We start from the raw sequence: 439,495 nt of genomic DNA, 5'->3' as shown, positions 1-439,495 counted from the left end.
GTGAAGGTGTTCGAGAGCTCCGCGGCGCTGGCGCCCCGCTCGATGGTGACCGCCCGGTGGCTGGCCCAGGCCTGGCCCAGCGTCGGCAGCATGCCCATGGCGCGCACCACCTCGCCGTTGCGCAGGGCGGCTTCGGTGAAGGCGTAGCTCTTCAGGGCCGCGTCGTTGGCTTCCCGCATCGTCGAGCCGATGGCCTTGGCCTGCCAGATGGCCAGCCCCAGCAGCACGATGGCGCCGGCCGTGGTGACCACGCCCACCAGGGGGTCGATGATGAACAGCACGCCCAGGAACACCGGGATCCAGGGCAGGTCGAAGAAGGCCGCCGCGCCGATGCCGGTCAGGGTCATGCGGAACTGGTCGAGATCGCGGAGCGCCTGCGCCCGCGCGCCCTGGTCGCCGCGCACGGCGGCGTCGAACAGGCCCGAGAACAGCCGGCCGGAGACCCGCTGGTCCAGCACCACGCCGTAGTTGATCAGGATGCGCGCCCGATAGTCATCGATCGCGCTGGAAACGGCGAACACGAACAGGGTCACGAAGGTCAGCATCCAGAGCGACGACTGGTTCTGGCTGACCATGATCCGGCCGTACACCTGGAAGGTGTAGAGCGGCAGGGCGAGGTAGAGCAGGTTTGAGAAGAAGCTGAAGACGGCCGCCACGGCGAACGGCTTGCGGGCCTCCTTCAGGGCGTGGGTCAGCACGTTGTCGGGCTGGTTCGCCAGGAACGTCAGGAATTTCATTCGCCGGGCCGTCCCGTTCTTCCGTGCCGCCGTGGATACCGCAAAGGTGGCTTATTTGGGGTGAACGCCGTTCGGCAGACAGGGTTGACCGGCGTCCCGCCCCGAACGTCCGGAGCGGGCGGAGAGATGCGATTCGACCTGCTATATGTCAATGCCGCGGCTCCGTCCCGGCCGCGCTAGGAACGTACGGCGAGGCTTGAAAGGTCCATGGCGCGCACGGCCATCATCGGCAGCTGCATCACCCGCGACCTGTGGCCGGTCCGCGGCGAGGCGGCGACTGAGCTGTTGTTCATCTCACGGACGAGTCTCGCGAGCCTGATGGCGCCGCCGCTGGCCGGCTTCGCGCCATCGCCGGAGACCCCGGAGCCGCTCGGCGCCCACCAGCACCGGGCGGTCATCGAGGACCTCCGCAAGACCGCCCTGGCGCGGCTGGTGGCGTTCCGACCATCCCACCTGATCTTCGACTTCGTGGACGAGCGTTTCGACCTGCTGTCGGCCGGCGGGACGATCGTCACCCACAGCTGGGAGCTGGAGGTCTCGGGCTACCGCAGCCAGCCGGCGTTTGCGGGCGCCCGCGTGATCCCACGGCTGTCGGACGCCTGTGACGGGCTGTGGCGCGACGCCGCGGCGGAGTTCGCCGCCCTGGTCCGGGCCACGCCGCTGAAGGACGCCAGCCTCGTCCTGCATTCGGCCCGATGGGCGCACGAGAGCCTGGACGCCGAAGGCCGGCGCGGGCCCCTGGCCTACGCAGAGCCGTTCCGCGAGACGCCGCAGCCCCTGTCGATTGCCGACCACAACGCGCTGCTCGCCCGCTACGAGGCGCATTTCCTCGAGGTCATGCCGCAGATGGCCGTGGTGGAGGCCTCGCCGCACCGCCTCGCCGACGCCGGGCACCGGTGGGGCGCGAGCCCCTTCCACTACGTCGAGCCCTACTACGCGCAGATCTGGCGCGGGCTCGAGGCATTGGGCGTGCCGCCGCTCAGCGCGCCTGCCGCGCCCAGTGCTCCAGCGGCGTGAGGCCCTCCGCCACCAGCTCCGGACGCGAAGCCAGGTAGGCCGCGGTGGGGAAGCCCGGGCGGGTCTCCGCCACGAGCCAGGCGCCGCCCTGCAGATAGTCGACGAGCGGGTTCACGCCTGCCGCGAGCCCCGCACCGCGGGCGGCGACATACGACGGCAGGTCGAACCAGGGCCCGGGGCTGCGCCCTTCCCCGGCCCCGACGCTCACGAAGTGCGCCAGCGGCTCGGCGCCGGCCTGCGCGACGTCCGGGTTCTGGGCCAGGTACCAAGCGGGATCGAACAGCGAATGCGGCGACAGCCCCTGGCGCCAGCCCTCCTCGGCGTAGTGCACCAGCGGCGCGAGCTCGGCGTCGCGCGCCTGGGCCCGGTACCAGTCGGGGTCGAACAGCGGATGGGGGCTGCGGCCTTCGCGCCAGCCGACCCGCAGGTAGTGGGACAGCGGGTCCTCGCGGTCAGGGCAGGCGCCCTCGCCGACGTAGAAGACCGCGTCGAACAGGGGATGGGGGCTGCGCCCTTCGGCGGCGCCGAGGTCCCGGTAGTGCTCCAGGGCCCGGCGGCCGGCGCCGGCCACGTCGGGATTGGCGGCGAGGTACCAGTCTGCGTCGAAGAGCGCCGGGGCCGGGGCCCGAGCCGAGAAGCGGGCGCGGAGCCGCTGCGCTACGCCCTGGCGGGGCCGCTGGGCGGAGCGCCAGGCCTCCCACCGCGCCTTGCGGGCGGCGGCCTGGGCCTCGGCGCGGGCCAGAAGGGCGGCGGTCAGGGCGGCGGTGAGCTCGGTGCGCGCCGCGGCCTCGCGCACAACCGCCTGCCTCGCCTCGCGCTCGGCCTCGGCCAATCTCGCCCGCAGGGCGGCTACGCGGTCAGCGACCGCTTCGAGTCGGCCGGCGAGGTCGATGGCGAGCGGATCGTTGGCGGCGTGGCTCACGATGCGTTCTCCGCCAGCCACTGCTGGTAGCCGCCTTCGAACGGATGCGGGAAAGCCGCCTGCAGGTCGGGCCGCTGGCGGTAGAGCACCCGGTGCGCCTTCTCGATGGCCGACCCGTCCGCATAGGTCTCGTACGCCCACCAGCGCTCCGGCATGGCCGGATCCGTCGCGGCCCGGACGCGGGCGCGGTACCAGTTCCAGATCTCGTAGACGGGGTGGTTGTCGCGGGCGTAGCGGCGGGTCATCACGTCGCCCATCGGGCCGAGCTTGGTGAAGTGCCAGAAGCGCAGGGGCTGCCCGTTGACGGTGATCCGCCCGTCCTTCTCCACCGTCACCTTGCGCCGGGAGAGGTTCCAGGACGCCACGTTGTAGCCGGGGTCGCGCAGCACCTTCACGCGGTCGAACAAGGCCGGCACGTGGTCGCACCAGCGCTGGTCGACGAAGAGCCCGTTCGGGATGTCGTCGTAGCAGAACTGCAGCAGGCGTTCGTTCCACCATCGGGCGAAACGGGCGCCCTCGCCGCTCGTGCGGATCGCCACGAAGCCCAGGTTGAAGATGCCGGTCCTGGACGCGGCGACGTCGTTGTCGAGGATGGCCAGCGGGTCGTCGTTGGGGTCGATCAGGTGGGGCGTCAGCACGATGTCCTGGTCCGCCAGGTGCTCCAGCAGCGGGTCGAGTGGACCGAACAGGGCCGTGTCAGGGTCGAGATAGATGGCCACGTCCGCGCCCGAGGCGCAGGCCTGGTGGATGAAAGGGCCCTTCACCGCGGTGCAGACCTCCACCACGTCGTGCTTGAAGAGCCATGCGTCGAAGGCCTCGATGCCCAGGTCACTGGCCCAGACGACGCGGTGAAACGGCTCGTCCGAGGGATCGAAGACGAAACCCGGCGGCGGCTCATCGGTGATCAGCGCCACCCGCTCCCAGTCGGGGTGGAACTCGGCCAGCGTCTGGAACAGGACGCGGGCGCGGTTGAGGTAGGTGAAGGTGAAGCTCGAGAAGACGACGACCTTCATGTCCCGGCCTCCACGAGGTCGGCGGTCATGGCGCTGAACTGCAGGTCGTAGAGCTTGGGCTTGCGTCGCGAACGGCCCAGGGCTTCTGCCTCGCCGGATACGAACGCGGCCTCGAGGGCGGCTTCGTCGTCCAGCACCCATCCGTGTCCCCCGGCGCGCGCGAAGGCCTGCACGTTGCCGCTGTCGGGCCAGGTGATCACCGCGCAGCCCGCCGCGACCGCCTCGTAGGCCGTGAAGGAGAAGGTTTCGCGGCAGATCGGCCAGACCAGGACGACGTCGATGTCCAGCGCCTCGAGGGCGTCGCGCATGGCGTGCGGGGTCTCGCGGCCGACGCTCACCTCGAGGAACTCGACGGGCAGGCCCGGCTGCCGGCGGCCGCCGAGGTGGTAGAACCGGTAGCGGTCGTCTTGGGCGTGGCGCACCGCCAGCTCGCGGAAGATCGGCCATCCCTTCAGCGCCGATGGCGTGCCCGCGAACGCGACCCGCAGCGGCCGCGGCCCGGGGCGCAGGCCGCGACCGCGCGGGATCAGGGCGGCGTGCGGCAGGACCACCTCCCCCGCGTGCGGATAATCCCAGCTCTCGCGCCAGAGCTTCAGCGTAGGTTCCGACGGCGCGACCACCGTGAGGTCCAGCCGCTCGAACAGCCGGCCGTGCTGGTCGAGGTGGCGGCGCCGCAGCGGCAGGTAGGTGCAGATCCGGCAGCCGCCGCTGTCCGGCGGCGGGGCCGCGCAGTCCTCCACGTCGTTGCGCAGCAGGTGGAAGCCGGCGCAAAGACTGGCGAAGTCGTGCAGCCAGAAGAAGCCGGCCGTCAGCCCCGCCGCCTCGACGATGTCGGCGACCTCATCGGCGGTGTGCCCGAGCAGGCTGTGCACCGCGAAGCTGCGGCGACCCGGCAGCGGGGCCGCCCGGCGCAGCGCCTCGGCCACGTCGGCGGGCGCGAAGGAGCCGATTCGCTGGCGGTTGAACACCACACCGAGCTGTCCGGGCTCGCCGGGCTCCCGCGTCACTGGCCAGGCCTTGGCCGGCAGGATGTGCAGGTGGTCACGGCAGAGGCGCTCAAAGGCGAGGTCCTCGCGCTGCAGGCAGAGCTGTACCCCGCCGAGGTGCTGGCGGTAGTCGTCGTGGCTGAAGCTGATGTGCAGGTCCCGCAGGCCGGTGCGGGACTTCTGCAGCGCCTTCACGAGCGCCTCGACCGGCTTGGCGTCGATCTTCGCCGCGAGGGTCCGGGCGCGTGCCACACGCGCGGTCGCCGGCGTGAGGTTCTCGATGATGTCGTAGCGGAAACCGCGCCGGTGGCGCGGCTCGCGGCCTTCACGGCGGCCGTCGCGCAGGTAGTGGACAAACGGGTTCACCCCGGCGAGCGCCACGTCCGGGTTCGTCTCCAGATAGTCACGAATGGAGAACCAGGGCGTGGGATTGCGGCCCTCGCGCCAGCCGGAGGCGACGAAGTGGTCGAGCGGGTCGACCCCTGCGGCGGCCACGTCACGGTAGTTCTGCAGGTACCAGTAGGCGTCGAACTCCGGCTCGACGACCGCGCGGTCGAGAGCCCGGAGCTCTTCCGCCGTCGGCCCGGCCTGCGGCTCCGGAGCGGGCTCGGAGACAGGCTCGGGCGGCGGGTCCTCGACCGGGGCGGGCTCCGGCTCTGCCGGAGGGTCCTCCATCGGCGGCGGCCCGGGCTCGGAGAGGTCGAGCGGGGCGGGAGCGGTCTCCAGGGGCTGGAAGCTCCAGCCATAGGACTGGCCAGCGCGCGACAGCGCAGCGAGGTAGGCTTCGGCTCGGTCGGAGGGCTCGATCTCCCGGCCCTGCCGACGGCCTGCGGTGAGGTAGTGGAAGAAGGGCTCGACGCCGCGGGACCGGACGTCCGGATTGGCGTCTAGGTAAGCGCGGCTGGAGAACCAGGGGACCGGGTCGCGTCCCTCGCGCCAGCCCGATTCGGCGTAGTGGCGCACGGGGTCCAGGCCCGCCGCCGCAACGTCCGGATAGGCGGACCGGTAGAAGGCGCCGTCGACCGCTGCGGAGATGACCCGATAGACCTCGTCGATCGCGGCCGTGACGGCCATGCGGCTCAATTTTCCCTTCGCAGCGCCAAGGGCTTGTGTGCAACAGAAGGCCTGCCCGATCAACCGCGCCGGACCGCTAGATGACGCCGAAGAAAGACCCCGAAGCCGACGTGCGCGCCGCCTGGCTGGTCCTGGGCATGCACCGCTCCGGCACCTCGGCGGTCACCCAGCTCCTGGCGCTGGCCGGCTGCGACCTCCCCGCCAACCTGATGCCGGGCGACGAGCATAACGCCAAGGGCTACTTCGAGCCCTGGACGATCGCGATGTTCAATGACGACCGCCTGCATGCGGCGGGCTCGGCCTGGGACGACGTCTTCGCCCACCCCTTTCGGCCGCTGGAGCCGACGGCCGAACGCGACTTCCTGGACCGCGCCAAGGCGCTGTTCGAGGACGAGTTCGGCGGCGACCGCCACCCCCTGCTGAAGGATCCCCGCATCACGGTCCTGCTGCCCTTCTGGCGCAACCTGTTCGCGGACCTGGCGCTGGAGGCGCGCTGCGTGATCCCGGTCCGCCACCCGCTCGCGGTCGCCGGCTCGCTGGCCAGGCGCGACGGCTTCCCGCCGGAGAAGTCGGTGCTGCTCTGGTGCGCCTACATGCTGGCGGCTGAGGTCCACACCCGCGACCTTCCCCGCGCCTTCGTGAGCTATGACGCCCTGCTGGCGGACTGGCGGACGGAGGTGGCCCGCGCCGAGGCCGCGCTGGGCGCGCCCCTGCCGGCCCTGACCCGGGAAGCTGGCGTCGCCATCGACCGGTTCCTGTCGCCGGACCTGCGGCACAACACGACCCACGAGGGGCTGGAGGCCCTGGGCTGGGCGGGCGCCCTGGCCCAGCCGGTGCTCGCATGGTTCGAGGCGGCCGCGGCCGGTCAGATCCGCGAGGTGGCGCCCCTACAGCAGGCCACCGCCGAGCTGGTGCGGCGGAAGGGCGAGTTCGGCATGCTGGTCTCGCCCGCGGCGAGGGACATGGACGTGCTGCGGAGCGAGGCCCACAAGCTGAAGCAGCAGCTCGCCTGGGACCGCCGGAAGGCCGACGAGCTGCGCACCGACATGCAACGCGACATCGAGACCATCCAGGCCAAGTGGCAGTCGGACGTGACCGCGCTGCAGGAACAGAGTCTGCGGGAGGTCGCCGAGAAGGAGGCCCGGCTGCAGGCATTGGAAGCCGAGCTGGAGGCGCTGCGCCACGCCTATGCGCGGGCAGGCGCCCAGCTCGACCGGATCCTGGCGGAGAGCTGAGGCGTGGCCTCCGCCGACGCCCTGCTCGCCCGCTTCCCGAAGACGCGCCCGCCGCTGCCCGAGAAGCTGCAGGCGATCTATGTCCGCCAGTACCAGGAGAACCGCTCCGGCGAGACCACCGCGGCCTCCCTCGCCCAGCGCCTCGAAGCCTGGATGCACAGGCAGGTCGCTGCCGATGTACGCAATGCGGCCAAGCCCACGCTGGAACTGGGCGCCGGCACGCTGAACCAGCTGGCCTACGAGCCGCCCGGGGCCGCCTACGACATCGTCGAGCCCTTCCGGCAGCTCTTCGAGGGCTCGGCGGTGCGCGGCCGGGTGCGCGACGTGTTCGCGGATATCGCCGAAGTCCCCGCCGAGCGCCGCTACGCCCGGATCACCAGTGTGGCGGCGCTGGAGCACATCTGCGATCTGCCCCTGGTGCTGGCCCGCGCGGCCAAGCTGCTGGAGACCGGCGGCTCGTTTCGTGCGGCGATTCCGGCCGAAGGCGGGTTCCTGTGGAAGCTGGGCTGGATGGCGACCACGGGCCTGGAGTTCCGGCTGCGGCACGGGCTCGACTACGGCCAGCTTATGGCCCACGAGCACGTCAACCGCGCTGACGAGATCGAGCGGCTGGTAAGCGCGGTGTTCGAGGATGTGCGGGTGAAGAGCTTCGGCGTCGGCCGGCAGCTCTCGCTCTACCGCTTTGTGGAAGCCGCGCGCCCGCGCCTGGACGTCGCCGAGACCTGGATGAGCCGCTTCGGGTCCAGCGCCAGGTAGAACAGCCCCGTCATCGCCGCGAGGTCTACGAGATAGAGATAGCGGTAGTCGCAGGCCAGCGAGAGCGGGAAGAAGCTCGCCGCGAAGGCAAGGGCGCCCAGCTGCAACCCGGCCATCGGCAGGTCCGCGCGACGGCGACGGATCAGCAGGACAACCGCGCAGATCGCGGCCAGGACCGCCCACGTCACATGCCGCATCACCGGGCCGTCGAGGTAATAGGTCGAATAGTTGTAGAGCCGCTGCTGGTCCGGTGTCTGGCCGACGGCGAGGCCGAGCTTCTGCGCGAACGGCTGCGGCCCGTCGATCCCCACGTGGATCGGCACGCAGGCGTCGATTTCCGGCGTCGTCACCACCCAGCGCAGCACGTCGCCCCGGATCGCCAGGTAGAGGTCCGGCCGGTGGAGGACGAGCCTCAGCCACTCCGCCTGGACCGCGTCCGATGGCATGGCGTTGAAGCTGTTCTTCACGTTGGGGATGTTGTTCAGGAAGTCGATGCGCTGGGCCGACCAGTACTGGTCGGCGTGCTCGCGCATGATCGCCACGCCCGTCGGACTGGTGCGCTCCAGCGCCGGCAGCGGATAGGCCGGCTCTCGGTGCACGGCGCCTGCCAGGTCGTAGATTTGCAGCAGCCGCATGCCGCGGGCGTTGGCCTTGTCGAGGCCGGGCCCGGTGGGAAGCGCGGTGACGGACAATACGGCCGTCACCGCGACCACCGCGGCGAGCCAGCCGCCGCCCCAGCCCACTCGGCCGCGCAGGGTGCGCACCGGCGCAGCCGAGGCCACCGCGATGGCGCCCAGCGGCCACAGGATCGGCCCGTTCTGGCGCACCAGCGCGCCGACGGATAGCGCCAGCACCGACAGGGCGATCGCCAGCCATGCGCGGCGGCCGTCCGCCCACCGCTCTGCCGCGGCGGCGAGCGCCGTGAAGCCGAGCACGGCGCAGTTGGCGAACATCACGTCCCGCCAGACGATGCCCTGGTAGATCAGGATGTTGGGCGTGAGGATCAGCGCCGCCGCCACGACCGCGGCGATCCAGTGGGCGCGGCCCGCGATGCGCGTCAGCCACAGCCACGCGCCGAAGAGGAGCGCCGTGGAGAACACCAGGTAGGCCTTCGTCCCGGGCGATACCGCGTCGAAGGCGCCGAGCATCCACGCGTAGATCGCGGGCCCCCAGGTCTGGCGGACGTGGAAGCGGCCCTCGTAGAGCTGCAGCACCGAGTCGACGGAGAGGTGGCCAGGCAGGTTGAGCGCCAGCACGACGGCCCAGCCTGCAAGCACGACCACAGGGGCGGCATAGGTGGAAAGCCGGCGCGGTTCGCTCATGCCGGGTGGCGTCCGACCACCAGGAACAGCCCGGCGAAAATCAGCAGGTAGCCCGCCCCCATGGTCCAGGACGGCTGCTCCTTGAACACTAGCCAGCCCATCGCCGGCACCAGGCAGGCGCCCACCAGCGCAAACGCATAGGCGGTGGAGAGCGGCACCCGCGTCAGGATGTAGAACCACAGCAGCGCGGTCATGGCGTACCAGACGCCCGCGCCCATCAGCGGGTAGTTCGAGAACAGGCGCTTCAGCACCGGCCCGGAGAGCTTCTCGTTGTAGACCGCCGCCCATTTGAACATGACCTGGCCGGCGGGCATCACCACGGCGAAGGCCGAGCAGAGCAGGACGTCCTTGGGGCTCACGCCTGCGTCTCCTCGGCTTCCATCCGGGCGATGGTGCGCAGGTACGGATGGATCGGCCGGGTGGGCACGTTCAGCACGTCGAAGTTCATCGCCTGCAGCAGGAACTGGGCGCCGAGGATCACCGGCAGGGCGGCGGCCATGACCACGCCGGCCGAGGCCGCCTGACCCGGCACGCGCGTCGCAAGGTAGTGCGCCGCGTAGCCGACGCCGAACAGCAGGGAGAAGACCCCGAACACCAGCTCCAGGCTCGCCGCATGGAAGTCGCGGACGAAGTACTGGCCCAGCACCCTCTGGACGAAGTTCATCAGGTGCTTCAGCGCGAACGGTCCCACCACCTGGCTGATGCGAACGTTGGAGACCTCGTTGGCGTAGCGCGCCGGCATGGGCACGTCGCGCACCACCGCCCGAAGCGTGCCGAGGTGGTAGAGCAGGTCGGTCTCGAAGAAGAAGCGCTTGGAGACTCGCTTCTCCATCACCATCCGCGCCACCGTCGCCTCGATGGCGGTGTAGCCGTTCGTGGGATCGAAGATGTTCCAGTAGCCGGTGGACAGCTTGGCCGCGAAGGACAGCGCCGCGTTCCCCAGCACCCGGACCGTCGGCATGGTCTTCAGGTGGCTGATCGAGGTGAAGCGGTTGCCCTTGGCGTAGTCCGCCTCGCCCAGGAGGATCGGCGCCACCAGGTGGGCGACGTAGCCCAGGTCCATCTGGTCGTCGCCGTCGACCTTCACCAGCACCTGGCCGCCCCGCCGCACCGCCTCGCGGTAGCCGGCCAGCGTCGCGCCGCCGACCCCCTGGTTCTGGGCGTTGCGCACCACCACCACCCGCGGGTCGGTGTTCTGCGCCTCGATGAAGTCGCCGGAGCCGTCCGGACAGGCGTCGTCGACGCAGACGATCCCCTCGATCCACGGCGGCGTCTTGCGGATCACGTCGAGGATGTGGGCCTTCACGCGATAACAAGGGATCACCAGCCACACGCCCGCCCCGTCCAGCTTCGGCGGCATGACGCGCATGAGCTGGCGCCGCTCGTCGCCCGACAGCGGCGACCCGCGCGCGATCTGCTCCAGTGACGTCATGCTGCGGCCTCGACCCCTCACCGCCGGGCTAGCACGGAAGCCTTCCGCCGCGCAAAGCGGCGCAGCGGCGCCCCGCGGGCTGCGACTCCCGCCATTCTTGCGCCGCAGAATCCTAGCTGATACCCCCCGCCCTTCGTCGGAGAGGCCATGGACACCGCCACCCATATGCTACGGACCGGACGGCGCGGGACGCTGTTCGAGTACCAGATGGCGCTGCGCGACCTCCGGAACTCCTTCGAGCGGATCGGGCTGGCGTGGTCGCTCGCCTGGCACGACGTGGTCTCGCGCTATCGCGGCTCGATCCTGGGGCCGCTCTGGATCACGCTCTCCATGGCCCTGATGGTGCTGGGGATCGGCTTCCTCTACGCGGGCCTGTTCCAGCAGCCGATCGACACCTTCATGCCCTTCGTGGCCATGGGCATCGTCTTCTTCGGGGTGATCGCGGGCGTGATCACCGAGGGCTGCCAGACCTTCGTCAACGCCGCCGGCATGCTCTCCCAGACCAGCCTGCCGATGTTCACCTTCGTCTGGCGCACGGTGCTCCGGAACCTCATCTACCTGGGCCACCACCTGATCATCGTGGTGGGGGTGCTGATCTGGTTCGGCGCCTGGAAGACGTCCAATCCACTGCTGGCGTTGGTCGGCGTGGTGCTGATGGTCGGCAACCTGGCCTGGGCGAGCATGCTGCTGGGGATCGCCTCGGCGCGGTTCCGCGACGTGCCGCAGATCGTCATCTCGGTGGTGCAGTTCGCCATGTTCATGACGCCGGTGTTCTGGCTGCCGGACGCCCGCTTCAGCGACAACCACCTCGTCCTCGTCGCCAACCCGTTCTACCACCTGCTGGAAGCGGTCCGCGCGCCGCTGCTGGGCGAGGCGGTGAGCGGGCTCACCTATACGGTGCTGATCGCCATGCTGGTCCTGGGCTGGGCTGCGACCTTCTCCATCTTCGCCACCACCCGCCGCCGGATCGTGCACTACCTATGAAGGCTCCGCCCGTCTCGATCTCCTGCCGGGACCTGTCGCTCCGGTTCCCGGTGTACGGCGTCGACGCCAAGTCGCTGAAGAAGAAGCTGGCGCAGGTGGCCGTTGGCGGCCGGCTGGGCTCGACGCTCGCCGGCGCCACCGAGGTGACCGCGCTCTCGGGCGTGTCCTTCGACCTTAAGGCGGGCGACCGGCTGGGCCTGATCGGCCACAACGGCTCGGGCAAGACGACCCTGCTGCGCGCGCTCTCAGGCGCCTACGAGCCGGACGAGGGGCAGATCGAGATCGAGGGCCGCATCGCCGCCCTACTCGACCTGCAGCTCGGCATCGATCCGTCCGCCACCGGCATCGACAACATCCGCCTGCGCGGCCGCATCGCCGGCCTCTCCTCGCGCGAGATCGAGGAGCGGATGGACGAGATCGCCGAGTTCTCCGGACTGGGCGCCTTCCTGGGCCTGCCGGTGAAGACCTATTCGGCCGGGATGCAGGCCCGCCTGGCGTTCGCGGCGGCGACGTCGGTGGAGGCCGACGTGCTGCTGATGGACGAGTGGCTGGCGGTGGGCGACGCCGACTTCCAGAAGCTGGCGCACAAGAGACTCCTTAAGCTTGTAGAGCGGGCCGGAATCCTGGTGCTGGCGAGCCACGACCATCACCTGCTCAGGCTCTACTGCAACAAGGTCATGCGGCTGGAGGGCGGGGTGGCGTCGCCGGTGACGGACATCCGCAAGCTTGACGAATTGCTGGCGGCCTAAGGCCGCAGCGGAATTCCTTCGAGGGTCTCGCGGACCACGGCGGCGAAGGCCGCCGGCGAGCAGTCGCGCTTCACCGCCGCCAGCGCCTGCTTGCGGATCGCCGTCCAGAGCTCGGCGTCGCGGTAGAGGCGCGCGCAGGCGCCGGCGAAGTCGGCGGGCTTGTCGGCCACCAGCAGCTCACGGCCATCGCTCCAGCCGAGCTGCCCGGCCAGCAGCGAGGTGGCGACCACCGGCAGGCCGCGGGCGGCGGCCTCGTGCACCTTCATAGGCGTGCCGGCGGCGAAGCGGGTGGGCGCGATGAACAGGCGCGCCTTGCCGTAGAGCGGCGCCAGGTCCGGCACCATGCCGAGCAGCTGCACCCGCGGCGAGGCCAGCGCCTGGACCGTCGGCGCCGCGCTGCGGCCGGCGACCTTCAGGACCCAGTCCGTCCCGATCAGCCGGTCGAGCTTCGGCATCACCTCGCCGACGAAGAACACCAGGGAGTCCGAGTTGGGCGAGTTGTCCTCGTCGAGCGCGCCGACGAACAGCACATCGCGGCGCGGCGCGAAGCCGGTGCGCGAGGGCTGGGCCTCGATGCCGTGGCCAAGCACGCGCACGTTCCCGCAGCCGGCGGCGCGGAAGCTCGCGGCCTCCGCGGCGTTGACGGCGAACACGGCGGCGGTGTCGCGGGCCAGCGCCAGCTCGGCCGCGACGGCCGCCGGAGAGCCCTTGGCGTCGCGCGCGGCGAAGATGGCCTCGGCGTCGTAGATGATCCGGTCGCGCGTGAGGAACTGCGGAACCTGCCGAAGCGCGCGCGCGAACGGCTCCATGTTGTGCGGCCGGCTGACAATGGCGGCGTCATAGAAGCCGACCCGTTCGTGCATGAACTGCGCGAGGTTTTCGCGCCCCCGCTCCGCGGCGATCTCCACGTCCGGCGGAACGGCGGCGTAGGCGGTCGTCCAGTCCGCGTCCGGATGGAAGGCCGGATAGAAGGTCACGAACCAGCCGGCGGCGTGGGCGGCGTGCAGCAGCTCGTTGGCGCGCGGGTAGCCGGCGCCCAGGTGGCGGTAGGGGACCTGGTCCTCGACGATGAGCAGGCGGCGTTTCGGCGGCGGCCGGATGCGGGCGTCGAGCTGCGGGGCCTGCGGCGGCAGGTGCTCGGCGTCCAGGACGGCGCGGTGGCGCTCCACGAACCGGTCTCGGTGGCGGCTCTGCAGCTCCAGGGCGGCGGCCGAGCTCTCGGAGCTGCCGAACTCGAAGTGCAGCACCTCGATGGCCGGATCGTAGGCTACGCGGAAGCCCGCGCCGCGGATCCGCATGCACAGGTCGGTCTCTTCGTAATAGGCCGGCGCGAAGGCCTCGTCGAACCGGCCCAGCCGCTCGAACAGGTCGCGGCGCACCATCAGGAAGGCGGCCGAGCAGTAGTCCACGTCGCGTCGGAACTGGAAGTCGGGCTGCCACGGGTCGGCCCCGCGGCCGTGGCCCACCGCCGAACCGTCGCGCCAGATGATGGAGCCCGCCTCCTGCAGCGTCCCGTCGAGCAGCACGATCTTGCCGCCGACCGCGCCGAGGTCGGGCTCCTGCTCCAGACGCGAGCAGGCGGCCGCGACCGAGCCCGGGCGTACGCGGGTGTCGTTGTTGAGCAGCAGCAGGGCCTCGCCCTTCGCCTCGCCGGCGGCGAGGTTCACGCCGCGCAGGAAGTGCAGGTTCTCCGGGCTGCGGATCACCCGCACCCCGTCCAGGCGGTCGAGCAGGTCCGAGGTCCGGTCGGAGGAGGCGTTGTCGAGGACGATCACCTCGCTCGGGCGGTCGAGCGCGAACGCCAGAGAACGGAGGCACTGGTAGGTGAGCTCCGCCTGGTTGAAGAGCACCAGGAGGACGGACACCTCCGGCGTCGTGGACGTCGGGAGCGTCAGGCGCTCGCCGCTGGCCAGGAAGGCGTCGAGCTCCTCGCGGCAGAGGTCGCGGAAGGCGGCCTTGCGCTGGGCCTCGCCGGGTGCGGCGGCGGCCTCGGCCGGCGTCAGCGTCGGCCGAGGCGCCCGGCCTGGCAGCAGCACGGTGCGACCCTGGTCGGTGAGCACGCGCCTCAGACCCTGCACCTCCTCGGCGTGGAAGATGCGCTCGGGCGGCTGGATACGGTCGCCCGTGCCGGCGTGGATCCAGCGCATGCCCGCCGTCTCGCAGGCATGGAACACGAGCCGCTCGATGGCGTGGGCCAGCGTGCCGTCCTTCTGGCCCGCCTCGAGCTCGAAGTCCTTGTAGGCCAGGTTCAGGTCGAGCAGCGGCTTCAGCGCCGAGCTGCGCGCCCAGAACATCGCGCCGGCAGGGAAGTCGAGCGCGCTGTCCGGATAGAGGGCGAACCCCATCCGCTCGCCAAGGGCGCGGCACGCAGGAAAGTTCTCGCCCCAGATCATGTGGCGGCGCACGAAGGGGAAGGTGCGCGGGGCGACGACACCGAGCTTCGGAAGCCGCGCGAAGGCCTCGTAGACCCCGCGCACGCCGGCCGGCGACGGCAGCAGGCTTTCCAGCGTCTGGTCGCGCCAGCCTTCCAGCTCAGCGGTGTGCACCGACCGCTTGGTGTGCAGCAGCAGCAAGAGCTCGTAACGCGCGAAGACGTCCCGGAAGCCGATCAGCTGGGGCGCGATGTTGCGGCCGCGGTTCGGGGTGATGCGGACCTCGACCGCGCCAGGCCAGCCGGACAGGGCGGCCAGCGCGGCCTCGCGCTTCGCCTCGGTGTCCGTCGAGACGAAGACGTCCGCCGGATAGGGCAGGTTCTCGAGGCTGGCGACCAGCTCCGGCAGGACCTCGACGTAGTAGGCGTGCACGAGCACGGCGGTGCTCGGCGGCGTCCCCAGCGGGGCGACCGGATAGTTCAGCGGCAGGTGCAGGACGGGTTCGAGACCGCCGCCTGCGGGGCCGGGGGGCGCGCGGCCGGCGAGGCTGTGCATCAGCCAGATGGCGGGACGGCCGATGGCGCGCAGCGCCGCGCGGGCCGCCGGGCGCTCGATCACCTGGGCGCGGACACCCCAGACCGTACGGACCAAGGCGTCGACGAAGAGGCCGCGGGCGGCGGCGAACGGGCTCATCGGGCGGGCTTCAACCATGCGTCGGGGATCAAGTCCACCGCGCGGCGAGTTGTCGGGCGACCCCACGAGAGGAACCCCAAATGAGCATTTTCGGCTCGATTATGTCCAAGATCTTCCGCCCCGGCGCCGCCAAGGCCCAGCCGGCCCCGCAGCCGCGCCAGCCGGCCCCTGCGCAGGCCACGCCCGCGCCGCAGGCCGCGCCCGCCGCCGCTGCGCCCGCGCCGCAGGTGGACGTGGAGGCCGTGCTGGATGTGATGGCGCAGGACAATCCACAGAAACTCGACTGGCGGCATTCCATCGTGGACCTGATGAAGCTGCTCTCGATCGATTCCAGTCTCGGCGCCCGCAAGGAGCTGGCGAAGGAGCTCGGCTACACCGGCGACATGGACGATTCGGCGTCCATGAACGTCTGGCTGCACAAACAGGTGATGCGCAAGCTGGCGGAAAACGGCGGTCTCGTTCCGGACTCACTCCGTTAAGGCCAAGCTTTGCTACAGCAGAGCTTGAACTTACGGCAGAGCTTGCTTTTGTAGCTCTGCCGTAGCGGAGCCTCTTTACTTCATTTTGCGGTTACGCTTGAAGCGTACCGTGCCCCTGTGCTTACAACCTGCGCCATTCGGCCGCACCGTTTGCTCGGCTTGGTTTGTGGTGGTGGGGATAACGCGGGTCTATCAGTGAACCCGGGGGCACGGATCACGGCGACCGCGGAGGCAGAGTTGCTTGTTCTGGTGGTAGAAGACGAGCCTGTGATAGCCGCTTCCATCGAATGGGAGCTGATGGCCGCAGGCCACGAAGTCCTGGGGCCGGCCAGCAGCGTCGACGAGGCGCAGGAGCTGGTGCGCCGGCGCCGCCCTGACCTCGCCTTCGTGGACATCAACCTGGCCGGCGCCGACGAGGGCGTCGGACTGGCGCGCGACCTGCGCCGCCGGTGGGGCGTGCACAGCCTGTTCGTCACCGGCCAGATCACCCAGGCGCGGCAGAACAGCGATGCGGCGCTGGGCGTGCTCGCCAAGCCGTTCGCATTCGAGAGCCTGGTCGCCTGCGTGCCCGCCGCCGCCGAGTTGGTCAGCGGCCGGACGCCGCCGCGCATCCCGCGGGGCCTCGAGGTCTTCGCACCGATCGCCCAGCCGCCGCGCGGCGACGGCCGGGGTTTCGAAGCCTCGCTCGCTCAGTAACGGCGGCCTTCCGGCTCCCCGTCCTTCATCGACGGCGCAGGGCATTTCCCGGCGCGGGCCTGCACCACGTAGAACAGCGCGCGGCCCGAGGCGAAGTTGTAGCGCTCGCTGACCGGGTTGGTGTCCTCGCCCGTCAGCAGGCTCGGCGCTTCGCTCGGCGGGCGCAGGTCACCCGGACCGGTGGGCGCAAGCGCCTGCTGGTTCCAGCGGGCCAGCGCGCCCGAGCAGGCGGCGACCGCAGCCTGGGCCACGTGGTCGGCCGGATCGGGCGAAGCGGCGAGCGCATAGCTCCAGCGATGCAGGCAGTCGTCGACCGCGCCGCGTCCCTCCATTGGCCCGGCGGGCGCCGCAGAGGCCTGGCCGCCCTCGCCCGGGAAGGGCGTGCAGATCCGGTTCCCGGCGCCGCCACCTGAGGCGCGCTGCTCGCCGGGGTCGTCACAGGCGGCCAGGGCCAGGCAGCCCAGGGCCGCGATCGCAGCAGTCCTGCGGATCATCGGCAGACGCGGGTCTGGCCGTAAACGACCTCGCCGTACTGGTTGTAGTACGGCTGCTCCACCCAGCGGCAGCTGGAGGCGTAGCTGGTCGGCCGGTAGTCGCCCGTCCGGGCCGCATAGGTGCGGCTGCGCGAGGCGCTTCGGCGGGTTGGAGTCGAGCAGCCGCTCTTGGCGACCTGGTGGCCCACCACGGCGCCGACCCCGGCGCCTAGCAGCGTGCCCTCGGTCTTCACGCCGCGCCCGGCGACGGCGTTGCCCAGCAGGCCGCCGGCGATGGCGCCCACGGCGGTGCCGGTGTTCTTGCGGCCCTTGCAGGACGCATCGGCGGTGGCTGGCACGGCCAGCAGGGCCGCGGCGCCCGCGGCCAGAAGGAAGCGGCGCATCATGTCTCTCCTCTTTACTCGAGCCCTACGCCTGCGGGCTCAGCGGAGGAAAACCAACGGGAGCGGCTTTTGGGTCCGTCTATGTCAGCCAGTCGACAAGGCCGAGCTTGGCCATCCAGGCAACGCCCAGCTCCACGGCGCGGCGGCGCTCGACGGGGAATTCCAGCAGGAGCTGGCGCACCGTCGTGGCCCTGCCCGAGGCGATCAGGTCGAGGGCGCGCGCGCATTCGTCTAGGCTCGCGCGCCAGCCGGAGAACGCCTGGTCGAGCTCGATGGGCTTGGTGCAGCGGACGTCCTCGCCGGAGACCCCAGGCGCCGCACCGATCCGGCCGTCGAGGCTCAGGGCGTGGGTGGCGAAGCCGCGGAAATCGCGGAACGGGTCGCCCTTCACGGGATGCGGCCGGCGCGCCAGCGCGGCCGTGTCGGCCCCGGCCCGGATCCGGCCCAGCTCCTCGAACAGCTCACGGTACTGGCGCGCCACCACCGGCCAGTCGAAGGCCTCGGCGATCCGCGCGCGTCCCGCCGCGCCCATGCGGCGGCGCAGGTCGGGGCTCTTTGCCAACTCGGCGATCGCGCGCGCTGCGCGTCCGACGTGTACGGCGGTGTGCTGGGCCACGGCGCCGACGTAGGCCTGGTAGGTGTCGATGCTCAGGCTGTGGCGCAGCACCATGGACTCGCCGAGGCCCCCGGCCGGCGGCAGCAGCGTCGGGACCAGGAAGCCGTCGACCCCGTCACGCACGGTGGAGCGGTAGCCGTCCCAGTCGCTGGCCACCACCGGCAGGCCCGCGGCCATGGCCTCGATGGGCGTGATGCCGAAGGTCTCCTGGATATTGTCCACCAGAGACAGGAAGATGTCGCCGGCGGCCCAGAGCGCGCCGACCTGGTCGAAGTCGTTGCCGTCGAGGAAGTGGACCGGCACGTCCGGCGCATAGGCGCGCGCGGCGGTCTCGTAGTAGCCGCGGTCCCGCTCGCCGGGGAACCAGCCGGCGAGCGCGAAGGTCAGCTTAACGCCGGTCTCGTGCGCCGCCGCCTGCACCGCCTTGAACATCGCCTGCGGGAAGGCCTTCTCGAAGAAGGAGAGCCGCCCCACCCAGATCACCAGCACGTCGTCGTCGGCCAGGCCGAGCTCGCGCCGCAGGCCGGCGCGGGCGTCCGGGCGGTCTGCCAGGCCCGCGAAGCGCGCGGCGTCGACGCCAAGGGGAATGATCGGCAGCTGGGCCGCGGGCGGCGCAGACCCGCCCATCCGCTCGGCCAGGTACTCGTGCCACTCGCCGAACATCTGGGTGAGCCCGTCGCGGACGCTGGGCGAGGTGCAGACGATGGCGTCCCACGGGTGGGTCGGCGCCACCGAGACCGCCGCCGTCATCTCCCGCATGAACGGGGGCGCGAGCGTATGCACCAGGCCCGCCAGGCTGTAGGCGGCGTCGCCGACGGTGCGGCGGCGCAACCAGGCCAGGTCGGCCACCTCCGGCTGGCCGCGCAGCAGCGCGCCCGTGGCGGCCACCGTGCGCTGGTCGAGGATCACCCCGCCTTCGATCCTGGTCGGGGTGGACGCGCCGTCGAGGAGGCTGGCGATCAGCTCGTCGGGCTCGGTGGGCCTCAGGCTCATGACCTGGAGGCGCTCGAAGCCGCCGTGCAGCGCCAGCGCCCGGAAGAGGCCGAGGTTGGCGACGCTGGCGCCGAACGGATTGGTCTTCAGTCCGAAGGGGCCCGGCGGATGGAAGATCGAAAGGTCGGCCACGGGCCCCGCCCATAGCGCGGGCTGCGGCGCGAGGCCACTCGCCTTCCGCGCCAGCTCCGCTAGATAGCCCCGCGAGGCAGGTTCGGAGGCAAAACGTGACGGAGGGGCAGGACGAGCGGGAGGCAGCGTTCCAACGCGCCCTCAAGCTGCAGCGCGCGCGCCGCCACGCTGAGGCCATCGCCCTGTTCGAGCCGCTCACCGAGCCCGCCCTGACGCTGAAGGTGGCCGTCGGCCTAGGCATCAGCCTGCTGGAGGTCGGCCGCTTCGCGGAAGCCGAGCGCTGGCTCGGCGCGGCGGCCGCTGCGAGGCCGAACGAGCCGGAGGTGCGCCGGCTGATGGGCAACCTCTACGCGGAGCAGGGCCGCACCGCAGAGGCCGAGGCCGAGTACCGCGCGGCGCTGTCGCTCAGGCCTGACTTCCCCCAGGGACAGATGGCGCTCGGCAACCTGCTGCTCTCGCTGGGCCGCTACGCCGAGGGATGGCCGCTGATCGAGCCGCGCGTGGCGCTCAGCCCCGAGACCATCCCGCCGATCAATGTGGCGTTCCCGGAATGGCGCGGCGAGCCGCTGGAGGGGCGTTCCATCCTCGTCTGGTACGAGCAGGGCCTGGGCGACCAGATCCAGATGTGCCGCTTCGCCCAGAGCCTGAAAGCCCGCGGCGCCGCCCACGTGGCGCTGGGGTGCCGGCCGCAATTGGTGGACCTGATCGCCACCGCGACCGGGGTCGACGAGGTGGTGCCGGTGCCGCTCGGCCAGCCGGTGACGGTGAAGCGCTATGACTTCTGGAGCCGCTACTTCTCGCTCCCCGCCCCGCTGGGCATCACCCTGGAGACCCTGCCCAAGGCGCCCTACCTCTCCGCGCCGGCCGACCGGCGGGCTCGCTGGAGCGGTTTCTCAGGGGTGGGCCTGGCGTGGCGGGCGAGCCCCACCGGCTTCAACGCCGACCACAAGAACCTGCCGGACCGCTTCGCCGAGCAGATCCTGGTGCAGGGCGCGGTCAGCCTGCACCCGGAGGACACCGGCGTCGGCGATTTCGCCGACACCGCCGCGATCATGGAGCGGCTGGACCTGGTGATCTCCATCGACACCTCGGTGGCGCACCTGGCCGGCGCCATGGGAAGGCCGGTGTGGACCCTGCTGCCGCGGGTGCACTGCGATTGGCGCTGGCTGCGCGAGCGGACGGATTCGCCCTGGTACCCGAGCATGCGACTGTACCGCCAGGAGCAGCCCGGCGACTGGGAGCCGGTCGTGTCGGCGGTGCTGGCGGACCTGGCCGCCCGCGCCTAACGCGCCTCGAGCGCGGCGCGGACCTCGGCGATGACGCTCTTCCAGTCGCCGCGGGCGGGTTGCCGGAACAGGCGGATCGACGGGTACCAGGGGCTGTCGTTGCGACCTTCCATCCAGCGCCAGTCGGACTCGTAGGGCAGCAGCAGCCAGCAGGGCTTGACCATGGCGCCGGCCAGGTGGGCCGCGGCGCTGTCGACCGTGATCACCAGCTCCAGCCCGGCCATCAGCTGGCGTGTGTCCTCCATGTCGCCGACGGCGGTGTCGCCGGGATGCAGGCTGGTCACCCCCGGCCAGCCGGCGAGCTCGGCGGCGACCTCGTCGGGAAGTGAGCGGTTGGCGTCATTGACGTGCTGCGGATTGCCCTTGGCCACCAGGCCAATGCCCGAGCCGCCCGCCTTGCCGGGCAGGTAGGGGGCCGGCGGGATGGTCTCCACGGTCGTGCCCAGGCGCAGCGGCAGTGAGGCGGTCATCACCCAGGCGTCGTGCGGCTGCAGCCTCACCTCGCCGGCCGCGGGGATCACGCGCACGCCCATGTGCTGGAACAGCCGCTTCAGCCGCGGCGGGCAGACCAGGGTCACGTCGATCCCCCGCGCCTGCAGCACGGGCGCATAGCGGGCGTACTGGATCTGGTCGCCCAGGCCCTGTTCGGGCCAGATCACCAGCGAGCGGACCGGCTCGCCCTTCCACTCCGGGAAGCTGAGCGTCGTGGGCCGGCGGCGGTCGCCTTCCTTCTCCATGCGGGCTTCGTAGAGCGGCCAGCCCTCGGCGTACTTGCCCTGGCGCAGCAGGACGAAGGCGAGCTGGCGGCGCGCCACCGGATCGGCGGGGTTCGCGCCCAGGGCGTCGCGGTAGGCGGCTTCGGCCTCGGCGGTGCGCAGGTGGCGCTCCATCAGCGCGCCCAGCTTCAAGGCGGCCAGCGGGTCCTTGGTCTGCCGCCAGATGGTGGCGTAGATCTTCGCCGCGGCGTCCACCTGCCCGGCCTGCTCGGCGGCGCGCGCCTGGCGGTCCAGCTCGGGGACGCTGAAGGACTGGGTTTGGGGGTCAGGCACGGCTCGGCTCGGGTCAGCGGACGACGGGGCCGATGTTTGAAGGGCCGCTCGCCGATAGGCAAGCGCGGCGTCTGGTCTCTCTCAGGAGGAGAACTGGCAGGGGAAGAAATGGCGCGCCCGGAACGATTCGAACGTCCGACCCTCAGATTCGTAGTCTGATGCTCTATCCAGCTGAGCTACGGGCGCGCTTGGCCTTACGGCGAGGGGCGCTATCTAGCGACGGCCCGCGCGGGATTCAACCGCTGATTTCCCGGGATGCGGCCGCCAGCACCGCCTGGACGGTCGCCGCCCAGCCCCCCTGCTCCGACTGCCGGAACAGCCGCGCGGTCGGGTACCACGGGCTGTCGTCGCGCCCGCGCATCCAGCGCCAGTCGGTCCCGATGTGGGGGAGCAGGATCCACACCGGCTTGCCCAGGGCGCCGGCCAGATGCGCCACCGAGGTGTCCACGGAGATCACCAGGTCGAGGCTCGCGACGATGGCGGCGGTGTCGGCGAAGTCCGCAGCCCCGGTGTCCTCCGGCAGCAGGCTGACTGCGCCCGGGAGGTCCATCAGCCGCTCGGCGAGCTTGGGCGGCAGCGAGCGGTTGGCGTCGTTGGCGTGCCTGGGGTTGCCGCGCACCGCAAGGCCGATGCGCGCGCCTTTCTGCGCCAGGGCCGGGGGCGCCTTGAGGTAGGGCTCGGCGGGGATGGTCTGCAGCGTGATTCCGGCGCGGCCCGGGATGGAGGCCGACATCACCCAGTAGTCCGGGTCGGGCATCTCCACACGACCCTTTGCGGCCAGGACGCGGACGCCGTCGAGGCTGGCGTCGAAGAGGCGGAACAGCTCCGGCGGGCAGATCAGGCTCACCTCGGCGCCCTGGCGGGCCAGCCACGGGGCGAACCGGGCGAACTGGATCTGGTCGCCGTAGCCCTCCTCCGGCCAGATCAGGACGTGCTTGCCGGCCACCGGCTCGCCCTTCCACTCCGGAAAGGCCTGGGCCGGCTTGCGGCCGCCGGCGTGCGCCATCTGGTGGCGGTAGTCGAAGAGCGGCCAGCCCTCGGCGAACTCGCCCTTGGTGAGCAGCACCCCGCCCAGGGCCACGCGGCTCTCGGCGCTCCCGGGCCGCAGCTCGTGGGCCTTGCGCAACGCCGCCTCGGCATCTTCCAGCTTGCCCAGCTGGTGCATTAGGGCGCCGAACGCGTGCTGGACGTTGTTGTGGTCGGGATAGCGCTTGCGCAGGCGGCGGAGCTGCTTCTCCGCTTCGGGATACCGCCCGGCCTCGATCTCGTTCAGGGCCTTGGCCACCTCAGCGTCGACGGCGAGGTGCTCCGGCGTCTCGCTGCGGACCGCCACCGGGCAGGTCCAGCTCTGCGGATCGATCTTGGCGCCCGCCGCCTTGTGGCCGGCTTCCCTGGGCAGGCAGAACAGGTTCACCGACACCACCGGCCCGAACACGTTCTCGGCCACGCCGTTGGGGTTCTTCGGGTCGAACAGGGCGGGGGTATGCCAGTACTGGTCGTAGCCCAGCTCGTCGATCAGCGAGATCACCTCCTGTTGGTTGGCCTCGCGGTCGTTCTCCACGTAGAGGACCGGCCGGCAGCGCAGGATGGTCTCGCGCGCCCCGCGCAGCACGTCCGGCTCGAACCCTTCCACGTCGATCTTCAGGAAGCCGCAGCTCTCCAGGCCCAGGCTGTCGACGGGCGTGAGCCGCGTGAGCCGGCCCGGCGCGCCGGCCTTGGCCTTGAACACCGGCAGGCCGCCGAAGTTGAAGTCGGAGCCATAGTCGACCTCCGGAACCACCACGTGGCCAGGCTCCGCACCGGAGGCCTCCGGCAGGGCCACGACGTTCCTGATGTCGTTCAGCGCCAGGTTGGCGCAGAGGATCTGGAACACCCGCTGCTGGGGCTCGAAGACGTAGAGGGTCCCCGGCGCGCAGGCCCGCGCCAGCGGCACGGTGTGGGCGCCGATGTTGGCGCCCACCTCCACCACGGTCATGCCCGGCTTGACCACCTGCTCGAAGAGCCGCTGCTCCAGGCCGCTGAACTCGCCGTACACCTCCAGCGAGCGGGTCACGTACTGGTCGCCGCGCAGGGCCAGCATGGGGCCGTGGACGGTCTGGATCTGTCGCGCGTCAGGTTCGCTCATGGTCGCAGGTCTTCGTACGCGGCGGCCACGGCCCCGATGACGGATGTCCAGTCCCCGAATGACGGCTGCCGGAACAGCCGTAGCGACGGATACCACGGGCTATCGCTGCGGTCGCGCAGCCAGCGCCAGTCGGTGCGCAGCCAGGGCAGCAGGACGAAGCAGGGCCTCCCGAGCGCGCCGGCCAGGTGGGCGAGCGCGGTGTCGACCGTGACCACCAGGTCGAGCTGCGCGACCATCGCGGCCAGGTCGGCGAAGTCGCCCACCGGCTCGGTCAGGTCGATCAGGGTCGCGCCGGCGGCTTGCAGCGGCTGGGTGAGAAGCTCCGGCGACGGCAGCGAGCGATGGCGGTCGTTGGGGTGGGTGGGGCGTCCTCGCCAGGCGAAGCCCACGGCGCCCTTGGGCCCATGCCCCGCCCACTTCGCGCGGCGGTCGTCCGGGACGCGGAGGTAGGGCGCGGCGGGAATGGTCTCGAGCGTGGTCCCCCGCCAGCGTGGGATGGAGAGCGCCAGCGTCCAGTGGTCCGGCACGGGGAAGCTGTCGCCGCGGGCCAGCACCTCGACGCCGAGGGTCCGGAACAGGTGCGTCAGCGGCGGGTCGGTCACGAGGGTGACGCGGGCGCCCTGGGCCGCCAGCACCGGGGCGAAGCGGGCGAACTGGATCTGGTCGCCGAAGCCCTGCTCCGGCCAGATCAGCAGCGACCTGCCGGCGAGCGCCTCGCCCTGCCACTCGCCGGGCATCGGGAGCGGCCGGGCGTTCTGCGACGGGATCAGCTTGCGGGCCTCGCAGAGCGGCCAGCCGCGTTCGTAGTCGCCCTGCGCCAGGCGCACCTGGCCGAGACCCAGGGTCGCGGCAGCCTGCTCCGGTTCGAGTTCGACGGCGCGGGTGAAGGCTTCGGCGGCCTCGTCCAGCCGCCCGACGGCCGAGAGGGCCAGCCCGTGCTGGTAGTGCGCCCGGCCGGATTGCGGCTGGGCCTGAACCGCCGCGTCGGCGGCGTCGACGGCTTCGTGCGGGCTCAGCGCCATGGCGGCAGGTGGGGGTCGGCGAACACCTCCACGCCGGCGTCGCGCGCCCGGCGGCAGAAGGCGTCGAGGTCGGCGAGATAGCGGCCGGTCCCGGGCTCGATCAGGCCCTCGAAGACCATGGGCGCGAGCTCGTCCGACGCGCCGCGGACGTCCCGCAGGCTTGCCTGCAGGGATGGATAGGCGTCCGCCACTGTGCGGGCGGCGTCGCGGCGCACCACCAGCAGACCGGGCGCGATCCCGCCATCCGCCGCCGCCGCGCCGGCGACGGGCTTGCCGCCGTGCACCAGCCGCAGCAGCGCGTCCGGCGCGAAGCCGATGTCGCCGTCGCCGATCACCAGGTGGGTGGCCTCGCCCCGCAGGAACTGGGCCAGCAGCCCGGCGCGGGCCCGGCTGACCAGCGCCTCGCCGCCGCCGAGGTCGGTGCGCAACCGGATGCCGCCCGCCGCGCAGGCCGCCTCCAGCGCCAGGAGCGAGCGTGCGAAGACCGTGGAGGCCATGCCGCCGTAGCAGTGGACGCCGAACAGGAGGAACACCTCGGCCAAGCCTCAACCGTCCCGCCAGCAGCGCACGTCGGTCCCCGGCCAGGGCGTGGCTTCGAAGACCCCGCGGGCGACGGCGCGGGCCAGGCAGTCGGCGGCGAGCCCGCCCAGCTGCGCCACCGCGTAGTCTGCCATATCGCCGAGCGGCCGGCGGCCGGTGGAGATCGCGAACACCACGTCCCCGTCGAAGGGCGCGTGGACCGGCCGGATGGCGCGGGCGAGGCCATCCTGAGCCATCACGGCCAGCCGTCTGGCTTGGGCCGGGGTGAGCGCCGCGTCGGTGGCCACGCAGGCAATGGTGGTGTTGCGCCCGCCGGCCGGGGCCTTCGACAGGCCCCAGTCCTCGGCGCCTGCGATCAGGCCGGCCGAGCCCAGAGCGCCGAACTCGCCGCCGATTTCGTACGGCGCGGCCCAGAAGGTGCGGCCGTCCGGCGCCACCACCGAACCCCAGGAGTTCACCGCCGCGATGGCGCCCACGGTGAAGCCGTCGCTGCTGACGAAGGACGCCGAGCCGACGCCGCCCTTCAGGGCGCCGGCCATGGCGCCAAAGCCCGCGCCGGCGGTTCCGAGCTGGAATTCATCGCCGGCGGCGTCGACAGCCGCGCGGCCCAGTTCGCGATGCGGCGGGGTCTCGCCCCAGGCCTTGTCGCCACCGTTGGCCATGTCGAACAGGATCGCGCCCGGAACCACCGGCGACGGGGGCACATCGGGCAAGGTCGCCAGCTTGTAGCCCCGGCCCCGCGCGCCCAGCCAGGCGACCACGCCGTCGGCGGCCGCCAGGCCGTAGACCGAGCCGCCGGAGAGGGCGACCGCGTCCACCGCCTCCACCAGGTTCTCGGGCGCGAGCGCATCGGTCTCTCGCGTGCCGGGCGCTCCGCCGCGCACGTCGCAGGCGCAGACGGCGCGGTCGTCGGGCAGGATCACGGTCACCCCGGTCCGCGCCGCGGCGGCCTGCGCCTGGCCCACCTTCAGGCCCGGAACGTCAGTGATCAGGTTGCGCGGGCCGGGGCCCGACCTTGACCGCGAGGTTTGCATGAGGAAGTGAGGTCGCACGCCTGGGCGTTGGTTGTCCACGCGCCCAGATTCCAAGGTGACGCCTTGCTCCGCCTGAAGTCCCTCGCCGCCGCGGCCCTCGCGGCCCTGCTCACCGCCTGCGCCTCCCAGGCGGATGCGCCCGCGCCGCCGCCGGCCGCCGCTGCGGCGGCGGACGTCGCACCCCGCGCCATGGTCGCCGCCGCCAATCCCATGGCGGTGGAGGCCGGGCTGAAGGTCCTGCGCGAGGGCGGCTCGGCGGTGGACGCGGCGGTGGCCGTGCAGGCGGTGCTGGGCCTCGTCGAGCCGCAGAGCTCCGGTCTCGGCGGCGGCGCCTTCATGACCTACTACGACGCCAGGGCCCGCTCGGTGACCGCCTACGACGGGCGCGAGATGGCGCCAGCCGCCGCGACACCGGAGATGTTCCTGGGGGCCGACGGCCGCCCGCTCGGGCGCGGCGCGGCGATCCTGTCCGGCCGCTCCACCGGCGTGCCGGGCGCGGTGGCGATGCTGGCGATGGCCCACGCCGACCACGGCAAGCGGCCGTGGAACACCCTCTTCGCCGACGCCGAGCGGCTGGCCGACCAGGGCTTCACCGTGCCGCGGCGCATGGGCGAGGCCGCCAACTCGCGCGCCCCGCAGGCCCAGGCCCCGGACGCGGTGCGCTACTTCACCAAGGCGGACGGGACGAAGATCAGGCCGGGCGACAGCTTCCGCAATCCGGCCTACGCGGCGACGGTGCGCAAGATCGCCGCCGAGGGCCCGAAGGCCATCCTCGAAGGGTCCATCGCCGAAGCCATCGTCGCCCGGCTGCACGAGGAGCCCCTGCCCGGTTCGATGACGCTGGCGGACCTCAAGGCCTACAAACCGCGCAAGGGCCCGGCGCTCTGCCGGCCGTACAGGGTCTACATCGTCTGCACGCCGAGCGCGCCGTCCGGCGGGCCGGCGGTGCTGCAGGGCCTCGGGATCCTGCAGCGCACGGCCATCGACAAGCATCCGAACGACGCCGAGGGCTGGTACCTGTTCAGCCAGGCGAGCCGGCTGATGTACGTCGACCGCGACCGCTACATCGGCGACCCGGCCTTCGTGGAGGTGCCCGTCGAGGGCCTGCTGGAGCCGGCCTACCTCGACGCCCGCGCCAAGCTGATCGGGCCGGTGGCCGGTCCGCCGCCCCAGGCGGGCGTGCCGCGCGGCGCGCCGGCCCGCGGCGCCGACGCCACCCGCGAGGTGAGCGGCACCAGCCACTTCGTCATCGTCGACGCCCAGGGCAACGCGCTCTCCATCACCACGACTGTGGAGAGCGTCTTCGGCTCGGGGCGGATGGTGGCCGGCTTCTTCCTCAACAATCAGCTCACCGACTTCTCCTTCTCGCCGCGCGACCCGCAGGGGCGGCTGGTGGCCAATGCGGTGGCCGGCGGCAAGCGGCCGCGCTCGTCCATGGCGCCGGCCATCGTGCTGGACCGGCAAGGCCGGTTCGTCGCGGCGGTGGGCTCGCCCGGCGGCCCGTCCATCCTCGGCTACAACCTGAAGGCCCTGGTGGGCGTGCTGGACTGGAAGCTGCCCATGCAGCAGGCGGTGGCCCTGCCAAACCTGGTGGCCAGTGGCCAGTTCTACGGCTCCGAGCTCGACAAGTACCCGCCCGGGGTCGTCGAGGGCCTAGCCGCCAAGGGGGTCAAGCTCACGCAGGGCGCGGGCGCGGAGGGCTCCGGCCTGCACGGGGTGGAACGCGTCCGCGGGGGCTATCGCGGCGGCGCCGATCCGCGGCGGGAGGGCGTTGCGCGGGGGTTCTAGCCCGACGATTCTAACCGCCGGGGGAGAGACGAGGGACCGGGACTGATGACCGAAACCACCTTCTCGGGGCAGCCAACGCCCCAGCTCGGCGCCGGCCTGCGCGCCGCGCGCAGGATGGGCGGCAACATCATCCTGAGGCGCTGGGCGGGCTGCTGGATCGACTTCCTGGCGATGGCCCTTCTGTTCATCGTGCCGTTCCTGGTGTTCCCCGACCCCGCGCCTGACCCGGTGGTGATCGCCGCCGTCGTGGCGGTCATCGCCTACTTCCCGGTGACGGAGGGGCTCTGGGGCCGCACGTTGGGCAAGCTCATCACTGGAACCGTGGTGGTCGACGCCTCAGGCGCGAAACCAAACTTCGGCGCCATCATCGTGCGCACCCTGACCCGGCTGATCGAGGCCAATCCCTTCTTCATCGGCGCCTTGCCGGCCGGCGTCATCGCGCTCTGCACCAAGCACCACCAGCGGCTGGGCGACGTACTGGCGCGCACCTACGTGGTGCCCGTGAAGCTGCTGGGGGAGGCCCGCACGAGCATGTCGCGCGCGGAGGTCGAGGTCTTCGACTAGGCCGAGCTCTTCGCCGGGCGCCTGCGGGCCGAGGTCTTGGACGGCGCGCCGGGCAGCCGCAGCTCGAACACCGCGCCCTTGGGGGTGCTCTGCGCCAGCATCAGGTCCCCACCGTGCGCCTGGGCGAGCTCGCGGGCGATGGCTAAGCCGAGGCCCACGCCATCCGGCCGGCCCGACCCGGCGAAGGGCTGGAACAGCCGCTCGCGCAGGCGCTCGGGGATGCCCGGGCCGTTGTCGGCGACCCGGATGACGCTCATGCCGCCCTCCTGCTTCAGCCACACGCGTATGCGGCCGGGGTCGGTGCGGACCTCCTGGTGTTCGATGGCCTCGCGGGCGTTGCGCAGCAGGTTCACCAGGATGCGGTGCAGCTGGTCGGGGTCGGCCCGGACCTGGTCGGCCTTGGCCACCTCGCAGGTCAGCTTCACCCCGCCCTGGCCGCCGAGCCGGGCCTCCTCGGCCGCCATCTCGATGGCGCCGGCCAGCGGGACCTCGCGCGGCTCCGGCGCGGTCTCCTCGGTCTTGCCGTAGGTCAGCACCTCGGTGGCAAGCTTCACGGCCCGGTCGAGGGCCCGCTCTAGCCTAGGAAGGGCCTGACTCACCTTGGGGTCCTTCAGGGCCGCGAGCCGCTCCGAGGCGATCTGGGCCGACGTGAGCATGTTCTTCAGGTCGTGGTTGATCTTGGCCACGGCCTCGCCGAGCGCGGCCAGCCGGGCGCGGGAGTTCAGCGCGGCGCGCAGGTCGGCCTGCATGCGTCCCAGCTCCGCCTCGGCGCGGCCGATCTCGTCGCGACGGCCCGAGGGCTCGACCGTCGCCTCCGGGTCTTCCGGGTCGGCGCGAAAGCGCTCCATGGCATAGGTGATCCGCTGCATCGGACGCACCAGGAAGTAGGCCAGCGTCAGGTAGACCATCAGGCCCGCTATGGTGGAGACGAAGGCCACGATCAGCACCAGTCGCCGCAACTGCTCGGCGAGCGCGCTCTTCAGCTCCGTGTCACGGGCGACGAACTCGACAAAGTCGGCCTGCCGGAAGCGCGGCTCGGCCATCACCCGCATCCGCCGGCCCTCGGGTCCGAACAGGGTCTGGAACGGGGCGGAGAAGCCGAGGCCGGGGGCCCGGCTCCTCAGGTCGATCAGGTAAGGCGCCTGTTCGGTGCGCGGGCCTGAGAAGACCAGGCTGCGGATGCCGTCGCGCGAGATCGACACGATCTCCACCCCCGCGCCTTCCAGGAGCTGGGTCTTCAGCTGCTCGGAGACCACGCGGTCGGGCGCGACCTCTGGGGCGAGCGAGGCCAGTTCGGCGGCGCGGACCTGGTCCAGCAGCCACTGCTTCTCGAAGGCGAGGAGCGCCGGCGGGATGGCCAGCCCGCCGCCGAAGGCGACGAACAGGATCGTCAGGATCAGCAGGCGCGCGGAAAGGCCGCCCGGCCAGTAGAAGCGGGGCCGCTCCGGCCTCGGGGGCTCCTGTGGCGTGGGCGCGTCCGCCATCGTCCTTTCCGGTTCTCCTCCCAAGCTAGGGCGCCCAGCCCGCACGCCAAGGTCAAGCCTAGGCAGGGACTGATTTATTTTGCGCCTACGGCGTCTCGCAGGGCGCGGAAACCGTCCGCCTTCAACCGTTGCGCCAGGTCGCGCTTGATCCTGGTCACGAGGCCCGGCCCTTCGAAGACCAACGCCGAATAGAGCTGTACGGCCTGCGCACCGGCCCGGATTTTCGCATACGCCTCGGCTCCCGAGCCGATCCCACCGACGCCTACCAGCGCCAGCCGGCCGGCAGCCGCGTCGGCAAACCGACGCAGCACCGCGGTGGAGAGCTCGAACAGGGGGGCGCCGGAGAGCCCGCCCGTCTGGCCATGGAAGCTGGACCTCAGCCATGGCCGCGACACTGTCGTGTTCGACACCATGATGCCGGCAAGCCCATGCGCCACCACCGTCTCGGTGATGGTCTCCACCTCCCCCTCCTCCAGATCGGGGGCGACCTTGAGGAACATGGGGACGCGGCCCTCGGGCGGGAGGCTGTCGCGCGCTTCCGCGAGGCGGCCCAGCAGCTCCTCGAGGGCAGCCCTGGTCTGCAGGGCGCGCAGGCCCGGCGTGTTGGGGGAGGAGATGTTGATGGTGAAGTAGGACGCCATGCCCCAGAGCCGGCGCAGGCACGTCACGTAGTCGCCGATGCGGTCCTCGGCGTCCTTGTTGGCCCCGATGTTCGCGCCGATGACGCCGGGGCCGCGGCGGGTCAAGCGGGCGGCGAAGGGATCTAGCCCGTCATTATTGAAGCCCATGCGGTTGATCACCGCCCGGTCCTCGGTGAGGCGGAACAGCCTCGGCCGCGGGTTGCCCGCCTGGGACTTCGGCGTGACGGTGCCGCACTCCACGAAGCCGAAGCCCGCCTTGAGCATCGGCCCGAATACCTCGGCGTTCTTGTCGAAGCCGGGGGCGAGGCCCACCGGATTGGGGAGCTTCAGGCCGGCGACCTCGGTCGCCAGGATCGCAGGGTCGCGGCCGCCGCGCGGCCCGAGGCCCGCCTTCAGACCCTTGATGGCCATGCCGTGGGCATCCTCGGGATCGAGGCCGCGCAGGGCGCGGGTGGCGAGGCCGTGCAGCACGCTCACGACAGGGCCGCGAGCCGAGGCACGCCGTCGTCGCCCAGCGGCGCCTCGGTGACGTTCAGCACGCGCGCCGCATCGAGGGCTCCATAGAGGTGCGGGAACAGGTCGCCGCCCCGCGAGGGCTCCCACTTGAGCTCAGGCCCGAGGTCGTCGGCCTCCACCTCCAGCACCACCAGGTCGAGATGACCCGCAAAGTGCCGCCGCGCGGTCTCCTGCGCCTGGTCGGCGGTGGAGAAGTGGATGAAGCCGTCGGCCAGGTCGATCGCCGAGCCCTCGAAGCGGCCGGAGGCGCGCGCCGCCTCCCATGCCCCCCGCGGCAGGATCTTGTAGATGCGGCTCAATCCTGCCGCTCCGGGAAGAACAGGCCGTCGAAGGCGGGCTTGCCGGCGTTGTCGATGATGAAGACGGCCGCGGCCGCCGGCGGGAAGTCGCGCTGCGCGCGGGCCACCAGGGAGGGCGGAGCGCCCCCTTCCATGAGCAGCCGCACGGCCAGCTCCTGCAGGCCGGGATTGTGCGCCACCACCATCACCGTCCCATGGCCGCGCCCCGCCGACTCCGCCGCCTGCCGGATGGAGCCGGAATCGGCATGATAGAGGTCGTCGTCGAAGCGCACCTGCGCGCCGGGGAAGGCCGGCTCCGCCGCCGCCCAGGTCTCCCGCGTCCGCGCGGACGGTGACACCAGCGCCAGGTCCGGCTTCAGCCCCAGGTCCGCCAGGCTCTCCCCCATGGCCGCCGATTCCCGCTGGCCGCGCGGCGCCAGCCGGCGGTCGAAATCGTCGCCGCTCTCGGACTCCGGCAACGCCCTGCCGTGCCGGAAGAGGATGAGACGGTGCATGCAGACTCCACGTGGGCGGAGCGTCGTCATAGCGGGACGCGCGCCGGCTGCGAAGCCATTGACACCCAAAGCCCTTGCGGGTCCAACGCCCGCATGGACGACGGCGCGGCCCAGGCGATCGCATCCGGCGGCGGGACCATGAAATTCCCGGCGAACAAGCCCCTGCGCCTGGAGTCCGGCGGCAGCCTGCCCGGGCTGGAGGTCGCCTACAAAACCTACGGCGTCCTGAACGCGCAGAAGTCCAACGCCATCCTGGTCTGCCACGCCCTGACCGGCGACCAGCACGCCGCCTCACCCCATCCGGTGACCGGTAAGCCGGGCTGGTGGGACCGGGTGATCGGGCCGGGCCTGCCGCTCGACCCTCAGCGCTACTTCATCATCTGTTCCAACGTCATCGGCGGGTGCATGGGCTCCACCGGGCCGGGCTCGCTGAACCCGAAGACCGGCGAGCCTTACGGCCTGGCGTTCCCGGTGATCACCATCGGCGACATGGTCCGCGCCCAGGCCATGCTGGTGGAGGCGCTGGGGATCGAGACCCTGTTCGCCGTGGTCGGGGGGTCGATGGGCGGCATGCAGGTGCTGCAGTGGGCGGCCGACTATCCGGAGAAGCTGTTCAGCGCGATCTGCATCGCCGCGGCGGCGCGCCACTCGGCCCAGAACATCGCCTTCCACGAGGTGGGGCGCCAGGCGATCATGGCCGATCCCGACTGGCGCAGCGGGGAATACGAAAAGCACCGCGTGCGGCCGGAGAAGGGCCTGGCGGTCGCGCGCATGGCCGCGCACATCACCTACCTGTCCGAACAAGCCCTGCAGCGGAAGTTCGGCCGCGAGCTGCAGCGCGACGGCCTCTCCTGGGGCTTCGACGCCGACTTCCAGGTCGAGAGCTACCTACGACACCAGGGGGCGAGCTTCGTCGACCGGTTCGACGCCAACTCCTACCTCTACATCACCCGCGCGCTGGACTACTTCGACCTCGGCGCGAAACACGGCGGCGTGCTGACCGAGGCCTTCGCCCGGGCGCGCGCGGTGCGCTTCTGCATCCTCTCCTTCTCCTCCGACTGGCTCTATCCGACGCCGGAAAGCCGCGACATCGTCCGCGCGCTCAATGCGGCCGGCTGCCGGGCCAGCTTCGCGGAGATCGAGAGCGACAAGGGTCACGACGCCTTCTTCCTCGACGAACCCGAGCTCGACCGCATCCTGCGGGGCTTCCTGGGCGCCAACGCACAGGCCCGGGGGCTGGCGTGAGCGCCACACGCGAGGACTTCCGCGAGATCCTTCGGCTGGTGCGGCCCGGCGCGCGGGTGCTCGACGTGGGCTGCGGCGAGGGCGAGTTGCTGGAGCTGCTCACCCGCGAGAAGCGCATCGACGGCCAGGGGCTGGAGATCAGCCAGGCGGGCGTCGCCGCCTGCCTGGCCAAGGGGCTGGCGGTGGTGCAGGGCGACGGGGACCGCGACCTGGACTACTTCCCTGCCCGCTCGTTCGATTATGCGATCCTGTCGAAGACCCTGCAGCAGATGCGGGACCCGCGGCACGTGCTCTCGGACCTGCTGCGCATCGCCGAGCAGGCGATCGTCTCGGTCCCCAACTTCGGCCACTGGCGGATGCGCATGTTCCTGCTCGCCCGTGGCCGGATGCCGGAGACCCGCGCGCTGCCCGACCCCTGGTGGCGGACGGCGAACATCCACCTGTGCACCCTGCGCGACTTCACCGACCTGTGCCGTGACCTGGACCTGCGGATCGACGCCTGCTCGGCCCTGACCACGGGCAAGCCCGCCCGGCCGATGAACCCGGACGGCGTGCTGGAGAACTGGCGGGCGGAGACGGGGATCTTCCTGCTCAGCCGCAGGGCCGCCGGCGCGCCGGAGGCGGTGCCGCAGAACCTGTTCGGGGAGGTGGAGCTGCCGAAGCCGGAGGCGGAAGCCGACGCCCCGAAGCCGAAGCGCAAGCGGAAGGCGAAGGCCGAAACCTCGGGCGAGCTCTTCTAGTCGGCTAGCCCGCGATGGCCTGGGCGTCGCGGTCGCCGGTGCGGATGCGCAGGGCCTGCTCGAGGTCGAGGACGAAGACCTTGCCGTCGCCGATCTTGCCGGTGTTGGCGGTGCGCGCCACGGCCTCCACCACCGCCTCGGCGATGTCGGAGGGCACGGCGATCTCCAGCTTCACCTTCGGGAGCAGCTTCACCTCGTATTCGGCGCCCCGGTAGACCTCGGTCTTGCCCCGCTGGCGGCCATAGCCGCGCACCTCGGTGACAGTGAGGCCGGAGGCGCCGGCTTCCGTCACGGCGTCGAGCACCGCGTCGAGGCGGCTGGGCTTGATGACCGCGACGATCATCTTCATGGGCCAGGGTCTCCGAAGGGCTGAGCGGACGTCTGGTGGCGAAGCTAAGGCTTTCGCGCCTTGGCTCCAAGGGGCGCCCGAATGGCGGCCCCGGACGCCGGCGCCAGCACGGGCCGGGCCGCGCGCACCCGCTGGGCCTTGGGCTTCACGGCGAAGGTCTGTTTCACCGCCTCCATGAGCAGCAGCCCCGCGAAGCCCGGCCAGACGCGGGAGCCGGCCTGCTCGAAGCCTTCGGCCCAGCCGGCGAGCCAGGTGAGCGGCGGCACATAGAGGGCGCGGGTGTAGCCGGAGGGCTCCAGCTCGGCCTCGCGCAGCAGCTCGGCGAGCTGGCGGCGGCTGTAGGGTCGGCCGTGGCCGAAGGGGGTCTTCTCGGCATCGGTCCACATGCCGTTGCGGGCGGCCACCACCACGATCACGCGGCCCGAGGGGGCGAGCACACGCCAGACCTCGCGCAGCAGGGCGACAGCGTCCGGCGCCTCCTCGATGGCGTGGACCAGCAGGATGCGGTCGAACAGGGCGTTGGCGAACGGCAGGGCGTCCTCACAGGCGAGCGTCGCCAGGTTCCTTTGGCCGCCGGGCCAGACCTCCACGCCCTGCTGGGCCGGCATGGCGGCCACCACCCGGCGGGCGGCGGCCTGCAGGTGGGTGACGAAGGGGGTGGCGTAGCCCAGCGCCAGCACGTCCTGGGCATGGGCGTCGCCCCAGGCCTCCAGGACCTTGCGGCCCACCATCTCGCGGGCCGCGCGGCCGAGGCCGGAGGCGTAGAACTGTCGGAGCTCGAGGACGTCGCGGCGCATCGTGGTCGGGACTATGCTCGACTTGGTCTTGCCGCCAAACTAAGGCTGACGGGCCGGAGACCTCTACCCATGCCGCTTACCGTCCACCAGTTCCCCTGCCTCTCGGACAACTACGGCTTCCTGGCGCGGGACGAGGCGACCGGACTGGCGGCTTGCATCGACACGCCCGAGGCCGGCGCCATCCTGCGGGAGCTGGACAAGCTCGGCTGGAAGCTGGCGCTGATCCTCAACACCCACTGGCACCCGGACCACGCCGGCGGCAACGAGGAGATCAAGAAGGCCACCGGCTGCACCGTGGTCGGCCCGGCCGAGGTGACCCGGCTCAGCCCGATCGACCGCGAGGTGCGCGGCGGCGACCACGTGATGCTGGGCGAGACCCGCTTCGAGGTGCTGGAGAGCGGCGGCCACACCCTGGGGCACATCGCCTACTACGACGCCGACGACGGGGTGGCCTTCGTGGGCGACACCCTGTTCGCGCTGGGCTGCGGGCGGCTGTTCGAGGGCAAGCCGGACCAGATGTGGGCGAGCCTGCAGCGGCTGGCGGCGCTCCCGGACGACACCCGGGTCTACTGCGCCCACGAATACACCGCCTCCAATGCCCGCTTCGCGCTATCGGTGGACGACGATCCGGCGCTGGTGCGCCGCGCCGACGAGATCTTCGCCGCCCGCGAGCGCGGCGAGCCCACCGTGCCCACCACCATCGGCCTGGAGAAGGCCACCAACCCCTTCCTGCGCGCGCCGCTGCTGGCCGGCCGGGTGGGCGCATCGGGCAAGGCCGACTACGAGGCCTTCGCCGCGGTCCGCGCCGCCAAGGACATGTTCAAGGGCTAGATGCCGCGCATCGTCTACTTCGCCTTCCCCGGGGGCGTGCAGGGTGGGGTGAAGATGATCCTGCGGCACGTCGAGACCCTGCGCGAGCTGGGCTTCGACGCGGTCTGCTACCTGGGAGCCGGCAACAGGCCGCCGGACTGGTTCGAGCATCGCGCCCCAATCGAGGTGGGCGCGCCGGTGCGGCCCGACGACATCCTGGTCTTCCCCGACGATGCGCACGAGGCGCTGAAGGTGGCCGCGACAGCCCCGTCGCGGACGATCGTGTTTTCGCAGAACCCCTACTACTTCGCCGCCGTGGGTTTCGAGGCGCTGGAGCGCTTTCCGCCAGAGCGGCTGCCGGTGTTCATCGCGGTGGGCCAGCAGCTGGCGGCCTTCGTCCGCCGGGCGTTTCCGCAGGCGCGCGTGGAGGTGGTCCCCTGCTTCGCCGACGAGCGGGTCTTCCGGCCGGGCTGCGAGAAGCGCGACGTCGTCGCCTATGCCCCGCGCAAGCGGCCGCTGGAGGCCGACGCGATCCGCGGCATGTTCCGCCGGCTGCATCCCGAGCATGCGGGCCTGGGCTGGACGCGGGTGCAGGACGCCACGGAGCGGCAGGTGGCCGACGCGTTCGGCGGCGCGCGGCTGTTCCTGAGCCTCAGCCGGCTGGAGTCGGTGGGCATGACGCCGCTGGAAGCCATGGCGGCGGGCTGCGTCTGCGCCGGGTTCGTGGGGGTCGGAGGGCGGGAGTACGCCACCGACGACAACGGCTTCTGGGCGCCGGACGAGGACTGCGAGGCCGCCGCCGACGCCCTGGCGCGGGCGGCCGACCTAGTGCGGACCGGCGGGCAGGGGCTGGCGCACGTGATCGAGGCGGGGCGGGAGACCGCCAGGCGCTGGTCGTACGCCGCCTTCCGGGCGCGGCTGGAGGAGGTCTGGAGCCGGCTCGCGCCCGAGGCGCGGACGCTCTAGGGGGTCTGGGCGACGCGGACGATCCGCTCGGAGGAGGGGCGGCCGGCCAGCCCCTGTTGCGGGGCCACGGTGATCATCAGCGTCCCGTTCTCCATGGCGGCGGCAGGCCGGCGCCCCTCCGTCAGGCGGACCTTCATGATCCGGTTCAGGAAGCCCCGCATGCGCGGCTGGCGGCCCATCCGGGTCATGGCCTCGCTGGTGACCATGGCCGCGTCGGCCAGCAGGGCGGAGGAGGCGGGCGTCGCCTCCGCCTCGAAGGGGATCAGCCGGCGCGCCGCGCGGCTGGCCCGCGCGCTGGCCTGCAGCAGGCGCTCGCCCAGGGTCTGGGGCCCGATGGGCGGCAACCGGATCGGAGCGCCGTTGCCGGTGGGCGCGGCCGCGGCGCCTTCGGGTCGGTCGGGCGTGAAGACCGTGACGCCGCCGAGGCGCGTCGCCCGCAGCACTGGCTCTCCGACGTCGTTCTTGTAGATCACGTCCCCGCGCGGGGCGGGCTGAGGATGCAGGGCCCAGATCTCGGAGCTGCCCTCGAACCGCAGCAGCGGCCGCGGCTGGGTGCGGTCGAGGATGAAGGAGCGACCGTCCTCGGCGACGTAGCGGGCGACCGGCGGGGCGGTGAACTGGCGGCCTTCCGACGGGCGCTTGCGGAACAGGCCTTCGCGCAGGCTCCCCGGGGCGGCGTCGGCAGGCAAGGCGACGCCCACGGCGCCGGCGCAGAGCGCCGCGGCTAGGATCGCCCTGCAATACGCCGAAGCTTGGCCTGTCATGACTCCCGACGAGATGCGGGTGGACTGGGGCGCTTTTTGGACGCCGCCGGGACGCATCACGCCATATATTGCCCGCCGTTCAGCGAGAGCGTCGAGCCGGTCACGTAGCCGGCATGCTCGCCAGCCAGGAAGGCCACCATGTCGGCGATCTCGTCGCCGCGGCCCAGTCGGCCCACCGGAATCTGCGCCACGATGCTCTCCAGCACCTTCTCCGGCACCGCCTGCACCATCTCGGTGTCGATGTAGCCCGGGGCGATGGCGTTGACCGTGATACCCTTCTTGGCGTTTTCGAGCGCCAGGGCCTTGGTGAAGCCGATCAGGCCGGCCTTGGCGGCGGAGTAGTTGGTCTGGCCGATCTGGCCCTTTTGGCCGTTGATCGACGAGATGTTGATGATCCGGCCCCATTCGCGCTCGCGCATGCCCTCGATGACCTGGCGGGTCATGTTGAACAGGCTGTCCATGTTCACGCGGATAACGTCCGACCACTGCTCCGGGCTCATGCGGTGGAAGACCCCGTCGCGGGTGATGCCGGCATTGTTGACCAGCACGTCGATGGGGCCGAGCTCGGCGGCGACGGCTTCGGCGGCCCGGCGGCAGTCCTCGAAGACCCCGACGTTTCCCTTCACGACCATCACGCCGAGCTCCCTGGCGCAGGCCTCGGCCGCGGCGTCGTTGCCGGAATAGCCGGCCGCCACCTTCATCCCATCGGAGCAGAGCCGCTCGACGATCGCCCGGCCGATGCCGCGCGTGCCGCCCGTGACGAAAGCCACCCTCGCCATCCAAAGCCTCCCTATGAACGGCGCCGGTTGGCCCGGCGCTCGCAACTCAAGCTCAGACCTGCTCGACGCACATGGCCACGCCCATGCCACCGCCGACGCAGAGCGTCGCCAGGCCCTTGGACGCGCCGGAACGCTTCATCTCGTGCAGCAGGGTGGTCAGGATCCGGGCGCCGGACGCGCCGATCGGATGGCCGATGGCGATCGCCCCGCCGTTGACGTTGACCTTCGCCGGATCGAGGCCGAGGTCACGAACCACGCAGATCGACTGCGCCGCGAAGGCCTCGTTGGATTCCACGAGGTCGAGCTCGCCGACGCTCCAGCCGGCCTTCTCCAGCGCCTTTCGGCTGGCAGGGATCGGGCCGGTGCCCATGATCTCGGGCTCCACGCCGGCGTGCGCCCAGGAGGCGATGCGGGCGAGGGGCTTCAGGCCGCGCTTGTTGGCCTCCTCGGCGCTCATCAGCACCAGGGCGGCGGCGCCGTCGTTGATGCCCGAGGCGTTGGCCGCGGTGACCGAGCCTTCCTTGTTGAAGGCCGGCTTCAGGCCGGAGACGCTCTCGAGGGTAGCCCCGTGGCGGATGTACTCGTCCTGGTCGACGACGGTGTCGCCCTTGCGGCCCTTGATGGTCACGGGGACGATCTCGTCGGCGAACTTGCCGGACTTCTGGGCCGCCTCGGCCTTGTTCTGGGAGGCGACGGCGAACGCGTCCTGGTCGCCGCGGGTGATCTGCCAGCGGGCCGCGATGTTCTCGGCGGTCTGGCCCATGTGGTAGCCGTGGAAGGCGTCCCACAGGCCGTCCTTGATCATGGTGTCGACGAAGCCGAAGTCGCCCATCTTCTGGCCGTTGCGGATGTTCGCCGCGTGCGGCGACTGGCTCATGCTCTCCTGGCCCCCCGCCACCACGATCTCGGCGGAGCCGTCCTTGATCTGCTGGGCGGCGAGCGCCACGGCGCGCAGGCCCGAGCCGCAGAGCTGGTTGAGGCTCCAGGCGGGGCTCTCCACCGGGATGCCGGCGTTGACGGCGGCCTGACGCGCAGGGCCCTGGCCGGCGCCGGCCTGCAGCACCTGGCCCATGATCACCTCGTCAACGTCGGCGGCCGCGATTCCGGCCCGCTCGACGGCCGCCTGGATGGCCACGCGGCCCAGCTCGTGGGCGGGCAGGCTCGAAAGCGCGCCGTTGAACGAGCCCACGGGGGTGCGGGCGGCGGAAACGATGACGATGTCGCTCATGCGGCGGCTCCTCGAAGGGACTATGGGCGGCCCGGCTCCTCTATGGGCCCCGGACGCCGCGTCCGGCAAGGCGGAACAGCCGGCCATTTGCCAAGATGCTCGCATCCGCGATACTGCGGTGCAGAAGTAGGGCGGCCTGCCCGCAGCGTAGGGGGTTACGATGGCCGATACGGACGCAGGCGCCGGCGCCTCCACGGGCGAGAAGGTCGTCATCAAGAAGTACGCCAATCGGCGGCTCTACAACACCGCCTCCTCCTCCTACGTCACCCTCGAACACCTCGCCGATATGGTGAAGAAGGGCGTGGACTTCGTGGTCTACGACGCCAAGACCAACGAGGACATCACCCGGACGGTCCTGACACAGATCATCTTCGAGGAAGAGAGCCAGGGCCAAAGCCTGCTGCCGATCCAGTTCCTGCGGCAGCTGATCAGTTTCTACGGCAACTCCATGCAGGCCTTCCTGCCCAGTTACCTGGAACTCTCGCTGGCCAGCTTCACCAAGCAGCAGGAGCAGATGCGCAGCCAGTTCTCCTCGCTCGGCGCCGCCCCCGGCATTGGCGTTTACGAGGAGCAGATCCGCCAGAACATGGCGCTCTTCGACCGGGCCATGAAGATGTTCTCGCCCTTCGCCTACGTGAAGCCGGACGAGCCCTCCGCCCCGCCGCCGAAGGCCGAGACGGCCCCTGCGGCCCCCCCGGCCGGCGACGACACGCTCATCCAGCTGAAGAAGCAGATGGAGGCGATGCAGGCGCAGATCGAGCAGCTGGCCCAGAAGCGCTGATCGTGCGTTGATTGGGGCGAGCAGCGGCCTGCGCTGGCATATGGTTTGCAAATCCCTAACGCATGATGTCCCGAATTGAGCGTATCCGGCGGGCCGACCTTCTCCGCCGCGCCAGCAAGAGCGAGACGGCGGACGAGGCGGCCGAAGCCGAGGTGGTGAACCTGCCGGTCCCGGTGGGCCGCGCCCGCACCGTGCCGCCGCGGGACGAACGCCCGAGCGGCGCCGCCGCCTTCGCCGCCCAGCTGATGGGCCAGGACGGCGAGAGGCGGGGGCTGAAGGCCGGCGCGCCGCTGATGGAGGCGGCCAAGACCACCTATTCCAAGATCGAATGGTCCGGCGCCAAGGACCGCCGCGCCCGCAAGGGCCGCATCACCCGCACAGACGTCTAGGACCGCTTCAAGCGGGCGACGTCCTCCTCCAGCGCCGCGACGCGCCGCTCCAGCGCGGCGATGCGCGCCTCCGGATCCACGCGCCCTGGGACCGGCGTCGAAATCCCGGCGCGGTCGGCCACCTCCTTCGCCTCGACGCCCAGCAGCTCGGCGAAAACAGCCACTTCCGCGGCAGAAAGCTCCCGCTGGTCCTTGAAGACGAGGGCGAGTTCGGCCGGGCTCATGCCCGCGGCGGCGGCCAGCACGGTGCGCGGCAGCCCCCGCTCGGCAAGGCGGGCGTCGAACCATTCGGCGTCGAAGAAGAGGGCCATGGCGGCTCCCGGAACGTCTGGCGCAGGATTTGCTTAACCGTGTTCAGAACCTTCGACCACGGGGCCCGCCATGCTCGCCGTCCTCTCCCGCTTCGTCGACGTGACCGTCGTGGCGCTGATCTTCACGGCTTTTATTGGGGGGTGACCCCGTCCGATAGCCGCCAGCCGACCGCGCGGACCTCTGGCAGCCTGTCCTCGATCAGAGGAGCAGGACCCATGGCGAGCATCATCAAGGAAACCGACATCGACGCCCCCGCCGAGGCGGTGTGGGACGCCGTCGCCGACTTCGGCGCCGTGCACCGGCGTTTTGCGCCGGGCTTCGTCACCGACGTCCAGCTCGTGCCCGGCGCGCGCATGGTGACCTTCGGCGACGGTTCGGTGGTGAAGGAGCTCTTCCTTGGCGCCGATGCCGCGCGCCGCCGCCTCGCCTACTGCGTCCAGAGCGAACGCCTGACGCACCACTCCGCCTCGTTCCAGGTGGTGGAGGCGGGCGCGGGCCGCTGCCGGCTTATCTGGACGGCCGACGTGCTGCCGGACGAGATGGCGACGTACATCGGCGGCCGGATGGACGAAGGCCTGAAGGTGGCGCAGCAGACGCTGGGCCGCATCCCCGCCTAGACCTCGTCGACGCCGACTGGATCGCGGGCGCGGGACTGCAGCCACATCACCCCCAGCAGGTCGCTGAGCGAGGCCCAGAGCCGGCCGAGGTTCGTGTACTTCGACTGGCCGGTCTGGCGGTGGCGGTGGTTCACCGCGCGGAACGCCGTCTCGTAGCCCTCGCGGTGCATCAGCGCCGGCAGGTAGCGGTGGATGTGGTCGAAGTAGGGGAGTCGCAGGAAGGCCTCGCGCCGGAAAGCCTTCAGGCCGCAGCCGGTGTCGTTGCAGCTGTCCTTCAGCAGGCGCTTGCGTACCCCGTTGCCAACCTTGGACGCGATGCGCTTGGCCTGGCTGTCCTGGCGCTTGACCCGCTCGCCGCCGACCAGCGCCAGCTCCGGCGGGCCGGCCAGGAGCATGTCGGCCAGCCCCGGGCCGTCGGCGGGGTCATTCTGGCCGTCGCCGTCGAGGGTGACGATCACCTCGCCGCGGGCGCCCAGGATGCCCGTGCGGATGGCGCGGCTCTGTCCGGAATTCTTGCGGTGGGCCAGCACGCGAAGCTGCGGGATCTCGGCCTGGAGGGCCTTCAGGGCGGCGCGCGTTCCGTCGCGGCTGGCGTCGTCGACGAACACGATCTCGTAGTCGCGGCCCTTGAACGCGGCGGCGATCTCACGCGCCAGGGCCGGCGCGGCGCCCTCCTCGTCGAAGACGGGCACGACGACGGAGATCTGCGGCGGCTTGCCGGTGTTGCGGGCGGCGGGTGTTTTGGCCATCGGGTTCCCATAGCCGAAAAGGCGGCCAAAGCAGGAGTCATGCTATCAGGGCGAAATGACGCTTGAGGGTGAGCTGGCGCGCTGGAGCCGCGGATGGCGCGGACCGGCGATCGCCGCGTTCGTGGCTTTCCTGGCCGGGCTGCCGGGCGTGTTCGCCGTGCCACCGTTGGACCGCGATGAGTCGCGCTTCGCCCAGGCGACGGCCCAGATGCTGGAAACCCGCGAGTTGGTGGTCATCCGCTTCCAGGACCAGCCGCGGTTCAAGAAGCCGGTGGGCATCCATTGGCTTCAGGCCGCCAGCGTCTCGCTGTTGTCCAGCCCCGAGGCGCGCGAGATCTGGGCGTACCGGATCCCCTCGCTGCTCGGCGCCATGCTGGCCGCGGCGGCCTGCGCCTGGGGCGCGGCGGCCTTCTTCGGACCCCAGGGCGGGCTGCTCGCCGGAGCCATGCTCGGCGCCACCTTCCTGCTCTCCACCGAGGCCTTCATCGCCAAGACCGACGCGGTGCTCTGCGGCGCCACGACCCTGGCGCTGGCGGCGCTGGCCCGGCTCTACGCCGCCGCGCGTGACGGGCCGCCGGTGGGCAAGCGCGGCTGGCTGCTGTTCTGGTTCGGGGTCGCCGGCGCGGTGCTGGTGAAGGGGCCTGTGGGACCCTTGATTGTGGCCCTGACCATCCTGGCCCTGCTGGCGCTCGACCGCCGGCCGGGGTGGCTCGCGCGGCTCAACTGGTACTGGGGCCTCATCATCGTGGCCGCCGTGGCCGGTCCCTGGGCCTTCGCCGTGACGGTTGCGACCGACGGCGGCTTCTGGTCCACCGCCTTCGCGGGCGACTTGGCGCCCAAGCTGGTGGGCGGCCAGGAGACCCATGGCGCGCCGCCGGGCTACCACACCGTGCTCGCGCCGCTGCTCCTCTTCCCCATGACCCTGCTGATCCCGGCGGCCCTCGTCACTGCCTGGCGGCGCCGGCGCGAGCCGGGAGTGCGCTTCGCCATCGCCTGGCTGCTGCCGGCCTGGATCCTGTTCGAGGCCATGCCGACCAAGCTCGTCCACTATCCCCTGCCCGCCTACGGCGCGGTGGCCTGGCTCGCCGCGGCTGCGATGCTCGAGCCGCTTGGCCCGCGGGTGCGCTGGGCGGGCGCGGCGCTCGGCGGCCTGGTGGGCGTGGCGCTGGCGATCGGCGCTTTCGTCCTGCTGTCCCAGTACGGCGACCCATCCGACGTCACGGCAGCCGCCATGGCCGGCGGGCTGCTGGCCGCAGCAGGGCTGGCCGGCGCCTACATGCTGGTCCGCCGCGCGCCGCGGGGCGCCCTTGTGGCGGCCCTCGCGTTGGGTATCGTCGGCCACGGCGCGCTGGCCGCCGGGCTCGCGCCGCGGCTCGATCCCTTGTGGCTGTCGGCGCGCACCGAGGCGGCCATGGCAAAGGCGCGGCTGCTGCCACGTCAGGGCGTGGCCGACGCCCCCGTCGCCGTCGCCGGCTTCGCCGAGCCAAGCCTGGTCTTCGCGCTCGGCACCCCCACCGAGCTGAAGGACGCCAAGGAAGCCGCCCAGGCGATCGCCGAGAACCGGCCGGCGGTCGTCGAGTCTCGCGAGGAGGCGAGCTTCCGGCGCGAGTTGCAAGCCGTGGGCGCCGCCGCCCGTCCCGTGGCCGTCGTCCGGGGCCTGGACTATTCCAACGGCGACGAGACGACGCTGACGGTCTACGAGGCCGCCGCAGCCAAGAGGACCCCGCCATGAGCCGCCGGATCGAGATTGTCGAGGTCGGGCCGCGCGACGGCCTGCAGAACGAGAAGACCCTGCTGGAGATCGACCAGAAGCTGGAGCTGATCCGCAGGCTGGAGGACGCCGGCGCCCGGCGCATCGAGGCGGTGTCCTTCGTCAATCCGCGCCGGGTGCCGCAGATGGCCGGCGCCGAGGAGATCATGGCCGCCCTGCCCCGCGAGGCCGGCCGCTCGCGGATCGGGCTGGTGCTGAACATGAAGGGCTGGGAGCGCTGCGTGGCCACCGGCTGCGACGAGGCGAACGTGGTGGTCTGCGCCACCGACGGCTTCGGTATCCGTAACCAGGGCGCCTCCGTGGAGGAGCAGGTCGAGACCCTGCGATCGATCATGGCGGTGCGGAAGAAGGAGGATCCGCCGGTCTCGATGACCATCTCCGTGGCCTTCGGCTGCCCATTCGACGGCGAGGTCTCGGAAGCGCAAGTGATCGACATCGTCTCGGCGGCGGCCGACCTGCGCGTGCCGGAGATCGCGCTCGCCGACACCATCGGCGTGGCCGACCCCTGGACCGTGCGGCGCCGCGTCGAGGCCGCGCGCCAGGCGGCGCCGAACGCGCGCCTGCGCATGCACTTCCACGACACCCGCAACACCGGCCTGGCCAACGCCTTCGCGAGCGTCGAGGCGGGTGTCGACGTGCTGGACGCCAGCGTCGGAGGCCTCGGCGGCTGCCCGTTCGCGCCGAACGCCACGGGCAACATCGGCACCGAGGACCTGGTCTACATGCTGGAGCGCGCCGGATACGAGACCGGCTACGAGTTGGGCAAGCTGATCGGGATCGGCGCCTGGGTCTCTGACCTGCTCGGCAAGACGCCAACCGCTTCCGTCACCCGCGCCGGCGGCTTTCCGCTCAGGACGGACGCCGCTTGAACCGCCACATCACCGGGCGGACGACGGCCGCGCCCACCACCAGCGGGGCGAGCAGCAGGGCCACGAGGCGTTCGGACAGGCCCTCCGCGCGCTTGTGGAAGTACCGCGCAAGGCCCACGCCCTTGTACAGCTCGACCCGGAGGGGATTGGTCTGGCTCGTGTGGCCAAGGTGGACCACTTCGGCCTTGGGATGGAACAGCACCTGTCCGCCCAGCCGGCGCACGCGCCAGCAGAGGTCGATGTCCTCGACGTGCAGGAAGTACTTTTCGTCGAAGCCGCCGACGGCGTCGAAGTCCTCGCGCCGCATGCAGAAGCAGGCGCCTGAGATGGTCGGCACGGGGGCGACCTGATCTGGCAGCGCCTGATCTTCCCAGTGCACCTCGTAGCGCCGCAGCGCCGATGATTTCTGGGCCAGCCCGCTCATCGAGACGAGCGCGCTGACCGGCGTGATGTCGCCCCGGCGCGCGCCGCGCTGCTCGGTGCGGTCCGCATTCAGGACGCGCCCGCCGACCAGGCTAGGGACGGGGCGGCCCTCGATGGCGCGCAGCAGGCCGATGACGCAGCCGGGCTGCAGGAACGCGTCCGGGTTGAGGAACACCAGGGCCTCGCCGGACGCGGCTCGCGCCCCCAGGTTGGCGCCGCGGGCGAAGCCCACATTGCCCTGCCCGGCCACGACCTTCACCCGCTTGTCGGCTTTGGCGAAGGCGGCGACGCACGCCGCCTCCGCTCCCGTGGAGCCGTTGTCGACGATGACCAGCTCGTCGACCTGGGGATCGCGCAGGACGCAGGCGACGCTCTCCTCGAGCGCCTCACCGGTCATGTAGACCACCATCACCACCGAGACGCGCCGACGCCGCTCGCGGAGGTCCGGCGCGGACGCCGGCTCGTGAGCGACGATCGGTGCGGCGACCCCGTTCATCCCGCCTCCATGGCCCCGAGCTCTTGGCGTGGCGAGAACTCCGGGGTGATCACCTTTGACGCAAGATCGGGCGGCAACGCCTGCGTGGCAAGCAGGTTTGCGGCCTCCTCCAACGTCAGGATCTCCTGCCGGTCGGAACCAAGGCGCCGAAGCGCCACCTTGCTCTCCTCAGCCTCGCGGCGGCCGACGACGGCGATCACCGGGACCTTCGCGAGGCTGTGCTCGCGGACCTTGTAGTTGATCTTCTCGTTGCGCAGGTCCGTCTCCACCCGCAGGCCCTTCGCCTTCAGTTGCCTGACCACGCGCTCGGCATAGCCGTCGGCGTCGGACGTAATTGTGGCGACGACCACCTGGACCGGAGCCAGCCAGAGGGGGAAGGCGCCGGCGTAGTTCTCGATCAGCACGCCGATGAACCGTTCAAGCGAGCCCAAGATGGCCCTGTGCAGCATCACAGGGCGCTGCTTCGAACCGTCCTCCGCTACGTACTCCGCGCCCAGGCGCTCCGGCAGCACGTAGTCCAGCTGGATCGTGCCGCACGTCCAGGTCCGGCCGATGGAGTCCTTAAGCACCCAGTCCAGCTTCGGCGCATAGAAGGCGCCGTCGCCTTCGGCGATCACCGGCTCGACCCCGGCCTTGCGGGCAGCCGCCAACATCTGGGCCTCGGCCTTGTCCCAGAACTCGTCGGAACCAGCGCGAACCTCGGGGCGGGTCGCCAGTGCGATGTGGTCCCGCTGCAGGCCGAAGTCGGCGTGGATCGAGTTGGCCAGCTCGATGAACCGGGCCGTCTCCTCCTCGATTTGGTCCTCACGGCAGAAGATGTGGGCGTCGTCCTGGGTGAAGGCTCGCACCCGCATCAAGCCGTGCAGGGCGCCGGAAGGTTCGTAGCGGTGGCAGGCGCCGAACTCGGCCATGCGCAGCGGCAGGTCGCGGTACGACTTCTGGCCGAACTTGAAGATCTGCACGTGGCCCGGGCAGTTCATCGGCTTCAGGGAAAGCTCCTCGCCCTCCTCCGTTTCGCAGACGAACATGTTCGGCCGGTACTTCTCCCAGTGTCCGGATTTTTCCCAGAAGACGCGGTCGAGCACCTGCGGCGTGCGCACCTCCTGGTACCCCGCGGCGTCGAGGCGCCGACGGACGTAGGCCTCCACCGTGCGCCACAGCGTCAGGCCCTTCTCGTGCCAGAACACCATGCCCTTACCCTCTTCCTGCATGTGGAAGAGGTTCATCTGGCGGCCGACCTTGCGGTGGTCGCGCTTCTCGGCTTCTTCCAGGCGGTGGATGTAGGCCTCGAGCTCGGCCTCGGTGGCCCAGGCCGTGCCGTAGATCCGCTGCAGCATCGGATTGCGGTGGTCGCCGCGCCAGTAGGCGCCGGCGAGCTTGGTCAGCTTGAAGGCCTTGCCGGCCAGTTTCGTCGACGGCAGGTGCGGCCCTCGGCAGAGGTCCTTCCACTGCCCCTGGCGATAGATGGTGATCTTCTCGCCCGCCGGGATGCTCTCGATGATCTGGGCCTTGTACTCCTCGCCGATCTCGCGGAAGTGCCGGATCGCCTCGTCGCGGTCCCACTCCTCGCGGCGGATCGGCTCGTCCCGGTCGACGATCTCCTTCATCCGCTGCTCGATCTTGGCGAGGTCGTCGGAGCTGAACGGCTCGGCGCGGGCGAAGTCGTAGTAGAACCCGTCCTCGATTGCGGGACCGATGGTCACCTGCGTGCCGGGGAACAGTTCCTGCACGGCCTCGGCGAGGATGTGGCTGACGTCGTGGCGGATCGTTTCCAGCGCCTCGGGATTCTCACGCGTGACGATCTCGAACGTCCCGCCCTTCTCCAGCCGGCGGTCGAGGTCCAGGAGCTCGCCGTCGAGCTTCACCAGGGCGGCCTTCTTTTCCAGGGACTTGGAGATGCCGGCGGCGATTTCGCGGCCCGTGACGCCTTCGTCGAAGCTTCGTCGGGAGCCGTCGGGGAAAACCAGTTCAATCATGACTTCTACGTTCCGGGTGCGGGCGGCGGCGGGTCGTAGCCCGCCGGGCCCCAGGGATGGCATCGGCACGCCCGGCGCACGCCGAGCACGGCGCCGCGCCAGGGTCCATGGCTGATCAGGGCCTCAGCCGTGTATTCCGAGCAGGTCGGAAGGAACCGGCATTGGCGTCCGATCAACGGCGAAAACGTCAGCTTGTAGGCGCGCAAGGCGCCCCTGACGCAGCTCTCGTAGAAAGACATGCCGGCTACGGGTGAGAGTTTGGGGCCCCTGCGTTACGCCGGGGCCACCGGGGGATCAAGCCGCGCCGGCGGCGCTAGTTCGTCCCATGGCCGTGCGGACAGCCTCGCACGCGGCCTCGAACGCGAGCAGCGTCGAGGCGTGGCGGGCCGGGTAATCCTTCACAGGCGCAAGCATCGAGAGGTCCGAAAAACGTCCTTCGGGCGGCGAACCACCCGCCTTCAACATAGCACGGAACTGGTCGCGGGCCAGTTCGAGTTCCCCAACGCTGGCGCCCACGACATGGGCGCCGAGGACCGAGGCGGCGGCCTGGCCCAGCGCGCAGGCCTTCACGTCCTGGGCGAAGTCCGCCACCTGGTCGCCCTCCACCTTCACGTCGACGAGCACGCGCGAGCCGCAGAGCTTGGCCACCTTCTCGACGCTGGCGTCCGGCGCATCTAGCCGCCCGACCCGCGGCAGGTTCGCCGCGAGCCTTAGGAGCTTCGCCGAGTAGAGGTCGTCGATCATCGCCCTAGATGTAGGTCAGGCCTGGCGCGCGCGCCACGCGGCTTCGGCCTGCTCCTTCAGCGCCTCGTTCATGGCCATGAAGCCGCGGCGGATGGCGCCCCCCGCCTGCTTCACAACGGTCTTGCCGAGCACGCCCGCGAAGATCTCACCGTTCGAGACGATGCAGGAGGCTTCCGCCAACTGCTCGATCTCGATGTAGCGGATGGTCTTCACTAGGCCGTTCATCAGGCTGAGCTTCCAGTGAAGCTGCTCGTTGGGGACCCACTCCAGGACCACCGGCTGGATCTCCTGCGGGTCACGGCCGGGGAGCGTCAGGGTCATGTCCAGGGTTGCGCCCAGGCGGATCTCACCGGCCGCCCGGGGATAGGTCGGGTTCCAGCGGCTCCAGCCTTCCAGGTCGTAGATCAGCTGCCAGATCACCTCGGCCGGCGCCTGTACGCCGATCCGGTGCTCGATGGGGATCCCCTTGGGGCGCGGCGGCGGGGCGATCGCGCCCGCGGCCGGCGCAGCCTTCGGCTTGGCCGGCGCGCCCATGGTGCGGCCGAACAGGCCGGCTTTCAGAGGGGGCGGAGGCGTGAACGGCATTCGGACCTATTCCCTGATCCGCCAGGTCGCGCCGGCCGGACCATCCATGACTTCGACGTTGAGCGCGGTGAGCTCGCTACGGATACGATCGGCTTCTGGCCAATTTTTGGCGGCCCGCGCTGCCTGGCGTGCCTCCAGCAGCGCCTCGACCCTGGCCTTGAGGCCGTCGTCCGCCCCGCCCTGGAACCAGGACTGGGGGTCCGCGCCCAGGAAGCCCATCAAGGCGCCGGCGTCGAGCAGCAGGTCACGCCCCCCCTCGGCGGCGGCGACATCCCGCGCGGTGATCGCCGCGCGCACCTGGTCGGCGAGCTGGAAGAGCGCGGCGAAGGCTTCGGGCGTGTTCAGGTCATCCTGCAGAGCCGCGAGCACGGCCTCGTGCGCCTGGCGCGCCGCACGGCTGGGGCGGCCCTCGGCCTCCGGCTCGCCGGAGAGGAACCGGTCGACGTCGTCCAGCACCCGGTAGAGGCGGTCCAGCGCGCTCTTGGCCTGCTCGATCAGCGGGTCGGCCCATTCCAGCTGCTGGCGGTAGTGGCCGGCGAGCAGGGCCCAGCGCAGGGCCTCCCCGGGCCAGGTCTCCAGGAGGTCGTGAGCCAGGGCGACGTTGCCGAGGCTCTTCGACATCTTCTCCTGGGCCATATTCAGGAAGCCGTTGTGCAGCCAGAAGCGGGCGTACTCACGGCTGTGGCCGGCGCATACGCCCTGGGCGAGCTCGTTCTCGTGGTGCGGGAAGATCAGGTCGACGCCGCCGCCGTGGATGTCGATGGGCAGGCCCAGGACCTGCTCGATCATCGCCGAGCACTCGATGTGCCAGCCGGGCCGGCCGGGCCCCCAGGGGCTCTCCCACTCCGGCTCGCCGGGCTTGGAGGGCTTCCACAGGACGAAGTCGCGCGGGTCCTTCTTGTAGGGCGCCACGTCCACCCGGGCGCCGGCGATGAGGTCGTCGAGCGGCTTGCCCGATAGCCGGCCGTAGTCGGCGAAGGCCTCGGTGGCGAACAGCACATGGCCCTCGGCCGCATAGGCGGCGTTGTTGTCGACCAGGCGGGCGATCATGCCCACGATGGCGTCCATCGTCTCGGTCACCCGCGGCTGGTGGTTCGGCGGCAGGGCGCCGAGCGCTGCGGCGTCCGCGTTGTAGGCGGAGAGGTAGCGGTCGGTGATCTCGCGGATCGGCACGCCCTCGTCGGCGGCCTTCTTGTTGATCTTGTCGTCCACGTCCGTGACGTTGGCCGCATAGACCACCGCGTCCTCGCCGTAGAGGCGGCGCAGCACCCGATAGAGCAGGTCGAAGACCACCACGGGGCGGAAGTTGCCGATATGGGCGTAGTTGTAGACCGTCGGCCCACAGACATACATCGTCACCCGGCCGGGATCGCGGGGCTCGAAGGGCCGCTTGGCGCGGGCCATGGTGTCGTAAAGCGCCAAGGTCATCGGAGGGCCGGGGTCATGGTCAAGCTAACGCAGCGTAACGGTTGTCGGGGAGGAAGGTCCGCCCATATACAGATGGCCTCGACCGGAGGCCACGGGAACCCCGCAGGCGCTCCGGCATCGAACGGAAAGGGTGGCACGCGTCGTTTCCGGGACCTTCGTCCCGGCGCAACTCAGCCCTGGAAGGACCTTGCTCGTACATGGACGCCATTTCCCGCGACCGAACCCTGGTCGGCGTCGACCTTGATCTTGAAGCCGTGAAGCGCCCGACGCGCGAGGAGGCCATGGAGGCCGTCCGCACGCTCATCGCCTGGGCCGGCGACGACCCGCGCCGGGAGGGCGTGATCGACACGCCCAAGCGGGTGGTCGACGCCTACGCAGAGTGGTTCGAGGGCTACAACCTCGATCCGGCCAAGGAGCTCAGCCGCACCTTTGAGGACGTGCAGGGCTACGACGACATCGTCATGCTGCGCGACATCGAGGTGGAGAGCCACTGCGAGCACCACATGGCGCCGTTCCTCGGCAAGGCCTACGTGGCCTACATGCCGACCAACCGTGTGGTGGGCATCTCCAAGCTGGCCAAGGTGGTGGAGATCTTCGCCCGCCGTCTCCAGACCCAGGAGACCATGACCCAGCAGATCGCCGACGCCATCACCGACAGCCTGCGCCCGGCGGGCGTGGCCGTGCTGATCGACGCGGTGCACCAGTGCATGACCACCCGCGGCGTGCACCATCGCCACGTCTCGACGGTGACGACCCAGTTCACGGGCGTCTTCAAGACGGACCCGACGCTGCGGCAGCGGTTCCTGGACTTCGCCAACAAGAGGTAGGCCCCGGCGGCTAGGCCGCCGGAGCCCTGAGCCGCGTCAGGCCCTTCGCACAAGCCTGAGAAGCAGCAGCAGGATCACGGCGCCCACCGTGGCGCCGATGATCGAGCCCACGATGCCGGCGCCCATCGAGACGCCGAACTGGCCGAACAGCCAGCCGCCGATGAAGGCGCCGACGATCCCGACGACGATGTTGCCGAGCAGGCCGAAGCCATAGCCCTTCACGATCACCCCGGCGAGCCAGCCGGCGATCGCCCCTACGAGAAGCCAGATAAGCAGGGTTTCCACGGACATCTTGATCTCCTGGAACGGCTTTGCGCCGTCGCGGACGAGAACCGATCCCCGTCTGGATCAACAACGCGCCACGGTTCACATTTGACCAAATCCGAAGCGTCCGAGGCTCCGCCTTGAGAACCTCGCGAACCGCGGGCCATATGGCGGCCATGACCCAATTCCCCACCGCCGCCTCAAAGGAGGCCCTGGAGCATGGCCAAACGCTCGCCCCCCGCTTCGACGCCAACGGGCTGATTGCTGCGGTGGCGACGCACGCCGACAGCGGCGAGGTGCTGATGTTCGCCTGGATGAACGCAGAGGCGCTCTCGAAGACTCTGGAGACCGGAGAGGCGCACTACTTCAGCCGCTCGCGGCAGGAGCTCTGGCACAAGGGCGCCACCAGCGGCCAGGTGCAGAAAGTCGCCGAAGTCCGCATCGACTGCGATCAGGACGCCGTATGGCTGAAGGTCCGGCCGCAGGGTGACGGGGGGGCGTGTCACACCGGCGCGCCGTCGTGCTTCTATCGGTTGGTGGAGGACGGCAAGCTGGTGGACCGGCCATGAGCGTCCTGCAGGCGCTGCTGGCGTTCGGCGTCGCGGCAGCCCTGCTGACGATCACGCCCGGCCTCGACACGGCGCTGGTGTTGCGGACCGCCGCCGTGGAGGGGGCGAAGCGGGCGGCGTTGGCGGGGTTCGGGATCGTGCTGGGCTGCCTGGCGTGGGGCGCGGCGGTGGCCCTGGGGCTCGGCGCCTTGCTGCAGGCCTCGACCCTGGCGTTCGAGGTCCTCAAGTGGGCCGGGGCGGCCTACCTCGTCTGGCTGGGGCTCAGCCTGATCGTCAGGCCGCGGGAGCGGTTCGAGCTCTCGGCCGCCGCGCGGCCGGACGGCGGCGACTTCGCCTGGATGCAGCGGGGTCTGCTCACCAACCTGCTGAACCCCAAAGTCGGGGTCTTCTACGTGTCGTTCCTGCCGCAGTTCCTGCCCGCCGGCGCGCCGGCCGCGCCGTTCATCTTCCTGCTGGCGGCGATCCACGCCCTGATGGGCCTCGTCTGGTTCGCGACCCTGATCGCCGCGACCCGGCCGATCGCGGGGGCGCTTCAGAAGGCCGCCGTCGTCCGCTGGCTCGACCGGCTCACCGGCGGCGTCTTCGTCGCCTTTGGCCTGCGGCTGGCGCTCGAGCCGCGGTGAGGTCGAGCGTGGGCGAGACGCCCGCGCCCTGAGGCGTCACCCGGAAGCTCTTCACCGTGCGCGCCCTGAACTGCCGGGTCTCGATCGGGGTGGCGATCATGTCTGCGCGCGCGGCGCCTCGGGTGAGCGTCAGCAGCACGAAACCCTTGTCGACCTGGTTGTTGTAGAGGACCTCGTTGTTGATGCGCGCCACCAGGGTCCCGGTGTCGACGCCGGGCGCCAGCTCGCCTGCGCCCGGGCTGGTGATCCCCGTCGTGCCGAACTCGCAGGCGACGCGGCGGCCGGCGTCGTCGAACAGCTCGTTGGCCCAGAAGGAGTGGCTGTCGCCGCTGAGCACGACCGGCCGGGCGCCGGCGCGGCGGAAGAGGCCGTAGAGCCGCTCGCGGTCCACGGGGTAGCCGTCCCACATGTCGAGGGCGACCGGCAGCTTCAGCTTCGCCAGCGGGTCGCGCTGCTGCAGCCGGCGCTTCGCGCGCTCGGTGAGGCCGGCCTGCTCGCCCGGGGTCAGGTCGGCGTAGCCGAACGGCAGCACCCGCCCCATGACCACCTGGTTGCCGATCACCTGCCAGGCATGGCCGGCGCGTACCGAGCGTGACAGCTCGTCGGCGACCCAAACCTCCTGCCGCGCGCTCATCATCCGCCGGCGGGGGTCGTTGAGCTTGGCGCGGAAGCCGGCGACGTCCGGCTGTCCGTTCACCTCCGGCATGTCCTTCTCGTACTCCAGCTGCAGGTCGCGGGCGCCGATGCGGGTCTCGATCATGATCAGGCTGGCCAGGTCGCCGAAGTGGAAGGCCCGCTCGGAAGCCTCGATCAGAGACTGCCGCGGCCGGGGCTCGCGGATCGGCATCCACTCGTAATAGGCCTTCAGGGCCGCGGCCTTGCGCCCTTCCCAGTCGCCCTCCGTGCGCGGGGTGTGGTTCTCCGCCCCGTGCTCCCAGCTGTTGTTGGCGGTCTCGTGGTCGTCCCAGGCGACGATCCAGGGCGCGCGGGCGTGCGCCGCCTGCAGGTCCGGATCGGATTTGTACTGGGCGTGGCGGCGGCGGTAGTCGTCCAGGCTGACGATCTCGCGAGGCGGGTCGTGCGGCCGCTCGGACGCCACCGGGGAGTCCATCCCGTAGGATCCGGGTCCGCCGTACTCGTAGATGTAATCGCCCAGGTGCAGCACGGCGTCGACGCGCGGCAGGTCGGCGATGGCGCGGTAGGCGTTGAAGTAGCCGTTCGGATAGAGCGTGCAGGAGGCGACGGCCAGGACCACGTCCGGCGTCGGCCCGACCGGCAGGGTCCGCGTGCGGCCCACCGGCGAGCTGATGCCGCCGGCCGCGAACTGGTAGCCATAGGCCCGGCCCGGCTGCAGCCCCGTGACGTCGACCTTGGCGGTGTAGTCCCGCTCCGGCCCGGTGACCCCGCGTCCGCGCCGCTCACTCCCGCGGCCGTCGAGGGGCCGGACGATCCAGGTGTATTCCAGTGGTGCGCCCGCACGGTCCGGGCTGAAGCGCGTCCAGATCACCACCCGGTCCTGGAGGGGGTCGCCGGACGCCACCCCATGGCGGAACGCGACTGCGCGCTCGCTGTTAGGCTGAGCCGCCGCCGGGCTCGCCGCGCCGACGCCCAGCAAGGCCAGCGCCCTGCGCCGATCGATCTTCATGGCCGTTCCCCCCGCCGTCCCGCGGTGTATTAGGACGCACAGTACCACAGGAGCATGACACCCGATGTCGAAGGAAGGCCTCCACGTCCCGCGCGAGAAGCTGAAGCGCGAGACGCTGAACAAGCACTACGCCATCACCTCGATCATCGAGGAGCTGGAGGCCGTGGACTGGTACCGGCAGCGGGCCGACGACTGCGACGACCCGGAACTGCGCGAGATCCTGCTGCACAATGCCCGCGAGGAGATCGAGCATGCCGCGATGACCCTCGAATGGCTGCGCCGGAACGACACCGACGTGGACGCCCAGTTTCGGGAGTTCATCTTCTCGGAAGGCTCCATCGCCGGCCACGAGGAAGAGTCCGCGGAGAAGCATGGCCTCTGAGGCCGAAGACGAGGGCCCGGAGGAGGCGGGCGACGTCCGCCTCGTGACGCTTGCCGATCCCGCGGGTCGGATCGACAAGGCCCTGGCCGAGGCGCTGCCGGAGCTCTCGCGCGGACGCATCCAGGCGCTGATCGCCCAGGGGCGGGTCAGCCGTGACGGGGCGCCGGTGGGCGACCCCTCCGGCAGGGCGCTGGCGGGCGACTACCGCCTGGACGTCCCGCCGCCGGCAGCGGCCGAGCCCGAGCCTGAAGCCATCCCGCTGACGGTGCTCTACGAGGACGAGCACCTGATCGTGGTGGACAAGCCGGCCGGGATGGCGGTGCACCCGGCGCCCGGCAGCGAGCGGGGCACGCTGGTGAACGCCCTGCTGCACCACTGCGGCGCGAGCCTCTCCGGCATCGGCGGAGTGGCGCGGCCGGGGATCGTCCACCGGATCGATAAGGAGACCTCCGGCGTCATGGTGGCGGCCAAGAGCGACGCCGCCCACCAGGGCCTCTCGGCCCTGTTCGCCGCCCACGACATCGAGCGGACCTACATCGCGCTGACCCGCGGGGCTCCCTATCCGGCCAAGGGGACGGTGGAGGGCTCGCTCGCCCGCTCGACCCACGACCGCAAGAAAATGGCCATGGTGAAGACCGGCGGGCGGCACGCGGTCACCCACTACCGGACGGAGCGGTCGTTCGGACCGCAGGAGAAGCCGGTCGCCGCCCGCGTCGCCTGTCGCCTGGAGACCGGCCGCACGCACCAGATCCGCGTGCACCTGGCGTCCAAGGGCACGCCCTGCCTGGGGGACCCGGTCTACGGCTCCGGTCCTCCGGCCGAGAAGGTCCGCGCCGCTATCCGGGAGGCGGGGCTGTCCCGCCAGGCGCTGCACGCGGCGGTGCTGGGCTTCCGCCACCCGGTGACCGGCGAGCCGGTCCGCTTCGAGAGCCCACTGCCGGGGGACATGGCCGGGCTTGAGGCATTGTTGGAGCGGATCTGATTTCCCTCCCAAGTTGAGGAGGGAAAAGCGGGCCTACCCTGCCGCGGCCTTCTCGAGAACGGCGAGATCCAGGCGCTTCATCGGCATGAAGGCCGCAGAGACCCGGCCGGCGGTCTGCGGATTGGTCATCCAGGCGGCCAGCTTCTCCGGCACGACCTGCCAGGAGACACCGAAGCGGTCCTTCAGCCAGCCGCACCGGCTCTCCTCGCCGCGGCCGGCGATCAGGCCGTCCCAGTAGTGGTCGAGCTCGGCCTGGTCCTTGACGTAGATCTGGAACGAGATCGCCTCGCTGTGCGGGAACTGCGGCCCGCCGTTGAGGCCGGTGAAGGTCTTGCCGTCGAGCTCGAACTCCACGGTCAGCACCTGGCCGGCGCGGTCGCCCGGCAGGCCCTCGGGATAGCGCGAGACCTTAGTGATCTTCGAATTGGGGAACAGCGACACGTACAGCTTGGCGGCGTCTTCCGCTTCGCGGTCGAACCACAGGCACGGGGTGATGTTGGGCATGACGTCCTCCTTCGATCCCCCCTAGGACGTGCGCGCGCCGGCAATCCCGACACCCGCGCCGATTTCGTCACGACACCGGCTTGCCGTCGGCGTCGATCACCTGGATGGGCCCCAGGTCGAGCGAGCGCAGGCCGGCCTCGATCTTGGCCCGGTCGCCCACCACCACCCAGATCAGGTTCTGGTCAGGGATGAGCAGGGAGCCGGCGGCGGTGGCCTGGGCCTGGTCGATCGCCCGGATCTTGTCGGCGTAGGTCGAGAAGTAGTCCTCCGGCAGGTCGTACAGCACCAGGTCGGTCAGGCTTCCCCCGACCGCGCCGGCGGTTTCCCAGCGGCCGGAGAGCCGAAGCGCCAGGTTCTCGCGCGCGGCGGCGATCTCGGCCGGGGTGATCTGCCGGTCCTTCAGGACGTCGCGCAGCTCCTTCTGCATCTCCAGGAGCGACTCGCGGGTCTTATCGGTCTGCACGGGCGCCTGGGCGACGAACTGCCGGGGCCCGCGGCCGCCGCCCACGTAGGACGAGGCGCCGTAGGACCAGTGCTTGTCCTCCCGCAGGTTCAGGTTGAGCCGGCTGACGAACCCGCCGCCCAGCACGTTGTTGAAGGCCTCGATGCCGATCTCGTCGCGTGCGTTGCGCGGTGGGACCACGCCGGCCGCGGCGATGACCGACTGCAGGGCGCCGGGCTGATCCACCAGGTAGAGCGCCGGCCGCGGCGGTCTCGCCGGGCGGGGGATTTCGATGCGCTGCGGCGCGCCCGGCTTCCAGTTGGCGAACGCCGTCTCCAGCTGGGGCCTGAGCTGCGCCATCGTCAGGTCGCCGACCACGATCAGGGTCGATCCGTCGGGGCGGAACCAGTCGCGGTGGAAGCGCACCAGGTCCTCGCGACTGATCGACTGGACGGCGGCCTCAGTCTGGATGCGGCCGTAGGGGTGGCTGGCGCCGTAGAGCAGCGGCGACAGCACCCGGCCGGCGATCGCCTCCGGCTGGCGCTTGGCGCTCTGGATCGCAGCAATCTGGCGGGCCTTTTCCCGCTCGAAGTCGGCCTCGCGGAAGGCGGGATTCTGGATCACGTCGGTGAAGATGGCGAGCGCCGGCCTGAGCGTCGGGGTGAGCGCGCTGAGGCTCACGAACGACAGCTCCCCGCCGCCGCCTGCCCCGATAGAAGCGCCCAGCCGCTCCAGGTCGTCGGCCAGCACCATGCCGTCGCGGGTGGTGGTCCCTTCGTCGAGGACGCGCATGGCCAGCGCCGCGACCCCCGGCTTGGTGGAGGCCCAGTCGGGGCCGTAGCCGGTATTGGTCACCAGCTGCATCTGGATCGTCGGCAGCTCGTGGCGTTCGACCAGCACGACCTTCAGGCCGTTGGAAAGCGTGGCGCGCTCGAACTTCGGGAACCGTGCGGCGGCCGCCGCCCCGGGTGTCGGCATGGTCTTGCGGTCGGCGCCCGCCGCGGTGGCGGCGTAGGTCGGGAACGGCACGACATGCAGCGAATAGGAGCCGTCGGTCAGCCACTGGCGCGCCTTGGCGCGGACGTCAGCCGCGGTGACGGACTTCACCCCCTCGAGCCACGTCTTCCAGGCGTCAGGCGAGCCGAGATAGACTTGGTGCTGGGCCAGCAGGTCGGACTTGCCGCCGAAGCCGCCGACCCGCTCCAGGCCGCGCACCATGTTGGCCGTGATGCGCACCTGCGTCTTGGAGAGCTCGGCCTGCGTCGGGCCGGTGGCGGTCAGCTTGGACATCTCCTGGTCGACGATCCGCTCGATCCGGTCGAGGTCGACGCCGGGCTTGGCGGTGACCACCACGTAGAACTGGCCTGCGATCTCGCTCTGGTCGTTGCTGACCGAAACGTCGGTGGCGAGCTGCTCGTCGTAGACCAGCCGGCGGGTGAGCCGCGAGGTCTTGTCGCCCGCCAGGGTGTCTGCAAAAGCGTCGAGTGCGAAGCCGTCGAGGTGGCCGTATTCCGGCACGTTCCAGACCTTGTACAGCCGGGGCTGGGCGACCCGGTCCTCCATGACCTCCTTCTGGTGGCCGGTGCGCTTGGCGACCCAGGCCTTGGGGTGCGAGACCGGCGGTCCCGGCGGGATGTCGCCGAAGTACTTCTCGACCTTGGCGCGGGCCTCGGCCGGGGTGACGTCGCCCGCCACCACGATCACCGCATTGGACGGGCCGTAGTAGGTGCGGAACCACTCGCGCACGTCGTCGAGTTTGGCCGCGTCCAGGTCCTCCATCGAGCCGATCACCGTGTGGCCGTAGGGATGCTCCTCCGGATAGGTCGCCTTGACGATGCGCTCGTAGGCCTTGCCGTAGGGCTGGTTCTCGCCCTGGCGCTTCTCGTTCTGGACGACGCCGCGCTGCTCATCGAGGCGGGCTTGGCTGATGGCGCCCAGCAGGTGGCCCATCCGGTCGGATTCCAGCCACAGGATCGAGTCCAGCGCCTCCTTCGGCACGTTCTGGAAGTAGTTCGTGCGGTCGATGTTGGTGGTTCCGTTGAGGTCCGTGGCGCCCAGCTTCTGGGTCGCCTTGAAGAAGTCGTCGTTGAAGTTCTCCGAGCCGTTGAACATCAGGTGCTCGAACAGGTGGGCGAAGCCGGAGCGGCCGCGCGGCTCGTTCTTGGAGCCCACGTGGTACCAGATGTTCACCGCCACGATCGGGGCCTTGTGGTCCTCGTGGACGATCAGGGTCAGACCGTTCTTCAGGACGAACTTCTGGTAGGGGACGTCCACCTTGAGGGCCGCGAGCGGCGAGGCCGCCGGCGGCTTGGGCGCCGCCTTCCTCGCCGGCTGGGCGGCGGCAGGCGAAAGGGCGAGCACGGCGGCGCAGGCTGCCAAAACGACGGGTCGGAACACGGAAGATCCCCCTGGGACTTGCACAACTCTTGGCTGAAGCTTGGCCACGGGGGCGGGCAGGCTGCAAGCTCCACTAACAACCTTCGTGAGAAACCCTGCCTTGAAGGCGCCAAGTTCGGGGCGTAAAAAACCCGACTAGAGCAGTCGGACTTTCGGGCCGCCTCCCACGGCCCTAGCTTCACCGCAACCTCGTACATATCTGAATGGTTGGAGGGGCGGATGGTCTTTGCGCGTGGTGGCGCCGTGGCCCGAAAAGTCCGCGACAAAACGAGGGGATAAGACCATGGCCGCAACGTCGCTTGCCGTGATGTCGCCGGAAGGCGGCCTCAGCCGGTACCTTTCTGAAATCCGCAAGTTCCCGATGCTGGCCAAGGACGAGGAGTTCATGCTCGCCAAGGCGTGGCAGGAGCACCAGGACCCCGAAGCCGCCCACCGCCTGGTCACCAGCCACCTGCGCCTGGTGGCCAAGATCGCCATGGGCTACCGCGGCTACGGCCTGCCGATCGGCGAGGTGATCTCCGAGGGCAACGTCGGCCTGATGCAGGCGGTGAAGAAGTTCGATCCTGACAAGGGCTTCCGGCTGGCCACCTACGCCATGTGGTGGATCCGGGCGTCCATCCAGGAATATATCCTGCGCTCGTGGTCGCTCGTGAAGATGGGCACCACCGCGGCGCAGAAGAAGCTGTTCTTCAACCTGCGGAAGGCCAAGTCCGAGATCGCTGCCCTGCAGGAAGGCGACCTGCGCCCGGACCAGGTGAGCCAGATCGCCACCAAGCTGGGCGTGCTGGACGAGGAAGTGATCTCCATGAACCGCCGGCTGTCCGGCGGGGACGCCTCGCTGAACTCGCCGCTGCGCGCGGACAGCGAGAGCGAATGGCAGGACTGGCTGGTGGACGACACCACGCCCTCCCAGGAGACCATGGTCGCCGAGACCCAGGAGAAGTCGATCCGCATGAGCCTCCTCGAAGAGGCGATGACGGAGCTGACCGACCGCGAGCGCCACATCCTCACCGAGCGGCGGCTGAAGGACGAACCGACCACGCTGGAAGAGCTCGCCTCGCAGTACGGCGTCAGCCGCGAGCGCGTGCGCCAGATCGAGGTTCGCGCCTTCGAGAAGCTGCAGAAGGCTATGCGGGCCGCGGCCGAAGAGCGGAACCTGATGGCGGACGCTTAGGCCGGCGTCGAACTGGACGATTATCTAGGGAGGCTTCGGCCTCCCTTTCTTTTTGCCCCTAGACCCGGACGACCCGGCGCTCGTCGTAGTCGGCGGGCATGTAGGCCAGGAGCGGGACGGCCCGGCGCTCGACCTCGACCCGGACCAGCGGCAGGTTCGAGTTGGCGGCCTCGAAGAGGTAGTGGTGGAAGCTGGTGGTGGCGGCGAGCAGCTTCTCGTCGGCCATGGCCTTGGCGGCCTCTTCCAGCTCGAGCGTCTGGGCCTGCAGGGCCCGGATGGCCTGCATGCGGTCGGACTCCACCGCCAGCAGGGCCGACCGCAGGATCTTCAGGGCCTGGGCGACGCGCGCCTCTTCCGGCGTGGCCTGGGTGTCGGTCTGGCGCTTCAGCGGCCCGGAGTAGTCGCCCGAGTTGAACCGGCGGCGGTCTGGACCGACGTAGCCCACGGCCTCGATCCAGTCGCGGCCGTTCAGCGTCACCGCCTCCAGGCGCTTGAGCAGGTCCTTGATGGTGAAGGGCCGGCGCAGGAACTCGTGCACCCCGGCGTCGCGGGCGGCCAGGATCGCGGCCGCCGTCGCCTGGCTGGTCACCAGGATCACCGGCGCCTTGCGGCAGGCGAAGCTGGAGCGGCGCAGGCGGCGAGTGAAATCGACGCCGTCGACCTTCTCGCCCGCCAGCTCCACGAAAATGATGTCCGGCTTCACCTTGTCGGCCTGCTTCAGGCCCTTATCGGTGGTCGGCGCGACCCACACGTCGGGTTTCGACACTGTGCGCATGTGCTCGGCGATCACATTGGCGCTTGTCGGCTGCGGGTCGACGACCAGCACCCGCTTCAGCATGGGCGCCATGTGCGCGATCGTCTTCGCGTCGTCGTTGCGTGAGAAATTGCCGAACACGTTCTGCCCCCGGTCGCGGCAAGCTATGCCGTACCAGGTGTAAAGATCGGCTTGACGCTCCGCGGTTGTGCGGCGCGGTTTCCCCAGAATGGGGACCTGGGCTCAGTCCTGGAACGGATCGCGCATCAGGATCGTGTCGTCCCGCTGCGGGCTGGTGGAGAGCAGCGCCACCTGCGCCCCGATCAGCTCCTCGATGCGGCGGACGTACTTGACGGCGTTGGCGGGCAGGTCCCGGAAGCTGCGGGCGCCGTGGGTGGTTTCCGCCCAACCCTCCATCTCCTCGTAGATCGGCTCGAGGCTGCGCTGCGCCTTCAGGCCGGCCGGCAGGTAGGTGAAGACCTGGTCGCCAAGGCGATAGCCGGTGCAGATCTTCAAGGACGGAAGGCCGTCGAGGATGTCGAGCTTGGTGAGCGCGATGCCGGTGATGCCGTTCAGCGCCACCGACTGGCGCACCAGGGCGGCGTCGAACCAGCCGCAGCGCCGCGAGCGGCCGGTGACCGTGCCGAACTCCTTGCCCACCGTGCCCAGATGCTGGCCGACCTCGTCGAAGAGCTCCGTGGGGAACGGACCCTCGCCGACGCGGGTGGTGTAGGCCTTCACGATGCCGAGGACGAAGCCCGCCCCCCGCGGCCCTAGGCCGGAGCCGGCGGCCGCCTGTCCCGCCACCGTGTTCGACGAGGTCACGTAAGGGTAGGTGCCGTGGTCGACGTCGAGCAGCGCCCCCTGGGCGCCTTCGAATAGCACCCGCTTGCCGGACTTGACGATCTCGTTGACCAGCAGCCAGGCCGGCTTGGCGAACGGCAGGATCCTCGGCGCGAGCGCCTCCAGCTCGGAGAGGAGGGCCTCGCCGTCGTACTCGGGCAGGCCGAGGCCGCGGCGCAGCGGGGTGTGGTGCGCCAGCAGGCGGTCGATCTTGACCTCCAGGGCCTCGCGGTCCGCGAGGTCGCCCACGCGGATGGCGCGGCGGCCGACCTTGTCCTCGTAGGCCGGGCCGATGCCGCGCCCGGTGGTGCCGATCTTGTTCAGGGCGGCGGCCTCGCGCGCCTGGTCCAGGTCGCGGTGCAGCGGCAGGATGAGGCAGGCGTTGTCGGCCAGCACCAGCAGGTCGGGCCCGATCTCGATCCCCTGGCCGCCTATCTTCTCGATCTCGGAGAGCAGGTGCCAGGGGTCGACGACGACGCCGTTGCCGATCACCGACAGCTTGCCCTGCACCACCCCCGACGGGAGCAGGGACAGCTTGTAGACCTGCTCGCCCACCACCAGCGTGTGGCCGGCGTTGTGCCCGCCCTGGAAGCGCACCACCACGTCGGCGCGGTTGGACAGCCAGTCGACGAGCTTGCCCTTGCCCTCGTCGCCCCACTGGGCGCCGATCACCGTCACATTGGCCATTGGATACGATCCCCCGACCTGCCCGGGTGGAGTCCCGCAGCGCCCTTCGACAGGTGCTCGGCGCGGGGACTTTAGATCGATGTCGGCGGCCGTTTAGACCACCGGGGCCTCGCGTTCAACCCAAGCGGCGGCTATCAGGCGACACATGGACATCCCGCGCTTCCACCTGGCTTTCCCCGTGCGCGACCTCGCCGAGGCCCGCGCTTTCTACGGCGGCGTGCTCGGCTGCCCAGAGGGCCGCTCGAGCGAGGAGTGGATCGACTTCGATTTCCACGGCCACCAGATCGTCGCCCACCTGGCGCCGGACGAGATCAGCCACCGCGCGACCAATGCGGTGGACGGAGAGGAGGTGCCGGTCCGCCACTTCGGCGTCATCCTCACTCTGGAGCAGTGGGAGGCCCTGGCGCAGAAGCTGAAGGCTGTCGGGACGCGCTTCGTCATCGAGCCCCAGGTGCGCTTCAAGGGTCAGCCAGGCGAGCAGGCGACGATGTTCTTCCTCGACCCCTCCGGCAACGCCCTCGAGTTCAAGGCTTTCGCCGACGACGCTATGGTGTTCGCCACATGAGCGTGACCTTCGAAGACATCGAGGCCGCGGCGCGCCGGCTCTCCAACAACGCCGTCGAGACGCCGCTGATCGAGAGCCCGGCCCTGAACGAGCAGGTGGGCCTGCGGGTGCTGATCAAGCCCGAGACCTTGCAGCGGGTCGGCGCCTTCAAGTTCCGAGGCGCTTACAACCGCCTGGTCCAGCTCTCCGCGGAGGAGCGCACGCGGGGCGTTGTGGCCTTCTCTTCCGGCAACCATGCGCAGGGCGTCGCGCTCGCCGCCCGGCTGCTGGGCATCCCGGCGGTGATCGTGATGCCCGATGACGCCCCCTCGGTGAAGGTCGAGGCGACCAAGGGCTATGGCGCCGAGGTTCGCTTCTATAACCGCCTGACCGGCAGGACCCGGGAGGCGATCGCCGCCGAGCTCGCGTCTGAGCGCGGCGCGGTGGTCGTGCCCGCTTTCGACGATCCCCACATCATCGCGGGCCAGGGCACCGTGGGCCTCGAGCTGGTGCGCCAGGCAGAAGCCCTCGGCGTCGAGCTCGGCTGCGTGGTGGCGCCGATCAGTGGCGGCGGCCTGATCAGCGGCATCGCGACGGCGGTGAAGGCGCTGTCGCCCGACACCGCCATCGTCGGCGTCGAGCCTGCGGGGTTCGACGACACCCTGCAATCCCTGCAGAAGGGCGAGCGGGTCACCGTGAAGCCATCCGGTCGCTCGCTCTGCGACGCGCTGGAGAGCCCGTTCCCCGGCGAGATCACCTTCCCGATCATGCAGAAGCACGTGGCGGACGTGGCGACCGTCACCGACGCCGAGGTGGCCGAGGCGATGCGCTACGCGTTCGCCACCCTGAAGCTGGTGGTGGAGCCGGGGGGCAGCGTGGGGCTCGCCGCCCTGCTCGCCGGCAAGGTCAACACCTTCGGCGGCTCGAGCGTCGGGCTCGTGCTCTCCGGCGGCAACGTCGATCCGGACCTGTTCGGCCGCGTGGTCCGCGGCGCGATCTAGACGACCGGCTGGTCCTCCGCCGGCAGCTGGCGGTGGATGTCGGCCAACGGCGCGGCCAGCAGCACCATGATGATCACGCCGAGGGCCGAGCCGGCCGCTACGATCGCGGCGACCATGGGCCAGGCATCGGCGAGCGCCGCCATGGGATCGGCGAAGAATCCCTCCATGGCGCCCGACGCCACGGCCGACTTCAGTACGCCCCGCACCGAGAGGGCGAGCGCCAGCTCCACGGCCGCGATCAGGGCGAACAGCGCCAGGTAGACGAGGAAGATCTTCAGCGCGTGGCCCTGGGTGCGGCCCCAGGACTCGAAGACCACGAAGGTGCGACGGGTGAAGGCCATCGGCGTCGCCAGCGACAGCCGGATGGCCAGCCAGCCGAACAGGGCGAGGACCAGAAGCCCCACCAGCACCAGGGCCATGCCCCCGCCGGCGCTGCGTGCGATGAAGGCGACGATCGCCACCGGGATTGCCGCAACCAGGAGGGCCAGGACCATCAGCACGTAGATCACCACCAGGCTGAGCCCGATCCAAAGCTCCTGGACCCCCAGCCGCAGGTACAGGAAGCGGCGGTTCTCCGGCTCCAGCACCGCGCGGTAGACGGCGCCCAGCAGCACCGAGGAGCTGACCAGCGAGGCCAGCATTGAGACCAGCTGCAGCATCGGCATCTTGGCGTTCAGCGCCATCATGTCGGCCATGGTCGGGTCGGACCCATCCTTCGCGCCGCCCATGATCTGCAGCAGGTCCGGCAGGACGGCGGCGTACATGCCCAGTTGCGGCATCACCCCCAGGATGAAGTAGGCCAGCGTCCACGCCAGCACCGCCAGCGGCTCGCGGCCCAGCAGCCGGAAGCCCGAGCCGAACGCCTGCGACCCCGAAATGCCGGCCATGGCGGCCTCCCCCCCCGTTCCTTCCCCAGGGTGAGGATAGGCGCCGAAACGCAAGCTTGAATAGTGGCGCTTGCCCTAGAGGCGATCCTCGGGGGCCATGCGACCGGGGGCGTCGACCGGCGTGACCATGCGCGCCAGCTTCGGCCTGAGCCAGGTCTCGAAGTCGTCGACGAAGCGGTAGACCACCGGCACCAGGACCAGCGACAGCAGGGTCGAGGTGATCAGCCCCCCGATCACCGCCACCGCCATGGGCTGGCGGAACTCCGCGCCCTTTTCGAGAGCGAACGCCGTAGGGAGCATGCCCGCCATCATGGCCAGCGAGGTCATGATGATCGGCCGGGCGCGCTCGCGGCAGGCCTCGATCAGGGCGTCGTGCTGGCTCATGCCCTCGCGCTCACGCTCGATGGCGTACTCGACCAGCAGGATGGAGTTCTTCGCCGCCAGACCCATCAGCATCAGGAAGCCGATCAGCGAGGGGATGGACAGCGACAGGTTGAACATCAGCAGGCCGATGAACGCCCCGCCCACCGCCAGCGGCAGGGCGGCCAGGATGACGATGGGCTTGAAGAAGCTCTGGAAGAGCAGGACCAGCACCGCGTACATCAGGAAGATGGCGGTGGCGAAGGCCACCACGAACCCGCCGAACATCTCGGCCATGGCTTCGGCGTCGCCCACCGCGCCAGGACGGACGCCGGCCGGCAGCTTCTTCATGATCGGCAGGTTCATCACCGCCTTGGTGGCCTCGCCCAGCTCGACGCCGTCGGCCAGCTCGGCCTGGATGGTGATCTGGCGCTCGCGGTTCAGCCGGTCGATGCGGGCGGGGCCCGCCTGGAAGGTGACGTCGGCGACGGCGCCCAGGGTCGTGACTCCGCCGCCCGCAGTGGGCAGGCGCAGCTGCTTGATCTGCTCGAGGTCGGCGCGCGCGGTCTCGGGCAGGCGGATACGGATCGGAATCCGGCGCTCGCCCTCGTTCAGCTTCGGCACGTTGGCTTCGATGTCGCCGACCGTGGCGACGCGGGCCGCCTGGGCTATGGCGGCGACCGAGACGCCAAGGCGTGCGGCCTCGTCCGGCTTGGGACGGATCACCACCTCGGGGCCGACCGGCGGGTTGGCGGGCCTTGGGTCGGCGACCTCCTTCAGCGTCCGCATCTGGCGCTCAAGCTCCAGGCTCGCCTGCTGCAGCGCCTCGGGGTTGTCCCCGGTCAGGACCTGCTGGAAGCCCGCGGCGCCCTGGAAGTCCAGGAAGTTGAGCCGCACGTCGGGGATAGCGGCGATCTGGGCTCGCACACGATCCTTCAGTTCGTTGCCGCTGACGGTGCGGTTCGGCGTCATCAGGATGGTGATGGTGCCGGAGCGCAGGTCGCTGGCGCCCGGGCCGCCGCCGGGCCCGAAGTTCGCCACCGTGGAGCCCACCTGGGTGAAGACGTCGGTGACCTCCGGCTGGGCCGTCATCACCTTCGTGGCCTGCTGGATCGCCCGCTCCATGTCCTCCAGCGTCGCGCCGGGCGGGCCCTGGACGTTGATGTAGACGTAGTCGGGATCCCCGGGCGGCTGGAAGCCCTGCGGCAGGAACTGGATCAGGGCCACCGAGGCCACGAACATCACCAGGCCCGCGAACGCCGCCACGATCCGGTGGGCCAGCGCCCACTCCAGGGCGTTGCGGTAAAAGCCCTCGAACGGCTTGCGCGGGTGCGCCTTGGTGGTGGGCTTGAGGAAGTAGGCCGCCAGCAGCGGCGTCACGAGGCGCGCCACCAGCAGCGAGAACAGCACGGCCACGCAGACCGTGAGCCCGAACTCCTTGAAGAACTGGCCGGGAATGCCCGGCATGAAGCTCACCGGGGCGAACACCACCACAATCGCCGCGGTGGTCGCCACGACGGCCAGGCCGATGGCGTCGGCGCCCTCCAGCGCGGCCTGGAACGGCCGCATGCCGCGGACCACCCGCTTCTCGATATTCTCGATCTCGACGATGGCGTCGTCGACCAGGATGCCGATCACCAGGGTGAGCGCCAGCAGGGTCACCATGTTCAGCGAGAAGCCGGCCAGCTTCATGATGAAGAAGGTCGGAATCAGCGAGATCGGCATCGCGAGGACCGTGATCGCCGTCGCCCGCCAGTCGCGCAGGAACACCAGCACCACCAGGGCGGCGAGCACCATGCCCTCCAGCAGCACATGCTGCGTGGCGCGGAAGTTGGCGCGGGTCTCGTCTACCGAGGCGAAAATCCGCGTGAAGCGGACCTGCGGGTTGGCCTTCTCCATCGCTGCTAGCTTGGCCTTCACCGCGTCGTCGACGGCGACGTCCGAGGACTCCTTGGTCTTGGCGACCTGGAAGCCGACCACCGGGCGGCCGTTGAGGCGGGCGAAGCCGCGCGCCTCCGCCGCGCCGTCGCCGATCTCGGCCACGTCGGTCAGGCGGACGTAGCCGCCGCCGCCGGTCGGGATGGTCATCGCGCGCAGCTGCTCGACGGTCTCGACCGAGCCCAGCACGCGCACGGTCTGCTCGCGGCCGCCTACCTCGATGCGCCCGCCCGGCGCGTCGGTCTGGAAGCCCACCAGGGCGTTGTTCACCTGCGCGGCGGTCAGGCCGCGCGCGGCCAGGCGGACCGGATCGACAACCACGTTGATCTCGCGCGCCGTCCCGCCGACACGGCTGACCTGGGCCACGCCCCGGGCAGTCTGCAGCTCGCGGGAGATGGTGTCGTCGACGTACCAGGAGAGCTCCTCGTCCGACATGGACGGGGCCTCGACCGCATAGGTGATGATCGGGAACGCGCTATCGATCTCGACCTGGGTTACGGTCGGTTCGTCGATGTCGCGCGGCAGGACCTGGCGTGTCTGGCTGATCTTGGCGCGGACCTCGTCGGTCTTCTTCTGCAGGTCCTCCCCCATGTTGAACTGGATCGAGGTGGTGGAGACGCCCTGGCTGACCACCGACTGCACGTTGTCGACGCCGGTGATGCCGGCGATCGCGTCCTCCACCGGACGGGTGATCTGGGTCTCCATCTCGCCAGGCGCGGCGCCCGACTGGGTGACGGTGACCGCCACGACGGGAAACTGGATGTTCGGGAACGCTTTGACTGCCAGGCCCGAGTAGGCAATCAGCCCGGCGATCACCAGGCCGAGGAACAGCAGGGCGACCGGGACCGGGTTGCGGATCGCCCAGGCGGAGATCGGGAAGCGCTGCGGAGGGACGTGCTCGCTCATCGGGCAGCCTTCGCAGGGGCAGCCTTCGCGGCCGGTGCGGCGCCGGCGGCGAGGGTAGGCTTCACGAGGTCGCCGTCCAGCAGGAAGGCCGCCGCGTTCTGCACCACCAGCGAGCCGACGGGCGGGCCGCGCACGATCTGCACGAAGCCGCCGCCCCGCTGTCCGGTCTGCACAGGCGCACGGCGCACGCGGTTATCGGGTCCGATCACCATCAAGCTGGCGCCCGCCGCGTCGTAGCGAAGTGCGGTCTCCGGCACAGCCAGGCCCATGCCGCCGGCGTCCTGGAACACGGCGCGGGCGAACCCGCCCGCGCGGATGTCCTCGCGCACCGGCAACAGCAGGCGAACCTCGCCCAGTTTGCTCTGCGGATCGATCTGCGGGCTAACCAGGCGCACCACGCCCTCGGCCACGCCGCCGGACGGCAGGGTGACGGTCGCGTGCTGGCCCGGCCGGATGCGGGCTAGGTCGTCTTCCGACAGCTGGGCGGCGAGCTCGATCTGCCCTTCGCGGGCGATGCGGAACCAGGGCGTGGCGCCGCCGGCGGACAGGTCGCCCGGCCGCACCGTGCGCTCCAGCACCAGGCCGGACACCGGGGCCACTACGGCCATCTTGCGCATGCGGGCCTGGACGTCGCGCAGGTTGGCGCGCGCCACCTGGGCCTGGAAGCGGCGCGCGGCGATCTGTTCCTGGGAGAGCACGCCCTCGTTGTCGAGGCCAGCGACGCGGCGCGCCTGGTCCTCGGCCTGGGCGGCCTGGGCGCGGGCCTGCTCCAGCTGGGCCTGTAGCAAGGTGGAATCCAGCTGCACGAGGGTCTGCCCGCGGCGCACCCAGGCGCCCTCGTCGACGAGCACACGCGCGACGCGGAAGCCGGCGACCTCCGGGGCTACGGCAGCTTCCTCGCGGGGCATGAGATTGCCGGACGCGGAGATGGACCCGGTGATCGGCCGGGCCTCGAGACGCACGACGGTGACCGCGCGGGCGCCCTGCGCGGCCTCGCGCTTCGGCGGCGGCTCCCCATGGCAGGCGGAAAGCGCCAGCGCACCGATGGCGACGAGGATGGGTAGGATCGTTGCTCTCATATGCCTCAGCGCGCCTGTGCGAAGGTCTGGGTGTTGGCGCCCGGCCAGCCGCCGCCGATGGCGCGGTAGGCCTGCACGGCGCGGCGGAGCGCCTGCACCTGGGCGGCGGTGAGCTGGGCGCGGGTGGCGCGCCAGGACTGCTCGGCGGTGAGCGTGCTTTCCAGGTCGATCAGGCCGCGCTGGTAGCCGGTGCGGGCAGCGCGGTAGCCGCGCTCGGCGCGGCGCTCGCCCTCGGTCAGCAGGGCGACGCGGCGGCGGTCGGCGTCCAGGCGCACGAGCGCCCCCTCGGCCTCGCCGAATGCGGTCTGCACGGTCTTCTCGTAATTTAGCACGGCCTGTTCGGTGCGCGCGTTCTGGACCTTCAGGTCGGCCAAGAGGCGCGGGATCGACAGGATCGGCTGGGTGAGCGTGCCGCCGATCGTCCAGGAGCGGCTCTCGCTCTCGAAGCCAGGCTGACTCTGCTTGGACCAGCCGACGCCCGGGGTGAGCGTGAGCGTCGGGAAGAAGGCGAGGCCGGCGATGTCCTGCCGGCCGGCGGCCGCGCGCACGCGCTGTTCGGCCTCGCGGACGTCGGGGCGGCGGGCAAGGAGCTCGCTGGGCAGGGTGGCGGGAACGGCCGGCGGCGCGCCGACGACCGGCGGCGCGTCGATGTTGGCGGTAGGCTCCACCATCCGGCCGGTGAGGATCAGCAACGCGCGCTTCTGGGCCTGCAGCTCGGCCTCGAGAAGGGCGGCCTGGGCCTCGGCCTGGGCCAGGTCTCCGGCGATGCGGTCGGCGTCGGACGTGGCGGCGACGCCTACCTCGGCGCGCCGCGTAGCCACCCGGTACAGGTCGCGACGGATGCGGACGGTTTCGCGGGCGTCGGCGAGTTGGATGGCGAGGCCACGGGCCTGGAACCAGCTGTCGGCCACCTGGGCGGCGATAGCAGCGCGGGCGCCTTCGTAGGCGTAGCGGGTGGCGGCCACGTCGGCGTTGCCGGCCCGGGCGGCGGCGAACACCCGGCCGAACAGGTCGACCTCCCAGGCGACGTTGAAGTTGGCGGCGTAGGACTCCGAGGTCCCGCTGGTGGAGAAGCCCGGGATGTCGATGCGTGTGCCGGAGAGCTGGGTCGTCTCTGTGCGCGAGCCGCGCGCATTGAGGTCGCCCTGCGGCAGGAATTGCATGAGCACGCTGGTGCGCTGGGCGCGCACCTCCTCCAGCCTGGCGGCGGCTGTGCGCACGTCGGTGTTGGCCGCAAGCGCCTGCTCGACAAGCGTGGTCAGCTGGGGGTCGTTGAACGCCGTCCACCACTGGTCGAGCGCGACCTGGGCCTGGCTCTGCGGCGCCTCGAATGCCGCGGGCATGCCGACGTCGGCCTTGCGCGGGTTGGCGCAGGCGGTCAGCGCCACCGTGGCGATGACGGCGAGTGTCCGGTAAGCGCGCATGGCTCCGTCAGGAATTCCGGTTTGTGACTGGTTCGGGACGGCCGCGGCCCGCGACGCCCCCACGGCGGCGCTTCCAACATAGGAATGCGTCCCCCGGATTACAGGGCCGATACAACGTAAAATCGTCGCGGCCTAGCCGATCGACCCCCGGACGAATAGGTTCGCGCCAGTTTCCGCCCCTTCTTCGAGCAGTGTGATGAAAAAGCTTCTCCCCGGCGCCGCCGTGGCCTGCATCCTGGCCTCGCCGAGCCTTGCCGCCGACGCCGCTATCGACGTCGGCCGGATCGCCCGCGACATCCAGGTGCTGTCGTCCGACGAATTCGAGGGGCGCGGCCCCGCCACGGCCGGCGAGAAGAAAACCGTCGCCTACCTGATCGAGCAGATGAAGAACGCCGGCCTGGAGCCAGGCGGCGACCTGAAGGGCGGGACCCGGGCCTGGACCCAGGACGTGCCGCTGTCGCGCTCGGTCACCAAGGGCGCGGTGACCGCCACGGTGCGCGCCGGCGGGGAGACCCAGACCTGGACCCAGGGCGAGCAGATCGCCATCCGCGCTTCGCAGGTCTCCGGAAACCGGCTGACCATCAAGGACGCGCCGGTGGTGTTCGTGGGCTACGGGGTGACGGCGCCCGAACGCAACTGGGACGACTTCAAGGGCTACGACCTGAAGGGCAAGGTCGCCCTGGTGCTGGTCAACGACCCGGACTTCGAGACCGGCCAGGGCGATTTCGGCGGCAAGGCGATGACCTACTACGGCCGCTGGACCTACAAGTTCGAGGAGGCCGCGCGGCAGGGCGCCGTGGGCTTCCTGGTGATCCACGAGACGGCGCCGGCGTCCTACGGCTGGGCGACGGTTAAGAACTCCAACACCAACGAGATTTTCGACGTCATCCGCAAGAACCCGCGCGAGGCGCACGCGCCGCTGGAGGGCTGGATCCAGCGCGACAACGCCGTCGACCTGTTCCGCAAGGCCGGGCTCGACTTCGAGGCGGCCAAGAAGCAGGCCCAGACCCGCGCCTTCAGGCCGCTGGAGCTGAAGGGGGTCACCTTCTCCACCGACCACGCCATCGACGCCCAGACGGTGGTCTCGAAGAACGTGGTCGGCATGGTCCGCGGCAAGAGCCGGCCGAACGAGCGGGTGTTCTACACCGGGCACTGGGACCACGAAGGCATCAGCCTGCCCGACGCCAAGGGAGACCGCATCTACAACGGCGCCGTCGACAACGCTTCCGGCACCGCCGCCTTGCTGGAGCTGGGCCGCGCCTTCGTGAAGAGCCCGCGGCCTGAGCGCAGCGTGGTGTTCCTGGCCGTCACCGCCGAGGAGAAGGGGCTGCTGGGATCGGAGTACTACGCGTCCAACCCGCTCTATCCGCTGGCCACGACGGTGGGCGTGCTCAACATGGACGGCATGAACGTGGTGGGCCCGACCAAGGACGTCAGCATGTCCGGCGACGCGCCGCTGACCCTGCGCGACGACCTGATCGCGGCGGCCAAAACCAAGGGTCTCTACTTCAGCCCGGACACCCGTCCTGAGGCCGGCAGCTTCTACCGCTCGGACCACTTCCCGTTCGCCAAGAAGGGGGTGCCGGCCATCTCGTTCGGCGCGGGCGACGACCTGGTGAAGGGGGGCAAGACGGCGGGCGAGGCCGCCGCGGCGGCCTACATCCGCGACCGCTACCACCAGGCGGCGGACGAGTACGATCCCAACTGGGACTTCACCGGCTTCAAGCAGGAGGTGGAGCTGTTCTACGACCTCGGCTGGAAGCTCGCCAATTCGCGGACGTGGCCGGAGTGGAAGCCAGGCGCCGAGTTCAAAGCCGAGCGCGACAAGACAAGGGCGCAAAGGAAGTAGCCATGGCGGCGGCGGGGCGCATCCGGTGCGGCATCGGGGGCTGGACCTTCGAGCCCTGGCGCGGGGTCTTCTATCCCAAGGGTCTCAAGCACGCCGACGAGCTGGCGTTCGCGTCGCGCCGCCTGACCGCCATCGAGATCAACGGCACCTACTATTCCAGCTTCAAGCCGGACAGCTGGGCCAAGTGGCGGGCGGCGACACCGGAGGGGTTCAAGTTCTCCGTGAAGGCGTCGCGGTTCTGTACGAACCGCAAGGTGCTGTCGGACGGCAAGCCGTCGATGGACATCTTCCTGGCCCAGGGCCTGACCGAGCTCGGCGACCGGCTCGGGCCGCTGCTGTGGCAGTTCGCGCCGACCAAGAAGTTCGACTACGACGAGTTCGGGGGCTTCCTGGACCTGCTGCCCGGCAAGCTCGAGGGGCTGCCGCTGCGCCACGTGGTGGAGGTCAGGAACGCCAGCTTCGCCGACGCCAAGTTCGTGAAGCTGTGCCGCGACCATAACGTGGCGATCTGCAACTCCGAGAACGAGAAATACCCGTTCATCCCCGACGTCACCGCCGACTTCGTCTACCTGCGCCTGCTGTCGGCCGACGACAGCATCCCGACCGGCTATCCGGCCGAGGTGCTCGACGCGTGGGCCGGGCGCTTCAAAGACTATGCGGCCGGCAGGGTGCCGACCGACTTCACGCCGCTGGACCGCACGGGCCTGCCGGAAGAGCCGCGGGACGTCTACGCCTTCGTCATCCACGAGGGGAAGGTCCGCGCGCCGGCCGCGGCCATGGAGTTCATCAAACGCGTCGAGCCGAACTTCCAGCCCCCCGCTTAACGGCTCAGCGGTAGGGGTGCGGGTCCGCCAGGAAATCGATCAACCGGCCCTCGTGCTCGATCAGCAACTGGCGGGCGACGATCTCTTCGCGCTGCATCTCTACAACGATGTCCCGGGCCCGCCACTGGGTGGGGATGATCACCACGTCGACGGGGGCGTCCTTGAGCGCGTCCCGGTAGCGGATCAGCTGACCTGTTCCCGGCACGCAGGTGCCCACTTTCCCGGCGTCGGAGTCCACCACCAGGGGGAAGCGCGCCGCGTCGACCCCGAACTGGTGCATAAAGGCCGCGCCCTTGCCAGTGCCGCCCCAGATGGCGACGCGCTTGCCGCTCGCTGCGAGGTCGTCGAGCTGGGCCGCTATGGCGGCGCGGCTCTCCTCGCTTGCAACCAGGAAGGCCTGCGCGTCGCGGGCGCGGTCAAGCCAGGCGGCGGGGACGCCCAGCCGCACCAGGGCGTAGATCACCTCCCCGTCGTAGCCGTGCGCCAGCTCGAAGACGTCGCCGCCCCGCTCCATCAGCGCGCGAAAGCTGTCGGTGGTGAAGTGGGAGACGTGCTCGAAATAGAAGTCGGCGAGACGACCCGTGTTGAACACCCTGTCGATGCAGGGGCTCTCGACGAACAGCCACACTGGCTTTTCCAACTGCGCGGCGCCCCAGGCCAGTTGCTCCACCAGGGTGGCGGGGTCGGTGAGGTGCTCCAGCACGTGGCGGATCACCACCGCGTCCGGCGCGAAGGCGGCCACGTCGACCAGCGGCTCGAACATGCGGGCGTGGAACTCCACCCCGTGGCCGGTTTCGGCATGGCTCGACGGATCGAATCCCAGGATGCGGCCGTGCCCGCCGCAGGCATGGGCCAGCGCGCGAAGGAAGTGGCCCTCACCGCAGCCGATCTCGACGAGCACCGGATCGGACGGCATGCGGCGAACGAGGACCTGCGAGCTCTCGGCCAGGTGGCCCTGCCAGATGGCCCCGGTGTTGAACATCCGGTTCGGATTGTCCCGGTAGGGGACCGCCTGGTAGCTGAAGGTGCGGTTCCAGACGTGGGTGCAGCGCGGGCACTGCACGAAGTCGTGTGGCAGGCGCGGCATGGCCGCCGCCGCCTCGGGCGTCTCGGGCCAGCCCAGGGTCGCCAGCGGCTGCAGCCCGCCATCGAAGAACGGGGCGGCCATGGCGTGGTCGCACACCGGACAGGAGGCGGCGACCAGCGGCGGATTGGTGGCGTGCCGGTTCACGGCGCGTCCGTCGCAGGCTTCCAGCCCTTCGGCAAGGTCTCGCCTCGGCCGGCCGCGGCGACCGCGGCCTCGAGGAAGCGTTCGAATGCGCGGACCGCAGCCTGGTCGCGGTACAGGTCGCGGGCGGCGCCGGCGCTCAGGTCCTGCGCCATCCGCGCGCGTCGGTCGGGATCGGCGGCCAGAGCCAGGGCGAGCCCTGCATAGTCCTCCGGGCGTCCGGCGATCGGCGGGTTGGCGATCCCCATCTGGTGATAGGCGGCGGCGACGATGCGGCCGCGGGCGAAAGCGCTCGGCCAAGTGACAATCGGCCGGCCCAAGCCCATCGCCTCGTAGAGCGTATTGCCGCTGCCGAAGTGCGGCGGATCGAGCAGCACGTCCATCTCGGCCACGATGGCCAGGAACTTCGCCAGCGGCGCGCGTGGTAGGAACAGCACCCGCTCGTTGAGTCCCGGATGCGCCGCCCAGCGGGCCTGCAGCATCTCGCGCCAGCGGGGATACCGGCCCTCCACGAACACGATGCGACCGGCTGGATCGCCCGCGGCGATCGCCGCCAGCATGGCGTCGAAGTCCGGGTGCAGCTTGAATAGGCTCTGCAGGCAGCCGTAGAGGGCGCCCGTATCGGGTAGGCCCAACGCGCGGCGGCCCTGGCGTGTCACCCGCGGCAGGCCATCGTAGAAGCACGGCAGGCGCGGCAGGCGCACGAGTCGCTCGGTGTAGTGCGCCTCCGCGCCCTCGGCCTCGATGGCGTCCGCGGAGACGAAATAGTCGAGGGTGTGCAGGCCCGTCGTGTCGGGGTGGCCCCAACCTACCGCCTGCACGGGGGCAAGACGCGCGTGGGCCAGGAGCCAGCTGGCGATCGACATGCCGATATCGGGATAGAAGAGAACGTCGAGGCGCGCCTGGGCGAGTGCATGACGCTGGCCCGCGGTGTCGGCGGGCAGGTCGATGGACCGGTCGGCCAATGCGCCGATGACCGCCCGCGCGCCACCGCCGTTGTCGCCGGGCAGGTGGGCGACCAGGACCTCGAAGCGGCTCCGGTCAAGTTCCCGGATGAGGCCCTTATAGAGCAGTCCGATGGTGTGGTTGCGCAGGAAGGCCGAGCAGATCCCCACGCGGATGCGGCCTGCCGGAGGGCTCCAGGCGGCGAGGTGCGGGGCGACGGTCCTGAGGTCCGGCGCCTTGGCGGCGAAAAGGCCGGCCAAGGCCTCCATGATCGGCCGGTCGTCGCGGCCGTGGTAGGCCAGGTGAAACCAGGAGGCGGAAAAGGCCCGTTCCGCCTCGCCGAGTTGGCCGGGCTGGGCGGCGGCCGCCTCGATGGCGCCCGCGTAGCGAGCGCGGGCGGCGTCGATCTCCGCATTCGAGGCGGGGATCAGCGGCAGGGTCAGGCGCCCATGAAGGAAGGTCCCCCACGTAGGCTGGAGGGCTAGAGCGCGATCGAAGAGCATGCGGGCGCGCTCATCGTCACCTTCCGCGTCCATTGCCTCGGCCAGGCCCAGCAGGGCTGTCACGTCGTCGGCGTTGCGCTCCAGGGCGTTGCGGAAGGCCTCGGCGGCCCGCAGCGTCTGGCGCGCGGCGAGGCGGAGCGAACCCAGGAGGCTCCACAGCGGATAGTCGGGCCGCTGCGCCAGCGCCGCCTCGCAAGCGGCCATGGCCTCTTCATTTCGGCCCAGCCGCGCCGCGGCCTGTGCGAGCACCAGCTTGGCGGGCGCGCCGGCGAGGTCCGCCACGACGCGGGCGGCCGAGTCCGCGTCACCGGCAGCTAGCAGCGTGGCGGCCAGGACAAGGGCGGTCTCGGCATCGTTCGGCGCGACGCGGTGGGCGGCCCAGGCGGCGTCCACCGCATCGGCGACCTTGCGCGCCCGCTGCAGCAGACGCGCTCGGGTGCGCAGTGCGGCGGCCGAACCGGGGGCGAGCACCTCGATCCTCGCGGCAATCTCCTCGGCGTCGCCAGTCCGGCCTTGTAGCATGGCGAGGTGGGCCAGTAGCGCGAGCGCGTCGGGATCGGTACGCCCGGCTAGCCGGGGCTCCGCCTCCGCGGCGCGGCCGGCGTCGCGCAGGGCTAGCGCTTCGGCCAGCGCGTCCGAGATTCCTTCGGTCATCCCTGCGTGTCCTTAGGTCGCCCCTCCTCGGCCGTCCAGGCGTTCTTGACCGACCTCGCGTCAGGGCGCTTCGCTAGCCGCCAGCAATGTGCGGGAGGACGCGATGGCCGAGCTTTCCATGGACGACCTGATGTTCCGCCCGGGGCTGATGCGGGGCCAGCGGGTGCTGATCACCGGCGGGGGGACGGGGCTGGGCAAGGTGATGGCCGAGGCCTGCCTGATGCTCGGGGCCGACGTCTACATCTGGGGCCGGCGTGGCGGGGTCGTGGAGGACGCGGCCAAGGAACTGATGGACGCCCACGGCGGCAAGTGCGTCGGCCGGGCCTGCGACATCCGCGTGCCCGAGGCGATCCACGACGCCATGGACGAGATCTGGGCTGACGGCGGGGCGCTGACCGGCCTGGTCAACAACGCGGCGGGGAACTTCATCAGCCGGACGGAGGACCTCTCCCCCCGCGGCTTCGACGCCATCGCCAACATCGTCTTCCGCGGCTCGTTCTTCGTCACGCTGGACGCCGGCAAGCGCTGGCTCGAGGAGGGCAAGCCCGCCTCGGTGGTCTCCATCCTCACCACCTGGGTCTGGCACGGCGGACCGTTCACCGTGCCGTCGGCGATGTCGAAGGCGGGGCTCAACGTCATGACGCAGTCGCTGGCGGTGGAGTGGGGCAACCGCGGCGTCCGCTTCAACGCCATCGCGCCGGGGCCCTTCCCCACCGAAGGGATGAGCGCCAGGCTCAATCCCACCGGCCAAGGCGCGAACGAGGCGCCCAAGGACCCGATGACCCCGCTCAACCGCAACGGCGAGATGCGCGAGCTCGCCAACCTGGCCGTCTACCTGCTCGACCCGGGGTCGGCCTATGTGAACGGCCAGACCATCGCCATCGACGGCGGCGGGCACCTGCGCGGCGGCGGGTTCAGCCGGCTGGCCGAGTGGGGCGACGCCGAGTGGGAGCAGGCCCGCAACGCGATCCGCTCGGCCAACGAGAAGGACCGCGCGCAGCGCACGGTGTGAGTGTTACACGCCGCGGCAGGCCTATTTGCACCACCCAGCGCGCCAACTCTCGCAGACGCGTAAGATATTGGATTCACTTGCCAAAGCCCTTTCGTAGAATGTACGCCACCCTGGCGAAGGGGCCTAAGAATATTTGCGTGCGGGGTTGGCCTCGCCGCGGGTTGGCCTAGGATGACGCGCGTCACTTTTTGAGTCTTAGTCATGTCCCAGGTCGCCTACCTCCCCGCCGGCAAGCGCGAGCAGACCAAGGTGCAGAACCGCCAGGCGATCCTGGTGGCGGCGCGCGAGGTGTTCGGGGAGCTGGGCTACGAGACGGCCACGGTGCGCGACATCATCCGGCGCACCGGCCTCGCGGCGGGGACCTTCTACAACTACTACCGCTCGAAGGAGGAGGTGTTCGCCGCCCTCGCCGACGACGGGGCGCGGCGGTTCGGGCCGATCCTGAAGAGCCTGCGGGCGCAGCACGGCGGCGACTTCGAGAGCTTCGTCCGCGCCGCCATCACCGCCTATTTCGAGTTCCAGGCCGCCGAGCACGCCAACTTCCTGGCGAGGCGCCCGGCCGGCGAGCCGCACGTGCACATCCACGGCGAGACCCCGGAGATGGCCGCCGTCTACGCCGAGGTGCGCGACGCCATCGTCGAGGCGGTGTCCGGCGCCGACGGCCCCGACCCCGACTACACGGCCGCGGCGTGCATCGCCGTGGCGCGCGAGGTCGGCGAGAAGATGCTGGAGCGCCGTCCCATCGACACCCGCGCCGCCGCCGAGTTCGCGGTGGCGATGATCCTGGGCGGACTCAACGGCCTGCCGCGGGCCGGCTGATGGGGAGAGGCACGGCCCGCCGCCGCGTGGTCCGCACCCTGCTCTCGCTGCCGGCTCCCATGCTGCGCCTGATGTCCGGCGGGGGCGTGGTCTACCAGGGCGGCCGCACGCTCGATCCACGCCTGCAGTTCCTCGCCGCCCAGGCCAGGGGCTCGGCCCCGATGACGGCCATGTCGCCGGAGCAGGCGAGGCGCGCCAACGCCGAAGGCGTCGCGTCGGTCAGCGGCGATCCCGAGCCCGGGGTGCGCTGGGAGGCGCGCAACGTCGACGGTCCGCGCGGCCAGGTCCCCTGCCGGATCTATCGGCCGGAGACCCAGGATCCGGAGACGCCGGTCACCGTCTTCGCCCACATGGGCGGCGGGGTCATCGGGGACCTGGAGACCGGCCACGCCTTCTGCACCCTGCTGGCCAGGCATGCCCGCGGCCCGGTGCTGTCGGTCGACTACAGGCTGGCGCCCGAGCACCGCTTCCCGGCCGGGCTGCAGGACGTGATCGCCGCCTACCGCTACGCCCGCACCCATGCGCCGGAGTTCGGCGCCCCGCTGGGGCGCGCGGCGATCGGCGGCGATTCCATGGGCGCCAACTTCGCCGCGGCCATCTGCCAGGAGCTGAAGCGCACGGGCGAGCCGCAGCCCTGCCTGCAGCTGCTGGTCTATCCGTGCGTCGACGTGGCCTGCCGCAGCGCCTCGACCGAGACCTATGCCGACGCCTTCCCGCTCTCGAAGGCGCTGATGGACTGGTTCATCGGCCACTACATGGGACCCGAGGACAACCCACGCGACCCGCGCCTGTCGCCGCTCGCCGAAACCGACCTCGCAGGCCTGGCGCCGGCAATCGTGGTCACCGCCGGCTTCGATCCGCTGCTGGACCAGGGCGAGGCCTATGCCCGCCGGCTCAAGGCGGCCGGCGTGCCGGTCGTCTACCGCTGCTACGACAGCCTGGCGCACGGCTTCACCGCCTTCACCGGCGCCGTGCCCGCCGCCGACGTCGCCTGCCGCGAGATCGCCGGCCTGGTGCGCGAGGGCCTCGAGGGGCGGATCTGCTGATGCGGGCGCTGGTCGTCGAGGCGCTGGCCCCGGACTACGCCGGCGTCAGGGTGAAGGACATCCCGGCCCCTGAGCCTGGGCCCGGCGAGCTGCGCGTCCGCGTCCGCGCGGCGGCCGTGAACTTCCCTGACCTGATGCAGACCCGCGGCGAGCACCAGCACAAGCCGGCGCTGCCCTTCGTAGGCGGAATGGAGCTGGCGGGCGAGGTGGATGCGCTGGGGGACGGGGTCACGGCCTTCCAGGTCGGCGACCCGGTGGTCGGCGGCGCGCGGGGGTGCTTCTCCGAGTACGCCGTTGTCCCGGCCGCGACCCTGCACCGCAAGCCTGAGGGCCTCTCCTTCAGCCAGGCCGCGGCCTATCCGGTCGCCTACCTCACCGCCTACGTGGGCCTGGTGCGCGCCGGGCAGGTGCAGCCGCGGGAATGGGTGCTGGTGCATGGCGCGGCCGGTGGTGTCGGGTTGGCCGCCGTCGACCTCGCCAAGGCCCTCGGCGCGAAGGTGATCGCCGCTTCGGCCTCGGAGGCCAAGCTGGCGGTGATCCAGCAGGAATACGCCCCCGACGCCGTGGTGAACGTCACCGGCGGTTTCCGCGAGCAGGTGAAGGCGATCACCGGCAAGGGCGCGGACGTGATCTACGACCCCGTCGGCGGCGACGTCTTCGACGAGAGCACCCGCTGCATCGCTTTCGGCGGCCGGATCCTGTCCATCGGGTTCACGTCAGGCCGGCTGCCGGTGCTGCCGGTGAACATCGCGCTCATCAAGGGCTTCTCGGTGCATGGCGTCCGGGCGGGAGAGTACGGGCGCCAGTTCCCCGAGAAGGGTCGGGAGAACCAGTCGGCGATCTGGAAGCTGGCCGAAGAGGGCAAGGTGCGGCCGCGGGTGCACGCCGAGTTCCCGCTGGACGACTGGCGGGCGGCCTACGGAACACTCGAGCACCGCACGGTGGTCGGGAAGACGATCATCCGTCCGGACGTGTGATGAGCCGCGTTTCCCTCCCCTGCAGGGGAGGGAGCGGCCGCGCAGCGGCCAGGGTGAGGAGGTGTGGGGAAGGGACGCCGTCGCTGGGAGCGGGCGAATCCGGAGGTTCGGAGATCCTTCTCGTCGCTTCCTCACCCGGCTCGCCTGAGGCGAGCTGTCCCTCCCCTGGAGGGGAGGGAAAGGAACTTCCTCACCGGCTCGCCTCCGGCGAGCTGTCCCTCTCCACCAAGGCACGGAAGAGGTCCGGGTTGACTCGGTCCCGGCCATCAACTATCCACCGCCGCTCGAATTTTCGACCCGGAGCCCCCCAGTGAAGCGGACCTTTCAGCCCTCGCGTCTCGTGCGCAAGCGCCGTCACGGCTTCCGCCTGCGCATGTCCACCAAGAATGGACAGAAGGTGCTGGCCCGCCGCCGCGCCAAGGGCCGCAAGCGCCTGAGCGCTTAAGCTTAAGAGCTCCTATATGGTGTCGGCATGGCCGGCGCCGCTTTCCCAATCGAACGCCTGAAGAAGCGCGCCGACTTCCTGGCGTGCGCCCAGGCCCCCTCGACCGCCAAGGGCGCCGTCGTGGTGCAGGCGCGCTCGCGCGACGAGACGCCGCTGGTCCGGGCCGGATTCACCGCCACCAAGCGGATCGGCGGGGCGGTGGAGCGCAACCTGGCCAAGCGCCGGATGCGCGAGGCCGCCCGCCTGCTGCTGCCCGAATTGGCGCGTCCCGGCTTCGACTATGTGTTCATCGCCCGCGGCGGTGTGACCACCCGCCCCTGGGACCGTCTGCTTGACGACGTGAAAACCGCGCTGATAAGGCTCGCCGCCGACCGCGACGGGCGAGCCAAGGCCGCCGTACCCCCCGTCTCTCCTCCAGAAAACCTCTGAGCCCGCGCGCCCACATGCAGAACGAAGACTCCCGCAACACGATCATCTTCCTCGTGTCCGCGGCGATCCTGTTCCTCGCGTACAACTTCTTCGTGCTGGAGCCGCAGTCCAAGCGCCGCGAGGCCGAGGCCGCGCGCGCCAAGGCCGAGGCGGCCGCGCAAGGCCCTGCGCTCCCGCAGCCGGGCGCGCCGGCCGTCCAGGTCCCGGCGGAGGTGACCCGCGCCGCGGCGCTGGCCACCAGCCCGCGGGTGGCGATCCGCACGCCGTCCCTGTCCGGCTCGCTGTCCCTGCGCGGCGCGCGCATCGACGACCTGTTCCTGACCCAGTACCGCGAGACGGTCGACAAGAACTCGCCGCCGGTCGAGCTGCTGCGTCCCGAGGGGACCAAGTTCGCCTGGTTCGCCGACATTGGCTGGACCGGCGCCAACGTCCCGGGCCTGCCCACGGCCGACACCGTCTGGACGCTCGCCCAGGGCTCCACACTGGCGCCGGGCCAGCCGGTGGTGCTGACCACCACCAACGGCCAGGGCCTGACCTTCACGCGGAAGATCGAGGTCGACGACCGCTTCATGTTCACGATCACCGACACGGTCGCGAACCTGGGCGTCACGCCGATCACCATCGCCCCGTTCGCCTCGGTGCAGCGCCAGGGCGTGCCGGCCGACCTCGGCAAGAACCAGATCCTGCACGAGGGCGGCGTGGGCGCGCTGGGCGAGGATCACCGCCTGCGCCTGCTGGGCTACCGCAAGTGGATCAAGGACAGCGGGGACGACACCTTCGCGTCCAAGGGCGGCTGGCTGGGGATCACCGACAAGTACTGGCTGGCCGCCGTGGTCGCCGACAACGGTGAGGCCATCCAGGGCCAGTTCCGCCACAACAGGATCCGCGGCCTGGACGTGGTGGACGCCAACTTCGTGGGCCAGGCCCGCACCGTGGCGCCCGGCCGCCAGGTCACCGAGACCACCCGCTTCTTCGCCGGCGCCAAGCGGGTGCCGATGCTGCGCGACTACGAAGCCAAGCTCGGCATCCCGCGCTTCGACGACGCGGTGGACTGGGGCTCCATGTTCTTCTGGATCACCCGGCCGATCTTCGAGGTGCTGCAGTTCATCTACAACCTGGTCGGCAACTTCGGGATCTCGATCCTGCTGCTGACCGTGCTCGTCCGCCTGGTCTTCTTCCCGCTGGCGAACAAGCAGTACGAGTCGATGACCAAGATGAAGAAGGTGCAGCCCCAGATGGAGGAGCTGCGCAAGAAGTTCAAAGACGACCCTGCCCGCCAGCAGCAGGAGCTGCTCGCCCTCTATCAGCGCGAGAAGGTGAACCCGCTGGCCGGCTGCCTGCCCATCCTGCTGCAGATCCCGGTCTTCTACGGCCTCTACAAGACGCTCACCGTGACCATCGAGATGCGTCACGCCGAGTTCATGGGCTGGATCAAGGACCTGTCGGCGCCCGACCCCACCAACATCTGGAACCTGTTCGGCCTGATCCCGTGGGATCCCGCCGCCGTGCCGCTGATCGGCAGCTTCATCGGCTCGACCGCGACGCACCACGGCTTCCTGGCGCTGGGCATCCTGCCCCTGCTCTACGGCTTCACCATGTGGCTCACCACCTCGATGAGCCCGCCGGCGCCCGATCCCATGCAGCAGCGGATCTTCCAGCTGATGCCGATCATGTTCACCTTCATCATGGCGCCGTTCGCCGTGGGCCTCCTGATCTACTGGACCTGGTCCAACGTGCTGACGATCCTTCAGCAGTACGTGATCATGCGCCGCTTCAAGGTGGACAACCCGATCGACCGGATGATCCGCAAGTTCACCGGCAAGCCCGCGCCCGAAGGATGAGCGAGCCCTTCACGCCCGACGAGCTGGAGGCGGCGCGCAAGCTGTTCGCGCGCGAGACCAAGTTCATGATGGGCGCGGTGAACATGGCCGGCCTGCCCGACAGCGACCTGCCGGAGGTGGCGTTCGCAGGCCGCTCCAACGTGGGCAAGAGCTCGCTGATCAATGCGGTGACCGGGCGGACGCACCTGGCGCGGGCCTCCAACGAGCCGGGCCGCACGCGGGAGGTGAACTTCTTCGTGCTCGACGAGCGGCTACGGCTGGTGGACCTGCCCGGCTACGGCTTCGCGCGGGCGGCCAAGGGCGAGGTGAAGAAGTTCCAGAACCTGGGCCGCGACTACCTGCGGGGCCGGCCGAACCTGAAGCGCGCCTACCTGCTGATCGACGCGCGCCACGGGCTGAAGCCGGTGGACGGCGAGGCCATGGACGCCTTCGACACGGCCGCGGTGTCCTACCAGATCGTGCTCACCAAGGCCGACAAGCTGAAGGCAGCCGAGGTCGCGGCGGTCACCGAGAAGACCCTGAAGCAGATCGCCAAGCGCCCAGCCGCCTTCCCGCGCGTGCTGGCCACCTCCTCGGAGAAGGGAACCGGCATCCCGGACCTGCGGGCGGAGATCGCGGCGGCCTGCGAGATCGCGCTCTAGCCCTTGCGCTCATCCCCGCGCAGGCGGGGACCCAAGCTGAGACTGCCGCCACGCACGGGGCGGTGGCTGAACGGTCCTATGGGTCCCCGCCTGCGCGGGGACGAGCGGTCGGGGTGATTGGCGGACCTTGCGGCAGCGCGCTAGGACGGGCTTCGAACGAGGACATCCCATGCTGCAAACCGACGCGCGCACCGTCTACGACGAGGACCTGAACGTCTTCCGCGACCAGGTGCGGAAGTTCTTCGACCGGGCGCTGACGCCGAACCTCGACCGGTGGGAGGAGGAGGGCGTCGTCGACCGGGCGTTCTGGACGGCTTGCGGCGAGGCGGGGCTGCTGTGCCCGACCGTGCCGGCGGAGTACGGCGGGCTGGGGCTCGACTTCCGGTACAATGCGGTGATCGACGAGGAGCTGGCCTATGCGGGCTCGTCGGCCGGGATCACCCTGCAGTCGGACATCGTCGCCGACTACATCGTCAACTACGGCTCCGACGAGCAGAAGGCCCGCTGGCTGCCGGGGATGATCTCCGGCGAGGTGGTCACCGCCATCGCCATGACCGAGCCGGGGACGGGCTCCGACCTGCAGGGGGTGCGAACCACGGCGCGCAAGGACGGCAACCACTATGTGGTTTCGGGGTCCAAGACCTACATCACCAATGGCCAGAACGCCGACCTGATCATCGTAGTGGCCAAGACCGATCCGGACGCCGGCTCGAAGGGCATCTCGCTGGTCCTGGTGGAGGCCGACCGGGAGGGCTTCAAGCGCGGCCGCAACCTCGACAAGGTAGGCCAGAACTCGGCCGACACCTCGGAGCTGTTCTTCGAGGAGGTTCGGGTCCCGATCACCAACTGCCTGGGGGAAGAGGGCCGCGGCTTCGCCTACCTGATGAGCCAGCTGCCGCAGGAGCGGCTCGGCATCGCGGTGTCGGCGCAGGCGGGCGCGCAGCGGGCCTTCGACGAGGCGGTGAAGTTCACCAAGGAGCGCAAGGCGTTCGGGCAGAGCGTGTTCGATTTCCAGAACACGCGGTTCACGCTGGGCTCCCTGAAGTCGAAGCTGCAGGCCGGCTGGGCGCACATCGACTGGGCGATCGCGCGGCACCTGCAGGGCAAGCTGACGGCTGCGGAAGGCTCGGCCGCCAAGCTGTTCCACACCGAGCTGCAGTGGGAGGTGGTGGACGCCGCCCTGCAGCTGCACGGCGGGGCCGGCTACATGAACGAGTACCCGATCGCGCGGCTGTGGCGTGACGCCCGCGTGCAGCGGATCTACGGCGGGACGAGCGAGATCATGAAGGAGGTCGTCGCGCGGTCGATCTGATTTCCCTTCTCCCGTCGGGAGAAGGGTAGGGATGAGGGCGGCGCAGCGATCCAATCGGCAGAGCGAGGGGCCGATTGTCCGCAGGCCCTCGGCCCCTCACCGTGCGGGCGGTGAGGCACAGCCGCCCTCACCCTGCCCTCTCCCAAGGGAGAGGGTTAGCGCCGAACCACCTCGCCGCCTTTCATGACGAACACCGGGCGTTCCAGCACGCGGACGTCGGCGAGCGGGTCGCCCTGGACGCCGACCAGGTCGCCGAACGCGCCCGGCGCGACGCGGCCCACGTCCTTCTCCTGTCCAAGCGCCTGGGCCGCGTTGAGCGTGGCGGACTGGATCGCCTGCAGGGGCGTCGCGCCATAGCGGACCATGACGGCGAACTGCTTGGCGTTCTCGCCGTGCGGGAAGATGCCGGCGTCGGTGGCGAAGGCCTGCTTCACGCCGCCCTTCAGGGCCTTACGGAAGTTCTGCCGCTGCAGTTCGCCGATCTCGCGGTCCTTCCTGAGGTTGTCCTCCAGGACGCCGTTCTTCTTGCCCTCGGCCTGGGTGTAGTCGGTGTTGTAGATGTCCATGTCGAACACCGTCCCGCGCTGGGCGGCGAGGCGGATGCCCTCGTCGTCCACCAGGCTGACGTGCTCGATGGTGTCGACGCCGGCGCGGATGGCGTCCTTGATGCCCTCCGGCCCGTGGGCGTGGGCGGCGACCTTCAGGCCGGCCATGTGGGCCTCGTCGACGACGGCTTTCATCTCCTCGAGGCTGAGCTGCTGGGCGCCCACCCGGGGGCCGCGGGAGAAGACGCCGCCGGTGGCGCAGATCTTGATCATCTGGGCGCCGTACTTCTTGGCGGTGCGCACCTTGCGGCGCGCGTCCTCGGGCCCGTCGATGGTGTAGGGGCTGACCTCGGCCATGGACGGCGGGAAGAAGGTCGAATCGCAGTGGCCGCCGGTGGCGCCCAGGGCGTAGGTGGCGGTGACCACCCGCGGGCCGGGGACGAAGCCCGCGTCGATCGCCTCGCGCAGGCCCACGTCGGCATAGGCCTCGGAGCCCACGTTGCGCACCGTGGTGAAGCCGGCCTCCAGGGTATCCTTGGCGTGCCGCGTGCCGATCACCGTCCAGAAGGCGTCTGAGAACTCCAGGTAGGTGTAGCCCCCGTACTTCGGCGACGAGGTCAGGTGGACGTGCATGTCGATGAGGCCGGGCAGCAGGGTGACGCCCGGCAGGTCCACCCGCTGCGCGCCGGCCGGCGCCGCGTCGCCCGCACGGCCGACCGAGACGATCCGGCCGTCGGTGATCACCACCACGGGCCGCTCGACATACCGCCCGGTCGTGACGTCCAGCAGCCGGTCGGCGGTGACCGCCACGGTGGCGGCCTGCGCCGTTCCCGCCAGCGTCAGGGCGGCCACGGCCGCGCCCAGTGCGATCTTCATGCAAGCTCCCCCTTGGATGCGCGGCGACGCTAGCACGGCGCCGGCGTGGTGACAGGGGCCCCTCCGTCCGCTAAGCGGACCCACCGGATTTCGAGGGAGCGGCGGGCGCGGTGAGCCAGGTGACCGAAGGCCAGGGCTGGGCAACGGCCAAGACGCTCGCCGAGGCGCTGCCCTACATCCAGATCTACGACCGCGAGACCGTGGTCATCAAATACGGCGGCCACGCCATGGGCGAGGAAGAGGTCGCCAAGCTGTTCGCGGCCGACACCGTGCTGCTGAAGATGCTCGGCGTGCATCCGGTCGTGGTGCACGGCGGCGGGCCGCAGATCTCTGCGTGGCTCGAGAAGGCAGGCGTGAAGTCGACCTTCATCGATGGGCTGCGGGTCACCGACGAGGCGACCATGGAGGTGGCCGAGATGGTCCTGTCCGGCGCGATCAACAAGGAGATCGCCAACTGGATCACCCAGGCCGGCGCCGAGGCCGACGTGCGCGGCGTCGGCCTGTCGGGCAAGGACGCCCGGCTGCTGGTGGTGGAGAAGGTCACCCGCACCAAGAAGGACCCCGAGAGCGAGGTCGAGCGGATGGTCGACCTGGGCTTCGTCGGCGAGCCCAAGAAGGTGGACCCGACCATCCTCGACGCCCTGATCCACGCCGAGGAGGACTACATCCCGGTGGTGGCGCCGATCGGCGTCTCGGAGGCCGGCCAGACCTACAACATCAACGCCGACACGGTGGCCGGCGCGATCGCCGGCGCCCTGGGCGCCAAGCGCATGCTGCTGCTCACCGACGTGGCCGGCGTGCTGGACAGGAACGGCGAGCTGATCCGCCAGCTGAGCGTGGCAGAGGCGAAGAAGGCGATCTCCGACGGCGTCGCCACCGGCGGCATGATCCCCAAGCTGGAGACCGCGATCGCGGCGGTGGAGGCCGGGGTGGAGGCGGTGGTCATCCTCGACGGGCGCAGGCCGCACGCCATGCTGGTCGAGCTGTTCACCGAGCACGGGGCGGGGACGCTGGTCTGCGAATGAGCGCCGACCTTCGGCATATCGAGACCTGGCTCTTCGACCTGGACAACACCCTCTATCCGGCCGAGTCCGGCTTCATGGGCGAGATCGAGAAGCGGATGACCGCCTTCGTGGAGCGGGCGACCGGCCTACCGCGGGACGAGGCCTATGCGCTGCAGAAGGCCTACCTGCGCGAGCACGGGCTGACGCTGATCGGGATGATGCGGAACCACGGGATCGACCCGCGCGAGTTCCACGCCATCTTCCACGACATGTCACTGGACGCCCTGGCGCACGACGAAGCGCTGGTGGCGGCGATCGAGCGGCTGCCGGGGCGGCGCCTGATCTTCACCAACGCCGACGACGTGCATGCCGAGCGGGTGCTGGCGCGGCTGGGGCTCAGCCATCTGTTCGACGACGTCTTCCACATCGCGCTGACGGACTACAACCCGAAGCCCAGCAAGCGCGCGTTCGAGGCCATGGACGCCGCGCACGGGATCGATCCCCGCGTCACGGCCTTCTTCGAGGACTCGGAGCGCAACCTCGAGCCCGCCGCCGAGCTCGGCATGACCACCGTGCTGGTGGGCCCGCACGCGGCCGCCTCCACCGCCCCCTTCGTCCACCACCGCACCGAGACGCTGGCGACCTTCCTGAGCGAGGCGCAGCTGAAGGAAGCCGCATGAACGCCATCACGCCCGAAGACCTGAAGACCGAGATCGAGGCCGCCTGGGCCGCCCGCGACGGGCTGAACACTCAGACCAAGGGCCCGATGCGTACGGCGGTCGACGAGACGCTGAACCTGCTCGACTCCGGCCAGCTGCGGGTCGCCGAGCGCGGCGCGGACGGCGCCTGGCATGTGAACCAGTGGGTGAAGGAGGCGATCCTGCTCTCCTTCCGGCTGAACGCGAACCAGGTGATGCGGCCGGGGCCCTACTGGGACAAGGTCCCGCTGAAGTTCGACGGCTGGGACGCCCCGCAGTTCGAGGCCGCCGGCTTCCGCGCCGTGCCCGGCGCGGTCGTCCGCCGCGGGGCGTACGTGGCCCGCAACGTGGTCCTGATGCCGTCCTTCGTGAACATCGGCGCCTATGTGGACGAAGGCACGATGATCGACACCTGGGCCACTGTGGGCTCCTGCGCCCAGGTGGGGAAGAACTGCCACATCTCCGGCGGCGCGGGCCTGGGCGGGGTGCTGGAGCCCCTGCAGGCCAACCCCACCATCATCGAGGACAACTGCTTCATCGGCGCCCGTTCCGAGGTGGCCGAGGGCGTCATCGTGCGCGAGGGCAGCGTGCTCTCCATGGGCGTCTACATCACCTCGACCACGCCGATCGTCGACCGCAAGACCGGCGAGACGCGGCTGGGCGAGGTGCCGCCCTACTCGGTGGTGGTGTCCGGCTCGCGGCCCAACCCGGTGGACCCGGCCCTGCCCTCCACCTACTGCGCGGTGATCATGAAGACGGTGGACGAGCGCACGCGGTCGAAGACGTCGACCAACGAGCTGCTGCGGGACTAGCGCTTGCGCCCGCCCTCGTCCGGATAGGGCGTCCCGTCGCGGTGGCGGTAGACGCTGTCCGGCCCAACGATCATGTCGAGGTCGGGATAGTCGCAGTGGTCGTCGTCGGGGCTGCGCGTCCCGATCTCCAGCAGGCGCGCGTCGCGGTCGCTGCGGTTGATCAGGTGGTGGCCGTTGGGCTCGCCGGCCCGGAAGGCGGCGCACTCCCCGGCGCGCAGGGTCTGCGCCCCCTCGTCGGTGACCAGCTCGACCTCGCCCTCCAGCACCCAGACGAACTCGTCCTCGGCGGTGTGCCAGTGGCGCTGGGACGACCAGCCGCCCGGCTTCAGGGTCATCAGGTTGACGCCGAACTGGGTCAGGCCGGCCGCGTCGCCCAGCTTCTGCCGGTGGCGGGCCAGGCAGGGCTCGTGGAACGGGGCGGGATAGGCGCTGCCGGTGCGCACGGGCGCTTTGTCGATGTCGATCTTGGGCATGCAGGCTTTCCGGGCTAGGACCGTCCCTAGAGATAGGCAACGGCAGAGCTGGACGCGACCTTGATCGATGCCATCGACCTCACCCGCGAGCTGATCCGCCGGCCTTCGGTGACGCCGGCCGACGCGGGGGCCATGGACGTGGTCGAGCAGACGCTGGCGGGCCTGGGCTTCGCCTGCCGCCGGATGCGGTTCGGGGCGATCGAGAACCTCTACGCCCGCTACGGGACCGCGCGGCCGAACCTCTGCTTCGCCGGCCACACCGACGTGGTGCCTGTCGGCGACGCCGGGAGCTGGTCCAAGGACGCCTTCGCCGCGGAGGTTGTCGAGGGCGTCCTGATCGGCCGGGGCGCCGTCGACATGAAGAGCGCCATCGCCGCCTTCGCCGCCGCCGCCGCCAACGCCATCGAGGCCGGCCGGGTGAAGGGCTCCCTGTCCTTCCTGATCACCGGCGACGAGGAGGGCGTGGCCACCCACGGCACCAAGAAGGTGGTGGAGGCGCTGCAGGCGGAGGGCGAGGGCATCGACCACTGCATCGTCGGGGAGCCGACGAGCTCCGAGACCTTCGGCGACATGGTCAAGGTGGGGCGCAGGGGTTCGATCAACGTCGACATCAAGGTGGAAGGCGTCCAGGGCCACGTCGCCTATCCGCACCGCGCGGCGAACCCCGTGCCGGTGCTGCTGAAGCTGCTTACGGCCCTACAGACGAAGGTGCTCGACGAGGGCTACCCGGAGTTCCAGCCGTCCAATCTTGAGATCACGAAGATCGACGTGCCGAACACGGCCACCAATGTGATCCCGGGCGTCGCCACCGCGCGGCTCAACATCCGCTTCAATCCGAACCACACCGGGGCGTCGCTCGCGGCCTGGATCGCCGGGGAGGCGGAGAACGCCGTCGAGGGCTTCAAGGGGTTCGCCACGGTCACGCCGCAGATCAGCGGCGAGGCCTTCCTCACCGAGCCGGGGCCGTTCACCGATGTCGTCGCCGCCGCTGTCCGCGATGCCGTGGGCCGGGAGCCGGAGCTCTCCACCACCGGCGGCACCTCCGACGCGCGCTTCATCCGGGCGCTGTGTCCCGTCGTCGAGCTGGGCCTGGTCGGCACGACCATGCACCAGGTGGACGAGCGCGCGCCCGTCGACGAGATCCGGAAGCTGCAGGCGGTCTACGAGCGCCTGATCGCCCGGTACTTCGAGGCGTTCGCCTAGTACTCCACGCCCACGAGATAGAGCCCGTCGGCCGGCGCCACCGGGCCGCAGGCCTTGCGGTCGCGGGCGTCCAGCGCCGCCTTTAGGTCGTCGGCGCTCCAGCGTCCGAGGCCGACCTGGGCGAGGCTGCCGGTCATCGAGCGGACCTGGCGGTGCAGGAAGGAGCGGGAGGCAAAGGCCAGGACCACGTGCCCGCCTTCGCGGCGCACCTGCGCCACGTCGAGCGTCTTCATCGGCGACTTCGCCTGGCAGGCCAGGTCGCGGAAGGTGGTGAAGTCGTGGTGGCCGACCAGCACCTGGGCGGCGGCGTGCATGGCGTCCGCGTCCAGCGGCTTCTTCACGTGCCAGACCCGGCCCTGGTCCAGCGCCGGCGGGCTCTTGCGGTTGAGGATGCGGTATTCGTAGCTGCGCTTCTTCGCCGAGAAGCGCGCGTGCCAGCCGTCCGGGGCCACCGAGGCCTCCAGCACCGAGATCGGGGCGGGCACGAGATGGGCGTTGAGCGCGTCGCGCACCACCTCTGGCTTCCAGTCCTTCTCGAGGTCGATGTGCACCACCTGGTGGGCGGCGTGGACCCCGGTGTCGGTGCGCCCGGCCGCCTGCAGCCGCAGCGTCTCGCCGCAGAACCCCTTCACCGCCCGCTCGATGGAGCCCTGCACGCTCGCCAGCCCGTCCTGCGCCTGGAACCCGTGGAAAGGACGCCCGTCGTACTCGATGTCGAGCCTGTAGCGCGGCATCAGCCGAGCCTCGCCCCGACCGGCAACGCCGTCCCGCGCAGAAAGACCTCCGCGTCCTGCGGCCCGCGGCCCTCGCGCTGCACCCGCAGCAGCCGCACCGCCCCCTCTCCGCAGGCCACCAGGAGGCGGTCGTCCAGCACCTGGCCGGGCGGGCCGTCCACGTCCTCGAAAGCCGACAGCAGGGCCTTCACGCGCACCGGACCTTTCTCGCTCGGCAGCGTGAACCAGGCCCCCGGAAAGGGCGACAGCCCGCGGATCTTGCGGTCGACCTCTTCCGCGGGTTTGGTCCAGTCGATCCGCGCCTCCTTCGTGCGGATCTTCTTGGCATAGGTGACGCCCGCCTCCTCCTGCGCCATCTCGTTCGCCTCGCCGCGTTCGATCTCGGCGAGCGTGCGGACGATCAGCTCGGCGCCGGCCGCCGCCATCCGGTCGTGCAGCGTGCCGGCGGTGTCGCGTGCGTCGATGCGCACGGTGGCGGTCGAGAGCACCGGGCCTTCGTCGAGGCCCTCGGTCATCCGCATCACCTGGACGCCGGTCACCTTGTCGCCGGCCATGATGGCCCGCTGGATCGGGGCGGCGCCGCGCCACCTCGGCAGCAGCGAGCCGTGGACGTTGAAGCAGCCGAGCCTGGGCGCCTCCAGCACCTCGCGCAGCAGGATCTGGCCGAAGGCGACCACCACGGCGCAGTCGAGCTCCAGCGCCCGGAAGCCTTCGATCTCGGCGGGGTCCTTCATCGAGACGGGCGTGCGCACCGGCAGGCCGTGGGCCTGGGCGAAGGCGTGCACCGGCGAGGGCCTCAGCTCGTGGCCACGCCCGCGCGGCGCGGGCGGCTGGGAATAGACGCAGGCCACCTCGTGGCCCGCCGCCACGATGGCGGCGAGCGCCTGGACGGCGAAGTCGGGGGTGCCGAGGAAGGCGAGACGCATGGCGCCTCTTAGCCGCCCCTCGCCAGCAAGGGAACTTGGGCGCAAGCTTAGCCGTTGCCAGCCTCGATCATCGAAGGAGCTCCTCCATGCGCACTCTCGCCTCCGCCGCCGCCATCGGTTTCGCCCTGGCGCTCGCCGCCTGCAGCCAGACGGAGCAGGACAAGGCGCAGGCCAGCGCCAACGAGGCGGCATCCGACGTGAAGGCGGTGGGGGCCGACGTGGGGGAGGACGTGAAGGAAGGGGCCCAGAAGGCCGGCGCGGAGATCAAGGAGGTCACCTCCGATCCCGACGTGAAGGCCGCCGCCGGGGAGGCGAAGGACGCGCTGAAGAACCTGGGCTCGTCGATCAAGGACGCCTCGCGGAACGAGGACAGCTCGACGGGGACGGCGACGACCACCACCACGACCACGAAGAAGACGTACTGAGGGCCAAAGTTGCTCCCCCGCAGGGGGAGCTCTGGCGAGGCCGGTGAAGGGGCTTCAGCTCAGAAGGCGCAGCTGCACGTCGGCGGCGGAAGCCCCCTCCCACCGCTTCGCGGTCCCCCTCCCCTGCGGGGGAGCATCTAGGCCGCCTTGGCCTGCTTCTTGACCTTTTTCACCGCCTGCTCGCGCTTCAGGCGCGACAGGTGGTCGATGAAGAGAACGCCTTCGAGGTGGTCCATCTCGTGCTGGATGCAGACGGCGAAGAGGCCTTCGGCGTCCTCCTCCACCTGCTCGCCCTGGTAATTGAGGTAGCGCAGCTTGACCCGGGCCGGACGCTCCACCTCGTCGTAGATCTCCGGCACCGAGAGGCAGCCTTCCTCGTAGGGGGCGGTCTCCTCAGAGGCCCAGAGGATCTCCGGGTTCACGAAGTAGCGGGGCTGCTTCTCCTCGCCCTGAGGGGCGAGGTCCATGACGATGATGCGCTTGGGCACGCCGATCTGGATGGCGGCCAGGCCAATGCCGGGCGCGGCGTACATGGTCTCCAGCATGTCGTCCATGAGCGCCCGCAGCTCGTCGTCGACCTTCTCGACGGGCTGGGACACCTGCTTCAGCAGGGGGTGCGGGACAACGAGGATCTCACGGACGGCCATGGGCGGGAGGTAGGGTCGCTAATCCTGAGCGTCAAGGTGGGATATCAAGGTCTTAGGCCTCTTCGCCGGCCACCAGCCGCACCGGCGGCGCCTCGGCCTTGCCGAGCTTGGCGAGGGGGCGGACGGCGCTTTCCAGCGGCTCGAGCTGCGGCACTTCCTTGCCCTCGTGGTCGACCTTCAGCTCCTCGAAGCGTCGGGCCTGGCTCAGCACCTGGGTCTCCAGCGAGCCCACGAACTGGTTGTAGCGGCTGACCGCCGCCTCCAGCGCCTTGCCCACCGACCCGGCATGATGGCCCATCACGGCGATGCGCTTGTAGAGTTCGCGGCCGAGGTCGGCGATCTTACGGGCGTTGGCGGCCTGCTCCTCGACGCGCCAGCCGTAGCTGACGGCCTTGCACAGGGCGAACAGGGTGCTCGGCGTCACGATCACGACCCGGCGGTCCATCGCCTCGGTCATAAGGTCGGGCGCCCGGTCGAGCGCCGCGGCCATGGCTGAGTCCAGCGGCACGAACATGGCCACGAAGTCGGGCGAGTTGTCGAACTGGTCCCAGTAGGCCTTGGCCGACAGCCCCGAGACGTGGCCGCGGACGCTCTGCACGTGGCGAAGTCCGCAGGCGTCGCGGGCGGCCTCGTCGGCGGCCTCCTGCAGCTCCAGGAAGGCGTTCAGCGAGCACTTGGCGTCGATCACGAACACCCCGCCGCCGGGCAGGCGCACGGTGACGTCCGGCCGCCGACGGCCCTCCTCGCTGTCGGTGTGGGTCTGCTCCTGGAAGTCATAGCGGTTGGCGAGGCCCGCGGCCTCCAGCACGTTGCGCAGCGTCTGCTCGCCCCAGCGGCCCTGCACGCCGGCGCCGCGGCGCAGGGCGGCCGACAGCTTGCGGGCCTCGTCCTGGGTCGCGACGGAGGCCTGCATCAGCTGGGCGATCTGCTGCTTCAGGCCGCCGGTCTCCTCGGCGCGCTGCTTCTCGACGGCGGCGACCTGTTCCTGGAACTGCTTCAGGGTCTCAGCGACCGGCTTCAGCTGGGCTTCGATCTTAGCCTGGGCGAGCTGCTCGCGGGTGGTGAGCTGCTCCTCGTTCCGCTTCAGGATCGCCTCGGCGACGGTGGCGGCGGACTGGGCGGCCTGGGCCTGCACCATCTGCGCCTGCTCCTCGAGCATGGCCACCCGCGCCTCGGCGGTGGCGGCGCGCAGCCGCTCCTTCACAGCCCAGAAGATGGCGGCCGCAGCCACGGCGAAGCCCGCCAGGGCGAGGATCAGCATCACGTTCATGGGTTGTTCTTTACAGCACCCGGTGATTCCCAGCCACTGTGACGTCATGGCCGGCCTTGTGCCCGCCACCCAGAAACGCAGACCTGCGTCCAGCTGGACCCCGCGCGGTGCTTCTGGGTCCCCGCGACAAGCGCGATGACGCGCATTTGGTGGTGGTGATTACGCCGGCCGCCTGGCGCGCATGGCCTGGGCGATGGTGCCGTCGTCGAGCCAGTCGAGCTCGCCGCCGACCGGGACGCCGCGCGCGAGCATGGTCACCGAAACGTCGGCGTTGGTCAGGCGATCGGCCAGGTAGTGCGCGGTGGTCTGACCGTCGACGGTGGCGGGTAGGGCCAGGATGACCTCACGCACGGCGGGGTCGGCGGCGCGGTTGACCAGCGGGCCGACGCGGATGGCGTCCGGTCCCACCCCGTCCAGGGCCGACAGCAGGCCGCCCAGCACGTGGTAGCGTCCGCGGAAGGCGCCGGCCCGCTCCATGGCCCAGAGCGCGCCCACCTCCTCGACCACGCAGATCAGCGAGGCGTCGCGCTGGCTGTCGGCGCAGATCGCACAGGGGTCCTGGGTGTCCAGGGAGCCGCAGACCTGGCAGGTCTTCACCCGGGCGGCCGCCTCAGAGAGCGCGTCGGCGAGCGGGTTGAGCAGCTGGTCGCGCCGCTTCAGCAGCGCCAGCGCCGCGCGCCTGGCCGACCTGGGTCCCAGGCCGGGGAGCTTGGCGAGCAGGCCGATCAGCCGCTCGATCTCAGGCCCTGCGGAGGCGGCCACCTAGAACTTCGGCATGCCCGGCAGGCCCATGCCGGCCAGGGGCCCGGCGGCCTCGCGCATCATCTCGGCCTGCTGGGCGTCCAGCTTGCGCTTGGCGTCGGCGTGGGCGGCGACGAACAGGTCGGCCAGCACCTCGCCCTCGCCCGGCGCCATCAGGCTTTCGTCGATGTCGACGCGGGCGAGCTCGCCCGTGCCCTTCAGCTGCACCTTGACCATGCCGCCTCCGGAGGTGCCCTCGACCGAGAGCTCCGCCAGCCGCGCCTGGGCGTCCGCGAGCTTCTGCTGCATGGCCTGGGCCTGCTTCATGAGCTGGTTGAGGTCTTTCACGGGCTACTCCCCTTCACCACTACTCATCGTCACTGTCGTCGTCGGGCGCGGGCTCTGCGCCCGTCTCCGCCTGGGCGACGTTGCGTATGCCCACGATCTCGGCGCCCGGGAAGGCCTCCATGACCGAGCGGACGAAGGGGTCCTGCTCGATCTGGGCGCGGACCTCACGCTCCTCGCGCTTCTGCTTCTCCCACAGGCTCTCGGCCCCGCCGCCGCCCTGGGCGACGATCAGCCAGCGCTCGCCGGTCCATTCCTTCAGCCGACCTACCAGCCGCTGGGCCAGGTTGTTCGGCGCGCCGGGCGCCGGCTCGTACTCGATCGCGCCGGGCCGGAAGCTGATCGGCCGGATGTAGCGCTCCACGTCCAGCTTCAGGGCCACGTCGCGCCGCCGGTCGATCAGCGCCAGCATGTCCTCGAAGGTCTGCAGGGTCACCGCAGGCTCGGCGGGGCTGGTCTGCGGCATGGGCCGGCGCGCGACCGCCATGGCGCCTCCGCCCCCACCGCCGCCACCGCCCCCGCCGGAGGATTGGGGTCCGCCGCCGGACGGGCCGGAGGCGGGCGCGTCGCCCGACTGCAGCTTCTTCAGCGCCTCCTCGGGGCCGGGAAGGTCGGCGGCATAGGCCATGCGGATGATCGCCATGTCGGCGGCCGCGGCGGCGTCCGGCGCGCGGCGGACCTCCTCGTAGGCCTTCAGGAGCAGCTGCCAGAGCCTGGAGAGCGTGCCGGCCGAGACCGCGGCCCCCACCGCGGCCAGCCTCTGGGCCTGCTCCTTGGGCATCACCAGCGCCTGCGGCCCGATCGCCTTGGCGACCGAGGCGCCGTGGGTGTGGTCCAGCAGGTCGAGCATCACCTGGTCGGGATTGGCGCCGTAGCCGTAGAGGGTGCGGAAGGTCTCGATGGCCGGGCCCGCCTCGCCGCGCATCACCTGCTCGAAGAGGCTGATGGTCTGCGCCCGGTCGGCGAGGCCCAGCATGTCGCGGATGGCGGCGGCGGTGACCGTCTGCCCGGGCTCGGCCTGGACGATGGCCTGGTCGAGCATCGACTGGGCGTCGCGCACGGAGCCTTCGGCGGCGCGGGCGATCAGCATCAGGCCTTCCTGCTCGACGCGGGCGCCCTCGTTCTCGCAGATCATCTCCAGGTTCTTGATGATCACGTCGGGCTCGACGCGGCGCAGGTCGAACCGCTGGGTGCGCGACAGGATGGTCACCGGGACCTTGCGGATCTCGGTGGTGGCGAAGATGAACTTGGCGTGCGGCGGCGGCTCTTCGAGGGTCTTCAGGAGCGCGTTGAACGCCCCCGTCGAGAGCATGTGCACCTCGTCGATGATGTAGACCTTGTAGCGGGCCTCCACGGGGGCGTAGCGCACCCCTTCCAGCAGCTCGCGCATGTCGGCCACGCCGGTGCGGGAGGCGGCGTCCAGCTCCAGCACGTCCATGTGCCGGCCCTCGATGATCGCCTTGCAGTGGCGGCCCTCGTCCTTCAGCTCGAGGGAGGGCTCGTGGACCGTGTCGGTGTCGTAGTTGAGCGCCCGGGCCAGCAGGCGGGCGGTGGTGGTCTTGCCCACGCCCCGGACGCCGGTGAGCATGAAGGCGTGCGCGATGCGCCCCGTCGCGAAGGCGTTGCGGAGCGTCCGGACCATGGCCTCCTGGCCATAGAGGTCCTCGAATGTGCGCGGCCGGTACTTGCGCGCGATGACGGTGTAGGCGGCGCTCTGGTCAGCGGCGGGCTTCGCCGGCTCGCCGAACATGTCGACGGCGTTGGGGTCACGCTCGGGCGCCTGATCTTCGAGCGTGAGGTCTTCGTCCGCCATCGGGCCTTACGGGGAGAGAGGTGGAGACCGGACGTCGACCCAGAGGTGATCTCGTTGTGGCTGCTGCCTTCCGGCCCTGACCAGGTTGGCGAGGCCTCCGTCCGCCGCCGATCTCCGCGCCCTATATCGCTGCTCGGGAACACAAGCGCAACCCGAGCCGCCCGCCAGGCGAGTGCGACATGACGCGGACGCGGCGGCGCCTTAAGAGTTCCGCCCCATGGCCCTCGACGCCTTTATGAACATCTTCGCCGGCAACCCCCTGGACCGGGCGAGCGACCGGCGGACCAACGCCGGATGGCTCGCCGAGCAGGCGAAGAGCCCCGACGCCCTGGCGCTGGCGCTGTGGAACGGCAAGCCCTTCGTGGAGCCTTCCAAGGACGGCGGCATGCAGATCGCCTACCTGGCCCCGGGCCTCGTGGAAGAGCTGGCCGGGGGGCTGGAGCGGCTGCTGTTCATGGGCTTGTGGAAGGACACCCCGGTGTTCGCCGCCGACCTGGGCGGAAGCGTCGACCCTGGCGAGGGGCCGCTGCAGGGGCTGGGGAAGTTCGAAGACCTGCGGGCCATCGCGCTGAAGGTGCCGGCGCCCGACGCCGCCATCCTGGCCACTGCCAAGGCCATGTTCGAATGGCGCCGCCGGCACGACCACTGCGCCGCCTGCGGCGAGCCCACCCGCATCGTCGACGGCGGCTGGAAGCGCCAGTGCCCGTCCTGCGAGGCCGAGCACTTCCCGCGCACGGACCCCGTGGTGATCATGCTGCCGTTCGTCGGCGAGCGCTGCATGCTGGGCCGGCAGGAGGCCTGGCCGAAGGGCATGTTCTCGGCGCTGGCGGGCTTCCTGGAGCCCGGCGAGAGCATCGAGGAGGCCTGCGCCCGCGAGCTCGCCGAAGAGGCCGGGCTGAAGACCGTGCGCGTCCGCTACCACTCCAGCCAGCCCTGGCCCTACCCCTCGTCGCTGATGATCGGCCTGATCGCGGAGGTGGAGGACGAGGACGCCGCCCCCGACCAGACTGAACTCTCCGAGGTCCGCTGGTTCAGCCGCGAGGAGGCCCGCGACCTGCTGGCGGGGAAGCTGGACGGGGTGGCCGCGCCCGGACGCCTGGCCATCGCCCACCAGCTGATCAAGGCGTGGGTCGAGGAGGCCTAGCCTCGCGTGCGGAACGGATCGGCGGGGTAGACCCCCAGGATCTCGAACTTTTCCGAGAAAAACTGCAGCTCCTCGAAGGCCCGGGCCACGTTGCGGTCCTCGGGCCGGCCGTCGACCTCGGAGTAGAAGAAGGTCGCCGTGAAGGCGCCGTTCTCCATGTAGCTCTCCAGCTTGATCATGTTGACGCCGTTGGTCGCGAAGCCGCCCAGCGCCTTGTAGAGGGCGGCCGGCAGGTTCCTGACCCGGAAGATGAAGCTGGTGATGCAGGGCTGGGTGAAGGGCGGCGGCGGCGGGTCCTTGTCCGCCGTCATGACGAGGAAGCGGGTGGTGTTGTTGTGCTCGTCCTCGATGTCGCGCTGCAGGATCTCCAGGCCGTAGATCTCCGCCGCCAGGGCCGGTGAGACCGCCGCCTTCGTGGGATCGGGGTTTTCGGCGAGCAGCTTGGCGGCGCCGGCCGTGTCGCCGGTGGCCTCGGTCTTCAGCTTCAGGCGGCGGATGGTCTTGCGGCACTGGCCGAGCGCGATGGGCATGCTCATCGCGACCTTCACGTCCTCCAGCTTCACGCCAGGGTTCGCCATCAGCTGGAAATGGATCGGCTTGAACCGCTCGCCGATGATCTTCAGCCCGGATTCCGGCAGCAGGTGGTGCACGTCGGCGACGCGCCCAGCGATGGAGTTCTCCACCGGGATCATGCCGAGCTCGCAGTCTCCGCGCTTCACCGCGTCGAACGCGTCCTCGAAGGAGTCGTGCGGCGCCGGCTCGTAGTCCGGGAAGTGCGTGGCGCAGGCCTCGTGGGAGTTGGCCCCCAGCTCGCCCTGGAAGGCGATGCGTCGCTTGCTCATGAGACCGACCTTGCGTGCTCGCGCGCCCGCTCGAGATCGGACGGATTGTCGACGGAGATCGGCGCATCGTCCGCCACCGCCGCCCAGATGGACAAGCCCAGCTCCAGGGCCCGCAGCTGCTCCAGCTTCTCGCGGGTCTCCAGCGGCGACGGCGGGGCGGTGTTGAACTGCTCCAGGGCCGGGCGGCGGTAGCCGTAGATGCCGACATGACGCCACACCGGCTGGTCGCCGTAGAGCGTCGAGCGGGTGAAGTAGAGGGCCCGGCCGGTGCGGGCGCCGGGCTGCAGCGACAGGATCGCCTTCACCACGTCCGCATTGCCGCGATCGGCGGGCGAGGCTTCGGGCGCGACGACGGTGGCGATATCGCAGGCCGGCTGCTCCGCCAGCAGCCCGGCGCAGGCGGCCAGCACGCCCGGCTCCACGAACGGCATGTCGCCCTGCAGGTTGATGACCACGTCGTGCTCACGGCCGGGGTCCAGCTCCGCCAGCGCCGCCAGGATGCGGTCGGAGCCGGAGGGCAGGTCCGGGTCGGTCAGGACGGCCTCGCCGCCGGCCGCGCGAACGGCCTCGACGATCGCCGAATCACCGGCCGCCACGGCCACCGGACCGGCCCCTGCCGCCTGCGCCTGGCGCAGCACGCGCACGATCATCGGGACACCGCCGATATCCGCCAGGGGCTTCCCCGGCAGGCGGGTCGCGGCCATGCGCGCGGGGATGAGGACGATGGGATTCATGGGGAGCTTGAGGCGGTTGCGCCCGCGCCGGTAGCGTGTAAGAGAGCGGCGCGCAATAAGCGGCGGGATTCCTGCTGCGCCGGCCGCTGCGCGGCGGGCTGAGGAGAGGGCCTTTTTAGGGACGACATGAGCGACCTTACCTTCAACAAGGTCGCCGGCGCAGTGCTGGCGACGGGCCTGGCCATTGTGGGCCTGCGCGAGCTCTCCGCAGGCGTGTTCGCTCCCGAGGAAGTCGAGAAGCCCGGCTATGCCGTGGCGGTGGCGGAAGAGACCGGCGGCGGCGCGGCCGCGGCCGATGTTCCCATCGACTGGGGCACCGTCCTGCCCACCGCCGACGTGGCCGCGGGCCAGGCGGCGTTCGCCAAGTGCTCCTCCTGCCACAACGCCGACCCCGGCGGCCCGAACGGCACCGGCCCGGCTCTGTATGGCGTGGTCGGCCGCAAGCCGGGCAGCCATGCGGGCTTCGCCTATTCGCCGGCCATGGTCGATCTGGGCGGCAAGGTTGCCCAGTGGGACGACCAGCACCTGAACGAATTCCTGCAGTCGCCCCAGAAGTACCTCCCCGGCACCAAGATGACCTTCGTCGGCCTGAAGAAGGCCGAGGACCGCATCAACATGATCGCCTTCCTGCGGTCGAAGGGCGGCAGCCTGCCGGTGCCGGCCCCGAACCCCGCCGCGGCGGCGGCTCCGGCCGCCGGCGCAGCGCCGGGCACCGCCCCGGGCGCGGCCGAAGGCGGTCAGCCCACGGCCACGGGCTCCACCGCCACGCCGGCCACCGGCGCGGGCGGCCCCGCCGGCCAGGGCACCGGGGCTCCTGCCCCCGGCTCGCCCAGCGAGGCCCGCTCCAGCGCCGCGGCGCCCGGCGCCTCGTCAGACAACCGCCCGAACCCCTAGATCCGGCGGAAGCCGGTCACCTCGCCGAAGCTGTTGGCCTTGATGCGCTCGATCGCCTGATCGAGCGGCTCGATGGCGACGGCCATGTGATGCCCGTTGGCGTGGATGATGCGCTCGGTGTCGAGCGCCATGGCCACGTGGCCCTTCCAGAAGGCCAGGTCGCCGCGGCGCACCTCGGCGCGGGTGATCGGCTCGCCCATGGGCTCTTGCTGGTCGGCGTCGCGGGGACAGGCGCGGCCGCAGGCGAGCAGCGCCTGCTGGACCAGGCCCGAGCAGTCCAGGCCCAGGCTCTCGCGGCCGCCCCACAGGTAAGGGGCGCCGATGAACCGCTCCGCGACCGCAGCGGCGTCTGTCTCGAACAGGCCGATCGGGGCCAGGTGCTCGGCGGTGACCCAGCCGGAGCCGGCGACCTTCGCCAGCCGGCCCTCGTGGGCCTCGACAGTGACAAGGGAATTGATCGAATAGGGGCCCATCGCCCGCGTTTTGATGGACGCCTCGGCGAAGGAGTAAGTGCGGATCGCGGCGATCCGGTGGGTGGGCGCTGGGCCGCGGGGGGAGAGCGCGGCGGCCTCCACGAAACCGCAGTAGCCGTCCCGCGGCGCCTGGCCGAAGAGGAACGCGCCCTCCTCCTCCAGCACCTCGAAGGCCTCGCCGAACAGCAGCTGGTCCATCTGCTCGGAACTCGCGTCCGGGGCGCGGCGGATGGCGGCGGCCGGGACCGCGCAGGTCATCGGCTTGGGGTCGAGGTAGACCTCGGCGGCCGCGACGCCCTCAAGCGAGCGCGCCGCGACCCCGTCGCGCAACGGAGTGATGCGCGTGTCGAGCGTCAAGCGAACCGCTCGCGGATCATGGCGTAGAGGCCGCGGATGGCCATGGCCTCGCCGCCGACCGGATGGCCCGGCCTGGCCCGCGCGTTCCAGGCGAAGATGTCGAGGTGCGCCCATGGCCCCGCCGGTGCGAACCGCTGCAGGAACAGCGCCGCCGTGACGGCGCCGGCCTGGGCCCAGGCGTCGGGATCGTTCTTGATGTCGGCGATGTCCGTGTCCAGCGCGTCCGCATAGGGCTTCCAGAGCGGCATGCGCCACAGCGGGTCGGCCTGCTCGCGGGCGTGGCGCGCGATGGCCTCGGCCAGCTCCTCGTCGTCAGTGAAGAACGGCGGAAGCTGCGGCCCCAGGGCCACCCGCGCCGCGCCCGTCAGGGTGGCGAGGTCCAGCGTCAGCGCCGGCTCCAGCTCGGCGGCGCGGGTGAGCGCGTCGGCCAGGATCAGCCGGCCCTCGGCGTCGGTGTTGCCGACCTCGATGGAGAGCCCCTTCCGGGAGGCCAGCACGTCGCCGGGCCGCATAGCGTCGCCGGCGATGGCGTTCTCGACCGCCGGGACCAGCACCGCCAGCCGCACCGGCAGGCCGGCGGCCATGATCATGCGACCCAGGGCCAGGGCATGCGCCGCGCCGCCCATGTCCTTCTTCATCAGCCGCATGCCCGCCGACGGCTTGATATCGAGGCCGCCCGTGTCGAACACCACGCCCTTGCCGACGATGGCCACCAGCGGCCGGCCGGGCTCACCCCAGGTGATCTCGATCATGCGCGGCGCGCGTTCCGGCACGGCGGCGCGCCCGACGGCGTGCACGGCCGGGTAGTTGGCCTCCAGCAGGGCGTCGCCGGTCACCACCGTGATCTGCGCCCCATGCTGCTCGGCGATCTCGCGCGCGATGGTTTCGACCTGCAGAGGGCCCATGTCGTTGGCCGGGGTGTTGATCATGTCGCGGGCCAGCGCGCAGGCGTGCGCCACCTGCCGCAGTTCCGCGACGTCGGCGCCATCCGCCACCAGAACCGCACGCTCGGATTTCGCCTGCTTGTAGCGGTCGAACCGGTAGCTCCCGAGCGCGAAGGCGAGCGCCGCCCGATCGCGAGCGATGACCTCCGGCGCCTGGGCGATCCGGTAGGCGCCCGCCGGCAGCTTTGTCGGCAGGCCTCGGAAGGCCATGGCGTCGGGCGTCTCGCCAAGGCCGAAGAGGACGCTCGCCAGCTTGCCGTCCTCGCCAGGGACCAGCAGGACCTGCCCGGCCTTGGCCTTGAACTTGGAGAGCGCGGCGTACCCCGCAACGAACGGCGGGGTGGCCGCGAGCGTCGCCTCGAGCTCGCCGCCGGCGATCGCCTGGATCGGGGTGACGGGGCCGTCGAAGGACGGAACGAGGACGTCGGTCATGGCAGGGCTCGGACGGCGGGAGGAGACGGAGGGCTTCCTCTCTCCCATCCGCGGCGGCTAGCGCAAGGCCTGGAAGGCGTCCACGAACGGGGAGCCCGGAAACGCGGCCAGGGCGCCGACCGCGATGGCCAGACCGTAGGGCACGTTCTCGTCGGGCTCGGCCAGCCTGGCGAACCACGGCGGGCCGCTCAGCACCAAGGGGCGGACAAAGGGCGAGCGCAGGCCGAGCAGGCCCATGGCCAGGGCGCCGCCCGCGAGGCCGGTGATGGCAAGATAGGGCACGGCGGCGTTCCAGCCCAGCCACAGGGCCGCGGCGGCGAACAGCTTGGCGTCGCCGCCGCCGATCCAGCGCAGGGCGAACATCGCCATGCCGGCCACCAGCGCGAGCGCGCCCACGCCGACGTGGGCCCCCCCCGTCGGCAGCGGCATGCCGGCCGCGAGAGCCGCCAGCGGGAAGAGCCCGACCAGCCCCAGCGAGATCCAGTTAGGAATGGTGTAGCTGACCGCGTCCTTAAGGGCCGCGGTGATGACCAGCGCCGGGAAGGCGAGCGCAATCAGGGCGGCGACCAGGGGCAGCATGGGGCCCAGAATGGCGCGGGCGGGTGAACGGAGCGTTGCGCCCAAACGAAGAACCCCCCGCCGGCTGGGCCGACGGGGGGTCCTGGGAAATCAGACCTGGAGAGGTCGACTTACTGCGGCAGAGCCGTCGACACCTTGCCGAACGTGCCCACCAGCTTGCCACCCATGGTGGTCAGGGCGGTCACGAGCACGACGGCGACCAGAGCGGCGATCAGGCCATACTCGATGGCGGTGGCGCCGGACTCGTCCTTGGCGAAGCGAGCGATGAACTTGGACATGTTGAACTCCTTATCTGTCGCGAGCGGGCTGAAGCTAAGCCTGCTCGCCCGATACAGCCTCAAGTTCGCAGGTCTCGCTTAATTGCCAGTAAACAAGCGAGTATTGACGCGAAAATTGTGTAGTGAATACATGTTCATAGTGTGTATCCGTTAACCAAGGGCTCCATTTCCCCTCGGCGAGCCGCCTCCACTTAAGCGTTGCTTATCCATAGGCTCGCGAGCGGCTTTCAGGCGAGCGCGCCGTCCAGTTCGCGCAGATCGGGCCAGAGCGGGACCTTCCGGCCGTCCAGACGGTCCACGGGCCGCAGGCCGATCAGGCTGTTGCTGAGGAAGATCCCGTCGGCCTGGCGCAGGATCTCCGGCCCGGCGCGCACCGCCCGCACCGGCTCGCCCTGCGCCGCGGCGGCGGCGATCACCCGGGCGCGGGTGATGCCGGCCAGCACGCCGCAGTCGAGGTGCGGGGTGTAGAGCCGCCCGCCCGAGACCCAGAACAGGTTGGCCGCCGCCGCGCAGGCGATCTCGCCGCGGGCGTTGAGCATCAGCGCCTCGTCGGCGCCCTTCGCCCGCGCCTCCGCCCGGGCGAGCACATTGTCGAGATAGGCGAGCGTCTTCAGGCGCGACGTCGGCGAGCCCTCGTTGCGGCGCACCTTGCTGGTGACCAGCCTGGCCGGCTTGTCCGGCTTCACCGAGGGCGCGGCGGTCGCGAACAGCACGGGCTGCAGCGCCTCCGGCCGGTCCAGCCCCCGGCCGCCGGGCCCCGCCGTCAGCGTGAGGCGCACGGCGGCCCGCCCGGCAATCCCTTCCAGAGCCTCCCGCATCCGCCGCTCCGCCTCGCCGGAGTCGGGCGCGGGCAGTCCAAGGACCCTACAGCCCTGGGCCAGCCGGTCGAGGTGCGCCGGCAGGCGCTTTATCGCCCCATCCTCAGCGAGCACGGTCTCGAACAGCCCGTCGCCGAGGGTCAGGCCGCGGTCGGTGGGCTCGATCACGCCAGCCTGCGTCCGCCGCCGCGCACGAAGGTCAGCAGCACCAGGCCGATCACCAGCAGCACGATGATCATGGCGAAGCCGCCCTGCTGTGTCTTGGTGATGGTGGTGCCGAGGTTCACGAGGGTGGGCGCGAGCCACATGGTGGCGACGCCCGAGAGCGCATAGACGCCGAAGAACGCGCCGGTCTGCTCCGGCGGCGTCAGCCGGGTCAGCGTCGTGCGGCTGGAGGCGTACTGGGCGGTGATGAAGATGGCGTTCAGGAAGCCGATGCCGATGAACGCCCAGTCCGGGGCGGTCCGGAACACCGGCCCGTCCCACAGCGGCGCATGGGCGGCCGCATCGTACGGCCAGAGGTAGAAGATCCGGTCGGGCGCGATCCCCAGCATGGCGGTCAGGCACACGGCGGTGGCGGCGATCTCGATTATCAGCGCCCACTTCGGCCCGACGCCCGCATCCAGCCATCGCGCCACGAAGCCGCCCAGCACCGCGAACACGCTGAGCATGATTCCGTAGGCCAGCATCTCCAGCGCGCCCCACTTCATCACCCCGATGGCGTAGACGCCGGCGTAGATCAGCACCGCGTTCATGCCGTCGACAAAGAACATCCGCGAGACCAGGTAGACGACCGCGTCCTTGTAGCGGCGCACCGTCTTCAGCATGCGGGCGAGCTCGGCCGCCCCGTCCGCCCACGCCTTCAGCATCGGCACGCCGGTCCTGGGCGCGTCCGGGGTGATCAGGAACAGCGGGATCGATCCCACAAGCAGCAGCCCGGCCGCCATCAGCGCCACTACCCGCTCCGGCTCGTGGGTGGCTGGGTCGAGGCCGAACAGCGGGGCCGAGGGGACCCAGCCCCAGTCCACCTTGCCCGGCAAGGCGAACGCCCAGGCGGTGAAGGCGAGCGCGACGACCGAGAACAGGTTGCCCAGCGACAGGGCCAGACCCGAGGCCTTGTGCGCCGCCTCCAGGCCGGCGGCCCGGATCAGCATCGCGTTGTGCAGCACCTCGGCGTAGACGAACAGCAGCCGCGCCCCGATGTAGAGCACGGCGATCATCCCCAGCGTCATCGCCCCGCCGGGCGCGGCGAACCACAGCGCCGCGATCATCGGGACCATCAGGCCGACGATGATCCCCAGCCACGGCTTCCTGGGCCCCAGCTTGTCGATGGAGGCGCCCAGGAAAGGCGCGGTGAACACCACCACCCAGCCGATGATCTGGTCCCAGCGGGAGATCATCGCCTGCCCGGCCACCGGATCGGTCACCAGCACCGAGGCCACATAAGGCATGAAGATGTAGATGGTGACGAGGATGATGAACGGGTCGCGCCCGCCCTGGTGGATCGACCAGGCGTAGCCCCCGGGCCGAAGCTTCCCGTCCCCGCCGGCCATGGCGATGGTCGGCGGCTCGACCACAGCGGCCGGGCCGTCGGCGTCCAGAGGCTTGGGCTCGCTCACGTTTCCGTCCCCCCGCGTTGCAAGCCGCCTCTTGCCGGGCGGTCAGCGGGACCTTAGCCGCGAAGCCTCCAGCCGGCCAACCGCCCTTCGGCCGCCAATAGGGCGGCGCGCACATCCGCCGGCCGGCCCTGGGCCGTGAGGGCGTCGCAGAGCGCGGTGAGGCACAGCCGCACGTGCCAGGGCGTCGCCGAGGCGCCCATCAGCCCAATCCGCCAGACCTTGCCCTTCAGCGGCCCAAGGCCCGCGCCGATCTCGAGGTCCCACTTCGCCAGCACGTGGGTGCGGACGGCGGCCTCGTCGATGCCGTCGGGCACGAGCACGGCGTTGAGCTGCGGCAGGCGGTGCGGCTCGTCCACCAGGAAGCGCAGGCCCACGGCCTCGAGCCCGGCGGCCAGCGCCTCGTGCATGCGCGCGTGGCGGACGATGGCGGCCTGCTGGCCCTCCTCGAACAGCACCACCAGCGACTCGTGCAGCCCGTAAAGCGCGTTCACCGGCGCGGTGTGGTGGTAGGTCCGCCCGCCTTCGCCGCCCCAGTAGCTCATCAAGAGGTTGAAGTCGCAGAGCCAGTTCCTGACCTTCTCCTTGCGCGCGGAGATGGCGGCCTGGGCCCGGTTCGACAGCGCGATCGGCGACAGGCCGGGTGGCGCCGACAGGCACTTCTGGGTCCCGGAGTAGACCACGTCGGCGTCCCAGGCGGCCACGTCCACCGCGATCCCCCCCAGCGAGGTTACGCAGTCTACGATGGAGAGCGCCCCGTGCTTGCGCGCGATCGCGCAGAGGGTGGCCGAATCGCTGCGGGCTCCCGTGGAGGTCTCCGCATGGACGAAGGCCAGCACCTTGGCCGGGGCCTGCTCCAGCGCCTCCTCGACCCACGCCGGGTCGACCGGCTTTCCCCACTCATGGTCGACAGTGACCACCTCGGCCCCAGCGCGGCCGGCCATGTCGGCCATCCGGCCGCCGAACGCGCCGTTGACCGCGATCACCGCCCGGTCGCCCGGCTCCAGCAGGTTCATGATCGCCGCTTCCATCCCCGCCGTGCCGGGCGCGGGCAGCGGCACGCAGGCGTGGTCGGGGGCGTTGAACAGCCGCTGCAGGGCCTGCTTGATCTCCTCCATCAGCCCCTGGAACTCCGGATCCAGGTGGCCGACGGTGGGCCGCGCCAAGGCCTGGAGCACGCGGGGGCTCACGTCGGAGGGGCCTGGTCCCATGAGGACGCGGCGTGGCGGCTGGAAGCTCTGCATCGCAACTCCGTGAATAACGGCGAGGTGATTAGGCGCGCGGGCCGCCCCTGCGCAATCCTAAGTGCAGGCTTCTCCCAAGAGGTCTGTCCCTGAAGCGCCCGTCACGGTTTGCGGAGACCGTGGCGGGCGCGGCTGTTTTCAGCCGCCGAGCAGGCGCTCGTGGATGCGTTCGCGGAGCGCGGCGTCGACGCCCAGGACATCTTCGAGGTAGGCGTCCAGCGAGCCGTGCGCTCGGCGGATGACCTCGAAGGCAGTCTCCAGGTATTCCGGCTGCACCGAAACGGCGAGCCGCAATGCCTCATCGTCGACGCTGACACCGCAGGTCTCCTGCAGCCACGGCCCCAGGAAATCCATCTTGCGCGCCATCCGGCTCTCGTCGTTGGTCAGCAGGTAGTCGGCCATCAGGTCGTCGTAGCTGACGCCCGTGATGTGGTGCGTGAGCGCGCAGATCAGCCCGGTGCGGTCCTTCCCCGCCGCGCAGTGCACCACAATCGCTCCATCGACCTCGGCCAGAGTGCGGAAGTAGCGGGTGTAGAGGTCGATGTGCCGCTTCTGGAACGGCGCGATCCGGTAGTACTCCAGCGCGTCCTGCCGGAACCACTCGCGTTCCACGCGGCCCTTGCCGCGCAGCATGTCGGCCCAGTCCGGGTGGTCGGAGAGGATATCGTTCTCCACCACGGCCGCGCCGAACCCCGGCCACCGCTTCGACGGCTCCCGCGCCCGCTCCTCCGGCCGGCGCAGGTCGATGATGGCGGCAAGCCCCAGGTCCCGCATCCGCTGCAGATCGGCCTCGGTGGCGTAGGCGTGGTTGGCGGAGCGGTAGAGGACGCCCCGCCGGACGCCTCGCCCGCAGGCGGTGGCGTAGCCCCCGAAGTCGCGGAAGTTCTCGATGCCTTCGAAGTCGATGTGCCGGGTCATGGCCTCACCTAGTCGGAGTCGGCGGCGGAATCGAGATGGCGGCGAGGCATTGCTATGGTGGCGCCATCACTGTCACGCTTGCCGTGACCAGGGGGGATAGACCTGAGATGACCCGGCTCCTGAGCGCCATCCTTGCGGCGGCCATCGCCGCGGCGCCGATTGCTGCGACCGCCCAGCCCGTACGGCGCCCGGCGGCCGTCGAGACCGTGCGCGTCGACAAGGCCCGGATCGACGCCGCCCTGGCCGACATGGTGGCCAGCGGCCGCGCCGCCGGGGTCTCGGCCCTGGTGTGGCAGGACGGCCGGGAGCGCTACTTCGGGACGTCCGGCTTCGCGGACCGCGAGGCGCGCCGGCCGATGACCCGGGACACGCTGGTGCAGATCTGGTCCATGACCAAGCCGGTCACCGGCGTCGCCCTGATGCAGCTCTGGGAGCAGGGCCGTTTCCAGCTGGACGACCCCGTCGCCCTCTACCTGCCGGAGTTCGGCGCCATGCGCGTGCTGGCCGGCAAGGACGCGGCGGGCCAGCCCACCTATGGGCCGGCCTCGCGGCCGATCACCGTCCGCGACCTGATGCGCCATACCGCCGGCCTCTCCTACGGCATGCGCGGCACGCCGGTGGACGCCGAGTACCGGCGGGTGGACCCGATGAACCTGCAGAACGACCTGCCGGAGATGGGCCGCCGGATCGGCGGCCTGCCCCTGCTGTTCGATCCGGGCAAGGAGTGGAGCTACTCCTCCTCGGTCGACGTCCAGGCCCTGCTGGTCGAGAAGCTCGCGGGCCAGCCGTTCGAGGCCTACGTCCGCAGCCACATCCTCGCGCCGCTGCGGATGAAGGACACCGCGTGGACGCAGCCGCCGGCGAACCTGCCGCGGCTCGCCGCCACCTACGATGGCCCGGCGGGGAAGCTCGTCCGCCAGCCGGACGAGCGGACCCGCGTGATGAACTTCGGCCCGCGGCGGCTGACAATGGGCGGGGCGGGCCTGGTCTCCTCCATCGACGACTACATGCGCTTCGCCCGCATGCTGCTGAACGGCGGCGAGCTCGACGGCGCGCGGATCCTGAAGCCCTCGACCGTCCGGCTGATGGCCACCGACCACCTCGACCCCAGCATCAAGGAGCGCTTCTTCCTGCCCTCGAAGGGCAGCGTAGGCTTCGGGTTCGACTTCGCGGTGCGGACCGGCCAGCCGAACGACCCGAAGGAGAACCGCGGCGCAGTGGGCGAGTTCTTCTGGGACGGCGCAGCCACCACCCTCTTCTGGGTCGATCCAGCCAACCGGCTGGCGGCCGTCTACTTCGTCCAGCGCACCCCCTTCGACGGCACCCTCCACCACGACATCCGCCAGGCGGTGTACGGGGCGAGCTACCTGGGGCCGAAGGGGGACTAGCCCTCCTGGGCGAAGCTGGAGCCGGCGCGAGCCCTAGTTGCGGCGTGAAGGGAGACCGCGCTTGTAGACACCGCCGAAACTCACCCATGCGCCGCCGCAACCGCCGTTGTCGGCCACCACGAGGTAGGGGCCGATCAGACGCAGCCGAGCGCGACAGTCGTCGAGCTGGTCTTCCATGGTGATCTCGAGCACTCCCCGGAGCGGTCGGGCTCGCCCCACGATCTCACCATCGTTGACGTTGCCCGCTTCCGCATCGCGCACGAACACCGCGGTCCCCTCCACCTTGATCTCTGCGCCGGCGCGGCTCAGCCGCAGATCTGCGCCCCGTCCCCATCCGTACCCCGTCGACCAGGCGCCCACCCATGCTGCGGACGGTGGATCAGGGTCGACGGTCATCGGGAGCAGACGTGCTTGGGGAAGCCATCCCGTCGCTCCGCCACGGGCGTTCGGGAAGTAGGTGCAGACAAATGCCCCGGTGGAGGCGCCGGTGACCACGGCGTCTCCCGCCACCACATACGCGCGCTCTTCACACCGCCTGTGGCCGGGGCAGCCCTGCCGATCCCGCTGGAAGCGAACGGGAGGGGCGCCCCGAACCCGGGCCAGGCCAAGCTTCGCGGGGTCGGCCAGGTCCCCTAGCTCCCCCCACTGGCAGTTCTGGGCCGCCGTTGCAGGAGCGGCGCTCCAGCAAAGGGCCAGCAAGGCAAGGCAGGGAAGGTGAACCCGCATTGGCCTCTCCTAGCGGAACGGCGGCTCGTCGAAGCTCCTGAGCTTGCGCGAGTGCAGGCTGGCGCCCTCCTGGCGCAGCAGGTCCATGGTGGCGACGCCGATCTGCAGGTGCTGGCCGATGGCGCGCTCGTAGAAGGCGTTGGCCTGGCCGGGCAGCTTGATCTCGCCGTGCAGCGGCTTGTCCGAGACGCAGAGCAGCGTCCCGTAGGGCACCCGGAAGCGGTAGCCCTGGGCCGCGATGGTGGCGCTCTCCATGTCGATCGCCACGGCCCGGCTCTGGTTGAACCTGAGCGCGCTCAGGGAATAGCGGAGCTCCCAGTTGCGGTCGTCGGTGGTGACCACCGTGCCGGTGCGCAGCCGCCGCTTCAGCACCTCTCCGGTCTCGCCCGTGACCATCTCGGCGGCCCTGTTCAACGCCACCTGCACCTCGGCGATCGGCGGGATCGGGATCTCCGGCGGCAGGACGCTGTCCAGCACGTGGTCGTCGCGCAGGTAGGCGTGCGCCAGCACATAGTCGCCGATGGTCTGTGAGCCGCGCAGGCCTCCGCAGTGGCCGATCATCAGCCAGGCCTGCGAGCGCAGCACCGCAAGGTGGTCGCAGACCGTCTTGGCGTTGGATGGCCCCACCCCAATGTTCACCAAGGTGATGCCGGCGCGGCCCTCGGCCATCAGGTGATAGGCGGGCATCTGGTGCTTGCGCCAGGCGCCGGCGGCTACCGCAGCCTCCGCGTTCGGCGTGTCCTTGGTGACGTAGACGTGGCCGGCCGCCGACAGCGCCGTGTACGGCCCGTCCTGCTGCAGCTGCCCGCACGACCAGCGGACGAACTCGTCGACGTAGCGGTGGTAGTTGGTGAACAGGATGTACTGCTGCACGTGCTCGGCCGGCGTGCCGGTGTAGTGGGCGAGCCTGGCCAGGGAGAAGTCGGTCCGCAGACCGTCGAACAGCGCCAGCGGCCGCGGCCGGTCCGGGTGCATGGTCCACGCGCCGTCGGCGATCTCGTCGCCGATGTGCGCCAGCTCCGTCGTCGGGAAGTGCCGGGCGATCTCCGCCGAGCCGATGTCGGCGAGGGCGATGTCGGAGGCGCCGTCCAGCACGTAAGGGAACGGGATCTCCTGGCTGGAGCGGCCCACCTCCAGCTCGATGTCGAAGTCCTGCTGCAGCAAGGTCAGCTGCTCGACCAGGTAATCCCGGTAGAGGTCCGGCCGCGTCACGGTGATGGCGTATCGCCCGGGATTGCCGATGCGGGCGAAGGCCCGCCCGATCCGCGGGTAGGGCTGGCCCGCGGGCCAGGTGAGCCGCAGCTCGGGGTAGGTGAAGGCCCCGCCGGACCTCAGCGCCGGCTTCGGCGGCGGCCCGCCGGCCAGGAACTCCTTCAGCGCGCCCCTGAGGGCCTCCACGCTCGCGCGGTATTCGCTCTCCAGCCGATCCACGATGCCGGCTGCATCCATTTTCCTCGTCATCGCCGCCTTATAGCCACGCCAGCCCTAACAGGACACCCCACCCCCCTGCCGCGCGGCGGCCGGGATGGACGGCGCGCCGCTTCACGGCCACAAAGGCTCCACCTTCGCCAGCCGGGGCCGCCTGCATGAACCGCCTTTTCACCATCTTCATCGTGGCCGCCATGGTGCTGGGCGTGCTCACGGGATGGGCCATCAACCAGGGGCTCCCGGCGGACCAGGCGAAGACGGTCGCGGGCAACCTGTCGATCATCACCGACATCTTCCTGCGCCTGATCAAGATGATCATCGCCCCGCTGGTGTTCTCGACCCTGGTGGCAGGGATCGCCCACATGGGCGACGCCTCGGAGGTGGGCCGGGTGGGCGTGAAGACCATCGGCTGGTTCATCCTGGCCTCGATCTTCTCCCTGCTGCTGGGCCTCCTCATGGTCCACCTGCTGCAGCCCGGCGCGGGCCTGTCGCTCGCGCCGCCGACCGATACCGCGGCGGCCGCCTCCAGCGTGGACATGTCGAAGTTCACCCTGAAGGAGTTCATCACCCACCTGGTGCCGACCTCCATCGTCGACGCCATGGCGCGCAACGAGATCCTGCAGATCGTGGTGTTCTCGGTGCTCGTCGGCACCGCTGTCTCGGCGATCGACGACCGCGCGCCGGCCGTCCTGCAGCTCGTGGAGCAGGTCGCCTCGATCATGCTGAAGGTGACCGGCTACGTGATGAAGACGGCGCCGCTCGCGATCTTCGCCGCCCTGGCCTCCTCCATCGCCACGCGCGGCATCGAGGTGCTGGGGACCTTCGCGGCCTTCATCGGCGGTTTCTATCTCAGCCTGGGCCTCCTGTGGGGCGCGCTGATCATCGCGCTGGTCATCTTCGTGGGCCGCCGCGGCCTCTCGCTGGTGGCCGCCATCCGGGCGCCGATGCTGCTGGCCTTCTCCACCGCCTCCTCGGAGGCTGCCTATCCGCGGACCTTGGAGGAGCTCCAGAAGTGGGGCGTCTCGCGCAAGGTGGCGTCCTTCGTCCTGCCGCTGGGCTACTCGTTCAACCTCGACGGCTCGATGATGTACTGCACCTTCGCGACGCTGTTCATCGCCCAGGTCTACGGGATCGAGATGACCATCGCGCAGCAGATCACCATGCTGGGCCTGCTGATGATCACGTCGAAGGGCATGGCGGGGGTGCCGCGGGCCTCTCTGGTGGTGATCGCCGCCACCCTCACCTTCTTCGACCTGCCCGAGGCGGGCCTGCTGCTGATCCTGGCCGTGGACCACCTGCTCGACATGGGCCGCTCGGCGACCAACGTGCTCGGCAACTCCGTCGCTAGCGCGGTCGTGGCGAAGTGGGAGAACCAGATCGAGGAGCCGCAGCCCGCCCCCGCTGCGGCCTAACGGCCGTTAAGCCTATCGTTTAACGGGGGATTCGCCTCGTCGGGTCCATTCTAGGCGCCTCCCTTGGTTTGAGGCGTCCCCTTCGCGTGCCTGAGAGCTCCGACATCACGGCGGGTCTGATTGAGCGCGTGGCCGAGCTCGAGGCCGAGCGCGAGCTGACGCTCAGGCTTGCGCAGACGGACTCGCTGACGGGACTCGTGAACCGTGGGGCGTTCACCAGCGCCCTGGTCGAGCGGCTGGAGCAGGCCCGCGCCGAGGGCGGCTCCGTGGCCCTGTTCGTCGCCGACCTCGACCGGTTCAAGCACCTGAACGACACGCTGGGCCACCATGCCGGCGACCTCCTGTTAGCCGAGGTCGGCGAACGGCTGCGGACACTAGCCCAGCCGCACGAGCTGGTCGCCCGCCTCGGCGGCGACGAGTTCGCCCTGATCTCCGACGGCGCCGACGTCGCCCGCCGCGCCCAGGCGCTGGTCTCCGCCCTCGGCCAGCCGCACAGCATCTACGGCCGCGTCGTCGCGCCCGGCGCCTCGATCGGCGTGGCGGTCTTCCCGGACGACGCGCCGGACGCCGCCGACCTGCAGCGTTTCGCCGACATGGCCCTCTACCGCGTGAAGACCCGCGGCGGCCGCCGCTGGAGCGCCTTCGACGCCGAGCTGCGGGCCGAGAACGAGCGTCGCCGCACGTTGGAGGCCGAGCTGCGCCGCGCCCTGCCCGCCGGCGAGATCGTCCCCTGGTTCCAGCCGGTGGTGGATAGCGCCGACGGCCGGACAGTGGGCGTCGAAGTGCTGGCCCGCTGGAACCACCCCGAGCAGGGGCTGCTGTCGCCTGCCGCCTTCGTGCCGGCCGCCGAGGAGCTGGGGCTGATCGGCCGCATCGACGAGGCCGTCTTCGAAGCCGCCTGCCGCCGCGCCGCCCCCTGGGTGGCCGAGGGCTTGATCGAGCTCGTCTCGTGCAACGTCTCCCCGCGCGACCTGCTGGACCCGGCCTTCTCCCGCAAGCTGATCGGCCGGCTGCAGCAGACCGAGCTTCCGGCGACCGCGCTGACCGTGGAGATCACCGAGACCTTCCTATTGCAGGACCTGGCGCTGTCGCGCCGCCATATCGAGCGCCTGGCCGCCAAGGGCGTGAAGATCGCCCTCGACGACTTCGGAATGGGCTATTCCAACGTGCGCGCGCTCATGAACCTGCCGATCGACACCGTGAAGCTCGACCGCACCCTGATCTGCGACGTGGCCAAGGACGCCCGCGTCGCCAAGCTGGTCGGCGCCATGCTGCACGCCGCCCGCGCGCTCGGGGTCTCCATCGTCGCCGAGGGCGTGGAGGACCAGGGCCAGGCGCTGTTTCTGCGCGCCGCCGGGTGCGACCGGATGCAAGGCTACCTGTTCGCCCGGCCCATGCCCGGCGACGAAATGGACGCCCAGCTGCGGGCCGGCCAACACGTCCTGAAGCGCCGGGCGCGGGCTTAAACGAGCCGCCACCGGCCCCATATTCCGGGCATGAGGAACCACCTTCGCACCTTCGTGCTGCTGGCGGCGCTGACGGCGCTCTTCGTGGGCGCCGGCTACATGATCGGCGGGCCCAGCGGCATGCTGATCGCCTTCGGGCTGGCGGCGGCCATGAACCTGGTCAGCTACTGGAACGCCGATAAGATCGTGCTTTCCATGTACCGCGCCCGGGAGGTCGATCCCGCGTCGCCTGAGCCGCTGCTGCGCAACTACCTGAGCGACGTGTTTGAGCTGTCCGACCGGGCCGGCCTGCCCAGGCCGCGGGTCTACGTCATCGACCAGGACCAGCCGAACGCCTTCGCCACCGGCCGCGACCCGAGCCACGCCGCCGTCGCCGCTACCCGCGGCCTGCTGCAGATGCTCGACCGCCGCGAGATCCGCGGGGTCATGGCCCACGAGCTGGCGCACGTGAAGAACCGCGACACGCTGACCATGACCATCACGGCGACTATCGCGGGCGCCATCTCTGCCCTGGCCAACTTCGCCTTCTTCTTCGGCGGCCGCGACGAGGAAGGACGCCCCGCCGGCATGGTCGGCGCCATCGTGGTCGCCATCCTCGGCCCCATCGCGGCCGCGCTCGTGCAGATGGCCATCAGCCGCCACCGCGAGTACGAGGCCGACGCGGAGGGCGCGGCGATCTCGGGCGACCCGGGCGCCCTGGCCTCCGCGCTGCAGAAGATCGAGGCCTACGCCAAGGGCGGCTACTTCAACCCCGACGCCGAGCGCAATCCGGCGACGGCCCACATGTTCATCGTCAACCCGCTGGCCCGCCGCGGCGACAGCCTGTTCTCCACCCACCCGGCGACGGCCAACCGCGTGGAGGCGCTGATGGCGCTCACCGGAAGCGGCCTCGGCGGGCGCGGGACGGCGGTGCCGACCACGCGCCGCGGACCGTGGAGCTGAAGCTCCCTCCGTCAGGCCGGCTGCGCCGGCCCGCCACCTCCCCAGGAGGGGGAGGATTGCCCCATTGCGGTCAACCTTGATGGCTTGATACGGCGGGGCCCGGAGGGAGCCCGCCCCATGCGCCTGATCATCGCGGCCATCGCCGCCGCCCTGATGTGGCTCGCCGGACCCGCCGAGGCCCAGACCACGTCGGCGGCGGCCGCCCAGGTCGTGGCCCGGCATCGGGCGGCGTCGGGCGGTTCGGCCTGGAACCAGCTGCGCGGGCTGCACGAGACCGGCGTCGAGGATGGCGTCCGCTACGAGGCCTGGTACGACCCGCTCCGCTACGGCGTGCGCATCGAAACCCAGGAGCCGGCGGGCAGGCGCGTGCGCGGCTTCAACGGGGTGGGCGCCTGGCAGATCTCCCCGGACCGCGTCATCACCGGCCGCGCGGACCGCGCGAGCCTGGCCCAGGCGCGGTCGCAGGCCTACCTCGCGGCCTGGGCCTTCCTGTTCCCGAGCCGCTTCGCCGCCGACACTGCCCACCTGGGCGTGCGCCAGGCCCGCGGCAGGTCCTTCGACGTGATCCGCGTCCAGCCCACCTCGGGCGAGCCGCGCGAGCTGTGGTTCGACCGGTCGAGCCGGCTGCTGTCCCGCGTCGTCGACCGCACCGGCGGCCGGCCGGTGACCACCGAGCTCTCCGACTACCGGCGGGTGGGCCGGCTGCTGCTGCCGTTCCGCGCCGCCAGCGATCGAGGCGGCCGCCCGAGCCTGCGCCAGGTCGAGGCGGTCACCACCGAGGCCGCCGACCGCACCCGCTTCAGCTGGACCGAGGCCGAGGGCACGCCCCGGCCGCAGTAGGCCTCACAGCACCAGCGGCTTGGCGTAGGCCTCGGCGCAGGCGCGGGTCAGGGTCTCCAGCTCGGAGAACAGCGCCGGGTCGGCGGCCTTGAAGTTGAAGCAGGTCTTGCCCTGCATCCGCTTCTTCAGCTCGGGGGGCACCTTCGCCAGCATGGTGTCGTTCATGTAGAGCGGCATGAGGTGGTAGCTGACGTAGGCCTTCCCCGGCCGCACGGAGCCGAACCACATGGCCTCGTCCGGCTTCCTCGGGTGGGCCCACGGCGCCAGCAGGAGCAGCCCGTCGGGCCCGTCCTTCTTCACCACCATGCCGGGGGCGTTGCGCTTCATCAGCTCGGCGAGCTCGGCGAACACAGGTGCAAAATCGGGCATGGTCGCCTCCCCTGGACGGCCGCCTGTCTGCGCGGCAGGCTGGCATCCTCGAAGAGAACCATGGCTTCCGCAATCCGCATCCTGGCGTTCTGCCTCCTGCTCGCCGCCTGCGCCCGCAGCGGCCCGACCGAGGTGCGCACCCCCATGCAGGCCATCGAGGCGGCGCAGGCCGCGCTGCGGGCCGGCGGGTTGAACGAGCAGGTGGTGGCCGCCAACCGCACCGGGACCGTCTGGACCGTCATCACCCGCTCGAAGAAGAGCGCCAAGGCCGGCCACGTGGTCACCGTGGAGGCGGCGACCGGCAAGGCGTCCTACGAGCCCTACCATTCCGTCCAGCTCGGCCCAGACCGGCCGGCGCGTTGACGGTTTCTCCACCGATGCAGGTCATGCTCGCCGAGCTAGGGAGAGAAGAATGTCCTACCTGCTCATGGCCCTCGGCGGGGCCGCGCCGATCGCGCTGAACGCCGCCATCCTGCTGGTCATCGCCCGCCGCACCGCCGCCGACTAGCGAGCGACGTCGGATGGCAGGGCCCTGCGCCCAGGCCGTCTGCATTTCGCCAACGGCCTCCGAGGCGTAAATCCACTTGAGAAAGACCAGGCGCGGCGTCGCTCGCGACGGCCGTTCCAGCCTGCCACGGTCGCTCAAGGACGCCCAAATTTTTCGAGGTGCTTTATTCGCCGCGCTCAGCTCGGAGAGGCGCCGACGTCCGTGCCGGCCTCGATCTCGTAGCTGCGGATCGTGGCGGCCTGGCTGATCTCCTCGGCCCAGGCCTGCGTCTCGTCCCAGGTGTGGATGTCGCCGCAGGTGCAGCGGAAGGACCGGCTGAACGGCCCGGCGCCGAGGTCAAGGTCGCCGGTACGGTAGCCCGTCGGCACGTCGCCGCGACCGGCTGGGCATGAAATGAGGATTCTGGCCATTCCGTCCAACGGCTGGCCGTGGCGGTTGTTCCGTAACGACAACGCTTTAGACCAGGACACACCCCGTCAGCATGCCCAGGCGGCGCAGCAGGACGCGCGCGTCCGAGCCGTCGAGGCGGGCGCTGGACAGCTCCCCGCCCAGCGCGGTGTAGAACATCCGGTCCCGGCCCAGGTCGACCGCGACGCCGATCGCCTCGCCGGCGCCCCGCACCAGCACCTCCCGGGCCGGACGGGCCGCGTCCAGGGCGCAGCGGCTGACCGTGTTGTCGCCGCGGTCGGTCCAGTAGAGGCGCCGGCTGGCCGGTTCGATGTCGAGGTCGATGGGCTCGGGCAGTCGGTCGAACACGACCTCGATGTCACCGAGCCGGTCCAGGCGGGCGCGGCGGATGGAGCCCTGGCCGGCGTCGTCGCCGCCCTTCTGGGTCCAGTAGAGGACGCCTCGCGCCTCGTCGACGGCGACACCCACGCACCAGCGGGCGGGGTCGGCGCGGTCGGCGTCGCCGGCACCGGTCCGGACCAGAGTCTCGATGCCTGAGCCATCGAGCCTGGCGCGCATCACGCGCATGCCTTCGCGGTCCGACCAGTAGAGCCGGCCGCGGGAGATCTTCAGCTGCTTGGGCGTGAAGGTCCCGCCCGGCGGGACGACCACCCGCACGTCGCCCCCATCCAGCGCGCAACTGGAAATCCAGCCGTCGTCGGCCGAGGCCCGGCCCATGTTGGTCCAGAAGACCCGGCGGCTGGCCGGATCGAACGCCACCCCGTCGTTCACGCCCGAGCGCGCCGGCGCCTCATGCAGCTTGCGAAGGTCGGAGCCGTCGAGGGCGCAGCTGAACACCGCGCTGGCGGAGAGGAACACGAGCCGGGTGGGCGCCGCGGCGCCGGCGGCGCGCGCGGCGAAGGCCAGGCTTCCCCCTGCCAGGACGGCGCGTCGCGTCAGTTCCATGGGCCCTCCGTCCTCAGCGCGAGATGCGAGCCTGACGGTCGGCGCGAGTCAAGGATGCGGGCCCCTTTAGAGGGGTTCCCGTTGCCGCCCGACGCGTGTCACACAAGGGTCGAAGTCGGCGGCGAGGCTTACGTGTCGCCCCAGTCTTCTCTCCCGTTGGGAGCCTGCGATGCCGCCCGAGCCGGATAACCGCAACCCTTACGCCCGACCGAGCGCCTGGCCGGGCCTCCCGGCCCAGCCGCTGCGTGTGGGCCCGCTGCCGAAGCCGGCCGCGCCCGCGCCCAAGCCAGCGCCCGCTCCCAAGCCGTTCCCCACGCCCCAGCCGCGCAACAGCATCTTCTCGGGATCGGCGATCCCCCTGGCCCCGCCGCCCCGGCCGCAGCCGGCGCCGGCGCCAGCTCGCCAGCCGCCTGCAGCCGCGCCGGCGCCGCGCCCCGATCCACCGCACATCGCGGCCCTGCCCGCCACCCCGCCGCCGCTGCGGGAGAGCGCCTTCGTCGCTCCGGCCCGGCCGCAACGCCGGCGCCGCGCAGGGCTGGCCGATCGGCTCCCGCTGTTCGCGAGCCTCGCCGTGGGCGCAGCCGGCCTGGTGGTGACGGTGCTGGTGCTGACGCGCGAGCCGCCCCCGGCCCCCTTGCCGGCTCCGCACACCCCCACGACGATCGCCGCGCCCGCGCCGCCGGCCCCCGCCCCTGCGGCCGCCCAGCCGGCCGGACCGCCGCCGGTGCTGCGCGGCCGCAGCGGGGCCGTACGCACAGCCAAGGCGCCTGCCCGCCGCGCCGTCCGGCCGGTGGTCCCCGGACCGGCGCCGATCCCGGCGCCCGCGGTCGCCCCCCCGCCGCTCACGCCGCCGCCCGTGGCGGCTGCGCTCAGTGCGGCCGCGCCCAGTCCGCCAGCGCCTCAGCCGCGCCCGGCCGCGCCGCCCCCTGCGGATCCCGACGCGCCGATCTCCACCCGGGCGCCGTTCACCGAATAGCCAAGGCGTTTCACCTCTCCGCGAGGCCCGCCGCGAAACGAGACGACCGGGAACAAGCGCCCCGGCTCGAAAATTCTTGCGGCGTTGCTGAACCTCCAAGGAGAAAACCCATGCGCTTCATCATCTGCGCAGTCGCAGCCGGCGCCTTGCTGAGCGCCTGCGCCCACCGGTCCGACGAAATGGCCATGGACACCAGCGCCTCGACGGGCGCGGCGGCGGACGTCTCCGCCACCACCAGCGTGTCGCCGCCCCAGCAGCAGACCCAGCCGGCGGACACCTCGGCCACCACCGACGCGACCTCGTCGGGCACGGACGCCAGCACGACCGCCCGCACGGGCGAACGCGGCTGATCGAGGCCATGCGGGGGCGCGCGTCAAAGCCGAGCTCGGGCGCGCGCCTCGCGACCATCGCAGGCGCCATGGCGCTGACCTGCGCCATGGCGCTGCCGTTGTCTGCGGCGGCCATCCCGCCGCTCCCGATCGACCCGCCGCCGCAGCCGCCCGCCTGGTCCGAGCCCGCCTTCGACCCGGCCGACGCGGTCCGTCAGGAGCTGCAGCGGCTGGCCGTCTCCGCGCCGCCAGAGGTCGCCGAGTTCTACGCCGCCCGCGACCACCGCCCGCTCTGGACGCCCGGCGAGCTGCGTCCCGAAGCGCTCGACGTCCTCATCATGCTGCGGGAGGCCGCAGACGACGGCCTCGATCCGACGGCCTACGAGATGTACCGGCTGGAGGAGGCGCTCCACTTCGCGCGCACCAACGATCCGCGGGCGCTGGCCGAGGCCGAGCTGCGCCTGGCCACCGCCGTGACGGCCTATGCCCGCGACCTTCACCGCGGCGCTGTCGAGCTCGACTTCGTGGACCCTGAGCTCGCGCCCAAGCCGCCGACACTCGCCACCCTGACCGCGGCCCCGTCGCTCGCCGAGGGACTGGCCGATCTGCGGCGCATGAACCCTCTCTACGAGAAACTCCGCACGGCCCTGGTCGAATACCGCGCCCACTGGGGCGAGGGCCGGTTCGAGGATCTGCGCGACAGCGTGGCCGAGGGCGACGCCTCGCCCGAGGCGCTAGCCGGCTTCCAGGCCGCGCACGGCCTTCCCGCCACCGGCAAGCCCGACGCCGCCACCCGCGAGGCGCTGGACCGCGGTCCGGCGCACTACGAGCAGCTGATCCTGGTCAACCTGGAGCGCGCCCGCGCCCTGCCCGCAGACCTGGGCCAGCGCTACATCCTGGTGGACGCCGCCTCCCAGCGCCTTTGGCTCTACGACCGGGGCCAGATCGTCACCACCATGAAGGTGGTCACCGGCAAGGAGACCATGCCCACGCCGCTGATGGCCGGCGTGATCCGCCAGGCGGTCTTCAGCCCCTACTGGAACGTGCCCGAGGACCTGGTGCGGACCAGCGTGGCCCCGCGGGCGCTGAAGGAGGGCCTCGGCTATCTGCAGGGCGAGCGGATGGAGGTCTTCGCCGGTTACGAGGACGACTCCCCCAGGCTGGATCCCGCCCAGGTGGACTGGCAGGCGGTGGCCGACGGACGCCTCGAGGTGCGCGTGCGTCAGCTCCCCGGGCCGAAGAACATGATGGGCAAGGTGAAGCTGGAGTTCCGCAACCCGCTGGGCATCTTCCTGCACGACACGCCGATGAAGGAGCTGTTCGGCGACGAGCGGCGCACCGCCAGCTCCGGCTGCGTGCGCCTGGAGGACGCTGTCGCCCTGGCCAAACTGCTGCTCGGCGAGACGCCGGAGACCACGGACCCGGAAAGTCGGGTCGACCTGCCCGAACCGGTCCCTGTCTACATCACCTATCTGACGGTCCAGCCGACGGCGCAGGGCCTGAGCTTCCGCCCCGACTTCTACCGCCGCGACGGCGAGGCCCTGCAGAAGATCGCCGCCCGCGGCGTCGATCCCGCGGGGCGCTAAGCCCCTGCACGCGCCAAGCGGGACCGTCCAAAGCGCCTCTGCCCAAGCTTGCTGCTGGCCCTCGAAGACCACCTGGGCCACAAGTGGCGCCATGAAGGTGGTCGATGAACGCCGTCCTGCCTGAACGGCCCGCCGCAGCGGACGCGGCCGAGCCGGCGGCTCGCGCCGGGCGCGGGGCCGACACAGCCGAGCCATGGGCTCTGCTGCTGACCCCTGGCCGGCTTTTCGTGGTGCTGGGGCTGATCGCCATCGTCGCGATCGCGGCGGTGCGCGCCGACGCCCTGTTGGCCGAGCGGCGCAATGTCCTCCAACAGCGCCAGGCTCAGGCGGCGACGCTGGCGCAGTTCGCGGCGACCTACTCCTCGCGGCTCTACGACCAGTCCGCGGCGCTGGCCGACACCGTCGCCGAACGCCTGAACGGGCCCGAACTGACCGGCGCTGAGCTTCACCGCTATCTCGATGAGCGCGCAGGAGACACCACGGCCAACGACTACATCGTAGTCCTCGACGCGAAGGGCGTCGTCCGCGCCACTTCCGAGTCCGCGGCGCCGCCCCCCACGGCGTACGGCTCGCCCGACTTCGCGCGCCGGTGGTCCGGAACCGAGCGCCGGGTCCTGCCGGTGATGCGCAGCCGGCTCAGCGGGTCGGTCATCTACTCCCTGAGCCGCGGCCTGCACGACAGCTCCGGAGCGTTCACAGGCGTGGTCGGCGTGAACGTGCGGCCGGACGGAATTCGGCCCACCGCCGCCCGCCGGCCGCAGGATCCGCTGCTCACGGTCTGGGGGCAGGACGGGACCTTCATCGCCGCGAGCTTCGTGGACTTCGACGCCCAGGGACAACCCATCCCGCCAGAAAAGCCGTCCGGCCTGGGGATTCCCGGATCGGCCAACCAGGTCGCCCCCCTCACCGCGTCGAGCCCGGTCGCCGGGTGGCCCCTGATCGCGGTCGCCAGTTTCGACACCAGGGGCGTCCTGGCCGAGTGGCGTCAGCACGTCTACGAGACCATCGCCGTGCTTCTGCTCAGCGCGCTGGGGATCGGCGCGCTGGTTTTCCTGGGGGTCAGGACGGCCGGTCGTGAGCGGCAGGTGCGGCAGGCCCTGGAGAGCGCCAACGCCGTGGCCGCCGAGGCCATCCGGCAGCGCGAGCTGCTGCTGAAGGAAGTGCACCACCGGGTGAAGAACAGCCTGGCGATGACGGCGAGCCTGATCCACCTCCAGGAACGCCGCTTCAACGACCCTGAGGTGCGCGAGGCGTTCGAGAGCACCCGCCGGCGCCTGACCTCGATCAGCCTGGTGCATGAGGCGCTCTACAGCGGATCGAGCCTGCACGAGGTGGACCTGGCGGGTTATCTCACGGCCCTCTCCGCTGAGATCGCCGAAGCCTATGGCGCGGCCGCGCGGGACATTCGCCTGAAGACCGATATGGAGACGGTCCCGCTGATGCCGCAGCAGGCGACCCCGGTGGGGCTCATCGTGACGGAGGTTCTCACCAACGCCTTCAAGCACGCCTTCGGTCCCGACGGATCGGGCGAGATCCTGCTGCGGGTCCGGCGCAACCGCCTGGATGACGTGGAGGTCGAGATCCGCGACAACGGACAGGGGTATCCTGCCGAGGGGAAGCCGGACCGGGAAGGCCTGGGGACGCGGGTCATCGCCGCGTTGACCGACCAGTTGCGGGGTCACGTCACCCGCGAAACCCAGGGAGGCGCTGTCTTCCGCCTCACGTTCCCCCGGTCGGCCGGATAGGGCCGGTTACGGCTTCAGGTTCGCCACGTAGTCGCGGATCAGCTTCAGCCCTTCCTCGTGCCGGAGGTTGCGGCCGAGCTCGGGCATCATGACACCCGGCTCGTTGGACGCCATGCGGTGCACCAGGATCGACTGTTCCGGGTGGCCGGGGGCGATGGAGACCTCCAGCCCGCCACTGCCGCGGCCTGCCGCCACCGGCCGCTTGCCGACGCCGAGCGCCGACATCCGCGTCTCCTCGGCGTTCAGGTTCAGCCCTGAGTTCGAGGCCATGCCCTTGGGGTTGTGGCAGTGGCCGCAGTTGGCGTCGAGGTAGGCGCGGGCGCGGGCCTCAAGCGGCTCGCGCGCATCGTCCCACACCGCGGTGCGCGGCGCAGCCGCGGGCTCCGGCGCGCCGGTGAGCAGGCCGAGCTTGCGCCATCGCGCGAGCTGGTTCTCGCGCCCGTCGGCGTAGGCGAAATCGCCGTTGAGGTTGCGCGCCTTGGGCCCCAGCGGCTTCAGCACCTTGGCGACCGAGTGGCACTCCTTGCACTGGTTCTGGTTCGGCACGGCGTAGTCCACCTCGCGCCGCTGTCCCTGGCCGTCGACGAAGCTCACATCGAGCCGCGTGCCCGCGCGCTTCAGCACGGCCTTGGTCTGGTCCGCGTTCCAGACGTAGGCCGAAGCCATCCAGCCGGCCTTCTTGCGCACCAGGAGCCGGGTCTCCAGGAACCGTATGTTCTCGTCGGGCCGGCGGAAGTCCGCCGGATAGGCGAAGGTCTTCACCAGCGCTGTCCCGACGGGGAAGTCGAACGCGCCTTCGGCGGCGTAGCGCACGCTCTTGCCCGGGGGCAGGAAGACGAACCGCTGCTTCTCGGCGTAGTCGCTGAACAGGGGCGTGTTCAGCGTATAGGGCACGACGCCGGCGTTGGGCTTGCGCCCGCCCGCATCCACGAACAGCCGGTAGGCGTCGAGGCTCGGCGCCGGGGTCTCCGCCAGCAGCGCATTCACCGCCACCGGCGGCGGCGCCTCCGCGGCGCCCACCAGGAAAAGCGCCGCGAGCGCGGCGAGCACTGACCTCAAGAGCCGGCCTGCCCCCTCGGCAGCACCACCGGCTTCGGCTCTGGGAAAGCGCCGGCTTCGATCGTGGCCTTCACCTCGGGCTTCGCCGTGAGCAGGTCGCCCGGCTTCTTCAGGTTGAGGTTCATCACCGGCCCGTCGGTGATGCGCACGCGCACGACTTCCGGCTGAGTGGCGCCCTTGCGGGTGTAGTTGTTCACCCCGTCCCAGATGATCGCCGGCACCTTGCCCCCCATGGCCTGTGCGAGCTCGCGGCCACCCGGGAACTGCGGGTCCCAGCCGTTGCGGCCAATCCTGTTGTTGCGCACCACGATGTCGCGCGGCAGCGGGTTGTAGTTCACGTCGGTGTAGTCGAGCGAATAGGAGATCAGCATGACCGCCGACGAGGCGTTGCCGTCGATCTCATTGTCGAAGACGTGCACGTCCTTGTTGGCCATCAGCATGACGCCGGTGCCGGTCGGCACGCGGGCGACGATGTTGCCCTTCGGCGCGAAGTTCGGCGTGTCGTTGTCGACCACCTTGTTGCGGAAGATGCGCGTGGAGTGGCCGCCCATCTGCGGCAGGCCCGGCAGGTCGAAGACCAGGATGCCCCCGGCGTTGTGCGTGGCGACGTTGTCGAACACGTCGGCGTTCATCGAGTTCTCGATCTCGATCCCGGCGACGTTGAACTCCGCGCGCGAGTTGCGGACGATGATGTTCTTGGACTGGCCGACGTAGATGCCGGCGTCGGAGGCGCCGCTCACCATCACCTTGTCGATCAGCACATTGGTGGAGCTGACCGGATAGACCCCGTAGGCGCCGTTAGTCTCCTTCGGCCCGCCGGTCCAGACCACGTGGACGTTGACGAAGCTGATCTGGTCCGAGCCCTTGGCCTTGAGCCCGTCGCCCTTGGTGTCCTCCACCTTCAGGTCGCGCACCGTGACCTTGTCGGAGGTGACCAGCAGGCCCTCGCCGGCGCCCTTCTGGCCCTTGAACGACAGCACGGTGGCGCCCGGGCCGGCGCCCTTCACCGTCACGTGGTCCACGTCCAGCGACAGGCCGTCGGTGAGCTCGTAGCGGCCGGCGGCGATGGCCACCACGTCGCCCGGCTTGGCGTCCAGCAGCGCGGTCTGCAGCTTCTCCTGCGCGTCGCCGCCCGGCGTGACGGCGATGGTCTTGGCGTGCGCGGCAGGCGCCGCCAGCACGGCCGCCGCGGCGACCAGGGCCAGTTTGCGCATGATGTTCCTCCCCGAGGTCTTGGTGACCGTCGTTCAGGTACGACCTTGCCGCCGAACCGGCTCCGCAGGCAAGCCGCCTAGGGCGCGCGCCCCTCGCGGAAGCTGCGGAAGGTGACGGAGTAGCGGTGGGCCTCCACGGGCGGGATGGAGTGCTCCCACTGCTCGCGGGCGACGCCGGAGATCAGGTAGGCCGAGCGGGGCTCCAGGGTGAGCGATGCGCGCTCGAAGCCTGAGCCGACGCGCCGGCGCAGGCGGAAGACACACGACGCGCCGACCGAGATCCCCACCACCTTCTCGAACTGCGGCCGGTCGCGGTGCCAGCCGATCGGCGCGTCCGGCAGGTACTCGTTGATCAGGAGCTGCTGCAGGGCGCCGGGCTCTACGCCGGCGAAGGCCTCGGCCCGCTCGCGCACCGGCTGCAGCCAGTCCGGGATCGGGTCGGCCTGCTCCAGACGCTGGGCGTTGAAGTCGTAGCGGTAGCCGAAGGAATGCACCCGCCGGCGGGCTTCGTAGCCGCGGAACTGGAAGGGCTCGAAGGGCAGCTTCGCGAGCTCGGCGGCGATCGCCCGCTCCTCGTCCGCGGTGAGGAAGTCGCGGCGGTAGACGAACCCTTCCGGCAGGCCGGAGGGCGGCGGCGCCTCGAAGAGGCCGGGCTGGTCGGTGGCGGCTTTGCGGGCCATGGCGGACTAACGCTTCAGCGGCGCTTCTGGCATTCTTAGGGCATGGCGATGGAAGTCATCACCGAGCGCGACGACCTGGTGATCCGCCGGCTTGTCCTGCAGCCCGGCGAGGAGCTCGGCTGGCACGTCGATCCCTTCCACCGCTTCTCCGTGGTGATCCGCGGCGACCGCCTGCGGATCGAGTACCGCGACGGCGAGGTCGAGGAGTTCGACGTGCAGCCTGGCGAGGCAGGCTGGAACGCCCCCGAGGCGCGCGTGCACCGCGCCGTCAACGTGGGCTCGACCGTGTTCGAGGAGGTGGTGACGTTCTACGTCGACCGGCCGGGCGCGGACCCTCAGCCAGGCGCCGCTCATCTCGCCTGACGCGCTGCCGCCTCGACCTCGGCCTTGATCTTCGCCTGCTCGGCCGGCCACGCGCGCGTCGGCTTCACGGCGCCGTCGCACATCGTCCGCAGATGGTCGGTTCGATAACGATAGGTCTCTTCGTCCATCGCCACCGTCCGGATCTGCTCCAGCCCGAGCAGCACGCCAGCCTCTCGCAGCTTCTCTCCGGCGCTCATGCCGAGGGCCGCCATCATCGACGAGAAAGGTCCGTACGCGCCCTGCTGACAGCGCCCGATGTCGTAGTACCGCCTCACGTTGGCGAGGGCGTAGAGCCGAGCGGATCGTTCCTTGTCATGCCTGGCCCAGGCGGTTGCTCCGGCGAGCAGGCAAATCGGCTCGGCCTGCATCCGCGCGGTCCAGAGCGTCTCGCGGTTCCTGGGGTCCTCGCCGCCTTCCAGCGAGTAGTCGCAGTCGGGCTCCCAGTAGGTTTCCGCGCCCCGCGGCTGGGCGGCCGCCGCGGTCGCTCCGGCGCACATGGAAAGTGCGGCCGCCACCATGGCTGCCAGGCGCAGCATCATCGCGCCTCAACAGAGGGGCCTGGGGGCGTGTTCCTCACCCCAGACGACCCACCGCCTCCACCACCGCCTCGGGCTTCTCGTGGATCACCATGTGGCCGGCCTCGGGGATGGAGACCAGCTCCGCGCCGGCGACGCCCTTCTTGAAGGCGTGGGCGTAGACCGGCGGGATCAGGCGGTCGCTATCGCCCCACACGATCACGGTCCTGGCCTTGATGCGGTAGAGGCGTTGCTGGAGCCCCCTCTCCGGGATGGGGAACAATATGCGGCCGGCCATGCCGAGCTGGCGGGCGTTGGTGACCAGGTACTGCTGCAGGAAGCCCGGGTCCTCGACGTTGCGGCCGGCGGTCAGCATCGCCGCGCCGGCCTCGGCGTCGTGGAAGAGCAGGGCGGGCATCTCGTAGGGCAGGGTGGCGAAGAGGTCGGCGATGGGGTGGGCGTCGTCCCACAGCCCGGCCGGGGCGATCAGCGCCAGGCGAGAGACGTCGTGGGGCGCGACGGCGGCCATCTCGGCGGCGATCATCCCGCCCATGGAGTGGCCGACGAGGATCGGGTCCTTGAGCCCCAGCGCCTGGACCACGTCCCAGCCGTGCAGGGTGAAGTCGAGCATGTCGCGGATCTCGGGCGCCTCCTCGCTGTCGCCGTAGCCGGGGACCAGCGGGGCGTAGACGCGGTGGCTCCTGGCCAGCGCCTTGAGGAACCGGTCCTCGGCGGTGACCCCGCCGGCGCCGTGCAGGTAGACGAGATCCGGCCCCTCTCCGCCTTCGAAGTAGCGGACCGGGACGTGGCGGGTGGCGACGGTCTTCAGCTCCATGCGGCCCTCCCCTATTCCGCCGGGACCGGGGCGCGGCTGGGCGCCGCCGGCAGCGAGCCCGCCTTCACCCGCGTCTCCAGCGGCTTGCACCAGAACCGCCCGTCGTCGGCGTATTCCGGGAAGATGCCGCGCAGCTTCGGCATCACCTTCTCGGCGAACAGCTTGGTCGAATACATGCACTTGTCGGCCGGCATGTCGCCCACGTGCATCAGGCAGAAGATGTTGCCGACCCGCAGGCTCCTGATCAGGTCCTCCATGCGCTGGCGCACGGTCTCCGGGGAGCCGGCGATCACATGGCCGCCCTCGGTGAGCTCCTTCCAGCTCAGCGTGCCGTAGCCGCCCTTGGGCGGGGCGTACTGCGAGAGCGCGCCGGACTGGATCGTCTTGATGGTGCGGTAGCCCGGCGCGTCGGCGAACCCCGGATAGACGTGCAGGCAGCGGTTGTAGAAGTAGTCGATGTGCGGCGCGTAGAGGCGCTCGGCCTCCTCGTCGGTCTCCGCCACGCAGATGGTCTGGGCGAAGCCGGCCCGGTAGGGGCTCGTGTCCGGCGCGCCCCGCTCCTCCACCCGCTTCCAGTAGCCGTTCATCAGCGCCTGGGCGCGCAGGTAGCCGGAGAAGCTGAGGTAGGAGTAGGAGTAGGTGTTGTCGATGCAGAAGTCGTAGGTCTCCACCGAGCCGCCGCCGGGGATGTGCACCGGCGGGTGCGGCTGCTGGATGGGCCGGGGCCAGATGTTCACGTGCCGCAGCTTGTTGTAGCGGCCGTTGAAGGCGAACGGCTCGCGGGTGGTCCAGGCCTTGATGATCAGCTCGTGCGCCTCGGCGTACTTCTCGCGCGTGAGCGAGGGGATCTGGCCGTAGCAGTAGTTGGTGTCCATGGAGGTGCCGACCGGGAAGCCCGCCACCAGCCGCCCGCCCGAGATGCAGTCCAGCATGGCGAACTCCTCCGCCACCCGCACCGGCGGGTTGTAGAGCGCGATGGAGTTGCCCAGCACCACGATGGCGGCGTCGCTCGTGCGGCGCGCGAGGCCCGCGGCGATGATGTTGGGGCTCGGCATGATGCCGTAGCCGTTCTGGTGGTGCTCGTTGACCCCGATGCCGTCGAACCCCAGCGTCCCGGCGTACTCCAGGAGGTCCATGTAGGTGTTGTAGACCTCGTGGCTCCTGGCCGGGTCGAACAGGTTCTGGTCGATATCGACCCAGACGCTGCGGTGCTTCTCCCGGAAGTCGTCCGGCAGGTGCGGCCATGGCATCAGGTTGAACCAGGTGAACTTCATCGCCGGCGTCCTCCACCCCGCCGCCCTCTGTCGGGACGGTCAGCTGAACGACGATAACCGAAGGCCGGCGGGCGCCAAGGTCATCGAGAAGATCAATCCTAGATGCAGGGACAATCAATGGAGCCAAGGCGCGTGCCAGGCGTATAGTTGCGAACAATTCGCAAGAGACACCCCGTGCGCACTGCCCAGAAGACCGCCAGCTACGCCGTCATGCACCTCCTGATCGCCTTCACCGTGGCCTACGCGCTGACGCGCGACTGGCGCGCGGCGCTCGCCATCGGCCTCGTCGAGCCGTTCTTCCAGACGTTCGCCTTCGCTCTGCACGAGCGGATCTGGGCGAAGATCAATGCCCGCCGGGACCGCCAGGCCGACCTCGCACCGGCTTAGAGCCCGAACGGCCAGGTCTCTTCCGCGCCGGGCTCGATCTCGTCCGGCGTGGTGGAGAGCGGGGTGACCGGGCTGGTCTCGTCGAACCACACCCAGGCGTCGAACTGCTCCGGCAGGCGGCATTCGACGTAGTGGCTCCAGCGCTCGGTCTCGGGGCGGTAGATCACCCCGATCATGCGCTCCAGGCGCGGCGCCATGAGACGGTCCCGGAGCTCGCCCTCGCGCAGGTCGATGAGCGCGCGGGGGCGGCCGGCGTCGTGCGCCAGGCGCTCGTAGCTGTCGGACCGCGAGGGCAGCACCGTCTTGACCTCCATCGGCTCGTCCCAGTCCGAGGCGCAGGCCACCCGGCCCGAATGGGTCCCGAAGCCGATCAGGGCGGCGTCGCGGCCGAACCGCTGCCGGCACAGCTGGCCGATGTTCAGCTCGCCGCGCGTCTCGCCCATCTCCGTGGCCCGCGCGTCGCCGATGTGGGAGTTGTGCGCCCAGACCACCGCCTTGGCGTCGCGCCCACCGTGCGCCAGCAGCGCCTCCAGGGTCTCGAACATGTGGGTGTCGCGCAGATTCCAGCTCTCCGCCCCGCCGTAGTACATGGCCCGGTAGTAGGCCTCGGCGTTCTGCACCAGGCGGGCGTTCATCGTCGCGTCGAGGAAGTCCTCGCCGTCCTTGGTCTGCGCCAGCTCGCTCTCCAGCATCTCGCGCAGCATCGCCGCCACCTCGTCCTCGCAGGGCGCATAGCCGCGGGTCAGCGCGGTGCGGCCATAGTCCGCCGGCTCGTGGCTCCACGGGGTCAGGCAGCCGTAGCGGGCGCGGGCCACCTTCGCCGCCTCCGGATCAGCCCTGTCGAGATAGCCGATCACCGAGGTGATCGAGGCCGAGAGGTTGTAGAGGTCGAGGCCGTAGAATCCGGCCCGCTTCTCCATCGGCCGCATGCGGTTGTGGTCGCGGAGCCACTCGGTGAAGGCCTGCACCTCGCGGTTCTTCCACATCCAGGTGGGGAAGCGGCTGAACGGCTTGATGTTCGTGGGCGGCTTGCCGCGGTGGCGCACGTGGCGGTCGACGACGGCGGCGTCCGGCCAGTCGGCCTCCACCGCCACGATGGTGAAGCCGTGCTGCTCGATCAGCCGGCGCGTGATCGCCGCGCGGGCCCGGTAGAACTCGCTGGTCCCGTGGCTGGCCTCGCCCAGCAGCACCACGCGGGCGTCGGCGAAACTGTCGAAGCGGGCGCCGAACAGCGGGTCGTCGAAGTCCGGCAGCGGGACCGCGGCCTCGCGGATCAGCTCCGAGATCTTACGGCTCTCGTCGAAGGTCCGGGCCTCGGCGGGATCGGCGCTGGTGCGCCGCCGGCGCTTGGCCTCGTTGCGCCAGAGGTCTTCGAAGGGATCGCTCATGGCGGGGCAACCGGGCGGCCGCAGAGCCGGTTCCGACGTGCTATGGCGGATGCCCACGGGAGAGGCGGATGACGGTGGAACTGCGCAAGGTCGAGACGGTCTACCAGGGCTATTCGACGATCATGAAGGCGACGCTCGCAGGCTCCGACGGGGCGACCTTCACCCGCGAGATCGAGCACCACGGCCGCGCCGTCTGCGTCCTGCCCTACGACCCCGAGCGGCGCATGGCGCTGCTGGTCAGCGCGCCGCGTCCGCCGGTGATCTGGGCCGGCGGCCCGCCGGAGCTGGCCGAGGCGCCGGCCGGCATGGTCGAGGACGAGGACCCGGAGGACGCCGCTCGGCGCGAGGCGCTGGAGGAGGCCGGCGTGAAGCTCGACCGCCTGGAGCACATCGGCTCGCCCTTCTCCTCCCCCGGCGTGTCGGCCGAGCGGGTCGACCTCTACCTCGCCGCCTATTCCGCGAAGGACCGCGTTGAGGCGGGCGGCGGCGTCGAGGGCGAGCAGGAGAACATCACCGTCATGGAGGTCCCGCTGGACCAGCTCTGGGCCTGGATCGAGAAACGCCGCATCGAGGACATGAAGACCCTGGCGCTGGCCTACGCCCTGCGGGTGAGAAGGCCGGAGCTGTTTGGGAGCTAGGACGGGACTGGTATCAAAAGACGCCAAGGTGGAGGGACCGATGACCGGCAAGGTGACCAATGTGCTGTGGTTCGACCACGGCGAGGCGCGCAAGGCTGCGGAATTCTACGCCAGTGTCTTCCCGGACAGCTCCGTCGGAGAGGCGATGACGGCGCCCGGCGACTATCCGGACGGCGAGGCCGGTGCGGAGCTGACCGTGGAATTCACCGTGCTGGGCACGCCCTTCATGGGCCTCAACGGCGGGCCGAACTTCAAGCCCAACGAGTCCGTCTCGTTCATGATCGAGACGCAGGACCAGGCGGAGACCGACCGCTACTGGAACGCCATCGTCGGCAACGGCGGCGCGGAAAGCGAATGCGGCTGGTGCAAGGACCGCTGGGGCTTCTCGTGGCAGATCACGCCACGGCAGCTGAACGAAGGCGTCAAGGACCCCGACCCGGCCGTCGCCAAGCGGGTGTTCGAAGCCATGATGACGATGCAGAAGATCGACGTGGCCAAGATCGAGGCGGCGCGGCGGGGCGACTGAGCCACCCGGCGCTGGCGGAGCCGGCCCGCCTTTCTTAGGGGCCCGGCTTAGGCGCAGGCGGCTGCGGCTTGGCAATCAAGGGCATGCCGCACGCGGCGTCGGGGCACGCCCCGGGCTTGTCGAACTCCTTGCCATCCTGGGAGCAGCCGCAAGGCGGACAGACGTACTTCGCCCCCGAAGGCGGCGGATCGGCAGACTGGGCGAAGGCGGCCGGCGCCGCTGCGCAGGCGCAGGCGGCTCCGAGGAAAAGGCGGCGAGCAATCATGCGGCGACGCTACGCCCTTCCGTCGGTGTCTGGAAACGACATTGTGCCGACAAAACCGGACATCGATCCGCGGAGTACGGCCGAGCCAGACGCGCCGGAACCCCGCCGCGGCACGCCGGTTGTCGGGATCAGATGCCGAGCCAGCAGAAGGAGCTTTCCCATGGCCACGAACGGTGGACGGGGCGGCGGCTTCGTTGGCTGGGCGCTCGACCGCTCGCAGCGCCGCGAGCTGCTCGAGCGCTACCCGGCCCGCTACGAGACCGCGGTGGCCGACCACGTCACCCTGAAGTTCGGCGACCGCAAGGCCGAGCTGCCGACAGAGACCTCCGGCGTGATCGTCGGCGTCGCCGACGACGGGCGCGGCGTGCAGGCCATGGTGGTGGAGATTGGCGGCACGACCGACCGGCCGGACGGCTCCACCTACCACATCACCTGGTCGCTTTCGCCCGGGCGGCAGGCGAAGGAGAGCAATAACGTCATCAAGGAGAACGGCTGGACGCCGCTCCCCGAGACCATCCCGGTGAAGCTGGAGCCCAAGGGCTATCCCTGACCCTGGCAGCACTTGCGCTTGTTGAGTGCTAAGTCATTGTATAATCAGGGAACATTCATCCGAATCATGCGTAACTTGTAGCGTGCGCGGCCTGAGCCATACGCGCCGCGCCTTGGACCAACTGTGTTTGAGGTTGCCATGCAGGCGTCGCCCGAATTCCGGAAACAGCTGGAAGGCTACTCGCTCACGACGGCGGAGATCCTCTACCGGATGCCCGACCACCCGTCCCTGCTGCAGAGTTACATCTGGCAGGACTACGACATCTTCCCGGAATTCCCGGTGCTGAAGAAGTTCCTCGAGTTCTGGGAGCGCACGCTGGATGGGCCGCTGTTCAAGGTCACCATCGGCCACTGCAAGCTGATCAAGCCGGCCGAGCTGCAGGCCATAGGCGCGGAGTTCAAGCTGAACTAGTCCGCCTCGACATTTCCACGATTGCGCGGGAGTGATGCTTCCCGATGAGGAAGCCGCTCACCGCCGCGCTCTGCGCGCTCGCGCTCGCCGCCTGCCAGGGCAAGGTCTCGCGGCCGGCCTGTCCGCAGGGGCAGGTGTGCCTGGAGTACGGCGCGGAAATCGAGCCGCTGACGCTGGATCCGCAGAAGGCCAACCTGATCGCCGAGTTCCGGATCATCGGCGACCTGATGATGGGGCTGACCACCGAGGACCCGCAGGCCAATCCGGTCCCCGGCATGGCGGAACGATGGGAGACCAGCCCCGACGGCCTGACCTGGACATTCCACCTGCGCGACGCGCGCTGGTCGGACGGCGTCCCGGTCACCGCCGGGGACTTCGTCTTCGGGATGCAGCGGCTGGTCGATCCGGACACGGCGGGAATCTACGCCTACCTCGCCAGCCCCATCGTGGGCGCCTCGGCGATCACCGAGGGCAAGGCGCCGCTGTCCACGCTGGGCGTCCGCGCGCTGGACGCAAAGACCCTGCAGATCCGCCTCGAGCACCCCGTGCCCTACCTCCCACAGCTGCTCATGCTGCTGGCCTTCTACCCGGCGCCCAAGCACGTGGTGGAGAAATACGGCGACGCCTGGGTGCAGCCGGGGAAGTACGTCTCCAACGGGCCCTACAAGCTGGTCTCCTGGCAGCTCGGCAACAAGATCCAGGCGGTGAAGAACCCGCACTTCTTCGAGGCGCCGAAGGTCTGCGTCGACCGCATCAACTACTACCCGACGCCGGACGTGATCTCCGCCGAGCGGCGGGTGCAGCGGGGCGAACTCGACATCAACACCCAGTTCCAGTCCAACCGCCTGCAGCGGCTGAACGAGGTGATGCCGGGATATGCGCGGACCCACGTCTCGCTGGCCACGGCCTATCTGTCGTTCAACACCCGCGACGTGGCGGCCTTCCGCGACGTGCGGGTGCGCCGCGCGCTGTCCATGGCGATCGACCGCGACTTCATCACCGCCAAGCTGATGCGCGCGGGCCAGGTGCCGGCCTACAGCTTCGTGACGCCGGGGACCGCCGGCTACGTCGATCCGCCGCCGCAGGTGTCCTGGGCGGGGCTTTCGTACGAACAGCGGCAGGCGCAGGCGAAGGCGCTGCTGGCCCAGGCCGGGTACACCGACGACCGGCCGCTCAAGGTGGAGATAAAGTCGGCCAACGTCACCGAGACGCTGCTGCTGATGGAGGCGGTGCAGGCCGACTGGCGCTCGATCGGCGTGGACGTGAGCCTGGTGCAGTCGGAGGGCCAGGTCGCCTTCGCCGACTACCGCGAGCGCAACTTCGAAGTGGGCTCGATGAGCTGGTACGCGGACTTCAACGACCCGCTGACCTTCCTGGGCCTCTTCCAGTCGCAGACCGGCGCGCAGAACTACGGCGACTACAACAACCCGCGCTACGACGCCCTGCTGGCGCAGGCGGACCTGGAGCCGGACATGGACAGGCGCGCCCGCATCCTCGCCGAGGCCGAGCAGCTCATGCTCAGCGAGGACGCGACCGCGCCGATCTACTTCGTGGTCAACAAGGCGCTGGTGAACCCGCGCGTCACCGGCTGGGTCGGCAACGCGCTCAACTTCCACCGCGCCCGGTGGCTGTGCGTGCGGCGCTGACGCGCCGCCCTCACCCTACCCTCTCCCTCTCGCTTCGCGGGGGAGAGGAAGGCTAGCGGCGCACCGTCTTGTAGTAGCAGTTCTTCTGGGCGTTCTTCTTCGCCACCTGGTGTCCGACGACGGCGCCGACGCCGGCGCCCAGGACCGTGCCTTCGGTCTTCACGCCTCGGGACGCGACGGCGTTGCCGAGCAGGCCACCCGCCACGGCGCCCACGACTGTGCCGGTGTTGGCCGACTTCTTCTGGTTCGGGCAGACCAGCACCCGCTTGGTGGTCTGGGCCTCCGCCAGCGTGGGGGCGGCAGCGACGGCGCCGGCCGAAAGCGCGAGCGCGGCGGCCGCGATGAGCTTGTTGCGCATGGAACTCTCCTCTTCGTGTCGGGCCCTAAACCCTCAGGGTCATGGCCAAGTTGCCGGGAGATGGCCCTGCGTCTGTGGCGCAAGCGTGGCCGCAAGGCGGCGGGAACCGCGCGGGCCGGCCCCGGTTTGGGAGCCGGGAACCGCTTCGAAAGGATGTCAGATGAAGAGCCTCCTCCTGGCCGCGGCCGCACTGGGCCTCGCCGGCCTCGCCGCTTGCGACAAGTCGGCCCAGTCCGCGGACGGCGCCGTCTCGGAAGGGGCGGTGGGCACCGCCGCCAACACCCCCACGGGCCAGGTCGTGCCCACCACCGGCACCAATGCGGCGAGCGGCGCGCTCGACGCGCCCGAAGTCACCGCCGCGGCTCCGGCGGACGGCGCGGCGAGCGCCGGCAACGAAGGCGGCGGGGCAGCGGCCCCGGCCGACAAGCACTAGGAGCTCAGCCCGCCGGGAAGCGCAGCTCGCGGCGGGCGCCGCTCCAGATCCGGTTCGGGTCCAGCGGGGCGGCCAGCAACAGCCGGCCCCCAAGGTTGGCGCGGCGGATGCCCTCGGCCTCGTAGAGCGCCTCGAAGGCCGGCGCGTCCTTCGCCTGGCGCAGCAGGGCCTTCAGCGTGTCGGCGCCGGTCACCGCCTCGGCGGCCTGCATCAACCCCATGTCGCGCGCGCCCGCGATCACCACGATGCGGTTGCCCTGCGGCCCCGGGAAGCTGGAGACGTAGCCGTAGTCGCGCTTGGTGTCCGCTCCGCCGCCGGGGCCGCCTTCCTGGCTGGCGTAGGTCGTCCCGGAGCGGGTGTCGACGAGCTCGTCCCAGGTGTCGCCGACCGCAAGGCGCGAGGCGCCGAAGACGGGATCGCGAAGCGCGCCCAGGCCGCTGAAGTAGCCCACGTAGACGATGTCGTTGCGCCGGATCATGTCGGAGGTCAGGTCCGAGGCCATCACCACGCGGACGTCCTCGCCGGCGACCACGGGCGAAACGTCCTTCAGCGCAAAGGCGGCGCCCACCGGGAGGTAGTAGAGGTCGAGGTCGCGGAAGCGGCCGACGTCCTCCGGGTTCTCGGTGATCCAGGCGTCGAGGTCCTCGTGGCTGTTGATGCCGTATTCGCGGACCAGCCGGCTGACGCCGGTGCGGGGGTCGGTCTCCCCGAAGATGTAGTAGTCGCCCACCACCAGGATCAGCGGACGCTTCGAGCGGGCGAGCTCCGCCCAGGGCGCCGAGCGCCGCACCTCGCCCAGCTCGCCGCCCCGGCCGGCCAGGAACGCCCAGACGCCCGCGTGCAGCGCCACGACGACGGCCACGGCGGCCACGACCCAGGGCCAGCGGCGGGGCGGCTTCGGGGGGAGCGGCGCGGGACCCTGGAGCTCGGCGACGATGCGGTATTCGCCCTTGGGGATCGACAGCCGCAGCGGCTGGTCGCGGCCCGGCCCGGCGTAGAAGTCTTCCAGCTTGCGGCGCAGGCGGTGCATGGCCACCCGCACGCTGGCGTCCTGCGCCCCGTCGAAGCCGGAGTCGCGGGAGAAGACCGCCAGCGCGATCTCCACTTCCTTGGGGCGGACCTCGCTGCCGGAGGCGTCCACGAGGTAGTCGAACAGGCGGTTGAGGCCCGCCGAGCGGCCGAGCGCCCCGCTGGCGCGCACCACCGCCGCCTGCTCCTCGATCGCCTCGTCCGCGGCCACGCCGAACCCGCCTGTAACGTCCGGTAACCCCCCGGCGACCGTTCATAACCGGGCGGGCGCAGGCTTGGCAAAGTATCCATTGATGTGGCGCGCACGCCGAACACGGCGGCCCGCCCTTGGGGGATACGAGATGAAGCTGAAGCTGGCGCTGGCGGCGTCCGCCGCCGTCCTGGCGCTCGCCGGGGGCGCTCAGGCGGCCGAGGCCGAGACGGTGGAGGTCGAAACCGTGGTGGTCACCGCCGCGCGCCTGGAGGAGACCCTGCCCGAGGAGCTCGCCCGCTACGGCTCCGAGCTGGAGACGATCTCGACGCAGGTGGTCCGCGACAACGCCTATGTGGACCTGTCCCAGGCCCTGCAGATGCAGGCGCCCGGCCTCTTCGTCTCGCCGCGCAACGGCCCGTTCAGCTACGTGGACCTGTCGCTGCAGGGCTCGCGCACCGGCGACGTGCTGTGGCTGGTGGACGGGGTGCGGATCAACAACCGGCTCTACACCTCGACCAGTCCGGCCGACACCCTGCCCGCCAGCATGATCGAGCGGGTGGAGGTGCTGAAGGGCGGCCAGGGCCTGTTCTACGGCACCCAGGCGGCGGCGGGCGTGATCAACGTGGTGACCCGCGCGTACTCGCCGGACTTCGCCGGGCTGCTGACGGTGGGCGGCCACACCAACGGCGGGGTGCACGCCGACGCCTATGTGCGCGACACGGTGGGCGCCCACCGGTTCGTGCTGTGGGCCTCGAAGGACGAGGCGGAGGGCTACGAGTCCTTCGACGTGTTCCAGCCCAGCGCAACGGCAAGGAAGCGCGGCTACGACGTGGTCAGCCTGGGCGGCAAGTACGGCGTCGACCTGACGCCCGACCTGTCGCTGAACCTCTATGTCCAGCACACCGACGCCCACCTGGACTATCCGAACCCGCGACTGACGCGGCTGTCGTTCAACGACCGCGACGAAGAGATCGCCTCGGCCAGCCTCGACTGGCGGATGAGCGAGGCCGTCCAGCTCTCGGCGAAGGGCTACTGGCACGACTGGGACAGCGTCTATTCGACGGTGAACAACGTGCCGGGCAATCCGTCCGCCCCGCCGGTGATCGTCGACGACCTCACCTACTGGGGCTACGAGGACTACGGCGTCTCGCTGCTCGCCAAGCTCAACCTGCACCGCGGGTTCGAGTACCAGCTCGCCTACGATTTCCAGAACTTCAACGGCCGCGACGAGGTCCTGCTGATCGCCGACCAGACCGAGCAGGTGCACGCCTTCGTGGCCCAGGTGCGCACCACCGACGACTTCTCCACACGCGCCCGCTTCGCGGCCGGCGTGCGCCACAACCGCAGCGGGGAGACCGACGCCACCGTCTGGAACCTCTCCGGGCACTATGACGTGACGGACGGCTTGTTCGTGCGCGGGCTAGTGGGGACGTCGTTCATCCTGCCCTCGGCCGAGCAGCTGTTCGGCATCGACCCCTGCTGCGCCATCGGCAACCCGGACCTGCGGCCCGAGGAGAGCTTCAACGCCAACCTCACCTTCGGCGGTGAGGGTGCGCGGTGGCGCTGGGAGCTGACCGGCTTCTACCGCAGGATCACCGACCTGATCGTCGACGATTACGACCAGCCCGGCCTGCCCGACGGCATCTACCTGAACACCGAGGACGAGGTGAAGGTGGAGGGGATCGAGGCCCAGGCCGTGCTGACGCTCGCCGAGGGCCTCACCGCCCAAGCCTCCTACCAGTGGGCGCGGGCCCGGGGGTACGGCTCCGACCTGCAGTTCGACCGCATCCCCGAGCAGCTGGCCAAGGCCAGCCTGGTCTGGGACCCGCAGGACCGGCCGTTCGGCGCCTCGGCGACCGCCGCCTGGACGGGGAGCGTCTTCCAGACCGTCTCGGGCTTCGGGCGCAGGGACTACGGCGGCTACGTGGTGGTCGACCTCGCCGCCCACGCCTTCCTCGACGGGCAGCGCCACCGCCACCGGCTGACCGCGCGGCTGGAGAACGCCTTCGACGAGGCCTACGCCACGCGGATCAACTCCGCCTTGACCGATGCGGGCGCGGGCCGCTTCCTGTTCCGCTTCCGCGGGGTCCCCCGCACCGCGCACGTGACCTACAGCTATTCCTTCTGACGCCGCCCTGACACGCCCACGCAAGGCCCTGGCCCCACGCTGGCTGGTGCTGACGCACCGCTATGTCGGCCTCGTGATGGCGCCGCTGATGCTGGCCTGGTGCCTGTCGGGCTTCGTCATGCTGTTCGTGCAATGGCCGGAAGTCAGCGAGGCCGAGCGGGCCGCGGGCCTGGCCCCGATCGACTGGAGCCGCTGCTGCGACTTCGGCCGCGAGCTGCCCGACGCCCTGCCGGTGGAGTCCGCCGCCATCGAGGGCGTCGCCGGCCGCCCGGTGCTGCGCCTGACGCTGCCCGACGGTTCGCAGGGCGCGCTGGACCTCGGCGACGGCGAGGGCATCCGCATCTTCGGCCCCGACGTCGCCGCCCTGGTGGCGTCCACCCACACCGGCGGCGAGAAGGTGGTGAACATGGTCGCCGTCGAGCGCGACCAGTGGACCGTCACCGGCTACTACAACGACCAGCGGCCGTTCTGGCGGGTGCGCATGGGCGACGGCCGCCACGTCTACGTCAGCCTGGCGAGCGGCGAGGTCGCCCAGGCCACGACCTCCGGCGAGCGGCTGTGGAACTGGTTCGGCGCCATCCCCCACTGGCTCTATCCGGCGATCCTGCGCCAGGACGTGAAGCTGTGGACCCAGGTGGTGATCTGGACGTCGCTGGTCGGGACCTTCCTGACACTGGCGGGCCTGTGGCTGGGGATCGTCGCCTGGCGGCCGTGGGGGGACCGGCGGCTGTCGCCCTACAAGGGTCTGATGACCTGGCACCACCTCACGGGCCTGGCCGCCGGGATCCTGACGCTCACCTGGGTGGTGAGCGGCCTGCTCTCGATGAACCCCTGGGGCCTGCTGGAGAGCGGCGGCGATCCCGCCGGCCAGCGGCTGAGGGGCGCCGCGCCGACCTGGGGCCAGGTCCGCCCCGCCCTGACCGCGGCGGCGGCGGGCAAGCCCAAGGTGAAGCAGCTGCGCCTCGTCCCCTTCCAGGGGCGCGTCTACGTGATGGCCGACCGCGCCCGGCTGGACGCCGCTGGCCGGCCGGCGCCGCTCAGCGCCGCGGAGCTCGCCCGCGCCGGCGCATCGCTGGGGCCCATCGAGAGCCAGGGCCTGATCGCCCAGGGCGACGCCTACCACTTCAGCCACCATGAGCGCGCCGTCCTGCCGGCCTGGCGCGTGGTGCGCGCCGACGGGGTGCGCCACTACCTGGACCCCGCGAGCGGCGAGGTGCTGGAGACCGTGGACGCGCCCGGCCGCACCTACCGCTGGCTGCACCTGGGCCTGCACCGGTTCGACTTCCTGCCCGGCGCGGGCGGAGCAGGCTGGGCGCTCGCCGTCGCCCTGCTGCTGGCGGCGGCCACCGCCACGGTGTTCACCGGCGCGTGGCTGGCCTGGCGGCGGCTGAAGCACGACCTCGCCGCCCCCTTCCGCAAGCGCCGCCGGGAACGGCCTGCGCCTTAGCACGGTTCAAGGCTCTCCGAGGGACATCAAAGGAGAGACACCTCATGCCTGCCCAGCGCGAGCTGATCGACACCGGGACCGACAAGCGCTACGTGCGCCGCGACGAGAAGGGCCGCTTCAAGGAGAGCGTCGACGTCGGCAAGTCGCTGGCCGCCGACCGCCGCCAGAAGGCCAAGACCAAGGCCAAGAAGGGCCAGGGCGACCGCGGCGACCACTAGGGCGCCGGCCTAGCCTGCCGGGGCGGCCTCGATCTCGTCGATGGCCTCGGCGACGCGGCCGCCCTCGTCGCCGAACACCGCGTTCCACGCGAGCTGTGCAATGTCCGCGCTCGCGTTTCGGGGATGGGGTGAGCCGTGCCCAAGAGCCTGACGATGCGGCTGGAAACTGGAACATTTCCCGAACATAATTCGCGGCCATGCCCCAGATCGACCGCATCGGCCGCCTCGTCCGGCCCCTCGTGATCACCTGCGCCACCTGTGGACACCGGGTGGTCTGGAGCGTGCAGCAGGCCCGCGAACGCCTGGGCGGCGACTGCATGGTCACCGACGCGCGCCGCCGCCTGAAGTGCTCGGCCTGCGACGGCGAGGGCCGCATCCCCGGCTTCGTCGACTTCTCGTAAACCGCGAGCCGCTGCAACCGCAGGCGGGTGGCGCGCGCCCGCCCGCCGCCGCACCGTGGCGGGCCATGTGCAACCTCTACACCCTCGATCCCGCGCTGAAGGAGCTGGCGGAGGACTTCCACCGCTTCCTCTCCCTGGAGCTGGTGCTCGCCGCCGGCCCCGACACCCTGTCCAACCAGCCGTGGGCCAAGGTGGTCTACCCCAAGTACCAGGGCCTCTTCGCCCGTCCCGTCGACCCGAACGACCCCGCGGCCGGCCTCGAGCCCGTCGTCGGCCGTTGGGGCGTCGTGCCCTTCTTCCACAAGGGCCCGGCCAAGGCCTGGAAGTTCCCCACCAACAACTGCCGCTCCGAGGAGATGGCCACCAAGTCCAGCTTCCGCGACTGCGTGAAGGCGCGCCGCTGCATCATCCCCGCCACCGCCATCTGCGAGTGGACGGGCCCGCAGGGCGCCAAGACCAAGCACCTGATCACCCGCGCCGACGGCGCCCCGCACTTCCTCGCCGGCCTCTGGGCCTCCCACCGCTGGGAGGGCGAGGAGACCCTCAGCTACACCATGGTCATGCAGGAGACCCGCGAAGGCGACGACATGCGCGCCTTCCACAACCGCCAGCCGGTGTTCCTGGACGCCGCGGGCGCGGCGACCTGGCTGGACTGCACGGCGGACTATTCCGGGCTGCTGCAGGGGCCGCCCCGGGGCGCACTGGTTGCGGACCCGCCGACGCCGGTAGGGGTTGCGGAGCCGGCCTAGGCGCGCTCTGCGGCGGCCAGGCGGGCCGCCAGCTCGCTACCGTCCGACGCTGTCCTCGCGGTAATCGTCCGCTGGCCTCTGCGTCGCCGCCCAGCTGCGTTCTTCTTCGTGTTCGCCGGTATGGGCGAGCTCGGGATGGCGGCCGATCAGGGCGATACGGTCGTTGGCCAGCTTCTCCCAGTGCTCGGCCATCTGGAGCATCAGCGTGCGCTGCTCCTCCGAGGCCATGGTGGCCGCGAGGTCGCGGCACTCCCGGGCGTGCTGCCGATATTCCGACGCCTTCTTCACGCGGCCTCCGCCTCGATGGGCACCAGCATGTTGACCGCGCCGATCAGCTCCCGGTCGCGCCCGAAGATCGGCGTCGGCAGCGGGGTGAAGCCCACGCGCGTTCCGTCCGGCCGCTCCGCCAGGGCCGACACGCCGCGGACCGGCCGCTTGAGCTTGATGGCCATGGCCATTGGGCATTCCTCGTGGGGCAGGAACTCGCCGCTGCGGCTGTATAGCTTCCAGGTGACGCACCACCGGTCCACGCCAGGTTCCGGCTCCCGGCCGGCGAAGGTGGCGCACGCGGCGTTCGCATAGATCACGAGGCCATCGCTATCGGTGACATACGTCGCGGCTTCGAGCGCATCGAGCAGGGCGCGAAGGCCATAGTCCTTGCCGCTGAGCAGGGCGGCCGCGGATGCCAGCGTATCGTCGGTGAGAACTGGATCAGCGGTCATCAGGCACCCGGTTACGGAACAAATCGCCACGGCGAAGGTTCCATACGATTTTTCTCATTTCATGGTTGAAGCCCCGCCTGCCGCGGGCCTCGCTAGCGCCGCGCGCCGTTCCTGGGCTCGGCGTCCCGGCCGCGCTCCTCCTCCTGCTCGCCCTCGTGAGCGAGCTCCGGATGGCGGGCGATCAGCCCGACGCGGTCCTGCGCGAGCTTTTCCCAATGGGCGGCCATCTCCAGCAGCTGATCGCGCTGGGCGGCGGATTCCATCGTCGCCGCCAGGTCGCGGCACTCCTGCGCGTGCTGCCGGTATTCAGACGCCTTCTTCATGCGGCGGGTAAACGTCAGTGACGACTACCCGACGCAAGCCTTTCCCGTCCGAAGGGCCGTGTTTCGCGGTGTTTTCCGCGAGATCCGGCCCAAACGAGCCAGAGAACGCGTTATTCGAAGAACGCTGATTCCGGTTCTGGTGAAGGCACGGGCGGACCTGGACGACACAGGCCGGCGAGGCGGTCGATCAGTCCTGCAGCACCCGGCAACGAGGAGAGCCCCGGCGCTGGGCCAGGGCTCCCCGAGGCTATTCGTCGGCGGAGGCCGCTAGCGCCTCACGCCGTCGGTCGTGCGCACGTCGTCGCGCTTGCGCCGCAGGCCGAGCAGGCCGGCCAGGCCCAGCAGGCCAAGCCAGCCCAGGTCGAAGCCGTCGTCGTCTTCAGTCTCGACCGCAGGCGTGGTCGTGGTCGTGGCGGTCGTGTCCTGGGCCATCGCCGGGGCCGCAGCCATCGCGAGGAAACTCGCCGCGACCGCGGCGCTCACCATCTTGCGCATCTTCTCTCCCATCGTTCTGCGCAGCGAGATCGCTGCCGTGGGCGCTGAACAGCAGGGGAGCGGGGATTGTTGCTCACTTAACATTTAATGCAGGCGCGGCGGTGATCCGCTCGGGGCCCCTCTGCGTGGCTGAACTGCACCGCGGACCATTCGGGACTGCTGAGGTACCGGCGGCGGGGACTCTGGTGGCGGACCCGCCGGCGCCAGCAGAGCTGGCGCCGGCTTGACCATCCGTCTCCCCCAGCGAGACGGAGTGGTCGACGTCGTGCTGGTCCGCGGACCCTAGACCTGGGCCAGGCGCTCTGCTCGCGAGGAACGGAAGCAGCAAACGGGACCGAGCCAAAGCTCTACCCGCTCGTATCGCCTCTCCAGCGTCCTACCGAGTTCAGACGCCGCCGAGTCGTCGACGAGGTCATGAAGTGACGATTGGATGATCGCGCCGTCGCGTCCGAAGCCGTAGAACGAGTAGGTTTTCATGCCGGGCCGCCCCCAAGCAGCCGCGGGCTTTATAACACACGTTAAGTTCCGGCCCCGCACACTTCTTGTGTGATGGCCGCAGACGACTTTGTCCCTGCTCAGGACGACTCACCGAAGAGCTTCAATGCGACGGCCCATTAAGCGGCATACCTATGGACCCTGGTGGCCGATCCGCCGACGCCCTTCGCGGTGGCTGGGCTGAGCTCCGGTACGGGGAGGAGGTCGCACCTCGACAAGGGCTACATAGCCCATCGGCCGAGCGCGAACCGCATCGCCAGCATCGACAGCCCGACCGCCAGCAGCGGCCCAAAACCTGCAAGGTGTGCTCCACGCCGAGCGGGCCGAGCGCGATCCAGAGCCACAGCCCGCGGGAGCCCGCCACCCCGGCCCCGAGGATGACGAGGATCCCGGCCACCATGACCGCATAGATCGCTGTGTGCAGGGCTCGGACGCCGCTGAGCCGCGGGTCATCCGTCATCCGCCGCTACCTTCGGGAGGTCCATCTTGTGGCCCGGGGCCAACTCGGCCAGGGCCCGCCTTGGATCTCATGGCAGCCATTCTGCCTGCCGGTCTCGGCAACTCAAGGACCGGCCGCAGGCCGGCCGCGCCGCGGCGGCGCGCTCTGCGCGCCGTCCTTGACTTGCCGAGGCCGGCAGGCTCGCATCCACCGTGAGATCAATGGTTGGGAGACATCCGGTGATGCTACGGGTCACGTACTCGCCGGATGGAGATGGTACCGGAGAGCTCCGCGCGTTCGTCGACGCTCAAGGGGTCGCTGGCTCCGGAGCGGCCTATTTCGACGAGACTTCGCTGGCAGCCTTCTGCGAACGCCTCGGAGACTATCCACTTCAACCTGATGACCTCCCAAGCCTTGCCGGAGGCTATTGGGACCCGACGGGTGAAAGGCTCGAGGCTACCCATCTGTCCATCGCAGTGTTCCCCCACGATGGTCTCGGGACCCTCAGGCTGGAAGCGACCATGGCCGATTCCGCATCCCCCCACCCGCTGGAGGCGAAGACCTGGTTTCTTGTCGGCTACAATCAACTCTCAAACTTCCAGCGCCAGTTGCGTGGCCTGCTCGCAGGAGCGGTGGCGGAGGCCGTGCTGGTCCCCGGACCCGACTGAAGGCTACCGCTCCCGTCCTTGACTTGCCGGGGCCGGCAGGCTCGCATCCACCCGAGAGATCAGTGGATAGGAAGCAGCTGACGATGCTGCGCCGGGTGTGAGGCAATCACGCGCCAACGACCGGTCCACCCTGGACCCCCACCGCTGGGACGGGGGACGCGCCGTCTTGGCGTTCATCGCTGCCCCCGTCATCCCCGCGCTGGGCGTGGCCGCGTTCGCGGCTGGAAGGGACGGCCTGGAGGCCATCCTCGCCGTCTTCCTGGCTGCACTGTTCTACCATGGGTACGGACCGACCCTCCTGCTCGGCCTGCCGCTCTACTTCCAACTCCGAGAGATCAAGGCGGCCACGCGGCCGCTGCCGGTTATGATCGCCGGCGCGATGATCGCGGGGCTTCCGTTGCTCGTCTGGACCTCCTTGCTGAGCGGGCTGGCCGAGGAACGGCCGAGCGGCCTCGCCTTCATTGCCCTCGTCTGCCTTCTCGGCGCCTTCAGCGGCGGGATCTTCTGGCTTATCGCGTTCTGGACCCCGCAGAGGGCGCCGCGCCCACCGAGCCCGCCCGAGCCCTGACCCGCCCTTGGATCTCATGGCAGCCATTCTGCCTACCGGTATCGCCAACTCAAGGACCGCCGCAGGCCGGCCGGGCCCGCCTGAAGCCGCTAGGGGTCCAACGACAAGCGTCCGACGAGTTCGCGGTTCAGTGCGGCAAGCTGGCCCACCGATTCCGACTCTGCCGCCCAACACTCCGCCCAAGGTTCCCAGTTGCCGACTGGCGTGACCGGCTCGTCGATCCGCAGTTGGAAGTCCCGTCCATCATAAACAATGCGCAGCTCTCGATGGCCGGCCGCCACCGTGAGGTACCAACTCCCGAAGGCTCGGTGATTGTACTCAGCTTCGCGCAGGGCGAGCCCAAGGTCCGCCGCCAACGTGCGGACAGTCTCGAAATCCGGCGCCGGCGCCCGCTTGTCACCTCGGCTCACGGCCGACACCCCGCCTTGGATCTCATGGCAGCCAGTCTGCCTGCCGGTCTCGGCAACTCAAGGACCGGGCGCAGGCCGGCCGCGCCGCGGCGGGTCCTTCGGACGCGTCCTTGACTTGCCGAGGCCGGCAGGCTCGCATCCACCGGGAGATCAATGGCTAGGAAGCATCTGACGATGCTCCGCATCCAAGCTGCCGCACTCGCCGCCATCCTGGCTTTCCTTCCCACTGGCGCCCGGGCAGAAGCCCACGCTGAAGAATCCCTCCACGCCTTCCTGCTTGAGAGGGTGGGCTCGCGTGAAGGGTGCCTCCCCGGAGAGCCCACCCAGTACCAGACGGCTTGGTTCGACCTGAACGGCGACAACCTACCCGATGCGCTGGCGTACGTTCGCGGCGCAGGCTGGTGCGGCACCGGTGGCTGCCACTTGTTGGTCCTGGAGCGGACCGCGTCCGGCTTCCGAGAGCGGCGTAACCTGCTGAGCCGTCCTCCCATCGGCATCGCCGGGAGCAAGACGAACGGGTGGCGCGACATCACCGTCTTGGTAAGAGGCGGAGGTAACTTGCGCCCCTATGTGGCGGTCGTTCCCTTCGACGGCCGCGGATATGGCAACCCTTCCACCCCGCCGGCTCGGCCCTTCCCGCGACGCGCACACACGGACGTCCTGCTCGCCATCAGCCGCTATGACGAGGGTCGGTTGCTCTTCCCCACCGGGCAGCCTGCTTGTCGGCGCCGTCCTTGACTTGCGGAGGCCGGCAGGCTCGCATCGCAACCGATCGTGGTCGCGGAACTCAACGCAACGTCCGCGATCACCCACTGGGGCGAGAGACAATGGCGGACTATACATCCACCGGCGCTACGGGCTTGCGGCGGCTTCTCACCCTTCTGGGGATCGTCAGCGTTCTGTCGCTTGTTCCTGCCGCTTGGCTCACTGTAGAGCACTGGAACCTGCAAAGCAAAGACGTGCCGCCCGTTCGGCTCGAACTACTGAAAGCCTCGCTTCAGCTCTTCGGAGTCGCCGTTCTCGGCGGTGGAGTGGCCTTCGTTTTCCGGTGGTTCGAGGCCGAACGGCAGGCACGCATCAAGGCACGGGAGGACGCTCAGGCGAAGACCGCGAAGGAAGCGGCGCGGCAGGAAGAGCTCCGCCGACGCAACCTCGATGTTCTCCGCACGACAGCGCTAGAGGTCCTATCAATTTACAACGCGGTGAAGCTCGCCCGCAGGATGATGCGCTTCCACGGGCAACAGCTGGGACGGCGAACTCCGACCGATCCCTTTCGAGTTCGGGAGGATCAATACCAGGAGATCTTCATCACTCTCGAACGAGCCCAGCTCGACCTGGAGCGGATCAAGAAACAGGTGGGGATCAACCGGAACACGCTCGGTCTGGCTGACTCGCCTGAAATGGTGGAGAAGAGCCTTAAGTCGGCCGAGTCCTACATCCGCGATGTTCTCAAGGAGTTTGAGCAGGCGGAGCATCCCGTCATGGACGGTCGCCGGGTGATCTCCATGGAGTGCAAGGCCGCCGACTTCTTCGCTCCGAGCGACGACCGCAAGCGCCACAAGCTTGGCGGACTCGCCGAGAAGCAGTTCTTCAAGCCAATGCAAGCGCTCCACGACCACGCCATCAAGGCCTTGACCGATGTCGCGGAGGCGAGCCCCCTGAAATGATCAGGCGACGGGCCAGCGGAATGGACACTCCGCCTTAGATCTCATGGCACCATTCTGCGTGCCGGCCTCGGCAACTCAAGGACCGGCCGCAGGCCGGCCGCGCCGCGGCGGCCCCTACGGGGCCGTCCTTGACTTGCCGAGGCCGGCAGGCTCGCATCCACCGTGAGATCAATGGCTAGGAAGCATCTGACGATGCTCCTCGGAGGGACGCATGCGCCACGTGGTCCCGCTCATTTTGGCGATGCTGTGCGCCTGCAGCTCTCAGCAGGATCGGGTGCGGACGGAGGCGGAGGCCCGGACCCTCGCAACTGAGGTGCTACGTGCACGGGGAGACTTCGGGCCGCTGGATATTCGCCGCGAGGACGAAGTCTGGGTTGCGCGCGCGACTCAGAAAAATCCAAACCCGGGCGAGCCGTGGGTCGTCTCAATCGATGCGGCGAGCGGCGAGACCCACGTCGACCGGATGAGGGTGATCAACCCGGCGTACCAAGGGATCCCGTAACCCCCTACTCCGCCGGCATCCCCTCCGCCTCGGCGCTCGCCCGCTTCGCCTGCATCCGGTCGAAGCTCGCCCAGACGCCCTCGCTCCCGTGCCACTGGCCGCGGGTCGCCGCCTTGGAGTACTCCGTGCTGCGCGCTTCGAAGAAGTTCGCGTGCTCGACCCCGCTGAGCATCGACTGCAGCCACGGCAGCGGGTTCTCCTTCACGCCGTACACCTCCGGCAGGTGGAGCTGGCGCAGGCGCCAGTCGGCGATGAAGCGGATGTACTTCTTGATGTCGTCCGGGGTCATGCCGGTGACCTCGCCGGCCTCGAAGGCCAGGTCGATGAACTTGTCCTCCAGCCCGACCACCGTCTTGCAGCAGTCGACGATGTCGTCGGCCACGGCCTTGGTCACGCACTGGGTCTCGGCGTTGAAGGCGTGGAACAGCTTGATGATGCCTTCGCAGTGCAGGCTCTCGTCGCGCACGGACCACGACACGATCTGCCCCATGCCCTTCATCTTGTTGTGGCGCGGGAAGTTCATCAGCATCGCGAAGCTGGCAAACAGCTGCAGGCCTTCGGTGAAGCCGCCGAACATGGCCAGCGTGCGGGCGATGTCGGCCTCGGTGTCGACGCCGAACTGCTGCATGTAGTCGTGCTTGTCGCGCAGGGCCTTGTAGTCGAGGAAGGCCGTGAACTCGCTGTCGGGCATGCCGATCGTCTCGAGCAGCAGGGCGTAGGCGGCGATATGGATCGTCTCCATGTTGGAGAACGACGCCAGCATCATCTTCACCTCGGTGGGTTTGAAGACGCGGCTGTAGCGCTCCATGTAGTTGTCGTTCACCTCGACGTCGGACTGGGTGAAGAATCGGAAGATCTGGGTGAGCAGGTTGCGCTCGCGGTCGGTGAGGTTCACCGCCCAGTCCTTGAGGTCCTCGCCCAGCGGGATCTCCTCAGGCATCCAGTGGACCTGCTGCTGCTTCTTCCAGAAGTCGTAGGCCCAAGGATAGCGGAACGGCTTGTAGGCGTAGGACGGCGTGAGCAGGCCCGGCAGGGTCTTGTTGTTGGCGCTGGCCACGGTGTCTCTCCCCATTCCCGATGCCCGAACGATACCGCGAATTTGGCCCACATCTAGCGCCAAGTTGGCGCACCGACCCAAGATGTTGTGAACAAGCTGGGGATAGCCGGCCTGCGGCGCTCGTCGTCCGGGGCGCGCCTGTTGCCACGACGGCGGCGACAGGGTTGTGCTTCGATCCCCCGGGATCAAGGGAGAAACACATGCCCGACCAGTACATCCTCTACGGCGCCAAGGGCTGGGGCTCGGTGATCGTGGAAGCCGCGCTCAACCTGATGGGCGAGCCGTTCGAGCGGGTCGACCTGCCCTACGGCAAGTGGCCGAAGGACGACCCGGAGTTCGCGCGGATCAACCCGCTGGGCCAGGTGCCGGCGCTGATCCTGCCCGGCGGCGAGCTGATGACCGAGAGCGCGGCCATCCTCCTGTACCTGACCGAACAGCATCCGCAGGCCGGGCTCGCGCCGCCGCCCGGCGATCCGCGCCGCGCCCAGTTCCTGCGCTGGATGAGCTACATCCCGGCGCAGATCTATTCGATGTACTGGGTGCGCGACATTCCCTCGCGGCTGGCCGGCGACGAGGAGGCCGCCCAGGAGCTGCTCAAGGCGCGCACGGTGGAGCGCATCGCCGACTGCTGGGCGATGATGGAGGCCCAGGTGAGCCCCGGCCGCTACCTCCTGGGCGAGGCGCTCACAGTGCTCGACCTCTACGTCACCGTCATCTCCCGCTGGAGCCCGAGGCGCCGGCGCTTCTACGAGATCGCCCCGAAGATGAGCGAGGTGGTGAAGCGGGTCGACGCCGACCCGCGCCTGGCGGCCTTCTGGGCCGAGCGCATGCCGTTCGAGGAGGGCTGGGAGGGCTAGCCGCCGCCTCAGCCGTCGGCCGGCGTCACCGAGCCCACCGGCGGGGCGATGGAGCGGACATCGACGACGCGGTGCGCGGGGTCGAGCCCCTTCTTGGCGCTGGCGAGCTGGTCACGGAAGGCCGCCCGCACCTTCTTCTTGAAGGCCAGGCCCCAGACCAGGCCAACCGCCCAGCCCCAGCCGCCGGCGAACCGCTTCGTCAGGTTCTTGCGCAGCGCGTCGGCGCGCTTCCCGAACGCCTCGGTGAGCCGGTCGATGTCGTCCGGCGTCAGCGCCTCCCACGGCCATTTTGGCAAGGGCGTATCGATGGCGGCCGTGCCGCGGAGCGGCACGATGGGGTATTCGTCGCGCGCCTCTTCGTCGTCCGTCCAGCCCGTCTGGCCTTTGAAAAGGTCGTGCCGCTTCGGCAGGGTGAAGTGGAGCTCCAGGAACCTCTGGGCGTTGCGGCGGCCGAGCAGGAAGTCGTGCTCGCGGAAGGCCTGGTGGGCGAAGCCCAGCACCGCCTTCATTGGCGAGGTCATCAGGCTCAGGGCCGGGCCCCACATGACGGTGGAGTCGTGTGCGCTCTCCCGAGATGGCGAGATCATGTAGCGGCTGTAGATCCCCTCGTCCTTGATGAGCGCCAGGTCGAAGGTGCTCAGCCGCGCCTGGTCCACGGGGCCGAAGAACAGCGAGGCCAGGGTCTTGGTGAGCTCGGCGTTCGTCGTGACGTTGTCCGCGTCCGATACGTCCGTGGGCGTGCGGGCGGTGTCATTGACGAGCGGGTCGATGAGGATCACGGCGCGGCAGGCGTCGAGCGCCGCGCGAGGGTTCTGGCCGCGCGCCCCCGCGAGCCTGCGCCGGGCGAGGTCGAAGGGGGCGTCGTCGAAGAGCCCGCCGTCGGTGGCGGTGAACACGAAGTCGGTGGGGGCCGGGTCGTCCCAGAGCGGCAGGTCGACGAGCGCGCCTCGCCCGTCGAACCAGCAGCTGTTGCGCCAGTCGTAGGCGGCCGCCGCCTGCTTCAGCTTCTTGGTCTGGAAGACCAGCGGGATCGCGGCGCTGGCCACGGCCGCCTGGCTGAAAAGCGACCAGGCGTCGCCCTGCGGGAACCCCTGCGGATCGACATGGTGGGCGTCGGGCGCGTCGCCGAGGCCGGTGGGGATCGCGCCGGCGGCGGCGCTCTGCACGGCGAAGGCGATGTGGTCGCGGTGCATGAGGAGCCGCTGGTTCACGCCCGGCTGGTGCTGCGTGTTGCGGAAGTCCAGCGCGAACGGCACCCCGCGCAGGTCGCCCACGACGAGGCGCAGGTCGATCGGGTGGGCGAGCCACTTGCGGCCCTGGGCGGGCTGCGCGTTGCGGATCAGCTCGAAGACGGTCGTCCGCACGTCGGAGGGCGCGTCGTAGAACAGCGAGGGCTCGCCGGTCTCGGCCTGCTTCGGGTTCGACAGCAGCTTGTCTAGGGTGATCTCCTTCACCCAGGCGCGCCAGAGCGGGTTGGCGTCCTTGTCCTGCTGGCCGGTCTTGCCCAGGCCCTCCTTCCAGACACGGTCGTCGTAGACATGGGGGAATTGCTTCACCCCCATCATGGAGGCGAGGCTGACGCTCAGGCCGCCGGCCGAGGTGCCGACCAGGGTGGTGATGCGGACGTCGTGCTTCGGCGCCTCGCCGCGGGCCTGGGCTGCGGTCCACTCCTCGAAGGCTTCCCAGATGAAGTCCAGGACGCCGGCGATGTAGGCGCCGGTCGAGGTGCCGCCGGTCGCTGCGATCGCGATCTCGAACCGGGTGAGGTCCGGCCGCCGCTCGGCCGGAAAGTGGTCCTTCAGCGGCTGCAGATTGTTTGGATCGTACCGCTCGACCATGACCGCCCCTCCGTCCCCGGAGGGAACGCTAGGTGCAAAAGGTCAAGCTGACAATCGGGGGTTTAGTGGCCCAGGCGCGGCTTGATGGACAAGGTGAACGCCGCGACGGTGTCCTCCTTGGTCTCCTGGCCAAACACCATGTGCTGGCCCTTCACCTCGCGGTGAATGACGCCGAACGAGGTCTGCAGCGGGCCCTTGCGGTAGCCCACGCCCACGTGGGCGTCGCCCACCACGGCGGCCGCCGGGTCGGTGGTCCAGCCGGCGCGGTCCCAGCCGCCTTCGCCCTTCAGCATGTTCAGGCCCACGGCGCGGGCGCCGGCGGCGGCGAACAGGTACCAGCGGCCCTGGTCGCCGAACATCGAGCCGTCCTTCACGCCCAGGCTCTTCAGCCCCTTGGCGGCGCGGTCGTCCTTCGACTGCAGCCGGATCTCGGCGCCGGCTTCCGCCGAGCCGCCGCGGTTGCCGACGCCGACGCCGGCGTGGGGCGACAGGCCGATGTCGAAGCGGCCGGTGTCGAAGCTGAGCGCGCGGGGCCAGTTGCGGATCACCGAGAGCTCGTAGTCACGCCCGGCGAACTCGGGCCGCTCGAGGTTGATGGGCAGGCCGCCCGGGGGGGCCGTGAAGCCGTCCGTGGACAGGCGCACGGAGTCGACCGGGCCGCCGGCGCGCTCCGAGACGGTGACCTGCGAGGAGGTGCGGTCGCGGTCCATCAGCCTCGCGAGGTCGGCGTCGGGACGGACGGCGGAGGCGGCGAAGGCCGCGTCGGCCAGCGACCGGGCCGCCAGCGACTCAGCCGCCGCAGCGCCGGAGGCGCCTGCGCACAAGGCGATCGTGGCCAGCCCAGCCAAGACCCGCATCCTGCATCTCTCCCAGCCCGCGTCGTAGAGCGCGCGGTTCGAGCTCTACAATTTCACGAACAGCGAAAGTCGCAAAGTGCAAATAGGTTCCGCTTGGTTAGCGGACAGCGGTGGTCGTGAATATTCACGCTTAAGGCCAAGGTCTCCACCTAGGTGAACTGCCCGTCCCGGCCGTTAAGCTTCAGCCCGCGGAATATTACTGGCAGGCGAGGCATTCCTCGTAGTCGGTCTTCGCCGCCCCCGACATGTCCACCGCCGCCAGCGCCTCGCCCCCGGCATGCGCCGCCCGCTGCACCGACTTGGACCGCAGGTAGTACAAGCTCTTGCACCCCCGCTCCCACGCCTGCCAGTGCAGCATATGCAGGTCCCATTTATCCACGTCCCCAGGCAGGAAGACGTTGACGGACTGGGACTGGCAAATATCCGGAGTCCGATCAGCAGCAAGCTCGATGACCCAGCGCTGGTCGATCTCGAAGGCCGTCTTGTAGACGTCCTTCTCGTCCTGGCTGAGGAAGTCGAGGTGCTGCACCGAGCCTTCGTTCTGCAGGATCGAGTCCCAGACGCCGGGCGTGTTCTGGCCCTTCTCGTCCAGGAGGCGCTCCAGGTAGGGGTTCTTCACGGCGAAGGAGCCCGAGAGCGTCTTGTGGGTGTAGATGTTGGCCGGGATCGGCTCGATGCCGGCGCTGGTGCCGCCGCAGATGATCGAGATCGAGGCGGTGGGCGCGATGGCCAGCTTGTGGCTGAACCGCTCCATCACGCCGCGGTCGGCGGCGTCCGGGCAGGGCCCCCGCTCGGCGGCCAGCGTGCGGGAGGCGGCGTCGCACTGACGGCGCAGGGTCTTGAAGAGCCGCATGTTCCAGCTCTTCGCCAGCGCGCTCTCGAAGGGGACGTTCTGCTGCTGCAGGAAGGAGTGGAAGCCCATCAGGCCGAGGCCCACCGAGCGCTCGCGCTGCGCGGCATAGACGGCGTTGGCCATCTCCGGCGGGGCGCGCTGGATGAAGTCCTCCAGCACGTTGTCGAGGAAGCGCATGACGTCCTCGACGAAGGTCGGGTGGTCGCGCCACTCCAGGAACTTCTCGGCGTTGACGCTCGACAGGCAGCACACCGCGGTGCGCTCGGCGCCCAGGTGGTCCTTGCCGGTATGCAGCATGATCTCGGAGCACAGGTTCGACTGGCGGACCTGGAGGCCGAGCTCGCGCTGATGCTGCGGCATCGAGCGGTTCACCGTGTCGGAGAAGATCAGGTAGGGCTCGCCGGTCTGCAGGCGGATCTCGAGGATCTTCTGCCAGAGCGAGCGGGCGTCGACCTCGCGGATGACCTCGCCGGTCTTCGGGCTGCGCAGGCCGAACATCGCCCCGTCGCGCACGGCTTCCATGAACTCGTCGGTGATCGACAGGCCGTGGTGCAGGTTGAGCGACTTGCGGTTGAAGTCGCCGGAGGGCTTCCGGATCTCCAGGAACTCCTCGATCTCCGGGTGGTGGATGTCGAGGTAGACGGCGGCCGAGCCGCGGCGGAGCGAGCCTTGGCTGATGGCCAGGGTGAGCGAGTCCATCACCCGGATGAAGGGGATGATGCCGCTGGTCTGGCCGGCCCCCTTCACCTTCTCGCCGATGGAGCGCACGCCGCCCCAGTAGGTGCCGATGCCGCCGCCGTTGGAGGCGAGCGCCACGTTCTCGTTCCAGACGCCGACGATGCCTTCGAGGTTGTCGGGCACGGCGTTGAGGAAGCAGGAGATCGGCAGGCCGCGCTGGGCGCCGCCGTTGGACAGCACGGGAGTGGCCGGCATGAACCAGAGGCGGGAGATGTAGTCGTAGATCCGCTGGGCGTGCTCGGCGTCGTCGGCGAAGGCCGTGGCGACGCGGGCGAACATGTCCTGATAGCTCTCGCCGGGCAGGAGGTAGCGGTCCTCCAGCGTGGTCTTTCCGAAATCGGTCAGCAGGGCGTCGCGCGAGCGGTCGACCTCGACCTTGCGCACCAGCTGGAGCTGCGGCCGTTCAGGCCGCGCGTGGACCGCCTTGGCTTCTTCGGCGATCCCAACCTTTGCCGCTTCGCTCATAGCTCCCTGACCCTGACTGAGGGACTTCGGCTCACCCGGCCTCCGCCCCGCTCCCCCTACATGTTGTGGCTGTCACCAGCCGACAACCCACATATGGGGACACAGCCCCTAAGGAGTCGTCAATGAGGCGGAGGGATCGGCGCCCAGGTTTTTCGTTACCGAGACCTTAACGCGCACCCGCCCCACTCGGAGAGGAACCTTGTCGGGAGTCGCCGGAACGACCCAGCTCACGAGCATGTGAGAATCCGCGCGGAGGTGAAATTCAGCCGCCCAACGGCCAGACCAGGGCGATCAGCGGCGTTCCGGCAACCAGCACGAGAGCGCTCAGCGGCGCGCCCAATCTCGGGTAGTCCGCGAATCTGTAGCCGCCTGGCGCCATCACCAGGGTGTTGCACTGGTGGCCGATGGGCGTGAGGAAGTCGCAGGCCGCCCCCAGCGCTACGGCCATCAGGAACGGGTCGGGATTGAGTCCCAGGAGCCTGGCCAGCGCCGCGCCGATGGGCGCCACGATCAGGACGGTGGCGGCGTTGTTCAGGAACGGCGTCGCGGCCATGGCCACCACCATGACGGCGCCCAGGGCGAAGATCGGAGGCTGTCCTCTGAAGAGGCTGGCGAGCGCTCCGGCGAGCAGGTCGGCGCCGCCGGTGGCCCGGATGGCGTCCGACACCGGGATCAGGGCGGCGATCAGCACCAGCACCGGCCCGTCCAGGGCGGAATAGACCTCGCGCATCCGAATCGAGCCCACCAGGACCATGGTCACCGCGGCCGCGAAGAAGGCGATGGCGACGGGGGACACCTGGAAGGCTACGGCGACCATGGCGGCGAGCAGGATCAGGGCTGGCGCCAGCCGGTGACGGATGCCGCCAAGCCGCACCTCCCGCTCGGCGAGCGGCAGCAGGCCCAGGGTCTTCAGGGCGCCGGGAAGGGTGCGCTCGCCGCCCTGCAGGACGACGATGTCCCCGGCGCGCAGCCGCACGGTGCGCAGCTCGCGGGTCATGCGGTAGCCCGCCCGGCTGACGGCGAGCAGGTTCACCCCGTGCTGGCCGTAGAGGTCCTCCTGGGCGGCGGTGCGGCCCACCAGCAGGGAGTCGCCGCCGACCACCGCCTCGACGACCCGCACCTCCTCGGTGGGCTCCTCCATGGCGACCGGCCGATCCGAGCGGGTGAGCTTCAGCTTGGTACGCTGGAGGAAGCGGTCGAGGTCCTGGTGCTCGCCCTCGAGCAGCAGGGTGTCGCCGGCCGACACTCCGGTGTTGGGATGCGGCGCCTGGCGGCGGCGGCGGCCGCGGACCAGCGCCATGATGCGGACCTCGCCGCCGGCCATGGCCTGCAGCTCGCGCACCGTGCTCTTGCCCAGCGGCCAATCGTCGGGGACGGCGACCTCGGTGAAGTAGGCCCCGGTGTCCAGGGCGGCGTCGAGCGTCTCCTGCGGCGGCCGCGAGGCAGGGAGCAGGCGGTAGGCGAAGGAGAGGAAGACCAGGCCCAACGCCGTGATCCCGAGGCCAACCGGCGCGTAGTCGTACATGCCGAACGGCCGGCCCAGGATCTGCTCGCGCACCTCGGAGACCAGGATATTGGGCGAGGTGCCGACGAGGGTCACCGTTCCGCCGATCAGCGACCCGAACGCCATGGGCATCAGCAGGCAGGAGGGCGCCGTCCCGGTGCGCTTCGCCACGGACAGCGCGATGGGCATCATGATGGCCAGGGCGCCGACGTTCTTGGTGACCATGGAAAGCAGGGTCACCGCGCCGACGAAGAGGGGCACCTGGGTGCGCGCGCTCTTCAGGTGCGGGATGAGCGGCCGCAGCACGGATTCGACGATGCCGGAGCGGGCGAAGGCGGCGCTGACCACCAAGGCGCAGGCGATGATGACGGTGACGTCGTTGGAGAAGCCGGAGAAGGCCTCCTTGGCCGGCACCACGCCGACCAGGACGCCCAGCAGGAGCGCGCCCAGCGCTATGACGTCGTAGCGCCAGCGGCCCCAGATGAAGCAGGCGATAGTGATCCCGATCAGCCCGAAGGCCAGGGCCTGCTGAAGCGTCATGGCATCCCTTCGCGCCGGCCCCAACGCCGGACTCCCGCTCGGTAAACGCGAGACCGGGGGGAAGGGTGCGGCGGCCTAGGCGGCCTGGCTGCGCGCCCGGTCGAGGAAGGCGCGGGCGCCTTCAACCGTCACGAACACCTTGTGCTGCCGGTCGCCGAACATCTGGTCCATCACCTGGGTCCAGAGCGGGTAGTTGGGATCGGTGGTGACGAAGCAGCCGTACTTCGGCCCCTTGGCCCGCTTGTGGCGGTGGTAGGCGTCGACGACGATCTGGATGTCGGCCGGCGTGGCGCCGGTGTCGCTCTCGCGCACGTCCATGATGATGTCGTAGGAGGCGGTGCGGGGATCCTTGTCGAACATGGCGGCGACGGCGCGGCTCAGGACAGTCCCGGAGAACCCCGGCCCGGCAGTGAATTCGGCGACCCGCCGCTTGTGATCGATACTGAACGCCATCCCCTGCCGCTTAGCTAGTTTCTGAAAAGAAACGGTAAATCTGGCGGCGACTGCACGTGCCGGAGCCTTGTTTTCGCCACCGGGGGACGGCCTTCTCGCCTCGGAGCTCCACCGCAGGGACGGCAAGCGGATGGCTGGCGGACGACAGCGCTCGGCAGGCAGGACGCGCGCCCTCGTGCTGACCGGATCGGTCGGCGCGCACCTGCTGGTGCTCGGCGTGCTGGCCTGGCGTCTCGGCGAGACGCCGCTCTACCCCGATCCCCGGATCATGACCGTCGAGCTCGCGCCGCTCCCGGCAGAACGCCGCCGCCCGCCGCCGCCGGTCCACAGCCTCGCCAGGTCCGCCGGCGCGGCGAGCGCCCTGCCCGTGCTGAGCCGACCGGCCGAGGCGGTCCCGCCGGCCGCGCCGGTGACGGAGGCGCCGGTGGCCGGGGCCGAGGCCGAGGCGGTGCGCAAGGCGCTGCGGGGGCTGGTGGGGTGCGAGCGGGCCAGACTGCTGGCGCTGAGCGAGGAGGAGCGTCGCCGCTGCGAGGACCGGCTGGCGGCGGTCAAGGCGCCTCAGCTGGCGTTGAGCCGGCAGGCGGAGTTCGACGCGGCGCGCGGCGGCGCGGAGCCCTGGCTGGTCCGCAAGCCGAAGAACGGCTGCAAGGTGCGGGCGGCGGGCACGGTGACGGTGATGGGCAAGGAGGGCGCAGCCGCCGGCATCGGCTGCGCCTGGGACTTCTAGTCCGACTTCGCCCCGCCCTGGGCGGCCGCCGTCTTCTCCTCGTGGCGGGCGCCGGCGAGAATGCCTTCCAGGCCGTAGTTGCCCTCGTGGCAGGCGTACTCGTAGACGGGGCCGGACGCGGCGAACTCGTACTCCCCGCCCCAGGGCTCGGCCCATACGGTGGGGTCCTCGACCCGAAACTGGTAGCGGATGCGATCGGCGCCGACGCGGGTGAAGCGCTCGGTGACCTTCACGTTGGGGCTGGCGCCGCGCAGGTTCTGGCTGGGGTGGTAGTTGATCGTCTCGGCCACCAGGGTGTCGCCTTCCCACCAGCCGATGGAGTCGCCCATGTAGGGCCGGACGCCGTCGGTGCGGTGCTTGCCGCCGATCCGGATAACGCGGACGTCGTGGACCATTTCCACCCAGATGGCCAGGTGGTCGGGCGTCTGAACGAACTGGTAGTTGTTGTTGTAGAGCTGGCTGGTCATCACCGGTCCGGCGCTGATGCCGAAGCTCATGATGCAGCGCTCGCCCAGGCTGCGGTTCTCCGGGTTGTCCGCCTGGCCGGCGGGGCCGCTCTCGCCGCGCTCGGCGTCGGCCTGGGTAAGGCGGCCGCGGACCCGGGGCGCAGTCGGCAGGCGCGGCGGGATGCGACCGTTCGCGGGGAAGGTGATCAGCGAGGTGCGGGCCTGGCCGCCGACGCGCATCACCCGGCTGCCAGGATCGGTCCAGCCGGCGTTGTAGCCGCAAGCCGCGCCCTGGGCCCCGCTCTGGCATTCCGGCAGGTCGTCAACGCCCTTGGACTGCGGGGTGGGGGCGTTGAGGCGCGCAGAGCGCTCGTCGTTGGTCTTTTCGATGGCGGCGAGCTCGTCCGGCGTCAGGTTGAGCCGCGTACCGTACTTGGCGTCGCGCTCCATGCGGGTGAGCGTGCCGTTGTTCCAGTAGCCCTCCAGGGACGGGCGGCCGTCGGCCATGCGCGGCGGCTTGTAGTCGGCGCCCTGGGCTGCGCCTCCGATGAGCGAAATGGCTATGGCGAACGCCAGGACGGGCTTGGTCACGGTCTTCCTCCTCGAGCGGCGCGCCTTCTGCGGGCGGGCTCAGGATAAGGATAGCGCAGCGCGTCCGGCAGACAATTACGCTGCGGCAATCCTTCCGCCCGGCGTCGGAAGTCCATAGGCTGCCGCAGACGAAGAAGGAGCAGGCGGATGCGGGGCAAGGTTCTGGCGGCGGCGCTCGCCGTGGCGGTGCTGGCGGGGCCGGCGGCGGCGGACGGGGTCCGGGACCGGCTGGTCGTCTCCACCGACTGGCTCGCCAAGCGGCTCGGCGAGCGCGAACTGGTCATCCTGCAGGTGGGCGACAAGGCGGGCTACGAGGCCGGCCACATCCCCGGCGCGCGGCTCCTCACCCTGCAAGACATCGCGGCGCCGATGGGCGGGGAGCGCCTGACGCTGGAGATGCCGGACGCCGAGACCCTGCGCGGCAAGCTGGAAGCGCTGGGCATCTCCGACCGCTCGCGGATCGTGGTGGTCCCGACGCGCGAGGGCGTGCAGTCGGCGACGCGGGTGGTGTTCACCCTCGACGCGGCGGGGCTGGGCGGACGCACGGTGCTGCTGGACGGCGGGACCATGGCGTGGAGCGCCGAGGGACGGCCGCTGTCGAAGGACGAGCCCGCCCCGGCTGCGGGCAAGCTCTCGGCGTTCAAGCTGAAGCCGCTGATCGTCGACGCCGACTTTGTGCGCAAGCACATCAGTGCGCCGGGCTACGCCATCGTCGATGCTCGCGCGCCGGACTTCTACTCGGGCGCCCGGCCGGGGGGCCCGCCGCAAAAGCCGCACAAGGCGGGGCATATCGCGGGCGCCAAGAGCGTGCCGTTCAGCGCGGTGACGACGGCCGACCTGAAGCTCGCCTCCCCTGAGGATATCGCCGCGAAGTTCAAGGCTGCCGGCGTGAAGAAGGGCGACACGGTGATCGCCTACTGCCACGTCGGCCAGCAGGCGACGGCGACGCTGTTCGCGGCGCGGACCCTGGGCATCAACGCCCTGCTCTACGACGGATCCTTCGAGGAGTGGTCGAGGCTGGACGGTCCGGTGGAGAAGTAGGCGGGGGCCTCCGGCCAAGGCGCCGTCAGCGCCGTTGCCCGCGCGCGGCGAACCGTGCTGACCTTGCCTGCGATGAGCGACCTTGCGCGCCTGAGCGACAGCGAGCGGCAGGCCCTGCGGCTGCTGGCCGAGGGACATACCGCCAAGAGCGTGGCCCGCGAGCTGGGGCTGACCGAGGCCGCGGTCAACGAGCGCCTGCGCCAGGCGCGGCGCAAGACGGGAGCGGGCAGCAGCCGCGAACTGGCGCGCCGGCGGAAGGCCACCCAGGAAACTGGTGACGAGAAAATCGGGATGGTCCAGCCCGCCCGCGGCGGCGAAAACCTGGTGCAGGCGGCGCGGCGGCGGTTCGGCGCGCCGGTACTCGTGGGGATGCTCGCCATGATCGTCATCGCTTCCGCCGTGGGCGCGCTTGCCGCGCTGGCCGTCTCGCAGACATCCGCCCCGCCGGCGCCGCCACGGGTCGTCGCCACCCGCCCCGCCCCCGGCGCACAGGTGGCGCCCGGGCCGCTCACGCTCAGCGTCACCTTCGATCGCCCGATGCGTCCGGAAAGCTACTCCTTCATCATGCGCGACCGCAGGAGCTTCCCGGCGTGCGGCGCCAAGCCGGTGCTGTCCGCCGACCGGCGGACCTTCACCCTGAGCTGCATGGTGGAGCCCGGCCGCAGCTACGAGGTCGGCTTCAACAACGACCTGCACCGCAACTTCGTCGGCGACGACGGCCGGCCGGCCACGCCGGCCGTGCTGCGCTTCACGACGCGCTAGGCGTCCAGGTTCAGCAGCGCCGGGTCGCCGCCTTGCGCGGCGATGTTGACGCTGACCGCGCGCTCGACGGCGTAGCGGAGCAGGGCGTGCGGGCCCCCGGCCTTTGGCCCGGTGCCGGAAAGGCCCTCGCCGCCGAACGGCTGGACGCCGACCACGGCGCCGATCATCGAGCGGTTGATGTAGGCGTTGCCGGCGGGGACGGCGCGGCGGACCTCCTCGGCGAAGGCTTCGATGCGGGTGTGGACGCCGAGGGTGAGACCGTAGCCCGCCTTGCGCAGCGGCAGGGAGGCCGCCTCGAGGGCGTTCGGGTCGTAGCGGACCACGTGCAGGATGGGGCCGAACACCTCCTTCTGCAGGAAGTCGGCGCCGGGGATCTCGGCCAGGGTCGGAGCGAAGAAGTGGCCGCCCTTCGGCGCGGCGACCCGGTGGATGATCCTGGCATCCTTGGCAAGCTTGCGGACGTGGGCGTCGAGCGCAGCCTTGGCCTCGGCGTCGATGACCGGGCCGATGTCGGTTCGCGGGTCGGCCGGGTCGCCGACCACCAGCGCTTCCATGGCGCCGGTCAGCCCTTCGATCAGGGCGTCGGCGGTGTCGTGCGGGGCGAACAGCATGCGCAGCGCCGAGCAGCGCTGGCCGGCGGAGCCGAAGCCGGAAGCCAGCACGTCGTCGATCACCTGTTCGCGCAGGGCCGTGGTGTCGACGAACATGGCGTTGAGGCCACCGGTCTCGGCGATGAAGGGGACGATCGGCCCCTGCCGGGCCGCCAGGGTGCGGTTGATCGCCCAGGCGGTGTCTGTGCCGCCCGTAAAGGCGACGCCCGCGCAGGAGGGGTGGCTGACCAGGGCCTGACCGACGACGGCGCCTTCGCCAGGGAGAAGATGCAGGAGGTCAGGGTTCAGGCCCGCGGCGTGGAACAGGCGCACGGCCTCGGCGGCGACCAGTGGGGTCTGCTCGGCGGGCTTGGCGAGGACCGCGTTGCCGGCGGCGAGCGCCGCGGCGATCTGGCCGGTGAAGATGGCCAGCGGGAAGTTCCACGGGCTGATGGCGGCGAAGGCGCCGCGGCCGTGCAGGGACAGCCGGTTGGTCTCGCCCACCGGTCCGCGCAGGGTCTCGGGGTGGGCGAACTGCTTCTCGGCGAGGGTGGCGTAGTAGCGGCAGAAGTCGACGGCCTCCCGGACCTCGGCGATGCCGTCCGACAGTGTCTTGCCCGCCTCGCGGGTGCAGACGGCGATCAGGCGTTCGCGGTTCGCCTCGAGGGCGTCGGCCATGGCGCGCAGCACCTTGGCTCGGCCCTCGCCGCCGAGCGCATCCCAGGCGGGCTGGGCCTTCGAGGCGGCGGCGTAGGCGGCGGCGACATCGGCTGGGGTGGCGTCGGCGACCCGGCCCACCACGATCGAAAGGTCAGCCGGGGCGGCGCGCTCCGAGGCGTCCCTGGTCGAGAGCCTGCCGGAGACGATCGGGCCGGCCTCCAGGACCGGCAAGGCGGCGATGGCGGCGGCAAGCTTGTCGCGATGGGCGGCGATGGACAGGTCCATGCCGAGCGAGTTCCTGCGGCCGGGGCCGTAGAGGTCGACGGGCAGCGGGATGCGCGGGTGGGGCGCGCCGCCGGTGGTCTCCACTGCCGTGAACGGGTCGGTCACCACCTTGGATACGGGCGTGCGCTCGTCCAGCAGGGCATGGACGAAGGAGGTGTTGGCGCCGTTCTCCAGCAGGCGCCGCACCAGGTAGGGCAGCAGGTCCTCGTGGCTGCCGACCGGGGCGTAGACCCTCAAGGGGAAGTCGCCGTAGCGCTCGTGGGCGGCGGCATAGAGCGCCTCGCCCATGCCGTGCAGGCGCTGGAACTCGCAGGTCAGGCCGGCCTGCCGCGCCATCTGGCGCACGGCGGCCAGGGTGTGGGCGTTGTGGGTGGCGAACTGGCCGTAGAGCGCGGGCGCGGCGTTCAGCAGGGCGCGCGCGCAGGCGAGGTAGGAGAGGTCGGTCGCGGCCTTGGTGGTGAACACCGGATAGCCCGGCAGGCCGGCCATCTGGGCGCGCTTGATCTCGCTGTCCCAGTAGGCGCCTTTCACGAGGCGGACCATGAGCCGGCGGCCCGACGAGCGGGCGATGCCGGCGACGGCCTCGACCACCTGTGGCCCGCGCTTCTGGTAGGCCTGCACGGCGAGGCCCAGGCCGGTCCAGCCGCCGAGCTCCGGCTCGCGGGCGAGGCGGTCGAGCAGCTCCAGCGAAATCACCAGGCGGTCGGCTTCCTCGGCGTCGAGGGTGAGGTTGATGTCGGCCTTGGCGGCCTGGATGGCGAGGCGGCGGACCGAGGGATACAGCTCGGCCCAGACTCGCTCGGCCTGGCGAGATTCGTAGCGCGGCGACAGCGCCGAGAGCTTCACCGAGACGCCGTGTCCGGCCTCCGGGCCCTGTCCCTTGGCGTGCCTGGCGACGACCGCGATGGCGGCGGCGTAGGCGGCCTCGTAGCGGGCGGCGTCGGCGGCGGTGCGTGCGCCCTCCCCCAACATGTCGAAGGAGCAGGTGAAGCCGTCCTGGCTCGCCCGCTTGATCGCCTTCTCGATGGTGGCGCCCAGCACGAACTGCTCGCCCATGATGCGGACGGCCGCGCCCACCGCGCGCCGGATCACCGGCTCGCCGAGTCGACCGGCCAGGCGCTTGATGAAGCCCGGCAGGTCAGCGCGGGCCTCCTCGTCCGGGTCGATCAGCTTGCCGGTGAGCATCAGGCTCCAGGTCGAGGCGTTGACCAGCATCGAGTCTGACTGGCCGGCGTGGCTCGCCCAGTCGGCCGAGGCGATCTTCTCGGCGATCAGCCGGTCGCGGGTCTCCTCGTCCGGCGTGCGCAGCAGAGCCTCGGCCAGGCACATCAGCGCGAGGCCCTCGCGGGTGGAGAGGGAGAACTCCTGCAGGAAGCTCTCCACCACACCCTGGCGGCGTGCGGTGCGGCGAGCGGCGCGGACCAGGGCCTCCGCCTCCTCGCGCACCGCCTGGCGGTCGTCGGCGGCCAGGGGCTTGGCGGCGAGGGCGGCGGCGACCGCCTGACGCTCATCGAGGAATTTTGCCTGATCCAGGTGGTCGAAGGACATGCGCGCGCCTCTCCTTGGCCGGTCAATGGGAGCGGCTTGCGTGGAAAGCAAGAGACAGGAGCTGATTTTCCCCCTGCTCGCGGCGACGGAAAAAGCAAAGAGCCCGGCCTTTCGGCCGGGCTCCCGCTAACGCTTACTCTGAACGGTCGATCGCTTACGGCGCGATGTCGATGGTCGAACGACGGTTCAGCGGTTCCTTCACACCATCGCCGGTGGCGACCGCGGGCATGGTCTCGCCCTTCCAGTCGACAGACAGCGAGGTCTGGCTGACGCCAGCGCCCACCAGCGCGTCGGCCACGGCCTTGGCGCGGCGCTCCGACAGGCGGACGTTGTAGGCTTGCGAGCCCGAGGTGTCGGCGTGGCCGACGACCACCACGCGGGTGGCGTTGCCGCCGCGGGCGTAGTTGGCGGCTTCCGTCACCACGTTCTGGGCTTCCGGCGTCAGGATGTACTGGTCGAAGGGGAAGTACACGATGAACTGCCGGGCCTCGAGCGCCGCGGCCGGAGGCGGCGGCGGGGGCGGAGGCGGCGGGGGCGGAGGAGGCGGCGGCGGCGGCGGGGGCGGCGGCGGCGGGGGCGGCGGAGCCGCGAAGGAGTACCGCAGGCCGACGGTCACCGACTGGTCGCGGTATTCGCCGGAGAAGACGCCGGGCTGCAGGGCCGCGGTGCCGGTGGAAGCGAAGTCGAGATCCGACCCACCGAGGTAGCGGTAGGTGAAGTCGACGTTCAGGCGGTCGGTCGCACGCCAGGCCAGGCCGGCGATGACTTGCCACGCGAAGGAGGTGTCGTCGTCGTCGATGCGCAGGTTCTGGAGCGGCGGGTTCGCGCCCGTCGCGCCGGTGAGCGTGCCGGTCACGTTCGAGAACTGGCCGAGCACGTCCATGGAGACGTGGTTCACGCCGAGGCCGGCGCCGAGGAACGGATTGAGCGTCGCGCCCGGGGCGAAGTCGTAGAGGATGTTGCCCATGACGGTCCACGACGTCATGTCGCCTTGGACCGGGCCGCAGGTCGGCGCGGCCGCGGTGCGGGTCACGCCGGGAGTGCACAGCCCGAGGACGGCTTGGTTGGTGCCGCCGCGCACGGTTTCCACGTCACCGCCGCGATAGCCCAGCTCGAGCTCGACGCGCCAGTTGTCGTTCAGCTGGTAGCCCAGGCGAGCGAAGCCGGCCCAGTCTTCTTCCTGGTTGAAATTCCAGCTGTAGGGGATGCCGTTCGCGGCATTGTTCGAAGACGTGGCTTCCAGCCCGTCGGGCCAGTGGTAGCCGAGATCGACCGCGCCGTACCAGCCCACCTGGGCGGCGGCGCCGGTCGCGGTGAACACCGCAACCGCGGCGACCCCTGCAAGGAGTTTCAACTTCATAATCAGAGCCCTCTTGTTGCCCACTTGCTGCGGCCAATTGACCCAGCGTTTCTTATATCAGCGCCAGTTGGTTGCGTAAGTGCGCCGAAGACACACCGACACCCCAATTTCCCGCGCCACACGAACCTAGACCAGGACGCTATACGACTAACCCCTCAATGATCAACTTCGAGGGGAGACGTCCTGCCTCCTGGCCTTGGCAGCCGGAGACGCTGAAAGCGCCGCGGACCACCGAATCCTGGACGGCGACTTGGCCGGCATCTTCGCAAAGGTTGGCGGCCACCCCGCAGGCGGTCAGCCAACTCTCTGGAATTACTTGTAAAGCCTCAGCACCGTCGCACGAAACGCCAGCCATCGGCCGCCCGACGGGCGGCGCGCAGCCCAGCGCAATCAGCGATGTTTCCGGCGACATTCCCGCCCCAGCCAACGGCCCGCACCCCTGCGGCGCCGTCCCCTCAACGCTCAAGGTTGAGGTTCGTTCCTTGCGGAGGCTTGGGCATTCGTCCGCCTTACGCCTTTTTTCCGGCGCCGATCAGGCGCCGCCGGACCGCCGGTAGCGGCGCGCGCGGCCGCCAAGTGATTCGGGGCGGTTGAGCGCCGCGCGGAACGCGTCCCGGCGCTCGTGGATGGAGGCGATCACCAGGCCCATGGGCACACCGATCTCCACCAGCAGGGCCTCGGAGAGCTGGAGGCTGGCCTCGACCGTCTCCGGCACCGCGTCGGTGGCGCCGAGCTCGTACAGGCGCTTGGCGTGGCGGGCGTCGCGGGCGCGGGCGACGATGGTGAGGTCGGGACGAAGCTCGCGGGCGGTGGCGACGATCGCCTCGACGCCTTCCGGATTGTCCATGGTGACCACCAGGGCGGGCGCGCTCTCCAGGCCGCAGCGGCGCAGGAACTCCGGTCGCGCCGCGTCGCCGAAGTAGATGGTCTCGCCGGCGCGGCGGGCCTGCTCGACCAGGCGCGGATCCTGCTCGGCGGCGACCCAGGCGATGTCGTGCGACTTCAGCATCTCGCCCACCAGCTTGCCGACCCGGCCGTAGCCGGCGATCAGCACCTTGGGCTCGGAGCCGTCGACCGCCTGGGCCTCCGGCTCCGGCGCCACCTCCGCCGGCAGGGCCTTGCGACCGCCGATCCTGAGCGCCAGCGCGGCGAGGAAGGGGATTGCAGCCATGGAGAGGGTGACGGCGACCAGCACGCTCTCGCCCTGCACCCGGCTCACCAGGCCCTGGGCCATGGCCTGGCCAAGGATCACGAAGGCGAACTCGCCGCCGGCCGCCAGCAGCAGGGCGGATTCCGCCGCGCTGCGGGTGGGCAGGCCGAACAGCCGCGCCAGGCCGAACACGACGGCGCCGTTGAGCGCGATGATCCCGCCGGCCGTGAGCAGGATCTCGGCGGGACGCTCCAGCAGCAGCGGCAGGTTCAGGCCGATGCCGACGGAGACGAAGAACAACCCCAGCAGCAGGCCCTTGAAGGGCTCGATAGTGACCTCGACCTCATGTCGGTACTCGGTCTCGGCGAGCAGCAGGCCGGCTATGAAGGCGCCCAGCGCCATGGACAGGCCGGTGAGCGCGCTCACCATTCCCGAGCCGATCACAACCAGCAGGCAGGCGGCGACGAACAGCTCCTCGCTCTTGGCCTTGGCCACCGAACGCAGCATGGGCCGCAGCAGCAGGCGACCGAACACCAGGAGCGCGACGATCCCGGCCGCGGCGGTGACGAAGGACAGCACCACGTTGCCGGAGAGCGCGGTGCCGGAGCCGCTGCCGAACAGCGCCAGGGTGACCAGGATGGGCGCCACCGCCAGGTCCTGGAACAGCAGCACGGAGAAAGTGGCGCGGCCGGCGGTGGAATGCTGACGCCGCCGCTCGGTGAGGATCGGCATGACCACGGCGGTGGAGGAGAGCGCCAGCGCCGCGCCGATGGCGATGGCCGCCGACGGGGGTGAGCCGAACACGACCGCCGCCGTCCCCACCGCGGCCAGGCAGAGCGCCACCTGCAGGGCGCCCAGGCCGAAGACGTAGCGGCGCATGAGCCGCAGCCGCTCCCACGACAGCTCCAGGCCGATCATGAAGAGCAGGAAGACGACCCCGAACTCGGCGAGCTGGGCGACCTCGTCGGGGTTGTCGATGGTGAATGCCCCCAGCCAGGGGACCTCGTCGGCCAGTTGGCCCAGGCCATAGGGGCCGAGGAACACGCCCGCGCCGATGAAGCCGAGGATCGGGCTGATCTTCCAGCGTCGGAACAGCGGAACCACAATGCCCGCCGTGGCCAGGAACAGCACCAGATCCTTGTAAGCAGCCGCGCCGGCGCCGTGGCCTTCCATCCGATCTCCTTTTCCGGTTCGGTCCTGAATATGGCGTACCGGAGCGGGTTGCCAAACGCCGCGATGGGCCTAGACCACCAGGAGCCGTCCGCCCGCCCGGGAATTGCACAGCCGATGAAGCCTCTCGCCGCGGGCGCCGCCCTCCTCATCGCCGCCAGCGCCGCCCAGGCGGGAACCTACACGGCCGGGCCGGTGAGTGCGGCCGAGCCGTGGAGCCGACCGGCCGCGGCGGGCACGACCGGCGCGGGGTTCCTGACGCTTACCAACAGCGGCGGCAGCGCCGAGGCCTTGGTTTCGGTGAAGAGCCCGGTGGCGGCGGCCGTTGAGGTGCACCGCTCCAACCTGGCCCGCGGGGTCTCGCGCATGGACCGTGTGGAGCGGCTGGTGATCCCGCCGCGCGGCAAGGTGGCCCTGGCGCCGGGCGGCTACCACCTGATGCTGAAGGGGCTGAAGTCGCCGCTCACGGCCGGCCAGAAATTCCCCGCGACCCTGACCTTCGCCAGCGGCCGGACGCTGTCCGTGGCCTTCACCGTCTCCGACGGGATGGGCCCGCCGGTGGAGGGACACCACCACTGATGGCGCCGGGCGCGCCGCCTGCCGATCCTGACCAAAATGTAACGGGCGTAACGGCTCGCCCAGGGGCCATGGTCGGCCCACAACAACAGCCTTTGCGAGCTCATCGATGAAATCCCTCTGGCTCGGCGCCGCCGCGGCGGCCGCCCTCCTGGCCGCGCCCGCGGCCCTCGCCCAGCAGGCCACCCCGGGCGGCCCATCCGGCGCCGACTATTCGAAGGCGCCGCGGATGGGGACCTGGGGCTTCGACCTAGCCGGCCGTGACACCTCGGTGACCCCGGCGCACGACCTGTTCCAGCACGCCAACGGCGGCTACCTGAACGCCCTGGAGATCCCCGCCGACCGCTCGCGGTTCGGAGCTTTCGATGCGCTGAACGAGCTGTCGCAGAACCGGCTGCACGTCCTGCTCGACACCACCGCGGCAGACCGCGCGGCCCGCGGGGAGCGGGCGATGGTAGGGGCGCTCTACCGCAGCTTCATGGACGAGAAGGCCGTGGAGGCGCTGGGCGCCAAGCCGCTGGCGAAGGACCTGGCGGCGATCCGGGCGGAGAAGACCCGCAGCGACGTGGCGCGCACCATGGGCGCCTCGCTGCACAACTTCGGCGGCTCGTTCTTCTCGGCGTATGTGGAGGCCGACGCCAAGGATCCAGACCAGTACACGGTCTATGTGGGCCAGGCGGGCCTGGGCCTGCCCGACCGCGACTACTACCTCGAGGCCTCGTTCGCCAAGCACCGGGCCGAGTACGAGAAGTACATCGCCCGCATCCTGCGCTTGGCCGGCTGGGAGACACCAGACGCGCACGCCAAGGCGATCCTGGCCATGGAAACCGAGATCGCCAAGGCGTCCTGGACGCTCGCCGAGCGGCGCGACGACGAGAAGATGTACAACCTCACGGAGACGGCGAAGCTGTCAGCCGTTGCGCCCGGCTTCGACTGGGCCGCTTTCGTGCAGGGGGCGAAGCTGACCAAGGCATCGAAGGTGGTGGTGCAGGAGAAGAGCGCCTTCCCGAAGATCGCGGCCATCTACGCGAAGACGCCGGTGGAGACGCTGAAGGCCTGGCAGGCGTTCAACCTGGCCGACCAGGCGGCGCCCTACCTTTCCGACAGCTTCGAGCAGGCGCGCTTCGAGTTCCGCGACAAGGTTCTGTCCGGACAGCAGGCGCAGAAGCCCCGCTGGAAGCGCGGCGTGACCCTGGTGGACAGCCAGATCGGCGAGGCGCTCGGCAAGCTCTACGTCGACGCCTACTTCCCGCCAGAGAGCAAGGCCAAGATGCTGGCGCTGGTGGGCGACATCCGGACCGCCATGAACGGCCGCCTGGAGCGGCTCGACTGGATGAGCCCGTCGACCAAGGCCAAGGCGCTGGAGAAGCTCTCGAGCTTCACGGTGAAGATCGGCTACCCCGACAAGTGGCGCGACTATTCGGGGCTGCAGATCCGCGAGGGCGACCTCTACGGCAACGTGCAGCGGGCGATCGACTTCGACTGGGACTACCGGGTGGGACGCCTGGGTGGGCCGATGGACCGCGACGAGTGGGGCATGACGCCCCCGACCATCAACGCCTACTACAATCCCACCAAGAACGAGATCGTCTTCCCGGCCGCGATCCTGCAGCCGCCGTTCTTCGACCCCGACGGCGATCCGGCGATCAATTACGGCGGCATCGGCGGGGTGATCGGCCACGAGCTGATCCACGGCTTCGACGATTCCGGGCGGCGCTATGACGCCAAGGGCCGGCTCACGGACTGGTGGACGGCCGAGGACGCGGCCAAGTTCAGCGCGCAGGCCGAGAAGCTCGGCACGCAGTACGCCGCCTTCGAAGTGCTGCCTGGCGCCAAGATCAACGGCGAGCTGACCATGGGCGAGAACATCGCCGACCTGGGCGGGCTGCAACTGGCGCTCGACGCCTACCATGCCTCGCTGAAGGGGGCGCCGGCCCCGGTGCTGGACGGGCTGACCGGCGACCAGCGGGTCTTCCTGGGTTGGGCGCAGGTTTGGCGCGGCAAGATGCGCGAGGACCGGCTGCGCCAGCAGCTCGTGTCCGACCCGCACTCCCCGCCGCAGGCCCGGGTCGACGTGCCGGTCCGCAACATCGACGCCTTCTACGAGGCGTTCGGCGTGAAGGCCGGCGACAAGATGTACGTGGCGCCGGGCGAGCGCGTGCGGATCTGGTGATCGTCCGGAGGGCGGCGCTTCGGCGCCGCCTTTTCTGACGTTCATGTCAAAACTGGGCTGTAGGCAAAAATTTGGCCCGCTGCGGGGGATAATCGCAGCGGGCCGTATTTTGAGCAGTCGCTCTGATAGAGCGGGCGTTTCCTCCCCGAAACGCCGGAGACCTCAGGACTAGCGCCGTCATGTCTCTCGCGGACTGAAGGAACGGCAATTTTGTGCCCGAGTCAACGGCCCGGGGAGGTCCCACGGGCACGTTGAGGCCACATTTTCGCGAGCTGGCACAAATTTACACCGTTTTTTGACTCACGCGTCAAAGAACCTGTTTGACCAGCGCTTCAAAGGGCAGGCAGCCGACCTCGAAGACGAAGTCGGGTCGCGCCGCGGTCACTGGGCCTAGGCCCGCGCCGGCGAGCGCGGCGGCTGCGTCCGCCACGCCGTCGGCGCCGACCAGCAGCCCGTTGGGACGGCGCGACGCGCCGGCGGCGACCAGGGCGTCAACTACCTCGGCCTCGGCCGCGTCGCCGGCAGCCGGCCAGATCAGGGTGGCGCTGGTGAGCGCGGCCGCCCGGGCTTCGACGACCCGCAGCAGGCGCTCGGCGGCGGCGAGCTGGGCGGGCGTCCAGGCAGCGCGCAGGCTGGCGGCGAGCTGCGCCTGGCTCTTCAGGATGACGCCGTCGGCGAGCACCTTCAGGCCGTTGGCGGCCAGGGTGGCGCCGGTCGTGGTGATGTCGACCACCACCTCGGCCGCGCCGGATGCGGGCGCGCCTTCGGTGGCGCCGCCTGACTCGGTGATGCGGTAGTCCACCACCCCGTGGCGGGCGAAGAAGGCGCGGGTCTGCGCCAGGTACTTGGTGGCCACGCGCATACGGCCGCCGGTGCGGGCGAGGTAGTCATGGGCCACCTCCTCGAGGTCGGCCATGGTCTCGACGTCGAGCCAGCTCTTCGGCGCGGCCACGACCAGGTCCGCGCGGCCGAAGCCTAAGGCCCTGAGCAGCAGGACACGGCGCTCCAGGTCCTGGCCGCGCTCCCGCAGCAGGTCCTCGCCGGTGATACCCAGGTGGACATCGCCCGCGTCGAGCGCATCGGCGATATCGGACGCCGACAGCAGGCGCACCTGGGCGTCGGGCAGGCCCTTAAGCTCGGCGAGGTAGCCGCGAGCCCCGCCGGTGATCCGCAGGTCGAGGCCGCAGTCGGCGAGCCAGGCCTCCACCTGCTCCTTCAGGCGGCCCTTGGAGGGGACGGCGATCACGAGTTCGCTTGTTGGGAGCCCGCTCATGCCTCGCCTCCCGCGTAGGCGCGCCAGGGCCGGACCATGCAGCCCACCGCGCGGCCGCCCTGACCGCCGAGGCGGGCGAGCAGGCCGTCGTAGCGACCGCCGACGGCGACGGGGCGGTCGTCGCCCAGGGCCTCGGAGCGGACCTCGAAGGTGAGGCCGTCGTAGTAGTCGAAGGCATGGCCGAGGGCGGGGGCGAAACGCAGCCGGTCTTCCGGGACCGCAAGGCCGTCCAGCCGGGCGCTCCAGGCGTCGAGGGCGGCGTCCAGCGCCTTGGTCTTGCGGCCGGCGAGCTCGCGCACGCAGGTGAGCGCCTCGGAGGGCGTGGCCGAGATCGCCATGAAATCGCGGATCGCCATGGCCTGGTCCTCGGTCAGCGCCGGGGCGGCGGCAGCCTCGGCCTTGCGGATCAGGCGCGCGGCGATCTCGGCGGGGCCGCGGCCGCCGACCGGCTCCACGCCGGCCAGCGCCCAGACCTCCTCCAGCATGGCGGCGGCCTCCGTCTCCGACAGACCGGAGAGCAGGCCCGCGAGCTGGCCGCCGGCGGCGGGCGCGGCCCGCTCCGTACGGGTGAGCTCTGCGGCGAGGAGACGGGGACGGCCGGCCACCCGCTTCAGCCGCGCGGCGAGGGCGGCCGGCAGGGACAGCGACTCGATGAAGGGGCCCAGCAGGCCGACGTCGCCGAGCCAGAGCGTGAGATCGCTGCGGCCCCCCGCTGCAGCTGAGGCCCAGGCGAGACTGGCGGCCTCGACGTCCGCAGCCAGCGGGTCGCCGCCGAACATCTCCAGCCCCAGCTGGACGAACTCCTCCGGGCGGTCCGCCTCGGGGGAGGCTCGAAAGGCGGGGCCTTCGTAGACGTAGCGGCCTTCGGCGCGGCCGCTCTCCAGGTGGGCGCGGGCGATGGCGACGGTGAAGTCGGGGCGCAGGCAGGCTTCCGCCCCGCCCTCGGCCTGGACGATGAACAGCCGCGCCCGCATGGCCTCGCCGGCGAGGTCGAGAAGCAGGTTCAGCGGCTGCAGGATGGGCGCGTCCGCCGGCTCCGCTCCCGTCGCGTGGAGCGGCGCGCGGATGGCGGCCAGCGCCTCGCGCGGCGCGGCGGGCTCGGCCCTCACGGGCGGCCGTCCAGGATCTTGCGGATCGCCTGCACAAGCTCGGCGCGCGGGACGACCTGCTGGCCCGGCCGCTGCTCGCGCCAGGCGGCGTTGTCGGCGACGCCCTTGGCGAGCTCACGGCCGAGGTCCAGGTCCTTCACCGTGGCGGTACCAGCGGCGAGCTCGTCGTCGCCGATGATCACCGCGGCGGGCGAGAGGCGCCGGTCGGCGTACTTCATCTGCGCCTTGATGCCGGAAGAGCCGAGGTAGACCTCCGCGGGGATGCCGGCGGCGCGCAGCTCGCCGGCGACGGCGAAGTAGTCCGCCATGCGCTCCTGTGAAAACGCGATCACCACCACCGGCCCGCGCACCTCGGCGGCCAGGTCGCGGCCGGCGGCGCGCAGGGCGGCAGCCAGGCGCGAGACCCCGAAGGAGAAGCCGGTCGCCGGGGTGCGCTCGCCGGTGAAACGAGCCACCAGGTCGTCGTAGCGGCCGCCGCCGCCCACCGAGCCGAACCGTTCGGTCGTGGAGAGCAGCAGCTCCGCCTCGAAGACGGCGCCGGTGTAGTACTCCAGGCCGCGGACGACCGAGGGGTCCACCACCGCCCGGTCGGGGCCGACGCCAAGGCCGGCGAGCGCCCGGTCGATGGCGTCCAACTCGGCGAGACCCGCGTCGCCCTCCTCCGACCCGCCGATCACCTCGGCCAGCTTGGCCAGGGTTTCCGACCGCCCGCCGACGCCGGCGGCGGTGAAGGCCAGCACGCGCTCGGCCGCCGCGGCGTTCAGGCCCGCGCCCTTGGTGAAGGCGCCCGACTCGTCCTTCCGGCCCTCCCCCAGCAGCAGGCGGACCCCGTCCCGGCCCAGTCGGTCGAGCTTGTCGACGGCGCGCAGGACGGCGAGCTTCTGGCCCTCGTCGGCGACACCGGCCGCGGTCATCAGGCCATTGAGGAGCTTGCGGTTGTTGATCTTCACGATGGCCGAGCCGGCCGGCAGGCCCGCGGCCTCGAGGCCTTCGACCGCCATGGCGATGATCTCGGCGTCGGCCTCCGGGCGGGCGGAGCCCACCGTGTCGGCGTCGCACTGCACGAATTCGCGGAAGCGGCCCGGCCCCGGCTTCTCGTTGCGCCACACCGGCCCGTAGGCGTAGCGGCGGAAGGGCTTGGCCAGGGTCTCCCAATTCTGCGCGGCGAAGCGGGCGAGCGGGGCCGTCAGGTCGTAGCGCAGCGCCATCCACTGCTCGTCGTCGTCCTGCAGGGCGAAGACGCCCTCGTTCGGCCGATCGGCGTCGGGGAGGAACTTGCCCAGGGCGTCGGCATACTCGAACGCGCCGGTCTCCAGGCGCTCAAAGCCGTAACGCTCATAGATGCTCGAGACGGCGTCGAGGATGGCCCGCTCGGCCACGAGGTCGCGCGCACGGCGATCAATGAAGCCGCGCGGGATCCGCGCCTCGGGTCGGGTGCTGTCGGCCATGGCGCCGCGCTTAGCGGCTGCGGCGTCCGGGCTCAACAAGGCGTTTTCGGAAGGAAGGTTGGTCATGTCTCGTCGGTCCTGCAGGGGGGCGACGGACGGAGCTTCAGATGCCAGGCCCCGTCCGCTAAGGCGGGGCTCGGAGGGTGCGCTTAGGCCAAACGCGTCCCGGCCGATCCCGCGAGGGTCGGATGGTGGTGGCCGTGATGGTGCGCGACGCCGGTCATCGGGCGGGGCTTGTAGCGGAGAAGTGTGAAGGAAGCGAGTCGGACGCTAGCCGCGTAGCCGCTCGATGAGCGCCGCGGTGGAGGGGTCGTGGGCGCCGATCTGGCCGCCTTCGAGCTCCGGAAGGATGCGGTTGGCCAGCGTCTTGCCGAGCTCAACGCCCCATTGGTCGAAGCTGTTGATCTCCCACAGGACGCCTTCGACGAAGGTCTTGTGCTCGTAGAGGGCGATCAGGGCGCCGAGGGTCTGCGGCGTCAGGCGGTCCATCAGGATGAAGCTGGAGGGGCGGTCGCCGGGGAAGGTCTTCTGGGGCGCGAGGCGGGCGATCTCGTCGGGCGACATCCCCTTCCCTTCCAGCTCGCGGCGGACCTCGGCTTCCGGCTTGCCGACCATGAGCGCCTCGGCCTGGGCGATGGCGTTGGCGAGCAGCTTGCGCTGGGCGGCGGCGTCGCCCTCCGAGGCGTCGCGCACGGCGATGAAGTCGACAGGGATCACGTCGGTCCCCTGGTGCAGCATCTGGAAGAAGGCGTGCTGAACATTGGTGCCCGCGTCGGCGAAGACGGTGGTCGAGGTGCCGCCGCGGACCGGCCGGCCATCGGCCGTGACCCGCTTGCCGTTGGACTCCATCTCCAGCTGCTGGAGGAAGGTCGGCAGCAGGTGCAGGCGCTGGGCGTAGGGCACGACCGCGCGCACCGGACGGCCCAGGCCGTTGCGGTTGAAGACATGGGCGAGCGCCAGAAGGACGGGTGCGTTGCGCTCCAGCGGGGCTGTCCGGAAGTGGTCGTCCATGGCCGCCCCGCCGGACAGCAGGGCCTCGAAGGCGTCGGGACCGAGCGCGATGGCGCAGGAGAGGCCCACGGCCGACCAGACCGAATAGCGCCCGCCCACCCAGTCGCGAAAGCCGAAAACCTGGTCGGCGGGGACGCCGAAGGCGTGGGCCACCTCGGGCGCGGCCGAGACGGCGACGAGGTTGGCGTCGGCGGCGGACCCGAGCGCCTCGCGCAGCCACGCCCGCGCCGTCTCGGCGTTGGTCATGGTCTCCTGGGTGGTGAAGGTCTTGGAGACCACCACGACCAGGGTCGAAGCGGGGTCGAGGCCGGTCAGCGCCTGGGCGATGTCCGCGGGGTCGACGTTGGCGGCGAAGCGCAGCTCGATATGAGGGTCTAGGGGCTTCAGCGCGTCCCAGACCAGCCGCGGACCGAAGTCGGAGCCGCCGATGCCGATGTGCAGCACCGCGCGGATCCGGCGTTCGGCCCGGACCTTCTCGGCGAAGGCCGCGATCTTCGCCCGGGTGGCGTCCACCTCGGGGGAGACCGGCTCGCCCTTGGCCCGGAAGTCGGCGGCCTTGGGTGCGCGCAGCGCCATGTGCAGGGCTGCGCGGTTCTCGGAGGCGTTGACCGCCTCGCCCGCGAACTGGCGCTCGCGGGCCGCCTCAACGTCATAGGCGCGGGCGAGGTCCAGCGCATTGCCGAGGTCGGTCAGCGACCAGGGCTGCTTGGAGAGGTCCACAGTCAGGCCGGCCGCCTCGACCGTGAGGCGCGACAGCCGCTCCGGCTCGGCGTCGAACAGACCTGCTATGCGGCGCACGCGCGCCCGCTCGGCCGCCGCATGCAGGGCCGCCCAGGCGGCGTCGGTCTCGGACAACAGGGCCTCTCTAGGCTGGGAGGATTAGTCGGCCACCGACTGGGCGTACTTCACGCTGCAGCCGTACGGGCGGCTGGTGGCGACCGCCACGGAACGCCCTGCCTTCACGTCTGAGAGCGCGGCCTTCACGTAGTTCTTGGCGTCCTTCAGGCTCTCCGGATTAGCCGTCGGTTTGTCGTCGATGCCGCCCATGTAGACGAGCTTGCCGGCCTTATCGATGACGTACATGTGCGGGGTCGTGCGCGCATCGTAGGCGCGGCCCACCTTGCCGGTCGGGTCGAGCAGAACGGTCGTCGAGGCCGCGCCCGCCTTGGTCTTCCAGGCCTTCGCCTGCGGGCCGGTCAGGTATCCCTGGGTCTCCGGGGCCGAGGAGATGATGGTGAGCCACACCACGCCCTCGGCCGTCGCCTGCTTCTGCAGGGACTGCATGTTGCCGGAGTTGTAGTGCTTCTGGACGTAGGGGCAGCCGTTGTTGGTCCACTCCAGGACCACGGTCTTGCCGCGGAACTCGGCAAGCGAGCGGGTCTTGCCGTTGAAGTCCACGGCCTGGAAGGCGGGCGCCGGCTGGCCCACCGCAGGCGCGGCCTGCGCCGGGGCGGCGGCGATGGCGAGGCCGGCCACTCCCAGAACCAGGGCGGCGCGGCGGGTGTAGGCGAGAGACGTCATCGTTCGGCTCCTTCTCACAACCAGACTTGGCTCAACGGCTGCCCTTGGCGGCGGCTTCCACGGCCTTCACGACGGAAGCCTCCGTCAGGAGGTTGGGCAGAATAGCGTAATCTCCGCCGCCCCCGGGATACACAAGATAGAGCGGAACGCCGGCGCGTCCGAAGCGGGCGAGATCGGCGGCGATCACGTCGTCCTTCTTCGTCCAGTCGGCTTTCAGATAGGCCACGTTGTAACGCTTGAAGGCCTGGGCCGTGCCCTTGGTGGAGAGCGCCACCCGCTCGTTCACCTGGCAGCTGACGCACCAGGCCGCGGTGTAGTTGACGAACACCGGCCGCCCCTCGGACTGCAGGGCGGCGAGGCGCTCGGCGCTGTAGGGCTCGGCCTCCACGTGCGGGGCGCTGACCGGCCAGAAGGCGGCGGCCACGGCCACGGCGCCGATGCCGGCGGCGAGCGCCGCCTGGGGGACGTGGCGGCGGCCCATGGCGTGGCCGCGCTGGGCCGCGCCGCCGATCCAGGCGGCGGCGGCCACCAGGATGGCGGCGGCCAGCACGCGGGCGAGGAAGGCGGCGTCGGCCTGCTGGGCCACCACCCACAGCAGCCAGGCGGCCGCGCCGTACATCGGGAACGCCAGCGCCTTCTTGAAGATGTCCATCCACGGGCCAGGCTTCGGTAGGCGGCCGATGAAGGCCGGCACGAACGCGACGAGGACGAAGGGCAGCGCGAAGCCGAGGCCGAGGGCCGTGAACACCGCCAGCGCAGCGGGCTCGGTCTGGGTGAGCGCCCATCCAATGGCCGGGCCCATGAAAGGCGCGGTGCAGGGAGCGGCCACCACCACCGCCAGCGCCCCCGTGAAGAAGGCCCCCGCGAGGCCGCTGCGGGTGGCGAGGGTTCCGCCCGCCCCCTGCAGCGAGGTCCCGATCTCGAAGACGCCGGAGAGGTTCAGCGCCACGAGCAGCATCAGCAGGCCCAGGCCCGCCACCACCGCCGGCGACTGCAGCTGGAAGCCCCAGCCCACCGCTTGCCCGGCCTGCTGAAGGGCGATCAGCACGGCGGCCAGGATCAGGAAGGTGGCGAGCACGCCGACCCCGAAGGCCAGGCCCTGGCGGCGCGCCGCGGCCGCCTCGTGGGCGTGCCCGGCCAGGGAGGCGGCCTTCATGGCCAGGATTGGGAAGACGCAGGGCATCAGGTTGAGGATGAGCCCGCCGAGGAAGGCCAGCAGCACGGCGGGGATGAGGCTCATCGTCGAGCTCCCTGCCCCGCTGCCGCCGGCGGCGGCGGGCGGACCTAGGCCGGCGGCGGCGGCGGGGAGCGGGGCCTGCCGGGCGGTGATCTCGTAGGCTTGGCCGCCGACCGCGAGCACGCCGGCGAGTTCGGACGGTCCGGGGCCGTTCTGGAAGTCGTAGCCGGGCGCGAGGGTGAGGGTCAGGCCTTCCGTCCCCTGCTCGATGGCCTGGGGCTTTGCGTGGTCGATCACCGTGGCGGAATAGGGGAAGAAGTAGGCGTCGACGAAGTTGGCGGCCTTCAGCGGGGCGCCGGTGACCGCCAGCTGCAGCGCCGGTCCGCGCTGCTGGAAAGCCGCCTGCAGCGCCGCGCGCTTGGGCGCCTGGGCCAGAGCCTTGTCGATGGCGCGGCCGCCCTGCGGATCGGCGCCGACAGGACCGGCGGAGACGGGCAGGCTGATCTGCAGGACCGCGTCCTCCGGAACGCAGACATCCGCGCAGACCAGGAAGGACGCCGCGGCCTTGAGCGTCACCGTCTGGCCGGGCGTCGCGTCGGCGGGCGCGGTGACGGGGACAGGCAGCACCACCTCGTCGGAGTAGCCGTAGTTCATCAGCGGCCCGATGGGCTGCTTGTGGGGGGCGGGCCAGACGATGTCGCCGGCGGTGAACCCGGGCGGGAGGGTCCACTTGATCTGGGTGGGCTCGCCCGAGTCGCCGGGGTTCTTCCAGTAGGTGTGCCAACCCTTGTCGATCTTCTGGCGCAGGGCGACGTAGATCGTCTGCCCGGGCGCGATCCCACGGGCCTGGGGAACCAGCTCGGCCGTAAGGTGCCCCGTGTCCACCGGCTGCGCGGCCGCCGCGCCGGCAAACGCCAGCGCCATCAGTAAGCCCGCCAGAAGCCGCATCATCCGCACAAGGTCCTCGAAAGCCTTGGCCGCTATATGGCGCGGGCATTGCGGTTGCGCAAAGCGGCTGGACATCGGAGCCAGCGCAGGCATACCGCCGTCCTCTCAATTGAGGAGCCTTAAGTGCCCGCATCGTTCGACGACATCCAGATCGGCCAGGTGGAGAACCTGGGCGCCTGCGCCGTGGAGCCCGAGGCGCTGGCGGCGTTCATCAAGGCCTTCACGCCGGGCTGGACCGCCGACCGCGGGGCGCCCGACGCCATGGTCTATGCGATCTGGGCCAAGCTGGACGCGGTGTCCGCCACCGACTGGCCGCAGACCAAGCGCCTGGGAACTGATGCGCTCCGCTGGATGCGCAACCCGCCCGCCGGCGAGCTGCTGCGCGGGCGGATGACGATCATGGCCAAGGACCCGGTGGGCGACGGCAAGGGCATCATCATCGCCCAGCACGACCTCCTGGATGAGGCGGGGCGGCTGGTGTTCTCGTGCCTCACCCGGAGCCTGTTCGCGCGGTAACGGCGTATTCCCTCCCCGCCTGCGGAGAGTGGATCGCCCCGCGGGCGTGAGACGCGTGGGAAAAGCCGCCGGCAGTGCGCCCGTCCTTTTCCCACCCCGCTCGGCTTCGCCGCGTCGCCCTCCCCAGAAGGGGAGGGAATGAGGATCGGATTACGCGTTCGCGGCCATCGGCTGCTGTTGCGCCGCGCGGGCCATGGCGAGGGCGATGAGGCGGTCCCAGCCGACCAGCGACAGCAGGTGGGCGTAGATCTGGGACAGGGCGCCGTTGTCGCGCAGCTCCACCAGCTTCTCGGTCGGCAGCTTGTTCAGCTTCTCCTCGGAGACACCGAAGTAGTCGGCGATCTTCTGCGGCGCGCCCTGGGTGCCGTCTGGGTTGGCGGGCGTGAACTGCGCGGTCTTGGTCTCGAAGAGGTCGAGGTCCTTGAGGATCTGCACGAAGCTGACCGTCCGCTGGCGCTCGATCTCGAAGTTGTTGCAGAACTCGATGCAATTCTGGGTGTACGGGCTGGGCGCGGTGCCCTCGAAGAAGGGCATGTCGCCGCCTTCGACGATGAACTCGGCCTTGCGGTCGATGCAGAGCACCATCTGGTTCGCGTTGTCATCGTTGGCGAACACGAACGGATAGCGGCGCACGTAGGCGGGGATGTAGACGCCCGGCTCGAACAGGCCGTCGTCGCGCACGAACATGTTCTCCCCGGCGTTGAGGCCCATCACTGCGATCGGCAGCTTCTCGTCCCCCACGAAGATGATCGGTCCGGTGACCGCGGCCAGCGGGAACTCGCCCACGGTCAGCGGGATGGCGTGGCCAGTCCTGGCGAACTTGAACGGCCCGTCCATGCGCTTGACGCCCAGCTTGCCGTGCAGCTCGGGCGAGAGGGGCTCCGGCTGGGAATAGAAGAGGACGTTGCCGGTGATCTGGCCGCCGGGAAGGGTGGTCTGTTCGGACATGGAGGGCCTTGCAAGAACTTGAGCCGCGGGAGCCCTCAAGGCCGCCCGCGCGAGGTCGCCGCTTCTAACCGATCACCGGTCGGGCGGCAAATGCGGTTGCGCCCTCGCCGGAGCGGAGTCTTCAATTCGCCCAACAGGCGGGAGGACGAAGTCATGCCGATCTACTACCCCGACATCCTCGAGCAGAAGACCGAGCCCAGGACCTTCACCTACGGGGACAAGGACGTGATGCTCTATGCGCTGGGCATCGGCATGGGGCGCGATCCCATGGACGAGCGGGAGCTGCCGTTCGTCTACGAGAAGAGCCTGAAGGTCGTGCCGACGGCGGCCACGGTGCTGGCGTCGGGGGCGGGCCGCAGGGCGGCCAACGTCGAGCAGAAGGAGGGCCTGAGGGTCTCCCAGCTCAACTACCTGATGGTGGTGCACGGCGAGCAGAAGGTGGAGCTGCACAAGCCGCTGAGCGCGTCGGGGACCTACACGGCGACCAGCCGCACGATCGGGGCCTACGACAAGGGCAAGGACAAGGGGGCGGTGGTGGTCAACGAGACCGTCTGGACCGACGAGGCGGGCGAGAAGGTGGCGACGCTCACCGGCTCGACCTTCGCCCGGGGGGACGGCGGGTTCGGTGGCCCCAGCGAAGGCGCGCCCGAGCCGCACAAGGTCCCGGACCGCACGCCCGACATCTCCGTGCCGTTCGAGACCCGCGCCGACCAGGCGCTGATCTACCGCCTGAACGGGGACAGGAACCCGCTGCACTCCGATCCAGACGTGGCCAAGAAGGCGGGCTTCCCGCGGCCGATCCTGCACGGGCTGTGCACCTACGGGATCACCTGCCGAGCCGTGCTGCAGGAGATCTGCGACTACGATCCGGACCGGATCCTCTCCCACCAGGCGCGGTTCTCGGCCCCCGTGTTCCCGGGCGACACGGTGACGGTGGACCTCTGGAAGGACCGCGACGTGGTGAGCTTCGAGGCGCGCGTGCTGGACCGTGGCGCCACGGTGATCCGCAACGGCAAGACCCTGCTGCGCAGCTGAGCGCTTTGATCCGCCCGCTCATCTTCGCCGCCGCGCTGGCGCTGGCCGCCTGCGCCGCCAGCGGCCGCGTCTCGGCGCCGCCGCCGACCGTGGCCGCTGCGCCAGTCGATCCCTCGATCGTCAGTCCGCCGAAGACCGACCTGAAGGGCTACTTGAGGCCCGACGCCCTGGACGGGCTCGCCATCCTGGGCCCGCCCCCCGATCCGGACACACCCCGGGGTCAGGCGGACCGGGCGACCTACCTCGCCACCCGCGCGCTGGCGGGCACGCCGCGCTGGGAGGCGGCCAAGCGGGACAACGACCTCTGGTATGGCGGCGCCATGCGCCGCTACGCCTGCGCCGTCGGCCGGGAGATCACCGAGACCGCGACGCCGCTGACCTGGAAGCTGCTGCACCGGGTGGAGATCGACGTGGTGACGGTCGGCTCGCCGGCCAAGCGCCGGTTCAATCGGGTGCGGCCGCTGATCGGTGACGACCGTCCGGTGTGCGTGCCGCGCGAGGACTGGATGAAGACGAACGGCTCCTATCCATCGGGGCATGCCGGCACGGGCTGGGCGTGGGGCCTGGTGGTGGCGGAGCTGGCGCCGGAGCGCGCCACCGCGGCGATCGAGGCCGGCCGCGAGGTGGGCGACAGCCGGGTCGTCTGCGGCGTGCACTATCCCTCGGACGTGGAGGCCGGGCGTACGCTCGCCTCGGCCATGGTGGCTCGCCTGCACGCCGAGCCGGCGTTCCAGCGCGACCTGGCTGCCGCGAAGCGGGAGCTTTCGCGCGCGAAGCCGCTCAGCTGCCGCGCTTGAGCCGATAGGTGACGTGCGGCCGGAGGGGATGGTCCTCGGACAGCTTCGGATGCAGGAAGTCGGCGGCGGGGTCACGGACCATGCCGATGCGCTCCATCACCGCCTGGGAGCGCAGGTTGTTGTAGGCCGTTATGGCGACGATCTCGTCGTTGGGCTGGGTGGCGAAGCCCCAGTCGACGGCGGCGCGGGCGGCCTCGGTGGCATAGCCGTGGCCCCAGCTTTCCGGGACGAACCGCCAGCCGACCTCCAGCGCCGGCCCCGGCGGCAGGTCGGCCCCCATGGCCAGCAGGCCGGCGAGGCCGATCACCGCGCCGTCCGCCTTCCGCTCCACCGCCCAGAAGCCGAAGCCGTGCTCGGCGATCATCGCCAGGATGCGGTCCACCAGGGCGTCGCTCTCCGCAGGCGTGAGCGGACCGGAGAGCCACTCCCCCACCCGCGGGTCGGCGTTGAGCGCGGCGATGGCCGGACGGTCGGCGTCCGTCGGCGGACGCAGGATGAGCCGGTCGGTCTCGATCACGCCGGACAGGTCCCCGCGATCTGCGCGTAGAGGTCGGTGCGGCGGTCGCGGAAGAAGCCCCAGGCGGCGCGGTGGGTCTGCAGGAAATCGAGGTCGAACTCGGCGACCAGCGCGCCCTCGTCCTCACGCCCGAAGGCCGCCACCAGGTCGCCCCGGTGGTCCGCGATGAAGCTCGAGCCGTAGAACAGCTGGCCGCCGTTCGGGTAGCCGTCCCAGGGCTCGAAGCCCGTGCGGTTGGCCCCCACCACGGGGATCACGTTGGAGACGGCGTGGCCCTGCATCGCGCGCCGCCACGGCGCGGCGGTGTCCAGCGTCGCGTCGTGCGGCTCCGACCCGATCGCGGTGGGGTAGAGCAGCACCTCGGCGCCCAGCAGGGTCATGGCGCGGGCCGCCTCGGGGTACCACTGGTCCCAGCAGATACCGACGCCGATGCGGCCGAACTTGGTGCCCCAAACCTTGAAGCCGGTGTCGCCGGGGCGGAAGTAGTACTTCTCCTGGTAGCCGGGCCCGTCGGGGATGTGGCTCTTGCGGTAGACGCCCATCAGCGAGCCGTCGGCGTCGATCATCACCAGGCTGTTGAAGTAGTGCGGCCCCTCGCGCTCGTAGATCGAGATCGGCAGGACGACCCCCAGTTCCTTGGCCAGCGGCGCCAGCTCGGTCACGCAGGGGTGCTCGCGCCACGGATGGGCGGTGGCGAACCAGCGCTCCTCCTGGGTGACGCAGAAGTACGGCCCCTGGAACAGCTCGGACGGCAGGATCACCTGGGCGCCCTTGGCCGCGGCCTCGCGGATGAGGTCCGCGGTCCTGGCGATGTTTGCGCCCATGTCCGAGCCGTAGGAGGTCTGGAGGGCGGCGACGGAGAGCTTGCGCGTCATCGGGCGGGCTCCTGCTGGGTGATGCAGTGGAAGGATCCGCCGCCGGTCAGGATGGCGGTGGACGGAAGCCCGATCACCTTGCGGTCGGGGAACAGGTGCTCCAGCGCCTGGACGGCGAGCTCGCCGGGCCGCTCTTCGTAGACGGGCACGATCACCGCCTGGTTGGCGATCAGGAAGTTCATGTGGCTGGCCGGCACGGCCTTGCCCTCGTCGCCCTCCACCCAGCCGGGCGAGGGGATGCGCACCACCTTCAGCGGCCGGCCCGTGGCGTCGCTGGCTGCGCCCAGGCGGCGGGCCGCCTCGTCGAACGCGTCGGCGTTGGGATCGCCCTTGCCCCAGGCCACGGGGACGGCAACGACGCCCGGCGCCACGAAGCGGGCCAGGTTGTCAACGTGGCCGTCGGTGTGGTCGTTCTGCAGGCCGTCGCCCAGCCAGATCACGGCCCGCGCCCCCAGGGAGTCCGCGAGCGCCGACTCGGCGTCGGCCTCGGTCCAGTCGCCGTTGCGGTTGGGGTTGAGGACACACTGGCTGGTGGTCAGCACCGTCCCTTGGCCGTCGTGGTCGACCGCGCCGCCTTCCAGCACGAAGCCGTAGGCCTTCAGCGGCGTGGCGGAGGCCTCGGCGATCTGCTGGGCGACGGTGTCGTCATGCTCCAGCTCGTACTTGCCGCCCCAGCCGTTGAAGCGGAAGCCGCGGGCTTCCACGCCCTGCGAGCCGAAGCCGAAGATCGGGCCGGTGTCGCGCAGCCAGATGTCACCGAAGCGGCCCGGGACGATCTCGATCCCGTCGACGTCGCCCAGCAGCCGGCGCGCGGCGGCCTCGCCGTCCTCGTGCCCGGTCATGAGGCGCACGCGCTCCGCGCCCGGGCCGGCGAGCGCGCGGGCCAGCGCCGCCACCTCTTGCTGGGCGGCTTCCAGGTCGGTCTCCCACAGGTCCGCATGGCTGGGAAAACCCAGCCACATGGCCCGGTGCGGCGCCCACTCGGCAGGAACGGTGAAGCTCATAGCCCCCCTCGGCGTATCGAGGCGCGCAGATGGCCCCAGGGGGTCCCCCCGTCAATAGCGACAAAAGGAAAGGGCGGCCGCATCGCTGCGGCCGCCCCGATCCATCCGGCTCGTCTCGCTCTTAGAAGCGGTAGCGGGCGCCGATGCTGACCTGCCAGAGCGACTGCTCGCGGCGGAAGGCCCGCACGGGCTCGACGAACGCGCCGCCGACACCGGTGCCGGTGATCAGGTAGCGGGCGCCCGGCGCGCCGCAGTTGGCGGCCGCGGTGCTGGCGGCGGCAATGCAGCTGACATTCACCACGGGGACGCCGCGGTAGAAGTCGTACTGCTCGAGCACGCCCCAATCGTCGTTCAGCAGGTTGCCGAGGTTCTCGATGTCCATGAAGACCTCGAACTTCGCGCCCTTCGGCACGAAGGCCGGGAGCTCCTGCGACAGGTGCACGTCGATGGTGGTCACGTCGGCATGCCGGAAGGCGTTGCGCGGCGCGATCCGGCCGGCGTAGTCCGACAGGCCCGAGTTGTTCAGGAACTGCTGGAACCGGGCGGTGTCGAAGCCCGCGCCGTAGACGACGCGCGGGTCATTGGCCATCGGGACGTAGAGCAGGGCGTTGGAGCTCGCCTGGCGGCCCGAGTAGCTGGAGGCCGCATAGCCGAAGTCGTTGTCGAAGTTGCCGGTCCGGCTGTTGGCGAAGGTGTAGCTGAACGGCAGGCCCGACCGGTGCTGGGCGAAGATGTGGATGTTGGTCTCGTTGTCGCCGAAGAACTTGCGGCTGTAGTTCACGTCCAGCGCGTGGCGGTGGCGGATCTCGTAGTCCGAGGTTTCCGCCGGCGGCCGGTTCGGGTCGGTCGTCGCAAACCGGGTGTAGCTCGAAAACGCGATCGAGCTCGTCATCGGGTTGGCGTCTTCCGCCTCGGTGTAGGTGTAGATGTACTTGGCGCTCAGGCCCTCGAACCAGCCGTCACGCCAGTCCTTGGCCAAGGTGAAGGCCACCGACTCGGAACCGCCCTTGTCAGTGTTGGACAGCAGGAAGTCGAAGTTGTTGCCGGTGGTGGTGCCGGCGGTCGTGCGGCCGTAGACGGGACGGCCGTCCGGCGCGACGCCGGTCTGCACGGCCCGGGCGTCGTACCAGTAGAGCGCGTTCTCGTTGCCGGCGCGCAGGTAGTCGGCCTGCACCACCCAGCCCTCGCCCAGCCGGAACCGCTCCAGGTCCAGGTCGTAGCGGACCGAAAGGTTGGCCTTCCATACGGTCGGGATCTGGAAGCCCGGCATCAGCGCGTTCACGTCGCCGTTGCCGGGCGTGAACCGGCAGCTGGCCGGAGCCTGGGTCAGGCTGACGTTGGTGAACGGCGCACCGGGCGTGCAGACCGCGTTGGTCTGGGTCACGCCGGTGTTCGAGAAGGAGTTCGAAAGCCAGACGTTCAGGCCCGTCGACGAGAACCGGCCGAAACCGCCGGAGATGGTCAGCCGGTCGGTGGGCTCGTAGTTGAACGACACGCGCGGCATGAACCGCCCCTTGCCGTCCAGGTTCTCGGTGTTGGCGAAGCCGTTGCGCGAGACGAAGGCCGTGTTGAGCGGCGGCCTGTCGTCCATCGAGTACCAGTCGTAGCGCGCGCCGACGGACACATCGAGGTTGTCGAGGATCTGGATCCGGTCTTCGGCGTAGAGGCTCGAGAGGCGGAAGCCGAAGGCCGCGGCGCCGAGGCGCGCGGTGCCCAGCTGGGCCTGCACGGTGCCCGCCGCCGGATCGACGCCGCCGGTCAGCGAGAACGCGGAGGCGCGACGGTTCAGGTAGTCGGCGTAGCTCGCGAAGGTCCACTGGCCGAGCGAGGTGGCGACGAACACGTTGAAGATGTCGTCCTGCTCCGTGCGGAAACCGGCCAGCATGTCGTGGGCGCCGAAGCGATAGCGGGCGATGGCCTCGAACGTCTCCAGCTTCACGTTCAGGTAGTTGTCGTGGCGGTTGATGTCCGCGCCGAACCGGATCTGCGGGGTGCCGGCGCCGGGCAGCACGCCCGGCAGGTCGGCCACGTTGACCGTGACTTCACCGACGCTCAGGCCGCCGAGCGGCAGCTGCTGGGTGTCGGTTTCCTTGCTGGAGTAGCGCAGCTCGGTGGAGAAGTTCTCCGTCCAGTCCGAGTTGAGCTGGAAGGTGTAGGCCGTCAGCTCCTCGATCTTGTTGTAGTCGTGCGACTCCAGGCCGATGCGGGGCTGGGTGATGCTGTTGCCCTGGGCGAAGGTCGAGGAGACCGAGCCGTTCAGCGAATTGCCGAGGGTGTTCTGGTAGGTGAACGTCGCCCGGTGGCTGTCGGTGATGTTCCAGTCGATCTTGGCGAGCTTTTTCTCGTCCTCGACGGGGAAGGCGCCGAACAGGAAGTTGCCGGGGTCGTAGCTGTAGACGCTCTGGGTGGCGGCGCGGAAGGTGTTGATCGCCGCCTGGGTGATGCGCGGGACGGTGACGCTGGCGCCGGAGTCGACCGGGCCTTCGTCGAAGCCCAGCTCGCCTTCGAACTTCTCGTAGGAGAGGAAGAAGAACAGCTTGTCGCGGATGATGGGGCCGCCCAGCGTGGCGCCCCAGATCTTCTCCTCGAACTCGGCGCCGGTGGGGACGCCCTCGAGGGTATCGCCCTGGAAGTCACGGCCGGACTTCTGGATGAAGGCCGAGCCCGAGAACTCGTTGCCCCCTGACTTGGTGACGGCGTTGATCTGGCCGCCGGTGAAGCCGTTGTTCACGACGCTGTACGGCGCGACCGAGATGTTCACCGCGGCGATGGAGTCCAGCGAGATCGGCGAGCGCTGGGTCGGGTAGCCGTTGTTGTTCAGGCCGAAGTCGTCGTTCTGGCGCACGCCGTCGACGGTCAGCTGGTTGAACCGGGTGTTGGTGCCGGCGAACGACAGGGCGTCCTGGTTCGTGGGGTCGATGCTGGCGAACGGGTCGATCCGCGCGGCGTCCTTCAGGTCGCGGCTGATCGAGGGCAGCTCCTGCAGGGCGGCGCCCGAGAAGTTGGTGCTGGGCCCGCCCTGGGTCGGGGCGAGGGCCGTGGCGGTGACGACCAGCTCGGAGACCTGCGCGCCGCCGGCGGCGAACAGCGACACGTCGACGGTGGCCGGCTCGCCGACGCCGATGCCCGCCACGGTGGAGGTGGAGGCTTCGAAGTTCGGCGCCTTGGCGCTCACCCGGTACGGGCCGCCCGGACGCAGGCCGCGCACCGAGTAGAAGCCCTGGGCGTCGGTCATGGAGGTGGACGAGGAGCCCGTCGGCACGTGGGTGACCGTGACAGTCGCGTTGGGGACCGCAGCGCTGTTCTCGTCGATCACCTGACCGCGGATCGCGCCCGTGGTCGCCTGGGCGTACACCGCGGTGGACATGCCACACACGAGCGCCATCGTAGCCGCGCCGGACGCGAGCCTAGTCATCCAAGCCATTCAGAATCCCCTTGCCATAACCCCCCGGTCCCATCGCCCCCGACGAAACCATGAGTCTTGGCAGCCCTATAGCAGGGGTTTCGGCGTTGTGGGCGAAGGTTTTGTGACGGCGACAACCCGTCGCAAACTGTGGCCGAATTGCACGCGGCCGCTGCTTCAAGATGCGGCGCTCGTCGCGTACGGTCCGCGCCCAAAGCAGGCAGCGAGGGCGGCAAATGGCCGAAAGCGGGGCGAAGAGCGCGGCGGATGACTGGCGGGCGGCGATCCTGCTGGCGGCCGGCCTGACGCTCGCCCGGATCGTCGCCCTCTTCCGCACCCCGCTGGAGCTCTATCCGGACGAGGCCCAGTACTGGCTTTGGTCCCGCGTGCTGGACTTCGGCTATTACTCGAAGCCGCCCATGGTGGCCTGGACCATCTGGGCGACCACGGCGCTGGGCGGTGACGCCGAGGCCTGGGTGAGGCTCGGGGCGCCCCTGTTCCAGGCGGGGGCCATGCTGCTGGTGTTCGCCATTGCGCGCAGGCTCTACGGCGGGCGCGTGGCGCTGGCGGCCGCGGGGCTCTACGCCCTGGCGCCGGCGATCCAGCTCTCGGCGGTGGTGATCGCCACGGACTCGCCGCTGCTGTTCTTCCTCGGCTTGACCATCCTGGCCTATGTGGCGCTGCAGACTGCGGAGGGGCGCAACCGGCTCCTGCTGGCGGCCGGGGTGGGCGCTGCGCTGGGGCTCGCCTTCCTGTCCAAGTACGCCGCCGTCTACGGCCTGGTGGGCATCGCCCTGCACGTGGTCCTGTCGCGCGAGGCGCGGCGGCCCTGGTCGCTGGCGGCGATCGGCCTTGCGGTGCTGGCGTTCGCGGCGGTGCTCGCGCCGAACCTGGTGTGGAACGCCCAGCACGGGTTCTCCACCGTCCAGCACACCGCCGCCAATGCCGCCTGGGGCGGCCGGCAGCTGTTCAACTTCGAGGAGCTGGGGGAATTCCTGGGGACCCAGTTCCTGGTCTTTGGGCCGATCCCGTTCGGCGCCCTGATCGTCGGCCTCGTGCTGGGCCTGCGCCGACGGCATTGGGACCGGAGCGACCTGCTGCTGCTCTGCTTCACCCTGCCGCCGCTGCTGATCGTCACCGGCCAGGCCTTCATCAGCCGGGCCAACGCGAACTGGTCAGGGGCGAGCTACCTGCCCGGGGCGATCCTGGCGGCCGCCTGGCTGATGCGCTGGCGGGCCCGGCGGTGGCTCACCGCGGCGCTGGCGCTGCAGGCGGTGCTGGCGGCGGTGTTCCTGGCCTTCGCGGTCTCCCCGCGCCTCGCGGAGCAAGCCGGCGCGGCCAACAGCTTCAAGCGCGCCAAGGGCTGGTCGCAGATGACCGACCTCATCCTCGACCGCGCCGAGGTCGAGCGGAGCGCGGGCCTCTCCGCCATCGCGGTCAACAACCGCTTCCTCTACTACGCCATGAACTACTATGGGCGTGACCGCCTGCCCGGGATGCCGCCGCTACGCGCCTGGCTGCTGGCGGCGACGCCGCAGAACCAGGCCGAGACCAGCGCGCCGCTCATCCCGGCCGAGGGGCGGCGCGTTCTCGGCGTCGCACTTGAGGGCAACTACCGGCCGGAGATGATGGCGGACTTCCGCCGCACGCTCGGCTTCGAGATCGCCAACGTCAGCCTCGACCGCAGGCGCAAGCGGCGCGTGGAGATGTTCGTCGGGGAGGACTTCGCGCCCCGGCCTAGGCCGGGCGATACCGGTCGCCCCACACCACCTTGAGGGCGCGGTCGCGGCCGCAGCCAATACGGTAGGCCTCGTAGCGGACGGGGTTCTTCTTGGCGAAGTCCTGGTGGTAGCCCTCGGCCATCCAGAAGGGCGCAGCGTTGCGGACCTGGGTGGCCACGCGGACGTTCAGCTCCTTCTGGACCTTGGCCTTGACCGCCTCGGCCGCCTGCTTCTCCTCGGCGTTGGCGACGAACACGGCGGTCCGGTAGGACGGGCCCATGTCGCAGATCTGGCCGTTGGGGTCGGTCGGATCGATGTTGTGGAAGAAGTAGTCCACCAGCTGAGCATAGCTGGTCTTCTTCGGATCGTAGGTGACCCGGACCGCCTCGAGGTGGCCTTCATGGTTCTCGTAGGTCGGCTTGGCGCTGGATCCGCCGGAATAGCCTGAGACCGCGTTGACTACGCCAGGCGCGCGCTCCATGGCCTTCTCGATCGACCAGAAGCAGCCGCCGGCGAAGACGGCGGTCTTCAGCTTGGCGCCGGACGGCGCGGCGGCGCCGGCCAGCAGAAGGGACGAGGCGGCGACGGCCGCGAGCAGCTTGGCGTTCATGGCTCGAATTCTCTCACTCGTGGGCGGTCACGTCACGTCGATACGTAGGCGCGCCCGCGCCGGACGCCAGGGTCAGCCAGTCTTTCGCGGCGACACGACCACGTAGAAGCCGCCCGGCGGCTCGTGCAGGTGGTCGATGCTGAAGCGATCTTTCAGCTTCTCCAGCCACCATGCGGAGGGCTGCTGGATCAGGTGCGCGTTGCGGCCGTCGGCGAGCGCCTTCTTGGCCGGGCCGGTGTGGACGGTGAAGAAGCCCTGGCGGACGGTGATCACGGCGAGCTCGTCGAGCACCGCATCCAAGAAGTCCGGCTCGATGTGCTCCAGCACGTCGATGCAACAGACGAGGTCAGCGGGCCGGGGCGGCCCGTATTCCGGGAAGGCGGGATCGTACGCGAGGTAGTCGATCGGCAGGCCGAACCGGTCGACCAGTTCATCGCGCAGCCGCCGCTTGCCGGCGCCGTAGTCCATCACCGTCCTTGCGCCCGTTCGCTCGACCAGCGCCTTGACCAGCGGCGCGAACGCCACCGAGGAGACGCCGTAAGCAGGGTTATCGTGCAGCGCCTGCTGCAGGCGGCGATAGTCGTCGGAAATGACGCGCGGCGCGTCCACGGCTCAGGCCCCCTCGGCCCTGGGGCTCACCACGACGAAGAAGCCGCCGCGCGTGCGCCGCATGGTCTCGATCTCGAAGCGGTCGCAGATCCTTGGCATCCACCAGGATGACGGCTGTTGGACCAGGTGGGCGTTGCGCCCGTCGGACAGCACCTTCTTGGCGGGGCCGGTGTGCACGGTGAGGAACCCGTAGCGGCGGGTCAGCGCCTTCAGCTCGTCGAGGACCCGGTCGAGGAATTCCGGCTCGATGTGCTCCAGCACGTCGATGCAGCAGACGAGCTCCGCCGGCTGCGCCTCGCCGTACTCCGGAAACGCGGGATCGTACGGGTGGTACTCGATCTCGAGCCCGAGCTGCGAAAGCGCATGCTTCAGGTGCTGCTTGCCCGCGCCGTAGTCGGTGAGCGAGCGCACGCCCACCTGCTCGATGAGCTGCTTCACCAGCGGCGCGTGCTCGATTGACGAGACGCCGTAGGCCGGGTTCTCGTGCAGCGACTGCTGCTCGCGGCGGTAAGCCTCGGAGATGGGCGGGGTGGACGGCTCGCTCATGGCCGCCATCCAATCAGGCGGCCGCCTTCTCGGCCACCTCGAAGGGCGCCTCGGTCTTGGCGCGGACCTCGTCGGCGGTGACGCCGGGGGCGAGCTGGAGCAGCGTCAGTGGGCGCTTGCCGCGGGCCACGTCGAAGACGCCCAGGTCGGTGACCACCAGGTCGACCACGCCCTTGCCGGTGAGCGGCAGGGAGCACGCGTTGACCAGCTTCGGCGCGCCCGACTTCTCGACGTGCTCCATGACCACGACCACGCGCTTGACGCCGGCCACCAAGTCCATGGCGCCGCCCATGCCCTTCACCATCTTGCCCGGCACCATCCAGTTGGCGAGGTCGCCGTTCGCGGCCACCTGCATGGCGCCCAGGATGGACAGGTCGATGTGGCCGCCGCGGATCATCGCGAAGCTGTCGGCAGAGCTGAAATAGGACGAGCTCGGGAGCGCGGTGATGGTCTGCTTGCCGGCGTTGATCAGGTCCGGGTCGGCCTCGCCCTCGTAGGGGAACGGGCCCATGCCCAGCATGCCGTTCTCGCTTTGCAGGGTGACGCTCATGCCCGGCGGGATGAAGTTCGCCACCAGGGTCGGGATGCCGATGCCGAGGTTCACATAGAAGCCGTCGCGCAGCTCCTGGGCGGCGCGCGCCGCCATCTCTTCACGGGTCCAGGCCATCAGACTTCGTCTCCTGCGCCGGCGGTCTGAAGCTCGCGCTTGCGGACCGTCAGCTGCTCGATGCGCTTCTCGAACGCCGGGCCCTTCAGCAGGCGATCCACGTAAATGCCGGGCGTGTGGATGTGGTCAGGATCGATCGAGCCCACCTCGACCAGTTCCTCGACCTCCGCCACCGTCACCTTGCCGGCGGTGGCCATCATCGGATTGAAGTTCCGGGCCGTGCGCCGGTAGACGAGGTTGCCCTCCGCGTCGCCCCTCCAGGCCTTGACGATGGAGAGGTCCGCGGTGAGGCCGCGCTCCATCACATATTCCTCGCCGTCGAAGACGCGGACTTCCTTGCCCTCCGCCACCAGCGTGCCGACGCCGGTCTTGGTGAAGAAGGCCGGAATTCCCGCCCCGCCGGCGCGGATGCGCTCGGCCAGCGTGCCCTGCGGGTTAAACTCCAGCTCCAGTTTTCCGGAGAGGTAGAGCTCGGCGAACAGCTTGTTCTCACCGACGTAGCTGGAGATCATCTTCCGGATCTGGCCGCCGGCCAGCAGGACGCCGAGCCCGAAGTCGTCGACGCCGCAATTGTTGGAGACGACCGTCAGGTCCTTCACGCCCGAGGCGCGGATGGCCGCGATCAGGTTCTCCGGGATGCCGCAGAGGCCGAAGCCCCCGGCCATGATGGTCATGCCGTCGAAGAGCAGGCCCGCGAGGGCCTCTTCGGCGGTCTTCTGCACCTTGTTCGCCATGGCCAGCCGTTTACGGCGCCAGGCGCGGCTTGAGAACTGCCCCCTCGTCAAATTCATCAGGTGATGAACTTGCGCCACAGGCGACGGCGCCGTCCATTGCCGCGATGCAGTCCGACTCCCTTCTGATCCAGGCGCTGGTCTATCTGGCCGCCGGGGTGATCTCGGTGCCGATCGCCAAGCGGCTGGGGCTGGGGTCGGTGCTGGGCTACCTGATCGCGGGCGTGCTGGTGGGCCCCTTCCTCCTCGACCTGGTGGGCGAGGCGGAGGACGTCATGAGCTTCGCAGAGTTCGGCGTCGTGATCCTGCTGTTCCTGATCGGGCTGGAGGTCCGGCCGGCCCTGCTCTGGCGGATGCGGACGACGATCTTCGGCCTTGGCCTGGCGCAGCTCCTGGGGACCGCCGCCCTGCTGGGGGCCGCGGCGCTGGCCTTCGGCCTCGACTGGCGCGTGGCCCTGGCCGTGGGCCTGATCCTGGCCCTATCGTCCACCGCCATCGTGCTGCAGAGCCTGGAGGAGCGCGGCCTGCGGCAAGGCCCCGTGGGCGAGTCGGCCTTCGGCGTGCTGCTGTTCCAGGACCTGGCGGTGATCCCGCTCTTCACCCTGCTGCCGCTGCTGGCGCTGTCGCCGGTCGGCGACGTGGACGCCGGGCACGGCGCAAGCCTCCTGGGCGACCTCCCACAGTGGGCCCAGCCGCTGGCGGTGATTGCCGCCGTCGCCGCGGTCGTTGTGGGCGGGCGCTACCTGACCCGCCCGCTGTTCCGGTTCATCGCCGCGGCGCGCCTGCGGGAGATCTTCACGGCCTCGGCCCTGCTGCTGGTGGTGGCCGTCGCGGCGCTGATGGAGCTGGTCGGCCTGTCGCCCGCGCTGGGCGCCTTCCTGGCCGGCGTGCTGCTGGCCGAGAGCGAGTTCCGCCGCGAGCTGGAGACCGACATCGAGCCGTTCCGCGGCCTGCTGCTGGGACTGTTCTTCATCACCGTCGGCGCCGGCCTGGACCTGGGCCTCGTCGCGCGCCAGCCGCTCCTGATCGCCGGGCTGGTGATCGGGCTGATGGCCCTGAAGACCGCCGCCATGTACGTGGCCGGCCGCCTGTTCCGCCACCGGCCCCGCAACGCCCTGACCAGCGCCGTGGCGCTGGCCCAAGGCGGGGAGTTCGCCTTCGTGCTCCTGGGCGTGGCGGTGGGCGCCGCGGTGATCGCGCCGGAACTGTCGCGGCTGCTGACCGCGGTGATCGCGCTCTCCATGGCGGTCACGCCGCTGTTGCTCGGCGCTCACCAGCGGTTTGTGCTGGACCGGGTGGAGGCGCGCGAGGAGCCGGAGCGGCTGCCGTTCGATGAGGGCGATCCCGACGCCATCGTCGCGGGCTTCGGACGGTTCGGCCAGATCGCCACCCGCCTGCTGATCGCCAACGGCTTCAACGTCGTGCTGCTGGATTCGGGCATCGACCAGATCGACCTTATCCGCCGCTTCGGCTGGCGGGTGCACTACGGCGACGCGAGCCGCCTGGACCTGCTGCGGACCGCCGGCGCGGAGAAGGCCAGGCTGCTGATCGTGGCGATCGACGACCGCGACAAGGCGAAAGAGATCGTCGAGGCGGCCAAGGAAACCTTCCCTCACCTCACGATCATCGCGCGCGCCTACGATCGGCGGCACGCCTACGAGCTCCTGAAGGCCGGCGCCGACGAGGTGGAGCGGGAGACGTACGAGAGCGCGCTGAACTTCGGCCGCACCGCCCTGGAGCGGCTGGGGCTCTCCGAGCGGAGGGCGCTGAAAGCGGCGGTGCTGTTCCGCGACCACGATCAGGCGCTGTTCGACAAGCTGCGCAACGTCGCCCTCGAGGATGAGCGCTACGTCAGCGCCAGCCGCGCGTCCCGCGAGACCTTCGAGCGGCTGATCCGCGAGGAGATGCAGCGCCTGGACGACGAGGACGACGAGGACGAGGCGGGCGAGGCGCCGCGGCGTCTAGAGGCCTGAAGCCGGTGGGTGTAGGAATCCGCGCATGAACGACATCACTGCCCTTGGACGCACCATCGAGCCGGTCTCCTTCCAGGAGTTCGGGCGCGATTTCGACCGCTTCACCCAGACCCTCGGCGGCTCCTTCGAGCGCTACGGCTTCGCGGTGATCTCCGAGCACGGCATCCCGCAGGACCGCATTGACGCGGCGCTGGCGGCCACCAAGAAGTTCTTCGCCCTGCCTGAGGAGAAGAAGCTCAAGTACAAGCTGCCGGTGATGGGCCAGCGGGGCTACACGCCCTTCGGGATCGAGACCGCCAAGGGTCATGCCCACTACGACCTGAAGGAGTTCTGGCACGTCGGCCGCGACCTGCCGCCGGGCCACCGCTACCGCGACCACATGCCGGACAACGTCTGGCCGGACGAGGAGGCGCCGGAGTTCCGCGAAACCGTCGGCTGGCTCTACCAGGCGCTCGACGACATGGGGCTGAAGGTGCTGGAGGCGATCGCCGTCTACCTTGGCCTCGACCGCCATTTCTTCGATCCGACGGTGGACTTCGGAAACTCGATCCTGCGGCTGCTGCACTATCCGCCGGTGCCCAAGGACGGGCCGCACATCCGCGCCGGGGCGCACGAGGACATCAACGTCATCACCCTGTTGCTGGGCGCGGAAGAGGCTGGGCTGGAGGTGAAGGACCACGACGGCCAATGGATCGCCATCAACCCGCCGCCGGGGGCGCTCGTCTGCAACATCGGCGACATGCTGCAGCGGCTGACCAACCACCGCCTGCCGTCGACGACGCACCGGGTGGTCAATCCGGCGCCGGAGCGCCGCGGCTTCCCGCGCTACTCCACCCCGTTCTTCCTCCACTTCAACTCGGACTACGAGATCAAGACCCTGCCCAACTGCATCGACGCCGCTCACCCTGACCGGTACCCGACGCCGATCACCGCGGACGATTACCTCCAGGAGCGGCTGCGCGAGATCAAACTCGCCTAACGGGCCGCTAACCAAGCTCGTCAGCCGGGGCTTAAACACAAGACCGCTAGGGTCTGCGGTCATGCGACCGAAGACTTCCCTTCTGCGAAAGCTGATCGGCGACCGCCGCGGCAACGTGGCGATCGTCACGGCGCTCTGCCTGCCCGGCCTGCTGGGCGCCGTGGGCCTCGGGACCGAGGTGGCCGGCTGGTACGGCACGCAACGCAACCTACAGAACGCCGCCGACGCCGCGGCTCTGGCGGCGGCCACCAACGCCACCGAATTCTTCGACGAGGAGGCGGTCGCGGTGGCCGCGCAGTACGGCTACGTGAACGGCCAGAACGGGGTGACGGTGAGCGTCGTGGGCAGCCAGACCTGCCCGGACGGCAAGACCACCTGCTACCGCGTCACCCTCACCCATACCGCCAAGCTGCTGCTGGCCGGTATCGTCGGCTATGCCGGCGACGCCACCCTGGCCGGGGCCCCGGCCAAGCGGATCAGCGCCACGGCGCTGTCGATCCAGGACGTGGCCCCGCGGGAATACTGCCTGGTGGCGCTGTCCACCTCCGGCACGGCCCTGCAGACCAACGGCGCGCCGAAGGCGGACCTGTCCGGCTGCAGCGTGATGTCCAACTCGAACGCCGACTGCAACGGCCACAACCTGAAGGCCGAGTACGGCGACGCCGCAGGCGTGAGCAGCAACTGCGGCCTGAAGCAGAACTCCGGCGTCAAGCCGCTGCAGGATCCCTACGAGGACCTCGTCGACAATCTTCCCGCCCAGAACTGCGCCAGCTACCCGCAGGCGCCGGAGAAGAAGAAGGGCGACCCGCTGCCCCCCGCCAACCAACTCGCCGGCTACTTCAACTGGAGCGGCGACATGGTGAAGTGCGGGGACATCCAGCTGACCGGGGACGTCACCATCGACACCGGTCTGGGCTACGCCACCCTGATCATCAAGAACGGCGGGCTCGACCTGAACGGCCATACGCTGCGGACCACCAGCGGCTCGGGCCTGACCATCGTCTTCACGGGGTCTGGCGCCGGTTACGATCACATCCCTACGGGTGGGGGCGAGATCGACATCCAGGCGCCGACGACGGGCCCGTGGTCCGGCGTGGCGATCTACCAAGACCCGGCGCTGACCGATGGCGTGGACCTGTCGGCGGCCGGCAACGATCCCACCTGGAACATCACCGGCCTGGTCTACCTGCCCAAGGCCGACCTGACCTTCAGCGGGGCGGTGAACAAGTCGAGCAACGGCAAGTCCTGCTTCGTGATGGTGGCCAACTCCATCCGCGTGAACGGCACGGGGAGCATCCTGGCGAAGGGCGAGTGCGAACAGGCGGGGCTCACCATGCCCTCCACCGACGTGCCCAGCCGCGGGCGACTGGTGTTCTGATGATCCAGGCCGTGCTGATCCGCTTCGCCCGTGACCGCCGCGGCGTCGCCGCGGTCGAGATGTCGCTGATCGCAAGCCTGCTCTGCGTCTGCACCGTGAACGCGGTGGAGGTGGCCCGCTATGCCTCGAGCGCGCGGCAGGTGAGCGCCGCGACCCACGCCGCCGCCCAGGCGGCCTTCGCCACCTGCGACCCGGTGCATACCCCCGCGACCACCAAGTGCCCGGAGCTGGCCACAACCACCGGCGCGGCGGTCGCCAGCACGCCGCTGGGCGCCGCCGTCAAGCTCTCGCCCCTCACCGAGGGCTACTACTGCGTCAGCACCGCCGGGAAGCTCACCTACGTGAGCGCCGCCGACAGCCCGCCCGCCGACTGCTCGTCGGTCAGCCAGAGCGGCATCCGCCCGGGGCTCTACCTGCGCGTCCAGACGACCTACACCCACGCCAAGCTGCTCGGCGTGCCGACGGTGGCGGACACCTTCGCCAACCCGATCCAGCGCAGCGCCTGGATGAGGATGAAATGATCCGGCGCCTCGCCCGAGACATCGAAGGCGCGACGGCGGTCGAGTTCGGCCTCGTCCTGCCTGTGTTCGTGGCGATGATGCTCGGCCTGTTGTCGGTCGGCATGCTGGCCTTCTCCGTGAACAGCCTGCAGTTCGCCGCCGAGGACGCCGCGCGCTGCGCGGCGGTGAAGACCACCGTTTGCACCGACGCCAGCACGACCCGGGCTTATGCGCTGTCCCGCTATGCCGGCCCTCAGGTCTCGCCGGTGTTCAGCTACGAGTTCGCCGATTGCGGCCACCGGGTGACGGCCACCGCCACCTACGACCTCGGCCTCGTGCCCCAGATCGGCAAGGTGCCGCTGACCGCCACCGCTTGCTACGCGTGAACCCGGCCTAGGCGTCGGGCCCCACGTAGCGGGCGCTGTCCGGCACGTAGCGCCAGCGGCCCTGGGCGTCGCGCCTGAACCGCCCGGCCACCGGGACACGATCTCCGCTCATGTCGCGGTAGGTCCAGCGGCACTCGGCCACGTCGGCGCCGGGAAGCTGCGCGCAGCGCGCCGCCGAGATCCCATGGGGCGGGAATTCGAAGTCCGTCACCATGCCCTCCGGATCCGGCGGCCCCCTGGGGATGTAGTCGTTACGGAAGTCCTCGCGGAACCGCCAGGCCGGGATCGTGAACCCGTCCGCCGTCGCGCAGCCGGCCAGCGCCAGGACCAGGATGGCCCCGCCTGGCCCCAGCCGGCGCGCGGAGCCGGTCAAGTCACCAGCCGCACTGCTGACCCTTGTTCTGCTTCACCAGCCAGGCGTCCAGCGGCTTGAAGTAGTCGGCCACGGCGCTGGCGTCGGTGCGCGTCTCGCCGGTGAAGACCGCGAGCGTCTTCGGCCACTCCTGCGACTGGCCCAGCTCCATCATCCTGTTGAAGCGCTCGCCCACGGCCTTCTGGTTGTAGACCGAGCAGCGGTGCAGCGGGCCCTTCCAGCCGGCCTGCTTGCAGGCCGCGCGGTGGAACTGGAACTGGTAGATGTGGGCCAGGAAGTAGCGCGTGTACGGCGTGTTGCCCGGCACGTGGTACTTGGCGCCCGGATCGAAGGCGTCGGCCGGCCGCGGGCCCGGCGGCACGATGCCCTGGTACTGGGTCCGCAGCTTCGTCCAGGCCTCGTTGTACTGGTCCGGCGTGGTCTGGCCCGAGAACACCTGCCAGCGCCAGCGGTCCACCATCAGGCCGAACGGCAGGAAGGCGATCTTGTCGAGCGCCATCTTCAACAGGAACGGGATGTCCTCCTCCGCGCCCGGCGCCTTCTCCAGCATGCCGATCTGCTGCAGGTAGGTGGGCGTGGACGCCGACAGTGCGGCGAAGTCGCCGATCGCCTCGTGGAAGCCGTCGTTGGCCGAGTTGCGGAACAGCGTCGGCTGGTTCTTGTAGGCCCGCTGGTAGTAGTTGTGGCCCAGCTCGTGGTGGACGGTGCGGAAGTCCTCCCCGTTCACCTTGGTGCACATCTTGATCCGGATATCGTCCTTGTCGTCGAGGTCCCAGGCCGAGGCGTGGCAGACGACTTCCCGGTCCTGCGGCCGGACGATCAGCGAGCGCTCCCAGAAGGTCTGCGGCAGGGGCGCAAAGCCCAGCGACGAATAGAAGTTCTCGCCGGTCTTCACCATCTTGATCGGGTCGTAGCCCTTGGACACCAGCAGCTTGTCGAGGTCGTAGCTGGAGGTGATCCCCTGCGGCTGGACGACGTCGTAGATGTTGCCCCAGGACTGGGCCCACATGTTGCCCAGCAGGTCGGCGCGGATCGGGCCCGACTTCGGCTGCACGGCGTCGCCGTACTTGGCGTTCAGCCGGCCGCGCACGTAGCAGTGCAGGTTCCGGTAGAACGGCTCCACCTGCTTCCAGAGACGGTCGGTTTCGGCGGCGAACGCGTCCGGCTCCATGTCATAGTTCGACCGCCACAGCGCGCCGGTGTCCTTGTAGCCCAGGCTGACTGCGCCCTCGTTGGAGAGCTTGGCGAACTGGACGTAGTCGGCCTTGATGGGCTTGGCGACGCCGTGCCAGCCCTCCCACACGGCCCGCAGCTCGGCCGGGTCGCGGCTCTCGGCCAGGATGTCCTCGGCGTCGTTGAGCGTGATCTGCTTGCCCTTGTGGGTGAACTTGCCCGTCGAATAGGTGGAGTCCATCCGGGTCAGCAGCTTCGACAGCTCCTCCGCCGCGCCCGGCCGGTTCGGGGCCGGCGAGACTAGGTACAGTTTCAGCAGCTTCAGCTTGCGGGCCGTGACCGGGTCGGCCTGCACGCCGTTGAAGCGCGCGGCGTCCATGGCCAGGCGGGTGGCCAGCTCGTTCTGCTCGGCCGAGGCCTTGGCCTCCAGCCACTGGGTGTCCTCGGTGATGAAGTTGGCGCGCACCCACGAGGCGCGGGCGGCGTATTCGTTGACCTGCGCCAGGCGGGCTTCGGCCTGCTCGACGAAGGCCTTGGCCTCGGCGGGGGTGGGCCGCGCGCCTTGCGCGGCGGCGGGTCCGGCGGCGAGGAGGACGGCGGCCGCCGCAGCGGCCATCAGCTTCGATTTCATGCGGGTGTCCTGAGCGTTTCCGACGGCGCCGCAGCGCCGCTCTCTGTGGCGCGGATGCAAGCCCCGACGAAGACCTTGCGTCAAGGCCAACTAGCCCAGGCGGTCGAGGTCCTTGGCGCAGTCCACGCTGACGTCGAGGTCGGTGACCAGGCCGTTGGAGATCGAATAGACCCAGCCGTGCACGCAGATCTGTTGGCCGCGCGCCCAGGCGTCCTGCACGAACACGTCGGAAGCCACGTTGCGCACCTGGCGGATGACGTTGAGCTCCACCAGCCGGTCCCAGCGCTTGCGCCCGTCGGCGATCGCCTCCAGCTCGGCCTTGTGGTCGTGATGCACCTCGCGGATGGGATGCAGCCAGTGGTCCACCAGGCCCCGGCGCTGGCCGTCCACGGCGGCGGCCACGCCCCCGCAGCCGTAGTGGCCCACCACCAGGATGTGCTTCACCTTCAGCACGTCCACGGCGAACTGGAGCACCGAAAGGTAGTTGGCGTCCTGCGGCGGGGCGAGGTTGGCGACGTTGCGGTGGACGAACAGCTCGCCGGGATCGAGGTCGACGATCTCGTTGGCGGGCACACGTGAGTCCGAGCAGCCGATCCACAGGTATTCCGGCGCCTGCTGGCCCTCCAGCCGCTTGAAGAAGCCGGGGTCGGCCGAGACCTTGCGCTCGGCCCAGCGCCGGTTGTTGGCCTTCAGGTCGTCGAGCATGGTCATGCGGGTTTGGCGTCCGGCTGTTGGTCGGGGTGGGCGGCGATGAAGGCGGGGTGCTGCTGGGCGCGGGCGTCGACCGCGGCGATCGCCGGCCACGGCGCGAGGTCCACCTCGTAGCGGCGGGCGGAATAGACCTGCGGGATCAGGCAGCAGTCGGCGATGGTGGGCGTCTCGCCGAACGCGAAGCCCTTGCCGTGCTGGGCCACCAGCGGCTCCAGGGCGTCGAAGCCCTCGCCGATCCAGCCCTGGATCCACTCGAGGATCTCGGGCTGGGCGTGCCCCATCCTGGCCAGCTTGCGGCCCACCCGGGTGTTGTTCAGCGGATGGATGTCGCAGGCCACGATCCCGGCCATCCGCCGCACCATGGCGCGGTCTAACGGGTCCTTCGGCAGGATCGCGGGCTCGGGAATGGTCTCCTCCAGCCACTCCAGGATCGCCAGGCTCTGGGCCAGCACATTTCCGTCCCCGAGATCCAGCGCCGGCGTCAGCCCCTGCGGGTTCACGGTCTTGAAGGCGGGCTCCCGCTGCTCGCCGGCCACCAGGTCGATGGAGACGGTGTCGTAGGCGCAGCCCTTCAGCTGCAGCCCGATGCGGGTGCGGTAGGGCGCGGTGGCGCGCCAGTAGCCGTGGAAGGTCCAGGCCATCAGACGACCTGCCCCATCAGACCACCTGGAAGGCGACCCTGCCGACCCCCTCCACCTCGCCTTCCACCCGGTCGCCGCGCTTCAGGGCGCCGACGCGCTCCGGCGTGCCGGTGAAGATCAGGTCGCCGGCCTCCAGGCGCCACAGCTTCGAGGCCTCCGAGACGATCTCCGGCACGTTCCAGATCATGTCGGCGACGCTGGCGTCCTGCTTCACCTCGCCGTTCACGCTCAGGCGGATGCGGCCCTGCGGGGGCGGGCCGTCCCAGCGGCGGATCGCCGAGATGGGCGCGGAGTCGTCGAAGCCCTTGGCGGAATCCCAGGGCTGGCCCTTCTCGCGGCTGGCGGTCTGCAGGTCGCGGCGGGTGAGGTCGACGCCCACGGCATAGCCGTAGACCAGGTCCAGCGCCTCCTCCGTGGGTACGTCGGAGCCGCCCCCCTTCAGCGCCACCACCAGCTCCATCTCGTAGTGCAGGTTCTCGGTGCGCGGCGGATAGGCCGGATCCTGGCCCGGCGGCACGACCGCGTCGGCGGGCTTGGCGAAGAAGAACGGCGGGTCGCGGTCGTCGCCGCCCATCTCGCGGCGGTGGGCGGCGTAGTTTCGGCCGACGCAGAGGATCCGCCGGACCGGGAAGCCGCGGCTCTCGCCTTCCACGGGCACGACGGCGACGGGACGGGGCTCGAAGACGTAAGCGCTCATGGCGTCGCCTAAACCACGGCGAGAGCCGGAAGTGAACCCTTCCCTCCCCGCACAGGGAGGGACAGCTCGCTGCGCGGCCTGTCCCCTCCCATCAGGGCAGGGAAGACAGCAGCTCTCGCGCCTCCTTCAGGTGCTGGGCGATGGCGCCGGCCTGCTCGGCGGCCAAGGCCTTCAGCGACGGCACGTCGCCGTCCTGGGCGTAGGCCTGCATCAGCGCCAGCGCCTGCTCGTGCGCCTTCACCTGCGCCTCCATGAACGCCCGGTCGAAGTCTCCCGGCGCGGCCGAGCCGATCGCGCTCATCGCCGCCTGCAGCTCCGGCGTCGCCGCTTGCCCGGCCTGGATGGTGTAGCCGGACTCCGCCACCGCCTTCTTCAGCTCCTGCGACGACCTGGTGTGGTCGCGCACCAGGTTGCCTGCGAAGGCCCGCACCTGCGGCCTGGCCGCCCGGTTCTGGCCCATCTGGCCGGACTGCACCTCGAACAGGTCGGCAGCCGAGGACCTGGCCACGAAGTCGGCGGCGGACGGCACGGGCGCCGGCGGCGGGACGGTGACCGAGGACTTGTGCGGCTGGGTCGCGGCCTCCTTGGCGGCCATCCGCTGGGCGTCGTCGGGGCGCCCGCAGGCGCCAAGCGCCACCACGGCGAGGAGGACGGGAACGGCGCGCGCGATTGACAAGGCCTCGGCTCCAGCTGCCCCTTCAGGGTTCAACCGCCAAGGTCCGCCCCCGTTCCGCCATGCCCGAAGCCACCGACCGCCCCGGCCCGCTCTCCGACCTCGTGGTGATCGAGATGGGCACCCTCATCGCCGGCCCCTTCTGCGGCCAGATCCTGGGCGACTTCGGCGCGGAGGTGATCAAGATCGAGGACCCGCGGGTCGGCGACCCCATGCGCCAGTGGGGCCGCAGCCTGCCCAAGGGTCTGTCGCCCTGGTGGCCGGTGATCGGGCGCAACAAGAAGTCGGTGGGCCTCGACCTGCGCCAGCCCGAGGGGCAGCGGATCGCGCGGACCCTGATCGCCCAGGCCGACGTGGTGATCGAGAACTTCCGCCCCGGCGCCATGGAGAAGTGGGGCCTCTCCTACGAGAGCCTGGCGGCGGAGAACCCGCGCCTGATCATGGCCCGGGTCTCCGGCTTCGGTCAGACCGGGCCCTACGCGCAGCGGGCGGGGTATGGCCTGATCGGCGAGGCCATGGGCGGCCTGAGGTACGTCACCGGCGAGCCCGACCGGCCGCCGGCCCGCGCCGGCATCTCCATCGGCGACAGCCTGGCGGCCATGCACGCGGTCATGGGGATCACCATGGCCCTGCACCACCGCGCCCGCACCGGCGGCGGGCAGGTGATCGACGCGGCCCTCTACGAGAGCGTGCTGGCGGTGATGGAGAACCTGGTCACCGAGTATGACCTGACCGGGTATGTCCGGGAGCGCTCCGGGTCCGTCCTGCCCGGCATCGCGCCGTCCAACGCCTACCCGTGCGCCGGCGGCGAGATGATCCTGATCGGCGGCAACGGCGACACGGTCTACGGCCGCCTCACCGAGGCCATGGCCCGCCCCGACCTGAAAGACGATCCGAAGTTCGTCAGCCACGCCGCGCGCGGGCAGAACCAAGCCGAGCTGGACGGCATCATCGCGGCGTGGACCCGCGGCTTCGCGCTCGAGGACCTGCTGGCGCTGCTGGAGGCCAAGGGCGTCCCGGCCAGCCGGGTCTACCGCGCGCCGGACATGCTGGAGGACCCGCAGTTCGCCGCCCGGGAGGCCATCGTGACCACCGACCACCCGGTGTTCGGGGCCATCAGGATGCAGAACGCCTTCCCGAAGCTGTCGGAGACGCCCGGGCGGGTGCGGTGGCCGGGGCCGGCGCTGGGCGAGCACACCGACGCGGTGCTGAAAGAGCGCGCCGCGTGCTCGCCAGAGGACATCGCGGCGCTAAGAGCCCAAGGCGTCGTCTGAGGCGCTAGGCTCCGCGCGTCAGAAAGAGGGTCGGGTCGCTTGATCCGGGCGAAGTCCCTGGGCCGCCGGTCCGGCCCCTGCGGTGTCCGCAGGTCCCCCAGGCACAGTTTGTATAGCGAAGCTTGGCAGTTGCAGAGGCGGCGCCTTGTCTCAGGGGTGGAACCCGGCCCGCCCCCGGCTTTTCCCTCGGTGGCGGCGTCGGTCAGCGCGCCCGGAGCAGCTCCGCGACGGCGGCGGAGACCTGGGTGACGTCGTAGGGCTTGCGGATCACCGGAGCGTCGAAGCCCCCGGGGGCGCCGGCAGTCTCGCCGTAGCCGGTGGCGAACACGAAGGGCACGTTGCGGCGCGCCAGGGCCTCGGCGACGGGGGTGACCGAGCGGCCGTTCAGGTTGGCGTCCAGCACCGCGGCGTCGATCTGCCGGTCGAGCAGGGCCATCGCCTCCTCGAGCTCGTAGGCGGGTCCGATCACCTCGGCGCCGGCCTCGGACAGGCCGGTCTCGAGCTCCAGCGCCAGCAGGACGGCGTCCTCCACGATCAGCACCTTCGCGCCCTTGAGGTCGGTAGGCCCGCTGGAGGCGGCGACGGTTTCCACCACCCGGGCGGCGGGCGCCTCCGGCACGGTGTCGGGCCTGGGCGCGACGGCCGCGGCGCCGGCCCGCAGGCGCACCTGCACGCCGGCCGGACGGTATTCCACCGTGGTCTCGCCGTTCAGCTCGCGACCGGTGACCTGTTCCAGGAGGGTCGAGCCGAAGCCCCGGCGGCCGGGCTGGGCGACCGTGGGGCCGCCGCTTTCGGTCCAGCGCAGGTCGAAGCCGCCGTCCCCGCGCCGGCTCCAGCGCAGCTGGACGTGGCCGGTCTCGGTCGACAGCGCGCCGAACTTCACAGCGTTGGTGGCGAGCTCGTGCAGCGCCAGCGACAGGGCGTTGGCGGCCCGCGGCGTCAGGAACAGCTCGGGGCCTTCCCAGCTGGTCTGGCCGGGGGCCAGCGCGCCCAGCTCCGCCGCGGCCAGGTGGTCGATGGCCGCGCCCCGCCAGCGGGCGGCGGTGAGCAGCTCGTTGGCCGAGGCCATGGCCTTCAGGCGGCCGTTGAAGTTGGCGAGGAAGCCGTCGAGCGAGGTGGTGCGCTTGGCGGTCTGCTGGGCGAGCGCCTGGACGGCGGCCAGGACGTTCTTCACCCGGTGGTCCAGCTCGGCAAGTAGGCGCTGGCGGCTTTCCTCTTCCTGGCGCTGCGAGGTGACGTCCTGGACGATCCCGGTCACCGCGATCGGCCGGCCGGTCTCGTCGCGGCTCACCACGCCCGCCAGCCGCACGAAGATGGTGCGCCCGTCGTCCGGCCGGATCTGCCGGAACTCCATCTCGTAGGGACCGCCGTTGCTGGTCTTTTCGACCCGGTCGCGGCGGAAGGCCTCGAGATCGTCAGGATGGACGTAGCTGTCCAGGGCCTGACCGCCGTTGGCCGGCACCACGCCCTCCGGCAGCCCGGTGATGGCCGCCATCCGCCGCGAGACCAGGAACTGGTCCCGGATCATGTCGAACTGGAAGTCGCCCAGCCCTGCGGCCTCCAGGGCCAGCTCCAGGCGTTCGGGATCGACTCTTCGGCCGGACTCCATACGCGTCATGGGCCCGAACATAGGGCCGCTTGCCGACCTGTCGACAGGAACCGTGCGTTTCCCACAGCGTTTGGTCTGCGGGGGAGGGGAAGCTCTGCCTTTTGCGCGAAAGGCGGAACCCGCGTATCGTGTCCGACGTTCAGGCTAGGCTCCCCCGCTGCACGCCGGGGCCATCCTCATTGGAGACATCGACATGCCCGCGAACGCCGACTACGCCGCTGACGAGACCAAGTCCGGCGCTGGTTCCGATGCCGCCAACAAGCTGACTGCCGAAGCCCAGCGCACCTTCAACGACGCCCGCGCGCGGATCGAGAAGGTCGTGCAGGACGGCATCGAGCAGCTGCGCACCCAGTCGCGCGTCTACACCGACAACGCCGGCCAGCAACTCGAAGTGGCCCAGCAGTACGTGACCGAGCGCGTCCGCGAGCGTCCGCTCGCCGCCACCGGCGCGGCCCTGGGCATCGGCGTGCTGATCGGCCTGCTGCTGTCGGCCGGCCGCCGTTGATCAAACGAATACTGACGCTTGCGGCCGCCTTCGCAGCGATGGCGGCCGCGGCGGGCGTGTGCGTGGTCGCCCTCGCCTACGCCCTCTATGCCGTGGCCCGTGAGTACATGACGCCCGCCGGGGCATCGGCGGTCGTGGCCGGCGTCGCCGCCCTGCTGATCGTGCTCCTCGCCGTGTTCGTGCTGCGCAAGAGCGCGCCAAAGGAAATGCGCAAGGCCGCCGGCTCCGAGGAGCCGACGCTGACCACCCGGCTGGTGGAGCTCGCCCGCGAGCGGCCGGTGGTGGCCGGCATCGGCGCGGTGGCCGCGGCCCTGGTGATCGCCCGCAACCCGCGGATCGTGACCACCATCATCAGCGCCGCCGTCGCCGGCCGCGCCGCCCGGGCCCCTGACCCCCGCAAGCGCTAGTCGCTTCCCTCCCCTCCCGGGGAGGGACAGCTCGCCGGCAGGCAAGCCGGGTGAGGACGTGGGGGTCAAGCTGTGGCGCCCGGATATTTCTACCACCTCCTCGCCCTGGCCGTTGCGCGGTCGTGCCTCCCCATCAGGGGAGGGAAACGGAACACGGCCATTTCGCGAAACGTTGTGACGCCGAGCTTCCAAAGCTCGTGACACAGCAACGTGCGCCTTCGGGCGCAAGGAGAAAGCGAAATGCTCGGTTGGGCTCTGACTTTCCTGGTGGTCGCTCTGATCGCCGCTCTGCTTGGCTTCACCTCTATCGCGGGCGCCGCGATGGGCGTGGCCAAGATCCTGTTCTTCGTCTTCCTCGTGCTCTTCCTCGTCTCGATCGTGATGCACTTCGTCCGAGGTAGGCCGACAGTTTAAGGACACGCCCGCTTAGGAGGGCGTAGCACGACGGTCCAAGGACCAGGTGCGATAGGGCTCGTATTTCGAGCCCCCCCAACAGAGGGCGGCGACTCTGATCGCCGCCCCTTCTATTTCCACCACATTGAAACCCGGCGGCACGCCGCGCTCGCGGACAGAGAGGGTGCCCGCGCCCACCGCATAGGTCTTTCCGTCGCCGAACGGGTAGGGCCAGGTGAACGGCGCGTGGATGTGGCCGGACAGCACGAGGTCCACCTTCGCCTCTGCGAAGGCTTTGGCTGCGGCGGCGCCGTTCCAGACCTTGGCGGTCATGGGCCCGCCGACCATCTCCATCAGCGGGTGGTGGCAGACGACGATGCGGAAGCACTCCTGCGGCGCCGTCTCGAACCAGCGGGTCGCCTCCTGCACCTGGGCGTGGGCGATCTGGCCCTTCGACCAGTTGAGGCGGGGCTGGGCGCCGCGGGCGGTATTGACCCCGCGCACCGCGAAGCCGTTGCCCAGGTAGAACTGCGACCGCGAGGGCCCGATCGCCTGCTCGAACCGGTGGAACGGCGTCAGGATGCGTTCAAGCCAGGCGATATACGGCGCATCGTGGTTGCCGGGGGTGACCAGCTGCGGGCCCTTCAGGCCGCCGAGCCACTCGGCGGCGGCCGCGAACTCGTTCTTCTCGCCGTAACGGGTCAGGTCGCCGGAGACGATCACCAGGTCGAAGCTGCCGTCGTTGATCATCTCGGCCGCCGCGGCGACGGCGGCGGCGTTCTCGCCGCCGAAGTGGATGTCGGAGAGATGGGCGAAGCGGATCGTCACGTCAGACGTCTTTCGGGATGGCCAGCACGCGCACGAGGTCGGGCTTGTAGACCACCTCGGCGAGGGATTTGAGCTGCACGGACTCCCCGTCGAGGATCGCCGGCACGCCCTGGGCGGCCCAGATGCGGGCCACCTGGCAGCGCTGTGTCTCGACGGCGGGCGCGTCGCGCCAGTCGCCCTTCAGGGCATGGAAGCCCAGCTCGAAGGCGTCGCGGGCGCCCTTGATGTCCAGGGCGGCGGCCTCCAGGGCCTGCTCCTCCTCGGCCAGGGCGCGGGAGGTGACGGGGCACATGAACACCAGCGCTTCGGCCTTCTCGCGCGGACCGGCGTCGAGGTTGTAGCGGAGCCGGCCCGAGAACGCGCGGCGCATCGCGCGCCGCGCCCGGATGAACGCCAGCTTCTTGTTGCCGTAGCGCGCCGCTTCGCGGGCGGGGGCCCACAGCGCCGGCGATCCGAGGATCGCGGCCACCAGGAACTTGTGGCCCTCCACCTCGCCGCCGCCCAGCATCCGCTCGCCGCCCTGGTGCAGGGCGATGGTAAGGGCGTCCTGCCAGGAGCGCGGGCCATAGATGGCGTGGGGCAGCATGTTCATGGTCCCGCCGGGCAATGGCGCGATCATGGGGCCTTGCGGACCGCACATCTCGGCGGCGGCGCGCGCGGTGCCGTCGCCGGCGATCACCACCAGAAGGTCGGGCGCGGCGTCGACGGCCCGGCGCAGGCAGGCCTCCAGGTCCTGGGTTTCCGGGGCGCAGACGTGCGCCTGCACGCCGAAGTCGGCGAAGATCTTCGCCGCATCCTCGGGCGCGTCGTCGTTCACGCTGCCGGAGGCGATGTTCGCCACCACCTCGACGCGACTGATGCGCGTCACCGCCCCCTCCCCCATGATTGCGCCGTCAGCCGGCGGGCTGGGTGGCGGGCTGCGTGGCGGGCGTGTCGTCCTGACCGACATCGCGCACGGCCTCGCCGGCGCTGGAGGCGGCGTCGCGGACCGCGGGCTCGGCCTTGTTGGCGGCCACGGCGAGGTTCTTGTCGACCACGCCGCCAGCGCCGCTGAACGAGCCGTTCACGGCCGCGAGCGCCAGCAGGACGATGCCGATGGCGGCGGCGATGAATGTGAAGGTCATCAGGACGGGGTGACGCTTGCGCATGGCGCGCTCGTCGCGGCGGCCCCGCTCGTAGGCTTCGCGAAGGTCGGCCTTCAGCTCGTCCGTGCCGTTCGCGTCGTGGCGTACGCCAACCATTTGAGGGCTCCAAGAACAATGATGCCGCTCCAACGTGGCGCGGAGTGGAGGGGTTCCGGCGGAACTGTCACGCTTGGCCCCGCGTTAGGGCGGCCAGGGGACACAACAAGGAGAGCTAACCTATGCTCAAGCCATGGATCGCCCTGGCCGGGGCCGCCGTGCTCGCTTCGGCCTGCACCGCCACCGGGAACACCGAGCGCAATGCCGTCGGCGGGGCCGCCCTGGGCGCCATCGCCGGCGCCGTGATCGGCAACAACGTCGGCGGCGGTGACGCCGGGACCGGCGCTGCCATCGGCGCCGCTGTCGGCGCGACGGCCGGCGCGGTGAAGGGCTGCCGTGAAGACGGCGGCTGCGGCGCTACGACGGCGAACCGCCGCCAATACTACGATGAGCGGGTCGGCCGTTATTACTACTACGACTCCGGCACCGGCCGTTACTACTGGGAAGACGGCTCGCCGCGCTGAGGCGCCGGCTCGCCAATCTAAACGGCGAGGGCGGTCGGCTTCCCGACCGCCCTTTGTCGTGCCTTCGAGGGAGGGGTGAAATGAGCGTCGCCAAGACTTTCGCCATCACGGCTCTGGCTCTGAGCCTGGCCGCCTGCGCCACCGTGCAGAAGGCCCGCGAGCGCATCGTGCGCGCGCCGTCCGCGTGCGCCGACCAGACCGCCCAGATCTACTTCGAGCCGGATTCCGCCGAGCTGACCAGGGAAGGCAGCGCGGTGATCAAGGCCGCCGCCGACGCCGCCCGGCGCTGCAGCGTCACCGCCGTGGAGGTGCTGGGCCTGGCCGACGCCGCCGGCGCGCCCGAGGCCAACCTGGAGCTCTCCAAGCGCCGCGCGCAGTCGGTGACCGCCGCGCTGGCCTCGGCCGGCCTCCCCAACGCCGAGTTCAAGGTCTCGGCCGCCGGACAGGCGGGCGCCACCACAGCCGACGGCAAGACCGCGCCGCTGCGCCGCCGCGCCGAGGTCGTGCTGCGTCTCGCCGACAGGAAATAGCAGACGCCTTTCTTTGGCCGGACGATAGCGCCCGCGTACACTCCTGTGCACGGTCTTCTCGATGTGAATCAGTAGCTTAGCGCAACGCGAGAGTTGTCGCGCTGACTCGTGCAACTAGGCCTGACACGGCGTGTGACACGGCACAAAGAAAGGGCGGGTCCCTTGGGACCCGCCGGAGTGTGCATCATCGAGAAAAGGGGTGCGGAGACGGCAGACTGGCATGTTCGCCAGTCTCAAGTCGGGGGGGGCGTCGCCGCCTCCGCACCCCTTAGAACACACTCGCCAGAAGTGCGTTCCGGCCCGCCGTTAAAAATTTTCGGAAAAAGTCGCGCAGGCTCGCAGCCGGCGCTTTCGCCGGGAGCCAATCGACGCCAGAGTTATCCACAAGCCTTGAAAACGCAAGGGTTTTCTTCAAGCTTAACCATTTGGAAGGGGGGGCGCGGAACGGCCGGCCGGAGCGGTGCGTTAGGCCCATGGCGGGCGAACGGGCCCGCCGGGTCCGTGAGGGAGCGCTCGACCGTGCGCAACCAGTTCACCAGCCGGGGCGGCTTCGTCCTCGCCAAGACGCCCAGCACCCGGCAGCAGCAGAGCCGCCGGAAGCTGGCGGTCATCTCCGGCATCCTGGCGCTGGCGCTGGCCAGCGGCGTGATCGGCTCGCTCACCTCCCCCAATGCCGCCGTCGTGGGCCAGGTCACGACCGGCCCCTTCAGCTATTTCCCGTCCGAGTAAGGAGCTTCTTCGACCATGGCCAATTCCCACAGACCGACTCTCGGCGCCACCCGCGCGCGCCAGGGCCGCTTCGGCCGGCACGTGGTCTGGGTGCTCTTGTTCGGCACCCTCCTGGCCGCCCTGGCGCTGTTTGGCGCCTGGACCTGGAAGTCCGGCGACCTGGCCTCGACCGAGCCGAACAACGGCAAGGAGGTGGCCGACGCCAAGATGTTCAACTCGCCGGAGCCCGCGCCCATCAACACCACGCCGGCCCAGAAGGACGCCTCGATGGCCGCCCCGCCCGCCAAGACGGTGCAGAACCCGCAATAAGGGCTCGGCCCGAGCCAACGGTGACGGCCGCCCCCGGGCGGCCGTTTTCGTTTGGAGCTGAATAGAGAAAGGGCGCCGCATCGCTGCGGCGCCCCCATCCCATGGAACGACCTCGTGGTCCCCTACGCAGCCTGCTTGCTGGCCTTGCGCGGGTGGAAGAAGAGGGCCTGACCGATCGCGGCCTTCACCGTCTCGGGCTGGAAGGGCTTGGTGATCAGGAACGTCGGCTCCGGGCGTTCGCCAGTCAGCAGGCGCTCGGGGAAGGCGGTGATGAAGATCACCGGCACGTCGAAGCGGGCCAGGATGTCCTTCACCGCATCGATGCCGGACGAGCCGTCGGCCAGCTGGATGTCGGCGAGCACCAGGCCCGGCGTCTTGCGGGCGACGGCGTCGACGGCCTCGGTGCGGGTGGCGGCGATATCGACCACGGTGTGGCCGAGCTCCTTCACCAGCGCCTCGATGTCGGCGGCGATCACCGGCTCGTCCTCGATGATGAGAACCTCGGTGGCCAGCTCCGCGTCGATCTCGGCCTGGGCGTCGGCGATCAGCTTCTCGACCTCGTTGAAGTCGGTGCCCAGGATCTGGGCGGCTTCGGAGGGGGTGAAGCCTTCGAGGGCGGTGAGCAGGAACGCCTGGCGCGACCGCGGCGCGATGCGCATCAGCCGCCGGGTGGTGTCGTCGCCGGCGCCGTCATCCTCCGCCGGGCTCTCGAGCTGGGCGCCCGAGGAGCACCAGATGGCGTGGAATACATGGTAGAGCGCCACGCGCGGGGTCAGGTTGGCTTCCAGCACCCGCTCCCCGGCCGCCAGCGCCTCGAGCGCGACACGGACGTAATGGTCGCCGGTCGTCTGGTCCCCGGTCAGGGCGCGGGCATAACGGCGCACGTAAGGCAGGTGCGGAGCCAGGCGGGCTAGTAGACTCAAGGGTGACCCCTCCCACTGGAAAATCGGAGCATGGCAGGCCTCATGGTAGGCGTTCCCCCAACCGAGGCCCCATCATGGTGCGAAAACGCCACTGAGGGGAACCGGTTCCCAAGTTCGGAGGTTTTCCGCATCTTTGTCGGCGTTTAAGTGGAACCTGAGGCTCAGTCGGGCGTTGAGCGGCGACAGGGAACCTAAGAGGGGGCGGCTGCCGCGTGAGCGGATCGCCGACACCATGATCGAACAACGGCCTTCCGAGGAACGACGCAAGTCTTCCGCCGCACTCGACGAAGCCCGCCTGCGTCAGCAGGCGATCGGCGTACGCTTGCGCCAGATGTTCGACGAGATCGTCAACGAGGACGTTCCCGAGGAATTCCTTGAGATCCTGCGGCGAGCCGACAGTCGGCCGGAGAACGGCTGATGTCGGAAACCCCCGCACAGGAGTCTCCGCGCCCCGGCGCGGACGACGAGGCGTTCAAGCGCGAGCTTGTCCAGCTGATCCCGCACCTGCGGGCCTTCGCGCGCACCCTCTGCGGCGACCCAGCCGCGGCGGACGATCTGGCTCAGGACGCCATGATGAAGGCCTGGGACGCCCGCGCCAGCTTCCAGATGGGCACCAACATGAAGGCGTGGACCTTCATGATCCTGCGCAACCAGTTCTACTCCGAGAAGCGGCGATCCTGGCGGCAGAGCCAGCTGGACCAGGAAGCCGCCGAGCGCACCCTGGTGGCGGTGGACGATCCGGAAGCCCCGGTGGCGCTCGACGAGCTGCGGCAGGGGCTGGCGATGCTGCCGCCGGAGCAGCGCGAGGCGCTCATCCTGGTGGGCGCCGGAGGCTTCGCCTACGAGGAAGCCGCCGAGATCTGCAACTGCGCCGTCGGCACCGTGAAGAGCCGCGTAAGCCGCGCCAGGCGCGCCCTGCACGCGATCCTCGAGGACGGCGCCTACCAGCGCGACGGCGCGGCCGCGGGAGACGCCATGCGGTCTATCCTCGCCGACGCGGAGCGGCTAAGCACCGTCCGTTAAGGACGGGAACTCGCCTGTGATGACCGCCCTGCCCTGGGGATCGTCGTTGAGCACGATCCGGGTCCGCCTCACGGCGGCCCTGGCCGTCGCCCTCTTGCCTGTGCTGCTGCTGGGCGTGCTGCAGGCTGCCATCGCCTACCGCAACGAAGGCAACGAGCTGCGCGAGGTCCTGGGCTTCGCCGCCCAGCGCAGCGCCGCGGCCGCGCGTGCGCGGATGGAGGCCGCCGACATCCTCCTCGAGACCCTGGCGCCGAGCTCCGTAGGGTTCCAATGCGCGCAGAAGCTCGAGCAGGTGACCCGCCGAATCCCGGGCTACACCAACCTTGTGCGCTTCGGCGCGAACGGGGGCGTGGCCTGCGCCGCGGGCTCGGTGCCGAATGACCCGCAGCGGGCGGCTCGGCCGTGGTTCACCCGGCTGGCGCGGGGCGACCAACTGGTGATCACGCCGGCGCTGGGGCCCGCCTCTGCGTCCCAGCCGGCGGTGATCGCGGCGGTTCGCGCCGAGCGGCCGGACGGCGCGTTCGATGGCGCCTTCGCCGCGGTGATCTCGCTGGCCAGCCTGCAGCCCTCGTTGAGCGATCCGGCCCTGCCCAAGGAAGCCGAGGTGGCGCTGGCGGACTCGGCGGGCCACTACATCAGCGCCACGGCCCCCACTTTTCCCGGCCTGCCGCGCAACTGGCGCGAACGCGCTATGAGCCGCGGCTCGACCGTCTGGTACGGCCCCGACAGCCGCGGCGAGCGGCGGATCTACTCGGCCGCCCCCCTGGTGGGCGACGACGTCTTCGTCGTCCTGTCGGCGAAGTCGCCTGGCCTGCTGTCCTGGGCGAGGCTCAACCCGCTGACGGGGATCTTCTTCCCGCTGCTCACCTTCATGCTGGCGCTGACCGTGGTGACGGTGGTGACCGAGCGCGTGGTGGTCCGGTGGATCGCCTACCTGCAGCGGATCGCGGCCCTCTACGCCCGCGGCCGGCTGAGCGTGAAGCCCGTCCAGGCCGAGCAGATGCCGCCGGAAATCCGCGAGCTCGCCGAGAGCCTGGAGGAGATGGCTGACGCCATCGTCGGCCGCGATGCGTCCTTGCGCGACTCGCTGGCCCAGAAGGACGCGCTGATGCGCGAAATCCACCACCGGGTGAAGAACAACCTGCAGGTCATCTCGTCCCTGCTCAATATGCAGCAGCGGGCGCTGTCCGACCCGGCGGCGCGGGCGGCCATGTCCGACACCCGCCAACGGATCACCGCGCTCGCCCTGATCTACCGCGCCCTCTACCAGGGTCCGGACCTCAAGCGCGTCGACCTGCGGCCCTTCCTGGAAGAGCTGACCGCCCAGCTCGTGGCGGGCGAGATGCTGCACGGGCCGCCGGTGCGCACCGTCCTGCACGTCGACGCCCTGGTCATCGACCCCGACCGGCTGGCGCCCCTCGCCCTGTTTGCCGTGGAGGCGATCACCAACGCGCAGAAGCATGCGTTCGCCGAGCGCGGCGGGACCCTGACGGTGAACTTCGAGGTCCGCGGGGAGGAGGCGGAGCTGGAGATCGCCGACGACGGCCACGCCCCGGAAGACGCCCTGGTCGCCTCAGGTGTCGGGCGCACCCTGATGACCGCCTTCGCGCGCCAGCTGCGGGGCCGCGCCGAGCTGATCCGCAACCCCGACGGCGGGATCACCGCGCGGCTGATCTTCCCGACGCCGGCGGCCGAAGCCGCGCCGGCTTCTTCGACGGCGTCAGGGAACCAAGCTGCAGCCTAGCCGTTTGGCGAACGCGAACTGCACTCCCGGGAGAATTTGAATGCGCAAAGTTGTTCTGATGGCGATGCTCGCCGCCACGATGGGCCTGGCCGCCTGCAACACCGTGTCTGGCGCCGGCAAGGACGTCTCGGCCGCGGGCAAGGCCGTCTCCGAAACGGCTGAGGACGCCAAGAACCCGTAACCCTCTCGTACAGAGGTGCGTTAGACGAGCCCCGCCCGTTGGGCGGGGCTTGTTGCGTTTTGGAGGCGGGCAAACGCCTCAGGCGGCGGCCCGCAGCGCCGCGACGCGGGTGTAGAGGCCGGGCGCGGCCCCCGCGCTGACGCCGAGCGCCGCGCTGACGGTCTCCTCCGCGCCCATCACCAGCGCGCCGCCCTGGCGTACGGCGGACACCAGGCTCTTCATCACGACGGGCTGGGCCGCATCGGTGAGCTGGGTCATCACGTTGCGGCACAGCACCATCTCGAAGCGGCCCAGGCGGGTGATGTCCTCCGCCAGGTTCACGCGCCTCCAGCGCACCATCTGGCGGATGCGCGGCGAGATCACGAACATCTCGTCGCGCTTCTCGAAATGCCGCACCAGCAGCCGGGCGGGCAGGCCGCGCTGCACCTCGAACTGGGTGTAGAGGCCGCTCTGAGCCTTCTCCAGCAGGCGGCTGTTGATGTCGGAAGCGAAGAACTCGACCGGCGCGCCGCCGAGCGGCGCGTCGGCCAGCATCATGGCCAGCGAATAGACCTCCTGGCCCGAGCCGCACGCGGCGCACCAGATGCGCACCGGCTGTCCCTGGCGACCGCGCGCCAGCTCCGGGAGGACCTGGTCGCGGAGGGCGGCGAACACCTCCGGGTCGCGGAAGAAGGAGGTCTCCGGGTGGGTCATGGCCTCGACCACCGCCCAGGCGAGCCGCTCCTCGTCGCGATCACGGATGGCCTGCAGGAGCTCGGCGGCTGAGCCGAAGCCTTCGCGGCGCGCCACGGGCGCGAGCCGGCTTTCCAGCAGGTAGACCTTCACTGGATCGACCTCGAGTCCCGCGCGCCGGGCGCAGAGGGCCGCCACGAAGGCGCCGTCAGCGGGGGTCATGCCACGCACCCCGCGGCGGCCAGCTTCGAGGCCATGATCTCCCCGTCGAAGGGCTTCATGATGAATTCGTCGGCCCCGCCGTCGAGCGCCTCGCGGATGCGGTCGAGGTCGTTCTCGACCGAGCAGAAGACCACCTTGGGGATCGAGCCACCGGGCTCCTGGCGCAGGCGCTTCAGGAAATCCAGGCCGCCCATGACCGGCATGTTCCAGTCGAGCAGGATGGCGTCAGGCATCATGGCGCGGCACCAGGCCAGCGCCTCGGCCCCGTCGCCCGCCTCGGCCACGTCGAAGCCCAGGTCCTCCAGGATCCGGCGCGCGACCTTGCGGATCACACGGCTGTCGTCGACGAGGAGACAGGTCTTCAAAGCGGGGCCACTCCTTCCCTCCGCCCTGTTCTGCAGCGGTATGGTTAAGGACCGCTTTCCCTCGCTTGATGGGGAGGGAAACTACGCCGGCACGGTGGCCGCGAAGGTGACCTTCTCTTCCGTGAGGTCGGTGAACACCCGCCCTCCCGCGTCAGCCAGGAACAGGTGGACGTAGTAGGCCTGGGCCCAATGGCCGTGCAGGCCCTCGGTGAGCGGCTCGCCGCGCAGGCCCGTCAGCACTTCGGGCCGCAGGCGCGGCTTCGGCCCGGTCGCCTCGACGGCGATGGCGATGGAGGCGCCCTCCTGGACCGCGCGCACGCGGGCGGTCCCGCCGGTGGGCAAGGCCGCGCCGGCCATCTGGGCGAGGTTCAGCAGGGTGCGGGCGGCGGGCTTCGGCACGGAGGGGGTCTCGACCGCCCAGTCCAGCTCGGCGCGCATGTGGTTGAAGACGCCCTGCGCCAGCTTCTCCAGCTCGCGCACGTCGAAGGTCTCGGCCGAGGCCGAGGCGCCGAAGGCCACGCGGGTGAACGCCAGGAGGTCGGCGAGCTTGCGCGCCGAGGCGCTGATCAGGCTCATGGCGTCCTCGCGCATGTCCTGTGCCGAGGGATCGTCCAGCAGGTCGAGGCCCGAGACGATCGCGGACGCCGGGCTGATGAAGTCGTGGCACATCCGGGCGGCCAGGTAGGCGGCCAGCTCGGCGGCGCGGACTTGGGGGTGGGCGGAAACCGGGGCGTCACTCATGGCGCGCGACCTTGGGGTGATTTGATCCTTTGGAAAACGGCTGCCGCCCCATATGAGAGCCCGCCATGCAGGCGTTTTCCGACCCATTCCTCGAGCCGGGCGCGCTGGTGCGGCATCCCGGACAGGCGGACTGGGGACTGGGGCAGGTCCAGTCGGTGGCCGGCCGCAGGGTGACGGTCAACTTCGAGCACGCCGGCAAGCAGGTGATCGACGCGGGCGTGGTGACGCTCGAGTACGTCGCCGACGACCCGAGGGGATGAATTGAGCAAGACCGACGACGAGGTGGGCGAAGCGCTCGCCGAGATCTGCGAGGCCGCCGCCGCGCTCATCCTGCCGCTCTGGCGCTCCGGCCTAGCGGTGATCCAAAAGGCCGACGAGAGCCCGGTGACGGAGGCGGACCGCCGCGGCGAGGCCCTGATCCTGCAGCGGCTGGCCGAGCGCTTTCCGGACGTGCCGGTGATCTCGGAAGAGGACGCCAGCGAATTCGGCACGCCGGACGCCATCGCGCCGCGCTTCTTCCTGGTGGACCCGCTGGACGGCACGAAGGCCTTCGTCCGCGGCGACCCGCACTTCACGGTCAACATCGGCCTCATCCAGGACGGCCAGCCCGTCGCCGGCGCGGTCTGCGCGCCCCCGACCGGGGAGACGTGGTGGACCGCGGGCGGTAAGGCGCTGAAGCGGGTGAACGGGGGCGCAACACAGCCCGTCCGGGCGCGGCCATGGCCCACGGGCGAGGCGCTCGCCCTGGTCAGCCACACGATGAAGGACGAGACAGCGATGAAGCTCGCCGAGCAGTACGGGTTCGACCGGCGCGAGCCGATGGACTCGTCCATCAAGCTCTGCCGCATCGCCGAGGGCGCAGCGGACATCTATCCCCGCCATGGCCCGACCATGGAATGGGATGTGGCCGCCGGGCACGCCGTGCTGGAGGCGGCCGGCGGCCGGCTGACCACGCCGGAGGGCGGGGCCTTCGTCTACGGCAAGGCGCAGGACGGCTTCCGCAATGGGTGGTTCGTGGCGCGCGGCGCCTGAGCCCCCCGCCCTTCACCTTCCGCGGCGGAAGCCATAAAACAACGGTCTAACCGCACGTTGAGTCGGGCGCAGGAAGACCGATGAGCCAGGGAACCGCCACCCTGCCCGTGCCGCCGCCGGATCTGATGTACCGGGTGTCCGGCGGCCGCGACGCGGACGTCTTCCTGGCCAGCGGGCGCGAGAGCCTCGAGGATTTCAAGGCCGCCCTGGCCGTGGTGGGCAAGACCTTCGCCGACTACGAGCACGTCCTGGACTACGGCTGCGGCTGCGGACGCGTGCTGCGTTACCTGCTCGCCGAGCGGCAGGGCGGGATCAGCGGCAGCGACTACGACGCGCCCGCGATCGCCTGGGTGCGGGAGAACCTTCCGGGGGTCGACGCCCAGGTGAACGGGGGCAAGCCGCCCCTGAAGTTCCCGGACAACACCTTCGACCTTATCTTCTCATACTCGGTGTTCTCGCACTTCGACGAGGAGTACCAGGACGCCTGGCTTGCGGAGCTGCGGCGGGTGGCAAAGCCCGGCGCCACGGTCCTGCTGACCACCCACGGCGACTTCAACTGGGCCTACACGCGCGAGCACATCCTCCACAACATCCCGAACCTCGCGGAGCTGGAGAAGCGCTACCGCCGCGACGGGCACCTGTATTTCACCGAGGACGGCTGGGAAGAGCACTTCCCGGATTTCTACCACACCGCCTGGCACTCCGAGCCGTACATCCGCAGGCGGTGGGGGCGGTTCTTCGACGTCGTCGAGGTGCGTTCCGGGCAGGCGCGACCGACACAGGACATGGTCATCCTGACCAACACCCGCGAAGCGACAACCAAGGCGGCCGCCGGCGGGTGGCTGTCGAAACTGCTCGGCCGCTAACCGCCGAGCCGCGAGCTCAGATGTGCTTGGGTACGTTCCACTCTTCCGACGTGGGCCATGAGGCCTCGCCGGAGACGGCAGGAGAATAGCCGGCGGCGTCCTGCGCCACGGCCTGAGCGGGGTGGCCGAACGCCAGGTAGCTGACGAAGCCGACGAGGAAGGCGATCGCCGCCAGCCAGACGAAGGGTTTCAGAGCGTCGAAGGCGCCGGCGGTCGGCATTGGCGGGATTCCCCGATCTACCTCCGAAGAACACCGAAGGTGGGGCTTGGTTGCGGCTTGTTTTTGCGAATGTCTCGCATTAGCAGGATAGCTGAGCCGCGAGGATCTCGGATGACCCAAACCCTGAACGCCCGTCTGCGCCGGCTGTGGCTGGACGTGCACCTGTGGATCGGGGCGGGGCTGCTGGTCCTGCTGATCCCGGTGAGCCTCACCGGCTCGGCCCTGGTCTGGCACGACGCGCTGGACCGGGCGCTCTATTCGGAGCGCTACGCGGTCACCGGTCCAGACGTGCGGCTGCCGGCTGCGGCCTACGCCCAGGCCGCGGAACAGGCCTTCGCGGGGCGCGCGGCGCTGACCCAGGTGCGGCTGCCGCAGGAGCCGGGCGACCCGGTCGTGGCGGTGGGGCGGCTGCAAGGCGAGCCCGGCCCGGGCGGGCGGCCGCGCACCCTCAACGTCTGGATCGATCCGCCCACCGGCAAGGTGCTGGCGGAAGGCGAGGTCGCCAGGACATTCACCAACGTCCTGCATCGACTGCACGGCAGCCTGCTGATCCCCGACATCGGCCGAAAGGTGGTGGGCTGGCTGGGCTGGGCGATGTTCGTCAGCTCGGCGACGGGGCTGTGGCTCTGGTGGCCGCGGCACGGCGGCTTCATGAAGGGCCTTCGCTGGCGCAGAGGCGCCTCGCAGCTGTTCAACCTGCACCACATGGTGGGCTTCTGGACCTGCCTGCCGCTGGCGGTGCTGTCGCTGACCGGTGTCTACATCTCCTTCCCCCAGACCAGCCGCGCGCTGTTCGGCGTCGCCCCGCCGCAAGGCCCGGCCGGCGGACCCGGCCGCTTCGCCCCGCCGATCCCGCAGCCGAAGACCAGCCTCGCGGACGCGGTGGCGGCGGCGCAGGCCTCGAAGCCGGGGGCGAAGGTCGTCAGCGTCTCGACCCCGACCGGCGGCAAGGACCAGGCGTGGCGCGTGCAACTGAAGACGCCGGACGCCAAGGCGCCCGTCACCGTCCAGGTGGCCGACGCCACCGGCCGCGTGAAGGCCGCCCGCGACAGGGGCGGGGCGGGCGGCGCGCCGGACACGCTCTCGCCGCTCATGCGCAAGATCCATGACGGCGCCGGGACCGGGCCGATCTGGCAGACGGTCATCTTCCTGGGCGGCATCGCGCCGGCGGTGCTGGGGATCACCGGGGTGATCATGTGGCTGCGGCGGCGTTCGCGGCGGATGGCGCAGACCCGGCTCATGGCCGCCGAGTAGCGGGCCTCAGACCTCCGCCCACATGCGGACGAGGTTGTGGTAGGTCCCGGTCAGGCTGATCACCTCCGGATCGTCCTGGCCGACGCGGGCGCTCAGGCTCCGGATGGCGTTGTCGAGGTCCCAGAGCAGGGTCCGCTGCTCATCCGAACGGACCATCGACTGGACCCAGAAGAACGAAGCCCAGCGGGCGCCGCGCGCGATCGGCGCCACGCGGTGCAGGCTGGTGGCCGGATAGAGCACCAGGTCGCCGGCCGGCAGCTTCACGGCGTGCTCGCCGTAGGCATCCTCCACGATCAGCTCGCCGCCCTCGTACTCCTCGGGCTCGGATAGGAAGAGCGTCGCGGAGACGTCGGTGCGGTAGCGGACCGGGCCTGCGAACCGGATGGCGTTGTCCACGTGGGTGTCGAAGGCCATGCCCTCGTCGTAGCGATTGAAGAGCGGCGGAAAGACACGTAGCGGCAGGGCGGCGGCCACGAAGCCCTCGTGCCTGCCGAGCGCGCCGAGGATCAGCTCGCCCAACTCGCGGGCGGCGGCGGAGTCCTCCGGGACCTGCAGGTTGCGCTTGGCGCGGGCCGATTGCTCACCGGCGGTCACGCGACCATCCACCCAATCAGCGGCAGCGAGGCGCTGGCGACACCGGGCCACCTCGTCCTTCGTCAGCACGCCGCCCAGGTGCAGCAGCATGGCTAGAAACTGGCCCCCACCGAGAAGATCACCGTCCGCCCGGCGCCCGGGATCGCCCGGTTGGACTGGACCTGGGTATAGTTCAGCGCGTCGGTGAGGTTGTAGACGTTGAGCGCGAAGCGGTACGGCCCCGTCCGATAGCTGGCGAAGGCGTTGACGGTCACCGCCTCAGGGACCTCGCCGATCCGGTTGGGGACAAGGGTTGCGCGGTCGGCGAAGCTCTGGCTGCGGGACTGGTAAACCAGGAACATCTTCGACTGGTAGGTGACGTCACCGCCGACGGTCAGGCCGGGAATCCGCGCGGAGACGTCATAGGTGGTGAAGAGCGCGGCGGAGTGCTTCGGCACAAAGGCCACCTGCTCGCCGACCGCGACGGTGTTCAGCACCGGAATCGCCGCCGTCACGCCCATTGGGCAGACGATGTTGGTCGGCGTCCCGGCGGTCGAGCCCGGTACGGCGCAGTTGGAGAAGGACTCCTCGATCGTGGCCTGCAGGTAGCTGTAGGCGACCGTGGCCGACCAGGCTTCGGTCACCCTGCCCGTCAGGCCCAGCTCGACGCCCTTCACCCGCTGGCGCTCGCCCGACTGGGCGACCAGGAAGCCGGTGTTGGGGTCCGCCTGCAGGGCGTTGTCCTTCTTCACGTCGAAGACCGAGACGGTGGCGGACATCAGGGCGCCGGGGATGGCGAACTTGGCCCCGGCCTCAAGGATTTCGCTGTTCTCGGGCTCCAGGTCCTTCGCCGTGAGCGTCAGCGCCGCGCCGGAGCCCACCACGGAGGTCCCCTGCGGGGTCTGCGCCTTGCCCCAGGAGAGGTAGTAGGTCTGGTCGTCGGCCGGCTCCCAGACCAGGCTGGCGCGGGGGCTCCTGAGGGTGGACTTCGCCTTCAGGGTGGAGGCCTGGCCGGCGTAGGTGATGCTGTCGACGACGGCCGCGTAGGCGTCCTGCCGATAGCTGCCGATGAGCGACAGCTGCTCGGTGAGCCACAGCCGGTCCGTGAGGAAGACGCCCACGTCCGTGCTCTCCCCGCGGGTGTCGTAGATGCCCGTGCCGGTCACGTTCGTGAAGACGCTGACACCGTTCGCCGTGGTGCGGCAGTTGCCGGCCCCCGAGCAGTTGATGTTCGCCCCCGGCACGGCGCGGAACACCCCGTAGCCGGTGGGGAATTCCGGATCCGGGTTGACGAAGGTGTGCGGCATGGCCGGCCGCGTGGCGATGCCGACCGGCAGGGTGTAGGCCAGGAACAGCTTGTCGTTGACCTGCCGCGACAAGTCGATGCCGAAGATGGCCTGGTTCCGCAGCCCGCCGAGCCGGTGGTCGAAGCGGGCTGTGGAGATGTTCTGCAGGCCCCAGGCCTCCATGTCGTAGGGGCTCGAGCCGCCGATGCCGCCGAGCGGCTCGTTGGCCGGATTGTTGTCGAACAGGGCCGCGGTGCAGGCGGCGTTGCACTGGTCCAGCGTCGAGTACTGGAAATAGCGCTGATAGGCGCCGTAGCGGGTGTCGGACGTCAGGCTGAGCGCGTCCGAGGCCTTACGGCTGACCCGCACGGTCAGCATGTCGGCGACGGACCGGTCGCGGTCAGCGCGGAAGCCGGTGAAGGTGGAGCGCTCGACGCCCACGTCGTACTCGGTGGCGGGGCGGGCCACGATCTCGCCAGGGCGCTGGACCAGGAGAATTCCGTAGTCCGGACGGCGGCGGTCGTACTGGTGGAGCAGGCCGACGGTGACCGTGGTGTCCGTCCCCAGGCCGAAGCCCAGGCTTAGCGCCGCCCCCCAACGCTCCGACCTGATCAGGTCCCGATCGGCCACCCCGGTGGAGCTGGCCATCAGGTTCAGGCGCGCGGCGGTGCGCTCGCCGAGCCGGCGGTTCACGTCCAGGAGACCCCGGTAGTAGTCGCCGGCCCCGGCGTAGAGGTCGGCTGAGGTCTGGTGCGCGAGCCTCGGACGCTTGGAGATGGTGTTGATCACCCCACCCGTGGTGCCGCGGCCGAACATGGCGCCAGAGGGGCCCTTCAGGACGTGGACCTCCTCGTAGTTGAAGCTGTCGCGGGTGTAGACGCCGAAGTCGCGCAGGCCGTCGACATAGACGTCGTCCTTGGAGTCGAAGCCGCGGATCTTGAACTGGTCGCCGTTGAGCGCGCCGCCCTCGCCGATGGCGATGGTGATGCCGGGCACGTTGCGTAGCGCCTGCTCCAGAGTCGTGACGCCCTGCGCCCGCAGCTGGGCGGCGTCGAGGGCGGTGATCGCCTGGGGGGTGTCCTGGACGGTGGTCGGCAGGATCGAAAGGCCGGTGTCGTGGTCCAGGGGCAGGCGCAGGCCGGTGACGGTCACCGGGTCGATCTCCACTTCGGCCGCTGCGGCGGGAGCGGCGGCGAGGATCGCCAGCCCGCCCAGCAGGCGCGCGGCCCTCGGCTTGCGGTACCCGACGACGCCGCGCGAGGTGCTGCGCACTGTCTCTCTCTCCGCCTCACTGTTGTTGCGAATGGTTCTTAATTAGGCGAGCGCGGCTTTGCAATGAGAATGATTTGCAGAAGCATTTGCAGATTCGACGGCGGCGGGGATCGGCGGGATGGTGGTGCAGGAGGAGTGCGCATGGACACGATTACCCTGGAGGCGCGCGGGCCGGTCGCGGTGCTGACGCTGAACCGGCCGGACCGGCTGAACGCCATCAGCGTCGAACTGCGGGGCGAGGTGGAGCAGGCGGTGGCTGCGGTGAAGGCCGATGACGGGGTGCGAGCGCTGGTGGTCACCGGCGCCGGACGGGGGTTCTGCGCGGGCGCGGACCTGCTGGGCAGCGGGCCGGTGGCGACAGGGCGGGTGGAGGAGCCCACCGACCAGGGCGGCAAGCTGGACGAGATGGGCTGGGTCGGCCGCTGGGCGCTGATGTGGCACGGGTTCGACAAGCCGCTGGTGGGCGCGATCAACGGCGTGGCGGCCGGCGCGGGCATGTCGACGGCGCTGGCCTGCGACGTGCGCATCGGCTCGCCGGCGGCGCGGTTCAAGAGCGTGTTCATCGAGCGAAACCTGTCGCCGGACTCAGGCCTCAGCTGGTTCCTGCCGAGAGTCGTGGGCTATGCGGCCGCCGCCGACATCATCTTCACCAGCCGGGCGGTGGACGCCGACGAGGCGCTGCGGCTGGGGCTGCTCAACCGGCTGGCGCCCGCCGACCAGCTCCTCGACGCCGCGGTCGCCTACGCCGAGGAGATGACCCAGTGGCCGCCGCTGGCGCTGCGGATGTCAAAGCGGGTGCTGCAGCACAGCCTGGAAGCGGAGATCGAGTCGGCCCTGCGCTACGAGTCGCAGGGACTGGCCTTCGCCCGCAAGGCTAAGAACGACGTCGCCGAATCCCGAGCGGCGTTCCTCGAAAAACGCAAAGGCGCCTACACGGGGACCTGATTTGGCGTCATAAGGCGCCCCATTCTTTTGGGAGATTTTTGGATGCCCCTCGACGCCGGCCAGAGCCAGAAGACCTACCGCTGGGAAGATCCGCTGGATCTGACCTCGCGCCTCTCCGAAGAGGAGCGGATGATCTGGGAGGCCGCGCGGGCCTATTCCCGCGAGAAGCTCCTGCCGCGCGTGGTCTCGGCCTTCGCCGAGGAGCGGTTCGACCGCGAGATCATGACCGAGATGGGGGAGCTGGGCTTCCTGGGCCCGACGCTGCCGGAAGAGTACGGCTGCGCGGGCGTCAACCACGTGGCCTATGGCCTTATCGCCCGCGAGATCGAGGCGGTGGACAGCGGCTACCGCTCGGCGATGAGCGTGCAGTCCTCGCTTGTTATGTACCCGATCTACGCTTTCGGCTCCGAGGAGCAGAAGCAGAAGTTCCTGCCCGGCATGGCCCGCGGCGAGATCATCGGCTGCTTTGGCCTGACGGAGCCGGACGGCGGGTCGGACCCCGCCTCCATGCGCACGGTCGCCAAGAAGGTCGACGGCGGCTACGTGCTCAACGGCGCGAAGATGTGGATCACCAACTCCCCGATCAGCGATGTGGCGCTGGTGTGGGCCAAGCTGGACAACGTCATCCGCGGGTTCCTGGTGGAGCGCGGCGCCAAGGGGTTCGAGACGCCGAAGATCCTCAACAAGCTGTCGCTGCGGGCCTCGGTGACCGGCGAGATCGCGCTGTCCGACGTGTTTGTCCCCGAGGACATGATGCTGCCGAACGTGCAGGGCCTGCGCGGGCCGTTCTCGTGCCTCAACAAGGCGCGCTACGGGATCGCCTGGGGCGCGATGGGGGCGGCGGAGTTCTGCCTGCACGCTGCGCGCGACTACACCTCCAGCCGCTCGCTGTTCGGCCGCACGCTCGCCTCGCGCCAGCTGGTGCAGAAGAAGCTGGCCGACATGTCTACCGAGATCGCGCTGGGCTTCGAGGGCGCGCTGGCGCTCGGCCGGCTGATCGACGAGGGCGCCTGGGTGCCGGAGGCCATCTCCATGCTGAAGCGCAACAACTGCGGCAAGGCGCTGGATATCGCCCGCGTCGCCCGCGACATGCACGGCGGCAACGGCATCTCGGGCGAGTACCACGTGATGCGCCACGCCGCGAACCTGGAGACCGTCAACACCTACGAAGGCGCCCACGACGTCCACGCCCTGATCCTGGGCAGGGCGATCACCGGCGAGAACGCTTTCTAAGCCCGCCGTTCCTGCGGTTTGTCGCACGCTCGACAAACGGTCCGTTTACCTCGGCGAGGTTAGGCTCTCCCGATTGAGGGGAGCTCATGGCGAGGAAGAGCGCGACCGGCGCCGCCAAGGTCGACATGATCCGCTGGCTGTTCGAGAACAGCGGCGACCTCATGCATTTGGCCGCGCCGGGCGGCATCCTGAAGCTCGTCAACCCGGCATGGGAGCGCGTGCTCGGCTGGACCGAGGCCGAGCTGATCGACCGCTACATCGGCGACCTGATCCATCCCGAAGACCTGCCGGGCGTAAGGGGGCGGATCGCGGAGATGGGTCCGGGAGATGTCCGGGAGAGCCAAATCCGTCTCCTGCGCAAGGACGGCGAGTGGCAGTGGGTCGCCTGCCGCAGCCAGAAGCTGGCCTGCGGCTCGGTCATCGTCACCTCCCGCGACGCGAGAGCCGAGCGCGCCCGCCAGGAAGAGCTCGAGGACGCGCGGCGCACCCGCAAGATGCTGGGCGCCAGCGCCGGTATCGGCATCTGGTCCTACGAGCCGCTCGAGAACCGCATCTGGTGGTCCGAGGAGCTGCTGACCCTTACGGGCTATGACCCCGAATGGATCGACACGCCGCAGAAGTTCGCGGAGGTCGTTCACCCCGAGGACCGCGAAAAGACCGTGGCCGCCTTGGGCCGTGGCGTCGCCACCGGCGAGGCTGCACACCTGGAACACCGCCTGAGGGTCCGCGACGGTTGGATCGCCGTGCGCGCCACCTTCCACTGCGAGCCGCGCGGCGATGGGACCTTCGCGCTGAAGGGTATCTCCCAGGACATCACCGAGCTGGCCAAGGCGCGCGACGCCGCGCGGCTTGGCGAGCAGGAGATGCGCGAGGCGCGTCGGGCGGCGATCGAGAGCGCCAAGCGCCTGAAGCTGGCGCTGGGCGCGGCCGAGGCGGGCGTCTACGAGATCGACCACGTCCACAAGACCTTCTGGTGCTCGCCGGAATTCAAGCGGATCACCGGCCGCGGCCGGGCCAGCTACCGCGGCGCCACAGAGCTGAAGTACCCGGGCTTCCATCCGGACGACCTGGATCATGTGCGCCAGTCCTTCCGCGAGCTGCACTCTGGCTCGAAGAACTCCGGCGAGGCCTTCGACGCCCGCATCATCCGGCCGGACGGGACCGAGCGCTGGGTGCGCGTGTTCCATCACCTGCTGGTCAGCCGCAACGGCCGCTGGCTGAAGGCGGTCGGCCTGTTCCTGGACATCGACCACCGCAAGCGCCAGGAGCTGGCGCTCGTGGAGGCCCAGCGCGCCGCGGAGGCGGCCGCGGAGGCCAAGGCCACCTTCCTCGCCAACATGAGCCACGAGATCCGCACGCCGATGAACGGCGTGATGGGCGTGCTCCACCTGCTCAAGCACGAGAACCTCACCGACGAGGGCCGCTCGATGCTGCAGGAGGCGCTGAACTGCGGCCACATGCTGGCGGAGCTGCTCAACGACGTCATCGACTTCTCCAAGATCGAGGCCGGCCGCCTGGAGCTCGCCTGCGAGCCGGTGGACCCAAAGCACCTCGTCGAGGGCGTGGTCCGCCTGCTGCGGCCGATCGCCGACGCCAAGGGGCTGAAGCTGATCGTCGAGCCGGACGCCTCCCTCGGCTGGGTGCGCTCCGATCCCGTGCGACTGCGCCAGTCGCTGTTCAACCTGATCGGCAACGCCGTGAAGTTCACCGAGGCAGGCCATGTCATCGTCCGCTGCCGGGCGGCCGGCAACGGACGGATGCGTTTCGAGGTGGAAGACACCGGCGTCGGCATTCCGGCCCACGTGCAGCACCGCATCTTCCAGCGCTTCGACCAGGGGGACGCCTCCACGACGCGCAAGTTCGGCGGATCGGGCCTGGGTCTGGCGATCACGAAAAAGCTGGCCGAGATGCTCGAGGGCGACGTGGGCTTCACCTCGGTCGAAGGCCAGGGCTCGACGTTCTGGATGGAGGTCTCGGCCGAGCCGGCCGCGGCGCCGGTTGCGCCGACCGAGGCCCAGGACCACGTCCTGGAGGGCGTCCGCATCCTGGTGGTCGAGGACAACGCCACCAACCGCATGATCGCCACCAAGATGCTCGAGCACCTGGGCGCCTCGGTCGAGACCGCCTCCGACGGCTACCTGGGCGTCGAGCGCGCGGCCAGGGGCGGCTTCGACCTGATCCTGATGGACGTGCAGATGCCCGGCATCGACGGGCTGGAGGCGGTGCGCCGCATCCGTGAGCTTGGGGGCCCGGCCGCCCAGACTCCGGTGGTGGCGCTCACCGCCAACGTGCTCTCGCACCAGCGGCAGCAGTACCTCGACGCCGGCATGGACGGCGTAGTCGGCAAGCCGATCTCCCCAGCCGCCCTTATCACCGAGATCGCCAGGCTCGGCCAAGCGCAGGACACGGCGGAAACCGGGCCAGAGGTGAAGAGCGCCTGACCTCCCTGCTTCATGGGCAGGGTGGCGAGCGCGGGGCCCACACTTCCCATGGGCGCGCTGCAGGCGCGCTTTCCCTCCCGATCAGGGGGGGCAAAGGCTCACAGCTTAGGCCTTCCCGATAGGTCGTGGCCGGTGATCTGGTAGTGGACCATCTCGGCGACGTTGGTGGCGTGGTCGCCGATGCGCTCGAGGTTCTTGGCGATGAACATCAGGTGGGTGCAGACGCGCGCCTGGCCGGCGTCGCGGCTCATGCAGGCCAGGATCTCGGCGAAGACGCGGTCGTGCAGGGCGTCGACCTCTTCGTCCCTCGCCCAGACCTCCAGGGCGCCCGAGGCGTCGCGGGCGGCGTAGGCGGTCATCACTGCTTCCAGGCGCTCGGCGACCAGGCGGCCCAGGTCGGCGATGGCTTCGGCCTGCGCCTGTCCGGGCGCCTCCGCCATCTTGCCCACCCGCTTGGCGATGTTCTTGGCGAGGTCGCCGCAGCGCTCCAGGTTCATGGCTGTCTTCATGGCGGTGATCGGGCGGCGCAGGTCGTCGGCCATGGGCTGGCGAAGGGCGATGAAGCGGATGGCGTTTCGCTCCACCGCGGCGTCGAGCGCGTCGAGCCGCTCGTCGCGCGCGGCGACCTCCCGGCCGAGCTCGGCGTCGCGCTGCGCGAAAGCGCGCAGGGCGTCCTTCAGCTGCGAGACCGCCAGCGCGCCGAGCTCCGCGACGTCGCGGGCCAGGGCGGCGAGTTCCTCGTCGACGGCTTTCAGGGTGTGGTCCATGGCGGCGCTCCCTAGCCGAATCGGCCGGTGATGTAGTCGCGGGCCCGCGCCGTGACCGGATTGGTGAAGACCTGCTCGGTGTCGCCGAACTCCACGAGGTGGCCGAGGTACATGACGCCGGTCTGGTCCGACAGGCGCGCGGCCTGGCCCATGTTGTGGGTGACAATGACGACAGTGTAGTCGGCCTTCAGCTCGGCGATGGTCTCCTCGAGCTTGGCCGTCGAGATCGGGTCGAGGGCCGAGGCCGGCTCGTCGAGCAGCAGGACCTGCGGCTTCACCGCGATGGCGCGAGCCACCACCAGCCGCTGCTGCTGGCCGCCGGACAGCGACAGGCCGCTCTCCTTCAGCTTGTCCTTCACCTCGTCCCAGAGCGCGGCACGGCGCAGGCTCTCCTCCACGCGGCTGGCGAGCTCGGCCTTCGGCAGGCGCTCGTAGAGCCTGACGCCGTAGGCGACGTTGTCGAAGATCGACATCGGGAACGGCGTCGGCTTCTGGAACACCATGCCCACCCGGGCGCGCAGGGCCGAGAGGTCGGTGCGCCCGAGCACGTCCTCGCCGTCGAGCAGCACGTGGCCGCTGGCCTTCTGGCCCGGATAGAGGCTGTACATGCGGTTGATCGTGCGCAGCAGGGTGGACTTCCCGCAGCCGGAGGGCCCGATCAGCGCGGTCACGGCGTTGCTCGCGAAGCCCACGGTGACGCCGTGCAGCGCGCGCTTGCCGCCGTAGAAGAAATCGAGGTCGCGGATGGCGATCTTCACCCGCTCGGCCGGCAGCTGCATCACCGAGGTGTCGGGTGGATCCGTCTGGATGTTCATGAGCGGCGGGGCTCCCGGGCGAGCAGGCGGGCGATGATGGTGACGGTGAGGACGGCTAGCGCGATCAGCAGGGCGCCGGCCCAGGCGAGGCGGCGCCAGTCGTCGTAGGCGCTGAGCGCGAACTGGAAGATCACCACCGGCAGGTTAGCGGTCGGCTTGCCCAGGTCGAGGCTGAGGAACTGGTTGTTCAGCGCGGTGAACAGCAAGGGCGCGGTCTCGCCGCTGATTCGTGCGAAGGCGAGCAGGGCGCCGGTCAGCATGCCGGCCTGGCCCGAACGCCACAGCACCGACAGGATGGTCTTCCAGACCGGCGCGCCCAGGGCCACGCTGGCCTCGCGCAGGGACACCGGCTGCAGGCGCAGGACGTCTTCGGTTGTGCGCGTGATCACCGGGACCGCGATCAGCGCCAGGGCCGCGGCGCCCGCATAGCCGGAGAAGCCCTTCATCGGCGCGACCATGATGCCGTAGATGAACAGGCCGATGAGGATCGACGGGGCTGAGAGCAGCACGTCGTTGATGAACCGGACAACCTTTCCGTAGCGGCTGTCGCGGGCGTATTCCGCAAGCCACGTGCCGGCCAGCACGCCCACGAAGACGGCGGCGGCGAGGCCCAGGGCGCACATCATGACTGAGCCAAGGATGGCGTTCAGCAGCCCGCCGTCCGAGCCGGGCGCCGGGGTCGACATGGTGAAGACCTGGGCGTTCAGCCCTTCGATCCCCTGCCTGAAGAGCGACCACAGGATCGCGAACAGCGCGAGCAGGGCGATCGCGGTGGCCATCCAGCAGAAGGCCAGGAAAGCCAGCTCAGCGAGACGGCGGCTCAGCCGCGGGGCATGGGCGCGGCTCATGCGTGGACCTGCCGGCCAATCAGCGCGCGGGCCAGCGTCAGCACGATGAAGGTGATCACGAACAGCGTCAGGCCGAGCGCGATGAGGGCTGCGCTGTGCAGCCCGGCGGATTCGGCGAACTCGTTGGCTATGGTGGACGCGATGGTCGAGCCCGAGGCGAAGATCGAGGTGGGCAGGCCGTGCGCGTTGCCGATGATGAAGGTGACGGCCATGGTCTCGCCGAGCGCGCGGCCCAGGCCCAGCATGACCGCGCCCACCGCGCCGGTGCGGATGTAGGGCAGGCTCACCAGCCGCACGGTCTCGAAGGTGGTGGAGCCCAGGCCGTATGCGCTCTCGCGGACTTGCGCCGGCACCGTGAGCAGCAGCTCGCGCAAGGTGGCGGCGATGAATGGCAGGACCATGATCGCCAGGATGATCGACGCGGTGAGGATCCCGGCGCCGTTGGGCACGCCGGCAGTGAGGGTCTCCCAGATCGTGCCGGGCGGCGCCATCATCATCACCGGCAGCTGCACGTGCCTGGCGAACCACGGCGCGAAGACGAACAGGCCCCACATGCCGTAGACGATGGAGGGGATCCCCGCGAGCAGCTCCACGGCCGTCCCGATCGGGCGGCGCAGAATCGGCGGGCAGAGCTCCACGAGGAAGATGGCCACGCCCAGCGCCAGCGGCAGGGCAATGAGCAGCGCCACGGCCGAGGTGACGAGGGTGCCGACCACCGCGCCCAGGGCGCCGTAGACCTCGGCCACCGGATCCCAGGTCGCATGGATGAAGAAGGTGGGCCCGAACTTCGCCAGCGCCGGCCAGCCGCCGATGGCCAGCGAGATCACCACGCCGGCCAGGGCCGTCAGCAGCAGGGTGGCGGCGGCGAAGCACAGCCACTCGAAGGCGCGGTCGAAGACGGCGCCGCGGGCCCGCGGCGCCGCGGCGGGAGCGATGGCGGTCATTACCTGGCGGCGTAGACCGGCTGTCCGTCGGGTCCCTTGATCTGCGCCCAGCTGGCGCGCACTCGGGCCTTCAGGTCGGCGGGAAGCGGCACGTATGCGAGCTCGTTCGCCGCCGCGTCGCCCTTGTTGTAGGCCCAGTCGAAGAAGGTCAGCACGGTCCGCCCCGTGGCGGCGTCGGCCTGAGCCTTATGCATCAGGATGAAGGTGGCGCCGGTGATCGGCCAGGCGTTGGCGCCCTGTTGGTTGAGCAGCAGGAGGTAGAAGCCCGGCGCCTTGGACCAGTCCGCGCCGGCGGCGGCGGCGGCGAAGGTCTCGGCCGTCGGCGCGACGAAGGTCCCGGCGGCGTTCTGCAGCAGGGCGTGGGCCATGCCGTTCTGCTTGGCGTAGGCGTACTCCACGTAGCCGATGGCGCCCGGCGTCTGCTTCACATAGGCCGCGACCCCGTCGTTGCCCTTGCCGCCCTGGCCGGTCGGCCAGGCGATGGCGTCGCTGGCGCCCACGCTCGACCACTGGGGCGCGACGCCGGCGAGGTAGGAGGTGAACAGGAAGGTGGTGCCGGAGCCGTCTGAGCGGTGCACCACGGTGATCGGCAGGTTGGGCAGGGCGACGCCCGGATTGAGCGCGGCGAGCGCCGGCTCGTTCCACTTCTTCACCTTGCCCAGGTAGATGTCGGCCAGGACCGGCCCGGTGAGCCGCACCTGGCCCGCGGCGAGACCGGGGAGGTTCACGATCGGCACCACGCCGCCGATCACGGTGGGGAACTGCGCCAGGCCCGCTTCGGTCAGCTCCTCGGGCTTCAGCGGCTTATCGGACGCTCCGAACGCGACGGTCCTGGCCTTGATCTGTTTGATGCCGCCGCCGGAGCCGATCGGCTGGTAGTTCAGCGTCAGCCGGGTCTCGGCGCGCTGCGCCTCGGCCCACTTGGCGTAGAGGGGCGCCGGGAAGGTCGCGCCGGCGCCGGCGATTTGCGCGCCGCCCTTGCCAGCCGCCCCGTCCGACTTCGCCGCGTCGCCGCCGCTGCAAGCCGCAACCGCCAGGCTGGCCGCCAGGGCCAGGAATAGTCGCCGATCCATCGCGCACTCCACTGAAGGGATGAGAGGCGCTCTACCGGGGCCGCGCGACCGTTCGGCGAAGGTTTTGCAACAGTTCGATGACGCCGCCCATTTACAGCGGCCGGGTCAGGTCCTAGGGCTCCCGGCGCCAAAAGTGTCACACCCATCGAGGACGCGATGAACTGGTTCCAGGCGATCATGCCGAAGGAGGGGCGGTTCTTCGACCTCTTCGACCGGCATGCGCAGACGCTTTGCGCCGGCGCCGGCGCGCTCCACCAGCTCCTGCAGGGCGGTCCGCAGACGCCGGAGCACTGTGCGGCCGTGGCCAAGCATGAGAACGACGCCGACGACATCACCCGCGAGGTGATGCTGCTGGTCCGCAAGACCTTCATCACCCCCTTCGACCGATCGGACATCATCGACCTGATCACCTCGATGGACGACGCCATCGACCAGATGCACAAGACCGCGAAGGTCACGACGCTGTTCGAGCAGCGCAGCTTCCAGCCCGACATGCTCCGGCTGGGCGAGGTGATCGTGAAGACCGCCAGCCTGACGGCCGAGGCCGTGCCCCTGCTGCGCTCGATGAACAGCAACGCCGCGCGGCTGAACCAGATTACCGACCAGGTCACCCGCCTCGAGGAGGAGAGCGACCAGCTCTACGATTCCGGCATCGCGGCGCTCTACCGCGACGTCGGCAAGTCGGACCCGATGGCCTACATCGTCGGCGCTGAGATCTACGATCACCTGGAGAAGGTGGTGGACCGCTTCGAGGACGTGGCCAACCGGATCAGCGGCGTGCTGATCGAACACCTCTAGCGGGCGGCCCCGATGGACATCGCAGGCGTCAGCCTGATCGTGATCTTCCTGGTTGTCGTGGCGCTGGCCTTCGACTTCCTGAACGGCCTGCACGACGCGGCCAACTCCATCGCCACCATTGTCTCGACCCGGGTGCTGTCGCCGCGGGCCGCGGTGGCGTGGGCGGCGTTCTTCAACTTCATCGCCTTCCTGTTCTTCGGCCTGCACGTGGCGAATACCGTCGGCAAGGGCATCGTCTCGCCGGACATCATCTCTGACGCGGTGATCTTCGGGGCGCTGGGCGGGGCGATCACCTGGAACGTCATCACCTGGCTCGTCGGCATCCCGTCGTCGTCCTCGCATGCCCTGATCGGCGGCCTGCTGGGCGCAGGCATCGCCAAGGCCGGGTTCGACGGCATCGTGGTGCAGGGGGTGCTGAAGACCCTGGCCGGGATCGTGGTGTCGCCCAGCCTGGGCTTCGGGCTGGCTCTCCTGCTGGTGTTCATCGTCTCTTGGGCCTTCGTGAAGTCGTCGCCGGCCTTCGCCGACTCGGTGTTCCGGAAGATGCAGTTCGTCTCCGCGGCCATGTTCTCGCTCGGGCACGGCGGCAACGACGCCCAGAAGACCATGGGGATCATCGCCGTCCTGCTCTATTCGCACGGTTACCTGGGCGGGGAGTTCCACGTGCCGTTCTGGGTGGTGATCACCTGCCAGGCGGCGCTGGGGCTGGGCACGCTGTTCGGCGGCTGGCGGATCGTGCACACCATGGGCTCGAAGATCACCCGTCTGTCGCCGCAGCAGGGCTTCTGCGCCGAGACCGGCGGGGCCATCACCATCTTCCTGGCCACCCACATCGGCGTGCCGATCTCCACCACCCACACCATCACCGGCGCCATCGTGGGCGTGGGCGCCGCACGGCGGATGTCGGCCGTGCGCTGGGGGGTGGCGAGCAGGATCGTCTGGGCCTGGATCATCACCCTGCCCATGTCCGGCCTGGTGGCGGCGCTGTTCTACTGGGCGGCGCGGTTCGCGGACCGCACGTTCTAGCGGTCAGGCCCGCTCGTCGAGCGAATAGCCGGCCGAGCGCACCGTCCGGATCAGGTCGGGCGCGCCGGGGCGATGCAGCGCCTTGCGGAGGCGGCCGACGTGGACGTCGACGGTGCGCGCCTCGACGTAGGTGTTGGAGCCCCAGACGGCGTCGAGCAGCCGCTCGCGGGTGAAGACCCGGCCGGGCCGCTGCATCAGGAAGTCCAGCAGGCGGTACTCGGTGGGACCCAGGTGGACGGCATGGCCGGCGCGGGTGACGCGATGGCTGCCGCGGTCCAGCACCAGGTCGGCATATTCCAGCCGCTCGTCGACCAGCTCGGGCCGGGCGCGGCGCAGCAGGGCGCGGATGCGGGCGGCGAGCTCGGTCATGGCGAAGGGCTTGACCACATAGTCGTCGGCGCCGGTGTCGAGGCCGCGGACCTTGTCGGTCTCCTCGCCGCGGGCGGTCAGCATCAGAATCGGTGTGCGGCGGGTCTCAGGGTGGGCGCGCAGCTGGCGGCAGACCTCCACGCCGGAGACCTTCGGCAGCATCCAGTCCAGCAGGATGAGGTCCGGCGTCTCCTCCTCGACCTTCAGCAGGGCCTCTTCGCCGTCGGCGGCGCGCTCGACGCGGAAGCCTTCCTTGCCGAGGTTGTAGTCGAGCAGGGTGGCGATCGGGTCCTCGTCCTCGACCACCAGCACATAGGGCGTCACGTGAAGGCCTCGGCTTGCGGCAGACTCACCTTCGGCCGCTCGCCGGCGATCTCCTCGCCGGTGATCTGGAAGTGCAGGATCTCGGCGATGTTGGTCGCGTGGTCGCCGATCCGCTCGAGGTTCTTGGCGATGAACAGCAGGTGGGCGCCCGACGCCACGGCGTCGGGCTGGCCGGCCATGTAGGCCAGCAGCTCGCGGAACAGGCTCTCGTAGTGCTCGTCCACCTCGCCGTCCCGGCGCCACACGGCCAGCGCCAGCTCCATCTCGCCAGCGGCGTAGGCGTCGAGCGCCTCGCGAAGGCGCGCGGAGACCAGCCGGCCCATCCGCTCGATGGCGCCAACCAGTGGCAGCAGGGGCTCGGCGGCCGAGAGCACCAGACTGCGCTTGGCTATGTTGCGGGCCAGGTCGCCGCAGCGCTCCAGGTTCATCGCCATCTTCAGCGCCGAGATCGCGCGACGCAGGTCGGGCTCGCCCGGGCTGTGGCCGGCGATCAGCTTCAGGGCCCGGCGCTCCACCTCGGCCTGCATGCTGTCGAGCCGCAGGTCGCGCACGATGAGCGCCTGGGCCAGCGCCACGTCGCGGCGGACCACCGCGTCGACGGCGTCGACGACCTGCGCCTCCGCGAGCCCGCCCATGCGGATCACCTCCGCCGTCAGCTTGCGCAGCTCGGCCTGGCAGGAACTGGTCACATGCGACTCCGCACTCTTGAGCGCCACCTTAGCGGCGGCTCACGACAGTTTTGCGACAGTCAGGCCGACGCCGCGGGCAGATAGACGCTGAAGGTAGTCCCCTCCCCCTCCGCGCTCTCCACCACCAGGCCGCCGCGGTGGCGGTTGACGACGTGCTTGACGATGGCGAGGCCGAGCCCCGTGCCGCCGCTCTTCTGGCCCTCGACCCTATAGAAGCGCTCGGCCAGACGCGGCAGGTGCTGGCGGGCGATCCCCCGCCCGCGGTCGGCGATCCGCAGCACGGCGTAGCCGGCCGGCTCGCCGGCGTCAGGGCTGAGCAGCGACAAGGCCACCCCGCCCTCGCGCGTCGGAGCCCGCGCCGCCTCCAGCGTCGGTGCGGCTTCCAGGCAGACGCTCACCGCCTGCCCCCTGGCGGAGTACTTCAGGGCGTTGTCGATCAGGTTTTGCGCGACCTGCACCAGCTGGTCGTGGTCTCCGGCGATCCGCGGCAAGTCGGGCGCCGCAGCGAACTCGACGGCGACGCCCCGCTGCACGGCGAGTGGCCGGGTGGCGTCCAGCACGTCGCCAGCCACGTGGGCCAGGTCCACCTCGCCGGAGGGCGGCACGTGCTCGTTGAGTTCGATGCGGCTGAGCGAGAGCAGGTCGTCGATCAGGCGCGACATGCGCCCGGCCTGCTCGGCCATGATAGCCAGGAAGCGGTCGCGGGCGCCGGGATCGTCCTTGGCGTGGGTCTGCAGGGTCTCGACGAACCCGGCGAGGGAGGCCAGCGGCGTGCGCAGCTCGTGGCTGGCGTTGGCCAGGAAGTCGGCGCGCATGCGCTCGGTGCGCCGGGCGTCGGTCTCGTCGCGCAGCACGAGGGTCAGCTCGCGCTCCCCTAGCGGGCGGAGGAAGGCGCGCCAGAACCGGGGCTGCACCCCGATCGTCTCGAAGGCGACCTCGGCCGGGCCGCCATGGTCGATGGCCTCCAGCACGGCGGGGTGGCGCAGGGCCGCCCCCACCGGGGCGCCCACCAGCTCCATGCGGAAGAGCTCGCGCGCCGCGGCGTTGGCATAGGCGATGGCGGGATCAGCCGGCGCGCCGCGCACGACCAGCACCGGGTCGGGCAGCAGCTCCAGGATGCGCTCGGCGGCGAGCGGCGCCTCTTCGGTCAGGGCCTCGGACACGGGCCAAGGTCATCGCCCGGAACGGCGGCGGCCGCAACCCGCGCTTGGCCGGGCTCCTCCCGCGGGCCTATTGTCCGCAAAACAACGGTAGGTGGGAGGAGACCATGGCGAGCGAGACCCTGGTCAGGGCTGATGGGATCGCGGGCGAATGGGTGCGGCCGAAGAACCGGTGGCAGAACGTCGGCCCGACCTCGATCCACAACGACGCGGTGGCGAAGAAGGTGGGCATGCGCGGCGGCACTATCCCGGGGACCGTGCACCTCTCCCATTTCGCGCCCCTGCTGACGCAGCTGTTCGGCGACCGCTGGTTGTCGCAGGGGACGATCAGCATGTTCTACACCTTCGCCACACTGGACGGAGAAGAGGTCCGCGCGGTCGCAAAGGCGCCGGAGACCGACGCGGCCGACGTGCAGCTGGAGGCCTGGGTGGAGACGCCGGAGGGCAAGACCGTCTGCAAGGGCGCGGTCTCGGTGGGCCGGCCGGACGCGGTCCCCTACGTGCGCGGCCTGCCGCTGGAGAACGCCCCGGCAGACGAGATCCGCATCCTGAAGGCGATGACCGTGGGCCAGGAGATCGGGGCGAAGGACGACTACGTGATCCCCGGCGACGTGGGCGTGGACGGGATTGTCAGCGATCCGCAGCAGATGCACCGCGCGCTCAGCGTCTACACGACAGGTGTGGAGCTGGGGCCGGCGGTGGGCTTCTACGGAGCCACCGAGATCGCGCTGCGGGCCGGGCCGATCCGCACCGGGGTCCCGTACCGCAAGACCGGCCGCGTGGTCTGCGTCGGCGCCTCGCCGAAGACCGAGTTCGCGTGGTTCGATTCAGAGTTCCGCGACCAGGACGGGCGCCTCATCGCCGAGATGCGGCACATGACCCGTTGGATGAAGGCCTCGCACCCCGCCTGGGCCTAGTCCTTGGCGCGTTCCTGGTAGGAGCCGTCCTCCGTCAGGACGACGATGCGCGTGCCCACGGTGATGTAGGGCGGGATCATGGTGCGCAGGCCGTTGGAGAGCACCGCCGGCTTGTAGGAGGACGAGGCGGTCTGGCCCTTCACGGAGGGCTCGGTGTCGACCACCTCGAAGGTCGCCAGGCGCGGCAGCTCGATGCCGATCGGCACGCCCTCGTGGGTGAGCAGCTTCACCGTGACGCCGTCGGTCAGGTAGTAGTGGGCGTCGCCGACCATCTCCGGCGAGGCCACGACCTGGTCGTAGGTCTCCGGGTTCATGAAGTGGAACCCTTCGCCGTCGTGGTAGAGGAAGGTGTACTCGCGCTCGTCCACGGTCGCCCGCTCCACGGACTCCGTCGTGCGGTAGCGCTCCGAGACCTTCACCCCGTCGGAGATGCGGCGCATGTCCAGCTGGGTGACCGGCGTGCCCTTGCCCGGGTGGATGTTCTGGGCGGTGAGCACGACGTAGAGCTTGCCTTCGAGATCGACGACATTGCCCTTGCGGAGCGAGCTGGCCTGGACCCTCACGTGAAATCCTCGATGATGCGCGGCCGCCTGTTCTCGCCGGTCCGCTAAGAGATTGGTTGGCGCGCTCCTATAGCGGCAAACGTCGAAATCTCCAGCCCTAGCCTTGGTCGCACCCCCCTTGCCCGACACGCCCTCGCCCTGGTGGAGCCCCGGCCGGCACGCCGACCGCCGGCCGTTCCTGCTGGCGCGCAACGCCGTGACGCGGGCGGTGCGCGGCTGGTTCGAGGCCCGCGGGTTCGTAGAGGTGGAGCCGGCGGCGCTGGCGGTCTCGCCCGGCAACGAGGCGCACCTGTCCGCCTTCGCCACAGAGGCGATCGGGCCGGGTGGGGAGCGTGAGCCCCTCTACCTGCACACCTCGCCGGAGTTCGCCTGCAAGAAGCTACTGGCCGCCGGCGAGGAGCGGATCTTCAGCCTGGGCCATGTGTGGCGCAACCGGGAGCGCGGGCCGCTGCACCATCCCGAGTTCACCATGCTGGAGTGGTATCGGATGGGCGAGCCGTACGAGACCCTCATGGCCGACTGTGCGGCCCTGATGGCGCTGGCGGCGGAGACGGCGGGGACCAGAGCGTTCGGGTTCCGGGGCGTGGAGGTCGATCCGTTCGCGCAGCCGGAGCGGGTGACCCTGGCCGAGGCCTTCGACCGCTGGGCGGGGATCGACCTTATGGCCGTGCTGGACGACCGCGACGCCCTGGCGGCGGCGGCCGACGTCCGGACCGCTGCAGACGACACCTGGGCCGACATCTTCAGCCGGGTGCTGGTGGAGAAGGTGGAGCCGAACCTCGGCCGAGGCCGCGCGACGATCCTGTGCGAATACCCGGCAAGCGAGGCGGCGCTGGCGCGGCCCAAGCCGTCGGACCCGCGGGTGGCCGAGCGGTTCGAGCTCTATGCGTGCGGGGTGGAGCTGGCCAACTGCTTCGCCGAGCTCACCGACGCCGCCGAGCAGCGCCGGCGGTTCGAGATCGAGATGGACGAGAAGCAGCGGGTCTACGGCGAGCGCTATCCGCTCGATGAGGACTTCCTGGCCGCGCTGGCGCAAATGCCGCCGGCCAGCGGCGGGGCGCTGGGCTTCGATCGGCTGGTGATGCTGGCGACCGGCGCCAGCCACATCGAGCAGGTCCTGTGGACGCCCGTCCCCTGAGGGGCCATATGGCGCGCGCATGACCGCCCAGACCCTCAGGACGCCGCAGGCGCTCGCCGAGCTTGGCCTCGTGGGGCCGCAGGACCTGCCGAAGCTGGAGCAGGTGGCGGCGCAATACGCGGTGGCGATCACGCCGGCGATGCTGGCGCTGTCTGACGAGCCGGCCATCGCGCGCCAGTTCACGCCCACGGAGGCGGAGCTGGACGTGCAGCCGCAGGAGAGCGCCGATCCCGTGGGCGACGAGGCGCATTCGCCGGTGGCTGGCATCGTGCACCGCTACCCCGACCGGGTGCTGCTGAAGGCCAACCACGCCTGTGCGGTCTACTGCCGGTTCTGCTTCCGCCGCGAGATGGTGGGGCCGAAAGGCCTGCGCCCCCTCACCCGAGCCCAGCTTGACGCCGCCTTCGCCTACATCGCCGGGCGGCCGGAGGTCTGGGAGGTCATCGTCACCGGCGGCGATCCCTTCATCCTGTCGCCCCGGCGGATCCAGGCGATAATGGACCGGGTGGCGGCGATCGACCACGTCAAGGTCGTCCGCTTCCACACGCGCGTGCCGGCGGTCGCGCCCGAGCTGGTGACGAACGCCCTCGTCGCGGCGCTGAAGCGGTCCGGCAAGGCCGTGTACGTCGCGCTGCACGCCAACCATGCCGCCGAACTGACGGCGGAGGCGCGGGCGGTCTGTGCGAAGCTCGTCGACGCGGGCGTCCCGATGCTCGGCCAGACCGTGCTGCTGAAGGGCGTCAACGACGAGCCGGCGGCGCTGGAGGCGTTGTTCCGGGCCATGGTTGAGAGCCGGATCAAGCCCTATTACCTGCACCACGGGGACCTGGCGCCCGGCACCTCGCACCTGCGCACTTCGGTCGCCGAGGGCCAGGCGCTGATGCGGAGCTTGCGGGGCCGCGTCTCTGGCCTCGCACAGCCGACCTACGTCCTCGACATTCCCGGCGGCCACGGCAAGGTCCCCATCGGCCCCTGCTACCTGCACGGCCAGGACATCGAGGACCCGACCGGCGGCCTGCACGCCTATCCGCGGGCCTGACCCTTCCACGCACTTGCGGCAGAATGCTAGAGCTGCGGGCAAGTACCGGGGGAGACAAGGGCATGGCGGAGATCGCCGCTGAGGGCAGCGCAGCTGCGAAGAAGGAGACGCCGCTCACCACCGTGGTGGCGGCCTCGGCGGCGGGCACCGCGTTCGAGTGGTACGACTTCTTCGTCTTCGGCAGCCTGACCCAGGTCATCTCGAAGACCTTCTTCTCGGCCTTGCCGCCGACGGCGGGCTACATCGCCGCGCTGGGCCTGTTCGGCGCGGGCTTCCTGTTCCGGCCGCTCGGCGCGCTGGTTTTCGGCCGGATCGGCGACCGGCTGGGCCGAAAAGGCGCCTTCCTCGTCACCGTGACCCTGATGGGGGGCGCCACCGTCGCCATCGGCCTGTTGCCCAGCTACGCGGCCATCGGCATCGCCGCGCCGATGCTCCTCTTGCTGATGCGGGTGATCCAGGGCTTCGCGCTGGGCGGCGAGTACGGTGGCGCGGCGATCTATGTGGCGGAGCACGCGCCCGCCAACGCCCGCGGCCGCTCGACCAGCTGGGTGCAGACCTCGGCGGCGCTGGGCCTGTTCGGCGCGCTGATCGTGATCCTGGTGACGCGGCTGGTGGTGGGCGCCCTGTTCGGCGCCGAGGCCTTCGACGCCTGGGGCTGGCGCATACCGTTCCTGTTCTCGGCGGGCCTGCTGGCGATCTCCATCTGGATGCGGATGAAGCTGTCGGAGAGCCCGGCCTTCGAGAAGATGAAGGCCGAGGGCCAAGCCTCGAAGGCGCCCTACAAGGAATCCTTCGGCCACTGGCCCAACCTGAAGATCGTGCTGCTGGCGCTGGTGGCGATCATGTCGGCCCAGGGCGCCGTCTGGTACACGGCCTTCTTCTACACCCAGACCTTCATGGAGCGGTTCCTGAAGGTGCCGCCCGAGACCATCAACACCCTGATGCTCTCGGCCACGGCGGTGAGCGCCATCTTCTACGTCGTCTTCGGCTGGCTCTCGGACAAGATCGGCCGCAAGCCGGTGATGCTGTTCGGCATGACCCTCATGCTGCTGGCCTACTTCCCCGGCTTCCACATGCTGTCGCAGACGCTCAACCCGGCGCTCGCCGAGGCCGAGCAGCGCACGCCGGTGGTGGTGGTCGCCGACCCGGCTGACTGCTCGCTACAGTTCGACCCCGTCGGCAAGGCGCAGTTCGTCTCGTCCTGCGACATCGCCAAGTCGACGCTGGCCAACGCCGGCGTATCCTACGCCACCGAGGAAGGCGCCCGCGGTTCGGCCGCCTTTGTGCGGGTGGGGACCAACACCGTCCCGTCGGTCAGCGCGGCGGGCTTGTCGCCGGAGGTCACTAAGGCGGTGAAGGGGGCGGTGGAGACCCGCATCAAGCAGGCGCTGACCCAGGCCGGCTATCCGGCCAAGGCCGACGTGAGCCGCATGAACCTCTTGGGCGCGTTCGGCGTGCTGCTGGTGTTCGTGATCGCCGCGACCGCGCTCTACGGGCCGATCGCCGCCTGCCTGGTGGAGCTGTTCCCGACGCGGATCCGCTACACGGCGCTCAGCCTGCCCTACCACATCGGCACCGGCTGGATCGGCGGCTTCGTGCCGTTCACCGCCTTCGCGATCGTGGCGGCCGTGGGCAACATCTATTCCGGCCTCTGGTACCCGTTCGCCTTCACGGCGCTGTCGGTGGTCACCTGCCTGTTCTTCCTGCCGGAGACCAAGGGGCGGCCGCTGGACGCCTAGCTGTTGGCGGCGAAGGGCAGGATCTCGACCACCACGCCCGCCTCCGCGAGGTCGTCGGCGGGGACGGGGCCCTCGGTCAGGCGCACCACGCGCTTGCCCTCCTCGACCAGGGCCTTGAGCTGGGCGGGCGTGACCATGCCCGGCGCCAGGCGCTCGGCGTCTCGGCGGGCCAGCGACACCACGTTCGGGTCGACGCCGGCGTCGCACACCAGCACGTCGGCCTCAGCCAGCGCCCGGCTGGCCTTCAGGGTCAGGAGCTCGGCGGGGCCCCGGGCGTCGAGCAGCTGGACCACGCCCAGCCCCTGCTCGCCCTTGGCCAGCGCCTCGCGCAGGCGCCGCTCGGCGGCCTCCATGTCGCCGGAGATGGCGGCCTGGGCCGCCGAGCCGGTCAGCGCCGCGCGCAGGAAGGCGCGCCGCCGGTGCGGCTCCGGCAGCGCCTCGCGCACTTCCGTCTGCAGCTTGCGGAACAGGGCGGCGACGCGCCCGGCGCCCTCCGGCACCCGGACCTCGATGTCATGGCGCAAGATGGTCGCCAGCATCGGCGAGGCGCCGGCGGTGCCGATGGCGGCCACCACCTCCCCGCGGTCGATCACGGCCGGCGTGGTGAAGTCGCAGAGCTCGGGACGGTCCACCGCGTTCACCGGCACGTGGGCGGCGCGCGCCGCGGCGCAGGCGGCGAGCGCGAAAGCGTCGTCGCGGCTGGCCACGAAGGCGAGGATCGCGCCCTGGTAGCTGATCGGCTTCTTGGCGTCGTCGCCCTTCAGCCGCCGGATCGTGGCGGGCGAGGACTCCAGCAGGCGTTCCTTCGCCTCCGCCGCCTCCCCCTCGCCTGCGATGACCACCGTGCGGCCCGCGAGCGGGAAGAAGGCGGGGAAGGCGTCCATCCTACTTCAGGGTCTTCAGGTAGCCGATGATCGCCTTGCGGTTATCGTCCGGCTGGACGGAGATCATCATCCGCGTGCCCGGCGCGAAGGTGGTCGGCGCCTTCAGGAAGGCGTCGAGGTTGGCGTCGGTCCAGGTCCCGTCGGCCTTGGCCTTCAGGCCGGGAGAGTAGTTGAAGTCCGGCCGCGCGGCGATCTTGGCGCCGGCCACGCCTTCCAGCTTCGGCCCCATGACCGAGCCGCCGTGGCACATCTTGCACTGGGTGTTGAACAGGGTCTCCCCGTCGGCGGCGAGCGCCGGTGTGGCGGCGAGGCTCGCGGCAAGGGCGGCGAAGGCAATACGGCTCACTTAAAATCTCCCCAAAGAATATTGCGGCGCTAAGTACCGTTCGAAACGCCGGTCCGCCAAGGGGGCAGAGGCTTACCCGGCCGTCTGAACGGCGTTAGGATGATCAAAGGCGAAGATCGGGAGGGGCTTTCCGCCATGGCGACGCTCGACGTGAACGGCAAGGCCTACGAGGTGAAGGCCCAGCCCGATACCCCCCTCCTATGGGTGCTCAGAGATGAACTGGGGCTGACCGGGACCAAGTACGGCTGCGGCATCGCCCAGTGCGGGGCCTGCACGGTGCTCGCCGACGGCCAGCCGGTGCGCTCCTGCCAGCTGCCGGTGAGCGCGCTCGGGGCGATGAAGATCACCACCATCGAGGCGCTGGGCGGCAGTCACCCGATCCAGCAGGCCTGGGTGAGGAACGACGTGCCCCAGTGCGGCTACTGCCAGTCGGGCCAGATCATGAGCGCGGTGGCGCTGCTGCAGTCCAACCCGAAGCCGGACGATGCGGCCATCGACGCAGCGATGGAGGGCAACATCTGCCGCTGCGGGACCTACCAGCGCATCCACGCCGCGATCAAGGAAGCGGCAGGGGTGACGCCGCCCCCGGTGGCAGTGGCCCCGGCGCCGCTCGCCGTCCCGCCGCTCAAGGGTTGAAGCCATGAACAAGCCCCTCAAGGACCTGGCGAAAGGCGCCACCCGGCGCGAGGCCCTGGTGGTCGGCGCAACCCTCGCGGGCGGCGCCCTCCTGGTCGGCTGCTCGCCGGCAGACCTGCTGAGCGTCGGCGCGAAGAAGGACTTCGGCGCCTTCGGGCCGTTCCTGAAGTTCTCTCCGGACGGCTGGGTGACAGTAGTCTCCAAGCACATCGAGTTCGGCCAGGGCAACCACGCCGGCCTGGCGGCCATCGCCGCCGAGGAGCTGGGCGCCGACTGGAGCAAGGTCCGCGTCGAGCAGGCCCCGGGCGTGGCCAAGGTCTACGGCAACCCCATGATGGGCGGGGTGCAGGGCACCGGCGGTTCGTCAGCCATCTCCAGCTCCTGGACGCAGCTCCGCACGGCCGGCGCCGCGGCCCGGGCCATGTTCGTCGAGGCCGCGGCCAAGCGCTGGAACGTGCCCGCCGGGGAGATCACGGTGGCGGACGGCGTCGTCGGCCATGCCTCCGGCAAGCAGGCGGGCTTCGCGGAACTGCTCGAGGACGCCTCGAAGGTGAAGGTCCCCGAGAAGCCGGTCCTGAAGGACCCGAAGACCTTCACCCTGGTGGGCACCGACCGGGTGCGCCGCAAGGACTCCCACGCCAAGAGCACAGGCGCGGCGCGCTTCACCCAGGACGTGCGGCTCGAGAACATGCTGGTGGCCATGGTCGCCCACCCGCCGCGGTTCGGCGCCAAGGCGACCGGCTTCGACGCGACGGAGGCCCGCAAGGTGGCGGGCGTGGTCGACGTCTTCCAGATCCCGACGGGCGTGGCCGTGGTCGCCGAGAACACCTGGGCGGCGCGGAAGGGGCGTGACGCCCTGAAGGTCACCTGGGACGAGTCCAAGGCCGAGAAACGCAGCTCGGAGACCCTGCTCGCCAGCTACCGCGACCTCGCCTCTGGCAAGGTTGCCCCGCCGGACAAGGCAGGCTGGGCCGCCTTCGACTCTAAGGGCGAGGCCGCCCAGGCTGCGGCCGGGACAGCCGCCGTCGACGTGACCTATGACTTCCCATACCTGGCGCATGCCGCGATGGAGCCGCTCGACTGCGTCGCCATCGTCAACGGCAACAACTGCACGCTGGTGCACGGCTCGCAGTCCCCGACCCTCGACCAGTTGGCCGCCGCCAAGATCGTCGGCAACCTGCCCGGCGCCATCAAGGTGGAGACCCTGTTCGCCGGCGGCTCCTTCGGCCGGCGCACGAACTTCCAGTCCGACTATGTCGCCGAGGCCGTGCAGGTGGCCAAGAAGGTCGGCAAGGGCCGGCCCGTGAAGCTGGTCTGGACCCGCGAGGACGACATGCGCGCCGGCTACTACCGGCCGATGGTCCATCACAGGGTTCGGGTCACGCTGGACAAGGACGGCTTCCCGGCCACCTGGCGTCATCGCGTCGTCACCCAGTCGATCATGAAGGGCTCGCCCATGGGCACGCCGAAGATCGACGATAGCTCGATCGAGGGGGTGAAGGGCTCGCCGTACCTGAAAGCCACGCCCGTGGTGGACGCCCAACTGCTGACCACCGACGTGGGCGTGCCGGTGCTCTGGTGGCGTTCGGTGGGTCACACCCACACCGCCTACGTCATGGAGCACACCATCGACCAGTTGGCCCGCACGGCCGGGAAGGACCCGGTGGAGTACCGCCGCGCCCTCTACGCCAAGGTCGGCGCGAACCGGCACCTGGCCGCGCTGAACCTCGCCGCCGAGAAGGCCGGCTGGACCACGCCGGCCCCTGCGGAGTGGACCCGCGGAGTCGCGGTGCACGAGAGCTTCGGCTCGGTCGTGGCCGAGATCGCCGAGGTGCGGATGGTCGACGGCCAGCCGAAGGTGGGCCGGGTCGTCGCCGCCATCGACTGCGGTACGGCGGTCGCGCCGAACCAGATCGCCGCTCAGATCGAGAGCGGCGTCTGCTATGGCCTGTCAGGCGCCATGTTCGGAGAGATCACGCTGAAGGACGGGGCCGTGGAGCAGTCGAACTTCGACAGCTACCGTGTGCTGCGCCACTCCGAGGCGCCGCAGGTGGAGACCCACATCGTCGCCTCCCCCAACCCGCCGAGCGGCGTGGGCGAGCCCGGCACCCCGCCGATCGGGCCGGCGGTGGCCAATGCGATCCTGGCGATGACCGGGCAGCCCATGCTGAGCCAGCCGTTCGTGAAGACCTAGGCGAGGTCGTCCCGCCGGTCGACGTCGAAGAGGACGCCATCGTCGGGCGCCTCGACCAGTGCGAGGCGGTCGCCGAGGCCGTCGAGGATGCGCCGCGCGCCAGCGTCGCCGGCGAGCGCGATGAGCTCGGGGAACAGGGCCTGACCGACCAGGACGGGATTGCCCCGCCGGGCCTGGAACACCGGGGCCGCGGCGGGCGCACCGGCCAGGACCGCCTCGGCCATCGGGGTCAGGATCTCGCGCGGGACACGCGGCATGTCGCCCAGGAAGACAAAGGCGCCGGCCGTGTCGGGCGGCAGGCTGGCGACGCCCATCCTGAGGGAGTGGGCCATGCCCTCGGTGTGGTCGTGGGCGTGAACGACGCGCACCCGCTCCGCCTGTCCCACCTTGCGCGCGAAGGCGGTGGCGGCCTCGGCGACGGCGTCCGCGTCGGCGCCCGTCACCACCGTGATGCTGCGCACTGGGGCGGCGAAGGCGGCGGCGAGCGCGCCGTCGACCAGGACCCCGGCCATGTAGGGCGCCAGGAGCTTGCCGCCCCCGAACCGGGAGCCGGATCCGGCGGCCAGCACCACGGCTTCGAGCACCTGCGTCTCCCCCGCCCCTGTCGCCAAGGCCCTCTACCCTCTATGTTCGCTCCAGCATGACGCCCTACGACGCCAGCCCAGCGCAAGGCCAGCCCGGCCTGATCGACGGCTTCGGCCGGACTGTGACCTACCTGCGGGTCTCGGTCACCGACCGCTGCGACCTGCGCTGCGTCTACTGCATGGCCGAGCACATGACCTTCCTGCCGAAGGCGGAGGTGCTGACGCTGGAGGAGCTGGACCGCATCGCCTCGGCCTTCGTGCGGCTCGGCGTGAAGAAGCTGCGCATCACCGGGGGCGAGCCGCTGGTCCGCAAGGGCGTGATGGGGCTGTTCGAGGGCCTGTCGCGCCACCTGCAGAGCGGGGCGTTGTCGGAGCTAACGCTGACCACCAACGGCACGCGGCTGACCGAATTCGCGGGGCGGCTGGCGGACGCCGGGGTGAAGCGGATCAATGTCTCGCTGGACACCCTGAAGCCCGACCTGTTCCGGCGGCTGACCCGCGGCGGCGACCTCGCCAAGGTGGTGGCGGGGATCGAAGCGGCCCAGGCCGCTGGCCTGAAGGTGAAGATCAATGCGGTGGCCCTGAAGGACGACAACGCCGAGGAGCTGCCGGACCTGATCCGCTGGGCGCACGGGCGCGGCTGCGACATGACCCTGATCGAGACCATGCCGATGGGCGAGGTCGAGGCCGACCGCACTGACCAGTACCTGTCGCTCAAGGACGTGCGTCGGGAGCTGGAGAGCTACTGGACGCTCAGCGACATCCCGCTCTCCACGGGCGGTCCGGCCCGCTATGTGGAGGTGGCCGAGACAGGCGGCCGGCTCGGCTTCATCACCCCGCTCAGCCACAACTTCTGCGAGGCCTGCAACCGCGTGCGGCTCACCTGCACCGGCACTCTCCACACCTGCCTCGGGCAGGAGGACGCCACGGACCTTCGCGCCGTGCTGCGCGCCGGCGCCTCGGACGAGGACCTGATCGAGGCGATCCGGCTCGGCGTCGACGCCAAGCCGAAGGGGCACGACTTCAAGATCGCCCGCGCCGCCGCCCCGGCCGTCGCACGGCACATGTCGACCACGGGCGGCTGAGATGGCGAAGGTGCTGCTGTTCGGGCGCCTCGCCGACATCGCCGGCTGGCGCGAACGCCAGGTGGAGAGCCCGTTCCTCTCTGCGCTGCGCAGCCGCCTCTCCGACGACGACCCGCGCCTAGGAGAGGCGCTCGCAGCCTCCGGCGTCCAGGTGGCGGTGGACCAGATGATCGTGCGCGGCGACACGGCGCTTAACGCCGGGGCCGAGGTCGCCTTCCTGCCGCCGATGAGCGGCGGATGAGCGTCCGCCTCACCTTGGCGGCGTTCGAGCCGGGCGCCCTGGTGTCCGAGTTCTGCGGGGGCCGCACGGAGGTGGGCGCCGTGGCGACCTTCACTGGCATCGCACGGGCCGAGGAGGGCCAGACCACCACCCTCGAGCTTGAGGCCTATCCAGGCTTCACCGAGCGCGAGATCGAGAAAATCGCCCTGCAGGCCAAGGCCCGCTTCCGCCTGATCGACCTGCAGGTGCTGCACCGCATCGGCAGGATCGCCCCCGGCGAGCCGATCGTCTTCGTGGCCACGGCCGCCCGGCACCGCCGAGAAGCCTTCGAGGCCTGTGACTTCCTGATGGACTATCTGAAGAGCCGCGCGCCCTTCTGGAAGAAGGAGCACGGCCCCGACGGCGCCCGCTGGATCGAGCCCCGCGAGCAGGACCACGCCGACGTGGCGCGCTGGGAGCCCTGATGGCGGTTCTCGCTCTGCTGGTTGCGGCGTCTGCGCTGGCGTCGACGCCGAACCTGATCCTCACTGAGAACGCCGAGGGCACACGCTGGTGCGCCTTCGACACCGTGGCCCTGGCCTCGGCGCGCGCGGACAAGGACAACGCCCTGACTGTGGTGAACGCCTGGACCGCGGCCGGCGGGATCGTAGACCTAAAGGTGGTGTGGGGTCCGCAGAGCTACGACTGGCTGGTGACCGACACCTACAGCCTGCAGGGCTGGACCGTGGTCGCTGTCGCACGCGACGTGGGCTACGCCTCCAGCGACGAGCGGTTGCGCCAGACCTACACGAGGCGGGCCGGTCGACTAGAGCTGACCGGCAGCAACGAGGTGGAGCAGTACCACCCAAAGCCCGCGCCCTACACCGACCTGCGCAAAGCCCCTTTCTACGCGGTGCTGACCCGCGCGCTGGCGCAGAAGGACCTGCCAGACGCCGGCCTGTGCGCGCGCCCGACGCGACAAGTCCGCCGCTGAGGCGCTAGAAACGCCGTGAAGAAAGGAGCTGCCATGAACGCCCCTGTGCTCACCCCCGGCGGACGGATCAACGAGAGCCTGCCGATCAAGGCCGTCCGCGTCGCTGTGCTGACCATCTCCGACACCCGCGACGAAGAGAGCGACACCTCCGGCCACCTGCTGGTCGAGCGGGTGAAGGCCGCCGGCCACGAGCTGGTCGACAAGGGGATCGTGCCGGACGACGTGCAGGCGATCCGGGCGCAGGTGATGTCCTGGGTGGACCAGGGCGTGGAGGCCATCGTCACCACCGGCGGCACCGGCATCACCGGGCGCGACGTGACGCCCGAGGCGATCCGGCCGCTGTTCGACAAGGAGATCGACGGCTTCTCGGTGATCTTCCACCTGGTGAGCTACCAGTCCGTGGGGCTGTCGACGCTGCAGTCGCGGGCCCTGGCGGGGATCGTGAAGGGCTGCTTCGTCTTCTGCCTGCCGGGCTCGAACGGGGCGGTGAAGGACGGCTGGGACAAGGTGATCTCGGCCCAGCTCGACAGCCGCCACGGGCCCTGCAACATGGTCGAGCTGATGCCGAGATTGCTCGAGGCGTGAGCAAGCTCACCCACATCGACGAGACGGGCCGCGCGCGCATGGTGGACGTGTCGGACAAGGCCGCGACCGCCCGCGAGGCGCTGGCGCAGGGCTTCGTGCGCATGAGCCCGGAGACGCTGAAGCTGGCTCTGTCCGGCGAAGGAAAGAAGGGCGACGTCCGCGCCGTGGCCGAGATCGCCGGCGTGATGGCGGCCAAGAAGACGTCCGACCTGATCCCCATGTGCCACCCGCTGGCCATCTCCAAGGCGGAGGTGCGGGTCGAGCCGGCCGACGGCGGCCTCGCGGTGACGGCGCGGGTGAAGACCACCGGCCAAACTGGCGTGGAGATGGAGGCGCTGACTGCCGTGTCCGTGGCCTGCCTGACGCTCTACGACATGCTGAAAGCGGCCGAGAAGGGCATGGTCATCGAGGACGTGCGGCTAGTCTCCAAGACCGGCGGCAAGTCGGGCGCCTGGAGCGCATGAAGCTGCTGCCCGTGGACGAGGCGCGGGCCCGCATGCTGGCGGAGATCGCGCCGCTGCCGGCCGAGATCGTCCCGCTGAGCCGGGCGATCGGCCGCGTGCTGGCCGAGGAGGTCCGCGCGGTGCGCGACCAGCCGCCGTTCCCGGCCTCGGCGATGGATGGCTGGGCCGTGCGGGCGGCGGATTGCCCTGGTCGACTGAGGATCGTCGGGGAGAGCGCTGCGGGGCACGGCTACGAAGGGTCAGTCGCGGCGGGCGAAGCGGTGCGGATCTTCACCGGGGCGGCGATCCCGCGCGGCTGCGACGCGATCGTGATCCAGGAGGACGCCCGGCGGGAGGGTGAGGAGGTCGCGGCGCCGCAGGTCAAGCCGGGTCACCACGTCCGGGCCGCCGGCGGCGACTTCCGTGCCGGAGACCTGCTCGTCTCGCCCGGCGTGAGGATCGATCCCTGGCGGCTGTCGCTGGCGGCCTCGGCCGGGCGGGCCGAGGTGGCGGTCCACCGCAGGCCGCTCGTGGCGCTGCTCTCCACGGGCGAGGAGATCGTCGAGCCGCCGGGACAGCCCGGCCCCTTCCAGATCTACGACTCCGGCGCGCCCGCCTTGGCGGCTATGGCGCAGGGGTGGGGGGCGGAGGTGATCCGCGCCCGGCCGGTCCGCGACGAGCTGGAGGCGGTGATGGCGGCGCTGAGCGAGGCCCAGGCCGACCTGGTGGTCACCGTCGGCGGGGCCTCCGTGGGCGACCACGACCTGGTGCGCAGGGCCGGCGAGGCGCTGGGGCTGTCGTTCCGGGTGGAGAGCGTGGCGGTGCGGCCGGGCAAGCCCACCTTCTTCGGGGTGCTGGCGGACGGGCGGCGGATGCTGGGGCTGCCGGGCAACCCGGCCTCGGCCTTCGTCTGCGCCGAGATGTTCCTGCGCCCGATCCTGAATGTCTACCAGGGCGCGCCGCCCGAGCCGGCGACCATTACCGCGAAGCTGGAGCTGGACCTGCCGGCCAACGGGCCGCGGGAGCACTGGATGCGGGCCAAGCTGTCGTATGCGGCGGGCGAGGCGCGGGTGCGCTCCTACCGCGATCAGGACTCGTCGCTGGTGAGCGTGTTCGCCGCCTCCGACGCGCTGCTGCGCCGCGCGCCCGGCGCCCCGGCGGCGGCGGCCGGCGAGGTGGTCGAGGTGCTGCCGCTGGCGCGCGCATAGCGCAGGGCCATGATCTCGCCGATCACCGAGACGGCGACCTCCCAGGGCGCCTTGCCCCCGATATCCAGGCCGATGGGGGCGTGCAGCCGGGCGATGGCGCTCTCCGGCATGCCCTCCGCGCGCAGCTCCGCGAGGCGGCCGGCGAGCCTGCGCCTGGCGCCCAGCAGGCCGACGTAGCCCGCCCGCGACGGCAGGGCGGCGTGAAGGGCGGCATGGTCCGTCTCGATGTCGTGGGTGGCGATGGCGATGGCCGTCCAGGGGTCGAGGTGCAGGCGCGCCAGCGCCTCGGCCGGCTCGTCGCGCAGGTAGGCGATCCCGGGGACGGGCGGCGGCGCCTCGGGACCTTTGGGGCGGACCAGGGTGGTCTGCATCCCCGACTGGACGCCGAGGGTGGCGATGGCCAGCGCCGTCGGATCGCCGCCGACCACAACCAGGCGCGGCACGGGGTCGTAGGGGCGCTCCACGGCGGCCTCGGGCCAGGGCTCCACCTCGGGCGCGCAGGCCCGAGCGAAGCCGTCGCTGATGTAGGTGACCGGCCGCCGGTCGCGCTCTGCGGACAGCAGCCCGGCGATGGCCGGGTCCTCGGCCGGGACCCGCTCGAGGAATATCTCGATCCGGGCGCCGCAGAGCAGGCGGATGTCCGGCCAGGGGCTGCCCTCGCCGTAGACCAGCGTGCGGGGCTGGCCGTCCTCCAGGCAGGCGAAGGCGTGGTCGGCGATGTCGCTCTCAACGCAGCCGCCGGAGAAGTAGCCGGACACGATACCGGGCGCGAAGACCATCTGGGTCCCCGGCGGCCGGGGCCCCCCGCCCTCGACGCCGGTCAGGGTGGCGAGCGCGCAGGCGAGCCCCGCCTCGCGGGCCTGGCGCAGGGCCGGGCGCACGTCGTCGGCCATGCCGAACTCCGGCCATTCGGGCAGCGGCTGGCGCTGGCTCAAGAATTTACCCTCTGGAAAGGACGTGGATACGGCTTCTTAGGCATCTTGGCCCAAGGATGCAGTCTCATAAGGACGCTGACCAGCCGCCCCTCCATGACATCACCGATCGGAAAGCTAGGGCTCGGCTGCGGGCAGTTCGGCCTCGACCAGCAGGCGCCCTTCCGCGGCCGACCGCGGGAAGCGGAGGCCCGCGACATCCTGTCGATCGCAGGCCGCTCCGGCGTGGCCGTGCTCGAGGTGGACCGCTGGAGCGCTGCGGCGGACGCCAAGCTCGCCCAGTCCATGCCGCGTCCGACCCCCTTCAAGGTCACCCTGACGGCCGTGCGCCCCGAACGGGGCGCCGACTTCGCCGAAGCCGAGCTGCGGGGCCAGATGCAGCGCCTGGGCGTCGACCGCCTGGGGACCATCCTGGCGCCGTCGGCCACCGACCTGTTCAGCCCCGGCGGCCCGGCCCTGTGGGACCGCCTGCGGGCGCTCAAGGACGCCGGCCTCTGCGACAAGATCGGCGTTTCCGTCTATGCCTCCGACGACCCGGTGGGCGTGGCGCGGCGGTTCAAGCCGGACGTGGTGCAGGCGCCCGCCTCGCTGCTCGACCAGCGGCTGCTCATCGACGGCACCTTGGCCACCCTGGCCGAGATGGGCGTCGAGGTGCACCTGCGCTCCATCTTCCTGAATGGCGTCCTCTTCCTGCCGCCGGACCGGGCGCCCAGCCACCTGAAGGCGGCCGCCGGCCGCATCAGCCGGGCGCGCCGGCTGATCGCCGAGGGCCGTTCCGACCCGCTGCAGGCCGCCTTGGGCTTCGCCCTCTCGCGCCCGGAAGCGACGACCGTGCTCGTGGGCGTGGCCTCGGCCTCGGAGATGAGCGCGGTGGTCGCCGCCGCCTCCAGCCCGCCGCCGGACCTCGACTGGGACGAGATGGCGATCAACGACCCCGCCGCGCTCGATCCCCGCGCCTGGGCCGCGGCCTAGTTCCGCAACCTCAGACCGACGTAGAGCGCCCGACCCGGCTCGCCGTAGCCGTAGGTCTCCGAATAGCGCTCGTCCGTGAGGTTCTCGAGCCGGGCCGTGAGGCTCACCCGATCCGACACTGACCAGCTCGCCGCCAGATCGGCGACCGCGAAGCCGTCGCGCACGACGCGGCTGAAGCCGTCCACGTCGGTGTCGGTCTGGCTGGACTCCGCCCGGACGGTGACGGACGCGGCCAGGCGCTCGCCGGTCCAGAACAGGCTGGCCGCTCCGGAGTGGTCGGGGACCCGGATCAGGCTCTGGTTGGTCGAGGCGTCGACGACGTCGGTGCGGGCGTAGGCGAGCTTCAGGCGCAGGCCCTCGGTGAGCTGCAGGTCGGCTTCGGCCTCCAGGCCCTCGGAGCGGGTGCGGGCGATGTTGACGTAGCGCAGGCCGACGTAGGCGATCTGGTCCTTCACATCGAGCCGATAGGCGGTCACGGCCGCTGCGAAGCGGTCCGAGCGCCAGCCGAGGCGCAGGTCGTAGCCCTCGGCCTCCTCGGGCCGCAGCGGGACCGGCGGGGCGAAGCAGAAGTCGCAGAGCACCTGGCTGATGGTCGGGATCTTGAAGCCCTGGCCGGCCGAGGCCGTGGCCACGAAGCCGCGACCCAGGTCCCAGGCCGCGGACAGGCGGCCGGTTGTCTTGGCGCCGAAGCGGTCGGGGTCGTCGTGGCGCAGGCTGGCCGTGAGGGTGAGCGGGCCCAGCGCGGTGCGGCCGACGGCGAAGGCGGAGGAGACCGAGAGGTCCTCGGCGGCGCGGCCGGAGAGGTCGGCGTGGGTCTCCTGGCGCTCCAGGCCCAGGACCAGCGGCCCTCGCTCGGCGGTCCAGCGGAGCACCTGGCGGTCGGCCTCGAAGCGGCTGGGGAAGGACGAGAGGTTCTCCCGGACCAGGTCGTAGGCGCTCAGCGAGACGCGGTGGGTGAAGCCCAGGCCGTCCAGGGTGGCGCGGCCGAAGCCGGACCAGCTGCGGCTGGTGTTGCGGTCAGCGGTGTCGCCGAGCTGGAAGGTGGGCGGGGCGAAGCCGTCGATCTCCACCTCGGCGTCCGTGTAGCGGAGGCGGCCGTCGAACCGGCCCCAGCGGCCGCCCACCGTGGCGGTGACGGTCTGGAAGGCGTCGTCCTCCGCGCCAGAGGCGGCCTTGCTGACGCCGTCGGTGCGGAAGCCGGCGAGGCTTCCGTTCAGGGCCCAGGCCTCCTCGGCGTGGCCGGCGGCCGCGACGCCGCGGGCGGTGGCGAAGCTGCCGGCCTCGGCCTCCAGGCGCCAGCCGGCGAGCTCGCGGGTGGTGAAGGCGACCACGCCGCCGATGGCCTCGGAGCCCCACAGCGAGCCCTGCGGGCCGGAGAGCACCTCGATCCGCTCGATGTCGGCGAGCTGCAGGAAGGCCGGGTCGAAGGTCCCGTTGGGGTCGGCGGGGTCGCCCGCGGGCACGCCGTCGATCAGCACCAGGGTCTTGTCGGGGGTGGCGCCGCGGATGCGGATGGCGCCGATGCCGCCGAAGGGGCCGGTGCGGGCGATGCCGACGCCGGGGATGGTCGCCAGCACCTCGGCGGCGAAGGGCGTCTGGCGGGCCTCCAGCTCGGCGCGGTCAACGACCCGGGCGCCGGTGACCAGATCGACGCCGGAGGGCAGCCGGGTGGCGGTGACGATGACCTCGTCCACCTCCTCGGCGGCCGCGGTCGCAGGGATGAGCGCGGCCAGGGCCGCGGTGAGAAAGAGCGTCTTCAAGTCAGTCCTCCGTCGTCAGCGAAGTCGCTGCGACGGAGGGGGCGCACCATGCGTCCCGACCCGCGCCGTCGGCCTGGACCCGGGCCACGGACGAGCGACGGAAGACGGCAGGTCTCCTGGCTTGCGGCTAGGTGCGGGCCTCGTCCTCGCCTTCCCGGTTTCCCAGTGGCGCCGCATTCGTCCGTAGACGGACGGATGCAGGTCGGACGCGGCCCTCGCCGCTCACAGTTGCGGGCACAGCCGGGGATTGGAGCCGAAGCCCTGCACCCCTGTTCCCTCTTGGCCCCGATGTCGCTCGGGGACCGCCTTCACGGGCAGGAATGTCGCTCTAGAGCGCGCGCTTGTACATGGCGGAAAGCTCGGCCCAGGCCTTCTCGGCTTCGGCCTGGTTGTAGACCTGGCTGCCGGGGACGCACCAGCCGTGGTCGGCGGGGTGGACGTGGACGTTCCCCTTCTTGCCGGTCTCGGCGAAGGTCTTCTTCAGGGTTTCCTTGTCGTTGGGCGCCCGGGCGTCGTCGTTCTGGGCCACGCAGACCAGGTATTCGGCTTTGGTCTTGGCGACCAGCAGGTGGGGGCTGTTGGGCTGAGCGGTGGTCAGGCCGCCGCCGTGGAAGCTGCCCACCGCGCCGATGCGGTTCGGGACGGCGCCGGCGGTGCGGAACGACAGCGGGCCGCCCATGCAGTAGCCCTGCACGCCCACCTTCTTCTTCTTGTTCACCTGCGGCTGGGCGTCGAGCCAGCCGACGTAGGCGATGGCGTCGGCGTCGATGCCGGCGTCGGTCATCTTCTGGCGGTAGCCCATCAGGGTCTGGCGGGTGGCCGGATCGGAGAAGTTGATGTCGCCGGGCATCACCGGGGCGGTGTGCGAGCGGTAGAAGGGGTTCACCACCAGCACGGCGTAGCCCTGGGCGGCCAGGCGGCGGCCCATCTCCCGCTTCACGGGACGCAGGCCCATGATGTCGGGCCAGATCAGCACGGCCGGCCAGGGGCCCTTGCCCTGCGGGTGCAGGAAGACCGAATCCGAGGTCCCGTCCGGCGTCTTGATGGAGACGTCCTTCTCCACGACCTTGGCCTGGGCGCGGGCGGCGGTCGCCGCCGCCACGCCGGCGACGGCGAGCGTGCCGATGCCGAGGTTGCGGCGCGAGATGGTGGGGTCGGTCACAAGACCTGGATGGATGTCGTCGTCACACATGGCGGCTCCTCCCGATGTTCAGCGTGTCATCGGAAAGGGAGCGGGGCGATGTTGCAAGGGTGTTTCGCACCTGGGGTGAACCGGGATGGCCAACCCCCGCTCATCCCCGCGAAGGCGGGGACCCAAGCTGAGCTAGCGCGGAGTGTTCCATATTTGTTCTGGTGCTATAACTGATTGGAGACCCGGAGAGCGCATTGGCCTTTTTCACCTATCTGCTGGCGAGCGCCCCCTACGGCACCCTGTACTGCGGCCACACCGACAGCCTCGAGCGGCGCATCGCGCAGCACCGGGAGAAGAGCTTCTGCGGCTTCACCGCGAAGTACGGCGTGCATCGCCTCGTCTGGTACGAGGTCCATGACACCCGCGCGGGCGCCTTCCACCACGAGCGGCGGCTGAAGAAGTGGAACCGCCGCTGGAAAATCCGGCTGATCGAGGAGATGAACCCGCGCTGGGAGGATCTGTACGAGGGATTCTTCCGGGAGGAGGGGCCGTTGAGTCAGCTTGGGTCCCCGCCTTCGCGGGGATGAGCGGATTATTTGCTGGGTCCCCGCTTTCGCGGGATGAGCGGGGTCTTTGGTGGTCCCCGCCCCCTCGGCTCACGCCCAGGCCTTGTAGGGGTCCCTGAAGGGTTTGCCCAAGGCTTCGGCGACGGCGGGGTGGGTGAGGTCGCCCTTCAGGACGTTGAGGCCCTTGGCGAGGTGGGGGTTCTTCTTCAGCGCGCCCAGGCCGCTGTCGGCGAGCTGCAGGCCGAAGGGCAGGGTGGCGTGGACCAGGGCCTCCGAAGAGGTGCGGGGCGCGGCGCCGGGCATGTTGGCCACGCAGTAGTGGACCACGCCGTCGACCGTGTAGGTCGGGTCGTTGTGGGTGGTGGGCCGGCTCGTCTCGAAGCAGCCGCCCTGGTCGATGGAGACGTCCACCAGCACCGAGCCCGGCTTCATGCGGGAGAGGTGCTCGCGGCGGACCAGCTTGGGCGCGCTGGCGCCGGCGGTCAGCACCGCGCCGATCACCACGTCGGCCTTCAGCACCTCCTCCTCCACCGCGTCCTGGGTGGAGTAGCGGGTGATCACCCGGCCCTGGAACATGTCGTCCAGCTGGCGCATGCGCGGGATCGAGCGCTCGACGATCACCACCTCGGCGCCCAGGCCCGCGGCCATGCGCGCGGCGTTGGCGCCGACGACGCCGCCGCCCAGGACCACGATGCGGGCCGGCGGCACGCCGGGCACGCCGCCGATCAGCAGGCCCATGCCGCCGTTGTGCTTGAGCAGGGTCTCGCCGGCGGAGAAGACCGCGATGCGGCCGGCCACCTCGGACATCGGCGCCAGCAGCGGCAGGCCGCCTTGCGCATCCGTCACCGTCTCGTAGGCGATGGCGGCGCAGCCGGACTTCACCAGGCCCTCGGCCTGGGCGGGGTCGGGCGCCAGGTGCAGGTAGGTGAAGAGGATGTGCTTCTCGGTGAGCCGGGCCCACTCGACGGCCTGGGGCTCCTTCACCTTCACGATCAGCTCGGCCTCTGCGAACACCGCCTCGGCGTTGGGCAGCAGGCGCGCGCCGGCGCGCACGTACTGCTCGTCGGCGTAGCCGGCGCCTGAGCCCGCGCCCAGCTCCACCACCACCTCGTGGCCGTGGGTCACATACTCGCGGACGGCGGTGGGGGTGAGGCCGACACGGTATTCGTCCGGCTTGATCTCGCGAGGCACGCCGACGCGCATGTGGGGCTCCTTGGGGGAACGTTGTTGCGGGACGGCGGCGGTTTGAGGGGAGAAGGTTGCGGAGTCAAGGTGGGAGGGCAGCCCTAAACCAAAGCGCCTACGGCGTCTTGCTCGGCTCTGCGCCCCCTGTGTCGAACCGGATCGGGATCTGCACACGGCCGCCCACGACCGGAAGGCCCTCAGCAGTCCAGGTGGAAAGCTGGAAACGGCTGGAAAGGCCGACGGCCGCGGCGCCGTACCCTAGTCCCGCTGGGTCTTCGGAGAGGACTTTGCAGTCCGACACGAGGCCCTTCTGCTGGACCACGCAACTGAGCGCCACCCGCACCGGCCCCAGCCCCTTGGGAGCGCCAGCCAGTGCGCTTGCCATGTCGCCCTGGCTGGGAATGGCCGCCCACTGCGGCTTACCCACTATGCCCTCCGACTGCTCCAACATCGCGGGGTGAAACGAGACCGGTAATTGGACCATGGCGTCGGACAGTTTGCCGTCCTCAGGCGGTCTCGCGAGGAACTTTTTGGCCACCGCCTTCGCCGCGGTTCCGAACCCGTGGCCCTTAGGCGCCTCTGCGATCACCTCGCAATGGCTCAGCCGCCCACTCGAGCCAAACTTGCATGCGACCGTAGCCGTGCCGCCCACGCGTCCCGCCCGAGCCTTCTCAGGATAGGCGTCTGCGACGTCGGCAAATGTCGGCGCCTCTGCCCAGACGTTAACGGGCGACACTACCCGTGTGGAGAATGGTCCCCCCGGACGGGTTCCCGCGCGTCCGGACGTCTCGAAGTTGATAGGGATTGTCACACTCGAAAGCACCGGTCGCCCGTCGAGCATGGCTGGCTTCATCAAGAGCTGTGGCGTAAGCGCCAACGCGGCTGCTCCAAACGAGGCACCCGCCGGCTCCTCCGACACAACCACGCAGTCGTACAGCGCTCCCTGGAGGCTGACGACACAGCTGATCACCGCGCGGCCATCCAAGCCCTGCTTGTAAGCGGCCACGGGATAAACGGAGAGGAGGTCCGCCGGCGTCGGTCGCCTGACCCACGTCGGAGAAGTGTCATTCCGGAACCACTGGATCGGCTGCACAATCTCGCCGTGAACCGGCACCCCGCCACGAGTTGCAGCGGCAAACTTCGTGGTGAGAAGCACCTTACGCAGCGCATCGATCACCGCAGGATCAGCATTAATCGGGTTCGATGAGCTGCAGTCTGACGCCTTGCCCGCCGCGTCCACCCTGCAGCGGAACACGACGCGCCCGCCTATCCGTTTGCCAGCCGCATCTTTTGGAACGACGGCATAGAACGCATCGGCTTCCGGCCGTTGGATCACCTTAGGCGCAGTATCCTCAGCAGCAGCGGGCGCGGCGATGATCGCCGCCAGCAGGACGGGTGTAACGACGTGGCGCATGATCTGCCGACCCCGGACAAGTGAACCAACTTGAGCATGAGCTTCGAAGCGGGTCCAGCCGCGCAGTCCGCGGGCTATGTTCTATTTTTGTTCTTGACCCCCGCCCCGCCGCCTGCTATCCTCGGATCAGCTCAGGAAGCTGCGTCTCGGCGCAGGACCCCGGGGGCTGGTGAGGCGGGTTTCGCGAGGCGGGCTGTTCCCGGGTGACCGGATTGGGCGGCTGACGAGCGGCGGGGCGGGCGGTCTCGGACGGTTTCGGTTTCGCAGGCGGCCCGGGTAGGTCGGGCTGCGGGTGTTTCAGCAATCTTGGACGGGTGCGCCCTTGTGGTGGCAGCGCCGCGTCCGCCGCTTCGCGGTCCCCCTCCCCCGTTGTGCGGGGGAGGATCGGTTGGTCGTGGGCGGAGCGTTGGGGTTTCGGACATGGATGATCAGGGGTTCGAGGGGCGGCCTGCCCCCTCCACCATCGGCTCTTCGGCCGCCGAGCCGGCGTCCGAGACGCCGGCGTTCGTCGCGCCGATCGCTCCACTGGAGCGATCGGATACCGATTGCGTGCCGCAATCGGTCGCTCCTCACCCCCCTCCCCCGCCGGCTGCCGTCGGCAGGGGAGGTAGGGAGCGGTCGACGCCGTTCACGGCGGCGCTGGGGCGCTCGGTGTGCCGGCGGGTGGCGGCCGGCGAGACGCTGGAGGCGATCTGCTCGGAGCCGGCCATGCCGCACCGGGCGACGCTGCACCGGTGGGTGAAGACCAAGCCGCGGTTCGCGCAGGCCATGCGGCTGGCGCGGACGGCGGCGGCGCGGGGCGGGAAGCAGGCGCTGGCGAGCTGGTGCCCGCTGGCGGCGCAGGAGATCTGCGACCGCCTGAGCGAGGGCGAGCCGCTGGCGGCGATCTGCCGGGACCCGACGCTGCCGGCGTTCTCGACGGTGTACCGGTGGCGGCGCGCGTTCCCGGAGTTCGGGGCGATGATCGACCAGGCGCGCGAGGTGCAGGCCGAGCGGCTGGCCGACGAGGGGCTGGAGCTGGTGCGGGGGCTTTCGGGCGACGCGCCCTATGCGGTGCACGTGCGGCTGACGCAGCTGCGCTGGATGGCCGGCGTGCTGTCGCCGCGGGTGATGCGGCCGAAGCAGAGCGAGCCGCCGGAGCCGCAGGAGGTGCAGGTGATCCGCTACCGGCACTTCCACCTGGAGGAGGACCTGGAGCGGGGCGTGTGCCGGGTGGTGGGCTACACGCCCGACGACGCGACGCAGAAACCGGTGCGGACCAGCGAGGGGGCGTGGGAGCCGATGCCGGAGTCGGTGCTGGAGACGGCGCGGCGGATGCGGGACCGGCGGGGTGGGGGCGGCGGCGGCGGCGGGGGCTGAGAATGCTCGGCCCCTCCCCGGCGAAGCTTCGAGGCGGAGCCGCCCTCTCCCTGCCCTCTCCCGTTGGGAGAGGGTGGGGGGCTTAAATCTCACGGTGGATGCGAGCCTGCCATGAGGTTTAAGGCTGGGAGGGGCCGCGGCCCCTCCTGTTCGCCAGTTGAAGGTCGCTCAGTTCCGCAGCGGCGTCGGGCCGAAGTAGGCGACGGGGCCGCCGGGCGGGTGCTCCGCGGGGGCGTACTCGGGCTGGGAGGCGCGGGCGCCGAACTTCTGGCCGAGCGCGATGAGGTGGGCGGCGAGCTCCTCGCGGGAGATCCCGTCGAGGGCGACGAAGCGCTGGCACATCTCGTCCAGCCCGGCCTTCATGATGGCCGAGCGGAAATAGGGGCGCGACGACAGCGCGGCGAACCGGCTGACCGCCTCGTTGGCGAGCATGTCGACGCGCTCGTCGATGGCGGCCTGGGTCGAGGGACGGTCACGGAGGCGCGGGCTTTCCGGGGGCCCGGCGGGCGGCGTGTTGGTAGGTGTCGCGTCGCCGCTTCAGGCCTGCCGCCGAGCGGGTTGATTCTCATGGCGTCACTCGTTCGAGTCTGGAAACGTCCCCTGCTCACTAGACGGCCGCGCGGCGGTCTTGTTCCGACAGCTCCGGTTAGAATTTCCGGTGACGCTTCAAGGGCCTAGGTCAGGGGACCGCTGCTGATGCGGGCCTGCGGGGCGTGGCGCATCCAGGTGTCTTCCAGGGCGGTGCGGAAGCGGGCGTAGCTCCATTGCTCGGCGGTGGCGTGGCCGGCGTCGCGCATGGCCTTCAGGAGCGGTCCGCCGGTGGCGACGAGGTCCAGGGCCTGGGCCAAGGCGTCGGCGGCGAGGTCGCATTCGTCCTCCGCGACCCAGAAGCCGTTGCCGGCGGTGGCGAAGTCGCGGCCGCCGACGCCGGTGAAGCCGGCGACGATGCAGCCCGAGGCCATGGCCTCCAGCGGGGTGAGGCCGAGCGCCTCCAGGCGCGAGAGGGACAGGCAGACCGTGGAGAAGCGGAAGGCGGCGGCGACGTCGGTCTCTCGCATGTTTTCGAGGACGCGCCAGGGGACGGCGGTGTGGCGCGGATGCGAGGCGGCGAGGAAGCCCTGGATGGACTTCAGCTCCAGCCGGCGCTTGCGGGGCGAGACGGCGATGGCGTCGTGGCGCCCGGCCGGGGCGGGCTTGAAGATCCGCTCGTCGGCGAAGGCGGGGATGAACTCGACCGGAGCCCCGGGGTGCAGGCGGGCGAGCGCCGCGGTGACCGAGGGGCTGACGGAGATGAAGGCCGACGGGACGCCGCCGGGGAACTGGGCGACGGCGGCGGCGCCGATGGCGGCGTAGTCGAACTGGTTCTGGACGAAGACGAGGGACTTCCACGGGCCGCGGGCGACGGCGCCGATGGCGCTGGGGGCGTCGGAGGGGAGCACCAGGATGTCGTCGGGCTCGAAGGGGCCCCCGACCTGGATCGGCGCGCGGTGGTCGAAGGCGCCGGAGTCCACATTGTCGACGTTGCGGCGGACGACGGCGTCGAACCCCAAGTCGCGCAGGGTCTCCACGTGGCGCAGGATCATCTTCTGGCCGCCGGTGAGCTTACCGTTCGGGAAGGCGAGGTAGACGATGCGGGGCATGGGTCGCGTGTGTGGGGGATTCCCCCGGCTGCTGGCAAGCGCGGTGCGGGGCGCAGACCCATCCGACACGAAGACCACGAAGGACACAAAGGACACGAAGAAGCCCTACCGGTCGCCAGGCGGCGGATCGACGAGGATCGGGGGCGACGCGCGCGGCGGTTGGACGGGCCCGGCCTCGCTGGCGGCTCGGGCGGCCTTCGTGGTCTTCGTGTCCTTCGTGATCTTCGTGTCCAGGCCGCGCGGCCTGAGCGCCGCCGCGTCAGCGGCGCCTTGCGCTCAGAGCACGCACTCCGCCAGGCCCTGGCGGCGGACGACGCCGGCTCGGGCGACGATGCGCCCCGAATGGCGGCGGACGAAGCGGGAGGGCCTGGTGGCGCGGCGCTTGATGGGGTTGGGGATGATGGCGGCCAGGCGCGCGGACTGGGCCGCGGTGAGCCGGCTGGCGGGGACGCCGAAGTTGGCCTGGGCGGCGGCCTCGGCGCCGTAGACGCCCGGGCCCCACTCGATGGAATTCAGGTAGACCTCCATGATCCGCGGCTTGCCCCACATGGTCTCGATGAGGACGGTGAAGTAGGCCTCGAGGCCCTTCCGCACCCAGTCGCGGCTGGGCCAGAGGAAGACGTTCTTGGCGGTCTGCTGGCTGATGGTGGAGCCGCCGCGCAGCGCCTTGCCCGCGGCGTTGGCCTCGAGCGCCTTCTCGATGGCTTCGACGTCGAAGCCGCGGTGCTGGCAGAATTGGGAGTCCTCCGACGCGATCACCGCGCGGACCAGGGTCGGGGAGATCTGCTCCATGGGGACCCAGCGGCGCTGGAAGCCGCGGCCCTCGGCCATGCGCTGGACCATCAGGAAGGTCATCGGCGGGGGCACGAAGCGGTAGAGGGCGACGGTGAGCACCGGGCCGACGAAGCCGAAGATGAGGACGAGGCTGACGACGATCGAGAGGAAGCGCTTCATGGGTTGCCTTCCGGGTTGGGCATCCTTGCCATGACCTTCCGGCGCCCTGTTAGCTCGATCGCGAGTCTTGAGGGGAGCGGTTGCCAAGCGATGAACGTGTCGGAGGCGGTGGCGAGGCGGGTGTCGATCCGGGCGTTTCGGCCCGATCCCGTGCCGGGGGCGGTGGTGCGCGAGATCCTGGAGCGGGCGGCCAAGGCGCCGTCGGGGGGCAACCTGCAGCCGTGGCGGGTCTATGCGCTCGCCGGGGCGCCGCTGGAGGCGCTGAAGGCCAAGGTGGCGGCCAACCCGATGGGGGAGACGCCGGAGTACGACGTCTATCCGCCGAACCTGTGGGACCCGTTCCGGACGCGGCGGTTCCAGAACGGGGAGGACCTCTACGCGACGATCGGGATCCCGCGCGAGGACCGGCCGGCCAGGCTGCGCCAGCTGGCCAAGAACGGCGAGTTCTTCGGGGCGCCGGTGGGGATCTTCTTCTGCCTGGACCGCAAGCTGGGACCGCCGCAGTGGGCGGACCTGGGCATGTACATGCAGAACGTGATGCTGCTGGCGGTGGAGCGGGGGCTGGACACCTGCCCGCAGGAGTACTGGGCGCGGTATCCGGTGACGGTGGGCGAGGTGCTGGGCCTTCCGGAGGAGCTGATGCTGTTCTCGGGCATGGCGATGGGGTGGCGTGACGAGGCCGCGCCGATCAACGGGCTGGTGGCGTCGCGGGACCCGTTCGAGGCGTGGGGGGAGATGCGGGGGTTCTAGCCCTCTCCCATCGGGAGAGGGTTGGGAGAGGGCGGCTCCGCCTGGACGCTGGCAGGGTGAGGGGACGGGTCGGTCAGGGATGCTCGGCCCCTCGCCGTGAGGCGGTGAGGCGGAGCCGCCCTCCCCCTGCCCCCTCCCGTTGGGAGGGGTTTAGAGGTCCGCGACGCCGGCGTTGCCTTCCTCGTCGCCCCAGGCGACGCGTTTGGCGTCGGGGGTGAGGGAAAGCGCGGTGATGGGGGTTCCCTTCTCGGCCTTCACCTCGATGACCTTCTGGCCGACCAGGTCGCAGGCCCGCACGCGGCCGTCGTCGAGGCCCCAGGCGACCCAGTTGCCGCTCATCTGGCCCGAGACCTGGGTGGCGACGGCGGATTCCTCGTAGCCGATCTCCGCCGCCTGCTTGCCCATGGGGCCGGTGGAGCCGGCGAAGGGCCAGACGACGACGCCGTTGGCGCCGGAGGTGGCCAGCAGCTGGCCGCGGGTCATGAAGCTGAGGCTCTTCACCTTGGCCGGGTAGCCGCCCATGCGCATGTTCTTCTCGTCGGCCACGCGCCAGCCGTGCAGGGCGTTGTCCTGCATGGAGGTGACGATGAACTTGCCGTCGGGGCTCCAGGCGACGGCGACGTGGCTGCCGCCCCACTTCAGGAAGGCGGGCTTCTGGCCCTCGATGCGGGCGTACCAGAGGGCGACGCCGCCGTAGGTGGCCGCGGCGATGCGGCGGCCCTTGGGGTCGAAGACCAGGCCGGCGACGGTCTTCTCGTGGGGGAAGGTCCGCGCGAAGCCGGGGTCGGCGGTGTCGCGGACGTGCAGCTCGCGGCCGGCGGCGAAGGCGACCAGGCCGCTCTCCGGGCTGGCGGCCAGGCTGTCGATCCAGCGGCCGGGGAGCTTCGCCAGCTCCTGGGCGCCCTCGGGCCCCGACCAGACCAGGCGGCCGTCGTCGCCGCCGGTCAGCACGCCGGGCGCCTTCGGGTGCGGGGCGGCGGAAAGGACGGCGCCGGCGTGGGCCTCGACGGCCTCGCCGTCCTCGAAGCGGACCGTGCCGTCGCCCAGGGCGAACGCCGCTCTGCCGGCGCGGTCGAAGAGGGCGGCGGTGACGTAGGCGTCGAAGCTGAAATTCATCCGCCTCCCCTAGACGCGAGGCGAAGGGCTTTACAAGCGCCGGGCGGCTTGCCAAAGGTCGGGCCGAGAATTTGCGGGCGCGTGCGAGCGCCTCAGGGAAGGAACACACATGGGCGCCAAGATGGGCGGCGGGGGCGGCAGCAAGTTCGACCTCGGCCAGAACAGCGACATCAACGTCACGCCGTTCGTGGACGTGATGCTGGTGCTGCTGATCATCTTCATGGTGGCGATCCCGGCCGCGACGGTGTCGATCAAGCTCGACCTGCCGCCGGCCATCCCGCCGCCCCCGGGGACCAAGGTGAAGGACCCCATCATGGTCAACATCCAGCAGGGCGGCCTGCTGTTCATCGGCGACCGGGCGACCAGCCTGGGCGCGCTGCCGGCGGACCTGTCGGGCGTGCTGGCCGTGGAGGACCCCACCATCCCGCCGACCGAGCAGCGGGTGTACATCCGCGCCGACCGCACCGTGCGCTACGGCGACTTCATGGCGGTGATGAACACCCTGCAGGGCAACGGCTTCTATCAGGTGGCCCTGATCAACGAAGAGCTCTAGGGCGCTTCGACAGACAGATCGAAGAGCCCCGCTGGAGCGATCCGGCGGGGCTTTTTCGTGGGCGGAGCAGAGGCGTTTCGCTTCTGCAACTTTCTTGCAGTATTGACATAATATACCGGCGGGTGTCCCATTCCTGCGTGCGCGGCCCATAGCGCCGCGCCTTCAGTCGGAGGAGGATTGCGTAATGGGTATGCGGCTTGCGACGGCGTCCGGCGGCGGGGAACGCTACCGGGTCGGCCAGAACGCGGACATCAACGTCACGCCGTTCGTCGACGTGATGCTGGTGCTGCTGATCATCTTCATGGTGGCGATCCCGGCCACCCAGGTGTCGGTGAAGCTGGACCTGCCGCAGGCGGCGGCCGGCGATCCGCCCAAGGCGCCGACCTACATCAGCCTGACCGACGAGGGGCGGCTCTACATCGGCGACCTGCCGACCACCCTGCCGGCGCTCACCGGGGACCTCGGGACGATGATCGGCCGGCAGGACCGGGTCTACATCCGCGCCGACCGCTCGGTGCGGTACGACGACTTCATGGCCGTGATGAACACCCTGCGCGACGGCGGCTTCGAGCGGGTGGGCCTGATGAGCGAGGAGATCTGATCGTTCGAGGTTGAACGATCCTAGGCGATCGTGCTCTCGAAGCCGGCGCGGAGGGCGGCCTCGTCGAGGTTGCGGCCGATGAAGACCATGCGGGAGTAGCGGTTCTCGCCCGCCTTCCAGTCGCGCTGGAAGTCGCCTTCGAGGATCATGTGCACGGCCTGGAAGACGAGGCGGCGCTCCTCGCCGGCGATGTCGAGGATGCCCTTGGCGCGCAGGATGTCGGGGCCCTGGGTCTGCAGGACGTTGTTCAGCCAGGCGGTGACCTTGTTGCCGTTCAGAGGCCGGTCGGCAGTCAGCGAGATCCCCTTGATGCCGCTTTCGGCCACGTGGTCGTGGATGTGCCCGTGGTCGTGATCGTGGTGGTGGTGATCGTGGCCATGGTGGTCGTGGTCGCAGTGCTCGTCGTGCACGTGGCCCGGCTCGCCGTGGGCGGGGTTGAGGAAGTCCGGCTCCAGGCCGGTAATCCGTTCGAGATCGAACGACCCGCGGCCGAGCACCTGCTCCAGCGGCACGTTGGAGCGCTGGGCGCGGTGGATGGGGGCCAGCGGATTGAGCGTGCGGATGGCGCGCTCCACGTCGGCGAGCTCGGCCTCGGAGACCAGGTCGGTCTTGTTGAGGATGATCTGGTCGGCGAAGGCGATCTGCTCGGCGGCTTCCTTGCTGTCCTTCAGGCGCAGCGGCAGGTGCTTGGCGTCGACGACGGTGGTGACGCTGTCGAGCTGGGTCTTGGCCTTGACGTCCTCGTCCACGAAGAAGGTCTGGGCGACCGGGCCGGGGTCGGCCAGGCCGGTGGTCTCGACGATGATGGCGTCGAAGCCGCCCTTTCGCTTCATCAGGCCGGAGACGACGCGGATCAGGTCGCCGCGCACCGTGCAGCAGACGCAGCCGTTGTTCATCTCAAAGACCTCTTCGTCGGCGCCGACGATCAGGTCGTTGTCGATGCCCACCTCGCCGAACTCGTTGACGATCACGGCGTAGCGCTTGCCGTGGTCCTCCGAGAGGATGCGGTTCAGCAGGGTGGTCTTGCCGGCGCCGAGGTAGCCGGTCAGCACGGTTACGGGGGTCTTGGTCGGAGTGGCGGGGGCGCTCATGCCCCGCATGTAAGCCGAGGGCCGGCGGTTATGAAGTGGCGTTCTGCGGAGCCGGTGTTATTTAGTAACACCAGATGACCACGGCCGAGCCCCAACAAGCCCGCGAGGCGCTGGACGCCTTCCGCGAGGACCGGACCTACCTGGGGGCCGACCACCGCCGCAACGAGCGCCGCACCTGGATCGTGACGGGGATCTGCGCCGTGACGCTGGTGGCGCAGGTTGCCGGCGGGCTGGCGTTCCGGTCGATGGCGCTGACCGCCAGCGGGCTGCACATGGCCGCGCACGTGGCGGCGCTGCTGGTGGCGGCCGGCGCCTATGCGCTGGCCAGGCGCCATGCGGAGAACCCGCGCTTCGCCTTCGGGACCGGCAAGCTGGGCTACCTGGCCGGGTTCGCCAACGCCGTGGTGCTGGCGATGACCGCCCTGCTGATCGCGGTGGAGAGCGTGCAGCGGCTGCTGGCCCCGGAGGCGGTGGACTATGTCAGCGCCTTCCCGATAGCCGCGGCCGGGCTGGCGATCACGCTGGTCTGCATGTGGCTGCTCCGGCCCACGGGCGGCCAGTCGCACCGGCACGACCGCGAGGGGGACCTGAACCTGACGGCGGCGCACCTGCACCTGACCGCGGACGCCATCGTCTCCATGCTGGCGCTGATCGCGATGCTGGCGGGCATGTACCTGGGCTGGGCGGTGTTCGACCCGCTGGCCGGGCTGGTGGGCGCAGCGCTGGTGGGGCACTTCGCCTGGACGCTCCTGAAGCGCGCGGGGCTGTCCCTGCTGGACGTCAATCCCAGCGCCGAGCTGACGGCGGAGATCCGCGGCCGGCTGGAGGCGGACGGCGAGCGGGTGATCGACCTGCACCTGTGGCGGCTGGGGCCGGGGCACCATGCGGCGATCGCCGTGGTGACCGACGACCATCCCAAGCCGGTGGAGGCCTACCGCGCGCGGCTGGCGGGCCTGCCGGGGCTCAGCCACGTGACCATCGAGGTCCGCGGCGCGGGGGCGGAGCACGGCCACCGGCACTAGGAGCTTCGGCCCGTTTGACGCTCTTCGTGCGTTAGGGCTCTGATGGCGTCGATGTTGAGTGATCTCCTGGCGCGGGCGCGCAAGCGGCCACTGGTGCTGGCGGCCGTGGCCGTGGTGGCGGCAGGCGGGGCGTGGACGACCGGCTGGGTGGCCGGCCATGCGCAGGGCCGGGGCGGCGACGTCGCCATGACCGGCGGCGAGCTCCAGAAGGCCAAGGCGCCGAAGCCCAGGCCGCCGGCGCCGGCCGACCTGCAGAAGGACATCGAGATCCTCGCCGAGCGCTACAAGGAGCCGGTGGGCGTCGCGATCATGGACGTGGAGAGCGGCTGGATCGCCCACGTCGAGGGCGACGCCCTGTTCCCGCAGCAGAGCGTGTCGAAGTTGTGGGTGGCGCTGGCGACCCTGGAGTCCGTGGACCGCGGTGAGACCACGCTGGACCGGGTGGTCTCGATGACGGCGGAGGACCGCAGCGTCTTCTACCAGCCGCTGGGCCGCAGGATCCGCGACACGCGGCCGGTGAGCGTGAGCATCGCCGAGCTGCTGCGCTGGGCGATCACCGAGAGCGACAACTCGGCCAACGACAAGCTGATGCGCGAACTGGGCGGGGCCGACGCGGTCACCGGCCTGCTCTCGGAGAAGGGCCTGCAGAACGTCCGCGTCGGCGCCTACGAGCGCGACCTGCAGGCGCAGATCGCCGGCATGAGCTGGCGGCCGGAGTACGGGGTCGACTGGAACTTCCAGCACGCCCGCGAGCGGCTGCCGAACCAGGTGCGCGACGACGCCATGGCGGCCTACCTGGCGGACCCGCTCGACGGCGCCTCGCCGGTGGGGATCGTGCAGGCGCTGGCGGCGCTGCACCGGGGCGAGCTGCTCTCGCCGGCCTCGACCCAGGTGATGATCGGCCTGCTGAACGACTGCCGCACGGGATCGCGGCGCCTGAAGGCGGGCCTGCCGGCGGGCTGGCGGCTCGGCCACAAGACCGGGACTGGCCAGGACTGGCGCGGCTACTCCGTGGGCATCAACGACGTGGGCCTGGTCACCGCCCCGGACGGGCGCGTCTATGCCATCGCGGTGATGATGCGCAAGACGGCCAAGCCGGTGGGCAACCGGCAGGCGTTCTTCCAGGCCGCGAGCAGCACGCTGGCGACGCACTGGGCGCGGACGCGCAACGCGGCGCCGGTGGGCCAGGTGGTGGCCGAGGGCCAGGCGGCGACGGAGCCGGCGCTCTAGCTCTCCAGCGAGCGCATCACGACCTTGTCCCGCGGGCCAGCACAGGCCGTCCCACGGGCTGTGGGCGTCTTCCACGCGAACCCCTCGGCGGCGCGCCAGCACTGGTTACCCGGCATGGGCTCGACGCGGGCGTCGCCATAGCCCTGGGCCTGCAGGAAGGCCCTGACGTTGTGGATGCGTTGGGTCTCGGTGAGCTCGTTCGCGATCACGCCTGCGCCCGCCAGGACCACGAGGGACGCGACAGCGAACCCCAGAAAACGACGCGGGTTGAACTCACGGGTGTTGTCGAGCGGATTGCTCCTCATGCCGGTCCCCGTATCTGCGAACACGGAAGCGTTACCACAGCCGCTCGGGGCCTGGGGATCAACAAACCAGGAGCAACTCTGCCGCCGCGCTAGGTCCCGGCGCCGGCGGTGGGGCGCTGGACGCCCTTCAGGAGGGTCAGCTTGATGGGCGTGCCGGAGATGTCCTTGCCGGTCCAGGTGGCGCCGACGCCGCCGTTCGCCGGAAAGGCGGTGCAGTAGGAGATGGGGGCGCGGAACGGCTTGATCTGCTTGAGGCAGACCTTCTCGCCCTTCATCGACCACGTGCCCACCGACGGCTTGCCGCGGCGGCCGATGGCCTCGTAGGCGCCGTCCTCCTTCAGCCAGATGCGCTGGTGGCGGCCGTCGGGATAGGTGGCCAGGACGGTGTTGCCGAAGGCGGCCTTCACGTCCTCCAGGGTCGCGGCCTGGGCGTTGAGGCCGGAGAAGGCGGCCCAGGCGGCAAGTCCGACGCGGATGGCGGTGTAATAGCGGGTGGACGGATTATTGGGTCTCGCTCGCATAGCGGGCTTCAACTGGCTGAGCCGGCCAGAGTTCCTACAGCCCGGCTGGACTTGCGGACGCAGCCTTGCGATGTGCGGATCAGACGACGAGCGGAGCCCCCATGGACGAGAACGCCATCTCCCCCGAGGCCGAACGGGCCGGCATGCTGGCGGCGCTGCACGCCATCGTGGTCGGCACGCTGTCGACCCTGAAGCGCAAGGGCCTCTTGACCAGCCAGGAGCTGGACCAGCTGTTCGAGGCCGGCCTGATCACCTTCGAGCAGGGCGAACAGGACGAGACGCGGCAGGCCGCGCGGATCACCCTGGAGATCCTGGCCCGCTCGCTGCGGGATCCGCCTGACGCTTAAGTCAGGCGCGTGAACCGCGCCGCCCGCGCGCGGTTATCTCGTGTCCCAGGAGCGAGACGGATCATGACCCACCAGGACCAGAGCCAATCCCAGGGGCGCGGCCCCACCACTGCGCAGCTGCGCGACGACATCCAGAGCGGGCGCACCGGCGACAAGGTGGCGGGCTTCGACCCGGCCGCAGCCCCGCTGGGCGTTGACGACGAGGCGGGCGGCGTCTCGCCGACGCCTGAGCAGATCGCGCTGGCGCGTGAGCAGGAGACCGCCGGGCGGCCGAACAGCGCCACCACCAACGCCGCCACGCCCGAGCTGCAGCCGAACGCCCGGGCGGGCGGGAGCCGCGGGATGGCCATGGGCCTGATCCTCGGGGTCGCAGCGGCCGCGGTGCTGGCGCTCATCCTGTTCACCGCCCTTTGAGCCGCACGTCCCGCCGAGGCCTGCTCGTCCAGCTGGGGGTGCTGGGCCTGGCCGGGGCGGGGCTGCTGCTGGCGCGCGAGCGGCTGATCTGGCCGCCGCCGAAGGTGTCGCTGGCGGGCGGCCACACCAGCGGCTGGATACCGTTCCCCGAGGGCGGGATGATCGAGCTGCCGGCCCGCATCGGAGCACGGGAGATCCGCATCGTGGTGGACTCCGGGGCGCAGTATTCGGCGATCGACGCGGCGCTCGCGCTGGAGCTGAAGCTGCCGCAGGCGAGCCCGATCCCGATGCTGGCGTTCGGCGTGAGCGGGGCGCCGACGGTGACCCGCTCGGTGCGGCTGGACCTGGACATGGGGGCGCTGAAGCTCGAGGGCCTGCGGGCCGCGACGCTGGACCTGCACGCCCTGGCCAGGCTGACCCGGCGGCCGTTCTCGATGCTGATCGGCCGGGACCTGCTCAGGACCGTGGTGGCGGAGATCGACTTCCCGGCCGGGCGGGCGGCGTTCCATGCCCGCGACGACTGGGCGCCGCGCTTCGACGACCGGGCGGTGAGCGCGCGCGGCGTGCGCGGCGCCCTGATGGCGGATATCCAGGTCGAGCAGGCCGCCCCGCTGGAGGTGATGGTGGACACCGGCGCCACCTCAGGCCTGGCCCTGGCGCGGGACGCCGCCGAGGCCGCCGGGCTGCTGGACGGACGCCACGTTCGCCGGGGCCGGTCTGTGACGCTGGGCGGGGTGAGCCGCGACGAGGTCGTGCGCGCCAGCACCCTGAGCTTCGCCGGCCACACCTTCCACGACATGGACGTGCAGGTGTTCGCGCGCGCGCCGCAGGGACCGATCCCGGACGGGCTGCTGGGACTCGGCATCCTGAAGCGGTTCCGGGTGACGCTGGACCACGGCGGCGGGCGGATGTTCCTGGCCGGGCCGTTCCCGGTGGTGGAGCGCCGCCGCCGCAGCGTGCGGATCACGCCCGCGCCGGGAATGGTGGAGGAGTAGCGGGGGCCTTTCACGGCTCCCTCTCCCGTTCAGCGGGAGAGGGAGAGGTGGGGGCGGCTAGTCCTTGCCGCCCTTGCCCTTGCCGCCGTCGCCGCCGCCATGGCCCTTGCCGTGGCCGTCGCCGCCCTTGCCGTGGCCCTCGCCCCCGTGCTTGCCGCCGCCATCGTGCTTGGGCCCGCCGTCGTGTTTGCCGCCGCCGTGGTTGTCGCCCTTCCAGCCGCCGCCGTCGCCGCCGCCGCGGTGCTCGAACTGGGCGACCTGGCGCGGATGGTCGTCGCGACCGCGGCCGCGGTGTCCGTCGTCATGGCGCTCGCGCACCACGACCGCCGCGGGGCGCGACGCCTGGTAGGCGTTGCGGGCCTGCTCGTGCTCCCACTTGCGCTGATCCTTCGACGCCTCGCGGAAGGCCTTGCGGTCCTCCTTGGCCACCTCGCGGACGAACTTGCGGTCCTCCTTGGCGACCTCGCGAAAGGCCTTGCGGTCTTCCTTGGCGATTTCGCGCTCGAACTTGCGCTGCTCCTTTAGGTCCTTGCGGACCGCCTTGGCGGAGCCCCAGTCGATGCGGTCTTCGTAGCGGGCGGCGATGCGCTCGCGGCGGAGCCGCTCGGGCTCGAAGGCGCGCAGCCACTGCTCGCCGCTGGAGACCCGGTACTGGCGCCACACCGGCTGGGCCTGGGCGACCTCGATCCAGGGCTCCTGGTAGGCGTAGAGAACCGGGGCGCGGTCCATCCAGACGGACTCGGCGACCGCGTAGTGGGGGGCGTCGTAGTAGACGTCGCGCAGGGCCTGGCCTCGGTAGAGGTAGCGGCCGGCGATGTCGGCCAGGCTCGAGAGCTGGCTGTTGGGCAGCAGGGCGCCGGTGGCGTCGAGGACGGCCATCAGCGCGCCGTTGTCGCCGTAGGCGTAGCCGTAGCGGTCGTCGCGGACGAAGTAGGGGTAAGCCTCGCCGGGCTCGTAATAGTAGAACCGGTAGTCGTCCTGGTACGGCTCGGCGAACATCAGGGAGTTGTCGGCCATCTGCCACGCCCAGGGCTCGGCCTCGCCGTAGCGGAAGGCATAGTCCGGCGGGGTGCGGTAGGCCGCGCGGTCGTAGGCGTAGGCCCGCTCGGCGATGGCGTAGCCGTCGTACATGTCGTCGATCGGCATGAGCTGCGCCGGCTGGGCGTAGGGCAGGCCGAGGTCGTCGGGGTCGTAGCCGTAGCCGACCGGCTGGACGCCGCCGGTCAGGTAGGCGGGCTCGCTGCGGGCCAGCAGCGGGCGGCTGTCCACCTTGCAGGCTGCCAGGGTGAGCGCGGCGGCGCTGACGCCAAGGGCCAGGACCGCGGGGCGGATGGTGCGGAATTCGGAAGCCATGTCTTCAAGAACCACGAGTTGCGCGCCGTTGCCGGCGCCGACGATGTCCCTCTGGTTCCCCCTCGGAGGCCATCAACTCGCAGGGCCGGCGTTCGGTTGCCAAGCCGGGCCGGACTCACGTCGCAGTCATCGGGGGAACCGCAGGGGGCGCTGCAGCCTTTCTGGGCCACCTCGCCGGCAACCGGGGGTCATTCTTCCGGATCCGGCGCTTTCGGAGAGTTGGAATGTCGATTCTTTCCTGGATCGTGCTGGGGCTGATCGCCGGCTTCATCGCCTCGAAGCTTGTGAACCGCACTGGGGGCAACCTGATCCTGGACCTCGTCCTGGGCGTCGTCGGCTCGTTCGTCGGCGGCTTCCTGTTCACCCGCTTCGGCGGAGGGGGCGTGGACGGGGTGAACCTGTATTCGATCCTGGTGGCCACCATCGGAGCGGTGGTCGTCCTGTTCATCTACCACGCCATGCGGGGCCGCCGGGCTTACTAGCCCAGCCTCGCGAGGAGAGATGAAGAGCCCCGTCCGCCCCCCGGACGGGGCTTTTTCATGGGCGGGGAACGAAGCCCTCGCCGCGCGGTTGGCTCCCCGACAGGCACGAGGTGACGACATGTCCGAAGACATCCGCGACACAGAAGACCGCGAGGGTCCGCGCACCGGCCCAAGTACCGGATCAGGTGACGGGGCGGCGCAGGGCGCCGGCTATGGCGCAGGCGGCCTTGGGGCCGGCGGCGACCGGGCCCACCACGGCGAGGCCGCGCAGACCGCCCGCTCCTGGGACGCGCCCGGCGTGACCCCGGACGGCCACCGCACCGGCAGCTCCACGGACGGTCCCCGGATCGCCATGGACGGCGAGGCCGAGCCGGACGCCGACGAGCGCTTCGGCGACGACGACATCGAGGAATAGCGATGGCCGACGACAACAGCTTCCCCGAGCCGCCGTTCGACGGGCAGGACCGCATCAATCCGCCCGGCCTGACCCGCGAGATGGACCCCAGGCCGGACCACGGCGAGGCGAGCTACAAGGGCTCGGGCCGGCTGCTCGACAAGAAGACGATCATCACCGGCGGCGATTCCGGCATCGGACGGGCGGTGGCGCTGGCCTTTGCGCGCGAGGGCGCCGACGTGCTGATCAGCTACCTCAACGAGCACGAGGACGCCGAGGAGACGAAGCGTCTCGTGGAGGAGGCCGGGCGCAAGGCGGTGCTGATGCCCGGGGACATCTCGGACGCGGCGCACTGCCGGGCCATCGTGCAGCGGGCGGCGGAGGAATTCGGCCGCATCGACGTGCTGGTGAACAACGCCGCCCACCAGCTCACCTTCGACGAGGTGGACGAGTTCTCCGACGAGGAGTGGGACTACACCTTCCGGACCAACATCTACGCGATGTTCTGGCTGTCGAAGGCGGCGGTCCCCCACATGCCGCAGGGCGGCTCGATCATCAACACCACCTCGGTGCAGGCCGACAGCCCCTCCCCCAACCTGCTGGCCTACGCCACGACCAAGGGCGCGATCCAGAACTTCACCGGCGGGCTCGCCCAGATGCTGGCTGAGAAGGGCATCCGGGTGAACTGCGTGGCGCCGGGGCCGATCTGGACGCCGCTGATCCCGGCGACCATGCCGATGGAGAAGGTCAAGGACTTCGGCAAGCAGGTCCCGATGCAGCGCCCCGGCCAGCCGGCGGAATGCGCGCCGGTCTATGTGATGCTGGCCTCCGACGAGGCGTCCTACGTCTCGGGCGCGACGGTGGCGGTGACCGGCGGCAAGCCGATCCTCTAGGGGCTAGCGGCTGATCCGGTAGATGGCGTTCTCCACGTCGGAGGCGACGTAGATGGTGCCTGAGGGCCCGACCGCGACGCCGCCGGCGGCGGGGATCGGCGTGGTGATCAGGCCAACCGGCAGGTTCTGCGCCACGACCTCCTTGGCCCCGTTCGGCAGGATGCGGCTCACCTGCTTGGCGCCCACCTCCAGCACCACGACGGCGCCGTCGGGCGCGACGGCGATCCCGCGCGGCATGGCCAGCCCGGTGGCGGCGTCCGACCTGGCGCCGCTGGCCAGGTCGATGCGGGTGATCTTCCCGGCGGCGGGGTGGGACACGTAGGCCACGCGGCCGTCGGCGGAGGCGGCGAGGCTGATCGCGCCCGTGAGGCCTTCGGCCACCACGGTCTTGGCCTCGCCCCTGGCCCGGACGAGGCGGCCCGAACGCTCGAGCGCCAGGACGTCGCCGTCGGCGAGCTCGACGGCGTCGGCCACCGCGCCGAAGCCGCGCAGGGTGGAGGCGTAGCCACCCGCGCCGTGGGCGTAGAGCAGCACGTTGGTCCCGGCGGGCACGACCGCGTGGCGGGGCCCGGCGCCGACGGCGTTGGGATAGGTCAGGCGCGAGCCCGCGGCGTGCGCCCGCTCCAGGTCGCGCACCACGCCCGAGCGGCCGTCGACAGCGCGGAAGGCGAAGCTGTCCGCGACGTAGAGGGTCTCGCCGTCGGGGCCGCCGGCCACGGCGAGGTCGATGGGGTAGGCGAGCGCGCCGCGCATCACCTGGCGGATCCGCTGGCCACGCAGGTCGATCTCCTGCACGCCGTTGTCGGCCATGTTGGTGACGAAGGCGTGGTCGTTCGGCCCGATGGTGAAGTTGTCCAGCGACGGCTGCAGCTGGACGACGAGCTGGGCCTCGCCGCTGGCGCGGTCGATGCGCAACAGCTGGCCGGTGGCGGTGTCGATCACATAGAGGTTGTCGCGGCTGTCGAACTTCACGGAAGCCGGCGTGCCGACGCCCTGGGCGACCACCACCAGCTCGCCGGTGTCGGGGTTCACGCGGACCACCTGGCCCTTGAACCACAGGGGGCCGTAGAGCCAGCCGTCCGGGCCCGGCCAGAAGGAATTGAAGCCGCCCATCTTCTCGCGGATCTTCCGCGGGGGCTTCTGGCCCGTGGGGTCCAGCTCCCAGAGGTCGTCGCCGCCGAACACCTGGGCGGCGAACAGCCGGCGGCCGTCGCGGGAGAAGGCGATGGAGTTGATCGAGGGGATGCGGGCCAGCACCTCGACGGGGCCGTCGCCGCGGCGCGAGTAGACGATCCCCTGCGAGATCGCCGTCCAGACCATCTGGCCGCCCGGACCGAAGGCGATGTCGTCGGCCTGGCCCTGCGGCGGGCCCACGACCAGGGTGGCGCCGCCGGTCTCCGGGCTGATGCGGTAGAGCGACTGGCCGGCCACCGAGCCCGCGTAGAGCTGGCCGTCGGGGGAAAGCCGGATCCCGTGCACGCCGTGGAAGGCCGAGCCCTGCACGAGCTTGGTCATGATCCAGGGCCGCGGCGCAGGCGCCGGCGCGGGGCTGGGCCCGCTGGCGCAGGCGGCGAGGACCAGGGCCAGGATCGCGGCGGCGGCGGCGCGCATGTTCTTAAAGCTCCCCCTACTGAGGGCGGCATGAAGGACCAAGGCTTGCGCGGGAGCAAGGCCGCGTGCTGGTCTGCGGCCCAACCATAAGGACGGCTGGGAGGAGACGATGCGGCTGGGATGGATGGCGGGGCTTGCGCTCGCGCTGGGCGTGGGTGCGGTGGACGTGCAGGCGCAGGGCGCGCGGCCGGGGCCGAACGACTACACGAAGGACGAGACCTGGCTCTGCCGGCCGGGCCGCAGCGGCGACGCCTGCGACGTGGACCTGCGGGCCACCGTGATCCGGCCGAACGGCGCCTATGCGCTGGAGCCGTTCACGCGCGACCCGAACGCCGGGATCGACTGCTTCTACGTCTATCCGACCGCCTCGGCCGACACGACCCCGAACTCCGACATGGTCCCGGGGCCGGAGGAGATCGGCACGGTGGCCCGCCAGGTGGCGCGGTTCGGCTCGGTGTGCCGGATCTTCGCGCCGGTCTACCGGCAGATCACCATCCCGGCGCTGAGGGCGGCCACCGCCGGCAACCCCATGGCGACGGACCGCGAGCTGGCCTACGGCGACGTGCGCGACGCCTGGCGCGACTACCTGCGCCGCGACAACGGGGGCCGCGGCGTGGTCCTGATCGGCCACAGCCAGGGCGCGGGCGTGCTGAAGCGGCTGATCCAGGAGGAGATCGACGGCAAGCCGGACCAGGCGAGGATCGTCTCGGCGCTGCTGATCGGGACCAATGTGCTGGTCCCCGCCGGGCGCGACGTGGGCGGCGACTTCAAGTCCATGCCGCTGTGCCGCAGCAACGGCCAGACGGGCTGCGTCATGAGCTATGTGAGCTTCCGCGCGGCCACGCCGCCGCCGGCCAACAGCCGCTTCGGGCGCACCACCCAGGCGGGCATGCAGGTGGCCTGCACCAACCCGGCGCGGCTGGGCGGCGGCAAGGCGGTGATGGACTCGGTGTTCGGGGCGACCTCGATGCACCCGACGGCGCTGCCGCCGAAGCCGTGGGTGAACCCCATGCGGCCGATCGAGACGCGCTACGTGAAGGTCCCGGGCCTGATCAGCGGCGAGTGCCTGTCGGACGCCGCCGGCACGCGGCTGGGCGTCAGCGTCAACGCCGATCCGGCCGACCCGCGCACCGACGAGATCACCGGCGACCACATGGCCAACGGGCAGATCCAGCCGGACTGGGGGCTGCACTCGCTCGACATGCCGGTGGCCATGGGTGACCTGATCGCCCGGGTGCGCGACCAGGCGCGGGCCTGGCGCACGCGCCGCGGCGAGCGGGGCTGAGCGGGTGGCGCAGGGGGCGGTTACCGGGCGGGGCCTTCGGAAGGTCGTCGCCGCCAGCATGATCGGCACCACCATCGAGTGGTACGACTTCTTCCTCTACGGGACCGCCGCGGCGCTGGTCTTCAACAAGCTGTTCTTCCCGAACTCGGACCCGCTCACCGGGACCATGCTGGCCTTCGCCACCTATGCGCTGGGGTTCGTGGCCCGGCCGCTGGGCGGGCTGGTGTTCGGCCACTACGGCGACCGGATCGGACGCAAGAAGCTCCTGATGCTGTCGCTGATGCTGATGGGCGGGGCGACGGTGCTGATCGGGCTGCTGCCCACCTACGGCCAGATCGGGGCGGCGGCGCCGCTGCTGCTGATCGCGCTGCGGCTCGTGCAGGGCTTCGCCGTGGGCGGCGAGTGGGGCGGCGCGGTGCTGATCGTCTCCGAGCACGGCGACGACGCGCGGCGCGGCTTCTGGACCAGCTGGCCGCAGGCGGGCGTGGCGGCGGGCAACCTGCTGGCCGCGGGCGTGCTGGCCATCATGACCGCGCTGATGAGCGAGGCCGACTTCCTGGCCTGGGGCTGGCGCGTGCCGTTCCTGCTCTCGGTGGTGCTGATCGGCGTGGGCTGGTGGGTGCGCACCACGGTCGAGGAGAGCCCGGTCTTCCAGGAACTGCAGCAGGACAAGAAGGTCCACCGCGCCCCGATCCTCGAGGCGATCCGCGAACGGCCCGGCGGGCTGGCGGTGGGCGCGGGCCTGAGGGTGGCCGAGAACATCAGCTACTACGTCATCACCACCTTCTCGATCACCTACCTGACCACGACGGTGGGCGCCTCGCGGCAGATGGCGCTGAACGCCATCCTGATCGGGGCGGCGGTGCAGTCGGTGGCGATCGTGCTCTGGGCCAGCCTGTCGGACCGGATCGGGCGCAGGCCGGTCTACGTCATCGGGGCGGCGGGGACGGCGCTGTGGGCCTTCGCCTTTTTCCGGCTTCTGGACACCGGCGCGACGCCGGCGGTGACCGCGGCGGTGGTGGTGGGCCTGGTCTTCCACGCCGCCATGTACGGCCCGCAGGCAGCCTTCATCTCCGAGCTCTTCCCGACCCGCATCCGCTACTCGGCGGCGAGCCTCGCCTACCAGGGCACGTCGATCTTCGCAGGGTCGCTGGCGCCGATCATCGCGGTGTTCCTGCTGAAGGAATTCGGCTCGGCCACGCCGGTGGCCATCTACGTGGCCATCGCCGGGGCCATCAGCCTGGCCGCGGCCCTGATCGCGCGCGAGACCAAGGGCAAGAGCTTCGCGGAGATCGACGGGGAGACGCGATGACACCGGCGGCACCCGCACCGGCGACCCCAACCACAAGGGCCTGCCGAGATGGCCGGCGGTGACGACCAGCGCCGCGCCCTCGATGCCGTGCGACCGGACGTGTCGCGTGGCGGAGGTCACGTCTGAGGCGCGGAGGGGCTGCTTGAAACACGAAGACCACGAAGGACACGAAGACCACGAAGTTGGGCTCCGCTTACCGCCAGAGATCGAGAAGGTCGGCCGCGAGGTCGTCGATGCGTCGATCAAGGTTCATCGCGCCCTGGGGCCTGGCCTTCTCGAGTCGGCTTACGAGCATTGTCTGGCTCACGAGTTGGCAGGGCGGGGTTTGGTCGTCCGGCGGCAGGTCGGTCTGCCCATCGAATATGAAGGACTACGGCTGGACGCCGGGTATCGGCTCGACCTCGTCGTGGCCGATGCAGTCATTGTGGAAGTGAAGGCTGTCGAGGCCATTTCGCGCCTCTACGAGGCGCAACTGCTCACCTATCTCAGGCTCTCGGGGCTGCGGCTCGGCTTCCTCCTCAACTTCAACGCCGTCCAGCTCAGGCAAGGGCTTCGCCGTTTCGTCCGCTAGCTTCGCGGTCTTCGTGTCCTTTGTGGTCTTCGTGTTGAAAGGCTGCGCAGTGACGGCCGGGAGAATTCCAGTCTAACGTGACGGTAAGCGCCGCGAGAGCGCTGGTGATAGGAGGAAGACCATGGGTTCGCTGGAGCTGAACCGGCGGTGGGTGCTGGCGGGGGGGCTGTGGGTGGCGGCGTCGCCGGCGCTGGGGCAGAGCGCGGAGCCGGTGGTGGAGACCACGGCGGGGCGCGTGCGCGGCGCAGCCCGGAACGGGGCGCTGATCTTCAAGGGCGTTCCCTACGGCGAGAGCACGGCCGGCGCCAACCGGTTCATGCCGCCGAAGCCGAAGGCCGGCTGGAGCGGGGTGCGCGAGGCGCTGGCCTATGGGCCGACGGCGCCGCAGGGGGGCTCGGCGCCGTCGCGTCCGCCGCCGCCCGCGGGCGCGCCGGCGCGGCATCCGAGCCCGATCGCCGGTGGGGGCACGCCGCCGGCGCAGAGCGAGGACTGCCTGGTCCTGAACGTCTGGACGCCGTCGACCACCGGCAAGCGCGCGGTGCTGTTCTGGATGCACGGCGGCGGCTTCGCCACCGGCTCGGGCTCGTCGGCCTGGTACGACGGGACCAACATCGCGCGGAAGCAGGACGTGGTGATCGTCACGATCAACCATCGGCTCAACGTGCTGGGCTACGCCGACCTGTCGGCCTACGGGCCGCAGTACGCCGCCAGCGGCAACGTCGGCATGCTGGATTGCGTGCTCGCCTTGAAGTGGGTGCGCGACAACATCGAGCGGTTCGGGGGCGACCCCAACCGGGTGCTGATCCACGGCGAGAGCGGCGGCGGCCGCAAGACCTCGATGATGATGGCGTTCGAGCCGGCCAAGGGCCTGTTCCACCGCGCGGTGGTGCAGTCGGGCTCGGCCCTGCGCATGGACGGCCAGGCGCTGGCGCGGGAGAAGGCGCGGCGGCTGCTGGCGGAGCTTTCCATCGCGCCGGGCGACATCCGGAAGATCCACGAGGTCCCGCTCGAGGACCTGCAGCGGGCGGGCGCGAAGGCCAGCGCGGGCCTGGGCCAATGGCGGCCGGTGGTCGATGGGAAGCTGCTGCCCCGCCACCCGTTCGAGCCTGATGCGCCGGGGATGAGCAGGAACATCCCGATGATGATCGGGACGAACCGGACGGAGCAGTCCGCCTTCCTGGGCGGCGACCCGGCGATGGATGCCCTGGACGACGCCGGCCTGACGCGGGAGCTGGGCAACTGGGTTCCGCGCGAGCACGCCGGCCGCGTGCTCGCGACCTACCGCCGGCTCTATCCGAAGAGCAGCCGCGCCGAAATCCTCTACATGGCGGCCACCGACCGCAGCTACTTCCTGGACTCCACCATCCAGGCGGAGCGGAAGGCGGCGCAGGGCGGCGCGCCGGCCTACTACTACGCCTTCTACCGCCACACCCCGGTGCAGAACGGGCGCTACTTCACGCCCCACGCCGAGGAGATCCCGTTCGTCTTCGACAGCCTGGCCAACGCGCCCCTGATGGTGGGGCCGGTGACGCCGCAGGCGCAGAAGCTGGCCGACGAGATGAGCGCGGCGTGGGCCAACTTCGCCAAGACCGGCAAGCCTTCGGCGCCCGGCCTGCCGGCGTGGCCCGTCTACAACGCCCGCACCCGGCCGGCGATGGTGTTCGACGAGCCCAGGAGCCGGATCGAGAACGACCCGCGCGGCGAGCAGCGGCGCCTCATGCTCAGCTTCGGCTCGCAGCAGGACCGGCAGAGCGAGCTGCCGCGGCCCGGCGAGCGCGGCGGCGACACCCCGGCCTAAGGAGAGAACGCGATGAAGTTCGGCATCTTCTACGAGCTGCAGCTGCCCAGGCCCTGGGGTCCGGACGACGAGTACAACCTCTACCAGGATGCGCTCACCCAGCTCGAGCTCGCCGACCGGCTGGGCTACGACTACGCCTGGGAGGTGGAGCACCACTTCCTGGAGGAGTACTCGCACTCTTCGGCGCCCGGCGTGTTCCTGGGCGCGGCGAGCCAGCGGACCAAGCAGATCCGGCTGGCGCACGGCATCTTCCACCTGACCACCAACCATCCGGCGAAGGTGGCCGCCTCGGTGGCGGCGCTGGACCTGGTCTCCCACGGCCGGGTGGAGTTCGGGATGGGCGAGTCAGCCTCGCTCACCGAACTGGAGCCGTTCGGGGTGGAGTTCGGGGAGAAGCGGGAGATCTTCGAGGACGCGGTGCGCTGCCTCGTGCCGATGTTCACCAAGCACAACCATTCCTACAAGGGACCGTACTTCGACTTCCCGCCTAGGAACGTGCTGCCGAAGCCGCGTCAGCGGCCGCATCCGCCGCTGTGGACCGCGTGCTCGCAGCTGCAGACCATCGCCTATGCCGGCGAGAAGGGGCTCGGCGCCCTTGGCTTCCAGTTCGTCAGCGCCGAGGCCGCGCACGCCTGGGTGCACGCCTACTACAACGGGATGACCAAGCGGCTGGACAAGCTGGCCGACTATCCGGTGAACCCGAACATCGCGCTGGTCTCGATGTTCATGTGCGCCAAGACCGACGAGGAGGCCCGCGAGAAAGCCGACGGGGCGACCTTCTTCCAGTTCTGCCTGCGCTACTACAACACTCCCGACCGCAAGCGGCCCCCGCCCGGCGCCGTGGACATGTGGGAAGAGTACAACAAGTGGAAGGCGGCCAATCCGGACGCCGCCGCCGCGGCCCTGGCGGGCGGGCTGATCGGCAGCCCGGAGACCATCCGCCGGAAGCTCAGGAAATTCGAGGCCAGCCACATCGACCAGGTGATCCTGCTCAACCAGGCGGGCCGGAACAGCCACCAGGACATCTGCGACAGCCTCGAGCTGTTCGCGGAAGAGGTGATGCCGGAGTTCCACGCCAACATCCCCGCCCACGAGGAATGGAAGGCCAAGGTGATGGCCGGGGAGATCGAGCTGGAGGAGATCGACACCGCCGCCTTCACGGCGCGGTACGGCAACCGCTCCGTGGACCTGACCAAGGCGCCGGTTCCGGACAAGGAAAGCGCATGAAGCGGCCGTTGAAGCCGGGCGAGCAGATCGCGCTGATCGCGGCGCTGATCGCCCTGATCGGCGGCCTGGGACCGCTGCTCGGGCGGACGTGGAATGCGCCCGATCCACATCCGGTCTTCGGCGTGTTCCCGGGGCCGTTCTTCAGCGCGTTGCTGCTGCTGGGCATCGGGCTGGGCGCGATCGCCATCGCCGCCTGGATGACCACGAGGCGGCCTGAGCGCTAGCGGGCCGCGAGCGCCTCCAACAGGCGGCGGACGTCGGCGGCGCGGTCGTCGCCGTCCTCGGCGGGCTTAGGCCAGAGGATGCGGCCATCCTTGAAGGTGGGCTCCGGGGCCAGCGTCAGCTTCGGCGGCTTACCGGCAGCCAGGGTGGCGGCGACCGCTTTCGGGCCCGCGTCGACGCGGGTGACCTGGGCGGCGACGGCGAGCGCCTTGATGCGGGCGCGGTCCAGGAGGGCGGCGGCTTCCGCCGGCGTGGGGCCGAAGCGATCCTCCAGTTCCTCGGCAAAGGCGTCCACCTCCTCCGCCTCGCTCATGCGACCGAGGCGGGCGTAGAGGTTGATGCGCACCACGGGGTCCGGGACGTAGGACTCGGGGATCAGGCCCGCCAGCGCCAGGTTGAGCTCCGGCTCGTAGTCGGGGCCCGCGATCTCGCCCTTGGCCACGCGCACGGCGCGGGTGAGCAGGCGCTGATACAGAGACGTGCCGATCAGCTTCATATGACCGGCCTGTTCCTCGCCGATCAGGTCGCCGGCGCCGCGGATCTCCAGGTCGCGGCTGGAGATGGCCAGGCCTGAACCGAGGCGGTCGAAGGCCACCAGGGTGGAGAGCCGCGCGCGGGTGGCCTCGGCGATCTCCTCGGCCGGGTCGGTGAGCAGGTAGGTGACGCCCTGGGTGCGGCCGCGGCCGACCCGTCCGCGCAGCTGGTGCAGCTGGGCGAGGCCGAAGCGATCGGCGCGCCAGACCAGCATGGTGTTGGCGCGGGGAACGTCCAGGCCGCTCTCGATGATGTTGGTGGCGAGCAGGACGTCGCCGTGGCCGGCCGCAAAGGCGACCATGACCTCGTCCACCTCTTCCGGCGGCAGCTCGCCGTGGGCGACGAGGGTGGTGAGGTCGGGAGCGATGCGCTCCAGCTCGTCGACCATCGGGCCGATGTCCTCGATGCGCGGGACCACCAGGAAGCTCTGGCCGCCGCGCTGCTTCTCACGCGCCAGCGCGGTGCGGACGGTCGCGGCGTCATAAGGCGCCAGGAAGGTGCGCACCGGGCGGCGGCGCGCGGGCGGGGTGGCCAACACGCTGACATCCTCCACGCCCACCAGCGCCAGCTGCAGGGTGCGCGGGATCGGCGTGGCGGTCATGGTGAGCAGGTGGGCGTCGGGAGCGAGCGCCTTCAGCTCGGCCTTCAGCTTGGCGCCAAAGCGCTGCTCCTCGTCGATGACCAGGAGGCCGAGGTTCTTGAAGGCCACGTCCTTGGCGGCGAGCGCGTGGGTGCCGATCACCACGCCGACGGAGCCATCCGCGAGAGCGGCCTTCACCTGCCTGGCCTCCGCGGGGGTGGCGAGGCGCGAGAGCCGGGCGACCTCGATCCCGAACCCCGCGAACCGGCGGCGGAAGGTCTCGAAGTGCTGGCGGGCGAGGACGGTGGTGGGGGCGACGACGGCCACCTGTTTGCCGGCGAGCGCCGCGGCGGCGGCGGCGCGCAGCGCCACCTCGGTCTTTCCGAAGCCGACGTCCCCGCAGACCAGCCGGCGCATGGGACGGCCCGAGGCCATGTCGGCGAGCACGGCCTCGATGGCGGCCGCCTGGTCAGGGGTCTCCGGATAGGGGAAACGGGCGGCGAAGCGGGCCAGCGCCGCGCGCGGCGGCTCGATAGCCTCGCCGCGGGTCTCGGCCCGGGCCTTGGCGAGGCCGACGAGGTGCTCGGCGGTGCGATCGATCTCGGCGGAGAGCTCGACGCGGCGCTTCGACCAGGCGTCGGTGTGCAGGCGGTCCAGCGTCACGGCGTCGGCCTCGGCGCCGTAGCGCCAGAGCTTGCCGAACTCCTCCACGGGGACCAGCAGGCTGGCGCCCCCGTGGTACTCGAGGCGCACCGCGTCGCGGACCTCGCCGTCGACGTCCACGCGTTCCAGGGCGCGCAGCACGCCCAGGCCGTGGTCCTCGTGCAGCACGACATCGCCGACGCGCAGGTCGGGGTCGGCGAGCAGGGCTTCGGCGCCGCTCGCCCCGCGCCGGGCGACGCGGCCACCCAGGACGTCGGAGGCGGTGACGACGACGAGCCGCCGGGCGGCGTCCTGGAAGCCGGCGTCCAGGTCAGCGGTGAGACCGAGCAGGGGCCCCGCGCCGTCGAGATCGCTCCAGCGCTCCAGGCGATCCGGCGTCCGATCGAGGCCACGCTGGAGGGCGCGGGCGAGCGGGCGGAGTTCGTGGGCGAGGCCGGCCAGGACGATGCGGGCGCCGGCGTCGAGGCGCTGGCCCACGAAGTCGGCGAAGGCGCGGCCGGGGTTCCGCTCCAGGGCGAAGTTGGGCAGGCGCGCGACGCCCATGGAGTCGACTTCTACGCGCTTGAGCTTGGCGAGCGCGGCGTCGAGCGCCTGGGCGTCGAGGTAGAGGCGGTCCGGGGCCGGCAGTCGCCCGTGGTCCAGGGCGGCCAGGGAGGTGTGCGCCTCGTAGGCCTCGCGCACCTGGGCGGCGATGTCGTCGACGCGGGCGGGCGCCTTGGGATCGAGGACGACGGCGGTCTCGCCGAGCAGATCGAAGACGGTTCGCAGTTCGCCGTAGACCTCGGGCGCGCGATGCTCGACGCCGGGGCCGCGCGCCACCTCCTCCTCGCCAGTGAGGATCAGCTCGGAGGCGGGGCCCAGCAGACACCGCCGCGTCGGCGCCTCGGTGCGCTGGCTGAGCGGGTCGTAGCGCTTGATCTCGCCGATGACCCCGTCTTCGGTGAGCGCGACGCGGAAGGGCGCCTCGCCGGCCGGCGGGAAGATGTCCACCACTTCGCCCAGGATGGCGATCTCGCCGGGCTCGTCGATGCGGTCGTCGAAGACATAGCCGGTGCGGCGGGCAAAGGCCTCCAGGTCTTCCCGGGAGATCCTCTCGCCGGTGCGCAGGCAGAGGAAGGCGCCCTCGAAGGCTTCGGCCGGCGGGATGCGCTGCATCAACGCCTCGACGCTGGCCACCAGCACGCGCGGGCCGTCCGACGGCTCGGACAGCCGGGCGAGCACGGCCATCCGCCGGCCCATCGCTTCACGCGACGGGGAGGCGCGGTCGAAGGGCAGGCAGTCCCAGGGCGGCAGGACCAGCACCTCGACCTCGGGGCCGACCTGGCGAAGCGTGCGGCCGATCTCGTCGGCCCGGCGCTCGCTGGAGGCGACGTAGAGGAGGCCCGTCCTGGCGGCCGCTTCGGCCGGGCCGATCAGCGCCTGGGCGATCCAGGCGGCGGGGGGCTGCTGCGGCTTGGCGGACTCAGGCTGCGGGGCCGCGGCAGGCGCAGGCTCCAGCGGCGCGTCCGCATAGGCCGGGCTGTCGTCCGCGCCAAGCTGCGTCCTGTCCATGGAACTCCCCGGCCTCTGCCAGGGGCGAACACCTGAACTTACAAGCTGTTCCTATGGTGGAGGAATGGCGGACGACGCTCTTGCGCGAGCGCACTCTCCTGACTAGGTTCCGCCGCTCACTCGGCAGGGCCTCTCTCGACAGGCGCCCCGCACCCGGTCCGGAGAGGTGGCTGAGTGGTTGAAAGCACCGCACTCGAAATGCGGCATACTCGCAAGGGTATCGAGGGTTCGAATCCCTCCCTCTCCGCCATCCCGACTGACGTCTAGCGCGGCCAGAGCACCATCTGGGTGCAGCGGAAGACGGCCATGGTCTTGCCGGTGGTCTCGTTGACGACGTCGGCGTCCCAGACCTGGGTGGTGCGGCCGCCGTGGACCATGCGGGCGCGGGTGACCACCACCTCGCCTTCGCGCGCCGTGCCAAGGAAGTTGGATTTCAGCTCGACCGTCGTGAAACCGCTCGCCCCCTCGGGCAGGGCGCAGACGCAGGCGTAGCCGCAGGCGCTGTCGGCCAGGCAGATCACCGAGGCGGCGTGCATGAAGCCGTTGGGGGCCATGTGCTTCTTCTGCGCAGTGAAGCGGCCGACCGCGCCGTCCTTGGCCACGGTCTCCCACTCGATCGCGAGCTCGCCGGGGAGCATGCCCTGCTGCCGCTGGGCGAAGAACGCCGCCTGGTTGCCTTCCATCATCGCGCACCACCTCCGTTCAGCCGCAGGTGGGGGACGGACGTTGCGTAAGACAAGCCCCGGTGCAGCTTCTGTACCGGCCTCAGGCCGTCGCGGGACCCTGGTAGGCGTCGCGCAGCTCGCGCTTCATGACCTTGCCGATGTGGCTGCGCGGCAGGGCGTCGACGATCTGCAGGTCGGCGAGGCGCTGGGTCTTGCCGACGCGGCCGTTGACCCAGGAGCGGAGCTCGTCGGCGGCCACGGCGTCCTTCACCGCGACGAAGGCGACCGGGGTCTCGCCCCACGCCTTGGAGGGGACGCCGACCACGGCGGCTTCCACCACGGCCGGGTGCTGGTGGAGCTCGGCTTCCAGGTCCGACGGATAGATGTTGAAGCCGCCGGAGATGATCATGTCCTTCTTGCGGTCCATCAGCGTGAGGAAGCCGTCCTCGTCGAAGCGGCCCACGTCGCCGGTGCGGATGTAGCGTTGGCCGTCGGGGCTCCACCACTCGGCCTCGGAGGTCTTGGACGGCTGGTTGTGGTAGCCGACCATCATCGCGCCGGAGCGGCCGACCACTTCGCCGATCTCGCCTTGCGGGACTTCCTGGCCGTCCTCGTCGATCAGCCGGATGTCGTGACCGGGCAGCGGCCGGCCGACGGTGTGCAGCTTGTCCGGGAACTCGTGGCACTGCAGGCCGCAGGAGCCGCCGCCCTCGGTCATGCCGTAGTACTCGACGAGGCCGCCCGGCCAGCGGTCGAGGATCTGGCGCTTCAGCTCGGCGGAGAACGGCGCCGAGGTGGAGAACTTCATGCGGTAGGACGACAGGTCGTACCGGTCGAACTCCGGGTATTCCATCAGCCGGCGGTACTGCACCGGCACCAGCATGGCGTGGGTGGCCCGGTGCTTCTGCGACAGCTCCAGGAACTGCTTCACGTCGAACTTCGGCATCAGCACGGCCGTGCCGCCGTTGGAGATCGTGGGCAGGAAGGAGACGAGCGTCGTGTTCGAGTAGAGGGGGGTGGAGATCATGGTCACCGCGTCGGCCGGATAGACCCCGCGCCGGATCTGGCCCCAGCGCATGCGGTGCGGCTGGACGATGCCCTTGGGCGCGCCCGTGGTGCCGGACGAATAGATGATGTTGAAGCCCTGGTCCGGCTCGACCTCGTGCAGGACGGGCTTCGACCCTTCCGGCGCGAGCCAGTCCTCCAACGGCTGGCCGGCGTCGGAGCCGTCGAGGCTGACGCGCGTGGCCGTGACCTGGTCGAGCACGCCGGCCATGTGGTCGGCCAGCTGGCGGTCGAGGAAGAAGACCTTCGCGCCGCAGTCGTTGAGCTGGACGACCAGGCTCTCGGGCGTGGAGGACGGCGCCAGCGGGGCGACGATCGCCGCGGCGCGCAAGGTTCCGAAGAAGACCGCGCCGTACTCCACGGACGAGGAGGCGCAGATGGCCGCGACGTCGGCCTTGCCCACGCCGTCGCGCTGCAGGGCGGCGGCGATCCGGTCCATGAGCGCGTCGAGCTCGGCGTAGGAGACGGTGCGCCTGGCGTCGACGAGGGCGGGCTTGTCGCCGAGCACCTGCGCCTGGGCGCGGATCACGTCGGCGATGGTCCCGAAATCCTGGGCCAGGAGGTCCTCGGCGGTCATGACGCTCGTCCTCAAACAACTGTTTGGCGCGCTTCCTTAGCGTCACTCCTTCCGCTCGTCACCTCGGGCGGGTAAGCCGTCATCAAACGAGCGTCGGGAAGGGGCATGAGCATCAAGGGCAAGGCCTACATCATGGGGGCCTTCGAGCACCCCACCCGCGACGCGCCGGACAAGTCGACGCCGCAGCTGCACGCCGAGAGCGCGCTGGGGGCGCTGCAGGACGCCGGGCTCTCGAAGGACGACGTGGACGCCTACTTCTGCGCCGGCGATGCGCCCGGCTTCGGCGGCATGTCGATGATCGACTACATGGGCCTGAAGAACGTCCGGCACATGGACTCCACCGAGACCGGCGGCTCCTCCTACATCGTCCACGTGGGCCACGCGGCGCAGGCGATCGCCGCGGGCAAGTGCTCCGTGGCGCTGATCACGCTGGCGGGCCGACCGCGCAACGGCGGCAACCGGCCGGGCGCGTCGTTGAGGGGCGGCGGTGGCGGTGCGGGGCTGTCGGACGGGCCGCCGGAAAGCGGATTCGAGGCGATCTACGGCGGCTCGACCCACAACACCTACGGCATGTGCGCCATGCGCCACATGCACGAGTACGGCACCACGAGCGAGCAGCTGGCCTGGATCAAGGTGGCCGCGTCGCACCACGCGCAGTGGAACGAGCACGCCTACCTCAAGAACGTGGTCACGGTTGAAGAGGTGGTGAACTCGCGGATGATCTCCGACCCGCTGCACCTGCTGGACTGCTGCGTGGTGACCGATGGCGGGGGCGCGCTGATCGTCACCTCGCCGGAGGTGGCCAGGAGCCTGAACCGGCCGAAGGTGCGGGTGATCGGGGCCGGCGAGGCTCCGAAGGGGCACATGGGCGGCCACGACCTGGACCTGACGCACTCCGGCGCGGTGTGGTCGGGGCCGCGGGCCTTCGAGGAGGCGGGCGTGACGCCGGCCGACATCAAGTACGCCTCGATCTACGACAGCTTCACCATCACCGTGCTGATGCAGATCGAGGACCTGGGCTTCTGCAAGAAGGGCGAGGGCGGGACGTTCGTGGCCGACGGCAACCTGATCTCCGGCGTCGGCAAGCTGCCCTTCAACACCGACGGCGGCGGCCTGTGCAACAACCATCCCACCAACCGCGGCGGCATCACCAAGGTGATCGAGGCGGTCCGGCAGCTGCGTGGCGAGGCGCACCCGAAGGTGCAGGTGGCCAACTGCGACCTGGCGCTGGCGCACGGCACGGGCGGCTCGCTGGGCACCCGTCACGGCGCCGCCACGGTGATCCTCGAGCGGGAGGCCTGAAAGTGAGCGAACACATGACCCGGCCGATCCCCTCGCCGCAGGTGTCGATCGAGACCAAGCCGTTCTGGGACGCCGCCGCCGAGGGTCGCTTCCTGCTGCCCCGCTGCCGGGCCTGCGCGACGCCGTTCTGGTATCCGCGGGGGACCTGCCCGACCTGCCTATCGAGCGACATCGAATGGGCCGAGAGCCCGGGCGAGGGGGTGGTCTACACCTACTCGGTCATGCACCGCTCGCCGACCGGGCCCTACGCCATCGGCTACGTGACGCTGGATGAAGGCCCGGCGGTGCTGACGAACTTCGTGGATGTCGCGCCCGACGGGCTGTCCATCGGCATGCGCGTGAAGGTGAAGTTCCAGGAGACCGAGGGCGGCGGCCCGCCCGCGCCGGTGTTCGCGCCCGCCTAGCTGGACCCGGCCGCCGCGGGCGCGCCCAGGACGTGCCGCTGGTGGGCGGCGGCGACGATCTTCACCGAGTCCGCATTGGTCAGCACGCCGGCCGAGCAGGTGTCGCAGGGCGAGCGCTTCTCGTCGCTGCTGGAGAGCTCGCGCCGCCAGGCCGCGGCCGGGGCGCTGGTGAACGCCTGGAAGATCGAGCCGTAGTCGCGCAGGTTGCCGTAGATGAAGGCCTCGTGCTCGGGCCGGTCGCTGCGGATGTGGCAGCAGGGCGCGACCAGGCCGTTGTACGACACCACGAAGTGGGCGAACGGGAAGAAGCAGGAGTCCTTGCGCTTCGCCGCGGTGTGGATGTCGCCGATCAGGCCGCCCCGGTCGGTGCCCAGGTGGTAGAAATTGATCGCCCGGACCTCGATCTCCATCCGGCGGTGCGCGACCTTGGCCACGATGTACTGGGCCGACTTCAGCGCGGTGATCTGGGCTGGGATGCCCATGCGCACCGAGACCTCGATGATCCGGTTCAGCACGTAGCGGTCGGTGTAGGCGTCCCCCTGCTTCAGGTGGATGGAGACGTGCAGGTAGTTGAGCCCGGCGTCGGCGAGTTCCTCGATCAGCGACGGCTCCAGGTAGTCGCCGTTCGAGTAGATCATGATCCGCGCCTTGGGCAGGCGCGTGCGCGCCTCTCGGATCCGCGCAAGGATCGAGCGGTCGGCCAGCGGCTCGTTGTAGTAGTTGAGGACGAGGAGCTCGTCGTACTCGATCTCCTCCAGCCCGCCGATGATGGTCTGCCAGATGTCCTCGGGGATCAGCTGGTTGGGGCCCAGCCGGTCACCGACCACGTTGGGGCAGTAGGAGCAGCGCCGGTTGCAGTAGGAGTGGGTCTCCATCTCGACCCGGCTGACGGTCTCCTTGAACACCCGGCGCGCGACGTCCCGGTCCGTCACTTCGACGAACATCTCGGGACCGACGTACATCATGCCTGGGCGCCTGCGCTGAAGGAGTGTTCGCGCTTACCACGGCAGCCGGGGCCGGGCCACGCGGGCGGACGCAGCAGGACGCCGCACCCGCCCGCGCGATCGGTTACTGCTCGCCGTCGGCGTCGCTGGCGTTGCTGGCCACCTTGCGGCCGGACTTCTCCTCGGCGCGGGCGCCGGCGAGCATGTTCTCGAGGCCGTAGTTGCCCTCGTGGCAGGCGTATTCGTAGATCATGCCGTTTTCGCGGTTGAAGGCGACCTCGCCCACGATCGGGGCCTCGTAGCCGTCATCCTCGAGCTTGAACTGGTAGGCGATCTTGTTCGGGCCGATGCGGGTGAAGCGCTCGGTGACCTTCTGGTTGATGTTGCCGCCGCGCAGGCCCTGCTCGGGACGGAAGTTGGTCGTCTCGACCACCAGGGTGTCGCCTTCCCACCAGCCGATGCTATCGCCCATCCACTGCTTGATGGACGGCGGCAGGTGCTTCGAGTTCAGGCGGATGTGGCGGACGTCGTGCACCATCTCCACCTGGATGACGATCTCGTCCGGCGTCTGCACGATGTTGTAGGTGTTGTTGTACATCAGCGGCAGCATGGGCGGGCCCGAGCTGGAGCCGAACGACAGCAGGCAGCGCTCGCCGAGCGAGAAGCCTTCCGGGTTGTCGGTCCGCGCCGGCATGGCGCGGTTGGCGGCCCGCTGCACGCCGGCCTTGCGCGGCGGGAACTGACCGTTGGCGGGCGAGGTGATGATCGAGGCGCGCTTCTCGCCGTAGAGCTCGATCACGCTGGAGCCCGGATCCTTCCAGCCCTGGTTGTAGCCGCAGTTGAAGCCCGAGATGCCGTCGGGGCCGCAGTTGGCGTTCTTCAGGTCGGTGACGGAGGTCTCCGGCGGGGTCGGCGCGTCGGCGCGGGCCACCTGCTCGCGGGTGGCCCGCTCCAGCGCCTCGGCCTCGGCCGGCGTCAGCACGTTGCGGGTGCCGAGCTTCGGATCGCGGGTCAGGTTGGTGATGGTCTTGTTGGTCCAGATGCCCTGGAAGTCCGGCTGGCCGAACGGCGTGCGCGGCGCCTTGTAGGCGGTCTTCGCGGCCGGGCTGGCGGCCTGGGCCTGTGCGGCGGCCGGGGCCGCGGCGATGACGGTGAGCGCAGTGAAGGCGAGCGCGAAAGCACGGACACGCATGTCGAAACGATCCTCCCAGTCGCCGGCTCTCCGACCGGCGTTCAGCAAACCTACTAGGCCCGGCGCATTACACGAAAATTTCGGCGTTTGCGCCTGCGGCTTTTTTGGCGGGGCCCCCGGAAAGCGTGCGGAAGAGGCCGTCTTCCTCCCGCGGATGCCGCAGCCGGTGGACCCGCGCGCCCGCCGCGACCGCCTGCGCCAGACGGGCCTCGTAGCTGGACCGGCGAGCCTTGTAGGTGTCCCACGCCCAGCGGATGGGGTGCTCGCGGTCCAGCCAGCGGCGGAACTCCTCCCGGTTGCCCGTATCCGGCCAGAGCTCCTCCTTCGTGAGCGCGCGGACGAAGGACCTCTGGATTACGCGGCGCATGATCAGGCGACGCGGGTAGTCGAGCCAGACCACAGCCTCCGCCCGCGGCAGTAGCACCGGCCACGTCTGGGTGTAGCTGCCGTCCGTGACCCAGGCCTCCCCCGCCGTCGCGGCGGCCACCCTGCGAACGAACTCCGCCTCGTCGCCGTCGGTGAGCGCGACCCAGCCCGGCTGCCAGTTGATGGCGTCCAGCTCGACATGCGGGACGCCGAGCGCCCGGCTCAGCCGCCGCGCCATGGTCGTCTTGCCCGACCCGGAGGTCCCGACAACCATGATGCGCATGGCCGGTCCTCAGGCCTCCTCGTCGGCGCCGATCTCGGCGAGGATATCATCGGTGTGCTCGCCCAGCGTAGGCGGGTGCATCCGGATGTTGGCGGGCGTCTTCGAGAACTTCACCGGCGGGCGCATGGCGCGGTAGGCGCCGATCTGCGGATGCTCGTAAGTCTGGAAGAAGTCGACGGCCTTCAGGTGCGGGTCGTCGGGCAGGTCGTCCAGCCGGTTGGTCTTCACCACGGGGATGGACAGCGGCTTGAGCAGGTCGAGCCACTCCTGGGTGGTCTTGGTGGCGGCCGCCTCCTCCACCAGGCCGTAGAGCTCGCTGATGTGCTTCATGCGAGTGAAGTAGTCGGAGAAGCGCGGGTCCTTGGCGATGGTGTCGCCGTAGCCGGCCACCTCGAAGAACTGGTCCCACTGCTTGTCGGTGTAGGGCAGCAGGCCGATCCAGCCGTCCTTGGTGCGGAACGGCTTGCGGTTGGGGTTCACTACGCGGACGTAGCCGTACTGGCCGGTCGGCGGCTGGTAGGTCTGGTCGTAGAGGTGCTCGACCATCAGGAAGCTGGTCACGCACTCCAGCATCGGCACCTCGACGAACTGGCCCTCCCCGGTCCGCTGGCGGTGGAACAGCGCGGCCGTGATCGCCTGGCTCATGAACAGGCCCGAGACCTTGTCGGCCACCAGGGTCGGCAGGATACGCGGGGTGGGGTTGCCGTCGGTGCGCGGCAGGACGTCGGCGCAGCCGGAGGCCGACTGGATCAGGTCGTCGTAGGCGGGCTGGCCGGCGTAGGGGCCGTCCGAGCCGTAGCCGGCGGCGTGCACATAGACGATATCGGGCTTGATGGCGGCCACGTCCTCGTAGCCCAGGCCCAGGCGCTTCAGCCCGTCGTAGCGGACGGAGGCGGCGAAGACGTCGGCCCACTTGATCAGCCGGCGCACGGCGCGCCGCGCGCTCTCCTGCTTCAGGTCCAGGACGATGGAGCGCTTGTTGCGGTTGATGGTCAGGAAGATCGGGCCCATGCCCTTGGGCGAGCCCTCCGGCGGGTGGCCGGCCCAGCGCATGATGTCGCCGCCGTCGCCGCGCCCCGAGCCCGGATCCTCCAGCTTGATCACGTCGGCGCCCTGGTCGGCGAGGATCTGGGTCCCATAGGCGCCGTTGACCACGCTGGTGAGGTCCAGGATGCGGACTCCGGCCAGCGGCCCGGTCGCCTTCGTCGCCAACGCCTTCACTTCCGCCACGTGCGCTCTCCCCTGCCCCGGTTTGCCGGTTATGATTGGGGGCAATAAGGCCAGAAGCGGTTGGGGGGAAGCCAGTGGACTTCGAGCTCTCTGAAGAGCACCGGATGCTGAAGGACCTCGTGGCGCGGTTCGTGCGCGACGAGCTGATGCCGCTGGAAGCCGGCGTCCTGGCCCGCGAGGCCGAGGGCAAGGGCCTGGCCCTGGAGCCGGGAGAGCACGCCCGGCTGGACGCCAAGGCCCGCGAGCTGGGGCTGTTCGGGCTGGACGCGCCCGAGGACGTGGGCGGCTCCGACCTTCCCATGATGGCCATGGTGGGCGTCGAGGAGGAGATCGGGCGCTGCATGACGCCCTACACCCTGCCGCCGGACAGCCCGAACCTGCGCATGCTGATGCAGACGGTGAACGAGCAGCAGCGCGTCGCCTACCTGGCGCCCTACGTGGCCGGCGAGACGGTCTCGGCGATCGGGATCTCCGAGCCGGGGGCCGGCTCGGACCCGGCGGCCATGACCACGCGGGCGGTGCGCGACGGCGACGACTGGGTGATCAACGGCCGGAAGATCTGGATTTCGCGGGCCGATCACGCGGACTTCACCATCCTGATGGCGGTGACGGACAGCGAGAAGCGGGCGCGCGGCGGTATCTCGGCCTTTCTGGTGGACAAGGGCACGCCGGGCTTCAACGTGCTGCGGCGCATCCCGATGATCGGCGGGGCCTACACCTACGAGATCGCGCTGGAGGACTGCCGGGTCGAGGGCTGGAAGCTGCTCGGCCAGGAAGGCGCGGGCTTTGCGCCCATGCAGACGCGGCTCGGCACCCGGCGCATCCAGATGGCGGCATGGTCCATCGGCATGGCGCAAAGGGCGCTGGAGATGGTCATCGAGTACGCCCCGCAGCGGAAGACCTTCGGGGTCCCGCTTTCCGAGCGGCAGGCGGTGCAGTTCTGGGTGTCCGAGGCAGCGACCAAGATCCACGCGGCGCGGCTGATGACCTACGACTGCGCCTGGAAGCTCGACCAGGGCCGCGACGTGCGCAACGAGATCAGCATGATCAAGTGGTTCGCCACCGAAATGGCCTGGGAGACGGTGGACCGCGCCATGCAGGCCTTCGGCGCCATGGGCATGACCAAGGAGCTGCCGCTGCAGCTGATGGCCGCCAAGCTGCGGACCATGCGCATCTACGACGGCGCCACCGAGATCCATAAGTGGGTGGTGGCGCGCAACCTTCTGGGGACGAGGAAATAATGCAGGACCAGTTCGGCGACCACGTGCGGGTCGCGAAGGACGGCAACGTCGCGGTGGTGACCATCGACCGGCCGCCGCACAACCACGTCACCGTCGACTTCATGCGCGACCTGGCCGACGCCTTCGACGCGATCGACGCCGAGGTAGAGCTGCGCTGCACCGTGCTGCAGGCGGAGGGGAAGAACTTCTGCGCCGGGGCCGACCTGGTGGCGCGCGAGGACGCCGGCGGCCTAGGCGCGGTCAACCCGCTCTACGACCAGGCGGTCAGGCTGTTCTCGGCCCAGAAGCCGATCGTCGCGGCCGTGCAGGGCGCGGCGGTGGGCGCCGGGCTCGGGCTGGCGGTGATGGCGGACTTCCGGGTCGCCTCGCCGGAGGCGCGCTTCGCCGCCAACTTCGTGAAGCTGGGCTTCCACCCGGGCTTCGGCCTGACCCACACCCTGCCACGGCTGATCGGCCATTCGCGGGCCCAGCTGATGTTCCTCACCGCGCGGCGGGTGAAGGCGGAGGAGGGGCTGCCCTGGGGCCTGGTGGACGAGGTCGTGCCGCTCGAGGAGCTGCGCCCCGCGGCCCTGCGGCTGGCCAGGGAGATCGCCGAGAACGCGCCGCTGGCGCTGGTCTCCACCCGCAAGACCCTGCGCGGCGACCTGGCCGCCGCCGTCCGCGCCCAGACTGACATCGAGGCCAAGGAGCAGGGCTGGCTGCGCGCGACCGAGGACTACAAGGAAGGCGTGAAGTCGGTCTCCGAGCGCCGGCCCGGGAACTTCGTGGGGCGCTAGTTTCCCTCCCCTCCTGGGGAGGGACAGCTCGCCTTTAGGCGAGCCGGGTGAGGAGGTGCGGATCAAGCCCAGGCGTGGGAGTTCTGTCCCCAGACTCCCTCACCCTGGCCGCTGCGCGGCCGGTCCCTCCCCGTCAGGGGAGGGAAATCAGCCTTCGGCGAACCTGGCGCCGGCGGCGCGTTCGCACTCTTCCGCCAGCTCCTTGAAGAGCAGGGCGAGGATCACGAGCGCGCGGCCCTCCACGTCCGGGGCTTCGGCGCCCGGGTGCCAGTCGACCATCATGTCGAAGCTGAGCTCCGGGACCATGGCGTTGCGCGCCAGCACGGCGACGGTGGCCGAGCCTGGATCGCCCGGCCGGGCGCGGGCGGTCACCAGCCAGCGCAGCTGTTCGTTGGACTTGTCAGACATGGTCAGCCCTCGACCGGCGACGGCGCCCGCTGGGCCAGGGCGCAGGCCTCCCGCGCCAGGGCGGTGATGCGTCCCCAGTCGCCCGCCTGCACCGCGTCCCTAGGCGCCACCCAGCTGCCGCCGACGCAAAGCACGTTGGGCAGGGCGAGGTAGTCGGCGGCGTTCTTCGCGCTCACCCCGCCGGTGGGGCAGAACCTGGCCTGCGGGAAGGGGCTGGAGAAGGCCTTCAGCGCTTCCACGCCGCCCACGACATTGGCCGGGAACAGCTTGAAGCGGGTGAAGCCGGCCGCGATCCCGCGCATCAGCTCGCTGGCCGTGGCGATCCCCGGCAGCAGGGGTGCGGGCCCATCGGGACCTTCGCCGTCGATCAGGCCCGGGCTGACGACAAACTTCGCGCCGGCGTCGGCGGCGGCCTGGCGCATCGCGCGGTTCAGGGCCGTGCCGGCGCCGACGACGGCGCCCTCCACCTCGGCCGACATACGCTTGATGCACTCGAGCGCCACCGGAGTGCGCATGGTGATCTCCAGCGCCGTCAGCCCCCCGGCCACCAGGGCGCGGCCGAGCGGCACGGCGTGGGCGACGTCCTCGACGATGAGCACCGGGACAACGGGCGCCCGGGTGAGGATGTCGTCGAGGGTCATAGCCGCTCCATCTGCTCCAGCTCGCGCGCGGCCCCGATGATCGCCGGGTAGGGGTGCAGGACGAGCGAGGTGGGGATCTGCTGCATGTAGCCGGTGAGCCGGCCCTTGTCCTCGAAGCGGGCGCGGAAGGACGAGGCGGCGAGGCGGTCGGCGATCTTCGGGCCGATCCCGCCCGAGACATAGACCCCGCCGCGGGCGCCGAAGGTCAGGGCGATGTCGCCCGCGACCGAGCCCATGATGGCGCAGAACCGCTCCAGGGCCGCCTCGGCGAGCGGGTCCTTCTGGTTGGCGGCCTCGACCACCCCCTTCTGGTCGGCAGCGGTCAGGCGCTGGCCCTCGATGGCGGCGAGCGCTTTGTAGAGCTCGAAGATGCCGGCGCCGGAGAGGATGCGCTCCACCGAGACCCGGCCGAACACCTTGCGGAAGTGGGCCAGGATCTGGTCTTCGACCTCGTCCGTCGGCGCGAAGCCGACGTGCCCGCCCTCCGTGGCCACGGCGACGTCGCCGCGGTCGCCGCGGGCCAGGCCGGCCACGCCGAAGCCGGTGCCCGCGCCCAGCACCACCAGCGGACAGTCCGAGCCGCCGCGGATCTTGGGTCCGATGGCCTTGAGCTCTTCCGGATGCAGGCGCGGGGCCGCGAGGGCCTGGGCGGCGAAGTCGTTGATCAGCTTCACCGCCTCGAACTCGAAATGGGCCAGCAGGTCGCCCTCCGAGATCTGCCAGTCCAGGTTGGTGAACTCGATCTCCCCGTCGACGACGGGCCCGGCGACCGCGATCACCGCCCGCGTCGGGCGCGAGCGGCCGCAGGTGGTTTCCACGTACTCGGCGATCACGTCGGCGAGGCTGTCGTACTCGCTGGCCGGGAAGATGCGCGGGTTGCGGACATGACCCTGCTGGTCGACCACGGCGAAGCGGGCGTTGGTGCCGCCCACGTCGCCGACCAGGCCGGTGTACTGGATCCGCCCCATCAGGCGGCCTCGAAGAGGGTGCAGGCGCCGGCGTCGGCGGGACCGGCGGCGCGGCGCATCCAGCCGAACAGCTCGCGGCCGTAGCCGAAGCCCGCCTGGGTGACACGCGCCGGCTCGCGGCTCCTGAGCTCCCGTTCGTCCACCTTGATCTCCAGCTTGCCCGCCACGGCGTCCAGCCGGATCACGTCGCCGTCGCGGACATAGGCCAGCGCGCCGCCGTCCACCGCCTCCGGCGTCACGTGGATCGCCGCCGGCACCTTGCCGCTGGCGCCGGACATCCGCCCGTCGGTGACCAGGGCGACCTTGAAGCCCTTGTCGAGCTGGACGCCCAGGGCCGGCGTCATGTTGTGCAGCTCCGGCATGCCGTTGGCCTTCGGGCCCTGGAAGCGGACGACGGCGACGAAATCGCGGTTCAGCTCTCCGCGCCGGTGGGCGGCGATGAGCTCGTCCTGGTCGTCGAAGACCACAGCCGGCGCTTCGACGACGAGGTGCTCGGGCTTCACGGCCGAGGTCTTGATGACGGCGCGGCCCAGCGGACCTGACAGCAGGCGAAGGCCGCCCTCCGACTGGAAGGGATCGTCCACCGGACGCAGCAGGTCCCGGTCGAGGGAGGCGGCCGTCCCCTCGCGCCAGACCAGGTCGGTGCCATCCAGGAAGGGCTCGGCCATGTAGCGGCGCAGGCCCGGGCCGGCGACGGTCATGACGTCCTCGTGGGCCAAACCGGCGTCGAGCAGCTGGCGGACCACGAAGGCCATGCCGCCGGCGGCGTGGAAGGCGTTCACGTCCTCGCTGCCGTTCGGGTAGACCCGAGCGATCAGGGGCGTGATGCGGGACAGGTCGTCGAAGTCCTCCCAGGTGATGACGATGCCGGCCGCCCGCGCCATGGCCACCAGGTGCAGGGTGTGGTTGGTCGAGCCGCCGGTGGCCAGCAGGCCGGCCAGGGCGTTGACCACGCTCTTCTCGTCGAACACGGCCGACATGGGGATGTAGTCGTTGGTCCCGTCGCGGATCTCCACCGCGCGCCGAGCGGCCGCGGCCACCAAGGCGTCACGCAGCGGCGTGTTGGGCTGGATGAAGGCGGAGTTGGGCAGGTGCAGGCCCGTCATCTCCATCATCATCTGGTTGGAGTTGGCGGTGCCGTAGAAGGTGCAGGTGCCGGGCCCGTGGTAGGACTTCATCTCGGAGTCCAGCAGCTCCTCGCGGGTGGCCTTGCCCTCGGCGTAGAGCGCGCGGGTGCGGGCCTTCTCGGCGTTGGAGATGCCGCTGGTCATCGGCCCGCCGGGGACGAAGATCACCGGCAGGTGGCCGAACGCCAGGGCGCCGATCGTCAGGCCCGGCACGATCTTGTCGCAGATGCCCAGCATCAGCGCGGCGTCGAAGGCGTCGTGGGTCAGCGCCACCGCCGTCGACATGGCGATCACGTCGCGGCTGAACAGCGACAGCTCCATGCCGGGCCGGCCCTGGGTGACGCCGTCGCACATGGCCGGCACGCCGCCGGCGAACTGGGCCGTGGCCCCGACCTCGCGCGCCGCGTGCTTGATGATGGCGGGGAACCGCTCCAGCGGCTGGTGGGCGCTGAGCATGTCGTTGTAGCTGGAGACGATCGCCAGGTTGGGGGCGGTGGGGTCGCGCATCCGCTGCTTGTCGCCCTCGCCCACGGCGGCGAAGGCGTGGGCGAAGTTGGCGCAGGAGAGCTTGGCCCGGCCGGGCCCGGCGTGACGGGCCGCGTCCATCCGCGCCAGGTAGTCGGCCCGGCTCTCGCGGCTGCGCTCGACGATGCGCTCTGTGACCTCGGCCGTGACGGGATGCATCCGCTTACCTCAGTGGCTCGGCGCCCAGAGCACGCGCAGGCGCTCATGGGCGAGTACGGCGCGCACCGGCAGGTCCTCTCCCGCCTGGGCGCGCGCGACCACCTGCCGCTTAGCGTCCCCTGCGATCAAGAGGAAGATGGCCCGGGAATTCAGCAGGGCGGCGAGGGTGAGGGTGACGCGGGGCAGCGGCGGGGAGCCCAGACCCGCCTCCACCGGCAGGACCAGCTTCGGCGTGGCCGGATCCATGCCCTCGTCGAGGGCGGCGCTGCCCGGAATCAGGGAGGCGACGTGGCCGTCCTCGCCCATGCCGAGCAGCACGGCGTCGAAGGGCAGCAGGGCCTCGAGCGCCGCCTCGTGCGCGGCCGGCCAGAGCGGCAGGACGTGGGCCTTGGCGGCCTCGCCGACCAGCAGGCGCTCGCGCACCTGCCGCAGGTTGGAGTCGGGCGAGGCCTCGTCGACGCAGCGCTCGTCGGAGAGGGTGACGATCACCCGGGCCCAGTCGACCCTGGCGGCGCGCAGCCGGTCGTAGACCGGGCCCGGCGAGCGGCCGCCGGTCGCCACCAGCGAGGCCCGGCCACGGGTGCGCAGGCCCTGGGCCAGCCAGGCCTCCACCCCGTGGGCGGCGGCGTCGGCCAGGGCGTCCGCGGACGGATAGGTTTCGATCATTGCGGGGCTTCTAACGCCTCAAGCCGATCACGGATACGTGGGACGCAAGCTTGGCGTTGACCGCAAGCGGAACAATGGCCACGTTATTTGAGCGTCCGGTCGGGGGCCCTCCACGCCGCAGGGATAAGCGGCGGGCTTGGTGGTGGGTTGCCCATATGAAGATTGCTCAGGTCTCGCCTCTTTACGAGGCTGTGCCCCCGCGGTTCTACGGCGGCACCGAACGGGTGGTCGCGCATCTGAGCGACGCCCTCGTCGATCTTGGCCACGACGTGACCCTGTTCGCCACGGCGGAAGCGCAGACGAAGGCCAGGCTCGCGGCGGTCAGGGACCAGGCGATACGGCTGGATCCCGCGCCGCTGAAGTCCGACCTGGCCGCGCACATGACCCAGCTGGCCGAGGTGCGCCGGCGGGCTCACGAATTCGACGTGATCCACTTCCACACCGACATGATCCACTTCCCGTTCTTCGAGGACGTGGCGGAGCGCACGATCACCACCCTGCACGGGCGGCTGGACCTGAAGGACCTGCCGGAGGTCTACCGGCGCTGGAGCTACTATCCGCTGGTCTCCATCTCCACGAGCCAGCGGCGGCCGCTGGCGGCCGCCAACTGGATGGCCACCGTGCACCATGGGGTCTCGACGGACCTCTACAGGTTCAGCCCGCAGGGCCACGGATATCTTGCCTTCCTGGGCCGCATCTCGCCGGAGAAGCGGCCCGACCGGGCGATCGCGCTGGCCATCGCGGCCGGGCAACCGCTGAAGATCGCCGCCAAGGTCGACAATGCCGACCGCGCCTATTTCGACGAGAAGATCGAGCCGCTGATGCACCACCCGCTGGTGGAGTACGTGGGCGAGATCGGCGACGACGCGAAGTCGGACTTCCTGGGCGGGGCCGACGCCCTGCTGTTCCCGATCGACTGGCCCGAGCCGTTCGGCCTGGTGATGATCGAGGCGATGGCCTGCGGCACGCCGGTGATCGCCTACGACTGCGGCTCGGTGCGCGAGGTGGTGGAGAACGGGCTGACCGGCTTCATCGTCAGCAATGACGAGGAAGCCGCCCAGGCCGTGGAGCGGGCCAGGGTGCTCGACCGGGCGGCGGTCCGCCGGCGCTTCGAGGAGCGGTTCTCGTCCACCGCGATGGCCAGGCGCTACCTCGACCTCTACACCCGGCTCACCACGCCGGTGCGGGCCCAGTGGGCGCTGCCGGAGGCGGCGGAGGCGTGAACGACATCGCGCCGGACCTCGAGGCGCCGCTCGAGTGGGGAGAGATCGAAGAGCCGCGGACGCCGCAGCGGCTCTTCCCGCTCAAGGACCGCGACACCTTCATGGTGGCCGACAGCTACGGCGACGTGTGCGGCGCGGGCGACGGGCTGTTCCACGACGACACCCGCATCCTGTCGCACTGGCGGATGCTTCTGGGACCGCGGCCGCCGACGCTGCTGGCCGGCGCGATCACCCAGGACAACGTGGTCTTCACCTTCCACGGCCTGAACAAGGCCATGCCGGCGCCCGGCGGGCCGGCGGGACCGCCCGGGGTGCTGCACATCGAGCGGTCCCGGTTCCTGTGGGAGGAGCGGCTCTACGAGCGGCTGACCATCGTCAACTACAGCCATGCCGTGGTGATCCTGCCGCTGGTGTTCGAGTTCGACGCCGACTTCCGCGACATGTTCGAGGTGCGCGGCGCCAAGCGGCCGAGGCGCGGCCGGCGCCACGAGCCGGAGGTGGGCGAGCGCAGCGTGCGGTTCCGCTACGAGGGACTGGACGGGGTGGAGCGCACCAGCGTGATCGCCTTCTCCGACCCGCCGGCCCGCCTGGGCGCGCACCGGGCGGAGTTCATGTACGCCCTGCCCGGCGAGGGACGCATCGAGCTGCACATGGAGATCGCGGCCCAGGCGGCCGTCCCGCCGACGCGCGAGCGGTACCGCGGCGCCATGGCGCGGGCCAGGTTCGCCATGCGGGCGCGCAGCCGGCGCGGCGCGCGCCTGCGCAGCGGCGGGCGACTGTTCAACGACTGGATCGAGAAGTCCCGGGCGGACCTGGCGCTGCTGACCACCCCGATGGACACCGGGCCCTACCCCTATGCCGGCATCCCGTGGTTCTCGACGGCCTTCGGGCGCGACGGGATCATCACCGCCTGGCAGATCCTCTGGTTCGACCCCAGCCTGGCGAAGGGGGTGCTGACCTACCTGGCGACACATCAGGCGGAGGTGGCCTCGGCGTTCCGCGACAGCCAGCCTGGCAAGATCATGCACGAGACCCGCCGCGGCGAGATGAGCGCGCTCGGCGAGGTGCCCTTCGGCCGCTACTACGGCGGGGTCGACACCACGCCGCTGTTCGTGGGGCTGGCCGGCGCCTACCTGGAGCGGACGGGCGACAAGGCGCTGATGGAGACCTTGCGGCCGGCGCTGGAGCGGGCGGCGAACTGGGTGGCGCGGGCCTGCGACGCCAATCCGCACGGCCTGCTGGACTATGCGAGGGGGGCGGAGAGCGGCCTCTCGAACCAGGGCTGGAAGGACTCCGGCGATTCCGTCTTCCACGCCGACGGCCGCTTCCCGAAGGGGCCGATCGCGCTCGTCGAGGTGCAGGGCTACGCCTACGCCTGCTTCCAGACCATGGCGCGCTTCGCCGAAGCCCGCGGCGACAAGGCCGCCGCCGAGGCCTGGGCGTTCCGGGCGGAGAAGATCCGCGAGGTCGTCGAGCGGCTGTTCTGGATGGAGGACCAGGGGTTCTACGGCATCGCGCTGGACGGCGCGGGCGAGCTCTGCCGGGTGCGGGCGTCGAACCCGGGCCACCTGCTGTTCACCGGCCTGCCGTCGCCGGAGCGGGCCGCGCGTGTGGCCGAGACGCTGCTGTCGCCGGCGTTCGCCTCCGGCTGGGGCGTGCGGACCCTGGCGACGGGCCAGGCCCGCTACAATCCCATGAGCTACCACAACGGCTCGGTCTGGCCGCACGACACCGCGCTCTGCGCCATGGGCCTGTCGCGCTACGGCGAGCGCGAGGGAGTGGCGCGGCTGACCTCCGGCCTGTTCGAGGCCGCGGTGCAGATGGAGATGCGCCTGCCGGAGCTGTTCTGCGGCTTCCCCCGGGTGCCGGGCGAGCCGCCGGTCCCCTACCCCGTCGCCTGCCTGCCGCAGGCGTGGGCCGCGGGCAGCGTGTTCATGATGCTGCAGGCTTGCCTGGGGATCCGCGTCGACGGGCTGGCCGGCGAGGTGGAGATCCGCGACCCGCACCTGCCCATCGGCATCGACCACTTCCGCATCGACGGGCTGCAGGTGGGCGAGCGGAAGATCACCCTCGACTTCAGCCAGCACAAGAAGCGGGTTGTGGTGCGCACCGACAACCGCCAGGTGAAGGTGCGGGCGTCCTATCCCGAGCGCTAGCGCCTGGGCGTGTGGGCCAGGCGCAGGATGTTGGCGGCGCCGGGCGAGCCCATGGGCAGGCCGGCGAGGATTAGGACGCGCTGGCCGGGCGGGGCGAGGCCGGTCTCGACGGCCTGCTCGACAGCGACACGGGCCAGGTCCTCCGGATCGAACAGCTCGGGCACCACGCGCGGTTCGACGCCCCAGGAAAGCGCCAGCCGGCGCGCCGTCGACAGGTTGGGCGTCAGCGCCAGAGTCGGCTGCAGCGGCCGCTCGCGGGCCAGCCGCAGGGCCGTCTGGCCGGTGGTGGTAAAGGCGGCCAGGCAGGCGGTGGACGCGGCTTCCGCCGCGCGGCGGGCGGCGGCCACCAGGGCGTCGGCGTCGGCGTCCTCGACGGGGTACTCGGCGCGCATCAGCTCCGGCCAGCGGGGGTCGCGCTCCACCCGGGTGATGATGCGGTCCATGATCGAGACCGCCTCGATGGGGTAGTCGCCGACGGCGCTTTCGGCCGACAGCATCAGGGCGTCGGCGCCCTCGTAGACCGCGCCGGCCACGTCGGAGGCCTCCGCCCGGGTGGGGGTGGGCGAGCTGGTCATGCTCTCCAGCATCTGGGTGGCCACGATCACCGGGATGCCGCGCAGGCGGGCGGCGCGGATCAGCTGCTTCTGGACGACCGGCACGTCCTCGGGGTTCAGCTCCACGCCGAGGTCGCCGCGCGCCACCATGATCGCCTCGGAGAGGTCGAGGATCTCGTCCAGGACGTCGAGCGCCGCCGGCTTCTCGATCTTGGCCAGCACGCCGGCGCGGCCGTTCACGATGCGGCGCAGCTCGGCCATGTCGGCGGCGCGCTGGACGAAGGAGAGCGCCACCCAGTCGACGCCCTGGCTGAGCGCGAAGTTGAGGTCCGCGCGGTCCTTGTCCGTGAGCGCCGGGATCGGGATGGCGAGGCCCGGCAGGTTCAGGCCCTTGTGATCGGAGAGCTGCTCGCCGGCCTCCACCACCGTGTCGGCGAAGTCGGGCCCGTGCTTGACGACCCGCAGGCGGACCTTGCCGTCGTCCAGCAGGACCAGGGCGCCGGAGCGCAGGGCGGCGAACACCTCCGGGTGCGGCACGCCGATGCGGCTGGCGTCGCCGGGCGCGGACTTCAGATCGAGGCGCAGGTCCTGGCCGGCCTTCAGCCGGATCACCCCGTCGGCGAACTCGCCCAGGCGCAGCTTGGGGCCCTGCAGGTCGGCCAGCACCGCCAGCGGCCGGCCCAGGGCCTGCTCGGCCTGCCGCACCGCCAGGATCGTGCGGGCGTGGTCGGCATGGGCGCCATGGCTGAAGTTCACCCGGAAGACGTCGGCGCCTACGGTGGCGAGCTCCCGGATCTTCGCCGCCTCTCGGGTGGCGGGGCCGAGGGTGGCGACGATGCGGGCGCGGCGGGCTCGGATCATGGCGTTCGTCTACAGGGTGCGCGTTCCGACGCAAGGGTCGAAGAGCCGACGCAGGCTTGACCGTGGAGCCAAGCCTGCCAAAGGGACGTTTAGCTCCACGGGCACGGCGAGGGGCGATCAGCTGACGATGTTCGAAGCACGGGGAAACCGCGGATTGAACCAGACGGTCGACCTGTTCCCGATCGGCAACTGCACCGCCAGCGCGCTGGTCGACCGGGCGGGGCGCTTCGTGTGGGCCTGCGTGCCCAGGGTGGACGGCGACCCGTTCTTCTCCGCCCTGCTGCACGGCCGCGACCCCAACGACGAGATCGCCCAAGGGCTGTGGGACGTGCAGGTCGAGGACTGCGCCGGGGTGGAGCAGGCCTACATCCGCAACACGCCGATCCTGCGCACCGAGATCACCGACGCGGCCGGCGGGGCGCTGGAGATCATCGACTTCTGCCCGCGCTACCGGCAGCACGGGCGGACCTACCGGCCGCTGGCGTTCGTGCGGCTGATCCGGCCGCTCAGGGGCGTGCCCAGGATCCGCGTGCGGCTGCGGCCGACCGCGAACTACGGCGAGCACCCGGCGGCGATCACCTTCGGCTCGAACCACATCCGCTATGTGGGCGCCGAGACCCTGCGGCTGACCACGGACGCGCCGGTGAGCCACATCGTCGAGGAGCGCACCTTCCGGCTGGAGGAGCCGATCAGCATGTTCCTGGGCCCCGACGAGGGGTTCGACGCCGACGTCTCCACCCGCTGCGCGCAGATGCTGCGGGAGACCACCGACTACTGGAAGGCGTGGGTGCGGACGCTGGCCGTGCCGCTGGAGTGGCAGTCGGCGGTGATCCGCGCGGCGATCACCCTGAAGCTCTGCGCCTACGAGGAGACCGGGGCGATCGTGGCGGCGCTGACCACCTCGATCCCGGAGCACGCCGACGACAGCGGCAAGGCGCGCAACTGGGACTACCGCTACTGCTGGCTGCGCGACGCCTACTACGTGGTCCAGGCGCTGAACCGGCTGGGCGCGGCGGACATGCTGGAGAACTACCTCTCCTACCTGCGCAACCTGGTGGACCAGGCCTGCCGCGGGAACATGCAGCCGGTCTATGGCGCAGGCCTGCAGTTCGTGGGCGCCCAGACGGGCGACCAACCGGCGCTGCCCGGGCTGGGTCCCGCGGTCGTCGCGGACCGGTCCAAGGCCGGCCACGTGCAGCCGGTCTATGGCGTGGGGCTGGAGCCGGTGCTCACCGAGTGGATCGCGCCGCACCTCCCGGGCTACCGCGGCATGGGGCCGGTCCGGGTCGGCAACCAGGCCCACGAGCACCTGCAGCACGACGTCTATGGCCAGATCATCCTGTCGACGGTGCAGGCGTTCTTCGACGAGCGGCTGTTCCGGATGGCCAACGAGGACGACTTCCGGGCGCTGGAGGCGGTGGGAGAGCGGGCCTACGAGCTGCACGACAAGCCGGACGCCAGCCTCTGGGAGTTCCGCGGCCGCGAGGCGGTGCACACCTATTCCTCGGTGATGTGCTGGGCGGCCTGCGACCGGCTCGGCAACGCCGCCGCCAAGCTGGGGCTCACCGACCGCGCCGAGTTCTGGAACCACCGCGCGGCGCAGGTGCGCCACACCATCGAGACGCGGGCCTGGAACGAGGAGCTCGGGCGCTATGCCGCGACCTTCGGCGGCGACGAGCTTGACGCCAGCCTGCTGCAGCTCATCGACGTGCGCTTCACCTCCCCGGACGATCCGCGGATGAAGGCCACCATGGCGGCCGTGGAGGAGGGGCTCCGGCGCGGGCCGTTCATGCTGCGCTACGCGATCCCCGACGACTTCGGCGAGCCGAAGACGGCCTTCAACTTCTGCACCTTCTGGCTGATCGAGGCCCTGCACCTGTCCGGCCGCACGGCCGAGGCGCGGGACCTGTTCGAGGAGATGCTGGGGCGGCGCACCGCCGCGGGCCTGCTGTCGGAGGACATCTCGTTCTCGGGCGACGGGGAGCTGTGGGGCAACTACCCGCAGACCTATTCCCTGGTCGGGCTGATCAACTGCGCGACCCTGCTGTCCAAGCCCTGGACGAGCGCGCGGTAGGAACCTTCGCCGCGCCCGGGAGTCGTTTGGGCATGGAAACGCACCACGACCCGAAGCAAGCGCTCGAGGCGGCCGACGCCCTGATCAGCCGCATCGAGGACAGGATCGCCGACCACCTGGCGAAGAAGGGCGACAGCCTCGACGAGAAGGAAGCCTTCTACGAGATCGTCGAGATGCTGGAGACCGCGCCGGAGATCGCCACGATCCGGATGGCGCTCGGCCAGGAGCCGGAGCGCTGGGGCGAGCGGACGCCGCTCGCGAGCGCAGGCAACACCGGCTAGGCCTGTTACACGCCGCGGCAGGCCTAGTTGCACGACTCAGCGCGACAACTCTCGAAGAGCGCTAAGTCCCTGACATACAATGAGAAACATCCTCTCTCATTGTAGCGCAGCGGCGCAGCTGCGCCAAAATAAAGCTCAGTCGAGCCAGGCCCGGCCGGCGCGCTCAATGAGCGCGAAGGCGCCGGAGGGGCCCCAGGAGCCGGCGGCGTAAGGCTTGGGCGTGAGCCCCGCCTGGGCCCAGGCCTCGGCGACGCCGTCGACCCAGCGCCAGGCCTCCTCCACCTCGTCGCGACGGACGAACAGGGCGCCGTGGCCGTCGATGACGTCGAGCAGCAGGGGCTCGTAGGCGATCCGCCGGCGCTGCCCGGGCGCGGCCTTGAGCAAGGACAGCGACAGCGGCAGGGACTGCAGCCGCATGCCGCCGCGGGTGAGCCCGGGCGTCTTGTTCATGAGCGTGAGCTCGATGTCCTCGTCCGGCTGCAGGTCGATGACCAGGCGGTTGGCCTGCAGGTCGTGGCGCGCCTCGCCGTCGAAGATCGAGTGCGGCACCGGCTTGAACTGGATGACGATCTGGGTGCGGCGCTCGGGCAGCCGCTTGCCGGTGCGCAGGAAGAACGGCACGCCGGCCCAGCGCCAATTGTCGATGTCGGCCCTGAGCGCCACGAAGGTCTCCGTGCCGGTGGGCTGGCCCCGCTCCTGCTCGTAGCCGGAGGCCTGCTTCCCGCCGACGACGCCGCCGGTGTATTGGCCGCGGATCGAGGCGGCCTGCGCGTCCACGCGGGTGAAGCAGCGCAGCGAGCGCAGCACCTTCACCTTCTCGTTGCGCAACGACTCCGGGTGCATGTCGCTGGGCGGCTCCATGGCCACCAGGCACAGCAGCTGCAGCATGTGGTTCTGCAGCATGTCCCTGAGCGCCCCGTACTCGTCATAGTAGGGCCAGCGGTCGCCGACCCCTTCGGTCTCCGCGACGGTGATCTGCACGTGGTCGACGGTGAGGTTGTTCCAGAGCGGCTCGAAGAGGGTATTGGCGAAGCGAAGCGCGATGAGGTTCTGGACGGTCTCCTTGCCCAGGTAGTGGTCGATCCGGAAGATCCGGCTCTCCTCGAAGACGGCGCCCACCGCCACGTTGATCAGGCGCGAGCTCTCCAGGTCACGGCCGATCGGCTTCTCCAGCACGATGCGGCTCTCGTCGGTGGCGAGGCCGGCCGAGGCCAAGGCCACGCAGACGCGGCCATACAGGCTTGGCGACAGGGCGAGGTAGAAGATCGGCGCCTTGGCTGACTCCAGGTGAGGCTTCAGCGCCGCGACGCCTTCGGGCGTGGTGGCGTCGGCCGCCACATAGTCGACGCGGGCCGCGAAGGCCTTCCAGGCGTTTTCGTCGAGGGCCTCCGAGCGCGCGGCGAGGTCGGCGTGGACCTGCTCCAGGAAGACGTCGCGGCTCATCTCGGTCCTGGCGGTGGCCACGACCCGGAAGCCCTCGGGCAGGAACCCGTCGGCGGAGAGGAAGTAGAGCGAGGGGAGCAGCATGCGCCGCGCGAGGTCGCCGGCGCCGCCGAAGAGGACGATCACATCGGCTTGCGGCGTCTCCGCCATAGGTAGCGCTCCCCCGCGGCTCAGGTCCCGGGCGCATAGGGACAGCGGCGGATGCAACGTCAAGGCCTCTCCAGGCGTTGAGCTACATTGCCATGGCAAAGCTTGGATCACCCGCCACGCTTGTGCGTTGTGTGGCTAGTTGGGCGGGGCGTTGATGGCCTTCGAGGATCTCACCATAGGACTGCCGGCCCCTAGGCCTTTGCAGCTTGGCGAGGCGGCGCTGTTCCTTGACCTGGACGGCACGCTGGCGCCGATCGCCGCGCGTCCGCAGGATGTGCGCCCCGATCCCCGCCGCACCAGCCTCGTCCAGCGCCTGAACGAGGTGATGAAGGGCCGGCTGGCGGTGGTCAGCGGGCGCACCCTGGCCGACGTCGACCGCATCCTGGAAGGCCGCGTGACCTCGGTGGCGGCCGTGCACGGCCTGGTCCGGCGCTCGCCCGACGGCGTGGTGCAGGAGGCCCAGCCGCACCCCGCCCTGCCCTACGCCTTCGAGCGGTTCGAGGAGTTCGCCGCCCGCGATTCCGGGCTGATCGTCGAGGAGAAGGGCCTGTCGGTGGCCCTGCACTACCGCCTGGCCCGGCCCCACGCCCACCCCGCGCGGCTGCTCGCCTGCGAGATCGCCGAGGAGACCGGGCTCACCCTGCAGAGCGGCGACATGGTCGAGGAGCTGCGCACGCCAGGTCCGACGAAGGGCGACAGCGTCCAGAGCTTCCTCGACAAGAAGCCGTTCGCCGGCTGCACGCCGGTGTTCATCGGCGACGACGCCACCGACGAGCACGGCTTCGAGGCCGTGCATGCCGCCGGCGGCTACGGCGTCCTGGTGGGGCCGCCGCGCGAGACCCACGCCCGCTTCCGGCTCGCGGGGGTGGAAGAGGTGCTCTCCTGGCTAGAGGCCTCCCTATGACGAGGCTGATCGTCGTCTCCAACCGCGTGAGCCCGCCCAACTCGAAGGGCGAGGAGACCGTCGGCGGGCTGGCCATGGCCCTGGCCGCGGCCCTGCGCGAGTACTCGGGCCTGTGGTTCGGCTGGAGCGGCAAGACCACGCCGGACTTCACCGGCCAGCTGCAGATGATGAAGATCGACGGGGTCACCACGGCCACCATCGACATCGCCGAGGACGACTACGACGAGTACTACAACGGCTACGCCAACAAGACGCTCTGGCCGCTGCTGCACTACCGCACCGACCTGACGGCCTACGACCGCGCCTATGGCGAGGGCTACGAGCGGGTCAACAAGCGGTTCGCCGAGACGCTTCGTCCGCTCATCGAGAAGGACGACCTGATCTGGATCCACGACTACCACCTGATCCCGCTGGGGCGGGAGCTCAGGAAGCTGGGCGTGAAGAACCGGATCGGCTTCTTCCTGCACGTGCCGTGGCCGGCCTACCAGATCTTCACGACCCTGCCGGGGCACCGCAAGCTGGTGCAGGCGATGTTCGACTACGACCTGGTGGGCTTCCACACCCACGAGTACCAGCAGGCCTTCGAGGAATATGTGCTCACCGAGGCCGAGGGCGTCCAGATGCCCAACGGCTGCCTGAAGTGCTTCGGCCGCACCGTGAAGGTGGGCCACTTCCCGATCGGCATCGACGCCGCCGACTTCGCCCGCATGATGAAGAGCGCCCGGGCCAGCCGGATGCGGGACATCATGACCGCCTGCACCGTCTTCCGCAGCCTGATCGTGGGCGTCGACCGGCTGGACTATTCCAAAGGGCTGGAGGAGCGGTTCATCGGCTTCGAGCGGCTGCTGGCCGACAATCCGGACCTCAGGCGCGAAGTCCTGATGCTGCAGATCGCACCTGTCAGCCGCGAGGGCGTCGAGGCCTACCAGGAGATCCGCGGGCGGCTGGACGCGCTGTCGGGCCGGATCAACGGCGAGTTCGCCGACGTGGACTGGCAGCCGTTCCGCTATGTGAACAAGAACTACCGCCGCGACGAGCTGGCCGGGATCTATGGCGCGGCCCGCGTGGGCCTGGTGACGCCGCTGCGCGACGGCATGAACCTGGTCGCCAAGGAGTTCGTGGCCGCCCAGAACCCGGACGATCCCGGCGTGCTGGTGCTCTCCCGCTTCGCCGGCGCGGCCCGGCAGCTGAAGGAAGCGCTGCTGGTCAATCCGAACAGCCCGGAGGAGATGGCCGACGCCCTCAAGCGGGCGCTGACCATGGACAAGCCGGAGCGAATCCGGCGCTGGCGCGCTCTCTACGACAACGTCCAGCGCGAGGACGTCACCGCCTGGCGGGACGCCTTCGTCAACGAGCTCGCCGGCGTGGAGCCGAGGCGGACCGCGCTGGCCAGCTGACGGAGGGTCCTTGGCCGAGGCCGACAAGAAGCTCACCCGCTACCGCCAGATGCGGGACTTCTCGCAGACCGCGGAGCCCGCGGGCGCGGAGAAGACCAAGCCTTCGAACCGCCTGCGCTTCGTGATCCAGAAGCATGCGGCCACGCGCCTGCACTACGACTTCCGCCTGGAGCTGGACGGCGTCTTCCTGTCCTGGGCGGTGACCAAGGGCCCTTCGCTCAATACGGCCGACCGGCGCCTGGCCGTGCAGACCGAGGACCACCCGCTCGACTACGGCGACTTCGAAGGCACCATCCCCAAGGGCCAGTACGGCGGCGGCACGGTGATGCTGTGGGACCGCGGCTACTGGGAGCCGCAGGGCGACGCCCACGCCATGCTCAAGAAGGGCGACTTCAAGTTCCGCCTCGACGGCGAGCGGCTGCAGGGCTCGTTCGTGCTCGTGCGCATGAAGAAGCGCGACTTCGAGAAGAAGGAGAACTGGCTCCTCATCAAGCACCATGACGGCCACGAGTTGGACGAGGCCGGGCCGGTGGAGACGGAGCTGACCTCGATCGCCTCGGGCCGCACCATGGAGGAGATCGCCGCGGGCAAGGGCAAGGGCCCCAAGCCGTTCATGACCGGCGGCAAGGCGCGGGCCTCGGCCAAGGCGGTGTGGCAGTCCAACCGCGCTGAGAAGCAGGCCACGGAGGAGAAGCCGCGGGCCGCCGCGGCGCTGAAGGCGGCGCCGCCGCCGAAGCTGAAGGCCGCCGCCCTGCCCGGCTTCGTGCCGCCGGAGCTGACCAAGCCGGTGGACCGGCCGCCGCCGGGCGCCGGCTGGGGCCACGAGATCAAGTTCGATGGCTATCGGCTGCAGCTTCGGGTGCAGAAGGGCAAGGCCACCGTGAAGACCCGCAAGGGCCTCGACTGGAGCGGCAAGTTCAAGGAGATCGCGCTCGACGCCGGCAAGCTGCCCGACGGCATCTATGACGGCGAGGCCTGCGCGCTCGACCACAACGGCTCGCCGGACTTCCCGGCGCTCCAGGCGGCCATCTCCGACGGCAAGACGAAGGACCTGATCTACTTCGCCTTCGACGTGATGTTCCTGGACGGCGAGGACCTGCGCCAGCTGCCCTTGCGGGAGCGCAAGGCGCGGCTGAAGGCGGCGCTCGACGACGCGGGCAAGAAGGTGTGGCCGCGGATCCGCTACGTCGACCATTTCGAGACGGCGGGCGACGCGGTCCTTCAATCGGCCTGCCGGATGAGCCTGGAAGGCATCGTCTCCAAGCGGCTCGACGCGCCCTACCGCTCCGGCCGCAGCGAGAACTGGGTGAAGGCCAAGTGCCGCGCCGGGCACGAGGTGGTGATCGGCGGCTGGAGCGGCGAGGCTGGCCAACTGCGCTCGCTGCTGGTGGGCGTCTACCGCGACGACAAGCTGGTCTACGTCGGCCGGGTCGGCACCGGCTTCGGCCGCGACACGGTCGCCCGGGTGCTGCCCAGACTGCAGAAGGTCGCCGCCGAGAAGAGCCCCTTCACCGGCCCTAACGCGCCGAAGAAGGAAGCGAACCTGAACTGGGCCAGGCCCGAGCTGGTGGCCGAGATTGAATTCGCGGGCTTCACCGGCGGCGGCATGGTCCGGCAGGGGGCCTTCAAGGGCCTGCGCGAGGACAAGCCGGCGCAGGAGGTGGAGGCCGAGACGCCGATGCCGGTGGACTCCGAGCTCGCCGAGCCGACGCCGAAGAAGGCGACCGCGAAGTCCTCCATCGTGAAGGCGCCCTCGTCCGACGCCGTGGTGATGGGCGTGGTGATCTCCAACCCCAACAAGGCGCTGTGGCCCGACGACGGGACCGGCAAGCCGATCACCAAGCTGGAGCTCGCCCGCTACCTGGAGACGGTGGGCCCCTGGATGATGCGGCACATCGAGGGCCGGCCGTGCTCGATCATCCGCACGCCGGACGGCATCAATGGCGACCAGCGGTTCTTCCAGCGCCACGCCGGCAAGGGCTCCTCGGCCCTGATCACCGAGGTCGAGGTGTTCGGCGACCACAAGCCGTACCTGCAGCTCGACCGCATCGAGGCGCTGGCCGCCATGGCCCAGATCGGGGCCGTCGAGTACCACCCGTGGGGCAACCAGCCCTACACGCCCGAGGTCCCGGGGCGGCTGATCTTCGACCTCGACCCGGACGAGGACATCCCGTTCGAGCGGGTGATCGAGGGGGCGCTGACGGTGAAGGCGAAGCTCGAGGAGCTGGGCCTCGTGCCGTTCTGCAAGACCACCGGCGGCAAGGGCCTGCACGTGGTCACCCCGCTGAAGGGCGGGAAGGGCCAGATCGACTGGAAGATCGCCAAGAAGTTCGCCCAGGACGTCTGCCTGGAGATCGCCGCGCGCGAGCCTGCGAAGTACGTGGTCAACATGGCCAAGGCCAAGCGGGTGGGCCGGATCTTCCTCGACTACCTGCGCAATGACCGGATGAGCACGGCGGTGGCGCCGCTGTCGCCGCGGGCGCGGCCGCTGGCGCCCGTGTCGTTCCCGATCACCTGGGACCTGGTGAAGCCGGGCCTCGACCCGAAGAATTGGACGATCCGCACGGCGCCGGCGCTCTTGAAGAAGACCAAGGCCTGGGCCGACTACTTCGACAGCGAGCGGCCGCTGGAGCCCGCGATCCGGAAGCTGGGGCGATGAGCATGGGCAAGTGGGTCGGCATCCTGCTGGTGGCCATGATCGGCCTGGCGATCGTGGGGTTCGTGGTGGACGCGCTGCGGTTCTTCGCCGGCGCGGCGTTCGTGGTCTGCCTGCTGGTGCTGATCGGGCGGATGGTGATGGGGAAGAAGACGTAGGGCCTGTCCCTCTCCCGCTCCCTCTCCCTCTCCCGCTTGCGGGAGAGGGCCGGGGTGAGGCCCGGCTGGGCTGACTCCGGATGCCGGCACAAGGGCCGGCGGCCGGCCCGCTCGCACAGGGCCCTTGACCCGCCATCCGGCGCACCGCCGCTGCACGAGCCGGTCTTCACCCCTGCCCCTCTCCCGCCTCGGCGGGAGAGGGGGGGAGAACGCCCGACACATTCCGGAAACCTGGGGGCGCTAGCGGTTCGAAAACTCAGTACTTGGGGGAAACCGCATGTTCCGTCGCGCGCTTGTCGCCGCCGCCCTTTGCGTGGGCGTGCTGTCCACCTCGCAAGCCGTCGCGCAGGCGCCGCAGGCGGCACAGCCGCCCCGCTACCAGGCGCAGACCGCGGCGCCGGCCGGCGAGCCGCAGGTGGTGAAGGTCAGGCAGGGCGCGCTGAAGGGCAGCGTCGCGAACGGCGTGGCCTATCACCTGGGCATCCCCTTCGCCGCGCCGCCGGTGGGTGACCTGCGCTGGCGGCCGCCGCAGGCCGCGGCGGGCTGGACCGGCGAGCGTGACGCCACCAAGGCCGGCGCCGTCTGCCAGACCAATGAGGACTGCCTGTTCCTGAACGTGGTCCGGCCCGCCGGCGCCAGGAAGGGCCAGAAGCTGCCGGTGATGGTGTGGATCCACGGCGGCGCCTTCGTCACCGGCACGTCCATGGGCGCGTTCGGCGGCGACACCGAAGGCAGCGAGTTCGCCAGGAAGGGCATCGTCCACGTCAGCGCCAACCACCGCCTGGGCCGCCCGGGCTGGTTCGCCCATCCCGCGCTGACCCGCGAGGGGCATGGCGCGAACTACGGCCAGATGGACCAGATCGCGGCCTTGAAGTGGGTGCAGGCCAATATCGCCGACTTCGGCGGCGACCCGAAGAACGTCACCATCTATGGCGAGAGCGCCGGCGGCATCGCGGTGCTCTACCTGATGGGGACGCCGCAGACGAAGGGCCTGTTCCACAAGGCCATCGCCCACTCGAGCTTCGGCCGGGGCGAGCCGACGCCGCTGAAGGTGGCCGAGGAGACCGGGGTGAAAGTGGCCGAGGCCGCCGGCGTGAAGGGCTCCGACGCCGCCGCCGCCGCGGCCCTGCGCAAGCTGCCGCTGTCGGCGATCGCGCCGCAGGGCGGGCTGTCGGCGCCGGGCCGGCCGTTCCCGATCCTGGACGGCGACACCATCACCGCCTCGATCGCCGACACCTTCAAGGCCGGGCGCGAGCACAAGGTCCCGCTGGTGATTGGCGGCAACAGCCACGAGGCCAGCCTGACGCGGCCGACCGCGGCGATGCTGGACGCGATGCCGGAGGCCCAGCGCGCGGCGGTGACCAAGGCCTTCGACCCGCAGGGCTCGGGCGACAAGGCCCGCATCATCAACGACTACGTCACGGTGCGATCGATCACCGAGCCGGACCGGTTCATCGCGCGGCTGCACGCGAAGAACGGCGCGCCGACCTGGGTCTACTACTTCTCCTACGTCCCGGCGGCGGAGAGGGCGCGCAAGCCCTACGGCGCCGGCCACACCGACGAAATCCGCTTCGTGTTCGGCAGCCCGCGCAACAGCTTCGCGCCGGAGGACCTGCCGCTCTCCAACGCGATGAACACCCATTGGGCGAACCTCGCCAAGAAGGGCGATCCCGGCGCGCCGTGGCCGAGGTTCACCCTGGCGCGGGAAGCCCAGATCGAGTTCGGCGCCGACGGGCCGCAGCCGCGGGAGCGGTTCCTGAAGGACTGGCGCGACGCCGTGGAAGCCGAGTACGCGGCGCCGGCGAGGTGATCAGCGCTTGATCACGCTGATGTCGCCGTTGCGCTCCACCCACGCCTCGGCGACGTCCTTGCAGTCGAGCACGCCGCCTTCGCGCAAGGCTTCCTCGAGGTCGTGCTCGCCGATGCCGTGACGGCGCATGGCCTTGTGGTCGGGCTCGCCGTTCTGGACGATCCGCACCGGATTGCCCTTCAGCAGCGGCCCCAGCGGCCGGACGTGGGTGGCGAGCGCGACCAGGGCCGCGTGCAGCGCCACCAGCAGCGTCGTCGCCAGCAGGGTCTCCCAGAACGGCGCCGTGCCGGTCAGCGCCCGGCTGAGGTTCGAGCCGATGATCACCGACAGGATGATGTCGATGGCGCCCCACTTGCCGAACACCCGCTTGCCGGCGACGCGCACCAGCGCCAGGCCGAACAGCAGGATCAGCCCAGCGCGGACGCACATCTGCCACCAGCTGATGTCGTCCTTCTGCCCGAGCAGCTGGACCGAGAGGTCGGCGAGGCCGTCCATGGCTTAGGGCGTTCAGGCGCGCTTCTTGGCCGGCGTCTTCTTGGCGGCAGGCTTCTTGGCGGTCGACTTAGAGGTGGAGGCGGCCTTGCGGGGCGTGGCCTTGCGGCGTTCGCCGCCGCCGGAGGTCTGGCCCAGGCTGCGCTTGAGGGCCTCCATAAGGTCGATGACCTCGGCCTCCTTGGGCTCCTGCGGGGCGGTGACGGTGGCGCCCTTCTCCTTCTCCTTGATCAGGGCCCGCAGCGCGTCCTCGTAGCGGTCGGTGAACTGGCTGGGGTCGAAGGGGCCCTCCAGCTGGTCGATGATCTTGGCGGCGATCTCGATCATCTGGGCCGGCGGCTTCACCGCGGGGATGTTCCCGAAGATCTCCTTGGTGTCCTTCACCTCGCGCTTGTTGCGGATGGTGTAGGCGAGGATGCCCTTCTCCTTGGCCTCGAGCGCCATCAGCCGCTCGCGCTGGTGCATCACCAGGCGGCCGAGCGCCACGCGCCCCTCCTTCTTCATCGCCTCGCGGATGACGGTGAAGGCCTCCACGGCCATCTCGCCGTCCGGGGCCAGGAAGTAGGGGTCGTTCCAGTAGAGGCGGTCGATCTCGTCCTCGCCGACGAACCGCTCGATATCCAGGGTGCGGGTGGTGGGCAGGCGCACCGCCTTGATCTCCTCGTCGGTGACGACGACGTAGCGGCCCTTCTCGATCTCGTAGCCCTTGACGATCTCGGAGCGCTCCACGGGGCCGGTCTCCGGGTCGGTGGGGATCATCCGGATCCGGTTGTGGGTGTCCTTGTGCAGCATGTTGAAGTGCACCTCGCCGGTGCGCGAGGTGGCGGTGTAGAGCGCCACCGGGCAGCTCACGAGGGACAGTCGCAGGTAGCCCTGCCAGGTGGGGCGCGTGGCCATGCCGGTCTCCGGAGGCAAATTCCAGAGTCCGGAAACGCCGGGGTTGGCGATTCAGTTCGTTACTTTAGGCCCAGCGTCGGCAGCGCCGCCGTCTCCTGGGCGTCGAGCTGGACCTTGCGGAAGTTCGCCCGCAGGCCGGAGCTGGCGCCGAACTCCATCAGCTGGTCCCTGGCGGGGTCGTAGGCGGGCCAGGCCTGGCCGCCGCAGCGCGGGACGGAGGTCTTGGCGAATGAGACCCAGCAGGCGTGCATGAGGCTCGCCAGCCGCTTGTCCTCCTCCGAGACGACGCTCATCGGCGTGCGCCGGCCCCAGTATTCGAACACGTAGGGGATCTCGGCGGCGTGGGCGGCGGTGGTGGTCCCGGGGCGCATGCGCGTGGCGACATAGCTGAAGTGGTAGAGCCAGGCGGGCCTGCCGGGCGCGGCCCTGGCGGCCACCCAGCGGGCGGGGCCGCCGAACACCCGGTCGGTGAAGACGGCGCGGGCCAGCCGCTCGTCGCCGGCCGAGGCCTCGTCCCTGTAGATCGCGCGGGTGGTGGCGGGGATGGCGGCCACCTGCTGCGGGCTGACGCGCGGGCCCATCAGGCTGTCCTCGCCGGAGTTCCAGCCGATGATCAGCGGCACGTCGTCGAAACGGCCGCGGGCCAGCGCCTGGGTCGCCGTCTCGGTCATCAGCCGGCCGTCCACAAAGGGGGCGTAGTTCATGCTGACGGGGGTGAGCTTTTCCATCGGGATGGCGCGCAGCTCGGCGGCCGTGGCGCCGGAGAGCCCCGCCTTCTGCAAGGCCTCGGCGCCCTGCTTCTCCTTGGCCGCCAGGTCGAGGGGCTCGAACCAGCCCAGCCCCGACTGGACGATGGCCTTGCGGTAGAGGCCCTTGGCCTTGGGCGTGGCCAGCACGGCCAGGGTGGACATGCCGCCGGCGCTCTCGCCGAAGACGGTGACGTTCTTCGGATCGCCGCCGAAGGCGCGGATGTTCCGCTGCACCCACTGCAGGGCCGCGACCTGGTCCATTAGGCCGTAGTTGCCGAGCGGCTCGCCGGGCTTCGCAGCCTTGGTCAGCGCCGGGTGGGCGAAGTAGCCGAACGGGCCCAGCCGGTAGTTGATCGAGACCAGCACCACCCCGTCACGGGCGAAGTTGGAGCCGTCGTAGACCCAGCCGGCGCCGGTGCGGTGGCTGCCGCCGTGGATCCAGACCATCACGGGCGCGCGCTTCGCGCCCTTCGGGGCGAAGACGTTGAGCTGCAGGCAGTCCTCGGAGACCGGGCCGTTGGCGCCGCCGCCGTTCGGGCTGTTGTCCGCGTTCATCGGCTGCGGGCAGGAGGGGCCGTTCTGGGTGGCGTCGCGCTGGCCGGACCAGGGCTTCGCCCGCTGCGGCGGCGCCCAGCGGAGCTGGCCAACCGGCGGGGCGGCGAAGGGGATGTTGCGGAAGACGTTGGCCCGGTCGTTGGCCTCCCCGGCCACGACGCCGGTCTCGATCTTCGCCTTCACCGGCTGGGCGCCGGCCGCGCCGGCGGCCATGAGCACGGCGGCGGCGATGAAGCTGACGATGCGGACCACGGACGGCCTCCCCTTGTTCGTTGTGGGAAGGATTCGGCGCGGGTGGTGCGCGGTCAATGGAAATCCCGGCTGCGGATCAGGCGGCCGGTGACCTTGCTGCGGACGGACGGCGCCGGCGGGACCTTTTCCGCGACCTCTCCGTCGCGCATGGCCGAGAGCTTCCAGGAGAGGTCGGTGAAGCGCTCGGCGACCAGGTGGATCACCTCGCCTTCCTTCTGCAGCTGGCCGTGGACGACAAGGAAGGACGCGCCCATCACCAGCCTGCGGTTGGCCTCGAAACAGTCGCGCCAGACCACCACGTTGGCGATGCCGGTCTCGTCCTCCAGCGTCATGAACACCACGCCCTTGGCGGTGCCCGGCCGCTGGCGCACCAGCACCAGGCCGCCCACCGCGCAGCGGCGGCGGTCGCGCATCGTGGCGAGCGCGGCGCAGGGGACCACCTTGGCGCGCACCAGCTCCTCGCGGAAGAAGCCGACGGGGTGGGCCTTCAGGGACAGGCTGGTGGTCCGGTAGTCCTCGGCCACGTGCTGCGGCTGGCTCATGAACGGCAGCTGGACCTGGGCCTCGCGGGGCGCGTTGCGGGCGATCAGGGGCGCGTCGTCCTCGGCGCCGATCTCGCCGGCCATGCCCTTCACCGCCCAGAGCGCGGCGCGGCGGTCGAGGCCCACCGAGCGGAAGGCGTCCGCCTCGGCCAGCAGCTCCAGCGAGCGGCGCGACAGCCCGGCGCGGAGCACGAAGTCCTCCACCGTGGAGGCGCCGGCCTCCCGCGCGGCCATCAGCCTGCGCGCCTCCTCCTCCTTGAGCCCCTTGACCTGGCGCAGGCCCAGGCGGACCGGCCGGTACGGCGTGCGCGGATCGTCCTTCTCCTCCAGCGTGCAGTCCCAGTCGGAGAAGGTGATGTCCGGTGCGCGGATCTCGACGCCGTGGTCGCGGGCGTCGCGGACCAGCTGGGCCGGCTGGTAGAAGCCCATGGGCTGGCTGTTCAGGAGCCCGGCCAGGAAGGCGTCTGGGTGGTGCTTCTTCACCCAGGCCGAGGCGTAGACCAGCAGCGCGAAGCTGATGGCGTGACTCTCCGGGAAGCCATAGGAGCCGAAGCCTTCGATCTGCTTGAAGCAGCGCTGGGCGAAGTCGGGATCGTAGCCGCGCGCCGCCATGCCGTTGATGAACTTGTCGCGGTACTCGTGCAGCTTGCCGTTGGCGCGGAAGGTGGCCATCGACCGGCGCAGGCCGTCGGCCTCGTCGTCGGTGAACTTCGCCGCCTCGATGGCCAGCCGCATGGCCTGCTCCTGGAACAGCGGCACGCCCAGGGTCTTGCCGAGCACCTGCTTCAGCTCGTCCTTGTCGCCGTGGTCCGGATGCGGCGCCGGCCACTCCGCCTTCTCCGTACCTTCGCGGCGGCGCAGGTAGGGGTGCACCATGTCCCCCTGGATCGGGCCGGGCCGGACGATCGCCACCTCGATGACCAGGTCGTAGAACTTCCGCGGCTTGAGGCGGGGCAGCATCGACATCTGCGCGCGGCTCTCCACCTGGAACACACCGACCGAGTCGGCGCGGCAGAGCATCTCGTAGACCTCCGGGTCGGCCTGCGGGATGTGCGCGATGTCGGTGATCCTCGTCCCGTCGGGCAGGGCGGGGAGCATCTCGAAGCTCTTGCGCAGCGCCGTCAGCATGCCGAGCGCCAGGATGTCGACCTTCATCAGGCCCAGCGCGTCGATGTCGTCCTTGTCCCACTCGATGAAGGTGCGGTCGGGCATGGCGGCGTTGCCGATCGGCACCGTCTCGTCGAGCCGGCGCTTGGTCAGCACATAGCCGCCGACGTGCTGCGAGAGATGCCGCGGGAAGCCCAGCAGCTCCTGGGCCAGGGCCGTGGCGCGGCGGATCTCCGGCGCGTCGGGATCGAGGCCCACCTGCCGGATATGCTCGTCGGGCACGCCGTCGCCGTAGGAGCCCCAGACCGTGTTGGCGAGGGCGGCGGTGATGTCCTCGGTCAGGCCCAGCGCCTTGCCCACCTGGCGGATGGCCATCCGCGGGCGGTAGTGGATCACGGTCGCCACGATGGCGGCGCGCTCGCGGCTGTAGCGCCGGTAGACGTACTGCATCACCTCCTCGCGCCGCTCGTGCTCGAAGTCGACGTCGATGTCCGGCGGCTCGCCCCGCTTCTCCGAGATGAAGCGGGAGAACAGCAGGTCCTGGTCCGGCGCGGTGGGATCGACGGCGGTGACGCCCAGGCAATAGCAGACGCAGGAGTTGGCGGCGGACCCGCGGCCCTGGCACAGGATGCTCTGGTCCCGCGCCCACTGGACGATGTCGTGGACGGTGAGGAAGTAGTTGGGGAAGCCCAGCTTCTCGATCAGGTCGAGCTCGTGGGCGACGAGCTTCTTCACCTTCTCGGGCACGCCGGCGGGATAGCGCCACTCGGCGCCCGCCCAGGCGAGGTCGCGCAGGTGCTGGATCGCGGTCTTGCCCGGAGGCACCGGCTCGTCGGGATATTCGTAGGAGAGCTGCGAGAGGTCGAAGCCGATCCGCTCGGCGATCTCGACGCTGCGCTCCACCGCGCCCGGGAAGCGAGCGAACAGCCGCGCCATCTCCTGCGGGCTCTTCAGGTGGCGCTCGGCGTTGGCCTCCAGCCTGAGCCCCGCCTCCTGGATGGTGCAGGTCTCGCGGATGCAGGTGAGCACGTCCTGCAGGGCCCGCCGCTCGGGGCCGTGGTAGAGCACGTCGTTCACCGCCACCATCGCAGCGCCGTGCGCCTGGCCCAGGGCCGCGAGACGCGAGAGACGGTTCAGGTCGCGCGCGCCGTACCTGCGTGCGCCCGCCAGCCAGACGTCGGGCAGCTCGCCGCAGATGCGGCGCAGGTCGGCCTCGAACCTCTCGTCGATCCGGTCGGGCGGAACGACCAGCACGAGCTGGCCTTCGGCGTGGGCGAGGAAGTCCGCCCAATCGAGCTCGCACCCGCCCTTCTCGGCCCGTAGCTGGCCCACGGTCAGCAGGCGGGTGAGGCGGCCGTAGGCCTCGCGGTCCGAGGGATAGACCAGCAGGCTCGGCGTGCCGTCGGCGAAGTCGAGCCGGCAGCCGGTGAGCGCGCGGATCTTCGAGCCGGCCTCGTGGCGCCGCTGCATCTCCGACCAGGCGCGCACCACGCCGGCCAGCGAGTTGCGGTCGCAGATGCCGATGGCCTCGATCCCCAGGGCGTCGGCGCCGAACACCAGCTCGCCCGGATGCGAGGCCCCGCGCAGGAACGAGAAGTTGGTGGCGGCCTGCAGCTCGGCGTAGCGGACCGTCATGTGAGGTCCGTGTGGGGGTTGAAGCAGACCTCCCAGACGTTGCCCTCGGGGTCGGCGAAGTAGCCGGAGTAGCCGCCCCACGGATGCGCCTTGGGCGTCGCCCTGACGGAGGCCCCGGCGGCCAGGGCCTCGGCGAACACGCTGTCGACCGCCTCGCGCGACGGCACGTTGTGGGAGACTACGACGCCGCCGAACCCAAAGCCTTCGGCGGAGAGACCGGCCTCGGCGGCCTGCGCCTCGCGCGGGAAAAGGCCGAGCCAGGTCCCCTCCAGCTTGAACATCACCATCTCGTCCCCGGGGGTATAGTTGGGCGTGGGGAAGCCCAGGCCGTCCCGGTAGAAGGCGACCATCTTCTCCAGGTCTCGGGCGCCGAAGGTGATCAGGCTGATCTTCGGTTTCATCGGGCTCTCCTCATCCGAACATCCCGTGCAGCCACCACTTGGCCGGCTCGCGCGGGTCGTACAGCCCGGCGCGGAAGACCCAGAAGCGCTGCCCGTCGGCGTCCTCCACCCGGTAGTAGTCGCGGACGTGGCCGACCGAGACGTCCTCGATCTGGCCCTTCCACCATTCCTCGCCGATCCGTTCCGGCCCCTCCGCCCGGCGCACCCGGTGCGTGCGGCCGCGCCAGCGGAACTGGTTGGGGGGATCGTCCGGGGTCAGCGCGATGACGGCGTCCAGCGGCTCCGGCTTGCGGAACAGGCGCACGGGCCGGGGCGCCTCCGGGTCCCACGCCCGCGCCTCGGGGGGCGGCGCGAGCGGCCGGGCGCGGCCGACCGAGAGCTCCGGCACGTGGCTTTCGACCGGCACGGCGCGCCAGACCCGGTCCTCGCCCAGGCGGTTGGCCAGCCGGTCGACCAGCGGGGCGAGCCCGTCCTCCACCGCGGCCTCGCGGCGGGCGTCGAGCTTCACCTGTCGGCCGGAGATCGGCTCCACCTCGAAGGCGGCGATGGTCACCACCTCGATTCCGAAGCCGGGGTCCACCGCCTCGACCTTGGGGACCAGGAGCTTGGCGATGCGGCCCGCGTCCCGCCCCGGCAGCGAGAGCCCGGCGGCCACCGGCAGGGCCTTGCCGTCCAGCCGGTGGTAGCAGAGCTCGAACCTGCGCGCGCCCTGGCCTTCGGCCTCCAGCCGGGCGCAGAGCCTGGCGGTGACGTCGTGTGCGACGCGGGCCATGTCCTCCGGCGCGCTGATCGGCTCGGCGAAGGCCAGCCGCGCGATCCACGGCGTCGGCGGGCGGCGGAAGGTCAGCGCCTCCTTCGCCCGGCCCAGCGCCTGGTCGAGGCGCTCCAGCGTCGCCTGTCCGAACCGGCGGCCGAGCGGGGCGCGCGGCAGCTCCATGAGCTGGCCGAGCCGGCGGAAGCCGAGACGCTCGATCTGGGCGGCGGCCTCGGCGTCCAGCCTGAGCGCCTGCGGCGGCAGGGGCGCCAGCAGGTCGGCCTGCCCGCCCGGCGGGGCGATGGTCCGGTCCCGGCCGTAGTGGGCCAGCGCCCAGGCCGCGCCCGGGGTGTCGGCGATGGCGCCGCGGAACGGCAGGCCGTTGGTTCCGAGCCGATCCAGGAAGTCGGCCAGCAGCTCGGCCTCATCGCCCCACAGGTGGGCCACGCCGGAGACGTCCAGGAACAGGCCGTCCGGCGCGTCGGCGGCCACCGCCGGGGCGAAGCGCACGCACCAGTCGACAAGGGCGCTCAGCGCCTCGGCGTCCTTCTCGGGCTCGGCCTCGGCGGTGACGAGCTCCGGCGCGATCGCCTTGGCGTCCGTCGCCTTCTGGCCGGGATAGAGCTTCAGCTGCGCGGCCTCGAGGCTCACGGCCGCGATCCTGCGCACGCCCCTCGCGGTTTCGAGGAGGGCGAAGGGCGGAGGCTCAGGCGGCGTGTCGGACGGGTTGCGCCGGCGCCAGTTCGCGATCGCCCAGGTCGGCGACCAGGCGCAGAGGATGCGCGACATCCTGCGTCTCCAGTGAATAAAGGCCCGCGGCTTCGAGCAGCCACGCGCCGGTGCGGCCGCCGCGGCAGCGTTCGAGGGTGACGGCCCAGCGCGGCGCGCCCAGGCCGAGTTCGCCGGCGGCGGGCTCCGAGGGCGCCGGGGCGACCCGCCAGCGGGTGGCGGCGGTCGAGCCGGCCGCCTCGCGCTTCGCCGTCCCGCCGTAGGGCCGGCGACGGATCACGAACCCGGTGGACCCCAGCTTCTCGCAGGCCAGCTGCAGGCGGCGGCCGGCGGTGAGGTCCACGGCCTCCACCTCCCCGAAGACGCACGCGACGCCGACGGTGGCGAGCGCATCCTCCATGACCGAGAGCGCGTCGGCCTCGTCGCGGGCGCAAACCTGGATCAGCTTCTCCGCCGGGAAGCCCAGCCCCGCCAGACCCGGCGCCCAGAGGTCGTCGCGGCGCACCACCCAGACCGCCTCGCCCCGCTTCGCCAGCGGCGTGGCCATGAGCGCAGCGAAAGCGGCCGGCGCGGCGGCGGTCTCCACCTCCATCCCGTCGGCTGTCAGCTCGTGCCAGCGGCCGAGCGGCAGGCCCCCGCCCGGCAGGCAGGCGTCGATCCGGTCGTTCCCGAACGGCACGGAGTCGGAGTCCGCCCGCCCGCCCGCCTCAAGGGCGGCGATCTTCGCCTTGAGGGCGGCCAGCCCTCGCGCGCGAAAATCGGACATGGCTTCAGGACTCCTTTTGTTCCATCTTTGTTCTAAACCCGGCACAGGGGGAGTCAAGTTCCCCCTCGTCCGCATTTGACGCAGGGACAGCCCCGCTCCAAGGTTCGGTATGGCGACGCTGCCCGGTCACAGAGGCGGCGCGTGGGAGGGAGACATCACCATAAGCAACGACACGTCGAACGGCGTGGGCCGCCGCGCGGTCCTGGGGGCTGCGCTGGCCGCAGGCGCAGCCATCGCCGCGCCTGCGCTGGCCCAGACGCCGCGGGCTCCGGCCCGGCCGCCGGCGGGGCTCGGCACGGGCGCGACCCCGCGCAAGCTCTTCCAGACCACCGAGACCGCCACCGGCCGGGTGATGGGCATCGCCAACGGCCCCATCTGGGAGTTCCGCGGCATCCCCTACGGCGCGCCGACCGGCGGACGGAACCGCTGGATGCCGCCCCGGCCCGCGGCGGCCTGGGGCGGGGTGCGCGAGTGCTTCGCCTTCGGCCAAATCTGTCCGCAGACCCAGTCGGACCTGCGCGGGGAATACGGCCAGCTGATCATGTGGGACCGTCACGTGGGCGGCATGGGCGAGGACTGCCTGGTCCTCAACGTCTGGACGCCCAATACCGAGCGCAGCGCGCGAAAGCCGGTGTTCGTATCGTTCCACGGGGGCGGCTTCGCCACAGGCTCCGGCAACGGCCCGGGCTTCGACGGCAAGCAGCTCGCCCTCTTCGCCGACGCGGTGGTGGTGACGATCAACCACCGGCTGGCCAGCTTCGGCTACGCCAACCTGGTGGGCGCCGGCGCGCCGGCCGAGTTCCGCTACGCCGGGGTCTGCGGCGCCATGGACATGGTCGCCTCGCTGCAGTGGGTGCGCCAGAACATCGAGGCGTTCGGCGGCGACCCCAACCGGGTGATGATCTTCGGCCAGTCGGGGGGCGGGGCGAAGACCTCGACGGTGCTGGCCATGCCGGGCGCCAAGGGCCTGTTCCATTCCGCCGCCATCCAGTCGGGCTCGGCGTTGCGGCTGGCGACGCCGGAGACCAGCGCGCAGGCCACCGAGCGGTTGATCAAGCAGCTGGGGCTCACCCGCCGCAACGCCGCCGACGCCCAGCGCCTGCCCTGGCAGCAGATCCTGGAGGCGCAGACGGCGGTGGGCGCCAACTTCTCGCCGGTGATCGGCACCGACGCCCTGCCGCACCACCCCTTCGATCCGGCCGCCCCGCCGGAGAGCCACGACGTGCCGATCATCGTCGGCACCACGCTGGAGGACGCCGCGCTCTCGCTGACCAACTTCGACCTGACGGAGGACGGGCTGCGCGCGCTGCTGGAGCAGCGCTACCCCGGCAAGGGCCGCGACCTGGTGGGGCTCTACCGGAAGTACGATCCGATCGCGACGCCGTACCTCATCCAGGCCCAGGCCGGCGGCCGGCGCAGCGCCTATACGCTGGCCACCCGCAAGAGCCAGGCGGGCGGCGCCCCGGCCTACATGTTCCAGTGGAACTGGCGCACGCCCGCCTACGACGGGAAATTCGGGGCGGTGCACGGCATCGACGTCTCCGCCTCGTTCCACTCGTACCGTGACGGCTTCTTCAACGGCACGCTTGAGGGCAAGCGGATGGCCGACCGGTTCGCTTCGGCATGGTCGTCATTCGTGCGCACGGGCAACCCGAACAACGAGCGCCTGCCGCCGTGGCAGCCCTACGACGACGCGCGCCGGGCGGTGATGATCTTCGACGACGACACGCGGGTGGACTTCAACCCGCGCGCCGAGATCCGTGCCTGGTGGGACGCCAATCCGCCGGCGCCGGGACCGCGCGGCTGAGCGCCTACTGCGGGCCCGCGGGGGCCGGCCCGCCGAAGTCGAAGCCTTCGGGCTGGCGTCGGCGGCTCGGCCCGCCGAAGGCGTAGCTGAGGCCCACGAAGACGCCGCGCTGGCTCTGCCGCTGCTCGATGCGCTGCTTCAGCGTGGGCGTGTCGAGCACCAGGTTGAACTTGAAGGTGTCGAGCACGTCCTGGGCCATGACCGTGGCCGAGAGCTTCTCGGTGAACTTGTGGCGGTAGCCGATGTTCAGCATCCCCGTGCCTTCGCGGTAGCCCTGCGGCAGGAGCTGCTTGCCGTTGGCGAACAGGTTGAACTGCACGAAGTCCTTGGCCGTCACCTGCCAATTGAGGTTCGCGCGGCCGGAGACGGAGGCGCCCGAGCGGGTGCTGGCGAAGCCCAGGTTGCGGGCCTCGATCTCGGCCCAGAAGACGTTGGCGCTGACGTTGTAGGACAGCTTCGGGTTCAGCCGGCCGTTGGCCACCAGCTCCAGTCCCCCGTTGCGGCTCGAGCCCAGGTTCTCGCGGCGCGAAAGGAAGGCCCCGCCGCCCAGGTCGTAGATGACGTCCGTCGCCTCGTTCTCCCGCGCTCGGTAGTAGAGGGTCGCCAGGTAGAAGGTCTGGGCGCGGCGGTACTGGTATCCGAGCTCGAAGGAGTCGGTCTCCGCCGGCTCGAGCCCGGGATTGCCCTCCCGGAAGGTGAACTCGTCCTGGTAGAAGCGGAACGGGTTCAGCTCCTGCGGCTGCGGCCGCTGGATGCGCTTCGAATAGGCGAAGGTGAGCTGCTGGGCGTCGGACAGCTTGTAGCCCAGGTGCACGCTCGGGTAGGCGCGGAAGTAGTCGTTCTCGTCCTGGCGGCCGATGGTGACCTGCGTCAGGTCAACCAGCACCTGCTCCAGCCTTAAGCCCAGCTTGGCGGTGACCTCGCCGAACGGCCGCTCGTAGGTGCCGTAGAAGGCGTGGATCTGCTGCTCGAAGAGGAAGTGGTTGATCAGCTGGACGTCGGGCGTCAGCGCCGTGGGCGAGGGGCCGCGCGAGCCGGTGTTGTCGTAGTCGTTATCGTCGTACTGCAGATTGTAGCCAAGGTTCAGCTTGGCCTCGTCCGGCAGCGGCCGCTTGTAGTCGATCTTCAGCTCCGTCTGCTGCTGCACGAAGCGGCCGTTCAGGTCCTCGAACAGGTCCGGCAGGCCGCCGGCCCGCCCGAACGTCTGGTAGAAGCGGTGGCCCCGGAAGACGCCGCGCTCGAAGCTGGTGTCCGCCACCAGCTCGTGCTCTTCGCCGGAGAACTTGCGCCGCCAGCTGCCCGAGACTTCCTTGTTGTTGAACAGCGAGGTGGCCCCGCCGACGCGGTGGAAGCCGACCGGCCCGGCGATGCTCGTGCCGGTGAAGCGGTTGTACTGGCGGTTGGCGAAGTCCTGGTCGAAGAAGTTGGCCCGGCCGCTCAGCCGGTTCTTGTCGTCGAGGTCGTAGTCGACGCCCGCGCTGCCGTTCCAGAAGTCGCCGGCGCCGTAGAAGTCGCCGACCTGGGTGCTCTGAAAAATGGTGTGGCCGGTGGCCGCATCGGTGCGGCTGCGGGTGTCCTCCAGGTGGCCGTGGTTCTTGTCATGGCGGTAGCCGAGGTCGCCCGAGAGCGAGAGCTTCTTCGAATTGTAGCCGACGCTGCCGCTGGCCATGTAGCGCCCGTGCGAGCCGTACTGGGCGCGAACCGTGCCGGAGGCGCCGACGCCGCGGGCCTTCTTAGTGACCAGGTTGATCACGCCGGCGGTGCCCTCCGGGTTGAAGGCCGCCGACGGGTTGGTCATCACCTCGACGCGCTCGATCTGGTCGGCCGGGATCCGCTGCAGGGCGTCGGCGCGGCCCTCGCCCGAGAACATGGCGGACGGCTTGCCGTCGATCATGATGGTGACGTTGGGATCGCCGCGCAGGGAGAGGTTGCCCTGCACGTCGACATCCACGGAGGGGATGTTGCGCAGCGCGTCCCCGATCGAGCCGGTGGTCGCCTGCAGGTCGCCGGTCACCGAGTAGCTGCGGCGGTCGACGGAGGTGCGGACTTCCTGGCCCTGGCCGGTGACGGTGACCTCGCCGACGGTGGGCGGCGCACGACCCTGAGTAGGCGCCGGCGGACGCGCGGGCTGCTGCGCCGCGGGTGGCGCAGGCCGCTGCTGCGCGAACGCTGGCGACAGGGGGGCGATCGCCGCCGCAGCGGCGAGCAGCATCAGTCTTCGGCGCATTTCGTCCCCTCTGGCGGGCGCGGTACAGCCGAGCTCCGAGGCCTTTGATTACAACCAAGCGTGGCCGGAATGGGGTGAAGTTTACGTAAGGTTCCTGTGCAGCCCGCGCGCAGGAGTTTCAGAGGCCGCCGCCGAAGTCGAACCCGGGCTCGCGGGGCTTCTGGCCGTTGCCGCCGAAGGTCCACACCAGGCCCACGAAGGCCGCGCGGCCATTGCCGGTGAACTCCTGGCGCAGGCGCAGGGTGGGCGTGTCGATCCTCTGCACCTGCCGCAGGCTCGCGAACACATCGTTCCAGGTGACCAGGGCCGCGAGGTTGTCGGTCAGCTTGCGTCGGTAGCCGAGGTTCACGACCCCAATGGCGTCGAGCGTGCCCTGCGGCAGCAGCCGCTCGCCGTTCATGACGGCGTTCACCTGCACGAAGTCCTTCGCTGTCGGCTGCCAGTTGAGGTTCGCACGCCCGCCGAGCGTCGCGCCCGATCGCTTGCCGGGAAAGCCGAGCCCGGCGGCGTCGATCTCGTTCCAATAGGCGTTGACGCTGGCGTTGTAGGTGAGCTTGGCCGACAGACGTCCATTCGCCACCAGCTCCACCCCGGCGGCGCGGCCCCTGCCGAGGTTCTCCTTGGTGGTCAGCAGCACGCCGCCGGGCAGCTCGCGGATCACGTCGGTGAAGCCGTGGCGGCTCCGCCGGTAGTAGAGCGTCGCCTGGTAGAAGGTCCCGCCCTCGCGCCGCTGCCACAGCGCCTCGAAGGAGTCCGTCTCCTGCGGCTTGAGGTTGGGATTGCCCGAGCGGCGATCGAACGGCCCGCTGTAGGTGACGAACGGGTTCAGGTCGAACGGGAACGGCCGCTGGACGCGGCGGCTGTAGCTCACCGTCACCCGGTCGCGCTCGTTGAGCTGGTTGGAGACGTGCAGGCTGGGATAGGCGCGGAAGTAGTCGTTCTCCGCGGTGAGCCCGGTGGTCACCTGGTCGAGGTCGATGCGCACGTCCTCGAGCCGCAGGCCCGCCAGCACCGTCCAGTCGCCCAGCGGCTTCTCGTAGGTGACGTAGCCGGCGTTGATCTGCTGGGCGTACTTGAAGAGGTTGGTGAAGCCGGGGACGGAGGCGGCGTTCTCGTAGCGGTTGGCGTCGACCTGCAGCGCGTAGCCCGCCTTCAGCTTGGCCTCGCCGCCCAGCGGCCGGACGTAGTCGGCTTTCAACTCCGTCTGCCGCAAGGTCGGCGCGGCGGAGAAGTCGTCGCGCTGTTCGGGAGCCACCGGGACGATGTCGAAGACGCGCAATGGGCGATCGTTCTCCACCCGGGTGACCTCGTAGCTCGCGACCGCCGTGAGCTCGTGGTCCTGGCCGAACTTCCTGCGCCAGGTTCCCGAGAGTTCGCCGTTGGCGTGGTCGAGATCGCTGCGGCCGAGGCGCTGATAGGCGCGGACGACCCGGCCATCGGGGTCGCGGGCTTCGAAGCCTTCGAAGAGCTCGACTTCCGGAACGATGTTGAGGAAGCGCAGCTCGCCGCTGAGACGGTTCGCCTCGTCCAGGTCGTAGTCGACCCCGCCACGAAGGTTGAGGATCCGGCCGCGCCCGCGCTGGTCCGTCTGGCCAGAGCTGGAGGTGACGGCGCCGGTGGCGGGGTCGATGTACTCGCGTTGGTCGGTGAGCTTGAACTTCTGCGGGTCCGTCCGCCAACTGAAGGACCCGTTCAGCGCCAGGCGCTCGGCGTTATAGGCGCCGGTGAGGCCGCCGTTGGTGCGGCCCTCGGTGCCGTAGCTGGCGCGCACCGACCCCGAATAGCCGGGCTTGCGCGCCTTCTTGGTGACCAGGTTGATGATCCCTGCCGCGCCCTCCGGGCTGAACTCGGCGCTGGGATTGGTGATGACCTCGACGCGTTCGATCTGCTCGGCGGGCAGGGCCTGCAGCGCCGCGCCCCGGCCCTCGCCTCGGAACTGTCCGGAGGGCTTGCCGTCGATCATGATGGTGACGTTGGGATCGCCGCGCAGGGAGACGTTGCCCTGCACGTCGACCTCCACCGAAGGCACGTTGCGCAACCCATCGGCGATGGAGCCTGAGACGCTGCTGAGGTCCTTGGCCACGTTGTAGCTGGTGCGGTCGATGGAGGTGCGCACGTCCGGCGCCGCCCCGCTGACCACCACCTCGTCCACCGTCTTCGGAGGTGGGGGCTTGGGCGGCGGAGCCTGCGCGAGTGCGGCCCCAGGGGCAAGAAGCGCAAGCGGGGTGAGTGCCATCAGCGCCGACCGCATCTTGCCCCCCGTTAATTACGGGAGTAAGCTACTTACATCTGTAATCCATATCAAGCAGAAGCTGATGACCGTCGATCGACTGCGCGCCCGTTTCGCCGCCGCCGCCAGTGCGGCCCTGTTGTTCTGCGGACCTGCGGCGTTGGCCCAGGCGCCCGCGCCCAGCCTGGATGCAGCCGCGCGGCAGGCGGCGGTGCAGGCGGCCGCGAGCCGGCTGCGCGAGCGCTACGTCTTCCCGGACGTGGGCGCCCAGGCCGCGGAGAAGATCGAGAAGGCGCTCGCCTCAGGCGCCTACGATCAGATCAGCGATCCGCAGACGTTCGCCGACCGGCTCACGGCGGACCTCAGGGAGGTGACCAAGGACAAGCACCTCAACATCCGCGCTACCGGCCCGCAGCGGCCGCCTGCGGGGCCGCCCGGCCCCCCGCCGCCGCGCAGCGAAGGCGGCGTGGTGCGCGCCGACCGCCTGACCGGCGGGATCGGCTACGTGGAGGTGGCGGCGTTCCCGCCGCCGGGCGTGTTCAAGCCGGCCGTCGACCGGGCCCTGGCGGGGCTGAAGGACGCCCCGGCCCTGATCATCGACCTGCGGCGCAATGGCGGGGGCTCGCCGCAAAGCGTCGCCTATCTCGTCAGCCACTTCGTCGATCCGGCCAAGCCCATGCTCATCAACGAGTTCTTTGACCGCCGCGCCGGGAGCACCGAATACGACAAAAAGGCTTCGATGAGCGTGCCGACGCCGATCTCGCTGCGCGGCAAGCCGGTCTATGTGCTGACCAGCGCGCGCACCTTCTCCGGCGGCGAGGAGTTCGCCTACGACATGCAGGCGTTCAAGCTGGGCGTGCTGGTGGGGGAGACCACCGGCGGCGGCGCCAACCCGGGCGGCGGCGGGCCCCTGACGCCGCAGTTCGCCATGTTCACGCCAGACGCGCGCCCCGTGAACCCGGTCACCAAGACCAACTGGGAAGGGGTGGGCGTGAAGCCAGACATCGCCGTGCCGGCCGGCGAGGCGCTGAAGACGGCGCTGCAGAAGCTCGGCCAGGCGCCGGAGGACGGCGCGGTCGAGACGCTGTCGCAGGCGCGCCTCTTCACCCCCCGCACGACGCCGCAGCCGGGGAGCGAGAGCGCGGTACGCGTGCTCGCCGAGGGCCTGGCCAGCGGCGCGCCGAAGTACGAGGCCATGACACCGGACGTGGCGCAGATCACCCGCGACCAACTGGCCAGCTTGAAGCCGCAGTTCGCCGGACTGGGCGCGATCCAGAGCATCTCCTTCGCCAGCGTGGGTCCCGCCGGGATGGACCGCTACGAGCTGAAGGGGGCCACAGGGTCGATGGTGGTCGCGATCTTCCTGGACGCCGGCGGGAAGGTCGCGGGCGTCGGGCTGGAACCTCCGCGGCCCCACTAGCCGCCCCCCTCGGATTCTGCGGCCACAGGTGTAGGATAGGTCTCGTCTGGAACGTCCTTTGGGGGGAGGTGCTCAGATGACCCAAGCGATCCAACTGCTCGTCGGGACCCGCAAGGGAGCCTGGATCTACAGGAGCGACGCGGCCCGGCAGGGCTGGTCCGTCGAGGGCCCGCTGTTCCTGGGCCAGATCATCAACCACTTCGTGGCCGATCCGCGGGACGGCAGGACGCTGCTCGCGGCCGCGGCGACCGGGCACCTGGGGCCGACCCTGCAGCGCTCCACCGACGGCGGCCGCACCTGGGCCGAGGTGAAGCAGCCGCCGGCCTTTCCCAAGGGGGACCCGCACGGCAGGTCGGTGCACCACACCTTCTGGCTCCAGCCCGGCCACGCCGACGAGCCCGGCGTCTGGTGGGCGGCCACCTCGCCGCCCGGCCTGTTCCGCAGCGCCGACGGCGGCGACACCTGGGAGCCGGTGTCGGGGCTGAACGACCATCCGATGTACATGGAGTGGCTGCCGCCCGAGGGCGGGACGCCGGACGGGGCGATGGTCGCCGGCATCTGCATCGACCCGCGCGACAAGGGCCACATGTACCTGGCCACGTGCTCGGCGGGCGTGCTGGAGACCACCGACTACGGCGCGACCTGGCGGCCGCTGAACCAGAACGTCGAGGCCAACTTCCTGCCGGACCCGTATCCGGAGTACGGCCAGGACAGCCATCAGATCGCGCTGGCGCCGACCAATCCCGACCGCATCTGGCAGCAGAACCACTGCGGCATCTACCGGCTCGACCGGCCCGGCGAGCGCTGGGAGCGGATCGGCAACGCCATGCCGAAGGAGGTCGGCGACATCGGCTTCTCGATCGTGCCGCACCCCCGCTGCGACAAGACCGCGTGGGTCTGGCCGATGGACGGGACGGAGGTCTGGCCGCGGGTAAGTCCGGGCGGCAGGCCGGCCGCCTATCGCACCCGCGACGGCGGCGAGACCTGGGAGCGGCAGGACCGCGGATTCCCCGCAGAGCAGGGCTGGTTCACGGTCAAGCGCCAGGCGTTCGTCGGCGACGGGGGCGACCCGCATGGCCTATATCTCGGCACCACCGGCGGGGAGATCTGGATGAGCGGCGACGAGGGCGACAGCTGGCGCCAGATCGCCGCGCACCTGCCGGAGATCTATTCGGTGAGCGCCGCGCACGTCCGATGATCAGCGTCTTCATACCCTCGCAGCTCACCTCCTACACCGGCGGCGCGACGCGCGCGGCGGCGGAAGGCGCGACGGTGGCCGAGGCCCTTGATGACCTCGACCGCCGCTTCCCGGGGCTGAAGTTCCGCGTCGTCGACGAGCAGGACCGCGTCCGCAGGCACATGCGGATCTTCGTCGGCCAGGAGGAGACCCGCGACGTCGCCCGCCCGTTGAGGGCGGGCGACGAGCTGCTGATCTTCGGCGCGCTCTCCGGCGGCTAGAACCGCAGGACGCGGGCTTCCTTGACGTGCGGCAGGGCCTGGATGGCGCCCAGCAGCTTGTCCGACGGGTCCTGGTCGACGCCGACCATGGCGATAGCGTCCTGGCCCATGGTGACGCGGCCGAGGTTGAAGGTGGCGATGTTGATCTCGTGCTCGGCGAGCAGGCCGCCCAGCGCCCCGATGAAGCCCGGCTTGTCCAGGTTGTTGACGTAGAGCATCCGCGGCGAGAACGGCGCGTCGAGGTCCATGCCCTTCACCTCGACGATGCGCGGCGCGCCGGCGAGCACGGAGCCGGCGAAGCCGCGGCGGCCTTTCTCGGTCTCGATGACGATGCGCATCAGGCTCTCGTAGATCGGCGAGTCCTCCTGCTTGGACTCCGACACCGAGATGCCGCGGTCCTTGGCGATGGCCGGCGCCGAGACCATGTTCACCTCGGCCAGCATGGGCCGCATGATCCCGGCCAGCGCCGCGGCCGTCATCGGCTTGGTGTTGAGCTTGGCGACCTCGCCCTCGTAGGCAATGTCGATGCCCTTGATGCCGTAGTCGACCATCTGGCCGGCGAGGGCGCCGAGCTTCTCCGCGAGCGCGATGAAGGGTTTGAGGCGCGGGGCCTCCTCGGCGGTGACCGACGGGCTGTTCAGCGCATTGGTGACGGCGCCGGTGATCAGGTAGTCGCTCATCTGCTCGGCGACCTGCAGCGCCACCTTCTCCTGGGCCTCGTTGGTGGAGGCGCCGAGGTGCGGGGTGGCGATGAAGTTCTCCGCCCCGAACAGCGGGTTCTCCTTGGCCGGCTCCTCGACGAAGACATCGAAGGCGGCCCCGCCGACGTGGCCCTCGTCGAGCAGCTTGCGCAGCGCCACCTCGTCGACGAGCCCGCCGCGAGCGCAGTTGACGATCAGCACGCCCTTCTTGGTCTTCGCGAGGTTCTTCGCCGACAGGATGTTCTTGGTCTTGTCGGTGAGCGGCGTGTGCAGGGTGATGATGTCGGCGCGCTTCAGGAGCGCGTCGAGCTCGACCTTCTCCACGCCGATCTCCACCGCCCGCTCAGGGCTGAGGAACGGGTCGTAGGCGACCACGTGCATCTTCAGGCCGTTGGCGCGGTCGGCGACGATGCCGCCGATGTTGCCGGCCCCGATCAGGCCCAGCGTCTTGCCGTAGAGCTCTACGCCCATGAAGCGGTTCTTCTCCCACTTGCCGGCCTGGGTGGAGGCGTCCGCGGCGGGGAGTTGGCGGGCCAGCGCGAACATCATGGCGATGGCGTGCTCGGCGGTGGTGATCGAGTTGCCGAAGGGCGTGTTCATGACCACCACGCCGGCGGCGGTGGCCGCGGGGATGTCGACGTTGTCGACGCCGATGCCGGCGCGGCCGATGACCTTCAGCTTCTTGGCCGCGGCGATGACGTCCTTGTCGGCCTTGGTGGCGGAGCGGACGGCCAGGCCGTCGTAGTCGCCGATGATCTTGAGGAGCTCGTCCTTCGACAGGCCGGTCTTCACGTCGGCGTCGACGCCGCGCTCCTTGAAGATGTTGACGGCGGCGGGCGAGAGCTTGTCTGCGATGAGCACGCGGGGCATGGGCGGATGTCCTGAGGCGGAGACCTCCCCCGAGCTTCGGGAGAGGGACTTTGATGTGGGATGCCGCGAAGGGGCGGCGGCTTAGGCGGCTTGCAGCTCGGAGGCGACGGTGGCGAAGGCCCAGTCGAGCCAGGGCGTCAGCGCGTCCAGGTCGGCAGTGTCGACGGTGGCGCCGCACCAGATCCGCAGGCCCGGAGGGGCGTCGCGGTAGCCGCCGACGTCGAGGGCCACGCCTTCCTTCTCGAGCACGGACGCGAGCTTCTTGGCGAAGTCGGCCTGGGCGTCCTCGGCAAGCGAGGTGACCCGGCTGTCGATCACATTCAGGCACACCGAGGTGTTGGAGCGGATCGCGGGATCCTCGGCCAGGAAGGCGGCCCAGGGCGCGCGCTGCGTCCAGGCTTCCAGCACCGCGAGGTTGGCGTCGGCGCGGCGCTTCATCTCGGCCACGCCGCCGATCGAGGCGGCCCACTTCAGGGCGTCGATGTAGTCCTCGACGCACAGCATGGAGGGCGTGTTGATCGTGGCGCCTTCGAAGATGTCGAGGCTGACCTTGCCGCCTTTGGTCATGCGGAAGAGCTTCGGCATCGGCCAGGCCGGCGTGTAGCTCTCCAGCCGAGCGACGGCGCGGGGGCCGAGGATCAGGACGCCATGCGCGCCCTCCCCGCCCAGCGCCTTCTGCCACGAGAAGGTGACCACATCGAGCTTCGCCCAGTCCAGCGTCTGGGCGAAGGCCGCCGAGGTGGCGTCACAGATCGTGATGCCTTCACGGTCGGCGGCGATGAAATCGGCGTTCGGAACGCGCACGCCAGACGTGGTGCCGTTCCAGGTGAAGACCAGGTCGGCGTCCTTGCGAACCTTGGTGAGGTCGGGCAGCTCGCCGTAGTCGGCGCCGAGCACCTCGGCCTCCAGCTTCAGCTGTTTGGTCACGTCGGTGACCCAGTCCTTGCCGAAGCTCTCGAAGGCCAGCAGCTGCACCGGCTTCGGGCCCAGCATCGACCACATGGCCATCTCCACGGCGCCGGTGTCCGAGCCGGGGACGATGCCGATCAGGAAGTCGTCAGGCACCTCCAGGACCTCGCGGGTGCGGTCGATGGCTTCCTTCAGCCGAGCCTTGCCGAGCTTGGAGCGATGCGACCGCCCGAGCACTGCATTGGAGAGATTTTCAGGGGTCCATCCGGGGCGCTTGGCGCACGGGCCGGAAGAGAACTCGGGACGAGCCGGGCGCATGGCCGGCTTCGGCGGGGTAGTCATTGCGATGTCTCCCATCCTTGCAGATGGACTGCGCCCCGTTGGGAGGGCGTGGCCCGCCGGCCAAAGGCCTTCGTTCTCGCTGCAGCGCAAGAGAAACTTTCTGAAAGCGGTTTTGAGCGGCGCTCTGTCGCGGCGCGTGGTTTACGGCCGGTTATGAAGCGCGGGGCGGCGATCGACTGGGTGGTGCTGGGCCTGCTTGTGGCCTGGTGGAGCTCGTCGTTCGCGGTGCTGAAGCTGGCCACCGCCCACTTCTCGCCGATGTGGAACACGGCCATCCGGCTGATCGTGGCGATCCCTGTGCTGGTGGCGGTGCTCGCCTCGCGCGGCCAGCCGCTGCCGGGCCGCCGCGACCCGCTGTGGCGCGCCTACGCCTTCATCGGCCTGATCGGCATGGCCATACCGTTCGCGCTCTACGCCTATTCGGCCCAGCGGCTGCCGAGCGCGGTCAACGCCATCTGCAACGGCGCGTCGCCGATCTTCACGGGCATCCTCGGCCACATGGTGCTGGCGGACGATCGGCTGACCGCGCGCAAGGCCGGCGGCGTGCTGCTGGGCTTCGCCGGGCTGGTGGTGCTGGTGGCGCCGAAGTTCTCGCAAGGGATGACCGTGGAAGCCGCCGGCCTGATCGCGGCGCTGATCGGCGCCGTGCTCTATGCGGTCTCCAATGTGCTCACGAGGACTGCGCCGCCGGCGCCCTCGGCTGTGGGGGCTCTGCTGATGTGCCTGTGGGCCGCGCCCGTGGCGCTGGCCGGCGCGCTGGTGCTGGAGCCGATCCCGTCCTGGCCGCCGCTGCCGTCGCTGCTGGCGGTGCTGGCCATGGGGGTGATCTCAACGGCGCTGGGGACGATCGGCTACGTCTTCCTGATCCACCGCCGGGGGCCGCTGTTCATGTCGATGGCGATCTACCTGGCGCCGCTGGGCGCCACGGCGCTCGGCGTGCTGGCGCTGGGCGAGCGGCCGGGCTGGCCGGCGATCGCGGCGCTCGCGCTGATCCTGGCGGGGGTGGGGCTGGTCACGCTGACGCCGCGGCCGAAAGCGGCCGCCTAGGTGGGATGGTCAGCGCCCGGCCGACCTGCGGCCACCTTCCGGCGCTTGATCTCCGTAAGGGCGGTGGCCACGGCGACGCAGAGACACACAAGAAAGAAGTCGAGGTTGTTCAGCCGAACGCTCAAGACGTCCCGGGCCCTGTCCATGACGAGGTAGTACGCCTGGAGCGTAAACTGCAGCCCGTACAGCAGCATGACCGCCCCTAGCCATGCGCTGGCGAACCGCACCGCCACCCCAAGGAGGATGAGGGCGGTTATGCCGTCGATAAGCAAGGTGCCGATCTGGGCTTGGCCCAGCAGTTCGTTGATGAGCGCCGCGACCAGGTTCGCGAGAATCACCGCCGCGCCGATGCGCTCGTCCTTACCGCCTCTGATCAGGGCGAATACGCAGGCAGACACTCCGAAGAGGATCAGTGCCGCGAGCAGAGGTTCCACAGGCATCTTGCTGCACCCCTAGGTTCAAAGGGGTGCAGCAAGCGTTAATGACGAAGAATTAACCTTAGCCGACGTCGCGCAGAACGGTGGCGTCTTCGTGCGCGCCCGTGGGCGCGTTTTCGGACTGGAAGCCCATCTTCGTGCGGATGCCGAGGCGCAGCTTGGCCTCATGCAGTTCCTCGTGCACGGCCACCATGGCGGTGCGCGCGTCGCTAAGCGCCTTCATGGCGTCCATCAGCTTCACTTGCGTGCCGTCCGCGAACGTGAGCGGCGCGTTCACGTCTTTCCGGGCGGCCAGCATAACGCTCATGAACTCGGCGGCTTCGGTCAGAGCCGTGTCGACAGCCGCTTCCGTCGCGTAGAGCTTCTCCGCGACTTGCTTGGCCACAAAAATCTTTTCCATAAGCACCCCTCCAGGCGATTTCCCGACGAGATACACGGTAAACGAATGGTGAAGCTTCCGGCAATCGTTTTACGAGTGGTTAAGTACGATTTTTACCGCTCGGGGTTGTAGCGTGGCGCGGCCGCTACACTTCACGTTAAAGGCGAGTGCTGCTCGCCGGAAGCGAAGCGTTAGGAGTTAGGCTTTACAACCGGCGGCTCGTGCAGAAGCCCGCGAGCGTCATGACACCCCCTGCCGGTCAGAAAGATCAGGCCCCCGTCGCCACCTTCCACGCCCGCATTGCGAGCGTCGGACTTGTCACGACCCTGGTGGTGCTGCTGGCGGCCTGCGGCACCTTCATGCTGCAGCAGTGGGCGGTGGCGAAGGCCCAGTCGCACCAGACCTACGAAGCCCTGGCGAAGATCACCGCCGAGAGCATGGCGCCCGCCGTCGTCGAGCGCGACCAGGTCCACGTCCAGGCGCCGCTGGCCTCGCTGGAGAACAGCGCCAACGTCATCTCCGCCCGGGCGGTCGACCTCAATGGTCGGCCGCTGGCGGCCTACGAGTCCCGGACCGCCAAGCCGAACGCGCCGCGCGAGACGCTGAAGGCCGATATCGTCGCCGGCGGCCACAAGCTCGGCGAGCTGTCGCTGACGGTCGCGACGCCGCAGCTCGGGCCCATGCTGCCGAAGTTCGTCGCGCTCACCTTCGTGTTGCTGTTCGGCGGCATCGGGGTGGCGCTGTTCCTGGCCCGCAGCCTGGCCGGACGGGTGATCCGCCCGGTGCAGGAACTGTCGGAGGCCATGCACGAGGTCGCGGCCGGCGGCAGCTTCGAGCCTGTCAACGTCGTGGCGCACGACGAGCTGTTCCGCAGCCTGACAGACAGCTTCAACCACCTGCTGCGCAAGCTTGGCGAGCGCGAGGCCGACCTGAAGCGCACCCTGCGCGAGCTGGAGGCCGCCCGGGACGAGGCCAACGCCGCCAACACGCTGAAGACCCAGTTCCTGGCCAATATGAGCCACGAGATCCGCACGCCGCTGAACGGCGTACTGGCCATGGCCGAGGTGATGGCCATGGGCGAGCTGGAGGCCAAGCAGCGCGACCGCCTGGACATCATCCGCCAGTCGGGGGGCCTGCTGCTGGCGGTGCTGAACGACGTGCTCGACCTCTCCAAGATCGAGGCCGGCAAGCTGACCCTGATCGTCGACGACTTCGAGCTGGAGCCGACGCTGTCGGCGACCCGCGACAGCTTCGCGGTCATGGCCCGCGGCAAGGGCCTGGGCTACAACGTCGAGGTCACGCCGGACGCCATGGGCTGGTGGCGCGGCGACGCCGACCGCCTGCGCCAGGTGCTCGGCAACCTGCTCTCCAACGCCGTGAAGTTCACGCCCCAGGGCTCGGTCCAGGGGCTGGTGGACGTCAACCCGAAGAGCGGCGCCCTGCGCATCGTGGTCAAGGACACCGGCATCGGCATCGCGCCGCAGAAGCTGCCGACGCTGTTCGAGAAGTTCACCCAGGCCGACAACTCGGCCACCCGCCGCTTCGGCGGCACCGGCCTCGGCCTCGCCATCTGCCGCGAGCTCGTCCAGATGATGGGCGGCTCCATCGACGTGCAGAGCCGCGAGGGCAAGGGCTCCACCTTCACCGTCGAACTGCCCCTGAAGCGCGGCCAGGTCGCCGAGGGCCGCCAGGAAGCGGTGGCCAAGCGCGACGAGCAGAACCTCCGCCTGCTGGCCGCCGAGGACAATCCCACCAATCAGCAGGTGCTGCGCGCGGTCATGGACAGCCTCGACATCGACCTCGACGTCGTGGCCGACGGCAAGCAGGCGGTGGAAGCCTGGCGCATGGGCGCCTACGACCTGATCCTCATGGACATCCAGATGCCGGTCATGGACGGCATCGCAGCGGCCCGCGCGATCCGGCAGACGGAGCGGCAGGAAAAGCGGCCGCGCACCCCGATCGTCGCGCTCACCGCCAACGCCCTGTCCCACCAGGTGGCCGAGTACCTGGCGGCCGGCATGGACGGCCACGTGGCCAAGCCCATCGAGATCGCCAAGCTCTACGAGGCGATCTCCGCCGCCCTTAACGCGGCGGCCACCGGCGGCGTCGCCCCGGCTGAGGCCCAGACCAACGCGGCCTGACGCGGGCCTGACGCGGGCCTGAACAGGCCCTCACCTAGCTGAACGCAACACAACGCCAGGCTCAGACTGGCGTCATGGCCCGTGTGGTTTTCTCCAGTCCATCGAGGCCGGGCTTCCCCGGCGAACGAGGTCTTGGAGGACCCGCTCATGAAGAAGATCCTGATCGCTCTGGCGGCCACCACCGCGCTCGCCGCCGCAGCCGCCCCCGCCGCCGCCCAGGACTGGCGCCGCGACAACGACCGTCAGTGGGACCAGCGCTATGAGCAGCGCTACGACCGCCGCGGCGACCACCGGCTGACCAGCGCCTACGTCGACAGCCTGGAGTGGAAGATCCACAACGCGGCGCAGGAGCGCCGCATCTCCCGCCAGGAAGCCCGCCAGCTGATGGCCGAGTTCCGCCAGGTGCAGACCCTTGCCCATCGCGTCGAAACCGGCCGCGCCTCCGGCTGGGAGCGCCAGCGCCTCACGCGGGTCGTCGACCGGATCGAGCAGGCCGTGAACACCCGCGCCCGCTACGACCGTCGCGACCGCGACTACGGATACGGCTACGGCGGCGACTACCGCCGCTAAGCCGCCAGGCGCCCGCTCCTCCTCCCCCCGTCCCCCTGGTGGGGCGGGCGCCGAACTTCTCCCTCGACCACCCTTCAGCCCCTGAAAGGACGAAGACCATGAAGAAGATCGCCACCCTCGCCGTCGTCGCCGCCACGGCGCTGACCGCCGCCGCCACCACCGCCACGGCCCAGCCGTACGGTTACGGCTACGGACGGGATCGCTGGGAGCCCATCAACGCCCGTCAGGCCCAGCTCGAGCGGCGCATCGAGCGCGGCATCCAGCGCGGCGCGCTCACCCCGGCCGAGGCCCGCCGGCTGCACAGCCAGTTCCGCCAGCTGGCGCGCCTCGAGGCCCGCTACCGCATCAACGGCCTCACCATGGGCGAACGGGCCGACCTCGACCGCCGCTTCGATCGGCTGGCCGCGGCCGTCCGCTTCGAGAGCCGCGACCGCGACTACGGCTATGGGTACGGCTACCGCTAACCCCGCGCCCCGTCTCTAAAGGGCGTCAAGCGTGGCCCCGGCTGGCAACAGCCGGGGCCACGTTCATTTTCGGTTCATGTAATCGCATGAAACCAACCGGTTTCACGTGAGTTTCTATGGCCACATCCGAAGCAGAGGGACGACCAAGGCAGAGGATACGATTATGAACACGCTCAAGACTATTGGTATCGTTGCAGCTTCTACACTCACGCTCGGGGCGGCTGCTGCCACGCCTGCTATGGCTCAGCCCTGGCGCGCACCGGTTGTCACTTACGATCGACCGCTGACGTCTTCCTACGTAGACAGCCTTGACTGGCGGATCAACAACGCCGCCCGCATGGGCGAGATCAGCTGGAACCAGGCGGCGAACCTGAGGGCGCAGTTGCGTACGGTGCAGCCCATCGCCTACCGCGTCCAGACCGGCGTCGCCTCGCACGGCGAGTACCGTCGCCTGGCCCGTGTCGTCGACCGCATCGAGCGGATGACCGCCACCAGCTACGCCAGCCGGCGCGCCCCGCCGTACGCCTACGGCTACGGCTGGCGCTAACCCCTCCAGGACAGCTGGCCCAAGCGCCCCCGGAGCGATCCGGGGGCGTTCTGCCGTCAGGGCTCGATCGAGACCTCGGGCCAGCGGGCGCTGAGCGAGGCCGCCGTGCGGGCGAAGCCGTTGGTCGGCCGGCGTGGGTTGGGCCGCAGCCGCATGGCGAACAGGTCTTCCAGGCCGAACGGCGCCAGCACCGTCATGCGGCCATCGGCTTCCAGCCGGACGCCGACAGCGAACAGCGGGCTGACGAAGCGGCCGAGCGCCTCGGCCGTGCCGGTGAGCGGGGCGTAGGCCTCGCCGAACTTCCCCTCGAACCACAGGTGCACGCGCGCCTGGTTGCGCACCTCCACCATGTCCCTGAGCGGCGGGTCGAAGGCCTCGGCCACGCGCCGGATCACCACATCCTCGGCCTCGTAGGAGGTGTCGGAGGCGTCGAAGTAGCCCAGGTCGTAGTCCTTGATGCCGTAGTCGGGCGCGCGGCCGGTGAGGTGGTTGAGCACCGGCTGGTAGACGGCGCCCGAGAAGATCAGCCAGTCCGGCAGGTCCAGCTCACGCGCCGTCTGCAGCACCTGCATGGTGGTCGGCACGCCGCGGATGATGGTCTCCAGCCGCGCGTCCAGGTCGGAGCTCATCGGGCCTCCCTCAGCGGCCAGCCGTGGTCGAGGGGTCCGTGGCCGCGTCCGAAGCCCGGAGCGCGGGCCATCGCCTCCTGCACATAGGCCCAGGCGCGGGCCACGGCGTCGGTGAGCGGCCGGCCCTGCGCCAGACCCGCGGCGCAGGCCGAGGCCAGGGTGCAGCCGGTGCCGTGGGTGTGGCGGGTGTCGAGCCGCTCGGCCTCGAAGACCGTCTCGCCCGACGCGGTCATCAGGATGTCCGTGACCCGCTCGCCCGGCACATGGCCGCCTTTCATCAGCACCGCCCGCGCGCCCGCCCGCAGCAGCGCATCGCCGGCGCGGCGAAGGTCGTCGGCGCAGGCGATGGAGAGGCCGGTCAGCGCCTCGGCTTCCGGGGCATTGGGGGTGAGCAGGGCGGCGTGCGGGACCAGCCGCTCGCGCACCGCGGCCACGGCTTCGGCGGCCAGCAGCGCGGCCCCGCCCTTGGCGACCATGACCGGATCGATGACGGCAGGGATACTCGGGGCGCGCTCCAGGATGCGGACCACCACGTCCACGGTCGCGGCGTCGCCCAGCATGCCGGTCTTGAAGGCGTCGGCGCCGATGTCGTCGAGCACGGCGCGCGCCTGGGCCTCCACCACGTCCAGGGGGATCGGGTGGACGCCCGTGACGCCAAGTGTGTTCTGCACCGTGATGGCGGTTACCGCCGTGGCCGCGTAGCCGCCTAGGGCGGTGACGGTCTTGATGTCCGCCTGGATCCCCGCCCCGCCGCCGGAATCCGACCCGGCGATAATGAGGACTCGTCCCAGCGGCTGCATGGCGAGCCGATAGCGCGCCCCGGCGGCCTTGGCGAGGCCTGCGAAACCGGGTTCACTGCCGGCGCGATTGTTCGGGAGGCGCGCCTGTCGGTCCTGGCCTTTGACGGCGTCTCCAAGCGCTTCGGCGACTTCGTCGCGGTCGACGACCTCTCGTTCCTGGTCCCGGAGGGCGGGATCTTCGGCTTCCTGGGCGCCAACGGCGCGGGGAAGACGACCAGCCTGCGCATGGCGCTCGACATCCTGCGGCCCACCACCGGCGCCATAGAGGTGCTGGGCCAGCCGCCGGGCCGTCAGATCCGCGGGGCGATCGGCTTCCTGCCGGAGGAGCGCGGACTCTACCGGCAGATGACGGCCCTGGAGACGGTGATCTACTTCGGCCGGCTAAAGGGCATGACGGCGGGCGACGCGCGCGCCGCCGCCGAGCGGCTGATCGATCGCTTCGGCCTGGCCGCCTTCGGACGCGAGAAGGTGGAGCGGCTGTCCAAGGGAATGGCGCAGAAGGTGCAGCTGGCCGCCGCCCTGGTCACCACGCCGCGGCTGCTGATCCTCGACGAGCCCTTCTCCGGCCTCGACCCCGTGAACCAGGCGGTGCTGGAGGAGGTGGTGCTGGAGATGGCCCACTCCGGCTCGACGGTGGTCTTCTCCACCCACGTCATGCAGCACGCCGAGCGGCTCTGCGACCGGCTGCTGCTCATGGCGCGCGGCCGCAAGGTCTTCCAGGGAAACCAGGAAGAGGCGCGGGCCTGCCTGCCCTCCCGGCTCTCGCTCACCGCCCGCGCCGACCCCGGCGGACTGCCCGGCGTGGCCAGCGCCACGGCCGGGGCTGCGCATGACGGGTGGACCGACTGGGAGCTGGCGCTCGCTCCCGGCGCCGACCCAGGGCAGGTGCTGGAGGCGGCGACCTCGCAGGGCTTCGCGCTGCGCCGCTTCGAGCCCTACCGCGCCAGCCTGCACGAGGTGTTCCTGCACCTGGTCGGCGAGCATTCGGGAGCCGCCTCATGAACCCCATGCTGCTGGTCGCCGCGCGCGAGTTCCGCCAGATCGCCGCCACCCGGAGCTTCTGGCTCACCCTGCTGCTCCTGCCTCTGGCCATCGTGCTGACCCAGGTCTCGGCGCGGATGTTCAAGCCGGCGCCGGGCGTCGCCTATGTCGTGGTGGACGAGACCGGCCGCTATGCGCCGGCGATCGAGCGCCGCATCCGGCTGGAGCGACAGCGGCAGGTGCTGACCGAGCTCTCGACCTATGCGGCGCGCTGGAAGGTGCGGGCCGGCGGCGTCCACGCGCTGTGGGGCCACGGACCGCGCAGCTTCACGGAGGCAGAGGTCGCCGCGTTCGAGGCGGCCGGCGGACAGGCAGCTGCGGAGGCCGAGCTCGCGCGGCTGAAGCCTGCCGCCGCCCCGCCGTTCCGGCCGTCGCAGCCCCGCTTCGTGGCGGCCCAGGCGCCCGCCGACGTGGCCCGCGGCCAGGGGGCGGAGGCGTTCGGACGCACGCTGGGGCCGCACCTGGGCAAGGACGTGCCGACACCCAGCGGGCCGCGTCAGCTGGTGCTGGGCGTGCACATCCCCGCGGCCTTCGGCCAGTCCGGCGTCGCCGCGCAGCTCTGGACCACGGCCCGTCCCAACGCCGCCCTGATCGAGGCCGTGCGGCTGGAGCTGGACCGCAGCGTCCAGGCTGAGGCGCTGGCCGCGTCCGGGGTGGATCCCGCCACGCTGGCGCGCATCGGGGCGATCCGCGCGCCGGTGGGCCTCGCCGTCCCGCCGACCTCGGGCGGCCGCGAGCAGATGCTGATCCGCTCGGCCCTGCCCCTGGGCTTCGCCTACCTGCTGCTGATGTCGCTGATGCTCTCGGGCTCGTGGGCGCTGCAGGGTCTGGTGGAGGAGCGGTCCAACAAGCTGCTGGAGGCGGTGCTGGCCTGCGTCGCGCCGGACGACCTGCTCTACGGCAAGCTGCTGGGGGTGGTCGGCGTCGGCATGACCATGATCCTGGTCTGGATCGCCTTCGCCGTCGGCGCGGCCTTCGCGGTGCAGGGCGCAGTGGCGGACTTCCTGCGGCCGGCGCTGACCTCGATCAGCTCGCCCTGGACCATCGCGGCCCTCGTCTACTTCTTCCTCGCCGGATACGTCGCCATCTCCATGGTGTTCCTGGCCGTGGGCGTGGTCTCAAACAGCATGCGCGACGCCCAGGGCTACCTCACGCCCATCATCCTGGCGCTCACTCTCCCCTTCGTGGCGGTGATGAGCGCGGTGCTGCAGAACCCCGACGGGCCGCTGCCGCGGATCCTCTCCTGGATCCCGCCCTACACTCCCTTCGCCATGATGGCGCGGCTGGGCGGCGGGGTCTCGCCGCTGGAGGTGCTGGGGTCGGCGGTGCTGCTGGGGGTCTTCGTGGTCGTCGAGCTGCTGGTGCTCGGGAAGGTGTTCCGCGCCAACCTGCTGCAGGCCGGCCAGCCCATGAAGCTGAAGGGCCTGGGCCGACTGTTCCGCGCCCGCGAGGGCTAGCGCGCGGCTTCGATCGCGGCCCAGACGCGCAGCGCCTGCACGGTCTCGCGCACGTCGTGCACCCGCACCGCCGCCACACCGGCCGCTGCGCCCGCGAGCGCTGCGGCGATCGACCCGCCCAGCCGCTGGTCCGGCGTCCGGCCGCCCTCGTCCACGGCGCCGATAAAGCTCTTGCGGCTGGCGCCCAGCAGCACCGGGAATCCCAGCCCCACGATCCGCTCGAGACCGGCGAGCAGCGGCAGGTTGTGGCGGGTCATGTGCTTGCCGAAGCCGATGCCCGGATCGAGCCAGATCCGCTCCCGCGCCACGCCGGCGGCCATCGCCGCCTCCGCCCGGCCGGAAAGGAAACCGGCCACCTCCTCGACGACGTCATCGTAGCGCGGCTCGGCCTGCATGGTGCGGGGCTCGCCCTGCATGTGCATCAGCACCACGTCGCATCCCAGCTCGGCGGCGACGGCGAGGCTCGACGGATCGTGGCGCAGGGCGGTGACGTCGTTCCACATCGCCGCGCCGGCCTCCACCGCCGCACGCGCCACCGCGGGCTTCATGGTGTCGATGGAGATCGCGATCGCGCTCTCCGCGCGCACGCCGCGGATCAGCGGCACCACACGGCCGATCTCCTCCGCCGCGTCCACCGGCTCCGCGCCGGGCCGGGTCGATTCACCGCCCACATCCAGGATGTCGGCCCCATCGGCGATGAGCCGGCGCGCATGGGCCAGGGCGGCGCCGGCGTCGAGGTAGCGGCCGCCGTCGGAGAAGCTGTCAGGGGTGACGTTCGTCACAGCCATGACCTGCACCGTCCGGCCTCCTGGCGCGGGGAATTCGAAGGGGGTCGTCAAATGCTGGGTCAGGGAACCTGGGGCGAGGAACGCTTCTTAGCAGGCGAAGCCGAACCATATCGAGGACGATGGCTGCGGATGACCATCAATCCGCTCAGGCTCTACCGGCGGCGCAAGCGGCTCGAGCAGGACGCGCTCGAGGAGGCGCAGCTGCTGCGCCGGCGCCACGGCGCGATGGCCATGCACGCCGCGAAGGAGAAGCTGATGCGCCTGGACCTCACCGCCTGGGGCCGCAAGGTGGTCAAGCGCGCCATCGTACTGCTGCGCAAGCACGTCTGATCGAACAACCGGCCAGTCCCTGCGTTTCCACAAGCGGGGCTTTGGGTTTGGAGACCCACGATGGCCGAGATCACGGGAACCAGCGCACGCGACACGCTGACGGGCACGACGGACCGCGACACCCTTTCCGGCAGCGAAGGCTCCGACACCCTCTTCGGAGGCCCCGGCGACGACGTGCTCTACGGGCACGGCGCCAGCGACACCGACCCCGCGAACGGGATGATCGACGCGGTCAGGGTCGCCTCTGGACTTGCATCCCCGGTGTTCGCCGCTTCGCCGCCGGGCGATCCGCACCGGCTGTTCGTGGTCGAGCAGCGCGAGGGCCGCGTCCGCATCGTGGACCTGAACACCGGCACGGTGCAGGGCGACGCCTTCCTCGACCTGCCGAACTCGAGCCTCTCGGGCGGCAGCGAAGAGGGCCTGCTGGGGCTGGCCTTCCACCCGCAGTACGCCGCCAACGGCCGGTTCTTCGTCTACCTGACCAATGCCCAGGGCAACGTCGAGGTCAGGGAGTACCTGCGCGGCGACGCCGACCATGCGGATGCGGGCTCGGGCCGGGTCGTGCTGACCTTCACCCACCCGTTCTCCAACCACAACGCCGGCTGGATGGCGTTCGGTCCGGACGGGATGCTCTACATCGCCTCGGGCGACGGCGGCTCGGGCGGGGATCCGCAGAACAACGCCCAGAACCCCGATAGCCTGCTTGGCAAGATCCTCAGGATCGATGTCGACGGCGACGCCTTCCCGGGCGATCCAAACCGCAACTACGCGATTCCAGCGGGCAACCCGTTCGCCGGCGCCACGCCGGGCGCCGACGAGGTCTGGCACCTGGGCCTCCGCAATCCCTGGCGCGCCAGCTTCGACGCGGCCACCGGCGAGCTCTACATCGGCGACGTGGGCCAAGGGCAGCGCGAGGAGCTCGACTGGGCCGCCGCGGGCCAGGGCGGCCTGAACTTCGGTTGGCGGTTCAAGGAGGGCTTCCAGCCGCACAATGGAACTGCGCCGGCTGGGCTCACCGATCCCGTGCTGGACTATGACCGCACGACACCGAACTACTCCGGCGTCGCCGTCACCGGCGGCTACGTCTACCACGGCCCGGGCGGGGCCAACGGCCTCTATGTCTTCGGCGATTTCGCCACCGGCTACATCTGGACGGTGAAGGTCGTGAACGGGGTCGCGCAGGACTTCCTGAACCGCAACGGCCAGATCGTTGTGAGCGGCGGAGACCTCGACCAGATTTCGTCCTTCGCGGTCGACGGCTCGGGGCGGCTGTACGTGATCGGACTGGACGGCGACATCCACCGGCTGACGCCCCGTGCGGGAGCCGGCGACGCCAGCGACTTCATCCGAGGGGAAGCGGGCAACGACCTGATCTACGGCGGGCTCGAATTCGACGACCTGCACGGCAACATGGGCGACGACACGGTCATCGGCGGCCACGGCGGCGACTGGGTGGTGGGCGGCCAGAACAACGACAGCCTGAGCGGCGGCGACGGCGCCGACGTGGTGCTGGGCAACCTCGGCGCCGACTACCTCGACGGCGGCGTGGGCGGCGACGTCATGCGCGGCGGTCAGGCTGACGACACGCTGTTCGGCCGCGAGGGGACGGACTGGCTGGCGGGCGACCGCGGCGCCGACACCGTCACCGGCGGGAGCGGCGCGGACGTCTTCCACACGTTCGCGGAAGCCGGCATCGACCGCGTGATGGACTTCAACAGGAGCGAGGGCGACCGGGTGAACGTGCTGGCGGGGACGCAGTACACGGTCCGCCAGGAGGGCGCCGACGTGGTCATCGACATGGGCGGCGGCAACCAGATGATCCTGGTCGGCGTGCAGATCTCCCAGCTCACAGGTGACTGGATCTTCGCGTCCTGACGAAGGGCAAAGAAAAAGGGCCGCACCACCGGCGCGGCCCCTGATCCCTCCAACGTGGCGTCCGGCTAATCTTCCTTCGCCCGCCGCATGGCCGGCTGGGGCTCGGCGTCGGGGCGAGGCGAGATCGGCACCGCCACCGACGGGCCGGCCGGGCGCTTGGCCTCGGGCTCGTCGCGGTGCGGCGGCACGCCCTTCAGCACATTGATTATCTCGTCGCCGCTCAGGGTCTCGAATTCGAGCAGGGCCTTGGCCAGGGTGTGCAGGTCCTCGAGCTTCTCGGTCAGGATCCGCCGGGCCTCTTCCTCGCCGGCCTTGACCAACTTCTTGACCTCCTGGTCGATGATCTTGGCGGTCTCCTCGGAGACGTTCTGGTTGCGCGCCACGGAGTGGCCCAGGAACACCTCCTCCTGGTTCTCCCCGTACTCGACCGCGCCCAGCTTGTCGGAGAAGCCCCACTTGGTGACCATCGCCCTGGCCAGCTTGGTGGCCTGGGAGATGTCCGACGAGGCCCCGGAGGTGACCTTGTCCTTGCCAAAGATCATCTCCTCGGCGACGCGGCCGCCGAACAGGATCGCCAGGCGCGAGGTCATCTGCTCGAAGGACATCGAGAAGCGGTCCCGCTCCGGCAGCTGCATCACCATGCCCAGTGCGCGGCCACGCGGGATGATGGTGGCCTTGTGCACCGGGTCGGTGGCCGGGACGTTCAGCGCCACCAGGGCGTGGCCGCCCTCGTGGTAGGCGGTGAGCTTCTTCTCGTCGTCGGTCATGACCATGGAGCGGCGCTCGGCGCCCATCATGACCTTGTCCTTGGCGTCCTCGAAGTCGGCCATGGTGACCATGCGGCGGTTCTTGCGCGCCGCCATCAGAGCGGCCTCATTGACCAGGTTGGCCAGGTCGGCGCCGGAGAAGCCGGGCGTGCCGCGCGAGATCACCTTCACGTCCACGTCGGCGGCCAGCGGCACGTTCTTCATGTGCACGCGCAGGATGCGCTCGCGTCCGTTGATGTCGGGGTTCGGCACCACGACCTGGCGGTCGAAGCGGCCCGGGCGCAGCAGCGCCGGGTCCAGCACGTCGGGCCGGTTGGTGGCGGCGATCAGGATGATGCCTTCGTTCGCCTCGAAGCCGTCCATCTCGACCAGCAGCTGGTTGAGGGTCTGCTCGCGCTCGTCGTTGCCGCCGCCCAGGCCGGCGCCGCGGTGGCGGCCGACGGCGTCGATTTCGTCGATGAAGATGATGCAGGGGGCGTTCTTCTTGGCCTGCTCGAACATGTCGCGCACGCGGCTCGCGCCGACGCCCACGAACATCTCCACGAAGTCGGAGCCGGAGATGGTGAAGAAGGGCACGCCCGCCTCACCCGCGACGGCGCGGGCGATCAGCGTCTTGCCGGTGCCCGGAGGGCCGATCAGCAGGGCGCCCTTGGGGATCTTGCCGCCCAGGCGCTGGAACTTCTGCGGGTCCTTCAGGAAGTCGACGATCTCGGAGAGCTCCTCCTTGGCCTCGTCGACCCCGGCCACGTCCTCGAAAGTGACGCGGTTCTTGTTCTCGGTGAGCAGCCGGGCCTTGGACTTGCCGAAGCCCATGGCGCCGCGGGCGCCGCCCTGCATCTGGCGCATGAAGAAGATCCACACCCCGATCAGCAGCAGGATCGGCAGGCTCTGGATCAGGAAGCCCACGAGGGTGAACCCGCCCGCTGGCTTGACCAGGATCTCGGCGCCCTGCGCCTCGAGGCGCTTGACCAGCTCCTCGTTGTTCTGCGGGGTGATGGCCGTGTAGGTCTTGTTGCCGTTGTCCTTGATCTCGACGACGGAGCCGCGGAGCACCGCCTGCTTCACCTCGCCGGAGCTTACCTTGGTCAGGAGCTGCGAATAGGGGATCTCGGCCGCGCCGGCCGTCCGGCCGCCGCCCGTCATCATCGAATAAAGGCCGATCAGGACGACGATGATGACGCCCCAGATGACGAAATTGCGCAGGTTCATCAGGTCAGGACCGTTCGAAAGAGGCTTCCGGCTACTGCTCTAATCTAGAGAAGCGACCGACGTTCCACCAGCAACCCGGCCACCGCGCGGCGTAAGGCCTCGCCTTGACCGTAAATGCAAAGGGCCGCGCCCGGTGGCGCGGCCCTCACTAGATAGGGATCGAACCCGACTTCTTTTAGGCCCCTGGGCCCAAGCGGCCTTAGCGGCTCGGCTTCTTCGGCGCGGCGATCAGGCCTTCGCGCTGGGCGCGCTTGCGGGCCAGCTTGCGGGCCCGGCGGACGGCTTCCGCCTTCTGGCGGGCGCGCTTCTCGGAAGGCTTTTCGTAGTGCACGTGCCGCTTCATTTCGCGGAACGAGCCCTCGCGCTGCATCTTCTTCTTGAGCGCCTTGAGGGCTTGGTCGACGTTGTTGTCGCGGACGAAAATCTGAACCAGGGGTCTCTCTCCTGCGGATCGCTTCACCGCCCAGCGTCCACCCTCGGGTGGCGGCGAGCGAACAATATGAACGGGCCCGGAGGCGAGAGCCTTCGGGTTTGAGCGCGGCGAGATACCAGAAGCCACCCCGGCTGTCCACGCCGAGACGCCGCAATTCCAGGCCGCTAGGATGGTTACCATGAGCGACACCAAGGCGGACTGGGCGAGCGAGGCCGAGCAGCAGCTCCTGGAGCAGGCGCTGAGGATCGCGCCGCGCGAGGGCTGGACCTGGCGGATGGCCAGGCAGGCCGGCCGCGCCCTGGGCTTTTCCGACGGCGAGACCGAGCTGCTGATCCCCCGCGGCCCGGCGGACCTGGCCGCCCTGCTGTCGCGCCGCCACGACCAGCGCGCAATGGTGCTGCTGAAGGACGTCGACCCCGCCGCCCTGAAGATCCGCGAGCGCATCCGCCGCGCAGTGGAAGCCCGGATCGACGTCGCCGCCGCCGACGAGCCCGCCACCCGCCGCTGGGCCGGCTGGCTGGCGCTGCCGCAGAACCTGCACCTGGGCGGCAAGCTCGCCTGGGAAAGCGCCGACGTGCTCTGGCGCTGGGCCGGCGACACCGCCACGGACGAGAACCACTACACCAAGCGAGCCATCCTGGGCGGCATCCTCACCGGAGCGCTGGCCATGCGGATCGCCAACAACCGCGCCGACGCCATGGCCTTCGTCGACCGCCAGATCCAGCACGTCATGGACTTCGAGAAGTGGAAGGCCACCACCAGCTTCCGGCCGGAGCGCTGGGTCGCCGGCATCGCCCAGGCTCTCGGCAAAGCCCGCTACGGCAAGGCGGGGCCTGCTGCGGACGTGGGCGACGCACCCTGATTTCCCTCCCTTGATGGGGAGGGACAGCTTACCGATGCGGGTTCTCGAACACCGCTTCCACCGCCTCCTCGAACAGGGCGGCGATGCGGTAGGCGAGGTCCAACGAGGGGTCGTGCTTGTCGCTCTCGAGGGCGATCACCGCCTGGCGGGAGACGCCCAACCGCTTGCCGAGCTCCTCCTGGGTCCAGCCGCGGGCTGTGCGCAGCTCGCGCAGCCGGTTCTTCATGGCCGAGTCGTCCGCACGAACGGGGAGATCACCCCGAACGCCAGCCAGAACAGCGGGTAGATCATCCAGCCGGGCACATGCGGCGCGTCCGCGTAGCTCTCCCCGAAGCCCCAGGCGCAGAACAGGGCCATTGCGACGCCGGAGCCGATGATGAACCGCTTGGCGGTGAGCGAGCGGACGAACTCGTCGCTATCGCGGATCAGGGCCAGGGTCGCCCAGATCTGGCCGGCCACCGGGGCGGCGACCGCCAGCGCGAGGGCCCAGGCGCCGGGTTGCTGGATATCGTCGAAGGCCCCGGCCATGGCGGCGAGGTTGATGCTCACGTAGCCGCTCATGAACCCGGCGGTTCGGAAGAAATAGCGTCGGTGGGCGGGTCGTCATTGAACATCGAGCGCTCCTTCATGTAAGGCACACCTTACATGCGGCCGATGTCAGGTCAACCTTACATCATGCTCGCTTTGCCAGGAGGCTCAGCCAACGCTCCTGAGCCTTGTCGGGTCTGATGTCGCCCGTCACTTCCGACTCCAGCAGCGCGAGCCCGCCGACCTTCGCCAGCAGGGCTGCGGCGCCGGCTTCGTCGAGATCGGTGAAGCGGCGGTCGTCCGCTTCGCGCTCTCCGGACCCATACTTGAAGGACATGAAGAGCGCGCCGCCGGGGACCAGGGCGTCGCGCAGCCGACCTACGGCGTCGACGAGCTCTCGCCGGCCGATGTGCAGAAGGGAAGCGCACGCCCAAACACCATCGAAGGCTTCGCGCCAAGCCATCTCGTCGAAGCGCTTCACCAGCACTTGGACGCCGGCGTGGCCACTGGCCAGGGCCGCTAGCCTCGGCGCCGCCTCCGTGGCGGTAACTTGGAAGCCCATCTGCCGGAACAACCGTGCGTCGCGGCCGGAGCCGCAGCCCGCGTCCAGCACCCGGCCGCCGGGCGGCAGGAGCGCAGTGAAACGGGCGAGCTGGGGAAGGGGCGGCAGGTCCTTGGTGCGGGCGAAGAAGTCCTCGGCGTTCTCGTCGTAGAAGCCGATGCTCACAGCGGCTTGACCCGGTTGATGTGGCCCATCTTGCGGCCGGGCTTGGCTTCGCGCTTGCCGTAGAGGTGGACGCGGGTCTCCGGCTCAGCGGCGAAGCGGCGCCAGGCGAGCGCCTCCTCGCCCAGCAGGTTCAGCATCTCCACCTGGTGCGTGGGGTGGGTCGGCCCCAGCGACCAGCCGGCGACGGCGCGGATGTGCTGCTCGAACTGGTCGACCTCACAGCCGTCCATGGTCCAGTGGCCGGTGTTGTGGACCCGCGGCGCGATCTCGTTGACCAGCAGGGTCCCGTCCCTCAGCTCGAAGAGCTCGATGCCGATCACGCCGACGTATTCGAGGCCGCTCAGCACGCGCGCCGAGATCCGCTCGGCGCGGTCCTGCAGCGCCTTGGGCGCTTTCGCCGGCGCGATGGAGCGGCGCAGGATTCCCTTCTCGTGGTGGTTCTCGGCGAGCGGATAGACGGCTGTCCCGCCGTCACGGCCGCGGGCGGCGATGATCGAAAGCTCGCGGACGAAGTCGGCCCGGGCCTCGACGATCACCGGGACGGAGCCGAGCTCGGCGAAGACGCGTGCGGCGTCCGCCGCATGCTCCACCCACCGCTGGCCCTTGCCGTCGTAGCCCTCGCGGCGGGTCTTCATCAGCGCTGGCGCGCCGATCTGCGCGACCGCGGCGACGGCTGCCTCGGGCGTGTCGGCCTCCGCGAAGGCCACGGTGGGGGCGCCGTTGGCGTTGAGGAAGGTCTTCTCGGCCACCCGGTCCTGAGCGACGGCCAGCGCCTTGGGGCCCGGCGCGACCTCCACGCCGCGGGTCACGAGCCACTCCACCGACTTCGCCGGCACGTTCTCGAACTCGTAGGTGACGACGTCGGTAAGCTGCGCCAGCTCCTCGAGCGCCGCCTCGTCCTCGTAGGCGCCGACGATCAGCTTCATGGCCACGCGTCCGGCTGGGCTGTCGGCCTGGCGCTCCAGCACAGCGACGTCGAAGCCAAGCCTGGCGGCGGCCAGCGCCAGCATCCGGCCGAGCTGGCCGCCGCCGAGGATTCCGACCGTCGAGCCCGGGGCGAGCGGCAGGGCGGCCACTCAGGCGTCCTCGACCGTCTCGGCGACGCTGGCGGTCTGCTTGCGGCGGTGTTCGGCGACACGTTCGGCCAAGGCCGGATCGGACAGCGCCAGGATCTGCGCCGCCAGCAGGCCGGCGTTGCGGGCGCCCGCCTCGCCGATCGCCAGCGTGCCGACCGGAATGCCGGCGGGCATCTGGGCGATGGACAGCAGGGAATCCATGCCCTTCAGCGCCTTGCTCTCCACCGGCACGCCGAGGACGGGAAGCTCGGTCATGGAGGCGGTCATGCCCGGCAGGTGGGCGGCGCCCCCGGCGCCGGCGATGATCACCTTCACGCCGCGGGCCTTGGCGGACCTGGCGAAGTCGAACATCCGCTCCGGCGTGCGGTGGGCGGAGACGACCTTGGCCTCGTAGGCCACGCCCAGGGCCTCCAGGCTCTCGGCGGCGGCGCGCATCACGGGCCAGTCGGAGCGGCTGCCCATGATGATGGCGACGGGCGCGGACTGTGCGCTCTTTGGGGCGCTCATGTGCAGGTCATCCCCGGCGGGGCCCTGCCCCGGAAGGCGGCGGAGTATAGGCGCCCGCTTGGCGCCCGCAACCAAGCGCGAGTAGGTTCTGCGTTAACCCTTTGGCGGAGCGTGATTCTCGACGTGAAGATCACCGGAGCGCGCACGGAAGCCTTCCAGGCCATGCGCAGGCGCGACCTCGAAAAGGCCGGCGCCCAGGCGCGCGGACCGCAGAAGACCGGCGACACCGCGGCCTTCCTGGGCCTGGGGCCGGCCGACCTGACGCCGGCCGTGCAGGGCGCGATCACCACCCTGCTCTCCGAGATCGACGACCTGCGAACCGAGGTCGGCCGGCTGAAAGCCAAGCTCGCCGAGGCGGAGGGGATGGCGGACCGCGACGCCCTGGTCCCGCTGCTGAACCGTCGCGCGATGGTCCGCGAGCTGGGGCGCATCCGCACCTTCGCCCTACGTTATGGGGCGAGCGCCAGCCTGGTCTATTTCGACCTGGACGACCTGAAGAGCGTCAACGACCGCTTCGGCCACGCCGCGGGCGATACCGCGCTGAAGACGGTGGCCGAGCGGCTGGCGGCCAGCGTCCGGGAAAGCGATGTGGTCGGCCGGATGGGCGGCGACGAGTTCGCCGTCATCCTCGTGCAGGCCAACGCCCAGGTGGCGGAGGCCAAAGCCGAGACCCTGGCGAAGGCGATCGAGCGCGACCCGCTGCAGTTCGGCGACTGGTCCGCGCCCCTGCACGTCACCTACGGCGTCTGCGAGATCACCCAGGACCTGGAGCCGGAAGAGATCGTCGCCGCCGCCGATCAGGCCATGTACGCGCGGAAGCGGGCGCGGCGCGCCCCCTAGGCGATAATGTCGGGCGTCAGCATGTCCTCGAGGCGGGCGATCTCGTCCTTGAGGGCGAGCTTCTTTCGCTTCAGGCGCGCAATCAGCATCATGTCGGGAAGCGGCGAGAGCGCGAGGGCCTGGATGGCGGCGTCGAAGTCGGCGTGGTCCTGGCGCAGCTCCGTGAGCCGGGCCTGCAGGACCTCTTCCGAGGGGAATTCCTGGTCGTTCATGCGGGGCCGATCCTAACCCAGCGCCGCGGCGAGCGCAGCCAGAGCTTCGTCCGGGGCGGGCTTTCCCCAAGCCAGGGAAGCGGCCTTCAGGGCGTCGAAGGCGTGCCCTCCACCGGAGGCGGCGCCGGCCAGGCCGGCCAGGGTCTCCATCAGCACCCGCTCGGCGCGCAGCTCGGCGGCCTTCACGTCTTCGCGCAGGGCCGCGCGGGCGCCGTCGGCGACCGGCGGACGGGGCGCCTTCAACTCCCGGCGAGCGGCCCGCAGGGGGGCGAGCGCCACCGTCTCCCACACCCGCGCCGTCTCGGCGGCGCGGGCCAGCAGGGCGGGATCGCGCGCCTCGGCCCAGACGGCCCACAGCAGGTAGGAGACGTTCTGCCCGTGCTCGTCCTGCAGCCTCAGGCAGGCCTCGGGGACGCCCGGCTGGCCATAGGCGTCCAGCGCCCACTCCCAGATCGCCACTACGCCTCTTCCTTGATAGGGCCCAGGTCCTCGCCCCAGCGCTTCACGCCTTTCCAGGAGAGACCGAACAGGTCCAGCGCGCGGCCCACAGACTGGTCCACCATCTGCTCGATGGAGGCCGGCCTGGCGTAGAAGGCGGGCAGCGGCGGGGCGATCACCGCGCCCATTTCGGACAGCTTCACCATGGTGCGCAGGTGGCCCAGGTGCAGCGGCGTCTCGCGGACCATCAGCACCAGCGGCCGGCGCTCCTTCAGCGTCACGTCCGCGGCCCGCGTCAGCAGGGAGGCGGTCACCCCGGTGGCGATCTCGCTCATGGTCCGCACCGAGCAGGGCGCCACGATCATGCCGAGGGTGGGGAAGGAGCCCGAGGCGATGGAGGCGCCGATGTCGGACGCCTTGTGGCTGAAGCTCGCCTTCGACTGGACGTCGGCTACCGAAAGGCCGGTCTCCTGGGACAGCGTCAGCGCCGCGCCCTTGGAGACCACCAGATGGGTTTCCACGCCGAGCTCGCGGCAGGCGTCCAGCACCCGGAGCCCATAGACGATCCCGGACGCGCCCGAGAGGCCCACCACCAGTCTCGGCCGCTCGGATCTGCTCATCCAGAAGGTCCCCAACGCCCGGAAATGCGGCGCCGCTTCAGCACCGCCTCCGCAAACATATGTGATCTGACAGCGGGACGCAGCGGGTGTTCACTTCCCGACGTCCAAACAGCGAGGAGACATCTCGTCATGGCGCTAGATGCCCGGATCCGGGAGCTCGGATCCCGTCACCAGTCCCTTGAACAAGCCATTCAAGAAGAACTGCGACACCCTGGCCACGACGACATCAAGCTGAAGGAACTCAAGCGGCAGAAGCTCAAGCTGAAGGAACAGCTGGAAGCCCTGCGCGGCAACGTCCACTAGCTAGAGCCGCTCATCCCCGCGAAGGCGGGGACCCATGCAGAGCCGTCTACAGGCCCGAACGCCGCTTGGGCCCCCGCCTTCGCGGGGGTGAGCGGGTTTTCAATGACTAGTCGTCGGCGTGTTCCGCCTCGTCCTCATAGGCCGGGGCGGCGTCGTCGTGCAGGTCCTCGTCGGCGTCCGCATCGAGGGCGCCGGTCTCGGACGCCGGCCGCAGGGTCGGGCCTTCCGGTTCGACGATGCCCTTGCGGGCGTCTTCCTTGGCCTTCTTGTCGGCCGCCTTGCGCACCACCGCGTCCAGCTCCAACTGGGTGGAGAGGCCCAGCGTCACCGGGTCCACCGGCTTGATGTTGGCGGAGTTCCAGTGGGTGCGGTTGCGCACCTGGTCGATGGTGGCCTTGGTGGTGCCCAGCAGGCGCGCCACCTGGCTGTCCGGCACTTCCGGGTGGTTGCGCAGGAACCAGGCGATGGCGTCGGGGCGGTCCTGGCGGCGCGACACGGGCGTGTAACGCGGGGCCTTCTTCACCGGCTTCAGCAGCTCGGCGTGGCGGCTCTTCTGGGCGACCATGCGGTACTTGTCGTTCTTCTCGGCCTTGTCGAGCTCGTCGCGGGAGAGCTGGCCGTTGGCGATCGGATCGGCGCCGCGGATGTCGCGCGCCACCTCGCCGTCGGCGATGCCCTTCACCTCGAGCGGGTGCAGCCCGCAGAAGTCGGCGATCTGGTCGAAGGTCAGGGAGGTGTTGTCCACCAGCCAGACGGCGGTCGCCTTCGGCATCAGGATGTCGGTCATTTTACGGTCGTCCGGAAATGAAGGCGCCCGGCCTTTCGGCCGGGCGGTGAGGGTCGTCATATAGGCCGGATCACGGCCCAAGGGAACGAGAATCCGTCGCCTGCACCTGCGGCCTAGGTGATGATCCACCCGGGCGGGAGGCTCGACATCTGCACGCCCACCAGCACCAGACGGCCGTCGCCGGTGAGCACTACCGTGTCCGCGCCCTCCTGCTGCACCCCCCACGTCGCGCCGGGCAGGAGCTGCACGCGATCGCCCTCGGCGACGCTGAAGTCGGTCACCCGGTCGACGGCCGCCCCGTCGAAGATGTGGAAGATGTCCGCCCCCGCCCCCCCGGTCAGGGTGTCGTCGCCCCGGTCGCCGGAGATGAAGTCGGCCCCGGCCCCGCCGCGCACCACGTCGTCCTGCTGGCCCCCGCGCAGGACGTCCGCGCCCAGGCCGCCGTCGATGGTGTCGGCGCCGAGGTTGCCGAGCGCCAGGTCGTCGCCGTCCTCGCCGAACAGCAGGTCGTCGTTCTGGCCGCCCACGACCCAGTCGTCGCCTGCCCCGCCGTACGCCGTGTCATTGCCCTTGTTGCCGTGGATGTCGTCGAAGTCGGCGCCGCCGTAGATCACGTCGTCGCCGTCCTCCCCGCGCAGGAGGTCCTGGCCCGCGAAGCCCGACAGGGTGTCGTTGCCGGCGCCCGACAGCAGCCGGTTGGCAACCGCGTTGCCGTTGAGGGTGTCGGAGCCGATGCCGGTGATGGCGTTCTCGATCACGGTCCCCATGGCGACGGCGACGTTGCCGACCAGGGTGCCCACATTTGAGAAGAAGCCCTCGCGCAGGTCGACGACCTGCGAGGCGGTGTAGCCGGAGAAGTCGAAGGTGTCGTTCCCGCCGGCGTCCCAGACGGCGAACACCATGCGCGAGGCGGCCGAGGTCGCCTCGAACCACGGCCGTCCGGCATTTGAGTTGAAGCCGTAGGTGGTGTCGCCGGTGCGCGTGGTCATGTTCGCGCCGTACTCCACCTGGGCGGCGGCGATGTCGTCGAGCATGGGGGCGGCGGGGTAGGAGCCGCGGAAGTTCGCGCCGGTGTTGCCCTCGTTGAAGTAGCTCATCACCGTGTACTGGCGGCTGTCCTCGTAGTACTCGGCGCTGCCGGCGTAGGTGACCGGCCCGTCGTCGCTGGCGTCGTAGTCGCCCGGGTGGGCCAGGCCGATGGTGTGGCCGATCTCGTGAAGCAGCACCTGCTGGCCGACGGAGCCCGTCACCGGGAACGCGTTGGTGCTGATGGAGACGTTCACCCACAGGTCGCCGTCGTTGTCGGAGACGGCGGGATTGCCGGGGAAGTTGGCGAAGGCCGAGGCGCCCTTGAACCCGCTCGTGTAGCCCGCCATCAGGATCGAGGCGTTGTCGGTGTAGGCGCCCTCCCCGCTCGTGCCCGAGCCCACGCGGACGAAGGTGATCCGCGCCACGTCCGCCCAGGCCTGCAGGGCGAGCTCGGCCTGGCGGATCTGCTGCTCGTTGAAGCGCGTGAAGCCGCCGGCCTCGCCGTCGTCGTCCTTCGGCATCTGCGCGGGCGCGCTGGCCCGGAAGCCGTAGGTCACCGTGTAGGCCTGGCCTGCCAACCCTCCCCAGCCGGGCGCCGGACGCAGCTCGAGGCCGTTCTCCGTCTCCACCTGGTAGTAGCCGGTCATCTGCAGCGCGGCGCGCTCGACGGTGTAGCTGGGCTTGTCGTTGGGGCTGGGGCCGTTGCGCTGGTCGGCGTTCAGGAAGCCCTGGGCCCCGCCCCCTGCGTCGGCCGGAGCGTCCACCACCAGCACCTGTCCGCGGCATACCGGACAGGGGCAACGGCCGCTCGCTCCGCCATCCGCAGAGAGGTGCGTGTAGGCGAGCCCGGTCTCGAAGGCGGGCGCGAGGCTTTCAGCGGACATGACCGACGGAACTCTACCTTACCCAACCCCTTCAGACTCTTAGGGGATCGCCGGGCGGTCCGCAATTGCGCCCGCCGTCGCCTCAGCCCACGAAGATCCAGCCGCCGGTGAGGCTCGAGAGCTGCACGCCCTCCAGGGTCAGCTGGGCGCCGGCGCCGGTGGTGACCACCACGTCGAGGCCTGCCTGCGCCACCGTGTAGGTGGTGCCGGCGAGCAGGTTCACCCGGTCGCCTTCCGCGGCGTTGAAGTCGGTGACCCGGTCGCTTCCGGCAGCGTTGAAGAAGTGGAAGATGTCCGCCCCCGCGCCGCCGGTGAGGGTGTCGAAGCCCAGGTCGCCTGAGACCCAGTCCGCGCCGTCGCCGCCGCGGACCACGTCGTCCTGTTGGCCGCCGCGCACCACGTCGTTGCCGGAGCCGCCGTCGAGGGTGTCGGAGCCGATATTACCCAGGACCACGTCGCCGCCGTCCTCGCCGAATAGCAGGTCGTTGTCCTGGCCGCCGACCACCCAGTCCCCTTCGCCGCCGCCGCGCAGGGTGTCGTTTCCCTTGTTGCCGTGCAGGTCGTCGAACTGGCTGCCGCCCACCAGGGTGTCGGCCCCGTCGTCGCCGCGCAGGAAGTTCGAGCCTTCGCCGCCGACGATGGAGTCGCCGCCCTGGCCGCCGAAGATCGAGTTGTTCGCCGCGTTGCCGACGATGCTGTCGGCGCCGGTCCCGCCGATGGCGTTCTCGATCACCGTCTTCATGGCCACGGCCACGTTGCCCACGAGCCCGCCGACATTGGAGAAGGCGCCTTCGCGCAGGTCGATGACCTGGCTCTGGAAGAAGCCGGAGAAATCGAAGGTGTCGGTCCCGCCGGCGTCCCACACCGCGAAGATCAGCTTCGAGGCGCTGGAGGTCGCCCCGAACCACGGCCGCTCGGCATTGGAGTTGAAGCCGTAGGTGGTCGCGCCCGTGCGCGTCGTCCAGTTGATGCCGTACTCCAGCTGGGCGGCGTAGACGTCGTCCAGCAGCGGCACCGCCGAATAGGCGCCGCCGTAGTTCGCGCCGGTGTTGCGCTCGCTGAAGTAGCTCATCACCGTGTACTGGCGGCTGTCCTCGTAATACTCGGCGTCGTTGGCCCAGGTGAAGGTCGTGTCGGCGTCAGCGTTATAGGTCCCCGGGTGCGCCAGGCCGATGGCGTGGCCGATCTCGTGCACCAGGGTCTGGCCGCCGTAGTTCCCGCTCGTCGGGCTGGCGTTGTAGCCCAGCGAGGTGTTCACCCAGATGTCGCCGGCCCGCGACGAGGCGGTGGTAGAGCCGGGATAGTAGGCGAATGCCGAGGCGCCTTCCGCGCCCGAGGTGTAGTTGCCGAACAGGATCGCCGCGTTGTTGGTGTAGGCGGTCTCACCCGCGTTGCCGGAGCCTACGCGCACGAAGGTGATGTTGGCCACGTCCGCCCAGGCCCGGAGCGCCAGCTCCGCCTGATTGATCTGGGCCATGTTGAAGCGCTCGAAGCCTGCGGTGTCGTCAGGCATGGCGCCCGGCGCATCGGCCCGGAAGCCGTAGGACACCGTGAACGCGCGGCCGGCCGCGCCGCCCCAGCCCGGCTGCGGCGTCATGCCGGTGGCGGTCTGGTTGTAGCCGGTGAGTTGCAGGGCCGCGCGCTCGACGGTGAAGCTGGTCTTGCCGGAGATGAACGCGCCCTCGCGCTGGTCGGCGTTCAGATAGGCCTGCGGCTCCGGGTAGACGCTGGGGTCCTCGACCACCTGCACCTGGCCCGAGCAGACCGGGCAGCCACAGCCGCCGGGGTGCGCGCCCGAGGTGTCGTCGTAGGTTCGGACCGCAAGGTCGGAGTAAGCTTCAGTGTAAGCGGAGGTCATCGGACGGGCACCCTAAGCAACCCATCCCCTCCGTTCGCTTAAAGGGAATGGCTAATGCCCGGCAACCACCCGAGCTTGCGGCGCAATCGCGCACCCGCCCATGTGGGGAGTCTTGGATTGAACCCCGCTGCGACAGGAGGAAGCTTGGCGCTACGCCGCCTGGGCGTACGGGACGGCGCCGGTCAACGCCTTCAGGGCCTCGGCGTCGAACGGGGCCGCACTTTTGATATCGTTGTCGAAATAGGCGTAAACGTCGCGGCCCTCGGCCCGCCAGCGGGCGATGTTCTGCGCCCAGACCGCCAGCTCGTCTTCCGAGTACCGGCCGAAGTAGCGGCCGCCTGGACCGTGGCCCCGCACATAGACCCACGAAGCCGTGATCTCCCACGGCGAAGGCGCGCTGTGGTGGTCGGAGATGCACAGCGAGGCGTCGAAGTCCGCCAGGATGCGGAACACCGCCGCGTCGTACCAGGAGGGGTGCCGGAACTCGACGGTGTGGCGGCGGCCCTTCGGCAAGAGCTTCAGAAAGCCGGCCAGGCGATCGTCATTGCGCCTGAGCTGCGGCGGCAGCTGGATCAGCGCCGGGCCGTAGTGGTCCGCCAGCGGCGCCATGCGGCCGAACACCAGCGCGACGGAGTCCCCGCAGTCGTTGAGCTTCTTGTTGTGGGTGATGAACCGACTGACCTTCCAGGCGAACAGGAAGCCTTCCGGCGCCCGCGTCGCCCAGCCCTCCACCATCTTCTCCGAGGGCAGGCGGTAGAAGCTGGCGTTGATCTCGGCGGTGTCGAAACGGGTCGCGTAGTACTCCAGCCGGTCCTTGTCCTTGGTCCCCGGCGGATAGAAGGGCCCCGTCCAGTCCTTGTAGACCCAGCCCGAGCAGCCGATGCGTAGCGCGCTCATGCGGCGGAAACCCCTCCGCAGGGCCGCCGGTTGCGATCAGTCCAGCGGCACCCGGTCCAGGATACGCAGGCCGTAGCCGGCGGACGCCGGCAGCACCGTCCTGGACGACGTCAGCAGGTGGATGTCGCGCACTCCCAGGTCCAGCAGGATCTGGGCGCCGACGCCGTAGTCGCGCAGCACGTTCGCCGTCTGCGGCTGGTCCGGCTTGCCGTAGCGCTCGGAGAGCCAGTGCGGATTGGAGTCGCGGATGAACACCGCCACGCCGGCGCCCTCGTAGGCGCTGATCGCCTGCAGGGCCTTGGGCACATAGTCCCGCCGCGCCTCCACGTGGCCCAGCATGTCGGCGGCCATGTCTACGCGGTGCATGCGCACCAGGGTCGGCTTGTCGGCGCTGATCTTGCCCTTGGTCAGCACCACGTGCTCGGTCTGGTCCAGCACGTTGCGGTAGATGACCATCCGGAATCGGCCGCCGTAGGCGCTGTCGAAGGGCGTCTCCAGCACCCGCTCCACCTGCCGCTCGGTGCGGCGGCGGTAGGCGATCAGGTCGGCGATCGTGCCGATCTTCAGGCCGTGGAGCTGGGCGAAAGCGACCAGGTCCGGCAGCCGCGCCATTGACCCGTCGTCCTTCATGATCTCGCAGATCACACCCGCGGCGTTCAGGCCCGCCAGGCGGGAGATATCCACCGCGGCCTCCGTGTGGCCGGCGCGGACCAGCACGCCGCCGTCCCTGGCCACCAGCGGGAAGACGTGGCCCGGCGAGACGATGTCGTCGACGCCCTTGGTCGGGTCCACGGCCACGGCGATGGTGTGGGCCCGGTCGTGGGCGGAGATGCCGGTGGTGACGCCCTCGCGCGCCTCGATCGAGACCGTGAAGGCGGTGCCGTGGCCGGAGGCGTTCTCCACCGCCATGGGGGGCAGGCGCAGCTGGCGCGCGCGCTCGGCGGTGATGGAGAGGCAGATCAGGCCGCGGGCGTGCTTGGCCATGAAGTTGATCTGCTCGGGCGTAGCGAACTGGGCGGGAATGATGACGTCGCCCTCGTTCTCCCGGTCCTCGGCGTCCACCAGGATGTAGGGCCGCCCGTTGCGGGCGTCCTCGATGATGTCCTCAATGGGGCTGATGGCGGAGGTCACGCTGTCGTCCTCCGGCGGGCGTCCGCCCCGATCATGCCTTCCAGGGGGCGGGACGAGGTAGGGGCGCTTCATGTCGCTGCCTTCGACGCGTTCGCGCGGGATTGGGCCCGCATGATCGCGAAGTCCATCACCTGCTCGGCGACGGTGGACAGTTGCCAGGCATCCTTGGCGTCCCGGCACCCGCCCGCCTCGTCGAAGAGGTCGGTCGTCGCGTTGAGGGCAGCCCCGAACGGCGTGGGCCAGCCCCGCATGGCATGTATGATCGCGCGCACCGCCATCAAAGTGGTCCCCGCCGCCTGCCAGCCGTCGGCGGTGACGATGATCCCCACCGGCTTGCCCTGGAAGTAGGGCTCGGCGTCGCCGCGGGTCAGCTCCAGGGTGTCGAGGGCGTTCTTCACCAGCCCTGACAGCGAGCCGTGGTAGCCGGGGCTCGCCACGATGACGCCGTCGGCGCCGCGCACCGCATCGGCGAAGGCCTGCTGCGCCTCGCTGACCTCGCCGCCGACCCGCGGGTCGAACAGGGGCAGGCCGGCCAGCGCCTCGCCGCCAACCAGCCGGGTCTCCGCGCCGCGCGCTTCGGCCGTCCGCAGGGCGCAAGCCAGCGCCTTCTCCGTCGAGGAACCCGCCCGGTTCGCGCCGCCGAGACCGAGGATGAGGGGGGCGCGGCTCAAGCCTCTTCCTTCTCGAACACCTTCTTCAGTTCGGTCTTCATGATCTTGCCGTTGGCGTTGCGGGGCAGGGTCTCGGGCCAGAAGCAGACCCTCACCGGCACCTTGAAGCCCGCCAGCCGCTCGCGCACGAAGGCCCGGAGCTCCTGCTCGGTGGCGGTCCCGCCAGGCTTCAGGTGCACCACCGCGGCGGGCTCCTCGCCCAGGGTCTTGTGCGGAATGCCCACCAGCGCCGCGTCCATCACGTCCGGGTGGTCGTAGAGCACGTTCTCGACTTCCACGCAGTAGATGTTCTCGCCGCCGCGGATCAGCATGTCCTTGGCCCGGTCGATGATGAACAGGAAGCCTTCCTCGTCGATGCGCGCCAGGTCGCCGGTGCGCAGCCAGCCGTCCACGAAGGTCTCCGCAGTGGCCTCCGGCTTGTTCCAGTAGCCCTTCACCACCTGCGGGCCCTTGCACCACAGCTCGCCCACGGCGCCCGGCGGCAGCACCGTCACGCCGTCGGCCGGGTCGCGGATCTGCATCTCGCCGACCGGCGCCGCGGGGCCGGCGCTGTCCGGCCGGTTCTCGTAGTCGCGGCCGAGGTGGGAGGTGAAGGTGGCGGTGGTCTCCGTCATCCCCCAGCCGTTGCCGGGCTGGGAGGCCGGGAAGACCTCCTTGATCTTGCGCACCAGCTCCGGCGCCGAGGGCGCGCCGCCGTAGGTCACCGCCTGCAGGCTGGAGAGGTCGTACTTCGGCCGGTCCGGGTGCTCGATCAGCTGCCAGGCGATGGTCGGCACGCCGCCGGTGGCGTTGACCTTCTCCCGCTCGATCAGCTGCATGGCCTGCACGGTCTCCCAGCGGCGCATCAGCACGATCTTCCCGCCGGCGTTCATGGTCGGGCCAAGCGTGGCCGAGAGGCCGGTGGCGTGGAACAGCGGCACCACCAGCAAAGTGACCCGCTGCGGCAGCTTGTGGGGGTCGCTCTCCGGCAGGGGCTCGCCAGCCCGCAGGAAGTTGCGCGCCGCCGAGATGCCGCCGGCGCCGATGTTCGAGGTCATGTTGCGGTGGGTGCCGAGCGCGCCCTTGGGCTTTCCGGTGGTGCCCGAGGTGTAGAGGATGGTGGCGTCGTCCTCGGGGTCCAGCGGGACGTCCGGGAGGGGCTGGTCCGGAAGCTCGCCCCAGCGGTTCACGGCGCCGATGACGTCCTCCAGCCGCCCGACGCGCGGGTCGGCAGGCTCGTCCTTCAGGCGCGAGACATAGACGCGCCGCAGGTCCGGCAAACCGTCCAGGTGCTCGGCGATGCGGTCCAGCCGCTCGTCGTCGACGATGGCGACCTTCGCGCCGGAGTCGGCCAGGCCGTACTGCAGCTCGGGGCCGGTCCACCAGGCGTTCAGCGGTGTCACGATGGCGCCCACCAGGATCCCGGCGAAGAAGGCGACCGGCCATTCGGGCAGGTTGCGCATGATCACCGCCACCCGGTCGCCCTTTCGGACCCCGTCGGCCTCTAGCTGTTGGGCTAGGGCCAGGGTGGCGCGCGCGAAGGCCTCGTAGGTGGCGCGGTCGTCCTCGTAGACCAGGAACTCGCGGTCGAAGGCCCGCGCGTTGAGGAACACGTCGCGCAGGGTCGGCGGGGCGTTCTTCCAGACCTTGGTCGGGATTCCGCGGATCACCTTCTCCTCGATCTCGAGGCGGGAGCCCGGGGCGGTCAGGCGCGCATGCGCATCCGCGATGGACATGACGGGCCAGGTGTCGGGCACTTCAACTCACTCCAAGTGTCATCCCGGTTTCGTGGCGCGCGAAAACGGCCTCGGGCTCGGCGGCACTATCAAACAGCCGTTCGACAGGCGCAATCGCCGGCGGGTCAGACGGCCCGCAGCGCCGTCGCCACGGGCAGGCGGGCGGCGCGGATCGAGGGCGCGAAGCCGCCGATCAGGCCGATCACCAGCGACAGCACGATCCCGGCCCAGACCAGGCCCGGCGTGACCGCCAGCGGGAAGGTCAGCCCCACGGTCGAGATGTCCCGGCCGTTGAACAGCAGCCAGGCCAGGGCCGCGCCCAGCAACGCGCCGGGCAGCGCCAGCGCCAGGGACTCGGCCAGCACCGAGACCACCACCGCCGCGCCGCTGAAGCCCAGGGCGCGAAGGGTGGCGATCTCCCGCACTCGCGCGTCGACCGCCGAATACATGGTGTTGAGCGCCCCGATGACGGCGCCGATGGCCATCACCCCGCCCACGAAATAGCCCACGAAATTCAGCACCGTGGTCAGCTGCTTCATCTGCTCGTTGACGTAGGTCTTCAGCCGCTTGGGCTCCACGTCCAGGCGCGGGTCGGCGGTCAACCCGTCCTTGAAGCGGCTGAAGGCGTCGGGGCTCTCCAGCACCACGTCGACGCTCTGGTAACCGGTGCGCTCGAAGGCCGCCATCACGGTGTCGGCATCCGCCAGCAGGGCGTTGTCGGCCATGCCGCCGTTGGCGTCGTAGGCGCCCACCACCGTCCACTCCGAGCCGCGCAGCGAGACGCGGTCGCCGACGTCGAGGTTCTTGAACCGCCGGCGCGGATGCTTGCCGACGATCAGCTCGTGCACCGCGGGGCGGAACATGCGCCCCTCGGTGAGCTTCAGCGTCCGGTCCATGGAGATGCCGCGCAGCGTCATCCCGCGGATCGGGATGTTGGTGGTGGTCCCGTCGCTCTTCTGCTCGACCTCGACGATCACCATCGCGGCCGGCTGGGCCATCGGCTCGCCGTCGGGGAATTTCTTCACGCCCGGGGCCTGGGCGATGATCCCCACCGCCTCGCGGGTGAAGGAGCCGGTGAACTCCGACTGCGCCCCGGCCGGCAGGACGATGACGTTCTCCGGCTTCACGTTGCGGCCGCCCGTCTGCATCAGCCCAGCGCCGATGGCGAGCAGCGAGATCATCACCGCAACCGTCGTCGCGACGCCTACGACCGTGACCAGGGAGGCGCCCAGCCGCTGGGGCACGCCCTTCAGGTTCATCAGGGTGGCGGCGTAGATCTGGCGGAACAGGGTCATGGGCACCTCCTATCGGCCGGCGAGGGCGTCGACGATCTGCAGCCGCATGGCGCGGATGGCCGGCGGCAGGCCGGCGATGAGGGCCAGGGCCACGGCGAAGCCGAACCCCGCGAACAGGATCGGTCCGGCCGCGGCCCTGAAACCGATGGCCTCGCGGATCAGCGGGAACAGCAGCTCGGCGATGCCCAGCCCGATCCCCGCGGAGAACACGCAGAAGATCAGGGTCTCGGCGACGACGAGCGCCAGGACCCCGCCGTCGGTGAAGCCCAGCGTCTTCAGCACCGCCAGCTCAGGGATCCGCTCGCGCATCTGCTGGGCCATCACCGCGCCCACCGAGAACAGCAGGGCGAAGAAGATCGCGCCCACGATGGCGTTGATGACCAGGCCGATGTCGCCGATCTGCTTCAGCTGGCTCTGCGCCATCTGCCGCGGGGTGATGGTGCGGGTCTCGTACGGCGAGTTGGCGAACAGGGCGTCGACGCGGCTGGCGATGGCGCCCGCCTGCTTGGCGTCCTTGGTCTTCAGCAGGAAGAAGCTGGTGGTGCCCTTCTGCTGGGTGCGGCCCTCGTCCACATACTCGTAGTTGACCATCATCCCCGGCCCGCCCTTCGGCAGGATGCCGACGATCTTCACGGGCCAGGTGGAGCCGGTGTCCAGGTTCATCCAGAACATCGAGCGCAGGGGCACGGTGTCGCCGACCTTCCAGCCGTAGTTGCGGGCCATGTTGGCGCCGACGATCGCCCCGTTGCGCGTCTGGCGCATGGCGACGAGCTGCGCCTCGGTTGGCTTGGACTCCGGGTAGACGGCCACGTACTCGTCGACGTTGACCGCGATGGCCGGGACGAACTGCGTTGGCGTCCGGTAGGTGCTGGTGAAGATCAGCATCGGGGTCACCGCCTCGACGCCGCCGACGGTGCGGATCTGCGATCCGTGGCCCATCGGCAGCCCTTCGATCTGGCTCACCCGCGAGAACACCATCAGCACGTTGGCCTCCGTGCCCTGGGCCACGTTGTCGATGCCGGTCTTCAAGCCCTGGAGCAGGCCGAAGATCAGGAAGGCGTTGACGATGGAGAGCAGGGTCAGGATCGCCCGGCCCTTCTTGCGCCAGATCCCCGCCCAGACGAGGTGCAGGAACTTCATGCCGCCGCCCCCACCGCTTCGGCGGCGAGCGCGCCCTTGTCCAGGTGGACAATGCGGCTGGCGTGGTCGGCGGCCTTCGGATCGTGGGTGACCATGATGATGGTCTTGCCCTGCTCGCGGTTGAGCTGCTGCAGCAGGCCCAGCACCTCCTCGGCATTCTCGCGGTCCAGGTCGCCGGTCGGCTCGTCGCAGACCAGCAGCGTCGGGTCGGCTACGATGGCGCGGGCGATCGCCACCCGCTGCTGCTGGCCGCCGGACAGCTCGTTCGGCTTGTGCTTGCGCCGGTCGGTGAGGCCCACGAGTTCAAGGGCCGCCGCGACATTGGCCTTGCGCTGCTTGCCGTTCAGCCTGGTCAGCAGCAGCGGCAGCTCGACGTTGGCCTCCGCCGAGAGCGTCGGCATCAGGTTGTAGAACTGGAAGACGAAGCCCACGTGCCGCGAGCGCCACTTGGCCAACTGTCCCGAGGACAGCCGGTCGATCCGCTCTCCGCCCACCACCACCTCGCCCTGGGTCGGGCGGTCGAGCCCGCCGATCAGGTTGAGCAGGGTGGTCTTGCCCGACCCCGACGGCCCCATCATCGCCAGGAACTCGCCCGGCTGGATGTCCAGCGAGAGGTCGTGCAGGACCTCGACGGCCTGCTTGCCGCGCCGATAGCGCTTGATCACGTTGCGGATCGAAACCAGCGGCTCAGCCATCGTCGCCTCCCCCCGCGCCTGCGGGCTATTCCTCGTCCTCGGCGGGCTTGCGGTTGATCCGCACCCGCGCGCCGTCCTTCAGCTTGTTCAGGTCGCCCACGACCACCGTCTCGCCGGGCGAGATGCCGGCCTGCACCACCTGCCCCTTGGGCTCGGCCGGGCCAAGGCGCACGGCGCGCCGCTCCAGCTTCCCGTCAGCCAGCACGAAGACCACGCCCTTGTCCGCGCCCTCGGCCTGCACGGCCTCGCCCGGTACGATCACGGTGCGGGCGCGCGTTCCCACCGCCTGCTGCGCGGCCGGGGCGAGGAAGGCCACGCGCGCACCCATCTCCGGCACGATCCGGGGGTCCTGCACATTGAGCTTCAGCCGCACCGCCACCGTCGCCTTGGAGCGGTCGGCGGTGGGGATCACGGCGATGACGGAGGCGGGGATTTCCCAGTCCGGATAGGCGTTCAGCCGCACCACGGCGGACATGCCCTGCCGCACCCGGTTGATGAAGCTCTCGGCGACGTCGACCTCCACCTCGAGCGAGCTCATGTCGACGAGGGTGCCGATACCCGTACGGGTGAAGCCGCCGCCGGCGGAGACCGGCGAGACCATCTCCCCCGGCTGCGCGGCCTTGACGGTGATCACGCCGGAGAACGGCGCACGCACGACGGTATCCTCCAGGCTGCGGCGTGCGACTTGCAGGCCCGCCCGGGCGACGGCCGCCTGCCGCCGGACCAGCTCGAGGTTCGAGCGGGCGCTCTCCAAGGTGTTGCGGGCGTCCTCCAGCGACTGTTCGCTGACGAAGCCCTGGGCGTGCAGCTGCTGGGCGCGGTTGGCGCGCGACGCGGCCTGGGTCACGGCCACCTGGGCGACCCTCAGATTGGCGTCGGCGGCGGCCACCTGGGCCTCGGACTGGGCGACGCTCGCACGGATGTTGCTGTCGTCGAGCCGGGCCATGACCTGCCCGGCGGCCACCTGCTGGCCTTCCTCGATAAGCACCTCGGAGACCTTGCCGGTGACCTTCGAGGACACCGTGGCGGCCCGGCGGGCGACCACATAGCCGGAGGCGTCCAGGAGCGAGCCGCCGCGGGTCGAAGTCCCCTGGCTGGCGGCCTCGGCGGTCGCCACGCGGACTGCCGGGCGATCTGGCCGCGCCACCAGGAACCAGACAAGGGCAGCGATTAGAAGGACGCCGGCCGCGACCCCCACGATCCACCACGGAAACGGCCGGTCGGGGTCGCCGCGCCGGTCGGGCTCGCGGTCGATCTGCAGCTGGCTGAGCAGGGTCGAGCGGTTCACGCGCGACCTCCTGCAGGCAGAAGCGACGCGCAGCGTCGCGCCTCGACCGGATCGCCCCCGAACATTCCCCACCCCTCGTCGGCAGCCGTGATATGGTGACGTTCACCGACCGCCGCTAGGTCAAGCTTAAACCATAGGTGGCGCCAATGTGTCCTGCGGTGTCATCGCGCAGCTAGAAGCGGCCCCCGCGACCCTGTCCCGAGACGAAGCGCGAAGCCCCCTCCACCGCCGAGCCGGCGCGCAGGGTCTGCATCCCAACCTCGACCTCGAAGGCCTGCGCCTCGCCCCAGTCCAGCGACCACTGCGCCAGGGCCGAGGCCCGATCGTTGCGCAGGCACAGCTGCGGGAACGCGGAGATCTGCTCGGCGAGCACCAGGGCCGCCTCCAGCGCCTGTCCCTTGGGGACAAGCCGGTTGGCCAGCCCGATCTGAAGCGCCTCCTCGGCTTCCACCGGCCGGCCGGTGAGGATCAGGTCCATCGCGCGCGAATGGCCGATCAGGCGCGGCAGGCGCACGGTGCCCAGGTCGATGAGCGGAACCCCGAACCTTCGGCAGAAGACGCCGAACACCGCGCCTTCGGCTGCAACGCGGAGGTCCGCCCAGCAGGCCACTTCCAGCCCGCCCGCCACCGCGTGGCCCTCCACCGCGGCGATCACCGGCTTTCCGAGTTGCAGCCGCGTGCAGCCCATGGGGCCGAAGTCGCCCGCGGCCTTCACGGGGTTCCCCTTGCCTTCGGAGATCGCCTTCAGGTCCGCGCCAGCGCAGAAATATCCGCCCACACCGGTCAGGACCGCCACGTCCAGTCCCTCGTCGTCGTCGAAGGCCTTGAAGGCGTCGTAGAGCTGCCGCGCCGTCTCCCCGTCCACGGCGTTGCGGCGCTCCGGCCGCTGGATCGTGACGATGGCCGTCCGGCCCTGCCGTTCGTAGCCGACCGTGTGCATGGACGCCTCCTTCTAAACCGGGCCCGCTAGCGCCGCCGCGATTAGCACGACTGCGGCGGCGTAGAGCACCCAGCCGGGATGACGCCCCTGCGAAGCCCAGAAGTTGCCGACCGCTCCGAACAGATAGGCGCCGCCAACCAGGACGGCGGTGGCGAGCCTCGCGCCGCGGTCGGCGCTGGCGGCGGCGGCGATCAGCGCCAGGCCCCCTGCGAACCAGAAAACCGTGGTGAAGTGCAGCATGGGCGCGAGCAGCCGACGGGCGGCGCGCATCCGGCCTGCGCTGTCCAACATGGCGTGCAGCGGTCGCACCATGATGCGCTGGAGGATGAGGCCGTGGGCCACCGCCACGGCGCATCCGATCACGCCCGCCGCGACGAGCGCCCAGTCACGCCAGTCCATTCGCCTCGGCTCCCGTTCAAGATGTGATGCTGGCGCTGGCGACGCCGCGGAAGGCAAGCCAGCCGGCAAACGAGCTTAACCGTTTCTTCCGACCGCTCAGCTTGAATGGCTGCTTTGGAGACGGAGCCGGCTGTCCTTGAACGCGCACAGCATGTTCGACGCCGCGTTCGACCAGACGGCGCTCGATACCCGCCGCAAGGTGGGCCAGAGGCTGGCGATCTATGCCGCGGCCATGCTGCTCTGCGCCCTGCCGCTCGGCGCCCGACTGGCCGCCTTCCCGTGCGCCTTCGCCGTGCTCGGCGAGCTGACGCTGCTTTGGACCACCTCACCCAGGCGCAACTATCGCGGGGCCAACACCCGCCGCTGGTTCAGCGCCGTCGTGCCCACGCTCGCCGGCAGCGGCTGGGCGTGCCTCTGCGTCGCCATCTGGAGCACGGGCACGGAGGCCGGGCGGCTCGTGGCGCTCGCCCTGCTGGCCGGCACCCTGGCCTACACAGTGCGCGCCTGCCACCGCAGCCCGGTCCTGCTGGCGGGCGCCGCCGGGCCCTCGTCGATGGCGATCGTGCTCCTGCCGATCACCCTAGCGTCGAGCATCAGCGGCTACGGCAGCATCCAGGCCGCGGCCGTCCTGTTGGTGGGCTTCGCGCTCACCTCGGCGATCGCCGCCTATCGCGAGCACCTGCGCCTGGTTGACGCCAGCCGGGCCCTAGAGGAGACGACCGCCCGCGCCGAGGCCGCCAACCAGGCGAAGACGGAATTCCTGGCCAACATGAGCCACGAGATCCGAACGCCCCTCAACGGGGTGCTCGGCATGGCGCACGCCATGGGCCGCGAGAAGCTGTCTCCGCGGCAGAAGGAGCGGCTCGAGATCATCAATCGCTCAGGGCTGGCCTTGCTGGACCTGCTCAACGACCTGCTGGACCTGGCGAAGATCGAGGCCGGCCGCATCGACCTGGAAGACGGCGTCGTCGACATCGAGGAGATCGCCCGCGACGCCGGCGCCTCGTTCGGCGCGCTGTCGGCGGAGAAGGATATCTATGTGATGGTCGACGTCGCCGCGGCCGCCCGTGGCGCCTGGCGCGGCGACCCGGTCCGCGTGCGCCAGATCCTCTACAACCTGGTCAGCAACGCGGTGAAGTTCACGGCCGCCGGCTCGGTGCGGATCGGCGTCGGAGTCGATGCGGGCGCGCTGGTGATCGAGGTGGCCGACACAGGTCCTGGCATCCCTCCGGAAGCCCTAGACAAGGTGTTCCAGAAGTTCGTGCAGGCGGATTCCTCGACCACCCGGCGCCACGGCGGCACCGGCCTGGGCCTGGCGATCTGCCGGCAGCTGACCGAGCTCATGGGCGGCTCGATCCGGGTGGAAAGCACGCTCGGCGCGGGCTCCACCTTCATCGTGCGGCTGCCCCTGGAGCGCGCCCGCAAGCACGCCGCCGGGGCCGCCCCGAAAGCGCCGGCGGCGCCGATGCCGAAACGCACCCTGCGCGTGCTCGCGGCCGAGGACAATCCGACCAACCAGCTGGTGCTGGGCGGGCTGCTGCAGGGGGCGAACGTCGAGGTGGAGATCGCCGCCAACGGCCAGGAGGCGCTGGAGGCGTGGCGGCGCGGCGACTGGGACGTGGTGCTTATGGACGTGCAGATGCCGGTGATGGATGGCCTCGAGGCCACCCGCGCCCTGCGCGCCGAGGAGCAGGCGCGCGGCCTGCCCCGCACGCCGGTGCTGGCGGTGAGCGCCAACGCCATGGCCCACCACCGCGAGGCCTACACGGCGGCCGGCATGGACGCGGTGGTCACCAAGCCCGTGGAGCGCGACCGTCTGCTGGCGGCGATCGCCCTGGCTGCCGCACGGAGCGCACGCAAGCGGCCGGCGCGCGAGGAGGCGAAGGCCGCGCTTGCGCGCGGTAGGTAGCCGGAGGCAAATGGCGGCGCACTTCCTCGGGGACCCGCCATGGACCAGATGACGCGCGCCAAGACCCTGGGCTTCTCGGCCGAGCGGCTGGGCCGGATCGATGCGCACCTGAAGCGCTACGTCGACGCCGGCAAGATCCCGTGCGCCCAGTTCCTGCTCGCCCGCGCCGGCCAGCTCGTCCACCAGTCGGTGCTCGGCCAGCAGGACCCGGAGCGTGGCGTGGCGCTTCGCGACGACACCGTCTTCCGCATCTACTCCATGACCAAGCCGGTCACCTGCGTGGCGCTGATGACGCTCGTGGAGGAGGGGCTCATCGCCCTCGACGATCCGATGTCCAAGCACATTCCGGAATGGAAGGACCTCGGGGTCTTCGAGGCGGGCGTCGACCCTGTGTTCATGACGAAGACTCCGGCCCGGCCAATGCAGGTCGTCGACCTGATGCGCCACACCTCGGGGCTGACCTACGGTTTCCAGAACCGCACCAACGTCGACGCCGCCTACCGCAAGCTGAAGGTCGAGCTGATGCACGGCGGGACGGACCTGGAGGGGATGATCGCCCAGCTCTCCGGCCTGCCGCTGGAGTTCTCGCCAGGGGAGGCCTGGAACTACTCGGTCTCCACGGACGTGGTGGGCTACCTGGTGCAGAAGATCGCGGGCAAGCCACTCGATCAGGTCTTCGCCGAACGGATCTTCGGGCCGCTGCAGATGCTCGACACCGGCTTCCATGTCCGCGACGACCAGCAGGCCCGCTTCGCCGCCTGCTATGAGGCCAAGCCCGGGGGCGGTCTGAAGCTGCAGGACGACCCGCAGACCAGCCCCTACCTCGCTCCCCCCAGCCTGCTCTCCGGCGGCGGCGGTCTGGTGTCCACTGCGGCCGACTACCTGCGCTTCGCCAACATGCTGGTGAACGGGGGCGAGCTGGACGGCGCGCGCATCCTGGCCCCCAAGACCATCCGGCTGATGGCCTCGAACCACCTGCCAGGCGGCGCGGACCTCACCCAGATGTCCCGCTCCCTGTTCTCCGAGAGCACCAACGCGGGCGTCGGTTTCGGCCTCGGCTTCGCCGTCGTGTTCGACCCGCCCAAGACCCTGATCCCCTGTTCCATGGGCGAGTTCTACTGGGGCGGCATGGCCTCGACGGCCTTCTGGGTCGATCCCGTCGAGGAGGTCACGGCGGTGTTCATGACCCAGCTCATCCCGTCGTCCACCTACCCCATCCGCCGCGAGCTCAGGACGCTGGTCTATTCCGCCCTGATGGAGACGAACGCCTAGCCGGCGCGACCTTTCGGACCGCCCCAAAGGGTTGAGCCAGCGGCGTTTCGCTGTAAGACGGCGCCCCAGGGGATGGGGTCACCAGCCCGGCCAGCCTCCGGCCGCGCTCGACGACGAAAGACGCAATGAAGATCCTGATCACGGGCGGGGCCGGATTCATCGGGTCGGCGGTGGTGCGCCGGGCGATCTCCGACGGCTGGCAGGTGGTGAACCTCGACGCCCTGACCTATTCAGCGAACCTGGAGAACGTGGAGAGCGTGGCCGCCCACCCGGCCTACGCCTTCGAGCAGGTCGACATCTGCGACGAGGCCGCCGTGCGGGCGGTGTTCGCCAGGCACAGGCCCGACGCGGTGATGCACCTGGCCGCCGAGAGCCACAACGACCGCGCCATCGAAGGTCCCATGGACGTTCGTGCGCACGAACGTGGTCGGCACCGCCGTGCTGCTGGAGGCCGCCCGCGAGCACTGGAACGGCCTGGAAGAGCCGGCGAAGTCGGCCTTCCGCTTCCACCACGTCTCCACCGACGAGGTGTTCGGCTCGCTCGGCGAGGACGGCGACTTCACCGAGGAGACGCCCTACGACCCGAACTCCCCCTATTCGGCCTCGAAGGCCTCGGCCGACCACCTGGTGCGCGCCTGGGGCCGCACCTACGGCCTGCCGGTGGTGATCACCAACTGCTCGAACAACTACGGCCCCTTCCAATTCCCCGAGAAGCTGATCCCGACGGTGATCAGCCGGGCGATGGAGGGCAAGGACATCCCCGTCTATGGCGACGGTCGACAGGTGCGCGACTGGCTGCACGTGGACGACCACGCCGACGCCCTGCTGCTGGTGCTGGAGAAGGGCCGGCTGGGCGAGACCTACTGCATCGGCGGGGACGGCACCCGGCGCAACATCGAGGTGGTGCAGCGGCTGTGCGAGTACCTGGACAGGTATGCGCCGGCGAACACCCCTCACGCCGAGAAGATCAAGTTCGTGGCCGACCGCCCCGGCCATGACTTCCGTTATTCCATCGACGCATCGAAGCTGCGCGAGGAGCTGGGCTGGTCGGCGCGCACCCCCGTGGAGGCGGGGCTCGAGGACACGGTCCGCTGGTACGTCGAGAACTGGGACTGGGTGGAGCGCATCCGCGAGCGTGGCTTCCATTCCGAGCGCCTGGGGCTCGTGAAGCAGGCATGAGCGTGCGCGTCCTGCAGTTCGGGACCACGGGCCAGCTGGCGCGCGAGCTGATCCGCCACGCCCCGGATTATCCCGTCGAGCTGACCGCGCTGTCGCGCGCCGAGTGCGACCTCACCGATCCCGAAGGCGCCGCGCGCATGGTCTGGGAGCGCAAGCCCGACCTCGTGATCGTCGCCGCCGCCTACACCGCCGTGGACCAGGCTGAAACCGATGGCGAGACCGCCCACCTGGTGAACGCCGAGGCGCCGTCCTCCATCGTCGGCATGTGCGGCCTGACCGGACCGGCGATGGTCCACTTCTCGACGGACTTCGTGTTCGACGGCCGCAAGGGCTCGCCCTACGTCGAGACGGACGAGCCGGATCCGCTCGGCGTCTACGGCGCCTCGAAGCTCTCCGGGGAGACGACGGTCGTGGCGTGCTGCCCCCGCGCGCTTGTGCTGCGCACCTCCTGGGTGGTCTCCGCCCACGGCAAGAACTTCGTGAAGACCATGCTGCGGCTCGGCCGCGCCGGCCAGCCGTTGCGCGTGGTTGACGACCAGCGCGGACGGCCTACCGCGGCGGGCGACCTCGCGCGCTTCGTGCTGAGCCAGGCCGAGCGCTTGGCCAAGGGCAAGGCGGGCGACCCTTGCTACGGCCTCTTCCACTTCGCCAACGCCGGCGAGGTGAGCTGGCGGGGGTTTGCGGAGGAGATCCTGCGCCAGGCCATGGGCGCCTCGGCCCCGCCGGTGCAGCCGATCACCACCGCCGAATACCCCACGCCGGCGACGCGGCCGGCGTACAGCGTGCTGGACACCGGCAAGCTGGAGCGGACCTTCGGCTACACGCCGCGTCCGTGGCGCGAGGCGCTCAGCGAAATCCTCGCCGAACTGGCGGCGGAAGAGGCGGCGCACGCATGAACCGGCGCGGCATCATCCTGGCCGGCGGCGCCGGCACCCGGCTGCACCCGCTGACCATCGCCGTCTCCAAGCAGCTGCTGCCGGTCTACGACAAGCCGATGATCTACTACCCGCTGTCTGTCCTGCTGCTGGCGGGCGTGCGCGAGGTGCTGATCATCACGACGCCGGAGGACCAGGCGGGCTTCAAGCGGCTGCTGGGCGACGGCTCGCAGCTCGGCGTCCGCTTTGACTACGTGGTCCAACCCACGCCGGGCGGCCTCGCGGAGGCCTATCTGCTGGGCGAGGACTTCGTCCGCGGCGAGCCCAGCGTGATGATCCTGGGAGACAACATCTTCTTCGGCCAGAACTTCAGCCAGATGCTGGCCAGCGCCGCCTCGCGCGAGCACGGCGCCACCGTCTTCGGCTATCCGGTGAACGATCCCGAGCGCTACGGCGTCGTAGAGCTGACGCCCGACGGCCGGGCTCTCAGCATCGAGGAGAAGCCCAAGGTCCCGAAGTCGAACCACGCGGTCACCGGGCTCTACTTCTACGACGGCCGCGCCAGCGAGTTCGCGAAGAGCCTGACGCGGTCCGAGCGCGGCGAGCTGGAGATCACGGCGCTGAACCAGCTCTACCTGGAGCGGGGCGAGCTGCACGTGGAGCTGCTGGGCCGCGGCTTCGCCTGGGAGGACGCCGGCACCCACGACAGCCTGATCCAGGCCGGCGAGCTGATCCGCACCTTCGAGCAGCGCCAGGGCCTGCGCATCGGCTGCATCGAGGAGATCGCCTACCGCCAGGGCTGGATCGATGGCGCCCAGCTGGCGAAGCTCGGGGACGCCCTGAAGAAGAGCGAATACGGCCAGTACCTGCGCGAGCTCGCCGACAAGCCGCCGGGGGCGGACGAGCTGGCGGAATAAGAGTGTCCTTATTGCGTCGAGAGCCTGCTCTTCACGCGGCCGTAGAGCAGGTAGACGATCAGGCCTAAGCCATTGAATGCGAAGAAGAACAGCTTCGTGAAGTCGGCCAGGCTCCAGAAGAGGTAGAGGCAGCCCGCCACCGCCAGGGGGCCCACGAGCCACCAGAGCGGAGTCTTGAAGGGACGGGCCAGGTCCGGGCGCTGGCGGCGCAGGATCATCATGGCGAGCGCCGTCCCGATGAAGGCCGCCAGCGTGCCGGCGTTGGCGACCTCGGCGAGGCGCTGCAGGGGCACGAAGCCGGCGATGGCGGCGGCGAAGAGGCCGGTGAACAGGGTCACGGCCGCGGGCACGCCGCGCTTGTCCACCAGGGACAGGCCGCGCGGCAGCAGGCCGTCGCGGGACATGGCGAAGAACACCCGGCTCTGGCCGAACATGAAGGCCATGATCACGGTGGGCAGGGCGATCACGGCGGCCGCGGCGATCAGCACGGCGGCCAGGTCGTGGCCGTGCGCGCGCAGGATGAAGGCCAGCGGCTCGCCGCTCTTGGCGAACACGGTGAAGTGCGACGCGCCCAAGGCGGCGCCGGCCACGATCATGTAGATGGCCGCGCAGGCCAGCATGGAGCCCACGATGCCGATGGTCAGGTCGCGGCCCGGGTTCTTGGCCTCCTCCGCGGCCGTGGAGATCGCGTCGAAGCCGTAGAAGGCGAAGAAGATCACCGCGGCGGCCGCCATCACCCCGCGTTTTATCCCGTCGGCCTCCTCGTGGGCGTTGAAGCCGAAGGGCATGAAGGGCTGGAAGTTGGCCGGGTCGAAGGCCGGCAGCGCCAGGACCACGAAGGCGGCGAGCGCCACGACCTTGAAGACCACCAGCCAGGCGTTGACTGTGGCGCTCTCGCGGGTGCCGACCATCAGCATGCCGGTGACCAGCAGGATGATGACCACCGCCGGCAGGTTGATCAGGCCGGCGGGGTCGCCGCCGGGGCCAGCGGCGAGCATCTCGGGCAGGCCCCAGCCGCGGCTCTCCAGGAAGCCCTGGGCGTAGCCGCTCCAGCCCACCGCCACGGCGGCGCAGACCACGGTGTATTCGAGGATCAGGCTCGTGCCGATCACCCAGCCCACCAGCTCGCCCATGCCGGCGTAGGAGTAGGTGTAGGCCGAGCCCGCGTGCGGCATCAGGGTGGCCATCTCGGCGTAGCAGAGCGCGGCGAAGGCGCAGACCGCGCCGGCGATGGCGAAGGAGACGATCACCGCCGGGCCCGCCTGGCCGGCGCCGACGCCGATCAGGGTGTAGATGCCGGTGCCGATGATGGCGCCGACGCCCAGCGCCACCAGGTGCGGCCAGGAGAGCGTCTTCTTCAGGTCGCGGCCGTCCTGGCTCGCCACCGGCTCCACCGGCTTCCTGCGCGTGACGAAGCTCATCCGAACCCTCCCCTACCCAGGCTGCACCATGCTCAGGCATGACCGCTCGCACAAGCCTTGGCGCCGGGGCAGGCTTGCGCCAGCTTGGCGCGCTTCCGGGGGAGTTTTTCCTATGCGCCGACTGATCCTCGCCGTCCTGCTCCTGCTGCTGGCCGCGCCCGCCCACGCGCAGGACGCCGCCGTCACCCGGCTGGTGGCGGACTACGAGAGCTTCTGGCTGTCGGACGACGTCTTCACCGCCGCCCGCCTCGGCAACCGCGACGCGCTCTCCAGGCTCCCGGACGTGACGCCGGCGGCCGATGCGCGGCGGCTTGCGGCCCTCAAAGCGTTCAAGGCCCGGCTCGACGCGATCCCGGAGGCCGGGCTCTCCGAGGCCGCGCGCCTGAACCGCGACGTGCTCGCCTGGGTTCTGACCACCCGCATCGACAGCCTGGACTTCGACGAGGCGCGGATCCCGTTCTTCAACGACAGCGGCTTCCACACGGACATGGCCTATGCCGCGGCGACGACGCCGATCCGCTCGGTCGAGGACGCCCGCGCCTGGCTCGCCCGGCTGGAAGCCTTGCCGGCCTACTACCGCCAGAGCCTGGACAACGCCCGGCGCGGCGCGCGAACCCGCTTCACCCAGCCGGTCGAGGTGGCGAGCCTGGTGGCCAAGCAGGCCAGGGAAGCCGCCGCCGCGCCGGTGGAGGGCGACGCCCTGCTGGGTCCCCTGGCGAAGATGCCCGACACCATTCCCGCGTCCGAGCAGGCGGCGCTTCGGGCGCGCGCCCGGAGCCTCATCGCCGAGCGCATCCGCCCCGCCCAGGCGGAGTTCGCGGCCTTCATGGAGCGGGAGTACCTGCCGGTCGTGCGGCGCGGGCTGGGCGTGCGCATCGTGCCCGCCGGCGAGCAGTACTACCCGTGGCTGGTCCGCTTCCACACCACCACGAACATGACGCCGGACGAGGTGCATGCGCTCGGCCAGTCGGAGGTGGCGCGCATCCGGGCGCAGATGCAGGTCGTGATGCGCGATGCCGGCTGGACCGGCGACCTGGCCGGCTTCATCGCCATGCTGCGCAAGGACCCGCGGTTCTATCCGCAGACGCCCGAGGACCTGCTGGAGAAGGCCTCGGAGATCTCCAAGCGCATCGACGACCAGCTGCCCGGCTGGTTCGGCACCCTGCCCCGCCTGCCGTACGGCGTGCGGCCGGTGCCCAAGGACATGGAGCGCGACTACACCACCGGCCGCTACTGGCAGGGCAGCCCTGAGCAGGGGATCGCCGGCGGCTACATGGTCAACACCTACGCGCTCGACCAGCGAGGCCTGCACGAGCTGCCGGCGCTCACCGCCCACGAGGCCGTCCCTGGGCACCACCTGCAGATCGCACTCGCCCAGGAGCTGAAGGACGTGCCGGCCTTCCGGCGCGAGGCGAACCTGACCGCCTTCGTCGAAGGCTGGGGGCTCTATTCCGAGAAGGTGGCGGGCGAGATGGGCATCTACCGCAATCCGTACGAGCGGTTCGGGCAGCTGTCGTACGAGATGTGGCGCGCCTGCCGCCTGGTGGCCGACACCGGGATCCACTGGAAGGGCTGGACGATGGCGCAGGCCAGGTCCTGCTTCACCGACAACACAGCGCTGTCGCCGCTCAACATCGAGACCGAGCTTGCCAGGTACGTCTCCTGGCCCGGACAGGCGCTGGGCTACAAGGTGGGCGAGCTGACCTACCTGCGCCTGCGGGAGAAGGCGAAGGCGGGCCTGGGCGCGAAGTTCGACATCCGCAGGTTCCACGACGCCGTGCTGCTCGCCGGACCGCTGCCGATGGCGGTCCTGGAGGCGCGGGTGGATCGGTGGATTGCGGCGCAGCGGTAGGGGGGGTCGGCCGCGAGGCCTTGGGTTGGCATCCGGCGCTAGCCCAGCCGGGCCTCACCCCAGCCCTCTCCCGCGTGGCGGGAGAGGGAAAGTGTGATCTAAGCACTGTCAGGTGATCGGTGATCAGAAATATTGGCGAAACGTCGGTGTGCGCCTTATATCGCACCGCATTACGCGAATTTCAGGGGACCTGACCGGGCGCCGGCGTTATTTTACCGCCGATCCGGATCTGGGGAGGATTGAACGATGATGATCGCACGATTTGGCGTGCTCGGGCTCCTCGCGAGCAGCGCCCTTCTCGCCAGCTGCACCACCGACGGCAAGCTCAGCGCCGCCTCCGACATCTCGGTGGCCGTGACCACGGAAGCCGCGGTCGCCGCCCTGCCGGCCACGGTCGACAACTTCATGCTCGCAGACGCCGAGATGATGGGCCACGAGCTCTACCGTCTCGCGGACGCCAAGGCGGTCGTGCTGGTGTCCTACGGCGTGGGCTGCCCGATCTCGCGGGCGATGACGCCCGAGATCAAGAAGCTGCGCGACGCCTACAAGGCCAAGGGCGTCGAGTTCCTGATGTTCGATTCCAACCTGCAGGACAACCGCGAGGCGATCCTCGAGGAGACCAAGGAGTTCGGCCTCGACATCCCGGTCCTGCTCGACACCAACCAACTGGTCGGCGAGCAGCTCGGTGTGACCCGCACCGCCGAGGTGTTCGTGATCAACCCGAAGACCTGGCAGGTGGTCTACCGCGGCCCGCTGGACGACCGCATCGACTACGGCGGCGCCCAGAAGGCCAACGTCACCCCGTACGCGGCCAACGCGCTGGACTCGGTGATCAATGGCAAGCCGATCCAGCAGGTCTCGATGCAGACCAAAGGCTGCCTGATCGACTTCCCCGAGCGGGCGAAGCGCGCGCAGCACGCCAAGATCTCCTACGCCAAGGACGTCGCCCCGATCCTCGAGGCCAAGTGCGTCGGCTGCCACCAGAAGGGCTCCATCGGGCCGTTCGCGATGACCAGCTACGACATGGTCAAGGGCTTCGCCCCGATGATCCGCGAGGTCATCCGCACCGACCGGATGCCGCCGTGGAACGTCGATCCGCACGTGGGCAAGTTCGCTGACGACAAGAGCCTGACGCGCGCCGAGATCAAGACGCTGGTCCACTGGATCGAGGCGGGCGCCCCGCGTGGCGCCGGTCCCGACCCGCTGGCCGCCAAGCAGCGCGTGGCCGCCGACTGGCCGCTGGGCAAGCCTGATCTGGTCCTGGAAATCCCGACCTACACCATCCCCGCCTCGGGCATCGTCGACTACCAGCGTCCGGTGGTCGCCAACCCGCTGACCGAGGGCAAGTGGATCAAGGCCTCGACCTTCAAGGTCGGCGATCGTCGGGCGGTGCACCACTTCCTGACCGGCTACATGAAGGAGATGCCGAAGGACGGTAAGGGCAACGAAAGCCGCTGGGGCTCGTCCGTCGGCGGCTATGCGGTGGGCGCTGAATCCACCCTGTGGCCCAAGAACGTCGGCACCTACCTGCCCGCCGGCGGCGCGGTAGGCGTGCAGGCGCACTACACGCCCTACGGCAAGGAGAGCACCGACAAGTCGCTGCTCGGCCTCTACTTCTACAAGGAGAACGAGAAGCCCGGCCTGGTCATGCGGAACTCGGTGATCGTGGACAACACGATCGTCATCCCGGCCGGCGAAGGCCGTCACAAGGAGACCTCGTACCTCGAGTTCCCGAAGGACGCCCTGCTCTACTCCGCCTTCCCGCACGCCCACTACCGCGGCTACGCCTCGGACCTGTGGATCCGCTACCCGGACGGCAAGGAGAAGCTGCTCCTGGCCATGCCGCGGTACGACTTCAACTGGCAGCGCGAGTACACCTTCGCCGAGCCGCTGAAGGTGCCCGCGGGCTCGAAGCTGATCGCCCACTACTGGTACGACAACTCCAAGCGGAATCCGGCCAACCCGGACCCCACCAAGGAGATCGTGTGGGGGGACCAGTCGTTCGAGGAGATGTTCTACACCGCGGTTCGCTACCGCTGGGTCGACGAGACCGCGACCAAGCAGGTGAACTACGACGACATCATGAACCAGGGCCGGATGCTCTTCATGCTCGATGACGACATCGACGGGAAGCTGCAGAAGGCCGAGCTGCGCGGCCAGATGGGTAAGGCGCTCGCTCAATACTGGGCCGCGCTCGACAAGAACGGCGACGCCGCGCTCGACAAGACCGAGCTCGCCGCCGCCCAGGCCATGATGGGCAACCGTCGCCGGCAACAGTCGGCCGAAGCCGGCTCGTCCTCGGGCGGGCAATGAGCTAAGCCTCCGTCCCTGGCCGCCAGCCGGCCAGGGACGGAGCGCATGCGCCTACTCATCTACGAACCCTCCTTCCGGAGGCTGCAGGGCTCGATCTCCCCCCTGGGAGTCGAGCCCGTTCTTTTCAGCGAAACGGGCGAGCTGACGCTGGATGGCCAGCCGGTGTCCCTCGAGGACGCCGCGCCCGAAGCGGCCTGGGCCAACGCCGACGTCTGGTTCGGGCCCGTGGCGCGCGACTACTCCGTCAGCCTGCTGAAGGCGCCGTCGCTGAAGTGGCTGCAGAGCGGCGCTGCGGGCTTCGACCATCCGATCTTCAGCCAGCTGGTCGCCCGCGGCGTGCGACTGACCACCAGCCACGGCCAGGCCGTCGGCATGGCCGAATACGTGATCGCCGGCGTCCTGGACCACCTCGGCCGCTGGCCCGAGCGCCGCGCCGCCCAAGCCGCCCGCGAGTGGAAGCGGATGCAGGTCCGCGAGATCATGGATACCCACTGGGTGGTGATCGGCTTCGGGGCGATCGGCGAGGGCGTCGCCCGCCGCGCCAAGGCGTTCGGGGCCCGCGTCGTGGGGGTGCGCCGCAGCCAGGGCTCCCACCCATGCGCCGACGAGATCGCCGCACTCGCCGACCTGCCGCGCCTGCTGCCGCGCGCCGACGTGGTGGTTCTGGCCTGCCCGCTGACGCCGGAAACCCGCCACCTGGTCGATGCCGAGTTCCTCGCGACCATGAGGCCCGGCTCGGTGCTGGTGAACGTCGGCCGCGGCGGACTCGTGGACGAGCCGGCCCTGCTGGCGGCCCTGGACCGCGGCGTTCCCGAACACGTCCTGCTGGACGTCTTCGAGACAGAGCCCCTGCCGGCCGACAGCCCGTTCTGGGCCCATCCGCGGGTGAGCCTCACGCCGCACAACTCGGGCGCCACCGAAGGCCAGGGCGGTCGAAACGACGAGCTGTTCGTCGAAAACCTCGGCCGCTACGTGCGCGGCGAGCCGCTGCTCAACGAGGCCGATCCGAAGGACGTGCTGGCGGGGGAAGGGTGACGCACTCTCCCTCTCCCGCTGCGCGGGAGAGGGCCGGGGTGAGGTCCGGCTCGTAAAGACCGGGTGCGCCGGATGACGGCTCGAGGGCCCCGGTGGTCGGGCCGGCGGGAGGGCCCTTGGGCTGGCATCCGGTGTTTGCCCAGCCGGGCCTCACCCTGACCCTCTCCCCCTCGCTGCCGCTCGGTGGAGAGGGAACAGGCCGGGGTCAGCGCTTGATCGGGACTCCCTCACCCTGACCGCTTCGCGGTCTGTCCCTCCCCATCAGGGGAGGGAAGGCTAGTCGGCCCAGAGCTCGTGGATGTCGCCCTTGCGGTTGAGCATGCGGACGGCGCGCTTCACGACCGTCAGCAGGCGTTCGCGGCGGGCGCGTTCGTCGTAGGTCATGGCGCCCCTGGCAAGGCCCTCCAGCAGGAAGCGGCCCAGGTCGCGGCTGGTCTGGAAACGCGGGTCGGCCCCGGCCGAGGCCATGGCGCCGAAGCGGCCGACCTGGGCGTGGTCGAAGGCGCTCTGGGCCGCGGCCAGGCGCTCGCGCAGCATGGGGTCGGTTCGGGCCGCCGCCTCCAGCTCGGCGAAGGCCACGAAGGGCGTCTCGTGCAGCAGCGCCCAGTAGGCGTCGATGGCGTGTTCGGAGGCGTCCACGCCCGGCGGATGCGGCTGCGATCCCGCCTGCTCGAACAGCCGCGCCCGCTCCACCTCGATATGGGCGATGGCGGCCTCCACCAGCTCCTCGCGGGTGGCGAAGTGGTAGAGCATCGCGCCGCGCGTCAGCTTCGCGGCGTCGGCGATCAGGGCATTGGTGGCGGCGTGATAGCCGATCTCCGCGAAGAGGCGCATGGCGGCGTCCAGGATGCGCGCGCGGGTGCGCAGCGACTTGGGCGTCGCCTTCGCCAGATAGGTTCGGGCGTCCATCGAGACCAACTTTGGAGGCGACCTGGGGAGGGTCTGCTCAAGCTCACGCTACCTAGTGAACAAGAGGTCGCCCCGCCAGCCCTGCAAGGGGGCAGTTCGCGACGAACGGCCAAACCGCCTCTTCGAGCGGCAGAATCCGTTCGGCGAACGTGCAACGAAGTCCATTCCGCATAACGCCGGTCGATTGACACCCGGGGCGAATTGATGACAGTGCCACTGCCATGAAGACGCCCCTGCCCCCGACGCTCCGCGACCGGCAACGGGCGGAGACCCGCGAACAGATCATGCGGGCCGTGGGCCGGCAGATGGAGCGCGGCAGCCTCGAGGACCTCTCCTTCGCGGAGATCGCGAAGGACGCCGGCCTCGGCGAGCGGACCGTCTACCGCTACTTCCCCACCAAGGAGGCCCTGCTCGGCGCCTTCTGGGCCTGGATGCAGAACCAGGCCGTCACCAGCGAGACCAAGCCCAGGCCCGGCCGCGCCCTGCCGCGCATCCGCGAGGCGATCAATGCGGCGCGCGACGTGCACCGGCCGATGCGCATCCTGATCGCCACCGACGCCTGGGAGCCGCAGGTCAATGGCGTGGTCCGCACCCTCACCCGCACGGTGAAGGAGCTGCGCGAGATGGGGCACGTGGTGGACGTGATCCACCCCAACGAGTTCAAGACCTTCCCCCTGCCGACCTACCCGGAGATCAAGGTCGCCATCGGCGTCTACGAGCCGGTGCAGGAGCGCTTCAAGGCCTTCGAGCCGGAAGCCATCCACATCGCCACCGAGGGGCCCATCGGGCTCGCCGCGCGGCGCATCTGCGTGGAGTGGAAGCTGCCGTTCACGACCAGCTACCACACGCGATTCCCGGAATACGTCTCGGCGCGCCTGCCTTTGCCGCTGGCCGCCGGCTACGCCTACATGAAGTGGTTCCACAAGCCGTCGGGCCGGCTGATGGTGGCGACGCCCACCATGCGCGACGAGCTGACCCAGCACGGCTTCCGCAACATCTCGGCCTGGTCGCGCGGCGTGGACACCGAGATGTTCCACCCCAGGCGGGAGGGCGAGCCGGACATCTTCGCCGAGCTGCAGCGGCCGGTGTTCCTCTATGTGGGCCGGGTCGCGGTGGAGAAGAACATCGAGGCCTTCCTGGGCCTCGACCTGCCCGGCACCAAGGTGGTGGTCGGCCCAGGGCCGCAGCTCGAGGAGCTGAAGGCCAAGTACAGGGAGGCGGTGTTCGTCGGCTCCAAGTCCGGCGAGGAGCTGACCCAGCACTACAACTGCGCCGACGTCTTCGTCTTCCCCTCGCTCACCGACACCTTCGGCCTGGTCCTGCTGGAGGCCATGGCCTGCGGCACACCGGTGGCCGCCTACCCGGCGCCGGGGCCGATCGACATCATCCCGGGCTCCAGCGCCGGCGCCCTGGCCAAGAGCGCCACCGAGGGGCTGAAGGAAGCCTGCCTGGCCTGCCTGGACCTCGACCGCAAGCAGGTGCGGGCGTTCGCCGAGACCTTCTCGTGGCGGTCCTGCGCCGAGGACTTCGTGCGCAACCTGCAGCCCTACCCGGAGCCGGAGAAGACGCGGTTCTGGCGCAGGCTGCGCCGGCTGGCGCGCGTGCGGCGCAGGCGCCCCGAGGCGGCGTAGTTTCCCTCCCCGCCGGGGAGGGACAGCTCGCCCGACGGCCAGCCGGGTGAGGAAGTCGCGATCAAACGCCGACTCCGAGATCCCGCCCCAGACCTCCTCACCCTGGGCGCTCGCGCGGCCTTTCCCTCCCCATCAGGGGAGGGAAATCAGAGCAGCCGGCTCCGCATGGCCTGGCTGAGCAGGTCGATCAGGCTCACGGCCACCACGATGACGATGACGATCGCCGACAGCTGGTTGTAGGCGAAGGCGTTGAGGCTCTCGAACAGCACCTGGCCGATGCCGCCGGCGCCGATCAGGCCCAGCACCGTCGCCGAACGGGAGTTGGATTCGAAGCGGTACAGGGCGTAGCTCGTCCACAGTGGCGCGACCTGCGGGATCACCCCCCAGACCACCTCCTGCAGCGGCGTGGCGCCGGTCGCGCGGACCCCTTCGACCGGGCCCTTGTCGATGGACTCCACGGCCTCCGAGAACAGCTTGGCGAGCACGCCGCCGGTGTTCAACGCCAGCGCCATCACCCCGGCGAACGGGCCCAGCCCCACGGCCACGATGAACAGCGTGCCCATCACCAGGTCCGGGATGGAGCGCAGCAGGTTCATCAGCAGGCGCATGGGCTGCTGCAGCCATACCGGCGCGATGTTGCGCGAGCAGGCGAGGCCGAAGGGGATCGCGAAGACGACGGCCAGGGCGGTGCCCCACAGCGCGATCTGCACCGTCAGCCACATCTGGGAGATGTACAGCCGGATGTTGGTGAAGTCCGGTTGGAGCAGCTCCTTGCCGTAGAGGCGCATGTTCTCGGAGTTGGTGAACAGGCGCGTGACGTTGGCCATCTCCACCGGCTTGAAGGCGATCATCAGCAGCAGGATCACCCCGCCCCAGATCAGGATGTCCGGGGCGCGCTGGCCGAGCGTCCGCGACGGCGCGGGCGGGATCCCGGAGTCCTGGATTCCGGGCGGATGGATGTCTGCGGCGCTCATCAGACGTCGGGTTCCTTGGCGCGCTTCTGGGCGGCCGCGGCCTGGATCTTGTCGAATTCGGCCTGGGCCTTGGCGATGCGGCCCTGGTCGCCGGAGCGGCGGGCGTCGGCCACGGCTTCTGCGGCCTCCATCTCGCGGATCGGGTCGAGGTAGCTGTTGTCCGCGGCGCGGAAGCCGCCGTAGGTCATCGCCTTCAGCACCTCGCGCTGGCGGTCCTTGTCCGGCCCCTCGCCCACGCCGTAGGTGAGGAAGAACTGGCGGATCTTCTCCTTCAGGGCCGGGTCCATGTCCTTGCGGACGACGATCGAGGACTCCGGGATCGGCGGCGAGCGCCAGATGACCTCGATCTTCTCGGCGGTCTGCGGGCTCTGCCGCTGCAGGAAGAGGAGGCCGACGGTGTTGTTGGTGGCGACGTCGACGAGGCCGTTGGCGACCGAGAAGGCGTTGGCCTGGTGGCTCGCCGAGCGCACCGCCTTGAAGCACTTGGCCGGCTCGATGTTGCGCGGCGTGAACAGGTAGGTCATCGGCGCCAGGGTGCCGGACGTCGACTTGGCGTCGCCGAGGCCGAAGTTCAGCGTCCGGTCGCACTGCAGGACCTTGTCGAGCGTGAGCCCGCTGCCCTTCTTCACGATCAGGACGGAGAGGTAGCTGTCCTCGCCGCCGGCGTCGACGACGCGGCCCAGGACCTCGCCCTGCGCCCGGCGCGTGGCCTCCAGCGCCGGCAGGGCCGAGAACCAGCCCATCTGCACCTGGTTGAAGCGCATCGCCTCGATCAGGGAGGTGTAGTTGGTGGCGAAGTACGGCTTCACCTTCACCCCGATCTGGGCGCTCATGTCGTCGAGCAGCGGCTGCCAGATGGGGCCCATGGAGGCCTGGTTCTCGGCCGACAGGATCGAGAACGTCAGCTCCTTGGTGGAGGTGGCGCGCTGGGACGGCTGGTCGCCGCAGGCGCCGAGCGTCATCACGCCGGCGAGCGCCAGGCCGGCCAGCAGGCGGCGCCGAACCAGGTGGGGGATCATTTGGGGGCTCCCTCCCAGAAGACGTCTTCGAATTCCGGGCCATAGATGTCGATGAGCTTGTCGCGCGTCAGGCCCTCGGCCGAGCCGTCGTAGACCATCTTGCCGGCCTTCAGCGCCACCACCCGCCGGCAATAGCGCATGGCGTAGTCCACCTGGTGCAGGGTGACGACGACGGTCAGGCCATCCTCGTCGTTCAGCTTCTTCAGGGCCTCCATGACCCGGCGGGCGGAGACGGGATCGAGGGAGGCCACGGGCTCGTCGGCGAGCACGATCTTGGCCTTCTGGACCAGGGCGCGGGCGATGGCGCCGCGCTGCTGTTGGCCGCCGGACAGGGTGTTCGCCCGCTGGCCGGCATATTCGGCGACCCCCATCCGGTGGAGGGCGGCCATGGCGGCGTCCTTGGTCTCCCTGGGCCACAGGCCGAAGGTGCCCTGCATCCCGCCGATGCGGCCCAGCGAGCCCAGCACCACGTTGTTGAACAGGCTGAGGCGGCCGACCAGGTTGAACTGCTGGAAGATCATGCCGATGCGGGTGCGGATGCGGCGCACCTGGCGCGACAGCCGGCCGTTCTCCTGCACCGGCTCGCCGAACGCCTCGATGCGGCCCTCGCCGCCGTCGATGGTCTGCAGCGCGCTGATCGAGCGCAGCAGGGTGGACTTCCCCGAACCCGACGGGCCGATGAGCGCGATCATCTCGCCCTTCGCCACGTCCAGCGAAACACGGTCCAGCGCGCGGCGCGCGCCAAAGGTCTTGGAGACGTTCCGTATGGACAGAACGGCGGCGTCGGACATGGAGGGCGATGGTTCCCCGGTGGCGCAGGCGCAAGGCGGCAAACGCGAGAGTCGGCCACAACTTGCGACGGCTTCATGACACGGCGCCTGCGGATTGGTCCAGCCGGCTTGCGGCGCGGGCCTCGCTGCGCGGGGCCCGGGCGCCGGAGTGGGCGACCAGGGACACGCGCGCGGGGTTGTGGGCCGGGCTGGTCTGGATCTGGACGGACGAACACCGCGAGTTCGGCGGCCGCCTCCTGCGGCTTACCGTCGTGGCGGCCCGGATCGGGGTCGGAGCGGGCCTGCTCGCGCTGGGCCTCTTCCTCCTCAGCCTGTCGAAAATTTAATCCCGCCAGCCGTTTACCGGCGTTCGGCGAAGGACGAGGCTGCGTCGGCTCGAAGGAGAGAGCTCCATGGCCCCGCGCGTCCTGCCCCGCCGACCGATCATCACCGCCGCGGGGATGGCCGGCGCCCTGGCGGCCGTGGCCGCGGTCACCGCGTTGGCCCAGCAGGTCCCGGAGGTGCTCTCCTGGGCGATCTCGCCCCACGACGACCCGAACACGGTGCAGCTCAGCCTGAGCTATCGCTCCCAAGGCGGCCGCAGCATGTACAGCCACACCCGGCCGGTCAGCGAGCTCGCCGGCCTGACGGCGGCCCAGCTGGACGCGAAGACGAAGCAGCCGGTCCGCTTCCGCGTGACCCGCGACGCCGGCGCGCTGGACTGCCAGGGCGAGGTCCAGTCCCAGCGCGGCTCCGGGGACTGCCGCTTCCAGGCCAGCGCCGCCTTCGCCCAGACCCTGCGGCAGCGCGGGATCGGCGAGCCCAGCGAGGCCCAGCTCTTCCGGCTCACCATGAGCAACATCGGCCTGGCCTACGTGAACGAGCTGGCGCGCCAGAGATATGCCACCCCCAGCGTCCACGACCTGGTCAGCGCCGGCGACCACGGCGCGAACCTGACGTACCTGCAGGAGATGGGCGCCGCCGGCTATCGTCTCGGCCGCGTCGACGCGCTGGTCCGCACCCGCGACCACGGCGTCAGCGCCAAGTACGTCGCGGCCCTTCGGGACGCCGGCTACGACCGGCTGTCGGCCGACGAGCTGGTGCGCCTGCGCGACCACGGCGTGTCCGCCGACTGGCTGGGCGCTGTGCGCAAGGCGGGCTACGGCGGGCTCTCCACCGACGACCTGGTGCAGATGCGCGACCATGGGGTCTCGGCCGCCTTCATCGAGGGGCTGCAGAAGTCCGGCTATCGCCGCGTGTCGGCCCCCGACATGGTCCGCATGCGCGACCACGGCGTCTCCACCTCCTTCGTCCAGCAGCTGGTCTCGGTGGGCTACGGCCACCTGAGCCCGGACGAGCTCATCGAGTTGCGAGATCGTGGGATCAGCGCGGGGTTCGTGGCCAAGGTCGCCGAGGCGGGCGAAAAGCTGTCCGCCGACCAGCTTATCGAGCTGCAGGAGCGCGGCTCGACCTTCGCCGCAAGGCGCTGAAACGCTAAGCGAATCACCTGTGTTTCGCGGCCACAGCCTGGGCTGTTACTGAGTCCCGAGCGCCACAGTTACGAGAATAACGTAACGCTGTTCCGAGTAGAGACGCGACGTCGCAGTCGTTAGTCTCTTTACATCGGGGTCCGGGGGCCCTATCTCGCGGCTTCCGGCGGACCCGATGTCCTAAAAAGCGCTGCTAACGCCGGATTGGGTTCAACAATACGTTGGGGGCTGCGTGAGGTGCACAAGTACCATACGCCCCTGGACCTGGTCCGTGAGCGGTCACCGGAGCGTCCCGTCGCATTTGCGCGACCGGATGCGGTGGCGGTAGCGGCGCGCTGGTTCCAGGACAACTTTCAAGGCGACGTCTTCTACGCCGTTAAGGCGAACCCCTCCCCGTGGGTGATCGAAACCCTCGCGGCGAGCGGCGTGGCGTCCTTCGATGTGGCCTCGGTCCCTGAGATCGAGCTGGTCGCGCAGCACGCGCCGGGCTCCCGCATGGCTTTCATGCACCCGGTGAAGAGCCGCCGCGCGATCGCGCAGGCCTACTTCGACCACGGCGTGAAGACCTTCGCCCTCGACACCCACGAGGAGCTCGCCAAGATCCTCGAGGCGACCGGCGACGCGGACGATCTCTCCCTGATCGTGCGCCTGGCGGTCTCCGCGGACGGCGCGGCCTACTCGCTCTCGGGCAAGTTCGGCGTCCCCAGCCACGAGGCTCCGGCCCTGCTGCTGGCCGCCCGCCGCGCCACCCAGGACCGCATGGGCGTCTCGTTCCACGTGGGCAGCCAGTGCATGCGCCCGACGGCGTTCCAGGCCGCAATGGCCCAGGCCAACCGCGCGATCATCCGCGCCGGCGTGCTGGTGGACGTGGTCGACGTGGGCGGCGGCTTCCCGTCGGTGTACCCGGGCATGGTCCCGCCGGATCTGGCGGACTATGCGGACTCCATCCACCGCGGCTTCGCGGAGATGAGCGTCCACGAGGACACCGAGCTGTGGGCCGAGCCTGGCCGTGCGCTGGTGGCGGAAGCCTCCTCCGTGCTCACCAAGGTCGAGCTGAAGAAGGGCGACGCGCTCTATCTGAACGACGGCAGCTACGGCAGCCTGTTCGACGCCGCGCACTCCAAGTGGCCCTTCCCGGTGAAGCTCTACCGCGGCGAGGACGGCGAGGCCTGCGAAGTGGAGGGCCCCTTGAAGCCCTTTCGCTTCTACGGTCCGACCTGCGACTCCATCGACCATATGCCGGGCCCGTTCTGGCTGCCGGAGGACATCCGCGAGGGCGACTACATCGAGATCGGCATGCTGGGCGCCTACGGGATCGCCATGAACACCCGCTTCAACGGCTTCGGCGACGCCGAGACCGTGGCGGTGTCCGATGCGCCCATGGCCTCCATGTTCGGCCTCGCCGGCCGCACCATCCGCCTGCCGCGCGAGCGGGAGGAGGAGCGCAAGGTCGTGCGCCTGTCGCGTCCCAAGGGCGCGGCCGGCAAGAAGGGCCGCCGGCGGTAACAACACACGCCGTTTAAGTGTTAAAGGCGCGGCCGGTCGCTCCGTCCCGGTCGCGCCTCTTCTATGGACGGGCGATCAAACCCAAAGGGAACTTTTGGAATGAACGCTCCCGTTCAGAACACCAACCGCAAGGCCGAACTGCTCGCCAACACCGTCGAGCACGTGGCTATCGACCAGTACGACGCCCGCCCGATCATCGACGCCATGCGCAAGATGAGCTTCACGAGCCGCGACACGGCCCGTGCGGCCGACATCTGGACCATGTCGCTCGAGGACCAGGCCTGCTCGACCTGGCTCACCCTGGCCGGCTCCACGAGCGCGGCGGGCTGCATGCACATCTACCGCGACATGGTGAAGTACGGGATGATCGACGCGATCGTCGCGACCGGCGCCTCCATCGTCGACATGGACTTCTTCGAGGCGCTTGGCTTCAAGCACTACCAGGCCCAGTCCAACGTCGACGACCGCGACCTGCGCGACCTCTACATCGACCGGATCTACGACACCTACATCGACGAGGAAGAGCTGCAGGCCTGCGACGCGGTGATCTACGAGCTTTGCGAGAAGCTCGAGCCGCGCCCCTACTCCTCCCGCGAGTTCATCTACGAGATGGGCAAGTGGCTGGCCGAGGGGAACGCCAGGAAGCCGGAAAGCCTGGTGGAGCTCTGCTACCACGAGGGCGTGCCGATCTTCGTGCCGGCCTTCTCCGACTGCTCCGCGGGCTTCGGCCTCGTGAAGCACCAGGTGGAGCGGATGAAGGCGGGCAAGCCCTACCTGTCGATCGACAGCGCGGCCGACTTCCGTGAGCTGACCGAGATCAAGATCGCGGCCGGCAGCACGGGCCTGCTGATGGTCGGCGGCGGGGTGCCGAAGAACTTCGCGCAGGACACCGTGGTCTGCGCCGAGATCCTCGGCCACGAGGACGTCGAGATGCACAAGTACGCGGTGCAGATCACCGTGGCCGACGTGCGCGACGGCGCCTGCTCGTCCTCGACGCTCAAGGAGGCCTGCTCCTGGGGCAAGGTCGACGTGACCTGGGAGCAGATGGTGTTCGCGGAAGCGACCACGGTCATCCCGCTGATCGCGTCGAACGCCTGGCACCTCGGCGCCCACAAGGCGCGGAAGAAGCGCCGCTGGGCCGACCTGTTCAACAAGGCGGCCTAGGCGCCGCTGCAAAGCCGATGCGGCCGGGGAGCGATCCCCGGCCGTTTTCTTTTTGCCTCCCGCCCGGCCATGATTGCCCAAAGCCAGTGGGGAGATCATGAAACGCATCGCAATCGGGCTGACCGCCGCGGCCGCTCTGGCTGTCGGCGCCGCCGTCGCCCAGCAGCCGGCGCCCCCCATCGGTTATCTCGGCCCGGCCAAGTGGCCGGACGCGGCGAAGATCCTGCCCCCCGCGCCCGCCACCGGCTCGCCGCGCGAGGGGATAGACCAGGCGACCTACCGGGAGATGCGCAAGCTGCAGGGCTCGCCCCGCTGGGCCCTGGCGCAGAACGACGTGCCGACGGCGGTGCCGAAGATGCTGGAGAACTTCTCCTGCGCGATGGGGGCGCAGCTGACGCCCCAGAACGCGCCGCGCCTCGCGGCCCTGCTCTCCAGGGTGGGCCTGGACTCCGGCCAACAGGTGGCCAGCGTGAAGGACGTCTTCAAGCGCAAGCGGCCGTACCTGATCGAGGACGGCCCGATCTGCGTGGACAAGACCAAGGCGCTCGCCGACAGCCCCGACTATCCGTCTGGGCACGTGACCTGGGGCTGGGTCGTGGGCCTGATCCTCACCGAGCTCGCGCCGGACCGCGCCACCCCGATCCTGGTCCGCGGCCGCGCGTTCGGCGAGAGCCGCGCGGTGTGCGGCGTCCACTCCTGGAGCGCGGTGGAGGCCGGCCGCACCAACGGGGCGGCGCTGTTCGCCACCCTGCACGGCGACGCCAAGTTCCGCGCCGACCTGGAAGCCGCTCGGGCCGAGGTCGAGGCCGTTCGCAAGTCCGCCGCCTATGCGCCGGCGAGCTGTGCGGCGGAGGCGCAGGTCACGGCGAAGACGCCCTGGTGAGCTAGAGGTGCTCGATGCGGCAGCCCAGCTGCTCGCAGATGCGGTCCGCCACGATCGCGCGGTGGCAGCCCTTCGGGTCCGCCTCGTAGCAGAGCAGGGCGACCTTCCGCTCCCTGGCCATCTCCGCGGCCTGGGCGAGCTGCAGCTGGGCGCCCGGCTCGGCCAGGTGGTCCTCGAAGATCTGCTTCATCTCGCCGATCCGCCCGGCCCGCGCCGCGATGCGGCCGGGCTTGGGCGTGCCCAGGTCGCGCAGGTGCACGTAGTCGATGCCCGCTTCCTTCAGGCTGGAGGCCAGCAGGGTCTTGGAGAAGCCCGCCCGCCGTGACGCCGCCACCGCGCGCACGTCGATCACCACCTCCACGCCAGCCTGCTTCAGCCGCTCGATAACCGCCGGCTGGGTCTCGGCTTGGTATCCCACGGTGGCGACCGGCTTCATGGGTTCTCCTCGTGCTCGCGCCGGCTATATGGGAGCCGATGGACGCCAAGGTCGACCCTGAGCCGCGCGAGCGGGCCGTTCCGCTGGCCGGCCGAGGCGGCGCCATGGCCTGCCTCGAGTTCGGGCCGCAGGACAGGCCCGTGGACGTGGTCTTCTCCCACGCCAACGGCTTCAACGCGCGCACCTACCGCAGCATCCTGCAGCCGCTGGCGGAGCTGCGGATCCTCGCGATCGACCTGCGCGGCCACGGCGCCACGACCCTGCCGACGGTCATCGAGGGCCGCGAGGGCTGGACGGAGTTCCGCGACGACCTGCTGGCGTTCCTGGAGGCTGCGACCGAAGGGCCCGTGGTGCTGGCCGGCCATTCCATGGGCGGCACCTCCAGCCTGCTGGCCGCCGCGGTCGCGCCGCAGAGGGTCCGCGCCCTGGCGCTCTTCGACCCCGTCGTCTTCGAGGCCGCCAGCCAGCCCATCCAGCCCATGGAGTCGCCGCTGGTGCAGGGCGCCCTGCGCCGCCGGGCCGACTTCCCGAGCCGGGGAGCTGCGCTGGAGGCCTACCGCGGCCGCGGCGCCTTCAGGACCTGGACCGAAGAACAGCTGGCCGACTACGTCGACGCAGGCTTCCAAGAGGCCGCCGAGGGGGTGACCCTCGCCTGCCGGCCCGAGTGGGAGGCGTCGAACTTCCGGACCCACAACTACGATCCGTTCCGCGCCTTCCGGGAGAGCCGGGCGCCGATCCGCATCCTGCGCGCCGAGCAAGGCTCCACCGCAGGCGTCGACGCCCACCTGGACGAGCTCCTCGCGACCGGCCGCATCACCGTCGAGACCGTGCCGGGCACCACCCACTTCCTGCCGATGGAGCGGCCGGAGCTGGTCCGCGCCGCCCTTCGCGAAGCCGTGGCGCTCTAGCGCTTGCCTTCGGCCGGATCGCCGCCCGGTCCGATGCGGCCCTCGTTGGCCGACGTAGGCTGGGAGCTGTCGCCGGCGCCCTGGCGCGGCGTGGGCGCGTCGGCCGAGGGGTCGAAGCTGCGTTGCTCGCCGCTCTCCACGGAGTCGTCCTGGCGGACGCTCGGATAGCGCTCGGGCCCGCCCTTGTTGTCGCTGGCGTTCAGCGGCTGGGCGCCGTTCTCGTCGCGGCCGTCGCTCTGGATGTCGTTGTCGTTCGCCATGGGAGGCTCCTCTCGATTCAGGGAGAAGAGCGCTCGGGGCGGGGCGCCTGTTCCCGCATCCGGCCGCGGCTCGCCCGCGTACGTGGAGTGTGGCAGACTCGCCTGAGGGAGCCTGGGGGAGGAGCTTGCGATGAGCGACACGGCCAAGCCTGCCCCGGCCAAGGTGCTGGTCCGCCGGCACTCCGCCGTCACGCGCCTCACCCACTGGATCAATGTGCTGGCGCTCAGCGTGCTGCTGATGAGCGGTCTGCAGATCTTCAACGCCCACCCCGCCCTCTACTGGGGCCAGAAGTCGACCTTCGCCCAGCCCTGGGTGTGGATCGACGGCCGCGAAAAGCCGAGCGGCGAGTTCGAGGGCTTCACCCGCATCGGCAAGGCGGAGTTCGCCACCACCGGCGTGCTCGGTTTCTCGGGCGATCCCGGCGAGAACCGCGCGTTTCCCGCCTGGGCCACCATCCCGAGCTACCGCGACCTGGCGAGCGGCCGGCGCTGGCACTTCTTCTTCGCCTGGCTCTTCGTGATCAACGGCCTCGTCTACCTGCTCTGGAGCCTCATCGGCGGGCATCTGCGGCGCGACCTATGGCCCACGCGCGCCCAGCTTCGCCTGCGCCACATCCTCCACGAGATCGGGACCCACGCCCGGCTGCGCTTTGCTAAGGGCAAAGAGGCGCGGACCTACAACATCCTGCAGAAGCTCACCTATCTCGCGGTGATCCTGGTGCTGCTGCCCCTGATGGTGCTCACCGGGCTCTCCATGTCGCCGGGCTTCAACGCCGCCGCGCCCTGGCTGCTGGACCTGTTCGGCGGCCGCCAGTCGGCGCGCACGATCCATTTCCTCAGCGCTGCCGGCATCGTGCTCTTCGTGCTGGTGCACGTGGTGATGGTCCTGGTGTCGGGCTTCTGGAACAACCTGCGCTCGATGATCACCGGCCGTTACGCGATCCAGGTGGAAGGAGACCGCCCATGACCGACGCCAACCGCCGCGGCTGGCTGAAGGGCGCCGGCGCCGCCGCCGCGGGCCTGTTCGTGTCGGCCTGCGACCGGCTGAACGCCCATGCCGGCTTCAGCGGCATGCTGCAGAGCGCCGAGGGTCTCACCCGCCGCGCCCAGCGCCTGGTCATCGACCGAAAGGCGCTCGCCCCCGAGTTCACGCCTGCCGACATCTCGCGGGACTTCCGCGCCAACGGCTCCACGGCCCCCGATGACCCGGCCTACGGCGCGATGGTGGAGAGCGGCTTTTCCGACTACCGCCTTGTGATCGACGGCCTGGTGGAACGGCCGCTGCAGCTCACCCTGGCCGACCTGCGCGCGCAACCGGCGCGGGCCCAGATCACCCGGCACGACTGCGTGGAGGGCTGGTCGTCGATCGGGAAGTGGCGCGGCGCGCGCCTGGGCCCCCTGCTCGAGAAGGCGGGACTGAAGCCCAACGCCCGCTACATCGTCTTCCACTGCGCCGATGTCCTGGAACCCACGCTCGACGGCACCGGTCAGTACTACGAGAGCATCGACCTGATCGACGCCTACCACCCGCAGACCATCCTGGCCTACGAGATGAACGACGCGCCCTTGCCGGTGAAGCACGGCGCGCCGGTGCGGCTGCGGGTCGAACGCCAGCTCGGCTACAAGCACGCCAAGTACGTCATGCGCCTGGAGGCGGTGGAGGACTACGCCCACCTCGGCCGCGGCAAGGGCGGGTTCTGGGAAGACCGCGGCTACGAATGGTACGCGGGGATCTGACCGCGCAGCGGGTCACCCCCCCCGAAGGCGGGGGCTAGACGTCGAGCTCGGCCCCGGCGAGGTCGCAGCCGGCCATCCGCGCATTGGCCACGTCGGCTTCCAGGAAGCGGGCGCGGGGGGCATGGGCGCCGCGGAAGTCCGCGTGCCGCAGCGAGGCGCGGGTGAAGTCGGTCCGCACATAGCGGCCCTCGGCGATCATCAGCGGCCCCATCTTGGCGCCGCGCAGGTCGGCGCGGGCGAGCTGGGCGTCGGCGAAGCGGGCGCCGCGCAGGTCGGCGTCGCGCAGGTTGGCGCCGCGCAGGTCGCAGCCGGAGAGGTCGGCGCCCTGCAGCTCGACGCCCTGCATGTCCATGCCGAAGAACACAGAGTGCGGCGCGACCAGGGCGGTCAGGCGGCGCCCCTTCAGGCTCTTGAGCGGCCGGAAGTCGACCTGCGGCAGGTTCATGACCGCGCCGTGGGCGCCGTCGCTGTCGCAATAGGATTCGTGCTCGCGGAGGATCTCCTCCAGCGGCCGGTCGTCGACGAACACCAGCGGCGGGGGCCCGCGCAGCACGTCGGTCATGTCGGCGTCGTCGAGGCGCGCGTGCTCCAGGTTCACCCCGGCGAGCACCGCCCGCTTCATGGAGGCGCCGGTGAGGTCGGCTCCGCCCAGGTCGGCCCCGGACAGGTCGGCGCCGTCGAGCACCGCGCGGTGCAGGCGCGCGCCGGCCATCTGGGCGCCGGTGAGGATGGCGTCGGTGAAGTCGGACTGCATGGCCACCGCGCCGGTCATCTGCGCACCGGCAAGGTTGGCGCCCGAAAGGATCGCGTAGTTCAGCTCGCCCGGCCGGTGCTCGTGGCGCAGCACCCGGAACCCGTCGAGCTTGTCCTGCAGGGCGATGCGGCCCTCGCGCAGGTCGCAGCCGGCCATGTCCGCGCCGGAGAGGTTGGCGCCGCGCAGGCAGGCGCCGCGCAGGTCGGCGCGCTTCAGGTTCACGCGCCGAAGGTCGGCTTCGCGCAGGTCGGCGCCGAACAGGATCGCGCGCGACAGGTTGGACCGCGCCAGCATGGCGCCTTCCAGCTTGGCGCCGGCGAGGTCGGCCTCGCGCAGGTCGACCCCTTCCAGGCTGCAGTTGGAGAGGTCGGCGTAGGTCAGGCAGAGCCTGCGGCCGCCGGCGCGGCCAGCCAGGTACCGCTGGTGCGCCTCGACGGCGTCACGCAGGGCGTTGGCGTCCAGGGCCACGTGGTGCGGGATGGCTTGGGTGGTCATGCGGGCTGCTCGGCAGGCAAGATGACCGTGCGCGCTTAAGGAACGGTTGCGGCCAAGCTCACTTTCGCGCTCAGCGGGCAGAGCGTCACAACCACCCGCGCCGCTTGAACCAAAGGATCGGCAGCACGGCGGAGGCCACCATCATGACCAGCGCCATCGGGTAGCCGTAGCGCCAGTGCAGCTCCGGCATGAGGTCGAAGTTCATCCCGTAGATGGAAGCCACGAGGGTCGGCGGCAGGAACACCACCGCCACCACCGAGAAGAACTTGATGATGCCGTTCTGCTCGATGTTGATCAGGCCCAGCGCCGCGTCGAGCAGGAACGACACGTGGGTCGACTGGAAGCTGGCGTGCTCGGTGAGCGACTGGACGTCGCGCTGCAGCGAGACCAGGTGCGCCTGGCAGTCCGGGTCGCCGGCGATCTCCGGCGCGAGGCCCGCGTAGCTGAGCAGGCGGGCGAGGCTCACCAGGCTCTGGCGCGTCATCGAGGTGACGGTCTGCGCCCGGGCGAGGTCCTTCAGCAGGGGCTGGAAGTTCCCCGACGGTGGGCGCTGGAAGATGGCCACCGACGCCGCCTCCACGGCGTCCTCCGTATGGTCGAGGATCTCGGCCAGGCGCTCCGTCACGGCGTCCAACAGACCCAGGAAGGCCGCGGTGCCGCTGCCGACGTCGTTCTGCGGCGCGCGGTCGGCGAACACGCTGAAGGCCCTGAGGTCCTGGTAGCGCAGGGTGACGAGGACCCCCCTGACCAGGACGAAGGTCACCGGCTCCACGGTGGGCGTGTTCTCGCCGCTGCGGGCCAGGATGTTGGCGGTAAGGAAGGTGGCGCCGCCTTCCTGGAAGAGGCGGCTGGAGGGCTCCAGGTGGGCCATCTCCTCCGGCGTGGGCAGCTCGACGCCGAGCGCCGCCTCGACGGCCAGCTCTTCCTCCCGCGAAGGCTTCAGGAGGTCGACCCAGACCACGTCCTCGGCGGGCCGCCAGCCGGGCGCTGCGGTCGCGACCTCGAAGCAGCGGACGCCGCGGCGCAGGACGTGGAGCATCGGGGATCAGGGCCTCGCTATCCGAACGCCCTCAGGTGACCGACGGGGCTCAGCCCGTCAATCGTCGCGGCCGGAGTCTCCGCGGGCGGCCGCGGCGATCAGCGCGCCGATCCGGTCGGTGGAGTCGGCGGCCTGTTCCAGCATGGACAGCGGGCCCGCGCCCGGCCGCACCGCGTTGGCGACCTGGTTGGCGGCCGACTGGGCCATGGCCAGCACCGGGTTCGACTGGCCGGAGGCTGCGATCATGCGCGCCTTGGCGTCCTGGTAGATGAAGCCGTAGGTGGCGTAGACCGAGCCGCCGAGGTCGCGGTTGGGGTCGTACCAGACCTTCACCTGGCTCCAGTCGCCGTCCGGCGAGACGTCGATGACGGTGACGTCCTTCTCCACCTTGCCGCGCGAGCCTTCGATCGGCGACCAGTTGGCGTGGGTGATCTGGACGACGCGCTCGGTGAGCACCTGGCTGACCACGGCCACGTGGCCGAGCTTCATGCGCTGGGTGGGCTTGAAGCAGAGCACCGCGCCGGCCTTCGGCTGCACGCCGGTCTCGTACTTGCCGGTGGCCTGCTGCCACCAGGTCCGCGCGTCGCCAAAGATCTGGATGCCGGAGATCAGGCGCGCGAAGGGGACGCACTGCCAATAGGTGTCGGCCATGGCGCCGGCGGGAACCAGCGCGACCATCACCGCAACGGCCAGCGAACCCAGCAGGGTCCTCGGTCGCTTCAGCATCACTTGGGAACTCCCCGACGCAACGAGCGAAGGGATAACCTTACCGCTCACTGAGTGAAAAGAGGGTTTACGGCCGCAGGACAGCGGCTCGTTGGACAGCAATGCGCGGAAATGCATGCCGCGCCCTCCGAATAACTGACCTGTCCGTGAGATTAGAAGAGACGAAATGCTCTGTCAAAATCGAGTTACAGTTAATTAATCACAACGGGCTGGGCGAGCGGCTGTCATTGAGCTGAGCGGACCCATCGAAGGTCTGCTTCACATCTCGGCAATACACAGGTCGGCCCGACTGAAACAACCCGAAACAAGATGTGGGACGGCGCCGCCCGCTCCGGGCCAAGTGCTCGCCTTCCGCGGGAACCCGAGCCTCACGAAAACGCGAGCGGGGCGATTGCCTGTGGATAACGTGTCCAGCCCTTGGCTCTGCCGTTCGGGCGCCTAGGTAAGGCCGAGTTCGACCGACCGGAGCCCCGATGGATCAGATCACCACCCTCCTCAGCGACCCCGCCGCCTGGGCCGCGCTCGTCACCCTCATCGTGATGGAGGTGGTGCTGGGGATCGACAACCTGATCTTCATCTCGATCCTGTCGAACAAGCTGCCGGAACATCAGCGGAGCAAGGCGCGCCGCGTCGGCATCGCGCTGGCGCTGATCATGCGGCTGGCGCTGCTCTCGACGCTCGCCTTCATCGTCAGCCTCACGAACCCGGTGTTCTCGCTGCCGATCCGGGCGCCGATGGGGGCCGATGGCCACCCGATGTTCGACCTGGCCTTCTCCTGGCGCGACCTGATCCTCATCGCCGGCGGCCTGTTCCTGGTCTGGAAGGCCACCACGGAGATCCACGAGAAGGTGGATCCAGACGACACCGAAGGGGTGATGAACACCAAGGGCAAGGTGGCGTCCAACTTCGGCGCCGCCATCGTCCAGATCCTGCTGCTGGACCTGGTGTTCTCGATCGACTCGATCCTCACCGCCGTCGGCATGACCGACCACCTGCCGATCATGATCACCGCCGTGGTCGTGGCGGTGGGCATGATGATGCTGGCGGCCAATCCCCTGGCCGAGTTCATCAACAAGAACCCCACTGTGGTGATGCTCGCCCTGGGCTTCCTGCTGATGATCGGCGCCGTGCTGATCGCCGACGGCTTCGGCGTGCACGTGCCCAAGGGCTACATCTACGCCGCCATGGCCTTCTCGGGCCTCGTGGAGGGCCTCAACATGGCCGCCCGGCGGGCAGGGCAGAAGAAGCGCAGCCAGGACAAGGGGACGCTTCACTAAGCTGAAAGCATCCTTCGGAACCTGGCCTTAGCCATGCCCGTGCGACAACGCTGGCGGCGGCGCGCGGCTTGAGGGGGAGTCCGCGGGGCCGTAGCCTCGTCAAGGAGCGAATCAGCCGCCCGGCTGACCGGAACCCCGATGCCGATCAACTACCTCTCGGCCGCGCAGATCGCCAACCTGCGGACCACGCGGGTGGCGTCGCTGTCCGAGACCCAGGTGGCCCAGCTGACCTCGAGCCAGGTGGCGGCGCTCAACACCACCAACATCGGCGTGCTCTCCGCGACCCAGGTCTCGGCCCTCTCGGGCGCGCAGGTGAAGGGGCTCACCACCACCCAGATCCCGCACCTGGGCGGCGGCGTGGTCTTCGATACCGACCAGCTGGTGGCGCTTTCCGGGGCGCAGGTGAACGCGCTGACCACCACCCAGCTTGCCGCGCTGGACGCCACACACATCGGCGCGCTGACCGCCACCGCCCTTGGTGGCCTCTCCGGGGTGAAGGTGTCCGGCCTCAACGCCACCCAGGTGGCGGGGCTTTCGACGACCCAGCTCAAGGGGCTCACGCCGGTACAGCTGGCGGCGCTGACCACCACTGACATCGGCGAGCTGGCGTCCAGCCAGGTGGGCGCGCTCACCGTCACCCAGGTGGGCGCCCTGTCGTCCGACCAGACCTCGCACCTCTCCGCCGCACAGCTCGGCGCGCTGACGGCGACCCAGGTCGGCGGCTTCTCGGCCACCGGCCTGTTCGGCCTCGACGCGACCCAGGTGGCGCTGCTCACCTCCACCCAGGTCGCGGGGCTGAAGGGGGCACAGATCGCTGCCCTCAGCGCCACCGACTTCAACGAGCTCACCGCGACCCAGCTGGGGGCGCTGTCGTCCACCCAGGTCGGCTCGCTGACCGCCACGCACTTCACCGAGCTGTCGGCGACCGAGGTGGCGGCCTTCTCGACCACCCAGCTGCGCGGGCTCACGGCCGGGCAGCTGTCGCAGCTTTCCACCACCAACTTCGCCAAGCTCACCGCTACCCAGATCGAGGGCTTCACGGCCACCCAGCTCGGCGGCGTCACCGCGACCAACCTGATGTCGCTGAGCGACACCCAGCTGCAGGCGCTGTCGACCACCAAGATCCAGGGGCTCTCGGCCTACGAGCTGGGCTTCCTCTCTGCGACCCAGTTCGACCGCCTTACCGACACCCAGGTGAAGGCGCTGACCGCCACCCAGATCGGCGGACTGTCGACGACCAACTTCTCCGGGCTGGACGCGACCATGATCGGCTCGCTCAGCACGACCCAGATCCGCGGGCTGTCGGCCTTCCAGGCGCACAGCCTGACCGCCGCCGACGGCCTGGAGTTCACCACCAGCCAGCTCGCCGCGCTGTCGACGGACCAGATCGCCGCCTTCTCCAGCTCGGCGCTCACCGCGCTCACCGCCACCCAGCTTTCGTCGCTGACCGGCTCGCAGGTGGGTGCGATCTCGGCGACCAACTTCTACAGCCTGTCGGCCGGACAGATCGCGGGTTTCACCGCCACGCAGGTGAAGGGGCTGACCATCAACCAGCTGTCGGGCATCGACCTGACCGACTTCGGCCGCTTCACCATGACCCAGATCGGCGCCCTGACGACACCCCAGGTCGGCGCGCTTTCGACCACCGTGGTGGGCGGCCTCAACGCCACCCAGATCGTCTCCCTACTGCCTGCCCAGATCCCGGGGCTGACGGTCACCCAGATCCAGAGCCTGTCGACGACTCAGGTCGGCTGGATGACCTCGGCCCAGCTCAACGCCATGACCGCCACCCAGGTCGCGAACCTGCCGAGCTGACCTTCCTTCCCGCGCAGCGGGAGAGGGGGACCTACAGGAAGCTGTACGGGTCGACGTCGACGGCCACCCGCACGGAGGCGGGCGGCTTCACCCGCGCGCGCCAGGTGGCCATGTAGGCCGAGAGGTCGACGTTTCGATCCGCGCGGACCAGGAAGCGCTTGCGGCGGCGCCCGCGCACCAGGCTTAGCGGGGCGTCGGCGGGGCCGTACACCTCCACCCCCTCTGCATTGGGGGCCGCCTCTGCCATCTGGCGCATGAAGGCCTCGAGTTGGGCCGGGTCGGCGCCTGAGGCGATCACCGCCGCGAGCCGTCCGAACGGCGGCAGCTTCGCGAGCTCGCGCTCCTCCATCTCCGCCGCCACGAAGGCGTCGCGGTCCTGCGCCGCCAGCGCCTGCATCACCGCGTGCTCGGGCGCATAGGTCTGCAGCAGGGCCTTGCCCGGCCGGTCGCGCCGCCCAGCGCGCCCCGTCGCCTGCGCCAGCAGCTGGTAGGTCCGCTCGGCCGCGCGCAGGTCGCCGCCGCGCAGCCCCAGGTCGGCGTCGACCACTCCGACCAGGGTGAGCTTCGGGAAGTTGTGGCCCTTGGCGGCGGCCTGGGTGGCCACCAGGATGTCGATCTCCCCGGCCGCCATGCTCTCCACCATCCGCTTGGCCTCGCGGGCGTCGTAGACGGTGTCCGATGAGAAGACGGCGATCCGCGCCTCAGGGAACAGGTGGCGCGCCTCCTCCTCCACGCGCTCAACGCCAGGGCCGATGGAGACCAGGCTGTCCTTGGCCCTACAGTGCGGGCAAGCGGCGGGCTTCGGCATGGAGAAGCCGGTCAGGTGGCACACCAGCCGGCCGGAATAGCGGTGCTCCACCAGCCAGCTGTCGGTGTCCGGCGAGGTCATCCGTTCGCCGCAGGCCCGGCAGAGCACCAGCGGCGCATAGCCCCGGCGATTGAGGAAGAGCAACGTCTGCTCGCCGCGGGCCCTGGTCTCCCGCATGGCCGCCACCAGCGGCGGCGAGAGCCAACGCCCATGCTCGGGCGGCGTGCTCCTGAGGTCGACCAACTCGATGTCGGGCAGCCGCGCGGTCCCGTGGCGGGCCGAGAGCTTCAGCCACCGGTAGCGGCCGAGCTCGGCGTTGCGCAAACTCTCCAGGGAGGGGGTGGCGGAGGCCAGCACCACCGCAGCCTGCTCGATCCGGCCGCGCACCACAGCGAGGTCGCGGGCGTGGTAGATGAACCCCTCCTCCTGCTTGAAGGAGGCGTCGTGCTCCTCGTCGACGACGATCAGCTTCAGGTTGGTGAAGGGCAGGAAGAGGGCGGAGCGGGCGCCGACCACGATCCGGCAGCGGCCGGTCGCCACCGCTTCCCAAACGCGCCGGCGGGCCGGCGGCTGGACGTCGGAGTGCCACTCGCCGGGCTCGGCGCCGAAGCGGGCGGCGACGCGGGCGATCAGCGCATGGGTGAGCGCGATCTCCGGCAGCAGGATGAGCACCTGCGCGGTGGGGTCCGCCGCGAGCGCCGCCGCGGCGGCCTCCAGATAGACCTCGGTCTTGCCGGAGCCCGTGACGCCGTCCAGCAGGGCGACATTGAAGGCGCCCTCCCCGACCATGGCCTTCAACGCCTCGGCGGCGGCGGCCTGGCTGGCGTTGAGCTCCGCGCCCTTGCGGGCCAGGTCCGGGTCGTCGAACCGCGCCTCCGGCTGGATGGCGCGCACCGCCAGGACGCCGTCGTCCACCAGCCCCTTCACCACACCTGACGAAACGCCGGCGGCGCGGGCCAGGTCGGCCGGGGTCATGGCCTCCACGCGGGCGGCCTCCAAGACCTTCTGCCGCGCCGGGGTCGGACGGGCCGGCTCCGCGCCTGTGGGCTCCACCACCCGGATGGGCCGGGGCTTGGGGCAGCGTGCGCCGCGGAGCGCGATCGCCAGCGGCGCGCCGGGGGCGTCCACCGCGTAGCGTGCGGCCCACTGGACGAACTCGATCGTGTTGGGCGGCAGCCTGGGGTCGTCGAGGCGCTCCCCCACGGGCTTCAGCGGCCGGTTGCCGCCATGGCCGTCGCGCACCGCCGTCACGACGCCGCGCAGCAGGCGCGGGCCCAGCGGGGCAGCCACCTGGTCGCCCACCTCCAGGCCCATGCCCTCAGGCTCGGCGTAGTCGAACGCCTCCGGCAGCGGCATGGGCAGGAGGACGGAGGCGATGCGGCTCATCGGTTTGCGCCGGCGGGGTCAGCCGCTACAAGCGTGCCTCGCAACCCCAAGGTCTTCTCGATGCAGCTGTTCCTCGACTCCACCGACGTCGCCCAGATCCGCGACCTCGCCGCCACGGGCCTCGTGGACGGCGTCACCACCAATCCCTCGCTGATCGCCAAGTCCGGCCGCAACATGCTGGAGGTCATCGCCGAGATTTGCGAGGCCGTCGAGGGTCCGGTGAGCGCCGAGGTGGCGGCCACGGAGTCGCAACAGATGCTCGCCGAGGGCCGCAAGCTGGCGGGCGTGGCGCCGAATGTCGTGGTGAAGGTGCCGCTGACCCGCGAAGGCCTGGTCGCCACCCGCCAGTTCACGGCCGAGGGCATCCAGACCAATGTCACCCTGTGCTTCTCGGCCAGCCAGGCCCTGCTCGCCGCCAAGGTCGGCGCGACCTACATCAGCCCGTTCATCGGCCGCCTGGACGACCATGGCGCCGACGGCATGGACCTGATCCACGAGATCCGCGCCATCTACGACAACTACGGCTTCGACACCGAGATCCTCGCCGCCTCGATCCGTTCGCCCACCCACGTGCGCGACGCCGCCATGGCCGGCGCCGACTGCGCGACCATCCCGCCGGAGGTTTTCCTGTCCCTGTTCAAGCACCCGTTAACCGAGAAGGGGCTTGATCAATTCCTGAAGGATTGGGCGAAGACCGGCCAATCGATCCTCTAGGGGAACGGACACATGAGCGGGGCCAGGGCTGAGGATCAGAGGCTCGACCCCGAGGCGGTCCGCGCCTTCCTGCTGGAAAACCCCGACCTGCTGAAGGACGACGACGCCCTGCTGGGCGACCTCGGCCTGCGCGTGGCCGGCGACAACGTCGTGGAGTTCGGCCCCGCCGCCCTCGCCCGCGTGCACGCCGCCCACAAGCGCGAGGCCACCGTCCGGCGCAAGCTGGAGGCCACCGCGCGCGAGAACTTCGCGGCTCAGGCCCAGACGCATGGGGCGGTCATCGACCTCCTGGAAAGCCGCAACCACGCCGACCTGGCCCGCCGGGTGGACGACCTCGCCCAGTTGCGCTTCGGCCTCGCGGCGGGCGTCCTGGCCCTGGAAGGCCCGGAGAACACGCCGGCCGGCTGGCGCAGCCTTGTCGAGGGCCAGGTGGACATGATCCTCGACGGCCACCAGCGGCTCACCCGCATGGGCTTCGCGCCCACGGCGCTTGGCCTGTTCGGCGAGCGCGGCGAGACCATCCAATCCATGGCCATGGTCCGCCTGGCGATCTGGGAGCCGGCGCGCCAGGGCCTGATCGCCTTCGGCTCAGCCGACCCGCAGGGCTTCACGCCGGACATGGGCGCCGAGCTCGTCGCCTTCCTCGCCCGCGTCGTGGAGAGGACGGCGGAGCGATGGCCGGTCCTGTGACCGCCCGCGAGGCCCGGGCGCTCTGGCTGGAGCACCTGGCCAACGAGCGCCGCGCCTCGCCCCGCACTCTGGAGGCCTACGGCTTCGCCGCCGCGCGCTACATCGCCTTCCTCGAGCAGCACCGTGGCGAGGCGCTGACGGTGCAGGACCTGGCGGGCGTCACCGCCGCCGAGGTCCGCGCCTGGCTCGCCCACCTGCGGCAGGGCGACAAGCCGCTGTCGCCGCGCTCCATGTCCCAGGCGCTGAGCGCCATCCGCACGTTCCACCGCTTCCTGGACCGGCGCCTGGACGCCCCCAACGCCGCCCTCGCCCTGGTCCGCGGCCCCCGCGTGAAGCCCGGCGCGCCACGGCCGGTCACCGAGGACCAGGCCCGCGGCATGATCGAGGAGCCGGCCCTCGATCCCGACCGCGAGGAGTGGGAGGTGGCCCGCGACCAGGCGGTGCTGACCCTGCTCTACGGCTGCGGCCTTCGAATCTCCGAGGCCCTGTCCCTGAAGCGCTCCGACGCGCCGCTGGGCGACAGCCTGAGGATCACCGGGAAGGGCTCGAAGATGCGGCTGGTGCCGGTGCTGCCCGCCGTCCGCGACGCCGTCGACCTCTACGTCGAGCAGGCGCCCTTCATCCTTGAGCCCGACGAGCCGCTGTTCCGGGCCAAGCGCGGCGGCCCCCTGAGCCCCCGTCACGTCCAGGCCACCGTGCAGAACCTGCGCGGCCGGCTGGGCCTGCCGCCCAGCGCCACGCCCCACGCTCTACGCCACTCGTTCGCCACGCACCTGCTGGGCGCCGGCGCCGACCTGCGCTCGATCCAGGAACTGCTGGGTCACGCGTCGCTGTCGACGACGCAGCGCTACACTGAGGTCGACGCCGCGGCCCTGCTCAGCGCCTACCAGGCCGCGCACCCGAGGGCTTAGGCTACCTCCTCATGTCCTCCAGGTTTCGGCGCAGCCGAAGGCCGGGACCCACACACGAGGCGCTCTGAGAAGAAGACGAACGGCTACGCTTCCGCACAGATCACCACGTGCCGTGTTTATGGATCCCGGTCTTTCGCTGACGCGAAAACCGGGATGACATCTGTTTGGTGGCTAGCTTAGCGGGAGCGGATCGGCCCGGTGCGGTCGTGAACCGGCGTGGGCACTGGGCAGCCCGAGACGCGGCGGTCGACGGCATATTCCAGGTTGGCTCGGGGCAGGTCGCCTAGCTTCTCCGGTGCGCTTCTCACGTTGCGAGCGGTGCGCTGCACGCGGCTTTTGCACCACTCAGGCACAGCGAACGGGTTGCGGGGATCGGGCGCCGTGAAGGTCCGTGGCAGCACCCGAATGGTCGCGGTGTGCGCCGGCAACGTCGGCTGGGCGGCGGCCACCTGGGCGGCGAGGAGTAGAGCGATCATCTCGATGCCTCCTTTCGCGTATCTGGCGCGGAAGCTGCCACTTCAACCGGCCGGGGCCAAGTTAAGTTTCGGTACGCTTCTGCTGCACCAGCCGGCGCCAGGAGACGTCGGAGCCGGGGTCGCGGCCCATCTCGACGCAGGCGAAGCCCTCGCGGGCGTAGAAGGCCTGGGCCCGGCGGTTGGGCTCCTGGACCTTCAGGGAGACCGGGCCGTCGGCCACCGAAACGATGTGGTCCAGCAGGGCCTTGCCGACCCCCTTTCCGCGGGCGTCCACGTAGAGCGAGTGCAGGAAGTTCTGCGGCCGGAAGAAGCCTGCCACCCCGACGATGCGGCCGTCCTCGACCGCGACATAGGTCTCCTCCTCGCGGGCGAAGCGGAGGAAGTCGGCCTTGTCATGCCGGTCCTTGGGCAGCCAGGTGAAGGTCTCGCGCAGGACGCGGACATAGAGTTCCGCGCAGTCGGCCAGCTCGTCGGGCCGGGCTTCGCGGACCTCCAGCGTCACGCTTAAGCCTGCATCGTCCAACCTTCGACCCCCATGGCCGCCTGCCGCAGCGCCTCGGAGCGCGTCGGGTGCGGGTGGCAGGTGCGGGCCACGTCCTCGGACGCGGCGCGGAACTCCATGGCCACGCAGTACTCGCCGATCATCTCCGAGACCGCAGGGCCGATCATGTGCACGCCCAGCACCTCGTCGGTGGCGGCGTCGGCCAGCACCTTCACGAAGCCCTCCGTCTCGTGGTTGATCTTGGCGCGGCTGTTGGCGGTGAAGGGGAACTTGCCGGCCCTGTAGGCCCGGCCCTCGGCCTTCAGCTCCTCCTCGGTCTTGCCGACCGAGGCCACCTCCGGGGCGGTGTAGATCACCCCCGGGATGATGCCGTAGTTCACGTGGCCGGCCTTGCCCGCGATGGTCTCGATACAGGCCACGGCTTCCTCTTCGGCCTTGTGGGCGAGCATCGGGCCCAGCGTCACGTCGCCGATCGCCCAGACGCCGGGGGCGGAGGTCTTCCAGTGGTCGGCGGCGATGAAGCCGCGCTTGTCGGTCTCGATGCCGACGCTCTCAAGGCCGAGGTCCTTGGTGTAGGGCCTGCGCCCGATGGCCAGCAGGACGTAGTCCGCCTCCAGCTCGTCGGCGGCGCCGCCGGCGACCGGCTCCATCGACAACGTCACCGACTTCTTCCCGGCCTGGGCGCCGGTGACCTTCATGCCGAGCCTGAACTCGAAGCCCTGCTTGGTGAGGGTCCGTTGCAGGGTCTTGGCGAGCTCGTTGTCCAGGCCAGGCGTGATCCGGTCGAGGAACTCCACCACCGTCACCTTGGCGCCCAGCCGCTTCCAGACCGAGCCCAACTCAAGCCCGATCACCCCGGCGCCGATCACCACCAGGTGCTTCGGCACCTCCGGGAGAGACAGCGCGCCGGTCGAATCCACGATCCGCTGCTGATCCACCTCCACGCCCGGCAGCGGCGCGGGCTCCGAGCCGGTGGCGATGACGATGTTCTTGGCCTCGAGGGTGGTGGTGGAGCCGTCCTCGGCCTTCACCTCGACCTTGCCGGTCCCGCCGATGCGGCCCCAGCCCTTGATCCAGTCGACCTTGTTCTTCTTGAACAGGAACTCGACGCCTTTGGTGAGCTGGGCGACGCTTTCGGCCTTCTGCTTCATCATCTGAGGAAGGTTGAGCTTCGGCGAGACGTCGATGCCGAGGGTCGCGAACTCGCCCTGTGCGGCGGCATAGAGCTCGGAGGCGTGCAGCAGGGCCTTGGACGGCATGCAGCCGACGTTGAGACAGGTGCCGCCCAGCGTGCCGCGGCCTTCCACGCACGCCGCCTTCAGGCCGAGCTGCCCCGCCCGGATCGCGGCGTTGTAGCCGCCGGGGCCGCCCCCGATGATGACGAGGTCGTAGGTGGTCTCAGCCATAGGTCTGCCTGTCCCAAGAAGTGGGGGCGCACCCTATTCGCGCAAAGGCCGAGGTCAACCGGCTGGGGAATTCTCGTCGCCATCGGCCAGCTCGCGACGCTTGCGGAACGGCAGGATCAACCAGCCCAGGAACCCGGTGGCCGCCGCCAGCACCACGGCGCCGAGGGTGAACACCGCGACCTCGTGAGGCCGTGTCTCCAGCGGCTCGCCGCGGGCCTCGCCGATCAGCGCTGTAGCCGCCTCGGCCTCCTCCTCAGGCACCCACAGGCGAAACCCGCCCATGGCGAGCTGGAGATAGGCCTCGGTCTGGCCCCAGTTCTCGTTCTGCAGAAAGACCGGCACGCCATAGGCGCGCAGCGCAGAGGCGGCAGCCTGGGCTTCGGTGAGGTCCAGGAACCGGGCGACTTCCACCAGGGCCATGGTCCCAGCGTCCGCCGGCCGGCGTCAGATGTCGAGCAGCAAGCGCTGCGGGTCCTCGATGGCTTCCTTGACGTGGACCAGGAAGGTCACCGCGCCCTGGCCGTCGACGACGCGGTGGTCGTAGCTGAGGGCCAGGTACATCATCGGGCGCACCACGATCTGGCCGCCGATCACCATCGGCCGCTCCTGGATCTTGTGCATCCCCAGGATGCCGGACTGGGGGGCGTTCAGGATCGGCGTCGACATCAGCGAGCCGTAGATGCCGCCGTTGGAGATGGTGAAGGTCCCGCCCTGCAGGTCCTCCAGCGCCAGCTGGCCGTCGCGGGCCTTCTTGCCGAGGGCGCCGATGGTCTTCTCGATGTCGGCCAGCCCCATGGCGTCGGCGTCGCGCACCACCGGCGTGACCAGGCCGCGCTCCGTGCCGACGGCGACCGAGATGTCGTAGTGGTTCTTGTAGATGATGTCCTGGCCGTCGATCTCGGCGTTGACCTCGGGCACCATCTTCAGGGCGTGGACCACCGCCTTCACGAAGAAGCTCATGAAGCCGAGCTTCACCCCGTGGCGCTTCTCGAACACGTCCTTGTACTGGTTTCGGACGCCCATGACCGCCGACATGTCCACCTCGTTGAAGGTGGTCAGCATGGCGGCGTTGTTCTGGGCCTCCTTCAGCCGGCGCGCGATGGTCTGGCGCAGGCGGGTCATGCGGACCCGCTCCTCGCGCTCGTGCACCTCGCGGGGCGCGCTCGGGGCTGGCGCCGGCTGAGGCGCCTTGGCGCGGGATTCCAGAGCGGCGAGCGCGTCGCCCTTGGTGATGCGGCCATCCTTGCCGCTGCCGGGGATGGCGCCGGCGTCGAGCTTGTTCTCCGCCACGATTCGCTGGGCGGACGGGGCCAGCACCGCCTCCGACTTTGCCTTCGACGACGGGCTGGTGTCGGGCACGGCGGCCGAGGTGGGCGGCGCCTTGCCGGGCATGGTCTCGGGCTGCAGCTCGCCGGCCGGGACCGGCGGCGGGTTGGAGGTGGGCGCCGGCGCCGCGGTTTCCTTCGCGGGCTTGGCGCCGCCATTGGCCTTCGGGGCGACAGCCGCGCCTTCGGAGATGCGGCCGAGGACCGCGCCGGGTTCGACGGTGGCGCCTTCTTCCGCCGCGATCTCGGAGAGCACGCCATCGGAGGGCGCGGCCACCTCCAGGCTGACCTTGTCGGTCTCCAGCTCGACCAGGATCTCGTCCTTGCGCACCGCGTCGCCGGCCTTCTTGGTCCACCGCGCCACCGTGGCTTCGGTGACGGACTCGCCAAGGGCGGGGGTCATGATGTCGGTCATGGACGGCTTCCTAGTCTCTTACACACACAAAGTCAGCGGCGGGCGGCGTTGAGGCGGTCGGGCGTTCAGGCGAAGGCTTCGGTGAGGAAGGCCTCGAGCTCCTTCTGGTGGCGGCTCATGAAGCCGGCGGCCGTGGAGGCGGAAGCCGGGCGGCCGACGTAGCGCGCGCGCTTGGCCTTCACGTTCAGCCGCTCCAGCGTGAGCTCCAGCCAGGGATCGACGAACATCCAGCCGCCCATGTTCTTGGGCTCTTCCTGGCACCAGATCAGCTCTGCGTTCTTGAACCGCTTCAGCTCGTTCGAAAGCGACTTCAGCGGCCATGGATAGAACTGCTCCAGGCGCAGGATGTAGACGTCGTCGCGGCCGGTCTTGGCCCGCTGCTCGATGAGATCGTAGTAGACCTTGCCCGAGCAGAGGATGACGCGGTTGATCTCCGCGTCCGGCTTCAGGGCGATGCCGCCCACGTCGCAGCCGGCCTCGGCGCCGTCCACCATCACGCGGTGGAAGGACGAGCCCTCCGCCAGGTCGACGAGGTTGGAGACCGCCCGCTTGTGGCGCAGCAGGCTCTTCGGCGTCATCACGATCAGCGGCTTGCGGAATTCGCGCAGCAACTGACGGCGCAGGGCGTGGAAGTAGTTGGCCGGGGTCGAGGGGTAGACGACCTGGATGTTGTCCTCGGCGCAGAGCTGCAGGAAGCGCTCGAGACGTGCGGAGGAGTGCTCCGGCCCCTGGCCTTCGTAGCCGTGCGGCAGCAGCATCACCAGGCCGCTCATCCGCAGCCACTTGCGCTCGCCCGAGACGATGAACTGGTCGATGACGACCTGCGCCCCGTTGGCGAAGTCGCCGAACTGGGCTTCCCAGAGGGTGAGGGTGTTGGGGTCGGTCAACGAGAAGCCGTACTCGTAGCCGAGCACCGCCTCTTCGGAGAGCGCTGAATCCAGCACCTCAAAGTGCGCCTGGGTCGGGCCCAGGTTGCGGAGCGGGAAGAAGACCTCCTCGGTCTTCTGGTCGATGATGCCGGAGTGCCGCTGGGTGAAGGTGCCGCGCACGCTGTCCTGGCCGGAAAGGCGCACGGGGTAGCCCTGGTCCAGCAGGGTGGCGAAGGCCATGTGCTCGGCGGTCGCCCAGTCGATGTCGGACTGCTTCTCGAGCAGCGCCTCGCGGCGGGCGTCGATCACCCGCTGCACGGTCTTGTGGACGCTGATCCGCTCGGGGACCGTGGTGATCTTGCCGGCGAGGTCGATGAGCTTCTGCTTGGGGACACCCGTGGCGTGGCTGTCGTCGGCGCCGGGCAGCTTCAGGCCCGACCACTTGCCGTCCAGCCAGTCGGCCTTGTTGGCCTTGTACGACTTGCCGGCATCGAATTCCTTGTCGAGGAAGTCGTTGAACTCGGCGACCCAGCCGTCGACCTCTTCCTTGGTCGTCACGCCCTCGCCGACCAGGCGGGTCGTGTAGAGGTCGCGGACCGACGGGTGGTCCTTGATCTTCGCGTACATCAAGGGCTGCGTCATCGTCGGGTCGTCGCCTTCGTTGTGGCCGAACCGGCGGTAGCAGAACATGTCGATGACCACGTCCTTGCCGAACAGCTGCCGGTACTCGGTGGCCACCTTGGCAGCGAAGGTGACGGCTTCCGGGTCGTCGCCGTTCACGTGGAAGATGGGCGCTTCCACCATCAGCGCCACGTCCGACGGATACGGCGAGGAGCGGCTGTTCTTCGGGCTCGTGGTGAAGCCGATCTGGTTGTTGACGATGAAGTGCATCGTCCCGCCGACGCCGTAGCCCTTCAGGCCGGAGAGCGCGAAGCACTCGGCGACCACGCCCTGGCCGGCGAAGGCGGCGTCGCCGTGCAGCAGCAGGGGCAGCACGTGCCCGCGGCCCGCCGAGGGCTGCTCGCGCAGGGTGAAGGCCTGCTTGGCGCGCGCCTTGCCGATCACGACGGGATTGACGATCTCGAGGTGCGACGGGTTGGCGGTCAGCGACAGGTGGACGGTGTTCTGATCGAACTCGCGGTCCGAGCTGGCGCCCAGGTGGTACTTGACGTCGCCGGAGCCTTCCACGTCGCTGGGCAGCGAGGAGCCGCCTTGGAACTCGTGGAAGATCACGTGGTAGGGCTTGCCCATCACCGCGGCGAGCACGTTCAAGCGCCCGCGGTGCGGCATGCCCACGATGATGTCCTTCACGCCCATCGCGCCGCCGCGCTTGATGATCTGCTCGAGCGCCGGGACCATGGCTTCGCCGCCATCGAGGCCGAAGCGCTTGGTGCCGGGGAAGCGGCGGTGCAGGAACTGCTCGAAGCCCTGGGCCTCGATCAGCTTCTTGAGGATGGCGATCTTGCCTTCCTTGGTGAAGGCGATCTCCTTGTCGCGGCCCTCGATGCGCTCCTGCAGCCAGGCCTTCTCCTTGGGATCGGAGATGTGCATGTACTGCACGCCGACGTTGCCGCAGTAGGTGCGGCGCAGGATCGCCAGGATCTCGCGGATCGTGGCGGTCTCCAAGCCCAGCACGTAATCGAGGAAGATCGAGCGGTCGAAGTCGGCCTCGGAGAACCCGTAGGTGGCCGGGTCGAGCTCGGAGGCGTCGCCGGGCGTGGTGGCGATGCCCAGCGGATCGAGATTGGCCTTCAGGTGGCCGCGCATCCGGTAGGCGCGGATCATCATGATGGCGCGCAGGCTGTCGAGGGTGGCGGCGCGGACCTCGTCCTGGCTCGCGCCCGGCTGCGCGCGCTCGGCGATCTTGGCGCCCACCTTGGCTTCCACCGCGGGCCACAGGCCGTCGATGGCGCTCATCCACTCCGGACGGGCCATGGGGGCGGAAGGTTTGGTCCACGCGGGCTGGGCGGCGGCGCGCTTCACCTCCTCGGCGCGGTCCGACAGCTGGGCGAAGAAGGCGGCCCAGGACGGCTCGACCGAGCCGGGGTCTGACGCCCAGCGCGCGTAGAGCTGTTCGACGTACTCGCCGTTGCCGCCGTAGAGGAACGAGGTCTCGGCGAGCACCTCGTTGATAAGACCTGCGTCGTCCGCCATGTCGTCCGCTTTCCCGGCGGGACCGCGGAGCTTCTCTACTGAAGGAGCCGAGCGCGGACCGCCCTTACACTAGAACTTTGGTCAGGCGCCTTTCAGCACCTCGACGAGAGTTGTGCCGAGCGCCGCCGGCGACGGAGAAACGCGGATGCCCGCTGCCTCCATCGCGGCGATCTTGTCCTCGGCCCCGCCCTTGCCGCCGGAGATGATCGCGCCCGCGTGACCCATGCGCCGCCCGGGCGGCGCGGTGCGTCCCGCGATGAAGCCGACCATTGGCTTCTTGTTTGGTGAATTCTTGATGAATTCGGCCGCGTCCTCCTCGGCCGAGCCGCCGATCTCCCCGATCATGATGATCGACTCCGTCTCGGGGTCGTCGAGGAACATCTGCAGCACGTCGATGAACTCGGTGCCCTTGACCGGGTCGCCGCCGATGCCGACGGCGGTGGTCTGGCCAAGGCCCACCTGGGAGGTCTGGAAGACGGCCTCGTAGGTAAGCGTTCCGGAGCGCGAGACAACGCCCACCGAGCCCTTCCTGAAGATGTTGCCCGGCATGATCCCGATCTTGCACTGCTCCGGCGTCAGCACGCCGGGGCAGTTGGGGCCGATCAGCCGCGACTTCGAGCCGGCCAGCGCCCGCTTCACCTTGACCATATCGGCCACCGGGATTCCCTCGGTGATGCAGACGATCAGCGGCACCTCGGCGTCCACGGCCTCCAGGATGGAATCGGCGGCGAACGGCGGCGGCACGTAGATGACGGACGCGTCCGCGCCGGTCTCCTTCACGGCCTCCATGACGGTGTCGAACACCGGCAGGTCCAGGTGCTTGGTCCCGCCTTTGCCGGGGGTCACGCCACCGACCATCCTGGTGCCGTAAGCGATCGCCTGCTCGCTGTGGAAGGTGCCCTGCGCGCCGGTGATGCCCTGGCAGATGACGCGGGTGTTCTTGTCGATGAGGATGGACATTCTTAAGCGGCGCCCCGGACGGCCTTGACGATCTTTTCCGCGCCGTCGGCGAGGTCGTTGGCGGAGACGACGTTCAAGCCCGACTTGGCGATGATCGCCTTGCCCTGCTCGACGTTGGTGCCTTCCAGGCGGACGACCAGGGGGACCTTCAGGCCCACCTCCTTCACCGCTTCGACCACGCCCTCGGCGATGATGTCGCAACGCATGATGCCGCCGAAGATGTTGACCAGGATGCCCTTCACGTTGGGGTCCGAGGTGATGATCTTGAAGGCTGCGGTCACCTTCTCCTTGGACGCCCCGCCGCCCACGTCGAGGAAGTTGGCGGGCTCGGCGCCGTAGAGCTTGATGATGTCCATGGTGGCCATGGCCAGGCCCGCGCCGTTGACCATGCACCCGATCTCCCCGTCGAGGGCGATGTAGGAGAGGTCGTACTTGGAGGCCTCGATCTCCTTCGGGTCCTCCTCGGTCTCGTCGCGCAGCTCGACGATGTCCTTGTGGCGGAAGAGGGCGTTGGAATCGAAGCTCACCTTGGCGTCGAGCACGCGCAGCTGGTCGTCGGCGGTGACGATCAGCGGATTGACCTCCAGCATGCTCATGTCCTTGGCCACGAAGGCCGCATAGAGCTGCGTCAGCAGGATCCGCGCCTGCTTGGCGAGGTCGCCCTTCAGGCCGAGCGCCTGGGCCAGCAGCAGGCCGTGGTGCGGCCACACGCCGGTGACCGGGTCGATGGTGAAGGTGGCGATCTTCTCCGGCGTGTCGTGCGCGACCTCCTCGATGTTCATGCCGCCCTCCGTGGAGGCGACCACCGAAACGCGGGAGGTTTCGCGGTCCACGAGGAGGGAGAGGTAGAACTCCTTGGCGATCTGGGCGCCTTCCTCGATGTAGAGGCGGCCGACCTGCTTGCCCTTCGGACCCGTCTGGTGGGTCACCAGCACCCGGCCCAGCATCTCCTCGGCGTTCGTGCGCACCTCATCAACGCTCTTCACGACGCGGACGCCGCCCTTCGCGTCGGGACCCAAGCCTTCGAAGCGGCCCTTGCCGCGGCCGCCGGCGTGGATCTGCGACTTCACCACGAAGACCGGCCCCCCAAGCTTCTCGGCCGCCTGCACGGCCTCGTCGGGCGTGAACGCGGGATAGCCGCGCGGGACCGCCACGCCGAACTCTGCGAGGACGGCCTTGGCTTGGTGTTCGTGGATGTTCATGAGGAGAGCGGGCGCGCTTTTCAGGCTTCCTCGCCCGGGCGGCGAGTGGGCGCGGTTATAGGCGCCGCACTCCCCTATGACAACCGCGTGAAGCCTCGAAAAAGCGCCGCTTTTCCGCGGTTCGCCGCGCCTCAGCCGAAGAACAGGCGCCACATCAGCCGGCCGGGCAGGAAGGCCAGCCCACCGGCCAGGAACATGCCGCCGAAGTACATCCCCGTCATGGCGCCGCGGTGCGCGGCCACCTTGTGCCGGCGCGCCGCGTAGAGGGCCGCCGGCAGGGCCACGATCACCCAGCCCGAGATGGCGTGCACGAAGCTGAACCCGCCTTCGTTGATCTCGCGGATGAACAGCGAGCTGACGGCCACCGTCCCCATGGCGATCGCCCAGGTCCAGCCCAGCGTCCGGTGCGGCAGGGTCCCCTTGGGCCCGAGCAGCAGGACGGCGCCGACGACGAAAGCAATGGCCACGGAGACGAGGTGGAGCTGGATGGCCGGCGGCTGGGCGGCCAGCAGCGCCAGGTCGGGGGCGTGGGGCCGGGCCGACGCAGCGATCCGCCCGACGCTGTCCACCCCGCCAGAGGCGACCACGGAGAAGGCGGCGATGGCGGCCCCGAGGCCCAGGCCGATCATCAGGTTGCGGCGGCGGGCGGCCGGCGCGGCGGTGGTGTCCGACATGGCGATCTCCTTGTCCGAAGCAGTCGCCGACCCATGCCGGGGCTTCGCGTCCCGTGCAGCCGCGCTTTCATGAATCGCCGCGGCGGCTTCGCGGACGCCATTCGCGCTTCGTGGACCGGCGCCTTCTCGCGCCGCGCCAATCATGTTCACCTCCCCGTCGTGAGCATGGCGAACGAGCGCAGCGGAATGGACTGGGGCCCCTGGAGCGACTGGCGGGGCTGGGCGCGCGGCATGGGTGTGTCGGTCGTGGTCGGCGTCTTCCTGTCGCTGGCCGGCGCCTTCGGCACGGACGAGCTGCCGATGCGCATCCGCGTCCCCTACTGGGTCGGCCTGCTGGCGCTGGGCACCATCTGGGGGGCTATGGTCGCCCGCCTGCTGCTGCGTCCGCAGGAGCGCAAGGGCCGCTGGCTGCGCGTCGCGCTCACCGCCGTCGTCATGTCCGGCCCTTTCACCTTCGTGGTGGCGACCGCGAACCGCCTGCTGATGGGAGAGGACCGCACCCTCGCCGACGCCGGCGCCCTCTTCGCCGTCGTCACGGTGATCTCGCTGGCGATGACCACGCTTAACGTGCTGATCGAGAGCCGCCGTGCGCTGGTGGCCGCCACGCCGCCCGCGCCGCCGAAGTTCCTGGAGCGCTTGCCGCTGAAGCTGCGCGGCGCGGAGGTCTGGGCCGTCGAGGCGGAGGACCACTACCTGCGGCTCCACACCTCCAAGGGCCAGGACCTGATCCTGCTGCGGCTGGCGGACGCCATCGCCGAGCTGGAGGGCATCGAGGGCATGCAGGTGCACCGGTCCTGGTGGGTCGCCCGCGACGCCATCACCGACGCCAAGCGGGCCGACGGGCGCGCCACCCTGACCCTGAAGGACGGCTGCCAGGTGCCGGTGAGCCGCACCTACGCCGCCCAGCTGCGCGAGAAGCGCTGGATCTAGCGCCCGCGCCGCGCCATCCACTGCTCGCGGCTCTGCCCCCAGACCTGGACCGGCCAGTTCAGCGGCGGCGGCAGCACGGCCTCGCGCAGGATGGTCGAGCCGAGGCGCCGCGCCACCGCGTGGGAGTTCACATTGTCCTTGTCGATGGTGTGGATCACCTCGTCCCAGCCCAGCGCGTCGAAGGCCCAGTCGATGGCCGCCGTCGCGCCCTCGGTGGCGTAGCCCTTGCCCCAGCAGTCGCGGACGATGCCCCAGCCCACCTCCGTGCCCGGCCAGCCCTCCGGCTGCCACGGCCCCAGCCGGCCGACCCAGCGGCCGGTCTCCTTCTCGATGACGCTGAACATCGAGAAGCCGCGCACCACCCAGGCGCCGGTCATGGTGCACATGCCGCGCCAGGCGCCGGCGCGCTCCTGGGGCCCGCCCAGGTGCCGGTTGGTCTCCTCGTCGGCGGCGAACTGCGCCCAATCCTCGAAGTCTGCGGCGATCGGCGCCCGCAGAATGAGGCGATCTGTCTCAAGCGTAGGAGTTGGAATTTCCACGGTCTTCGTCTCATTTAGCGGCGGGAGAGAGGCCGAAGTGGGGGCTATAGCTTTGCCGTGGGCGCGGCAAGCGGGCCTTGAGCATCGGTCTTCGGGGGGCTGACCTCGGGAAGGATCGGCCCAATGGCGAACGAGACCTCTAACGAAGGCGGCGGCGAGGCCCGCGCGCGCAGCAGTTCCGCGCCGCGCCAGGTGCTGCTGGCGGGCATCGCCGGCGCCTGCCTGCTCGGCGCGGGCGCCGGACTGTGGGCCCGGCCGGCCGACGAGGACCAGCAGAAGCCGCCCGTGGCGGCCAAGGCTGCGCCTGCGCCCCAGCCGCGCGGCAAGCTGGAGATCGTGCTCAGCGACCCCGCCGATCCGTTCGCCAAGCCTGCGGTCGCAACGGCCGCCGCGATCTCGGGGCCTGCGGTGTCGGCCGAGATCATGGCCCAGCCGGCCGCCGCATCAGCCGCCGCGCCCTCGCTGCCGCCCACCCGGCCGCCCGAAGGCCTGATGCGCGTGCAGGATCTCGATCCCAGCGTCCTGGAGATCGACCGCGCGCCCGACGGGAGCCGCAACGCGGCGAAAGCCGAGAAGACCGAGAAGGCGAAGGCCGCGAAGCCCCGGCTGGAGAAGGCGAAGCTCGCCAAGGCCAAGGCCGAGAAGCTCCGCGTCGACCGCGCCAAGGCGGAAGCGGCGAAGAAGGCCTCTGAACTGAAGGTCGCCAAAGCTCCGAAGCCGCCGAAGGAGATCGTCACGGCCGAAGAGGCCGGCATCGAGGTGTCCGACACCCGCCAGCCGGGCCGGCTCAGCCGGCTGAAGAGCGTGATCGCCAAGCCGTTCAAGGCGCGCAAGGCCGACGAGGCCGAGGCGGAGGTCGCGGCTTCGGAGATCGCCAGGCCGGCGAAGAAGACGGCGGAGAACGTCAAGCTCGCCAAGGCCGAGACGCCGAAGAAGGCCAGGACATCCGGCAAGCGCTGCGTCTCGTCCGATCCGGGCGAGGCCATCGTCTGCGCCGACCCGGCGCTGGCCGCCGCCGACCGGCAACTCGCCCGAGCCTATCGCGACGCCGAGGCCGCCGGCGTGCCGGCCTGGCAGCTGAAGCAGCAGCAGCAGCGCTGGCTCGCCGCCCGCGCCGCAGCGGCGCGCGAGGCGCCCTGGGCCGTGCACGACGTCTACCTGGCCCGCATCGCCGAACTCAACGACATGTCCAGGGACGCGCGCGGCGGCTACTAGCAACTGCGCCTGAAATTGGGCGCCTTGGCTGTTGCAACTGCAGAGTCCGTCAGCGGATTACGCCCTTCGGGACGCCGCAGACGAGATTTCGCCAATGCCGACTCATCGTACCGGAGAGCCCTGGGGCGGGGCCACCTATAACGGTTTTGCCGGCCCGGCTCCTGCGACGCCGGCGGCGGCCCCGCCGCACCGGGAGAGCATCACCAAGAAGACCCTGCTCGGCGGCCTGGCCGCCGCCACGGCCGCGGGCCTGCTGTTCGGCCTCTGGGCCCGGCCCGAGTTCGGCGAGGATGGCCGCGCCCGCGAGCCGATGAAGGCGGTCGCGCCCGTGCCCGCGGAGGCGCCGGCCACGCAGGTGGCGATCGAGGTCATGCCGCCGGTGATCACGCCCGCGCCGGAAGCGCCCGCGCCGCTGGAAGTGATGCCGCAGGACCTGGCGCGCGCCGCCGAAGCGTCCCGCCCGGTGATCGCGCCGGCGCCTGTGGTCCGCAGGCCGCCGCCGGTCCAGGTGGCCAGGGCCGTGCCGCAATCGCCGGCGTCAGCCGTGGTGCGCGAGGCGCCGCCCGCCCGGACCGCGGTGGTGCGCGAGGCGCCGCCGGCCCGGACCGCGGTGGTGCGGCCGCAGCCCTTGCCCCAGACGGCGTCCGTCGACCGCGACGTGAGGCCGAGCTTCAACTGCCGCTACGCCCGCAGCCGGTCGGAACAGCTGGTCTGCGGCGACTCCGAGCTGGCCATGCTGGACCGGCGGCTGAACCGGGCCTTCGACCGGGCGGTGGGCTCGGGCATCCCCTACCGCGAGCTGCGCCGCGAGCAGGACGACTGGCTCTCCATCCGCGAAGACGCGGCTAGGCGCTCGCCCGAGGCGGTCGCCAGCGTCTACCGCCAGCGCATCCGCGAGCTGAACGCCATCGCCGAAGACGACTTCTAGGGCGCTCGGGCCAAGTGGGAGCCGGTTCGCCGCCCCGAGCGCGCGCCAGCTAAGAGGCGCGCGCTAGCTGAGAGGGGAGCGCCGCCAAGCGCAAAGCGGTCCCTACTTTTGCTGCTGCGCTCAGCCCAGCATGTCCTTCACGGTGTCGCGCTCGCCGACCAGCTCGTCGTTGGTGATCTTGATCTTCGACTTGGCGAAGTCGTCCATCTGGTAGTCGGTGACCACCTCGTAGGACCCCGGCTGGGTGGTCTTCACCGGCATGCCGGCCCAGACACCCTCGGCGAAGCCATAGCGGCCTTCCGAGCTCACCGCGACGGAGTGCACCTTGCCCGGGGTGACCAGGTCGCGGACGTGGTCGATCAGGGCGTTGGCCGCCGAGGCCGCCGAGGACTGGCCGCGGGCCTCGATGATCGCCGCGCCGCGCTTGCCCACCGTCGGCAGGTAGTCGTTGGCCAGCCAGGCCTCGTCGCCGATCACGTCGCGGGCGGCCTTGCCGCCGATCTTGGCGTGGGTGAAGTCGGCGAACATGGTCGGCGAGTGGTTGCCGTAGATGAACAGCTCGCTGACGTCGTTGATCGAGACGCCGGCCTTCTGCGCCAGCTGGGCGCGGCCGCGGTTCTCGTCGAGGCGCACCATCGCGGTGAACCGGTCGGCAGTCAGGCGCTTGGCCTGGGAGGCCGCGATCATGCAGTTGGTGTTGCAGGGGTTGCCGACCACCGCGACCCGGGCGTCGTCGGCCGCCACGCGGTCGATGGACTGGCCCTGCGCGATGAAGATCTTGCCGTTGTCCTTCAGGAGGTCGGCGCGCTCCATGCCGGGGCCGCGGGGCTTGGAACCCACCAGCAGGCACCAGTTGGCGTCCTTGAAGGCCACGTCGGCCTCGCCGGTCAGCACCATGTCCTGCAGCAGCGGGAAGGCGCAGTCCTCCAGCTCCATGGCCACACCCTTCAGCGCCTTCTGCGGGCCTTCGACCGGGATCTCCAGCAGCTGCAGGATCACCGGCTGGTCGGGCCCGAGCATGGCGCCGGAGGCGATGCGGAAGAGGAGGGCGTAGCCGATGTTGCCGGCCGCGCCGGTGACCGCCACGCGGACAGGGGGCTTCGTCGCCATGAGGTGCTCCAGGAACTGAAAGAGGTCGCGGCGTCGCCGCGGTCGGCGGCTGCCTATCCCAAGGGGCCCGTTGCTGCAACGGTGGCGCCGTGCTGAATGAGGCGATGGCCCACCTGGACCCCGCCTTCGCCGCCACCTCCGAGGCGCTCGGAGAGCTCGCGCTCTGCCACGCGCGGCTGCAGGGCGACGCGCGGTTCCCGTGGGTGGTGCTGATCCCGAAGGTGGCGGGCGCCCGCGAGCTGGAGGACCTGGCGCCGGGCGAGCGCGACGTGCTGATGGAGGAGATCGTACGGGCCGGCGAGGCGGTGCGCGCCGTGGGCCTGGCGCTCGGCCGCAGGATCGAGAAGCTCAACGTCGGCCAGCTGGGCAACGTGACGCCGCAGCTGCACGTCCACGTGGTCGGCCGGCGCTCGGACGATCCGGCGTGGCCCGGGCCGGTGTGGGGCGCGGGCGCCGCCGAGCGGTACCGTCCGGAAGACTTGGCGCTGGCGGTCCAGGCCGCCCGCAGGGCGCTGGGGCTCTAGGGCGTCCGGCGGAGCGTCACGGCGCGCGCCTCGCCCTTCTCGGTGAGCCGCCCGCTCCAGCGGCCGTCCGAGCCGCCGGTGAGCTCGGCCACCGCGCCCTCGGCGAACCTCAGGATCATCTCGTCGCCGACCCGCTCCACCTGGTCGATAAAGCCGGACCCCGCCGGCGCGCCCTTGCGGCGCAGGTCGAGCCAGGCGCCTTCGACCGAGCCCCGGCCCTTGTCCACCAGCCGGAACGAATAGAGGTCGCCCCCCGGGCCGGAGAGCGTCCAGCCGCCGTCGAGCGGCCCCTGGAACCCCTGCGCCGAGGCGAAGGACGAGCGGACCCGCGACTCATAGGCGAGGTCGCGGGTGGTCGGCGGCGCGTCGGGCGATTTGCCCGTCTCGTCGATGTGCACAGGGGCAGTCAGCTGCGGCCGGGGTCGGGGAGGCTCGACCGGCACGGCGAGCGAAGGCTGGATCTCGGGCGCGGTCGGGACCTCCGGCTCCTCGTCGTCCTCGACCGGCGCGGGCTCCTCCTGCTGGCGATCGAGCAGCTCGCCGATCGGGTCGGCAGGCTGCGCCCACCCGGGCGAAGCCAGCAGTGCGATCAGCAGGACAGCGGCTTGGAGCCTCATCTTCCTCTCATGTGTCGTGAGCCGCGATGGCGTCGGCCACCGCGATCAGACGACGCGCCTCGGCCAGGTGCAAGCGCTCGACCATCCGCCCCTCGACCTTCAGCACCCCTTTGCCGGCGTTTTCCGGCGAATCGAAGGCCTGCGCCACCGTCCGCGCCCAGGCGACCGCCGCCGGCTCCGGCGAGAAGGCGCAGTTGGCCGTCTGCAGATGGCTCGGATGGATCAGGGTCTTGCCGTCGAAGCCGAGCTCGGCGCCCTGCCGGCACTCCCGCTCGAGCCCCTCTAGGTCGGGGATGTCGTTGTAGACGCCGTCCAGGATCACCAGCCCATGGGCCCGCGCGGCCATGACGCTCATCGCCAGCGCCGGCAGCAGCGGCGCGCGCTCGGGTCCGGGCCGGCAGCGCATCTCCTTCACGAGGTCGTTGAAGCCGATCACCCAGACGTCGCAGCCCGCCTCGCGGCTGGCGCGGCCGAGCGCATCCAACGCGAACATCGCCTGGCAGGTCTCCACCATGGCCCACAGCCGCGCGCGCCCCTTCAGTCCCGCAGCATAGGCGGCGAGCGCCTCGGCCGAGCCCACCTTCGGGGCCAGCACCGCGTCGGGCCCGGCGGCCGCGGCGGCCTCGAGGTCCTCGGCGCCCCACTCCGTGTCGAGCCCGTTGACCCGGATCACCACCTCGCGCGCCCCGAACCCGCCGGCGCGCACCGCCTCCACGGCCGCGGCGCGCGCTTCCGCCTTGGCGTCCGGCCCGACGGAGTCCTCGAGGTCCAGGATCACCACGTCGCAGGCCAGGCCGCGAGCCTTCTCCACGGCACGCGCGTTGGACGCGGGCAGGTAGAGCGCGCTGCGGCGGGGACGAGCGGAAACGGTCATCGAAGGCGCCTTATGCGCTTGGCGGGTCCCCAGGTTTAGCGGCTAGGATGGCGCCATGACCACACGGTTCGATCCGGGGGCCCGCAATGTGCTGGGCGGCGAGCTGAAGCCCTGTTCCACCCGGCCGATGACCGGCTTCTTCCGCAACGGCTGCTGCGAGACCAGCCACGAGGACGTGGGCATGCACACCGTCTGCGCGGTGATGACGGCGGAGTTCCTGGCCTTCTCCCGCGCGGCGGGCAACGACCTCTCGACGCCCGTTCCGGAGTACGGCTTCCCGGGCCTGAAGCCCGGCGACCGCTGGTGCCTCTGCGCCCCGCGCTGGAAGGAAGCCCTCGACGCCGAGGCCGCGCCCGGCGTGGTGCTGGAGGCCACCCACGAGGAGACGCTCGCCATCGTTCCGCTTGGCATCCTCAAGGACCACGCGGTGGAGGCCTAGAGCGGGTACTCGGCTTCCAGGCGGTAGCGGGAGCCTTCCTTGGTCTGGCGGCTGGAGAACAGGCCGAAGCTCTCGACGGGGATGGGCGGCGACTTGAGCAGGTTGTTGCCCTGGATCCAGCGGGCGACCACGTCGGGATCGGGATTGCGCAGGTAAGCCAGCGTCACGTGCGGGCGGTAGTTGCGGCCCTCGGCCTTCAGGCCGGCGCGCCGCGCCGCCGTCTCGCAGGCGGCCGCCAGCCGGCGCAGCGGCTCGCTCTCGGCGACGCCGGCCCAGATGGCGTGGATCTCGCGGCCCTCGCCGAAGGCGCCCGCACCCTCCAGCACCATGTCGAACGGCTGCCCCCCAACCCCGGCAAGCTCGGCGTCCAGGTCGCGCGCCACGTCCTCGCGCAGATCGCCGAAGAACCGCAGGGTCACGTGCAGGGCCTCGAGCGGGCGCCAGCGGGCGCCGTCGATCCCCTGCTGGCGGCGGGACAGCGCAAGCCCGATCTGCTCAGGTATCGGAACGGCGGCGAAGAGGCGGATCATCCCGCCTAGTTAGCCTGCGGCGAGGCCCTTCGCCACGACGGGCGCCAGGCGCCGTGCGATCACCGTCACCCCTGCCGCGTTCGGGTGGATCCCGTCGGGCTGGTTCAGGCGCGAGTTCAAGGCCACGCCGGCCAGCAGGTCCGGCAGGAACAGCACGCCATGCTTCCTGGCCACGCTCGAAAAGGCGCCGTTGAACGCGCTGGCGTACCCTCCGCCCAGCAGCGGCGGCACCTGCACGCCGGCCAGGACCACGGTGACGCCGCGCGCCTTCAGCCGGGTAACGATGCGGTCGAGGTTGGCGCGCACCCGCGAGGGGTCTTCGCCGGTGAGCAGGTCGTTGCCGCCCAGCGCGACGACGCAGACGTCGGCGCCCTTGGGGACGGCGCGGTCCACCCGCGCCGCGCCGCCGGCGGTGGTGTCGCCGGAACGTCCGGCGGGAATCACCCGGGCCGGCACGCCCATGCGGGCGAGCTCCGCCTGCAAGCGCGCCGGAAGCGCCTGGCTGGCCGGCAGGCCGTAGCCCGCGGTGATGGAGTCGCCCAGAATGGCGACGCTGCGGGCGGGCGCGGCCTTGGCCTCCGCCGCGAGGGTCGGCGCAGCCGCAAGGCCGACGGCGGCGGCCAGCACCGCCCGGCGGGAGCAGTTCGATGAACTCATGGCGTTGAATCTAGGAAACAATCGTGGCGGGCCAAGGGCATGCGGCGTCGCGCCCGGCCGACACGCGCAAAAGATCGATTTTGGAACCCCGCGCCTGGCAAGGCTCTTGCTTAGGCCTCGTGCGGCCCCGATATTCTGGGCTGCGTCCAATCCGGACGATGGAAACACAAGGGCTTTGCCTCTCATGAGCGACTTCAACCGCGGCTACGCGCGCACGATCCCCGCGGATCGCGCCGACATGTCGGTGGACGCGGGTCTTCGCAGCTTCATGCTCGGCGTCTACAACAAGATGGCGCTGGGCCTCGTGCTCTCCGCCGCCCTGGCGTGGGTGACGAGCTCGTTCCCGCCCGTACGCGACGCCATGTTCGTCGTGGCCAACGGCCGCGTCGGCTACAGCATCCTGGGCATGGTGGTGGCTTTCGCGCCGCTGGCCGTGCTGCTGTTCTCCGGCTTCGCGATCCGCAACCAGAGCCCGCGCTCGGCCAGCATCACCTACTGGACGGTGGTCAGCCTGATCGGCGCGTCCCTGGGCGTGCTGGCGCTGCGCTACACCGGCACGTCGATCGCCTCGACCTTCCTGGTCACGGCGACCGCCTTCGGCGCGCTGAGCCTCTTCGGCTACACGACGAAGAAGAACCTGACCGGCATGGGCAGCTTCCTGATCATGGGCGTCTGGGGCCTGCTGATCGCCGGCATCGTCAACATCTTCCTGGGGAGCCCGGCGATCGCCTTCGCCATCAGCGCCCTGGGCGTGTTGATCTTCGCGGGCCTCACCGCCTACGACACCCAGCGCCTGAAGATGCAGTACTACGAGCTGGGCGGCGACCAGGCGGCCATGGGCGTGGCCACCAGCTACGGCGCGCTCAGCCTCTACCTGGACTTCATCAACATGTTCCAGTTCCTGCTCGCCCTCTTCGGCGACCGCCGCTAAGGCGCAGCGCAGGACCGAACGACGAACCCCGGCGGGAAACCGCCGGGGTTTTTCTTTGCCTAATCGACCACCTTGAAGCGGCCGCGGTCGAAGAGGCGCAGGACCTGCTCCAGGTCGTGGCCGCGGCGCAGCACCACGCCGCCCTGCCCGATCACCGCCCAGGCGCCCTGCTTGCGGGCCAGGGCCGGGCGCTTTTCGATGCGGTAGAGCGGGGCTTCCGAGGCGCGGCGGAATACCGAGAAGGCGGCGAAGTCCGAGAGCCCGTCGATGGCGTAGTCGCGCCACTCGCCCGCGGCGACCATGCGGCCATAGAGACGGAGCAGCCGCTCCAGTTCGCGCCGTTCGAAGAAAACCCGCCCCTGGCCGGGCGCCGCATAGGACGGATCGAATGCCATTGCTGGGAAGCCTAGACCGAATCTCTCAAGGATGGCGAGGGGTTGGCGGCTGACATGGGGTGTGGGGCGGCCCGGGCAAGCGCCGCCGCCCGCCGCGAAATGACCTTATTTCCGTCCCCTCAGCGCCAGACGCGATCCGTTTATTGGGATGTGTCGGCTGGCAGGTCCTGCTGGTCCCGGATCCTGAACAGCCCCCCCAGCCCCCCTGGATTGGCGAACCGGTCAGCCGACACATTCTTCCCCAGAACGCCAAGCCCCCGTCGACCTCTCCAGCGGCGGGGGCTTTCGTTTGCGCGACGGGTCAGGAGCCCTGCTGCTCCACCGCCAGGATGCGCCCGCCGCGGGCGGCCTGGACCAGGACCACGGTGCGCAGCCCGTCTTCGGCCGGCCTGACGCGGTAGGCCGTCGGTCGGCCCTTCCACGGCCCCAGCCGCTTCAGCTCGCGCACCACGTTCTTCTGCACCACCGTGCGGCCGCGGTTGTCACCGCTCCTGACCTGCACCTCCTGCTCGCGCGGGTCGTAGCGCACCAGCCAGACCTCGGCGCCGCCCCTGGGCGGACGGCCGCCGCCCACATCCACGCGGCGCGGCCCGATGAAGGCGATGTCGGGCGGGTTCTTGCGGGCGGCCAGCGCCTCTCGCAGCAGCCGTTCCACCTGCTCCTCGCGCAGTCCGGGAGCCTGGTCGCGGCCGTCCACCACCACCTGGGGCGTGTAGGGTTCGCGCAGGTCCAGGCGCGCCACATAAGCCTTCTGGCGATCGGAGAACTCCGGCTTGGCGAAGGTGTCTTCCCAGCCGAGGTAGTCCCAGTAGTCCACGGGGAAGGTCAGCACGAGCAGGTCCGGCCGCGCGGCGAGCTTGGCCGCGTACTGGTTGGCCTCGCCGCAGTTGGCGCAGCCCTGGGCGGTGTAGAGCTCCACCACCACGGGGGGCTTGGCCTGCGCGGCCACCGGGCCGGCGAGGAGCAACAGGCTGAGAAGCAGCGCGGCCTTCCGCATCGCGCGGCACTTAAGCGGAGTTCTGGAGGGGGAGCGGTTCAACAAGGTGTGAGTAGAAGCCGGCGGCCGGTCCGTAAGGGTCCGGCCGCCGATCTCATGGCTCAGACGGCCTGGCGGGCCAGGCTGCGCAGCACGTAGTTCAGCACCCCGCCGTGCTTGAAGTACTCGAGCTCCGTCGGGGTATCGATGCGGCAGCGGACCGGGAAGCGGGCGATGCGGCCGTCGCTCGGACGGTACATCTCCACGATCAGCTGCTTGCGCGGCGCCAGCTCGGTGAGGCCGCGGATGGTCACGATCTCTTCGCCGGTCAGGCCCAGCTTGTGCCAGCCTTCCTGGGTGAACTGCAGCGGCAGCACGCCCATGCCGACCAGGTTCGAGCGGTGGATGCGCTCGAAGCTCTCGGCCACCACGGCGCGGACGCCCAGCAGCTTGGTGCCCTTGGCCGCCCAGTCACGCGACGAGCCGGTGCCGTATTCCTTGCCGGCGAACACCACGAGCGGGCGGCCCTCCGACTGGTAGCGCATGGCCGCGTCGTAGATCGACATCACCTCCTGCGACGGGAAGTGCTTGGTCACCCCGCCCTCGATCTCCGGCGTGATCCGGTTGCGGATGCGGATGTTGGCGAAGGTGCCCCGCATCATGATCTCGTGGTTGCCCCGACGCGCGCCGTAGGAGTTGAACTCCGACTGCGGCACCTGGTGCTCACGCAGGTAGACACCGGCGGGCGAGGTGGCCTTGATCGAGCCGGCCGGCGAGATGTGGTCGGTGGTGATGCTGTCGCCGAAGACGCCCAGGACGCGCGCCTCGATGATGTCCTTCACCGGGGTGGGCTCCATGGACATGCCCTGGAAGTAGGGCGGGTTCTGCACGTAGGTGGAGCCCATCTCCCAGGCGTAGGTCTGGCCGCCGGTGATCTTGATCCCCTGCCAGTTCTTGTCGCCCTTGAAGACGTCGGAGTAGCGCGAGGCGAACATCTTGTTCGTCACGTGCTTGCGCTGCAGGGCGGCGATCTCGTCGGTGGTCGGCCAGATGTCGCGCAGGTAGACGGGCTGGCCGTCCTTGCCTTCGCCGAGCGGCTGGGTGGCCAGGTCGATCTGCATCGAGCCGGCCAGGGCGTAGGCCACCACCAGCGGCGGCGAGGCCAGGTAGTTGGCGCGCACGTCGGGGTTCACCCGGCCCTCGAAGTTGCGGTTGCCCGAGAGCACCGAGACCGCCACGAGGTCGTGCTTGTTGATAGCGTCCGATACTGGCTCCGGCAGCGGACCGGAGTTGCCGATGCAGGTGGTGCAGCCGTAGCCCACCAGGTTGAAACCCAACGAATCCAAATGCTTGGTCAGGCCCGCCGACTTCAGGTAGTCGGTCACCACCTGCGATCCTGGAGCAAGAGAGGTCTTCACCCAGGGCTTCACCTGGAGACCCTTTTCCACCGCCTTCTTGGCCACCAGCCCCGCGGCGATCAGCACGCTGGGGTTGGACGTGTTGGTGCAGGAGGTGATGGCCGCGATGACCACGTCGCCATGGCCGAGGTCGAAGTTCTCGCCCTCCACCGGCACGCGCTGGGCCATCTGCTCGGCCTTGGCGAAGTCGCCGCTAAGCGCAGTCTTGAACTCCGCCGCCGCCTCGGTGAGCAGCACCCGGTCCTGCGGCCGCTTGGGGCCGGCCAGCGAGGCCGCGACGGAGCCCAGGTCGAGCTCAAGGCTGTCGGTGAACACCGGGTCCGGATCGGCCGGGTCGAGCCACAGGCCCTGCTGCTTGGCATAGGCCTCCACCAGCGCCACCCGAGCCGGGTCGCGGTTGGTGGCGGTCAGGTAGTCCAGCGTCGCCTGGGTGATCGGGAAGAAGCCGCAGGTCGCGCCGTACTCCGGCGCCATGTTGGAGATGGTCGCCTGGTCCTCGAGCGTGAGGTTCAGCAGGCCGGGGCCGTAGAACTCCACGAACTTGCCGACCACGCCCTTCTTGCGGAGCATCTGGGTGACGGTGAGCACCAGGTCGGTGGCCGTGGTGCCTTCGGCGAGCTTGCCGTCGAGCCGGAAGCCGATGACCTCCGGGATCAGCATCGGGATCGGCTGGCCGAGCATGGCGGCCTCCGCCTCGATACCGCCCACGCCCCAGCCCAGCACCGAAAGGCCGTTGACCATGGTGGTGTGGGAATCGGTGCCGACCACCGTGTCCGGATAGGCGACCGGCATGCCGGCGTCGTCGCTCAGCCACACGGTCTGCGCCAGGTACTCCAGGTTCACCTGGTGGCAGATGCCGGTGCCCGGCGGCACCACGCGGAAGTTGTTGAAGGCCGAGGAGCCCCAGCGCAGGAAGCGGTAGCGCTCCATGTTGCGCTCGTACTCGCGGTCCACATTGCGGTCGAAGGCCTTGGCCTGGCCGAAGAAGTCCACCATCACCGAATGGTCGATCACGAGGTCGACGGGGTTCAGCGGGTTGATCTTCTCCGGGTTCGCGCCCAGCTGGGTCATCGCGTCCCGCATGGCGGCGAGGTCCACCACCGCCGGCACGCCGGTGAAGTCCTGCATCAGCACGCGCGCGGGGCGAAAGCTGATCTCGTGCTCGACCGCGCCCTTGTTCTCGACCCAGGCGGCGACCGCCCTCAGGTCGTCCCCGCCGACGGACTCGCCGTCCTCGTTGCGAAGCAGGTTCTCGAGCAGCACCTTCATGGACTTCGGCAGGCGCGAGACGCCCGAAAGTCCCGCTTCCTCCGCCGCGCGAAGGCTGTAGTAAGCATAGGTCTTGTCGCCCACCACGAGCTCGCGGCGGGTTCTGAGGCTGTCTACTGACGCCATTTAGGGGATCCTCTCTCTGTTCCCGGCCGCATCACGTCCACCACAGGGATCGCGCGCTTTTAGAGGCGGACTCACAGGTTCCGTCCCCGCGCGGCGTACGTCCCCCGGGGCGACGGCGGCCGGGCGCTTCATAGGCCGAACCGTCCGCGGCGTCCATGCGCGCGGGGGGGGCGGGTGATCAGGTCGGTGGAGCTGAGGGACGTCGCGATCCGGCGCGGCGGGCGGCTGCTGTTCTCCGGGCTGGGACTCGACCTCGCCGAGGGGGAGGCCTGCGCGCTGACCGGCGCCAACGGCGCGGGCAAGACCAGCCTGTTGCGGGCCATCGCGGGGCTGGTGCGCCTGGAGGCGGGCGAGATCGGCTTCGGCGCGCTCGACGCGGGCGAGGCGCGCGGCGCCGGCCTGCACCTGGTCGGCCACCAGGATGGGCTGAAGCCCGCCCGCACCGCCGCCGAGGAGCTCGGCTTCTGGAGCCGCTGGACGGGCGGGACGCCGGAGACCAGCGCCGCGGCCGCCGAGGCGCTGGAGCTGACGCCGCTGCAGGGCCTGGAGGTGAGACGCCTCTCCGCCGGACAGCGGCGCAGGCTGGCGCTCTCCCGCGTGCTTGCCTCGCCGCGGCCGCTCTGGCTGCTGGACGAGCCGCTGTCGCCGCTCGACGCGCGCTGGCGGGTCCGCTTCGGCGAGATCATGCAGCGACACCTGGACGGCGGCGGCCTCATCGTCGCCGCGGTCCACGACCCGCTGCCGGTGAAATCCAGGTCGCTGGAGATCGCGGCGTGAGCCGGCTCTCCCTCCTGCTCGCCCGCGAGGCGGCGCTGGCGTGGGGCCGCGGCGGCGGGCCCCTGGTCAGCGTCGGCTTCTACGCCGGTGTCGGCACCCTGGTGCCGCTGGCCATCGGGCCGGAGCCGCAGCGGCTGGCGGCGGTGGCGCCCGGGATTGCGTGGGTGGCGCTGGCGCTGGCGTCCCTGCTCTCGCTGGAGCGGCTGTTCGAACGGGACTACGAGGATGGCGCGCTGGATCTGCTGGCGCTCTCGCCGACGCCGCTGGAGCTCACCTGCGCCATCAAGTGCTTCGGCCAGTGGCTGGCCACCGGCGCGCCGCTGGCGCTGGCCGCGCCGGTGGCCGCCATCGCGCTCGGCGCCCCACCCAGTCTCGCGCCGCTGGTGTTCGCCTGCGCGCTCGCCGGCGGCCTGGCCTTCTCGTTCGTCGGCGGCATCGGCGCGGCGCTCAGCCTCGGCGCGCGGCGCGGCGGGCTGCTGACGGCGGTGATCGTCCTGCCGCTGTTCGTCCCGCCGGTGATCTTCGGCGGCGGCGCACTGGACGCGTTTGCGGGCGGCCTGGCCTGGCAGCCGGGGTTCGCGCTGCTCGGCGCCTATGCCCTCGCGGCCGTCGCGCTCGGCCCGCTCGCCATGGCCGCCGCCTGTCGGAACGCGCTCTCCTGAAGGATTACGAAAGCTTCACCTGCGATGGCGCCGTTTCGCCACCTTCCGGCAGGAGCTTCCGCTAACCTCGACCTTACAGAGAGACGCGGAGGACAGCCATGTCACGACGTACCAACCTGCTCATCGCCGGCGCGGCGCTCGTCGCCGTCGGCGCCACGGCCGCGACCGCCTACGCACAGGCCCAGACGGATCGTCCGGCCGAGCGCCGCGTGCAGCGCGAAGTCCGCATCGAGCGCGACGGCGACCGCGTCATCGTCCAGCGCGACGGGAAGCGCCGCGTCGTGCGGCTCGGCCCCGGCCGAGAACACATCGCGATGCACCGAGATCCCAAGGAGCAGACCGAGCACCTGCGCAACATCCTGCAGCTGCGCCCCAACCAGGAAGCCGCCCTGGCCGCCTATGTCGAGGCGATGAAGCCCAAGGACCGCACCGTCCGGATGGAGGCGCGAGACGACCGTCCCGACACGACGCCCGAGAAGCTGGCCCGCATGGAGCGCCGGATCGCCGAGCGCGAAGCGGAGCAGAAGGCCCGCATCGACGCCGTGCGCCGCTTCTACAACCAGCTGGACGAGCGCCAGAAGAAGGCTTTCGACGAGCTGCCGCTGATGATCGGCCCGGGCGCCATGCCCGCGCCGTTCCGGGCCTTGCGGATCAACCTGCCGCGCGGGGAGCTGCCGCACGTGCAGTTCCCGCCGGAGCATTTCGGCCACGAGATGCCCCGCCCGCCGGCGCCGCCCGCGCCTCCTGAGCCGCCGCGGCTGTAAGAGACGGCGACTTGCGACGCACGCCGCCGGGGTCTAAGCCGCAAGGCCGATGATCCCGGCGCCCGCCTTCCTGACGAACCCCGAGCGGTTCATGGCCTTTTCGCGCTGGGCGGCCCCGCTGCTCGGCGCGATCGCCGTCGTGCTGGCCGCCGTCGGCCTCTACCTCGCCTTCTCCGCGCCCGAGGACTACCAGCAGGGCGACACCGTGCGGATCATGTTCATCCACATCGGCGCAGCCTGGATGTGCATGTTCATCTACGTCTGCCTGGGCGTGGCGAGTTTCCTCGGCGTTGTGTTCCGGCACGCGCTCGCCGACGCGGCCGCTGCGGCCGCCGCCCCGCTGGGCGCCGGCTTCACCTTCCTCACCCTCGCCACGGGCTCGCTGTGGGGCCGGCCCATGTGGGGCGCCTGGTGGGTCTGGGACGCCCGGCTGACGTCGGTGCTGGTGCTCTTCCTCTTCTACCTGGCCTACATCGCCCTGCGGGCGTCGCTGGACGACGAGGCGAAGGCCAGCCGCGCGGCGGGGATCCTGGCAATGGTCGGCCTGGTGAACCTGCCGATCGTCCACTTCAGCGTCGAATGGTGGAACAGCCTGCACCAGGGCGCTTCGGTGTTCCGTGGCGAAGGCCCTGCCATGCCCCCCGAGTACTGGATCCCCGTGATCCTCGTGGCGCTGGGCTACATGGCCGGGTTCGGCTCTCTGTGGCTGGTCCGCATCCGCGGAGAGGTCTGGAAGCGGCGCGCCGAAGTGGCGGCGCTCAGGGCGGCGAGGGCCTGATGCTCGATTTCGACGCCGGCAAGTACGCGCCCTACGTCTGGGGCGCCTTCGCCGTCACCGCGCTGGTGCTGGGCGGGCTCGTCGTTTCGTCGCTGTCGTTCGCGCGCCGCTGGCGCAAGCGGGCCGAGGAGCTCGGACGCAAGTGAGCCGCTGGGTCGCGCTGATCCCGCTCCTGGTGCTGGTGGCGCTCGGCGGCCTGTTCGGCCTCTACGCGCTCAAGCGCAACACCGCCGAGTACCAGCCGCACACAATGGTGGGGAAGCCGGTCCCCAACCTCGACCTGCCCACCCTGGCGGAGGGCCAGCCGGTGAATCTCAAGGAGATCGCCTCGGAAGGTCCGATGCTGGTCAACTTCTTCGCCTCCTGGTGCGCGCCATGCGAGATCGAGCATCCCGTGCTGGTCGCGATGAAGGCCGAGAAGGTCCGCGTGGTGGGCATCGCCTACAAGGACAAGCCGACCCAGACCCAGGCCTTCCTGACCCGGCTGGGCGATCCGTTCGCCGAGATCCTGGTGGACCAGGACGGCCGCGCAGGCATCGAGTTCGGCGTGACGGCGGTGCCGGAGACCTACCTGGTCGGCCGCGACGGCACGATCCTGGCAAAGCACGTGGGACCGCTGGACGAGGCGCAGGCCCGGGCGCTCGCCGCGAAGATGCGCTGACGCGGACAAGGTTAGCGACGCGTTAACCATGTTTCGCGAGCCTTGGGCCTGTGAACCCCGCCCGCCCCTCCAACGTCCCGCCTGGATCGTCCCAGGCCCATATCCAGCGCCCGATGGACCCGGCGCGCGCCGCCGCCCAGCGGGCGTTCTTCGAGGCCGCCCTCGGCCGCGCTCCGGCGGCCGCGGCGCCTCAGGCGGCTGCAGCGCCGTCGGCTCCCAAGCCTCTCCAGCGGACGCCCGAGGCGGGCGCCCCCAAGCCGGAAAAGCTGCTGCGCCCCGGCTCGCTGCTCGACATCCGGGTTTGAGCATTCGGTCTGCCTATGGTGCAGCTAACCTTTTGAAAAATTAACTTTCT

Annotated in this window: 437 protein-coding genes, 2 tRNA genes, 1 other RNA gene, 3 pseudogenes and 1 riboswitch (1 of these 444 running past the window's edge); of the genes and pseudogenes, 207 read left to right on the top strand and 236 right to left on the bottom strand. The window is 70.4% G+C overall.

The genetic code is table 11. The annotated features are described in order from the left end of the window. A protein-coding gene (locus VIL76_RS16770; protein WP_332046178.1) for a type I secretion system permease/ATPase crosses the window boundary here: on the bottom strand, positions 1–737 show its beginning. Its footprint begins 991 nt before the window's first position; only the first 737 of its 1,728 coding nucleotides appear in the window; the start codon lies at positions 735–737; the stop codon falls past the left edge of the window. 207 nt (positions 738–944) lie between these two features. Between VIL76_RS16770 and VIL76_RS16765 the strand changes: the two genes are divergently transcribed. Beyond that, entirely contained in the window at positions 945–1,754 is an 810-nt protein-coding gene (locus VIL76_RS16765) for a DUF6270 domain-containing protein (RefSeq protein WP_332046177.1), read from the top strand. Here VIL76_RS16765 and VIL76_RS16760 read toward each other — a convergent pair. The 3 genes from VIL76_RS16760 to VIL76_RS16750 are packed head-to-tail and all read right to left on the bottom strand — an operon-like array spanning position 1,717 to position 5,749. Then, positions 1,717–2,676: a hypothetical protein gene (locus VIL76_RS16760; RefSeq protein WP_332046176.1), complete on the bottom strand. Its 960-nt coding sequence runs from the start codon at positions 2,674–2,676 to the stop codon at positions 1,717–1,719. The two genes, VIL76_RS16765 and VIL76_RS16760, sit on opposite strands and share 38 nt — an antisense overlap. Next, positions 2,673–3,689 carry a hypothetical protein gene (locus VIL76_RS16755; RefSeq protein WP_332046175.1) on the bottom strand — a complete coding sequence of 339 codons (1,017 nt, stop codon included), beginning with the start codon at positions 3,687–3,689 and terminating at the stop codon, positions 2,673–2,675. Before VIL76_RS16755 ends, VIL76_RS16760 begins: the two co-directional genes overlap by 4 nt. After that, a complete protein-coding gene (locus tag VIL76_RS16750; RefSeq protein ID WP_332046174.1) occupies positions 3,686–5,749 on the bottom strand; it encodes a hypothetical protein in 2,064 nt (687 codons plus the stop codon). Before VIL76_RS16750 ends, VIL76_RS16755 begins: the two co-directional genes overlap by 4 nt. A gap of 80 nt (positions 5,750–5,829) precedes the next feature. On the opposite strand from VIL76_RS16750, the gene VIL76_RS16745 reads away from it, so the two are divergent. Both VIL76_RS16745 and VIL76_RS16740 read left to right on the top strand, forming a co-directional pair. After that, entirely contained in the window at positions 5,830–6,984 is a 1,155-nt protein-coding gene (locus VIL76_RS16745; RefSeq protein WP_332046173.1) for a hypothetical protein, read from the top strand. 3 nt (positions 6,985–6,987) lie between these two features. Then, positions 6,988–7,740, top strand: a complete 753-nt coding sequence (locus tag VIL76_RS16740; protein WP_332046172.1) for a hypothetical protein — start codon at positions 6,988–6,990, stop codon at positions 7,738–7,740. Here VIL76_RS16740 and VIL76_RS16735 read toward each other — a convergent pair. The 3 genes from VIL76_RS16735 to VIL76_RS16725 are packed head-to-tail and all read right to left on the bottom strand — an operon-like array spanning position 7,659 to position 10,494. After that, a complete protein-coding gene (locus tag VIL76_RS16735) occupies positions 7,659–9,062 on the bottom strand; it encodes a hypothetical protein (RefSeq protein ID WP_332046171.1) in 1,404 nt (467 codons plus the stop codon). The genes VIL76_RS16740 and VIL76_RS16735 overlap by 82 nt on opposite strands. Continuing rightward, positions 9,059–9,421, bottom strand: a complete 363-nt coding sequence (locus VIL76_RS16730; protein ID WP_332046170.1) for an EamA family transporter — start codon at positions 9,419–9,421, stop codon at positions 9,059–9,061. Before VIL76_RS16730 ends, VIL76_RS16735 begins: the two co-directional genes overlap by 4 nt. Then, complete coding sequence (locus VIL76_RS16725; RefSeq protein ID WP_332046169.1) at positions 9,418–10,494, bottom strand: glycosyltransferase family 2 protein; 1,077 nt, start codon at positions 10,492–10,494, stop codon at positions 9,418–9,420. Before VIL76_RS16725 ends, VIL76_RS16730 begins: the two co-directional genes overlap by 4 nt. 147 nt (positions 10,495–10,641) lie before the next feature. On the opposite strand from VIL76_RS16725, the gene VIL76_RS16720 reads away from it, so the two are divergent. Together VIL76_RS16720 and VIL76_RS16715 are read left to right on the top strand one after the other, a co-directional pair. Next, positions 10,642–11,478, top strand: coding sequence for an ABC transporter permease (locus VIL76_RS16720; RefSeq protein WP_332046168.1), 837 nt, complete (start codon positions 10,642–10,644; stop codon positions 11,476–11,478). Next, positions 11,475–12,227: an ABC transporter ATP-binding protein gene (locus VIL76_RS16715; RefSeq protein ID WP_332046167.1), complete on the top strand. Its 753-nt coding sequence runs from the start codon at positions 11,475–11,477 to the stop codon at positions 12,225–12,227. The genes VIL76_RS16720 and VIL76_RS16715 overlap by 4 nt, the downstream gene beginning before the upstream one ends. Here the strand turns inward: VIL76_RS16715 and VIL76_RS16710 are convergent. After that, a complete protein-coding gene (locus VIL76_RS16710; RefSeq protein ID WP_332046166.1) occupies positions 12,224–15,292 on the bottom strand; it encodes a rhamnan synthesis F family protein in 3,069 nt (1,022 codons plus the stop codon). The genes VIL76_RS16715 and VIL76_RS16710 overlap by 4 nt on opposite strands. An 80-nt stretch (positions 15,293–15,372) precedes the next feature. Here VIL76_RS16710 and VIL76_RS16705 point away from each other — a divergent pair, with 80 nt between their 5' ends. Both VIL76_RS16705 and VIL76_RS16700 read left to right on the top strand, forming a co-directional pair. Further along, a complete protein-coding gene (locus VIL76_RS16705) occupies positions 15,373–15,771 on the top strand; it encodes a DUF3597 domain-containing protein (RefSeq protein ID WP_332046165.1) in 399 nt (132 codons plus the stop codon). Between the two features lie 117 nt (positions 15,772–15,888). Beyond that, positions 15,889–16,467, top strand: coding sequence for a response regulator (locus tag VIL76_RS16700; protein WP_332046164.1), 579 nt, complete (start codon positions 15,889–15,891; stop codon positions 16,465–16,467). Here VIL76_RS16700 and VIL76_RS16695 read toward each other — a convergent pair. From VIL76_RS16695 to VIL76_RS16685, 3 genes are all read right to left on the bottom strand, one after another. Then, on the bottom strand, positions 16,461–16,961 hold the full coding sequence (locus VIL76_RS16695) for a hypothetical protein (protein WP_332046163.1): 501 nt from the start codon (positions 16,959–16,961) through the stop codon (positions 16,461–16,463). The two genes, VIL76_RS16700 and VIL76_RS16695, sit on opposite strands and share 7 nt — an antisense overlap. Next, positions 16,958–17,347: a glycine zipper 2TM domain-containing protein gene (locus VIL76_RS16690; protein WP_332046162.1), complete on the bottom strand. Its 390-nt coding sequence runs from the start codon at positions 17,345–17,347 to the stop codon at positions 16,958–16,960. Before VIL76_RS16690 ends, VIL76_RS16695 begins: the two co-directional genes overlap by 4 nt. Positions 17,348–17,423: 76 nt before the next feature. Further along, complete coding sequence (locus tag VIL76_RS16685) at positions 17,424–19,085, bottom strand: glycosyltransferase family 4 protein (protein ID WP_332046161.1); 1,662 nt, start codon at positions 19,083–19,085, stop codon at positions 17,424–17,426. A 95-nt stretch (positions 19,086–19,180) separates the two neighbouring features. On the opposite strand from VIL76_RS16685, the gene VIL76_RS16680 reads away from it, so the two are divergent. Beyond that, positions 19,181–20,371 (top strand): tetratricopeptide repeat protein, encoded by a 1,191-nt coding sequence (locus tag VIL76_RS16680; protein WP_332046160.1) that lies wholly within the window; start codon positions 19,181–19,183, stop codon positions 20,369–20,371. Here VIL76_RS16680 and VIL76_RS16675 read toward each other — a convergent pair. From VIL76_RS16675 to VIL76_RS16650, 6 genes are all read right to left on the bottom strand, one after another. Next, the gene (locus tag VIL76_RS16675; protein WP_332046159.1) at positions 20,368–21,420 is read right to left on the bottom strand and encodes a hypothetical protein; all 1,053 of its coding nucleotides are present in this window, start codon (positions 21,418–21,420) and stop codon (positions 20,368–20,370) included. The genes VIL76_RS16680 and VIL76_RS16675 overlap by 4 nt on opposite strands. Before the next feature lie 109 nt (positions 21,421–21,529). Then, positions 21,530–21,606, bottom strand: a tRNA-Arg gene (locus VIL76_RS16670). Between the two features lie 49 nt (positions 21,607–21,655). Then, a complete protein-coding gene (locus VIL76_RS16665) occupies positions 21,656–23,545 on the bottom strand; it encodes an FkbM family methyltransferase (RefSeq protein ID WP_332046158.1) in 1,890 nt (629 codons plus the stop codon). Continuing rightward, positions 23,542–24,567, bottom strand: a complete 1,026-nt coding sequence (locus VIL76_RS16660) for a tetratricopeptide repeat protein (protein WP_332046157.1) — start codon at positions 24,565–24,567, stop codon at positions 23,542–23,544. Before VIL76_RS16660 ends, VIL76_RS16665 begins: the two co-directional genes overlap by 4 nt. Further along, on the bottom strand, positions 24,558–25,109 hold the full coding sequence (locus VIL76_RS16655) for a hypothetical protein (protein ID WP_332046156.1): 552 nt from the start codon (positions 25,107–25,109) through the stop codon (positions 24,558–24,560). The genes VIL76_RS16660 and VIL76_RS16655 overlap by 10 nt, the downstream gene beginning before the upstream one ends. A gap of 3 nt (positions 25,110–25,112) precedes the next feature. Then, positions 25,113–26,141 carry a P1 family peptidase gene (locus tag VIL76_RS16650; RefSeq protein WP_332046155.1) on the bottom strand — a complete coding sequence of 343 codons (1,029 nt, stop codon included), beginning with the start codon at positions 26,139–26,141 and terminating at the stop codon, positions 25,113–25,115. Positions 26,142–26,204: 63 nt separating this feature from the next. Here VIL76_RS16650 and VIL76_RS16645 point away from each other — a divergent pair, with 63 nt between their 5' ends. Together VIL76_RS16645 and VIL76_RS16640 are read left to right on the top strand one after the other, a co-directional pair. Continuing rightward, positions 26,205–27,929, top strand: coding sequence for a gamma-glutamyltransferase family protein (locus tag VIL76_RS16645; RefSeq protein WP_332046154.1), 1,725 nt, complete (start codon positions 26,205–26,207; stop codon positions 27,927–27,929). A 45-nt stretch (positions 27,930–27,974) separates the two neighbouring features. After that, positions 27,975–28,493: an RDD family protein gene (locus VIL76_RS16640; protein ID WP_332046153.1), complete on the top strand. Its 519-nt coding sequence runs from the start codon at positions 27,975–27,977 to the stop codon at positions 28,491–28,493. On the opposite strand, the gene VIL76_RS16635 is transcribed toward VIL76_RS16640, so the two are convergent. The 4 genes from VIL76_RS16635 to VIL76_RS16620 form a co-directional block, all read right to left on the bottom strand. Continuing rightward, positions 28,490–29,977: a HAMP domain-containing sensor histidine kinase gene (locus VIL76_RS16635; protein WP_332046152.1), complete on the bottom strand. Its 1,488-nt coding sequence runs from the start codon at positions 29,975–29,977 to the stop codon at positions 28,490–28,492. The two genes, VIL76_RS16640 and VIL76_RS16635, sit on opposite strands and share 4 nt — an antisense overlap. A gap of 74 nt (positions 29,978–30,051) precedes the next feature. Continuing rightward, positions 30,052–31,095 (bottom strand): quinone-dependent dihydroorotate dehydrogenase, encoded by a 1,044-nt coding sequence (locus VIL76_RS16630; protein WP_332046151.1) that lies wholly within the window; start codon positions 31,093–31,095, stop codon positions 30,052–30,054. After that, on the bottom strand, positions 31,092–31,433 hold the full coding sequence (locus VIL76_RS16625; protein WP_332046150.1) for a DUF952 domain-containing protein: 342 nt from the start codon (positions 31,431–31,433) through the stop codon (positions 31,092–31,094). Before VIL76_RS16625 ends, VIL76_RS16630 begins: the two co-directional genes overlap by 4 nt. Beyond that, positions 31,430–31,927: a SixA phosphatase family protein gene (locus tag VIL76_RS16620; protein WP_332046149.1), complete on the bottom strand. Its 498-nt coding sequence runs from the start codon at positions 31,925–31,927 to the stop codon at positions 31,430–31,432. The genes VIL76_RS16625 and VIL76_RS16620 overlap by 4 nt, the downstream gene beginning before the upstream one ends. A gap of 93 nt (positions 31,928–32,020) precedes the next feature. On the opposite strand from VIL76_RS16620, the gene metX reads away from it, so the two are divergent. Continuing rightward, a complete protein-coding gene (gene metX, locus VIL76_RS16615; RefSeq protein ID WP_332046148.1) occupies positions 32,021–33,172 on the top strand; it encodes a homoserine O-acetyltransferase MetX in 1,152 nt (383 codons plus the stop codon). Next, a complete protein-coding gene (gene metW / locus VIL76_RS16610; RefSeq protein WP_332046147.1) occupies positions 33,169–33,912 on the top strand; it encodes a methionine biosynthesis protein MetW in 744 nt (247 codons plus the stop codon). The genes metX and metW overlap by 4 nt, the downstream gene beginning before the upstream one ends. 4 nt (positions 33,913–33,916) lie before the next feature. Here metW and VIL76_RS16605 read toward each other — a convergent pair whose 3' ends face one another. Then, positions 33,917–34,261 (bottom strand): P-II family nitrogen regulator, encoded by a 345-nt coding sequence (locus VIL76_RS16605; protein WP_332046146.1) that lies wholly within the window; start codon positions 34,259–34,261, stop codon positions 33,917–33,919. A gap of 44 nt (positions 34,262–34,305) precedes the next feature. Next, positions 34,306–35,058 (bottom strand): class I SAM-dependent methyltransferase, encoded by a 753-nt coding sequence (locus tag VIL76_RS16600; protein ID WP_332046145.1) that lies wholly within the window; start codon positions 35,056–35,058, stop codon positions 34,306–34,308. A 69-nt stretch (positions 35,059–35,127) separates the two neighbouring features. On the opposite strand from VIL76_RS16600, the gene gloB reads away from it, so the two are divergent. Both gloB and VIL76_RS16590 read left to right on the top strand, forming a co-directional pair. Beyond that, a complete protein-coding gene (gloB, locus tag VIL76_RS16595; protein WP_332046144.1) occupies positions 35,128–35,889 on the top strand; it encodes a hydroxyacylglutathione hydrolase in 762 nt (253 codons plus the stop codon). Next, positions 35,890–36,834 carry a glycosyltransferase gene (locus VIL76_RS16590; RefSeq protein ID WP_332046143.1) on the top strand — a complete coding sequence of 315 codons (945 nt, stop codon included), beginning with the start codon at positions 35,890–35,892 and terminating at the stop codon, positions 36,832–36,834. Here VIL76_RS16590 and VIL76_RS16585 read toward each other — a convergent pair. Genes VIL76_RS16585 through VIL76_RS16575 form a run of 3 tightly spaced genes read right to left on the bottom strand, consistent with a single transcriptional unit; the run spans position 36,831 to position 39,605 of the window. Next, positions 36,831–37,598, bottom strand: coding sequence for a DUF4908 domain-containing protein (locus tag VIL76_RS16585; RefSeq protein ID WP_332046142.1), 768 nt, complete (start codon positions 37,596–37,598; stop codon positions 36,831–36,833). The two genes, VIL76_RS16590 and VIL76_RS16585, sit on opposite strands and share 4 nt — an antisense overlap. A gap of 56 nt (positions 37,599–37,654) precedes the next feature. Beyond that, a complete protein-coding gene (locus tag VIL76_RS16580) occupies positions 37,655–38,377 on the bottom strand; it encodes a beta-ketoacyl-ACP reductase (protein ID WP_332046141.1) in 723 nt (240 codons plus the stop codon). A 52-nt stretch (positions 38,378–38,429) separates the two neighbouring features. Next, entirely contained in the window at positions 38,430–39,605 is a 1,176-nt protein-coding gene (locus VIL76_RS16575) for an acetyl-CoA C-acetyltransferase (protein WP_332046140.1), read from the bottom strand. A 160-nt stretch (positions 39,606–39,765) separates the two neighbouring features. On the opposite strand from VIL76_RS16575, the gene phaR reads away from it, so the two are divergent. Beyond that, positions 39,766–40,386, top strand: coding sequence for a polyhydroxyalkanoate synthesis repressor PhaR (gene phaR / locus VIL76_RS16570; protein WP_332046139.1), 621 nt, complete (start codon positions 39,766–39,768; stop codon positions 40,384–40,386). A gap of 62 nt (positions 40,387–40,448) precedes the next feature. Continuing rightward, complete coding sequence (locus VIL76_RS16565) at positions 40,449–40,775, top strand: hypothetical protein (RefSeq protein WP_332046138.1); 327 nt, start codon at positions 40,449–40,451, stop codon at positions 40,773–40,775. On the opposite strand, the gene VIL76_RS16560 is transcribed toward VIL76_RS16565, so the two are convergent. Continuing rightward, positions 40,772–41,086 (bottom strand): helix-turn-helix transcriptional regulator, encoded by a 315-nt coding sequence (locus VIL76_RS16560; protein ID WP_332046137.1) that lies wholly within the window; start codon positions 41,084–41,086, stop codon positions 40,772–40,774. The genes VIL76_RS16565 and VIL76_RS16560 overlap by 4 nt on opposite strands. A gap of 216 nt (positions 41,087–41,302) precedes the next feature. On the opposite strand from VIL76_RS16560, the gene VIL76_RS16555 reads away from it, so the two are divergent. Further along, positions 41,303–41,704, top strand: coding sequence for an SRPBCC family protein (locus VIL76_RS16555; protein WP_332046136.1), 402 nt, complete (start codon positions 41,303–41,305; stop codon positions 41,702–41,704). Here VIL76_RS16555 and VIL76_RS16550 read toward each other — a convergent pair. Next, entirely contained in the window at positions 41,701–42,453 is a 753-nt protein-coding gene (locus VIL76_RS16550; RefSeq protein ID WP_332046135.1) for a glycosyltransferase family 2 protein, read from the bottom strand. The two genes, VIL76_RS16555 and VIL76_RS16550, sit on opposite strands and share 4 nt — an antisense overlap. 55 nt (positions 42,454–42,508) lie before the next feature. On the opposite strand from VIL76_RS16550, the gene VIL76_RS16545 reads away from it, so the two are divergent. Both VIL76_RS16545 and VIL76_RS16540 read left to right on the top strand, forming a co-directional pair. Continuing rightward, positions 42,509–44,185, top strand: coding sequence for a glycosyltransferase family 39 protein (locus tag VIL76_RS16545; RefSeq protein ID WP_332046134.1), 1,677 nt, complete (start codon positions 42,509–42,511; stop codon positions 44,183–44,185). Beyond that, on the top strand, positions 44,182–45,093 hold the full coding sequence (locus tag VIL76_RS16540) for a hydroxymethylglutaryl-CoA lyase (RefSeq protein WP_332046133.1): 912 nt from the start codon (positions 44,182–44,184) through the stop codon (positions 45,091–45,093). The genes VIL76_RS16545 and VIL76_RS16540 overlap by 4 nt, the downstream gene beginning before the upstream one ends. Here VIL76_RS16540 and VIL76_RS16535 read toward each other — a convergent pair. The 6 genes from VIL76_RS16535 to cysS are packed head-to-tail and all read right to left on the bottom strand — an operon-like array spanning position 45,074 to position 50,745. Then, a complete protein-coding gene (locus tag VIL76_RS16535; protein ID WP_332046132.1) occupies positions 45,074–46,012 on the bottom strand; it encodes a glycosyltransferase family 2 protein in 939 nt (312 codons plus the stop codon). The two genes, VIL76_RS16540 and VIL76_RS16535, sit on opposite strands and share 20 nt — an antisense overlap. Further along, the gene (thrS, locus tag VIL76_RS16530; RefSeq protein WP_332046131.1) at positions 46,009–47,988 is read right to left on the bottom strand and encodes a threonine--tRNA ligase; all 1,980 of its coding nucleotides are present in this window, start codon (positions 47,986–47,988) and stop codon (positions 46,009–46,011) included. The genes VIL76_RS16535 and thrS overlap by 4 nt, the downstream gene beginning before the upstream one ends. 5 nt (positions 47,989–47,993) lie before the next feature. Then, positions 47,994–48,227: a membrane protein insertion efficiency factor YidD gene (gene yidD, locus VIL76_RS16525; RefSeq protein ID WP_332046130.1), complete on the bottom strand. Its 234-nt coding sequence runs from the start codon at positions 48,225–48,227 to the stop codon at positions 47,994–47,996. A 55-nt stretch (positions 48,228–48,282) separates the two neighbouring features. Beyond that, entirely contained in the window at positions 48,283–48,732 is a 450-nt protein-coding gene (locus VIL76_RS16520) for an iron-sulfur cluster assembly scaffold protein (protein ID WP_332046129.1), read from the bottom strand. Positions 48,733–48,747: 15 nt separating this feature from the next. Further along, entirely contained in the window at positions 48,748–49,317 is a 570-nt protein-coding gene (locus VIL76_RS16515) for an SRPBCC domain-containing protein (RefSeq protein WP_332046128.1), read from the bottom strand. Between the two features lie 6 nt (positions 49,318–49,323). Next, the gene (cysS, locus tag VIL76_RS16510; RefSeq protein WP_332046127.1) at positions 49,324–50,745 is read right to left on the bottom strand and encodes a cysteine--tRNA ligase; all 1,422 of its coding nucleotides are present in this window, start codon (positions 50,743–50,745) and stop codon (positions 49,324–49,326) included. A gap of 197 nt (positions 50,746–50,942) precedes the next feature. On the opposite strand from cysS, the gene folE reads away from it, so the two are divergent. After that, on the top strand, positions 50,943–51,572 hold the full coding sequence (gene folE, locus VIL76_RS16505) for a GTP cyclohydrolase I FolE (protein ID WP_332046126.1): 630 nt from the start codon (positions 50,943–50,945) through the stop codon (positions 51,570–51,572). 36 nt (positions 51,573–51,608) lie between these two features. Here folE and VIL76_RS16500 read toward each other — a convergent pair whose 3' ends face one another. After that, positions 51,609–51,863, bottom strand: a complete 255-nt coding sequence (locus tag VIL76_RS16500) for a GlsB/YeaQ/YmgE family stress response membrane protein (RefSeq protein ID WP_332046125.1) — start codon at positions 51,861–51,863, stop codon at positions 51,609–51,611. Positions 51,864–52,012: 149 nt separating this feature from the next. Between VIL76_RS16500 and hisI the strand changes: the two genes are divergently transcribed. Continuing rightward, entirely contained in the window at positions 52,013–52,405 is a 393-nt protein-coding gene (gene hisI / locus VIL76_RS16495; protein ID WP_332046124.1) for a phosphoribosyl-AMP cyclohydrolase, read from the top strand. Further along, positions 52,402–53,028 carry a LysE family translocator gene (locus tag VIL76_RS16490; protein ID WP_332046123.1) on the top strand — a complete coding sequence of 209 codons (627 nt, stop codon included), beginning with the start codon at positions 52,402–52,404 and terminating at the stop codon, positions 53,026–53,028. The genes hisI and VIL76_RS16490 overlap by 4 nt, the downstream gene beginning before the upstream one ends. Here VIL76_RS16490 and VIL76_RS16485 read toward each other — a convergent pair. Further along, on the bottom strand, positions 52,973–54,673 hold the full coding sequence (locus VIL76_RS16485; protein ID WP_332046122.1) for an alkaline phosphatase D family protein: 1,701 nt from the start codon (positions 54,671–54,673) through the stop codon (positions 52,973–52,975). The genes VIL76_RS16490 and VIL76_RS16485 overlap by 56 nt on opposite strands. 64 nt (positions 54,674–54,737) lie before the next feature. Between VIL76_RS16485 and VIL76_RS16480 the strand changes: the two genes are divergently transcribed. Together VIL76_RS16480 and VIL76_RS16475 are read left to right on the top strand one after the other, a co-directional pair. Continuing rightward, on the top strand, positions 54,738–55,055 hold the full coding sequence (locus VIL76_RS16480) for a ferritin family protein (RefSeq protein WP_332046121.1): 318 nt from the start codon (positions 54,738–54,740) through the stop codon (positions 55,053–55,055). Next, positions 55,045–56,037 (top strand): RluA family pseudouridine synthase, encoded by a 993-nt coding sequence (locus tag VIL76_RS16475; RefSeq protein ID WP_332046120.1) that lies wholly within the window; start codon positions 55,045–55,047, stop codon positions 56,035–56,037. The genes VIL76_RS16480 and VIL76_RS16475 overlap by 11 nt, the downstream gene beginning before the upstream one ends. Positions 56,038–56,070: 33 nt before the next feature. Here the strand turns inward: VIL76_RS16475 and VIL76_RS16470 are convergent, their stop codons facing one another. After that, complete coding sequence (locus VIL76_RS16470; protein WP_332046119.1) at positions 56,071–56,541, bottom strand: VOC family protein; 471 nt, start codon at positions 56,539–56,541, stop codon at positions 56,071–56,073. A 67-nt stretch (positions 56,542–56,608) separates the two neighbouring features. Beyond that, positions 56,609–59,380 carry a pitrilysin family protein gene (locus VIL76_RS16465; protein ID WP_332046118.1) on the bottom strand — a complete coding sequence of 924 codons (2,772 nt, stop codon included), beginning with the start codon at positions 59,378–59,380 and terminating at the stop codon, positions 56,609–56,611. 283 nt (positions 59,381–59,663) lie between these two features. Between VIL76_RS16465 and rpoH the strand changes: the two genes are divergently transcribed. After that, on the top strand, positions 59,664–60,554 hold the full coding sequence (gene rpoH, locus VIL76_RS16460; protein ID WP_332046117.1) for an RNA polymerase sigma factor RpoH: 891 nt from the start codon (positions 59,664–59,666) through the stop codon (positions 60,552–60,554). 58 nt (positions 60,555–60,612) lie between these two features. On the opposite strand, the gene VIL76_RS16455 is transcribed toward rpoH, so the two are convergent. Then, positions 60,613–61,449 carry a response regulator gene (locus VIL76_RS16455; RefSeq protein WP_332046116.1) on the bottom strand — a complete coding sequence of 279 codons (837 nt, stop codon included), beginning with the start codon at positions 61,447–61,449 and terminating at the stop codon, positions 60,613–60,615. Positions 61,450–61,551: 102 nt separating this feature from the next. Beyond that, complete coding sequence (locus VIL76_RS16450) at positions 61,552–62,838, bottom strand: adenylosuccinate synthase (protein ID WP_332046115.1); 1,287 nt, start codon at positions 62,836–62,838, stop codon at positions 61,552–61,554. 145 nt (positions 62,839–62,983) lie between these two features. Here VIL76_RS16450 and VIL76_RS16445 point away from each other — a divergent pair, with 145 nt between their 5' ends. Together VIL76_RS16445 and VIL76_RS16440 are read left to right on the top strand one after the other, a co-directional pair. After that, complete coding sequence (locus tag VIL76_RS16445; protein WP_332046114.1) at positions 62,984–63,403, top strand: VOC family protein; 420 nt, start codon at positions 62,984–62,986, stop codon at positions 63,401–63,403. After that, positions 63,400–64,383: a threonine/serine dehydratase gene (locus tag VIL76_RS16440; protein WP_332046113.1), complete on the top strand. Its 984-nt coding sequence runs from the start codon at positions 63,400–63,402 to the stop codon at positions 64,381–64,383. Before VIL76_RS16445 ends, VIL76_RS16440 begins: the two co-directional genes overlap by 4 nt. Here VIL76_RS16440 and VIL76_RS16435 read toward each other — a convergent pair. From VIL76_RS16435 to VIL76_RS16420, 4 genes are all read right to left on the bottom strand, one after another. Continuing rightward, positions 64,380–65,270 carry a hypothetical protein gene (locus VIL76_RS16435; RefSeq protein ID WP_332046112.1) on the bottom strand — a complete coding sequence of 297 codons (891 nt, stop codon included), beginning with the start codon at positions 65,268–65,270 and terminating at the stop codon, positions 64,380–64,382. The genes VIL76_RS16440 and VIL76_RS16435 overlap by 4 nt on opposite strands. 75 nt (positions 65,271–65,345) lie before the next feature. After that, a complete protein-coding gene (locus VIL76_RS16430; RefSeq protein ID WP_332046111.1) occupies positions 65,346–68,474 on the bottom strand; it encodes an efflux RND transporter permease subunit in 3,129 nt (1,042 codons plus the stop codon). Then, complete coding sequence (locus VIL76_RS16425) at positions 68,471–69,553, bottom strand: efflux RND transporter periplasmic adaptor subunit (RefSeq protein WP_332046110.1); 1,083 nt, start codon at positions 69,551–69,553, stop codon at positions 68,471–68,473. Before VIL76_RS16425 ends, VIL76_RS16430 begins: the two co-directional genes overlap by 4 nt. A gap of 5 nt (positions 69,554–69,558) precedes the next feature. After that, positions 69,559–70,977 (bottom strand): TolC family protein, encoded by a 1,419-nt coding sequence (locus VIL76_RS16420; RefSeq protein WP_332046109.1) that lies wholly within the window; start codon positions 70,975–70,977, stop codon positions 69,559–69,561. A 196-nt stretch (positions 70,978–71,173) separates the two neighbouring features. Between VIL76_RS16420 and VIL76_RS16415 the strand changes: the two genes are divergently transcribed. Both VIL76_RS16415 and VIL76_RS16410 read left to right on the top strand, forming a co-directional pair. Beyond that, positions 71,174–72,826, top strand: coding sequence for a M28 family metallopeptidase (locus VIL76_RS16415; protein ID WP_332046108.1), 1,653 nt, complete (start codon positions 71,174–71,176; stop codon positions 72,824–72,826). Positions 72,827–72,828: 2 nt separating this feature from the next. After that, complete coding sequence (locus VIL76_RS16410) at positions 72,829–73,650, top strand: DUF72 domain-containing protein (RefSeq protein ID WP_332046107.1); 822 nt, start codon at positions 72,829–72,831, stop codon at positions 73,648–73,650. Positions 73,651–73,654: 4 nt separating this feature from the next. Here the strand turns inward: VIL76_RS16410 and VIL76_RS16405 are convergent, their stop codons facing one another. Beyond that, a complete protein-coding gene (locus tag VIL76_RS16405) occupies positions 73,655–74,881 on the bottom strand; it encodes a class I SAM-dependent methyltransferase (protein ID WP_332046106.1) in 1,227 nt (408 codons plus the stop codon). Continuing rightward, on the bottom strand, positions 74,878–76,980 hold the full coding sequence (locus VIL76_RS16400; RefSeq protein ID WP_332046105.1) for a tetratricopeptide repeat protein: 2,103 nt from the start codon (positions 76,978–76,980) through the stop codon (positions 74,878–74,880). Before VIL76_RS16400 ends, VIL76_RS16405 begins: the two co-directional genes overlap by 4 nt. 103 nt (positions 76,981–77,083) lie before the next feature. Here VIL76_RS16400 and VIL76_RS16395 point away from each other — a divergent pair, with 103 nt between their 5' ends. The 9 genes from VIL76_RS16395 to VIL76_RS16355 all read left to right on the top strand — a co-directional run bounded on the left by VIL76_RS16395 (position 77,084) and on the right by VIL76_RS16355 (position 85,502). Then, complete coding sequence (locus VIL76_RS16395; RefSeq protein WP_332046104.1) at positions 77,084–77,992, top strand: SDR family oxidoreductase; 909 nt, start codon at positions 77,084–77,086, stop codon at positions 77,990–77,992. Positions 77,993–78,193: 201 nt separating this feature from the next. Beyond that, positions 78,194–78,811 (top strand): TetR/AcrR family transcriptional regulator, encoded by a 618-nt coding sequence (locus tag VIL76_RS16390; RefSeq protein WP_332046103.1) that lies wholly within the window; start codon positions 78,194–78,196, stop codon positions 78,809–78,811. Continuing rightward, positions 78,811–79,857, top strand: a complete 1,047-nt coding sequence (locus VIL76_RS16385) for an alpha/beta hydrolase (protein WP_332046102.1) — start codon at positions 78,811–78,813, stop codon at positions 79,855–79,857. The genes VIL76_RS16390 and VIL76_RS16385 overlap by 1 nt, the downstream gene beginning before the upstream one ends. Continuing rightward, positions 79,857–80,834, top strand: a complete 978-nt coding sequence (locus tag VIL76_RS16380) for an NADPH:quinone oxidoreductase family protein (RefSeq protein ID WP_332046101.1) — start codon at positions 79,857–79,859, stop codon at positions 80,832–80,834. Before VIL76_RS16385 ends, VIL76_RS16380 begins: the two co-directional genes overlap by 1 nt. Positions 80,835–81,144: 310 nt before the next feature. After that, positions 81,145–81,279, top strand: a complete 135-nt coding sequence (rpmH, locus tag VIL76_RS16375; protein ID WP_293482274.1) for a 50S ribosomal protein L34 — start codon at positions 81,145–81,147, stop codon at positions 81,277–81,279. A 27-nt stretch (positions 81,280–81,306) separates the two neighbouring features. After that, positions 81,307–81,708, top strand: coding sequence for a ribonuclease P protein component (gene rnpA / locus VIL76_RS16370; protein ID WP_332046100.1), 402 nt, complete (start codon positions 81,307–81,309; stop codon positions 81,706–81,708). A gap of 14 nt (positions 81,709–81,722) precedes the next feature. Next, positions 81,723–83,549, top strand: coding sequence for a membrane protein insertase YidC (gene yidC / locus VIL76_RS16365; RefSeq protein ID WP_332046099.1), 1,827 nt, complete (start codon positions 81,723–81,725; stop codon positions 83,547–83,549). Beyond that, positions 83,546–84,190 (top strand): ribosome biogenesis GTP-binding protein YihA/YsxC, encoded by a 645-nt coding sequence (gene yihA, locus VIL76_RS16360; protein WP_332046098.1) that lies wholly within the window; start codon positions 83,546–83,548, stop codon positions 84,188–84,190. Before yidC ends, yihA begins: the two co-directional genes overlap by 4 nt. Before the next feature lie 169 nt (positions 84,191–84,359). Further along, positions 84,360–85,502, top strand: a complete 1,143-nt coding sequence (locus tag VIL76_RS16355) for an acyl-CoA dehydrogenase family protein (protein ID WP_332046097.1) — start codon at positions 84,360–84,362, stop codon at positions 85,500–85,502. A gap of 155 nt (positions 85,503–85,657) precedes the next feature. On the opposite strand, the gene VIL76_RS16350 is transcribed toward VIL76_RS16355, so the two are convergent. Beyond that, complete coding sequence (locus VIL76_RS16350; protein ID WP_332046096.1) at positions 85,658–86,923, bottom strand: metal-dependent hydrolase family protein; 1,266 nt, start codon at positions 86,921–86,923, stop codon at positions 85,658–85,660. A 110-nt stretch (positions 86,924–87,033) separates the two neighbouring features. Between VIL76_RS16350 and argB the strand changes: the two genes are divergently transcribed. Genes argB through dapD form a run of 3 tightly spaced genes read left to right on the top strand, consistent with a single transcriptional unit; the run spans position 87,034 to position 89,437 of the window. Beyond that, positions 87,034–87,948 carry an acetylglutamate kinase gene (gene argB / locus VIL76_RS16345; RefSeq protein ID WP_332046095.1) on the top strand — a complete coding sequence of 305 codons (915 nt, stop codon included), beginning with the start codon at positions 87,034–87,036 and terminating at the stop codon, positions 87,946–87,948. Next, on the top strand, positions 87,945–88,607 hold the full coding sequence (locus VIL76_RS16340) for a pyrimidine 5'-nucleotidase (RefSeq protein WP_332046094.1): 663 nt from the start codon (positions 87,945–87,947) through the stop codon (positions 88,605–88,607). The genes argB and VIL76_RS16340 overlap by 4 nt, the downstream gene beginning before the upstream one ends. Then, the gene (gene dapD / locus VIL76_RS16335) at positions 88,604–89,437 is read left to right on the top strand and encodes a 2,3,4,5-tetrahydropyridine-2,6-dicarboxylate N-succinyltransferase (RefSeq protein ID WP_332046093.1); all 834 of its coding nucleotides are present in this window, start codon (positions 88,604–88,606) and stop codon (positions 89,435–89,437) included. The genes VIL76_RS16340 and dapD overlap by 4 nt, the downstream gene beginning before the upstream one ends. Here dapD and VIL76_RS16330 read toward each other — a convergent pair. Next, positions 89,434–89,910 carry a cupin domain-containing protein gene (locus tag VIL76_RS16330; RefSeq protein ID WP_332046092.1) on the bottom strand — a complete coding sequence of 159 codons (477 nt, stop codon included), beginning with the start codon at positions 89,908–89,910 and terminating at the stop codon, positions 89,434–89,436. The genes dapD and VIL76_RS16330 overlap by 4 nt on opposite strands. 60 nt (positions 89,911–89,970) lie before the next feature. On the opposite strand from VIL76_RS16330, the gene dapE reads away from it, so the two are divergent. Beyond that, positions 89,971–91,113, top strand: a complete 1,143-nt coding sequence (gene dapE / locus VIL76_RS16325) for a succinyl-diaminopimelate desuccinylase (protein WP_414695440.1) — start codon at positions 89,971–89,973, stop codon at positions 91,111–91,113. On the opposite strand, the gene truA is transcribed toward dapE, so the two are convergent. Both truA and fmt read right to left on the bottom strand, forming a co-directional pair. Further along, a complete protein-coding gene (gene truA, locus VIL76_RS16320; protein ID WP_332046091.1) occupies positions 91,110–91,847 on the bottom strand; it encodes a tRNA pseudouridine(38-40) synthase TruA in 738 nt (245 codons plus the stop codon). The two genes, dapE and truA, sit on opposite strands and share 4 nt — an antisense overlap. Further along, the gene (fmt, locus tag VIL76_RS16315; protein ID WP_332046090.1) at positions 91,847–92,773 is read right to left on the bottom strand and encodes a methionyl-tRNA formyltransferase; all 927 of its coding nucleotides are present in this window, start codon (positions 92,771–92,773) and stop codon (positions 91,847–91,849) included. Before fmt ends, truA begins: the two co-directional genes overlap by 1 nt. Before the next feature lie 86 nt (positions 92,774–92,859). On the opposite strand from fmt, the gene VIL76_RS16310 reads away from it, so the two are divergent. Beyond that, positions 92,860–93,198, top strand: coding sequence for a cell surface protein (locus VIL76_RS16310; RefSeq protein ID WP_332046089.1), 339 nt, complete (start codon positions 92,860–92,862; stop codon positions 93,196–93,198). A gap of 137 nt (positions 93,199–93,335) precedes the next feature. Here the strand turns inward: VIL76_RS16310 and VIL76_RS16305 are convergent, their stop codons facing one another. From VIL76_RS16305 to ffs, 6 genes are all read right to left on the bottom strand, one after another. Further along, positions 93,336–93,845, bottom strand: a complete 510-nt coding sequence (locus tag VIL76_RS16305) for a peptide deformylase (protein ID WP_332046088.1) — start codon at positions 93,843–93,845, stop codon at positions 93,336–93,338. Positions 93,846–93,897: 52 nt separating this feature from the next. Then, positions 93,898–95,115: a DNA recombination protein RmuC gene (locus tag VIL76_RS16300; RefSeq protein ID WP_414695439.1), complete on the bottom strand. Its 1,218-nt coding sequence runs from the start codon at positions 95,113–95,115 to the stop codon at positions 93,898–93,900. Between the two features lie 159 nt (positions 95,116–95,274). After that, complete coding sequence (gene recR, locus VIL76_RS16295; protein WP_332046087.1) at positions 95,275–95,877, bottom strand: recombination mediator RecR; 603 nt, start codon at positions 95,875–95,877, stop codon at positions 95,275–95,277. Next, complete coding sequence (locus VIL76_RS16290) at positions 95,878–96,204, bottom strand: YbaB/EbfC family nucleoid-associated protein (RefSeq protein WP_332046086.1); 327 nt, start codon at positions 96,202–96,204, stop codon at positions 95,878–95,880. A gap of 19 nt (positions 96,205–96,223) precedes the next feature. Beyond that, a complete protein-coding gene (locus VIL76_RS16285) occupies positions 96,224–98,014 on the bottom strand; it encodes a DNA polymerase III subunit gamma/tau (RefSeq protein ID WP_332046085.1) in 1,791 nt (596 codons plus the stop codon). Positions 98,015–98,032: 18 nt separating this feature from the next. Continuing rightward, positions 98,033–98,131: signal recognition particle sRNA small type (gene ffs / locus VIL76_RS16280), an RNA gene on the bottom strand. A gap of 100 nt (positions 98,132–98,231) precedes the next feature. Here ffs and nudC point away from each other — a divergent pair. Then, entirely contained in the window at positions 98,232–99,158 is a 927-nt protein-coding gene (gene nudC, locus VIL76_RS16275; protein WP_332046084.1) for an NAD(+) diphosphatase, read from the top strand. On the opposite strand, the gene VIL76_RS16270 is transcribed toward nudC, so the two are convergent. Beyond that, entirely contained in the window at positions 99,155–100,000 is an 846-nt protein-coding gene (locus tag VIL76_RS16270) for a prephenate dehydratase (protein ID WP_332046083.1), read from the bottom strand. The genes nudC and VIL76_RS16270 overlap by 4 nt on opposite strands. Continuing rightward, positions 99,997–100,734, bottom strand: coding sequence for a 3-deoxy-manno-octulosonate cytidylyltransferase (locus tag VIL76_RS16265; protein WP_332046082.1), 738 nt, complete (start codon positions 100,732–100,734; stop codon positions 99,997–99,999). The genes VIL76_RS16270 and VIL76_RS16265 overlap by 4 nt, the downstream gene beginning before the upstream one ends. Before the next feature lie 126 nt (positions 100,735–100,860). Between VIL76_RS16265 and VIL76_RS16260 the strand changes: the two genes are divergently transcribed. Next, the gene (locus VIL76_RS16260; protein WP_332046081.1) at positions 100,861–101,628 is read left to right on the top strand and encodes a cytochrome c family protein; all 768 of its coding nucleotides are present in this window, start codon (positions 100,861–100,863) and stop codon (positions 101,626–101,628) included. On the opposite strand, the gene VIL76_RS16255 is transcribed toward VIL76_RS16260, so the two are convergent. The 8 genes from VIL76_RS16255 to VIL76_RS16220 form a co-directional block, all read right to left on the bottom strand. Then, complete coding sequence (locus VIL76_RS16255) at positions 101,625–102,458, bottom strand: NlpC/P60 family protein (protein WP_332046080.1); 834 nt, start codon at positions 102,456–102,458, stop codon at positions 101,625–101,627. The genes VIL76_RS16260 and VIL76_RS16255 overlap by 4 nt on opposite strands. Continuing rightward, on the bottom strand, positions 102,455–103,834 hold the full coding sequence (locus VIL76_RS16250) for a leucyl aminopeptidase family protein (RefSeq protein WP_332046079.1): 1,380 nt from the start codon (positions 103,832–103,834) through the stop codon (positions 102,455–102,457). Before VIL76_RS16250 ends, VIL76_RS16255 begins: the two co-directional genes overlap by 4 nt. A gap of 57 nt (positions 103,835–103,891) precedes the next feature. Continuing rightward, positions 103,892–104,413, bottom strand: a complete 522-nt coding sequence (locus tag VIL76_RS16245) for an A24 family peptidase (protein ID WP_332046078.1) — start codon at positions 104,411–104,413, stop codon at positions 103,892–103,894. A 110-nt stretch (positions 104,414–104,523) separates the two neighbouring features. Then, on the bottom strand, positions 104,524–104,691 hold the full coding sequence (locus VIL76_RS16240) for a Flp family type IVb pilin (RefSeq protein WP_332046077.1): 168 nt from the start codon (positions 104,689–104,691) through the stop codon (positions 104,524–104,526). A 227-nt stretch (positions 104,692–104,918) separates the two neighbouring features. Next, positions 104,919–105,677, bottom strand: coding sequence for an aminotransferase class IV (locus VIL76_RS16235; RefSeq protein WP_332046076.1), 759 nt, complete (start codon positions 105,675–105,677; stop codon positions 104,919–104,921). After that, positions 105,674–107,128 carry an MFS transporter gene (locus VIL76_RS16230; RefSeq protein ID WP_332046075.1) on the bottom strand — a complete coding sequence of 485 codons (1,455 nt, stop codon included), beginning with the start codon at positions 107,126–107,128 and terminating at the stop codon, positions 105,674–105,676. The genes VIL76_RS16235 and VIL76_RS16230 overlap by 4 nt, the downstream gene beginning before the upstream one ends. A gap of 53 nt (positions 107,129–107,181) precedes the next feature. Further along, the gene (locus tag VIL76_RS16225) at positions 107,182–108,303 is read right to left on the bottom strand and encodes an alanine--glyoxylate aminotransferase family protein (protein ID WP_332046074.1); all 1,122 of its coding nucleotides are present in this window, start codon (positions 108,301–108,303) and stop codon (positions 107,182–107,184) included. Positions 108,304–108,507: 204 nt separating this feature from the next. Then, entirely contained in the window at positions 108,508–109,287 is a 780-nt protein-coding gene (locus VIL76_RS16220; RefSeq protein ID WP_332046073.1) for a tyrosine-protein phosphatase, read from the bottom strand. A gap of 107 nt (positions 109,288–109,394) precedes the next feature. Here VIL76_RS16220 and VIL76_RS16215 point away from each other — a divergent pair, with 107 nt between their 5' ends. Continuing rightward, a complete protein-coding gene (locus VIL76_RS16215; RefSeq protein WP_332046072.1) occupies positions 109,395–110,675 on the top strand; it encodes a serine hydrolase domain-containing protein in 1,281 nt (426 codons plus the stop codon). A gap of 33 nt (positions 110,676–110,708) precedes the next feature. On the opposite strand, the gene VIL76_RS16210 is transcribed toward VIL76_RS16215, so the two are convergent. Then, on the bottom strand, positions 110,709–111,170 hold the full coding sequence (locus VIL76_RS16210; protein WP_332046071.1) for a hypothetical protein: 462 nt from the start codon (positions 111,168–111,170) through the stop codon (positions 110,709–110,711). A gap of 240 nt (positions 111,171–111,410) precedes the next feature. Further along, the gene (locus VIL76_RS16205) at positions 111,411–112,862 is read right to left on the bottom strand and encodes an AMP nucleosidase (RefSeq protein ID WP_332046070.1); all 1,452 of its coding nucleotides are present in this window, start codon (positions 112,860–112,862) and stop codon (positions 111,411–111,413) included. Positions 112,863–112,987: 125 nt separating this feature from the next. Here VIL76_RS16205 and VIL76_RS16200 point away from each other — a divergent pair, with 125 nt between their 5' ends. The 4 genes from VIL76_RS16200 to VIL76_RS16185 all read left to right on the top strand — a co-directional run bounded on the left by VIL76_RS16200 (position 112,988) and on the right by VIL76_RS16185 (position 117,489). Further along, entirely contained in the window at positions 112,988–114,241 is a 1,254-nt protein-coding gene (locus VIL76_RS16200; RefSeq protein WP_332046069.1) for a dicarboxylate/amino acid:cation symporter, read from the top strand. Positions 114,242–114,327: 86 nt separating this feature from the next. After that, positions 114,328–115,707: a putative bifunctional diguanylate cyclase/phosphodiesterase gene (locus VIL76_RS16195; protein ID WP_332046068.1), complete on the top strand. Its 1,380-nt coding sequence runs from the start codon at positions 114,328–114,330 to the stop codon at positions 115,705–115,707. Positions 115,708–115,737: 30 nt separating this feature from the next. Next, positions 115,738–116,649 (top strand): zinc metalloprotease HtpX, encoded by a 912-nt coding sequence (gene htpX, locus VIL76_RS16190; RefSeq protein ID WP_332046067.1) that lies wholly within the window; start codon positions 115,738–115,740, stop codon positions 116,647–116,649. 117 nt (positions 116,650–116,766) lie between these two features. Next, a complete protein-coding gene (locus tag VIL76_RS16185) occupies positions 116,767–117,489 on the top strand; it encodes a hypothetical protein (protein WP_332046066.1) in 723 nt (240 codons plus the stop codon). Positions 117,490–117,492: 3 nt separating this feature from the next. Here VIL76_RS16185 and VIL76_RS16180 read toward each other — a convergent pair whose 3' ends face one another. After that, on the bottom strand, positions 117,493–117,858 hold the full coding sequence (locus VIL76_RS16180; RefSeq protein WP_332046065.1) for a hypothetical protein: 366 nt from the start codon (positions 117,856–117,858) through the stop codon (positions 117,493–117,495). 60 nt (positions 117,859–117,918) lie between these two features. On the opposite strand from VIL76_RS16180, the gene VIL76_RS16175 reads away from it, so the two are divergent. Next, on the top strand, positions 117,919–118,221 hold the full coding sequence (locus VIL76_RS16175) for a hypothetical protein (protein ID WP_332046064.1): 303 nt from the start codon (positions 117,919–117,921) through the stop codon (positions 118,219–118,221). A gap of 321 nt (positions 118,222–118,542) precedes the next feature. Here the strand turns inward: VIL76_RS16175 and VIL76_RS16170 are convergent, their stop codons facing one another. After that, positions 118,543–118,776 carry a hypothetical protein gene (locus VIL76_RS16170; RefSeq protein WP_332046063.1) on the bottom strand — a complete coding sequence of 78 codons (234 nt, stop codon included), beginning with the start codon at positions 118,774–118,776 and terminating at the stop codon, positions 118,543–118,545. A 46-nt stretch (positions 118,777–118,822) separates the two neighbouring features. Continuing rightward, positions 118,823–119,719 (bottom strand): hypothetical protein, encoded by an 897-nt coding sequence (locus tag VIL76_RS16165; protein ID WP_332046062.1) that lies wholly within the window; start codon positions 119,717–119,719, stop codon positions 118,823–118,825. A 169-nt stretch (positions 119,720–119,888) separates the two neighbouring features. Here VIL76_RS16165 and VIL76_RS16160 point away from each other — a divergent pair, with 169 nt between their 5' ends. The 4 genes from VIL76_RS16160 to VIL76_RS16145 all read left to right on the top strand — a co-directional run bounded on the left by VIL76_RS16160 (position 119,889) and on the right by VIL76_RS16145 (position 124,355). After that, positions 119,889–120,695: a hypothetical protein gene (locus VIL76_RS16160; protein WP_332046061.1), complete on the top strand. Its 807-nt coding sequence runs from the start codon at positions 119,889–119,891 to the stop codon at positions 120,693–120,695. A 110-nt stretch (positions 120,696–120,805) separates the two neighbouring features. Further along, complete coding sequence (locus VIL76_RS16155) at positions 120,806–121,045, top strand: hypothetical protein (RefSeq protein ID WP_332046060.1); 240 nt, start codon at positions 120,806–120,808, stop codon at positions 121,043–121,045. 68 nt (positions 121,046–121,113) lie between these two features. Further along, the gene (locus tag VIL76_RS16150; RefSeq protein WP_332046059.1) at positions 121,114–122,610 is read left to right on the top strand and encodes a L,D-transpeptidase family protein; all 1,497 of its coding nucleotides are present in this window, start codon (positions 121,114–121,116) and stop codon (positions 122,608–122,610) included. Between the two features lie 104 nt (positions 122,611–122,714). Beyond that, a complete protein-coding gene (locus VIL76_RS16145) occupies positions 122,715–124,355 on the top strand; it encodes a sensor histidine kinase (protein ID WP_332046058.1) in 1,641 nt (546 codons plus the stop codon). Positions 124,356–124,361: 6 nt separating this feature from the next. Here VIL76_RS16145 and VIL76_RS16140 read toward each other — a convergent pair whose 3' ends face one another. The 3 genes from VIL76_RS16140 to VIL76_RS16130 all read right to left on the bottom strand — a co-directional run bounded on the left by VIL76_RS16140 (position 124,362) and on the right by VIL76_RS16130 (position 127,308). Next, complete coding sequence (locus tag VIL76_RS16140; RefSeq protein ID WP_332046515.1) at positions 124,362–125,405, bottom strand: SO2930 family diheme c-type cytochrome; 1,044 nt, start codon at positions 125,403–125,405, stop codon at positions 124,362–124,364. Between the two features lie 5 nt (positions 125,406–125,410). Then, positions 125,411–126,628: a parallel beta-helix domain-containing protein gene (locus VIL76_RS16135; protein WP_332046057.1), complete on the bottom strand. Its 1,218-nt coding sequence runs from the start codon at positions 126,626–126,628 to the stop codon at positions 125,411–125,413. A gap of 77 nt (positions 126,629–126,705) precedes the next feature. After that, complete coding sequence (locus VIL76_RS16130) at positions 126,706–127,308, bottom strand: alpha-ketoglutarate-dependent dioxygenase AlkB (RefSeq protein ID WP_332046056.1); 603 nt, start codon at positions 127,306–127,308, stop codon at positions 126,706–126,708. A 48-nt stretch (positions 127,309–127,356) separates the two neighbouring features. Here VIL76_RS16130 and VIL76_RS16125 point away from each other — a divergent pair, with 48 nt between their 5' ends. Continuing rightward, the gene (locus tag VIL76_RS16125) at positions 127,357–127,671 is read left to right on the top strand and encodes a hypothetical protein (protein ID WP_332046055.1); all 315 of its coding nucleotides are present in this window, start codon (positions 127,357–127,359) and stop codon (positions 127,669–127,671) included. Here VIL76_RS16125 and VIL76_RS16120 read toward each other — a convergent pair. The 3 genes from VIL76_RS16120 to VIL76_RS16110 are packed head-to-tail and all read right to left on the bottom strand — an operon-like array spanning position 127,659 to position 130,295. Further along, entirely contained in the window at positions 127,659–128,210 is a 552-nt protein-coding gene (locus tag VIL76_RS16120) for a hypothetical protein (RefSeq protein ID WP_332046054.1), read from the bottom strand. The genes VIL76_RS16125 and VIL76_RS16120 overlap by 13 nt on opposite strands. Positions 128,211–128,244: 34 nt before the next feature. After that, positions 128,245–129,021 carry an alpha/beta fold hydrolase gene (locus tag VIL76_RS16115; protein ID WP_332046053.1) on the bottom strand — a complete coding sequence of 259 codons (777 nt, stop codon included), beginning with the start codon at positions 129,019–129,021 and terminating at the stop codon, positions 128,245–128,247. Between the two features lie 11 nt (positions 129,022–129,032). Then, positions 129,033–130,295: an LLM class flavin-dependent oxidoreductase gene (locus VIL76_RS16110; RefSeq protein ID WP_332046052.1), complete on the bottom strand. Its 1,263-nt coding sequence runs from the start codon at positions 130,293–130,295 to the stop codon at positions 129,033–129,035. Positions 130,296–130,469: 174 nt separating this feature from the next. Between VIL76_RS16110 and VIL76_RS16105 the strand changes: the two genes are divergently transcribed. Then, entirely contained in the window at positions 130,470–130,682 is a 213-nt protein-coding gene (locus tag VIL76_RS16105; protein ID WP_332046051.1) for a DUF2061 domain-containing protein, read from the top strand. On the opposite strand, the gene VIL76_RS16100 is transcribed toward VIL76_RS16105, so the two are convergent. Continuing rightward, a complete protein-coding gene (locus VIL76_RS16100) occupies positions 130,679–132,070 on the bottom strand; it encodes an erythromycin esterase family protein (protein WP_332046050.1) in 1,392 nt (463 codons plus the stop codon). The two genes, VIL76_RS16105 and VIL76_RS16100, sit on opposite strands and share 4 nt — an antisense overlap. A gap of 68 nt (positions 132,071–132,138) precedes the next feature. On the opposite strand from VIL76_RS16100, the gene VIL76_RS16095 reads away from it, so the two are divergent. The 5 genes from VIL76_RS16095 to VIL76_RS16075 all read left to right on the top strand — a co-directional run bounded on the left by VIL76_RS16095 (position 132,139) and on the right by VIL76_RS16075 (position 136,106). After that, a complete protein-coding gene (locus VIL76_RS16095) occupies positions 132,139–132,708 on the top strand; it encodes an NUDIX hydrolase (protein WP_332046049.1) in 570 nt (189 codons plus the stop codon). A 40-nt stretch (positions 132,709–132,748) separates the two neighbouring features. Further along, positions 132,749–133,234 (top strand): VOC family protein, encoded by a 486-nt coding sequence (locus VIL76_RS16090; RefSeq protein WP_332046048.1) that lies wholly within the window; start codon positions 132,749–132,751, stop codon positions 133,232–133,234. 425 nt (positions 133,235–133,659) lie between these two features. Continuing rightward, positions 133,660–134,049, top strand: a complete 390-nt coding sequence (locus VIL76_RS16085; protein ID WP_332046047.1) for a hypothetical protein — start codon at positions 133,660–133,662, stop codon at positions 134,047–134,049. Between the two features lie 138 nt (positions 134,050–134,187). After that, positions 134,188–134,460, top strand: a complete 273-nt coding sequence (locus tag VIL76_RS16080; protein ID WP_332046046.1) for an usg protein — start codon at positions 134,188–134,190, stop codon at positions 134,458–134,460. A gap of 44 nt (positions 134,461–134,504) precedes the next feature. Next, on the top strand, positions 134,505–136,106 hold the full coding sequence (locus VIL76_RS16075; protein ID WP_332046045.1) for a peptide ABC transporter substrate-binding protein: 1,602 nt from the start codon (positions 134,505–134,507) through the stop codon (positions 136,104–136,106). Positions 136,107–136,158: 52 nt separating this feature from the next. On the opposite strand, the gene VIL76_RS16070 is transcribed toward VIL76_RS16075, so the two are convergent. Further along, positions 136,159–136,464, bottom strand: coding sequence for a glycine zipper 2TM domain-containing protein (locus VIL76_RS16070; protein ID WP_332046044.1), 306 nt, complete (start codon positions 136,462–136,464; stop codon positions 136,159–136,161). A 160-nt stretch (positions 136,465–136,624) separates the two neighbouring features. Between VIL76_RS16070 and VIL76_RS16065 the strand changes: the two genes are divergently transcribed. Continuing rightward, on the top strand, positions 136,625–136,897 hold the full coding sequence (locus tag VIL76_RS16065) for a hypothetical protein (RefSeq protein WP_332046043.1): 273 nt from the start codon (positions 136,625–136,627) through the stop codon (positions 136,895–136,897). A gap of 4 nt (positions 136,898–136,901) precedes the next feature. Here VIL76_RS16065 and VIL76_RS16060 read toward each other — a convergent pair whose 3' ends face one another. Then, positions 136,902–138,137 (bottom strand): helix-turn-helix domain-containing protein, encoded by a 1,236-nt coding sequence (locus VIL76_RS16060; protein WP_332046042.1) that lies wholly within the window; start codon positions 138,135–138,137, stop codon positions 136,902–136,904. Positions 138,138–138,267: 130 nt separating this feature from the next. On the opposite strand from VIL76_RS16060, the gene VIL76_RS16055 reads away from it, so the two are divergent. From VIL76_RS16055 to VIL76_RS16035, 5 genes are all read left to right on the top strand, one after another. Beyond that, positions 138,268–140,247, top strand: a complete 1,980-nt coding sequence (locus VIL76_RS16055; protein ID WP_332046041.1) for a TonB-dependent receptor — start codon at positions 138,268–138,270, stop codon at positions 140,245–140,247. Positions 140,248–140,293: 46 nt separating this feature from the next. After that, the gene (locus VIL76_RS16050; protein WP_332046040.1) at positions 140,294–141,694 is read left to right on the top strand and encodes a hypothetical protein; all 1,401 of its coding nucleotides are present in this window, start codon (positions 140,294–140,296) and stop codon (positions 141,692–141,694) included. 44 nt (positions 141,695–141,738) lie between these two features. Continuing rightward, entirely contained in the window at positions 141,739–141,912 is a 174-nt protein-coding gene (locus VIL76_RS16045) for a hypothetical protein (RefSeq protein ID WP_332046039.1), read from the top strand. Positions 141,913–142,109: 197 nt separating this feature from the next. Next, positions 142,110–142,313: a hypothetical protein gene (locus VIL76_RS16040; protein WP_332046038.1), complete on the top strand. Its 204-nt coding sequence runs from the start codon at positions 142,110–142,112 to the stop codon at positions 142,311–142,313. A 65-nt stretch (positions 142,314–142,378) separates the two neighbouring features. Continuing rightward, positions 142,379–143,062, top strand: coding sequence for an SOS response-associated peptidase (locus tag VIL76_RS16035; RefSeq protein WP_332046037.1), 684 nt, complete (start codon positions 142,379–142,381; stop codon positions 143,060–143,062). A gap of 36 nt (positions 143,063–143,098) precedes the next feature. On the opposite strand, the gene VIL76_RS16030 is transcribed toward VIL76_RS16035, so the two are convergent. The 4 genes from VIL76_RS16030 to VIL76_RS16015 form a co-directional block, all read right to left on the bottom strand. Next, entirely contained in the window at positions 143,099–143,350 is a 252-nt protein-coding gene (locus VIL76_RS16030; protein ID WP_332046036.1) for a hypothetical protein, read from the bottom strand. After that, a complete protein-coding gene (locus VIL76_RS16025) occupies positions 143,347–143,784 on the bottom strand; it encodes a PAS domain-containing protein (protein ID WP_332046035.1) in 438 nt (145 codons plus the stop codon). The genes VIL76_RS16030 and VIL76_RS16025 overlap by 4 nt, the downstream gene beginning before the upstream one ends. Positions 143,785–143,876: 92 nt before the next feature. Next, on the bottom strand, positions 143,877–144,107 hold the full coding sequence (locus VIL76_RS16020) for a hypothetical protein (protein ID WP_332046034.1): 231 nt from the start codon (positions 144,105–144,107) through the stop codon (positions 143,877–143,879). Positions 144,108–144,374: 267 nt separating this feature from the next. Next, positions 144,375–144,602 carry a WGxxGxxG family protein gene (locus tag VIL76_RS16015; RefSeq protein ID WP_332046033.1) on the bottom strand — a complete coding sequence of 76 codons (228 nt, stop codon included), beginning with the start codon at positions 144,600–144,602 and terminating at the stop codon, positions 144,375–144,377. Positions 144,603–145,778: 1,176 nt separating this feature from the next. Here VIL76_RS16015 and VIL76_RS16010 point away from each other — a divergent pair. Both VIL76_RS16010 and VIL76_RS16005 read left to right on the top strand, forming a co-directional pair. Further along, positions 145,779–146,204, top strand: a complete 426-nt coding sequence (locus VIL76_RS16010) for a hypothetical protein (RefSeq protein ID WP_332046032.1) — start codon at positions 145,779–145,781, stop codon at positions 146,202–146,204. 166 nt (positions 146,205–146,370) lie between these two features. Further along, the gene (locus tag VIL76_RS16005; RefSeq protein ID WP_332046031.1) at positions 146,371–146,772 is read left to right on the top strand and encodes a hypothetical protein; all 402 of its coding nucleotides are present in this window, start codon (positions 146,371–146,373) and stop codon (positions 146,770–146,772) included. Between the two features lie 89 nt (positions 146,773–146,861). Here the strand turns inward: VIL76_RS16005 and VIL76_RS16000 are convergent, their stop codons facing one another. Continuing rightward, positions 146,862–147,182, bottom strand: a complete 321-nt coding sequence (locus VIL76_RS16000) for a hypothetical protein (RefSeq protein WP_332046030.1) — start codon at positions 147,180–147,182, stop codon at positions 146,862–146,864. Between the two features lie 827 nt (positions 147,183–148,009). On the opposite strand from VIL76_RS16000, the gene VIL76_RS15995 reads away from it, so the two are divergent. Both VIL76_RS15995 and VIL76_RS15990 read left to right on the top strand, forming a co-directional pair. Then, positions 148,010–148,849 carry a hypothetical protein gene (locus VIL76_RS15995; RefSeq protein WP_332046029.1) on the top strand — a complete coding sequence of 280 codons (840 nt, stop codon included), beginning with the start codon at positions 148,010–148,012 and terminating at the stop codon, positions 148,847–148,849. Between the two features lie 211 nt (positions 148,850–149,060). Then, a complete protein-coding gene (locus tag VIL76_RS15990) occupies positions 149,061–149,351 on the top strand; it encodes a hypothetical protein (RefSeq protein WP_332046028.1) in 291 nt (96 codons plus the stop codon). Between the two features lie 4 nt (positions 149,352–149,355). On the opposite strand, the gene VIL76_RS15985 is transcribed toward VIL76_RS15990, so the two are convergent. Continuing rightward, the gene (locus VIL76_RS15985; RefSeq protein ID WP_332046027.1) at positions 149,356–150,408 is read right to left on the bottom strand and encodes a ribonucleotide-diphosphate reductase subunit beta; all 1,053 of its coding nucleotides are present in this window, start codon (positions 150,406–150,408) and stop codon (positions 149,356–149,358) included. A gap of 200 nt (positions 150,409–150,608) precedes the next feature. Between VIL76_RS15985 and VIL76_RS15980 the strand changes: the two genes are divergently transcribed. Further along, the gene (locus tag VIL76_RS15980; RefSeq protein ID WP_332046026.1) at positions 150,609–151,265 is read left to right on the top strand and encodes a glutathione S-transferase family protein; all 657 of its coding nucleotides are present in this window, start codon (positions 150,609–150,611) and stop codon (positions 151,263–151,265) included. Positions 151,266–151,273: 8 nt separating this feature from the next. On the opposite strand, the gene VIL76_RS15975 is transcribed toward VIL76_RS15980, so the two are convergent. From VIL76_RS15975 to VIL76_RS15955, 5 genes are all read right to left on the bottom strand, one after another. Further along, positions 151,274–153,103, bottom strand: coding sequence for a hypothetical protein (locus VIL76_RS15975; protein WP_332046025.1), 1,830 nt, complete (start codon positions 153,101–153,103; stop codon positions 151,274–151,276). A gap of 62 nt (positions 153,104–153,165) precedes the next feature. Next, positions 153,166–153,960 carry a DUF2219 domain-containing protein gene (locus VIL76_RS15970; RefSeq protein ID WP_332046024.1) on the bottom strand — a complete coding sequence of 265 codons (795 nt, stop codon included), beginning with the start codon at positions 153,958–153,960 and terminating at the stop codon, positions 153,166–153,168. A gap of 196 nt (positions 153,961–154,156) precedes the next feature. After that, entirely contained in the window at positions 154,157–156,016 is a 1,860-nt protein-coding gene (locus tag VIL76_RS15965; protein WP_332046023.1) for a ribonucleoside-diphosphate reductase subunit alpha, read from the bottom strand. A gap of 262 nt (positions 156,017–156,278) precedes the next feature. Beyond that, positions 156,279–158,060 (bottom strand): SLC13 family permease, encoded by a 1,782-nt coding sequence (locus VIL76_RS15960; RefSeq protein WP_332046022.1) that lies wholly within the window; start codon positions 158,058–158,060, stop codon positions 156,279–156,281. A gap of 75 nt (positions 158,061–158,135) precedes the next feature. Continuing rightward, positions 158,136–158,513, bottom strand: a complete 378-nt coding sequence (locus VIL76_RS15955) for a hypothetical protein (protein ID WP_332046021.1) — start codon at positions 158,511–158,513, stop codon at positions 158,136–158,138. A gap of 175 nt (positions 158,514–158,688) precedes the next feature. Between VIL76_RS15955 and VIL76_RS15950 the strand changes: the two genes are divergently transcribed. Next, positions 158,689–159,240 carry a hypothetical protein gene (locus tag VIL76_RS15950; RefSeq protein ID WP_332046020.1) on the top strand — a complete coding sequence of 184 codons (552 nt, stop codon included), beginning with the start codon at positions 158,689–158,691 and terminating at the stop codon, positions 159,238–159,240. On the opposite strand, the gene VIL76_RS15945 is transcribed toward VIL76_RS15950, so the two are convergent. Beyond that, positions 159,237–160,277, bottom strand: coding sequence for a hypothetical protein (locus VIL76_RS15945; protein ID WP_332046019.1), 1,041 nt, complete (start codon positions 160,275–160,277; stop codon positions 159,237–159,239). The genes VIL76_RS15950 and VIL76_RS15945 overlap by 4 nt on opposite strands. A 147-nt stretch (positions 160,278–160,424) precedes the next feature. Here VIL76_RS15945 and VIL76_RS15940 point away from each other — a divergent pair, with 147 nt between their 5' ends. Further along, entirely contained in the window at positions 160,425–161,318 is an 894-nt protein-coding gene (locus VIL76_RS15940) for a sulfurtransferase (protein WP_332046018.1), read from the top strand. A gap of 72 nt (positions 161,319–161,390) precedes the next feature. Beyond that, positions 161,391–162,080, top strand: coding sequence for a LuxR C-terminal-related transcriptional regulator (locus tag VIL76_RS15935; RefSeq protein WP_332046017.1), 690 nt, complete (start codon positions 161,391–161,393; stop codon positions 162,078–162,080). On the opposite strand, the gene putA is transcribed toward VIL76_RS15935, so the two are convergent. The 3 genes from putA to VIL76_RS15920 form a co-directional block, all read right to left on the bottom strand. Further along, entirely contained in the window at positions 162,077–165,163 is a 3,087-nt protein-coding gene (putA, locus tag VIL76_RS15930) for a bifunctional proline dehydrogenase/L-glutamate gamma-semialdehyde dehydrogenase PutA (protein ID WP_332046016.1), read from the bottom strand. The two genes, VIL76_RS15935 and putA, sit on opposite strands and share 4 nt — an antisense overlap. A gap of 154 nt (positions 165,164–165,317) precedes the next feature. After that, a complete protein-coding gene (locus VIL76_RS15925) occupies positions 165,318–166,523 on the bottom strand; it encodes an OmpA family protein (protein ID WP_332046015.1) in 1,206 nt (401 codons plus the stop codon). A 532-nt stretch (positions 166,524–167,055) separates the two neighbouring features. Next, on the bottom strand, positions 167,056–168,846 hold the full coding sequence (locus VIL76_RS15920) for a cation:proton antiporter (protein WP_332046014.1): 1,791 nt from the start codon (positions 168,844–168,846) through the stop codon (positions 167,056–167,058). Between the two features lie 114 nt (positions 168,847–168,960). On the opposite strand from VIL76_RS15920, the gene VIL76_RS15915 reads away from it, so the two are divergent. Further along, positions 168,961–169,422, top strand: coding sequence for a copper chaperone PCu(A)C (locus VIL76_RS15915; RefSeq protein ID WP_332046013.1), 462 nt, complete (start codon positions 168,961–168,963; stop codon positions 169,420–169,422). A 106-nt stretch (positions 169,423–169,528) separates the two neighbouring features. After that, the gene (locus tag VIL76_RS15910) at positions 169,529–171,592 is read left to right on the top strand and encodes a M13 family metallopeptidase (protein ID WP_332046012.1); all 2,064 of its coding nucleotides are present in this window, start codon (positions 169,529–169,531) and stop codon (positions 171,590–171,592) included. Between the two features lie 307 nt (positions 171,593–171,899). Here VIL76_RS15910 and hisG read toward each other — a convergent pair whose 3' ends face one another. From hisG to VIL76_RS15880, 6 genes are all read right to left on the bottom strand, one after another. Next, the gene (hisG, locus tag VIL76_RS15905) at positions 171,900–172,865 is read right to left on the bottom strand and encodes an ATP phosphoribosyltransferase (protein WP_332046011.1); all 966 of its coding nucleotides are present in this window, start codon (positions 172,863–172,865) and stop codon (positions 171,900–171,902) included. Then, positions 172,862–173,974, bottom strand: a complete 1,113-nt coding sequence (locus tag VIL76_RS15900) for an ATP phosphoribosyltransferase regulatory subunit (protein WP_332046010.1) — start codon at positions 173,972–173,974, stop codon at positions 172,862–172,864. Before VIL76_RS15900 ends, hisG begins: the two co-directional genes overlap by 4 nt. Beyond that, complete coding sequence (hisS, locus tag VIL76_RS15895; protein ID WP_332046009.1) at positions 173,971–175,422, bottom strand: histidine--tRNA ligase; 1,452 nt, start codon at positions 175,420–175,422, stop codon at positions 173,971–173,973. The genes VIL76_RS15900 and hisS overlap by 4 nt, the downstream gene beginning before the upstream one ends. A 270-nt stretch (positions 175,423–175,692) precedes the next feature. Next, the gene (gene pgi / locus VIL76_RS15890; RefSeq protein WP_332046008.1) at positions 175,693–177,288 is read right to left on the bottom strand and encodes a glucose-6-phosphate isomerase; all 1,596 of its coding nucleotides are present in this window, start codon (positions 177,286–177,288) and stop codon (positions 175,693–175,695) included. Positions 177,289–177,312: 24 nt separating this feature from the next. After that, positions 177,313–177,954, bottom strand: coding sequence for a thioredoxin family protein (locus VIL76_RS15885; RefSeq protein ID WP_332046007.1), 642 nt, complete (start codon positions 177,952–177,954; stop codon positions 177,313–177,315). A 31-nt stretch (positions 177,955–177,985) separates the two neighbouring features. Beyond that, a complete protein-coding gene (locus VIL76_RS15880) occupies positions 177,986–180,055 on the bottom strand; it encodes a protein-disulfide reductase DsbD family protein (protein WP_332046006.1) in 2,070 nt (689 codons plus the stop codon). Between the two features lie 147 nt (positions 180,056–180,202). Between VIL76_RS15880 and VIL76_RS15875 the strand changes: the two genes are divergently transcribed. Beyond that, positions 180,203–180,595, top strand: a complete 393-nt coding sequence (locus tag VIL76_RS15875) for an acyl dehydratase (protein WP_332046005.1) — start codon at positions 180,203–180,205, stop codon at positions 180,593–180,595. A gap of 150 nt (positions 180,596–180,745) precedes the next feature. Here the strand turns inward: VIL76_RS15875 and VIL76_RS15870 are convergent, their stop codons facing one another. Then, on the bottom strand, positions 180,746–181,543 hold the full coding sequence (locus tag VIL76_RS15870) for a SapC family protein (RefSeq protein ID WP_332046004.1): 798 nt from the start codon (positions 181,541–181,543) through the stop codon (positions 180,746–180,748). A gap of 153 nt (positions 181,544–181,696) precedes the next feature. On the opposite strand from VIL76_RS15870, the gene VIL76_RS15865 reads away from it, so the two are divergent. Both VIL76_RS15865 and VIL76_RS15860 read left to right on the top strand, forming a co-directional pair. Then, positions 181,697–182,578: a MaoC/PaaZ C-terminal domain-containing protein gene (locus VIL76_RS15865; RefSeq protein ID WP_332046003.1), complete on the top strand. Its 882-nt coding sequence runs from the start codon at positions 181,697–181,699 to the stop codon at positions 182,576–182,578. Between the two features lie 5 nt (positions 182,579–182,583). After that, a complete protein-coding gene (locus VIL76_RS15860; RefSeq protein WP_332046002.1) occupies positions 182,584–183,375 on the top strand; it encodes a phosphatase PAP2 family protein in 792 nt (263 codons plus the stop codon). Here VIL76_RS15860 and VIL76_RS15855 read toward each other — a convergent pair. From VIL76_RS15855 to VIL76_RS15840, 4 genes are all read right to left on the bottom strand, one after another. Beyond that, positions 183,359–183,892 (bottom strand): GNAT family N-acetyltransferase, encoded by a 534-nt coding sequence (locus VIL76_RS15855; RefSeq protein ID WP_332046001.1) that lies wholly within the window; start codon positions 183,890–183,892, stop codon positions 183,359–183,361. The genes VIL76_RS15860 and VIL76_RS15855 overlap by 17 nt on opposite strands. Next, positions 183,889–184,767, bottom strand: coding sequence for an N-carbamoylputrescine amidase (aguB, locus tag VIL76_RS15850; RefSeq protein ID WP_332046000.1), 879 nt, complete (start codon positions 184,765–184,767; stop codon positions 183,889–183,891). The genes VIL76_RS15855 and aguB overlap by 4 nt, the downstream gene beginning before the upstream one ends. Next, the gene (locus VIL76_RS15845) at positions 184,764–185,771 is read right to left on the bottom strand and encodes an agmatine deiminase family protein (RefSeq protein ID WP_332045999.1); all 1,008 of its coding nucleotides are present in this window, start codon (positions 185,769–185,771) and stop codon (positions 184,764–184,766) included. Before VIL76_RS15845 ends, aguB begins: the two co-directional genes overlap by 4 nt. Positions 185,772–185,892: 121 nt before the next feature. Continuing rightward, a complete protein-coding gene (locus tag VIL76_RS15840) occupies positions 185,893–189,138 on the bottom strand; it encodes a TonB-dependent receptor (protein WP_332045998.1) in 3,246 nt (1,081 codons plus the stop codon). A gap of 272 nt (positions 189,139–189,410) precedes the next feature. On the opposite strand from VIL76_RS15840, the gene VIL76_RS15835 reads away from it, so the two are divergent. After that, the gene (locus VIL76_RS15835; protein ID WP_332045997.1) at positions 189,411–190,949 is read left to right on the top strand and encodes a glycosyltransferase family 39 protein; all 1,539 of its coding nucleotides are present in this window, start codon (positions 189,411–189,413) and stop codon (positions 190,947–190,949) included. Here VIL76_RS15835 and msrA read toward each other — a convergent pair. The 5 genes from msrA to VIL76_RS15810 form a co-directional block, all read right to left on the bottom strand. Continuing rightward, a complete protein-coding gene (msrA, locus tag VIL76_RS15830) occupies positions 190,912–191,505 on the bottom strand; it encodes a peptide-methionine (S)-S-oxide reductase MsrA (RefSeq protein ID WP_332045996.1) in 594 nt (197 codons plus the stop codon). The two genes, VIL76_RS15835 and msrA, sit on opposite strands and share 38 nt — an antisense overlap. A 72-nt stretch (positions 191,506–191,577) precedes the next feature. Beyond that, positions 191,578–192,114 carry a hypothetical protein gene (locus VIL76_RS15825; RefSeq protein WP_332045995.1) on the bottom strand — a complete coding sequence of 179 codons (537 nt, stop codon included), beginning with the start codon at positions 192,112–192,114 and terminating at the stop codon, positions 191,578–191,580. 3 nt (positions 192,115–192,117) lie between these two features. Further along, positions 192,118–192,660, bottom strand: a complete 543-nt coding sequence (locus tag VIL76_RS15820) for a hypothetical protein (protein ID WP_332045994.1) — start codon at positions 192,658–192,660, stop codon at positions 192,118–192,120. A 13-nt stretch (positions 192,661–192,673) separates the two neighbouring features. Beyond that, positions 192,674–193,327 carry a 3-oxoacid CoA-transferase subunit B gene (locus VIL76_RS15815; protein ID WP_332045993.1) on the bottom strand — a complete coding sequence of 218 codons (654 nt, stop codon included), beginning with the start codon at positions 193,325–193,327 and terminating at the stop codon, positions 192,674–192,676. Then, on the bottom strand, positions 193,327–194,061 hold the full coding sequence (locus tag VIL76_RS15810; RefSeq protein ID WP_332045992.1) for a CoA transferase subunit A: 735 nt from the start codon (positions 194,059–194,061) through the stop codon (positions 193,327–193,329). The genes VIL76_RS15815 and VIL76_RS15810 overlap by 1 nt, the downstream gene beginning before the upstream one ends. 104 nt (positions 194,062–194,165) lie before the next feature. Here VIL76_RS15810 and VIL76_RS15805 point away from each other — a divergent pair, with 104 nt between their 5' ends. From VIL76_RS15805 to VIL76_RS15785, 5 genes are all read left to right on the top strand, one after another. Then, a complete protein-coding gene (locus VIL76_RS15805; RefSeq protein WP_332045991.1) occupies positions 194,166–196,031 on the top strand; it encodes a monovalent cation:proton antiporter-2 (CPA2) family protein in 1,866 nt (621 codons plus the stop codon). A 25-nt stretch (positions 196,032–196,056) separates the two neighbouring features. Further along, entirely contained in the window at positions 196,057–197,010 is a 954-nt protein-coding gene (locus tag VIL76_RS15800) for an isopenicillin N synthase family dioxygenase (protein ID WP_332045990.1), read from the top strand. A gap of 61 nt (positions 197,011–197,071) precedes the next feature. Then, entirely contained in the window at positions 197,072–198,388 is a 1,317-nt protein-coding gene (locus VIL76_RS15795; protein WP_332045989.1) for a pilus assembly protein TadG-related protein, read from the top strand. Beyond that, positions 198,388–198,909: a TadE/TadG family type IV pilus assembly protein gene (locus VIL76_RS15790; RefSeq protein ID WP_332045988.1), complete on the top strand. Its 522-nt coding sequence runs from the start codon at positions 198,388–198,390 to the stop codon at positions 198,907–198,909. The genes VIL76_RS15795 and VIL76_RS15790 overlap by 1 nt, the downstream gene beginning before the upstream one ends. Continuing rightward, positions 198,906–199,274, top strand: a complete 369-nt coding sequence (locus VIL76_RS15785) for a TadE family protein (RefSeq protein WP_332045987.1) — start codon at positions 198,906–198,908, stop codon at positions 199,272–199,274. Before VIL76_RS15790 ends, VIL76_RS15785 begins: the two co-directional genes overlap by 4 nt. A gap of 7 nt (positions 199,275–199,281) precedes the next feature. Here VIL76_RS15785 and VIL76_RS15780 read toward each other — a convergent pair whose 3' ends face one another. The 6 genes from VIL76_RS15780 to VIL76_RS15755 form a co-directional block, all read right to left on the bottom strand. Next, positions 199,282–199,647, bottom strand: coding sequence for a hypothetical protein (locus VIL76_RS15780; protein WP_332045986.1), 366 nt, complete (start codon positions 199,645–199,647; stop codon positions 199,282–199,284). Between the two features lies 1 nt (position 199,648). Continuing rightward, the gene (locus tag VIL76_RS15775; protein WP_332045985.1) at positions 199,649–201,451 is read right to left on the bottom strand and encodes a M2 family metallopeptidase; all 1,803 of its coding nucleotides are present in this window, start codon (positions 201,449–201,451) and stop codon (positions 199,649–199,651) included. Between the two features lie 90 nt (positions 201,452–201,541). Continuing rightward, complete coding sequence (locus VIL76_RS15770) at positions 201,542–202,156, bottom strand: carbonic anhydrase (RefSeq protein WP_332046514.1); 615 nt, start codon at positions 202,154–202,156, stop codon at positions 201,542–201,544. A 2-nt stretch (positions 202,157–202,158) separates the two neighbouring features. After that, complete coding sequence (gene maiA / locus VIL76_RS15765; RefSeq protein WP_332045984.1) at positions 202,159–202,803, bottom strand: maleylacetoacetate isomerase; 645 nt, start codon at positions 202,801–202,803, stop codon at positions 202,159–202,161. Positions 202,804–202,819: 16 nt separating this feature from the next. Next, positions 202,820–203,500, bottom strand: coding sequence for a fumarylacetoacetate hydrolase family protein (locus VIL76_RS15760; RefSeq protein WP_332045983.1), 681 nt, complete (start codon positions 203,498–203,500; stop codon positions 202,820–202,822). A 91-nt stretch (positions 203,501–203,591) separates the two neighbouring features. Next, positions 203,592–204,176, bottom strand: coding sequence for a DUF4142 domain-containing protein (locus VIL76_RS15755; RefSeq protein ID WP_332045982.1), 585 nt, complete (start codon positions 204,174–204,176; stop codon positions 203,592–203,594). 59 nt (positions 204,177–204,235) lie between these two features. Here VIL76_RS15755 and VIL76_RS15750 point away from each other — a divergent pair, with 59 nt between their 5' ends. Next, on the top strand, positions 204,236–205,447 hold the full coding sequence (locus tag VIL76_RS15750) for a CaiB/BaiF CoA-transferase family protein (RefSeq protein WP_332045981.1): 1,212 nt from the start codon (positions 204,236–204,238) through the stop codon (positions 205,445–205,447). 202 nt (positions 205,448–205,649) lie between these two features. Here VIL76_RS15750 and VIL76_RS15745 read toward each other — a convergent pair whose 3' ends face one another. Then, positions 205,650–207,065: an HWE histidine kinase domain-containing protein gene (locus VIL76_RS15745; protein WP_332045980.1), complete on the bottom strand. Its 1,416-nt coding sequence runs from the start codon at positions 207,063–207,065 to the stop codon at positions 205,650–205,652. A 184-nt stretch (positions 207,066–207,249) separates the two neighbouring features. On the opposite strand from VIL76_RS15745, the gene VIL76_RS15740 reads away from it, so the two are divergent. The 3 genes from VIL76_RS15740 (at position 207,250) to VIL76_RS15730 (ending at position 208,382) form a co-directional block, all read left to right on the top strand. Next, entirely contained in the window at positions 207,250–207,561 is a 312-nt protein-coding gene (locus VIL76_RS15740; protein ID WP_332045979.1) for a glycine zipper domain-containing protein, read from the top strand. Next, the gene (locus VIL76_RS15735) at positions 207,558–207,968 is read left to right on the top strand and encodes a hypothetical protein (RefSeq protein WP_332045978.1); all 411 of its coding nucleotides are present in this window, start codon (positions 207,558–207,560) and stop codon (positions 207,966–207,968) included. Before VIL76_RS15740 ends, VIL76_RS15735 begins: the two co-directional genes overlap by 4 nt. A gap of 240 nt (positions 207,969–208,208) precedes the next feature. After that, positions 208,209–208,382, top strand: coding sequence for a DUF1328 domain-containing protein (locus tag VIL76_RS15730; protein ID WP_332045977.1), 174 nt, complete (start codon positions 208,209–208,211; stop codon positions 208,380–208,382). A gap of 12 nt (positions 208,383–208,394) precedes the next feature. On the opposite strand, the gene VIL76_RS15725 is transcribed toward VIL76_RS15730, so the two are convergent. Genes VIL76_RS15725 through VIL76_RS15715 form a run of 3 tightly spaced genes read right to left on the bottom strand, consistent with a single transcriptional unit; the run spans position 208,395 to position 210,430 of the window. Next, entirely contained in the window at positions 208,395–209,189 is a 795-nt protein-coding gene (locus VIL76_RS15725; RefSeq protein WP_332045976.1) for a metallophosphoesterase, read from the bottom strand. 1 nt (position 209,190) lies between these two features. Continuing rightward, positions 209,191–210,057, bottom strand: a complete 867-nt coding sequence (locus VIL76_RS15720; protein ID WP_332045975.1) for a diacylglycerol/lipid kinase family protein — start codon at positions 210,055–210,057, stop codon at positions 209,191–209,193. Positions 210,058–210,082: 25 nt separating this feature from the next. Beyond that, complete coding sequence (locus VIL76_RS15715) at positions 210,083–210,430, bottom strand: hypothetical protein (RefSeq protein ID WP_332045974.1); 348 nt, start codon at positions 210,428–210,430, stop codon at positions 210,083–210,085. Positions 210,431–210,552: 122 nt separating this feature from the next. On the opposite strand from VIL76_RS15715, the gene VIL76_RS15710 reads away from it, so the two are divergent. The 4 genes from VIL76_RS15710 to VIL76_RS15695 all read left to right on the top strand — a co-directional run bounded on the left by VIL76_RS15710 (position 210,553) and on the right by VIL76_RS15695 (position 212,462). Further along, entirely contained in the window at positions 210,553–210,894 is a 342-nt protein-coding gene (locus VIL76_RS15710; protein ID WP_332045973.1) for a YMGG-like glycine zipper-containing protein, read from the top strand. 80 nt (positions 210,895–210,974) lie between these two features. Further along, positions 210,975–211,424, top strand: a complete 450-nt coding sequence (locus tag VIL76_RS15705; RefSeq protein ID WP_332045972.1) for an OmpA family protein — start codon at positions 210,975–210,977, stop codon at positions 211,422–211,424. Positions 211,425–211,943: 519 nt separating this feature from the next. Next, on the top strand, positions 211,944–212,153 hold the full coding sequence (locus VIL76_RS15700; protein ID WP_332045971.1) for a hypothetical protein: 210 nt from the start codon (positions 211,944–211,946) through the stop codon (positions 212,151–212,153). 15 nt (positions 212,154–212,168) lie between these two features. Further along, positions 212,169–212,462, top strand: coding sequence for a hypothetical protein (locus tag VIL76_RS15695; RefSeq protein ID WP_332045970.1), 294 nt, complete (start codon positions 212,169–212,171; stop codon positions 212,460–212,462). 122 nt (positions 212,463–212,584) lie between these two features. Here VIL76_RS15695 and VIL76_RS15690 read toward each other — a convergent pair whose 3' ends face one another. Beyond that, a complete protein-coding gene (locus VIL76_RS15690) occupies positions 212,585–213,385 on the bottom strand; it encodes a response regulator (protein WP_332045969.1) in 801 nt (266 codons plus the stop codon). 232 nt (positions 213,386–213,617) lie between these two features. Here VIL76_RS15690 and VIL76_RS15685 point away from each other — a divergent pair, with 232 nt between their 5' ends. The 4 genes from VIL76_RS15685 to VIL76_RS15670 are packed head-to-tail and all read left to right on the top strand — an operon-like array spanning position 213,618 to position 216,333. Then, positions 213,618–213,803 (top strand): NepR family anti-sigma factor, encoded by a 186-nt coding sequence (locus tag VIL76_RS15685; protein ID WP_332045968.1) that lies wholly within the window; start codon positions 213,618–213,620, stop codon positions 213,801–213,803. Beyond that, positions 213,803–214,408 carry a sigma-70 family RNA polymerase sigma factor gene (locus tag VIL76_RS15680; protein WP_332045967.1) on the top strand — a complete coding sequence of 202 codons (606 nt, stop codon included), beginning with the start codon at positions 213,803–213,805 and terminating at the stop codon, positions 214,406–214,408. Before VIL76_RS15685 ends, VIL76_RS15680 begins: the two co-directional genes overlap by 1 nt. 19 nt (positions 214,409–214,427) lie before the next feature. Next, entirely contained in the window at positions 214,428–216,152 is a 1,725-nt protein-coding gene (locus tag VIL76_RS15675; RefSeq protein WP_332045966.1) for a sensor histidine kinase, read from the top strand. Positions 216,153–216,192: 40 nt separating this feature from the next. Further along, the gene (locus VIL76_RS15670; protein WP_332045965.1) at positions 216,193–216,333 is read left to right on the top strand and encodes an entericidin A/B family lipoprotein; all 141 of its coding nucleotides are present in this window, start codon (positions 216,193–216,195) and stop codon (positions 216,331–216,333) included. 78 nt (positions 216,334–216,411) lie between these two features. Here VIL76_RS15670 and VIL76_RS15665 read toward each other — a convergent pair whose 3' ends face one another. From VIL76_RS15665 to chpT, 3 genes are all read right to left on the bottom strand, one after another. Beyond that, on the bottom strand, positions 216,412–217,227 hold the full coding sequence (locus VIL76_RS15665) for a protein-glutamate O-methyltransferase CheR (protein WP_332045964.1): 816 nt from the start codon (positions 217,225–217,227) through the stop codon (positions 216,412–216,414). After that, entirely contained in the window at positions 217,224–217,592 is a 369-nt protein-coding gene (locus tag VIL76_RS15660; protein WP_332045963.1) for a response regulator, read from the bottom strand. The genes VIL76_RS15665 and VIL76_RS15660 overlap by 4 nt, the downstream gene beginning before the upstream one ends. 81 nt (positions 217,593–217,673) lie before the next feature. Further along, positions 217,674–218,333: a histidine phosphotransferase ChpT gene (gene chpT / locus VIL76_RS15655; protein WP_332045962.1), complete on the bottom strand. Its 660-nt coding sequence runs from the start codon at positions 218,331–218,333 to the stop codon at positions 217,674–217,676. A 65-nt stretch (positions 218,334–218,398) separates the two neighbouring features. On the opposite strand from chpT, the gene VIL76_RS15650 reads away from it, so the two are divergent. The 3 genes from VIL76_RS15650 to VIL76_RS15640 all read left to right on the top strand — a co-directional run bounded on the left by VIL76_RS15650 (position 218,399) and on the right by VIL76_RS15640 (position 220,231). Next, the gene (locus tag VIL76_RS15650; RefSeq protein WP_332045961.1) at positions 218,399–218,593 is read left to right on the top strand and encodes a DUF3553 domain-containing protein; all 195 of its coding nucleotides are present in this window, start codon (positions 218,399–218,401) and stop codon (positions 218,591–218,593) included. A 1-nt stretch (position 218,594) separates the two neighbouring features. Continuing rightward, positions 218,595–219,365 (top strand): 3'(2'),5'-bisphosphate nucleotidase CysQ, encoded by a 771-nt coding sequence (gene cysQ, locus VIL76_RS15645; RefSeq protein WP_332045960.1) that lies wholly within the window; start codon positions 218,595–218,597, stop codon positions 219,363–219,365. Between the two features lie 80 nt (positions 219,366–219,445). Then, positions 219,446–220,231: a class I SAM-dependent methyltransferase gene (locus tag VIL76_RS15640; RefSeq protein ID WP_332045959.1), complete on the top strand. Its 786-nt coding sequence runs from the start codon at positions 219,446–219,448 to the stop codon at positions 220,229–220,231. A gap of 16 nt (positions 220,232–220,247) precedes the next feature. Here the strand turns inward: VIL76_RS15640 and VIL76_RS15635 are convergent, their stop codons facing one another. Next, positions 220,248–220,451 carry a hypothetical protein gene (locus tag VIL76_RS15635; protein WP_332045958.1) on the bottom strand — a complete coding sequence of 68 codons (204 nt, stop codon included), beginning with the start codon at positions 220,449–220,451 and terminating at the stop codon, positions 220,248–220,250. A 111-nt stretch (positions 220,452–220,562) separates the two neighbouring features. Between VIL76_RS15635 and VIL76_RS15630 the strand changes: the two genes are divergently transcribed. Then, complete coding sequence (locus VIL76_RS15630) at positions 220,563–221,705, top strand: PepSY-associated TM helix domain-containing protein (protein WP_332045957.1); 1,143 nt, start codon at positions 220,563–220,565, stop codon at positions 221,703–221,705. A 6-nt stretch (positions 221,706–221,711) separates the two neighbouring features. Here VIL76_RS15630 and VIL76_RS15625 read toward each other — a convergent pair whose 3' ends face one another. Continuing rightward, positions 221,712–222,389: a Fe2+-dependent dioxygenase gene (locus VIL76_RS15625; RefSeq protein WP_332045956.1), complete on the bottom strand. Its 678-nt coding sequence runs from the start codon at positions 222,387–222,389 to the stop codon at positions 221,712–221,714. Between the two features lie 2 nt (positions 222,390–222,391). Continuing rightward, a complete protein-coding gene (locus VIL76_RS15620) occupies positions 222,392–224,836 on the bottom strand; it encodes a TonB-dependent receptor (protein WP_332045955.1) in 2,445 nt (814 codons plus the stop codon). A 141-nt stretch (positions 224,837–224,977) separates the two neighbouring features. Here VIL76_RS15620 and VIL76_RS15615 point away from each other — a divergent pair, with 141 nt between their 5' ends. The 3 genes from VIL76_RS15615 to VIL76_RS15605 all read left to right on the top strand — a co-directional run bounded on the left by VIL76_RS15615 (position 224,978) and on the right by VIL76_RS15605 (position 229,455). Beyond that, positions 224,978–225,781: an enoyl-CoA hydratase/isomerase family protein gene (locus VIL76_RS15615; RefSeq protein ID WP_332045954.1), complete on the top strand. Its 804-nt coding sequence runs from the start codon at positions 224,978–224,980 to the stop codon at positions 225,779–225,781. A gap of 42 nt (positions 225,782–225,823) precedes the next feature. Continuing rightward, the gene (locus tag VIL76_RS15610) at positions 225,824–227,014 is read left to right on the top strand and encodes an acyl-CoA dehydrogenase (protein ID WP_332045953.1); all 1,191 of its coding nucleotides are present in this window, start codon (positions 225,824–225,826) and stop codon (positions 227,012–227,014) included. 86 nt (positions 227,015–227,100) lie between these two features. After that, on the top strand, positions 227,101–229,455 hold the full coding sequence (locus tag VIL76_RS15605) for a PAS domain-containing hybrid sensor histidine kinase/response regulator (RefSeq protein ID WP_332045952.1): 2,355 nt from the start codon (positions 227,101–227,103) through the stop codon (positions 229,453–229,455). A 98-nt stretch (positions 229,456–229,553) separates the two neighbouring features. On the opposite strand, the gene phoU (VIL76_RS15600) is transcribed toward VIL76_RS15605, so the two are convergent. The 5 genes from phoU (VIL76_RS15600) to pstS are packed head-to-tail and all read right to left on the bottom strand — an operon-like array spanning position 229,554 to position 233,902. Beyond that, positions 229,554–230,222, bottom strand: coding sequence for a phosphate signaling complex protein PhoU (gene phoU, locus VIL76_RS15600; RefSeq protein ID WP_332045951.1), 669 nt, complete (start codon positions 230,220–230,222; stop codon positions 229,554–229,556). 11 nt (positions 230,223–230,233) lie between these two features. Then, complete coding sequence (pstB, locus tag VIL76_RS15595; protein ID WP_332045950.1) at positions 230,234–231,037, bottom strand: phosphate ABC transporter ATP-binding protein PstB; 804 nt, start codon at positions 231,035–231,037, stop codon at positions 230,234–230,236. After that, positions 231,034–231,885, bottom strand: coding sequence for a phosphate ABC transporter permease PstA (gene pstA / locus VIL76_RS15590; protein WP_332045949.1), 852 nt, complete (start codon positions 231,883–231,885; stop codon positions 231,034–231,036). The genes pstB and pstA overlap by 4 nt, the downstream gene beginning before the upstream one ends. Next, a complete protein-coding gene (pstC, locus tag VIL76_RS15585; protein WP_332045948.1) occupies positions 231,882–232,829 on the bottom strand; it encodes a phosphate ABC transporter permease subunit PstC in 948 nt (315 codons plus the stop codon). The genes pstA and pstC overlap by 4 nt, the downstream gene beginning before the upstream one ends. Continuing rightward, complete coding sequence (pstS, locus tag VIL76_RS15580) at positions 232,829–233,902, bottom strand: phosphate ABC transporter substrate-binding protein PstS (protein WP_332045947.1); 1,074 nt, start codon at positions 233,900–233,902, stop codon at positions 232,829–232,831. The genes pstC and pstS overlap by 1 nt, the downstream gene beginning before the upstream one ends. A 156-nt stretch (positions 233,903–234,058) precedes the next feature. On the opposite strand from pstS, the gene VIL76_RS15575 reads away from it, so the two are divergent. Next, positions 234,059–234,700 (top strand): DUF47 domain-containing protein, encoded by a 642-nt coding sequence (locus VIL76_RS15575; RefSeq protein ID WP_332045946.1) that lies wholly within the window; start codon positions 234,059–234,061, stop codon positions 234,698–234,700. A 12-nt stretch (positions 234,701–234,712) separates the two neighbouring features. Next, on the top strand, positions 234,713–235,726 hold the full coding sequence (locus VIL76_RS15570; RefSeq protein WP_332045945.1) for an inorganic phosphate transporter: 1,014 nt from the start codon (positions 234,713–234,715) through the stop codon (positions 235,724–235,726). Between the two features lie 3 nt (positions 235,727–235,729). Here VIL76_RS15570 and phoB read toward each other — a convergent pair whose 3' ends face one another. The 3 genes from phoB to VIL76_RS15555 are packed head-to-tail and all read right to left on the bottom strand — an operon-like array spanning position 235,730 to position 238,271. Continuing rightward, a complete protein-coding gene (gene phoB, locus VIL76_RS15565) occupies positions 235,730–236,419 on the bottom strand; it encodes a phosphate regulon transcriptional regulator PhoB (protein ID WP_332045944.1) in 690 nt (229 codons plus the stop codon). Continuing rightward, positions 236,416–237,108 carry a phosphate signaling complex protein PhoU gene (phoU, locus tag VIL76_RS15560; RefSeq protein ID WP_332045943.1) on the bottom strand — a complete coding sequence of 231 codons (693 nt, stop codon included), beginning with the start codon at positions 237,106–237,108 and terminating at the stop codon, positions 236,416–236,418. The genes phoB and phoU (VIL76_RS15560) overlap by 4 nt, the downstream gene beginning before the upstream one ends. Before the next feature lie 59 nt (positions 237,109–237,167). After that, positions 237,168–238,271, bottom strand: coding sequence for a sensor histidine kinase (locus tag VIL76_RS15555; RefSeq protein ID WP_332045942.1), 1,104 nt, complete (start codon positions 238,269–238,271; stop codon positions 237,168–237,170). A gap of 104 nt (positions 238,272–238,375) precedes the next feature. Between VIL76_RS15555 and VIL76_RS15550 the strand changes: the two genes are divergently transcribed. Beyond that, positions 238,376–239,185, top strand: coding sequence for a hypothetical protein (locus VIL76_RS15550; protein WP_332045941.1), 810 nt, complete (start codon positions 238,376–238,378; stop codon positions 239,183–239,185). On the opposite strand, the gene efp is transcribed toward VIL76_RS15550, so the two are convergent. Beyond that, a complete protein-coding gene (gene efp / locus VIL76_RS15545) occupies positions 239,182–239,748 on the bottom strand; it encodes an elongation factor P (RefSeq protein ID WP_332045940.1) in 567 nt (188 codons plus the stop codon). The genes VIL76_RS15550 and efp overlap by 4 nt on opposite strands. 118 nt (positions 239,749–239,866) lie before the next feature. Between efp and epmA the strand changes: the two genes are divergently transcribed. The 3 genes from epmA (at position 239,867) to VIL76_RS15530 (ending at position 243,664) form a co-directional block, all read left to right on the top strand. After that, positions 239,867–240,886 carry an EF-P lysine aminoacylase EpmA gene (gene epmA, locus VIL76_RS15540; RefSeq protein ID WP_332045939.1) on the top strand — a complete coding sequence of 340 codons (1,020 nt, stop codon included), beginning with the start codon at positions 239,867–239,869 and terminating at the stop codon, positions 240,884–240,886. A 19-nt stretch (positions 240,887–240,905) separates the two neighbouring features. Further along, complete coding sequence (locus VIL76_RS15535) at positions 240,906–241,925, top strand: lysine-2,3-aminomutase-like protein (RefSeq protein ID WP_332045938.1); 1,020 nt, start codon at positions 240,906–240,908, stop codon at positions 241,923–241,925. Between the two features lie 62 nt (positions 241,926–241,987). Next, positions 241,988–243,664 carry an MFS transporter gene (locus tag VIL76_RS15530; RefSeq protein WP_332045937.1) on the top strand — a complete coding sequence of 559 codons (1,677 nt, stop codon included), beginning with the start codon at positions 241,988–241,990 and terminating at the stop codon, positions 243,662–243,664. Here VIL76_RS15530 and VIL76_RS15525 read toward each other — a convergent pair. After that, positions 243,661–244,548, bottom strand: a complete 888-nt coding sequence (locus VIL76_RS15525) for an NAD(P)-dependent oxidoreductase (RefSeq protein WP_332045936.1) — start codon at positions 244,546–244,548, stop codon at positions 243,661–243,663. The two genes, VIL76_RS15530 and VIL76_RS15525, sit on opposite strands and share 4 nt — an antisense overlap. A gap of 1 nt (position 244,549) precedes the next feature. After that, positions 244,550–244,894, bottom strand: a complete 345-nt coding sequence (locus VIL76_RS15520; protein WP_332045935.1) for a c-type cytochrome — start codon at positions 244,892–244,894, stop codon at positions 244,550–244,552. A gap of 99 nt (positions 244,895–244,993) precedes the next feature. Here VIL76_RS15520 and VIL76_RS15515 point away from each other — a divergent pair, with 99 nt between their 5' ends. Both VIL76_RS15515 and VIL76_RS15510 read left to right on the top strand, forming a co-directional pair. Next, entirely contained in the window at positions 244,994–245,530 is a 537-nt protein-coding gene (locus tag VIL76_RS15515) for a (2Fe-2S)-binding protein (RefSeq protein ID WP_414695438.1), read from the top strand. 4 nt (positions 245,531–245,534) lie between these two features. Then, positions 245,535–247,724, top strand: a complete 2,190-nt coding sequence (locus VIL76_RS15510; protein ID WP_332045934.1) for a xanthine dehydrogenase family protein molybdopterin-binding subunit — start codon at positions 245,535–245,537, stop codon at positions 247,722–247,724. Here VIL76_RS15510 and VIL76_RS15505 read toward each other — a convergent pair. After that, on the bottom strand, positions 247,721–248,308 hold the full coding sequence (locus VIL76_RS15505; protein WP_332045933.1) for a nucleotidyltransferase family protein: 588 nt from the start codon (positions 248,306–248,308) through the stop codon (positions 247,721–247,723). The genes VIL76_RS15510 and VIL76_RS15505 overlap by 4 nt on opposite strands. Before the next feature lie 56 nt (positions 248,309–248,364). Here VIL76_RS15505 and moaA point away from each other — a divergent pair, with 56 nt between their 5' ends. Genes moaA through glp form a run of 7 tightly spaced genes read left to right on the top strand, consistent with a single transcriptional unit; the run spans position 248,365 to position 252,822 of the window. Then, positions 248,365–249,393, top strand: a complete 1,029-nt coding sequence (gene moaA / locus VIL76_RS15500) for a GTP 3',8-cyclase MoaA (RefSeq protein ID WP_332045932.1) — start codon at positions 248,365–248,367, stop codon at positions 249,391–249,393. 1 nt (position 249,394) lies between these two features. Next, complete coding sequence (locus VIL76_RS15495) at positions 249,395–249,634, top strand: MoaD/ThiS family protein (RefSeq protein ID WP_332045931.1); 240 nt, start codon at positions 249,395–249,397, stop codon at positions 249,632–249,634. After that, positions 249,631–250,077, top strand: coding sequence for a molybdenum cofactor biosynthesis protein MoaE (locus tag VIL76_RS15490; protein ID WP_332045930.1), 447 nt, complete (start codon positions 249,631–249,633; stop codon positions 250,075–250,077). Before VIL76_RS15495 ends, VIL76_RS15490 begins: the two co-directional genes overlap by 4 nt. Then, the gene (locus tag VIL76_RS15485; RefSeq protein ID WP_332045929.1) at positions 250,077–250,586 is read left to right on the top strand and encodes a hypothetical protein; all 510 of its coding nucleotides are present in this window, start codon (positions 250,077–250,079) and stop codon (positions 250,584–250,586) included. The genes VIL76_RS15490 and VIL76_RS15485 overlap by 1 nt, the downstream gene beginning before the upstream one ends. 33 nt (positions 250,587–250,619) lie before the next feature. Beyond that, positions 250,620–251,171 carry a molybdenum cofactor biosynthesis protein B gene (gene moaB / locus VIL76_RS15480; protein WP_332045928.1) on the top strand — a complete coding sequence of 184 codons (552 nt, stop codon included), beginning with the start codon at positions 250,620–250,622 and terminating at the stop codon, positions 251,169–251,171. After that, entirely contained in the window at positions 251,168–251,635 is a 468-nt protein-coding gene (gene moaC / locus VIL76_RS15475) for a cyclic pyranopterin monophosphate synthase MoaC (protein ID WP_332045927.1), read from the top strand. Before moaB ends, moaC begins: the two co-directional genes overlap by 4 nt. After that, complete coding sequence (gene glp, locus VIL76_RS15470; protein WP_414695437.1) at positions 251,632–252,822, top strand: gephyrin-like molybdotransferase Glp; 1,191 nt, start codon at positions 251,632–251,634, stop codon at positions 252,820–252,822. The genes moaC and glp overlap by 4 nt, the downstream gene beginning before the upstream one ends. A 71-nt stretch (positions 252,823–252,893) precedes the next feature. On the opposite strand, the pseudogene VIL76_RS15465 reads toward glp, so the two are convergent. Continuing rightward, positions 252,894–253,715 (bottom strand): annotated as a pseudogene (locus tag VIL76_RS15465) (XdhC family protein); the annotation flags it as partial. A gap of 135 nt (positions 253,716–253,850) precedes the next feature. On the opposite strand from VIL76_RS15465, the gene VIL76_RS15460 reads away from it, so the two are divergent. After that, positions 253,851–254,726: a bifunctional regulator KidO gene (locus VIL76_RS15460; protein ID WP_332045926.1), complete on the top strand. Its 876-nt coding sequence runs from the start codon at positions 253,851–253,853 to the stop codon at positions 254,724–254,726. Here VIL76_RS15460 and VIL76_RS15455 read toward each other — a convergent pair. After that, positions 254,723–256,486 (bottom strand): TonB-dependent receptor plug domain-containing protein, encoded by a 1,764-nt coding sequence (locus VIL76_RS15455; RefSeq protein WP_332045925.1) that lies wholly within the window; start codon positions 256,484–256,486, stop codon positions 254,723–254,725. The genes VIL76_RS15460 and VIL76_RS15455 overlap by 4 nt on opposite strands. 89 nt (positions 256,487–256,575) lie before the next feature. Then, a riboswitch (cobalamin riboswitch) is annotated at positions 256,576–256,808 on the bottom strand. 6 nt (positions 256,809–256,814) lie between these two features. Further along, positions 256,815–257,678 carry a dienelactone hydrolase family protein gene (locus tag VIL76_RS15450; protein WP_332045924.1) on the bottom strand — a complete coding sequence of 288 codons (864 nt, stop codon included), beginning with the start codon at positions 257,676–257,678 and terminating at the stop codon, positions 256,815–256,817. Positions 257,679–257,872: 194 nt separating this feature from the next. Here VIL76_RS15450 and VIL76_RS15445 point away from each other — a divergent pair, with 194 nt between their 5' ends. Further along, positions 257,873–258,205, top strand: coding sequence for a GIY-YIG nuclease family protein (locus tag VIL76_RS15445; RefSeq protein WP_332045923.1), 333 nt, complete (start codon positions 257,873–257,875; stop codon positions 258,203–258,205). A 69-nt stretch (positions 258,206–258,274) separates the two neighbouring features. On the opposite strand, the gene ald is transcribed toward VIL76_RS15445, so the two are convergent. Both ald and VIL76_RS15435 read right to left on the bottom strand, forming a co-directional pair. Continuing rightward, positions 258,275–259,387: an alanine dehydrogenase gene (gene ald, locus VIL76_RS15440; protein ID WP_332045922.1), complete on the bottom strand. Its 1,113-nt coding sequence runs from the start codon at positions 259,385–259,387 to the stop codon at positions 258,275–258,277. 97 nt (positions 259,388–259,484) lie between these two features. Then, positions 259,485–260,783 carry a TonB family protein gene (locus VIL76_RS15435; RefSeq protein WP_332045921.1) on the bottom strand — a complete coding sequence of 433 codons (1,299 nt, stop codon included), beginning with the start codon at positions 260,781–260,783 and terminating at the stop codon, positions 259,485–259,487. A gap of 420 nt (positions 260,784–261,203) precedes the next feature. On the opposite strand from VIL76_RS15435, the gene VIL76_RS15430 reads away from it, so the two are divergent. Then, positions 261,204–262,142: a hypothetical protein gene (locus VIL76_RS15430; RefSeq protein ID WP_332045920.1), complete on the top strand. Its 939-nt coding sequence runs from the start codon at positions 261,204–261,206 to the stop codon at positions 262,140–262,142. Between the two features lie 168 nt (positions 262,143–262,310). On the opposite strand, the gene VIL76_RS15425 is transcribed toward VIL76_RS15430, so the two are convergent. From VIL76_RS15425 to mtgA, 3 genes are all read right to left on the bottom strand, one after another. After that, positions 262,311–262,574: a hypothetical protein gene (locus VIL76_RS15425; RefSeq protein WP_332045919.1), complete on the bottom strand. Its 264-nt coding sequence runs from the start codon at positions 262,572–262,574 to the stop codon at positions 262,311–262,313. Between the two features lie 242 nt (positions 262,575–262,816). After that, on the bottom strand, positions 262,817–263,782 hold the full coding sequence (locus tag VIL76_RS15420; RefSeq protein ID WP_332045918.1) for a glycosyltransferase: 966 nt from the start codon (positions 263,780–263,782) through the stop codon (positions 262,817–262,819). A 276-nt stretch (positions 263,783–264,058) separates the two neighbouring features. Next, a complete protein-coding gene (mtgA, locus tag VIL76_RS15415) occupies positions 264,059–264,736 on the bottom strand; it encodes a monofunctional biosynthetic peptidoglycan transglycosylase (RefSeq protein WP_332045917.1) in 678 nt (225 codons plus the stop codon). Between the two features lie 90 nt (positions 264,737–264,826). On the opposite strand from mtgA, the gene VIL76_RS15410 reads away from it, so the two are divergent. Next, positions 264,827–265,486 carry a nitroreductase gene (locus VIL76_RS15410; RefSeq protein ID WP_332045916.1) on the top strand — a complete coding sequence of 220 codons (660 nt, stop codon included), beginning with the start codon at positions 264,827–264,829 and terminating at the stop codon, positions 265,484–265,486. Positions 265,487–265,636: 150 nt separating this feature from the next. Here the strand turns inward: VIL76_RS15410 and VIL76_RS15405 are convergent, their stop codons facing one another. Next, entirely contained in the window at positions 265,637–266,602 is a 966-nt protein-coding gene (locus VIL76_RS15405) for a WD40 repeat domain-containing protein (RefSeq protein ID WP_332045915.1), read from the bottom strand. Positions 266,603–266,711: 109 nt separating this feature from the next. Here VIL76_RS15405 and VIL76_RS15400 point away from each other — a divergent pair, with 109 nt between their 5' ends. Continuing rightward, positions 266,712–267,155 (top strand): biopolymer transporter ExbD, encoded by a 444-nt coding sequence (locus VIL76_RS15400; RefSeq protein WP_332045914.1) that lies wholly within the window; start codon positions 266,712–266,714, stop codon positions 267,153–267,155. A 184-nt stretch (positions 267,156–267,339) separates the two neighbouring features. Then, complete coding sequence (locus VIL76_RS15395; protein WP_332045913.1) at positions 267,340–267,756, top strand: biopolymer transporter ExbD; 417 nt, start codon at positions 267,340–267,342, stop codon at positions 267,754–267,756. A gap of 20 nt (positions 267,757–267,776) precedes the next feature. On the opposite strand, the gene VIL76_RS15390 is transcribed toward VIL76_RS15395, so the two are convergent. Next, positions 267,777–268,847 (bottom strand): GTP-binding protein, encoded by a 1,071-nt coding sequence (locus VIL76_RS15390; RefSeq protein ID WP_332045912.1) that lies wholly within the window; start codon positions 268,845–268,847, stop codon positions 267,777–267,779. Between the two features lie 74 nt (positions 268,848–268,921). On the opposite strand from VIL76_RS15390, the gene dmeF reads away from it, so the two are divergent. Further along, positions 268,922–269,869, top strand: a complete 948-nt coding sequence (gene dmeF, locus VIL76_RS15385) for a CDF family Co(II)/Ni(II) efflux transporter DmeF (RefSeq protein ID WP_332045911.1) — start codon at positions 268,922–268,924, stop codon at positions 269,867–269,869. 51 nt (positions 269,870–269,920) lie between these two features. Beyond that, the gene (gene bla / locus VIL76_RS15380; protein WP_332045910.1) at positions 269,921–271,099 is read left to right on the top strand and encodes a class A beta-lactamase; all 1,179 of its coding nucleotides are present in this window, start codon (positions 269,921–269,923) and stop codon (positions 271,097–271,099) included. Here the strand turns inward: bla and VIL76_RS15375 are convergent. Both VIL76_RS15375 and VIL76_RS15370 read right to left on the bottom strand, forming a co-directional pair. Then, entirely contained in the window at positions 271,096–271,404 is a 309-nt protein-coding gene (locus VIL76_RS15375; RefSeq protein WP_332045909.1) for a hypothetical protein, read from the bottom strand. The genes bla and VIL76_RS15375 overlap by 4 nt on opposite strands. Before the next feature lie 89 nt (positions 271,405–271,493). Then, positions 271,494–271,925, bottom strand: a complete 432-nt coding sequence (locus VIL76_RS15370) for a hypothetical protein (RefSeq protein WP_332045908.1) — start codon at positions 271,923–271,925, stop codon at positions 271,494–271,496. Between the two features lie 101 nt (positions 271,926–272,026). Between VIL76_RS15370 and VIL76_RS15365 the strand changes: the two genes are divergently transcribed. From VIL76_RS15365 to VIL76_RS15355, 3 genes are all read left to right on the top strand, one after another. Then, entirely contained in the window at positions 272,027–272,272 is a 246-nt protein-coding gene (locus VIL76_RS15365) for a hypothetical protein (protein ID WP_332045907.1), read from the top strand. Between the two features lie 63 nt (positions 272,273–272,335). After that, positions 272,336–272,686, top strand: a complete 351-nt coding sequence (locus VIL76_RS15360; RefSeq protein WP_332045906.1) for a hypothetical protein — start codon at positions 272,336–272,338, stop codon at positions 272,684–272,686. Continuing rightward, a complete protein-coding gene (locus VIL76_RS15355; protein WP_332045905.1) occupies positions 272,683–273,681 on the top strand; it encodes a retroviral-like aspartic protease family protein in 999 nt (332 codons plus the stop codon). The genes VIL76_RS15360 and VIL76_RS15355 overlap by 4 nt, the downstream gene beginning before the upstream one ends. A gap of 57 nt (positions 273,682–273,738) precedes the next feature. Here VIL76_RS15355 and VIL76_RS15350 read toward each other — a convergent pair whose 3' ends face one another. After that, positions 273,739–275,034, bottom strand: coding sequence for a hypothetical protein (locus tag VIL76_RS15350; RefSeq protein WP_332045904.1), 1,296 nt, complete (start codon positions 275,032–275,034; stop codon positions 273,739–273,741). A 224-nt stretch (positions 275,035–275,258) separates the two neighbouring features. Here VIL76_RS15350 and VIL76_RS15345 point away from each other — a divergent pair, with 224 nt between their 5' ends. From VIL76_RS15345 to VIL76_RS15335, 3 genes are all read left to right on the top strand, one after another. Beyond that, the gene (locus VIL76_RS15345; protein WP_332045903.1) at positions 275,259–275,516 is read left to right on the top strand and encodes a GlsB/YeaQ/YmgE family stress response membrane protein; all 258 of its coding nucleotides are present in this window, start codon (positions 275,259–275,261) and stop codon (positions 275,514–275,516) included. Between the two features lie 118 nt (positions 275,517–275,634). Further along, positions 275,635–275,931 (top strand): hypothetical protein, encoded by a 297-nt coding sequence (locus VIL76_RS15340; protein ID WP_332045902.1) that lies wholly within the window; start codon positions 275,635–275,637, stop codon positions 275,929–275,931. Between the two features lie 2 nt (positions 275,932–275,933). Next, positions 275,934–276,803: an SDR family oxidoreductase gene (locus tag VIL76_RS15335; protein WP_332045901.1), complete on the top strand. Its 870-nt coding sequence runs from the start codon at positions 275,934–275,936 to the stop codon at positions 276,801–276,803. A 3-nt stretch (positions 276,804–276,806) separates the two neighbouring features. On the opposite strand, the gene VIL76_RS15330 is transcribed toward VIL76_RS15335, so the two are convergent. Continuing rightward, positions 276,807–278,414, bottom strand: a complete 1,608-nt coding sequence (locus VIL76_RS15330) for an SMP-30/gluconolactonase/LRE family protein (protein ID WP_332045900.1) — start codon at positions 278,412–278,414, stop codon at positions 276,807–276,809. A 109-nt stretch (positions 278,415–278,523) separates the two neighbouring features. Between VIL76_RS15330 and VIL76_RS15325 the strand changes: the two genes are divergently transcribed. The 6 genes from VIL76_RS15325 (at position 278,524) to VIL76_RS15300 (ending at position 284,831) form a co-directional block, all read left to right on the top strand. Continuing rightward, positions 278,524–279,699, top strand: coding sequence for a DUF3089 domain-containing protein (locus VIL76_RS15325; protein WP_332045899.1), 1,176 nt, complete (start codon positions 278,524–278,526; stop codon positions 279,697–279,699). Between the two features lie 58 nt (positions 279,700–279,757). After that, on the top strand, positions 279,758–281,011 hold the full coding sequence (locus tag VIL76_RS15320) for an MFS transporter (protein WP_332045898.1): 1,254 nt from the start codon (positions 279,758–279,760) through the stop codon (positions 281,009–281,011). Between the two features lie 142 nt (positions 281,012–281,153). Further along, the gene (locus VIL76_RS15315) at positions 281,154–281,582 is read left to right on the top strand and encodes a GxxExxY protein (RefSeq protein WP_332045897.1); all 429 of its coding nucleotides are present in this window, start codon (positions 281,154–281,156) and stop codon (positions 281,580–281,582) included. Between the two features lie 121 nt (positions 281,583–281,703). Beyond that, on the top strand, positions 281,704–283,380 hold the full coding sequence (locus VIL76_RS15310) for a carboxylesterase/lipase family protein (RefSeq protein WP_332045896.1): 1,677 nt from the start codon (positions 281,704–281,706) through the stop codon (positions 283,378–283,380). A gap of 12 nt (positions 283,381–283,392) precedes the next feature. Beyond that, positions 283,393–284,607 carry an LLM class flavin-dependent oxidoreductase gene (locus tag VIL76_RS15305; protein ID WP_332045895.1) on the top strand — a complete coding sequence of 405 codons (1,215 nt, stop codon included), beginning with the start codon at positions 283,393–283,395 and terminating at the stop codon, positions 284,605–284,607. Further along, positions 284,604–284,831 carry a hypothetical protein gene (locus tag VIL76_RS15300; RefSeq protein WP_332045894.1) on the top strand — a complete coding sequence of 76 codons (228 nt, stop codon included), beginning with the start codon at positions 284,604–284,606 and terminating at the stop codon, positions 284,829–284,831. Before VIL76_RS15305 ends, VIL76_RS15300 begins: the two co-directional genes overlap by 4 nt. Here the strand turns inward: VIL76_RS15300 and VIL76_RS15295 are convergent. Further along, positions 284,828–288,157 (bottom strand): transcription-repair coupling factor, encoded by a 3,330-nt coding sequence (locus tag VIL76_RS15295; RefSeq protein WP_332045893.1) that lies wholly within the window; start codon positions 288,155–288,157, stop codon positions 284,828–284,830. The two genes, VIL76_RS15300 and VIL76_RS15295, sit on opposite strands and share 4 nt — an antisense overlap. Before the next feature lie 160 nt (positions 288,158–288,317). Between VIL76_RS15295 and VIL76_RS15290 the strand changes: the two genes are divergently transcribed. Next, a tRNA-Ser gene (locus VIL76_RS15290) sits at positions 288,318–288,407 on the top strand. Positions 288,408–288,420: 13 nt separating this feature from the next. Here the strand turns inward: VIL76_RS15290 and VIL76_RS15285 are convergent. Next, positions 288,421–288,843, bottom strand: a complete 423-nt coding sequence (locus tag VIL76_RS15285) for a PaaI family thioesterase (protein ID WP_332045892.1) — start codon at positions 288,841–288,843, stop codon at positions 288,421–288,423. A gap of 79 nt (positions 288,844–288,922) precedes the next feature. Continuing rightward, the gene (locus VIL76_RS15280) at positions 288,923–290,464 is read right to left on the bottom strand and encodes a class I adenylate-forming enzyme family protein (RefSeq protein WP_332045891.1); all 1,542 of its coding nucleotides are present in this window, start codon (positions 290,462–290,464) and stop codon (positions 288,923–288,925) included. Positions 290,465–290,569: 105 nt separating this feature from the next. On the opposite strand from VIL76_RS15280, the gene VIL76_RS15275 reads away from it, so the two are divergent. Then, positions 290,570–291,766 carry a thiolase domain-containing protein gene (locus tag VIL76_RS15275; protein WP_332045890.1) on the top strand — a complete coding sequence of 399 codons (1,197 nt, stop codon included), beginning with the start codon at positions 290,570–290,572 and terminating at the stop codon, positions 291,764–291,766. A 2-nt stretch (positions 291,767–291,768) separates the two neighbouring features. Continuing rightward, entirely contained in the window at positions 291,769–292,170 is a 402-nt protein-coding gene (locus VIL76_RS15270) for a Zn-ribbon domain-containing OB-fold protein (RefSeq protein ID WP_332045889.1), read from the top strand. On the opposite strand, the gene VIL76_RS15265 is transcribed toward VIL76_RS15270, so the two are convergent. From VIL76_RS15265 to VIL76_RS15250, 4 genes are all read right to left on the bottom strand, one after another. Further along, positions 292,167–293,135, bottom strand: a complete 969-nt coding sequence (locus tag VIL76_RS15265; protein ID WP_332045888.1) for a radical SAM/SPASM domain-containing protein — start codon at positions 293,133–293,135, stop codon at positions 292,167–292,169. The two genes, VIL76_RS15270 and VIL76_RS15265, sit on opposite strands and share 4 nt — an antisense overlap. A gap of 103 nt (positions 293,136–293,238) precedes the next feature. Continuing rightward, a complete protein-coding gene (locus VIL76_RS15260; RefSeq protein ID WP_332045887.1) occupies positions 293,239–294,306 on the bottom strand; it encodes a hypothetical protein in 1,068 nt (355 codons plus the stop codon). A gap of 67 nt (positions 294,307–294,373) precedes the next feature. Next, positions 294,374–294,955, bottom strand: a complete 582-nt coding sequence (locus VIL76_RS15255; RefSeq protein WP_332045886.1) for an AAA family ATPase — start codon at positions 294,953–294,955, stop codon at positions 294,374–294,376. A 9-nt stretch (positions 294,956–294,964) separates the two neighbouring features. After that, complete coding sequence (locus VIL76_RS15250; protein WP_332045885.1) at positions 294,965–296,185, bottom strand: CoA transferase; 1,221 nt, start codon at positions 296,183–296,185, stop codon at positions 294,965–294,967. A 74-nt stretch (positions 296,186–296,259) separates the two neighbouring features. Between VIL76_RS15250 and VIL76_RS15245 the strand changes: the two genes are divergently transcribed. Both VIL76_RS15245 and VIL76_RS15240 read left to right on the top strand, forming a co-directional pair. Further along, the gene (locus tag VIL76_RS15245; RefSeq protein WP_332045884.1) at positions 296,260–297,426 is read left to right on the top strand and encodes an acyl-CoA dehydrogenase family protein; all 1,167 of its coding nucleotides are present in this window, start codon (positions 296,260–296,262) and stop codon (positions 297,424–297,426) included. After that, positions 297,426–298,202: an enoyl-CoA hydratase/isomerase family protein gene (locus VIL76_RS15240; RefSeq protein ID WP_332045883.1), complete on the top strand. Its 777-nt coding sequence runs from the start codon at positions 297,426–297,428 to the stop codon at positions 298,200–298,202. The genes VIL76_RS15245 and VIL76_RS15240 overlap by 1 nt, the downstream gene beginning before the upstream one ends. Positions 298,203–298,349: 147 nt before the next feature. On the opposite strand, the gene VIL76_RS15235 is transcribed toward VIL76_RS15240, so the two are convergent. From VIL76_RS15235 to pgl, 5 genes are read right to left on the bottom strand one after another with little or no spacing between them, the layout of a single operon-like run. Beyond that, entirely contained in the window at positions 298,350–298,610 is a 261-nt protein-coding gene (locus tag VIL76_RS15235; protein WP_332045882.1) for a hypothetical protein, read from the bottom strand. A 2-nt stretch (positions 298,611–298,612) separates the two neighbouring features. Then, positions 298,613–299,251, bottom strand: coding sequence for a bifunctional 4-hydroxy-2-oxoglutarate aldolase/2-dehydro-3-deoxy-phosphogluconate aldolase (locus VIL76_RS15230; RefSeq protein WP_332045881.1), 639 nt, complete (start codon positions 299,249–299,251; stop codon positions 298,613–298,615). Next, entirely contained in the window at positions 299,248–300,219 is a 972-nt protein-coding gene (glk, locus tag VIL76_RS15225) for a glucokinase (protein WP_332045880.1), read from the bottom strand. Before glk ends, VIL76_RS15230 begins: the two co-directional genes overlap by 4 nt. Then, positions 300,219–302,030 (bottom strand): phosphogluconate dehydratase, encoded by a 1,812-nt coding sequence (gene edd, locus VIL76_RS15220; RefSeq protein WP_332045879.1) that lies wholly within the window; start codon positions 302,028–302,030, stop codon positions 300,219–300,221. The genes glk and edd overlap by 1 nt, the downstream gene beginning before the upstream one ends. 9 nt (positions 302,031–302,039) lie before the next feature. Then, positions 302,040–302,696 (bottom strand): 6-phosphogluconolactonase, encoded by a 657-nt coding sequence (gene pgl / locus VIL76_RS15215; protein WP_332045878.1) that lies wholly within the window; start codon positions 302,694–302,696, stop codon positions 302,040–302,042. Between the two features lie 155 nt (positions 302,697–302,851). On the opposite strand from pgl, the gene VIL76_RS15210 reads away from it, so the two are divergent. Both VIL76_RS15210 and VIL76_RS15205 read left to right on the top strand, forming a co-directional pair. Beyond that, positions 302,852–303,919 carry a glycosyltransferase family 4 protein gene (locus VIL76_RS15210; protein ID WP_332045877.1) on the top strand — a complete coding sequence of 356 codons (1,068 nt, stop codon included), beginning with the start codon at positions 302,852–302,854 and terminating at the stop codon, positions 303,917–303,919. Then, positions 303,916–306,075, top strand: a complete 2,160-nt coding sequence (locus VIL76_RS15205; protein ID WP_332045876.1) for an amylo-alpha-1,6-glucosidase — start codon at positions 303,916–303,918, stop codon at positions 306,073–306,075. Before VIL76_RS15210 ends, VIL76_RS15205 begins: the two co-directional genes overlap by 4 nt. Here the strand turns inward: VIL76_RS15205 and pyk are convergent. Beyond that, positions 306,072–307,490, bottom strand: a complete 1,419-nt coding sequence (pyk, locus tag VIL76_RS15200) for a pyruvate kinase (RefSeq protein ID WP_332045875.1) — start codon at positions 307,488–307,490, stop codon at positions 306,072–306,074. The two genes, VIL76_RS15205 and pyk, sit on opposite strands and share 4 nt — an antisense overlap. A 154-nt stretch (positions 307,491–307,644) precedes the next feature. Here pyk and VIL76_RS15195 point away from each other — a divergent pair, with 154 nt between their 5' ends. Beyond that, a complete protein-coding gene (locus VIL76_RS15195) occupies positions 307,645–309,564 on the top strand; it encodes a glycoside hydrolase family 15 protein (RefSeq protein ID WP_332045874.1) in 1,920 nt (639 codons plus the stop codon). Positions 309,565–309,596: 32 nt separating this feature from the next. Next, the gene (locus tag VIL76_RS15190; RefSeq protein WP_332045873.1) at positions 309,597–309,845 is read left to right on the top strand and encodes a hypothetical protein; all 249 of its coding nucleotides are present in this window, start codon (positions 309,597–309,599) and stop codon (positions 309,843–309,845) included. A gap of 135 nt (positions 309,846–309,980) precedes the next feature. On the opposite strand, the gene zwf is transcribed toward VIL76_RS15190, so the two are convergent. After that, on the bottom strand, positions 309,981–311,438 hold the full coding sequence (gene zwf, locus VIL76_RS15185; RefSeq protein ID WP_332045872.1) for a glucose-6-phosphate dehydrogenase: 1,458 nt from the start codon (positions 311,436–311,438) through the stop codon (positions 309,981–309,983). Between the two features lie 154 nt (positions 311,439–311,592). On the opposite strand from zwf, the gene otsB reads away from it, so the two are divergent. The 5 genes from otsB (at position 311,593) to VIL76_RS15160 (ending at position 318,363) form a co-directional block, all read left to right on the top strand. Then, positions 311,593–312,342, top strand: coding sequence for a trehalose-phosphatase (otsB, locus tag VIL76_RS15180; RefSeq protein WP_332045871.1), 750 nt, complete (start codon positions 311,593–311,595; stop codon positions 312,340–312,342). Further along, the gene (locus VIL76_RS15175) at positions 312,339–313,739 is read left to right on the top strand and encodes an alpha,alpha-trehalose-phosphate synthase (UDP-forming) (RefSeq protein ID WP_332045870.1); all 1,401 of its coding nucleotides are present in this window, start codon (positions 312,339–312,341) and stop codon (positions 313,737–313,739) included. The genes otsB and VIL76_RS15175 overlap by 4 nt, the downstream gene beginning before the upstream one ends. A 49-nt stretch (positions 313,740–313,788) precedes the next feature. Next, positions 313,789–316,398 (top strand): DNA ligase D, encoded by a 2,610-nt coding sequence (gene ligD / locus VIL76_RS15170; protein ID WP_414695445.1) that lies wholly within the window; start codon positions 313,789–313,791, stop codon positions 316,396–316,398. Continuing rightward, on the top strand, positions 316,395–316,553 hold the full coding sequence (locus tag VIL76_RS15165) for a hypothetical protein (RefSeq protein WP_332045868.1): 159 nt from the start codon (positions 316,395–316,397) through the stop codon (positions 316,551–316,553). Before ligD ends, VIL76_RS15165 begins: the two co-directional genes overlap by 4 nt. A 277-nt stretch (positions 316,554–316,830) precedes the next feature. Next, complete coding sequence (locus VIL76_RS15160; protein WP_332045867.1) at positions 316,831–318,363, top strand: carboxylesterase/lipase family protein; 1,533 nt, start codon at positions 316,831–316,833, stop codon at positions 318,361–318,363. Here the strand turns inward: VIL76_RS15160 and VIL76_RS15155 are convergent, their stop codons facing one another. The 7 genes from VIL76_RS15155 to VIL76_RS15125 are packed head-to-tail and all read right to left on the bottom strand — an operon-like array spanning position 318,364 to position 327,242. Continuing rightward, entirely contained in the window at positions 318,364–318,858 is a 495-nt protein-coding gene (locus VIL76_RS15155; RefSeq protein WP_332045866.1) for a DUF421 domain-containing protein, read from the bottom strand. A gap of 12 nt (positions 318,859–318,870) precedes the next feature. Further along, positions 318,871–319,752: a Ku protein gene (locus VIL76_RS15150; protein WP_332045865.1), complete on the bottom strand. Its 882-nt coding sequence runs from the start codon at positions 319,750–319,752 to the stop codon at positions 318,871–318,873. Between the two features lie 59 nt (positions 319,753–319,811). Next, positions 319,812–321,308 carry a carboxylesterase/lipase family protein gene (locus VIL76_RS15145; protein WP_332045864.1) on the bottom strand — a complete coding sequence of 499 codons (1,497 nt, stop codon included), beginning with the start codon at positions 321,306–321,308 and terminating at the stop codon, positions 319,812–319,814. Between the two features lie 53 nt (positions 321,309–321,361). Beyond that, on the bottom strand, positions 321,362–324,592 hold the full coding sequence (locus tag VIL76_RS15140; protein ID WP_332045863.1) for an error-prone DNA polymerase: 3,231 nt from the start codon (positions 324,590–324,592) through the stop codon (positions 321,362–321,364). Then, entirely contained in the window at positions 324,589–324,993 is a 405-nt protein-coding gene (locus VIL76_RS15135) for a VOC family protein (RefSeq protein ID WP_332045862.1), read from the bottom strand. The genes VIL76_RS15140 and VIL76_RS15135 overlap by 4 nt, the downstream gene beginning before the upstream one ends. A 10-nt stretch (positions 324,994–325,003) precedes the next feature. Further along, positions 325,004–326,536, bottom strand: coding sequence for a DUF6504 family protein (locus VIL76_RS15130; protein WP_332045861.1), 1,533 nt, complete (start codon positions 326,534–326,536; stop codon positions 325,004–325,006). Next, complete coding sequence (locus tag VIL76_RS15125; protein ID WP_332045860.1) at positions 326,454–327,242, bottom strand: protein imuA; 789 nt, start codon at positions 327,240–327,242, stop codon at positions 326,454–326,456. Before VIL76_RS15125 ends, VIL76_RS15130 begins: the two co-directional genes overlap by 83 nt. Positions 327,243–327,351: 109 nt before the next feature. On the opposite strand from VIL76_RS15125, the gene VIL76_RS15120 reads away from it, so the two are divergent. Beyond that, positions 327,352–329,049, top strand: a complete 1,698-nt coding sequence (locus VIL76_RS15120; RefSeq protein ID WP_332045859.1) for a carboxylesterase/lipase family protein — start codon at positions 327,352–327,354, stop codon at positions 329,047–329,049. Between the two features lie 4 nt (positions 329,050–329,053). On the opposite strand, the gene VIL76_RS15115 is transcribed toward VIL76_RS15120, so the two are convergent. After that, on the bottom strand, positions 329,054–331,276 hold the full coding sequence (locus VIL76_RS15115; RefSeq protein WP_332045858.1) for a TonB-dependent receptor domain-containing protein: 2,223 nt from the start codon (positions 331,274–331,276) through the stop codon (positions 329,054–329,056). A gap of 118 nt (positions 331,277–331,394) precedes the next feature. Then, positions 331,395–333,527, bottom strand: coding sequence for an outer membrane beta-barrel family protein (locus VIL76_RS15110; RefSeq protein ID WP_332045857.1), 2,133 nt, complete (start codon positions 333,525–333,527; stop codon positions 331,395–331,397). A gap of 64 nt (positions 333,528–333,591) precedes the next feature. Here VIL76_RS15110 and VIL76_RS15105 point away from each other — a divergent pair, with 64 nt between their 5' ends. From VIL76_RS15105 to VIL76_RS15095, 3 genes are all read left to right on the top strand, one after another. Beyond that, positions 333,592–334,926, top strand: coding sequence for a S41 family peptidase (locus VIL76_RS15105; protein WP_332045856.1), 1,335 nt, complete (start codon positions 333,592–333,594; stop codon positions 334,924–334,926). A 76-nt stretch (positions 334,927–335,002) separates the two neighbouring features. Further along, positions 335,003–336,124, top strand: coding sequence for a glycosyl hydrolase (locus tag VIL76_RS15100; RefSeq protein ID WP_332045855.1), 1,122 nt, complete (start codon positions 335,003–335,005; stop codon positions 336,122–336,124). Next, complete coding sequence (locus VIL76_RS15095) at positions 336,121–336,384, top strand: MoaD/ThiS family protein (protein ID WP_332045854.1); 264 nt, start codon at positions 336,121–336,123, stop codon at positions 336,382–336,384. Before VIL76_RS15100 ends, VIL76_RS15095 begins: the two co-directional genes overlap by 4 nt. Here VIL76_RS15095 and serA read toward each other — a convergent pair. Both serA and VIL76_RS15085 read right to left on the bottom strand, forming a co-directional pair. Further along, on the bottom strand, positions 336,381–337,955 hold the full coding sequence (serA, locus tag VIL76_RS15090) for a phosphoglycerate dehydrogenase (RefSeq protein WP_332045853.1): 1,575 nt from the start codon (positions 337,953–337,955) through the stop codon (positions 336,381–336,383). The two genes, VIL76_RS15095 and serA, sit on opposite strands and share 4 nt — an antisense overlap. Before the next feature lie 81 nt (positions 337,956–338,036). Continuing rightward, a complete protein-coding gene (locus VIL76_RS15085; RefSeq protein WP_332045852.1) occupies positions 338,037–339,206 on the bottom strand; it encodes a phosphoserine transaminase in 1,170 nt (389 codons plus the stop codon). Between the two features lie 153 nt (positions 339,207–339,359). Here VIL76_RS15085 and VIL76_RS15080 point away from each other — a divergent pair, with 153 nt between their 5' ends. After that, a complete protein-coding gene (locus tag VIL76_RS15080) occupies positions 339,360–340,253 on the top strand; it encodes a DMT family transporter (RefSeq protein WP_332045851.1) in 894 nt (297 codons plus the stop codon). On the opposite strand, the gene VIL76_RS15075 is transcribed toward VIL76_RS15080, so the two are convergent. Together VIL76_RS15075 and VIL76_RS15070 are read right to left on the bottom strand one after the other, a co-directional pair. After that, on the bottom strand, positions 340,250–340,693 hold the full coding sequence (locus VIL76_RS15075; RefSeq protein ID WP_332045850.1) for a hypothetical protein: 444 nt from the start codon (positions 340,691–340,693) through the stop codon (positions 340,250–340,252). The genes VIL76_RS15080 and VIL76_RS15075 overlap by 4 nt on opposite strands. Positions 340,694–340,751: 58 nt before the next feature. After that, positions 340,752–341,090 carry a hypothetical protein gene (locus tag VIL76_RS15070; protein ID WP_332045849.1) on the bottom strand — a complete coding sequence of 113 codons (339 nt, stop codon included), beginning with the start codon at positions 341,088–341,090 and terminating at the stop codon, positions 340,752–340,754. Positions 341,091–341,311: 221 nt separating this feature from the next. Here VIL76_RS15070 and VIL76_RS15065 point away from each other — a divergent pair, with 221 nt between their 5' ends. From VIL76_RS15065 to VIL76_RS15050, 4 genes are all read left to right on the top strand, one after another. After that, positions 341,312–343,210 (top strand): ATP-binding protein, encoded by a 1,899-nt coding sequence (locus VIL76_RS15065; RefSeq protein ID WP_332045848.1) that lies wholly within the window; start codon positions 341,312–341,314, stop codon positions 343,208–343,210. 147 nt (positions 343,211–343,357) lie between these two features. After that, positions 343,358–343,780, top strand: a complete 423-nt coding sequence (locus tag VIL76_RS15060; protein ID WP_332045847.1) for a hypothetical protein — start codon at positions 343,358–343,360, stop codon at positions 343,778–343,780. 98 nt (positions 343,781–343,878) lie between these two features. Beyond that, a complete protein-coding gene (locus tag VIL76_RS15055) occupies positions 343,879–344,244 on the top strand; it encodes a hypothetical protein (RefSeq protein WP_332045846.1) in 366 nt (121 codons plus the stop codon). 337 nt (positions 344,245–344,581) lie between these two features. Next, positions 344,582–344,791, top strand: coding sequence for a hypothetical protein (locus VIL76_RS15050; protein ID WP_332045845.1), 210 nt, complete (start codon positions 344,582–344,584; stop codon positions 344,789–344,791). A gap of 56 nt (positions 344,792–344,847) precedes the next feature. Here the strand turns inward: VIL76_RS15050 and VIL76_RS15045 are convergent, their stop codons facing one another. Together VIL76_RS15045 and thiD are read right to left on the bottom strand one after the other, a co-directional pair. Further along, positions 344,848–345,420 (bottom strand): nucleotidyltransferase family protein, encoded by a 573-nt coding sequence (locus VIL76_RS15045; protein WP_332045844.1) that lies wholly within the window; start codon positions 345,418–345,420, stop codon positions 344,848–344,850. After that, complete coding sequence (gene thiD / locus VIL76_RS15040) at positions 345,417–346,220, bottom strand: bifunctional hydroxymethylpyrimidine kinase/phosphomethylpyrimidine kinase (RefSeq protein ID WP_332045843.1); 804 nt, start codon at positions 346,218–346,220, stop codon at positions 345,417–345,419. Before thiD ends, VIL76_RS15045 begins: the two co-directional genes overlap by 4 nt. A 66-nt stretch (positions 346,221–346,286) precedes the next feature. On the opposite strand from thiD, the gene VIL76_RS15035 reads away from it, so the two are divergent. Both VIL76_RS15035 and VIL76_RS15030 read left to right on the top strand, forming a co-directional pair. Then, positions 346,287–347,222, top strand: a complete 936-nt coding sequence (locus VIL76_RS15035; protein ID WP_332046511.1) for an ABC transporter ATP-binding protein — start codon at positions 346,287–346,289, stop codon at positions 347,220–347,222. Continuing rightward, entirely contained in the window at positions 347,219–348,718 is a 1,500-nt protein-coding gene (locus VIL76_RS15030) for an ABC transporter permease (RefSeq protein ID WP_332045842.1), read from the top strand. The genes VIL76_RS15035 and VIL76_RS15030 overlap by 4 nt, the downstream gene beginning before the upstream one ends. Here the strand turns inward: VIL76_RS15030 and folP are convergent. Next, a complete protein-coding gene (gene folP / locus VIL76_RS15025; protein ID WP_332045841.1) occupies positions 348,715–349,506 on the bottom strand; it encodes a dihydropteroate synthase in 792 nt (263 codons plus the stop codon). The genes VIL76_RS15030 and folP overlap by 4 nt on opposite strands. A gap of 129 nt (positions 349,507–349,635) precedes the next feature. Here folP and VIL76_RS15020 point away from each other — a divergent pair, with 129 nt between their 5' ends. Then, positions 349,636–349,836 (top strand): hypothetical protein, encoded by a 201-nt coding sequence (locus VIL76_RS15020; RefSeq protein WP_332045840.1) that lies wholly within the window; start codon positions 349,636–349,638, stop codon positions 349,834–349,836. 60 nt (positions 349,837–349,896) lie between these two features. After that, a complete protein-coding gene (locus VIL76_RS15015) occupies positions 349,897–351,711 on the top strand; it encodes a PQQ-dependent sugar dehydrogenase (RefSeq protein ID WP_332045839.1) in 1,815 nt (604 codons plus the stop codon). Positions 351,712–351,776: 65 nt separating this feature from the next. Here VIL76_RS15015 and ftsH read toward each other — a convergent pair whose 3' ends face one another. Together ftsH and rpsU are read right to left on the bottom strand one after the other, a co-directional pair. Further along, on the bottom strand, positions 351,777–353,687 hold the full coding sequence (gene ftsH, locus VIL76_RS15010; protein ID WP_332045838.1) for an ATP-dependent zinc metalloprotease FtsH: 1,911 nt from the start codon (positions 353,685–353,687) through the stop codon (positions 351,777–351,779). Between the two features lie 199 nt (positions 353,688–353,886). Further along, positions 353,887–354,120, bottom strand: coding sequence for a 30S ribosomal protein S21 (rpsU, locus tag VIL76_RS15005; RefSeq protein WP_111275467.1), 234 nt, complete (start codon positions 354,118–354,120; stop codon positions 353,887–353,889). Positions 354,121–354,298: 178 nt separating this feature from the next. On the opposite strand from rpsU, the gene VIL76_RS15000 reads away from it, so the two are divergent. Next, on the top strand, positions 354,299–354,982 hold the full coding sequence (locus tag VIL76_RS15000) for a COQ9 family protein (RefSeq protein WP_332045837.1): 684 nt from the start codon (positions 354,299–354,301) through the stop codon (positions 354,980–354,982). Between the two features lie 28 nt (positions 354,983–355,010). On the opposite strand, the gene VIL76_RS14995 is transcribed toward VIL76_RS15000, so the two are convergent. The 5 genes from VIL76_RS14995 to purE all read right to left on the bottom strand — a co-directional run bounded on the left by VIL76_RS14995 (position 355,011) and on the right by purE (position 357,820). Continuing rightward, entirely contained in the window at positions 355,011–355,208 is a 198-nt protein-coding gene (locus VIL76_RS14995) for a helix-turn-helix transcriptional regulator (protein ID WP_332045836.1), read from the bottom strand. Further along, positions 355,205–355,543, bottom strand: a complete 339-nt coding sequence (locus VIL76_RS14990; RefSeq protein WP_332045835.1) for a hypothetical protein — start codon at positions 355,541–355,543, stop codon at positions 355,205–355,207. The genes VIL76_RS14995 and VIL76_RS14990 overlap by 4 nt, the downstream gene beginning before the upstream one ends. Positions 355,544–355,655: 112 nt before the next feature. Continuing rightward, positions 355,656–356,237: a class I SAM-dependent methyltransferase gene (locus tag VIL76_RS14985; protein ID WP_332045834.1), complete on the bottom strand. Its 582-nt coding sequence runs from the start codon at positions 356,235–356,237 to the stop codon at positions 355,656–355,658. Next, on the bottom strand, positions 356,234–357,313 hold the full coding sequence (locus VIL76_RS14980; RefSeq protein ID WP_332045833.1) for a 5-(carboxyamino)imidazole ribonucleotide synthase: 1,080 nt from the start codon (positions 357,311–357,313) through the stop codon (positions 356,234–356,236). The genes VIL76_RS14985 and VIL76_RS14980 overlap by 4 nt, the downstream gene beginning before the upstream one ends. Continuing rightward, complete coding sequence (gene purE / locus VIL76_RS14975; protein WP_332045832.1) at positions 357,314–357,820, bottom strand: 5-(carboxyamino)imidazole ribonucleotide mutase; 507 nt, start codon at positions 357,818–357,820, stop codon at positions 357,314–357,316. 123 nt (positions 357,821–357,943) lie between these two features. On the opposite strand from purE, the gene VIL76_RS14970 reads away from it, so the two are divergent. After that, entirely contained in the window at positions 357,944–358,660 is a 717-nt protein-coding gene (locus VIL76_RS14970) for a GGDEF domain-containing protein (RefSeq protein WP_332045831.1), read from the top strand. Here the strand turns inward: VIL76_RS14970 and VIL76_RS14965 are convergent. Genes VIL76_RS14965 through VIL76_RS14955 form a run of 3 tightly spaced genes read right to left on the bottom strand, consistent with a single transcriptional unit; the run spans position 358,657 to position 359,930 of the window. Beyond that, positions 358,657–358,872 carry a YdcH family protein gene (locus tag VIL76_RS14965; protein WP_332045830.1) on the bottom strand — a complete coding sequence of 72 codons (216 nt, stop codon included), beginning with the start codon at positions 358,870–358,872 and terminating at the stop codon, positions 358,657–358,659. The genes VIL76_RS14970 and VIL76_RS14965 overlap by 4 nt on opposite strands. 12 nt (positions 358,873–358,884) lie before the next feature. Further along, on the bottom strand, positions 358,885–359,331 hold the full coding sequence (locus tag VIL76_RS14960; protein ID WP_332045829.1) for a TIGR02444 family protein: 447 nt from the start codon (positions 359,329–359,331) through the stop codon (positions 358,885–358,887). Further along, complete coding sequence (locus VIL76_RS14955) at positions 359,331–359,930, bottom strand: UbiX family flavin prenyltransferase (protein ID WP_332045828.1); 600 nt, start codon at positions 359,928–359,930, stop codon at positions 359,331–359,333. Before VIL76_RS14955 ends, VIL76_RS14960 begins: the two co-directional genes overlap by 1 nt. 129 nt (positions 359,931–360,059) lie before the next feature. Between VIL76_RS14955 and VIL76_RS14950 the strand changes: the two genes are divergently transcribed. Continuing rightward, positions 360,060–360,233, top strand: a complete 174-nt coding sequence (locus VIL76_RS14950) for a YdcH family protein (protein ID WP_332045827.1) — start codon at positions 360,060–360,062, stop codon at positions 360,231–360,233. A gap of 106 nt (positions 360,234–360,339) precedes the next feature. On the opposite strand, the gene VIL76_RS14945 is transcribed toward VIL76_RS14950, so the two are convergent. The 13 genes from VIL76_RS14945 to VIL76_RS14885 all read right to left on the bottom strand — a co-directional run bounded on the left by VIL76_RS14945 (position 360,340) and on the right by VIL76_RS14885 (position 374,962). Further along, positions 360,340–361,020, bottom strand: coding sequence for a DUF1013 domain-containing protein (locus tag VIL76_RS14945; protein ID WP_332045826.1), 681 nt, complete (start codon positions 361,018–361,020; stop codon positions 360,340–360,342). 113 nt (positions 361,021–361,133) lie between these two features. Further along, positions 361,134–362,933, bottom strand: a complete 1,800-nt coding sequence (locus VIL76_RS14940) for a M10 family metallopeptidase C-terminal domain-containing protein (protein ID WP_332045825.1) — start codon at positions 362,931–362,933, stop codon at positions 361,134–361,136. 82 nt (positions 362,934–363,015) lie between these two features. Beyond that, on the bottom strand, positions 363,016–364,791 hold the full coding sequence (locus VIL76_RS14935) for a M10 family metallopeptidase C-terminal domain-containing protein (protein WP_332045824.1): 1,776 nt from the start codon (positions 364,789–364,791) through the stop codon (positions 363,016–363,018). A 150-nt stretch (positions 364,792–364,941) separates the two neighbouring features. Next, entirely contained in the window at positions 364,942–365,688 is a 747-nt protein-coding gene (locus VIL76_RS14930) for a DUF72 domain-containing protein (protein WP_332045823.1), read from the bottom strand. Positions 365,689–365,724: 36 nt separating this feature from the next. Then, on the bottom strand, positions 365,725–366,891 hold the full coding sequence (gene ribB, locus VIL76_RS14925; RefSeq protein ID WP_332045822.1) for a 3,4-dihydroxy-2-butanone-4-phosphate synthase: 1,167 nt from the start codon (positions 366,889–366,891) through the stop codon (positions 365,725–365,727). Continuing rightward, complete coding sequence (locus VIL76_RS14920; protein WP_332045821.1) at positions 366,888–367,490, bottom strand: NAD(P)H-dependent oxidoreductase; 603 nt, start codon at positions 367,488–367,490, stop codon at positions 366,888–366,890. Before VIL76_RS14920 ends, ribB begins: the two co-directional genes overlap by 4 nt. Next, positions 367,487–369,205 carry a class I adenylate-forming enzyme family protein gene (locus VIL76_RS14915; RefSeq protein ID WP_332046510.1) on the bottom strand — a complete coding sequence of 573 codons (1,719 nt, stop codon included), beginning with the start codon at positions 369,203–369,205 and terminating at the stop codon, positions 367,487–367,489. The genes VIL76_RS14920 and VIL76_RS14915 overlap by 4 nt, the downstream gene beginning before the upstream one ends. A 125-nt stretch (positions 369,206–369,330) precedes the next feature. Further along, positions 369,331–370,500, bottom strand: a complete 1,170-nt coding sequence (locus VIL76_RS14910) for an ABC transporter permease (RefSeq protein ID WP_332045820.1) — start codon at positions 370,498–370,500, stop codon at positions 369,331–369,333. Positions 370,501–370,509: 9 nt separating this feature from the next. Beyond that, on the bottom strand, positions 370,510–371,640 hold the full coding sequence (locus VIL76_RS14905; protein ID WP_332045819.1) for an ABC transporter permease: 1,131 nt from the start codon (positions 371,638–371,640) through the stop codon (positions 370,510–370,512). Continuing rightward, positions 371,637–372,335, bottom strand: a complete 699-nt coding sequence (locus tag VIL76_RS14900) for an ABC transporter ATP-binding protein (RefSeq protein ID WP_332045818.1) — start codon at positions 372,333–372,335, stop codon at positions 371,637–371,639. Before VIL76_RS14900 ends, VIL76_RS14905 begins: the two co-directional genes overlap by 4 nt. A 25-nt stretch (positions 372,336–372,360) precedes the next feature. Then, positions 372,361–373,623: an efflux RND transporter periplasmic adaptor subunit gene (locus VIL76_RS14895; protein WP_332045817.1), complete on the bottom strand. Its 1,263-nt coding sequence runs from the start codon at positions 373,621–373,623 to the stop codon at positions 372,361–372,363. Positions 373,624–373,795: 172 nt separating this feature from the next. After that, positions 373,796–374,563 (bottom strand): crotonase/enoyl-CoA hydratase family protein, encoded by a 768-nt coding sequence (locus VIL76_RS14890; RefSeq protein ID WP_332045816.1) that lies wholly within the window; start codon positions 374,561–374,563, stop codon positions 373,796–373,798. A gap of 12 nt (positions 374,564–374,575) precedes the next feature. Next, entirely contained in the window at positions 374,576–374,962 is a 387-nt protein-coding gene (locus tag VIL76_RS14885) for a hypothetical protein (RefSeq protein WP_332045815.1), read from the bottom strand. A 136-nt stretch (positions 374,963–375,098) separates the two neighbouring features. Between VIL76_RS14885 and VIL76_RS14880 the strand changes: the two genes are divergently transcribed. The 5 genes and pseudogenes from VIL76_RS14880 to rfbA all read left to right on the top strand — a co-directional run bounded on the left by VIL76_RS14880 (position 375,099) and on the right by rfbA (position 381,114). Beyond that, complete coding sequence (locus VIL76_RS14880) at positions 375,099–376,871, top strand: ATP-binding protein (RefSeq protein WP_332045814.1); 1,773 nt, start codon at positions 375,099–375,101, stop codon at positions 376,869–376,871. A 39-nt stretch (positions 376,872–376,910) separates the two neighbouring features. Beyond that, positions 376,911–378,143: a serine hydrolase domain-containing protein gene (locus tag VIL76_RS14875; protein WP_332045813.1), complete on the top strand. Its 1,233-nt coding sequence runs from the start codon at positions 376,911–376,913 to the stop codon at positions 378,141–378,143. 125 nt (positions 378,144–378,268) lie between these two features. After that, a pseudogene (gene rfbB / locus VIL76_RS14865) lies at positions 378,269–379,322 on the top strand (dTDP-glucose 4,6-dehydratase). Beyond that, positions 379,319–380,218, top strand: coding sequence for a dTDP-4-dehydrorhamnose reductase (gene rfbD / locus VIL76_RS14860; RefSeq protein WP_332045811.1), 900 nt, complete (start codon positions 379,319–379,321; stop codon positions 380,216–380,218). The pseudogene rfbB and the gene rfbD overlap by 4 nt, the downstream one beginning before the upstream one ends. After that, positions 380,215–381,114 carry a glucose-1-phosphate thymidylyltransferase RfbA gene (rfbA, locus tag VIL76_RS14855; RefSeq protein ID WP_332045810.1) on the top strand — a complete coding sequence of 300 codons (900 nt, stop codon included), beginning with the start codon at positions 380,215–380,217 and terminating at the stop codon, positions 381,112–381,114. The genes rfbD and rfbA overlap by 4 nt, the downstream gene beginning before the upstream one ends. A gap of 8 nt (positions 381,115–381,122) precedes the next feature. On the opposite strand, the gene VIL76_RS14850 is transcribed toward rfbA, so the two are convergent. Further along, the gene (locus VIL76_RS14850; protein WP_332045809.1) at positions 381,123–382,535 is read right to left on the bottom strand and encodes an amino acid permease; all 1,413 of its coding nucleotides are present in this window, start codon (positions 382,533–382,535) and stop codon (positions 381,123–381,125) included. A gap of 112 nt (positions 382,536–382,647) precedes the next feature. Between VIL76_RS14850 and VIL76_RS14845 the strand changes: the two genes are divergently transcribed. The 3 genes from VIL76_RS14845 to VIL76_RS14835 all read left to right on the top strand — a co-directional run bounded on the left by VIL76_RS14845 (position 382,648) and on the right by VIL76_RS14835 (position 387,735). Then, positions 382,648–384,387, top strand: coding sequence for a DUF885 domain-containing protein (locus tag VIL76_RS14845; protein ID WP_332045808.1), 1,740 nt, complete (start codon positions 382,648–382,650; stop codon positions 384,385–384,387). Positions 384,388–384,633: 246 nt separating this feature from the next. Continuing rightward, positions 384,634–386,700, top strand: a complete 2,067-nt coding sequence (locus tag VIL76_RS14840; protein ID WP_332045807.1) for a redoxin family protein — start codon at positions 384,634–384,636, stop codon at positions 386,698–386,700. A 45-nt stretch (positions 386,701–386,745) separates the two neighbouring features. Further along, positions 386,746–387,735 carry a D-2-hydroxyacid dehydrogenase gene (locus VIL76_RS14835; protein ID WP_332045806.1) on the top strand — a complete coding sequence of 330 codons (990 nt, stop codon included), beginning with the start codon at positions 386,746–386,748 and terminating at the stop codon, positions 387,733–387,735. A gap of 276 nt (positions 387,736–388,011) precedes the next feature. Here VIL76_RS14835 and VIL76_RS14830 read toward each other — a convergent pair whose 3' ends face one another. Then, positions 388,012–388,644, bottom strand: coding sequence for a helix-turn-helix domain-containing protein (locus tag VIL76_RS14830; RefSeq protein WP_332045805.1), 633 nt, complete (start codon positions 388,642–388,644; stop codon positions 388,012–388,014). Between the two features lie 221 nt (positions 388,645–388,865). On the opposite strand from VIL76_RS14830, the pseudogene VIL76_RS14825 reads away from it, so the two are divergent. After that, positions 388,866–389,051, top strand: a pseudogene (locus VIL76_RS14825) (TetR/AcrR family transcriptional regulator); the annotation flags it as partial. Positions 389,052–389,177: 126 nt separating this feature from the next. Further along, positions 389,178–390,275 carry a glycosyltransferase family 1 protein gene (locus VIL76_RS14820; RefSeq protein WP_332046509.1) on the top strand — a complete coding sequence of 366 codons (1,098 nt, stop codon included), beginning with the start codon at positions 389,178–389,180 and terminating at the stop codon, positions 390,273–390,275. A 146-nt stretch (positions 390,276–390,421) separates the two neighbouring features. On the opposite strand, the gene phnE is transcribed toward VIL76_RS14820, so the two are convergent. Genes phnE through phnC form a run of 3 tightly spaced genes read right to left on the bottom strand, consistent with a single transcriptional unit; the run spans position 390,422 to position 393,059 of the window. Beyond that, positions 390,422–391,249, bottom strand: coding sequence for a phosphonate ABC transporter, permease protein PhnE (gene phnE / locus VIL76_RS14815; protein ID WP_332045804.1), 828 nt, complete (start codon positions 391,247–391,249; stop codon positions 390,422–390,424). After that, positions 391,249–392,268: a phosphate/phosphite/phosphonate ABC transporter substrate-binding protein gene (gene phnD, locus VIL76_RS14810; RefSeq protein ID WP_332045803.1), complete on the bottom strand. Its 1,020-nt coding sequence runs from the start codon at positions 392,266–392,268 to the stop codon at positions 391,249–391,251. Before phnD ends, phnE begins: the two co-directional genes overlap by 1 nt. Further along, entirely contained in the window at positions 392,265–393,059 is a 795-nt protein-coding gene (phnC, locus tag VIL76_RS14805) for a phosphonate ABC transporter ATP-binding protein (protein WP_332045802.1), read from the bottom strand. Before phnC ends, phnD begins: the two co-directional genes overlap by 4 nt. Before the next feature lie 62 nt (positions 393,060–393,121). On the opposite strand from phnC, the gene VIL76_RS14800 reads away from it, so the two are divergent. The 5 genes from VIL76_RS14800 (at position 393,122) to VIL76_RS14780 (ending at position 398,081) form a co-directional block, all read left to right on the top strand. After that, entirely contained in the window at positions 393,122–393,385 is a 264-nt protein-coding gene (locus tag VIL76_RS14800; RefSeq protein ID WP_332045801.1) for a hypothetical protein, read from the top strand. A 66-nt stretch (positions 393,386–393,451) separates the two neighbouring features. Continuing rightward, positions 393,452–394,528, top strand: coding sequence for a hypothetical protein (locus VIL76_RS14795; protein WP_332045800.1), 1,077 nt, complete (start codon positions 393,452–393,454; stop codon positions 394,526–394,528). A gap of 237 nt (positions 394,529–394,765) precedes the next feature. Beyond that, positions 394,766–396,034: a type III PLP-dependent enzyme gene (locus VIL76_RS14790; protein WP_332045799.1), complete on the top strand. Its 1,269-nt coding sequence runs from the start codon at positions 394,766–394,768 to the stop codon at positions 396,032–396,034. A 99-nt stretch (positions 396,035–396,133) separates the two neighbouring features. Next, positions 396,134–397,198, top strand: coding sequence for a 1,9-bis(guanidino)-5-aza-nonane synthase (locus VIL76_RS14785; RefSeq protein ID WP_332045798.1), 1,065 nt, complete (start codon positions 396,134–396,136; stop codon positions 397,196–397,198). Between the two features lie 97 nt (positions 397,199–397,295). Further along, positions 397,296–398,081 (top strand): phosphatase PAP2 family protein, encoded by a 786-nt coding sequence (locus VIL76_RS14780; RefSeq protein WP_332045797.1) that lies wholly within the window; start codon positions 397,296–397,298, stop codon positions 398,079–398,081. A gap of 1 nt (position 398,082) precedes the next feature. Here the strand turns inward: VIL76_RS14780 and VIL76_RS14775 are convergent, their stop codons facing one another. Beyond that, positions 398,083–398,517: a DUF488 domain-containing protein gene (locus tag VIL76_RS14775; protein WP_332045796.1), complete on the bottom strand. Its 435-nt coding sequence runs from the start codon at positions 398,515–398,517 to the stop codon at positions 398,083–398,085. A gap of 38 nt (positions 398,518–398,555) precedes the next feature. Here VIL76_RS14775 and VIL76_RS14770 point away from each other — a divergent pair, with 38 nt between their 5' ends. Continuing rightward, complete coding sequence (locus tag VIL76_RS14770) at positions 398,556–399,425, top strand: alpha/beta hydrolase (RefSeq protein ID WP_332045795.1); 870 nt, start codon at positions 398,556–398,558, stop codon at positions 399,423–399,425. Here VIL76_RS14770 and VIL76_RS14765 read toward each other — a convergent pair. Further along, entirely contained in the window at positions 399,422–399,685 is a 264-nt protein-coding gene (locus VIL76_RS14765) for a hypothetical protein (protein ID WP_332045794.1), read from the bottom strand. The two genes, VIL76_RS14770 and VIL76_RS14765, sit on opposite strands and share 4 nt — an antisense overlap. A gap of 130 nt (positions 399,686–399,815) precedes the next feature. Between VIL76_RS14765 and VIL76_RS14760 the strand changes: the two genes are divergently transcribed. Beyond that, positions 399,816–400,652, top strand: a complete 837-nt coding sequence (locus VIL76_RS14760; protein ID WP_332045793.1) for a cytochrome b/b6 domain-containing protein — start codon at positions 399,816–399,818, stop codon at positions 400,650–400,652. Continuing rightward, complete coding sequence (locus tag VIL76_RS14755) at positions 400,649–401,422, top strand: molybdopterin-dependent oxidoreductase (RefSeq protein WP_332045792.1); 774 nt, start codon at positions 400,649–400,651, stop codon at positions 401,420–401,422. Before VIL76_RS14760 ends, VIL76_RS14755 begins: the two co-directional genes overlap by 4 nt. Before the next feature lie 34 nt (positions 401,423–401,456). On the opposite strand, the gene VIL76_RS14750 is transcribed toward VIL76_RS14755, so the two are convergent. The 3 genes from VIL76_RS14750 to VIL76_RS14740 form a co-directional block, all read right to left on the bottom strand. Further along, positions 401,457–402,671, bottom strand: coding sequence for a pentapeptide repeat-containing protein (locus VIL76_RS14750; RefSeq protein ID WP_332045791.1), 1,215 nt, complete (start codon positions 402,669–402,671; stop codon positions 401,457–401,459). 85 nt (positions 402,672–402,756) lie between these two features. Further along, positions 402,757–403,710 (bottom strand): magnesium transporter CorA family protein, encoded by a 954-nt coding sequence (locus VIL76_RS14745; RefSeq protein WP_332045790.1) that lies wholly within the window; start codon positions 403,708–403,710, stop codon positions 402,757–402,759. A gap of 57 nt (positions 403,711–403,767) precedes the next feature. After that, complete coding sequence (locus VIL76_RS14740) at positions 403,768–404,436, bottom strand: CHAP domain-containing protein (protein ID WP_332045789.1); 669 nt, start codon at positions 404,434–404,436, stop codon at positions 403,768–403,770. 473 nt (positions 404,437–404,909) lie between these two features. On the opposite strand from VIL76_RS14740, the gene VIL76_RS14735 reads away from it, so the two are divergent. Then, entirely contained in the window at positions 404,910–405,713 is an 804-nt protein-coding gene (locus VIL76_RS14735; RefSeq protein WP_332045788.1) for a TerC family protein, read from the top strand. A gap of 138 nt (positions 405,714–405,851) precedes the next feature. Beyond that, entirely contained in the window at positions 405,852–407,528 is a 1,677-nt protein-coding gene (locus VIL76_RS14730) for an ice nucleation protein (protein ID WP_332045787.1), read from the top strand. A gap of 31 nt (positions 407,529–407,559) precedes the next feature. Here VIL76_RS14730 and VIL76_RS14725 read toward each other — a convergent pair whose 3' ends face one another. Further along, complete coding sequence (locus tag VIL76_RS14725) at positions 407,560–409,722, bottom strand: primosomal protein N' (protein ID WP_332045786.1); 2,163 nt, start codon at positions 409,720–409,722, stop codon at positions 407,560–407,562. A 60-nt stretch (positions 409,723–409,782) separates the two neighbouring features. Here VIL76_RS14725 and fsa point away from each other — a divergent pair, with 60 nt between their 5' ends. The 3 genes from fsa to VIL76_RS14710 are packed head-to-tail and all read left to right on the top strand — an operon-like array spanning position 409,783 to position 412,037. After that, the gene (gene fsa, locus VIL76_RS14720) at positions 409,783–410,436 is read left to right on the top strand and encodes a fructose-6-phosphate aldolase (RefSeq protein ID WP_332046508.1); all 654 of its coding nucleotides are present in this window, start codon (positions 409,783–409,785) and stop codon (positions 410,434–410,436) included. 12 nt (positions 410,437–410,448) lie between these two features. Next, positions 410,449–411,126 carry a DUF484 family protein gene (locus VIL76_RS14715; protein WP_332045785.1) on the top strand — a complete coding sequence of 226 codons (678 nt, stop codon included), beginning with the start codon at positions 410,449–410,451 and terminating at the stop codon, positions 411,124–411,126. Then, complete coding sequence (locus VIL76_RS14710; protein WP_332045784.1) at positions 411,111–412,037, top strand: tyrosine recombinase XerC; 927 nt, start codon at positions 411,111–411,113, stop codon at positions 412,035–412,037. The genes VIL76_RS14715 and VIL76_RS14710 overlap by 16 nt, the downstream gene beginning before the upstream one ends. 176 nt (positions 412,038–412,213) lie before the next feature. On the opposite strand, the gene VIL76_RS14705 is transcribed toward VIL76_RS14710, so the two are convergent. From VIL76_RS14705 to VIL76_RS14665, 9 genes are all read right to left on the bottom strand, one after another. Then, positions 412,214–412,513 carry a hypothetical protein gene (locus tag VIL76_RS14705; protein WP_332045783.1) on the bottom strand — a complete coding sequence of 100 codons (300 nt, stop codon included), beginning with the start codon at positions 412,511–412,513 and terminating at the stop codon, positions 412,214–412,216. A gap of 61 nt (positions 412,514–412,574) precedes the next feature. Beyond that, positions 412,575–413,015: a GNAT family N-acetyltransferase gene (locus tag VIL76_RS14700; protein ID WP_332045782.1), complete on the bottom strand. Its 441-nt coding sequence runs from the start codon at positions 413,013–413,015 to the stop codon at positions 412,575–412,577. A 2-nt stretch (positions 413,016–413,017) separates the two neighbouring features. After that, entirely contained in the window at positions 413,018–414,421 is a 1,404-nt protein-coding gene (gene lpdA / locus VIL76_RS14695; RefSeq protein WP_332045781.1) for a dihydrolipoyl dehydrogenase, read from the bottom strand. Positions 414,422–414,475: 54 nt separating this feature from the next. After that, positions 414,476–414,841, bottom strand: coding sequence for a putative signal transducing protein (locus VIL76_RS14690; RefSeq protein ID WP_332045780.1), 366 nt, complete (start codon positions 414,839–414,841; stop codon positions 414,476–414,478). 24 nt (positions 414,842–414,865) lie between these two features. Next, positions 414,866–416,161, bottom strand: a complete 1,296-nt coding sequence (gene odhB, locus VIL76_RS14685; RefSeq protein ID WP_332045779.1) for a 2-oxoglutarate dehydrogenase complex dihydrolipoyllysine-residue succinyltransferase — start codon at positions 416,159–416,161, stop codon at positions 414,866–414,868. 65 nt (positions 416,162–416,226) lie between these two features. Beyond that, on the bottom strand, positions 416,227–419,184 hold the full coding sequence (locus VIL76_RS14680) for a 2-oxoglutarate dehydrogenase E1 component (protein ID WP_332045778.1): 2,958 nt from the start codon (positions 419,182–419,184) through the stop codon (positions 416,227–416,229). Positions 419,185–419,265: 81 nt separating this feature from the next. After that, the gene (sucD, locus tag VIL76_RS14675; RefSeq protein WP_332045777.1) at positions 419,266–420,144 is read right to left on the bottom strand and encodes a succinate--CoA ligase subunit alpha; all 879 of its coding nucleotides are present in this window, start codon (positions 420,142–420,144) and stop codon (positions 419,266–419,268) included. 2 nt (positions 420,145–420,146) lie between these two features. Then, positions 420,147–421,346 (bottom strand): ADP-forming succinate--CoA ligase subunit beta, encoded by a 1,200-nt coding sequence (sucC, locus tag VIL76_RS14670; protein ID WP_332045776.1) that lies wholly within the window; start codon positions 421,344–421,346, stop codon positions 420,147–420,149. 131 nt (positions 421,347–421,477) lie between these two features. After that, entirely contained in the window at positions 421,478–422,020 is a 543-nt protein-coding gene (locus VIL76_RS14665) for a DUF2306 domain-containing protein (RefSeq protein ID WP_332045775.1), read from the bottom strand. 186 nt (positions 422,021–422,206) lie between these two features. Here VIL76_RS14665 and VIL76_RS14660 point away from each other — a divergent pair, with 186 nt between their 5' ends. Continuing rightward, positions 422,207–422,950 (top strand): LytTR family DNA-binding domain-containing protein, encoded by a 744-nt coding sequence (locus VIL76_RS14660; RefSeq protein ID WP_332045774.1) that lies wholly within the window; start codon positions 422,207–422,209, stop codon positions 422,948–422,950. On the opposite strand, the gene VIL76_RS14655 is transcribed toward VIL76_RS14660, so the two are convergent. After that, complete coding sequence (locus VIL76_RS14655; protein WP_332045773.1) at positions 422,947–423,489, bottom strand: GNAT family N-acetyltransferase; 543 nt, start codon at positions 423,487–423,489, stop codon at positions 422,947–422,949. The genes VIL76_RS14660 and VIL76_RS14655 overlap by 4 nt on opposite strands. 123 nt (positions 423,490–423,612) lie before the next feature. Between VIL76_RS14655 and VIL76_RS14650 the strand changes: the two genes are divergently transcribed. Then, positions 423,613–424,704 (top strand): lysozyme inhibitor LprI family protein, encoded by a 1,092-nt coding sequence (locus VIL76_RS14650; RefSeq protein ID WP_332045772.1) that lies wholly within the window; start codon positions 423,613–423,615, stop codon positions 424,702–424,704. A gap of 94 nt (positions 424,705–424,798) precedes the next feature. Then, entirely contained in the window at positions 424,799–425,632 is an 834-nt protein-coding gene (locus tag VIL76_RS14645; RefSeq protein WP_332045771.1) for a hypothetical protein, read from the top strand. A 120-nt stretch (positions 425,633–425,752) separates the two neighbouring features. Here the strand turns inward: VIL76_RS14645 and VIL76_RS14640 are convergent, their stop codons facing one another. Continuing rightward, complete coding sequence (locus tag VIL76_RS14640; RefSeq protein ID WP_332045770.1) at positions 425,753–426,742, bottom strand: malate dehydrogenase; 990 nt, start codon at positions 426,740–426,742, stop codon at positions 425,753–425,755. A 104-nt stretch (positions 426,743–426,846) separates the two neighbouring features. On the opposite strand from VIL76_RS14640, the gene VIL76_RS14635 reads away from it, so the two are divergent. Beyond that, complete coding sequence (locus VIL76_RS14635; protein WP_332045769.1) at positions 426,847–427,266, top strand: HIT family protein; 420 nt, start codon at positions 426,847–426,849, stop codon at positions 427,264–427,266. Here the strand turns inward: VIL76_RS14635 and VIL76_RS14630 are convergent. Together VIL76_RS14630 and VIL76_RS14625 are read right to left on the bottom strand one after the other, a co-directional pair. Then, positions 427,263–427,883, bottom strand: coding sequence for a hypothetical protein (locus VIL76_RS14630; RefSeq protein ID WP_332045768.1), 621 nt, complete (start codon positions 427,881–427,883; stop codon positions 427,263–427,265). The genes VIL76_RS14635 and VIL76_RS14630 overlap by 4 nt on opposite strands. Before the next feature lie 7 nt (positions 427,884–427,890). Then, the gene (locus tag VIL76_RS14625) at positions 427,891–428,757 is read right to left on the bottom strand and encodes a CoA ester lyase (protein WP_332045767.1); all 867 of its coding nucleotides are present in this window, start codon (positions 428,755–428,757) and stop codon (positions 427,891–427,893) included. 55 nt (positions 428,758–428,812) lie between these two features. On the opposite strand from VIL76_RS14625, the gene VIL76_RS14620 reads away from it, so the two are divergent. Continuing rightward, on the top strand, positions 428,813–429,196 hold the full coding sequence (locus tag VIL76_RS14620) for a DUF2237 domain-containing protein (protein ID WP_332045766.1): 384 nt from the start codon (positions 428,813–428,815) through the stop codon (positions 429,194–429,196). On the opposite strand, the gene thpR is transcribed toward VIL76_RS14620, so the two are convergent. Further along, on the bottom strand, positions 429,193–429,726 hold the full coding sequence (gene thpR / locus VIL76_RS14615; protein WP_332045765.1) for an RNA 2',3'-cyclic phosphodiesterase: 534 nt from the start codon (positions 429,724–429,726) through the stop codon (positions 429,193–429,195). The two genes, VIL76_RS14620 and thpR, sit on opposite strands and share 4 nt — an antisense overlap. Before the next feature lie 9 nt (positions 429,727–429,735). Continuing rightward, a complete protein-coding gene (locus VIL76_RS14610; RefSeq protein ID WP_332045764.1) occupies positions 429,736–430,383 on the bottom strand; it encodes an arylesterase in 648 nt (215 codons plus the stop codon). Between the two features lie 184 nt (positions 430,384–430,567). Between VIL76_RS14610 and VIL76_RS14605 the strand changes: the two genes are divergently transcribed. Beyond that, positions 430,568–431,314, top strand: coding sequence for a Bax inhibitor-1/YccA family protein (locus VIL76_RS14605; protein WP_332045763.1), 747 nt, complete (start codon positions 430,568–430,570; stop codon positions 431,312–431,314). 59 nt (positions 431,315–431,373) lie between these two features. Here VIL76_RS14605 and VIL76_RS14600 read toward each other — a convergent pair whose 3' ends face one another. The 3 genes from VIL76_RS14600 to acnA form a co-directional block, all read right to left on the bottom strand. After that, on the bottom strand, positions 431,374–431,709 hold the full coding sequence (locus VIL76_RS14600) for a DUF2794 domain-containing protein (RefSeq protein ID WP_332045762.1): 336 nt from the start codon (positions 431,707–431,709) through the stop codon (positions 431,374–431,376). 301 nt (positions 431,710–432,010) lie between these two features. Beyond that, on the bottom strand, positions 432,011–432,706 hold the full coding sequence (locus VIL76_RS14595) for a DUF1223 domain-containing protein (protein ID WP_332045761.1): 696 nt from the start codon (positions 432,704–432,706) through the stop codon (positions 432,011–432,013). Between the two features lie 101 nt (positions 432,707–432,807). Next, entirely contained in the window at positions 432,808–435,498 is a 2,691-nt protein-coding gene (gene acnA / locus VIL76_RS14590) for an aconitate hydratase AcnA (protein WP_332045760.1), read from the bottom strand. Positions 435,499–435,672: 174 nt separating this feature from the next. Between acnA and ccmA the strand changes: the two genes are divergently transcribed. The 7 genes from ccmA (at position 435,673) to VIL76_RS14555 (ending at position 439,445) form a co-directional block, all read left to right on the top strand. After that, complete coding sequence (ccmA, locus tag VIL76_RS14585; RefSeq protein ID WP_332045759.1) at positions 435,673–436,275, top strand: heme ABC exporter ATP-binding protein CcmA; 603 nt, start codon at positions 435,673–435,675, stop codon at positions 436,273–436,275. Beyond that, positions 436,272–436,937, top strand: a complete 666-nt coding sequence (ccmB, locus tag VIL76_RS14580; protein ID WP_332045758.1) for a heme exporter protein CcmB — start codon at positions 436,272–436,274, stop codon at positions 436,935–436,937. The genes ccmA and ccmB overlap by 4 nt, the downstream gene beginning before the upstream one ends. A 98-nt stretch (positions 436,938–437,035) precedes the next feature. Further along, positions 437,036–437,701: a Spy/CpxP family protein refolding chaperone gene (locus VIL76_RS14575; RefSeq protein ID WP_332045757.1), complete on the top strand. Its 666-nt coding sequence runs from the start codon at positions 437,036–437,038 to the stop codon at positions 437,699–437,701. 49 nt (positions 437,702–437,750) lie between these two features. Beyond that, positions 437,751–438,479, top strand: a complete 729-nt coding sequence (locus VIL76_RS14570) for a heme ABC transporter permease (protein ID WP_332045756.1) — start codon at positions 437,751–437,753, stop codon at positions 438,477–438,479. Further along, a complete protein-coding gene (gene ccmD, locus VIL76_RS14565) occupies positions 438,479–438,625 on the top strand; it encodes a heme exporter protein CcmD (protein ID WP_332045755.1) in 147 nt (48 codons plus the stop codon). The genes VIL76_RS14570 and ccmD overlap by 1 nt, the downstream gene beginning before the upstream one ends. Further along, the gene (locus tag VIL76_RS14560; RefSeq protein WP_332045754.1) at positions 438,622–439,140 is read left to right on the top strand and encodes a DsbE family thiol:disulfide interchange protein; all 519 of its coding nucleotides are present in this window, start codon (positions 438,622–438,624) and stop codon (positions 439,138–439,140) included. Before ccmD ends, VIL76_RS14560 begins: the two co-directional genes overlap by 4 nt. Before the next feature lie 50 nt (positions 439,141–439,190). Continuing rightward, positions 439,191–439,445, top strand: a complete 255-nt coding sequence (locus tag VIL76_RS14555) for a hypothetical protein (RefSeq protein ID WP_332045753.1) — start codon at positions 439,191–439,193, stop codon at positions 439,443–439,445. Positions 439,446–439,495: the final 50 nt, after the last annotated feature.

It is taken from the genome of Phenylobacterium sp. (genome assembly GCF_036563285.1).
In the GTDB taxonomy this organism is placed as follows: domain Bacteria; phylum Pseudomonadota; class Alphaproteobacteria; order Caulobacterales; family Caulobacteraceae; genus Phenylobacterium.
This window is presented reverse-complemented; position numbering and strand designations above follow the sequence as displayed.

Excerpts from the sequence above, each read along its gene's own strand:
- VIL76_RS16765 (WP_332046177.1), top strand. The coding sequence starts at position 945 with ATGGCGCGCACGGCCATCATCGGCAGCTGCATCACCCGCGACCTGTGG.
- VIL76_RS16755 (WP_332046175.1), bottom strand. The coding sequence starts at position 3,689 with ATGAAGGTCGTCGTCTTCTCGAGCTTCACCTTCACCTACCTCAACCGC.
- VIL76_RS16750 (WP_332046174.1), bottom strand. The coding sequence starts at position 5,749 with ATGGCCGTCACGGCCGCGATCGACGAGGTCTATCGGGTCATCTCCGCA.
- VIL76_RS16745 (WP_332046173.1), top strand. The coding sequence starts at position 5,830 with ATGACGCCGAAGAAAGACCCCGAAGCCGACGTGCGCGCCGCCTGGCTG.
- VIL76_RS16735 (WP_332046171.1), bottom strand. The coding sequence starts at position 9,062 with ATGAGCGAACCGCGCCGGCTTTCCACCTATGCCGCCCCTGTGGTCGTG.
- VIL76_RS16725 (WP_332046169.1), bottom strand. The coding sequence starts at position 10,494 with ATGACGTCACTGGAGCAGATCGCGCGCGGGTCGCCGCTGTCGGGCGAC.
- VIL76_RS16720 (WP_332046168.1), top strand. The coding sequence starts at position 10,642 with ATGGACACCGCCACCCATATGCTACGGACCGGACGGCGCGGGACGCTG.
- VIL76_RS16715 (WP_332046167.1), top strand. The coding sequence starts at position 11,475 with ATGAAGGCTCCGCCCGTCTCGATCTCCTGCCGGGACCTGTCGCTCCGG.
- VIL76_RS16710 (WP_332046166.1), bottom strand. The coding sequence starts at position 15,292 with ATGAGCCCGTTCGCCGCCGCCCGCGGCCTCTTCGTCGACGCCTTGGTC.
- VIL76_RS16705 (WP_332046165.1), top strand. The coding sequence starts at position 15,373 with ATGAGCATTTTCGGCTCGATTATGTCCAAGATCTTCCGCCCCGGCGCC.
- VIL76_RS16695 (WP_332046163.1), bottom strand. The coding sequence starts at position 16,961 with ATGATCCGCAGGACTGCTGCGATCGCGGCCCTGGGCTGCCTGGCCCTG.
- VIL76_RS16690 (WP_332046162.1), bottom strand. The coding sequence starts at position 17,347 with ATGATGCGCCGCTTCCTTCTGGCCGCGGGCGCCGCGGCCCTGCTGGCC.
- VIL76_RS16665 (WP_332046158.1), bottom strand. The coding sequence starts at position 23,545 with ATGAGCGAACCTGACGCGCGACAGATCCAGACCGTCCACGGCCCCATG.
- VIL76_RS16660 (WP_332046157.1), bottom strand. The coding sequence starts at position 24,567 with ATGGCGCTGAGCCCGCACGAAGCCGTCGACGCCGCCGACGCGGCGGTT.
- VIL76_RS16650 (WP_332046155.1), bottom strand. The coding sequence starts at position 26,141 with ATGCAAACCTCGCGGTCAAGGTCGGGCCCCGGCCCGCGCAACCTGATC.
- VIL76_RS16640 (WP_332046153.1), top strand. The coding sequence starts at position 27,975 with ATGACCGAAACCACCTTCTCGGGGCAGCCAACGCCCCAGCTCGGCGCC.
- VIL76_RS16635 (WP_332046152.1), bottom strand. The coding sequence starts at position 29,977 with ATGGCGGACGCGCCCACGCCACAGGAGCCCCCGAGGCCGGAGCGGCCC.
- VIL76_RS16620 (WP_332046149.1), bottom strand. The coding sequence starts at position 31,927 with ATGCACCGTCTCATCCTCTTCCGGCACGGCAGGGCGTTGCCGGAGTCC.
- metX (WP_332046148.1), top strand. The coding sequence starts at position 32,021 with ATGGACGACGGCGCGGCCCAGGCGATCGCATCCGGCGGCGGGACCATG.
- VIL76_RS16605 (WP_332046146.1), bottom strand. The coding sequence starts at position 34,261 with ATGAAGATGATCGTCGCGGTCATCAAGCCCAGCCGCCTCGACGCGGTG.
- VIL76_RS16600 (WP_332046145.1), bottom strand. The coding sequence starts at position 35,058 with ATGCGCCGCGACGTCCTCGAGCTCCGACAGTTCTACGCCTCCGGCCTC.
- gloB (WP_332046144.1), top strand. The coding sequence starts at position 35,128 with ATGCCGCTTACCGTCCACCAGTTCCCCTGCCTCTCGGACAACTACGGC.
- VIL76_RS16590 (WP_332046143.1), top strand. The coding sequence starts at position 35,890 with ATGCCGCGCATCGTCTACTTCGCCTTCCCCGGGGGCGTGCAGGGTGGG.
- VIL76_RS16585 (WP_332046142.1), bottom strand. The coding sequence starts at position 37,598 with ATGACAGGCCAAGCTTCGGCGTATTGCAGGGCGATCCTAGCCGCGGCG.
- VIL76_RS16580 (WP_332046141.1), bottom strand. The coding sequence starts at position 38,377 with ATGGCGAGGGTGGCTTTCGTCACGGGCGGCACGCGCGGCATCGGCCGG.
- VIL76_RS16575 (WP_332046140.1), bottom strand. The coding sequence starts at position 39,605 with ATGAGCGACATCGTCATCGTTTCCGCCGCCCGCACCCCCGTGGGCTCG.
- phaR (WP_332046139.1), top strand. The coding sequence starts at position 39,766 with ATGGCCGATACGGACGCAGGCGCCGGCGCCTCCACGGGCGAGAAGGTC.
- VIL76_RS16565 (WP_332046138.1), top strand. The coding sequence starts at position 40,449 with ATGATGTCCCGAATTGAGCGTATCCGGCGGGCCGACCTTCTCCGCCGC.
- VIL76_RS16560 (WP_332046137.1), bottom strand. The coding sequence starts at position 41,086 with ATGGCCCTCTTCTTCGACGCCGAATGGTTCGACGCCCGCCTTGCCGAG.
- VIL76_RS16555 (WP_332046136.1), top strand. The coding sequence starts at position 41,303 with ATGGCGAGCATCATCAAGGAAACCGACATCGACGCCCCCGCCGAGGCG.
- VIL76_RS16550 (WP_332046135.1), bottom strand. The coding sequence starts at position 42,453 with ATGGCCAAAACACCCGCCGCCCGCAACACCGGCAAGCCGCCGCAGATC.
- VIL76_RS16545 (WP_332046134.1), top strand. The coding sequence starts at position 42,509 with ATGACGCTTGAGGGTGAGCTGGCGCGCTGGAGCCGCGGATGGCGCGGA.
- VIL76_RS16540 (WP_332046133.1), top strand. The coding sequence starts at position 44,182 with ATGAGCCGCCGGATCGAGATTGTCGAGGTCGGGCCGCGCGACGGCCTG.
- VIL76_RS16535 (WP_332046132.1), bottom strand. The coding sequence starts at position 46,012 with ATGAACGGGGTCGCCGCACCGATCGTCGCTCACGAGCCGGCGTCCGCG.
- thrS (WP_332046131.1), bottom strand. The coding sequence starts at position 47,988 with ATGATTGAACTGGTTTTCCCCGACGGCTCCCGACGAAGCTTCGACGAA.
- yidD (WP_332046130.1), bottom strand. The coding sequence starts at position 48,227 with ATGTCTTTCTACGAGAGCTGCGTCAGGGGCGCCTTGCGCGCCTACAAG.
- VIL76_RS16520 (WP_332046129.1), bottom strand. The coding sequence starts at position 48,732 with ATGATCGACGACCTCTACTCGGCGAAGCTCCTAAGGCTCGCGGCGAAC.
- VIL76_RS16515 (WP_332046128.1), bottom strand. The coding sequence starts at position 49,317 with ATGCCGTTCACGCCTCCGCCCCCTCTGAAAGCCGGCCTGTTCGGCCGC.
- cysS (WP_332046127.1), bottom strand. The coding sequence starts at position 50,745 with ATGACCTTGGCGCTTTACGACACCATGGCCCGCGCCAAGCGGCCCTTC.
- folE (WP_332046126.1), top strand. The coding sequence starts at position 50,943 with ATGGACGCCATTTCCCGCGACCGAACCCTGGTCGGCGTCGACCTTGAT.
- VIL76_RS16500 (WP_332046125.1), bottom strand. The coding sequence starts at position 51,863 with ATGTCCGTGGAAACCCTGCTTATCTGGCTTCTCGTAGGGGCGATCGCC.
- hisI (WP_332046124.1), top strand. The coding sequence starts at position 52,013 with ATGACCCAATTCCCCACCGCCGCCTCAAAGGAGGCCCTGGAGCATGGC.
- VIL76_RS16490 (WP_332046123.1), top strand. The coding sequence starts at position 52,402 with ATGAGCGTCCTGCAGGCGCTGCTGGCGTTCGGCGTCGCGGCAGCCCTG.
- VIL76_RS16485 (WP_332046122.1), bottom strand. The coding sequence starts at position 54,673 with ATGAAGATCGATCGGCGCAGGGCGCTGGCCTTGCTGGGCGTCGGCGCG.
- VIL76_RS16480 (WP_332046121.1), top strand. The coding sequence starts at position 54,738 with ATGTCGAAGGAAGGCCTCCACGTCCCGCGCGAGAAGCTGAAGCGCGAG.
- VIL76_RS16475 (WP_332046120.1), top strand. The coding sequence starts at position 55,045 with ATGGCCTCTGAGGCCGAAGACGAGGGCCCGGAGGAGGCGGGCGACGTC.
- VIL76_RS16470 (WP_332046119.1), bottom strand. The coding sequence starts at position 56,541 with ATGCCCAACATCACCCCGTGCCTGTGGTTCGACCGCGAAGCGGAAGAC.
- rpoH (WP_332046117.1), top strand. The coding sequence starts at position 59,664 with ATGGCCGCAACGTCGCTTGCCGTGATGTCGCCGGAAGGCGGCCTCAGC.
- VIL76_RS16450 (WP_332046115.1), bottom strand. The coding sequence starts at position 62,838 with ATGGCCAATGTGACGGTGATCGGCGCCCAGTGGGGCGACGAGGGCAAG.
- VIL76_RS16445 (WP_332046114.1), top strand. The coding sequence starts at position 62,984 with ATGGACATCCCGCGCTTCCACCTGGCTTTCCCCGTGCGCGACCTCGCC.
- VIL76_RS16440 (WP_332046113.1), top strand. The coding sequence starts at position 63,400 with ATGAGCGTGACCTTCGAAGACATCGAGGCCGCGGCGCGCCGGCTCTCC.
- VIL76_RS16435 (WP_332046112.1), bottom strand. The coding sequence starts at position 65,270 with ATGGCCGGCATTTCGGGGTCGCAGGCGTTCGGCTCGGGCTTCCGGCTG.
- VIL76_RS16430 (WP_332046111.1), bottom strand. The coding sequence starts at position 68,474 with ATGAGCGAGCACGTCCCTCCGCAGCGCTTCCCGATCTCCGCCTGGGCG.
- VIL76_RS16425 (WP_332046110.1), bottom strand. The coding sequence starts at position 69,553 with ATGAGAGCAACGATCCTACCCATCCTCGTCGCCATCGGTGCGCTGGCG.
- VIL76_RS16420 (WP_332046109.1), bottom strand. The coding sequence starts at position 70,977 with ATGCGCGCTTACCGGACACTCGCCGTCATCGCCACGGTGGCGCTGACC.
- VIL76_RS16415 (WP_332046108.1), top strand. The coding sequence starts at position 71,174 with ATGAAAAAGCTTCTCCCCGGCGCCGCCGTGGCCTGCATCCTGGCCTCG.
- VIL76_RS16410 (WP_332046107.1), top strand. The coding sequence starts at position 72,829 with ATGGCGGCGGCGGGGCGCATCCGGTGCGGCATCGGGGGCTGGACCTTC.
- VIL76_RS16400 (WP_332046105.1), bottom strand. The coding sequence starts at position 76,980 with ATGACCGAAGGAATCTCGGACGCGCTGGCCGAAGCGCTAGCCCTGCGC.
- VIL76_RS16395 (WP_332046104.1), top strand. The coding sequence starts at position 77,084 with ATGGCCGAGCTTTCCATGGACGACCTGATGTTCCGCCCGGGGCTGATG.
- VIL76_RS16390 (WP_332046103.1), top strand. The coding sequence starts at position 78,194 with ATGTCCCAGGTCGCCTACCTCCCCGCCGGCAAGCGCGAGCAGACCAAG.
- VIL76_RS16385 (WP_332046102.1), top strand. The coding sequence starts at position 78,811 with ATGGGGAGAGGCACGGCCCGCCGCCGCGTGGTCCGCACCCTGCTCTCG.
- VIL76_RS16380 (WP_332046101.1), top strand. The coding sequence starts at position 79,857 with ATGCGGGCGCTGGTCGTCGAGGCGCTGGCCCCGGACTACGCCGGCGTC.
- rnpA (WP_332046100.1), top strand. The coding sequence starts at position 81,307 with ATGGCCGGCGCCGCTTTCCCAATCGAACGCCTGAAGAAGCGCGCCGAC.
- yidC (WP_332046099.1), top strand. The coding sequence starts at position 81,723 with ATGCAGAACGAAGACTCCCGCAACACGATCATCTTCCTCGTGTCCGCG.
- yihA (WP_332046098.1), top strand. The coding sequence starts at position 83,546 with ATGAGCGAGCCCTTCACGCCCGACGAGCTGGAGGCGGCGCGCAAGCTG.
- VIL76_RS16355 (WP_332046097.1), top strand. The coding sequence starts at position 84,360 with ATGCTGCAAACCGACGCGCGCACCGTCTACGACGAGGACCTGAACGTC.
- VIL76_RS16350 (WP_332046096.1), bottom strand. The coding sequence starts at position 86,923 with ATGAAGATCGCACTGGGCGCGGCCGTGGCCGCCCTGACGCTGGCGGGA.
- VIL76_RS16340 (WP_332046094.1), top strand. The coding sequence starts at position 87,945 with ATGAGCGCCGACCTTCGGCATATCGAGACCTGGCTCTTCGACCTGGAC.
- dapD (WP_332046093.1), top strand. The coding sequence starts at position 88,604 with ATGAACGCCATCACGCCCGAAGACCTGAAGACCGAGATCGAGGCCGCC.
- VIL76_RS16330 (WP_332046092.1), bottom strand. The coding sequence starts at position 89,910 with ATGCCCAAGATCGACATCGACAAAGCGCCCGTGCGCACCGGCAGCGCC.
- truA (WP_332046091.1), bottom strand. The coding sequence starts at position 91,847 with ATGCCGCGCTACAGGCTCGACATCGAGTACGACGGGCGTCCTTTCCAC.
- fmt (WP_332046090.1), bottom strand. The coding sequence starts at position 92,773 with ATGCGTCTCGCCTTCCTCGGCACCCCCGACTTCGCCGTCCAGGCGCTC.
- VIL76_RS16310 (WP_332046089.1), top strand. The coding sequence starts at position 92,860 with ATGCGCACTCTCGCCTCCGCCGCCGCCATCGGTTTCGCCCTGGCGCTC.
- VIL76_RS16305 (WP_332046088.1), bottom strand. The coding sequence starts at position 93,845 with ATGGCCGTCCGTGAGATCCTCGTTGTCCCGCACCCCCTGCTGAAGCAG.
- VIL76_RS16300 (WP_414695439.1), bottom strand. The coding sequence starts at position 95,115 with ATGAACGTGATGCTGATCCTCGCCCTGGCGGGCTTCGCCGTGGCTGCG.
- VIL76_RS16285 (WP_332046085.1), bottom strand. The coding sequence starts at position 98,014 with ATGGCGGACGAAGACCTCACGCTCGAAGATCAGGCGCCCGAGCGTGAC.
- nudC (WP_332046084.1), top strand. The coding sequence starts at position 98,232 with ATGGCCCTCGACGCCTTTATGAACATCTTCGCCGGCAACCCCCTGGAC.
- VIL76_RS16270 (WP_332046083.1), bottom strand. The coding sequence starts at position 100,000 with ATGAGCAAGCGACGCATCGCCTTCCAGGGCGAGCTGGGGGCCAACTCC.
- VIL76_RS16265 (WP_332046082.1), bottom strand. The coding sequence starts at position 100,734 with ATGAATCCCATCGTCCTCATCCCCGCGCGCATGGCCGCGACCCGCCTG.
- VIL76_RS16260 (WP_332046081.1), top strand. The coding sequence starts at position 100,861 with ATGAGCGACCTTACCTTCAACAAGGTCGCCGGCGCAGTGCTGGCGACG.
- VIL76_RS16250 (WP_332046079.1), bottom strand. The coding sequence starts at position 103,834 with ATGACCGACGTCCTCGTTCCGTCCTTCGACGGCCCCGTCACCCCGATC.
- VIL76_RS16245 (WP_332046078.1), bottom strand. The coding sequence starts at position 104,413 with ATGCTGCCCCTGGTCGCCGCCCTGATTGCGCTCGCCTTCCCGGCGCTG.
- VIL76_RS16240 (WP_332046077.1), bottom strand. The coding sequence starts at position 104,691 with ATGTCCAAGTTCATCGCTCGCTTCGCCAAGGACGAGTCCGGCGCCACC.
- VIL76_RS16220 (WP_332046073.1), bottom strand. The coding sequence starts at position 109,287 with ATGACCCGGCACATCGACTTCGAAGGCATCGAGAACTTCCGCGACTTC.
- VIL76_RS16215 (WP_332046072.1), top strand. The coding sequence starts at position 109,395 with ATGACCCGGCTCCTGAGCGCCATCCTTGCGGCGGCCATCGCCGCGGCG.
- VIL76_RS16205 (WP_332046070.1), bottom strand. The coding sequence starts at position 112,862 with ATGACGAGGAAAATGGATGCAGCCGGCATCGTGGATCGGCTGGAGAGC.
- VIL76_RS16200 (WP_332046069.1), top strand. The coding sequence starts at position 112,988 with ATGAACCGCCTTTTCACCATCTTCATCGTGGCCGCCATGGTGCTGGGC.
- htpX (WP_332046067.1), top strand. The coding sequence starts at position 115,738 with ATGAGGAACCACCTTCGCACCTTCGTGCTGCTGGCGGCGCTGACGGCG.
- VIL76_RS16185 (WP_332046066.1), top strand. The coding sequence starts at position 116,767 with ATGCGCCTGATCATCGCGGCCATCGCCGCCGCCCTGATGTGGCTCGCC.
- VIL76_RS16180 (WP_332046065.1), bottom strand. The coding sequence starts at position 117,858 with ATGCCCGATTTTGCACCTGTGTTCGCCGAGCTCGCCGAGCTGATGAAG.
- VIL76_RS16175 (WP_332046064.1), top strand. The coding sequence starts at position 117,919 with ATGGCTTCCGCAATCCGCATCCTGGCGTTCTGCCTCCTGCTCGCCGCC.
- VIL76_RS16170 (WP_332046063.1), bottom strand. The coding sequence starts at position 118,776 with ATGGCCAGAATCCTCATTTCATGCCCAGCCGGTCGCGGCGACGTGCCG.
- VIL76_RS16165 (WP_332046062.1), bottom strand. The coding sequence starts at position 119,719 with ATGGAACTGACGCGACGCGCCGTCCTGGCAGGGGGAAGCCTGGCCTTC.
- VIL76_RS16160 (WP_332046061.1), top strand. The coding sequence starts at position 119,889 with ATGCCGCCCGAGCCGGATAACCGCAACCCTTACGCCCGACCGAGCGCC.
- VIL76_RS16155 (WP_332046060.1), top strand. The coding sequence starts at position 120,806 with ATGCGCTTCATCATCTGCGCAGTCGCAGCCGGCGCCTTGCTGAGCGCC.
- VIL76_RS16150 (WP_332046059.1), top strand. The coding sequence starts at position 121,114 with ATGGCGCTGACCTGCGCCATGGCGCTGCCGTTGTCTGCGGCGGCCATC.
- VIL76_RS16145 (WP_332046058.1), top strand. The coding sequence starts at position 122,715 with ATGAACGCCGTCCTGCCTGAACGGCCCGCCGCAGCGGACGCGGCCGAG.
- VIL76_RS16135 (WP_332046057.1), bottom strand. The coding sequence starts at position 126,628 with ATGCGCAAACTGGCCCTGGTCGCCGCGGCGGCCGTGCTGGCGGCGCCT.
- VIL76_RS16130 (WP_332046056.1), bottom strand. The coding sequence starts at position 127,308 with ATGGCCCGCAAAGCCGCCACCGACCAGCCCGGCCTCTTCGAGGCGCCG.
- VIL76_RS16125 (WP_332046055.1), top strand. The coding sequence starts at position 127,357 with ATGGAAGTCATCACCGAGCGCGACGACCTGGTGATCCGCCGGCTTGTC.
- VIL76_RS16120 (WP_332046054.1), bottom strand. The coding sequence starts at position 128,210 with ATGATGCTGCGCCTGGCAGCCATGGTGGCGGCCGCACTTTCCATGTGC.
- VIL76_RS16115 (WP_332046053.1), bottom strand. The coding sequence starts at position 129,021 with ATGGAGCTGAAGACCGTCGCCACCCGCCACGTCCCGGTCCGCTACTTC.
- VIL76_RS16110 (WP_332046052.1), bottom strand. The coding sequence starts at position 130,295 with ATGAAGTTCACCTGGTTCAACCTGATGCCATGGCCGCACCTGCCGGAC.
- VIL76_RS16100 (WP_332046050.1), bottom strand. The coding sequence starts at position 132,070 with ATGAGCGATCCCTTCGAAGACCTCTGGCGCAACGAGGCCAAGCGCCGG.
- VIL76_RS16095 (WP_332046049.1), top strand. The coding sequence starts at position 132,139 with ATGACGGTGGAACTGCGCAAGGTCGAGACGGTCTACCAGGGCTATTCG.
- VIL76_RS16090 (WP_332046048.1), top strand. The coding sequence starts at position 132,749 with ATGACCGGCAAGGTGACCAATGTGCTGTGGTTCGACCACGGCGAGGCG.
- VIL76_RS16085 (WP_332046047.1), top strand. The coding sequence starts at position 133,660 with ATGGCCACGAACGGTGGACGGGGCGGCGGCTTCGTTGGCTGGGCGCTC.
- VIL76_RS16080 (WP_332046046.1), top strand. The coding sequence starts at position 134,188 with ATGCAGGCGTCGCCCGAATTCCGGAAACAGCTGGAAGGCTACTCGCTC.
- VIL76_RS16075 (WP_332046045.1), top strand. The coding sequence starts at position 134,505 with ATGAGGAAGCCGCTCACCGCCGCGCTCTGCGCGCTCGCGCTCGCCGCC.
- VIL76_RS16070 (WP_332046044.1), bottom strand. The coding sequence starts at position 136,464 with ATGCGCAACAAGCTCATCGCGGCCGCCGCGCTCGCGCTTTCGGCCGGC.
- VIL76_RS16065 (WP_332046043.1), top strand. The coding sequence starts at position 136,625 with ATGAAGAGCCTCCTCCTGGCCGCGGCCGCACTGGGCCTCGCCGGCCTC.
- VIL76_RS16055 (WP_332046041.1), top strand. The coding sequence starts at position 138,268 with ATGAAGCTGAAGCTGGCGCTGGCGGCGTCCGCCGCCGTCCTGGCGCTC.
- VIL76_RS16045 (WP_332046039.1), top strand. The coding sequence starts at position 141,739 with ATGCCTGCCCAGCGCGAGCTGATCGACACCGGGACCGACAAGCGCTAC.
- VIL76_RS16040 (WP_332046038.1), top strand. The coding sequence starts at position 142,110 with ATGCCCCAGATCGACCGCATCGGCCGCCTCGTCCGGCCCCTCGTGATC.
- VIL76_RS16035 (WP_332046037.1), top strand. The coding sequence starts at position 142,379 with ATGTGCAACCTCTACACCCTCGATCCCGCGCTGAAGGAGCTGGCGGAG.
- VIL76_RS16025 (WP_332046035.1), bottom strand. The coding sequence starts at position 143,784 with ATGACCGCTGATCCAGTTCTCACCGACGATACGCTGGCATCCGCGGCC.
- VIL76_RS16020 (WP_332046034.1), bottom strand. The coding sequence starts at position 144,107 with ATGAAGAAGGCGTCTGAATACCGGCAGCACGCGCAGGAGTGCCGCGAC.
- VIL76_RS16015 (WP_332046033.1), bottom strand. The coding sequence starts at position 144,602 with ATGCGCAAGATGGTGAGCGCCGCGGTCGCGGCGAGTTTCCTCGCGATG.
- VIL76_RS16010 (WP_332046032.1), top strand. The coding sequence starts at position 145,779 with ATGCTACGGGTCACGTACTCGCCGGATGGAGATGGTACCGGAGAGCTC.
- VIL76_RS15995 (WP_332046029.1), top strand. The coding sequence starts at position 148,010 with ATGGCGGACTATACATCCACCGGCGCTACGGGCTTGCGGCGGCTTCTC.
- VIL76_RS15990 (WP_332046028.1), top strand. The coding sequence starts at position 149,061 with ATGCGCCACGTGGTCCCGCTCATTTTGGCGATGCTGTGCGCCTGCAGC.
- VIL76_RS15980 (WP_332046026.1), top strand. The coding sequence starts at position 150,609 with ATGCCCGACCAGTACATCCTCTACGGCGCCAAGGGCTGGGGCTCGGTG.
- VIL76_RS15975 (WP_332046025.1), bottom strand. The coding sequence starts at position 153,103 with ATGGTCGAGCGGTACGATCCAAACAATCTGCAGCCGCTGAAGGACCAC.
- VIL76_RS15970 (WP_332046024.1), bottom strand. The coding sequence starts at position 153,960 with ATGCGGGTCTTGGCTGGGCTGGCCACGATCGCCTTGTGCGCAGGCGCC.
- VIL76_RS15965 (WP_332046023.1), bottom strand. The coding sequence starts at position 156,016 with ATGAGCGAAGCGGCAAAGGTTGGGATCGCCGAAGAAGCCAAGGCGGTC.
- VIL76_RS15960 (WP_332046022.1), bottom strand. The coding sequence starts at position 158,060 with ATGACGCTTCAGCAGGCCCTGGCCTTCGGGCTGATCGGGATCACTATC.
- VIL76_RS15955 (WP_332046021.1), bottom strand. The coding sequence starts at position 158,513 with ATGGCGTTCAGTATCGATCACAAGCGGCGGGTCGCCGAATTCACTGCC.
- VIL76_RS15940 (WP_332046018.1), top strand. The coding sequence starts at position 160,425 with ATGCGGGGCAAGGTTCTGGCGGCGGCGCTCGCCGTGGCGGTGCTGGCG.
- VIL76_RS15935 (WP_332046017.1), top strand. The coding sequence starts at position 161,391 with ATGAGCGACCTTGCGCGCCTGAGCGACAGCGAGCGGCAGGCCCTGCGG.
- putA (WP_332046016.1), bottom strand. The coding sequence starts at position 165,163 with ATGTCCTTCGACCACCTGGATCAGGCAAAATTCCTCGATGAGCGTCAG.
- VIL76_RS15925 (WP_332046015.1), bottom strand. The coding sequence starts at position 166,523 with ATGAAGTTGAAACTCCTTGCAGGGGTCGCCGCGGTTGCGGTGTTCACC.
- VIL76_RS15920 (WP_332046014.1), bottom strand. The coding sequence starts at position 168,846 with ATGGAAGGCCACGGCGCCGGCGCGGCTGCTTACAAGGATCTGGTGCTG.
- VIL76_RS15915 (WP_332046013.1), top strand. The coding sequence starts at position 168,961 with ATGAAGCCTCTCGCCGCGGGCGCCGCCCTCCTCATCGCCGCCAGCGCC.
- VIL76_RS15910 (WP_332046012.1), top strand. The coding sequence starts at position 169,529 with ATGAAATCCCTCTGGCTCGGCGCCGCCGCGGCGGCCGCCCTCCTGGCC.
- hisG (WP_332046011.1), bottom strand. The coding sequence starts at position 172,865 with ATGAGCGGGCTCCCAACAAGCGAACTCGTGATCGCCGTCCCCTCCAAG.
- hisS (WP_332046009.1), bottom strand. The coding sequence starts at position 175,422 with ATGGCCGACAGCACCCGACCCGAGGCGCGGATCCCGCGCGGCTTCATT.
- VIL76_RS15885 (WP_332046007.1), bottom strand. The coding sequence starts at position 177,954 with ATGACGTCTCTCGCCTACACCCGCCGCGCCGCCCTGGTTCTGGGAGTG.
- VIL76_RS15880 (WP_332046006.1), bottom strand. The coding sequence starts at position 180,055 with ATGGCGCTGGCGTTTGCCGGCGCGGCGGCCGCGCAGCCGGTGGACACG.
- VIL76_RS15870 (WP_332046004.1), bottom strand. The coding sequence starts at position 181,543 with ATGTCCGAACAGACCACCCTTCCCGGCGGCCAGATCACCGGCAACGTC.
- VIL76_RS15865 (WP_332046003.1), top strand. The coding sequence starts at position 181,697 with ATGCCGATCTACTACCCCGACATCCTCGAGCAGAAGACCGAGCCCAGG.
- aguB (WP_332046000.1), bottom strand. The coding sequence starts at position 184,767 with ATGACGCGCAAGCTCTCCGTCGCCGCCCTCCAGACCTCCTACGGCTCG.
- VIL76_RS15845 (WP_332045999.1), bottom strand. The coding sequence starts at position 185,771 with ATGAGCTTCACCGTTCCTGCCGAGTGGGCGCCGCACCGGGCCATGTGG.
- VIL76_RS15840 (WP_332045998.1), bottom strand. The coding sequence starts at position 189,138 with ATGTCCACCGCGGTGTACGCCCAGGCGACCACGGGCGCGATCCGCGGT.
- VIL76_RS15835 (WP_332045997.1), top strand. The coding sequence starts at position 189,411 with ATGGCCGAAAGCGGGGCGAAGAGCGCGGCGGATGACTGGCGGGCGGCG.
- msrA (WP_332045996.1), bottom strand. The coding sequence starts at position 191,505 with ATGAACGCCAAGCTGCTCGCGGCCGTCGCCGCCTCGTCCCTTCTGCTG.
- VIL76_RS15820 (WP_332045994.1), bottom strand. The coding sequence starts at position 192,660 with ATGAGCGAGCCGTCCACCCCGCCCATCTCCGAGGCTTACCGCCGCGAG.
- VIL76_RS15815 (WP_332045993.1), bottom strand. The coding sequence starts at position 193,327 with ATGGCCTGGACCCGTGAAGAGATGGCGGCGCGCGCCGCCCAGGAGCTG.
- VIL76_RS15810 (WP_332045992.1), bottom strand. The coding sequence starts at position 194,061 with ATGGCGAACAAGGTGCAGAAGACCGCCGAAGAGGCCCTCGCGGGCCTG.
- VIL76_RS15805 (WP_332045991.1), top strand. The coding sequence starts at position 194,166 with ATGCAGTCCGACTCCCTTCTGATCCAGGCGCTGGTCTATCTGGCCGCC.
- VIL76_RS15800 (WP_332045990.1), top strand. The coding sequence starts at position 196,057 with ATGAACGACATCACTGCCCTTGGACGCACCATCGAGCCGGTCTCCTTC.
- VIL76_RS15795 (WP_332045989.1), top strand. The coding sequence starts at position 197,072 with ATGCGACCGAAGACTTCCCTTCTGCGAAAGCTGATCGGCGACCGCCGC.
- VIL76_RS15790 (WP_332045988.1), top strand. The coding sequence starts at position 198,388 with ATGATCCAGGCCGTGCTGATCCGCTTCGCCCGTGACCGCCGCGGCGTC.
- VIL76_RS15785 (WP_332045987.1), top strand. The coding sequence starts at position 198,906 with ATGATCCGGCGCCTCGCCCGAGACATCGAAGGCGCGACGGCGGTCGAG.
- VIL76_RS15775 (WP_332045985.1), bottom strand. The coding sequence starts at position 201,451 with ATGAAATCGAAGCTGATGGCCGCTGCGGCGGCCGCCGTCCTCCTCGCC.
- VIL76_RS15770 (WP_332046514.1), bottom strand. The coding sequence starts at position 202,156 with ATGCTCGACGACCTGAAGGCCAACAACCGGCGCTGGGCCGAGCGCAAG.
- maiA (WP_332045984.1), bottom strand. The coding sequence starts at position 202,803 with ATGGCCTGGACCTTCCACGGCTACTGGCGCGCCACCGCGCCCTACCGC.
- VIL76_RS15760 (WP_332045983.1), bottom strand. The coding sequence starts at position 203,500 with ATGAGCGCTTACGTCTTCGAGCCCCGTCCCGTCGCCGTCGTGCCCGTG.
- VIL76_RS15750 (WP_332045981.1), top strand. The coding sequence starts at position 204,236 with ATGCCCGAAGCCACCGACCGCCCCGGCCCGCTCTCCGACCTCGTGGTG.
- VIL76_RS15745 (WP_332045980.1), bottom strand. The coding sequence starts at position 207,065 with ATGACGCGTATGGAGTCCGGCCGAAGAGTCGATCCCGAACGCCTGGAG.
- VIL76_RS15740 (WP_332045979.1), top strand. The coding sequence starts at position 207,250 with ATGCCCGCGAACGCCGACTACGCCGCTGACGAGACCAAGTCCGGCGCT.
- VIL76_RS15730 (WP_332045977.1), top strand. The coding sequence starts at position 208,209 with ATGCTCGGTTGGGCTCTGACTTTCCTGGTGGTCGCTCTGATCGCCGCT.
- VIL76_RS15715 (WP_332045974.1), bottom strand. The coding sequence starts at position 210,430 with ATGGTTGGCGTACGCCACGACGCGAACGGCACGGACGAGCTGAAGGCC.
- VIL76_RS15710 (WP_332045973.1), top strand. The coding sequence starts at position 210,553 with ATGCTCAAGCCATGGATCGCCCTGGCCGGGGCCGCCGTGCTCGCTTCG.
- VIL76_RS15705 (WP_332045972.1), top strand. The coding sequence starts at position 210,975 with ATGAGCGTCGCCAAGACTTTCGCCATCACGGCTCTGGCTCTGAGCCTG.
- VIL76_RS15695 (WP_332045970.1), top strand. The coding sequence starts at position 212,169 with ATGGCCAATTCCCACAGACCGACTCTCGGCGCCACCCGCGCGCGCCAG.
- VIL76_RS15685 (WP_332045968.1), top strand. The coding sequence starts at position 213,618 with ATGATCGAACAACGGCCTTCCGAGGAACGACGCAAGTCTTCCGCCGCA.
- VIL76_RS15680 (WP_332045967.1), top strand. The coding sequence starts at position 213,803 with ATGTCGGAAACCCCCGCACAGGAGTCTCCGCGCCCCGGCGCGGACGAC.
- VIL76_RS15675 (WP_332045966.1), top strand. The coding sequence starts at position 214,428 with ATGACCGCCCTGCCCTGGGGATCGTCGTTGAGCACGATCCGGGTCCGC.
- VIL76_RS15670 (WP_332045965.1), top strand. The coding sequence starts at position 216,193 with ATGCGCAAAGTTGTTCTGATGGCGATGCTCGCCGCCACGATGGGCCTG.
- VIL76_RS15665 (WP_332045964.1), bottom strand. The coding sequence starts at position 217,227 with ATGACCCCCGCTGACGGCGCCTTCGTGGCGGCCCTCTGCGCCCGGCGC.
- chpT (WP_332045962.1), bottom strand. The coding sequence starts at position 218,333 with ATGAGTGACGCCCCGGTTTCCGCCCACCCCCAAGTCCGCGCCGCCGAG.
- VIL76_RS15650 (WP_332045961.1), top strand. The coding sequence starts at position 218,399 with ATGCAGGCGTTTTCCGACCCATTCCTCGAGCCGGGCGCGCTGGTGCGG.
- VIL76_RS15640 (WP_332045959.1), top strand. The coding sequence starts at position 219,446 with ATGAGCCAGGGAACCGCCACCCTGCCCGTGCCGCCGCCGGATCTGATG.
- VIL76_RS15635 (WP_332045958.1), bottom strand. The coding sequence starts at position 220,451 with ATGCCGACCGCCGGCGCCTTCGACGCTCTGAAACCCTTCGTCTGGCTG.
- VIL76_RS15630 (WP_332045957.1), top strand. The coding sequence starts at position 220,563 with ATGACCCAAACCCTGAACGCCCGTCTGCGCCGGCTGTGGCTGGACGTG.
- VIL76_RS15625 (WP_332045956.1), bottom strand. The coding sequence starts at position 222,389 with ATGCTGCTGCACCTGGGCGGCGTGCTGACGAAGGACGAGGTGGCCCGG.
- VIL76_RS15615 (WP_332045954.1), top strand. The coding sequence starts at position 224,978 with ATGGACACGATTACCCTGGAGGCGCGCGGGCCGGTCGCGGTGCTGACG.
- VIL76_RS15610 (WP_332045953.1), top strand. The coding sequence starts at position 225,824 with ATGCCCCTCGACGCCGGCCAGAGCCAGAAGACCTACCGCTGGGAAGAT.
- VIL76_RS15605 (WP_332045952.1), top strand. The coding sequence starts at position 227,101 with ATGGCGAGGAAGAGCGCGACCGGCGCCGCCAAGGTCGACATGATCCGC.
- phoU (WP_332045951.1), bottom strand. The coding sequence starts at position 230,222 with ATGGACCACACCCTGAAAGCCGTCGACGAGGAACTCGCCGCCCTGGCC.
- pstB (WP_332045950.1), bottom strand. The coding sequence starts at position 231,037 with ATGAACATCCAGACGGATCCACCCGACACCTCGGTGATGCAGCTGCCG.
- pstA (WP_332045949.1), bottom strand. The coding sequence starts at position 231,885 with ATGAGCCGCGCCCATGCCCCGCGGCTGAGCCGCCGTCTCGCTGAGCTG.
- pstC (WP_332045948.1), bottom strand. The coding sequence starts at position 232,829 with ATGACCGCCATCGCTCCCGCCGCGGCGCCGCGGGCCCGCGGCGCCGTC.
- pstS (WP_332045947.1), bottom strand. The coding sequence starts at position 233,902 with ATGGATCGGCGACTATTCCTGGCCCTGGCGGCCAGCCTGGCGGTTGCG.
- VIL76_RS15575 (WP_332045946.1), top strand. The coding sequence starts at position 234,059 with ATGAACTGGTTCCAGGCGATCATGCCGAAGGAGGGGCGGTTCTTCGAC.
- VIL76_RS15570 (WP_332045945.1), top strand. The coding sequence starts at position 234,713 with ATGGACATCGCAGGCGTCAGCCTGATCGTGATCTTCCTGGTTGTCGTG.
- VIL76_RS15550 (WP_332045941.1), top strand. The coding sequence starts at position 238,376 with ATGGCGAGCGAGACCCTGGTCAGGGCTGATGGGATCGCGGGCGAATGG.
- VIL76_RS15535 (WP_332045938.1), top strand. The coding sequence starts at position 240,906 with ATGACCGCCCAGACCCTCAGGACGCCGCAGGCGCTCGCCGAGCTTGGC.
- VIL76_RS15530 (WP_332045937.1), top strand. The coding sequence starts at position 241,988 with ATGGCGGAGATCGCCGCTGAGGGCAGCGCAGCTGCGAAGAAGGAGACG.
- VIL76_RS15525 (WP_332045936.1), bottom strand. The coding sequence starts at position 244,548 with ATGGACGCCTTCCCCGCCTTCTTCCCGCTCGCGGGCCGCACGGTGGTC.
- VIL76_RS15515 (WP_414695438.1), top strand. The coding sequence starts at position 244,994 with ATGATCAAAGGCGAAGATCGGGAGGGGCTTTCCGCCATGGCGACGCTC.
- VIL76_RS15510 (WP_332045934.1), top strand. The coding sequence starts at position 245,535 with ATGAACAAGCCCCTCAAGGACCTGGCGAAAGGCGCCACCCGGCGCGAG.
- moaA (WP_332045932.1), top strand. The coding sequence starts at position 248,365 with ATGACGCCCTACGACGCCAGCCCAGCGCAAGGCCAGCCCGGCCTGATC.
- VIL76_RS15495 (WP_332045931.1), top strand. The coding sequence starts at position 249,395 with ATGGCGAAGGTGCTGCTGTTCGGGCGCCTCGCCGACATCGCCGGCTGG.
- VIL76_RS15490 (WP_332045930.1), top strand. The coding sequence starts at position 249,631 with ATGAGCGTCCGCCTCACCTTGGCGGCGTTCGAGCCGGGCGCCCTGGTG.
- VIL76_RS15485 (WP_332045929.1), top strand. The coding sequence starts at position 250,077 with ATGGCGGTTCTCGCTCTGCTGGTTGCGGCGTCTGCGCTGGCGTCGACG.
- moaB (WP_332045928.1), top strand. The coding sequence starts at position 250,620 with ATGAACGCCCCTGTGCTCACCCCCGGCGGACGGATCAACGAGAGCCTG.
- glp (WP_414695437.1), top strand. The coding sequence starts at position 251,632 with ATGAAGCTGCTGCCCGTGGACGAGGCGCGGGCCCGCATGCTGGCGGAG.
- VIL76_RS15460 (WP_332045926.1), top strand. The coding sequence starts at position 253,851 with ATGACATCACCGATCGGAAAGCTAGGGCTCGGCTGCGGGCAGTTCGGC.
- VIL76_RS15450 (WP_332045924.1), bottom strand. The coding sequence starts at position 257,678 with ATGTGTGACGACGACATCCATCCAGGTCTTGTGACCGACCCCACCATC.
- ald (WP_332045922.1), bottom strand. The coding sequence starts at position 259,387 with ATGCGCGTCGGCGTGCCTCGCGAGATCAAGCCGGACGAATACCGTGTC.
- VIL76_RS15435 (WP_332045921.1), bottom strand. The coding sequence starts at position 260,783 with ATGCGCCACGTCGTTACACCCGTCCTGCTGGCGGCGATCATCGCCGCG.
- VIL76_RS15430 (WP_332045920.1), top strand. The coding sequence starts at position 261,204 with ATGGATGATCAGGGGTTCGAGGGGCGGCCTGCCCCCTCCACCATCGGC.
- VIL76_RS15425 (WP_332045919.1), bottom strand. The coding sequence starts at position 262,574 with ATGCTCGCCAACGAGGCGGTCAGCCGGTTCGCCGCGCTGTCGTCGCGC.
- VIL76_RS15420 (WP_332045918.1), bottom strand. The coding sequence starts at position 263,782 with ATGCCCCGCATCGTCTACCTCGCCTTCCCGAACGGTAAGCTCACCGGC.
- mtgA (WP_332045917.1), bottom strand. The coding sequence starts at position 264,736 with ATGAAGCGCTTCCTCTCGATCGTCGTCAGCCTCGTCCTCATCTTCGGC.
- VIL76_RS15410 (WP_332045916.1), top strand. The coding sequence starts at position 264,827 with ATGAACGTGTCGGAGGCGGTGGCGAGGCGGGTGTCGATCCGGGCGTTT.
- VIL76_RS15405 (WP_332045915.1), bottom strand. The coding sequence starts at position 266,602 with ATGAATTTCAGCTTCGACGCCTACGTCACCGCCGCCCTCTTCGACCGC.
- VIL76_RS15400 (WP_332045914.1), top strand. The coding sequence starts at position 266,712 with ATGGGCGCCAAGATGGGCGGCGGGGGCGGCAGCAAGTTCGACCTCGGC.
- VIL76_RS15395 (WP_332045913.1), top strand. The coding sequence starts at position 267,340 with ATGGGTATGCGGCTTGCGACGGCGTCCGGCGGCGGGGAACGCTACCGG.
- VIL76_RS15390 (WP_332045912.1), bottom strand. The coding sequence starts at position 268,847 with ATGAGCGCCCCCGCCACTCCGACCAAGACCCCCGTAACCGTGCTGACC.
- dmeF (WP_332045911.1), top strand. The coding sequence starts at position 268,922 with ATGACCACGGCCGAGCCCCAACAAGCCCGCGAGGCGCTGGACGCCTTC.
- bla (WP_332045910.1), top strand. The coding sequence starts at position 269,921 with ATGTTGAGTGATCTCCTGGCGCGGGCGCGCAAGCGGCCACTGGTGCTG.
- VIL76_RS15375 (WP_332045909.1), bottom strand. The coding sequence starts at position 271,404 with ATGAGGAGCAATCCGCTCGACAACACCCGTGAGTTCAACCCGCGTCGT.
- VIL76_RS15370 (WP_332045908.1), bottom strand. The coding sequence starts at position 271,925 with ATGCGAGCGAGACCCAATAATCCGTCCACCCGCTATTACACCGCCATC.
- VIL76_RS15365 (WP_332045907.1), top strand. The coding sequence starts at position 272,027 with ATGGACGAGAACGCCATCTCCCCCGAGGCCGAACGGGCCGGCATGCTG.
- VIL76_RS15360 (WP_332045906.1), top strand. The coding sequence starts at position 272,336 with ATGACCCACCAGGACCAGAGCCAATCCCAGGGGCGCGGCCCCACCACT.
- VIL76_RS15350 (WP_332045904.1), bottom strand. The coding sequence starts at position 275,034 with ATGGCTTCCGAATTCCGCACCATCCGCCCCGCGGTCCTGGCCCTTGGC.
- VIL76_RS15345 (WP_332045903.1), top strand. The coding sequence starts at position 275,259 with ATGTCGATTCTTTCCTGGATCGTGCTGGGGCTGATCGCCGGCTTCATC.
- VIL76_RS15340 (WP_332045902.1), top strand. The coding sequence starts at position 275,635 with ATGTCCGAAGACATCCGCGACACAGAAGACCGCGAGGGTCCGCGCACC.
- VIL76_RS15335 (WP_332045901.1), top strand. The coding sequence starts at position 275,934 with ATGGCCGACGACAACAGCTTCCCCGAGCCGCCGTTCGACGGGCAGGAC.
- VIL76_RS15330 (WP_332045900.1), bottom strand. The coding sequence starts at position 278,414 with ATGCGCGCCGCCGCCGCCGCGATCCTGGCCCTGGTCCTCGCCGCCTGC.
- VIL76_RS15325 (WP_332045899.1), top strand. The coding sequence starts at position 278,524 with ATGCGGCTGGGATGGATGGCGGGGCTTGCGCTCGCGCTGGGCGTGGGT.
- VIL76_RS15320 (WP_332045898.1), top strand. The coding sequence starts at position 279,758 with ATGATCGGCACCACCATCGAGTGGTACGACTTCTTCCTCTACGGGACC.
- VIL76_RS15310 (WP_332045896.1), top strand. The coding sequence starts at position 281,704 with ATGGGTTCGCTGGAGCTGAACCGGCGGTGGGTGCTGGCGGGGGGGCTG.
- VIL76_RS15305 (WP_332045895.1), top strand. The coding sequence starts at position 283,393 with ATGAAGTTCGGCATCTTCTACGAGCTGCAGCTGCCCAGGCCCTGGGGT.
- VIL76_RS15300 (WP_332045894.1), top strand. The coding sequence starts at position 284,604 with ATGAAGCGGCCGTTGAAGCCGGGCGAGCAGATCGCGCTGATCGCGGCG.
- VIL76_RS15295 (WP_332045893.1), bottom strand. The coding sequence starts at position 288,157 with ATGGACAGGACGCAGCTTGGCGCGGACGACAGCCCGGCCTATGCGGAC.
- VIL76_RS15285 (WP_332045892.1), bottom strand. The coding sequence starts at position 288,843 with ATGATGGAAGGCAACCAGGCGGCGTTCTTCGCCCAGCGGCAGCAGGGC.
- VIL76_RS15280 (WP_332045891.1), bottom strand. The coding sequence starts at position 290,464 with ATGACCGCCGAGGACCTCCTGGCCCAGGATTTCGGGACCATCGCCGAC.
- VIL76_RS15275 (WP_332045890.1), top strand. The coding sequence starts at position 290,570 with ATGAGCATCAAGGGCAAGGCCTACATCATGGGGGCCTTCGAGCACCCC.
- VIL76_RS15265 (WP_332045888.1), bottom strand. The coding sequence starts at position 293,135 with ATGATGTACGTCGGTCCCGAGATGTTCGTCGAAGTGACGGACCGGGAC.
- VIL76_RS15260 (WP_332045887.1), bottom strand. The coding sequence starts at position 294,306 with ATGCGTGTCCGTGCTTTCGCGCTCGCCTTCACTGCGCTCACCGTCATC.
- VIL76_RS15255 (WP_332045886.1), bottom strand. The coding sequence starts at position 294,955 with ATGCGCATCATGGTTGTCGGGACCTCCGGGTCGGGCAAGACGACCATG.
- VIL76_RS15240 (WP_332045883.1), top strand. The coding sequence starts at position 297,426 with ATGCAGGACCAGTTCGGCGACCACGTGCGGGTCGCGAAGGACGGCAAC.
- VIL76_RS15235 (WP_332045882.1), bottom strand. The coding sequence starts at position 298,610 with ATGTCTGACAAGTCCAACGAACAGCTGCGCTGGCTGGTGACCGCCCGC.
- VIL76_RS15230 (WP_332045881.1), bottom strand. The coding sequence starts at position 299,251 with ATGACCCTCGACGACATCCTCACCCGGGCGCCCGTTGTCCCGGTGCTC.
- glk (WP_332045880.1), bottom strand. The coding sequence starts at position 300,219 with ATGGGGCGGATCCAGTACACCGGCCTGGTCGGCGACGTGGGCGGCACC.
- edd (WP_332045879.1), bottom strand. The coding sequence starts at position 302,030 with ATGCATCCCGTCACGGCCGAGGTCACAGAGCGCATCGTCGAGCGCAGC.
- pgl (WP_332045878.1), bottom strand. The coding sequence starts at position 302,696 with ATGATCGAAACCTATCCGTCCGCGGACGCCCTGGCCGACGCCGCCGCC.
- VIL76_RS15210 (WP_332045877.1), top strand. The coding sequence starts at position 302,852 with ATGAAGATTGCTCAGGTCTCGCCTCTTTACGAGGCTGTGCCCCCGCGG.
- pyk (WP_332045875.1), bottom strand. The coding sequence starts at position 307,490 with ATGATCCGAGCCCGCCGCGCCCGCATCGTCGCCACCCTCGGCCCCGCC.
- VIL76_RS15190 (WP_332045873.1), top strand. The coding sequence starts at position 309,597 with ATGGAAACGCACCACGACCCGAAGCAAGCGCTCGAGGCGGCCGACGCC.
- zwf (WP_332045872.1), bottom strand. The coding sequence starts at position 311,438 with ATGGCGGAGACGCCGCAAGCCGATGTGATCGTCCTCTTCGGCGGCGCC.
- otsB (WP_332045871.1), top strand. The coding sequence starts at position 311,593 with ATGGCCTTCGAGGATCTCACCATAGGACTGCCGGCCCCTAGGCCTTTG.
- VIL76_RS15175 (WP_332045870.1), top strand. The coding sequence starts at position 312,339 with ATGACGAGGCTGATCGTCGTCTCCAACCGCGTGAGCCCGCCCAACTCG.
- ligD (WP_414695445.1), top strand. The coding sequence starts at position 313,789 with ATGCGGGACTTCTCGCAGACCGCGGAGCCCGCGGGCGCGGAGAAGACC.
- VIL76_RS15165 (WP_332045868.1), top strand. The coding sequence starts at position 316,395 with ATGAGCATGGGCAAGTGGGTCGGCATCCTGCTGGTGGCCATGATCGGC.
- VIL76_RS15160 (WP_332045867.1), top strand. The coding sequence starts at position 316,831 with ATGTTCCGTCGCGCGCTTGTCGCCGCCGCCCTTTGCGTGGGCGTGCTG.
- VIL76_RS15155 (WP_332045866.1), bottom strand. The coding sequence starts at position 318,858 with ATGGACGGCCTCGCCGACCTCTCGGTCCAGCTGCTCGGGCAGAAGGAC.
- VIL76_RS15150 (WP_332045865.1), bottom strand. The coding sequence starts at position 319,752 with ATGGCCACGCGCCCCACCTGGCAGGGCTACCTGCGACTGTCCCTCGTG.
- VIL76_RS15140 (WP_332045863.1), bottom strand. The coding sequence starts at position 324,592 with ATGACGGTCCGCTACGCCGAGCTGCAGGCCGCCACCAACTTCTCGTTC.
- VIL76_RS15135 (WP_332045862.1), bottom strand. The coding sequence starts at position 324,993 with ATGAAACCGAAGATCAGCCTGATCACCTTCGGCGCCCGAGACCTGGAG.
- VIL76_RS15130 (WP_332045861.1), bottom strand. The coding sequence starts at position 326,536 with ATGTCGCGCATCCTCTGCGCCTGGTCGCCGACCTGGGCGATCGCGAAC.
- VIL76_RS15125 (WP_332045860.1), bottom strand. The coding sequence starts at position 327,242 with ATGTCCGATTTTCGCGCGCGAGGGCTGGCCGCCCTCAAGGCGAAGATC.
- VIL76_RS15120 (WP_332045859.1), top strand. The coding sequence starts at position 327,352 with ATGGCGACGCTGCCCGGTCACAGAGGCGGCGCGTGGGAGGGAGACATC.
- VIL76_RS15115 (WP_332045858.1), bottom strand. The coding sequence starts at position 331,276 with ATGCGCCGAAGACTGATGCTGCTCGCCGCTGCGGCGGCGATCGCCCCC.
- VIL76_RS15110 (WP_332045857.1), bottom strand. The coding sequence starts at position 333,527 with ATGCGGTCGGCGCTGATGGCACTCACCCCGCTTGCGCTTCTTGCCCCT.
- VIL76_RS15105 (WP_332045856.1), top strand. The coding sequence starts at position 333,592 with ATGACCGTCGATCGACTGCGCGCCCGTTTCGCCGCCGCCGCCAGTGCG.
- VIL76_RS15100 (WP_332045855.1), top strand. The coding sequence starts at position 335,003 with ATGACCCAAGCGATCCAACTGCTCGTCGGGACCCGCAAGGGAGCCTGG.
- VIL76_RS15095 (WP_332045854.1), top strand. The coding sequence starts at position 336,121 with ATGATCAGCGTCTTCATACCCTCGCAGCTCACCTCCTACACCGGCGGC.
- serA (WP_332045853.1), bottom strand. The coding sequence starts at position 337,955 with ATGCCCCGCGTGCTCATCGCAGACAAGCTCTCGCCCGCCGCCGTCAAC.
- VIL76_RS15085 (WP_332045852.1), bottom strand. The coding sequence starts at position 339,206 with ATGACTACCCCGCCGAAGCCGGCCATGCGCCCGGCTCGTCCCGAGTTC.
- VIL76_RS15080 (WP_332045851.1), top strand. The coding sequence starts at position 339,360 with ATGAAGCGCGGGGCGGCGATCGACTGGGTGGTGCTGGGCCTGCTTGTG.
- VIL76_RS15075 (WP_332045850.1), bottom strand. The coding sequence starts at position 340,693 with ATGCCTGTGGAACCTCTGCTCGCGGCACTGATCCTCTTCGGAGTGTCT.
- VIL76_RS15070 (WP_332045849.1), bottom strand. The coding sequence starts at position 341,090 with ATGGAAAAGATTTTTGTGGCCAAGCAAGTCGCGGAGAAGCTCTACGCG.
- VIL76_RS15065 (WP_332045848.1), top strand. The coding sequence starts at position 341,312 with ATGACACCCCCTGCCGGTCAGAAAGATCAGGCCCCCGTCGCCACCTTC.
- VIL76_RS15060 (WP_332045847.1), top strand. The coding sequence starts at position 343,358 with ATGAAGAAGATCCTGATCGCTCTGGCGGCCACCACCGCGCTCGCCGCC.
- VIL76_RS15055 (WP_332045846.1), top strand. The coding sequence starts at position 343,879 with ATGAAGAAGATCGCCACCCTCGCCGTCGTCGCCGCCACGGCGCTGACC.
- VIL76_RS15050 (WP_332045845.1), top strand. The coding sequence starts at position 344,582 with ATGGGCGAGATCAGCTGGAACCAGGCGGCGAACCTGAGGGCGCAGTTG.
- VIL76_RS15045 (WP_332045844.1), bottom strand. The coding sequence starts at position 345,420 with ATGAGCTCCGACCTGGACGCGCGGCTGGAGACCATCATCCGCGGCGTG.
- thiD (WP_332045843.1), bottom strand. The coding sequence starts at position 346,220 with ATGCAGCCGCTGGGACGAGTCCTCATTATCGCCGGGTCGGATTCCGGC.
- VIL76_RS15030 (WP_332045842.1), top strand. The coding sequence starts at position 347,219 with ATGAACCCCATGCTGCTGGTCGCCGCGCGCGAGTTCCGCCAGATCGCC.
- folP (WP_332045841.1), bottom strand. The coding sequence starts at position 349,506 with ATGGCTGTGACGAACGTCACCCCTGACAGCTTCTCCGACGGCGGCCGC.
- VIL76_RS15020 (WP_332045840.1), top strand. The coding sequence starts at position 349,636 with ATGACCATCAATCCGCTCAGGCTCTACCGGCGGCGCAAGCGGCTCGAG.
- VIL76_RS15015 (WP_332045839.1), top strand. The coding sequence starts at position 349,897 with ATGGCCGAGATCACGGGAACCAGCGCACGCGACACGCTGACGGGCACG.
- ftsH (WP_332045838.1), bottom strand. The coding sequence starts at position 353,687 with ATGAACCTGCGCAATTTCGTCATCTGGGGCGTCATCATCGTCGTCCTG.
- VIL76_RS15000 (WP_332045837.1), top strand. The coding sequence starts at position 354,299 with ATGAGCGACACCAAGGCGGACTGGGCGAGCGAGGCCGAGCAGCAGCTC.
- VIL76_RS14995 (WP_332045836.1), bottom strand. The coding sequence starts at position 355,208 with ATGAAGAACCGGCTGCGCGAGCTGCGCACAGCCCGCGGCTGGACCCAG.
- VIL76_RS14990 (WP_332045835.1), bottom strand. The coding sequence starts at position 355,543 with ATGAGCGGCTACGTGAGCATCAACCTCGCCGCCATGGCCGGGGCCTTC.
- purE (WP_332045832.1), bottom strand. The coding sequence starts at position 357,820 with ATGAGCGCCCCAAAGAGCGCACAGTCCGCGCCCGTCGCCATCATCATG.
- VIL76_RS14965 (WP_332045830.1), bottom strand. The coding sequence starts at position 358,872 with ATGAACGACCAGGAATTCCCCTCGGAAGAGGTCCTGCAGGCCCGGCTC.
- VIL76_RS14955 (WP_332045828.1), bottom strand. The coding sequence starts at position 359,930 with ATGAGCAGATCCGAGCGGCCGAGACTGGTGGTGGGCCTCTCGGGCGCG.
- VIL76_RS14950 (WP_332045827.1), top strand. The coding sequence starts at position 360,060 with ATGGCGCTAGATGCCCGGATCCGGGAGCTCGGATCCCGTCACCAGTCC.
- VIL76_RS14945 (WP_332045826.1), bottom strand. The coding sequence starts at position 361,020 with ATGACCGACATCCTGATGCCGAAGGCGACCGCCGTCTGGCTGGTGGAC.
- VIL76_RS14940 (WP_332045825.1), bottom strand. The coding sequence starts at position 362,933 with ATGTCCGCTGAAAGCCTCGCGCCCGCCTTCGAGACCGGGCTCGCCTAC.
- VIL76_RS14935 (WP_332045824.1), bottom strand. The coding sequence starts at position 364,791 with ATGACCTCCGCTTACACTGAAGCTTACTCCGACCTTGCGGTCCGAACC.
- VIL76_RS14930 (WP_332045823.1), bottom strand. The coding sequence starts at position 365,688 with ATGAGCGCGCTACGCATCGGCTGCTCGGGCTGGGTCTACAAGGACTGG.
- ribB (WP_332045822.1), bottom strand. The coding sequence starts at position 366,891 with ATGAAGCGCCCCTACCTCGTCCCGCCCCCTGGAAGGCATGATCGGGGC.
- VIL76_RS14915 (WP_332046510.1), bottom strand. The coding sequence starts at position 369,205 with ATGTCCATCGCGGATGCGCATGCGCGCCTGACCGCCCCGGGCTCCCGC.
- VIL76_RS14910 (WP_332045820.1), bottom strand. The coding sequence starts at position 370,500 with ATGACCCTGTTCCGCCAGATCTACGCCGCCACCCTGATGAACCTGAAG.
- VIL76_RS14905 (WP_332045819.1), bottom strand. The coding sequence starts at position 371,640 with ATGAAGTTCCTGCACCTCGTCTGGGCGGGGATCTGGCGCAAGAAGGGC.
- VIL76_RS14900 (WP_332045818.1), bottom strand. The coding sequence starts at position 372,335 with ATGGCTGAGCCGCTGGTTTCGATCCGCAACGTGATCAAGCGCTATCGG.
- VIL76_RS14890 (WP_332045816.1), bottom strand. The coding sequence starts at position 374,563 with ATGCACACGGTCGGCTACGAACGGCAGGGCCGGACGGCCATCGTCACG.
- VIL76_RS14885 (WP_332045815.1), bottom strand. The coding sequence starts at position 374,962 with ATGGACTGGCGTGACTGGGCGCTCGTCGCGGCGGGCGTGATCGGATGC.
- VIL76_RS14875 (WP_332045813.1), top strand. The coding sequence starts at position 376,911 with ATGGACCAGATGACGCGCGCCAAGACCCTGGGCTTCTCGGCCGAGCGG.
- rfbD (WP_332045811.1), top strand. The coding sequence starts at position 379,319 with ATGAGCGTGCGCGTCCTGCAGTTCGGGACCACGGGCCAGCTGGCGCGC.
- rfbA (WP_332045810.1), top strand. The coding sequence starts at position 380,215 with ATGAACCGGCGCGGCATCATCCTGGCCGGCGGCGCCGGCACCCGGCTG.
- VIL76_RS14850 (WP_332045809.1), bottom strand. The coding sequence starts at position 382,535 with ATGAGCTTCGTCACGCGCAGGAAGCCGGTGGAGCCGGTGGCGAGCCAG.
- VIL76_RS14845 (WP_332045808.1), top strand. The coding sequence starts at position 382,648 with ATGCGCCGACTGATCCTCGCCGTCCTGCTCCTGCTGCTGGCCGCGCCC.
- VIL76_RS14840 (WP_332045807.1), top strand. The coding sequence starts at position 384,634 with ATGATGATCGCACGATTTGGCGTGCTCGGGCTCCTCGCGAGCAGCGCC.
- VIL76_RS14835 (WP_332045806.1), top strand. The coding sequence starts at position 386,746 with ATGCGCCTACTCATCTACGAACCCTCCTTCCGGAGGCTGCAGGGCTCG.
- VIL76_RS14830 (WP_332045805.1), bottom strand. The coding sequence starts at position 388,644 with ATGGACGCCCGAACCTATCTGGCGAAGGCGACGCCCAAGTCGCTGCGC.
- VIL76_RS14820 (WP_332046509.1), top strand. The coding sequence starts at position 389,178 with ATGCGCATCCTGATCGCCACCGACGCCTGGGAGCCGCAGGTCAATGGC.
- phnE (WP_332045804.1), bottom strand. The coding sequence starts at position 391,249 with ATGAGCGCCGCAGACATCCATCCGCCCGGAATCCAGGACTCCGGGATC.
- phnD (WP_332045803.1), bottom strand. The coding sequence starts at position 392,268 with ATGATCCCCCACCTGGTTCGGCGCCGCCTGCTGGCCGGCCTGGCGCTC.
- phnC (WP_332045802.1), bottom strand. The coding sequence starts at position 393,059 with ATGTCCGACGCCGCCGTTCTGTCCATACGGAACGTCTCCAAGACCTTT.
- VIL76_RS14795 (WP_332045800.1), top strand. The coding sequence starts at position 393,452 with ATGGCCCCGCGCGTCCTGCCCCGCCGACCGATCATCACCGCCGCGGGG.
- VIL76_RS14785 (WP_332045798.1), top strand. The coding sequence starts at position 396,134 with ATGAACGCTCCCGTTCAGAACACCAACCGCAAGGCCGAACTGCTCGCC.
- VIL76_RS14780 (WP_332045797.1), top strand. The coding sequence starts at position 397,296 with ATGAAACGCATCGCAATCGGGCTGACCGCCGCGGCCGCTCTGGCTGTC.
- VIL76_RS14775 (WP_332045796.1), bottom strand. The coding sequence starts at position 398,517 with ATGAAGCCGGTCGCCACCGTGGGATACCAAGCCGAGACCCAGCCGGCG.
- VIL76_RS14770 (WP_332045795.1), top strand. The coding sequence starts at position 398,556 with ATGGACGCCAAGGTCGACCCTGAGCCGCGCGAGCGGGCCGTTCCGCTG.
- VIL76_RS14765 (WP_332045794.1), bottom strand. The coding sequence starts at position 399,685 with ATGGCGAACGACAACGACATCCAGAGCGACGGCCGCGACGAGAACGGC.
- VIL76_RS14760 (WP_332045793.1), top strand. The coding sequence starts at position 399,816 with ATGAGCGACACGGCCAAGCCTGCCCCGGCCAAGGTGCTGGTCCGCCGG.
- VIL76_RS14755 (WP_332045792.1), top strand. The coding sequence starts at position 400,649 with ATGACCGACGCCAACCGCCGCGGCTGGCTGAAGGGCGCCGGCGCCGCC.
- VIL76_RS14750 (WP_332045791.1), bottom strand. The coding sequence starts at position 402,671 with ATGACCACCCAAGCCATCCCGCACCACGTGGCCCTGGACGCCAACGCC.
- VIL76_RS14745 (WP_332045790.1), bottom strand. The coding sequence starts at position 403,710 with ATGCTCCACGTCCTGCGCCGCGGCGTCCGCTGCTTCGAGGTCGCGACC.
- VIL76_RS14740 (WP_332045789.1), bottom strand. The coding sequence starts at position 404,436 with ATGCTGAAGCGACCGAGGACCCTGCTGGGTTCGCTGGCCGTTGCGGTG.
- VIL76_RS14735 (WP_332045788.1), top strand. The coding sequence starts at position 404,910 with ATGGATCAGATCACCACCCTCCTCAGCGACCCCGCCGCCTGGGCCGCG.
- VIL76_RS14730 (WP_332045787.1), top strand. The coding sequence starts at position 405,852 with ATGCCGATCAACTACCTCTCGGCCGCGCAGATCGCCAACCTGCGGACC.
- VIL76_RS14725 (WP_332045786.1), bottom strand. The coding sequence starts at position 409,722 with ATGAGCCGCATCGCCTCCGTCCTCCTGCCCATGCCGCTGCCGGAGGCG.
- fsa (WP_332046508.1), top strand. The coding sequence starts at position 409,783 with ATGCAGCTGTTCCTCGACTCCACCGACGTCGCCCAGATCCGCGACCTC.
- VIL76_RS14715 (WP_332045785.1), top strand. The coding sequence starts at position 410,449 with ATGAGCGGGGCCAGGGCTGAGGATCAGAGGCTCGACCCCGAGGCGGTC.
- VIL76_RS14710 (WP_332045784.1), top strand. The coding sequence starts at position 411,111 with ATGGCCGGTCCTGTGACCGCCCGCGAGGCCCGGGCGCTCTGGCTGGAG.
- VIL76_RS14705 (WP_332045783.1), bottom strand. The coding sequence starts at position 412,513 with ATGATCGCTCTACTCCTCGCCGCCCAGGTGGCCGCCGCCCAGCCGACG.
- lpdA (WP_332045781.1), bottom strand. The coding sequence starts at position 414,421 with ATGGCTGAGACCACCTACGACCTCGTCATCATCGGGGGCGGCCCCGGC.
- VIL76_RS14690 (WP_332045780.1), bottom strand. The coding sequence starts at position 414,841 with ATGGCCCTGGTGGAAGTCGCCCGGTTCCTGGACCTCACCGAAGCCCAG.
- odhB (WP_332045779.1), bottom strand. The coding sequence starts at position 416,161 with ATGACCGACATCATGACCCCCGCCCTTGGCGAGTCCGTCACCGAAGCC.
- VIL76_RS14680 (WP_332045778.1), bottom strand. The coding sequence starts at position 419,184 with ATGGCGGACGACGCAGGTCTTATCAACGAGGTGCTCGCCGAGACCTCG.
- sucD (WP_332045777.1), bottom strand. The coding sequence starts at position 420,144 with ATGTCCATCCTCATCGACAAGAACACCCGCGTCATCTGCCAGGGCATC.
- sucC (WP_332045776.1), bottom strand. The coding sequence starts at position 421,346 with ATGAACATCCACGAACACCAAGCCAAGGCCGTCCTCGCAGAGTTCGGC.
- VIL76_RS14665 (WP_332045775.1), bottom strand. The coding sequence starts at position 422,020 with ATGTCGGACACCACCGCCGCGCCGGCCGCCCGCCGCCGCAACCTGATG.
- VIL76_RS14660 (WP_332045774.1), top strand. The coding sequence starts at position 422,207 with ATGGACTGGGGCCCCTGGAGCGACTGGCGGGGCTGGGCGCGCGGCATG.
- VIL76_RS14650 (WP_332045772.1), top strand. The coding sequence starts at position 423,613 with ATGGCGAACGAGACCTCTAACGAAGGCGGCGGCGAGGCCCGCGCGCGC.
- VIL76_RS14645 (WP_332045771.1), top strand. The coding sequence starts at position 424,799 with ATGCCGACTCATCGTACCGGAGAGCCCTGGGGCGGGGCCACCTATAAC.
- VIL76_RS14640 (WP_332045770.1), bottom strand. The coding sequence starts at position 426,742 with ATGGCGACGAAGCCCCCTGTCCGCGTGGCGGTCACCGGCGCGGCCGGC.
- VIL76_RS14635 (WP_332045769.1), top strand. The coding sequence starts at position 426,847 with ATGGCCCACCTGGACCCCGCCTTCGCCGCCACCTCCGAGGCGCTCGGA.
- VIL76_RS14630 (WP_332045768.1), bottom strand. The coding sequence starts at position 427,883 with ATGAGGCTCCAAGCCGCTGTCCTGCTGATCGCACTGCTGGCTTCGCCC.
- VIL76_RS14625 (WP_332045767.1), bottom strand. The coding sequence starts at position 428,757 with ATGACCGTTTCCGCTCGTCCCCGCCGCAGCGCGCTCTACCTGCCCGCG.
- VIL76_RS14620 (WP_332045766.1), top strand. The coding sequence starts at position 428,813 with ATGACCACACGGTTCGATCCGGGGGCCCGCAATGTGCTGGGCGGCGAG.
- thpR (WP_332045765.1), bottom strand. The coding sequence starts at position 429,726 with ATGATCCGCCTCTTCGCCGCCGTTCCGATACCTGAGCAGATCGGGCTT.
- VIL76_RS14610 (WP_332045764.1), bottom strand. The coding sequence starts at position 430,383 with ATGAGTTCATCGAACTGCTCCCGCCGGGCGGTGCTGGCCGCCGCCGTC.
- VIL76_RS14605 (WP_332045763.1), top strand. The coding sequence starts at position 430,568 with ATGAGCGACTTCAACCGCGGCTACGCGCGCACGATCCCCGCGGATCGC.
- VIL76_RS14600 (WP_332045762.1), bottom strand. The coding sequence starts at position 431,709 with ATGGCATTCGATCCGTCCTATGCGGCGCCCGGCCAGGGGCGGGTTTTC.
- VIL76_RS14595 (WP_332045761.1), bottom strand. The coding sequence starts at position 432,706 with ATGCGGAAGGCCGCGCTGCTTCTCAGCCTGTTGCTCCTCGCCGGCCCG.
- acnA (WP_332045760.1), bottom strand. The coding sequence starts at position 435,498 with ATGGCGTCAGTAGACAGCCTCAGAACCCGCCGCGAGCTCGTGGTGGGC.
- VIL76_RS14575 (WP_332045757.1), top strand. The coding sequence starts at position 437,036 with ATGTCACGACGTACCAACCTGCTCATCGCCGGCGCGGCGCTCGTCGCC.
- VIL76_RS14570 (WP_332045756.1), top strand. The coding sequence starts at position 437,751 with ATGATCCCGGCGCCCGCCTTCCTGACGAACCCCGAGCGGTTCATGGCC.
- ccmD (WP_332045755.1), top strand. The coding sequence starts at position 438,479 with ATGCTCGATTTCGACGCCGGCAAGTACGCGCCCTACGTCTGGGGCGCC.